We start from the raw sequence: 460,054 nt of genomic DNA on the forward strand, positions 1-460,054 counted from the left end.
TCCGACGGAGTCGTTAAAAGAGGTTGGAAACTAAATCGGTTCGGATATAGAATCGGGAGCAGATGTAAGGAAATGTACGGTTCGGTACACAACGTTCGAGGAGGGTCACTATCGCGAATGTTAACTTGCATCAAATCGTGAGCAATGCCCTTCGGGGCGACCTATAAAGAAAGCGCACCCGGTTGTCGCTGCAGCAGATGTGGCGAACGGCGCGGGGCAACGGCCAGATATGCGGGGACGTATACGTATAAAAGGCCAAAGATCGTAAATACAGGCACGAGGAATAAAATGAAAGCATTGATGATTCGCTTCCTTCGGGAAGAAGACGGGGTTACCGCGATCGAGTATGGGCTGATTGCGGGTCTGATTGCTATCGCGATCCTGGCTGGTGCTTCTTCGATCGGCACTAATCTGGGCAATATGTTCACCAACCTCGGGACATGTCTCACGACCCCGGCGGGCGCGAACTGCTCGGCTGCCAAAATCTTTTCGTAACCTACCTGACGTTAATTTGTACGGCCTCGAAACATGAGGCCGGCTTAGTGTTGTTGCAGGGGAATTGCCCTTTGGCAGTTCCCCTGCGGCGACATTCGTTGCGGGTTGTGGTGCGATGGCATATTTCATTTTCAGCGGGGTGTTTCTGGTCTGGGCTGCGTTCGTCGCAACCAGCGACATCCGTTTTCGACGCGTTTCGAATTCGCTCGTCCTGACGGGGTTGGCCTGTGGCTTGGGTGGAGCGTATTTGAACGCCAGTCCGTTTGGCACTCTCCCGAAGCAGGCGATGATCGGTCTGCTGGTCGGATTGGCCGCCTTTTTTCCGTTTTTTCTGTTACGCATTATGGGCGCGGCGGACGTCAAGATATTTGCCGTGATCGGCGTGTGGTGCGGCCCGAATGCGCTGCTATGGGTCTGGATCGTCGGAAGCCTTGTCGCCGGAATTCATGCCCTCGCACTGATGCTGCTGTCGCGCACATCGATCGGCGCATTGTGGCGCCGGGACACGCCGGCGATGGCGCTCGGAAGCTACCGGGCAACACCCTATGTGGCCTGCCTCTCGGCGCCGGCCGCTGCATGGGTCGTCTTTCTTGTTGCAACGGGGGCTGTGCGATGAAACGACAGAAACAGTCGCATGGGCAGCGACGGCAGCGTGGCGCGACGGCTGTCGAGTTTGCGATCGTGTTCCCGCTGCTGTTCGTGGTTTTCTACGGCATCGTCAGTTTCGGGATGATTTTCACGATCCAGCAGAGCCTGACGTTTGCTGCCAGCGAGGGCGCACGGGCCGGATTGAGCTATGCCCCAAGTCTTGCTGCACGCATTACGAACGCGACGACGACCGCACAGAGCGTCGTGGGCTGGCTGAATGTCGGCACGCCGCAGGTCGCGGCGCCTCAGTGCAGTTATGACAAGTCGACTCCGCCGTCGTTGTACTGCTTGTCGGTCACGGTGAATTACAGCCCCGATAGCTGGATGACCAGCATGCCATTCCTGGGAAGCATATTGACTCAACCGTTGACGAGTACGGCGGTCGTTCAGATTCCGCAATCGCTCCTTTGACGTAAGCATCGTGACGCGGCAGATGAGCGAACGCGTGAATCGGGCAAGAAATTTATCGGACTTTTATTCCGGCACGCACATAACAACATGGCCAACAACTTAACGAAAATCATTGCAGGGCTGCTGATTGCGATCGCCGTATTGCTTGGAATTTACGCGTGGATGCTCGGACGCAGTACGCCGAACCCCGGGCTGGCCCAGCAAACCGTCGTGGCAAGTCCGGTTCCGGTAGTGGTTGCGACTCGTGTGCTGCCTGCCGGGCAGCCGATCACTGCGGATGCGCTGAAGATTCGGCCTACTGCGCCGGCGCCGGCAGGATCATTTGCAGATCCGTCCCTACTCATTGGCCGGGTGCCGGCTGCGGACATCCCGGCATCGTCGCCGGTCGTAATGGGTGCGTTGGTGTCGGGGCTCGCCGAGGATGTGCAGCCGGGCGAGCGTGCGGTCGCCGTGCGTGTCGATGAAACCAATGCTGTTGGCAACCGCCTGCGGCCCGGCAATTTCGTCGACGTGTTCCTGAACCTGAAACGCGAGGGCGGCGGCACGATGCTCGACGGCGAAGTTTCGCAGACGCAGGCGCGGCTTCTGTTATCGAAGGTGCGCGTGCTGTCGTTTGGTGATGCGACACCCGAGCGCGACAGCGGCAACAACAACGCCAGTAATGGTCAAGCATCCGGTACCCGCATCGCGGTCCTCGCGGTGCCGACCGCGCAGGTCGACGCGCTGACGCTCGGCGAAGCGAGCGGCCGTCTGACATTCGCGTTGCGTAACCCGCGCGACGACGAGCTTGCGACTCAAACGGTTGCAGTACGTACGGACAACAAACTGTCGCCGTCGGCACTCGCTGCGGCGGGCGTCTCGCTGCAACAGTTGTCGGGTACACCGAAAACACCGGTGGCCAACGTGAACGTGCCGCCGTTGCCGTCGCGTCTGCCGCCTGCGATTCAGCGGGGGGGAGGTAGCGGCATCGAAGTGATCCGTGGCGGCCGGTCGGAAACGGTTGCCTATTGAACGACATCGACGGCCATCGATACCAGCGACGACAAGCATAGGGCCGCGTGACGGTCTACCAAACAATGAAAAACTCACTGATTGCATTCGTGATTGCTATCTGCACCATGACTTTCGCATCGTTCGCGAGCGCGGCCGGCACGATCGAGCTCGCGGTCGGCGCACAGCGGCAGATTTCGGCGGGCCGCACGCTGCAACGTGTCGCGGTCGGCGATCCGGCGATCGCCGACGTGCTGATCATGAAGGGCAGCCGTTCCGGTTCAGTGCTGTTGACCGCAAAGGCGCCCGGCGCGACAAACGTGATGCTGTGGGAGCGTGGTCACGACGAACCGACGGTCTGGAGCGTCGAGGTCGTCGACGCGGCTGCGCAAGCGGTGCTCGACGGTTCCACGCCGCGCGTGAATGCATACGGTGGCACCGCAGTGCTGCAGGGTTCGTCGGCGTCGCTCGATTCGCATGCGCGTGCGGCTGCGGTCGGCAAGAACATGAGCGGGAAGGGCACCGTGATTGATCGATCGACGGTCGCGGGCAAGAGCGTCGTGCAGGTCGACGTACGGGTCGTCGAATTCAGCCGCTCGGTGCTCAAGCAGGTCGGGTTCAATTTCTTTAAGCAGAGCAACGGCTTTTCGTTCGGATCGTTCTCGCCCGGCGGTGTGCAATCGTATAACGGTGGGTCCCCCGGCACGGCAGGATACATTCCGACGCTCGGCTCGCCCGTTTCGTCCGCATTCAATCTGGTCGTGAATGCAGCGGGTCGCGGGATCTTCGCCGACCTGTCGTTGCTCGAGGCGAACAATCTTGCCCGAGTGCTCGCGGAGCCGACGCTCGTCGCGCTGTCCGGACAGAGCGCCAGTTTCCTCGCGGGCGGCGAGATTCCTGTTCCGTCTCCGCAAGGGCTCGGTTCGACCGCGATCCAGTGGAAGCAATACGGCGTCGGACTCTCGTTGACGCCGACGGTGCTGAGCCCGCAGCGGATCGCGCTGAAGGTTGCGCCCGAGTCCAGCCAGCTCGATTTCGTGAACAGTGTGACGATCAGCGGTGTCGCTGTGCCGGGCATCACGACCCGCCGGGCGGATACGACGGTCGAGCTTGGCGATGGCGAGAGTTTCGTGATCGGCGGCCTGATCGATCGCCAGACGATGTCGAACGTGAGCAAGGTGCCGTTGCTCGGCGATCTGCCGATCATCGGGACATTCTTCAAGAACATGAACTATCAGCAGAACGACAAAGAGCTGCTGATCATCGTCACACCGCATCTCGTCGCACCGATCGCGAAGGGCGCGGTGCTGCCTGCGACGCCGGGTGAGCTGTCCGAACAGCGCAACGGGCCGGTCTGGCAGTCGTATCTGGGTGGCGCCGCATCGCCGGACGCGGCACCGGGATTTTCGAAATGAGTGCGAAGCATCGCGCGTTGCGATGCTTCGGCACGCCATGCGTAATCGGGGGTGTTCGACATGAACGCGCGAATCCAATCATTGTGTGAACCCGCCGTGACCGATTATTTCGTTTGCGCATCGCAACAGGAAGCGCATGTCCGCTGGCTGGCCGATACGCTGGTGTCGGCCGGCGCGGTCGAGGCTGCGTCGCTCGAGCCGGGGGTACTGGCACAGCGCATCACCGGCCTCAATCCGGCGCTCGTCTTCATCGACTTCTCGGATGGCAGCCCGGCCGCGAGCGTTGCCGCCGCAGCGGTTCGCGCGACGCACCCGGGGCTGCCGATCGTCGCGCTCGGTTCGCTCGCGCATCCGGAGAGCACGCTTGCCGCACTGCGCGCCGGCGTGCGTGATTTCATCGACGTGTCGGCTCCGGCGGAGGAGGCGCTGCGTACGACGCGCGGGCTGCTGGCGAACGTCGGCGAGCCGGCGAGCCGCCACGGCAAGGTCGTCGCACTGCTTGGCGCACGCGCCGGCATGGGCGTCAGCACGCTCGCGGCGAATCTCGCCGTTTGGCTGCAGAAGCGCGCGTCGAGCGCGGGGGCGGGCGGCGTGCCGAACGGCGGCACCCCCGCAGGTCGCCAGACCGCACTCGTCGACCTGGGGCTGCCGGCAGGCGACGGCGCGCTGTTCCTGAATACCCGCTGCGAATTCCATTTCATCGATGCGGTTCACAACCTGCGCCGCATCGACCGGACCTTCGTGAATACCGCGTTGACGCGGCACGAGAGCGGTGTCGCGTTGACGACGCTGCCGGCCGATCTCGGCGCATTGCGCGACGTGTCGTACGCGTCGTGCGCCGGTTTGTTGAACCGCTTCCGCGCATTCTTCGATCAGCAGATCGTCGATCTCGGCGGTTTTTCGAATCGCGAGTTCGTCGCGCAGATCACGAGCTCGGCCGACGAAGCGTGGCTCGTCTGCGATCAGGGCGTTGCGTCGATCGTGTCGGCAGCAGATCTGCTGACCGGGTTGCGCGACGCAGGTGTCGAGACCGATCGCGTGCGGCTCGTCGTCAACCAGTACGACCCCGCACTCGACCTGACGCCCGCGCAGATCGCCGAGCGTCTCGGGCTGTCGCTGGTCGGCACGTTGCCGTCGCGACGCGTCGCGATCGGCCATGCCGCGAACCAGGGCCGGCTCATCGTCGACATGGCGGAGCGCGACCCGTACGTACGCGCGCTCGAGTCGCTTGCCACGCGGCTGCCGGGCGTATCGGTCAGATCGGCCGTACCGCGTCCGGCATCCGGCCTGTCCGCGCTGAAGCGCTTCATTCAACCCTCGTCCAAGCGGTCGTAAGCGATGGCACACGACATTCAATTCGCCGACGGCGCAGCGCCGTTCTCCCAGACGCAGCATTTCCACGACATCAAGAATGCCGCGCACGAGCACCTGCTGACGCGCATCGAAGAGCTGGGCGCCGAGTTCGGCCGATGGTCCCGCCAGGCGATCAACCAGTTCGTCGATCTCGAGATCGACAGCTTCGTGCGCCTGCGTCGCATCCCGCTCAACGAAAACGAAGTGCGCACGATTGCCGAGGCGCTGACGAAGGAGCTCGCGGGCTTCGGGCCGATCGAGGACCTGCTTGCGGACCCGGCCGTCGAGGACATCCTGATCAACGGCTACAACGACGTGTACGTGTCGCGCCACGGGATTCTCGCGAAGCTGCCGGTGCGTTTCACCGACAACGCGCACCTGCTGCGGATCGTGCGACGGATCCTCGCGCCGATCGGTCGCCGTCTCGACGAATCGAACCCGATGGTCGATGCGCGGTTGCCGGACGGCGGCCGCGTGAACGTCGTGATCGAGCCGCTGTCGATCGACGGTCCGGTCGTATCGATCCGGAAATTCCGCAAGGATCCGCTGAAGCCGTCCGACCTGCTTGCCAACGGGACCTTCAACGAAGAGATCAACACGCTGCTTCAGGCAGCCGTCGAGGCACGCTGCAACATTCTCGTATCGGGCGGGACGAGCTCCGGCAAGACGTCGCTGCTCAACGCGCTCGCGTTCCACATTCCGGAGATCGAGCGTGTCGTGACGATCGAGGATACGGCCGAGCTGTCGCTGAACCACCCGCACGTCGTGCGGCTCGAGAGCCGGCCGGGCGGGTTCGACGGCACCGGCGTGGTGTCGATTCGCGACCTGCTGCGCAATACGCTGCGGATGCGCCCGGACCGGATCATCGTCGGCGAAGTGCGCGGCGGCGAAGTGCTGGAGATGCTGCAGGCGATGAACACCGGCCACGACGGCTCGATGGGGACCGTGCACGCGAGTTCGCCGCGCGAGTGTCTGTACCGTCTCGAGATGCTGGCCGGCTTCGCGGGCTTCCAGGGCACGGAGTCGAGCCTGCGCCGGCAGATCGCGAATGCGATCGACTTCATCGTGCAGATCGGGCGCCTGTCGAACGGGCGTCGGCGGATCCTGTCGATCACCGAAGTGACCGGACTGTCCGACAACATCATCGCGACGCAGGAGCTTTATCGCTACGAGGCGCGCGTGACGGCGGAGGGCGAGGAAGTCGACCACTGGGAAACGCTGGGCATTTATCCGCATTCGCCGAAGCTTGCGCGCTTCCGTCAGACGCTGACGAGCGGCGGATTCGGCGAGGGCGGGTTTGGTGGCGGCTTCGGCGGCGGGTTCGGCCGTGGCGGCGGGGGCTTCAATGTATAGCGCGATGGTGTGGGTGCTGGCGATCGCGATGCTGTGCGTCGCGGCTGCGATGATGCTGTGGCGTCACGCAGAGACCCGGCGCGTGCGGACCGACGTGAAGCGCTTCATCGACAGCCGGCTCGACCCGGGCATGCGTGCTAAGGCCGCGACACAGGCAGTCCGGTCCGCAGTGGCAGGCGGACAACATATTGCGGCGCAGCCTGGCATCGCGCGAAATGCGTCGACAGGCTCATTCTCGGCGCATTGGTATGCGGTGGCCAGTGAGTATCTGACCAATTTCGCGAGTCGGGCGGGGATCGAGGGGGCACGCGGCAAGGCACTGGCGGCGCTCGTCGTGCTGGTCGTTGTCGCGGGCTTCGCGGGCAGCCGTGGTGGCGCGCTGGCGTGCTTCGCCGCGCTCGCGTGCGGCAGCTCGATTGCCGGCGTTTGGCTCGCGTCGCGAATTCAGCGGCGTAGGTTGAAGATTGTCCGGCAGATTCCATCGTTCCTCGACGGGATCGTGCGTCTCGTGACACTTGGCAACAGCGTGCCGGCAGCGTTTCAGTCGGCACTGCTGACGACTGAGGAACCGCTTCGCGGATGTCTTGATCATGTATCGCGGATGCTGCGCGGCGGTGTCGAAATCGATCGTGCGATGGTGCATATCGCGAAGATTTACCGGACCCAGGAGTTCGAACTTGTCGGCTCCGTGCTGCGCTTGTCGGTGAAGTATGGGGGGCGCGCTGACGTGATGCTCGAGCGCATGGCCGTGTTCATGCGCGATCTGGAGCAGGCTGAGCGCGAACTGACCGCGATGTCGGCCGAGACGCGGCTGTCAGCCTTTGTGCTCGTGATGTTGCCGATCGCGATCGGTAGTTTCATTATTTTGAACAATCCGAAATATCTGCATGGAATGTGGAACGATCCGGGTGGACGGACGCTCCTCATGTTCGCGTTTCTATTGCAATTGGCCGGCAGTGTCTGGCTATATCGAATGGCTCGGCTCAGGTGATGCTATGACAGCGACTCAGATCGGAGCGATTGCCCTGGCGACCGGCGCACTCGGCGTGTTGCTGTTCGGCATGATCGCGCTGTTGCGTGCGAGCGCCGCAACGCGTGCCGAGCGCGCGCTTGTCGATGCGTTGGACCGACGCATGGCTGCGCTTGAGGCAGCGAAAGCGCGGCCTGCGCCGGACGGCGAGACGCCCGAGAAACCCGACGTGCGTGGTGGGCAGCGCGTTGGACGGTTTCTCGATCGGTTGTCGGCAGCCGGCGTGCGCTGGCTCGATACCGGGTTTGGAAAATATGCCGTCGCGGAAGAGGATCGCCGCCTGCTCGAGCAATGTGGCTATGTCGACGCGCGCATGCGCGGGTTGTTCCTGAGCGCGCGGGTTGTATGCGGGATCGCGCTGCCGCTGTTGTTCGCGATCTTCGGGAGCGGGCGGATGAAGGGCGGGATGTGGATGTTTGGGATGTTCGCTGCCTTCGGGCTCGGCTTCATGTTGCCGAAGCTTTACGTGCGGCGGCGTGCGACCTCGCGTCGGCAAAGCGTGATCGACGAACTGCCGTTGCTCGTCGACATGCTGCGGCTGCTGCAGGGTGTCGGGTTGTCACTCGATCAGAGCCTGCAGGTTGTGACGAACGATTTTCGCGGAATGATGCCGGTACTGTCGTCGGAGATGGGGATCGCGCAGCGTCAGTTCGCAGCGGGCCGGACGCGTGAGCAGTCGTTGCAGCGTTTGTCTGGCGGATTCGACAACGAGGATCTGCGTGCGATCGTGCGACTGATGATTCAGGTCGACAAGCATGGCGGTGCGGTGCAGGAGCCGCTCAGGCAGTTCGGGGACCGGTTGCGCGAGACGAGACGTGCGATGTTGCGCGAACGGATCGGTCGGTTGACCGTGAAGATGACTGGCGTGATGGTGCTGACGTTACTGCCCGCATTGCTGATCGTGACGGCCGGGCCTGGCATGCTGGCAGTGACGCGCGCGTTGTCGGCGCATCATTGACGGCGGAAGGAAAGACGATGAAGCGGATCTGCGAAATGACAGCGCAAGCGGGTGTGGTGGTGGCAGCGATGCTGTTGCTCGGCGCGTGCGCGACCAAGGAAAACGGGTATGGGGTCAACGCACAGGCCGAGAGGGCGGCGTTGATGCAGGCGGCCGATCAGAAACAGTCCGTGCCGGATACGCCGGGAATGTATCTGGGCCTGATTCAACGAATGCAGGCACAGGGGCTCTACTTTGCGTCGCTTGCGCACATCGACGCCTACGACAAGACATATGGTGTGATCCCGGAGTCGATCCTGTTACGTGCGGACGCGCTGCGGATGACTGACCAGCCGGTCGCGAGCGCGGCCGTCTACACGCAACTGCTGAAAACGCCGCTCGCCGCGCGAGGCTATCGCGGGCTCGGATTGATTGCGGGTGCGGCAGGGGATTTCGATCGCGCGGCGCAGGCGCTTGCACAAGCGTCGGATCTTGCGCCGACCGATGCGTCACTGCTTTCCGATCTCGCGTACGCGAAGCTGCGTAGCGGCGATGTGGTTGGTGCACGGGTGCCATTAATGAAGGCAGCCGAACTGGATCAGCGCAATCCGAAGATCGTCAGCAACCTCGCGCTTTATCTGATTGCGGCCGGTCGCACACAGGATGCTCAGCGGTTGATGAACCAGCAGCATCTGCCGGCGGATATTCGCAAGGACATCAACGGTGACGCCGCGAAGATCGTCGCGGCGGTACGTGCGCAGCAACGCGCTGTCGCGACGCCGCCGGTGGTGTCGCGTCATGCCGCCACGACCCCCATTACACCGATGGCGAACAATTTCGGTTACGACCAGACCGTGCCGCTGTTACAGCGCTTTGCACAGTAAACAGACATCCGGGGAACGACATGAACAACAAACATCATCGAAACGTGTATGCAGGCCGGATCGCGGTGCTGGGAGCGATTGTCTGGATGGCGGGGTCGGCGGCCGCCTATGCGCAAGCCGTAGACGGACCGTACGCGTCGGACGTCGGGCGCGCTGCTAGGGATTGGCTCACGATGCAGCGCGACAATCGCGCGGCGGCTCCAACGCAACCGGTGCTGGGAGATGTCGCGTCGCTCGTCTATCAGCGCTATCTCGACTCGTTCAAGAACAAGATTCCGGATTCGATGAGTTCGCAGCTCGGCTCCGCCAGCGGCATGTCGGGCGGCGGGCAAAGTGCGCAGTAAGCGAGGTGGTGATGCGCGCAGTCCAATCACACATGGCTAGGCGGAGCCGGGCGGGCTACCTGGGAATACGTCATCAGCGTGGCGGCGCTGCGATCATGGCGACGATTTTCCTGGCGATCGCGGTCATCGTGCTGGGCGCGACGGATATCGGTCGCTATTATGCCGAGCGACGTCATATGCAGGCCGCCGCCGATACTGCCGCGCTCTCCGCAGTGACACAGGTTGCCAGCGACGCCACGTGTACGGCCGCTACGACTGCGGTCAATCAAGTCACGAATGTGCCGGCGAGCCTGCTGTCGGGAACATCGACTGCAACGGTGACGTGCGGCATCTGGAGTCCGCCGCCAACCAGCGGCGGCAGCGCACAGTTTACGCGTACCTCGGGAGCACCGCTGCCAGCCAATAACCAATGCGCGGGCCTATCGGGTGGCGCCGTCAGTGCCGGTCAATCGGTCAACGCCGTCTGCGTTACTGTGTCCGAGCCCGTGAGCGGAATTTTTATCAATGGCGTGACGATTAGCGGGTCGGCGATCGCGAAGAGCGTGCCGACCGACACCTTTACGCTGACCACATCGCTGGCGGCGTTGAACGGCGGATTGGCGAACCAGTTGCTCCAGGCATTGCTGGGTACGCCCAATCCGCTGAGCCTGCAGCTCGTCGATTATCAGGGGCTTGCGCAAGTCAATCTGAAACTGGCCGGCATTCTCGCCAATCTGCCGGTCGGCACCAGCACGTCCGTGCTGAACGGTACCGTGACGCTGGGTCAACTGGCCAATGCGGCAGTCCAGGCGGCGACGCAACAGAACCTGGTCGGCGCGAACCTGAACGTGCTGAACGCGATCGTCGTCGCTCTCTGTTCCGGCGGCGTGTGCGGCGGGCCGCAAATCGCGCTCGGTCAGCTGGTTTCCGCTGCAACGGCGACGGGAAGCTCCGCCGTCAACGCCAGCGTCAATGCGCTCGGCTTGCTGTCGACTGCATTGCAGCTCGCAAACGGCACGAATTCGGTCAGCATCCCGAGCGTAACGGTCCAGACGCCGACCTTGCTCGCACCGTTGCTCAACGTGACCGTGTCGGGTTCCGTCAAGCTCGGCGCGAACCCGCCGGCCACCGCGAGTGGTCCGCCCGGGCCGGCGAATTGCGCGACCACCAATTGCACGACCAACACGTCGACCGCACAGGGGAACGTGTTCCTCAATACGTCGATCTCGCTGCTGTCGACCTGCTCGAACGGCGCGCTGGTCTTTCCGGGCGGCAGTTGCTCGTCCGGCACGGCGACGCCGCTTGCCGCGGTGCAATTGCCGATCACCGCCTATGTGGCGCCGGCGACGGCGGGCCTGATGTCCGTCACCTGCACCGCGGACGGCACGAAGACCGCACAGGTGAACGTGCAGACCGGGGTCGTGGCCGTGTACATCGGCGGTTCGGCGAATACGCCGATCAACCTCAACGCGCCTTCCGGATATACGACCGGCAGCGGAACCCCGATCACGCTGGTCGCAGTGAACCTGCAGAGCCTGCTCAGCTTGCTGGGGCTCAATACGGTGATTTCAGCGCTCAACGTGTTGACGCTGGGGCTGATCAACCTGAACCAGATATCCGTCAATATCAGCCTCAAGCCCGGACAGTTGACGGTTCCCGTTGCCAATCAAACGCCAACGCCGCTGACGTTCACGTATCCCGGCCCAGGTTCATCCGCTTCGCCGAGTCCGGCGTCGCCGTACATGCTGGGCACGGGAACGGACCAGTTCCTGTCGCCGGCGGTTCAAGGTATCGTCGGCAGCGGCTTGTCGGTCTCCGTGTCGGCAAGCGGCGGATTGGCATCGGTGTTGGCCGGCATCCTGAACCCGTTGCTGGATATCCTGACCGGGCCGCTTCTGACTGCATTGGGAAGCACGCTTGTCCCGCTCCTCCTGCAACCGATCGATTCGCTCCTGACCTCGGTCACGGGCCTGCTCGGCCTGAGCCTGGGGAATGCCTATGTCACGAACACACCGGACTCGATCAAATGCGGCAATCCCATGCTTGTCCAATAAATGCCTGAGCGTTCCGTCATCGAAGCGGGCGGCATCGCCGTCGCCCGCAATCGGTCACTGACCTGCAATGCCGAGCAACTCGTCAATAACTGAAGCCGCACCCGAAACATGAGAACCACGCCCGCAATCGAAGAGCTCGACCTGTATGTCTGGGAAGGCAAGGCGGACATTGTCGACCGCGTCGCCCGGTGCATGGCGAGCTTCGACGTCGAAGTGATCCGCGCCGACAACGCGGAGATCTCGCCCGAGCGCGCCGCATTGCGGCCGTCGCTCGCGATCATCAGCGTGACGATGATCGAGGGCGGCGCCGCGTTCCTGCGCGACTGGCAGGCCAACATCGGCATGCCGGTGGTCTGGGTCGGCGCGGCGCGCGACAACGACGCGTCGCAGTACCCGCCCGACTATTCGCACATCCTGCCGCTCGACTTCACGTGCGCCGAGCTGCGCGGCATGATCGGCAAGCTCGTCACGCAACTGCGTGCGCACTCGGCCGAAACGTCGCGGCCGTCCGAACTCGTCGCGCACTCCGAATCGATGCAGGCGCTGCTGCACGAAGTCGATACGTTCGCCGACTGCGACACCAACGTGCTGCTGCACGGCGAAACCGGCGTCGGCAAGGAACGCATCGCGCAACTGCTGCACGAAAAGCATTCGCGCTACCGGCACGGCGAATTCGTGCCGGTGAACTGCGGCGCGATCCCCGACGGCCTGTTCGAATCGCTGTTCTTCGGTCACGCGAAAGGATCGTTCACGGGCGCGGTTGTTGCGCATAAAGGCTATTTTGAGCAGGCGGGCGGCGGCACGCTGTTCCTCGACGAAGTCGGCGACCTGCCGCTGTACCAGCAGGTCAAGCTGCTGCGCGTGCTCGAAGATGGCGCGGTGCTGCGCGTCGGCGCGACGGCGCCGGTCAAGGTCGATTTCCGGCTGGTCGCGGCGAGCAACAAGAAGCTGCCGCAACTCGTCAAGGATGGGCTGTTCCGCGCCGATCTCTATTACCGGCTCGCGGTGATCGAGCTGAGCATTCCGTCGCTGGAAGAGCGCGGCGCAGTCGACAAAATCGCGCTGTTCAAGTCGTTTGTCGCGCAGGTCGTCGGCGAGGAGCGGCTCGCGGAGTTGTCCGATCTGCCGTACTGGCTGACGGATTCGGTCGCGGACAGCTATTTCCCCGGCAACGTGCGCGAATTGCGCAACCTCGCCGAGCGTGTCGGCGTGACGGTGCGGCAGACGGGCGGGTGGGATGCCGCGCGGCTGCAACGGCTGATCGCGCACGCGCGCAATTCGGCGCAACCGGTGCCGGTGGAGAGCGCGGCCGAGGTGTTTGTCGATCGCAGCAAGTGGGACATGAACGAGCGCAGCCGCGTCATTGCGGCGCTCGACGCAAACGGTTGGCGTCGTCAGGATACGGCGCAGCAGCTCGGCATCAGCCGTAAGGTTCTGTGGGAAAAAATGCGCAAATATCAGATCTTCGACGAAGAGCCCGAGACCCGCGAAAGCGAGTAATTAATGAGATAAAATCGCGCTGAATTACAACGACTCGGGCGGGAATAAAACTTCATGAGCCATATGACGGGGTTGGGGCGGGTGGGCGTGTTGCTCGCCCTGGTGGGAGGCATGCAGGGCGTGTACGCACAGGGCCTGGCCGGCAGCGATTCGCCGGCGGTGCAGCAGGCGTCGGCGCCGGTGGCGGCGATTCCGGTGATCGATCAGCAGGGCCAGACGTCCTTGCAGCCGCAGGCGGGCGAATCGACGGGGCCGAGCACGGTCGACGATCTGCAGCGCCAGATTCAGGCGCACTCGCTGACGGAAATGCGCACGAGCTACAACGGCAGCTACGGTGCGAGCCTGCTGTTCAACGTGAAGGACGGTGCGTACTTCGTCGCGCTGTTCCAGCAGAAGGCGTTCTGGCGCGTGATCAAGACGTACGACGAAACGCGCGCGGAAGCGATTTATCGTGATTTCTCGCGTCAGGCGGAGCGGCTGGCCGTCAACGAACTGCGGGCGGCGAAGCTGGAATCGCAGAAGGCGCAGATGGACAAACAGATCGAGGTTACGCAGGATCGCGCACGGCGCCTGCAGGCCGATATCTCGATCGCACGCCAGCAGCAGGCGGCGGTCGCGGATCGCCAGAAGAACGTACGCAACGAGACGGCGGCATTGCAGGCGCAGCAGGCTGAGCTCCAGTCGCAATTGCGCGCGTTGCAGCAGCAGGTGCGTTCGCTGCAGCGTGAGGCCGACGCGGGCCTGCCGACGACGGCACGCTGAACCCGGCAGCGGTGCGGCGACATGCCGCGCCGGCTGCACCAGCAAAAAGGGCAAGCCGTTTGGCTTGCCCTTTTGTTTTACTGGCCGTCCGGCACGATTCGCCGGCGGCGTGTGACGATCACCGGACCGTTGCCGCCGCGGGAATCCGACGACGACGTGTTGCCGGATGCGTCGCCGCTGTCGCGCGGCGCGCCATAGCTTTCGCGCGGTTCGCGGGGCTCGCGCGGCGCGCCGTAGCCTTCGCGTGGTTCGCGCGAGCCATAGCCTTCACGCGGTTCGCGGGACCCGTAGCCGCTGCCGTCGCCGCGCGATTCGCGCGGGCCGCCGTGCGAGCCGTACGGGCTGTGACCGCCGCCTTCACGGCCGCCGGGGCGACCGCCGGTGCGCGGCCCGCGGGGACCGCCGCCGCCCGGGCGCGAGCCGCCCGTGTCGAGCTGGATGGTGGAAATCGCGCGCTTGTAGATGCCTTGCAGACCCACGGGGGTGCGCAGCATCACCAGGTACTGGTCGAACGACTCGATGCACCCCGTCAGACGAATGCCGTTGACGAGATAGATTTCAACGCGCTTACGTTCCTTGCGCGCCGAATTGATGAAGTCGTTTTGCGGATGGGATTCTGCGGGATTGGCCATTGAGGTGCGGCAGGAGCCTGCGTCAGAGAATGTGTTGTGCGTGTGTGTGGCGTATTCGTCCACAAGGCGTTTGGCGGAATTCTACCCTGTTCGATAGGGAAGCGCGCAGTCGTGATTGTGTCGAACCGTAACCCACTATAGACGTTCCAGCGCATTTTCGCGATTCGGCCGAATAGCTAGCGCCGTTTCGTTACGTCGCGTTACGACTCTCGCAGTGCCGTATCACCTCGCCGTGTGCGGTGCGCTTACATTGAGCGCGCGCGCCGGGCGGGCTGGCGTATCAGGGATGCAGAACATGAACATGAGGCAATGGGCAGGGTGGGTCGGCGGCGTGGCGTTGCTGGCTTCCGGCAGTGCAATGGCGCATGTCGACCTGTCGGTCGGCATCGGCGTACCGGTCGCACCGGTCTATGTCGAGCCGGCACCGGTCTATGTGGCGCCGCAGCCGGCCGTCGTCGCCTATCCGGGCTACGGATACGGCTACTACGGCGATGACGACGACGATCGCTACCGGAAGTGGCGCAAGCACTATTACAAGCATTGGCGCAAGCACCACGGCGACGACGATGACGATTGATCGCGGCGTCAACCGCGCCGGCACGCATCAGAACGCGTAGTCGGGGTTTTTCGGGTCGAATGCGGTGTCGTCGAGAGTGGCCGGCGCGATTTTCTCGATGACGATCCGCTCGAAGATCCTGCCGTCGTTGTCATAGGACTCGACGGTCCGGAAATAGGGCGCGTGCAGGTCGAGCCCGAGGACTTCCTTCTTCGCGTAGAACTGCGGCCGGCCGGTCGGCGTCTCGTAGGTGAGCGCGACCACGCGCACGCCGCCGATCGATTTCGCTTCGACCTGGGTCGGCCGCTGCACGCCGGCTTCGAGATACTTCTTCCCTTCGGTCAGGTACAGGTTCGTGATGAACTCGGTACCGAGATCCTTCACCTGGTGATTCGACTGCGCACGCGCCAGCGCGCCGTCGAGCGCCGTCCACAGCGGAATCTTGCCGAGCAGGCCGCCGAGATGGCCGTACATCTCGTCCTTGCGCTGCGTCGTGTCGTAGATCGTCTCCTGTCCCGCATGCGCGCCGCCCGGCAACCATTTCGCATACACGCGCAGCGGCTCGCGGGTGGTCTTCACCAGCATGCGGTCGGGCGTGTCGGACCATTTCCCGCTGATGCGCTCCTGGCGCACCATCGTGAACTGGTACGCCGGATAGCCGTTAGGACCATTGCGGATATAGAGCGGCACGGCGAGCGGGTCGAGCGCCTTGAAGAGCGCGGTGAGCGTCGCGTCGTCGAGCTGCGCGAGCGTGCCGCGCTGCGCGGCCGTGCGCAGCCAGCCTGCCTGTTGCGCGAGCGGCTCGCGCGTGACTTTCGCGAGGTCCGCCGGCAGTGCGACCTCGTGTGCCGCACTCGCGGCATCGGCCGTTTCCTGCGCGTGCAGGCCTGCGTGCGCGAGCGACAGCAGGCCCGCGACGGTCGCGGCGGCGGCATGCCGTGCGCGGCGCTTCATTCCTTCGTTCATCGACAGCGTCTCCCGGAGCGATGGATCGTTCAGCCTTGCTTCGCAGCCTTGACTTTGGCGAGTTCCTCGTCGCGCAGCGCGCGGCGCAGGATCTTGCCGACGTTCGTCTGCGGCAGCGCGTCGCGGAACTCGACGAATTTCGGCATCTTGTAGCCGGTCAGGTTCTTGCGGCAGTGCGCGAGCACGTCGTCGACCGTCAGCGACGGGTCGCGGCGCACGACGAACACCTTGATCCGTTCGCCCTGTACTTCGTCCGGAATGCCGATCGCCGCGGCCTCGCTGATGCCCGGATGCATCACGAGCACTTCCTCGATTTCGTTCGGATACACGTTGAAGCCCGACACGAGGATCATGTCCTTCTTGCGGTCGATGAGGCGGATGAAACCGCGCTCGTCCATCACGCCGATGTCGCCGGTGCCGAGCCAGCCGTCGGCGTCGATGACCTTGGCCGTCTCGTCCGGGCGCTGCCAGTAGCCGCGCATCACCTGCGGGCCGTGCACGCACAGCTCGCCCGGCTCGCCGACGGGCGCCCAGGTGCCGTCCTCGCGACGAAAGCGCACGACGGTCGACGGCGCGGGCAGGCCGATCGAGCCGCTGAACGCGGCCATGTCGTTCAGGTCCACGGGGTTCATCGTGACGATGGGCGAGCATTCGGTGAGCCCATAGCCTTCGACGACCGGCCGCCCCGTCACCTGCTGGAAGCGTTCCGCGACCGCGCGCTGCATCGCCATCCCGCCGGCCATCGCGAGCTTGAGCTTCGAGAAGTCGCGCTGGCGGAATTCCTCGTTGTCGAGGAACGCGTTGTACAGCGTGTTGATGCCGGTGATGCCCGTGAACGTTTCGTTGCGGATGATCTTCATCACCATCTTCATGTCGCGCGGGTTCGCGATCAGGATGTTGCGCCCGCCGAGTCCCATGAAGATGAACGCGTTCACCGTCAGCGAATAGATGTGATACAGCGGCAGCGGCGTGAGCACGGTTTCGACGTCGCCCGACACCTGGTCGGCGATCCACGCCTTCGCCTGCAGCAGGTTCGCGATCAGGTTGCCGTGCGTGAGCATCGCGCCTTTCGCGACGCCGGTCGTGCCGCCCGTGTATTGCAGGAACGCGAGGCCGTCGCGTGTCGTCTGCACGGGCTGCGGCTTGACGCGCGCGCCGAGCGCGAGGGCCGGGCGCAGTCGGACGGCCTGCGGCAGGTGGTAGGCCGGCACGAGCTTCTTCACGTGTTTCAGCACGAAATTGATCAGGCGTCCTTTCGCATTGAAACCGTCGGCGAGCAGGTCGCCGAGCGCGGTGACGACGATGTTCTTCACCTGCGTTTCCGGCAGCGCGTCCTGCAGCGTGCGCGCGAAGTTCTCGAACACGACGATCGTCTGCGCGCCGCTGTCCTTCAACTGGTGTGCCAGCTCGCGCACGGTATAGAGCGGATTGACGTTGACGACGATCGCGCCGGCCTTCAGCGTGCCGAACAGCGCGACCGGGTACTGGAACGTGTTGGGCAGCATGATCGCGACGCGGTCGCCCGGCTTCACGCCGAGGCTCTGCAGATACGATGCGAATGCGTCGACTTTCTGCGCGAGCGTGCGGTAGGTCATCGACGCGCCGGCGCTCACGTAGGCGACGCGATCGGCGAAGCGGGTCGTGCATTCGTCGAAGAACTGCACGAGCGACGCGTATTGCGCGACGTCGATTTCGTGCGGGACGCCGGGCGGATATGACGCGTACCAGATGCCGTCGGTGTTCGGCGGGATCTGGGTCGCTGCGGTTGCTGCGGAAGATGACATGACGTGTCTCCGGTCTTTGCTTCTCGGCGAGGGCAGGCGGACGCTTCGGCGCCTGCCCATGCCCCGTGCTTCGCGGCCGGTCGGTGCGGGCGCCTCGACGCCCCGCATGACCGCGCGCATCAATCAAATCGTGAACAAGACGCCGCGCGTGGCCCCGCGCGCTCAGTTCGTGGAATGCAGTGTCGCCGTATCGGCGGTCGTGGCACCCGACTGCGGCAACCCGAACGCTTCGCTGGCGCCTGCGTCGTCGAGCACCGCCGCGAAGATCGACAGCTGCGCGCTGTCGGGCATCGGCGCCTTCAGCGCGGCAACGATCAGCGACGACAGCCGCGCGATCATCTGCACGTCGTTCATCGTGCGGCCTTGCGAGAACTCGTCGATCAGGCTTTCCGTCTCGGCACCCGCGAGCGCGCCGGACAGTGCGCCGATCGCGAAGTGCAGCCGCCAGCCGAGCTCGGTGCGCGGCAGATGCGGCAACGCGCGCTGGAACGCGTCGAAGAAGCGGCCCGCGACGCTCGCGTAGTGCGCGGTCAGGAAGTTGCGCACGAACGGCGACGGATCGGTATAGGCGCGGCCGATCAGCCGCAGGAATCCGGGGCCGCCGCGTTCGGGATTGCGCGAGGCCTTCAGCGCGGGAATGAACATCGCGCCGAGCACGTGCTCGCAGGTGATGTGCGTGCCGAGCTGCGCATCGAAGCGGTCGAGGATGCCGAGGCGTTCCTGGTTGAGCTGGTCGAGCCGGCGCGACAGCATCGCGTGGATCAGCGCTTCCTTGCTGCCGAAGTGATAGTTGACCGCCGCGAGGTTGACCGCCGCACGTGACGTGATCTGCCGCATCGACATCGCTTCGAAGCCATGCTCGATGAAGAGATCCTCGGCCGCATCGAGGATGCGCGCCTTCGTGCCGCCGGTCTGCCGAGTGCCGGATGACCGAGCCCCGGACGGCCGTCCCGCGGATGGCCGCCCCTCCTGACTTACTGCCATGTTCCGCCTCCCATGCCGGTTTCCCGGCCGCGAACAGGTGATTTGATTATCTGATTCAAACAGTCGTTTTTATTAAGATAAAAAATCGCGGGCAGGGCGGGCAAGCGGGGAATCTGGATAAATTCCTCTAGTTCGATGTGCGAATGCGGAAAGTGTGACGCGCGGCCCCGGCCAGGCGGGGCGCGCGCGATGGTGCGATGCGGCAATGCGCGGAATCAGGCGACGGTGCTACGCGTATTGACCGATTGCGTCATGTCGATGCCGCGTCGTTCGCGGCTGAACAGGATCAGCACGGCGATCACGACGGCGACGGTGCCGGCCACGAGCGCAAGCGCGAGGCCGTAGTTGTTGCCGTGCGAAACGGCGAGCGACGCCTGCATCGTCGCGTTGCCGGACGCGAGCAGGTTGCCGAGCTGATAGACGACGCCGGGGAAGGTCGCGCGGATTTCGTCGGGCGAAATCTCGTTCAGGTGGACCGGGATCACGCCCCACGCGCCCTGGACCGAGATCTGCATCAGGAACGCGCCGGCGGCGAGGGCGACGGGGCCGCTCGAGAATGCCCACAGCGGCAGCACGGGCAGCGCGATCAGCGCGGCGATGAAGATCGCGCGGCGCCGGCCGATGCGCTCCGAGATCGAGCCGAACGACAGGCCGCCGACGATCGCGCCGATGTTCAGCACGATCGTGATCCACGACACGGTATGCGGATCGAAGTGATGCTGTTCGCGCAGGAAGGTCGGGTAGAGATCCTGCGTGCCGTGCGAGAAGAAGTTGAACGCGGTCATCAGCACGATCGCGTAGATCGTGAGCTTCCAGTTCTGCTTGATCGTGGCGCCGAGGCTCGGGCGCGGGCGCTTCTCCATCTGCTTCCACGCAGGCGACTCGGGCACGTGCGTCCGGACGTACAGCACGAGCAGCGCGGGCAGCACGCCGACCATGAACATCCCGCGCCAGCCGATGTACTGGTAGAACAGGCCGAACACGACGGACGCGAGCAGATAGCCGCTCGGGTAGCCGGCCTGCAGTAGCCCCGACACGAAGCCGCGCGCATGGGTCGGGACGGTCTCCATCGTCAGCGCGGAGCCGACGCCCCATTCGCCGCCCATCGCGATGCCGAACAGCGCACGCAGCACGAGCAGCGCGGTGAGGCTCGGCGCGAAACCGGACGCGAGCTCGAGCAGGGAATAGCACGCGATGTTGATCATCAGCGTCGGGCGTCGGCCGAAGCGATCGGCGAGCCGGCCGAAGATCAGGGCGCCAAGCGGGCGCATCGCAAGCGTCAGCGTGAGCGCGAACGCAACGGCGGGGATCGTCGACGCGAATTCCGCGGCGATGTCCTTCAGCACGAAAACCATCAGGAAAAAATCGAACGCATCGAGCGTCCACCCCAGATAGGCGGCGATCGTGACGTTGCGTTGTTCGCGGGTCCAGCTCATGTCCGAGGTCTCCACGTTGGCGTGTGCGCTCACGCATAGGCATGCGGATGCCGGCCCGGCCTGCGCGCGGTGCGGGGGCATGGATCAGTGTAGGCCGCGGTGCCGCGCGATGTGGGGCGCGATAACGTCGAATCAGGAATAATCCCTACGAAATGAACTGTTTCGGAAACGGCAACGGCGCCGCGCGAGCCAGGCGACACGCGTCTGTATCATTCCGGAAGGCTGTTTGTATTTGTTCTGTAATGTGCGCGATGCACATCGTCACCGAATCAGGAGTCCCGATGACCGAACGTTCCGCCGACTTGCTGCCCGTGCTCGAAACGGCGAGGTTGTGGTTGCGTCCGCGCGTGCTGGCCGATCTCGATGCGTGCCTCGCGATGGATCGCGATCCCGAGGTCACGCGGCACATCGCGGGCCCGTGGCACGACCCCGACGAGCATCGCCGCTTCGTCACGCACCGGATCACGCGCGACTATCCGCCGGGCCTCGGCTACTGGTCGATCTTCGAGAAGGCCGCGCCCGACACGTTCATCGGCTGGATCCTGCTGATTCCCGACTATGCGGGCGGGGCGCGCGACGTCGAGATCGGCTGGCGGCTCGTGCGCGCGACGTGGGGGCGCGGCATCGCGAGCGAGGCCGCGCAAGCCGTCGTGCGTCACGCGTTCGACACCGTGCGACTGCCGCGCGTGATCGCCGATATCGCGGAAGCCAACCACGGCTCGCTGAACGTCGCGCGCAAGCTCGGCATGCGTCGCGTGAGCGTCGTGCACGATGGCATTCCTTACATTCGTCATCGTCTCGAACGCAACGACCTGCGCGCGTAGCGCAGCGTCGTGCGCAGGCACGGACGGTTGTCGGAGATCGTCAATCGAATGCGTATCGAGGTCATGACGTATTAACGGCTCGCGCGATCAGGAGTATCGTTGCCGAAATTTCGCAACATGGGGTACGACCATGGCACTCGGCAACGACGTTCATCTCATTCCCGTCCGGCTCGACGCGCTGCGTCCGACGCAGATGACGGTCGGCTATCGCGAAGTCAAGGCGAAGCGCAAGCACTGGAAGGGGCTCAACAAGCGCGCACGCAAGGCGGCGATCGAATCGCACTGGTTCCCGGCCATCCTCGGCCCGGGCGGGCTGCACTACATCACCGATCACCATCATCTCGGCCTCGCGCTGATCGAGGAGGGCGAATCGCGCGTGAACGCCATGTTGCTGAAGGATCTGTCGTGGCTCGACGACACGATCTTCTGGCGGATGATGGAACACAACCAATGGGTGCATCCGTTCGGCGCGGACGGCACGCGCCGTGACTACGCGAATCTGCCGAAGGCGCTGACGGGGCTCGTCGACGATCCGTACCGCAGCCTGGCCGGCGAGCTGCGCACGGCCGGCGGCTATGCGAAGGACGCGACGCCGTTCAGCGAATTCCTGTGGGCCGACTATCTGCGCCAGCACATCACGCTCGACCAGATCCGCAAGAATTTCGCCAAGGCGCTCGACGTCGCGCTGCACCGCGCACACGACCAGGACGCGCGCTACCTGCCCGGCTGGTCGGGCGTCATCGCCGTCAAGCCCTGACCGGCGCACGGCGCCGACCGCCTCATGACGACCGCCCCGATTCGTCCCGACGCCGGCCCGCAGCATGCCGACCATTTCGCTCCGCTCGATGCCGCTTCGCCGCCGCCCAAGCGGCGCATCGGCCTCGATGCGCTGGCCGGCCTGTCGATCGCCGGGCTGCTGATTCCCGAAGCGGTCGCGTATGCGGGGCTCGCCAACCTGCCGCCGCAGGCCGGCCTGATCGCGCTGCTGTCGGGGCTCGTCGTCTATGCGCTCACGGGCAGCAGCCGCTTCGCGATCGTGTCGTCGACGTCGTCGTCGGCCGCGGTGCTCGCGGCAACCGTGCTTGCCGAATCGGGGATGGCGCTGGCCGCGCAGCTCGCGCTCGCGGCGGCGCTCGTCGCGATGACGGGCGTGCTGTTCATGCTCGCGGGCGCCGCGCGGCTCGGCGGCATGTCGGATTTCGTCGCACGGCCCGTGCTGCGCGGCTTCACGTTCGGCCTCGCGCTGACGATCGTCATCAAGCAGTTGCCGAAGATCCTCGCGATCTCCGTGCAACACAGCGATGCGCCCCATGTCGCGCTCGACCTGATCGCCGGCGCGCCGCATGCGAACCTCGCGAGCGTCGTGCTCGGTGCGATCGCGCTGGCGCTGCTGTTCGTGCTCGGGCGGAGCTCGCGCGTGCCCGCGACGCTCGTCGTGATCGTGCTGTCGATCGCGGCCGGCTACGCGATCGACTGGCAGCGATACGGGATCGCGATCGTCGGCCATATCGACTTTCGGCACCTCGAATTCGGCCTGCCGACGCTCGACCGCAACGCGTGGATGCAGACGGTCGAGCTCGCGTTCGCGCTGATGCTGATCCTGTACGCGGAGTCGTACGGTTCGATCCGCAATTTCGCGCTCAAGCATGGCGATACCGTGTCGCCGAACCGCGATCTCGTCGCACTCGGCTGCGCGAACCTCGTGTCGGGCCTGCTGCACGGAATGCCGGTCGGTGCCGGCTATTCGGCGACGTCGGCGAACGAGGCGGCCGGTGCGCAGTCGCGCTTTGCCGGCCTGTGGGCGGCCGGCGTGGTCGCGCTGATCGTCTGGCTGCTGCTGCCGCAGCTCGCGCGCACGCCGGAGCCCGTGCTCGCGGCGATCGTGATCTTCGCGGTCAGCCACTCGTTGCATCCGTCCGTCTTCCGGCCGTACTGGGCGTGGCATCGCGACCGGCTCGTCGTGATCGCCGCGTTGCTCGCGGTGCTCGTGCTCGGCGTGCTGCACGGCTTGCTTGCGGCCATCGGCGTGAGCCTGTTGCTGACGCTGCGCAAGCTGTCCGAGCCGAACGTCAGCGTGCTCGGCCGGCTGCGCGACAGCCACGACTTCGTCGACGTCGCGAGCCATGCCGACGCGAAGTCGGTGCCGGGCGTGCTGATCGTGCGGCCCGAGGCGCAACTGTTCTTCGCGAATGCGGACCGGATGCTGAATCGCGTGCGTGCGCTGATGAAGGCCGCGCCGGACACGCATACCGTGATGCTGAGCCTCGAGGAAACGCCGGATGTCGACGGTACGACGATCGAATCGTTACGCACCTTTGCGGCCGAATGCGCGGCGCGCGGGTTGCGGCTCGCGATCGTGCGGCTCAAGGTGCACGCGCTGCATGCGCTGCGCCGCGCGGCGGACGATACGCTGCACGACGACGCGATGTCGGAATTGAGCGTCGACGAGAGCCTGCAACTGCTGAAGGCAGGCATGCCGCCGGACGGCAGCGACGGCACGACCGCCGCGTGACGCGGCGGCACGGCGGCGCCGTCTATTGCTAAAGCGCGGCGACGCCGGCCGTGCGATCGATCATGCCGGCCACTTCCTCTGCCGTCGGCGCATAGGCGCCTGCGTGCGCACAGGCCACCGCCGCGCATGCGGCTGCGTAGCGCAGATGGTCGGCGGCCGTCGCATCGGGGCGCGCAAGTTGGCTTGCGAGCCAGCCGCCGATGCTCGCATCGCCGCAACCGACCGTGTCGGAGACTTCAGTCGGGAATGCGGGCTGGAACAGCTCGGTGTCGCAATGCAGGAGCTGCATGCCCGATGCGCCGCGCGTGACGAGCAGCGTCGCGTCGGGCGCCCATTCGCGCAGTTGCGCGAGCGCGGCCGCCTCGTCGAGCTCGGGAAACAGCCCGCGCAGATCTTCGTCGGATACCTTGATCCAGTCGGCGAGCGCGGCCAGCCGTCGCAACGTGCCGCGATAAGACGGCGCAGCCATCGGCGCGCGGAAGTTCGGGTCGAACGAAATCCGCTTGCCGGCCGCACGCGCGGCCTGCGCGACGTCGATCAGGCGCGACGCGAGCGGCTCGCGCACGACACCGAGCGAGCCGATGTGCACGATCTCGGCCGCGTCGAAGGCGCCGGCGGGCAAGTCGGCCGGATCGAAGGCAAGGTCGGCGCTGTTTTCGCCGATGAAGAAATAGTGGGGCGGCTGCTTCGACACGACCATCGCGAGCAGCGGCGCGCGGTCGACCTGCCGGATGAAGCGCATGTCGAGTCCTGCGTCGGCGCTCTTGCGCATCAGCTCGTCGCCGAAGGTGTCGCGGCTGACCGTGCCGGCGAAGGCCGTCGGCACGCCGAGCCGTGCACCGACGCGCGCAACGTTCCAGCATGAGCCGCCGGCGACGCTGTGCCAGTGCTGCGCGTCGTCGCGGATGAAATCGGTCAGCGCTTCGCCGAATACGATCAGGCGGGGGAACGTCGTCGTCATGTCGAAACCTTGTGCCGCGGCGTTGCGCGCGGCCGTACAGCGGTTGATCCAAGAAAGCGGGCAGTGCGGGCCGTCGCGCATGGCGACACGGCCGGGCACTGCCCGGTTGCGCGGGCGGACTGGGGGCGCGATCAGCGCGGCGCGCTCCAGCCCTTGTAGGTCTTCACGTTGTCGCGCGTGATGAGCGTCGGCTCGATCAGGATCATCGGATTGGCCGGCTTCTGGCCGTTCATGATCCCGTAGCCGACGTTGACGGCCTGCTGCGCCATCGCCCACGGATCCTGGCTCGACGACGCCTGCACGAGCGTGTTGGACTTGAGCGCGACTTCGATGTCGGGTGCGCCGTCGACCGACGTGATCACGATTCCCGGACGGTTCAGCTGCTTCGCGGCGAGGTCGCTGCCGATCGCCTGCGGGTCGTTGATCGTGAACACCGCGTCGAGCTTCGGAAAGCGCGTCAGGTAGCCCTGCATCGCATTCATCCCGCCTTCGCGCGAGCCCTTGCCGTCCTGGTCGCTCGACAGCAGCTTGATGCCGGCGTTTTTCGCGAGCACGGACTTGCAGCCGTTCACGCGATCGATCACGGCGGACACCTGCGGGCCGTTCTCGATGATCACGTTCCCCTTGCCGTTGAGTTTCTTCGCGATGTAGTCGCACGCGAGTTCGCCGGCCTTCACGTTGTTGGTCTGCACGGTCGCATTCGCGCCGGCCGCGGCGACGTCGACCGCGACGACCGTGATGCCGGCCGCCTGCGCCTTCTTCACCGCCGGTTCGATCGCCTTCGGATCGGTCGCGTTGAGCAGGATCATGTCGACGTGCGCGGAGATGAAGTTGTCGATCTGCGTGAACTGCTTGTTCAGGTCGTAGTCGGCCGAGACGGCCGTGACCTTCGCGTTCGGGTTGAGCTGCTTCGCGCGTGCTTCGGCGCCCTTGACGATCGTGACGAAGTACGGATTGCCGAGCGACCCGACCGTGACGCCGATCGATTTGAGCGGCTTGTCGGCCGCGTGTGCGGCGGAAGCGCCGAAGGCGAGTGCGCAGGCGACAGCGGTCAGGGCGGCGGTGTGCTTGAACATGTCGTTGTGTCTCCGTGAGGTCTGTTGGCGAACGGCGCAGGCGGACCGGCCTGCGCCGCGAGGTTGAATCGACGGGAAGGGATCAGGTGCGCGCCGAGTCGCGCTGGCGGTAACGATCGAGCGCGACGGCGCCGATGATCACGAGCCCCTTGATGATGTATTGCCAGATGTCGGACACGCCGAGCAGCACGAGGCCGTTCGTCAGGACCGCGATGATCAGCGCGCCGATCAGCGTGCCGACGATCGAGCCGACGCCGCCGACGAAGCTCGTGCCGCCGAGGATCACCGCGGCGATCGCGTCGAGTTCGTAGGACTGGCCGAGCTGCAGGCCGTTGGCCGCATAGAGCCGTGCGGCCGACATCACCGCGCCGAGGCCTGCCAGCAGCCCGGACGCCGCATAGACGAACATCTGGATCGCGCGCACGTTGATGCCCGACAGGCGCGCGGCTTCCGGATTGCCGCCGACCGAATAGATCCGCATCCCGAGCACCGTGCGGCGCAGGATGAACCACGAGATCGCGATCACCGCGCAGGCGATCACGACGAGCCACGGCACGCCGAGGATCGTGCCGTTGCCGATGAACGCGAACGGCAGTTGCGGGTTGAACACGGTCGTGTCGTTGCCGATCAGGCGCGCGACGCCGCGCACGGCCGTCATCGCGCCGAGCGTGACGATGAACGGCGGCAGGCGCAGGAACGAGATCAGCCCGCCGTTGATCGCGCCGAACACGAGGCCGACGACGAGTGCGAACGGCACGCCGAGCCAGCCCCAGCCGGGGATCGTCGAGGCGAGCAGCGCGGCGACGGCCGCGGCGGCGAGCACCGAGCCGACCGACAGGTCAATGCCGCCCGTCAGGATCACGAAGGTCATGCCGGCCGCGAGCACGATGTTGATCGATGCCTGCTGCGTGACGATCGACAGGTTCTGCAGCGTGAAGAAGCCGTCGGTCAGGAAGCCGAAGCCGATGCACAGCACCAGCAGCACCGGCAGCATGCCGGCCGTGCGTATCAGCGACTGCATGCGGGCGCGTTGATCGGCGCCGCGCAACAGCGGCGTACGGTTGGCCACCGGCTGGGCCGTCGCGGAAGCGAGGTTCCGCTGCTTGGTCGGGTTGATCATTTCGGTAACCTGAATGTAAGAGTGGTATGAAAGAGCGGGCTCAGTGCGCGTCGGCGAGTTCGGCCTGCGAGCCGGTGGCGAGCGCGATGATCGCTTCCTGCGTGATGGACGTATGCGTGTGGCCGCCGAGTTCGCCCGCGATCTCGCCTTCGCGCATCACGAGCACGCGATCCGCGACGCCGATGATTTCCGGCAGCTCGCTCGAGATCACGATCACGCCCACGCCGGCACGGGCCAGTTCGTTGATGATCCGGTAGATCTCGGATTTCGCGCCGATGTCGACGCCGCGGGTCGGTTCGTCGAGGATCAGCACGCGCGGCTTCGTCTCGAGCAACCGCGACAGCAGCACCTTCTGCTGGTTGCCGCCCGACAGCGCGCCGACGTTGACGTTCGCATGGGGCACGCGGATCGACAACGACGCGATCGCGTCGCGCGCGCGCTCGGCGCCGCGTGCGAGGTCGAGCGCGCCGAGCCGGGCATCGCGGTTGCATACCGAGATGTTGATGTTGTCGCGCACGCTCATGTCGAGGAACAGGCCCTGGCGCTTGCGGTCCTCGGTCAGGTAGACGAGGCCGGCGTCGATCGCGTCGCGCGGCGAGTGGGCGCCGAACGTGCGGTCGCCCAGCTTCACCTCGCCGCGCACGCGCGGTTCGGCGCCGAAGATCAGCCGTGCGAGTTCGGTGCGCCCCGCGCCGACGAGGCCCGCGATGCCGAGCACTTCGCCGGCGTGCAGGTCGAGGCTGCAGCCGCGCACGCGCGCGCCGTCGGCGATGTCGCGGACCGACAGCAGCAGGTGGCCGGGGTCGTACTGCGCGTGTTGCTTCTTGTAGAAGCCGGAGATGTCGCGGCCGACCATCATCGCGACGAGTCGCTCGGCCGACAGCGATGCACGTTCGAGCGTGCCGACGTACGCACCATCGCGCAGCACCGACACGCGATCGGACAGTTCGTAGATCTCCGCCATCCGGTGGCTGATATAAATGATCGCGAGGCCTTCCTCGCGCAACTGGCGGATCAGGCTGAACAGGTGCTCGGTTTCGCGCGACGACAGCGGCGTCGTCGGCTCGTCCATCACGAGGATGCGGGCACGCGTATGCACGGCGCGTGCGATCTCGACGAGCTGCTGTTCGGCGATTGACAGCGTGTCGACGAGCGTGTCGGGCCCGAACGGCGCACCGAGGCGCGCGAGCACGTCCTGGCAGCCGCGTGCCATCGCCGCGCGGTCGATCGTGCCCCAGCGCCGGTTGCCGCGCCGCAGTTCGCGGCCGATGTAGATGTTCTCGGCGACGGTCAGGTTCGGCGACAGGCACAGCTCCTGATAGATCACCGCGACGCCCGCATCGCGTGCGGCGAGCGGGCCGTCGATCTCGATGCGTTCGCCGTCGATCAGGATTTCGCCGCCGGCGTCGGCGCGGTATGCGCCCGACAGAATCTTCATCAGCGTCGATTTGCCCGCGCCGTTCTCGCCCATCAACGAGTGGATCTCGCCGGGATAGACGGTCAGGCTGACCTTGTCGAGCGCGCGTACGGCCGGGAACGTCTTGCTGATCCCGCGCATCTCGAGCAATGGACGGGGCGACTCAGAACGCGACATGGTGGACCTCCTGCGAGTCGGTGCGGGCGCCCTTGAGGATGCCGGCCCGCGGGGAAAAGTTGAAGAACATCGGCAGCGTGGCGGCGCCGATCGCGCCGGCATCGGCGCCGAACGTGCCGCGCACGAGCGTCGGCGTGCCGCGTGCTTCGGGGGCGGTCGCAACCAGCGCCGAGCGCAGGCGCGTCATGACCGCGTCGAGCAGGCCCGCGTCGGTGTCGGCGTCGAGCACGACGACCGGCGCATCGACCACGCACAGCACCGCGCGCAACGCCGGTGCAAGCGCGTCGACGCAGTCGTCGATCCACTCGTCGACGGCCGGAAGGCCGCGGGCGATGCACGCTTCGAGATCGGCGCGGTTCTCGACCGTCTCGCCGTGATGGCGCAGATGGCGCACGAGTGCATGCAGCGATGCGCGCGCGAGCAGGATGTCCCACGAGCCGCGTGGCGGCGGCGCGGAGGCGAGCCGGCTCGGCAGCACCGGAATCACGGCGATGTCGCCTGCGTTGCCGGTCACGCCGCGCAGGCAGTCGCCGTCGATCGCGATGCCGCCGCCGATCGCCGGTCCGATGAACAGGTACACGAAATCGTCGCACTGCCGGCCGTATCCGTAGAACAGTTCGGCGATCGCCGCTGCATTGCCGTCGTTTTCGCCGAAGACGGGCAGCGACAGCGTGCGGCCGAGATCGGCCGCGAAATCGACGTCTTCCCATGCGCGAAACGTGTCGGGCGCAAGGCCGAGCTCGCGCATCCATGCACCGAGGTTGTAGGGCTGCGCGACGCCGACGCCGGTCAGGCGCGCACGTTCATGGTCGGGGAGCAGGGCCTGCATCGCGTCGATGTCGTGACGCACGATCTCGAGCACGTCGGCAGGGGGTGGCAGCAGCGTGTCGTGCGAGCGGCGGCCGAGCACGTCGCCGGCGAAGTTGACGAGCGCGGTCTCGATGCGCATCCGGTCGAGATGGACGCCGATGCCGAACGCGCCGTGCGGGTCGAGGCGGATCAGCGAAGCCGGCTGGCCGCGCTGGCCTTCGGTGCGGCCGGCGAATTCGATCAGCTTCGCGTCGGCGAGCGAGTCGATGATGCTGCCGACCGCCGTGCCCGTCATGTTCGCGAGACGGGCGAGGTCGGCCTTCGACGCGCTGCCCACGCGGCGCAGCGTCTTCAGCAGCAGGCGCTCGTTGTAACGGCGCACGTTGGCCGAATTGCTTCCCTGGCCGATGTGCGGGCTTCTCATGGCGTCTCCTTCCATGTCGCACCGCTCGGCGGTGCATTAAATAAATCACGTTGATTTATTTAACCGCGTGAGCGCAGCGCTGTCAGCCTAGGGAAATCCCGATTTGGTGCGGTGATCGGGCGGGTATGCGGAATCAGGGATGGATCGTGGCGGCCGTAATAACTTGCCGTTCGTGAAGATGGCGATGGACGAAATCCGGCGAGCGGGGGGCGGTTAGCGGGGTGGTGTGCGTCGTGCGGAAGCATCGCGAGCGCGACCGCATCGATTCCGGCGCCGGAAATGAAAAAAGGTCGGCAAAAGCCGACCTTTTTAAAATACAGATGGTGCCCAGGAGAGGACTCGAACCTCCACGATGTTGCCACCGCTAGGACCTGAACCTAGTGCGTCTACCAATTCCGCCACCTGGGCACGTTTTGCAGTGAGCTGCTTGCTGCAAAGAAACGAAATTATAGCGCGTCTTTCAGGGCTGTCAACACTATTTGAGGTCGCGAACGAAAATAATTGGTCGGGCGTGTTCGGGTGGGGCGGGCAGAGTGCGCGAACTCGTTGCGGCGAACCGAACGTGAGTCATCGATATCGGTGTACGCGTTGCGCATCGATTCCGGCGCCGGTGTCAAGTCCTGGAATAGGTTGACAGTATCCAGACGCTAGAACGCCCGATGCACCGCATCGGGCGTTTTGTATTTCAGGGCGGTATGTGGCCGCTCATGGTTGTAGATGCGTACCGACTGTTCAACCATCTTGGCAGCCTGCTCAAGGTCCGCGGGACGCTGCAGCAGGAACTCCCCCTTGAGGATGCCGTTGACCCGTTCGGCCAGCGCGTTCTGATAGCAGTCGTAGCCGTCCGTCATTGAACAGCGCAGGCCGTGACGTCGGTGGATGTCCTGATAGTAGGTCGAGCAGTACTGGATCCCACGATCGGAGTGATGGATCAGTGGCTGACAGGTCTGGCGCTTGCGCAACGCCTTCTTCAGCGCCTGACTGACCTGCTCGGTCTGCAGGCTGTCGTGGACGTGATGTCCGACGATCTTGCGCGAGAACGCATCCGTGACGAGGCTCAAATACACAAACCGGCCCGCCGTCGGCAGGTATGTGATGTCGGCTACCCACACTTGTTCGGGACCGGTGGGTACGATTTGCTCAGGCCCGCGTTTCAGCAGATTTGGATGACGCCGGTAGTGATGGTGGCTTTGCGTCGTCTTGTGATACGCCCGGTGCGGCACGACCAGCAGCCGCGCCGCGCGCAGCATCTCGAACAGCCCATCTCGCCCCAGCTTAATGCCGCGCTCGACCAACGCCGGCCCAAGCAGATGATGCAGTTTGCGCGTCCCAAGCCTGGGCTGGCGCAAACGGACGTCGCGTACCAGTGCCGTCACAGTCTCGGCTTGCGAACAGCGGCGTTTCTCGCTGCGACATCGCTTGTAATACGCTTGGCGGCTGATGCCCATGTAGCGGCAGGCTCGCTCGACGCTCAGCTTTTCGATCCGCCTTTGCGCGACGACCTGCCCGAAGGCTTTTTTACGGTGATCCCGTAGTCCTTGCGCATCACGTCGAGTACGGCTTCGAACAGCGCCGCTTTCTCCTGCGCCTCGCGCAACTGCACCTCCAACTCCTTGATGCGCTGCTCCGGTGTGAGTGGCTTTGAGTCTGGCTTTGGCATGGTGGAACCCGATCGCGCACGGCCGGATGGATCGGCCCAATCCTGCAAGCCGTGCTTACGTAACCATACCAGCACGGTCGAGCGTCCCTGGATACCGTAGCGCTGCTGCGCCTCTCTGTACGTCAGTTCGCCTTTTTCAACCTGCGCTACCACCGACAATTTAAAAGCCAGGCTGTAGTCTCGCTGCGTTCGCTTGATCCCTTGCTCCACTTGGCACCTCTTCGCTTCGGCGAAAAAGTGTCAACCTATTTCAGGACGGGTCACGGAAATGAAAAAAGGCCGGCAAAAGCCGACCTTTTTAAATACAGATGGTGCCCAGGAGAGGACTCGAACCTCCACGATGTTGCCACCGCTAGGACCTGAACCTAGTGCGTCTACCAATTCCGCCACCTGGGCACGTTTCGCTTGCTACAGTGCGAAGACCGCTATTCTAGCGTGTCGGCGGAGTCTGTCAACACAATTTCATCCGAAGTGATAAAAATATTCGCCCTGCGCGTGGCAGGCACTCACGCGCCGACCGGCTCCGCGCGTCTTGCCGTGAAATTCCAGCGCTGAGCCTGTCCCGTATCGACGCGAGCGGGCAGCAATCCGGCTGCGAGGAAGGTGTCGGCGATCTTCTGTTGTTCGCCGAAGTTTTGCGCGACCACGGCGCGGACGAGGTAGCTGCGTCGCGCATTCGCACGTGCGATCGTTGCCGCGTCGAGCCCCCAGATCGGCGCGAGCGTGTTCGCGGCTTCCTGCGGGTGGTCGCGCAGCCACGTGCCGGCTTGCGACAACTGGTCGAACAGGATCTGGACGACGTCGGGTCGCGCGGCGGCGAAGCTGCTCGACGCGAGGTAGTAGCGCTGGTACGACGCGAGTCCGTCGCCGTCGGCCAGAATTCGCACGTCGGGATTCCGGTCGACCGATGCGACATAGGGATCCCACGTGATCCATGCGTCCACGCTGCCGCGCTCGAATGCAGCACGGCCGTCCGCAGGCGTCAGGTAGTGGATCGCTACATCTGCGGGCGTGAGCTTCGCGCGTGCGAGTGCGGCAAGCAGCAGGTAGTGGCTGCCAGCCGCCTTCGTGACCGCGATGCGCTTGCCTTTGAGGTCGGCGAGCGTGCGCAGCGCGCTGTCCTGCTTCACGACGATCGCCTGCGCTTTCGGTGAAGGCGCTTCCTGCGCGACGTACACGAAACGCGCATGCGCGGCCTGCGCGAAGACCGGAACCGTATCGGCCACGTCGGCGCTGAAATCGACGGCGCCGACGTTGAGCGCTTCGGTCAGCGGCAATCCGCTCGCGAATTCATGCCACGATACGCGCAGGCCGAGCGGTGTCAGCGCCTGCTCGAGCGTGCCGCGCGTCTTCAGCAGCGTGATGAGCGTCGACGACTTCTGGTAACCGATGCGCAGCGTGGCGGGCGCGTTCTCCGCGTGCGACCGTACGCCCGCGACAGTGAGGCCTGCGGCCAGCATCGCACGCGCGAATGCGCGGCGGTTCATCGACGTCATGAGTCGTGCTCCTCGTTGGATGCGTTGAAAGCAAGGCGGCTAACGTAGCAACGGGGAGGGCGATTGATAAACGATTAATTCTGCTATCGATCGGAATGGCCGACATAAGGGCCTAAGGGCCGATGGCCGGCGCCGCGATGCGGGCGCTGAAATGAAAAAAGGCCGGCTAGAAACCGACTTTTTTATCAATCGAGTGGTGCTCAGGAGAGGACTCGAAAATATATTATAAGATGTTGATTTTTATAAAAAATTATTTGTTTTTGTCGAAATGTGTACTCATTTATGTACTCATTTTGCCGTCGCTGGGAGGGAGGGGCGTAGCGTCTAAACGCTCAATGAATGGGAGTCAGCGCTCGGTGTTTTTGTTGCGGTAATACGACACTCCGGCGGAATCGAGTCGACGAGCGGCAGCAGTTGCGTGACGCCACTGGCGTTTGCACCGGTCAGGATTGCGACGACGGGAATGCCGCTGACATCTAGAGGATGTGATGCTTGGAACCCGGACGCGCGCGATCCGTGGGGTTCGGGCTAGTTTTTCGCCCGCCCCAACAGCGGGTACCGACGATGAATCGACCGCTGCATATGAGAGGTCGAGTTGGCCCGTCGCACGCAGCTTGTCGAGCAGCAATTCGTGCAGCCGATCCCGCACGCCAGCCTTCTGCCAGTCGTCCAGTCGACGCCAGCAAGTCGCGCCCGAGCCGAAGCCCAGCCGGGTCGGCAAGTGGTTCCAACGGATGCCTTTCCTGAGCACGAACAGGATGCCGTTCAGCGCCCCGCGATCCAGCACACGCGGACGCCCCGGATCGCTCTTCGCGCGAGGCTTCACGACAGGCAGCAAGGGTTCGATCAGTTTCCACCGCTCGCCGTCAATGATCGGCGCTTCTATTCTGGGCCCCGTTGTTCCGGTGACCTGCCCCCGGTTTTAGTCCGAACTGCAGTTAGAGTCCGAGGTTAAAAACTGCTGCTTTGCATCGTGCGCCCGCGCGAACTGCGCAGGCGTCAGATAGCCGAGTGAACTATGAGGCCGCTCGGTGTTGTACTCGATACGCCATTCCTCAATCAGCCGCTTGGCGTGGCGCATTGAGACGAACCAGTGTTCGTTCAGGCGTTCATCGCGGAACCGCCCGTTGAAGCTCTCGATATAGGCATTCTCCACCGGCTTGCCAGGCCGAATGAACGATAGCGTGACACCGGCTTCGTAGGCCCATGCATCCAGCACCTTACCAGCGAACTCCGGCCCGTTGTCGACCGTGATGGATGCGGGTAAGCCTCGCATCTCCTTGAGCCGCTCGAGCACTTGCTGCACGCGTAGGCCCGGCAATGAAGTATCGACCTCGATGGCCAGGCACTCGCGCGTGTAGTCGTCGACCACGTTCAAGCATCGAAACCGCCGACCATAGGCCAGCCCGTCAGAACGGCAGCGGCATGCGCTCGACAGCCGCAATACGCTTGCGTCGCCGCTTGCGCACGCTCAGTCCCGCCTTACTGTACAGGCGCCAGATGCGCTTGTGGTTGGCGAAGCAGCCCTCACGCTGCAACAGCACGTGAATTCGGCGATAGCCGTATCGGCGCTTCTGCGCCGCGATGGCCATCATCCGGCCAGTCAGCGTTTCGTCGTCAACCCGGCGACGTGATTCGTAGCGGAACAGCGAGCGCGAAATCCCTACCAGCCAGCAGGCCCGGGTAACACCCATGGCACGTTCGGTCATCAATATCCGGACCGCTTCGCGCTTGGCCTGCGGGCTTGCTACTTTCGAGCCAGCAGGTCCTTCAACGCGGCGTTGTCGAGCATCGATTCGGCCAACAGGCGCTTGAGCTTGTTGTTCTCCTGCTCCAGTTCCTTCAGGCGCTGCGCTTCGGAGACCGTCATCCCGCCGAACTTCGCTTTCCAGTTGTAGTAGGTCGCTTCCGAGATGCCGTACTTGCGGCACAGCTCCGCCGGCTTCAGGCCAGCCTCGGCTTCCTTCAAGATGCCGATGATTTGCTCTTCGGTGAATCGCTTTTTCATTGCCGTTCCTCTCTGGAACGGACTCTACACCGTCACCGTACTAAACGCGGGGAGCAGGTCAGGTTGCAGACGGCCTCGATCGAGGCCGTCTGTCAGTCAGAGGTCGACGACCTGCATTCGTGTCGACCCGACGGCATGTGCGTGGACCCGGCCGGCATACAGGTGCTGGCCGGGCCGTGTCACACTTTACGCCTCTTGCGGCTTGCGCCAGTCGTCCGAGGCCTCGGTGCCGGCCACAGAGTGGGTCCAGGTGATCTTGCGGTAGGCCATGGCGACCTTGACGAGCTGGGTGTACTCGGCCTTGCTCGGATCCTGAGCATGCGGCAGCACGGTGTTGATGGTCACGATCGTGGCGTCTTCGAGCTTGGTCGTGAAGAAGTGCTCCTGCTTGCCTTCGGTGGAGGTGCGGTACCACTTCACTTCCACTTCGGGGAGCGTCTCGCCTGCCGCTAGCGCCTGGTACAGCGGCGGCGTGGCCTTGTTCAGCGGCGCGGTGAAGGTGAACGGCTTGTGCACGCGCTGGCCGGACGGCTGGCCGCTCTGCGGATCGGTCGGCGTGGCGATCAGGTGTTCGATTTCCTGGACCAGGATCTGGTCTTCATGGCCTTCCTGGTAGACGTTGCCAACGGAGTCGGCAGTGAAGGCGCCTTGCGTGATGTTGCCCTGGGTCTTGCCTTGGATGCTGATGTAAGCGGGTGTCGGCATAGCTGTACTCCAAATTATGCGGGCCCCCATGGCCCGATGTGCCATCGGCGATGACAGGGGCCTTAATTGCAATCGCTATGCCAGGTGCTGAGACACTCGATAAAACTATTAAATATCAATGTGTTGCATGGGTTTTGATAGTGTTGGATTGGCCTTCGAGAGCGTCGCGCAGGCCCATTTCCCCCGGCCTGCGAGCCACAAATGGCTCGGGCCGGAGCAACTCGTTGAAATTGCAAGGGAAAGTGGCGGGCCATAACTGACCTGCCGGGCCATTTGTGGCCCGCTCTCGCACATGGCAGTTACCGGGCTGTTTCAGCGAGCAGCGATACGCGAATTTCGGACAAGGCTAGGCGGGCTTTTTGGCCGGTGAGGGTTGAGGCCGTCGCGCGTGCTGAACCGCGACGCAAGCCTGCGTGAGCACATCGATGAAATCGAGAGCCCTTTCTCGAATGCGCCTGCCACGGGCTTCATATTCGGCGAATGGATTGGAACAAAAGAGCTTCACGAATTCATTCTGCTGTTCGTCCGCATCGGGGGAACCGCTTTGCCATTGCCGAGACTCGTGAAACGTGTGCCGCTCGAAGAGCACTTTGGCAAGGGTTTTGTCCATCGTCTGTCCGAGCATGACTGTATCGAAGCGTTGCTTGTACTGCCGCGACACGTCGCATATCTGCAGTAGATCGATGTCGCCCAGCCCCTTGAGTATGCCGCGTTTCAGCTCGTTCATTTGGGCAAGTGCTTCCGACAAGTTTCCGCTGGCAAACACTGGCGCATCGGGCTCGCTACCAGACTGCTGCCGTATGAGCTGCTCGATTCGGCTCGCGAATGTGAATTTCACGTACCACGGGCTGAAGTACTGGAGCGGCAGGTCGTCGGGAATTGCCTTGTAAGCGATGGCGAGCGGAATCTTGACGCGAGTTCCTTGCCGGAGGGTGAGCTTCCAGTCAGCCGTGTCGATTTCCTGGACGAGTTTCGCCAGAAAGCGCGCGTCGCTATCAACAAGGTTCAGCGCGCTCACAAGGTCTTCGGGCGTGCTGAAGCCAATGGCATGAACGGGCAATTGCGTAATAGAAAGGATTCCTAGCAATTCTGACATTGCGGACCATGCACCATCCGTGGTGACTGCTGCCCGGCGCCCCAGGTGTTCGTACACCGCCACGGCAGAAATGGCCAAGCGGGTGGGGCGGTCGCTCCATCCGCTAACAAACCGGCAGAATGCGGTGTAAGCGTATGCATGCAGGGCGCGCTTCGCATTGTTTTCGCGATGCTTGAAGTCCTGAATCAAACTGTTGTCCAAGACCAGGCAAAGCTCTGCATCAAGCTCGTAGCCGGTTGCATAATCGGTCACGAACTGCATTGTCAGGTGGAAAAACTTGCCCAGCTCTTCGTCGTTTCGGTTCGCCAGGAATTCACTGACTTCGCTGATAAAGCCTTCCTTCACGGAGGCCGCAGCTTCAAAGTTTTTTTCCACGCTGGTCATGGCTTCTTCGGAGAATATGGCCTGCTTTTGTGTATCGGCAGTCGATCGCAACGGCAACGCAGTATGACCAACTGGCATGTCGGCAGCACGGCGGGAACAAAGCCCGCGGCGGAGGCAGTGGCTACATCTTTGCGACTATCTTCGCTGCGAACTCACCTGCCGCCTTCTCCACATCCTTGGGCGTTCCTAGTAGGGCCGGCAGGTCCTTCACGCGATGGTAAATGACGGCCCGCAGCTCGCTTTCCGTGGGGCGTGGGGTGAGCTTCTTGAGGTTGGAAACCGCCTGCTTGAGCACCCTGGTATCGCTGGGGTGAGGGCTGAACCAGGTAGGCCGTGAGGCCCAGCATTCGATCGCCTGTTGAATGTCTTCTCGCATGGAAATTTCCTATTCGTTGGTTGTTGGGTGTTCGGAAAGTCTGTCACTTTTGGCGCGGCCGCATCCAAAGGAAACTGGGGTTTTATCTAAATTGCTCATGAATTATATTCCATGGATGCATGCCTAAGAGCTACCAAAGCGTGATTCCAACGACCAGTACAGCTATTGCCAGCAGAACCAGCAAGATAACCGACATGCTGACGAGCATAATGTGATTGGCTGCTTCCTTGTTCTGCCGTGCAGCCATATAGCCATGAAAATCGGCCACATTAACCGGATCTACGACCACATGCTGTGGGTTGCGCATAAGTTGAATGGCATCGTCATACTGCGTGTCCAGTACGGCGTTTACAAGGTAGCCTAGTTGGCGACTCCCTCCGAAAAAGGTTCCAATGCGCGCGCTGGCATCGACACACAGTACGGAAATACCTTTCTGTTCCAGATGATTCTTCAACGCGTAGGCGGCATCGCTGGTATGAAAGATGGCGAGAAGTTGCACGCTTGATTCGATAAAACGAAGATTTGTGGTTGAGATAAGGCACCGTGCCGTGATCAGCAAGCCGCAGGCAGTACAGTAGTACGACAAGGCTAAGCGCTGACTTCCCAGTTGAAGGCAGTGCTCAGGGGAGTGAGCCGTCAGGATGGGGCCAGCAACGCTGCGCCCGCTGCGGACACCGATGTACCAGCACGGCGCACGCGCCGCTTCCATTTCAATGCGCAAACGCTGGCGGCGAAGCGGGAGCAGTTGGGAATCTCGCAGCAGGCCATGGCAGCCCTGCTGGAGGCTTCCACGCCGTCGGTGAGCAGGTGGGAGAGCGGCAAGGCCACGCCGCGTGCGGCGCAATTGGAGCGCATTCAGGCCGTGCTGAAAATCGGCAAGCGGGAAGCGAAGGCCAGGTTGGTTGGCTGAATCGTAGGCACACGCCCGAATATTTGCACGCTGAAAGGGATGGGAATCCGCATTTCGCGGTGGATTCGTCTCGTGCGTTGAAATGTGAGGGTAGGAAACTCAGGAGAACCACAGAGCGGCCACAAACGAGGCAGACGACCCGACTACGTCCCGCATCTCCCTTTCTGAAATATCAGATCCCGGAGGTCTGGATGGCGCAGATAGATTTCCTGCTAGTGTATTCTTGCGTGTATTTGCTGACAAAGCCTTGGGTTACCGGGGGCCGTAGGCTAGGTGTGGCTGCGTTGAGGCATACATAAGACAAAGAATGGCGCTCTATCCAATGGGTGCTGAAATTAAGGGGAAGTCATGAAGCTGTTTTTGACCATCGGGGTTTCGGAAGCACCACCGCTTTCGCATTTGCCGGGGGCGATTACAGTCGCTCGCGAAATGGGTGGTTGGGCACGAAAAGCCGGATTCGTCACGCAAGTGATCACTGATGAGGGTAAAAACCCCGTCACGATTGCACGCATCCGTGAAATACTTCTCGGAATGCTTCCTGCCAATGACGAAGTGGAACTTTTCATTTTGCACTTCGCCGGGCATGGGTTTCGATCTGGGGCAGAACAAAATGTCTGGCTCCCCAGTGACTGGTACAAGGAGATGCGTGCCATATCAGTGGAAGGGCTGAAAAGACAGCTCTACAGACATGGAATAAAAAGCCTGTCGATCTTTGGCGACGCCTGCCGGTCGTTACCCTTAGACATCGACACTGCAGACATTTTCGGTGACCCGGTACTCCCAAGAGGGCCGTACGATGCAGTGGCCCCCATCATTGATCGCTTCAACGCGGTAGTGGATGGTCAACAGGCATACATGCTGAAAGGAGATGGCATTGCCCCGCCTAGATGCGTTTTTTCCACTGTCTTGGTTGAAGGGCTGTGCGGCCTCAAGGATGAGGCATTTGACAAGTACAATCCGGATTGTGTGATTCCCGAGTCGCTTGCGTTGTTCTCAAAGGAGCGATTAAAGGAGATTGGTGAAACATACGATCTGAAATGTTCTCCCGATTACGCTACTGGCATCCCCAGAGAGCATGCGATTTACTTCAAACGAGGTGAGAGTCCAACCGATCTACCCATTCCCCAATGGCCTGCGCCGCCTTCCCGAGGTCAAATGCCGGATAACGCCGGCGAAGATTTGCAGGCTGGCGGCGAAGATCTGCAGGCGAGCCCCCCCTATATCGAATTCCGCGTTCTCAAACGACACTTCCGAGACAGCCTGTCACTGCATTCCGATTTCGCTCCGTGGAGATTCAACCTAGCTATCCGCGGCGCGGTGCCAAGGAAGATATGGAGCACATCCCCAGTTGAAAAAATCTTGATCAATGATGATGATGGAGCAATCTTTCGAGTTCGAGGCACGGTAGATGGTGCCATTCAAATCCTCGTCGAATTTGACGATGGCGTGTTCGCATCGGCCGTAGTATATGAGAACCTCATCACTCTGATAAGTCGAGACGAAAAGGGTGAGATAAATTGGACCTGCGTTTCTGAATGGGCTGAATTCAGGAGGGATCTGAACACGTCTATAAATGTGATCAAGGATCTTCAGACGGGTAATCTCTCTGCTGACCAAGTGGACGATATCGCGGTAAAGCTGCGAGAAGTAAAACACATCAATCCAACCTTGGGCGCCATCGCGAGCTATTTGTACGACTACACAGGGGACATCGATAGTATACGTCGGATGGCATTCTTTTATTGCCATTACCATCAACCCATGCCGTTCGATGTGGCATTTATGGGCCTTCTTTCAACCAAAGACACGGAACGGGGCGGTATTGTGGCGGACGTACCACCAATTCCAGCAAGGCCGCAGTCGTCGGAAAATGGTAAGTTGCCACATTGGGTTACGAGAGCGACCGATGGGGCGTCGGGGCAGGTTGCGGGCTTATGGCCTTGGCTTCGCCAGGGGTGGCAATTCATGGAGAATCCAGAGCCGCAAGAGAAAGCGGCCGCGGAAGGATTGCGTGGTGTCACCAATTTTCTATTGCCTTCACAATTCTCTTCATTCAGAGAACGAGGGGCGATAATACTGATAGATAGATTTAACTTGGAGGCAAGCGAATGAACGTTCTGATGATTCATGGAATTGGTCAAGAGGCTTCCACTAAGGATGAACTCCTCAAGAAATGGACAGAGTCCCTCCACACCGCCCAACCAGGCTTGCTCGACGGGGCGTTGGTCGAAATGGCGTATTACGGTACGACGCTTGCCGACTGGACAAATGGCAAAGCAAAGAATGCCATCGGTATGGGCACTGAGTCCACGGCCGTTCACGTCGGTGATGCTGATGAATTGAAGTTCCTCAGCGCCGTAATGGAAGAGTTCGCCAGCAACCATGGTATCGGCGAGGCTGAAATTGAGGCCGCGATAGAGTCGACAGGAAATGATGCAGTACCGATGGATAACTTCATCGCAAGACGCCTCGTCGGTCTAGTGCGCGTGGTCGAGAAGATTTCTCCAGCCAAAGGCTCGCTTCTTCTTCGGGTCATTAGGCAGGGGCATACCTATCTTTCTTCACCTGGGGCAGCAAAGGCGGTCGATAGTATCGTGCGACCATTCTTGCAAAGAAGCCCCCAAATGCTGATTACTCACTCGCTCGGAACCGTTATTGCTTTCAAGCTGCTGCGCGAGATGGAAGCGAAGGGCGTTGAAGTCCAGATTCCGCTTCTTATAACCATGGGTTCGCCGCTGGGCCTGGATGCGTTCAAGGCGAAACTTGGCGCACCGCGGCGCAAACCTGCCTTTGTAGAGCAGTGGATGAATTTCTATGACCCATCTGATTTTGTCGCGCTTGGAAAGCCGTTGAGCGAAGAGAATTTCGCAAGCAACATCGATAACGATGGCACCGTTGATAACAAGACCTTCAACGCCCATGGCATTGTTGGCTATCTCCCTCACAAGGGCGTCATCGACGCGCTCAAACGCGTTCTATAGCAGCCGTTATCGCAGATCGAAAGTGGCCTATGGGTAGCCCAAAGATAAGCAGGGCTTGTCTACTTTCTTAGGGGTGGCGCAGGCGCATGTACTCCAGCACGTGAGCTTGTAGCTCACTCCTAAAGGTCTCCGAGTAGATGAAATACACATTGTTCTTGCTTGTAATGGCAATGAAGGCTTTGACTGCAAAGCCCACGACTCCATGGTACTTCCTGATGAAGGGGATAGTGAAGCTGCCAGTTGGCTGCTTCACTTTGATCAAAAAGCAAAGAAATTCCCCTGCAAGGTCGATGTCTTCGCAGCCTTCTTCAACGTGGGTTTCATGGTAGCGGGTGATGGGGGCGATGGTGAACGTCCGGTCACTTTGGGTTGTGAGATTATCCTCATCCTCGTCATAGTGCATTTCCATGCTCCTGATTTTGAGGTCATCACCGCGATAGGTGGACTTGAGTAGGAATTTTGGTAGTTCGACCTGAAGCATGCCATCGGCGTCGACCTCTGCCTCTGCATAGACGTAAACTACGTCTGAGATCTTGTGGAACTGGCCACCGTGGTATGCCACTACCTCGTACCCGCCTCCGAACAGGTCACTAATGGTATCGGACTCAAATTTGTTTTCGAATTCATCAATCACGTGATGTGCGAACTGATAGAGAGCCATGCAGGTGCCTTGCACAGCAATGTCCTCCAAAGAAACATCGAATACATGAAGAGGGAACTGCTCATAGTGCTGAATGGCATGTATTGCCCCTGATCCGCCCACGTGAAGTTCGAAGTGCTCGTTGGAAAATCCAAACTTCGCGCAGTGGTTCGTGATCTGGATTTCATCGTCCTCGACACTGAGTGCGATAGCGGTCAATTGAGCTTCTTTTAGCTGTTCGTCAGCCAGGATGGCATCCACGAAACGCTTGCCGGTCAAGTCGGGGCATTGCGCTAGGAGCGAATCAATCAGCCGTACAGCATTCTGGATGGCGGCAACACTCCCAGCGAAAGCGACGGCGAAGTGTTTGTTGACTACCAGAATCTTTTGGCAAAGCCCGGCCACGGTGCGAGTCTTCAGGGGCGCGCAGTCAGTACTGGGGTTGAACGACGGAATCTGCGAAGGGCGCATCCGGGTGCTCTTCGTACTAGTGAGCAGAATGTCGGCTTGGAGGAAACCACCTTTCTTCAGGCGATAACCTGTGATCATGGTCATGTGAAGTACTTTCAGAGGGAGTGGGTTCAGTAAGATGCAACACTATGCGCCTGGTTGCCGCAACGTGCGGCCCACTCGTCCAGCACGGCTTGCCGTAGGGTGGCGTCCACTTGCTGCAATGCCATCCTGGCGCCTACCTGCTGCTCCGCTTTCAATTCCGTGAAGCGTTTGGGCCATTGCAGATCGCCCAGTGCGTGCGCTCGCGCGGTAGTACGTAGTTCATTTATACCGCTACTACGTACAGTACTGTCCTGCTTCGAATTCCGAAGAGCGGTGTCTGGCGGGGCTTCCCGACCTGGTTCGGATTCCGAAGAGAGGCGTTCGAAATTCCGAAGAAGGCTTGAAATCCCTTCTTCGGATTCGTGGGAGCCGTCCTCCTGCGGATAACTTTCTGTCGCCTGGATGCCCCGGGAGGCCATCCGTCGTCACCCACAAGAACAGTCCGTTTCCGTCAGGCAGTCCGTAGGGCTTTGATCTCGGCTTGGCCGCCTGAACCTGTAGTGCAGTCAGTGTCATCTGAGTACATTTCCTTACATCGAACTTTCAATGCACTCAAAAATGTACTCGTTTGCAGGTGGCTTTGGGTGAAGTTCGGAAGACGCCAGAAGACAAAAAAGCCCGCAGTTGCGGGCTTTTCTGAGGATCAGAAGACTTCGTTAGAAGCCTCTGGAAGTATAAGTGGTGCCCAGGAGAGGACTCGAACCTCCACGATGTTGCCACCGCTAGGACCTGAACCTAGTGCGTCTACCAATTCCGCCACCTGGGCACGTTTTGCAGTGAGCTGCTTGCTGCAAAGAAGCGAAATTATAGCGCCCCAATTATTCGTGTCAACACTTTTTTGCGATGCATCGCAAACCGGCCGCCGTCATGCCCGCTCGCGGCATTCCCGTCTTTTGGCGACACAGGCGGGTGATAGAATGACCCGCCGCCGTCAATATAGAACTGTCTGACGGACACCTCTATGTTGATGCCGTGCACCATCAGTCAACGCAACGAGAACAATCATCGACAAACCCTTGAGCAAATATCCGTACCCCATTCCGAGCCGTGAAGAAATTCTCGGCGTGCTGCGTACGAGCGACGCGCCGCTGGCTGCCAACGACATCGCCGAAGCCCTGTCGATCAAGCGCCAGGAGCGCGAGGGGTTCTTCCGGCGTGTCGCCGCGATGGAGCGCGACGGCCAGATCCGCCTCGACAAGCGTGGTCATTACCAGTTGACCCATCCATCGAACTTCGTCGCCGGGCGCGTGCAGGGGCATCGCGACGGCTACGGGTTCGTGATCCGCGACGACGGCCAGGACGACCTGTTCTTGCCGAACGGCGAAATGCAGAAGGTGATGCACAACGATCGCGTGCTCGCGCGGATCGTCGGCTACGATCGCCGCGGCCGTCCCGAAGGGCATGTCGTCGAAGTCACCGAACGCGCGAACAAGCGCGTGATCGGCCGCCTGCTCAACGAGAACGGCGCACTGATCGTCGCACCGGAAGACAAGCGCATCGGTCATGACATCCTGATCACGCAGAACGTGAAGAAGGCGAAGGTCGGGCAGGTCGTCGTCGTCGAACTGACCGACTTTCCGAGCCGTCATTCGCAGCCGCTCGGCCGTGTCGTCGAAGTGCTCGGCGACATCGACGATCCGGGCATGGAAATCGAGATCGCGGTGCGCAAGTACGGCGTGCCGCACGAATTCAGCCAGCCGGCGCTCGACGAAGCCGCCGCGCTGCCTGACAAGGTGCGGCCGGCCGACCTGCGATTCCGCGTCGACTTGCGCGACGTGCCGCTCGTGACGATCGACGGCGAGGACGCCCGCGACTTCGACGATGCCGTCTACTGCGAGCCGGTCAAGGTCGGCCGGGGCGACGGCTACCGGCTGATCGTCGCGATCGCCGACGTGTCGCACTACGTCCAGCCGGGCACCGGGCTCGATGCCGATGCGCTCGAACGCAGCACGTCGGTGTATTTCCCGCGCCGCGTGATCCCGATGCTGCCGGAGAAACTGTCGAACGGCCTGTGCTCGCTGAATCCGCACGTCGACCGCTGCGTGCTCGCGTGCGACATGGTGATTACCGCGCGCGGCGAGATCAAGGCGTACCAGTTCTATCCGGCCGTGATCCATTCGGCTGCACGCCTCACGTACACCGAAGTCGCGGCCGTGCTGTCGAACACGAAGGGCCCGGAGGCCGCGCGCCGCGCCGATCTGCTGCCGCACCTGCAGGACCTGTACGGCGTCTACAAGTCGCTGTTCGCCGCCCGCCAGAAGCGCGGTGCGATCGATTTCGACACGACCGAGACCTACATCGTCTGCAACTCGCAGGGCAAGATCGAGCAGATCGTGCCGCGCCAGCGCAACGATGCGCACAAGCTGATCGAGGAATGCATGCTGGCCGCGAACGTCTGCGCGGCCGATTTCCTGAAGCGCCACAAGCACCCGGGCCTGTACCGCGTGCACGCGGGGCCGACGCCGGAGAAGCTCGAGAACCTGCGCGCGTTCCTGCGCGGCATGGGCCTGTCGCTCGGCGGCGGTGACAAGCCGCATGCGAGCGACTACGCGGCGCTGATGGCACAGATCCGCGACCGGCCGGACGCGCAGATGCTGCAGCCGATGCTGCTGCGCTCGATGCAGCAGGCCGTCTACAGCCCGGACAACATCGGCCACTTCGGTCTCGCCTACGAGGCGTATGCGCACTTCACGAGCCCGATCCGCCGCTATCCCGACTTGCTCACGCACCGCGCGATCTACGCGATCCTGTCGGGCAAGAAATACACGCCGAAGGCGCCGGAAGGCTTCGAGCTGAATACCGCGCTGTCGCCGCGTGCGCGCGCGATGCAGCAGGCCGACGACGAATCGCGCGGCCGCTCGCGCTCGAACACGGCGATCTGGGAAGAGCTCGGCCTGCACTGCTCGGCGAACGAACGTCGCGCGGACGAAGCGTCCCGTGACGTCGAAGCATGGCTCAAGTGCTACTTCATGCGCGACAAGCTCGGCGAGGAATACGGCGGGATGGTGAACGGCGTCACGTCGTTCGGCATCTTCGTGCAGCTCGACACGCTGTTCATCGAAGGGCTCGTGCACGTGACGGAACTCGGCTCGGACTACTTCCAGTACGACGAGATCAAGAACGAACTGCGCGGTGAACGGACGGGCATCCGCTATCGCCTGTCGGATCGCGTGCGCGTCCAGGTCAGCCGCGTCGATCTCGATGCGCGCAAGATCGACTTCCGCCTCGTGCGCGATACGCCGGTGAAGGCGCCGCGTCCGTCGCAGGCGCCGGCTGCCGCCGGTGGCGATCGCAACGGCAACGGTCCGCGCGTGCGCGCGCTGCCGCAGGCGGAGGAGGCCGCTCCGCGTCGCAAGAAGGCCGCGAGTGCGCCGAGTGTCGCGGTGAAGGACGCGCGCGCCGCGCGTTCCGCCGCGAAGAAGAAGGGCGGCGGCGGTGGCGCACCGGCGAAGCCGACTGCGAAGAAGACACACGCCCGCAAGAAGTATTGAGCGTTCGGGGTATGCGCACGCGCATGCCCTGCAGTATCGAGAGACGCCGCGTCACCGGTCATCGGCCGGCAACGCGGCGCTTTCCTTTTCCATGGATCGCGACTGCGCGCATCGCGCGGCCGCACGTTTGATCGAAGGTTGTTCCAGTCATGTCACGTCTGAAGGTTCTTTACGGTTTTCATGCGGTGACCGCACGTTTGCGGCACGATGCATCGACGGTTGCGGAGGTGCTGTACGACCAGACGCGCCGCGACCGCCGCATGCAGGACTTCCTGCACGCCGCGAAGGAAGCGGGCGTGCGGTTGATTGCAGCCGACGAAACGCGCCTGTGGGGCTTGGCGCACACCGAGCGCCACCAGGGCGTCGTCGCGCGTGTCGAGGACATGCCGCTCGCGCAGAACCTGTCGGAGCTGCTCGACGGCATCCAGGGCCCGGCGCTGCTGCTCGTGCTCGATGGCGTCACCGATCCGCACAACCTCGGCGCGTGCCTGCGTGTCGCCGATTCGGCCGGCGCGCATGCGGTGATCGCGCCGCGCGACCGCGCGGTCGGCCTGAATGCGACGGCGGCCAAGGTGGCGAGCGGCGCGGCCGATACGGTGCCGTACATCACGGTGACGAACCTCGCCCGCGCGCTGCGCGAGCTGAAGGAAGCCGGCGTGTGGATCATCGGCACGTCGGACGAGGCGCCGGCGACGCTCTATGAAACCAAGCTCGACGGCCCTGTCGCGCTCGTGATGGGCGCCGAAGGCGAAGGCATGCGCCGGCTCACGCGCGATACCTGCGACGAAGTGATGAGCATCCCGATGGCCGGCAGCGTGGAAAGCCTGAACGTGTCGGTTGCCAGCGGCGTGTGCCTGTACGAGGCCGTGCGCCAGCGGCGCGTGAAGGGCTGACGCCGGCCCGTCCCGCGCAATCCGCGCGGGCCTCGAATGATCCGAACGACGCGTGCCGTGCCGTGATGCGGTGTGGTGCGCGCCTCTCCGAAACCCGCGACCGATGACCCTGTTCCGTGTTGGCGCCTCCTGCGCCGTGCTGGGCCTGCTGGCGGCTTGCACATCGCCGTCGCTCGTCGAACACGGCACCTACTACGCCGACACGAGCCTCCATGCACGCGGCGCCGATTCACGGGTCCGCTTTCTCGTGATGCACTACACCGAAAGTGACGAGACGAAGTCGCTGCGCACGCTGACGGGCGATTCGGTCAGCGTGCATTACGTCATCCCGCCGCAGCCGCGCACCGAACGCGGCATGCCGGTCGTCTACCAGCTCGTTCCGGAAGCGCAGCGCGCATGGCACGCAGGTGTCAGCGAGTGGCAAGGCGCGACCGAGCTGAACGCGGTGTCGATCGGCATCGAGAACGTGAACCGCGGCCCGCTCGATCCACAGCATCGCACCTGGCAGCCGTATCCGCCCGAACAGGTCGACGCCTTGACGCGCCTGTCGAAGGACATCGTCGCGCGCTATGGAATCCCGCCGACGCGCGTGGTCGGGCACAGCGACATCGCGCCGCAACGCAAGATCGATCCGGGGCCGCTGTTTCCGTGGCATGCGCTGGCGCAGGCCGGTGTCGGTGCGTGGCCGGACGAGGCGACCGTGGCCGCCCGGCTCGGCGGCCGCGATCCGCACGCACCCGTCGACGTGCGTGAGCTGGAACTCAAGCTCGCGCGCTACGGCTACGACGTGCCGACCGACGGCATGCTCGATGCACGTACGCGGCGCGTGTTCGCGGCATTCCAGATGCATTTCCGCCCGTCGGACTATGCGGGCAATCCGGACGCTGAAACCGATGCAATCGCGCAGGCGTTGCTCGATAAATACTTCCCTGGCACGCAACCGCTGGACAACGCGCCCGCGGCCGGCGCACCCTGAATTCGCGGCGCGCCGCACGCCGAAAAACGCGGGCCGTCATCCGAGTCCGGTAAACTGGCGGTTTTCCGCAATCCCGCAGCATTCCCACTCCATGACTCAAGACGAACTCAAACGCCTCGTCGGCCAGGCCGCCGCCGACTATGTGATCCAGAACGTGCAGGAAGGCGCCGTGATCGGCGTCGGCACCGGCTCGACCGCCAACTGCTTCATCGACGCGCTCGCCGTCGTCAAGTCGCGCTATCGCGGTGCCGTGTCGAGCTCCGTTGCCACGACCGAGCGCCTGAAATCGCATGGCATCAAGGTGTTCGACCTGAACGAGGTCGACTCGCTGCAGGTGTACGTCGACGGCGCCGACGAGATCGACGCGGGCGGCGCGATGATCAAGGGCGGCGGCGGCGCGCTGACGCGCGAGAAGATCGTCGCGTCGGTGGCCGACACGTTCGTCTGCATCGCCGATGGCAGCAAGCGCGTGCCGGTGCTCGGCGCGTTTCCGCTGCCGATCGAGGTCGTGCCGATGGCGCGCACGGCGATCGGCCGGCGCGTGACCGCGCTCGGCGGCGTGCCCGTGCTGCGCGTGACGAAGGACGGTGCGCCGTACATTACCGACAACGGCAACGAGATCATCGATGTCAAGGGGCTGCAGATCGCCGATCCGCGCGGCTTCGAAGCGCAGGTGAACGCATGGCCGGGCGTCGTGACGGTCGGCCTGTTCGCCGAGCGCGGTGCGAATCTGTGCTTGCTCGGCACGGAAAACGGCGTTGAAACGATCGTTTATCCGGCTGGCTGAATCTGAATGAGAAGCAGTCCGTAATGGCGTGGTATCGCTCGTCACGGACTGAATGGTTAAATCTTGTGGAAATCCGGACCCGGCAGGCGCGGCGCGCTTTCCGGGTCTTTTTTTTAGACGTATAAATCACCCCGTCAAAAAGAGGGATAACCCTGTCAGGTGTTTACCAGATAGCGAAATATCGTCGAACTCATCAACTTATAGATCATAAGAACAGTAGTAACCAGGGCCGGCGGAACTGCGGAGCAGGTGTTCGCAAATCGACGCACGGGGAGGTGTCATGGAGCAGGGCAAAGACCGGTCACTGGTCGCCAAAGTGATGGATGGGCTTGTCGCGGGTATCGTCGAAGACAAGTACGGCGGCATCTTGCCGCCACAGGACGTGCTGTCGAAAGAGTTCGATGTGAGTCGTACGGTGATGCGGGAAGCATTGTCGATGTTGCTTGCGCGCGACATGCTCGACGTGCGTCCTAAAGTCGGCACGCGTGTGCGGCCGATGCGCGACTGGCGCATGATCGACGAAGACGTCGTGAGCTGGCGATTTCGGGCAAAACCGGATCCGCAGTTCATGCGCGACGTCATCGAGTTCCGGATGCTGATCGAACCGCGTGCGACCGCGCAGGCGGCCGTGCGTGCGACGGCGGCCGACATCGCGGGCATTCGCGAAGCGTTCGATGCGTTCAAGGTGCTGCAGCCGGGCGATCCCGGCTACGACACGGCAGACGAGTTGCTCCATACGCGGATCGTGCAGGCAAGCGGCAACCAGTTCTTCCAGCAGATGGCGGCGATCGTGCGCGGTGCAGTGCGCCTCGTGAATCCGCGTGTCGTGCAGAAGGAAGGGGCGCACGAGATTGCGGTGAAGGCGCATGCGCGCGTCGTCGATGCGATCGAACGGCGCGACCCGCGCGAAGCCGAGGCGGCATCGCTCGCGCTGATCGATTTCAGTGCCGACGAAATCTCGCGCGATTTCTCGGTCGACGTGCCGGTACGCGCCTGACGTTGTACGTGTCGCTCATCCGTGTGCCGCCGGGCCGTTTATCATGACGGCCGGTCGGCAGCGTGCCGGCCATCGTCTTACGACCGACACGGAAGATCAGGATGAACGACAACGACCATCGCCCGGTGCGCTTCGGCATCGTCGGCGCAGGCAGCATTGCGCGCCGCTTCGCGCAAAGCCTCGCGCACGTGCCGGGCGCCACGCTCGCCGGTGCCTGGGCCCGCCGGGCCGACGCCACCGCCGCCTTTTGCGGGACGAATGGCGGCACGCCTGCCGCGAGCCTCGACGCGCTCCTCGCGAGCGATATCGACGCGGTCTACATCGCGACGCTCCATGACAGTCATGCACAGTACGCGCTGGCCGCGCTGGCCGCCGGCAAGGCCGTGCTGTGCGAAAAGCCCGCGACGCTGAACGCGGCGCAACTCGACGCCGTACTGCAGGCGGCGCGCGATACCGGACGGCTGTTCATGGAAGCGATGAAGCCGCCGTTCTTTCCGCTGTACCGTCAATTGCGTGCGCACCTCCACGACGATCCGATCGGCGAGATCCGGCTCGTGCGTGCGGGATGTGCGTCGTCGTCGGTACCGGATGACCATCCCGTCTATCGCCTCGATCGCGCGGGCGGCGCGCTGCTCGACGTCGGCATCTACGAGGCGTTTCTCGCGGTCGACTGGCTCGGTGCGGCGCTCGACGTGCAGACGCTCGGCCGCGTCGGCGCAACGGGCGTCGACCTGTTTGCGAGCCTCAACAGCGTGCACGCGAACGGCGGGATCGCGCAGCTCTTTTGCGGGCTCGACGTGATGGGGCGTGGCGACGCACTGATCGCCGCGGCCGGCGGCCACGTGACGATTCACGAGAAGTGGTGGAATCCTGCGCGCGCGACGATTCGCTATGCGGACGGACGTACCGTCGAACTCGACGCACCGGCCGAAGGCGGCGGGTTGAACTACGAGACCGCGCATTTCTGCGACCTGCTGCGTGCGGGCAAGACGGAAAGTCCGATCATGACGCACGACCATTCGCGGCAGATGATCGCGATGACCGATGTGGCGCGCGCCGCGCTCGGCGTGCGCTATTCGGGCGAGTAGACGGGAAGGAGGGGGCGCCGGGCGCGCGTGCGCCGCCCGGCGAAATGGCGCGCGGTCAGTGCCGCGACGGCAGCGACAGGCGCTTTTCGTACCAGCGCTGCACCCATTCGAGGATCTGGCACAGGATCCAGTACACGGCCGCGGCGGCGAGGTAGAGCGGCAGCGGCTGATAGGTCGCCGCGATCACTTCCTGCGCGCTGCGCAGCAGTTCGGTCACGGTGATCACGGATACGAGCGACGTGTCCTTGATCAGGCTGATCAGGCTGTTCGACAGGCTCGGCACGGCGATGCGCAGCGCCTGCGGGCCGATCACGTAGCGCAGCGTCTGCCCCCACGACAGCCCGAGGCTGTACGCGGCGAGCCATTGGCCGCGCGCGATCCCGTTGATGGCGCCACGCATGCTTTCGGACATGTAAGCCGCGACGTTCGCGGACAGCGCGATGACGCCGGCCGGCGTCGGGTCGAGCGAGATGCCGAGGCTCGGCAGCCCGTAGTAGATGACGAAGATCTGAACGAGCAGCGGCGTGCCGCGCATCAGGCTCACGTACGCGCGCGCGAGCCACGCGAGCGCATTGACCCAGATGCGCTCGAAGCCGTCGAGTGCTTCGCTTTGCCGGATGCCCATCATCGCGAGCACGACGGCGCCAAGCAGGCCGAACACCATCGACAGCACGGCGAACTTGACGGTCAGTACGGCACCCTGGGCGAGCACCGGCAGCGATTGGACGAGCAGGGACGTTGTCGACATGGAGTACGAATCGAATGCGTGCGCGAAAGCGCAATCATAAACCGGGCGAATAAAACAAAGGGCGGCATCGTGACGGATGCCGCCCTTTCCGGCCCGCCGTCAGGCGGGAAATGCAGGCGTGCTTACTTGATCGGTTTGGTCACGTCGATGCCGAACCACTTGTCCGAGATCTTCGTGAACGTGCCGTCGGCCTCGAGTTGCACCATGGCGTCGTCGATCGCCTTCTGGAATTTCGGGTTGCCCTTCTTGAACGGGATGCCCGACGGGTTCGCCGAGCCGACGTTCGCGCCCGGGCGCAGCGGCAGCTGCGAGTTCTTCGTCAGGTACGCGAGCATCAGGCGGTCGTTCAGTGCTGCGTCGAGACGGCCGGCCGCGAGATCGCGCAGGTACTCGGGGGCGCCCGGGTACGTCTTCACGTCGATGCCGGGCACCGATTTCGCCATGTCCATGTAGTTCGTGCCGAGCGCGACGCCGAGCTTCTTGCCTTTCAGGTCATCCAGCGACTTGAACTCGCGCGTGTCGTCCTTGCGCTGGATCAGCTGCGCGGACGAGAACGTGTACGCCGGCGAGAAGTCGAGCGTTTCCTTGCGCTTGTCGGTGATGCCGACCTGGTTGGCGATCACGTCGAACTTGCCGGCCTGCAGGCCGGCGATGATGCCGCTCCATTCGGTCGTCACGAATTCGGCCTTCACGCCGAGCTTCGCCGCGACGGCCTTCGCGATGTCGACGTCGAAGCCGACGAGTTCGCCTTGCGGATTCTTCGAGTTGAACGGCGGGAACGTGCCTTCGAGGCCGACGCGCAGCGTGCCGCGCTGCTTGACCTGGTCGAGGAGGTCGGCCGCATGCGCGGTGGCGGCGGTGAACGACGTGCCGATCAGGCCGGCAACCAGCAGCTTCTTCAGCAGCGAAAATTTCATCGTGTGTGTCCTTGCCCTGTCCGGGTCAATGATTCTGATAGTGCGGTCGATGATAGCAAAAATACTATCGATCATTAAATACAGTTTGTTTATGTCTATATTACGCGGCGCGCTCGCGGGCGATCGCCTTCACGCATTCCGACACGAGCGCCGGGCCGCGGTAGATGAAGCCGGTGTAGAGCTGGACGAGCGCCGCGCCGGCCGCGAGTTTCGCGCGGGCGTCCTCGCCCGAGAAAATGCCGCCGACGCCGATGATCGGCACGTCGTTGCCGACTTCGGCGTGCAGCTTGCGGATCACTTCGTTCGACGCGTCGAACACCGGGCGGCCCGACAGGCCGCCGGCTTCGTCCGCGTGCGGCAGGCCCTGGACGGCTGCGCGCGACAGCGTCGTGTTGGTGGCGATGACCGCTTCGATCTTGTGGCGCAGCAGCGTGTCGCCGATTTCCTTGACCTGTTCGTCGTCGAGATCGGGCGCGATCTTCAGCGCGAGCGGCACGAGCTTGCCGTGCAGGTCGGCGAGGCGTTGCTGCTTGTCCTTCAACGCGGCCAGCAGGGCGTCGAGTTCGCCGGCGCCTTGCAGCTGGCGCAGGTTCTTCGTGTTCGGCGACGAGATGTTGATCGTCACGTAGCTCGCGAACGGGTACACGCGCTCGAGGCAGTACAGGTAGTCCTCGGCGGCGCGCTCGATCGGCGTGTCGGCGTTCTTGCCGATGTTCAGGCCGAGGATGCCGCGATAGCGGGCGGCCTGGACGTTCTTCACGAACTGGTCGACACCGTGGTTGTTGAAGCCCATCCGGTTGATCAGCGCTTCGGCCTGCGGCAGGCGGAACATCCGCGGGCGCGGGTTGCCGGGCTGCGCGCGCGGCGTGACCGTGCCGACCTCGATGAAGCCGAAGCCGAGCGCCGCGAGGCCGTCGATGGCCGCGCCGTCCTTGTCGAGGCCGGCCGCGAGGCCGACCGGGTTGCGGAACGTGAGCCCCATCACGGTGCGCGGTGCGTCGGGCACGCGGGCCGACAGCGCGCAGGCGAGGCCCGTGCGTCCGGCCGCGCCGAGCGCGCGCAGCGTGAGGTGGTGAGCGTCTTCCGCATCCATTTTGAACAGGGATGCGCGGGCCAGCGGATAGAGGGAACTGAACACGGGAATTGGGCGGACGGCCGGAATGAATGACAACCCGCTATTTTACCGGGAGTTGCGCGGCAGGGGCGCGCTTCGCTTCGTAGCCCCCTGCGGCGTGCGTCAACCTGAGCCGGAATGCCCGCCCGGCAACGGCGCGCGGGCCAGCGCCGCGTCGACGGGCGGCAGGTCGATCCGCTCCGGGTCGAGCGTCTTCCAGCGGCCGTCGATCAGCCCCTCGAGCGGGTGGAAGTTCGCCTTGTACGCCATCTTCGGGCTCTCGCGGATCCAGTAGCCGAGGTATACGTACGGCAGGCCAAGGCTCTTCGCCTGCTCGATCTGCCACAGGATGTTGTAGGTGCCGTAGCTCGTGTGCCGGTCGTCGGGCTCGAAGAACGTATAGACCGACGACAGCCCGTCGCCGAGGATGTCGATCATGCTGACCATGCGCAGCTTGCCGGGCTCGCCGCCCGGCGCGTCGAGGTCGCGGAATTCGACGAGGCGCGAGTTGATCCGGCTCTGCAGCAGGAACTGCTCGTACTGGTCGCGGCTGTCGCGATCCATGCCGCCGCCCGCGTGGCGCGCCGACTGGTAGCGCATGTAGAGCGCGTAGTGCTCCTCGTCGTAGTGCAGCGGAGAAACCGTCGCGATCAACGCGCGGTGCCGCTTCCACATCCGGCGCTGCGTGCGCGACGGCACGAATTCGCCCACCGGTACGCGCACCGGTACGCATGCGCGGCAGCCGTCGCAGTATGGGCGGTACGTGAACACGCCCGAGCGGCGGAAGCCGGCCTTCACGAGTTCGGTGTAGATGTCGGAGTTGATCAGGTGGCTCGGCGTCGCCACTTGCGAGCGCGCGATGCGGCCGTCCAGATAGCTGCACGGATAGGGCGCCGTTGCATAGAATTGCAGCGCCGAAAGCGGTGAAAGCGGCAGCTCAGTCGGGTGAGTCATGGGCAGCTCTCGATGCAGGGAAGGAGTGCCGCGCTAGCGCTCGCTCCCGGTGGGCGCCGCCGATTCGGCGGGGCCCGTCAGCGCGGCGAGCACGCGCTTGTCGAACTGCCACGGAATCGGCGGTTCGGCTACCGCGCTGCGCACGTGAGCGACAAACGCCTTGCGTGCGATCTCGCGGCCGCCGAGCGACGCTAGATGCGACGTATTCTGCTGGCAGTCTATCATCTCCAGCCCCTGCTCGCGAAGGTGCGCGATGAGCGTGGCCAGCGCGATCTTCGACGCGTCGGTCACGTCCGCATACATCGACTCGCCGAAAAACATCCGCCCGAACGACACGCCGTACAGGCCGCCGACACGGCGCCCGTCGTGCCACGTCTCGATGCTGTGCGCGTTGCCGGAGCGGTAGAGCGACGTATAGGCGTCGATGATCTCGGCGGTGATCCACGTGCCGCGCTGCCCGCGGCGCGGCGCCTGCGCGCACGCGCGCATCACGCCCGGAAAGTCGTGGTCGACGCGTACTTCCCATTCGGGCTCGCGCAGCACGCGCTTCAGCGTCTTGCGCAGCGAAGGCGACACCTTGAATTCGGCCGGCACGAGGATCATGCGCGGGTCGGGGCTCCACCACAGCACAGGCTGGCCGTCCGAGTACCACGGGAAAATGCCGCGGAGGTACGCGTCGATGAGGCGCGACGGCAGCAGGTCGGCGCTCGCGGCGAGCAGCCCGGACGCGCCGGTCGCGGGCCCGAGCGCGCGCTCGATGGGCGGAAACGGATCGTCCGGGCCGAGCCAGGGGACCATGGGGTGCGGCTCAGCCGTTGCGCAGCGAGCGGAAGATATCGCCGGTATGCACGCCGTAATCGCCGGCGGCGCGATCGGCGAAGAAGAATCGCAGGGTCTGGCTGACGGTCGGGAACGCGATCTCGTCCCACGGGATGTCGGCCTCGTCGAACAGCTTCACTTCGAGGCTTTCCTCGCCCGCTTCGAAGCCGGGATCGGTGAGCCGCGCGAGGTAGAACAGATGGACCTGGTGCACGTGCGGCACATTGAGCAGCGTGAACAGGTTCTGCACCTCGACGCGCGCGCCGGCTTCCTCGAGCGTTTCGCGTGCGGCGGCTTCCGCCGTCGTCTCGCCCATTTCCATGAAGCCCGCCGGCAGCGTCCAGAAGCCGTAGCGCGGTTCGATCGCGCGGCGGCACAGCAGGATCTGATCGCCCCAGACCGGGACCGTGCCGACGACGTTGCGCGGATTCTGGTAGTGGATCGTGCCGCAGTGATCGCAGATGAAGCGCTCGCGGTTGTCGCCGGGAGGAATGCGCGCGATGACTTCGTGGCCGCAGACGGAGCAGAATTTCATGTCGAGTGGAAGGGACGAGGTGATGCGAGTGTATCACCGGGGCGCGGCATTCTCGAACGCCTGCGCATGCGGGCGGCAGGTCGTGCGAAGCGGGGGCGCGCGTGCGCGAGGAGGGCGCTGTGCCGGACGCGGAAAAACAAAAAGCCCGGCGCTGGGCCGGGCTTTTTGCTGAATGCTGGACGGGTTGGTTGCGGGGGTAGGATTTGAACCTACGACCTTCGGGTTATGAGCCCGACGAGCTGCCAGACTGCTCCACCCCGCGTCCGTCGAAGAAATGAATTATATGGGTTATCCCGAATGCGTGCAAGCGCTTTCTGACAATTTCTTGTCGTTGCTTGTGGGGCCGGTACCGTGGGTACGTGCGCTAGAATCGGGCGGTTTGTTTCGTCTCCTATTCAGCGGGGCCGTGCGCGATTGCGCCGGCCCCGGTGCAACGCTCATTACTGCATCGACGGATTCATGGACATCGCTCACGATCTGCAATCGATCGGCGCGCAGGAACAGGCGCTCGTGTTTCCCCATTTCGACCCGGCCCGCGCGTGGGCGCTCGGCAACCGGATGCATGCGCTCGCGGCGTCGCGCGGCCATGCGGTCGCGCTCGACATCGTCACGTTCGGCCAGCCACTGTTCTATGCGGCGCTCGCCGGCGCGACGCCCGACAATGCCGACTGGGTGCGCCGCAAGCGCAATGTCGTCGCGCATTTCCGCCGCAGCTCGTACGCGATCGGCCTGCGCATGCAGCAGGCCGGCGCCACGCTCGCGGACAAGCACGGGCTGCCGATCGCCGAATATGCGCCGCATGGCGGCTCGTTCCCGCTGACGGTCGCGGGTGCCGGCGTGATCGGCTCGATCACCGCGTCGGGGCTGCCGCAGCGCGCGGATCACGAGTTCGTCGTCGAGGCGCTGTGCGCGGAGCTCGGCCACGACTACGCCGTGCTGGCCCTCGCAAGGAGCTGAGCGATGCAGCTGCCCGGTTACGCATGGCTCGCGATCGCGATCGTCGCGGAAGTGGTCGGCACGTCCGCGCTGCGCGCGGCGGACGGCTTCACGCGTTTCTGGCCGTCGGCGCTCGTCGTCGCCGGCTACGGCATCGCGTTCTACTGCCTGTCGCTCACGTTGCGCACGATGCCCGTCGGCATCATCTATGCAGTCTGGTCGGGCGCCGGCATCGTGCTGATCACGCTCGTCGCGATGCTGCTCTATCGTCAGGTGCCGGACCTGCCGGCGGTGATCGGCCTCGGGCTGATCATCTCGGGCGTCGTGGTGCTGAACCTGTTCTCGAAGATGCAGGCGCACTGAGCGTGCGACTGCCGTTTGCCGGATGACTTTCATGACCGATTCCACTTCCGCTGCTGTTTCCGCTTCCGCCGAATCCACCCGGCCCGATGTCCATGCGTATGTCGCGAACCGCATCGGCTTTCTCGAACTGAACCGTCCGAAGGCGCTGAATGCGCTGTCGGTCGGCATGATCCGGCTGATGCAGCAGGCGCTCGACGCGTGGCGTGACGATCCCGAGGTCGTCGCCGTCGTCGTGCACAGCCCGCACCCGCGTGCGTTCTGCGCGGGTGGCGACGTGCGTTTCTTCCACGACGCGTGGCAGCGCGGCGACCGCGATGCGGTCGACACGTTCTTCATCGAGGAATACACGCTGAATCATGCGATCTTCTCGTATCCGAAGCCGTACATCGCGCTGATGCACGGCGTCGTGATGGGCGGCGGCATGGGCATTTCGCAGGCGGCGCGGCACACGGGCGGCCTGCGCGTCGTGACCGACTCGACGAAGATGGCGATGCCCGAAACGCGTATCGGCCTGTTCCCGGACGTCGGGATGAGCTGGTTTCTCGCGCGCACGCCCGGCGCGATCGGCCGCTATCTCGCCGTGACCGGTGCGCCGCTCGGCGCGGCCGATGCGCTGTACGCGCAGCTCGCCGACGTCTATCTGCCCGATGCCGCGCTGCCGGCACTGCTCGAGACGCTGCGCAGCGCGCCGATCGTCAGCGGCGCGCAGGCGGTCGCGTGCGTTGCCGATGCGGCCGCCGCGCACAAGGTCGCGCCGACGCCCGACACGTCGACGCTGGCCGATGCGCGCGCCGGAATCGACCGGCATTTCGCGCAGCCGGACATCAATGCGATCCTCGCGTCGCTCGACGCCGAGCAGGATTGCGCGGCCGTCGACGGATGGGTCGAAAAGGCGACCCATGCGATGCGCGAACAGCTGTCCCCGCTATCGATGGCCGTGTCGCTCGAAGTCGTCGAACGCGCGCGTGGCGCGACGATGGCCGATTGCCTGCGACGCGATCTCGATCTCACGCGCTCGACGTTCGCGCGCGGCGACGTGATCGAAGGCGTGCGCGCGCTGATCGTCGACAAGGATCACCAGCCGGACTGGCGCTTCAAGTCGGCCGCCGATGTCGATCGCGCCGATGTGCTCGCGATGTTCGACTGCCCGTGGACGCCCGACGCGCATCCGCTGCGGAATCTGAAGGACTGACGTCGCTCGGGCCGGGAGGCACGCGTGACGAAAGCGAAAAGGCCGCCTGCAGTTCAGTTGCAGGCGGCCTTTTTTTGCGGATGTCGACCGGTCGGCGGTCGACGGGCGTCGCGCCCCGGGCGAGCGTCAATCGTCGCCCGCGTCGTCCGACATGAATGCGCGCATGAACACGAGCGCGCCGAAGCCCCAGACCGCGTTCGCCGCGAAGCCGGCCGCGAGCACGGGCATCATGTTGCCCGACGGCCAGATGCCGCGCAGCGGATCGATCGCGAACACGCGGGCGGCCGTCAGTACGATGCCGCCAAACACGAGCGCGCCGATCCACGATGCCTCGCGTTCCGGCGATACGCGCAGCAGCCACGCCATCGGAACCGCACAGCATGCGCTGATCAGCGCATTCGCGACAAATTCAGGAATGCCGAGCGGCGCGAACGGCTGTGTCGAGAAGCCGGTTGCGGCGATCAGGTCGGCCGTATGGAGAAGGGCGAGCGTGGCCTCGCGGAAGAACAGGGCGGCAAGGAAGCCGGACAGGAACGGCAGGATGACTTTCTGCATCGATGAGTGCACCGCAGGCGCGCACGGCCGGGGCTGTACGCGCGGAGTTATTCGGATAGGTGCGCCATTATAGGGCCCGCCTGCGGCGATATTCGCTCCAGCGTCGTGCTAATCACGAAAGCGGAAAACCTAAGCTCAAAAAAATCGTTCCAAAGCCCCGCACCGATCCCTAGACTGATTTCCCAGAAACAGCCGTGCAATCGCGTCCTCGTCCGCTGCACGGCCTGACCGGCGAGCCATCCCGAATCGAACGCACACCATGCATGCGTCGCGCATCCGCGACGCGAGCAGGGCGAAGTCTTTTCCAAATTTCGGCAGTGACAGTCAAGCAGGAGCAGCAGATGAATGTGTTCTGGTTTATCCCCACGCATGGCGACAGCCGCTATCTCGGCACGGCCGAAGGTGCGCGCGCCGCGGATTACGATTACTTCAAGCAGGTCGCCGTGGCGGCCGACACGCTCGGCTACGAAGGCGTGCTGCTGCCGACCGGCCGCTCCTGCGAGGATGCGTGGGTCGTCGCGTCGAGCCTCATCCCGGCCACGCAGCGCCTGAAATTCCTGGTCGCCGTGCGTCCCGGCATCGCGTCGCCGGGCCTGGCGGCACGGATGGCCGCGACGTTCGACCGCCTGTCGGGCGGCCGCCTGCTGATCAACGTCGTCACGGGCGGCGATGCGGCCGAGCTCGAAGGCGATGGCCTCTTTGCCGATCACGATACGCGCTACGAGATCACCGACGAATTCCTTAACATCTGGCGCGGGCTGCTGACCGCGTCGCACGACAACGGCGGCTTCGACTACGTCGGCAAGCACCTGCAGTCGAAAGGCGGCAAGGCGCTTTATCCGCCCGTGCAGCGCCCGCATCCGCCGCTGTGGTTCGGCGGTTCGTCGCCGGCTGCCCACGCGATTGCCGCCGATCACATCGATACCTACCTGACCTGGGGCGAGCCGCCCGAGGCCGTCGCGAAGAAGATCGCCGACATCCGGGCCCGCGCCGAAGCACGCGGCCGCAAGATCAAGTTCGGCATCCGCCTGCACGTGATCGTGCGCGAGACCGAGGACGAAGCATGGCGTGACGCCGAGCGCCTGATCAGCCGCCTCGACGACGACACGATCGCGCGTGCGCAACAGGCGTTCGCGAACATGGATTCGGAAGGCCAGCGCCGGATGGCCGCGCTGCACGGCGGCAAGCGCGGCGGCCGCGACGCGCTCGAGGTGTATCCGAACCTGTGGGCCGGCGTCGGCCTCGTGCGCGGCGGCGCGGGCACGGCGCTCGTCGGCAATCCCGAGCAGGTCGCGGAACGCATGCGCGAATACGCGGATCTCGGTATCGAGACGTTCATCCTGTCCGGCTATCCGCACCTCGAGGAGTCGTATCGCTTCGCCGAGCTCGTGTTCCCGCTGATCAAGGGCAAGGGCGCGGAGAAGGCGACCGGCCCGCTGTCGGGGCCGTTCGGCGAGATCGTCGGCAACAACTATCTGCCGAAGGCGAGCCAGAGCTGAGCGAGAGGAGGCCTGCGATGACAACGAAAACGTCGACGACGGGCGCCGTCGTGGCCGCCCGCGCGTGGCGCAGCGTCGCGCCGTGGCTCGTGCCGCTCGCGCTGCTGGTGGCGTGGGAGATCGGTGCGCGCACCGGCTGGTTGTCGACCCGCGTGCTGCCCGAGCCGGTGGCGGTCGTCCGCGCGGCCTGGTCGCTCGTGACGTCGGGCGAAATGTGGGCGAACGTGAAGGTCAGCACGTGGCGTGCGCTGTTCGGCTTCGCGATCGGCGGCGGCGTCGGCCTCGCGCTGGGGCTCGCGACCGGGCTGTCGAAGGCCGTCGAAGTGGCGCTCGATTCGACGATCCAGATGATCCGCAACATCCCGGCGCTCGCGATGATTCCGCTCGTGATCCTGTGGTTCGGCATCGATGAGAAGGCGAAGCTGTTCCTCGTCGCGCTCGGCGTGTTCTTCCCGGTCTACATCAACACGTATCACGGGATCCGTTCGGTCGACGCGAACCTGATCGAGATGGCGAAGAGCTATGGCGTGCGCGGTTTCGCGCTGTACCGCGACGTGATCCTGCCCGGTGCGCTGCCGTCGATCCTCGTCGGCGTGCGCTTCGCGCTCGGGCTGATGTGGGTGATGCTGATCGTCGCGGAAACGATTTCCGCGCAGTCGGGCATCGGCTACATGACGATGAATGCACGAGAATTCCTGCAAACCGACGTGGTGGTGGTCGGCATCCTGCTGTACGCGGTGCTCGGCAAGCTGGCCGATGTGCTGGCGAAATGGCTCGAGCGCGTGACGCTGCGCTGGCACCCCGCTTATCAATCAGGAGCAAAGGCATGAATGCGACGACTTCGGCGGCCGCCTACGGCCCGCTCGCCGGCGCAGACCTCGAGGTCGAACTGGTGCAGGCACGTGTCGCGGACAGCGACGCGCGCGACGCGGCGATTCTCGATCGTGACGGCGGCGCATCGGTCGTGCCGCTCGCGCGGCGGCGCGCAGGCAGCCCGGCACCCGACGACGCGGTGACGCTGTCGGGCGTCAGCAAGCGCTTCGGCGCACGCACGGTGCTCGACGACGTCGAGCTCGGCATCGCACGCGGCAGTTTCGTCGCGATCGTCGGCCGCAGCGGCTGCGGGAAATCGACGCTGCTGCGCCTCGTCGCGGGACTCGAGCAGCCCAGCAGCGGCGCGCTCGTGACGCGCGGCGAGGGCGGCGGTGTGCTCGATACGCGGATCATGTACCAGGACGCGCGCCTGTTGCCATGGAAGACCGTGCTGCAGAACGTGATGCTGGGGCTCGGGCGCGGTGCGCGCGACCGGGCGCGTGCGGTGCTCGATGAAGTCGGCCTGCTGGAACGTGCCAACGACTGGCCCGCGCAACTGTCGGGCGGTCAGCGGCAGCGCGTTGCGCTGGCCCGTGCGCTCGTGCACCGGCCGCAACTGCTGTTGCTCGACGAGCCGCTCGGCGCGCTCGACGCGCTGACCCGCATCGAGATGCATGCGCTGATCGAGCGGTTATGGCGCGAGCATCGATTCACCGCGTTGCTCGTCACGCACGATGTGCAGGAGGCCGTCGCGCTCGGCGACCGCATCCTGCTGATCGAGCAGGGGCGCGTGGCGCTCGACCAGCCCGTGCCGCTCGACCGGCCGCGTGCCCGTGCGTCGGCCGCGTTTGCGGCGCTGGAAGATCGCGTGCTGAAACGCGTGCTCGCCGGTGGGCCCGGCGCGGCCGATCAGCACGCGGAGCATGAGGCAGACAAGGTTCGACCGGTCGGGCAGATCCGCTGGGCCGTTTAATTCCGGGCGGCTCCGGCCGCCCGTTCTGAGACTTTTTTCTTCGGAGCGATCATCCCGATGAGCATCACTGCAATCAACGTACGTAACCAGTTCAAGGGCAAGGTGAAGGAGATCATTCGCGGCTCCGTGGTCTCCGAGGTCGACGTCGAGACGCCGTTCGGCATCGTCACGTCGGTGATCACGACCCGTTCGGTCGACGAACTCGAACTGAAGGTCGGCGCGGAAGTCGTCGCGCTCGTGAAGTCCACTGAAGTATCGATCGCGCGTCTCTGAACGCGCGTGTCCTGCGCCGGCGGCACCAGCGGGCAACGTGCCCGTTGGCGCCGCGTCGGCATTTCCGCAGCGCGTTTGCCTCGGTATTCGACGTCCGGATGAAGTGCTAGGATGGAGCGAAACCGATGCCGGAGGCCAACGCATGACCCCCATCCTTTCTCCTGAAGCCATCGAGGCGCTGAAATGGATCGACCAGTTTGGCGAAAGCCGGCCGGTTCCCGCTGCGTTCGACGACGTCGTCTATGCGTTGCTGAACGAGGGGCTGATCTACCAGGCCACGGCTGACCGGGTCGACCTGACGGCCGACGGCAAATCCTTTTTGTCCAACGAATACGATTGAGCGCCCGGCGCTGGCTGCGGGAGCGGCCTGGCGCCGCGTCGCCACGGAGCGTGCGATGGAACCGAGAGGCAGCGACCTCGGCGATTTCAGCGAGCCGTACCGCGGCTTCGAGATCGAGGTGAAGACCGAGCAGGTCTGGGACGGCGAGCATGCGCACTACCGCGTGCTGCAAGGCGATGCCGTGCGGATCGACTGGCGGCTCGTCAAGGTCGACGGGGTGCTGCTGACCGAGCGGCGCGTGCTCGAGCGCGTGTTCGACGAGGCGCGCCGGGCCGTCGATGCGGAGCTGGGCGAGGGCGGCTAGCGCGGGCGCCCGGCAGGTGCGGCCCGGGTTGCGGTAAAATAGCCGGTTGTTTCCGTGCCGCCTGGCCTGTTGCCCGAATTCCATGTCCGTTTCGTCCTCGCTTCCTCCTCGCCGCGTTTCCGTCGCGCCCATGCTCGACTGGACCGACCGTCATTGCCGGTCGTTCCACCGTACGCTGACGCGCAACACGTGGCTGTATACGGAGATGATCACGACGGGCGCGCTGCTGTTCGGCGATGCCCAGCGGCATCTCGCGTTCACGCCGAGCGAATCGCCGATCGCGCTGCAGCTGGGCGGCAGCGAGCGCGACGACCTCGCGCGCGCCGCGAAGCTCGGCGAGCAGTGGGGCTACGATGAAATCAACCTGAATTGCGGATGTCCGTCCGAGCGCGTGCAGCGCGGCGCGTTCGGCGCGTGCCTGATGAACGAGCCGCAGCTTGTCGCCGACGGCGTGAAGGCGATGCGCGATGCGGTGTCGGTGCCGGTCACGGTCAAGCATCGGATCGGTGTCGATGCGGTCGAGGACTACGCGTTCGTGCGCGACTTCGTCGGCACGGTGGCCGAGGCCGGTTGCGAAACGTTCGTCGTGCATGCGCGCAACGCGATCCTGAAGGGGTTGTCGCCGAAGGAGAATCGCGAGATCCCGCCGCTCAAGTACGATTATGCGTATCAGTTGAAGCGCGATTTCCCGTCGCTGGAGATCGTCATCAACGGCGGCATCACGACGCTCGACGAGGTTGCGCAGCATCTGGAGCATGTCGACGGCGTGATGCTGGGCCGTGAGGCGTATCACAACCCGTTTGTGCTGGCCGAAGTCGATATGCGCTTCTACGGATCGACCGCAGCGGTGCCGACGCGCGAAGAAGCCGAAGCGCAGCTGATCGAATATTGCGCGGCCGAACTGAAGCGCGGCACCTATCTCGGTGCGATCGTGCGGCACGCGCTTGGGCTGTACCGCGGCATGCCGGGCGCGCGTGGCTGGCGTCGCGTGCTGTCCGACAACAAGAAGCTCGCGCGCGGCGATCTGGCCGTGTTCGACGAGGCGCGCGCGCATCTGAACGAAGCCGAAGAAATTTTTGAAAAAAAGGCTTTGCAAGATTCAAAAGACTTCGTATAATCTTGTTCTTCGCTGCTGAAACAAAACAGCGAAACGAAGTAAGCAGTATCAGTGGTGGCTGTAGCTCAGTTGGTAGAGTCCAGGATTGTGATTCCTGTCGTCGTGGGTTCGAGTCCCATCAGCCACCCCAACAAATTCAAGCAAAAAGCCCGGTTCATTGAACCGGGCTTTTTGCTTTCTGGCGTCGGTATCAGGCAGTGCAGGCTGCAGCCTGCAATCGGCAACACCTGGATTGAGAGCGGCTCTGGTCCGTAAAGGCGTAGTCGAATCGATCAGGCAATATGGATTTCGACATTGCGCGTGACGCCTCGGACGATGCGCAGCGTGCAGGCGTCAAGTTGGGCACACGCATCGTGTGCGGCAATCAACCGATAGCGCTGCCGCTGTCGAATTTGTGATGTTGCCGTCGCGAATCGCGAATACCTTGGAAGGCCCGGGCTCGAATCGCTTCGCGTTCACCGGTCGTTGCGCTGACAACGTTTACACCCGTTCGCCTGCATTACTTCCTTTCCCGCCTAAGGTTCGCGCACGCCGTGCCGTTATCTTTCCTGGACAGCCCTCGTGCCTCGAATGCTGATCCGTGTTCTTGCCTGCTCGCGTTTCGCGCGAGCAGGCTTTTTTCGTTTACGGCGCGCTGTTGCTGGATGGATTGGCGGAATGGAACAGTGACTTGGCGCGAACCGACAAAGCGCAACAGTCTTACATTGGTGTAATGTGTCGGCTTCCTCGTGCCCTCATGCTTTGCAGGGCCGTTCGATCCCGACGACCCATGAAGGCGCCGGGATTTTTTTTGCATGCGCGCTGAGTCTCCGCGACACGCCACCGAGAAATGCATTCTGCAAAGCACGGTATATTTTGCGACGAGACATACCGATCGAGAGAACACGCTGCAAGGAGCCGCCACCCCATGCCGGACACCCGGACCACGCTGCGCGCCGCGACGACGCACGACGCGCCCCTCATCGCACGCCTGCACACGCTTAGCTGGCAGACCGCATACAGCCATATCCTTCCGGCCGCCTATCTGTCCGATGAGGTGCCGACAGAGCACGCGGTTCGGTGGCGCAAGTATCTCGATCGCAACGAAGGCGAGTGGGGCCTGGTGCTGATCGCCGAGTCGGACGGCGAGCCCGTCGGCTTCGTCAGTGCGGAACGTCCTGTCGATGCGGCACTCGGTGTGCTGCTCGATTGTCTGCATGTCCATCCTTCGCATCACGGCAGCGGGACGGGCAAGCGCATGATCGAAGCCGTTCGCGCCTGGGCGCGATCGATCGGCGTGGGCAAGGTCCACCTGCAGGTGCTGGACGGCAACGTGCGTGCAATCGGCTTCTACGAGCACAACGGCTGGCAACTGGCCGGTATCGAAACGAGCCGCATCGGCCGGACGGAGGTCACCGATCGGATCTACGTGATACCGGCCTGAAGGCTTGCCGGCATCCGGGCGCAAGCCGGATGCGCTTCGCCGTTACTCACCGCAATACCGAACGAGCAAATCGGCTTCGGTCTCGTGGATCTCGACGGGCAGCGCCGTTGCGCCTGCATAGGCAAGATAGCGCGCGCGATGCTGACCGTTGCGAAACGACGCGACGCCGATTTTCGACAGGCCGGGAATGCCGAGCAGCGTTCGCGTCCTGGTCTCGCGAAACGTGATGAACGGCATGTCGGGAATCCTGTCCTGGTCCGGGGCGAGGAATTCGCGAATTCCCGCGGCTTTCCCCGGCGCCCAGTACTGAACTGACGGCAGCACATAGTCCGTGGTGTCGCGGTCGGCGCAGGTCAGCAATTTCTTGAGGTCGATCGTCACGACCCGGTGTCGCGAGTCGTCGGACGAGAACACCCGCTTGAGGTGCGTATAGGCATACGGGGCGTGCCCGGGGAGCTGGACAATCCAGACATCTACGCCGCTCTGTTGTGCGTGGGCGAGTGCCATTATTTCCTCTTCTAGCGCAATCAATCTCTTTAGTTTGAGTTTAACAGCGCGATCACGGCCGCGGAGCAGGCCGATACCCGGAATAGAAAAACGGAGCGACTCGCCGCGTAGCCGGAAGTGCAGAACAAACAGGTGGCAAAGTAGAGGCGGTCATGCGTCGGCGATCGATATCGACAGGTTGCGAGAATATCGTGATACTGCCAGTCGAAACGACGCGCCGTGCAACAGTCATACAAGATTCACGCGGCGACACGAAGCGCGGCACGAGCGGTTCATCACGAGAACGGAGAGGGTGGAGTGTCGGGAGCGAACCATGTCGTCGAAACTTGAGATCGAGTATCTCGATTACTGTTTCACCGCGACGCTCGAAATCAGGGCGTCCGGCCGGACAGCCGTCGTCGACTGGCAACTCGAGTCCGACGCGCGAAGCAAGACACTCGCGTGGATCGTGTTCGATCGCTTTCTCGCGCGGAATGACTTCGCCGATGAAGAAGAGGCGCGTGCCAACATCGTCGATTGGCTGGAGCGGCTCGCCGATCCGAGGTCCGGCACATCTGCCGAGATCGCGAGGACGGGTGCGGTGGCGTCCGGGGCGGAGACTTCCGGGGCGGCGGTAACAGACGCGTCGGCTGCCGAAATCGTGGGCGAAACCGTTATTGAAATCGTCAGCGACGTGGACTGGATCGATATGGTTGTCGACTGGTTTTCCAGCGGCTCGCCTTGATGGCCAAACCAGATTAACGCGATTTCGGATGATTCCGGCTATTGCGCTCGCGAAATGCCTCTCCACAAAACCAGGCACATGAAAATGCAGCCGGAATTACGTCGCTTAAAAAATAGAATAAACCTGCTTTGACAATGCGCGTGATTTACCGGAAACTGCGTCGATTCCGAGAGAGGCCGCTTGAACCAGAAAAATAGAACACCAGACATGAAAGGAAAACCGCCGCTGAAGACGGGCGCGGTATTGGCGTCGTCTTGCCGGCAGTCGATCGCGGTGTTGCGATACGGGTTCGTCACGCAGGGTGGAGAAATCGCGGCACATTTCATTTCGTACTTCACTGCACCGCCATGACCGATTGCCGACCGCGCAATGGCGATCGGGGCGACGATACCGATGTTCGTCATCGTCGCGGTGCTCGATCGACCGTGGATCTTGTGCCCGGCCCGTGAGGCTGTCGACCGTCGACGCATTGTCACCAAAGGGTGAGTTTCCGCACAGACCGCGGTGCGACCCGCGATCACAATTTGGCCGGTTGACCGTTCTTCCCCGGCCCGGTCAACCATTTCCCCGCTCGCTCGCGCAGGAGCGGGGCTTTTTGCCCGCCCGACGCCGGAAGGCTGCGTCGGCGGAACCGGACAGGCGTTCGGCAGGCTGCGCGATGGCACCCACTGCGTGCTTCGGCAACCGTCCGCCTGATCCGCACGCATCGCTTTCCTCGTGCCTGAGCGAACCCTCAGGCCCATCGCCGGTTTCGGCCGGCGATGCCTTGATCCCGGCGGCGCGTCACAACGCTGCCGGGATGTTTTTTGCGCCAGACGCATCGCGTCAGCTCGTGCGCAGCGGCCATGCCGATCGACTTAGCCAGCCTGTCCGACGCTGGTCTCCCATCCGTCGTATTCCCCGCCGAGCGAACGCACCTCGCGATTGATCGCGATCGTATGGCGCGTGATGTCGGCCAGCGCCATCGTGCCTTCGTGCGAAAACCGTACGGCCGACTTGCCGTCTTCGGTCGGCGCGACCGATTCGACCGGATAGCCCTTTGCTTCGGCCCAGTCCGCGAACTGGTGCGCGTCGCTCGGGTCGGGGAAGTACGCCCAGTGCATCACGCGCCGGCTCACGCTGCTGGCGTCGCCTTTCTCCCGCAGTGCATCCAGTACGCGCATGTCGCGCATCATCTGCCAGTCGTCGTCGGTCGGGTAAAGGGTCTGCCAGTACGCTTCCTTGTCCGGATCGTCCTGGTGCGCGTACTGAAGCGCATAGGTCGTCTGTTCGTCCAGTGCGTCGACGATCTCGGCCGCGGCCGCTTCGTCGAACGGCACGTAGAACAGGAAATCGCGGTTGCCGTCGACGGTAATGCGGCCGACCTGCACGCCGCCTTGCGCGGTGATCGCCGCGTCCAGCAGGTCCTCGACCTTCGCGAGATCGGCGAATTCGTCGCCGGCCGGCAGGCCTTCGGGCGTCGGGTGCGCGAACGGAACGCGCACGGTGAGCAGCGACGAGCGCGGATCGCCTTCGGCCATTTCCGCGAAGCTGTGGTTGAAGCTGATGAAAGCCTGATGGTCGCCCATTCTGGCAGGGAAGGTTCCCCAGGCGTCGGTCATGTGTTTCTCCCGTGCACGATTGTCTGTTGACGGTTGCAAAGCGTCCCAATGTATCATCGAAAATCGCGTTGGCAGGGGAGGCGCGCTTGATGGCGGCCGCGCGGGGTGCAGGCGAGATCCGCGGGCGCTCGTGACTAGCCGCAGGTGTGCGACGGGCGGCAAGAAATTCGAAGGAGATTCCGATGTCGATGTTTGCGGTGAATGGTGTTCGAATCGACCCGCTCAGCGCGCGCGTGACGCACGTGCGCTGGGCGGCCGTGAATCCGGCCGACCGGTCGTGGGCGGCAACGCCGAGCGAGGCGCCGGTGGCCGATGTGGCGCGCGTGCTTGCGTCCGGCAGCGATGTGCGCGCGATCTTTTCGGCGGCGGACGCCACCGCGATCGGGCCCAGGCTGAAGCGCGTGTTGTATCGCGATGCGTCGGAAGGCATCGAGCTCGACATCGATGCAACGAGCGAGTCGCGCACGCTGCGCGATCTTCCGCAGATCTGACCGGAACGGCCCGCGCCGACACTCGCGCGCGCGTCCGCGTCGACTACTGCGCCTGGCCGAACGGTCGACTCGCGCAACGCCGATCGCGACGCGTAGTATCGAATCATCGCGATACCGCATGCGGCTTGCGCCGACCGGTTCGGCGAGCCGGCGTCCAAATCGAATCGCGCATACGCGTACGAGCTCATGTCCAGATCTGTCATTGCTCTGTCGGCATCCGCAGTTTGTCTGGCAGCTCGCTGCCTGCCAGACTGCGCCCGAGACGCCGTTTCCGCAGCCGTCGCCCGTGACCGCGTCGGCAGCCGTGCCGGCATCGTCGCCGGCCGAGCCGATTCGCGGCATGGGCATGGCGCCTCGTCTGGCAGGGCAGAGTCACTGGGCCGTCGGTCAGTGCACGACCAACGGCACCGTCAAGGTATGCAATTGACCGGAGCCGACGGCGCGGCACTGATTCGGCGTGAACGCGATCGGGACCTTGATAGGACGCCGGTGCCGATGGGCCGGTCGCCGTCGATGCGAGCAAGCGAGCAATGAACGACGAACACGCAACTCACGATTCCGGCATGCATCTCGACCCTGCCGGCGGAACGGTCCTCGGCCCGTTGCCGGTGACGTTGGCGGTCGACGGCCGGAGCCTGAAAAGAAGGGCGATGGTGTGTGCGGTGCTGGCCGCGGCGAGCCTGTGCGGTTATGCGGCCGATCCGACGCTCTGGCCCGTGGCGGCGCTGGCCGCGTTGCTGATGCTGGCCAGTGGGGCCTTCTTCGTCTCGTCGCGGCGCAAGCTGGCGCTGCATATCGACGAGACAGGTTTCAGGCTGATCGGGGCCGCGCGCGAAAAGCCCGTCACGCCATGGCGCGACGTCACCGAATTCCGGATCATCAGCGTGGCCGGAAATCGCTACATCGGCTACCAGTTCTCGCCGCATTCGTCGCGCACCAAGGTGCCGGGCGGCGTGATGCTGCCGATCGCCCGGTTTGTCGATCTTCCGCTCGACGCGGTGGCCGGATTGCTGGAGGCATGCCGCCGCCAGTTCGGTGTGCCGGATGAGCGGGTCGATCGCATGGGGTGACAGCAACCGATTCGGGCGTCCGTCCGACCCGCAACTCAAAAAAAGTCGGGCGTCGTGTCGAATTTCGCTGCGGTCGTCCGTCGTAGCATCGGAGGCGTGCGCATCGTGCGTCCGTCCCGATTTTCGATACGACAACCGACTGAAGGAGCGACACTCATGTCCACGTCCGTCAAACCGATCCCGGAAGGGATGCGCACGCTGACGCCACACCTGATCTGCGCCGGCGCGACAGCCGCCATCGACTTCTACAAGCGCGCATTCAATGCAATCGAACAGTTTCGCCTGGCGATGCCTGACGGCCGGCTCGCGCACGCGTGCCTCATGATCGGCGATTCGACGCTGATGCTGGTGGATGAAATGCCCGAACACGGCGCGCTCGGGCCGAAGGCGCTGAAAGGCACGTCGGTCTGCCTGCATCTGTACGTACCGGACACCGATGCGGCGATCGCAAAGGCTGTCGCGGCTGGTGCGACGGTCACGATGCCGGCCGCCGACATGTTCTGGGGCGATCGCTATGGCCAGGTCGAGGATCCGTTCGGCCATCGCTGGTCGCTCGCGACGCATCAGCGCGACCTGACGCCCGAGCAGATCGCGGAGGCCATGGCCAGCGCGCCGCCGTGCGGGAGCTGATGCAGCGGCGCCACCGCCGTTGAAAAAGGCGGCGCCTAGCGCCCGCGGCCGGTTCGCGCGCGGCTACGTGCCGGCCGTCTTGCCGCGCTGCTTGTCCTCGTACATCAGGTGATCGGCGGAGGCGAGCAGGTCGGCCACGGCCGGATGGCGGGCGGGATCGTACGCGACGTGGCCGACGCTGAACCGGATTGCGTAGCCGCGCGCGTCGGCCGCGTTGCGCACCGCGAGTGCCTGCGTCACGCGTTCGACCGGCTCGACGACGTCGGCCGGATCGGTGGCGCTCAGCAGCACGACGAACTCGTCGCCGCCGAGCCGGGCGATCACGTCGCTGTCGCGCAGCGCACCCGTCAACGTCTCGGCGAATGTCTTGAGCGCACGATCGCCTTCGGCATGGCCGAAGCGATCGTTGATCGCCTTGAAATCGTTCAGGTCGAAGAACAGCAGCACCGCGTGACGGTCGAGGCGATCGCACAGGCTCAGTACGTGACGGGCGAGGATCTCGAAGCCGCGCCGGTTCGTCAGTTGCGTGAGTTCGTCGGTGGTCGCGAAATGCAGTGCGGCGATCTCGCGTTCGGTCATGTGCGCGAGGTCGCCGAGCAGCGCGAGCTCTTCGGGTTCGAGCGAACGCGGCCGCGTGTCGATCAGGCACAGCGTGCCGATGGGGGCACCGTTCGGCGCCGCGAGCGGCCGGCCGGCGTAGAAGCGGATGCCCGGCGTGCCGGTGACGAGCGGGTTGTCGTGGAAGCGGTTGTCGTTCAGCGCGTCCTGGATGACCATCGTATTGCCCGCGAGCAGCGCGTGCGCGCAGAACGATACGTCGCGCGACGTCTGCGTGGCGTCGAGGCCCGCGTGGCTCTTGAACCACTGGCGATCCTCGTCGACGAGGCTGACGAGTGCGATCGGTACGTCGAACAGCCGGCGCGCGAGACGCGTCAGGCGGTCGAATCGCTCTTCGGGCGGCGTGTCGAGGATCGAGAGCGAATGAAGCGTGTCGAGTCGGGCCGCCTCGTCGGCCGGTTTCGGTGCGATTTGCATGGGCCTCGTCTCTTGTCCGGGCTGAAACGCCGGTCACGGGATCATATGTCGGACAGTATCGCGCATTATTCGGCGCATCGCCAACTTGCCGGCCCGGCGATGCGCATTTCGGCGTCGTCGCGATCGATGAAGATGCGGTGAGAAGCAGGTGCCATGAACCTGCGTTGCATTACGATGCAGAATCGGATGCGCGACGTCTCAAGGTGCTCGGCGCAATGCCGTAAATAGGGCGAGTCCAATCGTTCATCGCCCCCACCGCACCATGGTTCGAATTCTGTACGCGGGATATCTCGCGTTTGCGCTGTATCTTCTGTACCCGATGGTTCAGAACACACTGGCATTCAGCACGGATTGCGTGCGCAATGCGCTGCCCGGTTTGTCGACGTCTTCGGCAAGCGGCGTGGACGGGCACGCGAACCGCTGTGCGCCGACCACGCAGGCCGGCACCGCGACCGGGCGAACGACCGAAATCCATTGAGTGCGATGGCCGTTGCGTGTCCCGTTCGATGCACGAGGCGGCGTACTGGCCATTCGGCCGAATTGATCGTCGCGCCACACTCGCCGATCATCTGCAACACGACGGTTCGAATGCGCGGTGTCGAGCGGCGGCGCCAGGCGCGCGGCGTGCGTCAGTAGCTGGAGCGGTACGGCGTGCCCTGGTCGAAGCGGCTTTGCCAGTGTGTGAGATAGCGTGACGCGAGTTGCGGATTGTTCCACACCACGACGACGTTCTCCGAATTGCGGCTGGCCGCCGACGCGCTGTAGTTGAACGAGCCCGTTTCGACGTGCTCGGCGTCGATCACGAGGTACTTGTCGTGATGAATCGCATAGGCGTCGATCGTGCGAGTGGGAATGCCGGCGTTGACGAGCAGGTTCAGTGCCTGCTTGCTGCTCTTCGCGCGGTTGCCCTTGTCGTCGACGACCACCGCGACATTGACGCCACGTCGCTTCGCGTCCAGCAGCGCGCGCGTGACGGGCGGCGACGTGAACGAATACGCGGCAACGCGGATCGAGCTGCGCGCGGCGCCGATCGCTTTCAGCACGAGCGCCTCGGCGCCGCCGTCGGGCGAGAATGCCGATTCGACGACTTGTGTCGCGGGTGCTTCGTGGGTGGGCGCAGGCAGCCATCGCGACACGAGGTCGATCGCCTGCTGGAGCGGCGATTCACTTTGCGTCTTGCCGAAGGCGGCGAAGGGTGTGGCGAGCAGGGAGGCGGCGAGACAGGCAGCGGCGAGGCGATTGCGCGACAACATCGTGGACAGCGAATAATTTTGAGACAGCGGGCCGTGAGTGTAACGCAGACGTTGCGGCGCGGTCACGCGAGTATCGTGCGCGATCGCCCGCGCGATGTTCATTCACGCCAATGGAGCGGTCGCGCAGTTGCGGTGTGCGTCAATCCTTGACCGTCGGCGCGCCGGTTTCGCCTGAAGCGATCCACCCGGGCCCGGGCTCGGGCTGAACGTCGCGTGCATCGAGTGGTTCGCCGCAGGCCGAGCACACGGTGACCGCATGCATCAGCTGGCCGCAGGTACGGTGGCGCAATTGCACCGGCGGCCCCTGGCCGTCGTCCTTCCAGCGGTCGCCCCACGCCATCAGCGCGAGCAGGGCCGGGTAGAGGTCGAGGCCCTTGTCCGTCAACCGGTATTCGAAGCGCGGCGGGCGTTCCTGATACGCACGCTTGACCAGCACGCCTTCGTCGACGAGCCGCGCGAGCCGTTCGGCCAGCACGTGGCGCGTGAGGCCAAGCTGGGTCTGGAACGCATCGAAGCGGCGGCAGCCGAGGAATGCGTTGCGCAGGATCAGCATGGTCCAGCGGTCGCCGAGCACGGCGAGCGCGCGTGCGACCGAACAGTTCAGCGTGCCGATGTCATCCCATTTCATCGTCGAGTCTCTTGCCTTTTGCGGCGGTTCAGCGAAATAGCGGGTTTCATTATAGAACCCGCCCTCAGTCGTAACGGTCGCAGCTGCGTTGACAACGGCCGGCGTCGTTGTCAATAATGAGTTCCAATTTAGAACTTACTCGCGCGGCGACGCGCTTTCAACCCGGAGACAACCCGATGAATCCGCTTTCCCTGTCAGGTCTCGATCTGCTGCGCGCAGCCGTGTCGGGCGATGCGCCGCTCGCATCGATTTCCGAGACGATTCCGATGCGTCCGCTCGACGTCGAACTCGGTTACGTGAAATTTTCCGCACGGGCGGACGGCCGGCACCTGAATCCGCTTGGCGGCGTGCATGGCGGGTTCGCCGCGACGGTGCTCGATTCGGTCACCGGGTGCGCAGTGCATTCGATGCTCGACGCGGGCATCGGCTATGGCACCGTCGACCTGCACGTGAAGATGCTGCGGCCGGTGCCGCGCGACGTCGACCTGATCGCCGAAGGGCGTGTGATCCACCTGTCGCGTTCGCTGGGCGTCGCGGAAGGCACGCTGAAGACGCCGGACGACAAGATCGTCGCGCACGCATCGGCGACCTGCTTCATTCAGCGGCCGCAGTAACGGCGGGCGGCAGCGCCGTCAGCCGGCCACGCGCTTGAAGCCCCGGATCAGCGCCGCAGGCGGCTTGTAAGCGTGCGCGGCGCGCGCCTGAAGCGGTTGCTTCAATGTGATAGCGTTCCTGCTTTCCACCGACGCGACAGGAACAGCATGGAATACCGCACACTCGGCGATTCAGGCATCGAAGTCAGCCTGATCGGGCTCGGCACGATGACGTGGGGCGAACAGAATTCGGAGCGCGACGCGCACGAGCAGATCGACTATGCGATCGCCCAGGGCGTGACGCTGATCGATGCCGCGGAGATGTATCCGGTGCCGCCGAAGCCCGACACGCAAGGGCGCACCGAGCAGTACATCGGCACCTGGCTCGCGCAGCATCGCGCGCAGCGCGACCGCATCGTGCTCGCGACGAAGATCGCGGGTCCCGCGCGTCAGCCGCACAACCCGCGCCATATCCGCGGCGAGGGCAACCAGTTCGACCGCAAGAACCTGACCGAAGCGCTCGACGGCAGTCTCAAGCGCCTGCAGACCGACTATGTCGACCTCTATCAACTGCACTGGCCCGATCGCAGCACGACGACGTTCGGCCGTCCTGCGTATCCGTGGGTCGACGACGCCTACACGGTGCCGATCGAGGAGACGCTCGGCGTGCTCGCGGAATTCGTGAAGGCCGGCAAGGTGCGCGCGATCGGCGTGTCGAACGAGACGCCGTGGGGCGTCGCGCAGTTCCTGCGCGCGGCCGAGAAGCTCGGGCTGCCGCGTATCGCGAGCATCCAGAATCCGTACAGCCTGCTGAACCGCACGTTCGAGAACGGGTTGTCGGAATTCACGCATCGCGACGGCGTCGGCCTGCTCGCGTATTCGCCGCTCGCGTTCGGCTGGCTGTCCGGCAAGTACGAGAATGGCGCGCGTCCGGCCGGTGCACGCATCACGCTGTTCGAGCGCTTTCAGCGCTACAGCAAGCCGCAGTCCGTCGCGGCGACGTCGCGTTACGTCGCGCTCGCGCTGCGTCACGGGCTGTCGCCCGCGCAATTCGCGCTCGCGTTCGTCAACAGCCGGCCGTTCGTGCGCAGCAACCTCGTCGGCGCGACGTCGCTCGAGCAGTTGAAGGAGAACATCGGCAGCATCGACGTGAAGCTGTCCGACGAGATCCTGGCCGAGATCGACGCGCTGCACGAACTGCAGCCGAACCCGGCGCCGTAAACGGCGCGCGGCCCGCGCGGCAGCGAAGCCGCGACGGGCCGCAGCGGCGGCACATTGTTGCGCCGTCGTTTCCTTCGTTATCGCATCTTGAGCCGCGTGCGCGCGATAAACAGCGCGGCGAGGCTCAGCACCGCACAGCCCATCAGATAGAGCGCCGGCGACAGCCGGTTGCCGGTCGTGCTGATCAGCCAGGTGATCACGAACGGTGCAAAGCCGCCGAACAGCGTGACGCCCGTGTTGTAGCTGACCGCGAGCCCCGTCGCGCGTGTCTGCGACGGGAACAGTTCGGCCATCAGCGCCGGCAGCGCACCGCAGTACATCGCCTTCAGCATCCCGATCCAGACCAGTGCGGCGAGCATCGTCGCGAACGACGCGTGGTGCGTCAGCCACGCGAATGTCGGCCACACGGTGACGAGCATCAGCAGTGCCGCGACCGCCATCATGCGGATCCGCCCGGTGCTGTCGGACAGGTGGCCGACGATCGGCGTGACGAGCGTCAGCACGAAGCCGGTCGCGAGCGTGGCCGCAAAGCCCGTCGACGCGGGCAGCCCGAGCTGCTTGATCGCGTAGGTCGGCATGTACAGGATCATGTAGTTGATCGCGGTCGAGATCACGAGCGCGCCGATCGACAGCAGCACGCGCACCTTTTGTTCCGCGAACAGCTCGCGCACCGGCGCCGCGGAACGCGCCTGCGTCTTGAACTCGACGCCTTCGTCGACGTAGCGGCGGATATACAGCCCGACCGGGCCGATCGCGAGACCGAACAGGAACGGCACGCGCCAGCCCCAGCTTTCGAGTTGCGCGGGTGTCAGCGTGGCCGTCAGCAGCGCGCCGAAGCCCGACGCGAGCAGCGTCGCGAGGCCCTGGCTCGCGAACTGCCAGCTCGACATGAAGCCGCGCCGCTGCGGTGCGTGTTCGACGAGGAACGCGGTCGAGCTCGCGAATTCGCCGCCGGCGGAAAAGCCCTGCATCAGCCGCGACAGCATGATCCCGAGCGGCGCGAGAATGCCGATCGATGCGTAGGTCGGCATCAGTGCGATCAGCAGCGTGCCGGCCATCATCATCGCGATGGACAGCAGCAGCGACGCCTTGCGGCCCGCGCGATCCGCGTACGCGCCGAGCACGAAGCCGCCGATCGGCCGGATCAGGTAGGACAGCCCGAACGTGCCGAGCGTCAGCATCAGCGACGTCGCTTCGCTCGTCGCGGGAAAGAACAACTTGGCGATCGTCACCGCGAAGAAGCCGTAGACGATCAGGTCGAACCATTCGAGCGCGTTGCCGATCGACGCCGCGAAGATGAGGCGCCGGATCTTCGCGGCGCTGGGGCGCGCGGCGTCCTGCGAGGTCAGGGTGGTCGTGTTCATCGTATGTGCAGGTCCCGTGAAAGGGGCGAAGCGCGTTACAGGGCGGCGCCGGCTACGGCGGGGGCCGCGCGGCGAACGGGCGGGGCGTCGTCGCCGAGGTCCCAGAAGAGGCCGGCCATCATCTGCAGCCCCTCGCTGACGACGCTCGCGAGCAGGTGCTCGTCGGGTGCGTGCTGCGAGCACGCCGGATACGAGTGCGGCACCCACAGCGTCGGCAGCCCGAGCGTGTCGGCGAACACCTCGTTCGGCAGCGTGCCGCCGAGATTCGGCAGGATCGCGGGCTTCTTGCCGGTCGTGCGCGCCAGCGATGCGACGGCCCAGCGCACCCACGGATCGTCCGGCGGCACGCGCGTCGCCGGGGCGCCACGTTCGACGTCGATCTCGATGTCGGCGAAACCGTGCGCATCGAGGTGCGCGCGCAGGTGCGCAGGCAGCGCTTCCCAGTCGGTGCCGACGACGAAGCGCAACTGGCAGTGCGCATACGCGGCGGGCGGGATTGCATTGACGGGGTGCTCGGGATTGCCGGCCTTGAACGCGAGGATCTCGAACGTGTTCCAGCCGAACACGCGCTCGGCCGCGGACAGGCCGGGCTCGCCCCAGCCGGCGTCGAGCGCCGGATCGCCGGGACCGCCGCCGACGGTGAGGTCGGCGAGCGCGTCGCGCACGGCGGCAGGGATCGGCGGCGGGCGCAGCCCCTCGACGCGAATCGCGCCGCGCGCGTCGACGAGGCTCGCAAGTGCATGCGCGAGCACGATCGCCGGATTGCGCAGCAGCCCGCCCCAGTTGCCGGAGTGATGCGCGCCGTCGCGGGCGCGCAGGTTCAGCTTGAAGTTGACCGAGCCGCGCGAGCCGAGGAACACGGTCGGGCGCGCGGCGGCGATGCGTGGGCCGTCGGACGCGATCAGCACGTCGGCCGCGAGCGCGTCGCGCTCCTGGCGGCACAGTGCGCCGAGGCCCGGCGACCCCGTTTCTTCACCCATCTCGATCAGCAGCTTCGCGTTGAAGCCGAGCCGGCCGCCGCGCGCGTCGAGCACGCTGGCGAGCGCGGCCAGGTTGATCGTGTGCTGGCCCTTGTTGTCGGCGCTGCCGCGACCGTACCAGCGATCGCCGTCGGCCGTCAGCGTCCACGGCGACAGCGGCGCGCGCCACTGCGCGTCGTAGCCGCGCACGACGTCGCCGTGGCCGTAGATCAGCACGGTCGGCAGCGCGTCGTCTTCATGGCGCGACGCGAGCAGGAACGGACCGCCGCCGTCGACGGGGTTGTCGACGATCCGCGACGTGAAGCCGAGGCGGGCCGCCTCGGGGGCGATCTCGTCGGTCAGGTACGCGCGCAGCGCGGCGTCGTTGCCGCTGTCCTGGCTTTCGGTGCGCAGGCCGACGCGGCGGCTCAGGGTCGTGAAGAACGCACCGGATTCGAACTGGTTCAGCGCGTGCTGGATGGCGGCGGTACGGCTCAAGTCGGGTCTCCTCGGACGGGGCGCTGCAAGCGCGGAGCGCGCGTGCAACGTGAAGTGCGATCGATTCTAGAAAGCCGTTTTTTTTGTCACAATGATCGAATTTCGAACCTTTCTTTGCCGAAAAGGCAAAGCGGCGCGGCCAAAAATGGCCCGGGGACAGAACGATGGCGGCTTTCCTGCATGGCCTGGCGTTGCGGTATTTCGTCGAAGTGGCGCGCACCGGCTCGATCAGCGACGCGTCCGCGCGGCTGCACGTGGCCGTGTCGGCGATCAGCCGCCAGATCGCGAAGCTGGAAAGCGAGCTCGGCGCGCCGCTGTTCGAGCGCCGGCCGCGCGGAATGGCGCTGTCGGAGGCCGGCGAGCGGCTGCTGGCGTTCGCGCAGCGCAGCCTGCTGGAAGCCGAGCACGTGATGAAGGACATCGGCGGGCTCGACGCGCTGCACGGCAGCCTGTTGAAGCTCGCGTGCTCGGAAGGGTTCGCGATCGATTTCCTGCCCGGCGCGCTCGCGAGTTTCAAGGCGCGCCACCCGGGCGTCGATTTCACCGTGTGGGTCGTGTCGCCGGCGGAAGCGACGCGGCGCGTGCGCGACGGCGATGCGGACATCGCACTGACGTTCAGCCTCGCGCCGGAGAAGGGCGTACGTGTCGAGCATACCGAGCGCGCGCCGGTCTTCGCACTGGTGCGGCACGATCATCCGCTCGCCACGCGCGACGCGGTGTCGCTCGCCGATGTCGCGCGGCACGCGCATGTGCTGCCCGAGGCCGGCACGACGGTGCGCCAGCTGATCGACATCGCGTGCGCGCTGGACGGGCTGCTGCTCGAGCCCGAACTGACGAGCAACAACACGGCGGCGATGTACGGCTACGCGCGGCGCACGGGCGCGGTGATGTTCACGGGGCTGCTGTCGGTGCGCGACCGTTTCGATGCGGACGGCTTTGTCGTCGTGCCCGTGACGAACCCGCAACTGCGTGAACGCAGCATCCAGGTGCAGACGATGGCGGGGCGCGATCTGCCCGCGTCGGTGCGCGCGTTTCGCGACCACCTGATCGACGCGATGCAGGTCGCATCGGCGCCGCCGACTGCCGTGCGCGGCCCGAGACGCCGGCCCGTGAGATAATCGTCAATCCGCCTTCCGTGCCCATACGGCTCATCGAGCCGTATCGCCCCTGTTCGACGCCAAATTGAAGAACCTGATTGTCACCCTCGATCGCGCCGGCGAGTTCGACGAGATCATCGACGTGCGTACACCGCTCGAGTTCGCCGAGGACCATATTCCCGGCGCGCTGAACGCGCCCGTCCTCAGCAATGAGGAGCGCGTGCTCGTCGGCACGATGTACCGCCAGGTATCGCCGTACGAGGCGACGCGCGTCGGCGCGGCGATCGTCGCGCGCAACATCGCGCGCCATCTCGACACGACGTTCGCCGACCGGCCGCGCAACTGGCGGCCGCTGATCTACTGCTGGCGCGGCGGCAAGCGCTCGGGCTCGATGACGACCTGGTTCAACCTGATCGGCTGGAAGGCACGCCAGCTCGACGGCGGCTACAAGGCGTACCGCCAGTCGGTGTGCGCGACGCTCGACTCGCTGCCGACGCGCTTTCGCTACATCGCGCTGGTCGGCCATACGGGCTGCGGCAAGACGCGCCTGCTGAACGCGCTGCGCGACGTGGGCGCGCAGACGCTCGATCTCGAGGCGCTCGCATGCCATCGCGGCTCGCTGCTCGGCGCGCTGCCGGGCAAGCCGCAGCCGGCGCAGAAGGGGTTCGATTCGGGGCTCGTCGAAACGTTGGGACGTTTCGACCCCGAATGGCCGGTATTCGTCGAATCGGAAAGCCGCAGGATCGGGCTCGTGCAGTTGCCGATCGCGTTGATCGAAGCGTTTCACGCAGGGCCGTGGGTGCACGTCGACGCGGCGCACGACGAGCGGATCGCGTTCCTCCTCGACGATTACGCGCACCTGTTCGACGAACCGGAGGCGTTCAAGGCGCAGCTCCATCGGCTGATCGGCCTGCACAGCCGCGAGCAGGTGACGCACTGGAAGGCGCTGATCGACGCGAACGCACGCGCCGAACTGTTCACCGAGCTGATCGACAAGCATTACGATCCGGCCTACGCACGGACCTACCGCGCGGCATACAACAAGCCGAACCAGGCGCTGACGTTCACGTTCCGGCCCAACGCGGCCGACGGGTGCGATCAGGCGCGCATGCTGCTGGGCCAGCTCGCGCAGGCCGGGCTACCGGCATCGGCCGCGTTTGCTGCAGGCGCGACATTCGAAACCGACCAAAATCAATCGACGACCACACGATGACGACCACACGCACCCAACCCAATCCGGCCCTCGGCTGGATGACCTTCCTGCTGATCGCGGTCGCGGGACTGTTCTATGTGAAATGGTTTCCGTACTACAACAAGGCGTTCGTTGCCGCCGAGCACCATTCGATCGGCCAGTCGATCCTGATGGGCACGTCGGCGGCCGCTCCCGAGCCGTCGCTGAAGGCCGCACTCGACTACGCGTGGGCGTACGGCAAGGCGATCTGGCAGGCGATGGTGCTCGGCCTGCTGCTCGGCTCGGCCGTGCAGGCGCTGCTGCCTGCGCACTGGGTCGCGCGCGTGCTCGGCCGTACCGGGTTCGGCAGCGTGGCCGCGGGCGGCCTGTTGTCGCTGCCCGGGATGATGTGCACGTGCTGCGCGGCACCGGTCGTCGCGGGGCTGCGTGCGCGCCATGCGTCGCCGGGCGGTGCAGTCGCGTTCTGGCTCGGCAACACGGTGCTGAATCCGGCCGCGCTGGTGTTCATGGGCTTCGTGCTCGGCTGGCACTGGAGCGCGCTGCGCCTGGTGCTCGGCATCGCGATGGTGTTCGGCATCGGCTATTTGCTGAACCGCATTGCGCGTCCGGAAGACCGCAGCATTGACGATACGCAGCTCGCCGCGCTGGCGGCCGAGCAGGCCGCGGCCGGCAATCCGTTCGTCCGCTGGGTGAAGCTGCTCGCGCGCATGGCCGTGCGGCTCGTGCCCGAATACATCGTGCTGGTGCTGCTGCTCGGCGCCGCGCGCGCATGGCTGTTCCCGCATATCGGCCCGGACATCGGCAATCATCTCGGCTGGATCGTCGCATTCGCGGTCGCGGGCATGCTGTTCGTGATCCCGACGGCCGGCGAGGTGCCGATCATCCAGGCGATGCTGTCGCTCGGCATGGGCGTCGGCCCGGCCGCCGCGCTGCTGATGACGCTGCCGCCGATCAGCGTGCCGTCGCTCGCGATGCTCGCGCGTTCGTTCAAGCCGACCATGCTGGCGATCGTCGCGACGCTCGTCGTCGTGTTCGGGATCGTGAGCGGCTTGCTCGCGATCGCGTTCGGATTCTGACGCGCGCAGGCCCGGTGCGATAGCCGCATTCATATTCATCCGGCGCCGCCGCGTCACGCGTGCGGCGCCCTTTACAAGAAGCAAACAGGAAAACGCATGACCCAACCGAAGATTCATCCTCGACTCGAAAAGGCGCTGACGCGCGGCGATCTCGCGATCCGCCAGGCCAATTCCGCGCGGGCGACTGCCGTGCTGAGCGCACTCGGCATGATGATCATCGAGGCCTCCGCAACGATCGGTGTGGAAGCCAGCATCGACATTCCGCAGGGCGACCGCATTTACGATCCCGTCAACGGCCTCTGGCCGCAGAAGATGCTGGTGTCGTTCGACGGCCCGGTGGACGAGGCCGAAAAGGAAGAGCTGCGCACGGTCTATCTGGTCGCCGACGATCCGGGTACGCAGTTCCGCGTCGAATGGCATCGCGCGGACGGCAAGCTCGGTCGCCAGGAAGGCGGCCCGCTCGCGACCGTCGCGTTCCTGACCGACGTCGAGATTCCGTGGAGCGACGACGACGAGTAACGTCGTCGCATGAAGCCGGTGCCTCGCGCGCCGGCCGTCAGCGCATCATTCGCCGCCGGAACAGCCACGCGGACAGCAGGAATCCGCCGAGTGCGTAGCCGGCGAGCACCGCGACATGCAGCACGATGTCGGTCGCCGGCCGGCCGAGCATCGCGGGCCGGATCAGCTCGACCGCGTTCGCGAGCGGCAGCGCCTGCGCCGCGTGCTGCGCGAGCGGCGGCAACTGCGTGATCGGGAAGAACACGCCCGACAGCAGCAGCATCGGCGTCAGCACGAGCGTCTGATAAAACATGAAGAAATCGTAGGACGGCGCGAGCGCCGTGACGATCATCGCGATGCTGGCAAACGCGAGGCCCGCGAGCGCGATCACGGGCAGCGCCGCGAGCATCGACGGAAACTGCGCATAGCCGAGCGCGCCCGCGACCAGCATGATCGCGACGCCCGACAGCATCGCCTTGCTGGCGCCCCAGACGATTTCGCCGAGCACGATGTCGCCGAGCGCGAGCGGCGTATGCATGATCGCTTCCCACGTGCGCTGCACGTGCATCCGCGAGAAGCCCGAATACATCGACTCGAAGCTCGCGGACATCATCACGCTCGACCCGACCGTGCCGGCCGCGAGGAACGCGATATACGACACGCCGTCGACATGGCCGAGCATCAGGCCGAGCCCGAAACCCAGCCCGAACAGATAGATCATCGGATCGGCGAGATTGCCGAACATCGACGCGAGTGCGAGCTTGCGCCAGACGAGATAGTTGCGTCGCCAGACGGCAATCCAGTTGGTTGCGTTCGCGGGCATCGCGATCGCGAAGCGTGACTCGCGCAGCGGCGCGGACGGTGTGGCGGCGGAATAGTTGCGCACGTCCATGATCGATCAGTCCTGCATTTCGCGGCCCGTGAGCCGCAGGAACACATCCTCCAGATTGGCCGGGCGATGCAGATAGCGCAACCCCGTGCGACCCTTGAGTCGCGCACTGAGCGGCTCCGCGTCGCTCACGTAGCAGAACAGCGTCTCGCCGCTGATCTCGGTGTGCTTCGCGAATCCCGACAACTCGTCGCGCAGGGCGGCCGGATCGGGCCCGTAGATCTCGATCACGTCGCAGCCGATCTCCGATTCGATCAGCGCGTGCGGCGCGCCTTCGGCGATCTTGCGACCTTCCTCGATCACGCACAGCCGGTCGCACAGGCGTTCGGCTTCTTCCATGAAGTGCGTGGTGATCAGGATCGTCTTGCCGCGCGCGAGCAGCGAGCGCAACCGCTCCCACATCAGGTGCCGTGCCTGCGGATCGAGGCCGGTCGTCGGCTCGTCGAGCACCAGCACGTCGGGATCGTTGACGAGCGCACGGGCGAGCGTGAGGCGGCGACGCATGCCGCCCGACAGTTCGCCGACCTTCGCATCGGCCTTGCTCTCGAGCTTCGCGAATTCGAGCAGCGGCTGTACGAGTGCGCGTGCAGCCTGAGCCGACATGCCGAAATAGCGGCTGAACACGAGCAGGTTCTCGCGCACGGTGAAGTCGGGGTCGAGATTGTCGAACTGCGGGACGACGCCGACGCGCTGGCGTGCATGCCGCGCACGTGATGGAACCGGTTCGCCGCACAGGGAAATGGTGCCGGCATCGGGATGCGCGAGGCCGAGCAGCATTTTCAGCGTGGTGGTCTTGCCTGCGCCGTTCGGCCCGAGCAGACCGTAGCATTCGCCGGCCTGCACGTTGAAGGACAGGCCGTTGACGACGAGCTTGTCGCCATAGCGCTTTTCGACGTTGCGAAACTCGATCGGTGTGACGGACATGGGCATGTTGTCGTTGTAAGCGGGCACCTGGCTGCCCGATGCGCGGCCGGCTGGCGAACGGATCGCGCGAATGCGTGTCACACGAGCATGACCGAAGCGCGCGGCGCCAGTGTATTGATGGCCCGCTGGAGTACGAACGGGCCATTCTAGTGCATCGGCTGCGTCTCTTCAGGGCATGCCTGCACGGTGCGATGCATGCGCGCACCGATCGTGCACTGCATCATCGCGCACGAGCCGAGCGGGGCGAATCAGCGTTTTCCATCCCTTGCGTCCTGAATTGCGGCGCACCATGATGAATGCGTAGGCTCGTTGTCGCGATAGGGAGGTTTCATGGCTAGCTACAACAAGATTTTGCTGTGTTACGACGGCACGCTCGAAGGGCGCAAGGCACTGCGCTGCGGTGCCAATCTCGCGATGGACCTGAAGGCTGAAACGCACTTGCTGTCGGTCGTCGACATGCGTTCGAGCATTGCGCAAAGCGCAGGTCTGCTGACCGATGTCGCGTGCGGGCGCTTTGAGGAAACCGCGCGGGAAATCCTGCAGGAAGGCGTGAACTGGCTGCGTGAGCGCGGCGTGCAGGCCGAAGGCCATTTCGCATTCGGCTATCCGATCGACGAAATCGCGAATCTCGCGACGGAGCTGAAGGCCGACCTCGTCGTCGTCGGCCACAGATGCCGCAGCGGGCTGTCGAGATGGTGGATGGGGTCGGGCAATACGCAACTGCTCGATCGCGTGAACTGCAGCATCCTGGTGGCGTGTTCGTCGGCACAGGAGCAGAAGGAAGAAATCGCACGCGAGCGCGAAGCCGCCATGGCGAACGGCAAATGATCGAATGATTCGATGACGGCCCGACCGGCGATGGGCGCCGGTCAGGCGCCGTGCCGCATCAGCGGCGCGGGTCGCGCGCAGCTGTTACGCGTGCAGGTCGATCGCGGACAACTTCCACGAGAACAGCCCGAAGCGGTGAAATATCGCCGCATAGCGCGTGCCGTCGGCGCTGCGCTGGTACGTCACGACGAATTCATCGAAATTCCGGTATCCCGCACTGGTTTGCTGCTGATGCGGTGAATGCGTTGCATCGTTCGCGCTGGCCGGCGCGGCAGAGGTGGGTGCCGGGGATGACGCAGCTGCCGCGTTGTTGCCCGGAGCGGCAGCGCTTGCCGGTGCCGGACTGGCCGACGGTGCCGCTGGTGTGTTGGCCGGTGCATTGCCTTGCGGCTGATTCGACCATTCGGGCGGACGCTCGCCGGGATTGCCGCGCGGCGGCATTCCGCTCATCAGCGCGGCCACGCCGTCCGGTGTCGCGTACGCATCGACCAGCGGCCCGACCAGCGCGGACCCGATCAGCGCGCCGATCACCGCGAACGGATTGTTCTTCTTTACCGCGTCGATCCGGCGCATCAACTCTTCCGTGACTTGCTGCTTCAGGCTGATGCGCAGCGACGGGAAATCGACATATTCGCTGATGGCCTGCGCATCGCGCGCGTCGATCGCCGATTTCAGGCGACCGAGCGCGACGTACGGTGACGCGTACGCATAGCCGATCGCCACCATGACGGCGACGGCCAGCACGACGATCAGCAGGGGCTTGAGCCGCCATGCGCGGCCCGAAGATCCAGTCACGTTGCCTCCGGTGCGGGGATGTTCCGCAATCAGAGACCGCCGGGCGTAGCCGATCGTTCCTCGGCGATGCAGCGGTCGATCATCCGGCATACGGCATCGATCGTGCCGACCATGATCAGGCGCGAACGGCCGTGATAGACGCGTACCGGCGCGCGGCGCGCGGGTTCCGCATGATTCAGGCCGGCGTTCAGCGATACCCGCGCGAACGCGGGGAGCGCCGACGGCAGCAGGGACGCCTGCCGTTCGACTGCGACTTCTTCTTGCACGGGCGCGGCTGCGGACAGCGGAGCGCAGGGCGTACGGCCGCGCAGATGACGCAGGCGACCGAATTGACGGAAAGGCAGCAGGCGGGCAAGGCGTTCCATGATGTTCTCCTAGCGAGACGGAATGTCAGAGTTCGCCCGAGCGGATCAGCCCGACGGCGATGCCTTCCAGCGCGAATTCCGCGCTGCCGGCCTTGACGAAGATGTTTTCGTAATCCGGGTTCTCCGCGATCAGCTCGAGACCGCCAGGCCGGCGCATCAGGCGCTTGACCGTGACGTCGTCGCCCAGACGCGCGACGATGATCTGGCCGTCCTTCGCTTCCGTGCGTTTCTGCACGGCGAGGAGGTCGCCGTCGAGAATGCCGGCGTCGCGCATCGACAGGCCGCGCACCTTCAGCAGGTAGTCGGGCTTGCTCGTGAACAGCGCAGGATCGCACGCATAGTGCTGCGAGATGTGCTCCTGCGCCAGGATCGGGCTACCGGCCGCGACGCGGCCGACGAGCGGCAGCGACAGCTGCATCAGGCCGGCATGCGGCAGCGTGAACTGGTGCGGGGCGTCTTCGATGCCGAGCAGGCGGATGCCGCGCGACGCGCCGGCAGCCAGCTCGATCACGCCCTTGCGTGCCAGCGCACGCAGGTGCTCCTCGGCCGCATTCGGCGAGCTGAAGCCCAGTTCGGCCGCGATCTCGGCGCGGGTGGGCGGGAATCCGGAGCGCTCGATCGCGCGACGGATCAAGTCGAACACTTGCTGCTGACGGGCGGTGAGTTTGGTCATGGCTGAACTGTATGGATAGACAGTGAGCTGTATTTTTATACAGTACTTCGCGAATTTCAAGCGTTACTTGAGGTTCGACGTGATCGCGCCGGTTCCGACGTGATTTCGCGACGTCCGGACGGCGGTTTATCTGCCGCAACCATCCATCCCGTCTGCGTTAGCACTTTTGAGTATTAAAAAATAAGGAACGATTATTTTTAATCATGTAACCCGTTCGTTAGACTGGCCCGACATCGCAATACCGACAACACTGGAGAACCAAGGATGGCGAAGCGCAATACGGGGCTGGTGGGCGGAGTGGGCCGCCTGATCGCAACACTCGCGCTGGGCGCGGCGGCGGCGCTGGGCGTCGCGACGCATGCCCAGGCCGATACGACGTTCCTGAACGTGTCGTACGACCCGACGCGCGAGCTGTATCAGGACTTCAACCAGGCGTTCGGCAAGGAGTGGAAGGCGAAGACGGGCGAGACCGTCAACTTCAAGCAGTCGCACGGCGGCTCGGGTGCCCAGGCGCGCTCGGTGCTCGATGGCCTGCAGGCCGACGTCGTCACGCTGGCGCTCGCGTACGACATCGATGCGATCGCGAACAAGGGCCTCGTGAACAAGGACTGGCAGAAGCGCCTGCCCGACAACGCGTCGCCGTACACGTCGACGATCGTGTTCCTGGTGCGCAAGGGCAATCCGAAGGGGATCAAGGACTGGGACGACCTGACCAAGCCGGGCATCTCGATCGTCACGCCGAACCCGAAGACGTCGGGCGGGGCGCGCTGGAACTACCTGGCCGCATGGGCGTACGCAGTACACAAGCCGGGCGGCAACGAGCAGACGGCGAAGGAATTCGTCACGAAGCTCTACAAGAACGCAGGCGTGCTCGATTCGGGCGCGCGAGGCGCGACGACGAGCTTCGTTCAGCGCGGGATCGGCGACGTGCTGATCGCATGGGAGAACGAGGCGTTCCTGTCGGTGAAGGAGTTCGGTACCGACAAGTTCGAGATCGTCGTGCCGTCGGTGAGCATCCTGGCCGAGCCGCCCGTCGCGGTGGTCGACAAGGTGGTCGACAAGAAGGGCACGCGCAAGCTGGCCGAAGCGTACCTGAACTTCCTGTACAGCCCGCAGGGCCAGGAGATCGCGGCGCGCAACTACTACCGTCCGCGTTCGAAGAACGTGCCGGCGGAACTGACGAAGCAGTTCCCGAAGCTGAAGCTGTACACGGTCGACGACACGTTCGGCGGCTGGACGAACGCACAGAAGACGCATTTCGCGGACGGCGGCGTGTTCGACTCGATCTACAAGCCGCAGTAACGCCATAACGACAGCGGCGCGCCACGCAGCGCGCCGCATCCCCGACGGTCCGCCGGCGCGAAGCACTGCGCCGGCGTTTGCGTCGGACCCATGAGCAGCATCGACCCAGCAAGAGCATCCGATGACGACGTACACCTTTCGCAAGCCGAGCGCGCTGCCCGGCTTCGGCGTGACACTCGGCATCACGGTGGCCTATTTGAGCCTCGTGGTGCTGATCCCGCTCGCCGCCACGTTCCTGAAGACCGCGACGCTGTCGTGGGACCAGTTCGTCACCGCCGTCACGTCGCCGCGCGTGCTCGCGTCGTACCGGCTGACGTTCTCGGCCGCGCTCGGCGGCGCGCTGATCAACGCGGTGTTCGGCTTCCTCGTCGCGTGGGTGCTCGTGCGCTACACGTTCCCGTTCAAGCGCCTCGTCGATGCGATCGTCGACCTGCCGTTCGCGCTGCCGACGTCGGTCGCCGGCATCTCGCTCGCGGCCGTCTACGCGACCAACGGCTGGGTCGGCCAGTATCTCGCGCCGCTCGGCATCAAGATCGCGTTCACGCCGGCCGGCGTGCTCGTCGCGCTGACCTTCATCGGGCTGCCGTTCGTGGTGCGCACCGTGCAGCCGGTGCTCGAGGATTTCGAGCGCGAGCAGGAAGAAGCGGCCGCGTGCCTCGGCGCATCGCGCTGGCTGACGTTCCGCCGCGTCGTGCTGCCGGCCGTGCTGCCGGCGCTCCTCACCGGGTTCGCGCTCTCGTTCGCGCGTGCGCTCGGCGAATACGGCTCGGTGATCTTCATCGCCGGCAACGTGCCGATGAAATCCGAGATCACGTCGCTGCTGATCATCACGAAGCTCGAACAGTACGACTACGCGGGCGCGACCGCGCTGGCTGTCGTGATGCTGGTCGTGTCGTTCCTGATGCTGCTGCTGATCAACACGCTGCAGTGGTATCTGCAGCGCAGGACGAGCAAGGGCGCAAGCGGCCCCGCGCCCGCCACCGTCACCGCCGTCGCAGCAGGAGGCCAGCAATGAGCCAGGAGGCCACCGTCGTGCTGAAAACCCCCTCGCCGGCCGTGCGTGCCACGAAACGGCTTGACCCCGTCAGCGAGTCGCGCGTCGTGCGCTGGCTGCTCACGGGCATCGCGCTGGTGTTCCTCGCGTTCTTCCTCGTCGTGCCGCTCGCCGCGGTGTTCGTCGAGGCGCTGCGCAAGGGCGTCGGCTTCTATCTCGAATCGCTGGCCGATCCCGACGCGTGGTCGGCGATCAAGCTGACGCTGACCGTCGCCGTGATCGCCGTGCCGCTGAACCTCGTGTTCGGCGTGTGCGCGTCGTGGGCGATCGCGAAGTTCGAATTCCGCGGCAAGGCGCTGCTCACGACGCTGATCGATCTGCCGTTCTCGGTGTCGCCGGTGATCTCGGGCCTCGTGTACGTGCTGCTGTTCGGCGCGCAGGGCTGGTTCGGGCCGTGGCTGCAGGATCACGACGTGCAGATCATCTTCGCGGTGCCGGGCATCGTGCTCGCGACGATCTTCGTCACGTTCCCGTTCGTCGCGCGCGAGCTGATTCCGCTGATGCAGGCGCAAGGCACCGACGAGGAGGAAGCCGCGCGCGTGCTCGGCGCGTCGGGCTGGCAGATCTTCCGCCGCGTGACACTGCCGAACGTGAAGTGGGGCCTGCTGTACGGCGTGATCCTGTGCAATGCGCGCGCGATGGGCGAATTCGGCGCGGTGTCGGTGGTATCGGGCCATATCCGCGGCCAGACCGACACGATGCCGCTGCACGTCGAGATCCTGTACAACGAATACAACTTCGCGGCGGCGTTCGCGGTGGCGTCGGTGCTGGCGCTGCTCGCGCTCGTCACGCTCGCGCTGAAGCTGATCGCCGAGCGTCATCTCGCCGCCGAACTGGCCGGCGCGAACGACACCGTTCCCGCACATGCCGGCCCCGCCGTTTCGTCGAAATCGTAAAGAGGCAACCAGAATGGGTATCACCGTCCGTAACCTTCAGAAGCGCTTCGGCGATTTCACGGCGCTCGACAACGTGTCGCTCGACTTTCCGCCGGGCGAACTGGTCGCGCTGCTCGGGCCGTCCGGGTGCGGCAAGACCACGCTGCTGCGCGTGATCGCGGGCCTCGAGCACGCGGACGCCGGCCAGGTCGTGCTGCAAGGGCTCGACGTCGCGTCGGTCGGCGCGCGCGACCGCCAGGTCGGCTTCGTGTTCCAGCACTACGCGCTGTTCCGCCACATGACGGTATTCGAGAACGTCGCGTTCGGGCTGCGCGTGAAGCCGCGCCGCGAGCGGCCGTCGGAAGCCGCGATTCGCGAGAAGGTGCACGAATTGCTCAAGCTCGTGCAGCTCGACTGGCTCGCGCAGCGCTATCCGTCCGAGCTGTCGGGCGGCCAGCGCCAGCGCATCGCGCTCGCCCGCGCGCTCGCGGTCGAGCCGAAGGTGCTGCTGCTCGACGAGCCGTTCGGCGCGCTCGACGCGAAGGTCCGCAAGGAATTGCGCGGCTGGCTGCGTCGGCTCCACGACGACCTGCACATCTCGACGATCTTCGTCACGCACGATCAGGAAGAGGCGCTGGAAGTCGCCGATCGCATCGTCGTGCTGAATCGCGGCCACGTCGAGCAGGTCGGCAGCCCGCAGGACGTCTACGATCATCCGCAAAGCGCATTCGTGTACGAGTTCCTCGGCGCCGCGAACCGGCTGCCGGGCACGGTGGCCGGGCGCGGCTTCGTCGCCGAGGGCGCGGCTGCGCCGATCGAGGTCGACGCCGATTTCGCGGGCCCCGCGAACGCCTACGTGCGCCCGCACGACCTGCAGCTGTGGCCGGTCGGCGAAGGGCACCGCGACGGCATCGCGGTGGACGTGCGCCGCGTGATCCCGCTCGGCGGGTCGGTGCGCGTGGAGCTCGAGGCACGCGCGGGCGGTGCGCTCGAGGCCGAACTCGATCGCGATGCGTGGCGGGCGCTGTCGCTGCAGGTCGGCGACGGTGCGACGGCCGTGCCGCGCGCGGTGCGTGTGTTTCCCGCGCGTTGACGAGCAAATACAGGGCAGGGGGCGGAACATGCTCCGAATCGACAATCAAACAACGACAGCCTAAGAGGCATACCCATGAATTTTCAGCAATTGCGGTTCGTGCGCGAAGCGGTGCGCCAGAACATGAACCTGACGGAAGTCGCGAACGTGCTGTACACGTCGCAGTCGGGCGTGTCGAAGCAGATCAAGGATCTCGAGGATGAACTGGGCGTCGACATCTTCATCCGGCGCGGCAAGCGGCTGACGGGGCTCACGGAGCCCGGCAAGGCGGTGCATCAGCTGATCGAGCGGATGCTGCTCGACGCCGAGAACCTGCGCCGCGTCGCGCGCCAGTTCGCCGACCAGGACAGCGGCCACCTCGTCGTCGCGACGACGCACACGCAGGCGCGCTACGCGCTGCCCAAGGTGATCCGGCAGTTCACCGACGTGTTCCCGAAGGTGCATCTGGCGCTGCGCCAGGGCAGCCCGCAGCAGATTGCGCAGATGATCCTGAACGGCGAAGCCGATCTCGGCATCTCGACCGAGGCGCTCGACCGCTATCCGGACATCGTCACGTTCCCGTGCTATTCGTGGCACCACACGGTCGTCGTGCCGAAGGGCCATCCGCTCGTCGGCCGCGAGAACCTGACGCTCGAGGAAATCGCCGAGTATCCGATCATCACGTACGACCAGGACTTCACGGGCCGCTCGCACATCGACCAGGCGTTCACGCAGGCGGGCGCCGTGCCGGACGTCGTGCTGACCGCGATCGACGCGGACGTGATCAAGACCTACGTCGAGCTCGGAATGGGGATCGGCGTCGTCGCGGCGATGGCCTACGATCCGCAGCGCGACACGGGGCTCGTCGCACTCGATACGCAGCACCTGTTCGAGGCGAGCACGACGCGCGTCGGGCTGCGCAAGGGCGCATTCCTGCGCGCGTACGCATACCGGTTGATCGAGATGTTCGCGCCGCACCTGAACGAAGCGGAAATCGCGGGGCTGTTGCGCGAAGCCGTTTGACGGTTGTTCGCAGCGCACGCCGTCCGGGCCGTTGCCGCGGACGGCGGGAAGTGCGCGCACGGAGCCGTGCACCGGGCTGCGGCAGCGGTAGCGCAATGGCCGCGGTCACGGTTGCCTGATTCATCGAACCACCGATTGCGGTCGCCGCGCCCGGCCCGGTTCTTCGCCGCGTGCGGCGACGACATCTGTTCTCCTGCCGACAGAACGACAAGACGGCAGATGCGAGCGCCTCGATCCGGTGTCGGCCATCCCTGGCCATCGCGGCCGGGCCATTTCTCGGAAGATATGATTCAATGCCCGTGCATTGTCTGAAGGCGGGCGTTCTCGCCGCACGACGAAGAGGCGAACAATGAATCTGAAATGGTTTCTCTTTTCCTTCAAAGGCCGGACCGAGCGCCTGCCGTGGTGGATCTACTCGCTGGTTTCCGGGTTGATCGGCGTGTTCTTCGACACGGGGTCGCGTGGTTCGTCGAACGACGACCTGCCGTCGCTGGTGGTGCTCGTCATGGTCGCGATCGCCGTCGTCGCGACGTGGTCGTGGCTGGCGGTCACCGTGAAGCGGCTGCACGACATCGACAAGTCGGGGTGGTGGATGCTGCTGCTCTTCGTGCCGATCGTCGGCGCGATCGCGTTGTTCGTGATGAACGGTTTCATCGCCGGTACGCCGCATGCGAACCGCTTTGGCGAACCGCCGGCGGTCGATGAAGACGAACCCGCGCCGCAAGACCCGGCGTGATTGCGGCGCGCGGTGTGGCAGCGTTGCGACTGTCGCATTTGCGCGTCGGGCGGCACGATCGCGCGCTCCGAATAAACCCTTAAATATTGATCAGACAGGTTGCGCGCCGAAGCGAATCGGTACAGCATAGCCTTCACTCCGCCGGCCTCCCGCCGGCGGCGGCGCGTCAACGACAGCACGCGCCAGGCAGTCGGCCGTCTGCCTCGCTTCCATTCCGTGGTACCGACAGCAGCATTGATGGCCATTGCCCGGGTAGTGTGGCGCAAACGTTTGCTCACATTAAAACAACAGTCCGGCCCTATGGGCCAGTCGCCAGGAGATGTGTATGAATGTCCGCTTTCGCCGTCGCTTCCTGACCGCCGCGCTCGCCGCCGTCGCGGTCGCTGCCGCACCGGCCGTCCACGCGCAATCGGCAGCCAAGCCGAAGGTCGCGCTCGTGATGAAGTCGCTCGCCAACGAGTTCTTCCTGACCATGGAAACCGGCGCGAAGGAATACCAGAAGCACAACGCGAATCAGTTCGACCTGATCACCAACGGCATCAAGGACGAGACCGACACCGCGAACCAGATCCGCATCGTCGAGCAGATGATCGTGTCGAAGGTCGACGCGATCGTGCTCGCGCCGGCCGATTCGAAGGCGCTCGTGCCGGTCGTGAAGAAGGCCGTCGACGCGGGCATCGTCGTCGTGAACATCGACAACCGGCTCGATCCCGACGTGCTGAAGTCGAAGAACCTGAACGTGCCGTTCGTCGGCCCGGACAACCGCAAGGGCGCGCGCAAGATCGGCGACTACCTCGCGAAGCGGCTGAAGGCGGGCGACCAGGTCGGCATCGTCGAAGGCGTGTCGACGACGACCAATGCGCAGCAGCGTACGGCCGGCTTCCAGGACGCGATGAAGGCGGGCGGGATGAAGGTCGTGTCGGTGCAGTCGGGCGAATGGGAAATCGACAAGGGCAATGCGGTCGCTGCCGCGATGCTCAACGAATACCCGAACCTGAAGGCGCTGCTGTGCGGCAACGACAACATGGCGATCGGCGCCGTGTCGGCCGTGCGCGCGGCCGGCAAGCAGGGCAAGGTGCTCGTGGTCGGCTACGACAACATCAACGCGATCAAGCCGATGCTGAAGGACGGCCGCGTGCTCGCGACCGCCGACCAGTACGCGGCGAAGCAGGCCGTGTTCGGCATCGACACGGCGCTCAAGGCGATCGCCGAGCATCGCAAGCAGGCCGACATGTCCGGCGTGGTCGAGACGCCGGTGGATCTCGTGACGAAGTGACGCGGCTCCGGGCCGGCCGCCGCCCTCAAGAATCCGGCGTGGCGGCCGTTATCCGGAGTGAGCGCGATCACGGCCACTGCATGCACATGCACTTGTGAGCGTCATACCCGCGCGTCGCGTGCGCGCGGCCGCAACCAGGATCGCGATGGAACCGACCTTCCAACCCTCCCGTTCAGCCATCCCCGTGCTGTCCGTATCCGGCATCGGCAAGACCTATGCCGAACCCGTGCTCGCCGACGTCACGCTGACGCTCGAGGCAGGCCACGCGCTCGCGCTGACGGGTGAGAACGGCGCCGGCAAGAGCACGCTGTCGAAGATCATCGGCGGGCTCGTCGACCCGACCACCGGCACGATGGAGCTCGCCGGCCAAGCGTACGCGCCGGCCAGCCGCACGCAAGCCGAGGCGCTCGGCGTGCGCATGGTGATGCAGGAGCTGAACCTGCTGCCGACGCTGACGGTTGCCGAAAACCTGTTCCTGAATCGCCTGCCGCGGCGCTTCGGGGTCATCGATCGTGCGCGGCTGCGCGAGGACGCGCGCGCCGCGATGGCGCAGGTCGGGCTCGACGCCGTCGATCCCGATACGCCGGTCGGCGCGCTCGGCATCGGCCATCAGCAGATGGTCGAGATCGCGCGCAACCTGATCGGCGACTGCCGCGTACTGATTCTCGACGAACCGACCGCGATGCTGACCGCGCGCGAAGTCGAGCTGCTGTTCGAGCAGATCGACCGGCTGAAGGCGCGCGGCGTCGCGATCGTCTACATCTCGCACCGGCTCGAGGAGCTCGCGCGCGTCGCCGAGCGCGTCGCGGTGCTGCGCGACGGCCGGCTCGTGCATGCGGGCGACATGGCCGCGACGACGTCCGACGGGCTCGTCACGCTGATGGTCGGACGCGAGATCGGCGAGCAGATCGATCTCGGCGAGCGTCATATCGGCGCGCCGCGGCTCGTCGTGTCGGGGCTCACGCGCGGGACGGCCGTGCGCGACGTGTCGCTCGAGGTGCGCGCGGGCGAGATCTTCGGCATCTCGGGGCTGATCGGCGCGGGGCGCACCGAGCTGCTGCGGCTGATCTACGGCGCCGACACGCCGGATGCGGGGATGATCGCGGTCGGCCAGCCGCTGAAGCCGGCGAAGATCGACTCGCCCGTCGATGCGGTGAAGCTGGGCATCGCGCTGATTACCGAGGACCGCAAGGGCGAGGGGCTGCTGCTGTCGCAGTCGATCACGTCGAATGTGTCGCTCGGCCAGCTCGACCGGCTGGCGCGCGGCGGCGTGGTCGATTCCGCACGCGAGACGGCGCTCGCCGAGCGGCAGATCGACGCACTGCGGATCCGCACGCACGGCGCGGCGCAGCCGGTCGGCGAACTGTCGGGCGGCAACCAGCAGAAGGTCGTGATCGGCCGCTGGCTCGCGCGCGACATGGGCGTGCTGCTGTTCGACGAGCCGACGCGCGGGATCGATGTCGGCGCGAAGTTCGAGATCTACACTTTGATGGGCGCGCTCGCGCGCGAAGGCCGCGCGCTCGTCGTCGTGTCGAGCGACCTGCGCGAGCTGATGCTGATCTGCGACCGGATCGGCGTGATGTCGGCCGGCCGCATGACCGCCGTGTTCGAGCGCGGCAACTGGACCCAGGATGGGCTGCTGGCCGCAGCGTTCGCCGGCTTCGGCCGCGAGACGCCGGTGGGCGGCGCGCCGCATCCGGACGCGGGGCAGGCGCGAGGCGCCGCTCCGGGCAATTCGACGACAGGACCACAGCAATGACCCAGCCTCCCGTATCCCCGACCGACGCAGGCGCGCAGCAGGACGTGACGGGGCGCCGCGCGCGCACGCTGTCCGGCACGCGCCTCGGCCTGTCGAATTATCTCGGGCTCGCCGGCGCGCTCGCCGCGATGATCGCGCTGTTTTCGGTGCTGAGCTCGCACTTCCTGACCTACGACACGTTCAGCACGATCGCGAACCAGATTCCCGATCTCGTCGTGATGTCGGTCGGGATGACCTTCGTGCTGATCATCGCCGGGATCGACCTGTCGGTCGGCTCGGTGCTCGCGCTCGCCGCGTCGATGGTCAGCGTCGCCGCGCTGAAATGGCAGTGGGGGCCGCTGCCGGCCGCGCTGATCGGGATCGCGGTCGCGACCGTCACGGGCGCGCTGACCGGCGCGGTCACGGTCGGCTGGCGGATTCCGTCGTTCATCGTGTCGCTCGGCGTGCTGGAGGCCGCGCGCGGCCTCGCGTACCAGCTGACGAATTCGCGCACGGCGTATATCGGCGACGCGTTCGATTTCCTGTCGAACCCGATCGCGCTGGGCATCTCGCCGGCGTTCGTGATCGCGGTCGCGGTGATGATCGCGGCCCAGTTCGTGCTGACGCGCACGGTGTTCGGGCGCTATCTGGTGGGCATCGGTACGAACGAGGAAGCGGTGCGACTTGCAGGGGTTAACCCGCGGCCGTATAAAATCCTCGTATTCGCATTGATGGGCGCGCTCGCGGGGCTCGCGTCGCTGTTCCAGATTTCGCGGCTCGAGGCCGCCGACCCGAATGCGGGCGCGGGTCTCGAACTGCAGGTCATCGCGGCCGTCGTGATCGGCGGCACGAGCCTGATGGGCGGGCGCGGCTCGGTGATCAGCACGTTCTTCGGCGTGTTGATCATCTCCGTGCTGGCCGCGGGGCTGGCGCAGATCGGCGCGAACGAGCCGACCAAGCGGATCATCACCGGGGCGGTGATCGTGGTGGCCGTCGTGCTCGATACGTATCGCAGCCGGCGCTCGCGCGTGCGGTAGAAAGACAGACAGAACAGACCAGAGAGAAACGGGAAATGGCGACGATCAAGGATGTGGCAGCCATGGCGGGCGTGTCGTTTACGACCGTCTCGCACGTGGTGAACAATTCGCGGCCGGTGTCCGCGGATGTGCGTGCGAAGGTCGAGGGCGCAATCCGCGAGCTGAATTACGTGCCGTCGGCCGTGGCGCGCTCGCTGAAGGCGCGGGCGACGGCGACGATCGGCCTCGTCGTGCCGAACAGCACGAATCCGTACTTCGCCGAGCTGGCGCGCGGCATCGAGGATCAGTGCGCGGCCAACGGCTATTGCGTGTTCTTCTGCAACTCGGACGACGATCCCGTCAAGCAGCGCAACTATCTGCGCGTGCTGCAGGAAAAACGCATCGACGGGCTGATCGTCGCGTCGGCCGGCGAGGACGCGGTGCTCGCGCAGACGCTCGCGGATATCCATGCGCCGCTCGTCGTCGTCGACCGCAACATCGAGGGGCTCGCGGCCGACCTCGTGCAGATCGACCACGAGCGCGGCGCGTACCTGGCGACGCGCCACCTGCTCGAACTCGGGCACGCGAAGATCGGCTGCATCACGGGGCCGACCGACACGGCCGTCAGCGCGATGCGCGTGCACGGCTTCATCCGTGCGATGGCCGAGCGCGGCGTCGACATCGTGCCGGGCGCGATCGCGGAAAGCGACTTCTCGTGCCTCGGCGGCTATCACGCGGCATCGCGGCTGTTCGAATCGGTGCGGCCGAGCGCGATTTTCGCGGGCAACGACCTGATGGGCGTCGGCGCGCTGCGCGCGGCGGCCGAGCGCGGGCTGCGCGTGCCGGACGACTGCTCGATCATCGGTTTCGACGACATCGAGTTTTCCCGCTACACGTATCCGGCGCTGTCGACGGTCGGCCAGTCGGTGCGCGCGCTCGGTGAAATGGCCGCGCAGACGCTGATCGAGCGGATCGGCGGCGGCTCGACGGCCGTGCCGAGCCGCCGCCGCGTGGTGTCGCCGCGCCTCGTGCTGCGCGAATCGACGGCGGTCTACCGCGAGCCGCCGGCATCGGGCGGTCGCGCATGACGGCGCCCGCAGCGGGTGCCGGCCGTGTGACGGTGGTCGGCAGCCTCAACATGGATCTCGTCGTGCGGGCACCGCGGCTGCCGCTGCCGGGCGAAACGCTCGCCGGGCATGCGTTTGCGCAGGCGGCGGGCGGCAAGGGCGGCAACCAGGCCGTGGCCGCCGCACGGCTCGGCGCGCAGGTCGCGGTGATCGGTTGCGTTGGCGCGGATGCGCACGGCGCGGCACTGCGCGAGGGCCTGGAAGCCGAGGGCATCGACTGCACGGGGCTCGCGACCAGCGCGTCGGCGTCGACCGGCGTCGCGCTGATCGTCGTCGACGATGCGAGCCAGAACGCGATCGTGATCGTCGCGGGCGGCAATGGCGAGGTCACGACCGGGACGGTTGCGCGGCACGAGGCCGCGCTGGCGTCGGCCGACGTGCTGATCTGCCAGCTCGAGACGCCGCCGGACACCGTGTTCGCGGCGCTGTCGGCCGGGCGGCGGCTCGGCCGCACGGTGGTGCTCAATCCGGCGCCGGCCGTTGCGCCGCTGCCGGACGGCTGGCTGCCGCTCGTCGATTACCTGATCCCGAACGAGGTCGAGGCGGCCGCGCTGACCGCGCTGCCCGTGCGCGACCCGGCGGAGGCGGAAGCCGCCGCGCGTGCGCTGCAGGCCGGCGGCGCGCGCAACGTGCTGGTCACGCTCGGCGCGCGCGGCGTGCTCGCGCTGACGGCCGACGGCACCGCGCGGCACTATCCGGCACCGGTCGTGCAGGCCGTCGACACGACGGCCGCCGGCGACACCTTCATCGGCGGTTTTTCCGCACGGCTGGCGGCCGGCGCGGATGTCGACACGGCGATCCGCTTCGCGCAACGCGCGGCGGCGCTGTCGGTCACGCGCGCGGGCGCGCAACCGTCGATTCCCACGCTCTCCGAACTGGCCAACCAGGCCTGATCCAGGATTCCGGGCCTGCATCGAGGCCGGTCCGTCGCACGAGACGGCCGGCCGCGCGTGCGCGTGCCGGCGCATTGCCGATCTCTTTCTCCCGTTGTCAAACCGGCCCGAATTTGCGTCAATTCGTTTAGCCATTTGTAATAATCAGACTAATAATTCGAAAAAATGGCCGAAAATCCGTCAAGTTGTGCGTGGTGCGGTCGTAAATAGACCCAGTGAAGCAATGCTTCGAGCCAACGGGCCTGGCCCGTTCATGACGACGCAACACAGGATGAATGATGGTGTTCAAGAACCTGACGATTCGTGCGCGCATCGGTTTGACGATGGCGTTTCTGGCGGTGCTGCTGGGTGTCACCGGCGTGCTCGGTCTGTACGGGATGACGCGTTCGAACGATTCGACGCGCGAGATATTCACGAACCAGATGCCGAGCGCGGTCGACGTGGCGCTCTCGGAAATGTTTGCCGCGCGCGAGCGCCTCGCGCTCGACCGGGCGGCGCTGCTGGCCGGCACGCCCGACTCCACGGCCGCCGTCGAGCGAAGCCGCGGGATGCGCACGCAGTCGGACGCGTGGTGGCAGAAATACCTCGCACTGCCGCGCGGTGCCGAGGAGGACCGGCTCGCACAGGACGTCGCCGCCCGCCGCAAGGCGGTGCAGGACACCTGCGACGCGTTCGCGAGTGCGATCGGGGCCGGCGATCACGACCGGATCGGCGAGGGTGCGAAGCAGCTTCAGGTGCGCTTTAACGACCTGGCCGTGGCCGGCGAAGCGCTGCGCAACTTCCAGTTCACCGATGCGCAGGCGCGCTTCGATCAGGCGGAATCGGTGTTCGAGACGATGCGCGTGCTGTCGATCGTCGTGTTGCTGGCCGGCGTCGGCGCCGCGCTGCTGTCGTGGCTGACGCTGAGCCGCGCGATCGGCCGCCCGATCGCCGACGCGCTGTCGCACTTCGACGCGATCGCCGCCGGCGACCTGCGCCGTCCGATCGTCGTGAACCGGCGTGACGAGATGGGCCAGTTGCTGGAAGGCCTCGCGAAGATGCAGCGCGGGCTGGTCGACACGGTGCGCACCGTGCGCGGCGGCAGCGAGTCGATCGCGACCGCGGCGCGCCAGATCGCGGCCGGCAACATCGACCTGTCGTCGCGTACCGAGGAGCAGGCCGCCGCGCTGCAGGAAACCGCGTCGAGCATGGAACAGCTGACGGGCACCGTGAAGCAGAACGCCGACAATGCGCGCCAGGCAAGCTCGCTGGCCGCCAATGCGTCGGAGATTGCAAACAAGGGCAATACGGTAGTCGGCCAGGTGGTCGGCACGATGGGCGAAATCAACGACAGCTCAGCGAAGATCGCGGACATCATCGCGATCATCGAGGGAATCGCGTTCCAGACCAACATTCTTGCGCTGAATGCGGCCGTCGAAGCCGCGCGGGCGGGCGAGGAAGGCCGCGGCTTCGCGGTCGTCGCGGGCGAGGTGCGCAGCCTCGCGCAGCGTTCGTCGAGCGCCGCGAAGGAAATCAAGGCGCTGATCGACGCGTCGGTGGAGCGGATCCGGACGGGTTCGACGCTGGTCGACGAAGCAGGGCGCACGATGAGCGACGTGATCGGCGCCGTGCAGCGCGTGACCGACATCATGGGCGAGATCGCGGCGGCGTCCGAGGAGCAGAGCGGCGGGATCGACCAGGTCGCGCGTGCCGTGGCGCAGATGGACGAAGTCACGCAGCAGAATGCGGCGCTCGTGGAGGAAGCGGCGGCCGCCGCGCAGTCGCTCGACGAGCAGGCCGGGCGCCTGCGTGAAACGGCAGCGGTATTCCAGCTCGATGACGAAGCGGCACGCGCTGTCGCGCCGGTTGTGGCGCGTCAGGTGTCGCGCGCGCCGTCCGCCGCGGTTGCCGCACCCGTGCAGGTCGCTGCGCGCGACGATCGCGATGCACCGCCGAAGCGCACGGCCGCGCCGCTGCCGGCACGCAAGCCCGCCGCGGCCGCTGCTGCGCCGGCACCGGCTGTCGCTACCGCCGGCGGCGACGACTGGGAGACCTTCTGATACGCGCGTGCCACGCATCTATCCCCATTTGGTGACGAACGACGCCCGCGACATGCGGGCGTCGTCGTTTCTGCGACAGACGAAGTGTGACAGTGCGAACGATCGATCGCGCATCGTCGTGTGCGTCGCGCGTCCCGCCTCGATGGATGCGCGTACGCATGCGGCATCGATGATGTTCCCGCGTCCGTCGTACGGGTATCTCCGTAAGGGCGCTGCGAAAAAAATTTGTAACGGTGCGCGCGACGTGTCATCGCACGCGGTTGCTCGAACGTCTAGGGATGAAGGGGGGAAGCGACGACGTCGGATGTGTCCAACGCACAGGATGTTCCGTCGTTCGACGAGACGCGGCGGATGCAGTTTCTGCGGCTCGGGAGATCGATTGTAAAACGACGAAATGCGTTGTCCAAGCGGTGTTGTCGAGAATGACGAACTTCATACGAAGAGTTCGTGAAAAAAAATAAGAAAGGGTTTAGGATGAATTCGAACGCGCTTGCTTCTGCGCAGTCGTACGAAGGCAGGCACGTCTTCAGACTCAGGCGAGGGAGGTAGCATGGATATTTACAGCAGCTTCGCGAACCGCTTCGAAAAGACGCGAGAGGAAGAGCTCTCGCTGGAGGAGTATCTCGCGCTCTGCAAGAACGATCCATCCGCGTACGCGACGGCTGGTGAACGCATGCTGGAAGCAATCGGGGAACCTGAACACATCGATACCCGCAACGATCCGCGCCTGTCGCGCATCTTTGCGAACAAGGTCATCAAGGTCTATCCGGCATTCCGTGAGTTCTACGGAATGGAGGAAGTGATCGAGCAGGTGGTCGCGTACTTCCGCCACGCTGCGCAAGGGCTCGAAGAGAAGAAGCAGATCCTCTACCTGCTGGGCCCGGTGGGCGGCGGCAAGTCGTCGATCGCCGAGCGTCTGAAGCAGCTGATGGAGCACGTGCCGTTCTATTCGCTGAAGGGCTCGCCCGTCAACGAATCGCCGCTCGGGCTGTTCGACTACGACGAGGATGGTCCGATCCTCGAGGAACAGTACGGCATTCCGCGCCGCTACCTGAAAAGCATCCTGAGTCCGTGGGCCGTCAAGCGCCTGCACGAATACAACGGCGACATCCGGCAGTTCCGCGTAGTGCGCCGCTATCCGTCGATCCTGCGGCAGGTCGGCATCGCGAAGACCGAGCCGGGCGACGAGAACAACCAGGACATCTCGTCGCTGGTCGGCAAGGTCGATATCCGCAAGCTCGAACAGTATGCGCAGGACGACGCCGACGCCTACAGCTACTCGGGCGGCCTGTGTCTCGCGAACCAGGGCCTGCTCGAGTTCGTCGAAATGTTCAAGGCGCCGATCAAGGTGCTGCACCCGCTGCTCACTGCGACGCAGGAAGGCAACTTCAAGGGCACCGAAGGGTTCGGCGCGATTCCGTTCGACGGCGTGATCCTCGCGCACTCGAACGAGTCGGAGTGGAAGGCGTTCCGCAACAACCGCAACAACGAGGCACTGCTCGACCGGATCTTCGTCGTGAAGGTGCCGTACTGCCTGCGCGTGTCGGAAGAGACCAAGATCTACGAGAAGCTGATCCGCAACTCGTCGCTCGCCGAGGCCGTGTGCGCGCCGGGCACGCTGAAGATGATGTCGCAGTTCGCGGTGCTGTCGCGCCTGCACGAGCCGGAGAATTCGAGTTTGTTCTCGAAGATGCAGGTGTACGACGGCGAAAACCTGAAGGACACCGATCCGAAGGCGAAGTCGTACCAGGAGTACCGCGACTACGCGGGCGTGGACGAAGGGATGACCGGCGTGTCGACCCGCTTCGCGTTCAAGATCCTGTCGCGCGTGTTCAACTTCGATTCGAGCGAGGTCGCGGCCAACCCCGTGCACCTGATGTACGTGCTCGAACAGCAGATCGAACGCGAGCAGTTCCCGCCGGAAACCGAGCAGAAGTACCTGTCCTTCGTGAAGGACGTGCTCGCGTCGCGCTACGCGGAGTTCATCGGCAAGGAGATCCAGACGGCTTACCTCGAATCGTATTCGGAGTACGGCCAGAACATCTTCGACCGCTACGTCACGTATGCGGACTTCTGGATCCAGGACCAGGAATTCCGCGATCACGATACGGGCGAGAGCTTCGACCGCGCCGCGCTGAACGCGGAGCTGGAGAAGATCGAGAAGCCGGCGGGCATCAGCAATCCGAAGGATTACCGCAACGAGATCGTGAACTTCGTGTTGCGCGCACGGGCGGCGAACGCCGGCAAGAACCCCGTGTGGACGAGCTACGAGAAGTTGCGCGTCGTGATCGAGAAGAAGATGTTCTCGAACACCGAGGAACTGTTGCCGGTGATTTCGTTCAACGCCAAGGGTTCGGCGGAGGAGCAGCGCAAGCATGAGGACTTTGTGAACCGGATGGTCGCGAAGGGCTATACGCCGAAGCAGGTGAGGCTGCTTTGCGACTGGTACCTGCGCGTGCGCAAGTCGTCATGACGCGCGCGGTATCGCGCCCGTACGGCGAGTCCGTACGGGCGCTTTCAGAGGCGCCGCCCGCATGACGGCAGACGGCATGCGCGGCGAGTGCCCCGGCAGATCGACTTTCGAGCGGGAGACCGGGAGTGCTTCATCAAATCATCGACCGCAGGCTGGCCGGCAAGAACAAGAGCATCGCCAATCGCGAACGCTTTCTGCGTCGCGTCAAGAACTACATTCGTCGTGCCGTGTCCGACGCGGTACGCGACCGTAGCATCAAGGATATCCAGAGCACGCAGAGCATCACGATCCCGCGCAAGGACATCGCGGAGCCGAATTTCCGGCACGCGCCTGGCGGGCGTCGTGAATACGTGCACCCCGGCAACGAGGACTACGTGCGCGGCGACAAGATCCCGCGCCCGCAGGGCGGCTCGGGCGGCGGCGGCAGTCAGGCGAGCAACGAGGGCGAAGGGCAGGACGACTTCGTGTTCGAATTGTCGCGCGACGAGTTCATGCAGTACTTCTTCGACGATCTCGAACTGCCGCGCCTCGTGAAGACGCACCTGCTGACGGTGCCGAGCTGGAAGAACGTGCGCGCGGGCTGGTCGGCGGAAGGCACGCCGAACAACATCGACGTCGTGCGTTCGCTGCGCAGCGCGCTCGGCCGGCGCATCGCGCTCGGCTCGCCGCTCGTCAACGAGTTGCGCGAACTCGAGGCGCAGCTCGAAGCGCTGAAGAGCGACCCTGAGGACCGCCGCGCCGAAATCTCGGCGCTCGAGGCCGAGATCCATCACCTGAAAGGGCGCATCTGGCGGATTCCGTTCATCGATCCGTTCGACCTGCGCTACATCAACCGCGTGAAGCAGCCGCAACCGTCGAGCCAGGCCGTGATGTTCTGCCTGATGGACGTGTCGGGCTCGATGGACGAGCAGCGCAAGGATCTCGCGAAGCGCTTCTTCATCCTGCTGTACCTGTTCCTCAAGCGCAACTACGAACGCATCGAGGTCGTGTTCATCCGTCACCACACGCGCGCCGAGGAAGTCGACGAGGACACCTTCTTCCATTCGACCGAAAGCGGCGGCACGGTCGTGTCGAGCGCGCTCGAACTGATGCGCAAGGTGATGAACGAGCGCTACTCGCCGACCGAGTGGAACATCTACGGCGCGCAGGCATCCGACGGCGACAACTGGACTGACGATTCGCCCAAGTGTCGCAAAATCCTGGAAGAGGATATCCTCACGAAGACGCGTTACTTCGCGTATATCCAGGTTGCGCCGGAAGAGCAGAATCTGTGGCTGGAATACGCGCAACTGGCGGTGTCGCAGCAGCATCTCGCGATGAAAAAAGTGGAATCGGCTGCCGACATCTACCCGGTGTTTCGCGAATTGTTCGAAAAGCAGGTGGAAACGTCATGACGACCCGCCATCTGCACAACGAGTCGCGCGGCTACGAGCCGCGCCCTTCCGGCGACGATACGGCCGGTCCTGCCGCAGCGCAGCAACGCGTGCAGGCCGAACCGCCGCCGCCGGCCGCCGACTTGCCCGGTTCCGGGCAGAAGGAAGCGCGTATGAACGTTGCCGAACGCAAGCCGCTGCCGTGCCCGTCCGACTGGACGTTCGAACTGCTCGAGGAATACGACACGCACATCGCGCAGGTCGCCGAACAATACGAGCTCGACATCTACCCGATCCAGCTCGAACTGATCAGCGCCGAGCAGATGATGGACGCGTATGCGTCGGTCGGGATGCCGGTCAACTACCGTCACTGGTCGTTCGGCAAGCACTTCCTCGCGACCGAGAAGAGCTACCGGCGTGGCCAGATGGGCCTCGCGTACGAAATCGTCATCAATTCGAATCCTTGCATCGCGTACCTGATGGAAGAGAACACGATGACGATGCAGGCGCTCGTCATCGCGCACGCGGCGTACGGACACAACTCGTTCTTCAAGGGCAACTACCTGTTCCGGCTGTGGACCGACGCGCACGCGATCATCGACTATCTCGTGTACGCGAAGAACTACGTCGCGGAATGCGAGGAGCGCTACGGCCTCGATCGCGTCGAGGAATTGCTCGATTCGTGCCATGCGCTGATGAACTACGGCGTCGACCGCTACAAGCGCCCGCAAAAGCCGTCGCTGTCGAAGGAATCAGCGTTGCGGCGCGAGCGCGAGGCGTACCTGCAGTCGCAGGTGAACGAACTGTGGCGCACGCTGCCGGGCAAGAAGCCCGAGCTGATGGAGGAGCAGGAAGACCGCTATCCGCCCGAGCCGCAGGAGAACCTCCTGTATTTCGCGGAGAAGAATGCGCCGCTGCTCGAGCCGTGGGAGCGGGAAGTGATCCGCATCGTGCGCAAGATCGGCCAGTATTTCTACCCGCAGCGGCAGACGCAGGTGATGAACGAGGGCTGGGCGACGTTCTGGCACTACACGCTGCTGAACACGCTGTACAACCAGGGGAAGCTGGAAGACGGCTTCATGATGGAGTTCCTGCATTCGCACAGCAACGTGGTTTACCAGCCGCCCGTCACGAAGCCGTACTACAGCGGGATCAACCCGTATGCGCTCGGTTTCTCGATGATGAGCGACATCAGGAGGATCTGCGAAGCGCCGACGGACGAAGACTACAAGTGGTTTCCGGAGATCGCGGGTACCCCGTGGCTGCCGGCGATGCACTACGCGATGCGCAACTTCAAGGACGAGAGCTTCATCGCGCAATACCTGTCGCCGAACCTGATCCGCGAAATGCGGCTCTTCTCGGTGCTCGACGACGACATGCGCGATTCGCTCGAGGTCTCGGCGATCCACGACGATTCCGGCTACCAGTACGTGCGGCAGGCGTTGTCGCGGCAGTACGACATCCATCACCGCGAGCCGAACATCCAGGTGTGGGCGGTGAACACGCGCGGCGACCGCAGCCTCACGCTGCGCCACTTCATGACCGACAACCGCCACCTGTCGAACGACAGCGACGAAGTGCTCAAGCACATGGCGCGGCTCTGGCAGTTCGACGTGTACCTGGAAAGCGTCGACGAGGCCGGAACCGTGCGCAAGCGCCATGAGTGCCGCTACGTGCCGCCGGAGATCCGCGTTTGACCGGTGTCTTCGAAAATGTTTGCATCGGACGCCAGCCTGTCGGCTGGCGTTTTCATATGACAAGCGCGTGGTGGGAGAAAATTCTTCTACATCCGGACGAACCCGGAGTGCCTGTTACTTTACATTTCGCTAAACTCCCGTAGCGCCGTGCGCCGGAACCGGTGCCACGTGCGACCGCATGCGGCGGCTCCAGCCGTCTCGCCCAGAAAGCACTAAAAGGAACAGACCAACCCATGGACGTCCAGACCGACCAAGCTGCGCTGTCCGCGCATGACACCCGGCGGCGCGTGTTCGCCATCGTCGGCGCCTCATCGGGCAACCTCGTCGAGTGGTTCGACTTCTACATCTACTCGTTCTGCGCGCTGTACTTCGCGCCGGCGTTCTTCCCGAGCGGCAACACGACGACGCAGCTGCTGAACACGGCCGGCGTGTTCGCGGCCGGCTTCCTGATGCGTCCGATCGGCGGCTGGCTGTTCGGCCGCATCGCCGACCGTCACGGCCGCCGCGCGGCGATGATGATCTCGGTGCTGATGATGTGCGGCGGGTCGCTCGTGATCGCAGTGCTGCCGACCTACGCACAGATCGGCGCGCTCGCGCCGGCGCTGCTGCTGGTCGCGCGCCTGTTCCAGGGCCTGTCGGTGGGCGGCGAGTACGGCACCAGCGCGACCTACATGAGTGAAGTCGCGCTGAAGGGGCGCCGCGGCTTCTTCGCGTCGTTCCAGTACGTGACGCTGATCGGCGGCCAGCTGTGCGCGCTGCTGGTGCTCGTGATCCTGCAGCAGACGCTGTCGGCCGACGAACTGAAGGCATGGGGCTGGCGCATTCCGTTCGTGGTCGGCGCGGCGGCCGCGCTGATCTCGCTGTACCTGCGGAAATCGCTCGACGAGACGTCGACCAGCGAATCGCGCGACAAGAAGAACGCCGGTACGATCCGCGGCGTGTGGGAACACAAGGGCGCGTTCTTCACGGTGGTCGGCTTCACGGCCGGCGGCTCGCTGATCTTCTACACGTTCACGACGTACATGCAGAAGTACCTCGTGAACACGGCCGGCATGCATGCGAAGACGGCCAGCAACGTGATGACCGTCGCGCTGCTCGTCTACATGCTGATGCAGCCGGTGTTCGGCGCGCTGTCCGACAAGATCGGCCGCCGCACGTCGATGATCCTGTTCGGCTCGTTCGCGGTGATCGGCACCGTGCCGCTGATGCATGCGCTGAAGGACGTGACGAGCCCCGTGGCCGCGTTCGTGCTGATCACGGTCGCACTGGCGATCGTCAGCTTCTACACGTCGATCAGCGGCCTCATCAAGGCCGAGATGTTCCCGCCGGAAGTGCGCGCGATGGGCGTCGGCCTGTCGTATGCGGTGGCGAATGCAATCTTCGGCGGTTCGGCCGAGTACGTCGCGCTGTGGTTCAAGTCGATCGGTAGCGAGGAAACCTTCTACTGGTACGTGACCGTGCTGTGCGCGATCTCGCTGATCGTGTCGTGGCGGATGCGCGATCCGAGCAAGGAAGGGTACCTGCGTCACGAGCCGTGATCGGCTGCGCGTTGCGCATACCTGCACCATGACGAAACGTCCCGCCGGTTGGCGGGACGTTTTTTTTGCGACGTGCGATTACGCGGGCGGCAGCTTCGCGCGGTCGGGTGCCGGGTCGGCCGCGCTCGACAGGATGCCTTGTTGGACCAGCCAGTCGAACATCTGCTCGACGATCGGCGAGCGCGACGGGCCTTCCAGCCGCGACAGCCACCACGTGGTGCCGGGCAGGCGCGGGTAGTCGGCGAGTACGGTCAGTATGTGCTGGTCGAGGCCGGCCTGTGCGACGAGACGTGGCAGGCACGCGATGCCGCGTCCGCGCTGCACGGCGTCCAGTACGAGCCGCTGATCGTCGTAGATCGCCTGCATCCGGAAGTCCGACAGCTGCTCGCGAAAGACGGTCGCCATGCGCTCGTCGGTCAGGCTCGTCTCGAGGCAGACGAGCCCCGTGTGCTGCGCGTGTTCGGCGCGCGGCACACGGGCGAGCGTCTCGGCCACCGGCGTCGCGCACACCATCACCCATTCGTCGCGCATGAACGGGATGTCGACCAGGCCGGGCTGCAGCATCGGTCGCGTACCGATCGTCATGTCGACGTCGATCTCGTCGACGTAGCGCGCGGTTTCGTCGGTCGACAGCAGCGGGCACAGGTCCGGCAGCACTTGCTGCAATTGCTCGAGGCGCGGCTGCAGCCAGCCGTGCAGCAACGGCGCCGGGCAGACCAGCACGACAAGCCCCGGGTTCAGGTAGGTCGCGATGCGGTCGAGCCCGCCGCGCAACGTGTCCATCGCGCGCTGCACGCTGCGATGCAGGACCTCGCCGGCGATGGTCAGCTCGACGCCGCGGCCGCGCCGGCGGAACAGCGGCTGCCCGAGTTGCGCTTCAAGCTGCTGGATCTGATGGCTGATCGCCGATTGCGACAGGTGCAACTCGTCGGCCGCACGCGAGAAATTGCCCAGCCGGGCCGCGGCTTCGAAGCCGGTCAACAGTTTCAGGGACGGAACGCGTCGCATCGAGATATGAGGTGAATTGATTGATTCGGCCAATAAATATCAATATTCATCAAGTTTAGCCTGACGGACAATCGCTCATCAATCACAACGGAGTCGGATCGATGGGTCGCTTTGATGCTCGCCAGCGCGGTTACCGGATGCCCGCCGAATGGGAAGCCTCGCATGCCACGTGGCTCGGATGGCCGGTTCTCGACAACCGCGAGGACCTGTGGGGGACGCATTACGCGCAGGTCTGCCGCGAGTTCGCGCTGGTCGCGCGGACCATCGCGCGCTACCAGCGCTGCGTGGTCGCGGTGCACCACAGCCAGGCCGATACCGCGCGCGAGCTGGTGGGCGCGAGCGTCGACGTGCTGCCGGTCGCGGCCGAGGACAACTGGCTGCGCGACTGCGGGCCGATCTTCCTCGTGAGCGAGCAGCACGGGCTCGGCGCGGCCGTGTTCCGTTTCAACTGCTGGGGCGAGAAGTACCAGCCGTACGACGGCTGCCAGCAGGCCGGGCAGGACATCGCGCGTGCGGCCGGCGCCGAGATCTTCAATTCGCACATGGTGCTGGAGGGCGGCTCGTTCTACGTCGACGGGCAGGGCACGCTGGTCACGACCGAGAGCTGCCTGCTGCATCCCAATCGCAACCCGCATCTGAGCCGTGTGGAGATCGAAGTGGAACTGCGCCGGATGCTGGGGGTGGAGAAGATCGTATGGCTGCCGGGCAACCCCGACGAAGTGGAGACGAACGGGCACGTGGACGGCATCGCGTCGTTCATCGCGCCGGGCCGGATGCTGTGCCAGACCGCCGTGCCCGAGCAGGGCGACTATTTCCGCGTGATGCGCGAGAATCGCCGCGCGCTGGAGCTCGCGACCGATGCGGCGGGGCGCCGTTTCGAGCTGCTCGACCTGCCGTCGCCGATCGTCAGCGAACGCTTCGGTTCCGAGCGCTACTGCGATTGCTATGCGAACTACATCCTGGTGAACGGCGCGGTGATCGTGACTGCGTTCGGCGTCGAGCAGGACGAGGCCGCACGCGACGCGTTCAGCCGCGCGTTTCCGGAGCGCAAGGTGGAGATGTTGCCGATTCCGACGCTGTCGATCGGCGGCGGCAGCATCCACTGTTCGACGCAGCAGCAGCCTTTCGTCGCGCACTGAGCGACGTTCCGTCAGCCGTTTCCGGTCTCACCGAGGAGCAACGCAATGCCGTCCAAACACATCACCGTCGCCGCCGTGCAGATGGCGTCGGGCAGCTGGAACTTCGAAGACAACATGGCCACCGCGGAGCGCCTGATCCGCGCGGCCGCCGCACAGGGCGCGAATCTCGTGCTGTGCCCTGAGTTGTTCGCGATGCCGTACTTCTGCGTCGACCAGAACGTGCGCCACCTCGAACTCGCGCAGCCGTTCGAAGGCAACGCGCAGATTGCCCGGTTCGCGGCGCTGGCCGGCGAGCTCGGCATCGTGCTGCCGATCGGCTTCTTCGAGCGCGCGGGCAATGCCGCGTACAACTCGATCGCGGTGGCGGATGCCGACGGGCGCGTGCTTGGCGTCTATCGCAAGACGCATATCCCGGACGGGCCGGGCTATACGGAGAAGTTCTATTTCACGCCGGGCGACACCGGCTTCAAGGTGTGGGACACGCGTTTCGGCCGGATCGGCATCGGCATCTGCTGGGACCAGTGGTATCCGGAGACGGCGCGCAGCCTCGCGCTGATGGGCGCCGAGATCCTGTGCTTTCCGACCATCATCGGTTCGGAGCCGTTCAGCAGCGAGTTCGATTCGGCCGGCCACTGGCAGCGCACGATGCAGGGCCACGCGGCGGCCAACATGGTGCCGGTCGTCGCAGCCAACCGGATCGGCCACGAAACGGGCTTCGGCAACGGCAATCCGCGGCAGCAGGGGCTCACCGGCGTGTTCTACGGGGCGAGCTTCATCGCGGATCACACCGGCGAGAAGCGGGCCGAGGCAAACCGCACCGACGAAGCCGTGCTCGTGCAGACGTTCGACCTCGACGCGATCCGCGCCGACCGCCAATCGTGGGGCTTTTTCCGCGATCGCCGCCCCGAGATGTATCGCACGTTGCTGACCAGCGACGGCGTGTCGTCCTGCTATCGATAAGGATTCGCAATGAAACGGAGAGGATGGCTGCGTGTCGCGGCGCCGGGTCTCGCGCTGTGCATGCTGGCCGGTGCGGCCCGCGCCGATGAAGAGAAGGTGCTGAACCTGTACAACTGGAGCAACTACTTCGCGCCGGATACGATTTCCGCCTTCGAGAAGGAAACCGGCATCAAGGTGCGCTACGACGCGTACGACAGCGACGAGACGCTGCAGTCGAAGCTGCTGACCGGCAACAGCGGCTACGACCTCGTGTGGCCGACCAACGACTTCATGGCCAAGCAGATCCAGGCCGGCGTGTACCGCAAGCTCGACAAGGCCCGGCTGCCGAACCTGAAGTATCTCGACCCGTCGCTGCTGAAGCAGATGGCGCAGTCCGATCCCGGCAACCAGTATGGCGTGCCGTACATGTGGGGCACCGTGGGTGTCGGCTACGACCGCGCGAAGGTGAGCGCGATCCTCGGCAAGGACATGCCGGCCAACAGCCTCGACCTGCTGTTCAACCCGGCGATCGCGGCGCGCGTCGCCGCGAAATGCGGGCTGGGCCTGCAGGACTCCGCGAGCACGGTGCTGCCGCTGGCGTTGCGCTACGTCGGCCGCGATCCGATGCGTCCGTCCGCGCAGGATTACGCGGCTGCGCAGGCGATGCTGATGAAGGTCCGTCCGTTCATCCGCCAGTTCGTCGGGTCGTCCGACGCCAACGAGCTGATCGAAGGCGAGCTGTGCGTGACGGTCGGCTTTTCCGGTGCAATCAACCTGGCCGCGCAGAAGGCCAAGGTGCGCGATCCGAAGCGCGACATCGTGTACGACATCCCGCGCATCGGCAGCCTGATGTGGTTCGACGCGATGGTGATTCCGGCGTCGGCGAAGCATCCGGACAACGCGCATGCGTTCATCAACTACATCCTGCGTCCGGACGTGATCGCGAAGATCTCGAACTCGACGCGCTACGCGAATGCGAACCAGGGTGCGCTGAAGCTGATGGACCCGGCGCTGGTGCGCGATCCGGGCGTCTATCCGGACGAGGCGACGCGGCGCACACTGTTCACGCCGATCGCCGAATCCCCGGCTGCGATGCGTCAGGAAGGCCGGACCTGGCTCGGCTTCAAGACCGCGCGGCCGTGATGACACACCACGAAACCATTGAAGTAACCGGCAAGCGAAAGAGGAATGCCATGACCACACGACGTCAACTGTTGAAACGCGGCCTGTCCGTCTCGGGCGCGGCGCTGGCCGCCAGCGCGATGGGCGGGTTGTTCGGCCGCGCCGCGCATGCGCAGCAGGGTGCCGCCTGGCACATGCCGGACGAAGGCGCACCGCACACGGCGACCTGGATGGCGTTCGGCCCGAGCGAGGACATCTGGGGTGCGCGCCTGTTGCCGGTGGTGCGCGAGAACCTCGCGGCCGTCGCGAAGGCAATTGCTGCGCACGAACCGCTGAAGATGCTGGTGCGGGAGCAGGACTACGCGATCGCATCGCGGCTGTGCGGTTCGTCGGTCGAGCTCGTCCAGCATCCGGTCGACGATCTGTGGATGCGCGACACGGGGCCCGTGTTCGTGAAGAGCGCGTCGGGCCAGCTCGGTGGCGTGAGCTTCAATTTCAACGGCTGGGGCAACAAGCAGGAACACGACCAGGACGCGGAAGTCGCGCCGTTCGTGGCCGAACGCGCCGGCGCGCGGCTGATCGACACGAAGCTCGTTCTGGAAGGCGGCGGCATCGAGGTGGACGGCGAAGGCACGGCGATCGTCACGCGCAGCTGCGTGCTCAATGCGAACCGCAATCCAGGCGTCAGCCAGGCGCAGTGCGAGGCCGAACTGAGCCGCCTGCTCGGGCTGAAGAAGATCATCTGGCTGCCCGGCATCGCGGGCAAGGACATCACCGACGGGCATACCGACTTCTACGCGCGTTTCACGAGCCCGGGCGTCGTGGTGGCCGGGCTCGACACCGATCCGTCGTCGTACGATCACGCGGTGACGCGGCAGCATCTGGAGATCCTGCGGAAATCCACCGACGCGAAGGAGCGCCCGTTGAAGGTCGTCGTGCTGCCGGGGCCGAAGACCGTCCGGCACATCTACGAGAACGCGGAGTTCGCGGCCGGCTACATCAACTTCTACGTGTGCAATCGCGCGGTGATCGCGCCGCAGTTCGGCGACAGCCGCGCCGACCGCAATACGCGCGACACGCTCGTCGACCTGTTTCCCGGCCGCGAAGTCATCCAGCTGAACATCGACGGCATCGCCGCGGGCGGCGGCGGCATCCACTGCACCACGCAACAGCAGCCGGCCTGAGAACGGCCGCGGGCCGGTTCGCGTGACCGGTCCGCATGCTGCTTCAAATTTCCAGTCTTTCCGAACGACTGAAAACAATGCGGAGTCCGTCCCGCGGGACGGAAGCCGGCGCGCGCCTGCGCGCCGTCCGCGCAATGGAGTTGAAATACATGACGAAGAAAGATACTCACGCGAGCCCGAACAAGCGCGAGCCGAACCTGCCGGATGCACGCCGACGCGGATTCATCCGCTGTTCGGCGGCATGGCTCGGCATGCCGCTGCTGGGCAGCCTGGCCGCGTGCGGTGGCGGCGACAGCGGCAGCGGCGTGTCCGACGCGGCTTCCGCGTCGCGCCCGACGCCGTCGGCACGGCAGGCCGTGTACCGGCTGCCGGCCGAAGATGCTCCGCACGCGTTGACCTACATGACCTTCGCGTCCGGCGCGGACGGCATCTGGGCACCCGTCACGTCGCAGAGCACGGACGCCGGCATCGACCGCGTGCGGGCCGACCTGATGGACGTCGCGAAGGCGATCGGCGCAACGGAACCGGTCAACATGCTGGTGTTGCCGGTCGATCTGGACGCGGCCCGTGTGCTCCTCGGGAACGCAAGCGTGGCGAATCCCGACCTGCATGCACGTTATGCGGCGCGCGCCGCAGGCACGGGCGGGATCACCCTCGTGCCGCTCGCCGACGGCTTCAACGATTTCTGGGTGCGCGACACGGGTTGCGTGTTCGTCAGGGATACGACGAACGGCGATGCGCTGAACGCGATCGGCTTCAACTTCAACGGCTGGGGCAACGCGAACACTGACGGCGCCGGCCAGAGTGCGGGAACGATTCCGCCGGCGCTCCTGGCCGCGAGCAACCGGTCGAAAGCGGGCAAGTTCTTCCAGGCGTTCAGCCAGGACAGCAGGGTGGCGGGCTGGATGGCGCAAACCAAAGGCGCGAACCTGATCCACAGCACATTGACGCTCGAAGGCGGCGCGATCGAATTCGACGGCGACGGGACGGCGATCCTCACCGAATCGTCGGTGCTGCACGTGAACCGCAATCCGCAGCTGTTCGACATCCCGAACGGCGTGATCGCCAATGCGACGCTGCGGCCGACGGCCCGCGATACCGTGCTGGCCGAACTGCAGCGCACGCTCGGGGTGCGGAAGATCATCTGGTTGCCGGGCACGGCGACGTTTCCGCGCGGCAGCGGCGTCGGTGGCGCGGGCGGTGCGTCGACGCCGGCCGGCGAAAGCGACATCACGAACGGCCACGTCGATTTCTACGCGCGCTTTCTCGCACCCGGCGTGGTCGCGTGCTGCTACGACGCGTCGAATTCGACCGGCGAACGCGCATTGACAGACGCCAACCGGCAACGCCTGGCCGGCCAGACCGATGCGAACGACCGGCCGCTGAAGATCGTCGAGCTCGTGCCGCCGGTCACCTACGGCACGTCGGCGGGCACTACGCTGAACGAGCGGCAGATGTCGCATTTCGCGGCCGGCTACATCAACTTCTATACGTGCAACGGCGCGATCGTCATGCCGAAGTTCAACGACGCGGCGGCCGACGCGGCCGCGGTCGCAGCGATCCAGCCGTATGCGGCGAACCGCGCGATCGTGCAGGTCGACATCCTCGGCATCGCGTCGGGCGGTGGCGGCATCCACTGTGCGACCCGGGAAGTGCCGGCGTGAGCGTGTCTCGTCATATCGATATTGAAATCGATTCGTTGTCCGTTTCAGGCGAATTCCTTAATCTGGGCCTGTAGTTCGTGTGACACCTCCTTGACTGGGATTCGCGCCCGCTGCTTGCAGCGGGCGTCTTTTTTGGTGCGCTGCATCTCACGCCGGCCCCGGCGGGGTTGGTGGCGCGCGTCTGCTCGCCTATGCTGGTTGCTGCATGTCCGCGCGCCGGTCCGGATCGGCTGGACCGGTGACGGTTCGATGACATGCCACGTCAAGGAGATTCACGATGAGCAAACCCGCGATCGTGCTCGTGCACGGCTTCTGGGGCGGCGCCGCGCACTGGGCAAAGGTAATCGTCGAACTCGCGCGCAAAGGCCACCTGTCGCTGCACGCGGTCGAGATACCGCTGACGTCGCTTGCCGACGACGCCGAGCGCACGCGCAAGATGGTGGCGCAGCAGGCCGGCCCCGTGTTGCTGGTCGGCCATTCGTACGGCGGTGCCGTGATCAGCGAGGCCGGCAACCTGCCGAATGTCGCGGGTCTTGTGTTCATCGCCGCGTTCGCGCCCGACGCGGGCGAAAGCCCCGGCGGGATCACGCAGGAACACCTGCCGGCGGCGGCGCCGAATCTCGCGCCCGACAGCGACGGCTATCTGTGGCTCAAGCCCGACAAGTTCCACGAGAGCTTCTGCCAGGATCTTTCGTCAGACGAAGCGCTCGTGATGGCCGTCACGCAGAAGGCGCCGCTGGCGAGCACGTTCGCGGACATCATCAGCACGCCTGCATGGCGTTCGAAACCGTCGTGGTATCAGATCTCAAGCGAGGACCGGATGATCGCGCCGGAGAACCAGCAGCGGATGTCGGCACGAATGGACGCGCGCAAGATCATCACGCTCGATGCCAGCCATGCGTCGCTTGCGTCGCAGCCGGTGGCGGTCGCCGCGCTGATCGACGAGGCCGCGACGGCGCTCGCCGGGTGACCGCGAGAGAGGGGCGCGGCGGCCATGCTGCGTCCCGGATCACATTCCCTTGATGAAATATCGAACCCGATCGCATCGGCGCCCGCCGTCGCGGCTCGTCGGGTACCGCAGCGGGACAGTTCTTCCGGTATTCGAAACGCGATGCAGATTCGAATGCCGGAAATTCGAATTTAAGTTGAAATTGATTGGACTTGTCCGATGCATGCACTGAATTTAGTGATGGTTTATTTGGAATTTTGTGATTTATTGATTGAATAATTGTTTTTTTGATGAATGATGCATCATCCGGTCGGCCTATGTGTTTCGATATAGGCGGAAGTGCCAAGGTCGAATGGATCGACTCTTTTCGTCTGCGCCCTGTGGTAGCGCAGATCCCGCCAGTACCGTCCGTGCTAGAAAGGCGGATGTCGCACGTCTCCCCCGCAGTCGCTTCGTTTTTCTCTGAATGAATATATCGGCATCATATTTCATACTTGTCTGATATCGCTGAATTTATCGAATCAATAGAATTGCCGGATCGTTGTTTTACAGTTAAAGATAGTTCGTCTTTTACGGAAAACACGATGCGATCCATGCTGCGGGCATGGAAAGGAATCCCGGTCGTTTGCATGCCGATCGGGGCGTTCCGTGAACAATCACCCATTTCCAGAGGAAATCCCAAGATGAAAATGAATCTGCTTCGGTGCTGCGTCGCAGCCGGCGTGGCGAGTGTTCCACTGGTGCCGTCGATGGCCCATGCATTCGACGGGGAAATCGACTTCTACGGCAGCATTTCCGATGTCACCTGCAACATCAACGGGGAAGCGCCGGGCGCGGGCAACAAGCTCGAAGTGCAACTCGGCGATCGCATCAGCCCGAGCACGTTCACCAAGATCGGTGCGACCTCGACGCCCGTCTCGTTCAGCCTGAAGATCGGCGGCAATCCGGGCTGCACCGACGGCACGAAGGTCGTGATCGATTTCGATCCCTACGCGACCAACATCAATCCGGTGACGGGCAATCTGAAACTCGTCGGCACCAAGCCGGCGGAAGGCGTCGAGATCCAGATCAGCGATGCCGGCAACGGCAAGAGCGGCAAGATCGTGCTCGGCAAGCCCCAGGAACTCGACAACGCGCAGGTCGCCGCCGTGGACAAGAACACGGCGACGCTCACGTACTCGGCGTCTTATGTGTCGACGGCCGAGACGGCTGCGATCAAGACCGGCACGGGCAATTCGTCCATCCGCTACACGCTCGCTTATTTCTGATCGCTGTCTTTCTTATTCCACGCCATGATTCATTCATTTCGCATTCCTAATTCGATTGTCGTGGCATGCGTCATCGCGTGGTCCGCCTGCGCCGCGCCGGCGCAGGCGGCACTCGTTCTGAACGGCACACGGGTGATTGTCCCGGAGCATGCGCGCGACGTCACCGTCCGAATGGAAAACGCCGGCGTTCAACCGGTACTCGCGCAAAGCTGGATCGACGACGGCCGCGCCAACGTGCCGCCGGAGCAGATGCAAACGCCGTTCGTCGTTGCACCGACGCTGGCGCGTGTGGAGGCGGGGAGAGGGGCGGTGTTGCGCATCACGCGCCTGCCGGCGACGTTACCGGGCGACCGCGAATCGGTGTTCTGGCTCAACGTGCTCGAAGTGCCTGCGGTGCAGGAGGGTGGCGACAACCAGTTGAGGCTCGGGCTTCGGACCCGCATCAAACTGTTCTATCGGCCTGCGGAGCTGGCGAACGACGTCGAGACGGCACCGGACCAGCTGGTATGGAAAGTGTCCGCCGGTACGGCCCGCAACGGCAAGCAGGGTATCGCGCTCGAAGTGTCCAACCCGACGCCCTATTACGTGTCGTTCGGCATGGTCGAAAGCGATGTCGGCGGCGCATTCGTGTCGGCCGGCGGCGGCATGGTCGCGCCGTTCGGCAGCGAGCGCTTCCCGTTGCCGGGTGTCACCACTCGGTCGCCGCGGCCGGCGGCCGTGCGCTTCATGGTCATCGACGACTACGGCGGTCGCAGCACGATAACAAGGAAATTGACCGACTGACCGGCTCGGTCGCGCAACACGTCTAGAGGCACTACCCGGCATGTCGAAATCGACGCCTGCTTTTACATCATCGGTTCGATATGCAAAACAACTGTATTGTGATGCGGAGTTCAGCAGGTTTCCATTCGTCGGTTGCGTCGTGCATTGCGCCAACATTCCCGTTGCGGCCCAGCCTGATCGCGATCGCAACGATATTCGCGCCGGTTGCGATAGCAGCAAGTGCGAGCGCCTGCGCGGACACGCTCGACGCGGTCGGTCGACACGACGCGAACGAGGCCGGAGCCGGCACCTCACCGGTCATACCCGCGACCGGCGAGACACGTTTCGACGATTCCATGCTGATGCATGGTCCCGACAGCGCACCGATCGACACGACACCGTTCGAACGCCCGAATGGTGTCGTGCCGGGTGTGCATCGCGTGGATATCATCGTCAACGGGCAATGGCGCGGTGTCGAGGAGATCACCTTCCGTCCCGACGCGAGCGGCGAGGTGCGGCCGTGCTATGACCGGGCGTTGATGCAGCGTGCCGGCTTCGATCTCGACCGAAGCGCACGCGGCCAGGACGGTGCCACAGCGCATGATCCGATGCCCGACGGCTTGGTGTGCGAGCCGCCGTCCCGTTACGTGCCGGCCGCCGAGTTCTCGTTCGATGCGTCGGAACAGAAGCTGTTCCTGACGGTGCCGCAGTTCTATATGCGGCTGGCGAGTCACAGTACCTATGTCGATCCGGCGAGCTGGACGAACGGCGTGCCGGCCGCGGTGCTGAACTACAACACGAGCGTGTTCACGACGCGCTCCAGCGGCTACGCATACTCGCAGTTCTATACGGGCCTGTCGATGGGGGCGAGCGTCGGCCGATTCCGGATTCGCCACAACGGCAACCTCACGTGGTCGCAACGCACCGGTGCGAACTACCAGCGCGGCTACATTTACGGGCAAACCGATTTGCCGCGCTGGCGCGCGCAGTTGCTCGCCGGAGAAAGCTCGACCAGCGGGGCACTGTTCGATGCCGTATCGTTTCGCGGCGTCGAGATCAGCAGCGACGACCGGATGCTGCCCGACGAGCAGCGCTACTACGCGCCGGTGGTGCGTGGCGTCGCCCAGTCGAACGCGAAGGTGTCGATCTACCAGCGCGGCTATCTCGTCCACGAGACGACGGTGGCCCCCGGCCCGTTCGCGATCGACAACCTGCAGGCAATGAGCTACGGCGGCGACCTGAACGTGACGGTGACCGAGGCCAACGGGGAGACGCGCAGTTTCGTGGTGCCGTTCGCGACGACAGTCCGGCTGCTACGGCCGGGAAGCACGCGCTTCAGTGCGATGGCCGGCCGCGCGATCGATCTCGGATCGGCCATCGGCACGCAGTACGTCGGGCAGTTGACCGTGCAGCGCGGCCTGAGCAATGCGCTGACGGCTTACGGCGGCATGGCGTTCGCGACCCGCTATCAGTCGATGCTGATGGGCGTGGCGCTCAATACCGCAATCGGCGGCTTCTCGGTGGACGTCACGGCCGCGCGGACGCAGCCGCCGGGCGGCGAGCACCTGACCGGCTCGAGTGTCCGCGTCACGTATAGCCGCAACCTGCCGAGCAGCGGGACGAACTTCTCGCTGCTCGCCTATCGATATTCGACGAAAGGCTATCTGGGGCTGCGCGATGCAATGCTGCTGAATGGCGGCCGCGATCAGGGCCTGTCGGCGTCGACGTTTCCGAGATTGCGAAACCGGTTCGACCTCAACGTCAGTCAGCAGGTCGGCCGGTCGGGCAGCATCAATGCGAACGGCTCGGCCATCAGCTACTGGGCGGGGGGCGGGCAAGCGCTCAGCTTCACGCTCGGCTACAGCACGCAGTGGCGCGATGCGACGTTGACGGCGTCGGTGCAGCGTACCCAGAACCTGTCCGGCCGGGAGCCGTCGTTTGCAGGCGCGGCGAACAGCACGCTGGCGAGCCTGAACGTGTCGATACCGCTCGGCCGCCATTCGCAGCGGGCACCGACCTTCAGTTCCCTTTTCACGCACGACAGCCGCACCGGCATGAGCGCCACGGCGAGCCTGGCCAGCCGCTTCGGTGAGCGCGGCGACGGATCATATTCGCTGTCGTCGAGCTACGACGGCAACAATCGGGCGTCGTCGGGCAGCTTCGGGGTCGGCTATCGGCTTCCGTCCATCTCCCTGACGGCGAACGTCGGTATCGGGCGCGACTATCAGCAGACGTCGGCAAGCGCGGCGGGCGGGCTGGTGCTGCATCCGGGCGGGTTGACACCTGGGCCCACGCTGAGCGAGACGATCGGTGTCGTCCACGCACCCGACGCGCGCGGCGCGCTGGTTGCCAACACGGGGGCACGCGTGAACCGGTTCGGTTATGCGGTCGTGTCGAGCCTCGTTCCGTATCAGCTCAACCGGGTCGACCTCGATCCGAAGGACGTCCCCGACGACGTCGAGCTGAAGACGGTGTCGCGCAACGTCGCGCCGCGTTCGGGCTCGATCGTCATGCTGTCGTACGACACGCTGAAGGCCCGTGCGTTGCTGATCGACGCCCGGACCGACGACGGACGGCCTTTGCCGTTCGCGGCGCGCGTGCTCGATGCGCGTACCGGCGCGCTGCTCGGCGCGGTCGGGCAGGGCAGTCGCGTGCTCGTACGTAGCACGACAGACGACGGGCAGATTCGCGTCGAATGGGGACCGCGGGCGGAGCAGCGCTGCGAGATCGACTACGCAGTGCCGGCGTCGCAGCGCGACGGCAGTGGCTACGTGACGCTGACCCGCGTGTGCCGTGCGCCGGTGACGATTCAGCCGGTTGCCGCAGCATCCGTCGGCCAGGCCAGGGGGCACTAGTCCGATGCGCCCGATGCGAGTGGAAGGTCGTTTCGATGAGCCAGCGGCTGGTTCGCCGTCGCGCCGCGCGCGTCGCGCATCCGGCGCGGCCCGGCTTGCCTGCATGGCGGCGGTGTCCTGCGTGGCGAGCATCCTCGCGATGACCTGCGAGGCCGCGCTGTCCGTCGTCGGTACCCGTTTCGTCTATCCCGGCGACGCGCGTTCGCTGTCGATTCTCGTCCGTAACGGCGGCAAGGCGCCGATCCTTGTCCAGGCGTGGCTCGATGACGGCGACGCGAACGCCGACCCGAGCCGCCTGCGCTTGCCGTTCATCGTCGCGCCGCCGCTTGCGCGGCTCGATCCGGCGCAGCCGGCGTCGATCCGCGTGCAGTCGATCGACGGCGGCCTCCCGCCGGATCGAGAGTCCTGCTTCTGGATCAACCTGCTTGAAGTGCCGCCTGCCGCGCCGGCGGGCGAGAACACGCTGCGCATCGCGTACCGGCTGCGAATGAAGGTGCTGTTTCGTCCGCGAGGCTTGCGCGGTGACCCGGACGACGCGCCGGGTCGGCTCGAATGGACGCACTCCCGCCAGGGCGATAACGGCTCGATCGTCATGACCAATCCCACGCCGTACTACGTGACGCTGACGCGCGTGCAGCTGCGCGGCAAGTCGGTTGCGCTGGCCGGCGGGTTCGTGGATGTCGCACCGTTCGGCCGGGCGGACATTTCGATCGGCACGGCGGCCGGCACGGGGTGGGAAGAGGTCGAGTTCGATTCCGTCGACGACAACGGTGCGCAACAGTCGCACCGCGCACGGCTGGAGTCGCGGTGACGTGCATCGCGCCGCGGCGCGATCGCGTTCCCATGTTTGCAGTACCCGTTCTGCCGAGGGCATCGGCAGCGTTTCAACTACAACAAGGAAAACGAAAATGAACCATGCATTCGCATTGGTATGGAACAGCGGGCAAGGCGTCTGGCAGGTGGCCGCCGAGCGCACGCGCCGGCGCGGCAAGTCGGCCATGCGCGCACGTGACGTCGCGCTGCTCGTGGTGCTGATCGCCGGCGGTGCGTTGACGCCGGCCCATGCGCTGCCGGCCGGCGAAAAGATCGTGTCCGGGCAGGCGGACATTCTCCGCTACGACGACGGGCGCCAGATGTCGATCAACCAGCACAGCGACAAATTGCTGACCGAATGGAAATCGTTCAACGTCGATGCGGGGCAGCGTGTCACGTTCCACCAGCCGTCGACGACGTCGATCGCGCTGAACCGGATCGTCGGACAGGACGGCAGTGTGATCCACGGCAGCATCGATGCAAACGGCAGGGTGTTTCTCGTCAATCCGAACGGGGTCCTGTTCGGCAAGGGCGCACAGGTCAACGTCGGCGGGCTGGTCGCGTCGACGCTGGACATTCGCAAGGACGATTTCGACGCAGGCCTCTACCGGTTTGCCGGTCAATCGCCGAACACCGTGCTGAACGACGGCAATCTCGTTGCCGGCGACCAAGGTTCGATCGCGCTGCTCGGCGCGCAGGTCGTGAACCATGGTGTCGTCCAGGCGCGGATGGGGACGGTCGCCCTTGGCGCGGGCAGCGACGTGACGCTGAATTTCGACGGCAGCAAGCTGCTGAGCGTGCAGATCGACAAGGGGATCGTCGATGCACTGGCGAGCAACGAACAATTGCTGAAGGCAGACGGCGGCCAGGTATTGATGAGCGCGAAGACCGCCGACACGGTGTTGCGCACGGTGGTCAACAACCAGGGCACCATCGAGGCCAAAACGCTCCGGAACACCGCGGGCCGGATTTCGCTGGACGGCCAGGATTCGGGCATCGTCAACGTCGCAGGCGTGCTGAATGCCAGTGCGGCGACACCGGGCAACGGCGGCACGATCGAGACGCGCGGCGCCGACGTGAAGGTCGCGCTCGGCGCGATGGTCGACACGCGTGCCGCGAACGGGCGCGGCGGCAGCTGGCGCATCGCGTCGTCCGGGCTGTCGGTCAAGGCCGGGGCGAACCAGCCGGGCACGATCGTCGCCGACACGCTATCGCGCAACCTCGCGACCACCGACGTCGAACTCGTGGCCGAACACGGTGCACTGTCGGTCAACGGGCCGGTGACGTGGGCGAGCGGTAACCGCCTGACGCTCGCGAGCCGGCAGGGCGATGTGGCGGTCAACGGCGCGCTGCGCGCAACCGGCGCGAACGCGCAAATCGCGATCGATGCGGGACAGCGCGCGCAGATCGCCGCACCGATCGCGCTGACCGGGGCGAATGCGTTGTTCACGCTCGATCACCGCGGCGGCCACACGCTTTCCAACGGCGCGACCGTGACACTGTCGGGCGCCGGTGCGGGTTTCCAGTCCAACGGCTATCGCTACAACGTGATCCAGACGCTCGCCCAGTTGCAGGCCATCGACGGGAACCTGGACGGGTTGTACGTGCTCGGCAACAACATTGCCGGCTCGTACTACGGCACTGCGTTCAAGGCAATCGGTGGCGGTGCGTCGTTTACCGGTGTGTTCGACGGTCTCGGCAACTCGATCAGCAACCTCGTCATTTCGAGCAGCGAGCCGTATGCGGGCTTGTTCGGCCGCAATGCGGGGACGCTCGCCAATCTCGACCTGAAGTCGTTGCGCGTCAGTGCGGCAGCGGGTGTCGGGCCGGCGGCCATTGGCGGGTTGGCCGGCGAGAACGTCGGGCGGATCTCGAACGTGACGGCGTCCGGCATGCAGGTGAATGCCGGCGCCAGTCGGACCAACACGCTCGGCGGTCTCGTCGGCATCAATCGCGGCACCGTCAGGCAATCGTCGTTCGCCGGGTACGTAGCGGGCAACGGGATGTCGTCCGCGGTCGGTGGCCTGGTCGGCGAGAACGTCCAGATCGGCCCGGATCAGCCTGCCGGCCAGGTGCTCGACAGCACGACGAATGCGAACGTCAGCGGCGGCGCGTCGAACCAGGCATCGATCGGCGGCCTGGTCGGCATCAACCGGGGCGGCGTGATCCGCGGGTCGACGAGCCTCGGTTCGACGTCGGGCTACAACCTCGCAAGCGTGAATGTCGGCGGGATCGCAGGGGCGAACCTGCGCGGTGAAATCGTCGGCAGCACGGCCTCGGGGCGCGTCATCGGCGGCTCCAGCGGCGGCACGGTCGGCGGCTTTGTCGGACTCAACACCGGCAAGATCGCCGATTCGGTGGCGAGCGGTGTGGTCGACGGTCGCTATGCATACGCGATCGGTGGTTTCGTCGGGACGAACGAGGGCATCGTGCGCGATGCCAAAGCGCTGGGTGCGGTGTCGAGTGCGTCGAGCGGTTCGACGGGCGGTTTCGTCGGCGTCAATGCGGGCGACAACGCGGAAATCGACATGGCCGAAGCGCACGGTGTCGTAACGGGCGGGCAGGGCGCCAACGGCGGCTTCGTGGGCAATCATGCCGGCGGCAGGATCATCCATGCGGTTGCGCGCGGCAGGACCTCGGGCGGCAACTACAGCAAGACCGGCGGGTTCGTCGGCCGCAATGCGGCCGAACTGATCGACGTCGATGCGAGCGGTAACGTGTCGGCCGGATCGTGGGCGTCCGCGGGCGGCTTCGCCGGCATCAACACGGAGTCCGGCACGATTTCGACAGCCTTCGCGACGGGCAACGTGCAGGGTAGTTCATACGGCACGGTAGGCGGGTTCGCCGGTGAAAACCTCGGCGAACTGACCGACGTGTCGGCATCGGGCGCGGTGAGTGCCGGCTACTACGCGACGCTTGGCGGTCTCGTCGGCATGAATGCGGGACAGGTGGAGCGCTCCGTCGCGAGCGGTCCGATCAAGCCGACGTCGGGTCAGACGTTTGGCGGTCTGGTCGGCGTCAATCGCGGCGTGTTCCGCCACAGCGGCACATCGGGTGACGCGGCGCTGCAGAAGATCGCGGGTATCAACACCGGCGTAATCGAGTAACGCGGCGGGCGGCAGGCGCTCGCGCGGGCGCCTGCCGCCGATTCGACGGGAGACAGCATGAAGAGGATTCAGTGGTGCACGCCCGCGTGGGCCGGGGCGGCAATGCGCCGATTGGCGATGGCCGGATGCCTGGTGCACGCATGTGGCGCGCTGGGGGCGCAAGGCGGGTCGATGGCGCTGGATTGTACGTTCAGCAACGTCGAAGCCTCGGCGTGGCGAATGGTGACGCCGTTGACGAGTGCGACGCCGGTCGGTTCGACGCTGTATCAGCGCACCATCTCGTTGTTCGTGTCGTTCAAATACGGCGGAAGCGCCGTGAAGCACGAACTCGTGAGTGCCGGACATTGGCGGGGCGGTGCCATCGTGTCGAACGGCATGGCGCGCACCAACGTGCCCGGCATCGGTTTCAAATGGGCGGGTGTTTCCGGCGAGGGTGTCGAATACGTGCTGCAGCAAAGCGTCAATCCGATGGCGGTCACCGTGCAAGAGGTCATCGACCCCGGCGGAGGCCCGTCCGACAAGGACACCCGGGTCGCCCGCTTCCGGCAGTATCTGGTACTCGACGCACCTGTCTCGGAGTTGCCGCCAGGCAAGCTGATCGTCAAGAACTTGCCGGGTAATCCGAGCGTTGCGCTGTATGCGATCGATATGCCGAAAGGCGACGCGTCGCTGGGTAGTGACGTGATGGTACCGCAGGCGACGATGCCGCCGAATCTGTGCAAGCAACAGAAGACTTATGTCGGCGTCGGGAACGTCTGCATCGGCACCGAGTGCGAGATCGCGGTGCCAAACCGCTGCGAGATCGAGTCGAACATGATCGTACCGGTGACGCTCGGCAATTTCTCGATCGACCGTTTCCGCGGCATGCACTCGACGTCCGCACCGGTCGATTTCAAGATCGCACTCAACCAGTGCGCGGCATCCGCGAAGCCGTCGATCAGCTTCCGCGACAAGGCCGCGCAGCCGAATGCGGACAACACGCTGCTGCAATTGAGTGCGCCGAAGGGGAAGGCGGTCGCACGCGGATTCAACATCGTGATGACGAACGGATTGACCGGCAAACGCATTGCATATGGCGAGCCCGGCACCGCCGTCGAATATCCGATGCGGCGTATCGGCGACATGGCGGAGATACCGTTGAGCGCCCAATACATCCGGACCGGCACCGACGACGAATTGCGACCGGGCAAGGCGGACGGCGGAGCGGAGTTTTCGTTTACGTTTCCGTGAAGTCGGCACGGCGGCCCGGCCTCATCACGAAACCCGCAGAGCAAAGCACCATTTGTTGGTTCGGATTCGCCGCACGCGCTGATACGTTAGCGGCTTCGCGACGGCACACCTCGTCGCGATGTTCTTCGAACCGGGCCGCCGCGCGATCCGCGGCGGCCTTCATAACAAATTCAGGTCGTGCTCATGAAATTCCACACTCTCGCTACGTGGCTCGTCGGGGCCGCGCTCATCACCGCAGGCACCGTCGCGCATGCGGACCGGCTCGACGACATCAAGAAGGCCGGCGTGCTGCGCGTCGCGACGTTCGACAGCAACCCGCCGTTCGGCTATGTCGATGCGAAGAACAACCACATCGTCGGCCTCGACGTCGACTACGCGAAGGCGCTCGCCGACAAGCTCGGCGTGAAGCTGCAACTGCAGCCGACCAATCCCGCGAACCGCATTCCGTTCCTGACGTCGGGCAAGGTCGACCTCGTGCTCGCGAACTTCACGATCACCGACGAGCGTGCGAAGCAGGTCGACTTCAGCATTCCGTACTTCTCGTCGGGCCAGCAGTTTCTCGCGAAGAAGGGCGTGCTGAAATCGGCCGACCAGCTGAACGGGCTGCGCGTCGGCGCAGACAAGGGTACGACCAACGAGATCACGCTGCGCGAGAAATTCCCGAAGGCGACGATCGTCGCGTACGACGACACGCCGTTCGCGTTCGCCGCGCTGCGCGCCGGCAACGTGCAGGCGATCACGCAGGACGGCCCGAAGCTGATCGGCCTGCTTGCGAACGTGCCCGACAAGCAGAACTACGAGATCCCGGCGTTCACGATCTCGAACGACTACATGGGCGTCGGCGTGCCGAAGGGCGAAACGCGCCTGCTCGGCTTCGTCAACGACACGCTGAAGGGCCTCGAAGCGAACGGCCGCGCCACGCAGATCTACGACGCATGGTTCGGGCCGACGACGAAGACGCCGCTCACGCGCATCTTCCGCATCGGCGACAAGACCTGACCTGTGCCGCACGCGCGCCGCGACCGGCCGGAACACCGGCTGCGCGGCGCTTTCCGTTTTCTTCCGATCGCGTGCTTCGCGCGCGCACCCCAGCATGCTCGGGTTGGCTCCCAAATATCTGTCCTGGCTCTGGCAGGGCTTCCTGCTGACACTCGGCCTCGCGGCCGCGGCGGCGATCGCCGCGACCGTCGGCGGACTGCTGCTTGCCGTCATGCGGCATGCGCGCGGCAGGGCACCGCGCGCGGCCGCCGCCGCGTACGTCGTCGCGTTCCGCAACACGCCGCTGCTCGTGCAGTTGCTGTTCTGGTATTTCGGCGTTGCGTCATTGCTGCCCGACACGTGGATCGCGTGGCTGAATGCGCGCCATGCCGTGAGCGCAGGCCCGGTCACGCTCGCGTGGCCGTCGTTCGAATTCGTCGCCGGCTGGGTCGGGTTGAGCGCATACACGGCCGCGTTCGTCGCCGAGGAGTGCGAGGCCGGCCTGCGCGGCGTGCGTCGCGCGCAGCATGACGCGGCGGCGGCGCTCGGCCTCACGCCGATGCAGTCGCTGCGCTACGTGGTGCTGCCGCAGGCCGTGCGGATCGCGCTGCCGCCGCTGTTCGGCCAGTACATGAATCTCGTGAAGAACTCGTCGCTCGCGATGGCGATCGGCGTTGCCGAACTGTCGTATGCATCGCGGCAGGTCGAGACCGAGACGTTCAAGACGTTCGCCGCATTCGGCGTCGCGACCTTGCTGTACGTCGCGGCGGTGGCCGCGATCGAGGCCGGTGCGTACGCGGCCACGCAATGGCGCGACCGGCTAGGAGCAGGGCGCTGACGATGGACCTTTCGCTGCTGTTCTCCAATCTGCCATATCTGCTCGTCGGTGCGTTCCCGGACGGCCCGCTCGGCGGCGCCGCGCTGTCGCTGGTGCTGGCGATTGCGTCCGCTGTCGCGTCGGCCGTGCTCGGCGTGGCGCTCGGTGTCGCGATGGCGCTCGCACGCGGGCCGGTGCGCGTGCTGCTGCTCGCGTTCATCGGCTTCTTCCGCGCGATTCCGGTGCTGATGCTGATCTTCTGGACGTATTTCCTGATGCCCGTGCTGCTGCACATGGATGTGCCGGGACTCGCGACGGTCGTCTGCGCGCTCGCGCTGATCGGCGGCGCGTATCTCGCGCATGCGGTGCACGCGGGCATCGTCGCGGCAGGTGACGGGCAATGGCAGGCCGGGCTGTCGCTCGGGCTCACGCACTGGCAGACGGTGCGCTACGTGCTGCTGCCGCAGGCGATCCGGATCATGACGCCGTCGTTCGTCAACCAGTGGGTCGCGCTCGTGAAGGACACGTCGCTCGCGTATATCGTCGGCGTGCCGGAACTGTCGTTCGTCGCGACGCAGGTGAACAACCGGCTGATGGTGTATCCGGCGCCGATCTTCCTGTTCGTCGCCGTGATCTACCTGGTGCTGTGCACGTCGCTCGACGGCGCGGCGCGCTGGCTGCTGACGCGGCGCCCGAGGGAGCGGAGCATTGAGGGCACGGCGGTCGAACGGATCAAATCCTTGCGATGATGTAACCCCCTGTATGCAGTTAAAAACGATCTGATTACGGGGCGCGTGCCGATTCGACCTCGCAATTCTGTCAGGGATTTTTTTGAGATGATGCGTGAGGTAAGATTCGCGCGGATTGCCATTAACAATACCGACGATATTAGTAGTCGACGGAATATGTCGTTATCCAAAATATCAAGATAGTCGGATTGGCGTGGCAGTAAGCGAGCGATATATCGAGTTGTTTCGTCCGTCGCATCTCTGCAACGATTGACACTCTTTGACGCTGCCTTGCCACGGTTTCAATTAGATTCCATGCGATGTTCGAGGTCGTGAGAGCAATTCGAACAAAAATCGCGAGTAGACCTGGGTTATGAACAAAAACCATTATCGGCTGGTGTTCAGCCGCGTGCACGGTATGTTGGTCGCAGTGGAAGAAACGGCCAGCTCAGCGGGGAAAGCAAGCGCAGGTGAAACGCGGCGTACCCTCGATCGCAGCGGTGTGCATGTAGTGACGCAGTTCGCGTTACGTTTTGCGGTATTTGCTGCGCTGATTGCCGCGGGCGCGATACCGATGTGGGTGCACGCACAAATCGTCGGAGCGGGGCCGAATGCACCATCGGTAATCCAGACGCCCAACGGCCTGCCGCAAGTGAATATCAACAAGCCGGGCGGCGCGGGCGTTTCGCTGAACACCTACAACCAGTTCGACGTGTCGCATGCTGGCGCGATCCTGAACAACTCGCCGACGATCGTCAACACGCAGCAGGCCGGCTATATCAACGGCAACCCGAACCTGAGTGCGGGGCAAGCGGCGCGCATCATCGTCAACCAGGTCAACAGCACCGCGGCCAGTCAGATCAAGGGGTATGTGGAGATCGCGGGCAGCCGCGCGGAGATCGTGCTGGCCAACCCCGCCGGTATCGTCGTGGACGGTGGCGGGTTCATCAATACCTCGCGGGCGGTCCTGACAACGGGCGTGCCGCAGTTTGGCGCGGACGGATCGCTGACGGGCTTCAATGTCAATCGTGGCCTTGTAACCGTGCAAGGTGCGGGCCTCGATACTTCGAGTGTCGATCAGACTGACATCATCGCTCGCGCTGTACAGGCTAATGCCGCGATCTATGCGAAGAATCTTAATGTAATCGCCGGTACGAATCAGGTTAATCACGACACGCTTGTCGCGACGAAGATCGCCGGTGACGGTCCTGCGCCCGCTGTCGCGATCGACGTGGCTCAGTTGGGTGGCATGTATGCCAACAGGGTGTTTTTGGTTGGCAACTCCGCAGGCGTGGGTGTCGCGAACGCCGGGACGATCGCGGCGCAGGCAGGCGATCTGACGTTGCAGTCGGACGGCCGGCTCGTGCTCACGGGCAAGACGACCGCGAGCGGTAACCTCGCGCTGTCGGCCTCCGGCGGTATCCAGAACAGCGGCACGACGTATGCGCAGCAATCGCTGTCGGCCAGCACAAGCGCCGATCTTACGAACACCGGCACGCTCGCAGCGCAGCAAAATACAACGGTCAACGCTGGCAGCGTCAACTCGACCGGCACGCTCGGCGCTGGCGTGAACAACGACGGTTCCGTCACGCACAGCGGCGACCTGAACCTGACGGCGTCGGGCCAGCTCACCGCAACCGGCCAGAATGTGGCGGGCAGCAATGCATCGCTGACGGGCGGCAGCATGAGTCTCGCCGGCAGCCAGACAGCGGCGAACGGCAATTTGTCGCTGAACGCGACAGCCGGCGATGTGAACCTGTCGAACGCGACGACGAGTGCGCAAGGCGCGATCCTGGCGAATGCGTCGGGCACCGTGATCAACGATCACGGCAGTCTGTTGAGCGGCGGCAGCACGACGCTGACCGGTGGTGCGCTCTCGAACCAGAGCGGCAAGGTTTCATCGCAGGGGCCGCTGTCGGTCAACGTCGCCGGCCAGATCGCCAACCAGTCCGGGGAACTGATCTCCGAAAGCGCGGCTGACGTGCGTGGCGGCACCATCGCGAACAACCAGGGCACCCTTCAAAGCGCGGCCGGCATGACGGTGGCCGGTGCGTCGCTGGACAATACGGCGGGTCGGATCACGTCGCTCAACGGCGACGGCCTGTCGGTGACGACGAGTGGCCAGTTGACCAATGCGGTGGGTACCACCGCGAATGGCGCGCAAGGCGGTGTTATCGGCGGCAACGGCGATGTTTCGGTCCGCGGCGCAAACGTTGTCAATCGCGGCGCGATCACATCCAACACGAATCTGCGGGTATCGGGCCAGTCGGTCGACAACGGCAGCGGCACGCTGCAGGCTGCGCAAAACGTCGCAGTCGATGCGGGCGCGCGCCTGACCAACAACGGCGGCTCCATCGTCGGCCAGACGGCAATGGTCAGTGGAACAACGCTCGATAACAGCGCGGGCACCGTGCAGGCGGGCCAGGTGTCGTTGAACGCGACCGACCTCGTGAACCACGGCGGCACGATCACGCAGACCGGTGCCGGCGCGATGAGCGTGAACGTGTCGGGCACGCTCGATAACTCGAATGGCGGCACGCTGCAAAGCAACAGTACCGACTTGACGCTCGCGCCGGCGTCGATCGTCAACGATGGCGGCACGATCACGCATGCCGGCAACGGCACACTGACGCTTGGCGGCGGTACAGGCTCTGTGTCGAACGTGGGCGGTTCGATCGCGAGCAACGGGCGTGTCGTCGCGCAAGCCGGCGTGCTGAACAACACGTCGGGCGCGATCAACGCGCAGAACGGACTGACGGCAACCGTTGGCGGCACGCTGAACAACGCAAACGGCAAGCTGCTTTCGAACACGGACGTAAGAATCACCAGCGGTACGCTCGCGAACGACAGCGGCCAGATCGGTGCCAGCACGAACGCGACGATCCACACAGGCTCGATGACGAACCAGGGCGGTTCGATCGTTGCGCCGAACCTGTCGGTCATCGCCGATTCGACGCTGGACAACAGCGGTGGCAAGCTCGAGGCCAATCAGCTTGCGCTGACGGCCGCCAACCTCGTGAACCACGGCGGCACCATCACGCAGTACGGTTCGTCGGCGATGGGCATGAACGTCAGCGGCACGCTCGATAACTCGGCCGCCGGCGTGATCCAGACGAACGCCACGGATTTGACGCTCGAGCCGGCCGAGCTGAATAACGCGGGCGGCACCATCACGCATGCCGGCACTGGCACGCTGACAATCGCGCCGGGCAATGGATCGAGCGCGCTGAACAATGCGTCGGGCACCATCGTGACGAAGGGACAGGCCATCGTCAACGCGGCCGCCTGGAACAACGCGAGCGGTATCCTCGCCGCGCAGCGCGGGATCAACGCCACGATTGCGGGTGACGTGAGCAACGCGCAGGGCCTGCTGCGATCGGACGCGTCGCTGTCGTTGAAGAACGGCGGCGCTCTGTCAAACCGAGACGGCCACATCCAGGCGGGGCAATCGGTCGCGGGCGACACCAGCACGCTCGCCATTCAATCGGCCTTGATCGACAACGCGGACGGCGCCATTGTCGACCTCGGTGCCGGCAAGATGACGGTGCTAGGCGGTAGCCAGATCGCCAACAGCCACGCCGGCGGCGTAGCGGGCATGGGTGCGATTACCGGCAACGGCGATGTGACGGTCAGCGCGGCGGCGATCAGCAACACGCAGGGCGGTCAGCTCAGCGGCGCATCGCTGCATGTTCAAGGCAACACCTTGGACAACAGCGGCGGCACGATCGGCAATATCACGAATTCGAACGGCGACGTGGACGTCACGACGACCAGCGCGATCACGAATACGAACGGCCAGATCAGCTCGACGCACGACTTGTCGGTCGCGGCGGCCACGCTGCAGGGTGGCGGCACATACAGCGCAGCGCATGATGCGAACGTGAACCTGCAGGGCGATTACACGGCGGCATCCGATACGCAGTTCAACGTTGGTCACGATCTTGCCTTCACGCTGCCCGGCACCTTCACGAACAACGCGAACCTGCAGTCGGTCAACAACCTGAGCGTCAACGCGGGCAACATCGTCAACGTGGGTGCCTTGACTGCCGGCGGCTTGCTGCACACGCAATCGACCAACCTGATCAATACCGGCGCGCTCGTCGGTGCCAGTGCCTCGCTCAATGCGACGAACACGATCTCGAACCTCGGGCCGACCGCGCTGATTGGTGGTTCAGACAGCAACGGCACGCTCGAAATCCTCGCGCACGACATCGAGAACCGCGATGACACGACCGCGACCGATTCGATGGCGACGACCGCCATCTTCGGCATGGGCAAGGTCGTGCTGGCTGGCGGCAAGGATGCCAGCGGCAATTACACGAACGCCGCGCTGGTCAACAACGTGTCCGCGCTGATTCAGTCCGCAGGCGATATGGAACTGCATGCGGACAAGGTGACGAGCACGCGCCGCGTGATGAAGACCTCGACGAGCTCGATCGATCCATCGCTGCTCGGCCAGTTCGGTATTCCGATCAGCGGCCGCACGGGTCAAGTCGGCGTGAAGGATCCGGACAGCATCGGGGGTGTCTACACCGAGCCGCCTCACGGTGGTCAGTGGAACAGCACGTATCAGTTCACGACCTACTATGCTGACAGCGCGACGGCGACGACCGTGACGGACATCAGCCCGGCCGCGCAGATCGTGTCGGGCGGCAAGATCGATGCGTCATCGGTCGGCACGCTGCAAAACTACTGGAGCAACATCGCCGCAGTCGGCGACGTCAAGATGCCGGGGCACTACGACGCCGACGGCTGGGCGGCGTCCGGCCAGAAACTGCCGGGCGTGACGGTCTCGTACTCGGGGCAGTATCACTACAACAACTACGACAATAGCGAACACGACTGGCAACTGCCGTTCGGTAACGCGCCGTTCGTGACGGGGCGCCCGGGCGGCTATACGCAGGCGGCGCCGGCATCGATCAAGGATTACACGCTGCCGGGCTACTTTTCGACGCTGAGTTCCAACGGCACGATTTCGGGAACGGGCGTCAGCGTCAGCAACACGGCGGGCAACGCATCGATTCCGTCGCTCGGCTTGCTGCCGGGGCAGTCGGTGCCGGGCCTCACGCCCACCAATCTGAGCGGTAACGCGAGCGGCGCGAAATCGGGTGCGTCGTCGGTGCACGGCGGTCCGTCGGCGCCGGTCGATCCGATCATCGCCAGCGCGACGGCGCTGAACGTCCTGAACAACCTCACGATTCCGCAGGGCGGGCTGTACCGGCCGACGACCGCGCCGAATGCGAGCTACGTGATCGAAACGAATCCGGCGTTCACGAACCAGAAGAATTTCATTTCCAGCGACTACTTCTTCGGTCAGCTCGGCGTCGACCTCACGCATATCCCGAAGCGGCTCGGCGACGGTTTCTACGAGCAGCAACTCGTGCGCAACGAAGTCACGGCGCTGACCGGCAAGGCCGTGCTCGGGCCGTACGCAGACCTGCAGACCATGTATCAATCGTTGATGGCGGCCGGCGCGGATCTGTCGAAGTCGCTCGATCTGCCGATGGGCGCGAGCCTGTCGGCCGAGCAGGTGTCGAAGCTGACCAGCAACGTGATCATGATGGAAACGCGCGTGGTGGACGGCCAGTCGGTGCTGGTGCCGGTCGTGTATCTCGCGCAGGCGAACCAGCAGAATGTCAACGGCCCACTGATCAGCGCGACAAACATCGATTTCCAGAACGCGCAGTCATTCACGAACAGCGGCACGATCAAGGCGGACGACACGCTGGCCATCCAGGGCAAGCAGATCGACAATGCGTTCGGCGCGCTGCAAAGCGGCGGGCTGATGGCGCTGAAGACCGAGAACAACATCGACCTGACGTCGGCGAACGTGAAGGCGGGCAGTTTGCAACTGGACGCCGGCAAGGACCTGATTCTCGATACGGCGACGAAGACGAACACACGAGTGAGCCGCGACGGTGCGACGAGCGTGGTGACGACGCTCGGGCCGACCGCCAAACTGGATGTCGCGGGCAATGCATCGATCGTCACCGGCGGCAACTTCCAGCAGAACGCGGGCAACTTGTCGGTCGGCGGCAACCTCGGGATGAACGTCGGCGGCAACTGGGATCTCGGTGCGGCGCAGACTGGCGAGCACAAGATCGTGCAGCGCGCGAACGGCGTGTCGAATACCGATATCAACAAGGTCACCGGTAGCTCGGTGACGGTAGGTGGACAATCGAATGTCGTCGTGGGTGGTGATCTGACGGCAAAGGGCGCGCAGATCGACCTCGGCCAGGGCGGGACACTCGCTGCCAAGGGCAACGTGACGCTCGGTGCGGCGAGCACGACATCGACGGTGAACAGCAACAGTTCGGGCAGCGACAGTCACGGCAGCTACGCGGAGACACTGCACACGTCCGATCAGGCGCTCACAGGCACGACGCTCAAGGGCGGCGATACGGTGAATATCGTGTCGGGCAAGGACATTACGTTGTCCGGCAGCACGATCGGCCTCGACAAGGGCAACGCGAACCTGCTGGCGGCCGGCGATGTGAATGTCGGCGCGGCAACCGAGACGCATGAGCTGAACTCGCACGAAACGCACAGCCACAGCAATGTGGTGAGTGGGTCGAAGGTTGCGAGCGGGATCGATCAGACTGCGACCTACAGCCAGGGCAGCACGATTTCGGCGGATGGCGTGACGGTCACGAGCGGCCGGGACATCAACGTGACGGGCAGCAATATCGTCGGTACAAACGATGTGTCGCTGTCTGCCGCGCGGGACGTGAACATCAAGACCTCGCAGGACACGATCCAATCGTCGACCTATTTCGACAAGAAGGAAACCGGTCTGATGTCGAACGGCGGCCTGTCGGTATCCGTCGGCTCGCGTTCGAACTCCGACAAGCAGCAGTCTTCATCGGTCACGAACAACGGCAGTGCGATCGGTGCACTGAACGGCAACCTGACCGTGAGTGCGGGTAACGATCTGCACGCGACCGGAAGCATCCTGCATGCGGGCAACGACGTGAATTTGGCCGGCAAGACGGTCAAGATCGATGCCGCGACGGATACATCCAGCTTCGCGGAGCAACAGCAGTTCCGTCAGGCCGGCGTGACGGTGGGGGTGACGAATCCGGTCGTGGCGGCGGTGCAGACCGGTCGGCAGATGACGAACGCGGCACAGAGCGTAGGCGGCGATCCGCGCTTGATTGCACTGGCAGCGGCTACGACGGGGCTCGCGGCGAAGAATACGTATGACTCGCTGAAGCAGATGGGCGGTGATCCGCTGAAGGCAGCCACGAGCGTCGGGGTCAACGTATCGGTCGGGGCAAGCAAAAGCGACAGTCAAATGCAGGCTCAGTCGAGCACCGCGGTGGGAAGTACCGTCTCGGCTGGCCGCAATGTGACGATCTCGGCGGCGGGTGCCGGCAAGGACAGCAATATCGACGTGATCGGCAGCACGATCTCGGCAGGTAACAACGCGAAGTTGGCGGCCGAAGGCAACGTGAATCTGCAGGCTGCGGAAAACACCAGCAGCCAGCACAGTACGAATAGCGGATCGAGTGCCTCGGTCGGGGTGTCGTTCACTGTCGGTGCAAAGACCGGTGTCGCGCTCACGGCGGGTGTCGCCGGCAATCGTGGCAACGCGGACGGCGATTCGTCGACATGGACGAACACGCATGTGACCGCCGGCAACCAGCTCGCGATCCAGTCAGGCGGCGATACGAATCTGAAGGGTGCAGTCGCGTCGGGCAAGCAGGTGGTCGCCGATGTCGGCGGCAGCCTGAACATCGAGAGCCTGCAAGACAAGGACGATTACGGCTCGAAACAACAGAATGCAGGCGTTTCGGTGAGTGTTTGTCCGCCGCCGTGCGTGTCGAGCGTGGCGGGCAGTGTCGGCCAGACGAAGATGAACAGCGATTACGCGAGCGTGATCGAGCAATCGGGCATCAGGGCGGGCGATGGCGGCTTCCAGGTCGACGTGAAGGGCAATACCGATCTGAAAGGTGGTGTGATCGCGAGCAGCGACAAGGCCGTGCAGGAGAACCTGAACAAACTGATGACCGGCACCCTCACCCATAGCGACATCGAGAACCACGCATCGTACGACGCCTCGTCGGTCGGACTGTCGGGCGGCTATGGCGGCACCATCGGCAAGGATCAGAAAGGCACGGCGGATAACGTGAATCCGGTGCCGGGGACGTCGCTGCCAAAGGGCGATGGCGGATTCCAGATAGCGCCGCCGGTAGCGTTGAGCGCGTCGGGTGATGCAAATTCGACGACGAAGAGCAGTATCAGCGGTGGCACCATCACGATCACCGACGGGGCGAAACAGGAGCAATTGACGGGGCAGACGGCGGCCGAAGCGGTTGCCAGCCTCAATCGCGATACGTCGGACACCGGCGGTGCGCTCGCCCCGATCTTTGACAAGGACAAGATTCAGGCCGGCTTCGACATTACGAGCCAGTTCATCAACCAGGCGGGAACATTCGTCGCGAATCGCGCGGCCGAAGCGGATGCGGCAAAGGCCGCTGCGAACAACCCGAATCTGACGCCGGAACAACGGGCAGCCGCCCAAAAGCGTGCCGATGAACTGAACGCCAACTGGGGACCGAGCGGCACGTATCGTCAGGTGCTTACGGCCCTGTCGGTGGCCGCAGGCGGCAATGTGACAGGTGGCCTGGGCCAATTCGCGCAGAACGCCACGGTGGCCTATTTGCAAGAGCTCGGTGCGAATCAGGTAAAGCAGATTGCCGACAACCTCGGCAGCGAAGAAGCGCGTGCAGCACTTCATGCGATTGTCGGGTGTGCCGGCGCGGCCGCCGGCAGCCAGAGTTGCGGTGCGGGCGCAATCGGCGCGGCGACCAGCTCCGTGCTCGGCAGTCTGCTCGCGCCGTCGACGAACTTGTCGGCATCGGAGCGCGAAGCGCGTGACAATCTGGTGGCCAGCCTGGTTGCCGGCGTCGCGGCCGTGTCGGGCCAGAATGTAGCCACGGCGACCGGTGCTGGCAAAATCGAGGTGGAGAACAATCAGATTTCACCGATGGCGCCGGTTCCAGGCTGGCTCGCTGGATTCAAGCTGCCGGGGTATAAGGGTGAGACAACAGGCAAGGGCGATGGTGTGATTGCTGATCCGGCAACGGAGCTGGATCCGAGTATCAAACCGGGTTCGTTGATTTCGCCGTTGCCTGATGCCAAGAAGATCAGTGACTGGATCACGGAAATCATTCCGGATCAGGCGAAGGGGCTCGTTGACTATGTCCTTCACTCGAATGGATCATCGTCATCCGGTAAGGAAGGATTGAATTTTGACACGAAAGTTGAAGCCAAGGATGGCGGTTATGTAGATGTCGAGTTATCCGCCAGACAGAAGTTTGATAAAAATGGCTCTGTTGTTGACAGCAAGTTTGCGCAAAGTGATCTGATTGGTCGTTACTCTCCAGATGGGAATTTTCACATAGACTGGTATGGGACTACGGTGTCTGGGCGAGGTGTTGGAACAGATATGATTTCCAAGGCGATAGAATCCGTTGGGGCAGACAAGGTGAAAACTGTGTCTGCTCAGTTGGGTAATGCAAACCGTGATGCTTACAATTCGGCGACCTCTTCTGGGATTTCGCCGGTTCAAGCAGTTTGGGCTACTCCGCTAGGGAAATCGATGAGCTCTCTCGGATTTAAAGGTGTTGAGGTCAATGGGTATAACGTTAAATTCTATCGGTAGATGATCATGGGAAAGGTGGAAATTATAAGGCTAATGCTGAGCGCTGGAAGGGCGAAGGATATGTTGGACTTCGTTGAGGGCGAGTCGCGTTATCTTTCCGAGGCGTCTGGTGGCGTGCCGCAGGATCCTGAACTCAAGCGAATTTGGATTATGGTGGTACATCATCTGCGTTTTTTAGCGGAATTTGGGGGGGATGTATCGATTCAATCGTCTGGCGGGAGGGTGTATAGATCATATCCTGACGAATTCGATAGGTGGTTAAGCGCGGGTGCGCCTGGAATTTCAGAAATTGATATTAAAAGATATTTGGAGGAAAATCCTATTGATGAGAGTGAGTAGGGCATTAGATGAGGCAAATGATGGTAAAGTGCCTTGCCGTAGAAGATGATTGTAAGGCCATGTTTGTATTTTCGGGGGCGCAACTTCAATAGAGATGATGGAGAGTCGATCGATGTCTTGAATGACATTCCGATCGAACTGAGTCACGAGCCCGTCCCCGCCCCCGCCCGTGATGGTGGGAAAGAATTCGTGCCTCGGTGGCCGCAAGACCGTGCAAAAGTAGATCCGTATCGCAGACCGGGATATTGACATGACGAACCTCTCATTAGCGCAGCGTTTCCAAGAAGCTAGAGCACCAAAAATTGAAGTTGACGGTCGAGAGATATACGGTTTGTATGAAATCGACGTATCTTCTGGTGAAACAGTACTGCCCCTTGATTTTTATCAAATAAAAAACGACAATTCAAGGCGTGAATATAAAGGCATCGAATTGTAGTGTTGAGATTAACAATCAAATTCTGACAGATTTTTTATATGGGCGGATCATGGCCCGAAACATATTCTGCTGAATGTCATGATTAAGGGTGGTGGGAAGGCCGTTCTTAAAGTTTGGAATGTTTGGAAATGTGATGACGTTTCGCATGCGTGGATTGGAAATGCTGGAATGTTGGTGAAAAAAGACGATCGGCATATCACATTCCATTGCAGCGACGGGATGGGTGATCCGGATTTCGAAGGCCTTGTGTTTACGATTGAGATCGGCAAAGTGGCCAAATAGCCACGGTATAGGGCCAGTAAAAAACTAACCATCAAATGACAATAACCAGACAGCTGGCGGCCGTGCCCTTCGTCGCCTTAATGGCGGTGGCCGTGCAGGCGCAGCAAGCCCCGACGCCGACAGACCAAGCCGCTGCTGCGCGCGCGAATGCGGAGCAGGAGCGCCAGGCGCAACAGCAACGCGATGCGCAGCAGCGCGACGCCGCGGTGCATGCGCCTTCGGTTCGTTCTGAGGTGCCGCGCATCGAAGCATATCCCGCGATTCCGGCCGAAACTCCGTGTTTTCGCGTTGACCGGTTTGCTCTCGACGTACCGGACGCGTTGCCCAGCGCAGCGAAGGCGCAGGGCGCGTCGACGTTGCCGATGGACCGCTTCGCCTTCGCGCGCGAATGGCTTGAGCACTACACCGGCCAGTGTGTCGGCAAACAGGGGCTCGACATGTTGGTCAAAGGCCTGTCGCAAGCGATCCTGGCGCGCGGGTACGTCACGACGCGCGTGCTGCTGCCAGAACAAGATCTTTCGACCGGCACCCTCAAGTTTTCGCTGATCCCCGGGGTGATCCGCCACGTGCGCTTCGCCGACGAGAAACTGCGCGGCACGTGGAAGACCGCGTTTCCAACGGACGACGGCGAACTGCTGAACCTGCGCGATCTCGAACAGGGCCTCGAGCAAATGAAACGCGTGTCGAGCCAGGACGTTTCGATGCAAATCGTTCCGGGCGAGCTGCCCGGCGAAAGCGATGTCGTACTCGACGTGCAGCGTGGCAAACCGTGGACTGTCGTCGCGTCCGTCGACAACTCCGGCACGCGTGCGACTGGCAAGCTGCAAGGCAATCTGGCGCTCGGTATCGACAACCCTTTGGGCCTGAACGACATCTTCAACATCGGCGTGAGCCAGGATCTGGAATTTGACGACAAGCGCCTCGGCTCGCACGGCTGGAACGGTTTCTATTCGATCCCGTGGGGCTACTGGACGGCCACGCTGTCCGCTTACACGAACACGTACTACCAGCAGATTGCGGGCGTGAATCAGACATTCGTCGCGAGCGGCAATTCGAAGACGGTCGATTTCAAGCTGGCCCGCGTGCTGTCGCGTAGTCAGAACGATGTGTTCGGCGCGTACGTTCGCCTGTCGCGCCGTTTTGGACAAAGCTTTATCGAAGATACAGAGATCTCGCAGCAGCGCCGCAATAACACGATGATCGAACTCGGCCTGACCGATCGTCACTACTTCGGCGGCGCGCAGTTCGACGGCTCACTTGCATATCGTCAAGGTGTCGGTGGGTTGGGCGCACAGGACGATATGTTGGCGGCGGGAGGCGGGCCGACCTATCGCTTCAAGATGGCGGTGCTCGACGCGAACCTGTCGGTGCCCTTCGCGATCGGCAAGCAGCCATTCCGCTATGTCGGCACATTCCACGGTCAGTACACCGGAAACACGCTTTACTACATCGACGACTTGACGATTGGCAGTCGCTATACGGTGCGCGGGTTCGATGGCGAGACGATGCTCGCCGCAGCACGGGGCTTCTACTGGCGAAACGAATTGCAGGCGCCGATCGGGCAGACAGGGCAGGCAGTTTATGCGGGACTCGACTATGGTCGCGTATGGGGCCCGCAGCCTGTCGTTCTTGTCGGGACGCAGTTGGCTGGCGCAGTGATCGGCATAAAGGGGAGCGTGGGTACGCGATTCGGAGCCTATGCGTACGATCTCTTCGCGGGTACGCCTGTCTACAAGCCGTCGGGTTTTCCGACTGCGCGAGTGACGCTCGGTTTTCAGGTGACTGCACAGTTCTGACAACGATGAGCCAAGGCACTTCTGCGACACGCACACGTCGCAAGCCAGATGTTGCATATGCCCGTATGATCGAGATTGCCGCCGAACGGGGCCTTACGCTTCTGACGCTCGAATGGCGAGGGCTGAAGTCCTACTACGAATTCCGCTGCGAATCGGGCCATAACTTCACGCGCATAGGCACAGTCGCGATGCGAGGCACGATAACTTGCCTTCAGTGCGAGCAAGTGCGCGTGCAGGACCGCTTTCGGGAACTGCTGAGTGAACGCGGTCTTGTTTGTCATGAGGGAACCTATCTCGGTCAAACGGCGCGGCAACATTTCACCTGTCGTTCTGGACACGAATGGACTACCGAGGCTCGCAAGATTCTAGACGGCCATGGATGTCCACGATGCGCAAAAGTTGAGTTGGCTGCGTGTCTCCTGCATTCCGATGGCTTGGAACGTCTTCATGAGGCGGCGACGGAGCGTGGCGGTCGTTGTCTGACTGACACGTACATCGGTATCGCTGCGCATTACGAATGGGAGTGTGCCGAAGGCCATCGATGGAAAGCAGTGGCTTACCGAGTCGTCGACGGCGGATGGTGTCCGCACTGTGCTCGAGTCAGACACGGAGAACAGCAACGCGATCCGAACGGGCTTCGGCGATTGCAGGCCGCAGCGGCGCTGCGCGGCGGACAGCTTCTCTCGACGGAGTATCGCCTGGCGAATTCGAAGTACCGATTCCGATGCGGACGCGGACATGAATGGACGACGTGGGGGCACTTAGTGCTTGGCGGGGCATGGTGTCGGCATTGCGCCAATCTCGCGAAGCGCCGAACGATAGAGGACATGCAGGCGGTTGCTGCGGCGCGCGGTGGCCGATGCTTGAGTACCGAGTATCACGGCAATCGAGTCAAATTGACATGGCAGTGCGCACACGGGCATGTGTGGAACTCAATGCCTAACACGGTGATCAATCGTGGCGCATGGTGCCCGAACTGTTTTCGGTTGCGGATCACACGGGACCCGGCATTGCGCCGGCGCTATGACCAAGAGGGGTAGCGCGAACCACCGGCGGTCTCGGGCGCAGTCTGAATTTGGCTTGCGCCAAAACATTGGCTCAAGCCCGTGACCAGATGACGGTGTAGAGAAGAGCAGCGGAGCATTTTGACCGCACACTCTTCCGCAACCAGGATTGTGTGCCTCGGAGTCAGCTTCGTTCCGCCGAGTAGTGCGTGTTGAAGACCGCGCGCAGCGTCGACTCGTCGGTGGCGAAATCGCCCCACAGCGGCCCGTCGTTCTGCGCGAACGCGAACGGCGTCGTATTGATCGACGCGAGGCGGAAGCGCCATTGCGCGGCTTCCTGGCGGAACGCGGTGAGCTGCATGTCGGACAGCGCCGTCTGCGCGCTGGCGAGCGTGACGAGCGGGTCGACCGGATCGTTCGCGACACGCACCTCGAAATGCAGGTGCGGGCCCGTGGCGGCGCCCGTCATCCCGACCGAGCCGATCCGCTGGCCCTGCTTCACGGTTTCACCGGTCTTGAGCCCGCGTGCGAACGCGGACAGGTGCGCGTAGTAGGTCGAGTAGCCATCCGCATGATCGACGATCACGTAGCGGCCGTAGCCGCCCGGATCGGTGCCGACGAACGACACGACGCCGTCGGCGGCCGCGTCGACGGGCGTGCCGCTCGGCGCGGCGAGATCGACGCCCGTATGGAACGCCATCGCCTGCGACAGCGGATGGATGCGCTCGCCGAAGAACGAGCTGATGCGCGTCCACTTGACCGGCATCGTGAATGCCGCGGCTTCGAGCGGCGAGCCGTCGAGCGCGTAGTACGCGCCGTGCTCGGCGCCCGGCGCGCGGAACCAGATCGCGCCGAACGTGCGGCCGGCGACGCGCAGCTCGAGCGCAGTGAGGCGCGGCGTGCCGTTGTTCGTGTCGAACGCGACGCGGTAGTAGTCGCCGCGCTGCGCGGTCGTACGCATCGCGACCTTGCCGGTGACGAGATCGCCGAGCTGGATGCGCACTTCGGGCGGTACGTCGAGACGGTTCAGCGTATCGGACAGCGTGAGCTCGATGCCGCCCGCGCGCATGCCGTGCTGGTTCTCGGGCGCCGCGAACTGGAACAGGCTCGCATAGCCGAGCATATCGTTGCGGTGCGCGCTGAGCGGGGCGAACAGGCCCGGTTGCGGGCTGCGGTCGTTGCGATCGACGTGCTCGTCGCGCACGCCGATCGTGCGCGCGAGTTCGCTCGTCACGAAATGCTGCGCGGTGGGAAATGGCGTGTCGGACAGCACGCGCTGCGGCAGCGCGGCCGTGCCGGAATCGACGGCGCCCGGCAGTTGCGAGACGGCCGGCAGCGCAGCGGCGAGACCGAATGCGGCGAGGGCGCCGAGCACGGCGGCCGGCACGAGCGCGCGCGCGACGCGCTGCGCGCGGCCGGGCGCGAAAGCATCAGGGGTAGCGGCAGACTTGACCAAGGTGTCCACATCCAGGAAAGCGGTTCAAAGGGGTGTGGGCAGGGGCCGCCGGCGGCTCATCCGTCGAATGGCGACGGGGCGGATGGCGGGCGTGCAACAAAACAGGCCCCGCCAGGGGCCTGTGTCGTTTCCGTTCGACCCAACACACGGGGCGGGCCCGCTTCGAACGGCGGCGTGCATACCGGGTCGAACCCGGTTATCACGAAGACGCTAAAGAAAGATGACAGCGTCAGTCTACCGGTGTTCCGCGAAACGTTAAAAATTTTAAAGGGGGTCAGCTCATTCGTTTCGCAGTGCGGTAAATCGGGTTAAATCAGCATTTGTTACGACGTTTTACGTCAGTCTGGCAATTTTTGCGCGCGGCCGCGCAGCGCGGCGGAGGTGCGGACGGTGTCGAAACCGGCGTCGAGCATCGCTTCCGCGTCGTTCCACAGGTTGCCGCGCAGCCGGTTGGTCCAGATCATCGACGCGAACACGCCTTCGAGCAGCGACACGAGATAGACGGCGGCCAGGTGCACGTCGAGATCGGCGACGAGTTCGCCGGCCGCGATCGCGCGGCGCAGCAGCGCCTTCGTGATGCGCAGCATCTGCAGTTCGAGCAGCATGCGGCGCCGCTGCAGCGCGCCGTTTTCCTCGCTTTGCTCGCACTTCGTATAGAGGATCACGAGCACGCGCTGCATCGGGCCCGGCTCGCCGCATTCCTGCAGGTAGTGTGACGCGGCGCGCCGCAGCGTGGCGAGCGGCGGCAGGCCGTCTCCTGCGTCGAAACCTTCCGACGTGCGCGCGAACGCGCGGTCGCACATCGCGAGACACACTTCCATCTTGTTGCGGTAGTGGCCGTAGACGGCGCCGCGCGACATCCCGGCGGCCTCGGCGAGGTCCGCCATCGCGGTTTGCGCGACGCCTTTCTCGAGCAGCACGAGCTCGGCGGCGTCGAGGATCCGGTGCTTGATGGCGAGCGATTCTTCCCGGGTCTTGCGGGCCATGTCGTGAAGTTCCTTACAGTTCGCTGTCGTTTTATTGAGACAGTGTGCCAGGCAGATTGAAAGCCCATGTATTTAATCAGTCGTGACTGATTATAATCGGCCACCCTGAGCCGCCGCATTGTATCGGCGGCGAACGATCCGAGGTCAGAAGATGAATAACAAACGCACCCTGTGGCGCCGCCTGCGGCTGGCGCCGTTCGCGCTGGCGGCCGTACTGGCCGTGGCCGGATGCGGAAAGGGCGACAAGGACGCCGCGCCGGAGACCGCGAAGCAGGCCACCGTCGTGACGGTGCGTCCGACGGCCGTGCCAATGACCGTCGAACTGCCGGGCCGGCTCGACGCGTACCGGCAGGCGGAAGTGCGCGCGCGGGTCGCGGGCATCGTCACCGCGCGCACCTACGAGGAAGGCCAGGAAGTGAAGCAGGGCGCGGTGCTGTTCCGCATCGATCCCGCGCCGCTGAATGCCGCACGCGATGCCGCGCAGGGCGCGCTCGCGAAGGCGCAGGCCGCCGCGCTCGCGGCGAGCGACAAGCGCCGCCGCTACGACGACCTCGTGCGCGACCGCGCGGTGAGCGAGCGCGACCATACCGAAGCCGTTGCGGCCGATACGCAGGCGAGGGCCGAGGTGGCATCGGCGAAGGCCGAACTCGCGCGTGCGCAACTGCAACTCGACTATGCAACCGTCACCGCGCCGATCGCGGGGCGTGCGCGACGCGCGCTCGTGACCGAAGGCGCGCTCGTCGGCCAGGACCAGGCGACGCCGCTCACGACCGTCGAGCAGCTCGATCCGATCTACGTGAACTTCTCGCAGCCGGCCGCCGACGTCGACGCGTTACGCCGCGCGGTGAAGAGCGGGCGCGCGACGGGCATCGCGCAGCACGACGTCGCGGTGACGCTGCTGCGCGCCGACGGCACCGCGTATCCGTTGAAGGGCAAGCTGCTGTTCAGCGATCTCGCGGTCGATCCGACCACCGACACCGTCGCGATGCGCGCACTGTTCCCGAACCCCGAACGCGAGCTGTTGCCGGGTGCGTACGTGCGGATCGCGCTCGACGCGGCGGTCGACCAGCGCGCGATCCTCGTGCCGCGCGACGCGCTGCTGCGCACGGCCGACCGTACGTCGGTGCGCGTGGTCGGCACGAACGGCAAGGTCAAGGACGTCGAGGTCACGGCCGACCGAATGAGCGGCCATGACTGGCGCATCACGCGCGGCCTCGCGGGCGGCGAGCGCGTGATCGTCGACGACGCATCGCAGTTCGCGCCCGACACGGCCGTCAAGCCCGTCGAGAAGGCACCGCCGTCGAAGGCGGCGCCGGCAGCGGCCGCTTCGCAGGCGGCCGCCCGTCAAACCTGACCGGTTCAAACCAACATGGCACGTTTCTTCATCGATCGCCCCGTCTTCGCGTGGGTGATCGCCATCTTCATCATGCTGGGCGGCCTGTTCGCGATCCGCGCGCTGCCCGTTGCGCAGTACCCGGACATCGCGCCGCCCGTCGTCAGCATCTATGCGACGTATCCGGGCGCATCCGCGCAGGTCGTCGAGGAATCGGTGACCGCGCTGATCGAGCGCGAAATGAACGGCGCGCCGGGGCTGCTGTATACGTCCGCGACGAGCAGCGCCGGGGCCGCGTCGCTGTACCTGACGTTCAAGCAGGGCGTGAACGCCGATCTCGCAGCCGTCGAAGTGCAGAACCGGCTGAAGACGGTCGACGCGCGCCTGCCCGAGCCCGTGCGCCGCGACGGCATCCAGGTCGAGAAGGCCGCCGACAACATCCAGCTCGTCGTGTCGCTGACGTCCGACGACGGCCGGATGACCGACGTGCAGCTCGGCGAGTACGCGTCGGCGAACGTCGTGCAGGCGCTGCGCCGCGTCGAGGGTGTCGGCAAGGTGCAGTTCTGGGGCGCCGAATATGCGATGCGGATCTGGCCCGACCCGGTGAAGCTGGCCGGGCACGGCCTCACCGCGTCGGACATCGCATCGGCCGTGCGCGCGCACAACGCGCGCGTGACGATCGGCGACATCGGCCGCAGCGCGGTGCCGGACAGCGCACCGATCGCGGCGACCGTGTTCGCCGACGCGCCGTTGAAGACGCCGGCCGATTTCGGCGCGATCGCGCTGCGTGCGCAGGCCGACGGCTCCGCGCTGTTCCTGCGCGACGTCGCACGCATCGAATTCGGCGGCAACGACTACAACTATCCGTCGTACGTGAACGGCAAGGTCGCGACCGGGATGGGCATCAAGCTCGCGCCGGGCTCGAACGCGGTGTCCACCGAGAAGCGCGTGCGCGCGACGATGGACGAGCTGTCCAGGTACTTCCCGCCGGGCGTGAAGTACCAGATCCCGTACGAGACGTCGTCGTTCGTGCGCGTATCGATGAACAAGGTCGTCACGACGCTGATCGAGGCCGGCGTGCTCGTGTTCCTCGTGATGTTCCTGTTCATGCAGAACCTGCGCGCGACGCTGATCCCGACGCTCGTCGTGCCGGTCGCGCTCGCGGGCACGTTCGGCGTGATGTACGCGGCGGGCTTCTCGATCAACGTGCTGACGATGTTCGGCATGGTGCTCGCGATCGGCATTCTCGTCGACGATGCGATCGTCGTCGTCGAGAACGTCGAGCGGCTGATGGTCGAGGAGGGGCTCGCGCCGTACGATGCGACCGTCAAGGCGATGACGCAGATCAGCGGCGCGATCATCGGGATCACGGTCGTGCTGACGTCGGTGTTCGTGCCGATGGCGTTCTTCGGCGGTGCGGTGGGCAACATCTACCGGCAGTTCGCGCTGTCGCTCGCGGTGTCGATCGGTTTCTCCGCGTTCCTCGCGCTGTCGCTCACGCCCGCGCTGTGCGCGACGCTGCTCAAGCCCGTGTCCGGCGACCATCACGAGAAGCGCGGCTTCTTCGGCTGGTTCAACCGCTTCGTCGCACGCGCGACGCAGCGCTATGCGTCGCGCGTCGGCACGATGCTGAAGAAGCCGGTGCGCTGGCTCGTCGTGTACGGCGCGTTGACCGCGGCCGCTGCGTTGATGCTCACGCAACTGCCGACCGCGTTCCTGCCGGACGAGGACCAGGGCAACTTCATGGTGATGGTGATACGCCCGCAGGGCACGCCGCTCGCGGAAACGATGCAGAGCGTGCGCGAGGTCGAGTCGGCCATCCGCCGCGACGAGCCGACCGCCTATACGTATGCGCTCGGCGGCTTCAACCTGTACGGCGAAGGGCCGAACGGCGGGATGATCTTCGTCACGCTGAAGAACTGGAAGGACCGCAAGGCCGAGCGCGATCACGTGCAGTCGATCGTCGCGCGCATCAACGAGCGCTTCACGGGCACGCCGAACACGACGGTGTTTGCGATGAACTCGCCGGCGCTGCCCGATCTCGGCTCGTCGAGCGGTTTCGACTTCCGGCTGCAGAACCGCGGCGGGCTCGACTACGCGACGTTCAGCGCCGCGCGCGAGCAGTTGCTCGCGGCCGGCGGCAAGGATCGCGCGCTCACCGACCTGATGTTCGCGGGTACGCAGGACGCACCGCAGCTGAAGCTCGACATCGATCGTGCGAAGGCGTCCGCGCTCGGCGTGTCGATGGACGAGATCAACACGACGCTCGCGGTGATGTTCGGCTCCGACTACATCGGCGACTTCATGCACGGCACGCAGGTGCGGCGCGTGATGGTGCAGGCCGACGGGTTGCATCGGCTCGATCCGGACGACGTGAAGAAGCTGCGCGTGCGCAACGCGCGCGGCGAGATGGTGCCGCTCGCGGCGTTCACGACGCTGCACTGGACGCTCGGGCCGCCGCAGCTCACGCGCTACAACGGCTATCCGTCGTTCACGATCAACGGCTCGGCCGCGGCGGGCCACAGCAGCGGCGAGGCGATGACCGCGGTCGAGCGGATCGCCGCGAAGCTGCCGGCTGGCATCGGCTATGCGTGGTCGGGGCAATCGTTCGAGGAGCGGCTGTCGGGCGCTCAGGCGCCGATGCTGTTCGCGCTGTCGGTGCTCGTCGTGTTCCTCGCGCTCGCGGCGCTCTACGAGAGCTGGTCGATCCCGTTCGCGGTGATGCTGGTCGTCCCGCTCGGCGTGATCGGCGCGGTGCTCGGCGTCACGCTGCGCGCGATGCCGAACGACATCTATTTCAAGGTGGGGCTGATCGCGACGATCGGGCTGTCGGCGAAGAATGCGATCCTGATCGTCGAAGTCGCGAAGGATCTCGTCGCGCAGCGCATGTCGCTCGTCGACGCCGCGCTCGAGGCCGCGCGCCTGCGGCTGCGGCCGATCGTGATGACGTCGCTCGCGTTCGGCGTCGGCGTGCTGCCGCTCGCGTTCGCGTCGGGTGCCGCGTCCGGCGCGCAGATGGCGATCGGTACCGGCGTGCTCGGCGGCATGATCACGGCAACCGTGCTCGCGGTGTTCCTCGTCCCGCTGTTTTTCGTGATCGTCGGCCGCCTGTTCGACGTCGGCCCGCGCCGGCGCGGCGGGGCGCAGCCGGCGACGATGGAGGGTTCGCAATGATGTCTGCGCTGAATGCACGCGCCGCGCTGCGGGTTCAGCTCGCGCTGGCCGCCGCGCTCGCGCTCGCCGGTTGCTCGCTCGCGCCGCGTTACGAGCGGCCGGCGGCGCCGGTGCCGGCGACCTATGCGCCGGTCGACGGAAGCACGGCGCCGGCCGCTGAACGGGCCGAGGCGCAGGATGCCGCGCTGCTCGACGACTGGCATGCGTATTTCACCGATCCGGCGCTGCAGGCGTGGATCGACGCCGCGCTCGAAAACAACCGCGACCTGCGGATCGCGGCCGGCCGGCTCGACGAAGCGCGCGCGCTGTACGGCGTACAGCGTGCGGACCTGATGCCGTCGGTCGATGCGAATCTCGGCTACGAGCGTGCGCGCCAGTACGACCCGGTCGTGCGCGAAAGCGCGATCAGCGGGCTGTACCGCGCGGGCGTCGGCGTCAGTGCGTACGAGCTCGACCTGTTCGGCCGCGTGCGCAGCCTGTCCGATGCGGCGCTCGCCGAGTATTTCGCGACGGCCGAGGCACGGCGCACGGTCCGCATCGGCGTGATCGCCGAAGTGGCCGGTGCGTATGTCTCGGAACGCTCGCTGCACGAACAGCTTGCGCTCGCGCAGCGCACGCTCGACGCGCGCGAACGCATGGCCGCGCTCACGCAGCGCCGCTACGCGGCCGGCACGAGCGACGCGATCGAGCTGCGCTCGGCCGAGATGCTGGTGGCATCGGCGCGCGCGTCGCAGGCCGCGCTGCAGCGCGAGCATGCGCAGGCCGTGCGGGCGCTGCAATTGCTGGCGGGCGATTTCGCGCGCAACGTGCCCGCCGACGCGACCGTGCTCGACACGCTGTCGATCGCGCCGGTGGCGCCCGGCGCGCCGAGCGAACTGCTCGAGCGGCGTCCGGACATCCGGCAGGCCGAGGCACGGCTCAAGGCCGCGAACGCGCAGATCGGCGCCGCACGCGCGGCGTTCTTCCCGCGCATTGCGCTGACGACCGACTACGGCTCGGTCAGCGACGCGTTCTCGAGCCTGTTCGCCGCCGGCACGAGCGTGTGGACGTTCGCGCCGCGCATCACGCTGCCGATCTTCGCGGGCGGCCGCAACCGCGCAAACCTCGACGTCGCGAACGCGCGCAAGCACATCGCGGTTGCCGAGTACGAGAAGACGGTGCAGACCGCGTTCCGCGAAGTGGCCGACGCGTTCGCCGCGCGCGACTGGATCGATCGCCAGCTTGCCGCGCAGCAGGACGTGTATTCAGCCGACGGCGCGCGGCTGAAGCTCGCCGAGCGCCGTTATGCGGGCGGCGTCGCGACGTATCTCGAACTGCTCGACGCGCAACGCAGCACGTACGAGTCGGGGCAGGAGCTGATTCGGCTCAAGCAGCTCAGGCTCGCGAATGCGATCGCGCTGTACCGCGCGCTCGGCGGCGGCTGGGCGCCGGCATCGGCGTCGGAGGAGACCGCGGCTTCCGCGTGATGGGTGTGACGTCGCCAGGCGCTGCCGTGTGCCGGGTGACATGATGGCGGCCGTACGATCCGACGTGCGGCCGCCGCTTCGATAGTCGTGCTGCCGTCGTATCGCCGATCGCTCTCGGCGCTTCCTTTCGCGGTCCAGCGAACTACCCCGATGTCTCTCATCTCGCGGCAGGGCGGAAGTGCGCCTTCCGCGGCAACGCGCATTCGGCGTCCGGCCGTGTCGCCCACCGGCGCAAACGTATGCGCCGCATCTTCGCCTTTCCATCTCGTCCATCCAGGCCGGCAAATCGAGTTCCGACTGCTGCACATGCGTGCGATTTACGATCCGGAATTGATGATCGGATTAATCAATTAATTGGAATTAATGAGAGCGACAAAGTGTCGCAGCAAAACGTTTGTATTCTTTTCGCAATCGTTTGCGCGGCAAATTGACATTGATGAAGTGCCTTGGTTAATTTCCTGTCAGTTGAAAATGACTTGATATGGGCGTTGTCGTCGAACAACGATGGCGGCATTGGACAATATTTTGTCTTTGAGATGACGGATATCGTCAGAACCAATACTGGCAAGGGCAGGTGGGGCGCGGTCGGTTATCGGAAGAAATTTCCCTTAATCTTCAATTGGTTCCGTAAAACTAAAAAGGACTGCGGATAAAAAGGTGCTGGATTGGAAATCAGGTGGAAATAATGTAATTCCGGAGGGGTGAATCGAACATTGTCAGATGCATTTGACAATGATTTACAGAAATCTTTCATGATTATCTCGATAATGCCGCCTCGTGTCGGACGGGAGCCACCATGCGCTGCCGTTTGTGTCCGCCACGTCGTCCAATCCATTTGCAGTCCTTACGGGAAACGTCATGAAAAAATCCATCCTGTCCGCCGTCGCACTCGCGGCCCTGTCGACCTCGGCCTTCGCAGCGGGCACCGGCACGATCAACTTCACGGGCGAGATCGTCGCGGGCGCATGCGGCATCGATTCGAACTCGGTCAACCAGACCGTGGAACTGGGCAAGGTGCCGACCAACAAGTTCAAGCAAGCCGGCGACAAGTCGGATCCGGTGTCGTTCGACATCAAGCTGACCGACTGCGACACCAGCATCGCGCAGAACGCGTACTTCACGTTCACGGGCACGTCGAGCGCAGGTCAGCCGAAGCTGCTCGCCACGATCGGTTCGGCAAGCAACGTCGGCATCCGCCTGCAAGCCGCGTCGGGCGAATACCTCGACAACGGCGCCGAGCAGAAGGCACCGACGCTGCTGCAGAACGGCACGAACACCGCGCGCTTCGCAGCGATGTACGAATCGACGGCAGCCGGCGTGACGCCGGGTACCGCCAACGGCGTCGCGAACTTCACGGTCCGCTACCAGTAAGCCGCCGTACCGGGGAAGGGTGCGCGCACCCTTCCTCGTTCGTTGTTCCTCCTTTTTTCCCCTCCCTGGACTTCCGGTAGCGCCGCGTGCGAATCAGACATTCCTTCCTTTGCGTCTCCGTGCTGGTGGTCGGCAGCCAGAGCCATGCGACGGAATTCAATTCGTCGTTCCTCGACATCGACGGAACGAGCAATGTCGACCTGTCGCAGTTCTCGCAGCCGGACTTCACGTTGCCCGGCGAGTACATGCTCGACGTGCAGGTCAACGACCTGTTCTACGGGCTGCAAGCGATCGAGTTCATCGCGGTCGACGCATCGGGCGCGGGCAAGCCGTGCCTGCGGCCGGAGCTCGTCGCGCAGTTCGGGCTGAAGCCGTCGCTCGCGAAGGACCTGCCGCGCTTCCAGGGCGGGCGTTGCGTCGATCTCGGTGCGATCGAGGGCGCGACCGTGCGCTACCTGAAAAGCGACGGCCGGCTCAGGATCACGATTCCACAGGCCGCGCTCGAGTTCACCGATTCGACCTACCTGCCGCCGTCGCGCTGGTCCGAAGGGATTCCGGGCGCGATGCTCGACTATCGCGTGATCGCGAACACGAACCGCAACTTCGGTACGGGCGGTAGCCAGACGAATTCGATCCAGGCCTACGGGACGGTGGGCGCGAACTGGGATGCGTGGCGCTTGCGCGGGGACTACCAGGCGCAATCGAACGTGGGCAACAAGGCGTATGCGGACCGCACGTTCCGCTTCAGCCGGCTGTATGCCTTTCGTGCGCTGCCGTCGATCCAGTCGACGGTGACGTTCGGCGACGACTACCTGACCTCCGACATCTTCGACACGTTCGCGTTGACGGGCGCGTCGATCCGCAGCGACGACCGCATGCTGCCGCCGTCGCTGCGCGGCTATGCACCGCTGATCTCGGGCGTCGCGCGCACCAACGCGACGGTGACCGTGTCGCAGGCCGGCCGCGTGCTGTACGTGACGCGTGTGTCGCCGGGCGCGTTCGCGCTGCAGAACATCAATACGAGCGTGCAGGGCACGCTCGACGTCGCGGTCGAGGAAGAGGACGGCAGCGTGCAGCGCTTCCAGGTGACGACGGCCGCCGTGCCGTTCCTCGCGCGTGCCGGGCAGCTGCGCTACAAGGCCGCGGTCGGCAAGCCGCGGCTGTTCGGCGGCGCCGGCATCACGCCGTTCTTCGGCTTCGGCGAAATCGCGTACGGCCTGCCGTTCGACGTCACGGCGTATGGCGGGTTCATCGCCGCGTCGGACTACACGTCGATCGCGCTCGGTGTCGGTCGCGACTTCGGCGCGTTCGGCGCGCTGTCGGCCGACGTCACGCATGCGCGGGCGAAACTGTGGTGGAACGGCGCGACGCGCAACGGCAACTCGTACCGCATCAACTATTCGAAGCACTTCGACGGGCTCGATGCCGACGTGCGCTTCTTCGGCTACCGCTTCTCCGAGCGCGAATACACGAACTTCGCGCAGTTCTCGGGCGACCCGACCGCATACGGCCTCGCCAACAGCAAGCAGCGCTACTCGGCGACGCTGTCGAAGCGTTTCGGCGACACGTCGACCTATTTTTCCTACGACCAGACGACCTACTGGGAACGCGCGAACGAGCAGCGCGTCGGCCTCACGCTGACGCGCGCGTTCTCGATCGGCACGCTGCGCAACCTGAACGTGAGCGTGTCGGCATTCCGCACGCAGAGCGCGGGCGCGAGCGGCAACCAGGTCTCGGTCACCGCGACGCTGCCGATCGGCGGCCGTCACACCGTCACGTCGAACCTGACGACGGGCAGCGGCAGCACGAGCGTGAACGCGGGCTACATCTACGACGATCCGAATGGCCGCACCTACCAGATCAACGCGGGCGCCACCGACGGACGCGCGTCGGCAAACGCGAGCTACCGCCAGCGCTCGTCGGCGTATCAGCTGACGGCGCAGGCATCGACGCTCGCCGACTCGTATGCGGCTGCGTCGCTCGAAGTCGACGGCTCGTTCGTCGCGACGCAGTACGGCGTGTCCGCGCATGCGAACGGCAATGCGGGCGACACGCGCTTGCTGGTGTCGACCGACGGCGTGCCCGACGTGCCGCTGTCCGGCACGCTCACGCATACCGATTCGCGCGGCTACGCGGTGCTCGACGGCATCTCGCCATACAACGTGTACGACGCGACCGTCAACGTCGAAAAGCTGCCGCTCGAAGTGCAGGTGACGAACCCGATCCAGCGCATGGTGCTGACCGACGGCGCGATCGGCTTCGTGAAGTTCACAGCCGCGCGCGGCAGCAACCTGTACCTGACGCTGACCGACCCGGCCGGCAAGCCGCTGCCGTTCGGCGCGTCGGTGCAGGACGCGGCGAACGGCAAGGAACTCGGCATCGTCGGCGAAGGCGGGGCGGCGTTCCTGACGCAGGTTCAGCCGAAATCCACGCTGGCGGTGCGGGCGGGCGAACGGACGCTCTGCACGATCGACGCACTGCCGAACCAGCTTCAACTCGAAGGCACGCCGATCCCGGTGACGTGCCAGACGCCCGGCGAGTCGCATGCAGCGGCCGCGCGGGCCGAACGATGATTTCACGGATCCAGCGATGAAGAATCTCTTTTCCCTTTCCTTTCCGCGGCGCACGCTGTGCGCGTTCGCGGCCTGCGGCGCGCTGCTTGCCGGCGCCGCCCATGCGGCGATCGTGCCCGATCGCACGCGCGTGATCTTCAACGAAGGCGAACAGGCCGCGGTCGTCACGATCACCAACAAGAGCACGACGTACCCGTATCTCGTGCAGTCGTGGCTCGAGGACGCGAAGGGCAACAAGATCACGTCGCCGCTGATGGTCGTGCCGCCGCTGCAGCGCGTCGAGGCGAACGAGCGCAACGTGCTGCGGATCGCGAAGCTGCCGGGCACCGAGCTGCCGGCCGATCGCGAATCGGTGTTCTATCTGAACATCCGCGAAGTGCCGCCGAAGACGGATACGCCGAACACGCTGCAGATCGCGCTGCATACGCAGATGAAGCTGTTCTACCGGCCGAAGGCCGTGCAGCCGGCGCGCGACGAGGACTGGACGCTGCCGATGACGCTGCGCGTCGATTCGGCTGCACACAAGCTCGTGTTCGACAATCCGACGCCGTATCACATCACGATCGTCGACCTGGCGTCGGGCGCGCAGAAGACGCCCATGCCGCTGGAGCCGGTGATGGTCAGCCCGATGAGCACGGCCGACGTGCCGTTCAAGGCGGCGACGCCGTCGACGCTGTTCGTCACGCATATCGACGATTACGGCGGCCAGGTGGCGATCGAGTATGCGTGCGAGGCCGGGGCTTGCAAGAGCGTGAAGAAATGAGCGGGGGCGCGAGACAACGCGTGTCGCCGCTCGCGACGTGGCTGCGCTGGGTCGTGCTCGCGGTGCTGATCGCGGCCGTGCAGCCGGCGTGGGCGCTGCGCTGTCTGGCCGACGGCGGCGCGGATTCGCTGACCGAGCCGATCGGCGGTGTCGCATCGTATCCGACGGATGCGCCGGACGGATACGTGATCTGGGTATCGCCGCCACGCACGACGACGGGGTATTGCTACAAGGACTACGGCGGGGCCGCACTGAACTTTGCCGAGCAGGTTTACTTCTACGCGAACCCGAGATCGCAGGATCCCGCTGCATGGGGGCTCGAGATCGGCATTCGCTATGGCGGCCGGGACTATTTCGGCCTGGGCAGCGGGCCGAGCGCGCGCGTGGAAACCACCACCACCGTTGGCACGTGTTCGCAATGGAACTTCGACCGCGGGCTCTGCCCGAAGGTGCCGCTCAGCATCACCTATCAGGTGGTGGTGCGCAAGAAGGGCCAATGGATACAGCCGCCGAACGATATCTATGCGGTCTTTCAGTTCGACGGCAGGGGCGGCCTCAACGCGGCTCGATCGAGTTTCCAGTACCGGTTGAGCGGGTTGTCGCGTCTGAAGCCGACACCCTGCCTCGTCGACGTGCTGGTGACGCCCGAACCCGGCATCGTCAATTTCGGTCAGGTGCAGACCACCGGCAACGGCTTCCTGCCTGCCGTGCCGCGCCGGCGATTCTCACTGTCGCTGTCGAAGAAATGCAGCATCCCGATTCGCGTCGACGGCTATTTCGAGGCGACCAAAGGCACCGTGCAGAACGGTTTGCTGGTGCCGGCGAAGGACAGCAATTTCGGGATCGGCCTCGAGGACAGCCAGGGCAAGGCAATCGACTTCAACAAGCAGTTCACGCTCACGCAGTTTGCGGCCAACGTCGCGAACCAGACCGTGATGCTCGATGCGGTGCTCAAGTCGTTCGGACCACCGAAGATCGGACCGTTCGACGCGGCCGCGACGATCCGGATCTTCCTGTATTGAGCGTTGTGCGGCCTGAGCGGTGCGCGCTGCGCAGCATGCTGCCTGCACGGGATTTTCATTGATGTACTGACGGAGGAGAAGGGAATGCATCTGAAACGCAGTGTCGTCGCGGCCGTGCTGGCCGTGTCGGCAATGAGTGCGGTTCATGCGCAGACGGTATCGGCCGGCGGTTATGCGCTGACGGTGATCGGCGACCTGGGCGGGCCGCGCGACATGCAGTACCAGGGCAATGCCGTCAGCGCGGACGGCAAGACGATCATCGGTTCCTACTGGAGCGAAGCGCAGTCCGGTGGCTCGATGGCGTTCTCGTGGTCGGCCGCGGCGGGCTGGCAGCGGCTGGCCGCGCCTGCGAACGCCTATGACTCGCAGGCACGGACGGTGTCGGCCGATGGGCAGATGATCGGCGGTTCGATCAGCGCGCTCCAGGCGGACAGCAGTAACGTCGATCGATGGGCGGTGCGATGGCCAGGCGACGGTCGCACGCAGAAACTCGTTCCGGATACGGCGGGCCGGGGCGCATCGGTCGAAGTCGCGAACCTCGGCGGCACGAGGATGGGGGGCAGCTTTACGACGAAAGGCGGCCGGAATGCACGGTTCATGTGGACCCAGCCGAGCGGTTTCCGCGAGTTGCCGCCGGGCGGTGACTATAACGTGCAGCTCCTGTCGATGACCTCGTCCGGGAATGCCGCAGCCGGGTTCGCCGGCAATGTCGACGGCGTGTATGGTTCGCGTGCGCTCTTTTGGACAGAACGAATCGGCGAACGACTGTTGCCGACGATCAACGCGGGCGTGGCCAGAATGGATCTGGCCCGCGGCGTGACCGAAGACGAACGCACGATCGCCGGCTCGCTCGGCACTCTGGTGGTCACGCCGGATGGGCAACAACGGGTCGACTCGGAGGCCGTGCTGTGGACGAACGGCGGCGACAGCATCCAGCGGCTCGGTTTTCTCGACGGCGACGACAGCAGCTACGCGTTGTCGATCAGCATGGACGGGCAGGTTGTCGTCGGTGGCTCGAGCAACGGGCAGACCGGTGTCGAGCGCGTCTTCGTGTGGACGCCGCACAGCGGCATGCGCAGCCTCGTCGCGTTGCTCGAAGGGGCCGGCCTGTCGGTCGGCACGCTGAACCTGGCCAACGTGATCGGCGTGAGCCCCGACGGGCAGACCATCACGGGGCAGGGCTATCGGGAAGACGACCCCGACGGGAAACCGCAGTTCTGGCAAGTGCACATCGATGCGGCAACACTGCGCGCGTTGCGGCCGGCGCTCCCGGGCGCCGACGCATTGCGGGTGCGGGCGGTGCAGCCGAAGGCGATGGCGGTGTCACGCACGCTGGCGGCGCAGCCGAAGGCGGCGATGCAGCGAAGCGTCTGCCGCATGCCAGTCACCCCGGCGCGGCTCGCGTCGTGCCGGCTGCTGTTGCCGGCCGTGCGCTAGCGAGCATGGTCGCTGGCAGGAGAAGCGATGAAACAAGACGCCGGGTCGACGGCGCCTTGTTTCGCTGCGAGTGCCGGACGAACCCTCGTCTTATACGTACGGACAACGATTCCGCCAATTGTTCAGACAAATCCCGACAACTGAAAGGGTCATCCGGTAATCAGATTGAGAATGATTTGCGTTTACGTTAAATTGCGCTATCTCGTAATTTGACGGAGCAGATCGATGGCCATGGCGGAAGTGCTCGACCGACCGGCGGCGGCAGCGGCGAACCCGTTCCTCGGCAGTTATCCGGACCTGCCGCCGCGCGCCGCGCCGCGACCGCGTCGTGCGTCGGAACCCCGCACGCAGGGCGCGCTGCTCGACGTGCTGATCTCGCATCGTTCGATGCTCGTCAATATCGCGCGCGGCTTCGTCGGGTGCGCGAGCCGCGCCGAGGACGTCGTGCACGACGTGTTCGTGAAGCTCGTCGAATTCCCGAACCAGGATGCGGTGCGCCAGCCGGTCGCCTACGTGACGCGGATGGTGCGCAATGCATCGATCGACGCATGCCGCCGGCAAAGCCTCGAGAACGTCTATCACACGGAAGAGGACGACGGCTTCGATGTGCCGTCGCCCGAGCCGACGCCGGAAGCCGCGCTGATGACGCGCGATACACTGCGGCGCGTGTGGGCCGCGCTCGACGACCTGCCGGCACGCAGCCGCGCGGCCTTCGAGATGGTGCGGCTGCGCGAGGAGACGCTGCAGACCGCGGCGCGCGCGCTGAACGTGTCGCAGACGCTCGTGCATTTCATGGTGCGCGATGCGGAGCGTCACTGCGCGGACTGCCTCGACGCGTGCCAGCGCGGCGTCGCGTGCCCGGTGTTCCTGGGCGGCCGCGCACGGCGGCGGTAAAAAAACGCGCCGGCCAATCGTCTATCAGACAGGAGCGGCCGAAACCGCCGCTTCGCTTCCTTCAACCGCCCAGCGATTTCCGATCATGACGCAAGCCCCGACGCCTTCCGCCGACACCGACGATCTCGTCTACACGGTCGTCATCAACGACGAAGAACAGTACTCGATCTGGCCGACGTTCCGGCCCGTGCCGGCCGGCTGGCGCGAGGTCGGCGTGAGCGGCCCGAAGGCGGACTGTCTCGCGCACATCGAGGCCGTCTGGACCGACATGCGCCCCGCGAGCCTGCGCCGCGCGATGGACGGCGAGCGCGCGTCGCGCGCATCGTGACCTGCTGCGCCGCGACCCGGCGCGCCACCTGAAGAGGACGTTGCATGACCCTGCTTTCGTTGCCGACGCTCGACGACCTGCGTATCGAGCCGGGGCTGCCCACCGTCGTGTCGCCGAGCGGCAGCGACGGCATGTCGATCGACGACGTCGCGCCGCTGGCGCGCGAGATCGCGGCCGACACGCTCGAACGGGCGGGCGGCGTGCTGTTCACGGGCTTCCACGTGCCGTCGATCGACGCGTTCCAGCAGTTCGCGGCGTCGTTCGGCGATCCGCTGATCGGCTATGAATACGCGTCGACGCCGCGCAGCCAGGTCGAAGGCGCCGTCTACACGTCGACCGAATACCCGCCGCACCGCGCGATTCCGCTGCACAACGAGCAGTCGTACACGCGCGAATGGCCGCTGCGGATCTGGTTCCACTGCGCGCTCGCCGCGCCGAAGGGCGGCGCGACGCCGATCGCGGACAGCCGCGCGGTGTATCGCGCGCTCGATCCGGCGCTGGTCGCGCGCTTCGAGAAGCGCGAGCTGCTGTACGTGCGCAATTTCGGGCAGGGTCTCGACCTGCCGTGGCAGCAGTCGTTCGGCACCGACGAGCCGGCCGAGGTCGAACGGATGTGCGCGGCGCGCGGCATCGAATGCACGTGGCGTACCGACGACGACGGCGAACTGCTGCTGCGCACGCGTGAACGCTGCCAGGCCGTCGCACGCCATCCTCGCACCGGCGACCGCGTGTGGTTCAACCAGGCGAACCTGTTCCACCTGTCGGCGCTCGACGACGACATGCAGGAAGCGCTCGTCGATGCGGTCGGGCTCGAGAACGTGCCGCGCAACGTGTACTACGGCGACGGCGAACCGCTCGAGGCCGATGCGCTCGCGGAGATCCGCGGCGTGCTCGACCAGCAGCGCATCGTGTTCCCGTGGCGCACCGGCGACGTGCTGATGCTCGACAACATGCTGACCGCGCATGCGCGCGACCCGTTCGAGGGGCCGCGCAAGGTCGTCGTCGCGATGGCGCAGAGTCATACGGTCCCGCGCGACCGAACGGAGGATTGATGACGCGTCGTACCGCCGCGCTTGCCGCGCGCGGGCTGTCGGTAGGATATCGCGACCATGTCGTGATCGACGGGCTGGACCTGTCGATCGCGGCCGGCCGCGTCACCGCGCTGTGCGGACCGAACGGCTGCGGCAAGAGCACGCTGCTGCGCACGCTCGCGGGCCTGCAGCCCGCGCGTGCCGGCCATGTCGAAGTGAACGGCCGGCCGCTCGCGTCGTTTCGCCGTCGCGCGCTCGCGCGCGAGCTGACGATGCTCGCGCAGTTCAACCAGATTCCGTCGGGCCTCACGGTGCGCGAACTCGTCGCCTACGGGCGCTATGCGTACGGCGGCTTCCTGCGCGGCCTGTCGCGGGCCGACCATGCGGCGATCGACGAGGCGCTCGACACGAGCGGCCTCGCAGGCGACGCGGAGCGCGACGTCGGCGCACTGTCGGGCGGGGAACGCCAGCGCGCATGGATCGCGATGGCGCTCGCGCAGCAGGCGCCGATCGTGCTGCTCGACGAACCGACGACCTATCTCGACATCCATCACCAGCTCGACATCCTCGACGCGCTGCGCACGCTGAACCGGTCGCGCGGGCTGACGATCGTGTGGGTGCTGCACGACCTGAACCAGGCGGCCGCATACAGCGACGAGATCGTGCTGATGCGCGCGGGCCGCCTCGTCGCGCAAGGCACGCCCGACGCGATGCTCGACCCGGCGCGGCTGCGCGCGGCGTTCGGCGTCGAGATGCTGAAGCTCGCGCATCCGCAGACGGGCGCGCCGATGTGCGTGCCGGCCTACGGGCCGTCGACCGACGGCGCGCCGCAGGCGGCCGGCGTGTTCGACCGGGATCTCGCCGTATGACGACGTTCGCGATGCGCAAGCGCCTCGCGGCGGCGGGCAGAGGGGCGACCCGCGGGCGAGCCGGCGCGCTCGCGCTCGGCCTCGTCGCGTTGATCGCACTGCTCGCGGCGCTGCGGATCGCTCCCGATCTGCGCGCGTGGTGGGACGCGGCGCCCGGCAGCGATGCCGCGTCGCTCGCGCACGTGTTCCTGTTCGACCTCAACCTGCCGCGCGTCGCGGCCGCGCTCGTCGCGGGCGGCTGCCTCGGCATCGCGGGCGCGCTGTTCCAGTCGCTCACGCGCAATCCGCTTGCGTCGCCCGACCTGCTCGGCGTGACGGGCGGCGCGCAGCTCGGCCTGCTCGCGGCGATGCTCGTGCCGGCGCTGGCCGGCGTCGCGTCGGTGCCGCTGCTGTTCGTGTGCGGGCTCGCTGCCGCCGCGTGCGCGATCGTCGCGGCCGGCGGCTGGCGCGCGACGCCGCTGCGGCTCGTGCTCGCGGGCAGCGTATGCATGCTGCTGTTCGCCGCGCTGTCGACGCTCGTGCTCGCGTTCTTCGAGCAGAACATCGCGGGGGCCGCGCTGTGGACCAACGGCAGCCTTTATCAGCCGGGCGCGACGGGCCTCGCGCTCGCCGCGCGCTGGCTCGTCGTGCCGCTGGTTGCATTGCCGTTCGTGATCCGGCCGCTGAATCCGCTCACGCTCGGCGACGATGCGGCGGCCGCAGCCGGCGTGCGCGTCGATGCGACGCGGCTCGCCGCGACGATCGTCGCGGTCGCGTTCACCAGTGTCGCCGTCAGTATCGCTGGCCCACTGTCGTATGTCGGCCTCGTCGCGCCGAACCTGCTGCGCCAGGTGCGCGGCGCGCGCGCGGCGCGACTCGGCGTGCTGGTGCCGCTGTCGGCGCTCACCGGCGGCGCGCTCGTGCTCGTCACCGACAGCGCGGTGCTCGCATCGGGCTTCGACGCGACGCTGTCGACCGGCGTCGCGATCGCGCTGGTCGGTACGCCGCTGATGCTCGCGATGATCCGGCGCGGCGCTGCCTGGTCGGGCGTGCTGCATGCGGATGCCGAACGCGCGGCGGGCGGCGGTTCGACGCGGCTCGTCGGCTGGCTCGAACGGCTCGGCTGGCCGCTGCGCACGGCGCTGTTCGTCGTGGCCGGCCTGCTGGTCGTGCTGGTCGGCGTATCGGCCGGCCCCGAATGGTTGTCGCCCGCGCGCTGGTTGGCTGCGCTGTCGGGCCAGGATGCGCTCGCGCGGATGCTGATCGACCTGCGCATGCCGCGCCTGCTGTGCGCACTGCTCGCCGGTGCGCTGCTGGCCGTCAGCGGCGTCGCGATGCAGAGCGTCGTGCGCAATCCGCTCGCGGGCCCCGAAGTGCTCGGCGTCACGCAGGGCGCGGGGCTCGTCACGCTGTTCGCGCTGTCGACGTGGCCGCTGATGGGCCACGTGACGCTTGCCGCCGCCGCGCTGATCGGCGGCGGGTTGTCGCTCGCGATCACGCTCGCGCTGAATCACCGGCATCGCTACGCGCCGCTCGCGGTCGCGCTGACCGGCATCGTGATCGGCGCGTTGTGGACCACGCTCGCGCAATGGCTGATCACGCAGGAAAGCGTGCAGCCCGCGCGCTTCGTCGTGTGGCTCGTCGGCGGCACGTATGGCCGCAGCTGGGGCGAGGTGTCGATGCTGCTGCCGTGGTGCGTGCTCGCGGTGCCCGTGTTCGCATGGCTCGCGAAGCCGCTCGACATGCTCGCGCTCGGCGACGACCAGGCGGCCGCGCTCGGCCTGCCGGTGGCCGTGCTGCGGCCGCTCGCGCTGACGATCGCGACGCTCGCCGCGTGTGCGGCCGTCGCGGCGGTCGGGCCGGTCGGCTTTATCGGGCTGATGGCGCCGCACGTCGCGACGATGCTCGGCGCGCGCCGGCATCGCACGCGGCTGTGGCTCGCGGCGGCATGCGGCGCGTTGATCCTCGGTGTCGCGGATCTCGCCGCGCGCACCGTCGTGGCACCGCGCGAGGTGCCGGCCGGCGTGCTGACCGCGTTGATCGGCGCGCCGTACCTGCTCGGGCTGTTGATCCTCGAGGGGCGCCGCGCCCGGCGCGCAGGGCGATGATTCCGGTGCTCGACGACACACGCGCCACGCGTTTCTCGGCGTTCGCGCCGGAACCGTTCGCCGGGCATCTCGACGTCGTCTGGCTCGGCATGCCCGACGACGCACACGCGCCGGGCCGCATCGTCGTGCCCGTCGCGGAATTGCCCGCGCATCGCGACGCGGTGCTCGACGCGATGGTCGGCCACTACGGCGGCGATCCCGCGCAGCATGCGCGCGCGCTGATGTCGCAATGGAGCAAATACTATTTCGGTCGTGCGGCGCCGGCCGGTGTCGTCGCCGCGCTGACGCTCGGCCGGCCGCTCGACATGCACCCGGAGCGCACCTTCGTCGCACTCGACGACGGGATGCCTGCCGCGCTGTATTTCGCAAGCGATGCGCTCGGCGCGCCGTGCGACGATCCCGCGCCGCGCTATGCAGGGCTCATCGCGCATCTCGGCGCGGTGATCGACCTGCTCGCGGCGATGGGCCGCGTCACGCCGCGCGTGCTGTGGAGCAACGCCGGCAACCTGCTCGACTATCTGCTCGGCACGTATCGTTCGCTGCCGTGCGCGGCCGATCCCGTGCGCGATGCGGACTGGCTGTTCGGTTCGGCCTGCGTGCACGGCGAATCGAATCCGCTGCGAATGCCCGTGCGCGACGCCGTGCCGCGCTCGGCGTTGCTGCCGACGCCGTTTCGCGCGCGCCGCGTGTGCTGCCTGCGCTACGAAATTCCTGGAGAAACGCAACTGTGTGGAAGCTGCCCCCTGCTACTGACGATGGACGACGCGGCGCTGGCCGAGCAGGACGCGATCCGGTGACGCACGCCGGCCGCCGGCATGCGCTCGGCGCACTCGCGGCGGCACTCGGCGCCGCGTGCTGCGGCGCGTTTCCCGCATCGGTTTCAGCATCGGTTGCGGCTGCCGCCGTTGCCGACGACGCACGCGGCGCGCAGGGCGCCGTGTCGCTGGCCCGCAATCCCGTCGTGTCGCAGGCGAGCGTGAAGATGCCCGTGCGGCCGCAGCGCGTGGTCGCACTCGACTTCATGTTCGCGGAAAGCGTGATCGCGCTCGACATCGTGCCGGTCGGGATGGCCGATACGGCGTTCTACCCGGGCTGGCTCGGCTACCGGAGCGAGCGGCTCGCGCACGTGATCGACGTCGGCTCGCGGCAGGAGCCGGGGCTCGAAGCGATCGCGGCGGTCAAGCCCGATCTCGTCCTCGGCGTCGGTTTCCGGCACGCGCCGATCTTCGACGCGCTCGACCGGATCGCGCCGACGATCCTGTTCCAGTTCAGCCCGAACGTGTCCGACGGCGGGGTACCCGTCACGCAACTCGACTGGATGCGGCAGATTTTCCGGACGATCGGCGCGGTGACGGGGCGCGACGCGCGTGCGCAGGCGGTCGATGCGCAACTCGACGCCGGCATCGCGCGCAACGCGGCGCGGCTCGCGGCCGCGGGCCGCAAGGGCGAGCGCATCGCACTGCTGCAGGATCTCGGCTTGCCCGATCGTTACTGGGCCTATACGGGCAACAGCACGTCGGCCGGTCTCGCGCGTGCGCTCGGGCTCGATCCGTGGCCGAAGAAGCCGACGCGGGAAGGCACGCTGTACGTGACGTCGGCCGATCTGCTCCGGCAGCGCGACCTCGCCGTGATGTTCGTGACCGCATCTGGGCTGGACGTGCCGCTGTCCGCGAAACTCGACTCGCCGGTGTGGCGTTTCGTGCCCGCGATGAAGGAACACCGGATCGCGCTGATCGAACGCAATATCTGGGGGTTCGGCGGGCCGATGTCGGCGCTGAAGCTGGCCGACGTGATGACCGACACGATGCTGAAGCTGCCGGCCGTGCGTTGAGCGCGGCTTGAGCGGCGGACGATGCCGCGTTGACGGGCAGGAGTGCTGTGATCGGCCTGACGACGAGCGGCTTCCGTCTTTCCTTTTCGCCACGCGCCAGCCAAATTGTTCCCCGCTGAAATGACAATCGCGGACACACTGCTCATGCAGCGTGTCCGCGATTTTTTATCGACTGTCGTCGTGTTACGCGCTCAGCGCATCGACGCCATCCTGCGCACGCAGGCGCGCCGGTTGCGTGTCGCTGACGATGCGCCCGTTGTCGAGCTTCAGCAGCCGGTCGGCGAGATCGAAGTAGCGGTCGTCGTGCGTGATCACGATCACGGCCTTGCCGCGTGCACGCAGTTCGGGCAGCAGCTGTTCGTAGAACACGGCCTTGAACGACGGGTCCTGGTCGGCCGCCCATTCGTCGAACAGGTAGAACGGCCGGTCCTCCAGGTATGCGACGACGAGCGCGAGCCGCTTGCGCTGCCCGGTCGACAGCGCCCGCGTCGAGAACGCGCCGTCGACCACTTTCACCTTGTGGTCGAGCGCCAGCTTCGCGACGAGCGCGTTCGCCCGTGCATCGGCCTGTGCGCGCGACGGATCGTCGGGGTCGACGATGCCGAGCAGCGCATCGAACAGGTGGAAATCGTTGAAGACCGCACTGAAGCGCTGCCGGTAGGCTGCGCGCTCGCGCCAGCCGATCATGCGGCCGTCGACCTCGATCGTGCCTTCCTCGGGCTCGTAGAGCCCCGTCAGCACCTTCGCGAGCGTCGTCTTGCCGCTGCCGTTGCCGCCGACGATGAACACGAGTTCGCCCGGCTTGATCGTCAGGTCGATCGGCCCGATGCTGAACATCCGTTCGTCGCGTTCGTGGAAGTACGCGTGCGTGACGCCGCGCAGCGTGACGGCGCCGGCCGGCGGCACGTCGGGTGCGTCGGCCGCGGGCGGCACCGTGCGCAGCGCGCCGAATTCGGCCATCACGCCTTCGATCCGCGTGAGCGACACGCGTGCGGCATTGACGGTCGGCAGGTTGTTCAGCAGGCCGTCGAGCGGCACGAGCATGAACAGGAACACGACGACGTAGCCGGCCGCCGCGGCCGGGTCGGCATGCACGCCGAGCTGCGGCCAGAACGACGCGACGCCGAGGAAGACGTAGAACAGGAAGATGATCCAGCCGACCCCGACCGCATACGCGCTGAATGCGCGGCGGCGGTGGTCGCGCACTTCGCCGATCGCGGCGCCGAGCTGGCCGTCGACGAACTGGCGGGCGCGCGCATCGTGCAGCTTCAGTTCCTTCGCGCCGGAGAACAGCGAGCCGAGATAGCCGAACAGGCGGTCCTGCGCGTGGCCGGCGGCTTCGAGCGCCGCGATCGCGCGGCGATCGCCGGTGTGATAGCCGAGCGAGCCGGCGATGATCGCGGCCAGCGCCAGCAGGCACACGGGCCACGACAGCCACGCCAGATAGCCGAGGCAGCCGAACACGATCGAGCCGTGCATGACCAGGTTCGGCAGCGCGAAGAACAGCATCGACACGTTGGTCGCGTCGTCGGTCAGTACCGACTGCACGGGCGCCGCGCCGATCCGCTCGATGTCGCGCAGCTCGGCCGCGCCGACGCGCCGCGCCAGATGCACGCGCAAGCGCGCCATCGTGTCCTGCGACAGGCGGGCGAACAGCGTGCCCGACACGATCCGCGTGACGAGCGCGATCACCGCGCACAGCGCAAAGCGCCACGCGAGCGACGCGTCGGCGGCGCCCGGCTGCGACAGCGCACGGTTCAGCGTCGCGACGAGCAGCACGCTCGCGATGCCGTTCAGCACGCACGCGGTGAGCGCCAGCGTGAACGACACGCGGCTTTCGCGCAACAGTGCAAGGATCAGGCGCGCGGCGGGGCGGCCGGGGGAGGCGTCGAGGGACGGCGGGGAGGAAGGCTCGTGGGCAGCTGTCATCGGCAACGTCGGTAAAAGGAAGGCAGGCAAAAAACGCGGAAACGGCAAATCTGACGCGAAAGCCACGGGCGAGGCGGGCCCCGTTGCGGCTTTCCTCCCTGATAGACGAACGGGCCACGCAAATATTTAGCAGCACCGTCAAAAAAATGCGGCCGCACGCACTTTGCGCGCAAAACGGTAAAAAATCGGCCGCGTCGTTCGTCACACCAGTGAAGCCGCCCCAAGCGGCCCCGAGACTTGGCCGAAGCGGCCGGACCGAAGGACTTCACGCACATGACGAGTTTCCCGACTGCGCTGCATCACCGAATCCGTGAACTGGCGCGCCTCGCGCCCGACGCACCCGCCATCGCGGTTCCTTTCCAGAATGACCTGCGCCTGTCGCGCGGCGCGCTCGACGCACGTGCGTCGCACCTCGCCCGGCAACTGCGCGCGGCCGGCGTCGGCGCGGAAGTGCGGGTCGGCGTATGTGTCGAGCGTTCGTGCGAACTGTTCGTCGCGCTGCTGGCCGTATTGAAGGCGGGCGGCGTGTTCGTGCCGCTCGATCCGCGTCATCCGGCCGCGCGCCTCGACTGGATCGTCCAGGATGCTCAGCTGCGGCACGGCATCGTCGATGCGGCCGGTCGTGCGGCGCTCGGCACGCCGTTCGAACACGCGTTCGATCCGGCAATCGCAACCGCAACCGCAACCGCAATCGCAGCCGTGGGCGAGCCGGCCCTCGGCACTGACGACGAAGCAGTGCCGGTCCACCCGCGTTCGGCCGCCTACATGATCTATACGTCGGGCTCGACCGGCACGCCGAAGGCGGTGGTCGTCGAGCACGGCCCGCTTGCCGCGCATTGCGCCGCGCTCGCAGCCGCACTGCCGATCGAGGCCGGCGACCGTCTGCTGCATTTCGCGTCGGTCAATTTCGATGCCGCGCACGAATGCTGGCTCGCGCCGCTCGCGATCGGCGCCAGCATCGTCGTGGCGCCGCCGCAACCGTTCGCGCCGGACGCCGCGCATGCGCTGCTCGTGCGCGAGTCGGTCAACGTGGCCGCGTTCCCGCCTGCCTACCTGCGCGAATTCGCGGCCGTCGCCGCGCGCGACGGCGTGCCGCCGGCGCTGCGCGTGCTCGCATTCGGCGGTGAAGCGCTGCCGCAGCAGGCATTCGAATTCGTGCGCGGCACGTTCCCGTCGGTACGCCTGATCAACGGGTACGGGCCGACCGAGGCCGTGATCTCGCCGATGCTGTGGCCGGTCGAGCCGGGCGAGACGCCCGTGCTGGCCGCGGACGACGCGTATGCATCGCTGCCGATCGGCCGCGTGATCGGCCCGCGCGTCGCGCGTGTCGACGGCGCCGCGGACGACGGCGCGGGCGAGTTGCTGCTCGGCGGCGTCTGCGTTGCACGCGGTTATCACGGCCGTCCGGCCTTGACGGCCGAACGCTTCATTCCCGATGCGGACGGCGAGCCCGGCGCACGCGTCTACCGCACCGGCGACCTTGCACGGTTGCGCGACGACGGCGCATTCGACTATCTCGGCCGCCTCGACGATCAGGTCCAGGTGCGTGGCGTGCGCGTGGAGCCGGCGGAAATCGCCGCGTGCCTGCGCTCGCATCCGGCCGTGGCCGACGCGGCCGTGGTGGCCGAGACCGGTAACGGGCCGACGCGGCTGATCGCGTGCGTCGCGCTGCGCGCGGCGGCCGACGATGCGGCATTGAAGGCGCATGTGGCCGCGCAATTGCCGGCTGCGTGGCAACCGCACCGGTTCGTGCGCTGCGACGTGCTGCCTTATACGTTGAACGGCAAGCTGGATCGTGCCGCGCTGCGCGAGCGGATTGCCGCTGCCCGCGACACGACGCAAGGTGCCGGCGATGCGCCGCGCACGCCGACCGAACAGCAGATCGCCGGCTTCTGGCAGACGCTGCTGGGCCTCGACGCCATCCCGTCGCGCGACGACCGGTTCTTCGCGCTGGGCGCCGATTCGCTCGCGGTAATGCAATTGCAGGCCGCGATCCGTGCGGCCGTGCGCGTAAACCTGAGGCTGGACACGCTGTTCGCCGATCCGGCGCTGGCCGAACTGGCCGAACAGGTCGATCGTGCGGAGCGCGAGACCGGCGAACCGCTAGCCGCCATTGGCGCGCGCCGCGCGCCGGCCGATGCGGCGGCATCGCGCGCACCGCATGTCGACCGTGCGGCCTCGCTCGCGCAACAACGCTTCTGGGTGCTCGCGCAAACGCGTGACGCGAGCGCCGCGTATCACATCGCCGCGCACTGGACGATCGACGGCGCACTCGACCGCGACGCGCTGCAGCGCGCGCTCGATCACGTGATCGGGCGTCACGAAGCATGGCGCACGACGCTCGTCGACAACGACGACGGCGTCGTGATGCAGCGAATTCATGCGCACTTGCCGGTGTCGATCGCCGACGTCGACTTGCGCGACCAGCCGCCGGCCGCGCGCGATGCCCAAGCCGCGCGTCTCGCCGAGCGCGACGCGGCCGAGCCGTTCGACCTCGCGCGCGGCCCACTGCTGCGTGCGACGCTCGTCGCGCTTGCCGACGACCGCCACCGCCTGCTGCTGACCGCGCATCATGCGATCACCGATGGCTGGAGCTCGCGCTGCGCGTTCGACGAGCTGTCGGCTGCGTATCGCGCGTATGCCGAAGGCCGCGAACCGTCGCTGCCCGATCTGCCGATCCAGTACGCAGACTATGCGGACTGGCAGCGCGACATGCTGGCCGGCGGCGAGGGCGCACGCCAGCTCGACTACTGGCGCGACGCGTTGCGCGACGTGCCGGGCCCGCTCGCGCTGCCGGTCGACCGCCAGCCGGGCGCCGTGCGTACGCTGCAGGGTGCGCGCGTGTCGGTGCGCCTGCCCGACGCGGTCGCGGCCGACGTGCGGCACCTCGCACGCGAGGCGCAGGCCACCGTCTTCACGGTCCTGCTCGCCGCGCTCGATGCGTGGCTGTCACGCCTGACCGGTGCAACGGACATCGTCGTCGCGGTGCCGGTTGCGCACCGCCAGCGCCCCGAAACGCGCGCGCTGCTGGGCCTTTTCCTGAATACGGTCGCGCTGCGCGTGCAAGTGGCGCCGACGCTGCCGTTCCGCGCGCTCGTCGATGCGGCACGCACGGCGGCGCTCGACGCGGTGGCGCACCAGGACGTGCCGTTCGAGCGCGTCGTCGATGCGGTGAAGCCGCCGGTCAGGCGCGGCGACGAATGGCTGCGCGTGAAGTTCGCGCAGCAGTTCGATGCGCGGCACGACAGCGTGCTGCCGGGCGCGACGGCAGTCGCGACGCCGGGGCCCGACCTCGCCGCACGCTTCGACTTCGCCGTGGATTTCACCGACGATGCAAACGGCATCGAACTGGTCGCGGCCTATGCGACGGACTGCATCGACGCCGACACCGCGCGCGCCTGGCTCGACAGCTATGCGGCGCTCGTCGGCGCAGCTGCGCGCGATCCGCAGCACACGACGGCCGCGCTGCCGTGCGATGCATCGGCCGCATCGCGCCAGCCGCGCGACGGACGCGCATTGCGCATCGAGCATGCCGACATCGTCGCCGCGTTCGCGCGGCAGGCGGCTGCGTATCCGCATCGCGTCGCACTGGCCGACGCATCGGCATCGCTGACGTTCGCCGAACTCGACGACGCGTCGAACCGCGTCGCACGCGCGCTGATGCAGCGCGGCGTGGCCGCCGAAGCGTCCGTGATCGTCTGCATCGAACGGTCGGCGCGTTTCGTCGTCGGCCTGCTGGGGGCGCTGAAGGCCGGCGCGCTCGCCGTGCTGCTCGATCCGGCGCAGCCGGCCGCACGACTCGGCGCCGCGGCAGCCGACTGCGGCGCGCGCTGGGCACTCGTCGCGGACATGGCGGCGTGGCCGGCCGGCATCGACACGCAGCCGCTCGACGTCGACACGCTCTCGCAGGATGCGACGCTCGCTCATGCCGCCGGCGTGCGCGTCGCGCCGCATCCGGAACAGGGTGCGTACCTGATCTATACGTCGGGCTCGACCGGCACGCCGAAGGGCGTCGTCGTCTCGCACGGTGCACTGGCCGACTATGTGCAGGGGATGCTCGACGAACTCGCGTTCGCACCGGACGCATCGTTCGCGATGGTGTCGACGGTCGCGGCCGACCTCGGCCACACGACGCTGTTCGGCGCGCTGTGCGCGGGCCGCACGCTGCATCTGCTGCCGGCCGCGTGCGCGTTCGATCCGGATCTGTTCGCCGACGAAATGCGTCGCCGCGAAGTCGGTGTGCTGAAGATCGTGCCGAGCCACCTGCAAGCGCTGCTCGACGCGCGCGTGCCGGCCGACGTGCTGCCGCGCCACGCGCTCGTGACGGGCGGCGAAACGCTCACGTGGGCGCTCGTCACGCGCCTGGCTGCACTCGCGCCGGCCTGCCGCGTGATCAACCATTACGGGCCGACCGAAGCGACGGTCGGCGCGATCGCCTGCGACACGGCGTCGATTGCCGCCGAGGCACGCGATCCCGCGACCGGCGTGCCGCTCGGCCTGCCGCTGCCGAATGCACGTGCGCTCGTGCTCGACGCGTTCGGCGCGTGCGTGCCGGCCGGTGCGACGGGCGAGCTGTATCTGGGCGGGCCGGGCGTCGCGCGCGGCTATCTCGGCCGCCCGGCACAAACCGCCGAGCGCTTCGTACCCGATCCGTTCACGCCCGGTGCGCGGCTGTATCGCACGGGCGACCGCGTGCGGTTGCGCACGGACGGCCGGCTCGCGTTCCTCGGCCGTATCGACGATCAGGTGAAGATCCGCGGCTACCGCGTCGAACCGGGCGAAGTGAGCGCGGCCGTGCGCGCGGCCGGGCCGGTTGCGCAGGCCGAAACGCTCGCGATCGAACACGACGGCCGCCTGCGGCTCGCGACGTTCGTCGTGATGCGCGACGGCGCGGCATTCGACGAAGCCGCCGTGCGCGCAGCGCTCGCGGCCACGCTGCCCGACTACATGGTGCCTGCGCAGTTCGTCGCGCTGGCTCGGCTGCCGGTAACGGCGAACGGCAAGATCGATCGCGCGGCATTGCGCGAACTGGCTGCTGCACCGGTCGCGGTCGCGTCCGGTGACGCACCGCGGGGCGCGGTCGAAACCGTGCTCGCCGAAGTCTGGCAGGCCGTGCTGAAGGCACCGAACGTCGGCCGCGACGACAACTTTTTCGAACTCGGCGGCGATTCGATCCTCGTGCTGCAGGTGATCGCCCGTGCGCGCAAGCGCGGCGTGCGCTTCACACCGAAGCAGTTGTTCGACGGCCCGACGGTCGCAGAACTCGCGCGCATCGCGAAGACCGACGAAGCGGCCGCCGCCGTCCAGCCTGCGAGCGCGGTCACGACGTCAGCCGCGACACCGGCTGCCGCGTCGATCCTGACGCCCGCGCAGCAACGCTTCTTCGCGCTCGATATCCCGCATCCGGGCCACTGGAACCAGTCGGTCGCATTCGACGTGCGCGGTCCGTTCGATGTCGACGCGTTCGCACGCGCATTCGACGCGTTGCTTTCGCATCACGACGCATTCCGCCGGCGCTTCGCGCGTGGTGCGGACGGCACGTGGCAAGCGAGCGACGCCGCGAAGCCGTACGACGTATTGCCGTTCGTCGAAGTCGCCGCCCGCGACGACGCAGACGCGCTCGCGCGCTTCGACGCGTTGCAGCGCCGTCTCGATCTCGGCCGCGGGCCGCTCGCCTGCGCGTGCGCGGCGCGGCTGCCGGACGGTTCGACGCAGCTTTATCTGGCGATTCACCATGCGATCGTCGACGGCGTGTCGTGGCGCATCCTGCTCGACGATCTCGACACGGCCTATCGCGCCGCATGCGAACGCACGCCGGTCCGCCTGTCGCAGCCGGGCCTGCGCGCCGACGCATGGGCCGCACGGCTCGCGCGTGCCGCGACGGAACCGGCGTCGCCGTTCGCGGACGAAGTCGCGTACTGGGTCGGCATGGCACAGGGCGGCGATGTCGTACCCGATCATCCCGACGCTGCGGCGACGAATGCCGATGCGGCCGTCGTCGTGCAGACGATCGACGCGGCATTGACCCGCGCCGCGCTGACCGACGCGCATGCGGCCTATAGCACGCAGACGATCGAAGTGCTGGGTGCGGCGCTCGCGCTGGCACTCGCCGGCACACGCGATGCCGCATCGTGCCGCGTCGAACTGGAAGGACATGGCCGCGAAGCGCTGTTCGACGACGCGGACGCGAGCCGCACGATCGGCTGGCTGACGAGCCACTACCCGGTGACGCTGCCCGTCGAAGCGACCGCCCGCGACACGCTGTGCGCGGTCAAGGACACGCTGCGCGCGGTGCCGCACAAGGGGCTCGGCTTCGGCGTGCTCGCCCACTACGGCGATGCGGCGACGCGCGCGGCGCTGGCCGCCGTGCCGCGCCCGCGCGTCACGTTCAACTATCTCGGCCAGTTCGACGCGCCGCGCGATGCGACGCTCGTGCCGCGCTTCGGCGGCACCGGCGTCGAGCGCGATCCGCAAGGGCCGCTCGGCAATACGCTCGCGATCCACGCGTACCTCGACACGGACCACGACGGCGCGCGCACGCTGAAGGTGCACTGGGTCTACGGTGCACCGCAGTTCGAACGCGCGACGATCGACGCGTTCGCCGAACGCTTCGCGTCGGCACTGCGCGAGCTCGTCGAAGCATGCGCGTCGCGCCTCGCGCATCGCGGTGCCGGCGCGACGCCGGGCGATTTCCCGCTCGCGCAGGCCGCGGGCCTCACGCAAGCCGCGATCGAACGCACGCCGCTCGACTGGCGCGCGATCGACGACGTGTATCCGCTGTCGCCGATGCAGCAGGGCATCCTGTTCCATGCGCTGTTCGCACCGGGTCACGCGAGCTACGTGAACCAGCTCGTCGCGACCGCGACCGCGCTGGACGCCGACCGGCTCGCCGCCGCGTTCGACGCGTCCGTTGCGCGTCACGACATCCTGCGCACGAGCGTGATGCCGGACGAGGCTGCGCCGCTGCAGTGCGTGCATCGTCATGCCCGGATGCCGGTCGAACAGCTCGACTGGCGCGATCGCGCCGACACGTTCGACGCCGATTTCGATGGCTGGCTCGCGGCCGACCGCGCGCGCGGCTTTGACTGGCGCGAGCCGCCGCTGATGCGGCTCACGCTGATCCGTGTGTCGAACGACGCATGGCGCGTCGTGTGGACGCGCCATCACGTGCTGCTCGACGGCTGGAGCACCGCGCGCCTGCTCGCCGACGTGTTGCGCGACTATCGCGACCCGGATGCCGTGTCGCCGTTCGCGAGCCGTCCGCCACTGCGTTACCGGGACTTCATCGCATGGCTCGGCACGCGCAACCGCGATGCCGACGAGCGCTTCTGGACCGAACGTCTTGCGCGTCTGGATGCGCCGACGCTGATTGCCGAGCGCACGGCCGATCGCGCCGATGCCGAGATGGTCACGTGGCGCGCGACGCTCGATGCGGACGCGATGGCGCGCGTCGCGCAGACGGCGCGTGCATTGAAGCTGACCGTCAACACGCTGGTGCAGGGCGCATGGGCGCTCGCGCTGCAGCGGATGACACACCAGCCGGCCGTCGCGTTCGGCGCGACCGTCGCGGGCCGTCCCGACGCGCTCGCGGACGTCGACGCGGTGCTCGGCCTGTTCATCAACACGTTGCCGGTGATTACCGCACCGGCCCCGCAGCAACGCGCGGCCGACTGGCTGCAAGCGCTGCAGCGCGAGAACGCGGCCGCCGCCGAGCATGCGCACACGCCGCTCGCCGACATCCAGCGCTGGGCGCGCGGAGCGGGCGGCGCACTGTTCGACACGCTGGTCGTGTTCGAGAACTACCCGGTCGACGACACGGCGCGCGACGCCGATCCGCGTGCGTTGGCATTGAGCGGCGTACGCAGCATCGAAGCGACCGATTTTGCGCTGACGCTGGTCATCGAAAGCGGCGCCGAACTGACGATCGACTACGGTTACGACACCGCCCGCGTCGATGCACGGCAGGTCGAGACCTGGCACCGTGCGTTCGCCTGCGCGCTCGATGCGCTGGCGCGCACGCCGGACGCGCTGCTCGGCACGCTGTCGATCGCCGACGAAGTCGCCCGCGACGCACTGGCGCTCGCCCAGGATACGGCGCGCGCATGGCCGGCGTCGCAACGGCAGCCGCTGCACCTGCAATTCGTCGACGCGGCGCAGGCGACGCCCGATGCGATCGCGCTCGAATATGCCGACGTTCACGGCGGCGTGCATCGCGCGACCTATCGCGAACTCGATGGGGCGACGTCGCGCATCGCGGCCGCGCTGCGCCGGCGCGGTGTGCAACCCGACACGCCGGTCGCGCTGTGCGTCGAGCGTTCGTTCGACATGGTGATGGCGCTCGTCGGCGTGCTGAAGGCCGGCGCCGCGTACCTGCCGGTCGACCCCGACTATCCGGCCGAGCGCATTGCGTACCTGCTGCGCGACGCGCGGCCGGCCGTCGCGATCACGCAGGCCCATCTGCGCGAGCAGGTCGAGGCCGCGCTGGGCGAGGGCGCCGACACGCAGTTGCTGACGGTGGCGGATCTGCTTGCCGACGATGCGGGCGACACGCCCGCGAGCGAGGCCGCCGCGATCGACGACGCGCAGCTCGCGTACCTGATCTACACGTCCGGCTCGACCGGCAAGCCGAAAGGTGCCGGCAATACGCACGGCGCACTGGCGAACCGGATCGCGTGGATGCAGCACGCGTACCGGCTGACGCGCGACGACGTCGTGCTGCACAAGACACCGTTCGGCTTCGACGTGTCGGTCTGGGAATTCGTGTGGCCGCTGGCGATCGGCGCGAAGCTCGCGATCGCCGCACCCGGTGACCATCGCGACCCGGCGCGTCTCGCGGCCGCGATCCACGCGCACGGCGTGACGGTCCTGCATTTCGTGCCGTCGATGCTGGCCGCGTTCGCCGCGCATCTCGACGACTTCTCGGCCGCCGCGCAATGCGACAGCGTGCGCCTGATCGTCGCGAGCGGCGAGGCGCTCGCACCCGAACTCGTCGCGAAGATGGCGCGCCTCTTGCCGAACGCGACGCTCGTGAACCTGTACGGGCCGACCGAAGCCGCGATCGACGTGTCGCACTGGACTTGCGGCCCCGCCGACGCGCACGCGGTCGCGGTGCCGATCGGTCATCCGATCGCGAACCTGCAACTGCACGTGCTCGATGCCGCGTGGCAGCCGGTGCCGGCCGGCGCGACCGGTGAACTGTATCTCGCGGGCGCGGGCCTCGCGCGCGGCTACCTCGGCCGTCCGGCGCTGACCGCCGAGCGCTTCGTGCCCGATCCGTTCGTGCCGGGCGCGCGCATGTACCGCACCGGCGACCTCGCGCGCCGGCGGGCCGACGGCGCGCTCGACTACCTCGGCCGCGTCGACACGCAGGTGAAGCTGCGCGGCCAGCGGATCGAGCCGGGCGAGATCGAAGCGCTGCTGCGCGCGGCGCCCGGCGTGAACGATGCGGTCGTGATCGTGCGCGACGAGCAACTGATCGGCTATGTCGCCCGTGGCGACGCAGGCCCGCTCGACCGCGCGGCGCTGCTCGACGCACTGCGCGCGCAATTGCCGGCCTACATGGTGCCGTCGCAACTGATCGAGCTCGATGCATTGCCCGTCACGCCGAACGGCAAGTGCGACCGCCATGCGCTGCCGGCCCCGGTGCGCGAAACGGCCGAAGCCGTCGAACTCGCGACCGATACCGAGCGCGCGCTCGCGGAGATCTGGCAGCGCGTGCTGCACGTGGACGCGATCGGCCGCGACGGCGATTTCTTCCTGCTCGGCGGTCACTCGCTGCTCGCGACGCAGGCCCATGCGCAAGCCAACCTGCACTGGGGGCTCGCGCTGCCGCTGCGCACGCTGTTCGACACGCGCACGCTGGCGCGCTGCGCGGAAGCGATCGACGCGGCCTGCGCGGCGCGCGGCGAGACCGATGCGGCGAGCGCGATCGACGCGCTGCTCGGCGAACTGGAAACCCAATAAGGACGACGGATGACGAAGGTTCAACCCGACTGGCTCGCGCTCGCGACGCGTTTCGCGCAACTGCCCGACGCGCAGCGCGCGGTCTTCATCGACAAGCTCGGCGCGGCCGGCATCGACTTCCGCGTGCTGCCGATCCCGCCGCGCACGCCGCGCAGCGATCGCGTGCCGGCGTCGTTCGCGCAGACACGGCTGTGGCTGCACGCGCGGCTGATCGATGCGCCCGACGCGTATCACATCACCGAGCGCCTGGCGTTGACGGGCCCGCTCGACGTGCACGCGCTGCGGCTCGCCTGCGATGCGCTGATCGCCCGTCATGAATCATTGCGCACGACCTTCGACGAAGCGCGGGACGGCGTCGCGCAGACGATCCACGCGCCGCTGCGCTGCCCGTGGCGCGAAACCGATCTCGAAGCGCTGCCGGACGCACAGCGCGTGGCGCGCGCGGAAACGGTCGCGACGGCCGACGAAGCCGAGCCGTTCGATCTCGGCGCGGCGCCGCTCGTGCGTGCGCACCTGGTGCGCTTCGACGCGACGCATCACTGGCTCGCGCTGACCGTGCATCACATCGTGTCGGACGGCTGGTCATCGGGCGTGATGCTCGAAGAACTTGCGGCGTTCTATCGCGCGTACGCGTCGGGCGAACCGGTGCCGCTCGCGCCGCTGCCGATCCAGTACGCCGATTACGCATTGTGGCAGCGCCGCTGGCTCGATGCCGGCGAACGTGATCGCCAGCTCGCGTTCTGGCGCGAACGGCTCGATCCGCAACGCGGCGTGCTGACGCTGCCGGGCGCGACGGCAAGGCCGGCGCGCCGCAGTGCGCGCGGCGCGCGCCATGTGTTTTCGCTCGACGCGCGCGTCGGCGCGCAACTGCGTGCCTTTGCCGCTGCGTCGGGCGCGACGCCGTTCGCCGTGCTGCTCGCCGCGCTCGATGCGCTGCTGGCGCGTGCGACCGGCGACGCACGGATCTGCGTCGGCGTGCCGGCCGCGAACCGCGAACGCGCGGAAGTCGCCGGTCTGATCGGCTTCTTCGTCAACACGCTGGCGATCGACGTCGACGTGCCCGCGCACGGCGATTTCTCGTCGCTGGTCGCGCGCACGCAGCGCGCGCTCGTCGACGCGCAGATGCACCAGGACGTGCCGTTCGAGCAGGTGGTCGACGCGCTCGGCGTGCCGCGCAGCGCGAGTCACCATCCGCTGTTCCAGGTGATGGCCGCGTATGGCGAACGCCGTGCGCTGCCGGCGCTCGGCGCGGCTTCGGCTGCGTTGCTGCCGTCCGGCACGCCGTCCGCGAAATTCGACCTGACGCTGTCCGTCGAGGCGACGCCCGACGGTACGTTCGACGCGGCATTCATCTATGCGCTCGATTTGTTCGATGCCGACGCGATCGCGCGCCTGGCCGCACGCTTCGTCACGCTGCTGACCGATGCGCTTGCACACCCCGACATGCCGGTCGGCGATCTCGACTGGCTGCCCGCCGCCGAACGCGCGCAGCTTTTTGCGTGGAATGCGCCGGCAGGCGCGACAGCAGGCGAACCCTTCGTCCCCGTGCATGCACGCATCGCCGCGCATGCCCAGGCGCGGCCCGACGCTCGCGGTGTCGCCGATATCGACCGCGCGCTGACACGCGGCGAAGTCGACGCGCGTGCGGCGCGCCTGGCGCGTCACCTGGTCGAGGCCGGCGTACGGCCCGAGATGCGAGTTGGCGTCGCGCTGCAACGCTCGGTCGACCTGCTCGTCGCGCTGATCGCCGTACTGAAGTCGGGTGCCGCGTTCGTGCCGCTCGATCCCGCGCATCCGCGCGAACGGCTCGCGCAGATCGTCGGCGACGCGAACATCGCGCACGTGCTGACCGACGGCGCGAGCGCCGCTTCGCTGCCCGAACTGCCGGCGCTGCGCGTATGGCGTGCCGATGCGATCGATACGCTCGACGAAGCCGAACACGTCGCACTGCCGGACGTGCTGCCGGGGCATGCCGCCTACGCGATCTACACGTCGGGTTCGACCGGCAAGCCGAAGGGCGTGATCGTCGACCATGCGTCGTTCGCGCTGCATTGCGCGGCGATCGCCGCGCGCTACGGTGCGGGTGAAAACGACGTGTTCCTGCTGTTCCAGTCGGTCAACTTCGATGGCGCGCACGAAGGCTGGTTTTCGCAATACATGTCGGGCGCCGCCGTATCGGTGACGGCCGACGTGCTGTGGCCGCCCGCGCAGACCTGCGCGATGATGGTCCGCGACGGCGTGACGATGACCTACGTGCCGCCCGGTTGCGCCGCGCAGCTCGCCGAATGGGCGATCGCGCACGGTGCGCCGCCGACGCTGCGTTCGCTGACCGTCGGCGGCGAGGCGACCTCGCGCGAGGCGTTCGCGCTGCTGCGCCGCGCGCTGCCGAACGTGCGCGTGGTCAACGGCTACGGCCCGACCGAGACGGTCATCACGCCGACGCTGTGGATGTTCCGGCCCGGCGACGATCTCGCGACGCTCGGCGACGCCGCGTATCTGCCGATCGGCACGCTGGTCGGCGCGCGTACGGCCCATGTACTCGACGCGCGGCTGCATCCGCTGCCGGTCGGCGTGATCGGCGAACTGTACCTGGGCGGCGAGGGGATCGGCGTCGCGCGCGGCTATCTCGACCGTCCGGCGCTGACGGCCGAGCGCTTCGTGCCCGACCCGTACGGTGCGCCGGGCGCGCGGCTGTATCGCACCGGCGACCTCGTGCGCCGTCGCGCGGACGGCGTATTCGACTTCATCGGCCGCGTCGATCACCAGGTGAAGCTGCGCGGGCTGCGCATCGAGCTTGGCGAGATCGAAGCGCAACTGGCCGCGCACGACGCCGTGCGCGAAGCGTGCGCGGTCGTGCACGGGCAAGGCGCGCTCGCGCAGCTGGTCGCGTATGTCGAGCTGACCGCCGATGCGCAGGCGGCTGCACAGCCGGTCGAAGCCGCGACGCTCGACGCGCACCTGCGCCGCACGCTGCCCGACTACATGGTGCCCGCGCAACTGATCGTGCTCGACGCGCTGCCGCGCAATGCGAACAGCAAGGTCGACCGCGCGCGGCTCCCGGCACCGGTGCGCGTCGAACGCGCGTACGAGGCGCCGCACGATGGCGACGAAGCCGCGCTCGCGGCGATCTGGTGCGACGTGCTGAATCTCGAACGCGTCGGCCGTGGCGATCATTTCTTCGATCTCGGCGGCCATTCGCTCGCTGCCGTGCGCGTCGCGACGCGCGTGGCCGAGCGGCTCGGCCGCGACGTCCCGGTGCGTGCGCTGTTCGAGGCGCCCGTGCTGGCGCAATACGCGCTGCAGGTGGCCGATGCGCCGCGCGCCGCGCATGCCGGCGCCGCAGCGCCGGGCGTCGCGGTGGCCAGGCCCGATGCGCACGGCGTGTGGCCGCTGTCGCCCGCGCAGCTCGGCCTGTGGTTCCTGTGGCGCGCGCAGCCGGACAGCGCCGCATACAACATTCCGGTCGCGCTGCGCGTGCGCGGCCCGCTCGACGTCGATGCGCTGCGCGCCGCGTTCTCGGCTACGGCCGCCGTGCATCCGGCGCTGCGCACGCGACTCGTTGCGCGCGACGGCGCGCTGCCGGGCCAGCGGATCGATGCGGACGTTGCTGTCGAACTGCCGGTGATCGACCTGTCGGCGCAAGCCGATGCACTTGCCCGCGCGGCGGCGCTGACCGACGAGGATGCACTCGCGCCGTTCGACCTCGCGGCCGACGCGCCGCTGTGGCGTGCCCGCGTGCTGCGGCTCGGTGCGGACGACCACGTGCTGTCGGTGACGATCCATCACATCGTGTCGGATGGCGAATCGATCGAGCTTTGGCTCGATGCGGTGCGCGCACGCTATGTCGCCCGTGTGCAGGGCAGCGCCATGCCGGCCGACGAGGCCGTCCAACCGGCCGTACCGCTCGTGCTGCCGGCGCCGTGCCATCCGGGCCGCGTCGCGTATTGGCGGGATGCGCTGGCCGATCTGCCGTCGCGCGTGCTGCCGCAGCGCATGGACGCACCGGCCGACCCGCAATGGCGCGCCGCCCGCATCGCGTTCGAATTCGATGCGCACCTGATCCGCGCCGCACGCGGCGCAGCATCGGCCGCGCACGCGACGCTGCCGATGCTGCTGCACGCGGCGCTCAATACCGCGCTGTTCCGCACGACGGGGGCGGCCGACCAGCCGGTCGGCGTGCTGGCGTCGACGCGTGAGCTCACCGGCGACGCGGCGCGCGAAGCGCTCGGCCTGTTCATCAACTCGGTCGTCGTGCGCACGCGGATCGACCCGGCTGCCCGCCGCGCGGACGTGCTGACGCAAGTACGCGACACGGCGCTCGCCGCGTACGCGCATGCCGACGTGCCGTTTGTCGACGTCGTCGCCGCGCTGCGCGCACCGCGTGCCGCGCAAGCAAATCCGCTGTTCCAGGTGATGTTCAACTACCTGCGTCCCACCGGCGCCGCCGCGCGCGACTGGACTGGCCTGTCGCTCGCCGGATTCGACGACGTGCGCCATCGCGTCGTGTTCACGCTCGAGCTGGATGTCGTCGAGCATCCGGACGGCCGCGTGAGCGCTGCGTTCTCGTATGCGGACGAACTGCTCGACCACGGTTTCGTCGAGGCGCTCGTCGACGTCTATCACGATGAAGTCGCCCGCTTCGCCGGCGCGCCGGAAGCCGCGCTCGGTGCGCCGGACGCACGCGTCGCCACGCACGCCGCGTTCAGCGCACATGCAGGCGCGCAGGCACGGGGCCACGCGCCGTCATCGCACGCGGCGGTCGTGCTCGCGGCCTTGTGGTCCGATACGTTCGCGACGCCCGCGCCCGAGGCCGATACGGACCTGTTCGAAGCCGGCGCGACGTCGTTCGACGTCGTGCGCTTCGTCGACGCGGCCAGCCGTGCCGGTCATGCGCTGACGGTCGCCGACGTGTTCGCGTCGCCGACGCTCGCGGCCCTCGGCGCACGGCTCGCTGCACAAGCGGAAACAGGACAGGAGGCGCGCCATGCTGGCTGAAGTGCGTCCGGACGGCTTCACGATGCTCGATACCTACCGCCTCGCGTTCGCGGACGGCCTGTTCGCGATGCGCGACGGCACGGAGATCCGCGTCGCGCAGGGCGACGGCATCGGCGCACAGCTGCTGCGTGCGCAGCTCGGCGACGACGGCGCACTGCGCCTCGTCGCCTACAACCATCGCGCGGCGCCGGCCGACCAGCGCCGTGCGCTGCTGGCGGCGCTGGCCGCTGCGTTTTCGGACAGTGCACGCCACGCGGCGATCCGGCTCGATCCGGCCGCGTGGCCGGCGGTCGCGCTCGATGCGCTGCGCGCGAGCGGCGTGCTCGCCGACGCCGGCCGCTGCGTGCGCGACGGCTGGGCGCAACAGGCCGACCTGTGGCTCGTCGGCCCGCACCTGCCGTGCGCGACGCTGCCGATGCTCACCGATGGCCGGCGTCACCCGCGCCGTCCGCCCGCGCCGCGCGGCGACGTCTACGCACGCGACCTGCCGGCGCTCGGCGTGCGCTTCACGTTGCGCGGCTGGCAGCCGGCGGAGGACGCCGAACGGCTCGCGCGCTGGTTCGACGAACCGCGCGTGCGCGACGGCTGGCCGGGCGCGCAACCCGCGCAACGCAGCACGGAAGGCGCGCCGGGTGTCGCCCCCGGCGCCGATCCGCACGTCACGCCGCTCGTCGGCTGCTTCGACGGCGAACCGTTCGCGTACTTCGAGGCCGTCTGGCTGAAGGAAGATGCGCTCGCGCCGCACGTCGCGGCACGCGACTACGACCGCGGGCTGCGGATGCTGGTCGGCGAGTCGCGCTGGCGCGGCCCGCAGTGCGTGGCCGGCTGGCTGCCGTCCGTCGTGCATTACCTGTTTCTCGACGACCCGCGTACCGAAGCGGTCGGCTGTGCCGTCCCGGCCGGCCACGCGCGGGTTGCCGACCATCTCGCGCGGCATGGCTTCGCGCGGCAGCGCCGTCTGGCGCTGGCCGACGCGCAGCCGCTGTGGATGCGCACGCTGCGCGAGACGTTCTTCTCCGGCCGTCACGTCTGACGGGCCGGATTCACCGATAAAGGGAGCTGAGAGACATGCAGAGAGAAACCGTATTCGACCTGATCGGCGTCGGCTTCGGGCCGTCGAATCTGGCGCTGGCCGTGCGCCTCGCGGAGCGCAGCGGCGCGCACACGCTCGCTCATTGCTTCATCGAGCGCCAGGCGGAGTTCGGCTGGCATCGCGGGATGCTGCTCGAGGACTGCCGGATGCAGATCTCGTTTCTGAAGGATCTCGTCACGATGCGCGATCCGAAAAGCCGCTACACGTTCATCAACTACCTGTTCGAACGCGGCCGGCTGAACGAATTCGTCAACCTGAAGAACTTCTATCCGACCCGCGTCGAATTCCACGACTACCTGAGCTGGGTGGCCGACGCGTTCGACGATCGCGTCCATTACAGCGAGACCGTGCTGGGGATCGAGCCCGTGCGCGGCGACGGCGCGAAGATCGACGCGCTGCGCGTGCTGTCGCGCGACGCGGCCGGCCACGAGCGCCAGCGTGTCACGCGCGCGCTGTCGGTCGGCGTCGGCGGCACGCCCGCGATTCCCGACGCGTTCGCCGCGCTCGGCCGCGACCGCGTGATCCATTCGTCGTCGTACCTGACCGACATCGACCGGCTCGTCGCGTCGCCCGACGGCGAGCGCCGCCGCGTCGCGGTGATCGGCGCGGGGCAGAGCGCGGCCGAGGTCTTCATCGATCTCGCGCGCCGCTTCCCGCACGTCGACGCGAGCCTCGTGATGCGCGCAGGCGCGTTGAAGCCAGCCGACGACAGCCCGTTCGTCAACGAAATCTTCAGTCCCGAGTTCACCGATGTCGTCTATGCGCAACCGCACGACGCGCGCCGCGCGCTGCTCGAGCGCTATCGCGACACGAACTACGCGGTGGTCGACCGGCCGCTGATCGAGCAGATCTACGAAATGCTGTACCTGCAGCGCATCGACGGCACGCCGCGCCACGCACTGCTCGCGAACAGCGCGATCGAGGCCGCGGTGCGCACCGCCGACGGCCGCGTCGAGCTGACGCTGCGCGACCGGATGAGCGGCGCCACGCGCGTCGAGCGCTTCGACGCGCTCGTACTCGCGACCGGCTACCGCCGCGACACGCATTCGGCGCTGCTCGAAGGGCTCGCGCCGCACCTGGGCGATGCGCTCACGCGCGGCGACGTCACGCGCGACTACCTGCTCGCGACACCCGAGCACTTCACGCCGCGCATCTACCTGCAAGGCTGCTGCGAAGACAGCCACGGCTTGTCCGACACGCTGCTGTCGGTACTGGCGCGCCGCGCGGACGAAATCTGCGCGTCGCTCGAAGACGGGATCGCGTCCGCCCATGACGAAGGCGCGACCCGGGCATCGCATGAAAAACGACGGGAAAACGGGGTGAGCGCGGGCCGGATGGCTTTCGCTCTTTGACAAAGGCGCGGTCGGAGACCGCATGAAAAAAGTGGAGCAGAGAAAGATGGAGTGGGCAACAGGCACGCGTTTGCGTGCGATCGCCGCCGCGGCAAGCGTGGCGTTCGGGATGGCGGCAGCAGGGCACGCATACGCCCAGACGGCGCCGGCCGTGAACGCGGGCGCCGCGGCGTCGGCCAGCAGTGCGCAAAACGGTGCGGCGACCAGCACGTCGACCGGTGCGCAAAACGGCACGCTGCCGGCGATCACCGTCAACGCGGCCTCGGCAAGCGACGGCACGGTCGGGCTCGTCGCGAAGCGCAGCAGAAGCGGCACCAAGACCGACACGCCGCTCAACGAGATCCCGCAGACGATCAACGTCGTCACCGCGCAGCAGATCGAGATGACCGGCGCCACCGACGTGAACGCGGCGCTGCGCTACGTGCCGGGCTTCTCGTCGTACGGTTCGGACAACCGCTCGGACTGGTACGCGGCGCTGCGCGGCTTCACGCCGACCGCCTACGTGAACGGGCTGCAGGTGCCGAACACGATCAACCTCGCGAGCTGGCGCGTCGATCCGTACATGATCGACAGCATCAGCGTGTTGCGCGGGCCGACCTCGGTGCTGTATGGCGCGGGCGACCCGGGCGCGATCATCGACGTACAGACCAAGCTCGCCGACGGCGAGCGCGTGCGCGAAGCCGGGGTGCAGATCGGCAACTACGCGCGCAAGCAGTTCATGATCGACGTCGGCGACAAGCTCGACCCGGACGGCAAGTACGCTTACCGGTTCGTCGGCGTCGCGCGCGACGGCAATGCGCTGACCGGCCCGAACAACGACCAGCGCGTCGCGCTCGCGCCGTCGTTCCGCTGGCGCCCGGACGCGGATACGTCGCTGACGCTGTCCGCGACGTACCTGCAGGACTGGGGCGACATCTCGTCGAACTTCGTGCCGGCGCAGGGCACGGTGCTGCCGAACCCGAACGGCCAGATCAACAAGGACGTCTACGAAGGCGACGGCGCCTTCAACTACTACCGCAAGAAGCAGTGGTCGGTCGGCTACCAGTTCGAGCGCAACCTGACGCCGGCGTGGACGTTCCGCCAGAACACGCGCCTGATGCACCTGTCGCTCGACAACGGCTCGGTGTTCGGCAACGGCTTCGTCGACGGCAGCACGACCGACGTGTCGCGCTGGGCCGGCGTGTTCCAGATGAACTACAGCCGCTTCGACATCGACAACAACCTCGAGGGCCGCTTCGCGACGGGCCCGCTGCAGCACACGCTGCTGCTCGGCTTCCAGTACAACCGCCAGACCGCGACCGACAGCGAGTGGCTGGCCGCCGCGCCGCCGCTGAACATCTACAACCCGGTGTACCAGCCCGTCACGACGGCGGTGTTCACGCCCGACGCGACGTTCCGCACCAACACGTACACGACGATGAACACGTTCGGCCTGTACGCGCAGGACCAGATCAAGTGGAACCGCTGGACGCTGACGCTCGGCGGCCGCGAGGACTGGGTCAACATGCGCCAGGACGATCGTGCGGCAGGCACGTCGACGAAGGCGGACGTCACGGCGTTCACCGGCCGCGTCGGCCTGACCTACCAGGGCGACTACGGTCTGTCGCCGTACGTCAGCTACGCGACGTCGTTCAACCCGCTGATCGGCGTGAACCTGCTCGGCGGCGGGCTGCCACAGCCGACGCGCGGCAAGCAGATCGAGGCCGGCCTGCGCTGGCAGCCGCCCGGCAAGAACCTGATGCTGAACGCGGCGATCTACCAGATCAACCAGACCAACGTGCTCACGTCGGCGCTGCCGAGCCAGGACCCGACCGGCACGAAGTCGGTGCAGACGGGCGAGGTGCGTTCGCGCGGGATCGAGCTGAGCGCGACCGGCAAGGTCACGCGGAACCTGTCGGTGATCGCGTCGTACGTCTATCAGGACGTGAAGAACGTGCAGGCCAACGACGTCTCGCTGAACAACTGGCCGGTCGACATTCCGCGTCCGCGCCAGATGGCGTCGCTGTGGACCGACTGGACGTGGCACACGGGGCCGCTCGCGGGCTTCGGCCTCGGCGGCGGCATTCGCTACCAGAGCGCGTCGGCCGGCGCGGCCGACAACTCGCTGACGGTATCGAGCGTCACGCTGTTCGACGCGGGCCTGCATTACGACACGCGTAACTGGCGCTTCGCCGTGAACGGGACGAACCTGTTCAACCGCCATTACATCAGCGGTTGCCAGTCGATGAACGTCTGCGTGTTCGGGACCGACCGCACGGTCATCGCGACCGCGAAATACAACTGGTGACGTCGCGCGCCGCGGCCAGCCGGCCGGCCTTCGTGGCCGGCGCGGGCCGGCCGCGGCGCCTTCGTCCGCTTTTCCACGACGCATCCATGCCGAAGAAAAATCTCGTCTACATCCAGTCGCTGCGCAACGGCGCGGCCGATCGTGCCGGCCAGCCGGTCGCCTATCGCGGCGGCACGCGCTACATGAAGGCGCCGCTCGAATTCCTCGTCGAGCGCCTGAACGATTCTCCGCTCGGCGAACGCTATACGTTGCAGGGCGTGATCGTCGACGACGACGAAGGGTCGCCCGCCGACCGCGCGAAAGTCGCCGACTACGGCTTCGCACGTACACCGGGCCGGCCGTGGATCCTGCCGGAAGGCCTGACGGTGCAGGGCCGGCCGGTCGACGAACTGTTCTGCACGATTGCGTCGACGTACCGGCGGCTGCCGCGCGACGCGCGCGAGCGCGTGGCCGGCAAACAGGCGTTCGAGCGGCGCCTGCTCGAGCGCCTGCTCGAACTCGACGCCGACATCGTCGTGCTCGACGGGCTGCTCGTGATCCTCGACGAGCTCGTGCGGCCCGGCGCGCGCTTTCACCGGCGCATCGCCAACATCCACCCGGGCATCACGGCCGACGATTCGCCGTACCAGCGGCGCGGCGCCTGGGCGACGCTCGACGCGCTGCACGGCGCGCGCGGCGAACGGGTCGACTGGGCGAGCGGCACGACGTCGTCCGTCGCGCCCGTGACGATGACGGGCGCGTCGTTTCACTACGTTGACAACGGCATCGATTCCGGCGAGGTGATCAGCGACGTGCTCGACACGCCGATCGCGCCGGACGACACGATTCTCGAACTGCGCTGGAACAACTTCCAGCGCAGCCTGTTCCCGGCGCTCGAGCGGGGGCTGCACGTCCTCGCCGACCGCCACGACGCGGGAGTACTTTGATGGAAGACACGCTGACGAAACCGGCCGGCGCCGCCGACGCCGTCGAAGGTGAGGTGGCTGCCGCGCTCGACGGCGCCGCGCAGGGGCAGGGCGTGTCGATCGTCGAGCACACGCTCGACGCATGGCGGCCCGACGATGCGCCGGACGCGCTGCTCGCGGCGTTCGTCGCGCTGTTCAACACCGACACGCGGCACGACATCGCGATGATCTCGGTGCCGCTCGCCGGCGCGGACGCGGCAGCCGTCGAGTCGTACGTCGCGCGCGCGGTGCGCGAGGGCGTGATCGACGGCGCGCAGGTCGCGGGCGACACGCTGCGGCTCACCGTGTCGCGTACGACGTTCTGGCAGAACCCGCGGCCGTGGCTGAAGGCGCCTGCATCGGGCGGGATGCCGCTGCGCTACGCGATCACGGACGGCCACCGGCATCCGGTGCGGCCGCCGTCGCCGGCCGGCGAGATCTATGCGCGGTACATGCCGCAGGTCGGGATGACGTTCAGCCTGCGCACCGTCGACATCGACGCGCACGCGGACCTGTTCAGCGGCTGGATGAACCTCGATCGCGTCGCGCATTTCTGGGATCAGCGCGGCACGCGCGACGAGCATGCGGCGTATCTCGCCGAACGGCTTGCCGATCCGCACATGCACCCGATGATCGGCTATTTCGACGACACGCCGTTCGGCTATTTCGAGTTCTACTGGGCGAAGGAGGACCGTCTCGCGCCGTTCTACGACGCGCACGACTACGATCGCGGGCTGCACCTGCTGATCGGCGACTCGCGCTTCCAGAGCGCCGGCAAGCTGCATGCGTGGTGGAGCGGGGTGCTGCACTACATGTTCGTCGACGAACCGCGCACGCAGCGGCTCGTCGGCGAGCCGCGCGTCGATCACGTGCGGCACATCGCGTACATGCACCGGCTCGGGTTCTACACGCTGAAGGAGTTCGACTTCCCGCACAAGCGGGCAGCGCTCACCGTGATCGAGCGCGATACGTTCTTTGACACTTTCCGGTTGCCGTGACGGGGCGCCACGCGCAGCGTCGGTGCGGCGTTGCGCGCGGCCTTGCGATGCGTGTGCATCGGCCGTCCGGGATATGGACCGCGCGGCCTGCGTCGTGAAGAATCGATCACTCCCTTCATCGACGACAGGCCGGCAACATGACCCGAACATCCGCGACAACGTGGGACGCGACGCCCGATTCGCACCCCGTCAAATTGACATATGCCGGCATATGCATAAAATGGACGCATCGTACTCCCATGGAGTGGCTCATGCGCACCGTTTCCATTTTCAAGAATGCCCGTAACCAGGCCATCCGCATCCCGAAGGACATGGAGTTCGAAGGGGTGACGGAACTCGAGATCCGCCGCGAGGGCGACACATTGCTGCTGCGGCCGGTACGTCCGACGTGGCTGTCGTTCGCGAACGAACCGCTGGCCGATGCCGATTTCCTCGCCGAACGCCCGGCCGTCATCGAGCCCGGTCGTTTCGACCTGTCCGGCGACGCCGACGCGCCGACGGAGTCCAGCCGGTGACCACGCTCTACATGCTCGATACGAACATCTGTTCGTTCATCATGCGCGAACGGCCGCCCGTGGTGCTGTCGCGGCTGCAGTCGTGCGTGAATGCGCAGCACCGGATCGTCGTGTCGGCCATCACCTATGCCGAGATGCGGTTCGGCGCGGTTGACAGGAAGGCGTCGCCGAAGCATGCGGAACTCGTGACGGCCTTCGTCTCGCGGCTGGACGGCGTGCTGTCGTGGGATACGGCGGCAGTCGATGCCACGGCCGCGATCCGCGCGGATCTCGCCGCGCGCGGCACGCCGATCGGCGCAAACGATGCGTCGATTGCCGGGCATGCGATCGCGGCGGGCGCGGTGCTCGTCACGAACAACGGCCGCGAATTTGGCCGCGTCGAGGGGTTGTCGCTCGAGGACTGGGCGGCATGAACACGTCCGGCCGAAAGTGCGATGACGTCGCTGCTGCTCGGCAGCGCGTCATGCGTGCGGAGCGGGCGAATCAACGAGAAACGCGCGGCGGAACGCATCGAGATACCGGTCGGCGTCGTCGCTGAATTCACCCGGCAGCGACGCGAACGCACGGGCCAGCAGATCCTGGCCGAGCGTTGTGTAAGTCGCTTCGTCGGACAAGAGCGTGCGGACGGCGTCGCGCGTTTGTGGCGAAGCGATCCGTTTTGCATCTCGTGCGAGCAGGCCGGCCGCGGCAAGGCCCGGCTGGAACGCATGCACTTCCAGAAGGTCCGGCGCGGCATCCCAGATGCGTTCGCGATTGCCGGCGTCGTGGTAATGGCGCAGCAGGAACAGCAAGTCGTATGCGTCGCTGTTCTGGCGCGCGCGCCGGTCCTTCCACGCGAGCAATTTCAGCAACGCAAGCGCAGGCAGGCTCGCCACCGGCACCACGTTGTCCGCACCGATCGACACGGCCAGTGCGGTATCGACCGCTTCCTGAAAGCCCAGCACGGTCAGCACGAATTCGCCGCCCGGCGGCCAGGCGATCTCGCCTGGCGTCGTTTCGAGCGGCCCGAACGGCACGAGATCGAGCTCGGTGCGAAAGCCGTGCGTGCCGCTGTCGAACAGCAGTTTCTGCTGCTGTTTGGGCGCACGCGTGAATTGCCCCGTCGCGACGAGTGTGTCGACGAGTTGCGCGTGAAACGGCCAGCTCACCGCGCACACGGCAACGTCGACGTCCCGGGTCGCGCGCACCGGCCGGATGCCGTGGACGTGCCACATCAGGATGTCGCGCGCGGTTGCGCCGGCGACGACGAAGGCTGCGTCGAGGCGCGCGCAGGCCGTGCCGACCGCTTGCAACAGCGCGACCGCTGCCGGTTCGAGCGGCCGGCTCGCGTCGACTTCAAGCGGGCGGATGGGCGAGGTATCGGTCATGAATCCGTTCGGCGGCGGTGAGATTGCGGCTGTCCCCGGACGACACGAGATCCGCGTAGATCAGCAGCGGCGGCACGAGCGGCACATCCTGCTCGCGCCAGTCGAGCGCCGGCGAGCGCGGCCAGAATGCTTCGAGGATTTCGACGTCGCCTTGCTCGTCCGGGCGCAGGCGCGCCTGCAACAGCAGCCGGTTCGACACCGCGCCGTGCGTATAGACGGTGATCGCGGCAGGCTTCAGATCGTGCGTCAGCAGATCGGCCGCCGGCTCGCCGCCGAGCTGCGCATCGAAGGCCGCGAAATCGAAACTGCGCCACCAGTCGGGCGTCAGGCCGGCAAACCGGCGGCTCGGCAGTTTCGCGCGCAAGCGGCTCGGGTACAGCGAGGCCCACTCCTGCACGAAGCGCGGCCAGTCGGGAATCAGGCGCTCACCATTGCGGCGCTGCCCGACCAGGCCGCGCGCGATCAGATCGTCCATCGCGAGATTGACGGTGCCGAGCGCGACGCCCGACACCGCGGCAATTCCCCGGTACGGCTGTGCGACGAGGCCTGGCTGCGTCGCGAGGGCGAACATCACGGCCAGCCCCTTCGGCGTGGTTGCGCGCGACGCGTGCCGGCGTGGCGCGCGTGCCGGTTTCGGCCGGCCAGCGATCATGATGGTTGCCTCCGGCTGGATCAGGCAGGTGTTGCCGGCGACGTCGAGAAACGGGATGCCCTGGTCGATCAGCGCGGCCGCCAGTTCGGCCGAAAGATGCGGCGTGACCAACATCAGCGGCCGCTCGCCGGGCTTCGTGGCATCGCCGCCGCGACGGCGCAGCGCCGCGAGCGCGGCTGCCAGCGATTCGGCACGCAGGCTCACGGCCGCCGGCATGTCGAATACGTGCCCGGCCACGTCGAAGCGGATCATCGCGTCGGCGCGCGCACGGTACGCAGCCGGCACCCGCACGGGCCGCGCGCTGAAGCGCCGGGTTGCACGGCCGAACGCGGCGCAGGCGTCGTCGAGCACGTGCTGTTCCGACAGAGGGAGAGTAGCGTTCTCTGGCATCAGGGAGGGATCGCTTGTTCACTTTTTTGTTAGCGTACACAAAAAATGTACAACCGTCAAAAAATGAACAAGAATCTGCAACCCTTTGATGTACAGGAAGTATTTCCGATATCTGAGCGAGCATCTCCGGATCCTCCTAGGCGGAAAATCGACGTGGAACGCGCAGTTTCACGTATCCGGACCATCAGCGGCAGTCGTCCGGATGGCCGGCTGGCACTCACTGCGAGAGCGATGATTTCGCATGGCAACCACGAGTTGCTACCGTGACGACTTTCCGTCTGCCCGGTTGCCATCGAACGGACTATTCTTGCGTGCACATTCCCCCGCACACCAGGAGACGACACCGTGGCGCACAGCGTGATCCCCGCAGGCCTTGCCGATGAAATGATCGAAATCCGGCACCGCATCCATGCCCATCCCGAGCTGGGTTTCGAGGAATTCGCGACGAGCGACCTCGTCGCGGCACAACTGCAGTCGTGGGGCTATACGGTGCATCGCGGGCTCGGCGGCACCGGCGTCGTCGGGCAATTGAAGGTGGGCGATGGCACGCAGCGCCTCGGCCTGCGCGCCGACATGGACGCGCTGCCGATCCACGAGGCGACCGGGTTGCCGTACCAGAGCACGATCGCCGGCAAGATGCACGCGTGCGGCCACGACGGCCACACGGCGATGCTGCTCGCGGCCGCGAAGCATCTCGCGCGCGAGCGCCATTTCTCGGGCACGCTGAACCTGATTTTCCAGCCGGCCGAGGAAGGGCTCGGCGGGGCGAAGAAGATGCTCGACGAAGGGCTGTTCGAGCAGTTCCCGTGCGACGCGATCTTCGCGATGCACAACATGCCGGGCTTTCCGACCGGCCAGTTCGGCTTCCTGCCGGGGCCGTTCATGGCATCGTCGGATACCGTCGTCATCGACGTGCAGGGCCGCGGCGGTCACGGCGCGGTGCCGCACAAGGCGATCGATCCCGTCGTCGTGTGCGCGCAGATCGTGCTGGCGCTGCAGACGATCGTGTCACGCAACGTGTCGCCGCTCGACATGGCGATCGTCACGGTCGGCGCGATCCACGCGGGCGAGGCGCCGAACGTGATTCCCGATCGTGCGCAGATGCGCCTGTCGGTGCGTGCGCTGAAGTCCGAGGTACGCGACCTGCTCGAAACACGCATCAAGGAAGTCGTGCACGCGCAGGCCGCCGTGTTCGGCGCGACCGCGGCGATCGACTACCAGCGCCGCTATCCGGTGCTCGTCAACGATGTGGAGATGACGGCGTTCGCACGCGGCGTCGCGCATGAATGGGTCGGCGAAGCCAATCTGATCGACGGAATGGTGCCGCTCACCGGCAGCGAGGATTTCGCGTTCCTGCTCGAGAAGCGGCCGGGCTGCTACCTGATCATCGGCAACGGCGACGGGGAGGGCGGCTGCATGGTGCACAACCCCGGCTACGACTTCAACGACGCGGCGCTGCCGACCGGTGCGTCGTACTGGGTGAAGCTGGCCGAGGCGTTTCTGGTGTGACGGGCGATGCGAGACATGCAGCACCGGGCGGACCATTGGCTCGACTTCGTAGGAGATGAATGCGAGATGTACCAAAAATTGGTACATGATGGCCGCATCGAAAGGAGATGACTCATGTCGCGAAACACATCTGTTTCCCTTGGTGATCACTTTGCCGAATTTGTCGATGCTCAGGTGCGATCGGGGCGATATGGTTCCGCAAGTGACGTCGTGCGAGCCGGGTTGCGGCTCCTGGAATCACACGAAACGCAGATGCGTGCGTTGCAGGAAGCATTGAAGGCGGGCGAAGCGTCCGGGGCGCCAAAACTCTTCGACAGCGAGGCCTTCCTCGCCCGCATGCGGGCAACGCATGGCAGTTAAAGTCAGACAACTTCGGCTGACCCCGTTGGCTGAACTCGATCTTGAAGACATTTGGCGCTATACCGCCGAGCACTGGTCTCCTGAGCAGGCAGAGCACTATCACCGTGATCTGATTGCCACCATGGAAGCGCTGGCGCGCGGAAAAAAACGGGGCGAATTTGCGCCGTTCGCGACGGGTATTTTCGCTACCCAGCTGGATCTCACGTTGTGTTTTACCGCGAAACGGATGACACGATCGATGTGATTCGGGTCCAGTATCAGCGAATGGACATCGAGCGACATCTGTAGCCGCGCACGTCGAATGCCGTAGTCGCTGCAAAGCGACGCTCGATCCCGACAGGATGCCGCCTCGATGCAGCCGCGGCATCGATCAGTCTAGAGCGCCGCCTCGCCGAACAACGCCACGACCGCATCCGGATTCGACGGCCAGTACATGTGCATGTACGTCGCGACGATCGCGCCGTGGCGATAGACGGCTTCGCCGCTGCCCGGCGCGCCGTCTGGGCGCGCGGCGCGCGCGACCGGCTCCAGCGGCGTCATGAGCCGCGAATAGTGGAACGTATGCCCTCGCATCGGCCCGGTGCGCGTGTCGAGCTGCTGCATGCCGAGCGCCGCGAACCGGCGCTGCATCGTTGCCTGGCCCGGCAGCACGCCGAGCATCGGCGTCGTCGAGCCGTCCACGTCGGTCAGCGATTCGCACAGATACACCATCCCCCCGCATTCCGCGACGATCGGCCGGCCGGCCGCCGCATGCGCGCGAATCGTCCGCGCGGTCGCGGCATTTGCCGCAAGTGTCGCCGCATGCAGTTCCGGATAGCCGCCCGGCAAAAACAGCGCGTCGCAATCGTCGGGCACCGGTTCGTCGGCGAGCGGCGAGAAGAACCGCAACTGCACGCCGAGCGCGTCGAGCAGCGCGAGATTCGCCGGATAGATGAACGAAAACGCCGCATCGCGCGCCACCGCGATCCGCTTGCCGGCGAGCGCGCGCGGCAGCGGCGCCGAGGCGTCCGGTTCCGCGAACGCGACGGCCGGCGGCAATTCGGCGAGCGCCGTCTGCGCGAGCGCGTCGGCCGCGCGATCGAGCCGCGCGTCGAGATCGTCGATGTCGGCCGGCTGGTGCAGGCCGAGATGCCGCTCCGGCAGCGCGATGCCCGCGTCGGCCGGGACGTGCCCGAGCCAGCGCAGGTCGTCCGGCAGCGCCTGTTGCAGCAGTTCCGCATGCCGCGCCGAGCCGACGCGGTTCGCCAGCACGCCGTGAAACGGCAGCCCCGGCCTGAACCGCGCGAGCCCGAACGCGATCGCCGCGAACGTCTGTGCCATCGCCTTCGCCGAAATCACCGCGACGACCGGCACGCCGAACGCGGCCGCGAGATCGGCACTGCTCGGCGTGCCGTCGAATAGCCCCATCACGCCTTCGATCAGGATCAGGTCCGCGTCGCGCGCGGCATCGGCGAGCAGCGCGCGGCAGCCGGCTTCGCCGACCATGCCGAGATCGAGCGCATGCACGCTCGCGCCGCTTGCGCGTTCGAGCAGCTTCGGGTCGAGAAAATCGGGCCCGGTCTTGAACACGCGCACGCGGCGGCCGAGCCGGCGGTGCAGCCGCGCGAGGCCGGCCGTCACCGACGTCTTGCCTTGGCCCGACGCGGGCGCGCTGACGAACAGCGCGGGGCAGGCCGGCACGCTCAGAACTCCACGCCGCGTTGCGCCTTCACGCCTTGCTCCTTGTACGGATGCTTGACGAGCCGCATTTCGGTGACGAGGTCGGCCGCGTCGATCAGCGCATCGGGCGCGTGCCGGCCGGTCACGACGACGTGCACCGAATCCGGACGCGCAACGAGCGTCGCGAGCACTTCGTCGAGCGGCAGGTATTCGTACTTCAGCACGGTGTTCAGCTCGTCGAGGATCACCATCCGGTAGTCGCCGCTTTCGATCATCCTGCGCGCCTCGTCCCAGCCCTTGCGCGCGGTCGCGATGTCGGCGTCGCGGTTCTGCGTGTTCCACGTATAGCCGTCGCCCATCGTCACGAAATCGCATTCCGCGACCGCGCCGAGGAAGTCGCGCTCGGACGTGTGCAGCGCGCCCTTGATGAACTGCACGACACCGAGCCGCATGCCGTGGCCGAGCACGCGCACGGCCATGCCGAACGCAGCCGTGCTCTTGCCCTTGCCGTTGCCGGTATTGACGATCAGCAGGCCCTTTTCCTGGGTGGCGGCGGCCTGCTTCTTCTCGTGGCCGGCGCGGCGGCGTTCGGTCATCCGCTGATGGGATTCGGCATCGGTCTTCATCGGAAATCGTCCTGTCGAAAGCGAAACAAAGGGTTCAGAGCGGGCCGGCGAGCGCGACCGTCACGCCGTCCCGGATGGATTTGGGGCCCAGCAACCTGCCGTGCGGCGCCGCGAGCTGCGCGCAGGGTTCGGCCACACCGGCAACGCCGAAGCGTGCAAGCGCGGCGTCCGAAGGACCGCTCGCGGCCAGTTCGGGAAGGCTCGCCAACCGCACCGCGTCGAATGCGACGAGCGGCCAGCCGCGGCGCGCGCACAGCGTGCGCAGCGCACGGGCACGCGCCTTGTCGGCGAGCGTCGCGACGAGCGCCGGTTCGGCGGCCGGGTAACGCGCCAGCGCCGCGCGGATCGCGGCATCGAGTTGCGCGGCCGTAACGCCTGCGCGAAAGCCGATGCCGAGCGCGACGCGCATCATGCGTGGCCGCCGAGCGCCGCACGCACCGCCGGATCGTCGGCGAGCGCCGCGACGCGGCCGATCACGACGATCGCCGGCGAACCGAGTCCGGTCGTGCCGACGCGATCGACGAGCGTATCAAGCGTCGCGAGTACGTGGCGTTGTTCGGGTCGCGTGGCATTCTCGATCGCCGCGCACGGCATATCGCCGGGCACGCCGCCGTCGCGCAGCGCGGCGGCAATCGCGTCGAGCCGGCGAATGCCCATGTAGATCACGAGTGTCATGCGCGTGGCCGCGAGCGCACGCCAGTCGGGCTCGTCGACGCCCGCGCCGTGGCCCGTGACGAAGATCACGCCCTGCGCGTCGCCGCGCTGCGTGACCGGGATGCCGAGCGCAGCCGGCGCGGCGATGCCGGCCGTGATGCCGTTCACGATCTCGACCGGAAAGCCCGCCGCGCCCAGCGCGACCAGTTCCTCGCCGCCGCGGCCGAACACGAACGGATCGCCGCCCTTGAGCCGCGCGACGCTGCGGCCCGCTCGCAGGTGCGCGAGCATCGCGGCGACGATCGCTTCCTGCGGCGTCGACGCATGGCCGCCGCGCTTGCCGACGTGCTCGATCTGCGCGCCGGCGCGCGCATGGCACAGCACGTCGGGGTTCACGAGATCGTCGACGAGCAGCACGTCGGCCATGCCGATCGCGCGCACGGCCCTGAGCGTCAGCAGGTCGGCATCGCCGGGGCCGGCGCCGACGAGCCACGCGCGGCTCATTGCACGCGGCACGGCATGCACCGTGTCGAAACAGTGGAACGGAAAAGGCGGGCGGCACATCGGCGGCCGGCGGGCAGGCAGTGCATGGCGAATCGGGTGAAGCTCGCGCGAACGCGGGCGGAATGCGCACCCCATCCGTCCCCCGCGGATCGGGCGTTCGGCGAGCATCGCGCTCGCCCCTTGCGTCGGCCGGTATCCGGGCTGGCCGCTTGCCAGGCCGCAGCCTTCCCGCCCGGCTGAAGGGCAGTGGCATCGCGGGCGGCCTGGGCGCAGGCGCGGGAAAGCGCGTCGCGCGGGCGGCGTACCGTTGCGGGGACAGCACAGGCCGGGCGGATTTCCGCCTCCTGTTTCCCGTTTAACTGCATGCACGGAATGCGCATGCGAGCACCGAACGCGGCGCATACGATAGCACAGGCATGCAACGCACGAGGCGCCCGGCGGACCGGCTGCGCAGGGCGTCGACGTGGTCCGCGCGGTCAGAACTTGTACGCCGCCGTCAGCGTGAACGTGCGTGGCGAACCGGGCATGATCTGCGCGAGGCTCGTCGCATTCGCGTAGTAGTCGCGATCGGTCAGGTTGACGGCCGCCAGCGTCACCTCGAAGTCGCGCGTGCGATATCCGGCCTTGCCGTCCCAGCGGACGTAGGCGGGCAGTTCGAGCAGGTTGTCGCGATCGGCGTAACGCGCCCCTTCGTACACGAGCCCGAGTTCGGCGAAAAATCCGCGCAGCGGCGCATGGCTGACGAACAGGCTGCCGTTCGCCCCGGACACGCCCGCCGACCGCTTGCCCGCGTATTTTGGTTCGGCGTCGACCACCCGCGCGTGTTGCCAGCCGATGCCGCCGCGGACGAACCAGTCGCCCGTGATCCGGCCGGCGACGCCCAGTTCCAGGCCGCGATTGCGCTCGAGGCCGGTGAGGTCGAAAAATCCCGGCCGAACCGGGTCGGCGACGCGGCGGTTGTACAGATCGAGCTGAAACAGTGCGAGCGTCGTGCTCAGCGCGCCGTCGCGCCAGTCGCTTTTCACACCGATCTCGTATTGGCGGTTGTATTGCGGGCCGAGATCGTTGGCGTTGCCGCGCGCGTCCGGCGTGATGCCGATCAGGTCGCCGCCGACCGGCGCGAAGCTCTTGCTGTACGACGCATACAAGCTGTGTGCGCCGACCGGCGACCACACGACGCCGAGCCGCGGGCTCCAGGCCGTCGTCGTGCGCCGCGAATGCAGACCGTTCAGCGCGTTGGTCGAAGCGACGTCGAAGCGTTCCCCGCGCAGGCCGCCGAGCAGCTTCCACGCTCGGCCGAGGTCGATGCGGTCCTGCGCGAAGATTGCGTAGTCGCTGACACGGTGGCGATTCATCGCATACGGGCGCGGCGCCGAGCCGGCCAGTGCGAAACGATCCGGTCCGCTGATCGGGACCGGCGCCGCATCGGCCTGCCAGAGCGTCGGATTGCGTTTCTGCCAGCCGTATTCGATGCCGAACAGCAGATGATGCAGCCCCGCTCCGGTCGCGACCTTGCCGCCCAGTTCGATACCGGTCTGCACGTTGAGATGCGTCATGTCCTGCAGGTAGCGCGCTCGCTGCACGCGCCGATAGTCGCGCGGCTTCGTGACGTAGCTTTGCGTGACGTAGGTATTGTCGAAGGTGCTGCGCAAATCCAGCACGCCCAGCGTATGACGCAGCTCCCAGCCGTCATCGAACGCGTGCGTGAAGACCGAGCGCCAGTTCATGTTCGCGTCGCGGATGGTGTCGCGGCCCGCCGCGCCGAAGAAGGTTGCTCGCCGCGCGGACGGCAGCGAGTACGCGACCGGCTTGCCGGCCGCGTCAAGCGCGGCGACCGGCGCCGGCATGCCGCGATCGGGCACGCGTCGGTACGCGTCGTATTCGAACTGCAGCAGCCAGCTGCGCCGCGCGCCCCGCCATTTGATCGACGGCGCGACGTACTGGCGCGTGCCGTCGACATGGTCGCGGAAGCTGCCTGCGTGTTCGCGTCCGGCATTCAGCCGCACGCTCCATGCGCTCGACAGGGTCCGGTTGAGATCGACCGACGCACCGAGCCGCCCATAACTGCCGGTCGCCGCCGACAGATGTCCGAAGTTTTCCGGCAGCGGCTGCTTGGTGATCCGGTTGATGACGCCGCCGCCGCTGCCGCGCCCGTACAGCGCCGCCGCCGGCCCCTTCAGCACTTCGACGCGTTCGATGTTGCCGAGACTGCGCACGTATTGCGCGTCGTCGCGCATGCCGTCGAGCAGCAGGTCGCCCGCGGCGGAAAAGCCGCGAATACGGAACGAATCGAAGCGCGTATCCGACGTGTTGGACACGCCCGGCACGCCGGCCAGCGCGTCGGCCAGCGTGCGGCCGCCATAGGACAGCGTTTCCTCGACCGCGACGCTGTCGATCGTTTGCGGTACGTCGCGCGGATCGCTCGCGGTGCGAGTCGCAGTGCTCACGCGTTCGGCGCGCGGATCGTTCGGATGACGGCGGCTGCGCACCTCGACCGCGGGCAGTTCTTCATCGAATTCGGCCGCCGGGGCAGGGAAGGAGGCGACGCCGGCGATCGAGCACAGCGACAGGGCCAGCACCGGAAAGCGCTGCCCGGATTTGTGTCGTTTCGACATGGAAATTTAAGGATGACTGAGTGATTGCCTCACATTGCCGTTGCGCAGTGGTTTCGTTGTTATCGGGTGAAGTTTATCTCGACTAGTTGAAAACGACAATCATTCGCGTTCGCTGCTGGCCGCTTGCCTTGACGCTCCCCGCACCGCCGCCTACACTCGCACGCGTTTTGGTGCTCGCGCGTGCCGCTCCGGCGCGCGCAGTTAAACGGGAAACAGGGAGCCTGCCTGCACCGCAGTCGAGCCAACCTGTGCTGCCCCCGCAACGGTAAGCGAACGTGTCGCGCGCAGCGCGATGCAGCGCCGCTTCGCCGCCTGCCTCGTGCAGGCGGACGACCGCCACTGGATGCCGCGCGCATCCGGGAAGGCGAAGCGGCGTGTTCGCCAGCCCGGATACCGGCCTAAACGTTTGGGGTTCAGCGCCGCGGGGAGGCGGCGCATCGTCCACGGCCGCAGCAGGCCCGACGCCCGGTGTTTCCCGCTTCCTCCGCCGATCTGCCCCCCGCGCGAACGCGTCCAGGCCGGTACGGCGAACGGCAGGCGGCGCGGGCAGGGCCGGCGGCAGCCGTGTTGGCATTCACGATGTCGACCGTTCGCAAGGAAGCGTCATGTCCGATTCGTTGTTCCGCCCGTCGTGCGGCCGTCCGCGCGGATCACGCGGCGATCTTCCTGCGCTTCGCCCGATGAATTGCCTCGCCGCCACCGACGCGACGATCCCGTCCTGATTCCCTCTTCGACACCGGACCTACCATGACCCTACGCAAGCTTCCCGTCACGATCGTCACGGGCTTTCTCGGCAGCGGCAAGACGACGCTGATGCGCCACATCCTGCAGCACGCCGAAGGCCGCCGCATCGCGGTGATCGTCAACGAATTCGGCGAACTCGGCATCGACGGCGAGATCCTCAAAGGCTGCGGCATCGGCTGCGAGGATGCCGACGGCGCGCAGGGCGAAGCGGCGGGCCAGCTGTACGAACTCGCGAACGGCTGCCTGTGCTGCACCGTGCAGGAAGAGTTCTACCCGGTGATGGAAGCGCTCGTCGAGCGCCGCGCGGACATCGACCACGTGCTGATCGAGACGTCGGGCCTCGCGCTGCCGAAGCCGCTCGTGCAGGCGTTCAACTGGCCGACGATCCGCAACAGCTTCACGGTCGATGCGGTCGTGACCGTCGTCGACGGGCCGGCCGCCGCGAGCGGCCAGTTCGCGGAAAACCCGCAGGCCGTCGACGCACAGCGCCGCGCCGATCCGAACCTCGACCACGAATCGCCGCTGCACGAACTGTTCGCCGACCAGCTGTCGTCCGCCGATCTCGTGATCGTGAACAAGGCCGATCTCGTCGGCGACGCGAAATTCGCGCAGATCGAAACCGCGATCCGCGACGAGATCCCGCCGCAGGTGAAGATCGTGCGCGCGACGCGCGGCGAGCTCGATCTCGCGATGCTGCTGGGCCTCGAGTCGGCATCGGAAGAAACGATCCACCTGCGTCACGACCATCACGGCTCGGCCGACGACGGCGATCACGATCACCATCACGACGATTTCGACTCGGTGGTCGTGTCGGGCGACGCCGGCACGCGCGAAGCGACGATCGCCGCGCTGCAGCGGGTCGTCGAAGCGCACACGATCTATCGCGCGAAGGGCTTCGCCGCGCTGCCCGGCGCGCCGATGCGGCTCGTGATCCAGGGTGTCGGCCGCCGCTTCGACAGCTATTTCGACCGCCGCTGGCAGGACGGCGAAACGCGTGCGAGCCGCTTCGTGCTGATCGGCGAGGATCTCGACGCGGCCGCGCTGCAGCGCGCGTTCGACGCCGCGTGCGCGGCCGAGCCGCAACAGGCGTAACGCACGATGCATCTGCTGCGCACCACGCCGGGCGGCTTCGTCGACGATACGCAGGGCGTCGTCCGGATCGACCAGCAGCCGGCCGACATCGTGATCCTGAGTTCGGCCGACACGACGCTGTCGCTGCTCGCGAGCGTCGTGCCGCAACTGCCGGCCGGCTTCCCGAGCGTGCGGCTTGCGAACGTCACGTTCCTGCGCCAGCCGGCGTCGGTCGATTTCTATGTCGACGACGTGCTGCGCCACGCAAAGACGGTCGTGATCGACCACCTCGGCGGCGAAGCGTATTGGCCGTACGGGATCGAGCAGGCCGTGTCGCTCGCGTCGAAACGCGGGCAGCGGCTCGCGATGTTCTCGGGCGACCTGCAGGAAGATCCGAACCTGGTCGCGAAGAGCACCGTCACGCCGGATCTGTGCCGGCTGTGGTGGCGCTATCTGCGCGAGGGCGGCGCGCACAACGCCGGCGCACTGCTGCGCAGCATTGCATTCCACACGCTCGGGTTCGGCGACGAACCCGAGCCGCCGCGCCCGCTGCCGGCCGCCGCGCTGTATCACCCGGCGCGCGACCGCGCGAGCGTCGACGACTGGCGGCCGCGCTGGACGCCCGGCGCGCCCGTCGTCGCGATCCTGTTCTATCGCGCGCACTGGCAGGCCGCGAACACGGCCGTGTTCGACGCGCTGGCCGACGCGCTGATCGACGCAGGGCTGAATCCGCTGCCGGTCGCGGTGACGTCGCTGAAGGATGCGGTGAGCCGCGAGGTCATCACGCAGCTCTGCGACACGCACGGCGTCGCGCTCGTGCTGAACACGACCGCGTTCGCGGCCGGCGCGATCGACAGCCCCGAACCGGACGTGCTTGCCGGCGACGCGCCGGTGCTGCAGGTGATCCTGTCCGGCGGCAATCGCGATGCGTGGGTGGCCGACAACCAGGGCCTGCACGCGCGCGACATCGCGATGCACATCGCACTGCCCGAAGTCGACGGGCGCATCGTCACGCGCGCGGTGAGTTTCAAGGGGCTCGCGTATCGCTGCCCGCATACCGAGGTCGACGTCGTGCGCTACCAGCCGGACGCCGAGCGGATCTCGTTCGTCGCGGCGCTCGCGCGCGGCTGGTGCCGGCTGCGCACGCTCGACAACGCCGACAAGCGCGTCGCGCTGATTCTCGCGAACTATCCGCAAAGCGAAGGGCGGATCGGCAACGGCGTCGGGCTCGACACGCCGGCGTCCGCGCTGCGCGTGCTCGCGGCGCTGCGCGACGCGGGCTACGCAGTGGCTGACCTGCCATCCGACGGCGACGCGCTGATCGCACGGCTCACCGAAGGCGTGACCAACGACACGGCCGTGCATGCGCTGCGCCCGGCGTTCCAGAGCTTCCCGCTGGCCGACTACGTCGCGCGTTTCGCGCGGTTGCCGGCCACCGTGCGCGACGCGCTGAACGAACGCTGGGGGCCGCCCGAAGCCGACCCGACGCTGCGCCACGGGCGCTTCACGATCGCCGGCTGGCGCGCGGGCAACGTGTTCGTCGGCATCCAGCCGTCGCGCTCGCGCGGCGAGAACGACTACGCGAGCTACCACGACGCGGATCTCGTGCCGCCGCATGCCTATCTCGCGTTCTATTTCTGGCTGCGCGACGCGTACCGGATCGACGCGGTCATCCATCTCGGCAAGCACGGCAACCTCGAATGGCTGCCGGGCAAGAGCGTCGCGCTGTCCGACGCATGCTGGCCCGACCTCACGCTCGGGCCACTGCCGCACCTGTATCCGTTCATCGTCAACGATCCGGGCGAGGGCAGCCAGGCGAAGCGCCGCGCGCAGGCCGTGATCGTCGATCACCTGATGCCGCCGCTCACGCGCGCCGAAAACTACGGCCCGCTGCAGGACCTCGAGCGACAGGTCGACGAATACTACGAAGCGCTGATGGTCGATGCGCGGCGCGCGAAACTGCTGCGCAAGACGATCCTCGCGACGATCGCCGAACATCGTCTGCATGACGAACTGAGCGTGTCGCCGCCGCGCGATGCGGGCGACGAGGATGCGCTGCTGACGCGCGTCGATGCATGGCTGTGCGAACTGAAGGAAGCGCAGATTCGCGACGGGCTGCACGTGTTCGGCCTGTCGCCGGCCGATCGCCAGCGCCGCGACACGCTGCTCGCGCTCGCGCGCTTTCCGGTCGGTGACGGCAAGGGCCCGCGCGCCGGGCTGATCGGCGCGCTCGCGCGCGATCTCGCGCTCGGCGACGACTTCGATCCGCTCGCGGCCGACTGGGCCGCGCCGTGGGTCGGCCCGCGCCCGGCGATCCTGCAGGCGCTCGACGCATCGCCATGGCGCCATGCGGGCGATACGCGCGAGCGGCTCGAACGGCTCGCGCAGCAATGGCTGGACGGGCTGTGCGCGCCCGACGGCAACACGGGCGCCGACGCGACGCCGCCTGGCGCATGGCCGCATACGCTCGCGGTGATCGGGCGCGTCCGCGCGACGCTGCTGCCCGCGCTCGACGCGTGCGGCGGCGAGGAAATGCGCCAACTGCTGCGCGGGCTCGACGGCCGCTTCGTGCCGCCGGGGCCGAGCGGCTCGCCGTCGCGCGGCCGCCCCGACGTGCTGCCGACCGGCCGCAACTTCTACTCGGTCGATACACGTGCCGTGCCGACCCAGGCTGCATGGTCGCTCGGCCTGAAATCCGCGCAGCAACTGATCGAGCGCCATCTGCAGGATCACGGCGACTATCCGCGCGCGATCGGCCTCTCGGTATGGGGCACGGCGACGATGCGCACGGGCGGCGACGACATCGCGCAGGCATTCGCGCTGCTCGGCGTGCGGCCGAAATGGGCGCACGGCAGCCATCGCGTGACCGACTTCGAGATCCTGCCGATCGAGATCTTCGACCGGCCGCGCATCGACGTGACGCTGCGCGTGTCGGGCTTCTTCCGCGACGCGTTCCCGAACCTGATGCACCTGTTCGACGCGGCCGTGCAGGCCGTCGCCGCGCTCGACGAGCCCGAGGAACTGAACCCGATCCGTGCGCGCATCGAGCGCGAACGCGCGAAATGGGTCGCGCAGGGCGTGGCGCCCGACGAAGCGCGACGCCGCGCCGGCTGGCGCGTGTTCGGCGCGCGGCCGGGAAGCTACGGCGCGGGCCTGCAGGACCTGATCGATCAGCGCCGCTGGCAGACCGACGCCGATCTTGCCGATGCGTACCGTCAGTGGGGCGGCCATGCGTATGCGCAGAACAGCGCGGGCGACGCGGCGGCCGACGTGTTCGGCGAGCGGCTCGCGACGATCGACGTCGTCGTGCAGAACCAGGACAGCCGCGAGCACGACATCCTCGATTCGAACGACTACTACCAGTTCCAGGGCGGGATGACGGCGGCCGTGCGGCACCTGTCCGGGCAGCAGCCGAGCATCTATCACGGCGACCATGCGAATCCGGTCGCACCGAAGATGCGCACGCTGCGCGAGGAAATCGCACGCGTGATCCGCTCGCGCGTCGTCAACCCGAAATGGCTCGACGGCGTGAAGCGGCACGGCTACAAGGGTGCGGCGGAAATGGCGGCGACCGTCGACTACCTGTACGGCTATGACGCGACCGCGCGCGTGCTGTCCGACCACCAGTACGCGCTCGTCGCCGACGCGTACCTGTTCGACGACGCGACCCGCGCGTTCCTCGAAAAGCACAACCCGAAGGCGCTGCACGGCATCTGCGAACGCTTCGTCGAGGCAATGCAGCGCGGCCTGTGGCAGCAGCCGAGCGACTATCGCGAGCGGATCGAAGCGGTCTGGCTCGCGAGCGAACAACTCCAGGAAGGGGGACGGCGATGACCGATCCGACGACGCACCGCGCACGCGCGGTTTTTCCGTTTGCGGCGCTCGTCGCGCAGGACGCGCTGCAGCAGGCACTGTTACTCGCCGCGATCGACCCGTCGCTCGGCGGCGTGCTCGTGAGCGGGCCGCGCGGCACCGCGAAATCGACCGCCGCGCGCGGCCTGGCGGAACTGCTGCCTGAAGGGCAATTCGTCACGCTGCCGCTGTCGGCGAGCGACGAGCAGGTGACGGGCACGCTCGATCTCGCGCATGCGCTGGCCGAAAACGGCGTGCGCTTCCGGCCGGGCCTGCTCGCGCGTGCGCACCTCGGCGTGTTGTACGTCGACGAAGTGAACCTGCTCGCCGACGGGCTCGTCGATACGCTGCTGGACGTCGCCGCGAGCGGCGTGAATATCGTCGAGCGCGATGGCGTGTCGCACGCGCACGACGCGCGCTTCGTGCTGGTCGGCACGATGAATCCCGAGGAGGGCGAGCTGCGCCCGCAACTGCTCGACCGCTTCGGGCTGATGGTCGAACTGGAGAACTGTTTCGACGCCGCGCAGCGCGAGCGGATCGTGAAGGCACGGCTCGCGTTCGATCTCGATCCGGATGCATTCCGCGCCCGTCATGCATCCGCGCAGCGCGAACTCGGCAACCGGATTCATGCCGCGCGTGCGCGGCTGGCGACGCTGGATTTCGACGATGCGGTTCATGCGCGCGTCAGCGCGCTGTGCATCGACGCGGCCGTCGACGGGCTGCGCGCCGATCTCGTGATGCTGCGCGCCGCGCGCGCACTGGCCGCGCTCGAGCAGGCCGATGCGGTGACGGTGTCGCATGTCGAGCGTGTGGCGGAAGCGGTGCTGCGGCACCGGCGCCATGCGGGTACGCCGCCTTCGCACGGATCGTCGCAACAAGACGGTGAACGCGACGATCGTTCGCCGCCGGATGCGCGCCAGCAGCGCGACAACCGACAGGGCGAGACACAAGGCGATGCATCGGCATCGCAGGGCGACTGGGGCTACCTGCCGCCCGAGCCGGCCGGCCTGCGCGACGTCAAGAGCGTGGTGCCGCTGCCGCTAAAAAAACGCTGAGCCATCGAGCCGGCGCCGCCGCGAACGCCGTTCGCGGTCCTCGATGGCAGACAGGCGCAGCCGCGCGCGTACCGGGTGCGGCACGCGCCGGCACGGCCGTCGCGTGGCCGGCGACGCTCGCCGCGAAACGTGTCGGCAAGCTGCATCACGATCATCTGCGCTTCCGGAAACGCGCGGGCACGCCGCATGCGCTGCATTGCTTCGTGCTCGACTGTTCGGCGTCGATGCTGTCGCACGACCGGCTCGCGCTCGCGAAGGGGCTGATCGTCGCGTATTTCGACCAGGCCGCGCGCGACCGTGTCGAAACCGCGCTGATCTGCTTCGGCGGTCAGGGCGCCGCCCGGCGATTCGGCCCGGCCGTGCCGCGCTGGTGGAATGCGCGCTGGCTCGAACCCGTAGACGGCGGCGGCGGCACGCCGCTCGCGGACGGCATCGCGGCCGCCGCGCAACTGCTCGCGCGCGATGCGCGGCGCGCGCCCGGCAAGCAGCGCTGGCTGTGGGTGCTGTCCGACGGGCGTACGCGCGAGACGCCGGCCAAGCCCGCGGCGGCCGATCACGTCGTATTCGTCGACTTCGACGATGCGGCCGTGCGGATCGGGCAGGGCGCGCGGCTCGCCGCCGCATGGGGCGCGCAGTGGACGACGGCCGACGCGCTTCGCACGGATCTTGCGGGCTGATGGCCGGCCGGCGGTGCGTTATGATCGCCGCTTCTGCTTTCTTCCCACTGGAACAACCCGCCATGCAAGTACTGGTCGATGCCGACGCGTGTCCCGCCGTCATCAAGGACATGCTGTTTCGCGCCGCGCGTCGTGCCGAAATCTGCGTGACGCTGGTCGCGAACCAGTTCCTGCGCACGCCGCCGTCGCCGTTCATCAAGGCGATCCAGGTGCCGGCCGGCTTCGACGTGGCCGATGCGCGCATCGTCGAACTGGCGGAAGCCGGCGACCTCGTGATCACGGCCGACATCCCGCTGGCCGCCGCCGTCCTCGACAAGGGCGCGCATGCGCTCGACCCGCGCGGCAACTGGTTCAGCCGCGAGAACATCGAGGAGCGCCTGTCGACGCGCGCGATGATGGACCAGTTGCGCAGCGCGGGCATCGACACGGGCGGGCCGGCGCCGTTCAGCGCGCGCGACGGCAAGGCGTTTGCGTCGCAGTTCGACCGGTTCCTGGCGCGGCACGGCAAGCCGTAATTAGCGGCACGTTGTGGCGAGCCGGCCGAGCCGGGATGCGGTTTTCCGCCGACGCTGATATCGTGGCACGAACCCCCAACACAGGAGTGCACGCGTGTCACCGACCCAACTTCTCGTTCCCACCTATACGCAGATGCTGCGCGCACAATCGGCGTGGCTCGACAAGGCCGTCGCGCACCGCCAGGCTGCGGGCGGCGAGCCCGATGCGGTGATGACGCTGAAGCTCGCGCCCGACATGTATCCGCTCGCCGCCCAGGTGCGGTTCTCGTGCTTCCAGGCGATGGAGCCCGTCTACCGTCTGCGCGGCGAAGCGCTGCCGGCGGCGCTGCTGGCATTGCGCGAGGCAGGATGGAACGCGGATGCGCAGCCCGGCTCGCCGGACGACGCGCAGGCGATCATCGCCGGCACGCTGGCCTTTCTCGGCGAACTCGCGCCGGACGCGCTCGACGGCGGCACCGCGCGGCCGATCGCGCTCGAACTGCCGAACGGGATCGCGTTCGACATGACGGGCGAACAGTACGCACGCGACTGGGCGCTGCCGCAGTTCTACTTCCACGCGATCGCCGCGTACGCGATCCTGCGCCATCACGGCGTCGAGCTCGGCAAGGCCGACTACGTGCCGCACATGCTCGCGTACGTGCGGCCCGGCACGATTCCGCAAGGTTGAGCGGGCCGTCATCGGGGCACCGCGACGCGACATGACACGGGCACTGTTCATCTGCGGCCGCAACCGGCTGCGCAGCCCGACGGCGGAAGCCGTGTTCGCCGCATGGCCCGGGATCGAGACCGACTCCGCGGGCCTCGCGCCCGACGCGGATGCGTGGCTGTCCGCCGAGCAGCTCGACTGGGCCGACATCGTGTTCGTGATGGAGCGCGCGCACAAGGCACGGCTGTCGACGCTGTTCGGTGCGCACCTGAAAGGCAAAAAGATCGTCTGCCTCGACATTCCCGACCGCTACGCGTTCATGCAGCCCGAACTCGTCGTGTTGCTCGAACGCAAGGCCGGCCCATTCCTGCGCGAGTGACCGGCACCGGCTTGGGCGGCACCGCCGTCAACGAAGCGGGCCGTTCACGATCGCCGAAAAACAGTCGAGACGCAGCAGCTCGATGATCTTGCGCGTCGGCACGCTCGCATGGAACGTATCGAGCCGGTCGACGGTGAACCACTTGCAGCGCGCGATCTCGTTGCTCGCGCGCGGCGTCAGGTGCGCGGGCACCTCCGCCACGAACACGTGATGGAGTTTCGTCAGCCCGCCGAACTGCACCGCATAGTCGAGCGCGAGCCCCTCCAGCCGCGTTTCTTCGGCGAGCTCCCGCTGCGCGGCTTCGAGCGGCGTCTCGCCGCGCCGGATCGTGCCGCCCGGCAGCGACCAGCGCGATGCCGGGCGGGCGACCAGCAGCACGCTGCGGCGCTGGCGGCACACGATCGTGGCGCGTTCCTTGGTGACGGCGAGGGTATCCGGCCCGGTGCTCATGTTCGGCAAACAGGTGCTGAATCGTGGAGAAGGTGCACACCGGCGGCCGGTAGTCCGGCAGCGGGCCGCGGCGGCGTACAGGCCGCCGCACGGATGTTACCGGCCGTTCGTGACAGTTCCGTGCACGGCGCAGCGCGCCGGGTGCCGCATCACGCGTGTGTGTAGATCCCGCTGCGCACCGGCTTCGCGTGGCGCGAATGGCGACGCGTGTGAACGGCGCGCCGATGATATGGCGATGCCGCCGTCGCGTGCCGGCGCGCAGGCGCGGGCCGGGAGGTGGGTGCACCGGCTTGCGGTGCGGCGCCCGGCATCCCGGTTTGTCCCTCGCCAAAGTGAAAAGTCTGATTTTCCGCGTGCGCGACGCCGAGCGTCGATGCCAGCACGAAGGCCGCCAGCCACATCCGTTTCATGAAAATCCCGCCTTGCTTTTGTCAGTTGAACGTCGTCCGCCAGCTTAGCGAAGGGCGGGGCGCCACCGCAACCGGCCCGCGTTCGGTGCCGTCCCCACTTGCGATCGGCGACGTTATCCGCCCGGCAGCCGGGTGCATCCGGGCTTGACAACATAATTCCTGAGTGTGAATATAAATTCACATACAAGAATTATTTTGTCGAATTCGGATGGTTGCGCGCCAGGAGCGCCGACCGCCGGAACCGGCAGTCCGATCAACCGGAACCAGGAGCGGGACGCATGGCGGAACACGAGCAGCAGGGCGCGCTGGCGGGATTGCGCATCATCGACCTGTCGCGGGTGCTGGGCGGCCCGTACGCGACGCAGATCCTCGCCGACCACGGCGCGGAGGTGATCAAGGTCGAACCGCCGTCCGGCGACGAGACGCGTACCTGGGGGCCGCCGTTCGACGGCGACACCGCGTCGTATTTCCTCGGCGTGAACCGCAACAAGCTCGGCATCGCGCTCGACCTGACGCAACCGGCCGACCGTGAGCGGCTGCTCGGCCTGCTCGAGCACGCGGATGCCGTCGTCGAGAACTTCAAGATCGGCACGATGGAGCGCTGGGGGCTCGGTTTCGATGCGCTGCACGCGCGGTTTCCGCGCCTCGTCCATTGCCGCGTGTCGGGTTTCGGCGCGGACGGCCCGCTCGGCGGGCTGCCCGGCTACGACGCGGCCGTGCAGGCGCTCGCGGGGCTGATGAGTGTCAATGGCGAAGCAGGCGGCGCACCGCTGCGCGTCGGCGTGCCGATCGTCGATCTCGTCACGGGGCTGAACGCGGCGCTCGGCGTGCTGATGGCGCTGCGCGAGCGCGATGCGAGCGGCCGCGGCCAGTTCGTCGAATCGACGCTGTTCGACTGCGCGCTGTCGATCCTGCATCCGCATACGCCGAACTACTTCCATTCTGGCAACGCGCCCGTGCGCACCGGCAACGCGCATCCGAACATCACGCCGTACGACAGCTTCCCGACGGCGGGCGTCGACATCTTCCTGGCGGTCGGCAACAACGGGCAGTTCGCGGCGCTGTGCGACGTGCTCGGCACGCGCGGCTGGCTCGACGATCCGCGTTTCGTCGACAACCGCGCGCGCAGCGCGAACCGCGCTGCACTGCGTGCACTGCTCGAAGCGGCGCTGGCCGCCCACGACGGTGCAGCGCTCGCCGAGCAGCTGATGCGTCGCGGCGTGCCGTGCGCGCCGGTACTCGGGCTCGATGCGGCACTCGATCATCCGCATGTCGCGCATCGGGAGATGAAGGTCGAGCTGGGCCGGCATCGCGGCATCGCGTCGCCGATCAAGCTCGGCCGTACGCCGGCGACGTACCGCCGGCCGCCGCCCGCGCTGAACGAACACGCGGCGCAGGTGTTTGCGGACGACGACAACCACAACGACCACCACCGGGACTGACCGGCATCGCGGCCGCCGGCCGCGCAGGCCGGCACGCCATCACTCGGACATCCCGCCGGCTCGCGCACGAACGACGCATGCCGGCTGAAGAGGAGACGCATCATGCTCGCATGGATCGGCGCGATCGCCATCGTCGCGCTGTTCGGCCTGATCATCACGAAGCGGCTGTCGCCGCTCGTCGCGCTGATCGTCGTGCCGGTGGTCGCGTCGCTCGCGGCCGGCTTCGGATTGGCGACCGGCAAGTTCATCGTGCACGGCGTACAGAACATCGGCCCGATCGCCGGCATGTTCGTTTTTGCGATTCTATTTTTCGGAATCCTCACTGATGCGGGGATGCTCGACCCGATCATCGCGGGCGTATTGCGCGTGATCGGCTGCCATCCGCCGCGCATCGTGATGGGCTCGGCGCTGCTCGCGCTGCTGATCCACCTCGACGGCTCGGGTGCCGTCACGTTTCTCGTCACGCTGCCGGCGATGATGCCGCTCTACACGCGGCTCGGGATGGACCGGCGGATTCTCGCCTGCGTCGCGTCGATGGCGGCCGGCGTCAACTTCCTGCCCTGGGTCGGGCCGATGCTGCGCGCATCGGCGGCGCTGCATATCCCCGGCTCGGTGATCTTCACGCCGATGATTCCGGTACAGATCGTCGGGCTCGTGTTCGTGTTCGGCACCGCATACGTGCTCGGCGTGCGCGAGGCGAAGCGGCTCGGGCTCGACCGTGCCGGCGCGGCGTCGCTGGCGATCGCGCCGCGCGAGCTGACCGACGCCGAACGCGCATTGCGCCGGCCAGGCCGGTTCGGGATCAACGTCGCGCTGACGCTCGTCGTGCTCGTCACGCTGGTTTCGGGCATCGTCGACCCGATGGTGATGTTCATGCTCGGCACGGTCGCCGCGCTCGTGATCAACTACCCGGACGTGCAGGCGCAGCGCGAGCGGATCGACGCGCACGCGAAGGCCGCGCTGATGATGGCGAGCGTGCTGCTCGCGGCCGGCGCGTTCACCGGCATCATGTCCGGCACGGGGATGCTGAAGGCGATGGCGGAAGTCGTCGTCGCGAACGTGCCGGTCGAGCATGCGCGCCACATGCCGTTCGTGCTCGGGCTGCTGTCGATGCCGCTCAGCCTGCTGTTCGATCCCGATTCGTTCTACTTCGGCGTGCTGCCGGTGCTCGCGGAGAGCGGCAAGCTGCTCGGCGTGCCGCCGATCCAGATGGCGCAGGCCGCGCTGCTCGGCCAGATGACGACGGGCTTTCCGGTGAGCCCGCTGACGCCCGCGACGTTCCTGATCGTCGGCCTGACCGGCGTCGAGCTCGCCGAGCACCAGAAATTCACGATTCCGTTCCTGTTCGCCGCCACCGTGCTGATGGTGTTCGCCGCGGTCGCGACGGGCGTGTTTCCGCTATGAACGGCCGAGCCGTTCACGTTCCCCGGGAGAGCAGTCCATGCAGTTCGACCTGACCGACGACCAGCGCGCGATCGAAAGCGCGATCGAGAAAATCTGCGAGCGCTTCGGCGACGACTACTGGCTCGAACGCGATCGTGCGGGCGGGTTTCCGGCCGATTTCCACGCGGCGCTCGCCGAAGCCGGCTGGCTCGGCATCGCGATGGACCCGGCTCACGGCGGCGCCGGGCTCGGGATGACCGAGGCCGCGCTGATGATGCGCACGATCAGTGCATCGGGCGCCGGCCTGTCCGGCGCGTCGGCCGTGCACATGAACATCTTCGGGCTGAACCCGGTGCAGGTATTCGGCAACGACGCGCAGAAGGCGCGCTTCCTGCCGCCGCTGATCGCCGGGCGTGACAAGGCGTGCTTCGCGGTGACGGAACCCGACGCAGGCCTCGACACCACGCACCTGACCACCCAGGCGCGCCACGACGGCGACGACTACGTGCTGAGCGGGCGCAAGATCTGGATCTCGACCGCACAGGTCGCGAACAAGATGCTGATCATCGCGCGCACGACGCCGCTCGACCAGGTCGCGAAGCCGACCGACGGGCTGAGCCTGTTCTATACCGACCTCGATCGTTCGCGCGTCGAGGTGCGTGAAATCGAGAAGATGGGCCGCAAGGCGGTCGACTCGAACATGCTGTTCATCGACAACCTGCGCGTGTCGCGCGACGACCTGATCGGCAACGAAGGCGACGGCTTTCGCTATCTGCTGCACGGGCTGAATCCCGAGCGGATCCTGATCGCGGCGGAGGCGATCGGGCTCGGGCAGGCCGCGCTGCGCCGCGCGACGCAGTATGCCTGCGAGCGCGTCGTGTTCGGCCGGCCGATCGGGCAGAACCAGTCGATCCAGCATCCGCTCGCACAGGCATGGATGCAGCTCGAGGCCGCGTGGCTGATGGTGATGAAGGCCGCGACGCGCTACGACGCGGGCCAGTCGTGCGGCGCGGAGGCGAACGCGGCGAAATACCTCGGCGCGGAAGCTGCGTTCCAGGCGTGCCAGACGGCCGTCGCGACGCTCGGCGGCATGGGCTACGCGAAGGAATACCATGTCGAGCGCTACCTGCGCGAGTGTATGATTCCGAGGCTCGCGCCCGTGAGCCCGCAACTGATCCTGTGCTACATCGCGGAGAAGGTGCTCGGGCTGCCGAAGTCGTACTGACCTGACCGACCCGGCGGCCCGCCCGGCGCGCGGTTTCCCGTTCCGATTCAAACGCTCGCCATGGACGTCAAACTCGTTGCCCGCACGCTCGACCTGTTCGAGCTGTTCGCCGCCGAACGGCGGCCGCTGCCGCTCACCGAACTCGCGCGCCTGCTCGACGTGCCGCCGTCGAGCTGCCTCGCGATGGCGCGCACGCTCGTGAGTCGCGGCTATCTGTACGAAGTGCGCAAGCGCGGCGGCTACTACCCGACGCGGCGCCTACAGACGATCGCCGCCGCGATCGACGCGACCGATCCCGTCGTCGACATCGTCCATCCGCATCTCGTCGCGCTGCGCGACGCGAGCCGTGAGACGGCCGTGCTCGGCAAGATCCACGGCGTGTCGGTCACGTATCTCGACGTCGTCGAGTCGGAGCAGGCGATCCGCTATACACGCCAGCCGGGCGAGCTGCGTCCGCTGCACGCGAACTCGATCGGCAAGGCGATCTTCGCGGAACTTACCGGCGACGCGCAGCAGGCGCTCGGCGCGCAACTGCCGTTCGAACGCTTCACCTGCGCGACGGTGGCCGACCTGCCGGCGCTCGTCGCGCAAACCGCGCGGTTTCGCGAACTCGGCTGGGCCGAGAACTTCGGCGAGAGCGCGCCCGAACTGTCGGCGATCGCGGTCGCGCTGACGCTCGACGGCGACTGGTACGGGCTGTCGGTCGTCGGGCCGACCGAGCGGATCCGCCAGCATCGCGACACGCACGCGGCGCTGCTCGTCGACGCGAAGGCGCGGCTGCTGGCCGAGCACGCGCGCGGGTAGGGCGGGCCGCCCGCCGGCGCGCGATCCTGCCGCGCCGGAAGCGACCCGCCGCGCGTCACACGCGAGCGCGTCGCGACATCACGATTTCACCCACACGCCGCCCGCGCTCGGGTTGTCGCCCTGCGTCCACCATTTCGCGCAGTACTTCGCACCCTGGTACATCACGCAGGTGCCGCCCTGGTAGGCGGTCGTCGCCGACCACACCGGCGAGCCGCCGCCGACCGGCTTCCACACGGCCGCCTGGCCGGGTACGTCGCCCTGCGTCCACCATTGCGCCTGGTAGGTCGTGCCCTGGTAGGTGACCGTCGCGCCGGCCGTATAGACCTGGCCGGCCGCCCACGGTGCGCCCGGCTGCGGCGTGCCGCCGCCAGAGCCGCCGCCGTAGTTCGGATCCTGCGTGACGCCCGCGCCCCACTTGCCGTCGAGCTGCTTGAAGATCGTCGCGAACGCGTACGGCTGCTGCGCGACGCCCGAGCAGGTCGGCGACGCATACGTGCCGCCCGATGGGCACGCCTGGTCGCGGCCGACCGACCAGTTGCCGAAGAAGCCGTAGCCGTTGCTGACCGCAGCGTTCAGCACGCTTTGCGCATTCGCGAGCGTGAAGGTTTCGCCCTGCACGTCGTTCACGCCGATCATCGGCGTGACGCCGACCATCTGCCACAGCTGCGCATTCGTCTTCGGCCGGCCGGCCGACTTGAACGCCGTGTCGAGCTGCGAATACAACGCCTGCGCGGCGCTGATCGCGGCGGCGCCCATGTCGATGTTCGCGGGGCCGTAGTCCATCGCCATCACGTTCACCGCATCGAACGCGGCCTGGTTGGAAATCGCCGCATTGACGACGTTCAGGCCGTCCTGCGTGAGCCCGGTCGGCATCGTCGGCAGCGTCAGCGTGACGTGCAGCGGCTTGCCCTTCGCCGCATAGTCGGACTGCAGCTGCGCGACGGCCTGGAAGTTGCGCGCGACCGCGGCCGTGTCCTGCTGCGACGCGCCCTCGATGTCGAAATCGATATGCGTGAGGCCGTACGTATCGATCACGATCTGGTAGGCGCTCTTCAGCGCGGGGACCGTCGAGCACGCCTGCATCAGCGGCGTACCGTTCGCGCCGCCGAACGACACGGCGACTTCGCCGCCTTTCGCACGGTAGCTCGCGATCGACGTCGACAGCGCGGTCAACAGGCCGCCGCTCGCGCCGTTGCCGATCGGCTGCACGCCGCCCCACGACGGCACGCAGCCGTTGCCCGCGACCACGAACGCGAGCGTGAATTGCTGGATGCCTTGCCGGACGCCGATCTGGTCGACGAGCGGTGTCGGATAGAGCGTCACGTCGACGAAGGGCGCATAGACGCCGGCGCCCTGAGACACGCTCGCCACTGCAAGCAGACAACCCGCGGCAACGGCACGCGGGATGAAACGCGGCAACACATTGTTGTTCATTGTGTTCTCCAAGTGGAAGAGGGATACGCTGGCCTGCGTATCGCCGCCGGTCGGGCGACCGGGCATGCCCGGCCGGCGGCGTGCCCATCTTGGAGGATTCGCGACGAATAGTGAATGCTTAGGTATTCTTTTTGTTATTTGATTTCCGATACGTAACGATCTTGCCGATTCGACACCGTTGCGCAACGCGCGAGGCGGGTGAATTTCCCGATCGGCACGCTGCAGCGCGGTACGCGCCGCTTACGTCGATGCAGGCAGCGCCTGCGAGCGAGCCAACGCAACGAAACGCTCGACGCAGGCCGACGAAAACGGCTCGTTCCACGACACGATCTGCTCGACCGCGCGCGTGCCGGCGAGCGGCACGTAGACGACGCCCGGGCGCTGCAGCGTCGCCGTGAAGCCCGGCACGATCGCGATCCCGCGTTCGGCGGCGACCAGCGACACGAGCGTCGCGATCTGCGCGGCAGTGGCCCCGATCCGCGGCGCGAATCCGGCCTGCGCGCACAGGTCGTCCAGCGCGGCGGTCAATGCCGAACCGTAACCGGGCGGAAAGGTCACGAAGGTTTCGCCGGCCAGTTCCGCGACGTCGAGGCTCGCACGGCCCGCGAGCGGATTGCCGGCCGGCACGGCCGCGACGAGCGGTTCGCGCGACACGACGAGCGATGCGACGGGCGTGCCGGGCGCGCCGTCCCACGACCAGCCGAAGCCGACGTCCATCGCGCCGTCGGCGATCTGCTGGCGCTGGCTGGCGGTCGCCGCCTCGCGGAACGCGAGTTCGACGTCGGGCATCGTGCGGCTCGCGGCGCGGATCACGTCGGGGAACGTATCGGACATCGGAATCGAACTCGCGTAGCCGATCACGATGCGCCCGGCGATGCCTTGCGCGATCTTGCGCGCACTTGCCTCGGCTTCGGCGGCCGCGCTGACGACGTGGCGCGCATGGTCGAGGAACAGTTCGCCTTCCGGCGTGAGCCGCACCGCGCGCGTCGAACGCTCGAACAGCCGCACGCCGAGTTCGCTTTCCAGCGCGGCGATATGGCGCGTCAGCGGCGGCTGCGCGATGCGCAGGCGCAAGGCCGCGCGGCCGAAGTGCAGTTCGTCGGCGACGACCACGAAATAGCGGAGGCGGCGCAGGTCGAGCATTGTTGTCGTTCCGGTATCAATGACGATGAAAACGGTATTGGCGTGCGCGCGGCGCGCTCGTCAGACTGTCGTCATCGACGATCAGGCATTTCCGATGAACGACAGGACCACGCGCATCGCGTTCTTTCTCTGCGGCTTCGCCGCGTTTCTCAATCTCTATTCGACGCAGGGCATCCTGCACGAACTCGCGGCGGCCTTCGGCGTCAGCGCGGAGCGCGCGGGGCAGGGCGTGAGCGCGACCACGGCGGCCGTCGCCATTATCGCGCCGTTCGTCGGCGTGCTGGCGGCGCGCATCGAGCGGCGCGTCGCGATCTCGCTGGCGGCGGTGGCCGTCGCGCTGCCGGTCGTGTGGTCCGCGCATGCGGCGGGTTTCGCGTCGTTTCTCGGTGCACGCTTCGCAGCCGGGCTGGTGATGCCGTTCATCTTCGCGCTGTCGATCACATATATCGGCGAACGCTTCGATCGCGGCACGTCGGCCGAGATCGGCGCGCTGTTCGTCGCCGGCACGACGCTCGGCGGTTTCGCCGGCCGTTTCGTCACGAACCTGCTGACGTCGATGTGGGGCTGGCGGCATGCGCTCGACGTCGTCGCTGCGCTGTGTCTCGTCACGGGCGTCGCGATCTACGCGAGCCTGCCGGCATCCGGCGCGGTCGCCCGGCCAGCGCCCGGCAACGATGCGCATGCGGGGCCGTCGTGGCGCATCGTCACGCGCGGCCCGCTGCTCGCGTCGTTCGCGATCGGCGCCTGCGTGCTCGCGTCGCAGGTCGCGACGTTCACGTTCGTCGGCCTGCGGCTTGCGCGTGCGCCGTTCGGCTTCGGCACGGTCGAGATCGGCGCAATCTATGCGGTGTTTCTGGTCGCCGTGATCGTGACGCCGCTGGCCGGGCGCCTCGCGCGGCATCGCGGCCCGCGCGCACCGGGGCTCGCCGCCGCCGCGCTCGCGATCGGCGGCGCATTGCTGACGCTGTCGAACAGCGTGCCGGTGATCCTGGCCGGCCTCGCGCTCAGCTCGACCGCCGTGTTCGTCGAACAGGCGTCGGCCAATACGTTCATCTCGCACGCGGCGGCAAGCGCGCGCTCGACGGCGATCGGCATCTACCTGTCCTGTTATTACTTCGGCGGCAGCCTCGGCTCGATCCTGCCGGTGCCCGGCTGGCATCGCTGGGGATGGGCCGGCTGCGTCGCGTTCGTGGTCGCCGCGCAGGCCGTCGTCGGCGTACTCGTGTACCGGTTCTGGCGCACCGGCGGCACGGCCGGCCTCGCGCATGCCGGCGCGTGCGACGGCACGCTCACGCGCTAGCCGCGATCAGCGATACCAGCGCGGCGTGTAGACCCATTCGCGCGCGTTGCCGATCGCGAAGCGCCGCGTCGTCGACGAACCGACGATCACCATCGTCCGCATGTCGACCTGGTCGCTGCGCAGTGCGCCGAGCGTCGTTGTCGTCAGCGTTGCGCCCGGCCGGCCGATGTCGCGGCCGAGCACGACCACCGTCTCGGCCGCGCGATGCGCGCGCACGACGTCGAGCGCACGGTCGAGCTGCCACGGCCGCGCACGCGAGATCGGGTTGTAGAACGCCATCACGAGATCGGCTTGCGCCGCATGCCGCAGGCGCGTCTCGATCACATCCCACGGCTTCAGGTTGTCCGACAGCGAAATCGCGCAGAAATCGTGACCGAGCGGCGCGCCGGCTTGCGCGGCCGTCGCGAGCGACGCCGAGATACCAGGCTCCACGCGCAGGTCGACCGCGGCCCATTGCGGGTCGCGCGCTTCGTCGAGCGCTTCGAGCACGGCCGCGGCCATCGCGAACACGCCGGGGTCGCCGGACGACACGACCGCGACGCGCCGGCCTTCGGCCGCGAGCTCGAACGCATGGCGCGCGCGCTGCATTTCCTCGCGATTGTCGGTGCCGTGCACGCGCTGGTCGCTGCGGAACGGGCCGGCCATGTTCACGTAGGTCGTGTAGCCGAGGATGTCGGTCGCGTCCGCGAGCGCGGCGCGGGCGGCCGGCGTGAGCCATGCGGCGGCGCCCGGGCCGAGGCCGAGCACCGTGAGGCGCCCGCGCGCGCGGCCGAGCGTGGCGGGATCGACGGGATGCGACGCCACCGCGCATGCAAGGCCTTTCGATGCCGGACGCAGCGTGTGCGCGACACGCAACGTGCGGCCAAGCAGCGTGGCCGCATCGGCAGGCGCGTCGCTGTCGGCATCGACGAAACGCAGCGGCACGTCGAGTGCTCGCGCGGCGTCCTCCAGTGCGGATTCGCCGATCGCCGATGCCGGTGCGACGAGGGCTGCGATTGCGAGCCGCGCGAGACCTTGTCCGGCGAGCAGGGCGTCGATGCGCACGGCGAGCGCTTCGCCGGCGTGCACGGCATCGGCGGCGACGCCAACGACCACGCTGCGCGGATGGATCACGAGTTCGTCGCGTGTGCCGCGCCATGCGTCGGGTGTCACGCGGATCGCATGCGCGGCCGCATCGTCGCGCGGCAGCGCGACATCGTCGAGCCACGCCGCTGCGCCGTCGACGCGCGTCGATGCACCCGCGAGCAGGTCGGACACGAACCGCTTGCCCTGCGCGAGATCGGCGAGCGCATAGCCTGCGGGCGGATTGAGCACGCAGGCGCCGAAGCGCAATTCACCGCTGGTCGTGATGGCCGGCGCGACGCCGACGCATTCGGCGATTTCGCGCGCGATCACGTTGACGCCCGTCAGCCCGCCGAGCAGCGGCACGACGGCCGAGCCATCCTCCGCGACCGCGAGCACGGGCGGTTCGACGCCCTTATCGGCGAGCGCGGGCGCGAGGCAGCGGATCACGATGCCGGCCGCGCACAGCGCGACGATCGGCAAACCGCGCGCATAGAGTTCGCGCAGGTGCGCGCCGAGTTCGTCGAACGGCACGTCGGCGTCGACGCGCGACGCGAGGCCGTGCACGCTTGCGCCCGGATAGCGCGCCTGAATGCGGCGCGCGGTGTCGAGCGCGCCCGCGCCGAGTATCACGATCGCGGGCGGGGTCGTCATCCTTGCCATTTTTCCCCCGGCACGACGAGCAGCGAGAAATACGGCGACGCCATCGGGTCGACCGCGTCGAGCGGCACGATGCGCTGGTTCGACATCGTCGCGCGCTCGACGTACAGCGCGCGTTTCGCGAGCCCGAGTTCGTCGAGCACGCGCCGCACCTTGTCGAAATTGCGGCCGAGCTTCATCACGACGGCCGCGTCGGCCCGTGCAAGCCGCTCGCGCAGCTCGTGTTCGGGCAGCACGCCGGACAGCACCGACAGGCTCTGGTTGCGATAGACGAGCGGCTGGCCGAGCACGGCCGTGCCGCCGAGCATCGCGCAGACGCCCGGGATCACCTCGGTGTCGTAGCGCGGCGCGAGGCGGTCGTGCAGGTACATGTACGAGCCGTAGAAGAACGGGTCGCCTTCGCAGATCACCGCGACGTCGCGGCCTGCATCGAGATGCGCCGCGACGATTTCGGCGGCCGTATCGTAGAAGTCGGCGATCACCGTCTCGTAGCAGAGCGGCGGCGGCAGCGCCTCGGTCGTTACCGGATAGACGAGCGGCAGTTGCGTCTGCCCGTCGAGCAGATGCGCTTCGACGATGCCGTACGCATTGCCTTTCTTGCCCTTCGCGACGAAATACGCGACCACCGGCGCCGCCTGCAGCACGCGCAACGCCTTGATCGTCATCAGTTCAGGATCGCCGGGGCCGACGCCGACCCCGAACAGCCGTCCGCGCGCGGTCGTCATTCGACCTCCGTCGCGAGTGCGTTGACCGCGGCGGCAGCCATCGCGCTGCCGCCGCGCCGACCGAGCAGCGCGACGTACGGCACGCCGCGGCTGTCTGCATCGAGCATCGCCTTCGATTCGGCCGCACCGATGAAGCCGACCGGAAAACCGAGGATCAGCGCGGGGCGCGGCGCGCCGGCATCGATCATGTCGAGCAGGTGGAACAGCGCGGTCGGCGCATTGCCGATCACGACGACGCTGCCCGCGAGATGCGGGCGCCACAGTTCGAGTGCGGCGGCCGAGCGCGTGTTGCCGAGATGGCGCGCGAGATCGGGCACCTCGGGCTCGCCGAGCGTGCAGATCACGCGGTTGGCCGCAGGCAGCCGTGCGCGCGTGATGCCTTCGGCGACCATCCGCGCATCGCACAGGATCGGCGCGCCGGCCGCGAGCGCCGCACGGCCCGCCGTGCCCGCGCCGGCCGAGAAGCGCAGGTCGTAGACGACATCGACCATCCCGCACGCATGGATCACGCGCACCGCGAGTTTCTCGAGGTCGGGCGGAACCTGCGACAGGTCGGCCTCGGCGCGGATCGTCGCGAACGACTGGCGGTAGATTTCCTGCCCGTCGCGAATGTAGTCAAGCATCGGTGGTGTCCTGGCTGTGCCGCGCGCCCGTCAAACGGGCCGCGGCCTGGTCAATCGTCAGATGGCGCGCGAGCGGGGCGCCGAGGCCCTCGGCCGCGTCGCGCCGGTAAAGGTCGTAATGCGCGGGCGCCACCGCGACGAGCGTATGCGTCGCGGGATGCGGCAGCGCGCAGTGGCGTTCGCACCCGGTCAGGTGCACGTCGACCGGCTGGCCGATGCGCGCGGCGAGTGCGAGTGCGTCGCCTTTCGTGTCGGCGCGTGCTTTCGCGCAACCTGCGCTACCGGTGCAGGCGACGAGCGTCGCGAGCGGGTCCGTCTGTTGGCACACGAGGCCAATCGACGCGAGCGCGTCGAGCGTGGCCGCCGCGCGCTCGTTCGGCACACCGTGCAGAAACACGCCTTGCCACGGCGTCATCGACAGCGTACCGTCGCCTTCGGCTTCGGCCAGCGCGGCAAGCTGTTCCAGCTGCGTCGCGTCAAGCCGCCCGAGTATGCATTGCGCGCCGACGTTGCAGCGGGCCGGATCAAGCGCAGGGCGTACGCCGAAACGCAGCTTCGGGTCGGCACTCGTGCGCCGCCAGCCGGCGAGCGCGGGATCGGCCGTGAGCGGGAAGGGAAGGTCGTGCTGCGCGCGGTCGAACAACGCACGTTCGCCGACTGTCGCGAGCACGGCGCGCATCCGCGTTACGTCGGCCGGCGCGAGATCGAGGAACGCGAGCAGCAGTGCGCGGACCAGCGCGACGGCCTGATCGGGCGATACGTCGACCGACGCGGGCCGATCGCCCTCCGCGACAGGCGGGCAGCCGGCCAGCCCGGCCGCGATGCGTACCGCGCCGTCCGCGCGCCGCCACGCGGCGAGCCAGATATCGTGCGGATGATCGAGCGCCGCGACCGATTCGCCGCCGTCGAGCAGGATCGAGAATTTCGGCGACAGCTCGCCGCGGCGCGGCTCGCCGGCCAGCATGTCGAGCAGCGGAATGGCGAGCGCGCGGCTGTCGACGAGTGCGGCGGGATCGTGCCCGGCGAGCGGGCTGAGCAGGATGTTGCGGACGTCGTCGCTCGCGGCAAGCGCGGCCGTATCGGCGCTCGAGTCTGCCGTTGCATCGACGCGCGGGCCGAGTCCCGCGTCGAGCAGGGCGCGCGTCAGCGCATCGGCGGCGCCGTCGCGAATGCCGCGCAACTGGAAATTCGCGCGATTGGTCGCGTCGATCGCGCCGGAGCCGTATTGGCGTGCTGCATCGGCAATCGCGCGCGCCTGGCGCGCATCGAGCCGGCCGCCCGGCAGCTTGATCCGGCACAGCCCGCCGTCGGCGGCCGCGACCACGCGCACGAGCCCCGGGCAAGCCGACGGGCGCACGACGGGCGACGCAGGAATCGAATCGGGGGCGGAACTCAACGGGATACCGGGACAGTGTCGCGCCGCGGCCAACGCATCGGTACACCCCGCCCGACGCCGACTGGCACGCACGCACTTTCTGGCCGGCAGGTCTCCTGGCTGACAGGTCGGCGCCGGCTCCCGGCCTTCCCGGTGAAACCAGTGGCATGAGGGGGAGATCGGCTCGCTGTCTACAGTTGCGGGGGCAGCCACAGCGGCGCGCGGCGCGCCCTGTGTTCCCTCTTCGGCCCCGAAGGGCACCGGCGAACGAACGGCCGTAGGATACCCGATTTCGACCGCGATTCGCGACCGGATGGCCGTTTGCGGCGGGTGAAACGGGCAGCGGCCATGCGCCGGCGGGCCGGCAGATGAAACGCGGGAGCGAACACGGTACCATGCCGTTTTTTGCAATGCGGACGGCAGCGCCGGCGCTTTCACGGCCGGGCGGCGACACGATGGAATCGAACGATGGGGAAGAGTGCATGACGACGTGGTTGACGGTGGTGGGCATCGGCGACGACGGTTACGCGGGGCTCGGCCGCAGCGCACGCCGCGCGCTGCTCGACGCGACGCTCGTGGTCGGCGCGAAGCGGCATCTCGACATGCTGCCCGCGCGGCTGCCGGCCGCGCGCGAAGCGTGGCCGTCGCCGTTCGACCTGGCGGGCGTGCTCGCACGGCGCCCGTCGCCCGTGTGCGTGCTCGCGAGCGGCGACCCGATGCTGTTCGGCGTCGGCGCGACGCTCGCACGCCAGCTTTCCCCCGATGAATGGCGCGCGCTGCCCGCACCGTCGTCGCTGTCGCTCGCGGCCGCGCGCCTCGGCTGGGCACTGCAGGACGTCGGCGCGGTCTCGCTCGTCGGCCGTCCGCTCGCGACGCTCGCGCGGCATCTGCTGCCGGGCCGGCGCCTGTTCGTGCTGAGCGCCGACGGCCGCACGCCCGCCGCCGTCGCGGCCGAACTCGCCGCGCGCGGTTTCGGGCCGACGCGCCTCAGCGTGTTCGAACATCTGGGCGGCCCGCTCGAGCGTCGTCTCGACGGCCTGGCGCAGGACTGGACCGTCGCCGAAACGGCCGCGCTCAACCTCGTCGCGCTCGACTGCCAGGCCGGCCCCGACGCGCCGCGTCGCGCGCTCACGCCCGGCCTGCCCGACGACGCCTATCGCCACGACGGCCAGCTCACCAAGCGCGACCTGCGCGCGATGACGCTCGGCCGCCTCGCGCCCGCGCCCGGCGAGCTGCTGTGGGACGTCGGCGCGGGCAGCGGCTCGATCGGCATCGAATGGATGCGCGCGCATCCGTCCTGCCAGGCGATCGCGATCGAAGCGCATGCGGAACGGCAGCGCTTCATCGAACACAACCGCGACGCGCTCGGCGTGCCGGGCCTGCAGCTCGTCGCGGGCCGTGCGCCCGATGCGCTTGCCGGGCTTGCCACGCCCGACGCGATCTTCATCGGCGGCGGGGCAACGGCGCCCGGCGTCCTCGACGCGTGCTGGGCGTCGCTGAAACCCGGCGGCCGGCTGGTCGCGAACGCGGTCACGCTGCAGGGCGAGCTGGCGCTCGCCGCGTGGCGCGACGCGCGCGGCGGCACGCTCACGCGCGTGTCGCTCGCGCATGCGGAACCGCTCGGCCGCTTCGACACGTGGCGCCAGCCGCTGCCCGTCACGCTGTACGACGTGCGCAAGCCCGACGCGGCCGAGATGGTCGATGCGATCGACGCGGCCGGCTCATTGAGCCCGGCGAGCCCGGCGAACCTGGCAAACGCCACGGACGCGTGATGCGCGACGAAACCCCCGAACAGCCCGCGCCGCTACGGTTCGGCTATACGACCGGCAGCTGCGCGACCGCGACGTCGCTCGCGGCGGCCCGGCTGCTGCTCGCGGGCCACGCGGACGACGCGGTCGAGATCGTGCTGCCGAAAGGGCAGCGCGTGATGATGCGGCTCGAGTTCTGCCGGACCACGGCCGACGGCGCCGAAGCCGGCACGATCAAGGATGCCGGCGACGATCCGGACGTCACGCACGGTGCGCTGATCTTCGCGCGCGTCGCGCTCGCGGCCGCGCCGGGCGTGCGTTTTCACGCGGGGCCCGGCGTCGGCACGATCACGCGCGCGGGGCTGACGCTGCCGGTCGGCGAACCGGCGATCAATCCGGTGCCGCGCCAGATGATGACGACGCACCTGGAAGCGCTGGCGGCCGATCAGGGCTACGCAGGCGGCTTCGACGTGACGATCGGCGTCGAAGACGGCGAGGCGCTCGCGCTGAAGACGATGAACCCGCGCCTGGGGATCGTCGGCGGGCTGTCGATCCTCGGCACGACCGGCATCGTGCGGCCGTTCTCGTGTTCGGCCTATATCGCGTCGATCCACCAGGGCATCGATGTCGCCCGCGCGAACGGCATCGCGCATATCGCCGCATGCACGGGCAACGCGAGCGAGGACGCGATGCGCGCGCACTACCACCTGCCCGACATGGCGCTGATCGAGATGGGCGATTTCGCGGGCGCGGTACTCAAGCACCTGCGGCGCGCACCGGTCGCGCGGCTGTCGATGTGCGGCGGCTTCGGCAAGCTCAGCAAGCTCGCGGCCGGCCACCTCGACCTGCACAGCCGCCATTCGAGCATCGATCTGCCGCTGCTCGCGCAATGGGCGGCCGAAGCCGGCGCGAGCGATGCGCTGCAGGCCGCGATGCGCGCCGCGAACACGAGCCAGGAAGCGCTGAAGCTTGCACGGGCCGACGGCGTGCCGCTCGGCGATCTCGTCTGCGCGCAGGCGCTGCACGTCGCACGCGACATCGTGCCGCCGTCGGTCGCCGTCGAAATGTTCGCGATCGACCGCCAGGGCCGCTTCGTCGGGGAAGCGCGATGAGCGCGCGCATCCTGCTGCTCGGCGGCACCGGCGACGCGCTGAAGATTGCGCGCGCGCTCGGCCCGCATCACGTGTACAGCCTGGCCGGACTCGGCAAGGTGCCCGACGACCTGCGCTGCGACGTACGCGTCGGCGGCTTCGGCGGCGCCGCCGGGCTGGCCGCCTATCTGCGCGATGCCGGCATCGGCCTCGTGATCGACGCAACGCATCCGTATGCCGCGCAAATCAGCGCGAACGCCGCTGCCGCGACCCGCGACGCGGGCGTGCCGCTCTGGGCGCTGCGCCGCGCGCCCTGGACGCCGCAACCGGGCGACGACTGGCGGATGGTCGACGACTGGGTCGGCATCGAAGCCGCGCTCGCGCCGTTCAGGCGGCCGCTGTTCACGCTCGGCCGCGCACCGCTCGCGCACCTCGACACGATTCCGCCGCACCAGTTCTGGCTCGTGCGCTGCCTCGACGCGCACCCCGGCAACGCGCAGGCGCAGATCATCGCCACGCGCGGGCCGTTCACGCTCGACAGCGAGCGTGCGTTGTTCGCGCTGACGGGCATCGACGTCGTCGTCAGCAAGAACAGCGGCGGTGCGGCCACCGAGGCCAAGCTCGATGTCGCACGCGAACGCAGGCTGCCGGTCGTGATGCTGCGCCGGCCGCTGCTGCCCGATGCCGACCGCGCGTTCGACTCGGTCGCGGCAATGCTCGACGCACTCGATCCGGCCGCGCGCGCATGACGCGGCGCGGCGGATCATCCAACGAATTGACGGAGAATTTTCGATGACGGTGTATTTCATCGGCGCGGGCCCCGGCGACCCGGAGCTGATCACGGTGAAGGGCCAGCGCCTCGTGCGCACGTGCCCGGTGATCCTGTACGCGGGCTCGCTGGTGCCGGCGGCCGTGCTCGACGGTCATCGCGCGGAGCAGGTCGTCAATACGGCCGAGCTCGATCTCGACGCGATCGTCGCGCTGCTCGCGGCCGCGCATGCGAAAGGGCAGGACGTCGCACGCGTGCATTCGGGCGACCCGTCGCTGTACGGTGCGATCGGCGAGCAGATCCGCCGGCTGAAGGCACTCGGGATTCCGTACGAAATCGTGCCGGGCGTGACGGCCACGGCCGCGTGCGCGGCGACGCTCGGCGTCGAACTGACGCTGCCCGGCGTCGCGCAGACGGTGATCCTCACGCGCTTCGCGGGCAAGACGACGATGCCGGAAGGCGAAGCACTCGGCTCGCTCGCCGCGCACCGCGCGACGCTCGCGATCCATCTCGGCGTGCGCCATCTCGCGCGCATCGTCGACGAAGTGCTGCCGCATTACGGCGCGGACTGCCCGGTCGCGGTGATCTATCGCGCAAGCTGGCCGGACGAGGAGCGCGTGACGGGTACGCTGGCGGACATCGCCGGCAAGGTGCAGGGCACGCAGATCGAGCGCACCGCGCTGATCCTGATCGGACGCGTGCTCGACGCCGAAGGGTTCGCGGATTCGACGCTGTACGCGAGCGCCGGCTGATCACGCGCGCGCCGGCCCGGGCGCAGCGTGCCGTTCGCGCAAGTGTGTGTAGAGCGCCGCGCCGATCGTGATCGCGCCGCCGACGAAGTAGATCGGAGATGCCGATTCGCCGAGGATCAGAATCGAGGCGGCGATACCGACGACGGGGATCAGGTTGAGCACGACCACGCTCCAGTACGACGGGTTGTCGCGTGCGCCGCGAAAATAGAACAGGAACGCGAGCGTGAACTGCAGCACGCCGATCGCGAGCGCGGGCCACACGGCCGACCATGGCGGCAGGCGGTGCAGCCCGTGGCCGCCGTCCGCATCGACGCCGAGCAGCACGAGCGCGAGCACCAACGAACCGGCCTGCTGGATCAGCAGCATCGCCGTCGCGGAAGGGATCGTCACGGCCTGCGTCGACAGCGACACGTACAGCGCGGCCACCATCACGCCGGCGAACACGAACGCGTCGCCGCGCAGCGAGGCACGGCCGTCCGCCGATGCATCGCCGAGCGTGATGACGACCACGCCCATCAACGCGACGACACCCGCGACCAGCAACCGCCGGTCGATCCGGAACCGGAACAGCACGATGTTGAACGCGAGGATGCCGAGCGGTTCGAGCGCAAAGATCACCGCCGTATGCAGCGCGGACGTCGATTGCATGCCGACGAACCCCAGGTAGTACGCCCCGCACGGTTCGAGCATGCCGATCAGCGCGACGACGGCAACCTGCGCCGGAGCAAAGCCAAGGCCGGCCAGGCTGACGCGTTGCGCCGCGGCGAGACACGCGAGCACCGCGACGCTGGCGGCGATCTGCAACACGATCAGCCACACGGGCGACAGCGCAGGCAACGCCATCTTGCTGAACGGAATCGCGACGCCCCAGCACAGCGTCGCCATGATCAGGCATCCGGTCTTGCGCGCGCTGTCGTTCATGCATGGACTCCACGGGGCAGATCGCATCGGCACGTAGAATGCGGACGTGCGGCTGACATTGTCGAGACGATGGTTTAAATTATATGCGTGACGCACACATATACTAGGAGCGCGGACGTGAAAAAGCAACGGCTGAACAATCTGCTGGGCGCGCTCGCGCTTGCGCTGAACGATCGGGTAGAGGACGCTATCGCCCGTGAAACCGGCCTGCACGGATCGATCGCGGATGCGCTCGTGCTGTTGTCGCAGGCCCATACGATGACGATCGACGCACTGGCACGGCAATTGACGCTCGTGCATTCGTCGGCCGTGCGGCTCGCCGAGCGGATGGCGCAGGAGGGACTCGTCGAGCGCGAGCCCGGCGAGGACAAACGGACGGTCGTGCTGACGCTGACCGAGGCCGGGCACGCTGCGGTACAGCAGATCCTGGCCGCACGCGGATCGGCGATCGCGGATGTCACGCGCACACTGACGCCCGAGCAGTGTGCGCAACTGATGCCGATCTGCGAGCAACTCGTCGGCGCGTTGGCCGACGACATGCACAATGCGATCCGCGTGTGCCGGCTGTGCGACGAGGATGCGTGCGACTTGCGGCGCTGCCCGTCGGAGCGCGCTTACCGGCGGTTCGCCGCGGAACGGGACGCGGGCGGCTGACGGCTGGCGCGGGGGCGATGGCCTAGGCGCGGGCAACCTGCCGCGCCAGCCGCGGTGCAAACCCGGCCGCCAGCGCGAACAGCACGACACACAGGCACGCCATCGCGATCCACGCGGGCGTCAAATCGGCGAGATGCTGGCGCACGATGCCGGCCGCGAACGGGAACAACCCGGCGATCAAATAGCCGACACCCTGCACGAACCCCGTCAGCGATGCGGCGTCGGCCGGCGTCGCCGCATGATCGACGGTAACGATCAGCGACAGCGGAAACAGCGCCCCGATCCCCGCGCCGAGCAGCAGCGCAGCCGGCAGCGCGAACGCGTCGGGCGCGGCCAGCATCACCAGCAACCCGACGAACAGCGACGCGATCGCCGCATGCAGCGCGGGCCGGCGATCGGGCAGGCGGTCGATCGTCGCCGAAATCGTCAGCCCCGCGACGACTTCCGCGAGCGTCACGCCGCCGAGCAGACTGCCGGCCGCCGTCGGCGACCAGCCGAGCCGCATGTAGTACGGCGGCAGCCACGCGAGCACGAGCGTGTAGGCGCCCGTCGCGATCCCGAAGAACAGCGCGAGCCGCCACGCGCGCGGCGAACGCGACGGCCGCGCATGCGACGTCGAGGCCGGCCCGGCCGCGAACCCGTCGCCGCCGCGGCTGGCCAGCGGCCAGGCCAGCGCGGCAACCGCCGCCGGCACCGCCCAGCCCGCGAGCGCGGCGAGCCAGCCCCAGCGTGCTGCCGCGAACGGCGCGACGACGCTCGCGAGCACCGCGCCGCCCATGATCGACGTCGAATAGACGCCCATCGCGCCGCCGATGCGCGTCGCGAAATGCGCCTTCACGAAGCCGGGCAGCAGCGCCTGCACCATCGCGATCCCGACGCCCGCGCAGCAGGCGCTCGCGAGCAGCAGCCACGCGTGCTGCGCGCCGATGCGTGACACGCAGGCCAGCCCGATCAGCGCGACACCGAGCCAGACGCCGCCCGCGATGCCGGTCACGCGCTGCAGGCGCCGCGCGCTCAGCGCGCCGAGCCCCATCAGCAGGACCGGGATCGTCGTCAGCAGGCTGGCCGCGCCGTCGCTGATGCCGGTCGCGCGCTGGATCATGTCGAGCAGCGGGCCGACCGCGGCGAGCGCGGGCCGCAGGTTCAGCCCGACGAGCACGATGGCGGCAAGCCTCCATCCGGGGGAAGTGAAGCGATTCATCGCGAGGCCCTCGATATCGATGCGCGGTCGCCGACGGGGCGCCGCGCGTTTTCAGGTAATGTATCTCGACATCAAGATAAATGCTGATTTATCTCGACGTCAAGATAACTGGTGAGCCGAGGAGGGTTAATGGATCGAGCCGCGCACGCGCTCGCGCAATGGCGCGCCGAGCGTCCGGATCTGGACGCGTCGTCGATGGTCGTGATGGGGCGACTGCAGGAAGCCGCGCTCGTGATCGCGCGCGACCGTCTCAATCCGCTGTTTGCGCGCTACGGGATGCAGCCGGGCGAATTCGACGTGCTCGCGACGCTGCGGCGCAGCGGGGCGCCGTTCGCGCTGACGCCGACCGCGCTGTACGACGCGCTGATGATGTCGTCAGGCGGGATGACCGCGCGCATCGACCGGCTGCAGAAGGCCGGTTGGGTCGAGCGCCGGCCGAACCCGGCCGACGGGCGCGGTACGCTCGTCGCGCTGACGAACGCCGGCCGTGCGCTGATCGACGACGCGGTCGTCGCGCACATCGACAATCAGCGCGCGCTGCTGGCCGCGCTGTCGGACGCGGAACAGGCGCAATTGTCGCAATTGCTGGGCAAGCTGCTCGCGGGGCTGGAAGGCGGGGCGTCGGACGCATGATGCGTGTACCCCGCGCGGGCAAAAAAGTGCCCGCCGCACCATGCGGCGGGCTCGAGCAGGACAGGAGCCGCGCAGCGTGCGCGCGCGGCCACCCGGTCGCTCAGCCGCGCGCCGGGATGTTGAGCCCCCGCGCAACAGCCGGACGCTCAACGAACGCGTCGAGCACTCGCTTGACGTGCCGAAATTCGCTGAAACCGACCAGGTCGCCCGCTTCGTAGAAGCCGACCAAGTTGCGCACCCACGGGAAGATCGCGATGTCGGCGATCGTGTAGGTGTCGCCCATCACCCACTGGCGGTTCGCGAGATGCGCGTCGAGCACGCCGAGCAGGCGCTTCGACTCGTCGACGTAGCGGTCGCGCGGACGCTTGTCCTCGAAGTCGCGGCCGGCGAACTTGTGGAAGAACCCGACCTGGCCGAACATCGGCCCGATACCGCCCATCTGGAACATCACCCACTGGATCGTCTCGTAGCGGCCCGCGAGATCCTTCGGGATCAGCTGGCCGGTCTTGTCCGCGAGATAGATCAGGATCGCGCCCGATTCGAACAGCGGCAGCGGCTTGCCGTCGGGGCCGTTCGGGTCGATGATCGCCGGGATCTTGTTGTTCGGGTTCAGCGACAGGAATTCGGGCGACAGCTGGTCGTTCGTGTCGAAGCGCACGAGGTGCGGCTCGTACGGCAGGCCGGTTTCCTCGAGCATGATCGACACCTTGACGCCGTTCGGCGTCGGCAGCGAGTAGAGCTGGAGACGGTCGGGATGCTGGGCCGGCCATTTTTTCGTGATCGGGAAGGCGGACAGATCGGGCATGGAAGTTCGCTCGTCAACGTGGAGGATCCGCGCCCCGCCGGCCTGCCGCGCGTCGCCGACAGCCCCTGACACGGCGGCAGGAACGGGACGAACGCATCGACCGGCGGGCGGGGCGCGCCGAAGACGCCCACTGTAGCCGATCCCTGCGATCGCTGCAGACGGCGGCCGCGCGTCGCACTCGAGCGCCGCCGCGCGCCCATCGCGCCGCGCCACACCGCACGGCATCGTCAGAAATTGTGCCGCAGCCCGATCATCGCGGCCGTCGTGCCGACGCCGGGCGCGACCGGCTGCCCGTACACGAGCATCTGGTCCATCGTGCCGCGGTTGTTCACGCGGCCGACCTGCGCGTAGACCATCGTCCGTTTCGACAGGCTGTAGTCTGCCGCGAGCACGACCGCCGTCGAACGGTTCTCCGAGCGGTTGCGGTCCTTCAGGTAGTACACGGCCGACGTCACCTGCAACGCGGGCGTGAAGCGATAGCCGATGCCCGCCGACAGCATGTCGAGGTTCACCTTGTCCGCATGCGACGGATTCCTGCCGTTACCGTACGACGCCGACACCGAGAAATCGCGGATCGTGTATTTCGCGCCGACGTAGACGAAGCGGTTGTTGTCGACGCCGGTCGGCGCGACGCCCGGCGCCGGGCTCGTGTCGTGGCCGTTGTAGTAGACGGCCGATGCGTTCAGCCCGTAGTTCGCATACCTGAGCACGACGGATTCGCGCGTGCCGCCCTGGAACTGCCCGGCGACGCCGCCCGGCGCGTATTCGAGCGCGATCGACGCACCCGCGAAGGTCGGCGACTGGTAGACGAGCGCATTGCTGTCGTACAGCGCGCCGATCGCTGCGTTGGTGCTCGTCCCCGACCAGCCGGCCGCCGTGTTCAGGCCGAGCCACGCGATCAGCACGCTGCCGAAGAACTGCGCGTTGCGCACATCGGTGTCGGCCATCGCGTAGATCATCGGCACGATCTGGCGGCCGGCGGTGAACGTGCCGAACGGGCCCGACACGCCGAGCGACGCGACCTGGTTGAAGATCGCGACGGCGCCCGGCGTGTCGCTCAGCTGCATCCTGCCGGTGCCGCTGTCGAACGAACCCTGCAGCTTGAAGTTGATCTTGTAGCCGCCGCCGATGTCCTCACTGCCCTTGATGCCCCAGAAGCTCGAATAGATGCCGCCGTCCTTCATCCGGAACACCTTGCCGGTATTCGGCGCGCTCGGACTGAACGACGCGGCCGACGTGCTCTGGTACAGCAGGCCCGAGTCGATCACGCCGTAAAGCGTGACGGAGGATTGCGCGTGCGCGAATGCGGAACAGCCGGCAAGCGCCGCGAGCGCGGCCAGTTTCGTCTTCATGAAGTCTCCAGGGTCGTATTGAACCGGACGGGATCGAGCCCGTCCGGGCGAAGCGGGGAAGCATCGGGGCTGGCGAGCCGGCGCGACAGGCGACGCCGGTGCGGGCCGTGCGCAAAGATTACGCAACGGCGTGCGGCCGCTCCCCCCCATGCGCGGGGGGCAGGGTTACGGAGAATCGGAAGGGAGGGACGGACAGCCGGGCCGCCACGGGCGGCCGGCCCGGACGGGCGTCAGGGCGCGCTTTCGAGCAGCCCCAGCACCAGCGCGCGGCGCACGGCGTGCTTGCGCGAGCTCGCGTCGAGCTTGCCGAACAGGTTCTTCAAGTGCCATTTCACGGTTTCCTCGCCGACGGCGAGGGCAACCGCGATCTCCTTGTTCGACAGGTTGCGTGCGAGCAGTTCGAGGATCGCGCGCTCCTTCGGCGTCAGCACGACGCTCGGCACCGCGCGCGGGCTCGCCACGCCGCGTGGCGCGGGCGGCACGATGCGCGGCTGCGGCAGCGCGTGCCGTGCGGGGCCGTCGCCGGCCGCCGCTTCGTCGCCGACGCGACGCGCCCAGTCGGCGACGGCCGGATGCGCGTCGGCAAGCGTGCGCGTCAGCCCGAACATGTCGGCGAGATTCATCGCCTCGTCGAGCAGCGCGCGGCCGCCACGCCCCGACTGTTCGAGCGCGAACGCGCTGAGCGCCATGATCTCGATGCGCTCGCGCCCCATGCTCATTTCACGCGCGAGCACGGCTGCTTCGTCGAGCGCCGCGCTCGCATCGTCCCAGCGTCGCGCGGCCAGCGCCGCACCCGCGTGCGCGGTCGCCTGCAGCAGCACGACGGGGCGCCGCCACAACGGCCCGTGAGACGGAAATTCCGTCGCGGCGATCGCGTCGATCCGCTCGACGAGCGCATGGCAGGTCGCCTCGCGATAGCGCGCCGCGTGAATGCGCTCCTGTTCGGCCAGGCTCGCGACCGACAGGCGCGGCAGCCGGCGCGCGACACCCATCGCGTCGAGCGCTTCGAGCAGGTCGATCGCGCGATGCTCGACACCGCGCAGCAACGCGATGCGTGCGGCCGTGAGATAGCCGAGCAGCACGGTATCGGGCGTGCCCGCATGCTCGAGCACGTCGAGCCGGTTCGCCAGCAGCGCGGCGGCCTGATCGACGCGGTCGGCCTCGTACGCGATGGCCGCGCACATCGCCGCGAGCATGCAGGTCAGCGGATGGCGGCGCCCGAGATCGGCTTCCGCGCGCGCCAGCGCCGGCGACAGCACGTCGTCCGCGAGCCGGATCTGGCCTTCGCGCAGATAGCTCAGGCCCGTGATCAGCTCGCCCCAGCGCGCGACATAGCCGAACCCGGCCGCCGTTTCGCCGCGCGGCGCGGCCTGCTGGAAGCGGCGCGCCTGCGCCGGTTCGCCGACGATGATCGCGCGCGCCGACAGCCGGTTCGCGTGCATCTGCGCGAGCCACGTCGCCGCCGGCGGCGTGAAGTCGGCCCACGGCTCGAACAGCTCGACGAAACGGTCGATCTCGTCGGCGTAGTACGCGGCTGCACTGAGGATCAGCGCGCATTCGTAGCGCATCGCGGCCGGCGTGCGGCTATCCGCGAGGATGCCCGCGATCTGGCGCTGCGCCTCGACATGGCGCTCGCCGAGCGCCAGCGCCCATGCGACCGCGATCCGCAGCGTCGGGCGCTTGTCGAGCTCCGCATCGGGCAGCAGCGCGAGCCAGTCGAGCACGTCGTTGATGCGGCCCTGCTTGATCGCATCCTCGAGGCAGCGCTGCGCGAGCGCATACGCCGTCTCGAACTGGCCGGCCGCGTACGCGTGGCGCGCGGCTTCCTCGGTCATCCCGTGTGCATCGAGCCATGCCGCCGCGCGAGCGTGCAGCGTGCTGCGCTCGGCGTCGGCGCGCGTGGCGAGGCGGTCGCGCAGCGTGTCACGCACGAGCGGATGCAGCCGGCACCAGTCCGACTCGTCCGATGCGATGAACAGCGGCGTGTCGCGCGCGAGGCGTGCGAGTCGGTCGGGCGCCTGCGCATCGTCGAGCAGCGCGGCGCACAGCGACGGATGCAGGCGATCGGCGACGCTCGTGCGCGTCAGGAACGCGGTGTCGTCCGCCGACTGGTTCGCGAGCAGCAGTTCGACGAGGCGGTCGCGCGTGCCGTCCATGCGTGCGGCGAGCGCATCGACGGCCTGGCGCGGATCGGCCGAGCGCGCCATCGCGGCCATCGCGAGCTGCAGCCCGAGCGGCCAGCCGTCGACGCGTTCGAACAGACGCGCGCACGCGTCGGCGTCCACCCGTTGCGCGAAGCGCGCGCCGACCAGCGCGATCGTCTCGTCGAGCGTGAAGCGCAGCCAGTCGGCGCCCGCGAGCGTGCATTGCCCGCCGGCCAGCAGATCGCCGGCCGCGTGATCGAGCCCGCGTCGCGCGGCGACGACGACATGCAGGTTCTGCGGCGCGTTGTGCAGCACGTAGGTCAGCGCGTCCAGGCCGGCGGCCGGCAGCCGCTCGGCATCGTCGACGATCAGCAATGCGTCGATCGACAATTGCGCGACTTCGGCGAGCCACGCGGTCAGGCCGTCCAGCGCGCGCGCCGCACCACCCGGAACCAGCCGCCCGAAGCCGGGCCGCGCGCAACCGGTGCGCACCGCCTGCACGAGCCCCTGTAGCAGCCGCTGTGCATCGTCGCGCTCGTCGGCCGACAGCCACACGACCGCACGGCCGAGCGCGAGGGCCTCGCGGCGCCATTGCGCAAGCAGCGACGTCTTGCCGTAACCGGCCGGCGCCTGCACCAGCGTGACCGGCCGGCCGTCGAACGCCGGTGCGGCAAGACTCAGCCGCGCGCGGGCGAGCAACTGCGCCGGCACGCGCGGCGCGGTCGTCTTCAGGACCAGTTCGGTGGGGGGCGCGTCGGCGCGATCGGGTGGGTGGGCCATCGGGGCAGCTGTCGGAGTCCGGCGATGCCGTGCGGGCCAGCGTCCGGGGTGGGCGTGGGGGGAAGGATCGGCCGAACCGCGTTCGCCCGTCAATCCCCCCCGCGACGAGTGGGGCCGCACCGGCGCCGCGTCGATAGCATGGGTTCCGATGCATGACGAACGCCGCGAGGAGGGCACCCATGAAGATCGTATCGACCGGCACACGGCGCAGCGCGCCGAGCGCCGGATAAGCGGAGCGGCGCGATGTACCGCCACCTGCTCGTGATGGTCGACGGCGTGCCCGGCGGCATCGACGCGATCGGCCATGCGCTCGAACTGGCGCGGGCGGTTGGCGCGCGGGTCACGTTCGTGCTGTCCGCCACTGCGCCGGACTCGTGTTTATCCGGAGCGCGGCTGCCGGAACACGGTGCGAAAGTGGAAGCCGCCGCCCGGGCGCAGGGCCTGTCCCATGTGATCGCGGGGGCCGGCCATCCGGCGGCCGGCGATCCGGGGGCCGGCCATCCGACAAGCGATGACGCATCGCCCGGCGCGCTGGCCGGCGAGCTCGGCTGTGACCTGATCTGCGTCGCGGCGCTGCCGCCGGATGCCGATGCGGCGAAACGCGCGCTGCGGCAGCACCTGCTCGCGACGAGCGCCGTGCCGGTACTGGTGTGCTCGTCGCACCGGACGCCCGCCGAAGCGCGCGTGATGGCGCGTTGTCTCGATGTGCATCGCATGGTCGGCGTGCTGCTGCAGGCGCTGATGGCGTGCGGTACAGACGCGAACGAACCGCTGCGGCTGGCGATCGACGCCAAGCGTGCACTGGCCTCGCTCGCCGCGCTGCAGCACGCGCGTTTCGGCACGGCCACCGAAGCGCGGCTCTTCGCGGCCTTGCGGGTCCGCGCGGAGTGCGTCGCGGCCGAACTGGACGAACTCGACCGCCAGCGGCAGCGCGACGCGCAAGCGCTCGGCGCGCTCGCCCGGATCGCCGCAGACGGGCTGCCGTCGGCCGCGTTCGACACGGCGCTGGCCCGCTATGCGCACGGCGCGTTCGAGCAGATGGGGCGGATCGAAGGCGTGATTTTCCCGGCCGCGCGGCGCTACCTGGGCGACGCCGACTGGAACGCACTGGACGAACCGTCGGCGGACGGCACGACCGCACCGCCGACGGGCATGAATGAACCTGACGATGCGCGACGCGCATCGGACTGACACCCTACGGAGAACACGATGGCACATGCAGTGCGATTCCACGAAACCGGCGGCCCCGACGTGCTGCGCTGGGAGGCAGTCGACGTCGGCGATCCCGGCGCCGGCCAGGTGCGGCTGCGGCACGAGGCCGTCGGCCTGAATTTCGCCGACACGTACTTCCGCAGCGGCCTGTATCCGGTGCCGCTGCCGGCCGGCATCGGCGTCGAGGCGGCCGGCGTGGTCGAGGCCGTCGGCCCGGGCGTGACGAACGTCGCCGTCGGCGATCGCGTGACCTACACCGGCTTCCTGAACACGCTCGGCGCGTACAGCACCGAACGGCTGATCCAGGCCGCGCCGCTCGTCCGGCTGCCGGCCGGTATCTCGTGCGAAACGGCCGCCGCGATGACGATGCGCGGGCTCACGTCGGCCTACCTGCTGCGCCGCATCCATGGGTTCGCGCCGGGCGACGCGATCCTGCTGCATGCGGCCGCGGGCGGCGTCGGGCTGATCGTGTCGCAATGGGCGAAGCTGCTCGGGCTCACGGTGATCGGCACCGTGTCGAGCGAGCACAAGGCCGCGATTGCCCGCGCACACGGCTGCGACCATACGATCGACTACAGCCGCGAGGACGTCGCGAAGCGCGTGCGCGAACTGACGGACGGCGCAGGCGTCGACGTCGTGTTCGACAGCGTCGGCAAGGACACCTTCGAAGGCTCGCTCGATTCGCTGAAGCGACGCGGGCTGATGGTATGCGTCGGCACCGCGTCGGGACCGATCCCGCCGTTCGATCCGCAGCGCCTCGCGATGAAGGGCTCGCTGTATCTGACGCGCCCGGCGCTGGCCGACTACATCGCCGATCCGGCCGAGAAGAACGACCTGGCCGGCGAACTGTTCGCGCACGTCGCGGCCGGCCGCATCAGGATCGAGATCAACCAGCGCTATGCGCTGCAGGACGCCGCGCAGGCGCACCGCGATCTCGAATCGCGCAAGACGACCGGTTCGTCGGTGTTCATCGTCTGAGGAGACGCGCATGCGAGTCGAACCCCTGACCTGCGCGATCGGCGCGGAACTGCTGGATGTGAGCCTCGCCGACGCCGTGCACGACGACGGCCTGTTCGCCGAGATCCGCGCGCAGCTGCTGCGGCATCGCGTGCTGTTCCTGCGTGACCAGGACATCACGCGCGCCGAGCATGTCGCGTTCGCACGCCGCTTCGGCGAGCTCGAGGATCATCCGGTCGCCGGCAGCGATCCCGAGCATCCGGGGCTCGTGCGGATCTACAAGTCGCCCGACCAGCCGAACGACCGCTACGAGAATGCGTGGCACAGCGATGCGAGCTGGCGCGTGGCGCCGCCGTTCGGCTGCGTGCTGCGCTGTATCGAGGGTCCGCCGGTTGGCGGCGATACGATGTGGGCGAACATGGTGCTCGCGTACGAGAACCTGCCGGATCACGTGAAGCAGCAGATCGCCGACTTGCGCGCGCGCCACAGCATCGAGGCGAGCTTCGGCGCGGCGATGCCGATCGAAAAACGCCTCGCACTGAAGGCGCAGTATCCGGACGCCGAGCATCCGGTCGTGCGCACGCATCCGGAAACCGGCGAGAAGGTGCTGTACGTGAACGCGTTCGCGACGCATTTCACGAACTTCCACACGCCCGGCCGCGTGCGCGTCGGCCAGGACGCGAATCCCGGCGCCGGCCAGTTGCTGCACTACCTGATCAGCCAGGCATATATCCCCGAATACCAGGTGCGCTGGCGCTGGAAGAAGAACAGCGTCGCGATCTGGGACAACCGCAGCACGCAGCATTACGCGGTGATGGACTACCCGCCGTGCGTGCGCCGAATGGAGCGCGCGGGCATCGTCGGCGACGTGCCGTTCTGAGCGCGAGCGCACCTTAACCGATCCGCAACGCTGCACACGACGCGCCGGGCCCGCCGCCCGGCACGGCGGGATACGCACGCCCGTACGCCCGAAACACAACGATTTCCACTGGAGGACGACATGCAATTTCTCGACGATTCGCTGCACCCGGAAAACCAGGACAAGGTGGTCATCACGGTCGCGCCGTACGGCCCCGAATGGATGCCGGCCGATTTTCCGGAAGACATTCCGGTGACGATGGACGAGCACGTGCAGAAGGCCGTCGACTGCTACAACGCAGGCGCGACCGTGCTGCACCTGCATGTGCGCGAGCTCGACGGCAAGGGCAGCAAGCGGCTGTCGAAATTCAACGAACTGCTCGGCCGGCTGCGCGAAGCGGTACCCGACATGATCCTGCAGGTCGGCGGTTCGATCTCGTTCGCGCCGGAAGGCGACGGCGCCGAAGCGAAATGGCTGTCCGACGACACGCGCCACATGCTCGCGGAATTGACGCCGAAGCCCGACCAGGTGACGGTCGCGATCAACACCGTGCAGATGAACATCACCGAGCTGATGAACCGCAAGGACATCGCCGGCACGTCGCTGAACGAAGCCGCGCTGTGGGACGCGTATCGCGAGATGACGGTCCCGGCCGGCCCCGGCTGGGTCGACGAGCACTTGCGCCGCCTGCAGGCGGCCGGCATCCAGCCGCATTTCCAGCTCACCGGCATGCATGCGCTCGAAACGCTCGAGCGGATCGTCCGGCGCGGCGTCTATCGCGGCCCGCTGAACGTCACGTGGGTCGGCATCGGCGGCGGCTTCGACGGCCCGAATCCTTACAACTTCATGGAATTCGTCCGGCGCTGCCCGGACGGCGCGTGCATCACGCTCGAATCGCTGATGAAGAACGTGTTGCCGATCAACACCGTCGCGATGGCGCTGGGCCTGCATCCGCGCTGCGGGATCGAAGACACGATCATCGACCAGAAAGGCAACCGGATGACGTCGGTGCAGCAGGTCGAGCAGTGCGTGCGGATCGCGCGCGAACTCGGCCGCGACATCGCGACCGGCAAGGAAGCGAAGGCGATCTACCGGATCGGCGTGCAGTACGACGGCGTCGACGAAACGCTCGCGCAGCTCGGGATGGCGCCGAACCGCCGGCCGGGCCAGCTGAGCGTGCCGCTGCGCGCGGCCTGACGCGCCGCGCAGTCGGGCGGCCCGCGAGCGCCGCCCGCCGATCGATGTGGTGCGGCACCCATCCTCGCGCGGCGCGCGAGGCAAGCTCCGCCTGACGGAGCGGGGCCGCGCAAGCCGCGCCGGCGCATGGCCGCCCGGTGCCGGAGGAGACACGCATGTTGATTCATCACGTCGAACCGTCGCTGCAGGACCTGACGGCCACCGAGCGGCGCGCGCCTGCGTATGCGTGGCTCGTGTTCGGGTTGACCGTCGGACTGCTGCTGTCGGACTACATGTCGCGGCAGGTGCTCAATGCGGTGTTTCCGCTGCTCAAGCACGCATGGGCGCTCTCGGACACGCAGCTCGGCTCGCTCTCCGGCGTCGTCGCACTGCTGGTCGGCCTGCTGACGTTTCCGCTGTCGGTGCTCGCCGATCGCTTCGGGCGCGTGCGCAGCATCGTGCTGATGGCCGCGCTGTGGAGCGTCGCGACGCTCGGCTGCGCGCTGTCGACCAGCTACGCGGAAATGCTCGTCGCGCGCGGCCTCGTCGGGCTCGGCGAAGCCGCGTACGGCAGCGTCGGCGTCGCGCTGATCCTCAGCATCTTTCCGGCCCGGCTGCGCGCGACGCTGACGGGCGCGTTCATGGCCGGCGGCGCGTTCGGCTCGGTGTTCGGGATGGCGCTCGGCGGGCTGGTCGGCGCGCATCTCGGCTGGCGCTGGTCGTTCGGCGTGATGGCCGCGCTCGGCATCGTGCTGCTCGTCGCGTATCGCTGCGTCGTGACCGAGCGGCGGCTCGCCGCATGCCGCGTCGAACCGTGCCGGCGCGACGCCGACGCGCCGCGCGACCTGCGCGGCAGCCTGCGCGCGCTGATGTCGGGGCTGTTCGCGTCGCGCTCGGTGATCTGCGCGTATCTCGGCAGCGGATTGCACCTGTTCGTGCCGGGCGCGCTGTTCGCGTGGCTGCCGAGCTACCTGAACCGCTACTACGCGATGGCGCCCGACCGCGCGGCCGTGCTCGCGGCCGGCTTCGTGCTGATCGCGGGCGTCGGGATGGTCGGCTGCGGCATCGTCACCGACCGCGTCGGGCGTGCCGACGGCTCGCGCAAATGGCTGACCGCGATCGCCTATTGCGTGCTCACCGGCGTTTGCCTCGCGGTCGCATTCCGGCTGCCGCCGGGGCCGCTGCAGCTCGCGCTGATCTGCGCGGGCATGCTGGTCGGCGCGGGCGCGTCCGGCGCATCGGGCGCGATGGTCGCGAACCTGACGCCGGCCGCGATCCACGCGTCGGCCTTTGCGACGCTCACGCTCGCGAACAACCTGCTCGGCATGGCGCCGGGACCGCTGCTGACGGGGTGGGTCGCCGATCGCGCCGGCCTCGTCGGCGCACTGCAATGGATTCCCGTCGTGCCGCTCATGGCCGCCGTGCTGTTCGCGATCGGACGCGCGAGCTACGCGGCCGATCTCGCACGCGCCGAACGCGAACGGCGCGCATCCCGACTTTCCTGAACCCTCCCGGAGGCTGCATGACCCTGGCGACCACGCCCACCATCCTGATCGTGCCCGGCTTGCGCGATCACGTCGAAGACCACTGGCAGACGCATCTCGAACGGCGCCTGCCGAACGCACGTTCCGTCGCGCCGCTCGAAGCCGACAAGCTGAGCCGCGCCGCACGCGTCGCGGCACTCGATGCGGCGCTCGCCGAGATCGACGGCCCCGTGATTCTCGTCGCGCACAGCGCGGGCGTGATGATCACCGTGCACTGGGCGCGGCAGGCCACGCGTGCGATCCACGGCGCGCTGCTGGCAGCACCGGCCGACCTCGACATGCCGATGCCCGCCGGCTATCCGCCGCCTGACGCGATCGACGCGCATGGCTGGACGCCCGTGCCGACGCAGCGGCTCCCGTTCCCGAGCATCGTCGCCGCGAGCCGCAACGATCCGCTCGCGCGCTTCGAGCGTGCCGAGGCGTTCGCGGCAGGGTGGGGCAGCAGGCTCGTCGATCTCGGCGAGGTCGGGCATCTGAACCCGGCGTCCGGGTATGGCGAATGGCATGACGCCGAACGGCTGATCGGCGAAGTGGCGGCGCTCGGCGCGGCCTGACTGAATACCGCTCCACCACGCGCCGGGCCGGCCGGGTTCCGGCGCGCCTCCCGTCGCCATCGGCCGTGATGCGGCCGCGAACCGATTCCATCTCGTCGCTCATCGAGATATGACGTCCTAACACGCGGTCCATTCGGCGCCGCGACGCTCCACCATGCCGGTCAGGACGCCAATCGTCATCAAACGGAAGGTTTTTGTCAGGGAAAGTCCCGCCCCGCGCGCCATGGTTTTTTGTTGACCGACATCGTATAACGCCGTCATGATTTCCTGAAAAGAAAGGTCCCATCCACCGACCGAAGTGAGGAGACATGAACACCACCACGATCGCTCGCCGTGTCCGCCGGATCGCACTCGCACTGGGTTTCACGCTGTCGGCCGCGGCGGCCGTTGCCGCTCCCGTGTCACTGAACATCGTCGACGTCGCGGGCAACCTGCAGCTCACGCAGAAGGCCATCGAGGCGTTCCGGGACAAGAACCCGACCCTCGTGTCGAACGTCACGTTCACCAATGCGCCGGCACCGCAGCTGCCGGGCAAGATCAAGGCGATGCAGGCGGCGGGGCGCTCCGACATCGACCTCGTGCTGACGGGCACCGACGCGCTGGCCGCCGGCATCGAACAGAACCTGTGGCAGAAGCTGCTGCCCGACAACGCAGCCGCGTTACCCGGCGTGCTCGACAAGTACGCGCCCGGCCCGCGCAAGATGCAGGATCTCGCGCAGGGCTTCGGCCTCGAGGTCACCTACATGCCGGCCGGCCCGCTGCTCGAATACAACCCGGCGAAGGTCAGCGACCCGCCGAAGACGCCCGATCAGTTGCTCGCGTGGTGCAAGGCGCACCCGAACAAGCTGATCTATGCGCGTCCGGCGAATTCGGGCCCCGGCCGCACGTTCCTGATGGGGCTGCCGTACGTGCTCGGCGACAAGAATCCGCAGGACCCGATCAACGGCTGGGACAAGACCTGGGCGTTCCTGAAGGCGCTGAACGATTGCGTGCCGTACTACCCGGGCGGCACGTCGGCGGTGATGAAGGAACTCGGCGAGGGCACGCGCGACATGACCGTGACCGTCACGGGCTGGGACCTCAACCCGCGTGCGCTCGGCATCGTCCCGGCCGAGTTCAGGATCCAGGCGTTCGACAACATGACGTGGGTCAACGACGCCCACTACATGGTGATCCCGAAGGGCGTGCCGAAGGAAAAGCTCGACGTGCTCTTCAAGCTGATGAACTTCCTGCTCGAACCAGCGCAACAGGCGATGACCTACGACGACGGCTACTTCTATCCGGGCCCGGCGGTGAAGGGCGTGACGCTCGAGATGGCGCCCGCGCACAGCCAGGAGGTCGTGCGCAAGTTCGGCCGCCCCGAATACGCGAAGCTGCTCGCCGATCGCCCGCACGTTCAGCCGCTCAACGCGCAGGCGATGGTCGCCGCGTTCCAGAAGTGGGACCGCGAGATCGGCTCGCAAAAGTCGAAGTGACGCCTGAACCGGCGGGCGCCGCGGCGCCCGCGTCGATGGAGTTCGCGCAATGAAGCACAGTTTCGAACGGTTGCGGCTCGACGGCGTGTGCCGCAGTTTCACCAATGCGGAAGGCGCGCAGGTTGCCGCGCTGAACGGCCTCGACCTCGAGATCCGGCGCGGCGAATTCATCGCGCTGCTCGGCCCGTCGGGCTGCGGCAAATCCACCGCGCTGAACTGCATTGCCGGGCTGCAGCCGCTGACGAGCGGCGGCATCTGGCTCGACGACACGCGCATCGACGTGCTGCCGCCCGAGCGCCGCGGCTTCGGGATGGTGTTCCAGAACTACGCGCTGTTTCCGCACATGTCGGTGCTCGACAACGTCGGCTTCGGCCTCAAGATGCGCGGCGTGCCGAAGCAGGAAACGCGGCGGCGCGCGCAGCAGGCGCTCGACCTCGTGCAGCTCGTCGGCCACGAGGGCAAGCTGCCGGGGCAACTGTCGGGCGGGCAGCAGCAGCGCGTCGCGATTGCGCGCGCGATCGTGATCGAGCCGCCGCTCGTGCTGATGGACGAGCCGCTGTCGAACCTCGACACGAAGCTGCGCATCGAGATGCGCGCCGAGATCCGCCGCATCCACACGCAGCTCGAACGCGCGACGATCTACGTGACGCACGACCAGGACGAGGCGTTGTCGATGGCCGACCGCATCGTCGTGATGAAGGAGGGCGTCGTGCAGCAGGTCGCGTCGCCGAAGGACGTCTACACGCGCCCGCACAACCTGCACGTCGCACGCTTCATGGGCTACCGCAACGTGCTGCCGTTCACGCTCGAAGGGATGGCCGGCGATGACGTCCGGGTCGCGGCGGGTGACGTACGGCTCACGGGCGTACCGATGGCCGGCTTCGACGCGAAGGACGTGGTGGTCGCGCTGCGCCCCGACGACATCGAGCGTGCGGACGAGGGCGGCGACAACGCGTTCGACGCGACCGTCGAAACGGTCGAATACGGCGGCCGCGACTCGCTGATCCGTGCCGTCACGCCGTTCGGCGCGATCTGGGCACGCGTCGCCGGCGAATTCGCGGAAGGCGAGCGGTTGCGGCTGCGCGTCGCGCCTTCGCGTACGCTCGTCTACGCAGCGGGGCCCGCATGAGCACGCTCGCGTCCGGCGCGCCGCGCGACGCGAAGGCCTGGCTCGTCACGCCCGCGCTCGCGTTCATCGCCGCGCTGTTCATCTACCCGTTCGCGTACGGCCTCGTGCTGTCGTTCCAGCCGATGAACGGCGGCGGCGCGCTCGCGAACTACGTGCAGTTCTTCACCGATACCGCGATGTGGCCGACCGTGCTCGTCACGCTGAAGCTCGCGGTACCGGCGACGCTGCTCAACGTCGGCATCGCGATACCCGTCGCGTTCGCGCTGCGCCGCAACTCGCCGTACCAGAAGTTCGTCACGACGCTGCTAGTGATTCCCGTCACGCTCGGCACGGTGCTCGTCGCCGACGGGATGCTCACCTATTTCGGGCCGAACGGCTGGTTCCCGCAGGCGCTGCAGGGGCTGCACCTGTACACCGACGAAGTGCGCCTCACGCACAACTACTGGGGCGTGCTGCTGTCGCTCATCGTGTCGGGCTTTCCGTTCGCGTTCCTGCTGATGCTGTCGTACATCAGCGGCATCGACCCGACGCTCGCACGCGCGGCCGCGACGCTCGGCGCAAACCCCTGGCAGCAGTTCCGGCAGATCTACCTGCCGCTGCTCGTGCCGGGGCTCACGATGGCCGCGTGCCTGTCGTTCGTGCAGGCTTTCTCGGTGTTCCCGTCGGCCGTGCTGCTCGGCGCGCCGGCCGGCCCGACACGCGTGATCTCGATCGCCGCGGCCGAAGCCGCGTTCGAGAGCTACGACTATGCGCTCGCATCGGCGATCGCGATCGTGATGGGCTTCGTCCAGCTGCTGGTGGTCGCGTCGATGCTCGGCGCGCGCCGCTTCTTCTATACGGGCGCGGTCACGGGAGGCAAGGGCTGATGGCGACCGACAATCATGCCGCGCGCACCTGGCCGCCGAAGCACGACGCGCCCGACGTGCGGCCCGTCGATGCAAGGAAACCGCACCGGATGAAAAGCAACCTCGCCGGCCGTGCCTGGAAGGCGCTCGTCTGGGGGCTGATGGCGTTCTTCCTGCTGAACGTGATGCTGCTGATCGCGACCGTCGCGGTGAACTCGGTCGCGACGCGCTGGTTCGGCACGCCGCTGCCGCAGGGCTTCACGCTGCACTGGTACGCGAAGGCGTGGGAGGACTTCCAGCTCGCGAGCGTGCTGTGGGTGACCGTCGAAGTCGTCGGCGCGGTCGTGCTGCTGTCGATCGCGCTCGGCGTGCCGGCCGCGTACGCGCTCGCTCGCGTGCAGTTTCGCGGCAAGCGCTTCGCGCTGCTGGTGTTCCTGCTGCCGCTGATGGTGCCGCCCGTCACGTACGGGATCCCGATGGCGACCGTGATGTACAAGATCGGGCTCGCGGGCACGCTGCCGGGCGTGATCCTCGCGAACCTCGTGCCAGCGCTGCCGTTCGTGATCCTCGTGATGACGCCGTTCATCGAGCAGATCGACCCGAACCTCGAATCCGCCGCGCGCATCTTCGGCGCGAACACGTGGCGCTATTTCCGCTACGTGCTGCTGCCGCTGCTGGTGCCTGGCATGCTCGCGGCCGGGTTGCTCGTGCTGGTGCGCACGATCGGGATGTTCGAGCTGACGTTCTTCACCGCGGGGCCAAGCACGCAGACGCTCGTCGTCGCGCTGTATTACGCGGTGTTCTCGACCGGCGTGCGCGCGCCGCAGTCGATCGACGCGATGGCGATGATCTACATGGCCATCACGCTCGTATGGGTCGTGATCGCGCTGCAGTTCGTGAGCCCGACGCAGCTGGTCAGCCGCGTGAAGCAGGAGCGGCAGTAGGCCAGCACGTCACTCGGCCGTGCCGGGCATCCGTGCAATTGGTTACAAATGGATACCGCGCCCGGCACGCGGACGTTGCAGACTACGCGCGTTCACCCGATCGACGGATATCCATGAAGTTTCAAACGCTGCTGACACTCGCCGGCGCCTCGACGCTGCTGGCCGCCTGCAACCTGCTCCACGACGGTCCCGGATCGAGCGACGTCGACGCCGCCGTGCGCCGCGCGCTCGAAGCGGAAAACCACGGCGGCCTGAACGCACTGTTCGGCCAGCCGCTGCCCGTGTCGGCCGATGTCGTGTCGGCCAAGCCCGACGGCGACTGCAAGAAACTCGGCGATCGCACGTACTCGTGCGACGTCGTCGTCACGTGGCGCAACGCCGATTACTCGCCGTCGCGCGCGAACCTGACCTTCGTGAAGGCCGCCGACGGATCGTGGCAGACGTCGGGCGTCGATGCGGCGCTCGTGACGGGCACCGCGAAATCGCTGATCGACCATATCGGCAAGGCGTGGCCGGGCAATGCGGCGAGCGGCGCGTCGGCGCCGCAGTGACGCGCCGGCGGCCAGCCTTCTTTTCCTTCTCCTGGTGGGCGGCCTCGTTCCGGCAGGCCGCGCCGTCTCGCTCGTTTTCCTGAAAAGGGCACGATCACCTGGCCCGATCTCGCTTGAACGCATCCTCGGTATGCGGGTCGACTTATAGGGAAAACCCTTATTTCGAGATATAATTACGGCCTAAGAGAAAGGTCGAACCATGCCTGAACGTTTCCAAACCCTTGAAAAATTTGTGTTTTCCCTCGTCGTGATGTCCGCCGTGATGTGCTCGGCCTTCCTCGCGTACGAGCGTCACCCCGAGATCAAGATCGCGCTGCACGAAGGCGAAGCGCTGATGCGCGAGAGCGCCAAGTACTCGGTGATCTGCTCCCCGTCCAAGGTCGATCCTTGCGTCGAGATGTCCGCTTACTAAACGGCTTTGCCGGACTTGTCCGATATCTTCGGTGATCTGAATTCCTTAAAGTCGCGTTCTTGGGAAGTTCAGCAACCGGCCGCAAGATAGGGCGGATGCACGAACCCGTTACGTGCCGAGTCGCTGGCGTAAGCAGCCCCCGAATTCAGTCGGCCCCGCTTCGAGCAATCGAGCGGGGCCGTTGCGTTTTTGCGCGTAGCGTGACACGGCATGCGGCGGCTCGCCGCCGACAGCCGTGCGGCCATGCTCAATCGGCCGGCACGAACGCCGTCCCATGAAACACGCGCACGGGGTTCCCGCGCGCCAGCGCAAAGTGCTGCATCCGCCGCTGCCGGCGCGCGTCCGACGCGTGACGATCGGCTTCCTGCTGCAATCGCACCTGCAGCAACTGCAGCGCCAGACGCTTGTTCGCATGCTGGCTGCGCTCGCTTTCCACGCGTACCGACAGGCCGGTCGCGACATGCGTCGCGCGGATGGCCGAACTCGTCTTGTTCACGTGCTGGCCGCCCGGCCCGCGAGCGCGCATCGCTTCGAACCGCACGTCGCCGTCCGGCAGCGGCTGCGCCTCCGCACAGCGCGTGACGCCGATGAACCAGTTCTTGCGCGGATGGCGCAACCGGTACGGGCTCGTGCAAATCCACTGCAGTGTGCCCATCCACCGTTCGGCGAGTGCCGGTGCCGCATCGCCGTCGAGATCGAGCAGCACCGAACGCAGCGTGCCGGGCCGTTCGCCCGGCTGCGCATCGAGGACCGTCACGACGACGTGCCGCGCATCGGCTTCCGCCTGCAGGCGCCGCAACGCGTTGGCCGCGGCGAGCTGGCATTCGGGCGGACCGTGCGCCGAGGAAATCTGCATCAGCATCGGCAGCCCTCCCCGGACGTCTTGTAGGTCAGCACCGGTTCGAGCCGTGCCAGCCTGCGCAACAGGCCGGCCGCCTCGAGCGCGTCGACGACGCTGTCGATCGGCTTGTACGCCTGCGGCGCTTCCTCGTACAGCAGTTCACGGTCTTCGCAGACGACGTGGCTGCCGAGCGGCGTGCGCGTGAGCTGCGACGGGGTGAAGCGCCGCTCGAGGCGGCCCTTGCAATCGCCACGTGTCCATTTGCGGCCCGCGCCGTGCGCGAGTGATGCGAGGCTCGCCGCATCGTCGGGCCGCACCGGCGCGACGAGGTAGCTGTAGTCGCCGCGCGAGCCCGGAATGACGACGGGCCCCGCGTCGGCCGGCGTCGCGCCTTTGCGATGCAGCCAGCCCGGCTCGCCGTCGATGTTCGCGCGGCTCACCAGGTTGTGATTCACGTCGAGCACGCACCGACCGTCGCTGCGCCAGCGCGCCAGCATGCGCCGCGCGATCAGGTCGCGATTCGCGATCGCATAACGCAACGCCGCGTCGTGCCGTGCAAGGTACGCCGCGCATGCGGCATCCGGCTCGTCGAGGCCGTTGTAGCCGTGCTCGCGCATGTGCTGCTCGAGAATCGACTGGCCGAAGCCGCGCGACCCGCTGTGCACGAGCAGCAGCAGGTACTCGCGATCGAGACCGAGCGCCGCGACCGCGTCGGCGTCGTACACCGTCTCGATCCGCTGCGCCTCCGCAAAGTGATTGCCGCTGCCGATCGTGCCGAGCGACGCGGCGAACGCGTGACCGGCGAATCCGGCGGCCGCGATCAGCGGCTGCCAGCTTGCATCGGGCGTGGCGTCGATCGAGCCGAGCCGGCTCGCGAGCTTCGACGCGCTGGTGCGCCGCGCATCGAGCGCGGTTCGCCACAGCGCCATCCCGCAGCCGATGTCGCCGCCGATCAGCGCCGGATACAGCCGGCCCGCCGAAAAGAACGCCGCGCCGACCGGGTAGCCGCGTCCGGGGTGAAGATCGGGCATGCCGGCGACGCGCCGCATGCCGGGGAGGGTGGCAGCCAGTTCGAGCTGCCGGATGGCCTCACCTTCGATCCAGGTGGTCGGGCTGGCGCACAGCGTGATGCGTTCGCCCAGGTATTGCATGGAATTGCCCATGGAGGTTTCCGTTCGATGAAAAGGAAGAACGGCGGGCCATGGCGCGGGCAGCGCACACATGCGCGGCCCGACATCGGAAGTCGGGAGGGAGGCGGCACGACCGGATCGGGACGACCCGGCTCATCGCCATGACGACGATGCGTAGTGCTACGTTGCGTGAACGATGAAACGGACGGACGCGAAAAACCCGAACTACGACCCGCGACGGGAGGAGCGCTGGCGTGACGTCATGATGTTCTTCTCCTTGCGAGTGAGGGGTTGATCGGAATGGCGGCGACTCTAGCATGTACGCAACGGGCGCAGCAAGCGAGTGATCCGGCCTTGCCGATGGAATTTCGATTCGATGTGGCGAAAAACACACAAATAGGATTCCGGATCATTTGCGCGGCGATGGCGTGCGCGGCGCGCCCGAGCAGGCATACGGCGCATGCGGACGACCGCAACCGACACACATGACGGCGCTTGACAGCACAAAAACCGTTTCGTAGCATCCGCCTGCTTCATCCCTGAACCCTCATCGAACCGGTGATCCAAGTGCCCGCAAACATTCGTCCCTTCGCCTGATACGCCGACGACTGCCGTCCCGGCCGCGTGTCGTCCGGCCCGTTTCCGTCTGCGTCGCAACGCCGGAACGATGATCGCAGGGCCGCGCCCGGACCCGCACTGACACCGCAACGCACTCCCATCCGTTCGTTCACGTCGTCGGCTTTTTCCCTGTTTCCGGAGAAAGACCATGACGCTGGATTTTCGCGCCTACGCGCAATCGCTCGACCTCGCCCGCTACCCGCGCACGCCGCATCTTGAAGGCTCGCGCCTGCAGGACGGCGACGAAGGTCACGACCACATTCCGTATCGCACGCTCGCCGGCGCGCACATCGTCGTCGAGGAAAAGCTCGACGGCGCGAACACCGGCATCAGCTTCAGCCCGGCCGGCGAACTGCTGCTGCAGTCGCGCGGTCACTATCTGGCCGGCGGCGGCCGCGAGCGGCAGTTCGGTTTCGTGAAGACCTGGGCCGCGGCCCATGCCGGCTGGCTGCTCGACCGCCTCGGCGATCGTTACGTGATGTACGGCGAGACGATGAGCAAGAAGCACGCGGTGTTCTACGACGCGCTGCCGCACCACTTCTTCGAGTTCGACGTGTTCGACCGCACGATGGGCCGTTTCCTGTCGACGCCCGCGCGTCGCGCGCTGCTCGCCGACGGGCCCGTGCTGTCGGTGCCCGTGCTGTACGAAGGCGTCGCGCCGGCGCGGCTGGCCGACCTCAAAGCGCTGCTCGGCCCGTCGCTCGCGAAGACGCCGGACTGGCGCCGTGCGTTCGAGGACACCGTGCGGCGCCAGGGGCTCGATCTTGCACGGGCATGGCAGCAATGCGACAAGTCGGAACGCTCCGAAGGGCTCTACGTGAAGGTCGAGACGGACGACACGACGACCGGACGCCTGAAGTGGGTGCGCCACGACTTCGTGCAGGCCATTCTCGATTCGGCACGCCATCACTCGGAGCAGCCGTTCATCCCGAACCTGCTCGCACCCGATGTCGACCTGTATGCGCCGCACCCGGCCGTGACATGGCAATCGGTCGCGGCCGCACATCCGAAAAAATGAACACGGAACGGCCGATCGCCGTTTCGGAAGGAGTATTGATCATGAAGTACGGACAGTTACAGGCACTTGTGCCTGCGCCCGGCCGGCAGCCGGACTATCACGCGTGCCTCGCGGCGTTTCCCGCGCTCGAACACGCGAAGACGACGCCGCAAGAGCCCGCTCATCACGGCGAAGGCGACGTGTGGACGCATACGACGATGGTGATCGATGCGCTGCTGGCGCTGCCCGGTTATCAGGCCGCTTCGCGCGCCGACCAGGAAATCGTGTTCCTGGCCGCGCTGTTGCACGATGTCGCCAAGTCGAGCACCACCGTCGTCGATCCCGTCACCGGCGCGATCGGCCATCCCGGCCACTCGCGCAAGGGCGCGATCGATGCGCGCATCGCGCTGTGGGATGCCGGCATGCCGTTCGCGGCGCGCGAGGCGGTCTGCCGGATGATCGCCGTGCACCAGGTGCCGTTCTTCGCGATGAGCGGGGCGCGCCACGGCACGCCCGAGTTCATCGCACGCGAGCTGTCGTGGCAGGTCAGCATTCCGCTGCTGTGCCTGCTCGCCGAAGCAGATATCCGCGGGCGCATCTGCGACGACACGCAGCGCGTGCTCGACAACATCGAGCTGCTGCGCGAACTCGCGCGGGAAGAGGGCTGCTACGGCCAGCCGCGTGCGTTCGCCGACGCGCACACGGCGCTCAGCTACTTCCGCGGCGCGGACGTGCATCCCAACTATCCGCTGTTCCGCACACCGGGCTCGCGGGTCGTCGTGATGTCGGGGCTGCCGGCATCGGGCAAGAACACGTGGGTCGCGCGGCATCATCCGGATCTGCCGGTCGTGTCGTTCGACGATGCGCGCGATGCGTTGGGGCTGCGTCACGGCCAGAACGAGGGCGCGGTTGCGCACCATGCGGTCGACGCCGCGAAGGCGCTATTGCGCGAGCGGCGCCCGTTCGTGTGGAACGCGACGAACCTGTCGCCGCTGATGCGCAAGAAGACGCTCGACCTGCTGTATGCGTACGGCGCCGACGTGACGCTCGTCTATCTCGAACAGCCGCGCGCGGAGTTGCTGCGCCGCAACGCACGGCGCGACACGTCACTGACGAACCGCGCGCTCGAGGCGATGCTGTTGCGCTGGGATCTGCCGCTGCCCACCGAGGCACATGCGGTGCGGTACGAGGTCTGATGCCGCAATGTCGTCGCACGTGCCGGTACGCCGGTTGTCACCGGCGGCGTACCGGCACGCGCATCATGCCAGGCACACGGCCACGCAGCCGATCCGGAACACGCGTCGGCCAGGGGGGATTTCATCGTGGATTCCGGCCTCAATGCGCGACGATGATGAATGCCGTGAGCGCGATCGGGAGCAGCGCCACGCCAAGCAGGCCCACTGCGCCGTCGGCCGCTATCGTGAGCGGCGACAGCGCGAGCTTCGCGCCCCGGCCGAGCAGCGACGGCCGCTCGATGACCTCGACGTTGTAAGGATGATTGAACGCCTGCGGAATCGACGACGGCGTGACGTCGTTCGGCTGGTAACGCGTGCCGCTGATCGTGCCGCGCTCGGTCAGCCGGTAGCGCTCGTCCTTGAAACCGTCGGCGACCGCGCGCGCACGCAGTTCGGAGCCGGGCGGGGCATCCTCGCTCGAAAGCTCCAGGATGTAACGCCCGGAGATCTTGTCGCCGTGCGTCTCGAAATCGTCGAAATCGGTATGAAGCTTGGGGCGATAGGGCGCCGTGAGGTTGACGGCGAGGGCAGGCGGCACATCGAAGATGTAGTGGTACTGCTTGCCGATCACGACGAGTTTCTTCCCGTCGGGGCTGATCAGGAATGCCGACAGCGTTTCCCGGTATTCCGGGTCTTTCATCATGCGATCGGTGATCGGCCCGATTTTGACGTCGGAGCAGCCGGCAAACATGCCGGACGCCGCCACGGCGGGCAGCGCGAGAAATGTTCTTCTTTTCATGTGTGCTGTGCTTATGTTGTTGGTTATTCAGCGGCACCGCTTGAATGTCGGACCCCGCGTTCAATGAACGCGGCACCCTGACGGCCGTTCGTGCGGTTTCTCGTCTGCGCATTGTAGGGCCAAATCCACGAGCGCGGCATTCCCCGCAAGGCGGCTGACGCACGTACGGTAGACTGCACGCTCGCTTGCCCGCCACCCCACGACACGATCGCCCGCGCACCTACACAGACCATGGATCGAATCGATGCGATGAAGGTGTTCGTCGCCACGCTGGACGAGGGCAGCCTCGCGGGCGCGGCGCGACGGCTCGGCCGGTCGCCGGCGGCAGTCAGCCGCGCGATCGCGTTCCTCAAGGAACACACGGGCACCGCGCTGCTGTACCGCACCACGCGGACGAATCGGCTCAGCGAGGCCGGCGAACGCTACGCGGCTGCGTGCCGCCGCATCCTGTCCGATCTGGAAGAAGCCGACATGCTGGTCGCCGACGAACGCTCGGCGCCGCGCGGCATGCTGACGGTCACCGCGCCCGTCGCGGCGGGTGAAGACGTGCTGCGCGCACTGCTTGACGCATTCATCGAACGCCATCCGGCCGTGTCGATCCGCCTGCAACTGCTCGACCGTCCCGTCAGCCTGATCGACGAAGGGATGGACGTCGCGCTGCGCATCGCACACCTGTCCGATTCCACGCTCGTCGCGATTCCGGTCGGCTCCGTGCGGCGAGTCGTCGTTGCGTCGCCCGACTACCTGGCGGCGCATCCGGCGATCGACGCACCGGCCGATCTCGCGCAGCACCGGATCATCTCGATGACGCACTTCGGACTCGACTCGTGGAGTTTCCCGCCGTCGGGGCCATCGGCCGTGCCGCAGGTCGTCCAGTTCGCCCCGCGCTTCACCATCAACACGATCCGCGGCGCGGTCGCGTCGGCCGTCGCCGGTCACGGCGTCACGCGACTCTTTTCCTATCACGTCGCCGAACAGGTACGCGACGGTACGCTGCGGATCGTGCTGCGCGACAGTGAACATGCGCCGCTGCCGATCCATCTCGTCACGCCTTACGGACGGCTGTCGGTGCCGAAGGTTCGCGCGTTCGTCGATTTTGCCGCGCCGCGCCTGCGCGAGCATTTCGCGCGGCTGGCGGCCATCACCGACGGCGATTGAACCGGGATGCGGAAGAATGACTTTCGCATGACGGAGATTCTCCCGATATTCGACTCAATCTAGACTTCCTTCAACCGACGGACACGCAGGGCGTCCGTCCAGCGAATGGAGGTCGACATGCATCAAGCACTTCTGGATCAACTGCACGCACGGGCAGTCAATGCGTGGTCCGGCAGGGTGCGCCCGATTTCCGCGAGGAGGGCGCGATGAGCACGACCGTCCACGCGCCAGCCGCCACGCCCGCCGATCGGCCCGCCGCGAGCTATGCCGAACGCAACGCGCGCTACTGGCGGCGCAATCTCGCCGTGTGCGTCTTCGGGTCGTTCACGACGCTCGTCAGCCTGAGCATGCTGCTGCCGTTCCTGCCGCTGTATGTGCGGCAACTCGGCGTCGATTCGCAGTCGGCCGTGATCCAGTGGTCGGGCATCGCGTTCGGCGCGACGTTTCTCGGCACGGCCGTCACGGCGCCGCTGTGGGGCCGCCTCGCGGACCGCTTCGGCCGCAAGCCGATGCTCGTGCGCGCGGCGATCGGGATGGCGATCGTGATGTCGCTGATCGGCGTCGCGCACAACGTGGTCGAACTGGTCGCGCTGCGGCTGATCGCGGGGCTCGTCGGCGGCTACGCGTCGGCGTCGACCGTGATGGTCGGCACGCAGGCGCCGCGCGAGCGCGCGGGCTGGGCGCTCGGCATCCTGTCGACCGGCGCGCTCGCGGGCAACCTGGTCGGGCCGCTCGTCGGCGGATTGCTGCCGGGCTGGGTCGGCATTCGCGGTACGTTCTTCGCCGGAGGCGCGATGATCGCCGTCGCCGCGTTGCTGACGATCTTCGTCGTGAAGGAAGACTTCCACGCGGGCACCGACGCGAAAACACGCACCGCCGGCGCGGCCGCAGGCACCGCACACCGTACGAATCGCGCGGCGGTCGCCGCGTTGCTGGTGACCGCGATGATGGTGCTGCTCGCGAACATGTCGATCGAGCCGATCATCACCGTCTATATCGGCGGCCTCGGCGTAGGCGGCGACCACCTCGCGCGGGTCGCCGGTGTCGTGATGGCGTGTTCGGCACTCGGCAGCATGCTGACAGCCGCGCGGCTCGGCGCGCTGGCCGACCGGATCGGCAGCTGGAACGTGATCGTCGGCTGCCTGCTGCTGACCGCGCTCGCGATGGTGCCGCAGGCGTTCGTCACGCACTGGTGGCAGCTTGCCGCGCTGCGCGCGCTGATGGGCATGACGCTCGCGGGGCTGCTGCCGTCGATCGGCAAGCTCGTGCGGCAGTCGGTCGACGAGCGTGCGACGGGGCAGATGCTCGGCTACCTGCAGTCCGCACAGTTCAGCGGACAGGTGATCGGCCCCGTGATCGGCGGGCAGATCGGCGTCGCGTTCGGCCTGCATTCGGTGTTCTTCGTGACGGGCGCGCTGCTGGCCGCTTGCGCCGGGCTCGCACATTGGGCACGCGGCCGCTAGCGGCTGGCCCGCGGATCGACGCCTGGCGTAGGATGGCACAGCGGCTGACGCCGCATCCGGAAGCCAGCGGCACCGCATGGCCGCCCATCGTTTTCTCGTGACCGGCTGCGCGCGAAGTCCGACCCACGCGCGTCGATCCGAACCTGAGTCACGCGCTTCGGCCTGCATGCAGCCGAAGCCTTTCGATCACGGATATCGCAAGAGGCAAGCGACATGAATCAACCGCCCGACAACCGGACACTGTTGCGCACGCTCGGCATCCGCGCACCGATCGTCCAGGCGCCGATGGCCGGCGTCAGCACGCCGGCGCTGGCCGCCGCCGTATCGAACGCGGGCGGGCTCGGCTCGCTCGGCGTCGGCGCGACCCACGCCGACGGCGCGCGCAAGATGATCCGCGACACACGTGCGCTCACCGACCGGCCGTTCAACATCAACGTGTTCTGCCACAGTCCGGCCCGCGCCGATGCAGCGGTCGAACGCGCGTGGCTCGACTGGCTTGCGCCAGTGTTCCGCGAATACGGCGCGACGCCGCCCGCGTCGCTGGCGGAGATCTACACGAGCTTCATCGCGGACACCGCCATGCAGGCGATGCTCGTCGAAGAAAAACCGGCCGTCGTCAGCTTCCATTTCGGGCTGCCGTCCACGGACGTGATCGCCGCACTGAAGCACGCGGGCATCACACTGTTCGCGTCCGCGACGAATCTCGACGAGGCACGGCAGATCGCCGCCGCGGGCATCGACGCGATCGTCGCACAGGGCATCGAAGCCGGCGGGCATCGCGGCGTGTTCGATTCGACTGCGCACGACGATCGCCTCGGCATGTTCGCGCTGACGCGCCTGATCGCGCGCGAATGCGCGCTGCCCGTGATCTCCGCCGGCGGCATCATGGACGGCGAAGGCATTGCCGCCGCGCTCGCGCTCGGCGCGCAGGCCGCGCAGCTCGGCACCGCGTTCGTCGCGTGCCCGGAAACGTCGATCGACGACGGCTATCGCCGCGCGATCCTCGGCGACGCCGCACGCCGCACGACGCTGACAGCCGCGATCTCGGGCCGGCTCGCGCGCGGCATCGCGAACCGTCTGACCGCGCTCGGCGACGACCCGCACGCGCCGGCCACGCCCGCGTATCCGATCGCCTACGACGCGGGCAAGGCGCTGCATGCGGCCGCGAAAGCGCGGGGCGAATTCGGCTACGGCGCGCAGTGGGCCGGGCAGGCCGCTCCGCTCGCGCGCGCGCTGCCGGCCGCCGAGCTGTTCGCCGCGCTCGAGCGCGAAACGCGCGCGGCGATCGAGCGGCTGCAGCACGCGCTGGACTGATCGCGCGAGCCGGAGATTTGCAATGATCTGTATCTGAACGGACCGCGGATACAGCACGATACAACCACCGCGCGCGGGTTCGCTATAAAGCAGGCATGACCTCTTATGGAGTCCATCATGTCTGCCACCTGGTTCAAGGGATCCTGCCATTGCGGGGCCGTCAAGTTCGAAGTCAGGACGACCGTTACGCCGGCCGTCCGCTGCAACTGCAGCCTGTGCCGCCGCCGCGGCGCGCTGATGAGCCCGATGTTCGCTGCCGCCAGCCTGAATATCGTCGAAGGCGAGGGCGCGCTGACGTGCTACCGCTTCAACACGCGCACGGCCCGTCACTATTTCTGCAGCCGGTGCGGCGTCTATCCGTTCCATCAGACGCGCAAGGACCCGGCATGCTGGCGCGTCAATCTCGGCTGTCTCGACGGCGTCGATCCGTACGCGCTCGACGCGACGGTCGCCAACGGCGCGAGCCTGTCGGTCGTGGAGGACGCATGAAACGCTGGCTGATGATCCTGCTGTTTGCCGCAGGCGGGCTCGCGACCGAAATCGCGCATCCGGTGCAATGCTCGCTGCTGTCGGTCAGCCGCCAGCCGACCGGCAAGCGCCGCAGGCAGGGCTGACGCCACACCGGTTCATCGAGGCCGATTATCATGCTTCCGATAAGATCGCATGCGATATATAATGTGTTCGTGTGCGACCGTTCGCGTCGCCGGAGGAAGCCCATGAAACCGACCGATACCTCATCGATCGCCGCGCCGAAGCTGTCCGAGTTCCTGTGCTTTGCGATCTACTCGACGAACCTCGCGTTCGGCAAGGCATACAAGCCGATCCTCGACGAGCTCGGCCTCACGTATACGCAATACATCACGATCATCGCGCTGTGGGAGCAGGACAACCAGACCGTCGGCCAGCTCGGCGAGAAGCTGTTCCTCGAATCCAATACGCTGACGCCGATCCTGAAGAAGCTCGAGGCGATGGGCTACCTGGAGCGGCACCGCGATCCGTCCGACGAACGCCAGGTGCTCGTCAGCCTGACGAAAAGCGGCCGCCGCGTGCGCGAGAAGGGCCTCGACATGGATCTGGTCGAAGCCACCGGGTTGAAGCCGGACGAATTCGCGAAGGTGCAGAAGGCGATCGTCACGCTGCGCGGCAACCTGATCCGTTCGACCGAAGCATAAGCCGATGAACCACCGGCGGCCGACGCGTGCCTCGCGTCGGCCGCGTCGTCATGCGTGCGCGTCGCCCAGCACCAGCAGGCGCATCTCACGGCGCACGACGAAGCCGAGCGCGACGTAGCGCTCGATCGCCACCTGGTTCGTCGTGAGGACGTGCAGGAAAGGCGTTTCCGATCGCGCGCCGATCGACGCAATCAACGACCGGATCAGGCGCGCCGCAAGACCTTGCCGCCGAAACGCGGCATCCACGCACACGGCGCTGATCTCCGTATACCCGTCGAGTTGCATCCGCTCGCCGGCCATCGCGGCCAGCCGGCCCTCACTGCGCACGCCGATATAACGGCCGAGCTCGAACGTGCGCGGGCCGAACGGGCCCGGCTGCGCCGCGGTGGTCAGCGCGAGCATGTCCGGCACATCGGCTTCGCCGAGCGTGACATGCTCCGTTTCATACGCCGGATCGGGTGTTCCTTGCCAGACCATTTGCAGCAGCGCCGCGCGCCGGATGACCGGCAATCCCGCAGGCGGTTCGATCTCGTCCGGCGTGACGAGGGCCGTTGGCCCGTATGCGGCGACCAGTTCGCGCAGCGCGTCGAACGAGGCCGCGCTCGTGTCGGCGATCGCGGCAAACGGCGCGACGGCCGCCGGAAATCGCCATACGTGTTCATTGCCGAGCGCAAAGCGGCGCTGCTTGCCCGTGAGTGCATTCCAGACAACCCGGTCGAGCGCGTGCGCATCGTCCGTCGCGTTTCCGGTCGTAGCATCCCGCATCGGCTGCTCCTCGATTGATAGTGGGGTGCCGCACAGCATAGACCCGTTCGGTCGAGCAGGTAGCGCCGTCGATCCGGATTCCATCACCTCAACAACAAAAAAGCGCACGCGATTACATCGCATGCGCTTTATATGATCGGGATCGGCGACTGTTGTCGTCGCGCCGTGCTCAATGACCGAAATAAATCGAGCGCTCGGCCGTGCGAACCACGTTGCGGCTGCCGGATTGCGTCGCGCTGCCGGCATCGCTCCCGTAACCGGCTGCCTGCGTGTCGGCCGCGACGGCACCGCTGTCGTGAATCCGGCTCAGCGCCGCCTGGATATTGTCCGGGTAGTTCGGATCGTTGGGACGGTTCGGCAGGTAGCCGGCCTGCTGCAGCGCGGCCAGTTCCGCGCGCACCTGCGCACGCGTCACGGTGATTTCGCTGGCGAACGCCGGTGCTGCAACGGCGGCCGACACAGCGACGAGGAGGGTGGCAATCAGTCGGGTCTTCATCATGTACCTCGAGACGGAAACGGGGATTCAGCGGATGCGCACTGCACGCCGGCCATCGGCGCCGTTCGCGGATTCATTCAATGGCCGAAGTAGATCGAGCGCTCGGCGATGGGCGTCGCAGGCCGGCTGCCCGACTGCGTCGTGGCGGCAGCGTCGCCGCCGTAGCCGGACGACGTGGACGTATCGGCCGCCACGGCGTCGTTCGCGTGAATGCGCGTCAACGCGACCTGCAGGTCATCCGGGTAGTGCGGATCGTTCGCACGGCCCGGACGATAGCCGGCCTGTTCGAGCTGGACGAGCTCGGCACGCACTTGCGCACGCGTCACGGTGGTTTCGTTGGCGAACGCCGGTGCGGCAACAGCGGCCGAAACAGCAACGAGAAGGGCAGCGATCAATTGGGCTTTCATCATTCACCTCATAGAAAAGGAATCGGATCTTCGGCAGGGCGGCGTTCGGCCGCCCGCTACAACGTTCAGGCGATACGGATGTCGACGTCGATGTTGCCGCGCGTCGCTTTCGAATACGGGCAGGTCTGGTGCGCGGCGTCGACGATCTGCTGCGCGACGTCACGGTCGAGCCCCGGCACGCTCACGTTCAGCCGGGCCTGCAGGAAGTACGCGTTGCCGCCGGTGCCGAGATCCACTTCGGCGTCGACCGCGAGATCGGCCGGCAGCGTCACCTTCGCGGCACGCGCCGCAAGCTGCATCGCGCCGATGAAACAGGCCGACCAGCCGGCTGCAAACAGCTGTTCCGGGTTGGTGCCGGTGCCGGCGCTGCCCGGCGACGACAGCTGGATGTCGAGGCGGCCGTCGGAACTGCGCGCCGCACCGTCGCGGCCGCCGGAAGTCGTATGCGTCTTGCCCGTGTACAGCACTTTTTCGATCTTGCTCATCATTTGCTCCGTCAGTTGTCTGGTTTGTTTCAGATGCGATTCGATCGCATGCGACGCAGTTTGGTCGCGTCGACCCACGCAGTCAAGCGCATTCGATTAAATCGCATGCGATATTTTGTATTCTAATGTATCTGAAACGTGTCGCGCCTTTCTGGACAAGGCTTTCGGGCGATCAAGCCCCGATATCGAACAGATCGACGACTGTGCCGGAATCCGGGCAGGGCACGCGCAAACGCCCACGAGAGTGCGAAATGGCCACCCGCAGGGCGGCCGCTCGGTCACGCTGCGTCGATCTCGGCGATCACGACGAGGATCACGGCCGCATCGGCCGGCAACTGGCGCTGGGAAAACGCGGAACGCGCGTGTCCGGCCTTGTTGCCGAGCACGGCGGCGAACAGGTCGGATGCCCCGTCGAACACGGCCGGCTGCCCGAAAAAGCCGTCGGCCGAGCTGACGTGCCCCTCGACACGCACGATCTTGCGCAGCCGGTCGAACCCGCCCAGTTGCTTGCGGATCTGCGCGAGCACGTTCAGTGCCGCCAGCCGGGCAGCGTGCTTGCCTTCGTCGACGCTCAACTGCTCGCCGACGCGGCCGGTATAGGCGACCTTGCCGTCGACGAGCGGCAATTGGCCCGACACGAACAGCAGGTTGCCGGCTTCGCTGGCGGCCGTATAGCTCCCGAGCGGAGTCTGCGGTTCGGGTAACGCGAGGCCGAGTTCGGCAAGCTTCTGTTCGATGGTCATGTCGTACTCCTGGGAGATCGATGGTTCGGGTGGCCGGAAGTGCCTGTCAGTCACTGTAGTCAGGCGCCCGAAGCCGGTAAATGTCAGCCGCGCAATTGATTCGGGACGCCATGTAACGAATCACGCGCGCGGCGCTGGCTGGTTTCCCGCGCGATATTCATGCACACTCGTTGCTCCATCGCGCGCACATGCGGAAGACGGCAGGAACCGCCCCATGCAACGTAAATTCGACGACCTGCTGCTGGGCAGCATCGAGCTGTTCTGCCTTGCTGCCGAACTCGGCAGCTTCACGCTGGCGGCCACCGCGGCGAGCGTCACGCCGGCCGCGGTCAGCCGGTCGGTCGCGCGGCTCGAGGAGCGTCTCGGCGTGCGGCTGTTCGTGCGCACGACGCGGCAGATTCGCCTGACCGATTCCGGCCGGCGCTATTTCGAGCAATGCCGCGATGCGCTGTCGCAGCTCGTCGACGCGGAACGCGAAGCGACCGGCCAGCAGGCGACGCCCGCCGGCGTGCTGCGGATCAGCATGCCGACCCCGTACGGGCACTATCGCGTGCTGCCGCTGTTGCCCGCGTTTCGCGAGCAGTATCCGGACGTGCGCATCGAAACCCACCTGAGCAACCGCAACATCGACTTCGCCGAGGAAGGCTTCGATCTCGCGATCCGCGGCCGCGCGCCGGCCGATTCGAACCTGGTCGCGCGCAAGCTGGAAGATGCCGAACTCGTGATCGTCGCGACGCCCGGTTACCTGAAGCGCGCGGGCATGCCGACCGCGATCGACGATCTGCATGCGCACGAGTGCATCCAGTTCGAGCTGCCGAGCAGCGGGCGGCCGATTCCCTGGCTGTTCGACGACGAGTCGGACGAACTCGACGTTGCGACGACCGGCAGCTACGGCACCTCGGGCGACGTCCTGGCCGGCGTGACGCTCGCACGTAGCGGCGCGGGGTTGTTCCAGACCTACCGCTTCATCGTCGAACAGGATCTGCGCGCCGGTACGCTCGTGGAAGTGCTGCCCGGCCTTGGCGGCCGGTCGCGGCCGTTCATGCTGCTGTATCCGCATGCGCGCTATCTGTCGTCGCGCGTGCGCGTGTTCGTCGATTTTCTCGTCGAGCAACTGGCGCGTGCGCCCGCCAAACAGGCGGGCCGCGCACGCGTCAAGCGCGCCACCGTACGGCGCTAGGCCGGCCGGCGCGTCATCCCGATGCCGAGGCTCAATGCCCCGCGCTCTGGCCGCCGTCGACGTGCAGGATCTCGCCCGTCACGAACGGCGCCGAATCCAGATACAGGATCGCGTCGACGATGTCGCTCATCTCGCCCATGCGGCCGACCGGGTGCAGCGACGCGAGCGTCGCATGCGTGTCGGGCGCATGCATCGGCGACTTGATGACGCCGGGCGACACCGCATTCACGCGGATGCCGGCCTTCGCATACTCTATCGCGAGCGACTTCGTCGCCGCATTCAGGCCACCTTTCGTCAGCGACGCGAGCACCGACGGCACGTTGCTGTTCGCGTGATCGACGAGGCTCGTCGTGATGCTGACCACGTGGCCTCCGCCATGCTTCTGCATCGCGTCGATCGCACGCTGCGTGACGTGGAAGAAGCCGTCCAGGTTGACGCTCGTGATCCGCGCGTAGTCATCCGCGGTGTATTGCGTGAATGGCTTCGCGATGAACACGCCCGCGTTGTTGACGAGCGTGTCGACGCGGCCGAAGTGTTCGATTGCTGCGTCGACCACACGGCGCGCGACGGCCGGATCGCCGATGTCGCCCGTGACGGTAACGAGATCGGGATCGTTCGACGGGCCGATCGAGCGGGACGTCGCGACGACGCGATGGCCGCGCGCGCGAAATGCGTTGACCGTTTCCGCGCCGATGCCTTGCGATGCGCCGGTGACGATGATGACTCTGGATGTGCTCATGATGTGCCTCGACAGGTGAGTGGTGTTCGGCTTCAGTGCCGACCGGATCGATGAATCCGATGGGCAGACTGTAGGCGTGCCGGTCGCGATTTCGAACACCCACCGTGGAGCAACAGTCTTGCGTCGCGGGAACAAATGTAGGGGAGGCTGGTTGCCGCACTGGCAACGGAAGCGCCGCCGCTGCGCCTTGCTGATCGGAAAATCGGCGTCGCCCTAAAGCACCTCGATGCGCTGCGTGCGACCGCTGAAGCGTGGCGCGATCTCGGCGAAGGGACCGATTTTCCGGCGACTCGACACGCGGATTTGCCTGCCACGAAACACGTAGTTGGATAAAACGATATCTCTATTCCGATAACTTTTCTTATCACAATAGCCTTATTACCAATTCAAACTGACGCCCATGGAAACGCGCTCGACCCGACGCGCTCCTATGCCCCGATGCCGAATCTGATTCCTAACAGGGCAGGGGAATTGCCGTAAAAGCGTGTTCGCAGTGGTCGGTGTGCATTGAAGTCGCTCTTCGGCGATTTCGCGAAGCGGGCGTAACAAGCGGCCATGAAAGAGGGCGCGCAAGCGTTGGCGTCGGCCACCGCGTTGATGCCGCGCAATCGCATCTCGCGAGGAGGTGAGCGGGCGCATCGACGGCTTCGTCGTCGATGCGCCCGCACGATGTCGGCATGCGATGCACGTCAGCCGCCTGACCGGACGCCGCCTATAATCGTTATCAACCTTTCGGGGAAATCGCGGTTACAAGGTGAGGGGGTGTCCAAATGGGACAGTGCCGTTACATCTGTTCGCGCTTCGTCCTCGCGAGCTCGATCGCCGGTCTGACGATACTGGCGGGTCCGGTACACGCGTACGCCGAGGATGGCCCTTCGAGTAGTTCATCGAGCAGGCTCAAACCATCGGAGAGAACGCTCAACGTCTATGCGGTGTACGGCGACGGACGCGCGACCGAGGGTGGCGATATGCACTGGCGTGCGTACGAAGTCGGCTTCGGTGACGTCTTGAACGATTATTGGTCGGTCTACCTCGCGTACCTGAACGAGGGGCATCCGCTGGATCACCACCGTGACGGTTTTGCCGCCCTGGGTTCGTTTCGTTGGCCGGTCGGCAGTCGTGTGGCGCTCGAATTTTCGGCGGGCCCGTATTTCAGCATGGACACGACACACGTCGACGACCAGCCACGCAATGACAAGCGCTGGGGCGTGCGCGCGTCGGCAGCGGTGCGGTATTACGTCGTTCCGAAGCGCTTCTTCCTCAAGGTGCAGTACAACCACGTTCAGATGATTGGCGGATTCAATTCCGACGCGGTGCTCTTCGGCATCGGCTCGGATTTCGGCGGCGATCCTGGCCCGGCGTTTTCGGACGGCAAGACGCAGGTCAGCGTTTGGGCCGGGACGTCGCAGACGAATCGTCCTCAAGTGCCGATCGAAAAGGGATACATGGTCGAAGTCAAGCGGCCGCTCGGCAATGCGTGGGCCTATTCGGCGAGCTTCATCTACGAAGGCAACAATGGCGTTGCCGGCCGACGAGGTGTGGCCGCGCAATTCTGGTACGTCGCGCCGATCAAGAGCAAATGGACGCTTTCGGCAGGTGTCGGCCCGTATCTCTCGCGGGATCGGGACGAGGCCTCGGGCAGGACGCGACTCAATGCGTTGCTCAGTGCGCAAGTGACCTATCAGGTCACGAACGATTGGGCGGCGAGCTTGCGCTTCAATCGTGTCGCAACCCGCAACGACAAGGACCAGGACATGTTCATGGTTGGTGTGGCGCGCAATTTCTAGGCATTCGTTCTTCTGCGCCGGCGCATTCCAAAACACGACATTTTTATTTAGCCAAAAGCGGACATTTCAATCTAGCCACTACAACACGAACTATCGATAATTATGATTATGTCAAATACAACATTTCCGTCCGAATTCGCACCATCCCGCCATTGATCCGACCGAAAACAACCCGCTGCCACCGTCAATCGACCTCCAGATCCCCGACCGTTTCCGCCCGCCGCGTGTCACGCCGCATCCCGGCAGCCTGCCGACCGCGCCGGCCTGCAGACACCACCAGACGAAACGCAACCGGCGCAAACACGAGCCCGAACATCGTCGCCGCCAGCACGCCTCCAAACGCGCCCGTGCCGATCGACCGCCGGCTTTCCGCACCCGCGCCCGTCGCCAGCACGAGCGGCACGACGCCCAGCAGGAACGCCATCGACGTCATCACGATCGGCCTGAATCGCGCGGCCGCCGCATCGATCACCGCCTGCCGCAGCGACATGCCGTGCGCGGCCAGATCGCGTGCGTACTGCACGATCAGGATCGCGTTCTTCGCCGCCAGCCCGACCACCGTGATCATCCCGACCTTGAAATACACGTCGTTCGGCATGCCGCGCGCGAGCGCTGCCGCGATCGCGCCGATCATGCCGAGCGGCACGATCGTCAGCACCGACAGCGGAATCGTCCAGCTTTCGTACAGCGCGGCAAGCGCCATGAACACCGCGAGCACGGACAGCCCGACGAGCAGCGGCGTTTGCCGCGCAGCGACCTGCTCCTCACGCGCCGCATCGACCCAGTCGAAGCCGATCCCGGCCGGCAGCGCGCCGGCGAGCCGCTCCATCTCCGCCATCGCCGCACCCGAACTCGTGCCGGTCGCCGCCCGGCCGCTGATGTCGAGCGACGGATAGCCGTTGTAACGGTTCAGCATCACCGGGCCGATCGTCCAGTGCGGCGCGGCGATGGCCGACAGCGGCACCATGTCGCCGGTGCGGTTCGGCACGGTCAGCGCCATCAGTTGCGTGTCGGTCGTGCGGGCGCCCGGCTCGGCCTCGATGATCACGCGCCGCATGCGGCCCGACGCCGGAAAATCGTTGATGTAGTTCGAACCGAACGTGCCGCCCAGGAGCCCCGCGATCCGCTCGAACGGCACGCCGAGCGCATACGCCTTCGCGCGATCGACGTCGAGCTCGATACGCGGCGCGTCCGGCAGGTCTTCGAAATGCACGGCGGCCAGCAGCGGATCGGCCTTCGCGCGCTCGGACAGCTGCTCGCGAGCCGCCTTCAACGCATCGAGCCCGACACCGCCGCGATCCTCGAGCCGGAACGTGAACCCGTCGGAATGCCCGATGCCGCGCACCGAAGGCGGCAGCGACGCCTCGACGTCGCCGTCGAGAATCTCGCCGAAACGCCGGTTGAGCCGGTCGCGCAACGTCATCGCGTCGACGTCGCGCTGCGCCCAGTCCTTCAACTCCACGAACGCCATCCCGACGTTCTGCCCGCTGCCCGCGAAACTCCAGCCGATCACGCTCGTCACGTTCGCGATCGCCGGCTCCGCGCGCAGGATCGCCTCGACCCGCTCGACGGCCACGAGCGTGCGCGCCTGCGTCGCGCCGGCCGGCAACTGGATCATCACCTGCAGCTGCCCCTGGTCCTCGGTCGGCAGGAAACCGCCCGGCATCATCCAGTACAGCAGCGCACAGCCGAGCACGAGCGCCGCGTAGACCGCGACGACGATACCAGTGCGGCGCACCGCGAACACGGCGACGCGGCGATAACCGGATTCGGCGCGTGCGAAGGCCGCACCGAACCGGTCGGCCAGGCGCGCGCCGAGGCCGCGTCGGCGCGCCTGGCCGGCACCGCGATCGTGCGGCGCGACCGGCTTGAGCAGGTTCGCGCACAGCGCGGGCGTGAGCGACAGCGCCATGAACGACGACACCAGCATCGACGCGATCATCGCCACCGCGAACTGGCGGTAGATGCCGCCGACGGTGCCCGGAAAGAACGCCATCGGCACGAATACGGCGGTCAGCACGGCCGTCACGCCGACGATCGCCCCGCCGATCCGCTTCATGGCCCGGCGCGTGGCGTCGCGCGGCGACACGCCCTCCTCCATCACGCGGTGCACGCTCTCGACGACGACGATCGCGTCGTCGACGAGGATGCCGATCGCAAGCACGAGCCCGAACATCGTGAACACGTTGATCGACAGCCCGAACGCCCACATCGCGACGAACGCGCCCATCAGCGTGACCGGAATCACGACCGTCGGCACCAGCGTGTAGCGCAGGTCGCGCAGGAACAACCACATCACGCAGAACACCAGCACGACCGCCTCGATCAGCGTCAGCACGACCTCGCGGATCGCGATCGTCACGAAATGCGCACCGTCGAACGGAATCTCGATCGCGACGCCGGGCGGCAACGTCCGCGACAGCTCGGCGAGCCGCGCACGGATCGCGTTCGACGTTTCGAGCGCATTGCCGCGCGGGCCGAGCTGGATGCCGACCGTCGCGGCCGGGCGGCCGTTCAGCCGCGAATAGAACGAATAGTCGTCGCGGCCGATCTCGACGCGCGCGACGTCGGCGACGCGCACCGCCGAACCATCCGTCTTCGACTTCAGCACGATCCGGCCGAACTCGTCCGGCGACGCGAGCTGCCCCTTGACGACGATCTGCGCGGTGAGCTGCTGGCCGCCCGGAAACGGCGCGTCGCCGATCGCGCCGGCCGTCACCGTCGCGTTCTGCGCGCCGATCGCCGCGATCACGTCGTCGGCGCCGAGGCCGTATTCGCGCAGCTTGTGCGGATCGAGCCAGACCCGCAGCGCTTCGTCGGCATCCCACAGCTCGGCCGCGCCGACGCCCGGTGCGCGCTTCAATTCACGCAGCACGTAGCGGTTCAGGTAATCGCCGAGCTGCGCGGAATCGCGCAAGCCGTCGGTCGACGTCAGCGTGACGAGCATCAGGAACGTGTTCGCCGCCTTGAACACGCCGATCCCCTGCTGGACGACCTGCTGCGGCAAGCGCGACTCGACCTGCTTCAGCCGGTTGTTCACGTCGACGAGCGCGATGTCGGGATCGGTGCCCGGCGAAAACGTCACGTCGATCTCGAGGTTGCCGTGACCGTCGCTGCTCGTCTCGTAGTACAGGAGCCCGTCGGCGCCGTCGAGGCTTTCCTCGATGATGCTGCCGACGTCGCCGTCGACCGTCTCGGTCGACGCGCCCGGGTAGGCGGCGGTGATCACGACGCGTGGCGGCGCCAGGCGCGGATACTGCGCGATCGGAAGCTGCGGAATCGCGAGCACGCCCGCGACGACGATCGCGAGCGCGACGATCCACGCAAAGACGGGACGATCGATGAAGAACGACGGCATCGACATGCGTCAGCGCACCGACGGCGTTGCACCGCGCGGCACGCGGGCGGCCTGGGCGCGCTGCGCCCGGTACACGTCAATCATCGGTTCTCTCTCGGGAGTCGCGCACCGGCGCCAGCATCGACGACGCAAGCAGCGCACGCGTATACGGATGGGACGGCGCATGCAGCACGTCGAGCGTATCGCCCTCCTCGACCACGCGCCCCGCCTTCATCACGACGACCCGGTGGGCCATCGCCCGCATGACCGCGAGATCGTGCGTGATGAACAGGTAGCTGAGTTTGTACTTCTTTTGCAGATTCGTCAGCAGATTCAGCACCTGCTTCTGGATCGACACGTCGAGCGCGCTCGTCGGCTCGTCCAGCACCAGCAGTTCCGGCTCCACCGCCAGCGCACGCGCGATCGCGATCCGCTGCCGCTGGCCGCCGGAAAATTCGTGCGGATACCGCAGCATCGACTCGGCCGGCAGGCCGACCTCCTGCAGCAGCGCGGCGATCCGCGCACGCCGTGCGTCGCCGGCCACCTGCGGCCGGTGCACGGCAAGCCCCTCGCCGACGATCTGCTCGACCGTCATCCGCGGCGACAGCGAGCCGAACGGGTCCTGGAACACGACCTGCATCCTGCCGTACAGCGTGCGCCTGCCCTCCGTCGTCCGCAGCGTGTCGAGCGGCAAGCCGTCGATCTCGATCGCGCCGGCCGCCGGCCGCTGCAGGCCGAGCACCGTCGCCGCGAGCGTCGACTTCCCCGACCCCGACTCGCCGACGATCCCGAGCGTTTCGCCACGCTTCAGCGTCAGCCGCACGTCATGCACGGCGCGGAACGTCGTCTTGCCGAGCACCGCACGCCAACCTTTCGCCGCGATGCGGTAGTCGACGGCGAGATCGCGCACGTCGAGGATCGTCTGCGCCCCGGCCGCGACGGGCTCGACGGCGCGCTGCGGCGCACTGTCGAGCAACCGGCGCGTGTACGCATGCTGCGGCGCGGCGAACAGTGCGTCGGTCGTGTTCGTCTCCACCAGCACGCCCTGCTCCATCACGGCCACGCGCTGCGCGAAGCGCCGCACGAGGTTCAGGTCGTGCGTGATCAGCAGCACGGCCATTCCGCGTGCGGCCGCTTCCTGCTCCTGCAGTTCGATCAGCAGATCGACGATCTGCTGGCGCACCGTCACGTCGAGCGCCGTCGTCGGTTCGTCCGCCAGCAACAGCCGCGGCCGGCATGCGAGCGCCATCGCGATCATCGCGCGCTGGCGCTGCCCGCCCGACAACTGATGCGGAAAACTGTCGATACGCCGCTCCGGCTCCGGAATCCCGGTGCGCCGCAGCAGCGCGATCCCGCGTTCGCGCGCGTCGCCCGGCCGCAGCCCTTCGTGCAGCCGCAGGCTCTCGGCGATCTGCTTGCCGATCGTATACAGCGGATTCAGCGCGGTCATCGGCTCCTGGAACACCATCGCGATGTCCGCGCCGCGAATCCCGCGCATCTGCCGTTCGGTCTTCGCGAGCAGGTCCTCGCCGTCGAACAGCATCCGTCCGGACAGCGTCGCCTGCTGCGCGAGCCGCAGGATCGACAGCGCCGTCACGCTCTTGCCCGACCCCGATTCGCCGACGAGCGCGACGCGCTCGCCGCGGCCGATCGACAGGCTCAGGTCCTGCACGGCCGGTTTCGCGCCGAAGCGTGCCGAAAACCCGTCGATCTGCAACAAAGCGTTAGCCATCATCGCCCCCCGCCGAAGGCCGAGCCGCGCGCGCGCGTGTCGAGCGCGTTGCGCAACGCGTCGCCCATGAAGGTCAGCAGCAGCAGCGTCACCACCAGCGCAGCGAACGCGGAGATCGAGATCCACCACGCATCGAGGTTGTTCTTGCCCTCCTGAAGCAGTTCGCCGAGGCTCGGCGTCGGCGGCTCCACGCCAAGACCGAGGAAATCGAGGCTCGTCAGCGACAGGATCGCGGCGCTCATCCGGAACGGCAGGAACGTGATCACCGGCGTGAGGCTGTTCGGCAGCACGTGGCGCCACATGATCTGCGCGTTCGTCAGCCCCATCGTGCGGGCCGCTTTCACGTAATCGAGCGTGCGGTTGCGCAGGAATTCGGCGCGCACGTAGTCGGACAGCACGAGCCAGCCGAACATCGACAGCAGGACGAACAACAGCCACAGCGACGGCGTGAAGATCGACGCGAAGATGATCAGCAGGTACAGGTCCGGCAGCGCGCTCCAGATCTCGATCAGGCGCTGGCCGATCAGGTCGGTGCGCCCGCCGTAGAAGCCCTGCAGCGCACCCGTGAGCACACCGACCAGCACGCCCGACACGGTCAGCGCGAACGCCATCAGCACCGACAGCCGGAACCCGTACAGCAGCCGCGCGAGCACGTCGCGCCCGAACTGGTCGGTGCCGAGCCAGTTGCTCGCCGACGGCGGCGCCGGATACGGCCGCGACGCGAAGTAGTCGATCGTGTCGTAGCGATAGCGGTTCGGCGGATAGATCGCGAAATTGCCGTGCGATTCGAGCTTCGCCCGGATGTACGGATCGAGATAGTTCGTCTTCGCGGGAAAATCGCCGCCGAACTCGGTCTCGGGATAGTCCTTCACGATCGGAAAGTAATAGTGTCCGTCGTAGCGCACGAGCAGCGGCCGGTCGTTCGACAGGCCATCGGCGCACAGACTGAGCGCGAACAGCACGACGAAGATCACGAGGCTCGCAAAGCCGAGCGGCTGCGCGCGAAAACGCTGCCACGTACGCCGCCACGGCGAAGGCGACGGCGCGCACGCGGGCTCAGTGGTCCAGGCGGCTGAACTGGATACGGGGGTCGACGAGGACATAGCAGATATCCGCGATAAGCTTGGTCAGCAGACCGATCAGGGTGAACAGGAACAGCGAGCCGAGCACGACCGGATAGTCGCGACGGATCACCGCGTCGTACGACAGCTGCCCCATTCCGTCGAGCGAGAACAGCGTCTCGATCAGCAGGTTGCCGTTCAGGAATGCGCCGACGAATGCCGCCGGCAACCCGGTGAGCAGCGGGATCGCCGCATTGCGCAGCACGTGCTTCCACAGCACGTCGCGCTCCGGCGCGCCCTTCGCCCGCGCGGTCAGCACGTACTGCCGGCCGATTTCCTCGAGGAAGGTATTCTTCGTCAGGATCGTGACGATCGCGAAATTGCCGATCACCGCCGCCGTGACGGGCATCACGATGTGCCACAGATAGTCGAGCGTCTTGCCGAGCAACGTCAGGTCGTCGAAGTTGTCAGACGTGATCCCGCGCATCGGGAACACCTGCCAGAACGTGCCGCCGCCGAACAGCATCAGCAGCAGCACGCCGAGCACGAAACCCGGCACCGCATAGCCGGTCAGCACCAGCACGCTCGTCACGGTGTCGAATCGCGAGCCGTTGCGCACCGCCTTGGCGATGCCGAGCGGCACCGATACGAGATACGTGAGGATCACCGTCCATAGCCCGAGCGTGATCGAGACCGGCAGCTTCGAACGGATCACCGCCCACACGCTGCGGTGTGCGAAGTAGGACTGGCCGAGGTCGAACGTCGCATAGCTTTTCAGCATCAGCAGGTAGCGTTCGAGCGGCGGCTTGTCGAAGCCGAACTGCTTGCGGATCTGCGCGATCTGTTGCGGATCGACGCCCTGGCTGCCGTGATAGCCGCCCCCGCCTCCGCCTGCCTCGCCCCCGCGTGCGCTGCCGTGCCGCAACTGCGCAAGGACCTGCTCCACCGGGCCGCCCGGCACGAACTGCGTAACCGCGAACGTGATCGTCACGACCCCGACCAGCGTCGGGATCATCAGCAGCAGTCGCCTGAATATGTATGCCAGCATCGTTGTTCCCCGTCAGGCCGCCGGCGCCGGTTGTGCCGCCGGTTTCTTCACGAACCAGTAGTCGATGATCCAGTCCTCGTACTGATAGGAGTCCGGCACGACGGCCGGATGACCGAGCGTCGCCTTGTACGCGATCCGCGCGTTCGGCAGGTAGTACTGCGGGATCAGCACGTACAGGTTGATCAGCACGCGGTCGAGCGCGTGCGTGGCCGTCTCGAGATCGTCCAGCGTATCGGCCGCGAGCGCCGCGCGAATCAGTGCGTCGACGGCCTTCGACTTCACGCCCGGATAGTTCTCGGAGCCCGGCTGCGACGCGGCCGCGCTGCCGAACCGGCGCGTCAGCTCCGCGCCCGGGATCGTCACGGGCAGGTAGATGTACGTCGTCATGTCGTACTCGAAATTGTCGAGCCGCTTCAGGTAGACGGCGCTGTCGATCTCATGCAGATACGCGTGGATGCCGAGCGTCGCGAGCGCCTGCGTGTACGGCAGGATCAGGCGGTCCATGCCCGGCTGGTCGTCGATGATCTCGATCGTCATCGGCGTGCCGTTCGCGTCGCGCAGCGCGCCGTCCCGGTAGTGCCAGCCGGCCTGCTCCAGCAGGTCGCGCGCTTCCTTCAGGTTCGCGCGCAGCGAGCCGGGCGGCAGCGTCGACGGCTGGCTGATCATCGGGCCGAACACGGCCGGCGGCAAGGTCGACCGGTACGGTTCGAGCAACGCGAGCTCCTTCGCGCTCGGCATGCCGGACGCCGCGAACGGGCTCGCCTCCCAGAAGCTGCTGGTGCGGCGGTACTGCCCGTAGAACATCATCCGGCTCATCCAGTCGAAGTCGAACGCCAGCGCAAGTGCATGCCGCACACGCACGTCCTGGAACATCGGCTTGCGCAGGTTCATCAGGAAGCCCTGCATCTGCGCGGGGCCGTCGGGGAATTCGCCCTGCTTCAGCAGGCCGTTGCGAAAATTCTTCCCGACGTACTTGCGCGCCCACTGTGTCGCGCTGTATTCCATCCGCGCGTCCACGTCACCGGCCTTGAACGCCTCGAGCGCCGTGTACTGGTCGAGGTACAGCTTGAACGACACGTGGGCGAAGCGGAACATGCCGCGCCGCGACGGCAGGTTCGCGGCCCAGTAGTGCGGGTTGCGCACGTAGCGGATCTGCTTGTCGTTCCTGCGCTGCTCGATCAGGTACGCACCGCTCGCGATCGGCGGCACGGCCGCGATCTGGTCGAACGGCGGCCGCGTGCCGTCCGCGCGCTGCCCCCATTTCGGCGAGAACACCGGCAGGTCGCCCGCAATCAGCGCCGCGTCGCGCTCCGCGTGCTTGAACTCGAAGCGGATCGTGTGGCCGTCGACCACCATCGCGCGCTTGATGATCGAGAACTGCGCGTTGTAGAGCGGCGACGCCTGCGGGCTCGTCAGCGTGTCGAACGAATACTTGACGTCTGCCGCGGTGATCGCGTCGCCGTTCGAGAAGCGTGCGGCCGGGTTGATATGGAACGTCGCCGACAGCCGGTCCGGCGCGACCTCGACGTCGTCGGCGATCAGCGCGTATTCGGAAGCGAGTTCGTCCCAGCTGCGCTGCATCAGCGTGTCGAACATCAGGTTCTTGATGTCGGGCGCGGGCGAGCCGCGCACGAGGAACGGATTCAGTGAATCGTAGCTTTGCGCTTCGTCGTAGTTTTCGAAATCGAGCGTGCCGTCGTCGGGCGCATTCACGTCCGCGTAGTCGAAATGCGTGAAGTCCGGCGGATACTTCGGCTGGTCGTATTGCGAGATCGCCGACACCGCGAGCGCGGCCCGCGGCATCGCACCGCCCGACACGAGCAGCGCCGCGCAGGCGAACAGCACGATCCGCGCGCGGTGCGGCACGCGTGCCCATCGCCATTTCAACAGTCTCATGGTCAGTCTGTCCGGAAGCGTGCGGACGCGAAGCCTGCACGCGGTCGATGCCTGTGCCGGACGCTGCGCACTGGCCGCGTCCCGCCGGTAGTTCGTGTTGCAAACGATCGAAACACTGCGCCGTCGCGTGCCGCGGTTGCGGGCATGCGTGGCGCCAGGCGAAAAAGGGCCGCTCCAATTAAAGGGGGGGTTGTGGACGTGGAGCGGCCCGTCCAAGCCTGTCAGTTCATCACGGCCTCCGTCAGAACTTGTACGTCGCGCCGACCTGCGCGAACCGGCCGATGTACGAGTACACCGACGTGTCGTACCCGCTCTGGCTCAGCGTGCCGTTCGCGAAGATCGGGTCGTACGGCGGCGTGCGGTTGAAGAGGTTGTCGATACCGCCGTAGATCGTCCAGTTCTTGAAGCCCGTGTACGTCACCATCAGGTTGAACTGGCTGTACGAACCGACCTTGCTCGGCTCGGGCATCAGGTTCTGTGCGTACGGGCCCGTGAACTGCCACGTCAGCGCCGCATCGAACTTCCGGTAGTTCCAGTCCAGCGTCGTGTTGCCGCGCCAGCGCGGGAAGCTGCCGCCGAACGGCTGCGTGATCGTGAAGTTGTTGCCCGCGCCGTTGATCGGCGCGGCGCCCGGGAAGCCGATCTTGTAGCTGTTGACGTAAGCCCAGTCGCCCGACAGCGTAAGCATGCCCCAGCCCTTGAGCGGCAGCCCCTGGCGGAACGTGCCTTCGAAGCCGTTCGTGTCGAGGTAGCCGAGGTTCTGGTACGGAATCACCTTGTACAGCAACTGGCCGGTCGCCGGGTCGGTCACGACCTGCGATGGCTTGCCCTGGCCGATCACGTTGTCGATGCGGATCTTGTACCAGTCGAAGCCGATATCCGTGTAGCGGGCCGGCGAGACCTGGAAGCCGATGTTGAGGTTGCGCGTGCGTTCCGGCGCGAGGTTCGGGTTGCCGACCGTGATCGACGTGTAGTTCTGGCCGGTAGCCGGGTCGACCTGGATGCCGAGGGTCTGCGACTTGCTGTCCTCGACGAAGGTCGGCGCACGGAAGCCGCGGTTGTACGACGTATACAGCGTCAGCGCCTTGATCGGCTGGTAGCGCAGCGCGAAGCGCGGAGAGAACGCACCGCCCACGTCCGTGTAGTGGTCGTAGCGGCCTGCCTGGCTGAACGTCAGGTTCTCCAGGATCGGCACGTTGATCTGGTAATAGACAGCCGCGACGTTGCGCGCGCCGTTCACTGTCTGCAGATCGGGCGAGATCACCGCGCCGCTCAGGTATTCCGAGCCCGGCGTCAGCGTTTCGCTCTGGTGCGTGAACTGCGCGCCGAAACCGATGCCGACGTCACCGGTCGGCAGGTGGAACAGGTTCGGCGTCGACAGCGTCGCGTCGATCGTGTCGAGCTTCGAGATGCCGAGGTTGTTCGCTTCCTGGTACAGGCCGTTGAATGCGTTCGGCGTCGCGGCCGGGTTCGCGAAATTCAGCGTGCCGTTCTGGTAGATGTTGTTCAGCGCGTTCACGTTCAGCTGGTTCGTGAACACGTTCGATACCGTGCTCTGCGAATGGCTGACCGACGTCGCCCAGTCCCAGTCGCCGTACGGCAGCGTGAACGAACCCTTGATGCCGGTCGACGCGCGCCAGTAGTTGGCCCACGTCTTCTGCGCGACCGTGTTCGGGAACGCGTAGGTGAGCGGCGTGGCCGCGCCCGTCGTGTTGTACGGGTTGCTGACCGGTACCGTGTAGTTGAACGGCGACAGCAACTGCGTCTGCGGATTCCACACCAGTGCCGGGTTCTGCGGGTTGCCGATCACGTTGTTCCACAGGCCGTCGTTGGTCGTGGTCGTGTTGTAGCTTTCCAGGAAGTCCGCGAAGGCCGTCGTCGTGTCGTTGATCTTGAAGTCGCCATGCAGCTTCGCGTTCAGGCGCTCGGTCATCGGCAGGATCGACGTGCTTTCCGCCGTGTTGTACCCGCAGATGGTGCCCGGCAACCCGGCCGACAGCGAATTCGACGCGGCCGGGCGGACCGCCCCGCCGAACGGGCAGCCGTTCAGCGCCTGCGCACTGCCGTCGGGCATGTTCCAGTACGACGGCGCGAGCAGCGAGAAGCCGCCCGGCTTGCCCGTGAAGTCCTGGTTGCGGGTCGAATCGCGGTCGGCCAGCGTGAAGCCGTTCGACTTGTAGTAGCTGAGCGCGGCCGTCACGTTGAAGCGATCCGCGTTCAGGTCGCCGAAGCCGCCGAGCACGCCGAACTTCATCGTGCCGTCGCCGTTACCAGCGTTGATCGCGCTGCCGAGGCTGCCGTCGAGCTGCAGGCCGCGGAAGTTGTGTTTCGTGATGATGTTGACGACACCGCCGATCGCGTCCGAACCGTACTGCGACACCGCGCCCGTCTTCACGATTTCGATCCGCTCGATATCGTTGAGCGGGATCGTGTTGAGGTCGAAGAACGAGTCGACGCTGTTCGAGAAGAATGCGTACGGCGCGACGCGCTGGCCGTCGACCAGCACGAGCGTGTACTTCTCCGAGAGGCCGCGCAGTGCAATGCCGGCCGCGCCGGCCGCGAAGTTACCCGATTGCCCTTCGCCCCAGCTGTTCGCCGAGTTGGCTGCCGCATCGCGCAGGAAGTCGGCGACGGTCACCGCGCCGCTGGCCTGGATCTCCTTCGGCGTGATCGTCTGCACCTGCTGAAAGCCGGTCTTGTCGGATTGCCGGATCAGCGAGCCCGTCACTTCGAACCGCTTGATCTGCGCGACCTTGCCCTGCCCGTTCGCGGCGGGTGCGGCAGGCGTCGCCTCGGCCGCTGCACCGGGTGCCCCATCGGGCGCCGCAGCGTCCGGTGCAGCGGCGCTGCCCGCCGTGCCGCCCGCCTGCGCGACGGTCACGGGCGCGCCGTTCGCGACCGCATCGGCGATCGCGACGGCGCCCGGCGCCGGCTGGCTCTCGGCGAACGCCGACGGCGCCAGTACGGCCGTCAACGCGAGTTCCGCCCAGACTATCCTCTTGATGGCCAACGCCAACACTCTCTGCTTCATCTTGTTCCCTCTCGCTCGTAGTAAGACCCCACCTGCTGTGCGCCGGAACCTTGTGAATTCCTTGCGCGTCCTGGGTGCCCGTGTACCGGAACCCGCGATTGCCACGCTTTCGACTGCCATGATTCGAACGGATCGGCCTCGGGGCACCAGTGCCATTCAGCACGACCGCTATTTATTGTTTTGCTTTGTCATACTAATTACCTACATTGAGCGCGCTACCTGCTTCTTCCCGATTCGACGGATGGCGCGTCGTGGTGCCGGCCTTTCCTTCGATCGGATACTTCTTTTTTGCGGCGGCCCGAAGCGCGGCCGCCGCCGCTAGAACAGCCTCGGCGTGCCGACCCAGACGATCACCGCCTCTTCGTCGGCCGTGTTGTGCCACGCATGCGGCATCGTCGACTCGTAGTGCGCGGTATCGCCCTCGTTCAGCGTGAACGTGCAGTCCTCGAGTGTCAGCGCAACCTGCCCACGCATCACGTAGACGAACTCCTCGCCCGCATGCGTGGTCATCTCGGACGACAGCTGCCCTGCCGGCATCCTGACGAGGATCGCGTCGAGCTTGCGGCCGTCGACCAGGTTCGTCAGCCGGGCGAACAGGCTCGTCGAGTTCGCGAACTGGAAATACTGCAGCGCGTTGCCGCGACACACCGAGCGCGCTTCCGTCGGCGTGTCGATGAAGTACTGCATCGTCACGCCCAGCGCCTTCGCGATCCGGACCAGCGACGTGATCGACGGCGTTGCCCGCCCGCGCTCGACCTGCGACAGGAACGGCTTCGAAATGCCGGCGATGCCGGCCGCTTCGTCGAGCGTGAGTTTCAGACGCTGGCGCAGCGCCCGGATCTTGTTGCCGAGCGACACGGCGACGAGCACCGACTCATCAGGGGGCACAACCATGGAAGAACTGAGCCTCGCAGTCGAAATCGGTTTGATGTCGGCGATCCGTGATCGATGCAACGATGCGCACGGCCCGGCGCGATACCCGCCCGCGCGCGGCAGCCGCGTGCGGGTGATGCGCGGCGCAGGACGGCACCATCGCAGCCTGTCCGCACACGTCTCGCATATTTCATTCGGTTTACTAACTAACAAGGCTGCTCCTTTTCCTCGTCGAACCTGAACGTCATGCCGTCATGCACCGGCACTGTTGCGGCGGCGCACCGCTCGCCGATCGCGCCTGCAGCGTGCGCCGCCCCCCCGTCGTTGCGTTACCGGGACGCCACCGCCGTCCACAGCCTGGCCAGGTCGCCGGAACCGTCGGTTCCCTTGACCGTGCGCAGCACCTGTACCGCATGTGCCTTCTGGCCGGCCACGTAGTACGCCTCGCCGAGCCGCAGTCGCGCCGCGTCGGGATGCTCGAGGCCGCCCTTCGCGATTGCCTGCTCCATCATCGGCAGCCCCTGCTGCGCGCGGCCCGCAAAGACGAGGTTCATGCCCGTGTCGAGCGGCGTCGCCGGCGTGGCGGCGTCTCCGCCCGATTGCGCGCGCTTCGCGGCGAGCGCCTGCAGCCGCTTCTCGCGGTCCGCCTGCGCGTCCTTGCCGAGTACGCCGGACGCGAACCCCTGGTCGATTACCTGCTTGCCCTCGGCGGGCGATCCCGCCACCAGCGCGAGCTGCGTCATCTCCATGTATGCGTCGGCCGTCGCAAGCGATCCCGTCGCGCGGCGCAACCGGTAGATGTCGAGGTCGAGCGACGACAGATACCCGGGCGTGCCGCGAATGGCCGTGATCATTTCGTCCCAGTACGCGGGGCTCGGATGGTAGGTCACCAGCAGCCCGAGCGCACTGCGATACGCGTTGCCGTCCTTCACTTTCTGCGCGCACGTCGCGAGCATCTGCAGTTGCCCTTCGTCCGGTGCGCGTCCGCTGTTTGCCTGTGCGTCAGTGCTCGCCTTCAACTGGCTCACGACCGGCGCGCAATCGTTCGACAGGTAATACGACTGCGTGAGCAGCGTGCGCATTTCAGGATCCGTGCCGCCTGCCTTCAGGTAGCGCTGCGCGGTCCGGATCGCCAGCGGATAGTTCTTCTGCTGGAAATAGATGCCGGCCAGTGCCGCTGTCGTCCGCTGCTCGTCCTCGCCCGACAATCGCCCCGAATTCAGCACGGTCTCGTACGCCTGCGCAGCCGTGCCCGAGTCGCCGGCCGCGATTGCCGCCGCGCCGCGCATCTCTTCCACCATGTACGTTTCATACGGTGTCCGGTTGGGCACGGCGGCCGCCTGGGCGATCCTGCCGAGCGCGTCGCGATACTTGTGCGCGCGGTACAGCTCCTGTGCCGCCGCGAGCGGTTTCGCCACGTCCGGCCGCAGCGCGTCCGCCGGCAGCGCCGGCCGGCCGAGCATGCAGGTCGCGCCGAGCGCCGTCACCGCCAGGATCCGTTTCCATCGTCGCTGGTTCATCGGCTCGTCCGTTTCGTCATTGCATGAACTGTTCGTTACCGATCAGGCCGATCTTGGTCGCGCCCACGCGTTGCGCGGACGCCAGCACGGCCGCCACGTCCTTGTACGGCACCAGCTTGTTCGGTCGCAGGTGGATCTCCGCCTGCACGGGTTCCGCCGCGACCTGGGTCAGTTTCGCCTCGAGTGCCGAACGGTCCGGCACTGGTGTGCCGTTCCACGTCGTCGTGCCGTCGAAGTCGATGTCGATCTGCACGACTTCCGGCGGCGCGGCCGGCGGCGGCGGGTTGCCGACCGGCAGGTCCATCTTCACCGAATGCATCTGGATCGGAATCGTGATGATCAGCATGATCAGCAGCACCAGCATCACGTCGATCAGCGGCGTGGTGTTGATGTCGACCATCACTTCCGGTTCCGCGTTGCTTCCGCCCGAAGGCACATTCATCCCCATCTTCGACTCCTGTCGACCCGCGTTAGCGCTTTAGCGCTTACGCGGGTCCCATGCTTTGCGGTCGACCCGCGTTAGCGCTTTAGCGCTTACGCGGGTCCCATGCTTCGCGGTCGATCAGCGTTCGCGCTTTAGCGCTTACGCGGATCCCATGCTTTGCGGTCGATCAGCGTTAGCGCTTTAACGCTTACGCTGATCCCATGCTTCGCGGTCGACCCGCGTTAGCGCCTCAGCACTGACGCGAGCCCCATGCCCTGCAGCCGATCCGCTCGGGCGCCTAACCGCCGCGTGCCGGCGGCTCCGTAATGAACGACAGCTTCGCGATCCCCGCACGCTCGCACATCGTGACCACCCGGCCGATGAACTCGTAGCGTGTGTTCTGGTCGCCCCGCACGTGGACGCTTGGCTGCGGCTGCTGTTGCGACACGCCTTTCAGCTTTGCGAGCAGTGTCGGTGCGTCCACCAGCTGCTCGCCCCAGAAGAAATCGCCGTCGCGATTCACCGCGATCTCGATGCTTTTCGGCGTCGTCTGCAGCGGCTGCACCGTCTCCTTCGGCAGCTGAAGCTGGATCGTGTGCGTCACGACCGGAATCGTGATCAGGAAGATGATCAGCAACACCAGCATCACGTCGACGAGCGGCGTCGTGTTGATGTTGGCGATCACCTCGTCGCTATCGTCCTGCCCGACGTTCATGGCCATCGCGCGTCTCCGTCACCCGGTCAGTTCGCGAGCGATGCCGCCGGCGACGCCGCACGCACCGGGCGCCGGTTGCCAGCCAGCAGCACCGTGTGCAGTTGCGCGCCGAAGTTGCGCACCCGCTCCATCACCGACTTGTTGCGCCGAACCAGGAAGTTGTAGCCGAGCACCGCCGGCACTGCGACGGCAAGGCCGATCGCGGTCATGATGAGCGCCTCGCCCACCGGGCCTGCGACCTTGTCGATCGACGCCTGCCCCGCGATGCCGATCGCGGTCAGCGCGTGATAGATCCCCCAGACCGTGCCGAACAGCCCGACGAACGGGGCCGTCGACCCCACCGTGGCCAGAAACGCGAGCCCGTCCTGCATCCGGTTCGACACGTTCGTGATCGAGCGCTCGACCGACACGTCGATCCACGTGTTGCGGTCCACCGCCTCGAGCAGCGCGTCTTCGTGATGCTCGCCGGCTTCGATCGCGGTTTCGGCGATGAACCGGAACGGCGACGCCTCGTCGAGCAGCTTGGCGCCTTCGGCCAGCGACGGTGCGCTCCAGAGCTGCGCGTCGGCCAGTTTCGCGCGACGATTCGCACGCAACTGCTCCAGGAACTTGGTGATCATGATGTACCAGCTTCCCATCGACATGATCACAAGCAGGATCAGCACGAAACGGGCGACGAAGTCGCCGTTCTTCCAGAGCGCGCCGAGCCCGTACGGATTCTCGACTGCGACCGACGTGGCCGGCGCGGGCGGCGGCGCCGGCTCGGCGGCGGCCGGTGCCGGAGCCGGCGCGGCCTGCGCCGATGTATCGGCCGCCCCGCTGGCCTGCGCATGGGCGAGCTGCGGCGCAACGAACCCGTCGACCACGGCGACGGACATCAACATGCTTGCCGCCAGCGCGGCCACAAAACGCTTCGTCATACCCACTCCAGTTCTTTCGTTGAACTTAATACACAAGTTCGAGACGGTTTTCCCCGACCCGGCTCGTGCCGGGCCGCCCACTGCATCAATTCAGATTGAACGAGAACGGCACCTGGACCCGCACCGACTGGCCCTGAGCGACGCATTTGAACCGCTTCACGGTGTTGAACGCGGCGCGATCGAGGATCGGATCCGCCGACTGAGCGACGCGCTCGTTCGTGATGTTCCCTTCCGCATCCACGACGAACTCGATCGTCACGTCACCCGTGATGTTGTTTTCCTGTGCTTCCTTCGGATACTGGATCGACGCGCGCAGCGTGTCCGAATTCGGGCAGACGACCCCGACGTCATGGCTGACCGGCTTGGCCGGTGCCGGAGGCGCCACCACCGGCGCCTGCACGGCCGGCGCAGAAGGCACCGGGGCCGACTGGTGCGTGATCGTGGCCTGCGGCGGCGCCTGCACCTGGACTTCCGGCGGCGGCACGAACGGCGGCGGCGGCGGCGCGAATTTCGGCGGCGGGAGTTTGACCACGGGCATCGGCGGTGGCGGCGGCGGCTTGACCGGCTCGATGATGCGGGTTTCGATCGGATGCTGGATCACCTGCACGACTTTCGTCGCGAGGCCGTTGAGCAGTGCGTAGATCAGCACTGCATGCAGCACCAGGACGATCCCGATGCCGCCGAACCGGCGCACCGGGTTCTGCTGCTTCTTGCCGAACTCTCTCGGACGCCCCAGCGTGGCCAGTCCGCTGTTCGAAGTAGCCAGATGTTCCTCGACTTTCATGCCCACCATCCATCCCCCAAGCGATTCGCCCAGTTTCGGGTTGCGGCCGGCAGCGCAGCCAGGTCGGCATCGCCACCGCATCATCCCGAAAATTTCATTTCAAATTCAATTAGCAATCCGAATTGAAAGATTCACATTCGAATTCCAATTAATTCTTTATCAAGGAATCGTTCCGGCCGGCGCGATCCGGCTCTACACCGGAAACCACGCGCCCGCACGGTCAGGCAATTGTTAGCTGAGCAGACGCCCCTCACATTTCGTATGACGAATCGCCGATCGTTACGCGGTGATGTCAATGGCGCCGTTCACTTGGGTGCAGAAGATAGCAAGGAAAAAATTTTTCCGTCAAACTTTATTTGATGCCCAAATACAAAGTTTGGAGGCTTTATTCAAATAATATTCCGGTAAGCACAAATCAAGTCTTTATTATCCAAATGGTAATTGATTTGTATGGATATATCGAAATCCGGATATCAAACCCTTTTCGACATAAATATTCGCGTATTTCCTGCGTTGCACCAGGATGGACGGTCCTGGGAGACGACGGACCGGCCCCATCGCGTCACCCCGGCAATGCCGGCAGCGGTCGTTCCGCGCCCTTGGTCACCCGCACGGAAGCGCGCCGGCATGGTATGTCGTGGCACGTCGAAGGCATGCGCCATCCTCATTAAACTAGGAAGTAGTCCTAGTCAACAAGGATGATGTGAAACCCGTCGAATCATCAAAAAATCACTTCGCATATCAAATTAACTTTCCGGAACAATGTCATTATCCGGGCACACACCCTCCTCATCGGCGCGCACGCACGCGCGCCGCCCCTGCGCGTCATCGCACTTGCCGTCCCGTCAGGACAGCATCATCCCCTGCATCTTGTGCGAGAAATGCGCGCGCTCTGCCGTCTCCATCAGCATCAGGAATTCGTCCTGCATCATGTGGATCAGCGCTTCGTGGTCGCCGGCCTCGAAATAGACTTCCGGCTGCTGCGCAAGTTGCTCCTCGAGGAACGTCTTCATCCCGTATGCCATGCAGACCGGCGGCAACGCGCCCATGTCGCAGTCCTTGAAGAGTTCACGCAGTTCGACCTCCCGGGCGAGCACGAGATGACGCCCGGTCTTTACCCAGAGATCTGACAGGCGCACGGCGTGCGTCGTCGGCACAACGGCGGCGACGTAGCCTTCGTCGTCCTCGAGCAGCACGGTTTTCGCAAGACGGTCGCCCGGAATATGCGCGGCGGCGGCCGTCTCCATGCTCGTATGGCTATAGGGGTGGTACACGACTTCGTACCGCGATGACTTCTGGCGCAGGCAATCCTGCAGGGTCGCAGACATGGACATGGCACACCTCGTCTAATCGCTGGCGCAAATGACATTCGCACCGGGTTCGTTCAGCATAGGTCGCAATCGCACGTTTGGAAAATCCCGGTACGCGCCTCCTTCAGACCGGGTCCAATCCCTTCTCCCGCAGCCATTCGCTGTTGAAGAGCCGTGCGCGATAAATGTCGCCGCGATCGCACAGCAGGGTCACGATCGTATGTCCCGGCCCCATCCGGCCGGCAAGCCAGACCGCCGCCGCAACGTTGATGCCGCTCGATCCGCCAACGTACAGCCCTTCCTCGCGCAACAGCCGGTAGACCATCTTCACGCATTGCAAATCGTCGATGCGCACGGCGTCGTCGATCGGCGTGCCTTCGAGATTGGCGGTGATCCGCGTCGAGCCGATGCCCTCGGTGATCGAACTGCCTTCCGCGTTGATCTCGCCGGTTTTCACGTGGCTGTAGAGCCCGCTACCGTGCGGATCGGCAAGCACGATCCGGATCTCCGGCTTCTGCTCCTTCAGATAGCGGCTCACGCCGGCCAGCGTGCCGCCGGTGCCGGTCGCACACACGAATGCATCGACCGTGCCCGCTGTGTCGCGCCAGATTTCCGGGCCGGTGGTCTCATAGTGCGCCCGCCGGTTGACGAGGTTGTCGAACTGGTTGGCCCACACCGCGTTGTCGAGTTCGGCCGCGAGCCGCCCGGCAACCTTCTGATAGTTGTTCGGGTCGCGATACGGCACGGCCGGCACCTGACGCACCTCCGCGCCGAGCGTGCGCAGGATCTCCATCTTTTCCGGCGATTGCGTTTCCGGTATCACGATCACGCAGCGATAGCCCCGCGCCGCGCAAATATGCGCGAGACCGATGCCGGTGTTGCCCGCCGTGCCTTCGACGACGGTGCCGCCCGGCGTCAGCGCGCCGCGCCGCTCGGCGTCGCGAATGATGTAGAGCGCGGCGCGGTCCTTCACGGAGCCGCCCGGATTCATGAATTCCGCCTTGCCCAGAATCTCGCAGCCCGTCTCGGCGCTCAGCTTCTCGAGCCGGATCAGCGGCGTGCGTCCGACGCACTCGACGAAGCCCTGTCGCACGTCCATGCCCCCTCCTTTGCGTTTACGCTCGCTCGCGCGTCACACAAATAAAGGATAGAACGCCCTCGCCGCTTTCGACGGCGGCCGTCGCGTACTAAGCTGGGAGAGCCCACTCGCGACGCCTGCGTCGCATCGCCAGACGAGGTCCGACATGCTGCAATTGCACACCGTGGCCGTCCAGAAACCCGAGACGGTGAACTTCGTTCTCGGCCAGACGCATTTCATCAAGTCGGTCGAGGACATTCACGAGGCGCTCGTCGGAACCGTGCCGGGCATCCGCTTCGGGCTCGCGTTCTGCGAGGCGTCCGGCAAGCGGCTCGTGCGGCGTTCCGGCACCGATACGGAGCTGACCGAGCTCGCGTGCCGCAACGCCACCGCGATTGGCGCCGGGCACGGCTTCATCGTGATGCTCGGCGACGGTTTCTATCCGGTCAACGTGCTGAACGCGATCAAGGCGGTGCCGGAGGTCTGCAGGATCTACTGCGCGACCGCGAATCCGACCGAGGTGATCGTCGCGGAAACCGCGCAGGGCCGCGGCATCATCGGCGTCGTCGACGGTTTTCCGCCGCTCGGCGTCGAAAACGACGACGACGTGCGCTGGCGCAAGGACCTGCTGCGCGCGATCGGCTACAAAGCCTAGATTCGGAGGCGCCGTTCAGCTCGTGCGCGCGTGCTCGACAGGAATCTCCTGGCCCCTGTAATTCCCCTCTACAGACAGTGCTGCATCGATGTCGCGAATGCGCCGCAAGATTCCAGTGCAAATAAAAAACAGACCGTTAGTTGCATTAATGGCAAGCCGATGCTTCTGCGTGCCGCGCGCCATGTTCGCACGGCTGCCCTATACTGCCAGCACACTGACTGACGGCTGCTGACGCACCGGCCGCCGCCGATTGCTCCGGGAGCGACACATGCATTACCAGTTGATCTACGAACTCGTCGACGATTACCTGGCGCGACGGGAACCGTTCCGTGCGCAGCATCTCGCGCTCGCGCAGGCCGCGACCGAGCGCGGCGAACTCGTGCTCGCCGGCGCGCTGGCCGATCCGGCCGACCAGGCCGTGCTCGTGTTCGAAGGCGATTCACCGGAAGCGGCCGAATCGTTCGCGCGCGCCGATCCGTACGTGCAGAACGGCCTTGTGAAATCGTGGCGCGTGCGGCCGTGGCGCGTCGTGATCGGCAAGCACGCGCCACGCTAGGCGCGCGGGATGCCTACAGCCACCCTGCCCGCTTGAAACGCCACCACAGCGCGAAGTCGGCCACGACCATCACCGCGATGCAGCCGTAGAAGCCGTACTTCAGGTGCAGTTCGGGCATGTTCGCGAAGTTCATCCCGTAGATGCCGGCGATCATCGTCGGTATCGCGAACAGCGCGGCGAACGAGCCGAGCCGCTTCGTCACTTCGCTCTCCGCGAGCGAAATCATCCCGAGGTTGACCTGGATCGCCGTGACGACCATCTCGCGGCGCCCTTCGATCGTCTTCACGATCCGCTGCAGATGGTCGTACACGTCGCGAAAATAAGCGGCCATGCCGCTGCAGACCTGCGGCACGCGCCCGCCGGTGAGCTTCGCGAGCGGCTCCATCAGCGGCGCCGTGTGCTGGTACAGCAACACGAGCCGGCGTTTCAGCGAATAGAGATCCTCGATGATCGCGCGCGACGACGCGGGCGTCGCCTTCGCGAAGATGCGGTCCTCGAGTTCCTCGAGCTCGGTGCCGAGCGTTTCGAGGATCGGGAAATAGCGATCGACGACCTGGTCCATCAGCGCATAGAACACGAACGCCGATCCTTCCCGCAGCAGATGCGGCTCGCGCTCGCAGCGCTTGCGCACTTCGCGGAAATCCTGCTCGGTATGGTTGCGGATCGACAGCACGTAGTTCGGGCCGACGAACACGTTCAGTTCGCCGACCTTGAATTCACCGTCCTCGTCGAGCTCGACCGTATGCAGCACGGCGAACAGCGAATCGCCGTATTCCTCGATCTTCGGCCGCTGATGCCCTTTGCGGGCATCCTCGAGCGCAAGCTCGTGCAGCCCGAACTCCTCGCCCATCAGGTCGATTTCGTCGGGCGTCGGATCCTTCAGCGCGACCCACACGAAGCATTCGGGCTTCGACACGTAGTCGCTGATGGCATCGATATCGATGTCGGCCAGCTTGCGGCCGTCCTGGTATGCAGCGCAGTTGATCAGCATGTTGTCCGTGATGTTGCGGTTTGCGCATCAGTTTACCGCTTTGCTGCGCGGACGGCCCGGCTTGCACGGCACGCCGATATTGGTCATGATCGGGCTGCGTGCGCCGCAGCACGCGCATCGCGGTACGTCGACAGGCCCGCGGCACCTGCGTTGCGCGATGCACAACGCCCGCGCGATCCAACCGTCAAGGAGGCAGACCTATGTGGTATTTCTCGTGGATACTCGGCATCGGCGTGGCGCTCGGCTTCGGCATCATCAACGCGATGTGGCTGGAAGCGGAGGTGTTCTCGCGCGGCGACAAGCGCAACGACACGTCGAGCCCGCGGCCGGGAGGCAAGGCTTCGTGACGCACCTGGTGTTCTTCTGCGGTCACGCCGGCACCGGCAAGACCACGCTCGCGAAGCGGCTCATCGGGCCGCTGATGCGCGCGACCGGCGAAGCGTTCTGCCTGCTCGACAAGGACACGCTGTACGGCCGCTACAGCGCGGCCGCGATGGGCGCGCTCACGGAAGATCCGAACGATCGCGACAGCCCGCTCTACCTGAAACACCTGCGCGATCCCGAATACCAGGGCCTGCTCGATACGGCCCGTGAAAATCTCGCGCTCGGCATCGGCGCGGTCGTCGTCGGCCCGCTGTCGCGCGAAGTGCGCGACCGGCGCATCCTCGACCGCGCATGGCTCGGCATCGCACCCGACGTCGCGCTGACGGTCGTCTGGGTCCACACGTCGGAAGATGTCGCACATGCGCGGATCGTCGCACGCGGCAACCCGAACGATGCGTACAAGCTCGCGCATTGGGACGAATACCGGCAGCGCCGCTTCGTGCCGACCGGCCGTGAATGCGACGGCATCGTGATGTTCGACAACACCGTGCCGTCCGACGCGGACGTCGACGCGCTGCTGTACCGCATCGTGCCGCCCCCGCAACCCGCGACGATCGTCCCGCCGCTGCCGGCCTGAGCGCGCCGCCCGCCGCCGTCCCGCTTTCCGCCCTCCCAAAAAACAACGCCGGAAGCGCTGCTGCGCTCCCGGCGTCGTACGGCCCTCGTGCCAGAGGCTGGCGGTCGGTCAGGCAACCGCGTGCACGCGCTCCATCGTGCCGCCTTCGTACAGCTTGCCGAAGCGGTTCGACAGGAACGCCTTCAGCGACACCTTTTCCTGCGGGATGAAACCGCTCTGCGGCAGCTTCTTCTCGCGGAACAGATCCAGCACCGCGCACATCGCGCCGGCCGTCGTGATCTGGATCGCGCTCATGTGCATCCCGCACACGTCCTTCGCGAAGATCTTGCGCGTGAACACGTCCTGCACGAGCTGGCCGTCCTTCACGCCCGTTACCGTGACGAACACGAGCACGACGTCCTGCTTCGTCGACGGCACCGCACGGCGCATGATCGACTTCAGCGTGTCGCGATCGGTCGACAGGCGCAGGTCTTCCAGCAGGAACTGGACGAGCTCGCGGTGGCCCGGATAGCGCACCGACTTGTAGTCGAGCGTCTCGACCTTGCCCGACAGCGTCTCGCACAGCGTGCCGAGGCCGCCGGACGTGTTGAACGCTTCGTATTCAGTACCGTCCAGCGAGAAATGCTCGAGGCCTTCGAGCGGCTGCACCCACTGCTTGCGGCCGTCGCGGATCGCTTCGCACGGTTGGCAGTACTCGTTGATCAGGCCGTCGACGCTCCACGTCAGGTTGTACTTCAGCGCGTTGGTCGGATACTCGGGCAGCGCGCCGACACGCATCTTCACGTCGCGCACTTCGCTGAAGCCGTTCACGAGTTCGTGTGCGGCGATGCCGATGAAGCCCGGCGCGAGGCCGCACTGCGGCATGAACGCGCGGTCGGAGCCGTCGGCCAGTTCGCGGATCGCGTGGGTCGCGCGCACGTCTTCGGTCAGGTCGAAGTAATGGACGCCGGCAGCCTTCGCGGCGGCGGCGACGTTGACCGCGAGGTAGTACGGCAGCGCGTTGACGAGCGCATCGAAGCCCTTCACCGCTTCGCGAATCGCATTCGCGTCGGCCGAATCGACCCGTTGCGTCGCGATGCCTTCGCGCGACAGCTTCGCAAGCGCATCCGCGTCGCGGTCGAACGCGACGACTTCGTAGTCGCCCGTTTCACGCAGCATGTGAGCAATGGTGTGGCCGATCAGACCTGCGCCGACGATGGCGATTTTCATGCGCTTATCTCCTGATGATGGGTTGGTGTTGTGAACGGCGTTGAGCCATGAACACAGTTTACAGACGCTCAAAATCAGTTCCAAGACGAAGAATGATGCGAAACGACCGATAATTTCGACGTTGTGACGATACATTTCGTCTAAACGTCGAAACGAGACTTTTTCACCCGCTGCGGGCCCGCTATGGCTGGCCTAAGTCTCGCGATTCAGACTGCATGCCGATTACCCGATTTCCACGGAGGCATCGCATGCAATCACTGCCCGTCAATCGCGCGTCGCACTGGCTGAACAAGGTGCCCGACGTCGCCCTGTCGTTCTGGATCATCAAGATCATGTCGACCACGGTCGGCGAAACCGGCGCGGACTTTCTCGCGGTCAACGCGGGGCTCGGCCAGACCGTCACGCGCGTCGCGATGGCGTCGCTGCTCGCGATCGCGCTGTGGCTGCAGTTGCGCACGCGCCGCTACGTGCCGTGGATCTACTGGCTCACGGTGGTGCTCGTCAGCATCGTCGGCACGCAGATCACCGACCTGCTCACCGACGGCCTGAACGTCAGCCTGTATACGAGCACCGCCGCGTTTGCCGTCGCGCTCGCTGCGATCTTCTTCGTCTGGCATCGCGTCGAAGGCACGCTGTCGATCGACACGATCGTCACACCGCGGCGCGAGCTGTTCTACTGGGCCGCGATCCTGTGCACGTTCGCGCTCGGCACCGCCGCCGGCGATCTCGCGACCGAGGCGCTCGGGCTCGGCTTCACGGTCGGTGCGCTTGCCTTCGGCGCGTTGATCGCAGCCGTGTTCGCCATGTGGCGGTTCGGCGCGAACGCGGTGCTGGCGTTCTGGATCGCGTACATCCTGACGCGTCCGTTCGGCGCGTCGCTCGGCGATCTGCTCACGCAGGCCCGCGCGTACGGCGGGCTCGGTTTCGGCGCCGCGTGGACGAGCCTGCTGTTCCTGACCGTGATCGTGCTGCTCGTCGCCGTCGCGCAATTCGGCAGCGGCGCGCAGACGCGTGCCGGCGCCGCCGATTGACACCCTCTATTTCCCTTCATCGCATCGAGGACATCCCATGACCATCCCCCATTCCGTTTCCCGTCTCGTCATGACCGCAGCCGCGATGGCCGTGCTCGGCGCCGCCGCCGGCTGCTCGAAGCAGGATGCGAACGCATCGACCGCGGTGCCCGCCGCGGCTGCCGCGTCGTCCGCTGCCCCCCACGCATCGAAGCTCGGCGATCTGTCGCAGTTCCGCACGATCGCCGCCGACGTGAACACGCTCGTCGCCAAGGGCGACCTGCCCGGCGCGAAAACACGCATCAAGGATCTGGAGATCGCGTGGGATTCGGCTGAGGCCGGCCTCAAGCCGCGCGCCGCCGCCGACTGGCACATGGTCGACCAGGAGATCGACCGCGCACTGTCCGCGCTGCGCGCCGACCATCCGACTCAGGCCGATTCGGCTGCCGCAATGAAAAACCTGCTCGCGGCCTTCGGCCGGTTCGGCGGCAAGTAAGCACGGATCGGCGATGCGCCGGGCGCGTCGCACGTGACGGGCGCGCGGGAATCGCATACGCTGGCGGCGATTGCGCGGCACGGAGAACACGCATGCGAATACTGCTCGTCGAGGACGACCCGATGATCGGCGAGGCCGTCCATGCCGCGCTGAAGGACGCGTCGTACGCCACCGACTGGGTCGACGACGGCGGGCGCGCGCTAGCCGCGTTCGCCGCTCAGCCCTACGACCTGGTCCTGCTCGACCTCGGCCTGCCCGGCCGCGACGGGCTCGACGTACTGGCCGGCATCCGCGCGAAGGACGCCGGCACGCCGCTGCTGATCGTCACCGCGCGCGACGGGCTCGACGATCGCCTGCGCGGCCTCGACGGCGGTGCCGACGACTACATCGTCAAGCCGTTCGACATGGCCGAGCTGCTCGCCCGGATTCGCGTAGCGATCCGGCGCCGCGCCGGTTCGGCCGCGCCGCTGCTCGGCAACGGAATCGTGTCGCTCGACCCCGCCACGCGCGAAGCGACCGTCGACGGACAACCGCCGGTCGCGCTGTCGAACCGCGAGTTCTCGCTGCTGCGTGCGCTGCTGGTACGCCCCGGCGCGATCCTGTCGCGGCGCGAGCTCGAGGATCGACTGTACGGCTGGGGCGAGGAAGTCGAAAGCAACGCGGTCGAATTCCTGATCCATTCGCTGCGCCGCAAGCTCGGCAGCACCGTGATCAAGAACGTCAGGGGGGCCGGATGGATGGTTTCAAGAAGCGCCTGAACGAGTCGATCGGGTTCCGCCTGTCGGTCGCGCTGTCGGCCGCGATCCTCGTCGTCGCCACCATTGCCGCCGCGTTCGCGTTTTCATCGGCGTTCGATGAAGCGCACGAATTGCAGGACGACGTGCTGCGCGAGGTCGCGACGCTGCTCGACCGCCAGCGTGCGCCTGCGCCGCATGCGGCGGGCGCCGGGCCCGCACGCGAGAGCGACGAGCTGTCGCGCGTGATCGTGCAGCCGCTCGGCGCCGATCCGCAAGCACGGCAACCGCGCACCGACGGCGCGCCTCAGCTCGCACTGCCGCCGACGCTCGCCGACGGGCTGCATACGGTCGATGCCGGTGGCAACGCCTATCGCGTGATGGTCCGTACGTTCGCGAACGGCGAGCGCATCGCGGTCGCCCAGGCAGCCGGCATGCGCGACGACGTCGCGCGCGAGAGCGCGTGGCGTACCGCGTTGCCGCTGCTGATCCTCGTGCCGATCCTGCTGCTGCTCGTCGCCGATCTCGTGCGCAAGCTGTTCCGTCCGGTCGCCGCGCTGTCCGCCGGGATCGACGCGCGCGACGAACACGACCTGCGCCCGGTGCCGGCCGAGCACGTGCCGGTCGAGGTGCGGCCGTTCGTCGTCGCGATCAACCGGATGCTCGCGCGCGTCGCGCAATCGGTCGATGCGCAGCGCCGCTTCGTCGCCGACGCCGCCCACGAACTGCGCTCGCCGCTCACCGCGATGTCCCTGCAGGCCGAGCGGCTGGCCGACATCGAACTGCCGGACGACGCGCGCACACGGCTCGCCGCGCTGCGCGGCGGGCTCGACCGCAGCCGCCACCTGATCGGGCAGCTCCTCGCGCTCGCGCGGGCGCAAAGCGCGCCGGCCGCGCCGCCCGGCGCCGTCTCCGTGCATGCGATCTATCGCCGCGTGCTGGAAGACCTGATGCCGCTCGCCGAGGAGAAGGCGCTCGACATCGGCATCGACGACGGCCCGGACGCCCGCGTGAGCGTCGACGAACTCGAACTCGCATCGCTGGTCATGAACCTGGTCGACAATGCGATCCGCTACACGCCGGCCGGCGGTCGCGTGGACCTGTCGACGTCATGCACCGATACGCATGCGTGCGTGACGATCGTCGACAGCGGGCCGGGCATCGCGCCGCAGGAGCGCGAGCGCGTGTTCGATCCGTTCTACCGCGTGCCCGGCAACGCGCAGATCGGCTCCGGGCTCGGCCTGTCGATCGTGAAGATCCTCGCGGACCGGATGGGCGCCGACATCACGCTCGCGTATGCGGACGAGCGGGCCGCGCACGGGTTGCGTGTATCGGTGCGGATTCCGCTCGCGCGGCCGTCACGTGCAGCGCAGCCGCGCGACCGGACCGACGGCTGATTGAGCCGCTGCGTGCGATACAAATGCGACCGAAGCGTCAGCCGCCGATCGTCCCGCGATCGATCTTGCGCGACAGGATGATCGACGTCGTCGTGCGCTCGACGCCTTCGAGCGTGCCGATCTGGTCGAGCAGGTCGTTGAGCCGTTCGGGCGAATCGGCGCGCAGCCACGCGACGTAGTCGTACTCGCCGCTCACCGCGCACAGCAGCTGCACTTCGGGCATCCGGTCGAGCTTGCGCAACACGTCCTTGCCGAACTTCGGCGTGAGGATGATGCCGACGTACGCGTAAATGCTCGCGTCGAGCACGTCCTGCCCGAGCCGGACGCTGTAGCCGGCGATCACGTTGGTGCGTTCGAGCCGCGCGATGCGTGCGACGACCGTCGTGCGCGCGACGTCGAGCTGGCGCGCGAGATCCGCGACACTGGCGCGCGCATCGGCTTGCAGCAGCGCGACGAGTTGCCGGTCGAGATCGTCGAGTTGGTCGAGGCGAGGTGGACGCATGAGACTGGGCCGGTGCGCAACGCGCCGGCTGAGTGGAAGGTGACGCGATGATAGCGCCGAACGCCGGTGCGCCCAACCGCCATCGCCCGGGTTCGAACCTTTCGATTTCGATTCGTATCGGATGTAAGCAAGTGTCGCATTCCCTGCTGCGCCGCACGCGGCGTGCTACTAATAGCGTGCGACGCGAGATGCGCGCTTGCGGCAGCAGCCGCCGCGCCCGCTCGCACGACATCACCCCGGAGAGCCAACCATGAAGAAAATCTCGCTCACCCTCGCTACGCTCGCCGTTGCAGCCAGTGCGTTCGCGCAAACCCCGGCCCAGCCGCAAGCGCCCGCCCCGGCTCCGGCCACGACGGCCGCTGCGTCGGCCCCGAGCGCCGAGCAGCGCGCGGCACGCCATGAAGCGCGCATCGAGCAGCGCATCAAGTACCTGCACGATCAGTTGAAGATCACGTCGGCGCAGGAACCGCAATGGAAGACGTTCGCCGATACGATGCGCGACAACGGCGAAACGATGGGCCGCCTCTACAGCGAACGGATGGCCAAGCACGACGTCTCCGCGATCGACGACATGAAGCAGTATGCGGAACTGTCGCAGGCGAACGCCGACGGCGCGAAGAAGCTTGCCGAAGCCTTCGCCCCGCTCTACCAGAGCTTCCCGGCCGAACAGAAGGCGCTGGCCGACACGACCTTCCGCGGCTGGCTGCACCATGGCGGCGAGCACGGCGGCAAGGGCAAGACGAAGGGCAAGGAAGGCAAGGCGGCGGCCGCGCCGGCCGCCAGCGCACCCGCGCAGCCCTGACGCCCGCCGCGCCGGCGCAGTGCCGTGCCCGCGCGGGCCGGACGGCGCCGCGCCCCTGCCGGCGACCGGCGCGCCACACGGCGCGCCGAATTCGGGATAAGCTCCCGGCTTTTCCAGCTTTCCCGCTCCTTCCCGCCATGCTCGAACTCAAGCAACTCGATCTGCGTACCGACCCGCAGGCCCGTCGCGTCGTCAAGGACGAAACCGTCGCCGTGGATTTCGCGGATGTCGATGGCGAACTGATGAGCCTCGAAGGCCCGAACCGCTATGTGGCGGGCGACGCATTGATCACCGGCTCGACAGGCGACCGCTGGGTCGTGTCGCGAGCTCGCTTCGACGCCAAATACCTGCCCGCCGATCCGGCACTCGCGCACGGCACGCCGGGCGCCTACCGGAACCGGCCGGCCATCGTGCTCGCGCGCCGGATGGACGAGCCGTTCACGATCGCCCGCTCGGAAAACGGCGACACGCTGCGCGGTGTCGCCGGCGACTGGGTCATGCAGTACGCACCCGGCGACTATGGCGTCGTGCAGGCGCAGCGCTTCGCGCAGGTGTACCGCGACGCATGATTCGCCGCGCCGGCGCGATGCCGGCGCCGTCGCTCACGCAAAGTCTTCGTCGAGTTCGAGTTCCGCGTCGCGCTCGACGGCCTCGCCGGCCGCGTGCCGCTCCTCGAGCGACCCGAGCATCGCTTCCGTATACGCATGCAGCACCGCATGGCTGCGCGCGCGCTGCATCGGCTTGAGCGCCAGGTAGCGCGCGAGTGCCGCCGGCACGATACGGATCGCGAGCGTCATCCGCTTCGGCGTCGCGCCGAAACGCATCGCGAGCCAGTGCACGGACAGGAAGCGCCCGCGCGCGTCGCTGCTTTCGGCAAAGCGCGTCTGCTCCGGAAAAAGATCGCAGATCACGCGCGCGAGCGCGTCGAATTCCGCGCTCTGGCATTCGATCAGATAGTCGTCCATTCCGCTCTCCCGTCAGGCCGCCGCGCGCGACGGCCGGCACGTCTTCACCAGCACGACCACCAGGGCCGCGGCCAGCACGAAATACACGGCCTCGACCCACGCGGCCGGCAGCGCGCGCACCTGGTACAACAGCGCCGGCACGGCCGCGAGCGCATGCAGCACGATCGCGAGCGGCAACACGCCCGCGCGGCCGGCACGCACGCCGCGCCACACCAGCACCGACAGCGCCACCTGCACCGCGAACGCCGAGCAGCGCTCGAGCAGCAACAGCAAGATCGACTGTGCCGACAGCGTCGCGAGCATCATGTGCAGCCGCACCACGGTGTCGACCGGCAGGTCGGACAGCTGCGTCTCGAGCTGGCCGCGGCCCGCGAGCCATGCGAGATACGACCACTGGCCCCACACGAGCACGCCGACGAACCATGCTTCGGCACCGGCGTGACCGATCCCGTAGCCGATCCCGCGACCGTCGCCGGCCGATTCGCCGTAGCGGCGGTTCAGGAAACGCATCCCGAGATAGCGGCCGACTTCCTCGAAGACGGCCGTCGCGAGCGCGCCGTACGCGACGAACGCGAGCGGCTGCGTCAGCCAGCCGTCTTCAGGCGTGTGGCTCAGCACGAGCCCGTGGAACGCACGCTCGACGATCATCGCGAACAGCGTGAAGACGGCGACACCGACGATCGTGTCGCGGCGGTTGAGTGCAAGCGGCTTGCGCAGGATGCGGAAGAGGACGAGCGGCAGCAGCGCGATGATCAGCGTGGCGGCGATCAGCAGCGCCAGCGTGACGGGAGCGACAGTCATGTATTTCCTTGTTCGGGGCAGCGCACCTGGCGCGCTGCGTGCCCCGAATGATACTCAGCTTGCGGTCGACGCGCGCGCACACAGCTCGCCGGGCAGCATCGCGACGCGCACGTCGCCCGCCGCGCCGTCGATCCGCTCGTGCACGAATTCGACGGCCTTGTAGCCGATTTCGTAGGTCGGCTGACGGATCGTCGTGATGCCGATCAGCTCGGCCCACTCCGGATCGTCGATCGACAGCAGCGCCGCCTTCTGCTGCCACGCGGCGCCGAAACGCGCACGCAGGTGGCGCGCGATCGCGAGCGCCACCGGCGCGTTCGCGGCGAACAGCGCCGCGCGCACGCCGCGCCGCGCCGCGGCGTCGATGCGGGTGTCGATGTCGGCAAGCGCCGCGGCGGCCGCGTCGGGCGCGTTCAGGTCGAGCACGACCGTCGGCGGCACCGGCAGCCCGCGCGCGTCCAGCGCCGCGCGGAACGCGGCCTCGCGCGCGCGCCGCGAGCTGACGCGCTCGAACGGCTGCACGACGAAATGGATCGCGTCGAAGCCGTGTTCGACCAGGTGCGCGAGCGCCGTCTCGATCGCGTCGGCGTTGTCGAGGCCGATCAGGTCTGCCTCGAAGCCCTCGACCGTGCGGTCGACGAGCACGGCCGGAATGCCCGCGCCGCGCAGCGGGCGCAGCACGTCTTCGTCGGCGCCGAGCGCGTTGACGATCAGCCCTTCGACACGGTAGGTCGTGAGCAGCTGCAGGAAGCGCCGCTCCATCTCGACCTCGTTCGCCGCGTGACAGATGAGCGGCATGTAGCCGAGCGCATGGCACGCGGCCTCGACGCCCTGCAGCACTTCGACGGTGTAAGGATTGGTCAGGTCGGCCGCGAGCATGCCGAGCAGCCGGTTGCGGCCGCGCTTGAGCCCGCGCGCCATCTGGTTCGGCCGGTAGTTGAGCCGCGCGATCGCCGACTCGATCCGCTGGCGCAGATCGACGGACAGCACATGCGTCTCGCCGTTCAGGTAGCGCGACACGCTGGTCTTGCCCGTGCCGGCCTCGCGCGCGACGTCGCTGATCGTCGCCGGACGCGTCGTGGAAGGTTGCGAATCGGTCACTGTCGTGCCTCGCGACGTGCGATCCGCGCCGCTTCGTGAGCAGACGGACCTTTGTTGTTGGAAACGTAAGCCACCCGGCGGACTCCCCTGTCTGAGCGCTTCTGCGCCTGCACTGATCCCGTGCTTCGCGGTCGATCAGCGCCCGCGAGTCGCGTGCGTCGGCAGTCGGCCGCCCGGACCTGGCGCGGATACCCGCCGCGCGACGCCACCGGCCATGCAGCCGGGCCGTCGATGCGACGAGAGCGGGCGATCATAACGCAGCCAGCCCTCCCGCACCAAGATCATCGCCTCTAACCGCGCCGCCGCCGCGCCGGGCGGCTGCCGGATGCGGCTCACGCGTGCGCGAGCGCGTCCGGATTGACGAGATTCGTGCGCAGCGTGCCGGCCAGCGCGCCGACCAGGTTTTCCGCGGCGCAGCGCGCCATCGCGTGGCGCGTCTCGTGCGTCGCCGAGCCGATATGCGGCAGCGCGACGACATTCTTCATCTGCAGCAGCGGCGAATCCGCCGGCAGCGGCTCCTGCTCGAACACGTCGAGCCCCGCGCCGCGGATCGTGCCCGCGCGCAGCGCATCGACCAGCGCGGCTTCGTCGACGACGGGCCCGCGCGACGCGTTGATCAGGATCGCGTCGCGCTTCATCTTCGCGAATTCGGGCGCGCCGACCAGATGGCGCGTTTCCGGCGACAGCGGCACCTGCAGGCACACGAAATCCGACTGTGCGAGCAGCTCGTCGAACGTCACGCGCCGCGCGCCGTACTGCGTCTCGGCTTGCGCGTGCGCGGAGCGGTTCGCGTACAGCACCTGCATCCGGAAGCCGAGCGCGGCGCGGCGCGCGACCGCGCCGCCGATCCGCCCGAGCCCGACGATGCCGAGCGTCTTGCCCTGCACGTCGGTGCCGTACAGGTCGGGGCCGATGCTGCGATGCCAGTTCCCGGCCTTGACCCACTCGGCCAGTTCGACCACGCGCCGCGCGGACGCCAGGATCAGCGAAAACACCGTATCGGCGGTCGACTCGGTCAGCACGTCCGGCGTATGCGCGAGCACGATGCCGCGGCGCGTCAGGTCGGCGACGTCGAAGTTGTCGTAGCCGACCGAGATCGTCGACCACGCCTTCAGCCGCGGTGCGCCGTCGAGCATCCGCGGCGTGACCTTCAGGCTCGCGCCGATCGCGCCGTCCGCGTCGCCGAGTGCGGCGGCAAGCGCGTCGGCGCCGTCGGCCTGCACGACGTCCGCATGCTCGCGCAGGTACGCGAGAACGTCATCGGGCAGCGGCTTGTACGCGACGATACGGGGCTTCATGTTTCATTTTCCTTGCAGCGGCGCGGCGAGCGGATGCGCATCGCGCGCCTGGGGTTTGACGGACAGCGTGAGGATCACCGCGGCGACGAGCGCGGCGCTCATGAACGCATACGACGCGACGGGCGACCCGGTCGCACCGTTCAGGTAGCCGACGAAGTACGAGCCGACGAACGAGCCGAGCGCGCCCATGCTGTTGATCAGCGCCATCGCGCCGCCGGCGACGTTCTTCGGCAGCAGCTCCGGCACGATCGCGAAGAACGGGCCGTACGGCGCATACATCGCGGCGCCCGCGACGACCAGCAGCGCATACGAGATCCAGAAATGCGACGAGCCGAGCGCGTACGACGCGGCGAATGCGGCTGCGCCGATCAGCAGGAACGGCCACACGAAGCCGCGGCGCGAGCCGACCTTGTCGGACGCCCACGATGCGGCGAGCATCGCGATCGTCGCCGCGAGATACGGCAGCGCGGACAGCCAGCCGGTCGCGACCATCCCGAGGTCGGACCCGTTCTTGACGATCGACGGCAGCCACAGCACGAAGCCGTACACGCCGATGCTCCAGCAGAAATACTGCGCGCACAGCTTGATCACGGCCGGCGAGCGGAATGCCTCGCCATAGTTGCGCACGGGCTTGATCGCTGCCTGCTCGGCCACGAGCGCGGCGTCGAGGTCGCGCTTTTCCTGCGCGGTGAGCCACGGCGAATCGGCCGGCTTGTCCTGCACGAGGAACCACCAGCACACGGCCCAGATGATGGCCGGCACGCCTTCGGCGATGAACATGTGGCGCCAGCCGAATTCATGCACGAGATAACCCGACACGATCGACATCCACAGCACGGTGACCGGGTTGCCGAGGATCAGGAACGTGTTCGCGCGCGAGCGCTCGTTCTTGGTGAACCAGTTGCTGATGTAGATCAGCATCGCCGGCATCACGGCCGCCTCGACCACGCCGAGCACGAAGCGGATCGCCATCAGCGACGGGATGTTGCTGACTACGCCCGTGAGCGCCGCGCAGCCGCCCCACAGGATCAGGCTGACGAACACGAGCTTCTTCACGCTGCGGCGTTCCGCATAGATCGCGCCGGGGATCTGGAAGAAGAAGTAGCCGAGGAAGAACAGCGCGCCGATCAGCGACGACAGGCCCTTGCCGATGCCGAGATCCTGATTGATGCCGGCCGCTGCCGCGAACCCGTAGTTCGCGCGGTCGAGGTAAGCGAGGCTGTACGTGATGAACACGATCGGCATGATCGTCCACCAGCGACGGGCTGCGAGATTGGTTGCCATGAGAGTGTCTCCGTATGTCGACCGGACTTGGCGCTTCGGCGCCCGTCCGGCCTCCAACAAACTAAGTGTGCGTCGTGCACGAAATGGATCCGCGGATTGTGCCGTGTCCGGCCTCTCATTGCGCGGTGACGATTTCCTCTAAGCGATCGGCGCGATTGCTGACATTTTCGAGTCGGTCGAGGGCTTCGCGCGTCGGCAAGCCTTCCGAATCGCCGATCACCTGGATCGCGAGCGCGCCGATCCGGTTGCCGCGCGCGACCGCCTGCTCGACGCTCCTGCCTTCCAGCAACGCGCTGACCACGCCGACCGCGAAGCCGTCGCCGGCGCCGACCGTGTCGACCACCCGTTCGACACGCTCGCCCACGACCGTGCCCTCGCGGCCGTCGGCCGTGCGGAAATACGCGCCTTGCTCGCCGAGCTTGATCACGACGCCGCGCGCGCCCCGCGCGAGATAGAAGCCCGCGATGTCGGCCGGCGTGTCGTGCCCGGTCAGCTGGCGCCCTTCGGCGAGGCCCGGCAGCACCCAGTCGGCGAGCGTCGCGAGCGCGTTCAGCGTCTTCGCCATCACGTCGGCGGACGGCCACAGCGTCGGGCGCAGGTTCGGGTCGAACGAGATCGTCTTGCCGGCCGCGCGCATCTCGCGCGCGAGCCGGAACGCCAGTTCGCACGAGGTCGCGGAGATCGCCGGCGCGACGCCCGTCAGGTGCAGATGGCGCGCGCCGAGCACGTAGTCGGCCACATAGTCGTCGCACGACAGGTAGCTCGCGGCCGAACCCTTGCGGAAATATTCGACGGTCGGGTCGCTGCCGTCGTCGTTGCGCGACTTCAGCTGGAAACCGGTCGGGTAACGCGGATCGACGGTCACGCACGACGCGTCGATGCCTTCGCGCGCGAGCGTGTCGAGCACGTAGCCGCCGAACGAATCGCGGCCCACCCGGCTCATCCAGCCAACCCGGAAACCGAGCCGCGACAGGCCGATCGCGACGTTCAGGTCGGCGCCCGCGATCCGCTTCGTGAATTGACCCGCGTGCGCGAGATGGCCGGGCTCGGTCGCGACGAACATCGCCATCGCTTCGCCGTAGGTCACGACATCGAGTGCTGCTTTCATGAATGAACTCCTCGGGATCCTTCTGCGGTCAAGCGGTCGCGAGCCACGCGACACGGCGGCAGGCATCGCCCGCCAGGTCGGCCGCGTCGAACGGGAACTCGATGCCGCGCGGCACCTGCGGCGGCAGCGCCGCGAGCACGCCGGTCACGAGCGCGTCGTTCGGCGCCGGCGCGACCGCGAAGCGGCGCGCGCCCTCACCCTCGACGGCCTTGCAATGAATGTATTCCACGTGCGGCGCGAGCACGTGCGCGCAGTCGAGCGGCGCTTCGCCCGGCCACTGCCAGTTGCCGATGTCGAACGTCATCCCGAGCGCATCGTGCAGGCCGGCCGCGGCCAGCGCGTCGAACAGCCCGCGGAACTGCGCGAACGCGCCGCCGACCTGGAGCTGGCCATTCTCGACCACCACCCGCGCGTTCGCGCCGCGCGACAACGCAACGATGTCGGCGGCATGAGCGTCGCCGGCAAAACCGCCCAGCTGGAATTTCACGAAGCGCGCGCCGAGCGCGTCGGCTTCCGCGAGCGCGTCGCGCAATGCGTCGGCATCCAGCGCCCCCGTTTCCGTATACAGCGTGGCCGGCGTCGAATAGACCGACCACAGCCCGTGGCCGGCGATCTGCGCGCCGAGCGCGGCCAGCGCGCCGGGGGCCGTGTCGTCATCCGACGCGAACAGTTCGCGCCGCACCTCGAAACCGGTCGCACCGGATGCCGCCACGGTCGCGATGAATGCGCTGTGGCCCTCCTGGCGCACGCGGTCCATCCCGAATGCGCTCGCCACGATCACGATGTCTGCCATGTTGCCCTTTTTTACCGGAATGGAACCGGTTCCATTTGCTTGAGACGGATGGTGCGCCTCGCGTCAGGCCCACGCCATAGAGGAAATCCCTAAGATAGTGCACCGCACCAGTACGCGCCCGACGGTGCGCAACGCATGTTCCCGGCGCGGCGTCGGCCGCTCAGGCGAGGTCTTGCGCGAGACTCATGTCGAGGAATTGCGCGGCGACCCGCGACGGCGCACCGCCGTGCGGCACGAGAATGGAGAAATGGCGCGTGAGCGGCGCCGGCGCGAGCGAGCGCAGCACAAGCGCCGCATCCTGGTGGCGCAGCGACATCGCGGACACGAACCCGACGCCCATCCCGGCTCGCACGGCCTCCTTGACGGCCTCGACGCCGGCGATCTCGAACGCGACGCGCATCGGCGCGCCGCCGTGCGCGAACGCGCGCTCGACGAGCTGCCGCACGGCGGAGCCCGCCTCGCGCAGCACGAGCGGGTGCGCGGCGAGCGCATCGAGCGTCACGCCCGCGTCGTAGCCGGGCGCGGCCAGCGGATGGCCGGCCGGCACGATCGCGACGATCTCGTCCTCGTGCCACGCATGGACGGCCGTGCCGGGCGGCAACGCCTCGCCGGGCGGCCCCTCGATCAGCGCGATGTCGAGCGACGGCAGCGCGGCCACCACGTCGGCCGTATTGCCGCTCATCGTCTGGATCGTCACGCGCGGCGCGAGCGGCTGGAACGCCGCGATCAGGTATGGCAGCAGGTAGCTCGCCGGCGTCGTGCTCGCGCCGATGCGCAGCGTGCCGGCTTCCAGCCCGCGCACCGCGTCGCGAAACGCACGCGCCTGCGCGAACGTATCGCGCTGCGCCTTCGCGTACTGCGCGAGTTGCTCGCCGACCGGCGTCAGGCGGATGCCACGGCCGTCGCGCTGGTACAGCGGCTCACCGAATTCGTCCTGCAGCAGCCGCAACTGGCCCGACACGGCCGGCTGCGACAGATGCAATGCCACGGCGGCGCGGCTGATGTTCAGGTGTTCGGCGACAGCGGCGAACGTTATCAGTTGATCCGGGGTCATGGGGATGAATTATCGGCTTTCCGGATAGTTTACGTCACAAATCACAATTTTTCATATCGATATAACAAAATTAGGATTACAGCATCGCAACACGCTCCATACGGTGCTTCCATGTCCACTGCTCCGACTCCCCATCTCAGCCATGCCGCGCCGTCGATGCGCGGCCAGTTGAACGGCGTGCTGTTCGTCGCGCTGTTCGCCGCCGCCGTCACGAGCCTGTCCGAGCTTCCCGCGGTCGCGGCGCTCGGCCTGTCGCCGCTGATCGTCGGCATCGTCGCAGGCGCCTTGTACGGCAACGCGCTGCGCGACGGCATGCCGGCCAGCTGGGCGGCGGGCGTCAATTTCTCCGCGCGCAAGCTGCTGCGCATCGCGGTCGCGTTCTTCGGGTTGCGCGTGAGCCTGCAGGAAATCGCGCAGGTCGGCCTGCCGGGCCTCACGGTGTCGGTGCTGGTCGTCGTCAGCACGCTCGTGATCGGCACCTGGGCCGGCATGAAGCTGATGAAGCTCGACCGCGACGCGGCGCTGCTGACCGCCGCGGGCAGCGCGATCTGCGGCGCGGCCGCCGTGCTCGCGTTCGAATCGACGCTGCAGTCGAAGCCGCACCAGAGCGCGATGGCCGTGGGCAGCGTCGTGCTGTTCGGCACGCTGTCGATGTTCCTGTACCCGCTCGCCTATCACGCCGGGCTGCTGAACCTCGATCCGGCCGGCCTCGGGCTGTTTTTCGGCGGCACGATCCATGAAGTCGCGCAGGTGGTCGGCGCGGCGAGCGACATCAGCCCCGAGGTCGCGCACGTCGCGACGATCGTGAAGATGACGCGCGTGATGCTGCTGGTCCCCGTGCTGCTGGCGCTCGGCTGGTGGCTCGCCCGCTCGGCCCGCGCAACGGCCGGCGACGCGCAGAGCAAGCGCAAGGTGGCCGTGCCCTGGTTCGCGCTCGGCTTCCTCGGCTTCGTGATCGTCAATTCGCTGAACGTGCTGCCGACCGCCGTCACGCATACGCTGAACGTGCTCGACACCTTCGCGCTGACGATGGCCATGACGGCGCTCGGCATCGAGACGCGCGTCGCGCAGATCCGCGCCGCCGGCCCGCGGGCGCTGATGACGGGCCTGATCCTGTACGTGTGGCTGATCGCCGGCGGCTACGCGATCACCTGGGCCGTGCAGCACTGGCTTGGCTGAGCCGCACGCCCGTGACGGTTCGCGCGCCGCGCCCGACGGGGAAGTCCCGCGGGCGCGGCGCAGTGCTATGCTTCGCGTCGTTTTCCATCGCCCTCTTTCAGCCGTGCTCTCGTTCCTGCTGAAGCTGCGCACTCGCGCCCAAAAGCTGTTCCGCCTGTCGGACGCCCATACGATGCTGATCTGGTCGGCGATCGTCGGCGTCGGCGGCGCCTTTGCCACGATGGCGTTCCGCGAGGGCATCGACCTGATGCAGCGGCTGATCTCCGGGCAAAGCGGCAGCTTCGTGCAGATGGCCAAGAGCCTCCCGTGGTACGTCCGGTTCTGGATGCCGGCAGCCGGCGGCTTCCTCGCCGGCTGCGTGCTGCTGCTCGCGACGCGCGGCGACAGGCAGGCCGCCAAGACCGACTACATGGAATCGGTCGCGCTCGGCAACGGCGTCGTGCCGGTCCGGCAGAGCCTGTGGCGCAGCGTGTCGTCGCTGCTGACGATCGGCAGCGGCGGCTCGATCGGCCGCGAGGGCCCGATGGTGCAGCTCGCGGCGCTGGCCGCGTCGCTCGTCGGCCGCTTCGCGCACTTCGACCCGCCGCGCCTGCGCCTGCTGGTCGCCTGCGGGGCCGCCGCCGGCATCACGTCCGCGTACAACGCGCCGATCGCCGGCGCGTTCTTCGTGTCGGAAATCGTGCTCGGCACGATCGCGATGGAAAGCTTCGGGCCGATGGTCGTCGCGTCGGTCGTCGCGAACATCGTGATGCGCGAATTCGTCGGCTACCGGCCGCCGTACGAAATGCCGGTGTTTCCGGCCGTCACGGGCCCCGAGGTCCTGCTGTTCGTCGTGCTCGGCGCGCTGTGCGGCGTGCTCGCGCCGCAGTTCCTGCACCTGCTCGACGCATCGAAGAACCAGTTCAAGCGGCTGCCGGTGCCGCTGCCCGTGCGGCTCGCGCTCGGCGGCCTCGTCGTCGGCGTGATCTCGGTATGGATTCCGGACGTCTGGGGCAACGGCTACAGCGTCGTGAACCACATCCTCCATTCGCCGTGGACCTGGCAGGCACTCGTCGCCGTGCTCGTGTTCAAGGTGATCGCGACCGCCGCGACGGCCGGCTCGGGCGCGATCGGCGGCGTGTTCACGCCGACGCTGTTCGTCGGCGCGGTGTTCGGCTCGCTGTTCGGGCTCGCGATGGAAGCGCTGTGGCCCGGCCATACGTCGGCCTATTTCGCTTACGCGATCGTCGGGATGGGTGCGTTCATGGCCGGCGCCACGCAGGCGCCGCTGATGGCGATCCTGATGATCTTCGAGATGACGTTGAGCTACCAGGTCGTGCTGCCGCTGCTGGTGTCGTGCGTGTTTGCATATTTCGTCGCGCGCGCGACGGGCACGACGTCGATGTACGAGATCACGCAGCACCACTACCAGGACGCGCAGGAGCGGCAGCGGCTGCGCACCACGCAGATGCGCGAGCTGATCCAGCCCGCGCAGACGGTCGTCCCGCTCACGGCGAGCGTCGCCGACATGACGCGCGTGTTTCTCGAATACCCGGTGAAGTACCTGTACGTGACGGACGACGCCGGGCGCTTCCGCGGCGCGGTCGCGCTGAAGGACATCACGTCGGACCTGCTCGACAAGCGCGACACGACCGACAAGACGGCCGCGCACTACGCGCATACGCCGTTTCCGCTCCTCACGCCCGACATGCCGCTCGCGACCGCGCTCGAACGCTTCATGGCGTTCCAGGGCGAACGGCTGCCGGTGATCGAAAGCGAAGCCGAGCCGACGCTCGCGGGCGTCGTCTACAAGACCTCGCTGCTCGACGCATACCGGCGGATGACCGGCGAGCGCTGACACGCGGCCGCCGATCCGCCCGCGCCGGTCAGTCCGGCGCCCGCCCCAGCACGACCCGCGCGAAGAATCCCGCGAGCACCGATTCGGCCACGTCGACCGATACGTGCTGCGGATCGGCCGTGTAATACGACTGCACGCCGTCGCACAGGCACATCAGCCCGAACGCGAGCGTATCGGCCGGCAGCAGCAGCGGCGTACCCGAGCGCTCGGCGAAGCGCTCGATGAATTCCGCCATCTGCACGCGCTTGCCGTGCAGGAACTGGTTGAAGCGCACGCGGAACTTCGCGTCGCGCGCCGCCTGCAGCTTCGCCTCGCCCCATAGCAGCGAGTATTCGTCGTCGCGAAACAGCGTCCGGTAATACGCGAGCGCCATCGATTCCATCTGCTCGCGCGTGCCCCCCTCTTCGAAAATCGCCTGGAAGTCGGACCGCACCTCCTCGTGGTTGCGCTCCAGCAACTCCAGCAGCAGGTCGGACTTGCTGTGGAAATTCGAATAGAACGCACCGCGCGTATAGCCGGCCGCCGCCGCGATGTCTTCGACACTCGCGGCCACATAGCCTTTCTTCAGAAAAATGCGATGCGCGGCCGTCAACAGACGCTCACGCGTCTGGTCCCGGCTCTGCTCGCGAGTTAAGCGCTGTGGTTTCATGGCGCGCAGTCTAGCACCATTCCCCTTTCATATTCATCTTTGCATTCAGATACAGGTGTGTATTAGAATTCGCCACAGTTTCTGAATGTGCCGTCCGCACGCCCGTGCCGGCGTCGCCTGGGGCAAGCGCCCGCCGCGCTTGCCGACCTCGTTCCGCTCCACCTCACCTGGGGGTTTCGTGAATCGCTCCGGTTCCCGCGCCGCGCTGCTGATCGGCGCCGCGCTCGTCCTTGCCGCATGTCATCCAAAAGAATCCGCGCCGCCCGCGCCGCGCCCCGTCGTCGCGCTGCCCGCGCGGGCCGACACCGCCGCGGCCGCACGCACACTGCCCGGCGACATCCAGCCGCGCTATGCAACGCCGCTGTCGTTCCGCATCGCCGGCAAGATCATCGAGCGCAAGGTGCGCCTCGGCGATACGGTCAAGGTCGGCCAGATCGTCGCGCTGCTCGATCCGTCCGACGTCGAGAAGAACGCCGCGAGCGCGCAGGCGCAGTTCGATGCCGCGACGCACAGCCTCGCGTTCGCGAAGCAGCAGCTCGACCGCGACCGTGCGCAGGCGCATGAAAACCTGATCGCGACCGCGCAGCTCGAACAGACGCAGAACAGCTACACGTCGGCGCTCGCGCAGCGCGACCAGGCGCAGCAGCAGCTCGCGCTCGCGAAGAACCAGCTCCGCTACGCGACGCTCGTCGCCGATCACGCGGGCTTCATCACCGCCGAACAGGCCGATACCGGCCAGAACGTGTCGGCCGGCCAGCCGGTCTACCAGCTCGCGTGGTCGGGCGACGTCGATGTCGTCAGCGACGTGCCCGAGGCCGCGCTCGCCTCGCTCGCGCCGGGCCATGCGGCGACCGTCACGCTGCCGTCGCTGCCGGGCCGCCAGTTTACGGCGAAGGTGCGCGAAATCGCGCCGGCCGCCGATCCGCAAAGCCGCACCTATCGCGTGAAGCTTACGCTCGCCACGCCCGATCCGGCGATCCGTCTCGGGATGACCGCGAACGTCGCATTCGACGGCGCACCGGCCGCCGACAACGCGCAGCCGATCACGCTGCCCGCGACCGCGCTGTTCCACGACGGCGCGCAACCGGCCGTGTGGGTCGTGCGCACGAAGGACGACACGCTCGAATTGCGCCGCGTCGACGTCGCGCGCTTCAACGAGCGCACCGTGACCGTGTCGCACGGGCTGCAGCCGGGCGAACGCGTCGTGCTGCAGGGCGTGCATACGGTCAGCGCGGGCGAGAAGGTGCGCGCGATCGCGCCGCTGCATCCGGAGGACTCCGCATCGTGAGTACGCCCCACGAAGAAGGCCGCTTCAACCTGTCGGCATGGGCGTTGCGCCACCAGGCGCTCGTCGTCTACCTGATCGCGCTCGCGACGCTCGCGGGCATCCTCGCCTATACGCGGCTCGCGCAATCCGAAGACCCGCCGTTCACGTTCCGCGTGATGGTGATCCGTACGTTCTGGCCCGGCGCGAGTGCGCGGCAGGTGCAGGAACAGGTGACCGACCGGATCGGCCGCAAGCTGCAGGAAACGCCGGCCATCGACTTCCTGCGCAGCTATTCGCGCCCCGGCGAATCGCTGATCTTCTTCACGATGAAGGATTCGGCGCCCGTGAAGGACGTGCCCGAGACCTGGTACCAGATCCGCAAGAAAGTCGGCGACATCGGCTACACGCTGCCGCCCGGCGTGCAGGGCCCGTTCTTCAACGACGAGTTCGGCGACGTCTACACCAACATCTGGACGCTCGAGGGCGACGGCTTCACGCCCGCGCAACTGCACGACTACGCGGACCAGCTGCGCACCGTGCTGCTGCGCGTGCCGGGCGTCGGCAAGGTCGACTACTTCGGCGACCCCGACCAGCGGATCTTCATCGAGGTGAACAACGCCCAGCTCACGCGCCTCGGCATTTCGCCGCAGCAGCTCGGGCAGGCGATCAACGCGCAGAACGACATCTCGTCGGCCGGCGTGCTGACGACCGCCGACGATCGCGTGTTCGTGCGGCCGAGCGGCCAGTTCGACAACGTCGACGCGATCGCCGATACGGTGATCCGCATCAACGGCCGCACGTTCCGGCTCGGCGATCTCGCGACCGTGAAGCGCGGCTACGACGACCCGGCCGTCACGCAGATGCGTACGAACGGCAAAGCCGTGCTCGGCATCGGCGTCACGATGCAGCCGGGCGGCGACGTAATCCGGCTCGGCAAGGCGCTCGACGCGGAATCGAAGGACCTGCAGGCGCAGCTGCCGGCCGGCCTCAAGCTGACGCTGGTGTCGAGCATGCCGCACGCGGTCTCGCATTCGGTCGACGACTTCCTCGAAGCCGTCGCCGAAGCGGTTGCGATCGTGCTGGTCGTGAGCCTCGTGTCGCTCGGCCTGCGCACCGGGATGGTCGTCGTGATCTCGATTCCGGTCGTGCTCGCGGTCACCGCGCTCTTCATGTACCTGTTCGACATCGGGCTGCACAAGGTATCGCTCGGCACGCTCGTGCTCGCGCTCGGGCTGCTCGTCGACGACGCGATCATCGCGGTCGAGATGATGGCCGTGAAGCTCGAACAGGGCTACAGCCGCGCGCGCGCCGCCGCGTTCGCGTACACGAGCACCGCGTTCCCGATGCTGACGGGCACGCTCGTCACGGTGTCGGGCTTCCTGCCGATCGCGCTCGCGAAATCGAGCACCGGCGAATACACGCGCTCGATCTTCGAAGTGTCGGCGATCGCGCTGATCGCGTCGTGGTTCGCGGCCGTCGTGCTGATCCCGCTGCTCGGCTATCACATGCTGCCCGAGCGCAAGCGGCACGCGCACGAGGCACACCTGCCCGACGACCACGAGCACGACATCTACGACACGCGCTTCTACCGGCGGCTGCGCGGCTGGATCGACTGGTGCATCGAGCGGCGCTTCGTCGTGCTGCTGATCACGGGTGCGCTCTTCGTCGTCGCACTGATGGGCTTCACGCTCGTGCCGCAGCAGTTCTTCCCGAGCTCCGACCGGCCCGAGCTGCTGGTCGACCTGCGGCTGCCCGAAGGCGCGTCGTTCGCGGCGACGCTGCGCGAAACCGAGCGCCTCGAGAAAGCGATCGACAAGCGCCCCGAGATCGACCATTCGGTGAACTTCGTCGGCAGCGGCGCGCCGCGCTTCTACCTGCCGCTCGACCAGCAGCTGCAACTGCCGAACTTCGCACAGTTCGTGATCACCGCGAAATCGGTCGAGGATCGCGAGAAGCTCGCAACCTGGCTCGAAACCACGCTGCGCGACCGGTTCCCGGCCATACGCTGGCGCCTGTCGCGGCTCGAGAACGGCCCGCCGGTCGGCTATCCGGTGCAGTTCCGCGTGAGCGGTGATAGCATCGCGACGGTCCGCTCGATCGCCGAGAAGGTCGCGGCGACGATGCGCGGCGATGCGCGCACGGTCAACGTGCAGTTCGACTGGGACGAGCCGGCCGAGCGCTCGGTGCGCTTCGAGATCGACCAGAAGAAGGCGCGCGAGCTGAACGTCACGTCGCAGGACGTGTCGAGCTTCCTCGCGATGACGCTGTCCGGTACGACCGTCACGCAGTATCGCGAGCGCGACAAGCTGATCGCCGTCGACCTGCGCGCGCCGCGCGCCGACCGCGTCGATCCGGCGAAGCTCGCGGGTCTCGCGCTGCCGACGCCGAACGGCCCCGTGCCGCTCGGCTCGCTCGGCCGCTTCACGCCGACGCTCGAATACGGCGTCGTGTGGGAGCGCGACCGCCAGCCGACCATCACCGTGCAGTCGGACGTGCGCGCCGGCGCCCAGGGCATCGACGTCACGCATGCGGTCGACGCGAAGCTGAACGCGCTGCGTGCGCAACTGCCGGTCGGCTATCAGATCAACATCGGCGGCTCGGTCGAGGAAAGCGCGAAGGCGCAGACGTCGATCAATGCACAGATGCCGCTGATGGCGATCGCCGTGTTCACGCTGCTGATGATCCAGCTGCAGAGCTTCTCGCGCGTGCTGATGGTCGTGCTGACCGCGCCGCTCGGGCTGATCGGCGTGGTCGCGACGCTGCTGCTGTTCGGCCAGCCGTTCGGCTTCGTCGCGATGCTCGGCGTGATCGCGATGTTTGGGATCATCATGCGCAACTCGGTGATCCTCGTTGACCAGATCGAGCAGGACATCGCGGCCGGCCACGGCCGCGTCGACGCCATCATCGGCGCGACCGTGCGGCGCTTCCGGCCGATCACGCTGACGGCCGCGGCCGCCGTGCTCGCGCTGATCCCGCTGCTGCGCTCGAACTTCTTCGGGCCGATGGCGACCGCGCTGATGGGTGGCATCACGAGCGCGACCGTGCTGACGCTGTTCTACCTGCCTGCGCTGTACGCGACGTGGTTCCGCGTGAAGCGCGACGAACGCGACCCGCAGGACGGCCCGCCGCCAGGCGCCACGCCTGCCGCGCCGTCGGGAGCCTGACCATGGATCGATCGATGACCCTGAAAACGAAAGCCGTGCGGGCGCTTGCCGTGGCAAGCCTCGCCGGCCCGCTCGCGGGCTGCGCGTGGTTCGCGCCGAGCGGCGAGCCGCCCGCGATGCCGTCGCCCGCGCACTACGGCAGCGTGCCGCAGATCCAGCAGACCGTGTCCGCGCAAGGCGTCGCGCAGCAGTTCGAAGTCGGCGCGCAGCCGGTGCCCGACTGGTGGAAGCAGTACCGCTCCGATGCGCTGAACGCGCTCGTCGACGAAGGGCTGCGCAACAGCCCGACGCTGAGTGCGGCGTCGCATTCGCTCGATGCCGCGCGCGAACAGCTGCGCGGGCAGATCGGCAGTTCGATGCTGCCGTCGATCGACGCGGTCGGCCAGGCCACGCGCCAGCGCGCGCTCGGCGTGCCGATTCCCGCGCTCGGCGCGCCGACGCTGCTGTACGACACGTTCGTCGGGCAACTGCAGGCGAGCTACACGGTCGACCTGTTCGGCGTGTCGCGCTTCGCGAACCGCGCGCTCGCGAAACGCGTCGACGTCAGCGCGTTCCAGCTCGAATCCGCGCGGCGCGCGCTCGCCGCGAACATCGTCACCGCGTCGATCACCGTGTCGGTGCTCAATGCGCAGATCGACACGACCGAGCGGCTCGTCGCGCTCGCGAACGACCAGGCGCACGACGCAGAGCGCCGGCATGCGCTCGGTTCGGCATCGCGCAGCGACGCGCTGAACGCGCGACAAAGCGCCGACACGTTCGCGGCGAGCCTGCCCGCGCTGCGCCAGCAACGCGACTCGGCCCGCCATGCGCTGGCGGTGCTGGTCGGCCGCACGCCCGACCGGCCGCCGGCCGACCTCACGCTCGCCGATCTGCACCTGCCCGAACAGGTGCCCGTCGTCGTGCCGTCCGACCTGCTGAAAAGCCGGCCGGACATCCAGGCAGCCGATGCGGGGCTGAAGGCCGCCGCCGCCGAAGTGGGCCTCGCGACCGCGCAGATGTTCCCGCAGCTGTCGCTGTCGGCGGCCATGGGCAAAGGCGGCTTCAGCTGGCCGACGATGCTGTCGGGCGCCGGCGCGATCTGGAACGTCGGTGCGTCGCTGAGCCAGCCGATCTTCCACGGCGGCGCGCTGCTCGCCCAGCGTCGCGCGGCGAAGGCGACCTACGAGGCCGCGGTCGACCAGTACAAGCAGGCCGTGCTCGGCGCGTTCCAGAACGTCGCCGATTCGCTGGCGGCGCTCGAACACGATGCGGAAGCGCTCGATGCGTCGTCGCGTGCCGCGCTTTCCGCGCGCGGCGCCTACGACGACGCGGCCGCCCGTGTGCGGCTCGGCGCGCTGCCGCCGTCGGCCGCGCGTGCGAGCGAACTGCAGTACCGCAATGCGCGGCTCGACGAGATTCGCGCGACCGGCGCGCGGTTCGCGGATACCGCGCGCCTTTACCAGGCGATGGGCACGCCGCCGACCGGCAAGGACGACCAAGCCGGCCAGCCCGGCCAGAACGGCAACGCGGCCGGCGACAGCACGGCCGGCCGCGAAGCACGCGCGGCCACGCCCGACACCACGCCTTCGCCGCAATAAACCGGCCCCTCGATCGGGCGCGTGCGGCACGGCCCCGCGCGCGTCCGATCGCCGAACTTCCGCTTGACCCTCACGTAGCGTAACGTTCGAGACTCCAGTGTGCGTACCGAACGGAGGAACGAATGCGACTGAAAGTGGGAGAACTGGCGAAACGCAGCGGGCTGACCGTCCGCACGCTTCATCACTATCACGCGATCGGTTTGCTGACGCCTTCGGCGCGCGCCGACAACGGCTACCGGCTGTACGACCGCCACGACATCGCCCGGCTCCACCAGATCCAGGCGTTGCGTCGCTTCGGCCTGTCGCTCACCGAAATCGGCGATCACCTGAACCAGCCCGGCACCCCGCTCGTCGAGCTCGTCGCGAAGCAGATCGCGCTGCTCGACCGCCAGCTCGCGCAAACCGCGCAGCTGCGCGAGCGGCTCGCGAGCCTGCATGCGCAGCTCACGGCGGGCACCGAGCCGGAACTGGCCGATTGGCTCACCACACTGGAGTTGATGACCGTGTACGACAAATATTTCTCCGAGGAAGAACTCGCGCGCCTGCCGATGTACCGGAAGAGCCAGACGGGCGACGCGGAATGGATCGCGCTCATCGATGAGGTCCGCGTGCTGCACGATGCGGGCGTGCCCGCCGAGGACGAGCGCGTGCGTGCGCTCGCCGCGCGCTGGATGGCGCTGCTGGTACGCGACACGAACAACGATCCGCGGTTGCTCGCGAAGCTGAACCTGATGCACGAGCACGAACCGTCGATGCAGTCGAAGATCGGCATTTCGACCGCGTTGCGCGACTATGTGCTGCGCGCTTCGGCGGAAACGAAGATGCGGATCTTCGAGAAGTATCTCGCGCCGGACGAGATCCGCTTCATGCGCGCGCACTACGGCGAACGTTCGATGGAATGGCCGCAACTGATGGCCGACGTGCGCGACGCGATCGATGCGGGCGCGCAGCCCGATTCGCCGCAAGGCCGCGCGCTCGCGCAGCGCTGGCTCGAGCTGTTCTGCAGCTACGCGGGCCACGATCCGGCCACGCATGCGAAATTCCGCCAGGCGCTGATGAACGAGCCGGCGCTCACGAAGGACTCGTGGACCGACGATACGCTGCTCGGTTTCGTGCGCGCGGCGATGGCACAGTTGGCGCCGGTGCGTTGATCGCATGACGGGCGGGCGGCACGCGGGTTGCCCGTGTGCCGCCCGTTTCACCATTGGCAGCCGGACTCGCGCGCAACGGCCGGGCGCCCGCCTAGTCGTTGCGCACGCTGATCCCCCGCCAGCGCTGCGTCATGTAACGCAGAAACGCAGGCTGCGCCTTCAAGTCCGCGTTCGGTACGGGCGCCGCGCCGCCGTCGACGAACTTGCCGTTGACCGTGACCGTTTCCTCGCCGCGCAGCACGTATTTCGTCCCCGTGTCGATCAGGAAGTACTTCACCTGATCGGCGCTGATGTCGCCGCGGCAGCCGATCTTGTACGCGAACAGGAACTGCTTGCGGCCGTTGCCGAGCAGGTCGCGCATTTCGATCGACTTCGGTACGACGTCGAGAATCAAGTCGACCGGGCATGCCTTCACGTAATCCCGCACCGTCCAGTCGGGACGGCCGTCGAGCGTCGCGGATACCTTGAGTTCAACATCGTCTCCGGATTCGGTTCTGGCCAGCGTCACCGCGTGCGCGCCGGCCGCATCGGTCCATGTGTAGTCGGCGGCGTGCGCCGGGCTGGCCAGCACTGCGACGGCAAGCAACAGGCAACGCGAAAGGGCATGTCTTTTCATCGGCGACGGTGACAACACTGAAATCGAACGCGCCATTATCGGCAAAGCCGCGTGCCGCCGCCAGCCGCGCGCCACTCGCCCGCTCACCGCTCGCGCGCACCGAGCCCGAGTGCCTTCATCCGCCGGTAAAGCGTCCGCTCGCTCAACCCGAGCTGCTCGGCGAGCGCCTTGCGCGTGCCGTCGAACGTGCGCGCGATGCGCACGAGTTCCGCATCCGACAGGCCGCGCCCATCGGCCGCGCGATCCTGCGGCGCCGCCGCGGCCGCGACGAGTTCGGCGGGCAGATGCTCGACGCGGATCGTTCCATCGTCCGCGAACAGGCACGCGCGTTCGAGCACGTTGCGCAGTTCGCGGATGTTGCCGGGCCATGCATACGCATCGAGGCACGCACGCGCGCGCTCGGTCAGCACGTACGGCCGGGCGCTCGCATCGCCCGACTTGCCGCGCGCATTCGCGATGCGCCGCAGGATCGATTCGGCCAGCAGCGCGACGTCGCCGCGCCGCTCGCGCAGCGCCGGCAGCGGAATCGGAAACGCGTTGATCCGGTAGTACAGGTCCTGCCGGAACCGGCCGTCGTCGATCATCTCGCGCAACGGCTTGTGCGTGGCCGCGACGAGCCGGAAATCGGCGCGCAGCGCCTCGACGCCGCCCACGCGCCGGAACGTGCCCGACTCGATCAGCCGCAGCAGCTTCACCTGCATCGGCAGCGGCACGTCGCCGATCTCGTCGAGAAACAGCGTGCCGCCCTGCGCCGTTTCGACGAGGCCCGGCTTGCGCTGGTTCGCGCCCGTGAACGCGCCTTTCTCGTAACCGAACAGTTCGCTCTCGAACAGCGTCTCGGCAATCCCCGAGCAATCGACGACGACGAACGGCCCCATCGCACGATCGCTCGCCTCGTGCAGCGCGCGGGCGAACAGTTCCTTGCCGGTGCCCGATTCGCCGAGCAGCAGCACCGGCAGCGTCGAGGGTGCCACGCGCTGCAGCGCGCCGAGCGCCGCATTGAACGCATCGGCGCCGCCGACGAGCCCTTCCGCGCTCGGCTGCGCGGACGCGCTGCGCACCGTCGTCAGCCGCTCGACATAGGCGATCACGTTGCCGTCCGCATCGAAGATCGGCCGCAGCTCGACGTCGACGTGCTCGGGGCCGCGCGGCGTGTGATGGATGTGCAGCACGCGGTTCAGCCCGCGCGACTCGAGCGCCTGCTTCATCGGGCAATGCTCGCCGGCCTGGTCGCACGGCACGTCGTAGTGATGCGACACCTGGAAGCAGTGCCGGCCCACGTGCTCGACGCCCGCCACGCCGAACTGGCGCCGGTACGCATCGTTCGCCGCGAGGATGCGGTAGTCGGGGTCGACCACGATCATCGGCTGCGGGTCCTGCTCGAGATACGCGACGAGCGCGCGCACGTCGGGCATCGCGTCGCGACGCGGCGCGGGAACGATCGGGATGGTGTCGCGCGGATTCATGCGGCGGCTCGCTCGGTGAAGAAGCGCCCGGACGGACTGCCAGGCAGACTGCCAATTCTGCCACGACACTGCCAGCAATGGCAGTCCTCATCGTCGCTCGGACGCCACCGGCACCTTCACGCCGCTGCCGGCACGCCGGAAATCCGAGCCGAATCAAGCGGCTGGCACATCGGCCAGTGCCTTGTCGCAGGCTGGCACGCTTCTTGAAAGAAAGACCCCGATTGCAGATGCAGAACCCGATCGAGGACACCCCGTGAGCAACGCCCCCGCCCTGTCGGTCGAAGGCTTTTTCGACCCGGCGACCCACACCGTCAGCTATCTCCTGCTCGACACCGAGAGCCGCGCGTGTGCGCTGATCGACAGCGTGCTCGACTACGACCCGAAATCCGGCCGCACGCGCACCGCCAGCGCGGACCGGCTGATCGCCCGCGTCGCCGACCTCGGCGCGACCGTGCACTGGCTGCTGGAAACGCACGTGCACGCCGATCACCTGTCAGCCGCGCCCTACCTGAAAGCACGGGTCGGCGGCCGGATCGCGATCGGCTCGCACGTGCGTCGCGTGCAGCACGTGTTCGGCACGCTGTTCAACGCGGGCCCGGGCTTCGCGGAAGACGGCCGCCAGTTCGACCGGCTCGTCGACGACGGCGACACGCTCGCGCTCGGCGCACTGACGATCCGCGCGCTGCATACGCCGGGCCATACGCCCGCCTGCATGACCTACTGCGTGGACGACGCGACGCAGCGCGCGGCGTTCGTCGGCGACACGCTGTTCATGCCCGACTACGGCACGGCCCGCTGCGACTTCCCCGGCGGCGATGCGCGCACGCTGTACCGCTCGATCGCGCGCGTGCTCGCGCTGCCGGCCGACACGCGCCTGTACCTGTGCCACGACTACCAGCCGGGCGGCCGCGACGTGCAGTTCGTGACGACCGTCGCCGAGCAGCGCCGCGCGAACGTGCACGTGAAGGACGGCGTGACCGAGGACGATTTCGTCGCGATGCGCACCGCGCGCGACGCGACGCTCGACATGCCCGTGCTGATGCTGCCGTCCGTGCAGGTCAACATGCGCGCCGGCCACCTGCCCGAACCCGAGAACAACGGCGTGCGCTATCTGAAGATCCCGCTCGACGCGATCTGAGCGCCTGCACCCCACCGAGAACCCCGACATGACGACCATCCGCAAGCTGACCGGCACGCTGTCGGTCTCGCCGCAGATCGCGGCGGCCGACCTGCCCGCGCTTCACGCGGCCGGCATCCGCGCGATCATCTGCAACCGGCCCGACGGCGAAGGCGCCGACCAGCCGACCGTCACCGAGATCCGCGCGGCCGCCGCGCCGCTCGGCATCGACGTGCATTACCTGCCGGTCGATACCGGCAAGGTGACCGACGAACAGGCCGCGCGGTTCGGCGCGCTGCTCGCGTCGCTCGACGGCCCGGTGCTCGCGTACTGCCGCAGCGGCACGCGATCGGCCACGCTGTGGGCGTTGTCGCAAGCGGCGCTGCGTCCGCTGAACGACATCGTCGCCACCGCCGGCGCAGCCGGCTACGACCTGAGCGCGCTGGCATCGCGCGTCGCACCGGGTGGCCGTCAGGCGGCACCGGGCGTCGACGCGCGCCACGACATCGTGATCGTCGGCGCGGGCGCGGCCGGCATCGCGGTTGCATCGAGCCTGCTCGCGCGCGACGCGTCGCTCGACATCGCGGTGATCGATCCGGCCGACGTCCACTACTACCAGCCCGGCTGGACGATGGTCGGCGCGGGCGTGTTCCAGCCGGAAACCACCGCGCGCCGGATGACCGACGTGCTGCCGCGCGGCGTGCACCGGATCCAGGCCGCCGTCGCGGGCTTCGAACCCGACGCGCACGCGATCGTGCTCGACGGCTGCCGCCGCATCGGCTATCGCAAGCTCGTCGTGTGCCCGGGACTCAAGCTCGACTGGCACGCGATCGACGGCCTCGCCGACACGCTCGGCCGCAACGGCGTCACGTCGAACTACCGCTACGATCTCGCGCCGTACACGTGGGAGCTCGTGCGCGCGTTCCGCGGCGGCAATGCACTCTTCACGCAGCCGCCGATGCCGATCAAGTGCGCAGGCGCGCCGCAGAAGGCGATGTACCTGTCGTGCGATCACTGGCGGCGCACGGGCCGCCTCGAAGCCGCGAACGTCGAGTTCCTGAATGCAGGCAGCGCGCTGTTCGGCGTCGCCGACTACGTGCCCGCGCTGATGGAGTACGTGAGAAGCTACGACATCGCGCTGTCGTTCGGCCACAACCTCGTCGCGATCGATGGCCCCGCGCGCCAGGCGACGTTCACGCGCGCGTTGCCGGACGGCGGCAAGGAAACCGTCGTGCGTTCGTTCGACATGATCCACGTGGTGCCGCCGCAGAAGGCGCCCGATTTCGTGCGATCGAGCCCGCTCGCCGACGCGGCCGGCTGGATCGACGTCGATCCGGCGACGCTGCGGCACAAGCACTTTCCGGACATCTACGCGCTCGGCGACGTCACCAACACGACCAACGCGAAAACGGCCGCGGCCGCCCGCAAGCAGGCGCCCGTCGTCGCGCACAACCTGCTCGCGTCGCTCGGCCGCGCACACGGCGACGCCGCATACGACGGCTACGGCTCGTGCCCGCTCACCGTCGAGCGCGGCAAGATCGTGCTCGCCGAGTTCCTGTACGGCGGCAAGGTCGCGCCGACCTTCCCCGCGTGGCTGATCGACGGCAAGCGCCCGTCGCGGCTCGCGTGGCTGCTCAAGGAGCGCGTGCTGCCGCCGCTCTACTGGAAGGCGATGCTCAAGGGCCGCGAATGGCTCGCGAAGCCCGCCGTCGCACGTTGACCGGAGCGCGATGACGTCATGTTGATCTCCCTCGTACTGGGCGGCTTCGTCGGTGCCGTGCTCGGCCTGACCGGTGCCGGCGGCGGCATTCTCGCGGTGCCCGCGCTCGTCGTCGGGATGAGCTGGCCGATGCAGCAGGCCACGCCCGTCGCCCTCGTCGCGGTGGCGGGCAGCGCCGCGCTCGGCGCGCTCGAAGGCTTTCGCCGCGGGCTCGTGCGCTATCGCGCGGCGCTGCTGATGGCCGTGGCCGGCGTGCCGCTGACCACGCTCGGCGTGCGGCTCGCGCACGTGCTGCCGCAGCGCCTGCTGCTCACGCTGTTCGCGTTGACGATGCTGGTCGTCGCCGGCCGCCTGCTGCGGCAGGCGCTGCGGCACGCCCCCGCCGACGCGGACGCGTCGCCGCTGTGCGTCGGCCGCATCAACCCCGACACGGGCCGGCTCGTCTGGTCCTGGCCGGTCGGTGTCGCGCTCGCGTCGACCGGCGCGGTGACGGGCCTGATGACGGGGTTGCTCGGCGTCGGCGGCGGCTTCGTGATCGTGCCGATGCTGCGCAAGTTCACGAACGTGTCGATGCACGGCGTGGTCGCGACATCGCTGATGGTGATCGCACTGGTCGGCACGGGCGGCGTACTCGCGACGCTCGTGGCAGGCACGCGCGCGCCGCTCGACGTGACGCTGTGGTTCACCGTCGCGACCGCGCTCGGCATGGCCGCCGGCCGCGTCGCATCGCACCACCTCGCCGCGCGGCACGTGCAGGCCGGTTTTGCTGCCGTGCTCGTATGCGTGGCGCTGGGGTTGCTGGGGAAGGCGGCGTTCGGCGCTTGAGCCGGACGCGGAACGGATCCACGCCCCTCCAAACAAAACGCCCGGCCCGACTCGTCGTCGGCACCGGGCGTTTTTCATTGCGGCCGCAACCTGTGGATCAGGTCGCGTATCCTGCCATCCGCTTGCGTTCCTGGCGCAGCATCACGAAGTTCGCGATCACGACGCCGGCCGTCACCGCGACGATGAACAGCGTCGCGAGCGCGTTCATCTCCGGGTTCAGGCCGAGGCGCACGCGCGAGAACACGACGAGCGGCAGCGTCGTCGAGCCGGGGCCCGACAGGAACGCCGACAGCACGAGGTCGTCGATCGACAGCGTGAACGACAGCAGCCAGCCGGCGATCAGCGCCTGCGAGATCAGCGGCAGCGTGATCGTGAAGAACACCTTCAGCGGCGTCGCACCGAGATCGAGCGCGGCTTCTTCCAGCGACGGGTTCAGCTCGCGCACGCGCGACTGCACGATGATCGCGACGTACGAGATGCACAGCATCACGTGGCCGAGCCAGATCGTGAACACGCCGCGCTCGGCCGGCCAGCCGATCCATTTCGCGAGCTCGATGAACAGCAGCAGCAGCGAGATCCCCTGGATCACCTCGGGGATCACGAGCGGCGCGTTGATCATCCCGCTGAACAGCGCGAAACCGCGAAAGCGCCCCATCCGCGCGAGCACGAAACCGGCCCACGTGCCGATGAACACCGACGCGAACGCGGTCAGCACGCCGATCTTCAGCGACAGCCACGCGGCCGTCAGCAGCTCGTCATCCTCCACGAGCGCCGCGTACCAGCGGAACGAGAAACCCGACCACACGGTAACGAGCTTCGACTCGTTGAACGAATAGACGATCAGGCTGAGGATCGGGATGTACAGGAACGCGAAGCCGGCAAACAGCGCCGCGAACTGCAGGTAACGATTCGGCTTCATCGACGGCCTCCCTGTTCCTTCGCCTGGAAGTGCTGGAACATCGCCATCGGCACGAGCAGCAGCAGCACCATCGCGCAGGTCACGGCCGACGCCATCGGCCAGTCTGCGTTGTTGAAGAACTCGTTCCACATCACGCGGCCGATCATCAGCGTGTTCGCACCGCCGAGCAGCTCCGGAATCACGTACTCGCCCACCGCCGGGATGAACACCAGCAGGCAGCCCGCGATGATCCCGTTCTTCGACAGCGGCAGCGTGATCTGCACGAATGCCTTCCACGGCTTCGCACCGAGGTCGTACGCAGCCTCGAGCAGGCGCAGGTCCATCTTCACGAGGTGCGCGTAGAGCGGCATCACGAGGAACGGCAGGTACGAATACACCATCCCGATGTAGACCGCGTAGTTCGTGCGGTACAGCTCGATCGGCGTATGCGTGAGGCCGACCCACATCAGGAAGTTGTTCAGCAGCCCGTTGTTCTTCAGGATGCCGATCCACGCGTACACGCGGATCAGGAACGACGTCCAGAACGGCAGCATCACGCCCATCATCAGCAGGTTGCGGGTCGCCGGATTCGAGCGCGCGATGTAGTACGCCATCGGATAGCCGACCAGCAGGCACAGCAGCGTCGTGATCGCGGCCACCCACACCGAGTTCACGTAGGTCGCGAAATACAGGCTGTCCGTGAACAGGAACGCGTAGTGCGACAGGTTCAGCGCAATATGCACGACGCCGTCGGTGTACGACGCGAGTTCCGTGTACGGCGGAATGCCGAGCTGCAGCTCCGCGAAGCTGATCTTGACGACCAGGACGAACGGCACGAGGAAGAACAGCACGAGCCACGTGAACGGCCCGGCGACGACCGCCGACGCGCCCGTCAGGTTGAAGCGCCGCACCGGCCACTCGAGCAGGGACTTGAACGCATTCATGACGTCAGCACCACACCGGCCGTCGCGCTCCAGCGCACGTAGATCTCGTCGCCGAGCGCCGGCGTGTCGAGCTCGGAAATCGCGAGGCTCGACACGTTCGCGATCACCGTCTTGCCGCCGTCGAGCTTCACGTGATACAGCGAATAGCCGCCCATGTACGCGACGTTGCTGATCCGACCGCGCGCCCAGTTGAACGCGCCTTCGGGCGGCTTGCGCGTGAGCGCGATCCGCTCGGGGCGCACCGACACCGTGACAGGCATCCCGAGCGGGCCCGAGATCCCGTGGCTCACGTACAGCCGGCTCGGCAGCTCCGGCGATTCGATGTACACGTGGTCGGGCTCGTCCTCGACGGTCACGCCGTCGAACAGGTTCGTCGAGCCGATGAACTCGGCCGAGAAGCGGCTGTTCGGGTATTCGTACACTTCGTTCGGCGAGCCGATCTGCACGATCTGGCCTTCGCTCATCACCGCGAGGCGGTTGGCCATCGTCATCGCTTCTTCCTGGTCGTGCGTGACCATGATGCAGGTGACGCCGACCTTGTTCAGGATGTTGACGAGCTCGATCTGGGTGCGCTGGCGGATCTGCTTGTCGAGCGCGGACATCGGCTCGTCGAGCAGCAGCAGCTTCGGGCGCTTGACCAGCGAACGCGCGAGCGCGACGCGCTGCTGCTGGCCGCCGGAGAGCTGATGCGGCTTGCGCTTCGCGTACTTGCTCATCTGCACGAGTTCGAGCGCGGACGCGACGCGTTCCTTCAGCTCGGCCTTCGGCGTGCCTTCCTGCTTCAGCCCGAACGCGACGTTCGACTCGACCGACATGTGCGGGAACAGCGCGTACGACTGGAACATCATGTTCACGGGCCGCTTGTACGGCGGCATCTGCGCGAGATCCTCGCCGTCGATCAGGATCTTGCCCGACGTGACCGTCTCGAGGCCCGCGAGCATCCGCAGCAACGTCGACTTGCCGCAGCCCGAGCTGCCGAGCAGCGCGAACAGCTCGCCCTGGCGCACGGTCAGGTTGACGCTGCGCACGGCTTCGGTGTCGCCGAATTTCTTGACGACGTCGACGATCTGGACAAAATTCTCGGCGCGCGCATCGGCGCCGGAGGAGGAAACGGAGAACGGCGCGCCCGCAACCGGCGCACCCGACTGGCTATTCATGATGTGCTGCTTCTCTCCTGCGTTAGACGAACAAAGCCCCCGGGGGCACCAGGGGCTTCATGACTGCTGGTTCACTTCGGCTGGCGTCAGCGGCCCGACTTCAGCTCGGTCCACAGACGCGTCTGCAGACGCTGGATTTCAGGCGGCAGCGGCTTGAGCAGGAACAGCGTCTTCACGACGTCGGCCGGCGGGTAGACGGCCGGGTCGTTCGCCACGTCGGGCCGCACGTACTTGCGGGCCTCGGCGTTGGCGCTCGGGTAGTACACCGCGTTCGTGATCGCCGCGTGCACCTTCGGATCCTCGATGTAGTTGATCCACTGCAGCGCGGCATCCTTGTTCTTCGCGTCCTTCGGGATCGCCATCACGTCGAACCACACCGGCGCGCCGCCCTTCGGAATGTAGTATTCGACCTTGTACGGCTTCTTCGCCTCGATCGCGCGATGCTTCGCGATCACGACGTCGCCCGACCAGCCGAACGCGAAGCAGATGTCGCCGCCGACCAGGTCGTTGATGTAGCCCGACGAGTTGAATTGCGTGATGTACGGACGGATCTTCTTCAGCACTTCCATCGCGGCCTTGTAGTCGGCCGGGTTCGTGCTCATCGGATCCTTGCCGATGTAGTGCAGCGTCGCCGCGAACATCTGGTCGGGCGCGTCGAGCACCGACACGCCGCAGCTCTTCAGCTTCGAGATGTTTTCCGGCTTGAACAGGATGTCCCAGTTGTCGAGCGGCACCTTGCCGAGCGCCTGCTGCGCCTTCGTCAGGTTGTACGCGAGACCGGTCGTGCCGTACGCCCAGGGCACCGAGTACTTGTTGCCCGGATCCGCGCCGGCGACGAGCGCCATCAGTTGCGGATCGAGATACTTGAGGTTCGGCAGCTTCGACTTGTCGAGCGGCGCGAAGATGCCGGCGGCGATCTGCTTGCCCGCGTAGTTGCTGGTCGGCACGACGATGTCGTAGCCCGAGCTGCCGGTCAGCAGCTTCGCCTGCAGCGTGTCGTCGCTGTCGTAGTTGTCGTAGCGGACCTTCACGCCCGCCTGCTTCTCGAAGTTCGGGATCGTGTCCTTCGCAATGTAGTCCGACCAGTTATAGACATTGAGCTGCGTATCCTTCGCCGCTGCCGCCGACGCACCCACGCACAGCGCGAGCGCTGCGAACCGGCCCACTACCTTTGCTTTCATCCCGTTCTCCCTCCGGCCGGACGCGTTGCCCGGCTGCCGTCTGCCTCGTCATGGCGGCGCATTCTGGCGCGCCGCCCCTCGAAAACCCCGAAAACTACCATCATTCGCGCCCCGTCACAAAAAAATCATGCCGGTGTCGCGCAAACGGAACAGATTCCCGCCGCCGGCCCGTCGGGCCGCCCGTGCGACGGGGCGCTCCGGGGGAATTCTATCGGGTAATCGGCGTCTGTCCACCGGGAAAAACAGGCGGCGGCGAAACCGCGTTCACGTTCCGGCCGCGCAGCCGGACAGTCGTGCGTGCGCACCCGGACAGCATGCCGGCCGGCGCCGCCCGACCCGGCGGCCGCGATGCATTAAAATGGCGGTTGACGATTCAACTGCGCGAACCCTTCCGATGGCCTCCAATCTCCACGACCTGCCCGACAGCCCCTGCATCGGCGTGTGCTCGACCCTCTTCGACGAAGTCTGCAAGGGTTGCGGCCGCACGGCCGCCGAAGTGTCGAACTGGGTGTTCCTGAGCGACGACGAAAAGCGTGCGGTGTGGGAGCGCATCTCGCGCGAAGGCACCGCGATGCGCTTTCAGTACGACAAGCTGTAAATCCGCCGGACATAAAAAAAGCGGCATGCCGACCGCCATGCCGCCAACCCCAACTCTGTTCTTTTCCTGCCGCGTCAGAACTTCATCCCGACGCCCACGCCGACGATCAGCGGATCGATGTGCAGCGTGCCGATGCCCTTGTCGCCCAGCGTCGCATCGGTACTCATCCAGATCTTCTTCACGTCGACGTTCATGAACACCTTCTTCGTCAGCTGCACGTCCACGCCGAACTGCAGCGCGGGGCCAAAGCTGCTCTTGTTGATCGACACGCCTTCCCCGCCGACGTTCAGCCCGTTGTTGTAGAAGTACGTGTAGTTCAACCCGGCGCCGACGTACGGACGCACCTTGCCCGCATGGTTGAAGTGATACTGCAGCAGCAGCGTCGGCGGCAGCACGCCCACGCCGCCGAGATTGCCGAGGCTCGACGTCAACTGGTGCCGCGACGTGCCGAGGATCAGCTCGACACCAAGGTAGTCGCGGATCATGTACGTGAAGTCGAGCTCCGGCACGATCGCGTTGTTCACGCCCGTGTTGATTGCGCCGAGCGTGTCGCTCGCGCGCTCGTTCGGCTGGATGCTGATCGCGCGAAGCCGAACCAGTACGTCACCCTGATTGATGCCGTCGCCCGGCGATGCCGCGTGCGACAGCGAAGGCATCGCGAGAAGACTCGCCGCGAGAGCGGCAGCGGTGACACAAGTTCGAATCGTTTTATGCATGGTACGGACCCCCAAAGAATGGTTTCCATTCTCCCTGTAGGGTCTTTTCGCCATCTTGATATTCATCAAGCCAGCGTAAACGTGGGACGGTTTGCCGCAGGCTCGGTCGCATTGCCGGTCAGCAGCAGGTCGAGCAGATCGCGCACGCTGCGGATCGCACGGCCGAACGGCAACGCTTCGCGGCCGCGGAAGAACAGCCCGTTCGCGACGTCGCCGCGCAGCGCCGCCGCGAGCCGCGTGTCGATGCAGAAGTGGCCGAACTTCTCGATGCCGTCGCGCAGGCCGCATACGCTCAGGCATTCGAGCGCGGTCGGGCAGCGCTGCTTCAGCGCGCCGAGCTTGGTGCGGATGCGCGTCTCGTTGCGCAGGTAACGATCGAGCCACGGCGTCTTCACCGCGCGTGCGGGCAGCCCCGTCACGCTGACGAATTCGACGATGTCGTCGGGCGTCGCGTCGGCCAGCACGCGCTTGAAGTGCGGATGCGCATCGCCTTCTTCCGTCACCGCGAACGGCGTACCGACCTGTACGCCGTTCGCGCCGGCCGCGAATGCCGCGCGCACCGTGTCGTGACTGTTGACGCCGCCCGCAACGATCAGCGGAATCGTTTCGCGTTCGAGACCGAGCGACGCCATCACCTGCGCGGTCTCGTCGAGCACGCGTGCAAAGTCGAAACGGTGATCGTGCATGTCGTCGATCTGCGTGACGCCGAGGTGGCCGCCCGCATGCGCCGGATGCTCGATCACGATCGCATCGGGCAGGCGCCCTTTCTTCATCCACTTCTTCAGCACCAGCGCGATCCCGCGGCTGTCCGACAGGATCGGGATCAGCGCGATGTCGTGCCCTTGCGTGAGGTCGGGCAGATCGAGCGGCAGACCCGCGCCCATCACGATCGCGTCCGCGCCCTCGTCGCACGCGACTCGCACGTAGTCGGCGTGCGCGCTCACCGCCTTCATCACGTTGACCGCGATCATGCCGCGCCCTTCACTGTAAGTCTTCGCGAGACGGATCTCGCGCGCGAGCGCCTCGAGGTTCGCGGCTTCGAGCGTCGCGCGATCGGGTTGCGCGCGGCAGCGGGCGAGCAGGTCCGCGTGATGGTGGCGCAAGTCGATGCTCGCGATCGTGCCGACCGCGCCTTCGCGCGCGACGCTGCCGGCCAGCCGGTGCGCGGAGATGCCGACGCCCATGCCGCCCTGCACGACGGGCAGCAAGGTGCGGCCGCGAATCGTCAGCGGCGGAAAGGAAGTGCGTACGGTCATCTGAAACCTCGTCGGAACATCGGAACCGCGATGATCGACGATCCACCGACGCGCACCTTGACGGCCGTCAATAAAGAAACGGCACGCGAGCGTGCCGTTTCCCTTTCATGCCACGAGAAGCGCTCAGGCGGGCTTCGCCGGCTTCAACTGCATCGACTTGTACTCGAGATACTCTTCGAGCCCGTACACGCCGTTCTCGCGGCCGTGCCCCGACTGCTTGTAGCCGCCGAACGGCGCGGCCATGTTCCACGTGCCGCCGTTGATGTCGACCTGCCCCGTGCGGATGCGGCGCGCGACGCGCATCGCGCGTTCGTCGCTGCCGGCCCACACCGCGCCGCCGAGCCCGTACGGCGAATCGTTCGCGATGCGCACGGCCTCGTCTTCATCGCGATACGTAATGATCGACAGCACCGGCCCGAAGATCTCTTCCTGCGCGATCGTCGATTTCGGATCGACGCGGCCAAACACGGTCGGCTTCACGAAGAAGCCCTTCGCCAGTCCTTCCGGCAGGCCCGTGCCGCCCGTCACGAGTTCCGCGCCTTCGTCGATGCCGCGCTGGATGTACGCCTGCACGCGCTGCTGCTGCACGGCCGACGCGAGTGCGCCGAGGCGCGTCGCGTCCTGCCGCGGATCGCCCGCGACGTACGTTTCGGCCGCCGCTTTCGCGATCGCGCGCGCTTCGTCGTAGCGTGCCTCCGGCACCAGCATCCGGGTGTGTGCCGAGCAAGTCTGTCCCGCGTTCAGGTAGCACGCGTTGACCGTACCCTTCACGGCCGTCGCGAAATCGGCGTCGTCCAGGATCACCGACGCCGACTTGCCGCCCAGCTCCAGCGCGACGCGCTTGACGCCCGCGGCCGCCAGCTCGGCCACACGCTTGCCCGCGCGCGTCGAGCCCGTGAACGACACCATGTCTACGTCCGGATCGGTGGCCAGCACTTCGCCGACGACCGGCCCGTAGCCGCACACGAGGTTGAACACCCCGGCCGGCAGCCCGGCTTCGTGAATCGCTTCGGCGAGCATGAACGCGTTGAGCGGCGCGACTTCAGACGGCTTCAGGACCACCGTGCAGCCGGCCGCGAGCGCCGGCGCGACCTTCAGCGTGACCTGGTTCAGCGGGTAGTTCCACGGCGTGATTGCCGCGACCACGCCGACCGGCTCGCGCACGACGAGCGAGTTGCCGACCTGTGCCTCGAATTCGAACGACTCGGCGAGCTTCGCGTACGCCTTCCAGTTGTAGATCGGGCCGCCGACCTGGATCGCGCGCGACAGCTTGATCGGCATTCCGACTTCGCCGGTGATCGATTGCGCGAGTTCCTCGCTGCGCGCCTGCAGATGCTCGACGATCTTGCGCAGGTAGCCCGCGCGCGTCGCGGGCGGCGTAGCCGCCCATGCATCGAAGGCCGCGCGCGCCGCGCGGATCGCGTCTTGTGCGTCGGCTGCGACGCCTTCGGGAATCCGCCCGATCACGGCCTCGGTGCCCGAGTCGATCACATCGATCGTGCCGGTTCCGGCCGGTTTGCGCCATGCGCCGTCGATGTAGAACTGGTCGTAGATTTTCATCGTTTTCCGCCTCCAGGAAAGCCGACATTCTAGCGAGCGTTCCGGTCGGCCGGCGTGACGATTGACAGCCATTCGAAAGGACCTTAGCCTCGGCGCCTCATTCATCATAAGAAAGGAGAATGCCTTGAGCATCCTGACCAAAATCGAGGGCGGCTATCTTCAGGTACTGCGCGTGATCGTGCTGCTGTTCGCGACCGCCGTGCTGATCGGCGGGGTCATTTTCGGCGCGGTCGCACTCGACGCGCGCCTGTCGAAGCCGCAGAAAGTCGAATCGGCCGTCCAGGTCGATCCCGCATCGTTCGCGTGGGAGAACGACGCACCCGCCAAGGCCGCGCCGGCCGCCGGCGGCGCCGCCAGGGACGACAGCACATCGCCCGCGCTGCGCCTGTCGACGCAGTTGTCCGCCATCGTGCAGAAGCACGGCCGCGCGGCCCTGTCGCCCGACTACGCGGTCGACCGCGACGCGTACGAGCCGTCGTTCCAGCGCGTGCTCGGCGACGACGACCACCCGGATATCGGCTACTTCGAGCAGCAGATCGCGTATCTCGACAAGGTGCTGTCGCGCACCGACGTCGCAGCCGGCGTGAAGAAGAAGGTCACCGCACACGGCGACGAGTATGCGCGCGAGCAGGCGTACACCGACATCGTGTCGGCCGTCATGCGCGATTTCTCCGAGCGCTACGACGCACGCCGTACCGCGATCGAGAACGAGAAGAAGGCCGCGGAAGACACGGCCGCCGAGAACGGCCAGACCGCGCGCTACGCCGGCGCCGCCGCGCTCGTCGCGCTGTATTCGTTCGTGTCGCTGGCGGTGCTGATCATCCTGATCCGCGTCGAGCGCAGCATCCGCTCGATCGCGCGCGCCACGCACACGCCGACCTGAACCCCGCACGCCGGCGGCCCGCCCGCCGGGCTGAGGCGGGCCCGACGACGGGCCCGCTTCGCGGCGAAAGCGGCCGCGCACGGCCGCCCGTTGCTGCACTTTCGCGCACTTTCCGTTCCCGCTCCCCCTTCCTCTGCCGCCGGCCGTGAACGCGCGCGCCGCGTCCGTCTCGCCGCCGCCACGTCAGCATCCATCCGGGTGCGCGGGCGGGCCCGCATCGTGCTATGTTTTTATTATCGGCACCGGCCCATTGCAACCGGCGCCGCCCGGAATCGACGCATTTCGTGAGCGCTGCCATGACCGACGCACCCCATCTCCTCGGCTCGCAAGATCGCCTTGAACTGCTTTGCTGGCTCACCTGCGGCAACCTCGGCGCGTTTTACCTCAACGAATCGTGGCCGGACGCCGCGTTCCAGGTCCAGGCCGCGCACCGCTGGCTCGACCGCCATCACCGCCAGGCCGACTGGCTCGCGGTCGCGAAGCTCGCGGCGTTGGCGCAGGACATCGCGAAGCGGCACGCGGGGTTCGTCGACGCGTCGTGGGCGCGCGACGCAGTCGAGGAAATCGTCGATACCGACGATCTCGACTACCGCGCGAAACTCGTGCAATGGGTGTACGAAGACTGCTGCAAGGCGCTCGCGGACAAGCGGCTGGCCGATTGAGCCGACCATCGCGCCGCGTGCGCGCGGCCGCGGCATCGCTTTGCGCGATGGTCCTTCGGCCGCGCCGGACGTCGCAGTCTGAATAGCTGACGCGGTACGGTGCACGCGCGCCGCCCGCTCCGGCGCCGGCACGCACGTGGCGTGCCGCTGCGCTTACAGCAACGACTTCGCCTGCGTCAGCACCTTGTCGCAGATCTGCCTGGTCACCTGCTGCTTCAGCCCGCCGCCGCTCAGGTCGAGCTTGCCGCCGTTGCCGGCGTCGAGGATCCCGCTCGCGCCGCTCGTATAGCCGCTGTCCGACGACGCATTGCCGCCGAGCTTGCCCATCAGCGCGTCCTTCACCGACGCTGCGCCGCCGCCGGACGCGCCGCCGAGATAGTTGTTCTGGATGCAGAACTGCAGCAGGCCCGCGACGTTGCCGGTGCTGCCCGGTGTCAGCGACGCACCGCCGCCGCCCGTCAGCGCGCCGCCGAGGCCGCCGAGGTTGCCGAGCGCACCGCCCGCGCTGCCGCCCGAATCGCCGCCGCCGACCTGTTTCAGGACATCGCCAAGCTGCGCATGGGCCACCGAAAACGGTGCGAGCAATCCGATCAGCGCGCCGGCAACGGTCGCGCGGCATAGACGTGCATTCATGTGAAGCCTCCCGGTTGTGACTGAGTGAGTGCCGCGAATCGCATCCAAGGATACTCAATCGACCCGTGCGTGACAGCCTTCACGCATGGGCTGAAACGTCAGGCATCGTGATATCGCGGCGATTTGACAATGCTTGACGGCGTGCCGGCCGGCATCGCAGGCTCGGCATGCGATCGAAAGCGCGAACCGACGATCGTCATCCCGTCTCGCCGGCGCACATGAAGCGTCTTAGAATCATCGTCGCCGGCCGTTCGGACCCTCCGGCCCGATCTCAACCTCGACCATGAAGGATGCTCGCGTGGCGCTCGCCTATGGATTACTACTGATCGCCCGCGTCGGCACGTGTCCGCTGGCCATCGAGCCGGTTCAGTGAGCGACGGGTCGATCCATGCCATCCATTCACCTCAGCTTCGACGACGGCCCCGGCCCGTCGACACCTGCGTTGCTCGACGTCCTGCGCGACGCATCGTGCAAGGCAACCTTCTTCCTGCTCGGTAAAAATCTGGCGGGCGCACTCGACGTCGCCGCGAGAATCGCGCGCGAAGGCCACCGGCTCGGCAATCACACTCATTCGCACGCAAGGCCGGGCGCCCTGGCGGACGACGCACTGATCGACGAGATCGAAGCGACCGACGCGCTGATCCGCGATGCCTGTCGCATGGCCGGCGTGGCCGCGCCGGACGCGATCCCGCTGCGTCTTCCCTACGGGCTGATGCCGCAGGACGATCGCGCCGGCGTGCTGGCGCGAGTGCAGCGCGAACACACGGGCTGGACCGCGATACTGGACGACTGGCGGCGCCCTGCGCCGTCGCCGCAGGCGCTGTTCGACGCGATGTGCGCGCATGTCGACGCCAGCCTGGCGAAGCATCGCGACGTGCTGTTCTGCATGCACGACGGGTCACGACATGGCGAAGCGCGGCCCAACACCGTCGAAGCCGTACGACTGTTCCTGAATCGGCAGGACTGAAGCCGCGGCCGGTCAGATTCCCGGTGCCGCGCTGTCCAGCAACTGCCGCCAGCCACCGAGAAAGCCGATGCCGGGCCCCGGCACCCACAAGCCGCGCTGTGCGGCTTCCAGATGAATCAGCGTCTGGTCCGCGCAGAACAGCATCGTCAACGCATCGCGATTGGTGCGCATCCAGCCCGGCACAGCATCGGACCGCATCGCCGCATAGGCAAGCAAGCCGGCCTCCCATCGCGGCGCCTCGAACACGAAGCGATCGTCCCGGCCCGCATCACGCGACAGCGCGAACAGCGCAAAGGCCGCCTCGAGCCACTGCGCACCCTGCCCCGCATCGTCGAAATCCAGCACGCCGCTCACCGCGTGCCCGACATACAGCAGGTTGCCCGCGTGATAGTCGCCGTGCAGCCAGTGCACCGGCCCTGTCAGCCAGTGCGCGGCGGCATCGAGATGCGCGCCGATCCGCTCGATCGCCGTGGTGTAATCGCCGCTCAGGTCGCACGGCAGCGACGGCATCGAGCGCGACGCCACGCGCGCATGGCGCGCCGACAGCCACGCCAGCGGCGTCGATGCGTTCACGGGTATCGCGGCCAGTGCCGCATGCAGGTGTGCCAGCGCGCGCATCGCATCGATCGCCCCCGCGTGAGCGTCATGCGGCAGGCCGGGCTGGCCGTCGATATGTTCGAACAGGTGCAGCCAGCGTCCATCGTCGACCTGCACGCCGGATTGCGCATCGACGGTCGGCCGCAGCCGTGGCAGCGCGGGCAATATCGGCCCCGTGCGCGAATCGCCGAGACGACCGAGTATCGACGCCTCGCGATGCACCTGCTCGACCGGCTTGCCGGGCCACGACACGCGGAGCACCGCGCGCCCCGCATCGCACTCGACGAGATACGTTTTGTTAGTATGGCCCGATGCCAGCGCGTGCACGCGTGCCGGCACGATGTTCCAGTACCGGCGAAGCCACGGTTCCAGCGTTTTCACGTCACTCCTACTTGTTGCATTGACCATGTCAGAGCGTCCTTCGGCCCGCATGCGGGACATCAATATCGAATGGCTGACGCGCGCTGCCGAATTCGACCATCTGTTCCAGACGCGCTGGCTCGGCGAGCGCTTCTTCCATCTGCCCGGCGACATGCTCGCGCTCCAGGAACTGATCTGGCGCGAGCGCCCCGACTGCATCGTGCAGACCGGCATCGCGGCGGGCGGCGGCGTCGTGTTCTCCGCGTCGATGCTGGAACTGGCCGGCGAACACGGCCGCGTCGTCGCGATCGAACCGCGCCTGCGCGATGAAGTCAGGCAGCGCCTGCAATCGCACCGGCTCGCCCATCGCATGACGCTGATCGAAGGCGATTCGTGCGCAGCCGGCACGCTCGCGTCGGTACGCGCGCAGATCGGCGACGGCGCGCGCGTGATGGCGATCCTCGACCTCACGCATACGCACGCGCACGTGCTGCGCGAACTCGAATGCTATGCGCCGCTCGTGACGCCCGGCAGCTACGCGATCGTGATGGATACGATCATGGAGTATCTGCCCGCGTCGATGTTCGACGGCAAGCCTTACGGCCGCGGCAACAATCCGGCGACGGCCGCGCGTGAATTTCTCGCGCGCGACGACCGGTTCGAAGCCGACACCGACATCGAGGACCGCGTGCTCATGACGCTGTCGCCAGGCGGTTTCCTGAAGCGAGTGCGCTGATCAGGCGCGCAGCCTCCGCCGAGCCGTCGCGCGCGTAGCTGTCGCGGATGCGCGCCGCGTGCTCGCGCAGCGAACCGGGACGCAACAGGCGTTCGAGCGCATCGGCAATCGCCGCGACGCCGGCCTGCTGCAGATCGAGCACGCACCCCGTGCCGGCCCGCTCGACGAAGTGCGCCGAATGGAACTGGTCGTTGCAGAACGGCGACAGCAGCATCGGCACGCCGCACGCGAGCGACTCCATCACCGAATTCGCGCCACCGTGGCTGACGAACGCGTGCGTGTGCCGCAGCAGCGCCAGTTGCGGCGCATAACGCACGGCGATCACACGCCCGTCGGCGGCCGGCAAGAGGTTCGAATCGACCAGTTCGCCCACCGACAGCACCAGTTGCGCCGACGTCGCGCGCGTCGCGTCGATCACCTTCGCGAACAGGTCCGGGTGGTAGTAAAGCTGGCTGCCGAGCGACATGTAGACGAGCGGGCGAGCGGCGTCGATCCGCTCCCACGGGAACGCCGTCTCGTCGCCGCGCGGGCCCGACGGCATCGCGGGGCCGACCAGCTCGACACCCGGCGGCGGCGCACCGACCAGCGCGTCGGTCGTGAACGCGAGCGTTAGGTGCGGCGACAGGACATCGCAACCGCGAAAGCGCGCATCGAGCCCGTAGCGTGCAAACAGATCGGCACGTTCCGGCGCGAGCCATCGCACCGTGCGCAACAGTTCCGAATCGAGATCGTCCGGCAGCACCGGATTCAGCGAATTCGACATCGACACCCACGGCAGCCCTTCCAGTTCGGCGGCAATCGCGGCCGCATAAAGCAGCGGATCGATCACGACCACGTCGGGCCGCCAGTCGCGCAGCACCGCGCGGATGCCATCCACCTGCGACGGTGCCAGGTCCATCAGCAGCGTACGGATCCAGTGCCGCAGCCAGCCGGCGTCGCGAATGTTCGCGGCGAAGCTCGCACCGCGCGACAGGTCGTGGCGCTCAGGTGTCTCGCGCGGCCCGACGAACGCGAAGTCGCCGGCGCCGGCCAGCTGTGCGCTGATGTCGGCCGGCGCGTAGAACGCGACGTCGCAGCCCGCGGCACGCAGGTGCTGGGCCGGACCGATGCACGGATTGACGTGGCCCTTCTCGGGCACCACGCAGAACAGGATGCGTTTCATGAGCAGTTCAGCTTGGGCGATGCACGGCATCGACGTGAAGGTGCGCGAGATGATCGAGGATCAACACCAGCGTCGCCCACAACACGCGTTCGGTATCGGCCTGCAGCGTGGGCGCGGCAAGCCCGAGCGTGTCGGCCAGCGCATGCGTGCGGTCGCGATCGAGCAGCACGCCGAGATCCATCGCCGGCGCGAGCCGCCCGCGCTTGGGGCCGTGCACCAGACGATCGGGCAGGTTCAGCCGCGCACCGAGATCGCGCAGGCATTGCTTGTCCGGGTCGGGCGCGATGCTCGTCAGATGGGCGACGACGGCCGCATCGACGAACGGCGGATGCAGGTCGACCGACGCCGCATCGAACAACGCGTGGCACAGCGGCAGATAATTGGCCGACTGGTCGCGGCGCAACACCTGATCCGCGCCGTCGCCGGTAATCGCGACCTCGACGCCGTCTGCCGCCATCGCCTCGGCCAGCAACAGCTTCGCGACCGGATGCAGGTTGAACATCGGTTCCTCGACCGCGTGAGTCGTTCTCGGCAGCGCCGCGACGAAATCGGCCTCGTTCGCGCGCACGATTTTCACGTTCGCCTGCATCTGCATGGCGAGTTCGAGCGCCGCGTCGAGTTCGCAGTAGTCGGGCATGTCGGTCGCGAGGATGTAGGCCGTCACGTGCCGCAATGCGCCGAGCTCGCGCAGCAACGCGAGCAGCAGCGCGGAATCGAGCCCGCCGCTCAGCGCCAGCGCGACGCGCTTGCCGCTGTCGAGCGCGCGTTGCAGCGACGCGCGCAGCACGGCGTCCAGGTCGGCGTGCTGCGGCCGTTCCGGCGACGGCTGCACCGTCAGCCCTTCCGGCGAACGGATCAGCGCGTGCCCAGGCGGCACCGCGAGCACGTCGCGCAGCACGGTGCGGCCGACGAGACGCTCGCCGCTCAGGTAGCCCGCGATGGCGGCCGTGTCCGGCGCACCGGCCGGTTGTTCCGCCGCGCGCAGCGTGGCGCGAATGCCGGACGCCGACACGCCGCCGCGCGGATGGTAGTGCAGACGATCGAAACCGAACGGGTCGCGCGTGCCGACGATCATGGATAACGAGCCTTCAAGGTGTCCACTTCAATGCGTTTCAGGATGCGATGCGGCGCCACCGGCGCGCTGCCGCCCTGGCAATGCAGGCACGCTTCGAGCGGCGCCTCGCGTTGCAGATACGCGAGCATCGCGTCGAGCATGCCTGCGTCGTCGCGCAGCGGCAGGCCGTCGGCCTGAAAATCCTTCTCGCCCTTGTAGAGCGTATGGAAATGCGCGGGACGCGTGCACGTGTAGAACATGCCGTCGCGAATCATATGGCAGCGCTCGCGGATCCAGCAATCGTGATACAGGCGCTGCGCTTCGTCGCGGTCCGTGCCGGGCTGCGCGCGATTCATCGTCGTGAACACGTCCTGCACCTTCCAGTTCAGGCGCACGTCGAAACGCGCAGCCTGGTGTTCGACATGCGCGATCAGGTCGGGTGAAAGCCCCGGCTTCGGATAGCGCGAGATCGTCAGCGCATCCACCGCCTGCCAGAACGCGTCGGGCATCTCGCCGAGCTTCAGCCCGTTCGTCGTGACGGAGATCACCGGCGCAATGCCCGTCGCGCGCACGCGTTCGATCAGTTCGACGAGCGCCGGATGCAGCAGCGGTTCGCCGCCGACCAGCTTGAACATGCGCGGGCTCAACACTTTCGCGGCCTTGCGCAGATCGGCCTCGATCGACTCGGGGCGTGCATGCCACTCGGGCAACAGCGGCGACAGCGAGCAGCATTCCGCGCAGGTCAGGTTGCAGTGATCGACGATATGCGCTTCCAGCGAGCGCGTCCGGATGCGGCCGTTTTCGACGCGGTAGTCGCGATCGAGGGGCGGCGGAAAGACATGCTGCCGCTCGCCGGACGGCGACGGATTCGGGATCTTGTTCGGATTCGCACTCACTTCAGGTTCCTGCTTCCACGCAACGGGAAAAGAAATCGACGAGACGCTCGCGCGCATCCACCATCGCTGACGCCATCGTCACCGCGCCGTTCAGCTGCGACGCGAAGCGCGACGGATCGTCGAGCCAGCCTTGCACGACCCACAGCTTGAGCGCGTGCTGCAGGCACGCGGCATCGACCGCCCATGCGATGCATGCGGGATTCACCGGCCGTACGCGCCGGTATCCGCGCACGAACGCTTCCGCCAGCTGCGGCGCTTCCAGCGGCAGATGGTTCAGACACCGCACCAGTTCGTACTCGCGCGGCGCGCCGATCGACGCTTCCCAGTCGAGGATCAACGGCGGCAGCGTGCCCGTGAACAGATAGTTGAACTGGTTGTAGTCGTTGTGAATCGGGTGCTGCGGATCGTCGGCGGGAAACGCGTCGATGCTGCCCGGATAGTAGCGGTCGAGCATGCGCAGCGCGAGATCGACATAGCGGCGCAGGTTCGCGGCGCTGTCGTTCGAGCCTGCGCGATTCAGCGCGTCGAGCAGGCTGCCGCGCACGGCATCGGCGTCGATCGCGGTCAGCCGCGCGCGGATCGTGTCGAGCGACGGCAGATGCAGGTGTTCGAGGCTCAGATGCAACGCGGCCAGACTCGCACCGAGTGCATCCCATTCGGCCGGCGAGAACGTATCGTAGGTCCTGAACTGCCCGGCTTCCCAGCGCGTCACCATCGCGTGCGAACCCTGCCCCGTCCACAGCGGTTCGCCGGACGTCGTGCGCTTCAGCGTCTGCACATGGAATCGGGGATCGCCGTGCGTTTCCAGATGAGCGAGGACGGCGGCTTCCTTGGCCGCGCGTGCATGGTGTCCGGACGCGTAGAGCTTGACCGCCACATCGCCGCCGCTGTCGGTCGACAGATGCCACACGCGTTCGCTGATCCGGCGCGGCGCCTTGCCCCGGCCGAGCGCGTAGGCATCGCGAATCTCGTCGAAGGTGGCTGCAAGCGTGCCCATTCAGATGTGCTCGGCCGGCCCGTGCCGATACGGATGACCGGTCAGGAACGTGTTGTGCCCGACGTAGCGCAGCTTGTACATCGCCGGCCGGAACAGCACCGAAGGATCGTTGTTCGCGATGCCGAGCAGCGGATACAGGTCCTGCCGCACGAAGAACGCGTTGTTGCCCATGTCGTCGCAGCAGACGAGTTCATAGCCCTTCTGCCGGCCGAGATGCACGAGCGATTCGAGGCTCGCGCCGTAATAGGTCGAGCCGTCCCATTCGTGGTCCGGGTTGAAGCACATGACCCAGCGTTCGGGCGGCGTGTAGTACGGGTTGTATTCGATCACGACGATGCGCGGCTGGAACGCCTGCAGGCCGCGCCAGACCCAGTAGTCGTTGCCGTCGATGTCGATCGACAGCAGGTCGAAGTCGGTCGGTAAGTTCGCCTCGGCGAGCAGTTGGTCAACCGTGTCGGGCTGGACGCGGTCGTGGTGCAGGCGCACGCGCTCCACACCTGCGTAGTGCGCGGCCAGCTTGCCGAACCGGTACGCGCTGCCTTCCACCAGCACGCCGGCCCAATCCTGCTCGCGCAGCAGCCGTGCGGTGTTGCTGTTGCGCAGACCGTCGCTCGCGCCGATATCGACGCAGAAGCGGTTGGTCGGTGTAATCCGCTCCATCAGGCGCGACAGGATGGCCTCCTCGGTGCCCTGCGCGTACAGGCTTGGCGCAAGGCCGGACAGGTCGAGCGGGAGAGGATGGTCCGGCATCGAGGGCGGCTCCGGGATGAAATGGGGAATGATGGGGGCGTTGGGTGGGTAATTTACCTGAAGTCGATTAAGCAGAGGAAACGGGAATGCGCGGCGCTGGCGGGCGTCGACATGATGCGGAAATGAAAAAGCCCGCCAAGTAAAACCTGGCGGGCCTCCCGGATACATCAGATCGGGTACGACTCAGGACACTTACTCCTGCCCCTGACTCGTCAGGAACTCCTCGTAATTCCCGCCGAAGTCGAACAGCGTGCCGTCTGAAGGGCCTGACCTGCGGCATGAGGCCATCTCGATAAGGGATTCAACATAACGGAGCCTGCAGCTATCGGCGAGCATGGGATCTTCAGATGCTCAAACACCCACTGCCCCAGTAGCCTTCCGCTATAGCTCGACCGGAGTTTTAGCCGAATTTTGCAGCTGCTACGGCATTAATCTGACAAAAACCAGAAGTCATGAAACAATGAACACTCACGCATGACCCCGAAAAATAGCGTACCCATGAAAACCACCCCAAACAACGCAAAAAAAACCATCGTCTCGATAAACGAAATAATAACCATAATTGACGACAACGGAAAACTTAGAATACGCCCCATCCTGCATTACTGGATTAGAAACGCCCTACCAGTAGTTCTTCCATCCCTAATTCTAGGTGGACTTTCAAATTTCGGAAATGATGCATGGCATAAGCTGACCCTGGACTCGATAGGAGAGAAATATACAACCAATACATCTCTCCTCATTCTCAGCTATGCAATATTGGCAATCGTTGCTGTGACGCCCCTTGCCGCCTTGCTTAGCACAGTATTCAACGCAAGAAAATCGGCAACGTGCCTAGCAAAATGGGGAGTCTTCAAACCACTATCGTGGGCCACAAACCTGATAATCACAACAACCACGGCAGCGATATTTTTCGAATTAGCACGATCAACGATTACATGGAAATTCTTCTTTGCAACCCTGATGATGATATTTTATATTTCATTGATTTATGGGTTTGTGATGATTTCCGCTTACTTTTCATGCATTAGAGCATGGATGCCCGGAGGCGTACAAAAAGTCCGTGACAATATAATTTTCTGGGCCACATATACTGCGATCGCCTTCGTTACGATTTCTGACTTCACCTGCCGATACTTCGTACACGGCGTATGCAACACATGTCAGTTTCTACAATCCTATTACGCGAACCTGGAAGGGTTCTCAATTATCTCACTTGGTATTTTGATATTAGGGCTGGCAATCATTCAGTGGGTTTCAAAAAAATCGCAGCCAACTTTCTTACCGACGCCCTCCACATATGAAGACTGAGCATGAACTAACGATATCCAGACTCGCCGCTCCAATATACGTGAAGCCAAGAAAATTTATCAATCTTTCCATAAATACCTCCTGAAAGCAGTAACCTCTGGTATGAAAAATGGCGTTGGTGACAGGTAGACGAAAGCATTTCTTCAAAATTGACATTCGAAGTGCTAATTGAATTGTTGCCCACGCTTCTTCGCATTGACTATTTTTTCACTAGAATCGATGCTGGCGCCATGCCAGCCGATCTCGAGAATTTGTGATTATAATGGGATAGCACTCAGTGGCATACAACACCGACAAGGAACAATTGCCATGTACCTCCTATACTGTGATGAGACCAACTTCAAAAAAGTGCCAGGCGACTTCTTCGTTTACGGTGGAGTCGCAATTGACACCGAGAAGGCCATAGATTTGTCAAATGAATTGATGGACATACGACGGCGATTCGGGGTTCCCTCCGACTTTCTAGTAAAGTTCAACCCCGGCCCAGAAAAAATGTCACATGAAAATTTTATTAAATTCAAACAAGCCATCATAGGCGCAGCAGTAAAATTCGACGTAAAGTTGCTAGTCAACCTACTACTACACGACATCGCAACATCGTCGGATGATGCGCGACGGAATGGAATCAACACCCTCTGCTATCATTTTGATTGTTTTTTACACCGCCCTAAAGTGGCAGGTCTTGTACTGATCGATAGATTCACGGATAAACAACTTGACGATCAGCTTCGCGAAAAGCTTGCAATTGGCCTTACTGGGAAGCTACCGTATAGCAGCACGATGCAGATCAAGTTCATTATCGGATATCACATTGCCGCTATCGGGCAGGCGCATTTTTGCAGCTTAGTTGATGTGGTGATTGGGTCCTTGCGATTTGCTATCAATGCATTCACACAAGGAAAGCGGGAGCACGAGGCGTCGGCTGCTGCGATTCTCCAACAACTCTCCCCGCTATTTTTTCGGGAGCTGGACCGATCCAGGGACGATAACCCAGTCCACGCCATCAGTCTGTGGTTCAGCCCCAAAGAGGTGAAGGCAAAGAAGTACCGCGACAACTACTTGTCCCTCCGCAACTATCTGCAGGCCAACGGTATAGCAATCGCCCAAAACCTAGACGCCGCCGAGCGTTAGTCGTGGGGCTCAACGGTGCGCCCTACATCTCCCGGCCGCCCGTACATGCCTAAAACGCCTCAGGATAGATCGATACAGTTCTCGACCCACTTTTCGCCATAGACCGGCTGAACGACGTGCTCGGCCTCGCACGTCAGGTCCACGGCCCGCTGTATATTTGCGGCAACGTCAAGTAATAAACCCGCGGCCTGTAACATATCTGCAACATTACCGGCCGTTTCATATGTGGCTCCAGAAGTTTACGCGCCGGGAGTGCCACGCTTTAGCACACGTTATCGATAGTCCGCTCCTTCAAAATACTCCCGGTATACGCCGAGTACGGCGCCGAACGCGTCACGCAGCCATACGGGCTCTCCGTCCACGTCGAGGATGAGGTACTCAGTCCGGAGCCGGTCTCCTACGCGCGAAACTCCAGCGAAAAAGCCACTCTTGATTCTTTTCGCGTATGCCGGCCTCGTTTTACCGTCCAGCATGCGATGCTTGGCGTTGTTGGCAGCACTGACAACTGCTCGGAACGCTTCGAGGCTGTGGATCTTGAGAACTAGCGCCTCCTCTGCCGAGCGCTCAGCCGCAGCCTTGGTGGCAAGTTTTTCCCTAACGCTTTCCTTCGTCCCATTCTTGACCAGCCAATCAAGCAAGTGGAACAGTGTCACCGAAACCAGAAACGCGTTCAGGGGCGTTTGCGCTGCATAGAACGCCCTGTACTGTTCACAGGCGAGCCCATAGAGGTCGCCGGCCGAAAGATCAAAGAAGCCCTCCGCAGGGAAGCGCTGCTCCATATTCACTTATCTCATGATGATTGCTAGTGAACCGCAATGATAGGCCGAAGGCGTAGAAAAGAAAAAGCCGGGAATCCCTCCCCGGCCTCTCTTGCTGAACCATTTCGTCACGCTGTGTCGCTGGCCTGTTTCCGTTTGAGTTACTGATAAAGCGTCTCGCGACTAACCCCTAAGTCCCTCGCGATGGCACCTGACAGTCAGACTAGGGTGCACCTAAAAATGACATATGGCGTCCTTGGTGGCCTCTCTTGCACAATGACAGCGAGACCAACAGACACCGGTTAGGACATGGCAACGATAAAAGAGAATGGGCAGCTAATCGCAAATTGCCCTGCGTGCGGTGGGGCGCTGTCATCGTATTTGACGGGTGATAACCGCATGGGCGAGTACGGGCAAATTTACCGCCCTGTCGATGACTACAGCTCTCAGGTGTACCGGCTGGTTAGATGCTCCAACTGCGGCTCTGGCGCATTGGCCACCTTCCTGTCTCATCAGAACGAACCCGCTATGGAGTTGTTGGATTTTTATCCAGAAGCCGACGAAATGCAGCAGCCCCTACCCAAAGATGTCCCTGAGGGAATTGTGCGGGAGTTCCGTGAGGGTGAATCCTGCGCGAACGCTGGGTGCTACCGCGCCGCAGCCGCTATGTTTCGCTCGGTCCTAGACAAGGCCCTCCGAGCCAGCGGCTACAAGATCAAGAAAGGCACCCCACTGGACCAGCAAATAGACCTAGCTGCGGCCGATGGTGTGATTACTGCTGCGCGGAAGAAGCGCGCGCATGAAGAAATTCGGACCCTGGGGAACTATGTCCTACACGAGCCTTGGCGCGTGGTCTCTCTAAATGAAGTGAACACCGCCAGAGAGTACGCGGCGCGGCTGCTGCATGACCTATACGATGATCGGGAGACCGTCCTGGCCGTGCTCAAAGAGAAGGGGCGTATCCCTGAGGAAGCCATGCTAGACAACAGCGATGACGCCGAAGAGGCCCCCGCCTAATGAGATGCGCGCGCCCGCATCAAGGTATCGCGCGGGTTACCTGATGCGCGTCAGAGGGGCTGCGCGTGACGCTGCCCGCGCGTGTAGAAACGGGAGGGACACCGGGGGGATTTTCGCGGCGGGACTTTATCAGATGCCCTCTCGAAAATTTGCCAAAAACAATTGCGCCTTTCGCTGTCCACTCTTGCGAAACAGAAGCACCTCCTTTATATTAAAGGGGCTCATCGGATTTGCCGGTGAGGAAAGTGACAGGTTGTCAAGCCACGCGAATCCGCTCCATGAGCTGAGACGCAACGCGGACAACACGTAGAACAGGACTTCCGTCATACGGACCTCTACGATGATACTGCCATGATACTGCATTTCTAACATTTAGCGGCCAAAGCTCAGTTTTCGGACTGAGTGAGATAATGTGAAGAACATTGTTGTATATCCGGGGAGGCGGTTATTGGAATGCCGCCAACCATCGCCTCCCCGGTTTGCTAGGTATATCGATGAGCGAACCAGTCGAGTGGTTTAAGCGCCGAAGATATTTGCACTTTGACTTACCAACCAGTGAACCTGCTGCGGTCGCAATCGCCGGAAATCCATCTATAGTCGCACGTCACGCCTTCTATCCGTTTATCCAATTCACGGTCAAAAGCCGAAAAGTGAAATGGGACAAGCTGACTAAGCGCCTAGTGACGACCGAGAAGGAACGTCCGGTCAGTTATGCATCGCACGTCGATAGCCACATCTACGCTTGCTACGCCTCGATATTAAGCCAACGCTACGAAGATTACCTCAAAGAAGTTGGGTACCAGTCTTCCGTGCTCGCTTTTCGGAAACTCGGAAAGAGTAACATTGAATTTGCAAAAGACGCGTTCGACGCCATTAAAGAAATGGGAAGCGCTGATGTCATTGCGGCCGACATCAGCGATTTCTTTGGAAGTCTAAATCACAAAATTCTGAAAGCCAGTTGGGCGAAAATCCTCAAAACCAATGAATTACCCAGCGATCACTACAACGTTTTCAAGTCACTCACTCGCTTTACCTGGGTAGATAAAACCAATCTATACAAAGCCCTAGGAATTTCGATTTACAACCCTAGGGGCTCAGGTACTCGCATTTGTACACCAGAAATATTTCGCTCCGTTGTCCGCAAGCTCGGCCTTATTCAACGAAACGCAGCAGATAAAGGGATCCCTCAAGGTTCCCCCATTAGCGCCCTGCTGTCTAATATTTACATGACCGACTTTGATCAAGCGCTGTGGACTTCCATCGCGTCAATGGGCGGAAAATACTTCCGATACTGCGACGACATGCTAATCATTGCGCCGGAAGGAAAAGGTAAGGAATTTATGCAGCTCGCTCGCGAGCTTGCGGACCTATACGCACTCCCCCTACACCCGAAGAAGACTGAGGAGAGATTCTTCACATCAAGCTCAGGAAAGCTGCTTGCCGATAAGCCACTTCAATACCTCGGATTTGTCTTCGACGGGCAGCAAGTATCGCTTCGCTCAGCGTCGCTCGCTCGTTATTCAGACCGCATGAGAAGAGGCGTCCGCCTAGCGCGAGTGACCATGCATGCCCGCAACACTCTTCGCGTAGAACGCGGCGAAAGCCCAAGACCCCTATACAAAGGCAAACTGTATCGACGGTATTCATACCTTGGGCGTCGAAACTTTGTATCCTATGCGATACGCGCAGCAAATATTCTGGACGAAAAGGCTATAAAGCGGCAGATAAAACCGCTCTGGAAACGGTTACGCAGCCAGATGAAGTGAATAAGTTCTCGACTAGCCCCACAAAAAGGCCCACACCGACAATCTATCGATGTGGGCCTTTCGTGTTTCTAGCGGCATGCCTTGCGCGTCCCGCCTAGCGTCCTCTACAGAGCACCACTACCGCTGTCCCAACGGGACAATTCCGTGGGACAATCCGGGACACATGAACGGTGGTCTTGGGACAAACCGGCGGTTTTACTCCTGCCCCTGACTCGTCAGGAACTCCTCGTAATTGCCACCGAAGTCGAACAGCGTGCCGTCCGTACGCACTTCGATGATCCGGTTCGCCAGCCCGCTCACGAACTCACGGTCGTGCGACACGAAAATAAGCGTGCCTTCGAACTGCTCGAGCGCGATCTGCAGCGACTCGATCGATTCCATGTCCATGTGGTTGGTCGGCTCGTCCATCAGCAGCACGTTGTGGCGGCCGAGCATCAGCTTGCCCCAGATCATGCGGCCCTTCTCGCCGCCCGACAGCACCTTCACCGACTTCTTGATGTCGTCCGACGAGAACAGCAGGCGGCCCAGCGTGCCGCGCACCATCGTTTCGTCGTCGCCGTCCTTGCGGTACTGGTCGATCCAGTCCATCAGCGTGATGTCGTTCGGAAACTCCTCGTACGTGTCCTGCGGCATGTAGCCGACATTCGCGTTCTCGGACCACTTCACCGTGCCGTGCTCGAGCGTGAGCGCGCCGAGCAGCGAACGCAGCAGCGTCGTCTTGCCCGCGCCGTTCTCGCCGATGATCGCGATGCGCTCGCCCGGCTGAACCGACAGGTTGAAGTTCTGGAAGATCGTGCGCTCGTACTTCTTCGTGATTTCTTCGGCGACCACGGCGACGTTGTGCAGCTTCTTCTCGAACTCGAAACGGATGAACGGGTTCTGGCGCGACGACGGCTTGAATTCCTCGATCTTGATCTTGTCGATCTGCTTCGCACGGCTCGTTGCCTGGCGCGCCTTCGACTTGTTCGCCGAGAAGCGGCGCACGAAGTCCTGCAGTTCGGCGACGCGCTCCTTCGCACGCGTGTTCGCTGCAGCCTGGCGCTCGCGCGCCTGTGCCGATGCGAGCATGTAGTCGTCGTAGTTGCCCGGCCAGACCTTCAGCGTGCCGAAGTCCATGTCGGCCATGTGCGTGCACACCGAGTTCAGGAAGTGACGATCGTGCGAGATGATGATCATCGTCGAGTTGTACTCGTTGAGCGTTTGCTCGAGCCAACGAATCGAGTTGATGTCGAGGTTGTTGGTCGGTTCGTCGAGCAGCAGCACGTCCGGCTTCGAGAACAGCGCCTGTGCGAGCAGCACGCGCAGCTTCCAGCCCGGCGCGACGTCGCTCATCGTGCCGTTGTGGAACTTCTCCTCGATGCCGATGCCCAGCAGCAGCGCGCCCGCGCGCGCTTCGGCGTCGTAGCCGCCGTATTCGGCGAACTTGCCTTCGAGCTCGGCCGCGTGCATGTAGTCGTCGTCGGTGGCTTCCGGGTTCGCGTAGATCGCGTCACGCTCGGTCATGGCGGCCCACATCTCGGTGTGGCCCATCATCACGACGTCGAGCACGCGCACGTCTTCGTATGCGAACTGGTCCTGGCGCAGCTTGCCGAGGCGGACGTTCGGCTCCAGCGCGACATTGCCAGCGCTCGGCTCGAGGTCGCCGCCGAGGATCTTCATGAAGGTCGACTTGCCACAGCCGTTCGCGCCGATCAGACCGTAGCGGTTGCCCTCGCCGAATTTGACCGAGATATTCTCGAACAAGGGCTTCGGCCCGAATTGCATCGTGATGTTGGCAGTAGAAAGCACGGCAGGTCCCGTAAGAGAGAAATCGACGGAAAACCGTGTATTTTAGCAGGTGTCGGAGAAACTGCCGACCGCACCGCCCCGGCGGCGTATTCCCGGCACTCTGGCCCGCCGCCCGGCGGCCGTCAACACGACGGCACGCGCTCCACCGCCGTCTTACCGGAATCCCGCATGCTTGCCAGCCAGCTTCGTGAACAACTCGTCGGCGCATGGCGCCTCGTGTCCTACGAAATCCGCCCGCGCGACGGCGGTACCGTCACCTATCCGCTCGGCCGCGACGCACGCGGCTGGATCCTCTATACACCCGACGGCTATATGTCGGCCCAGTTGATGGCGGCCGGCCGCCCGCCCTACGCGGACGGCGACCTCCAGGGCGGCAGCGTCGAGGAACGCGCGGCCGCGGCGCACGGCTACATCGCGTATTCCGGCCCCTTTAACGTCGACGACGACGGCACGCTGACGCACGAAATGGACGTCAGCCTGTTCCCGAACTGGATCGGCAACGTCCAGCAGCGTGTGGTCAGCCTGGATGGCGACCGGCTGCAACTCGGCACCGCCGAACCGGTACGGATTGGCGGCCGGGAGGTCGAGCCGGTGATCGTCTGGGCACGCGCCAGCCGCTGAGCGCTCCTGACGGCGCCGCGCGGCCGGCGCTGCGCCGGGCGCGGCAACGCCGCCACCGTGGCGCAAACCGCTCCAGCGGCTGCATGCATCACTTGCCGGCCTTCGCTGCCGCCCTTTGCGCGGCCTTCGCGTTGATCTGCCCGAACAGTTCCGAGCACGGCACGTCGCGGTTGTTGCTCGGCGCGATCAGCGGAATCAGCGCCGCGAACGGGTTGATCAGCCCGAGCCCGACCATCGCACCGGCGCGCAGCGCGAGCGCGCCCGCATCGACACCGACCTTCGGGTTCTTGAACGTACCCTTCGCGTACAGCGGCGAACGCAGCGAGAATATCCGGAAACCCTTCGTATGCGGGTGGATCTTCAGGTCGAGCGATTCGTCGCGCAGGTTGATCGGGCCGTCGACGTTGATCAGCGCATCGTCGGTATCGAGCGCGAACACCTTCGGGTCGAGGATCCCGTTGGTTGCGACGAAGTCGATCGCCGCGCAGTTGATCTTCACGTCGTTGTTGCCGAACAGCTTCTCGTAGACGACGTTGGCGACGTTCAGCCCCGCCGCTTCCATCAGCAGGCGGCTGATGCGGCCGTCCGTCACGAGCGCCTTCACTTCGCCGTTCGACGTCGCGGCGAGCGCGGCCGGCGAGTTGCCGGTCGCCGACAGCGACGCGTCGCCGTTGATCTCGCCGAGCGCCGACTGCATGACCTTCTGCGTCGGGAACAGCTGCTTGAGCTTCAGGTGCCGCGCGGCCACCGTGAAGCGGCCTTTCAGCGGCGCGCCGCTGCCGTCGAGATGCGCGGTCGTCGCGAGCGTGCCGCCCGCGACGCCGAACTGCAGCGGCTCGAGCGACAGCACGCCGTCCTGCATCACGATGTGCGTGTACAGGTTCGTGATCGGCAGGTTCGCACTCTTGACCAGCTTGCGGCCCGTGAACTTGACGTCCGCGTCGAGCGCGCGCCAGCGGTCAGTACGGAACGTCTCGACCGGCAGCACGCGGTCCGGCGGCTGGCGCGTCGTGTCGCCGCGCCGGGCCTTGCTCGCGGCCGTATCGGCGCCGATCACCGGCGCGAGATCGGAGAACTGCAGCAGGTTCGACACGAGTTCGCCCGACAGCTTCGGGCGCGGCTCGCGCTGTGCATACGTGAGCGTGCCGCCAAGATCGCTGCCGCCGACGCGGCCGTTGAAGCTCTCGTAGCGGAACGTGCTCGCATGCGGCTTGAAGTTGCCGATCAACCGCCCTTCGGTCGCGTAAGGCGGCGTATCGGGCAGCGTGATGCCGGTGAGCTGGTAAAGGTGCGACATCGACGTGCCCTGCAACCACAGGCGCAGGTCGATCGCCGCGAGATGCATCGGATCGGTCAGCGTGCCGACGATCGCGAGTCGCGTGTCGCCGGCCTTCACGTCGGCCTGCAGCGGAAACGGCCGCGACGCGTCCTGGATCGCGAGCACGCCGCCGAGCTTGCCGGTCCCGTTGATCGGCACGTTCTTGTAGCGGCCGTCGACCTTCAGCCCGAACGCATAGGTCGGGCCGGACGGCTTCGCGGGCGCGGCGGCGCTGCTTGCGCCGGATGCGGCAGCAACGGTCGATGCGGAAGAAGCGGACGAGCCCGACGAACCGGAAGCAGCCGAAGCCACGGAAGTCGCAGCCGATGCGCCCGACGCCGCACTCGCCGCCTGCGCGGCGGACGCACTCGACGCGGCTTCCGCATTGGCCTTCGCGCTCAGTTGCGCGGCGCCATGCTTGCCGACACGCTGCGCGGACGCCGCACGCGACGTCTGCTCCTGCTCCTTCAGCACGTCGCCGAGCGGGATCGGCTGGCCGAGCGTATCGATCGCGACGGTCAGGTCGGCCTTCGTGATCGCATCGCGATACGTGACGGTGCCCTTCGCGAAGCCGAAGCTGTCGAGCCGCACCTTCCACGGCGACGGCTGCGACGATTGCTTGAACTGGAAGGTCCACGTGTTGCGACCGTCGGCCAGCCGCTCGAGGTCGACGGACGGATTCACGACGTCGATCGACGGGATGACGATTTCATGGGCGAGCAGCGGCAGAATCGCGAGATCGAAGTGCGCGGCATCCAGCGTGACGAACTTGGGCGTCTTCGCCCAGTCGGGGTTGCCGATTTCGAGCTGCGTGGCCGAAAAGCTCGGCCAGGGCACCCATGCGCGCCAGCCGGTCTCGCCGTCGGGGCGACGCCAGCCGACCTTGAGATCGCCGTTGATCGCGAACGGGCGGCCGAGTGCGGCACTCACCTGGTCGTTGACCCACGGCTTCGCGCGGTTCCAGTCGAACATGAAGAGAAAGACGCCGGCTGCCGCGATGAGCACCGCGACGATACCGACGACCCATGCAGCCGATTTGCCGATGGCTCGGGTTAGCGTCATGGCGGTTCCGTTGTTGTTCTGAAATGTTGCCGCACCATGCCGGGCCGCTTGCGTGGACGAACGGCGCACGACACCCGCGGCTTTTCAATCGGTATTATGACGCACGACATGGCGACCTCTCGGCGCTGTTAACGCTTTTTTTCATTTGTGACATGACAGCCCCCACCGGCCTCATCGATGCGCAGCGCATTACACGGCGTGACGCCAGCAGCGGCAAGACCCTGCTCGCCCCGACCGATTTCAGCCTCGCTGCGGGATCGCGAATTGCTATCACCGGCCCCTCGGGGTCGGGCAAGAGCGTGCTGTTGCGCGCGCTCGCGCTGCTCGACCCGCTCGACGGCGGCCACATCCTGTGGCACGGCCACCGGATCCGGCGCGGTACGATCCCGCGCTACCGGCGCAGCGTCGCGTACGTGCGCCAGCGCCCCGCGCAGATGGACGGCACCGTCGAATCGCAATTGCGCTATCCGTATTCGCTCGCGATCTATCGCGACGTGTCGTTCGATCGCGCGCGTGCCGAAGCGCTCGCCGCGCAGGCCGGCCGCGGCCCCGACTTTCTCGACAAGCGCGCGAGCGACCTGTCCGGCGGCGAAGCGCAGATCGCGGCGCTGCTGCGCGTGCTGCAGCTCGATCCCGATGTGCTGCTGCTCGACGAGCCGACCTCCGCGCTCGATCCCGAATCGGCACGCGCGATCGAGGCACTCGTCGGTGCGTGGTTCGACGCGGCGGCCGACGCCCGCGCGTACATGTGGATCTCTCACGATCCGGCCCAGGCCGCGCGGATCGGCACGATGCGGCTCGTGATGCAGGCCGGCGTCATGCATGTCGCGAACCCGACGGAGGCTGCGCAATGAGCCCGGCACTGCAGGACCTGAGCCTCGTCGACGTCGGCATCGCCGCCGCGCTCGTCGCCGTCAACGGTGCGATCTCGGCGGCCTTGTCGCTCGGTCTCGGCCGCAAGCTCGCGCTCGCGGCGGTGCGCACCGTCGTGCAGCTGCTCGCGATCGGCTACGTGCTCGGCTGGGTGTTCGGCCATCCGCACTGGACCGTCGTGTTGCCGCTCACCGCGCTGATGACGCTGATCGCCGGCTTCGCCGGCGCGGGCCGCGGCAAGCGCACGTATCGCGGCCAGCGCATCGACAGCATCGCGTCGATCTGGTTCAGCAGCTGGTTCGTCGCGGCGGTCGGGCTGTTCGTCGTGATCCGCATCCATCCGTGGTACGCACCGCAGTACGCGATTCCGATCCTCGGGATGATTCTCGGCAATACGCTGACGGGCGTGTCGCTCGGCGTCGAGCGGATGATGGAAGAGCTCACGGCGCGCCGCGACCGCGTCGAAACGGCGCTCGCGCTCGGCGCCACGCGTTGGGAAGCCGCGCAGGACGCCGCGCGCCAGGCCGTGCGCGCGGGCATGCTGCCGACGCTGAACCAGATGGCCGTCGTCGGCGTCGTCACCTTGCCGGGCATGATGACGGGCCAGGTGCTGGCCGGCCAGTCGCCGCTGCAGGCCGTGCGCTACCAGATCGTGATCATGTTCCTGATCGCCGCGGCGTCCGCGCTCGGCACCGTCGGCGCGGTGCTGATGACCTATCGCCGGCTGTTCTCGGCCGATCATCGCTTCCTCGCGGCACGGCTCGAGGAGCGCGCGCACTGACGCGCACGGGCACCGCGCGATGCGTTCGCGCGGTGTGCGCTCAGCGCGCGACGCGACGCTTGGCGATCGCCTGTCGCAACGCGGCTGCGATGTCCGCGTCCGGCGCGAGCCCGTCGACCGAAGCGACGAGCCGCACCGCGCGCGGCGTCGTCGCATAGGCCTGCGCGCCGACGTAGCCGCCGCTGCCGGCAGAACGCGTGGTCACGACGAGCGCCTGCGGCGCGCGGGTGCCGAGGTCGGCCGCGAACGCATCGGTGACCGTGCCATCGCGCGCATGCAGCACGCCCGTCACGTAATCGTCGGTATCGAAGCCCGGTGCGACATGCGCGGTCGAATACACACGCACCGCGTAGCTGCCGGTCGAGCACGGTTCGAGTGCGCCGCTCGACACGACGGCCACCTGCTGCCGCGACGGCAGCTCGACCTTCTTCACGAAACTGCAATCGTCGGCCGCATATGCATGCGCGGCGACGAACGCAACGGCAGACAGCAGCACGCGCATTCGACGTTTCATCGGGAATCGTTACGGGAAGGAAAGGATGCGGGCGAGCATAGCGTGACATCGGCATGACGTCACGCACCGCTGATACACGGCAGCGGCACCGACCCGCGAAGCAGGTGGCGGGAAACCGCGCAACGGCGGCGCGCAACGCTCGCGTGCCGCCCCGCTCACGCGGCCGGCCGAATCCGTTGCGCGCGCACCGGACGAAACGCCGGCCCGCGCGCCGCTCAGCGCTTGATCGACACCGTCACCTTGGTGCCGTCGCTCATCGTCACGGACTTCGACCCGCCGTTGGTCGGGATCGACACCCACTTCACCTGGCTCACCGACACGACGTCCGGGCACTGCAGCGACTTGCCGCCGGCCGTCACGCTGCGCGTACCCTTCGGTGCGGCCGCCTGGAAGCTCATCTGCACGTTGGCGACACCCTTCGCGTCGACCGACGGCGCGAGCCGCACCTGGGTCTGGCGCACCATCGCACCGTTCTCGTCGCGCGGCAGGTTGTCGGCGTTCGGACAGCCGTCCGGCATCGCGACCGCGCCGCTCGGCGGCACCGATTTCCAGTTGAAATCGTCTGTCTCGCCCGAGCGGATCTTGCGGGTCTCCTGCGTATTGCCGAAGGCCTTCGAGTCGACCTTGACGGTGTATTCGAGCTGCCCCGTACCGCCGCCCTTCAGGCTGCCCTTGACCGGCGGCGCCGCGAATACGCTCGCACTGACGCACGCCGCCGCGAACACGACCGACCACGATGCGGCGACTGACAAGCTGCGTTGGCTCATGCTGACCTCCTTGTAATGCGGGGCACGCGCGTGCCGCGCGGTTTTCGATGCATGATGCGTTGCCAGTCTACCGCCAAGCGCGATGCAATGCGCCGCAAACGCATCGGGTGTTACCCCGCTTGCGTTCGCGGCGTCGCAACCTTAGTTACGCGCGCAGTCGCTCAGAACCCGCTCAGCACGAGCTTGCCGATCGCGCGCCCGCCCTCGAGCAGCTGGTGCGCGCGTCGCACGTTCGCCGCGTTGATCGTGCCGAGCTGTTCGCCGAGCGTCGTGCGCAGCGTGCCGCCGTCGACGAGCCGCGCGACTTCGCCGAGGATCCGGTGCTGCTCGATCATGTCCGGCGTCTCGAACATGGCACGCGTGAACATGAACTCCCAGTGAAACGCGGCGCTCTTCGCCTTCAGCAGTTCGACCGGCACCGGCTTCCCGTTCTCGACGATCGTGCAAATACCGCCCTGTGGGCGGATGATTTCCGCGGCGGCAGGGAAATGACGATCCGTGTCGTTGAAGATCAGCACGTAGTCGACGTTCGGATGGCCGGCCTCGCGCAGTTGCGCAGGCAGGTCGCCGAAATGGTCGACCACCGCGTCCGCGCCGAGCGCGCGCACCCAGTCGGCCGATGCCGGCCGCGACGCGGTCGCGATCACGTGCAGCTTGCCGAGCGTCTTCGCAAGCTGGATCGCGATCGATCCCACGCCGCCCGCGCCGCCGATGATCAGCACCGACTTGCCGGCGTCCGCGCCCTGCGGCGACACGCGCAGCCGGTCGAACAACGCTTCCCACGCGGTCAGCGCGGTGAGCGGCAGCGCCGCCGACGCGGCGAAGTCGAGCGTGCGCGGCTTCAGCGCGGCGATCCGTTCGTCGACCGTGTGGAATTCGCTGTTCGCGCCGGGCCGCGTGATGCTGCCCGCGTAGAACACTTCGTCGCCGGGGCGGAACAGCGTCACGTCGGCGCCGACCGCGACGACCGTGCCGGCCGCGTCCCAGCCGAGCACGCGCGGCGTCTCCTCGACCTGCGGCTTCGGCGCGCGCACCTTGGTGTCAACCGGGTTCACGGAAATCGCCTCGACCTTCACGAGCAGGTCGCGCGGGCCCGGCACGGGCTGCGGCAGCTCCACGTCGAGCAAGGCTTGCGGGTCGTCGATCGGCAGATAGCGGGTCAGTCCAACGGCTTTCATCTCGATACTCCTTTCAGGGAATCCGGGCGGGCCGCGACGCAGCCCCATGAACGTCATCGTAGTCAACCCGATCCTTCGAGAAAACCGCTATATTTCCTGAAACATTTTCAGGAATTTCAGAATAATGACGCTCGATCCGATTCCGGCGCCCGACAAACCGCTCGATTTGCTCGACGTCGCACTGTTCGTGCGCGCGGCGCTGCTCGCGAACGTCACGGCGGCCGGGCGCGAATTCGGCGTGTCGGCCGCGGTCGCCAGCGCACGCATCGCGCAGCTCGAACGCCAGCTCGGCGCGCGGCTGCTGCACCGCACCACGCGCCGCATCAGCCTCACGCAGGACGGCGAGATCTTCATGGCGCGCGCCGACGCGCTGCTGTCGGCCGCCGACGCCGCGCGCGCGTCGGTCGGCCATGGCCGCACCGAGCCGTACGGGCGGCTGAAGGTGTCGATGTCGTCGTCGTTCGGCCGCCAGCACGTCGCGCCGGTGATTCCCGCGTTCCTGCGCCGCTACCCGTCGGTGTCGCTCGACCTGCGGCTGTCCGACGAAATCGTCGATCTCGTCGACGACGGCTACGACGTCGCGATCCGCCTCGGTGCGCTAAAGGATTCGACGCTCGTCGCGCGCAAGCTCGCGACCAACCGCCGCGTGCTGTGCTGCTCGCCGGCGTATCTCGCCGAGCACGGCACGCCGCGCCATCCGGCCGACCTGACGCAGCACGAATGCGTGATCCTCGGCGACCAGCGCGACTGGTCGTTCACGACGCCGCAAGGCCCGCTGACCGTGCGGGTCGGCGGCCGGCTCGTCGCGAGCAACGGCGAGGCGATCCGCGAAGCGCTCGTCGACGGCTTCGGGATCGCGATCAAGTCGACCTGGGACGTCGGCCCGCTGCTCGCGAGCGGCGCACTCGTCACGGTGCTCGACGACTATCCGTTCGCGGACGAAGTCGCGATCTGGGCCGTCTATCCGAGCCGCGCGCACGTGCCGCTGAAAACGCTCGCGTTCATTGCGTTCCTCGCCGAGCATTTCGGCGATCCGCCGTACTGGGACGGCCAGGACGTACGGTAACCGCTGCACCGAACCCGGTTTCGATCCGCCCCCGACCGCCCGGCACGGCCAACCGGCTACAATGACGCGTTCGCCACGCAAGGGCCCGACGCCGGACGGGCCCGCGTCCGCAGGCGGCCACCCGTTGGCCGCGCACGCATTTCATTCGTCTCCCAACCATCCCGTCATGACCCACAACCTCGTCATCCAGAGTCTTGCACCGCTGTCGGACGCCCATCACAAACCGCTGCTCGCGCTGTCGCGCGGCACCCGCATCGTGCAGACCGACGATCACGCGCTGCGCATCGAAAACGCGAATCCGGCGCAGCGCCTCGACATCGACGCGTACTGCGGCACGCACGCGCTCGACTTCGCGTTCGTCGAAGCCGGCCGCACGCTCGGCGATTTCGGGCTGGCCGTGATGGACATGGATTCGACGCTGATCACGATCGAATGCATCGACGAGATCGCCGACTTCTGCGGGCTGAAAACGCAGGTCGCCGAGATCACCGAAGCATCGATGCGCGGCGAGATCCGCGACTTCAACGAAAGCCTCACGCGCCGCGTCGCGCTGCTGGCCGGGCTCGACGCGCACGCGCTCGAGCGCGTGTACGAAGAACGGCTGCAACTGTCGCCCGGCGCCGAGACGATGCTGGCCGGTGTGAAGGCCGCCGGCATGAAGACGCTGCTCGTGTCGGGCGGCTTCACGTTCTTCACCGAGCGGCTGAAAGCCCGCCTCGGCCTCGACTACGCCTATGCGAACACGCTCGAAATCGTCGACGGCAAGCTGACCGGCAAGGTGCTCGGCGAGATCGTCAACGCGGACGTGAAGGCGCGCCTGCTGCGCGACACCTGCGCGTCGCTCGGCCTCGCGCCGAGCCGCGCGATCGCGATGGGCGACGGGTCGAACGACCTGAAGATGATGGCCGAAGCCGGGCTGTCGGTCGCGTTCCACGCGAAGCCCGTCGTGCGCGACGCGGCGACGGTCGCGTTCGATCACGTCGGCCTCGACGGGCTGCTGCGGCTGTTCTGATCCCGCCGCACCGCCCATGAAAAACGCCGGCGCGATGTTGCATCGCGCCGGCGTTTTGTCATTCCACGAGGCCTTTTCGGCCTGCGATCATCCGAGTACGTCCTGCATCGCGCGTTCGATGTCCGCACGCAGGTCGGCTTCATCTTCCAGGCCCACGTAGAAACGCACCAGCGTGCCGCGATGCGGCCAGTCCGGGCGCATCGACGCGACGTCGTACGGCATCGCCAGGCTGCATGCACCGCCCCAGCTCCAGCCGATCGCGAACAGGTCGAGCGACTCGACGAAGCGATCGATCTGCTCCGCGCTGTAGCGTTCGTCGAACACCACCGAGAACAGCCCGCCCGCGCCCGTGAAATCGCGCATGAACGACGCGTGCCCCGGGCAGTCGGCGATCTGCGGATGCAGCACCGCCGCGATCTCCGGCCGTGCCTTCAGCCATTGCGCGAGCGCGAGCGCGCTCTTGCTGTGCGCGTCGAAACGCACCTGCATGCTCGGCAGGCTGCGCAGCACGAGCGAGCAATCGTCGACGGACACGCCGATCCCGCAGCGCATCCGCGCAAGCTTCAGTTGCGCGTGCAGTTCCGCGTTCGCGGTGATCGTCGCGCCCATCAGCACGTCACTGCCGCCCGACTGATACTTGGTCAGTGCCTGCACCGAGATGTCGACGCCGTGCTCGAACGGCTTGAACGCGAGCCCCGCCGAGAACGTGTTGTCGATCGCGGTGACGATGCCGCGCGCCTTCGCGGCCGCGGTGATGGCCTGCACGTCGGGCACTTCCATTGTCACCGAGCCCGGTGCCTCGATCCAGATCAGCCGCGTGTTCGGCTGGATCAGGTCGGCGATGCCGGCGCCGATCAGCGGATCGTAGAAGCGCACGGTAATGCCGAAATCCTTCGCGAGCCAGTTGCCGAAATCGGCGTTCGGCCCGTACACGTTGTGCGGAATCAGCACGTCGTCGCCCGCTTTCACGATCCCGAAGTACACGTTCATGATCGCCGCGAGGCCCGACGGCTGCAGCAGCGCATGCGCGCCGCCCTCGATCTCGGCGAGCCGCTGCGCGAGCGCGAGCGACGTCGGCGTCGCGTGCAGCCCGTAGCGCCACTGGTTGTCGTTGTGCCAGACGAGCGCGCGCATCGTCGCGAGATCGGGGAACACGACCGTCGACGCGCGTGCAACCGGCGGCACGAACGACCGGAAGCCTTCCGGAATGACGTCGTCGGGTTGAACGATGCGGGTTTGCAGCGCGCGCTTGGGAGTGGATGCAGTCATGTCGGGAAGCCGGGCACGAGGCCGTTCGGTTGCGGAATATGTCGCTAGATTAGCCAAAATCGGCGTGGCTGGCCCGGTACAATGCGCGCCGCGCGCACCGAGCCAGCGCGCGCTCAGTCGTCGGTGCGCAGGTTGACGATGCCGCCCACCGTCTCGATTTCCCGCACGCGGCCGTCGCGCACCTGCAGCGCCGCGCGCTTGCCCGGCGCCAGGCGCAGCACGACCGGCTGCGGATCCGACTCGTCCGAGTTCATCCGGTCGGCCTTCAGGTCGCCCGTCGTGTCGAAACGGCCGATCCACACGCCCGTGATGTTCGTGCCGTCGTTCGATTCCTCGATCTCGAGCGTATCGCCGTCGCGATCGCCCGCGAGCAGCACGACCTCGCCCGTATCGGCGAACTGGTATTCGCCGTGCACGCCTTCCTCGTCCGTCTTCGGGCCGAGATGCACGACGATCGGCCGGTCGCCGAGCGTGCCTTCGTAGCGCGGCAGGCGGGCGAACTCGGGATTCGGCTTCAGCGGCCGCGCCGGTGCCGGTTCATCCTGCTGCACGCCCGGCGCAGCGGCCTGCGCCGCAACCACGCGCGGCATCGCAAGGGCCGCTGCCAGCGCGCCCGCGACGACGAGCGCCCGTTGCCATTCCGAATATCGACCCACCTTGTGTTGCTCCTTGCTTCAGATTCGCTCGAAAATCGCGACGGTGCCCGGCTCTTCGTGTGGGCCCTGGTCAGCGCGCAGGGGCACGTCAGCCCTGCATCAGGCGCTCCACCGCGTCGCGCTGCGGGATCGGTGCGACCGCACCATAGCCCGTCGTCGACAGCGCCGCCGCCGCGTTCGCATAACGCGCGGCCGCGAACGGATCGTCGCCCGCGACGATCCGCGCGACGAACGCGCCGCCGAAGCAGTCGCCCGCGCCCGTCGCATCGACGGCCTCGACCGTGAAGCCCGGCACGACGCGCCGCTCGTTCGGCGTCGCGACATACGCGCCTTCCTTGCCGAGTTTCAGCGCGACGACCTGCGGCCCGTGTTCGAGCATCGCATCGACGATCGCGTCGCGATCGTTCGCGCCCGTCAGTGCCGTGACATCGTCCCAGCTCGGCAGGCAGATGTCCGTCTGGCGCAGCGCTTCGCGCATCACCGCGCGGGCGCGCGGCAGCGGCCACAGCTTCAGGCGCAGGTTCGTGTCGAAGCTGACCTTCGCGCCGTGGCGACGCGCATGGTCGATCGCCGCGAACGCCGCGTCGCACGCAGCCGTGCTGATCGCGAGGCTGATGCCCGACAGGTGCACGGCCTTCGCGGCCGCGAGCGCATCGAGCGGCAGGTCGCCCGCCGCATAGCGGCTCGCCGCGGAGCCCGCACGCAGATAGTCGAACTGGTGGCCGTCGGCGCCGTGCGTGACGAAATACACGCCGGTCGGCGCCGTGCGGTCGATCCGCACGTACGTCGTGTCGACGTTCTCCGTGTGCCACATGTCGGCCAGCAGGCGGCCGAACGGATCGTCGCCGATCGCCGATACGAAGCCCGTCGACGCACCCTGGCGCGCCGCCGCAATGCAGAAGTTCGACGTGTCGCCGCCGAAGCCCTGCAGGAATTCAGGACGACCCGGCTGCGACTGGTTGAATTCGATCATCGCCTCGCCGAGCGCGAGAATCTCCGGAAATGCGGCGGCCATCGCTTACACCTCGCCCCACAGATCGTGGCCGTCGGCGCCCGTGATCTTCACGGACACGAAATCGCCGACCTTGTAGCGCTTCGATGCCTTCGTCGCCGGCTCGACATAGACGACACCGTCGATTTCCGGCGCATCGGCTGCCGTACGGCCGATGCCGCCTTCTTCGCTGACCTCGTCGATCAGGACCTTGAGCGTCTTGCCGACCTTGCGCTGGATGCGGTTCGCCGATACTTCCTCGGCGACTTCCATGAAGCGCGCACGGCGTGCCTCGCGGACGTCGTCCGGCAGCGCGCCGTCGAGTTCGTTCGCGGTCGCGCCTTCGACCGGCGAATACGCGAAGCAGCCGACGCGATCGAGTTCCGCCTCGCGGATGAAGTCGAGCAGCGTTTCGAACTGCTCTTCCGTCTCGCCGGGGAAGCCTGCAATGAACGTGCTGCGGATCGTCAGGTCCGGGCAGATCTCGCGCCACTTCTGCACGCGCTCGAGCACCTTCTCGGCGTTCGCCGGACGCTTCATGCGCTTCAGCACTTCGGGGTGCGCGTGCTGGAACGGCACGTCGAGGTACGGCAGCACGTGGCCCTTGAACGGACCTTCGGCCATCAGCGGAATCACTTCGTCGACGCTCGGATACGGGTACACGTAGTGCAGGCGCACCCACGCGCCGTACTGTGCGGCGAGTTCGCCGAGCGCCGCGACGAGGTCGGTCATGCGCGTCTTGATCGGCTTGCCGTTCCAGAAGCCCGTGCGGTACTTCACGTCGACGCCGTACGCGCTCGTGTCCTGCGAGATCACGAGCAGTTCCTTCACGCCCGACTTGAACAGGTTCTCGGCCTCGAGCATCACTTCGGCGACCGGGCGCGACACGAGGTCGCCGCGCATCGACGGGATGATGCAGAACGTGCAACGGTGGTTGCAGCCTTCGGAAATCTTCAGGTAGGCGTAGTGACGCGGCGTGAGCTTGATGCCGGCCGCCGGCACGAGATCGGTGAACGGGTCGTGCGGCTTCGGCAGGTGCGAATGCACGGCCTGCATCACTTCGCCCACCGCGTGCGGGCCGGTGACGGCGAGCACCTTCGGGTGGACTTCCTCGATCAGGTTCGAGCCGCTGGCGCTCGACTTCGCACCGAGGCAGCCGGTGACGATCACCTTGCCGTTCTCGGTCAGCGCTTCGCCGATCGCGTCGAGGCTTTCCTGCACGGCTTCGTCGATGAAGCCGCAGGTGTTCACGACGACGAGGTCGGCGCCGTCATAGGTGCCGGAGATTTCATAACCTTCGGCGCGCAGCTGCGTGATGATTTGTTCGGAATCGACGAGCGCCTTGGGGCAGCCGAGGGATACGAACCCTACTTTGGGGGATTGGGACATCTGGAATGTGGGGGCGTGGCAGCAAAAGCGTGAGTTTACAGCCATTTAGGGGCGGCGAGGCAAAACCGGCGATCGGCGGCGGCATCGACCGTCGAATCGGATGCGCGATGCGCCGCCGGGCGGGAACGCATCACGGCATCAATGTCCCGCAACGCGTCATCCGTCAACATTCATCGGAAAATATGAAAGACTTCACGTTCACCGCGCTCGACGCATCGCAGTCGACTGACCGCCGAGCCGGCGCCCGATCTTCCGCGTTCATCCTGCCTACAAAAAAGGACGCTCCATGTCAGTACGACGTTTGATATGCACCTGGCTCTCGCTGTGCCCGTTGATTGCAGGCACGGCGATGGCCCAACCCGTCGAGGTACCGGGCTTTACCCACGTGCGCTCCCTGGGCGGCATCGACGAATACCGTCTGGATGCCAACGGCCTTACCGTGCTTGCCGTGCCCGATCCCGCTGCGACGGTGGTCAGTTTCCAGGTGTTGTACCGGGTGGGATCACGCAACGAAGCCGCCGGCACGACCGGCGACACTCACCTGCTCGAGCACCTGATGTTCAAGGGCAGTCGGCACTACAACAAGGCGCTCGGCAATTCACTGAACAGCTACATGGAGCGCGTGGGCGCGAACTTCAACGCAACCACCTCGATGGACCGCACCAACTACTTCGGCACGCTCGGGCGCGACGCGCTGGAAGGCTACATCGCGATCGAGGCCGACCGCATGCGCAACCTCCTGCTGCGCCCGGAAGACCTGGCCAGCGAGATGACGGTGGTACGCAACGAGTACGAGCGCGGCGAGAACAGCCCTTTCACCGCCTTGTTCCAGCAGGTCATGGCCACGGCTTACCAGGCACACCCCTACCACCATCCCACCATCGGCTGGCGTAGCGATATCGAGCATGCGAGCGTGGACAAGCTGCGCCGTTTCTACGACACCTTCTACTGGCCGGACAACGCCACCGTCATCCTGGTCGGCGATTTCCGGCCGGACCAGGCGTTGGGATGGGTCAGGCAGTATTACGGCGGCATCCCGCGCGCGCCCGAGGCCATTCCCGCTGTCACGACCGAAGAGCCGCCGCAGCAGGGGCCGCGAAGGCTGGTGCTCAAACGCGCGGGCGCAACGGGCAATCTGATCATTGCCTTCAAGGGGCCGCGCGCGCTCGACCCCGATGCGGCTGCGTTGACCGTACTGGGCCTGGTATTGAGCCAGGGCAAGAGCAGCCGGCTGTATCGCGCACTGGTCGACACCACGGTTGCCACGCAAGCCGGCGCCAGCTTCCATGCGCTGCGCGATCCCGGTCCGTTCGTCGTGACGGTCAGCCTGCCGCCCGGCGCGAAACACGAGCAGGCCGAGAAAATCGCCTGGACCGAACTGGAGCGGATCAAGACCGAGGGCGTCACCCGCGAGGATATCCAGCGGGTGCTGGGCCCTTACCGGGCCGATCAGGTCTACCAGCGTGACGGTGTCCGCTCGACGTCCGCCCGATTGGGCAACGCGGTCTCGCTGGGCGACTGGGCACTGTTCGTCACCGAGCTCGAAGAACTGGAAAAGGTGACGCCCGCCGATGTGCAGCGCGTAGCCCGCAAGTACCTCATTGAAAACCAGAGCACCACCGGCTGGTTCGTCCCGGAGAAATCTTCATGAAACAGGTTCGTTTCAACCATCTGCGGACGTGGTTCGTGTGGTTCGCCGTGCTATGCCTGCCTGTTGCGGCCCAGGCAGGCATAGCCGACCGCGTCGTACGCTCGCAGGCCGGCAGCATCACGCTATTGACCTATTCGATGTCGCCGCACGAAATGGTGTCCCTTACCGGGGTGATGCCCCTGGGCGATGCCGACACGGCCAGCAAGGCGGCCAATCCCGCCGTGCCGTTGCTGACGGGCATGCTGCTGCAGGAGGGCAGCACCCGTCGCGACAAGGTGGCGATCTCCGCGCTGCTGGAAAGCCTGGGCGCCCAGTTGTCGTTCCAGACCGACGGCGGCTATGTCGCCATACACGGCCAAAGCCTGACCAAGGATTTGTCGACGCTGATCGACCTGATGGCCGAGCAGTTGCGCCTGCCGGCCTTCAAGCCGGAGGAGCTGGCCAAGGCCAAGAGCCGGCTGGAGGCCGCGGTCCGTAACGCCGGAGAAAACCCGTCGGTTCGGGCCGCCGAGGCGCTGAATCGGTCCATTTACCCCGATGCCCACCTCAACGCACCGGTGCCGCGCGAACGGATGCTCGAAGCGATCGCCGCTGCCACGCTGGACGACATCAAGGCCTTTCATCAAGCCTATTACGGACCCGCACATATGACGCTGGTCGTGGTGGGCGGCGCAGACCCTCGCCGCCTGCAGTCCATGGTGACCGAAGCCTTCGCGGGCTGGAGCGGGGGCCAGGCACTCGTGCGACAGGGCCCGCCACGCAAGGCAAGCCGGCCCGACACGCAGCGCATCGCCGTGCGGGACAAGGAATCCGTCAGCGTGATGCTGGGTCAGGCCATCGACCTGCGCGCCAGCGATGCCGACTATCTGCCCCTCAGCGCGGCTGTCAACATCCTGGGCAACGGCTTCACGGGCCGCCTGATGGCAGGGGTCCGCGACAAGGAAGGCCTGACCTACGGCATCCGTGCCGGCCTGTCCGGGCTCTCGCTGATGGACGGCGCATTCGTCATCACCAGCAGCTTCGCCCCGCTCCTGCTGGACAAGGGCGTCGCCAGCACGCGCCGGATTCTGGATGCCTGGTGGAAAGAGGGTGTTACCCAGGCCGAACTGGATGCACGCAAGGACGGCATGATCGGCCGCCATCAAGTCGCGATGGAAACCACCGGGCAGATGGCCGCCATGATTGCGCAGACGGTGCTCCAGGACCGCCCGCTGAGTGACCTGGACACCTATCCCGAGCGCGTCCGCGCGTTGACCGTCGAGCAGGTCAACACCGCCATCCGCACGTACCTGGACCCCGGCAAGATGACATTGGTGGAAGCAGGCACGTTTGCGGAGAAATAACCGCCGCCTCACTTCGTTCCGCGCCCAGCCCGGCTTCGGCCGGGCCGCTGCGATCGCGCTGCCGCGCTCGCGGGAAACCCTCGACGCGTGCATGCTCGAGTGAGCCGAAGTCCGGCGGGCAAGCACGATCCGCAACCACCAGCGCACGACAATCGCCGCGGGCGCGAGCGGCCGCTATGCGAAAATCCCGGCATCCGCTCACTTCCATCCACTCAACGGGATTCGCATGACCACCCACATCACGATCGAATTCACCGAGCACGCGGCAGAAGCCATCGGTGAGCAAACCAGCACCAGCTTCTCCTACGATCAGGGCGCGCACGTACCGCAGCCCGGCGATTTCGTCGAACTGGAAAATTCGCGGCAGACGTTTCTCGTGATCGGCCGCGTGTTTTCGCTCAAGGCCAACTACAGCGCGGTCAAGCTCGTGCTCGACCTCCCGCCGTCGGACGACGAACACGGATTCGATCCAGAGTCGTGACGCATCCAATTCCGTGACGAAATCGCAAAAAAGTCCGCGGAAGCAGGCCCACACTCGATCCGATGCTCACTCAGGATACGCCGCTGCCGTCTGGCACCGGTTGAACCAGACCGCATCGTCGCCATCGCCGATCAGCCACAGCTCCGTATGGAGTTGCGGCCGGCAGGTTGTCGGCGCCGGCACGTGACTATCGCTATCGGGCGTCCCCACACGCACCCACCCAACCTGCGCGCCATCGTCATCGCAGCCTGCGCCAGCGCCTCGCAGAACGCCACCGGGCGAATCTTCCCGCCATCGATCGCAGTCACCGCGCGATACTGACAAACCGCACCGGCGGCCCAATCCTCGCTCTGGCTGCAGGCCGCACGCGTAGCGCGCCGAAACACGCCTACGAAGTGTGTGCGCCTCGCGCATCGCCCTGAACGAGATCGCGGCTCGCCTCGAAGCCCGCCAACGGGCCGCCCGCCTATTTCGCGAGCACTGGCACTCGGCCCGCGCCAGCGCGATCAGCCCTTTGCCCGACCGATCGGCCGGCACGGCGGCACGCTCGTCGATGGTCTTGTGCATTTCGTCGGTGATTATTCAAAAATCCGGCCGAACAAATAAAAAATAGAGAAATAAATCAAAAACCCCACAAACCAAATCACAACCAAAAATCACAAATAAATTTATTTTTCCGCAACCATCCAATTACCCCGACCCTTGTTTGACAGCAAAACACACAATTCACAAGAATAGTTTGAAATACTCAACAATTCATAAAAACCATTTCCAAATCCGCCACCCCCATTCAACACCTGATTAATCTCGGATATATTTCACGGCGATCAGACATCGGCACCTATTTGGCCAGCCAATACTGAACCGTGTATTACCTGCATCACAACTCAAGCAATCCACTCATTCACCAAGGAAAGACCATGAGAAAACTCGCGGCCGCCCTCGTTTCGGTCATGATGCTTGCTGCATCCTCATACGCCTCCGCGGAATCGCTTTGCAAGGCAGGCAAGATCGACAAGATCGAAACCGATACGAGCGGCAATCTTCTTGTATCCATCAACGACGGCATTTATTCGTTCAGCGCAAAGGAAGTTTTCCCGATCATCTATTCGGCATTTTCCGAAAATAGAAATCTCTTTATTTACGGAAACAACTGCGCGAACGGATCGGCGGCAGGCCGCTTCGCGGTTCGATAAGCCGGTCGAAAATCCGGCCATCGGCATTTTTTACAATCAGCGCTTTATCTGATATTCGGCCGACCGGGCTTTGCCGGTCGGCCTTGTGCGTTTTAATCTGCACTGATGTACTACGGCACGACAACGCGCATGTACTCGCGGGCAATACCACCGCGCGGTCAATCGTTCCGCGACGCGCCCCGTTGCCGTCCCGAACAATGCCGGCGCGACACTTTGCGCGCCCACACCGGATCGCCGCTTACTTCTTCTCCGGCTCCGACGATCCCGGCTGCTTGAACGGGAACGTGCTGAACATCGACTTCGCCTGGTTCTGCATCTGCTCCTGCATCTGCACGAACATGTTCTTCGACTGCTCGATGTAGCTGGTCATCATCCCTTGCATCATCGGCGCCTGCATGTTCATGAACTGCGACCAGACTTCCGGATTCATCGCGTTACCTTCGTAGAGGTTCTTCGACTGATCCGCGAGCTTGTTCTGGATGTCGATGAACGCCTGGATGTTCTTTTCCAGGTACGTGCCCATCATGCCCTGCATCGCATGACCGTAAAAACGGATGATCTGCGACAGCATCGACGACGAGAACATCGGCACGCCGCCGCTTTCCTCCTCGAGGATGATCTGCAGGAGGATGCTGCGCGTCAGGTCTTCGTTGGATTTCGCATCGACGACCTTGAAATCCTCCTGCTCCAGCACGAGCTGCTTCACATCGGTGAGCGTGATGTACGTGCTTGTCTCGGTATCGTAGAGCCGGCGGTTCGGGTACTTCTTGATGAGCCGTTCGGCCGTCTTCTTTGTAGTAGTCATGTAACGCCTTTCAGTGCAGCGTTGCGCAAGTGACGAATCCCCGCCGCCCGAATCCGGGAGGCGGGGGCCTTCGGAACATACCCGGCTGCGCGGCCACCCGGCCCGCGCAGCCCGGGCGTCAGCCCATGTGCAGGCCGCCGTTCAGCGAGAAGTCGGCGCCCGTCGCGAAGCCGGAATCGTTCGACGCGAGCCACGCGACGATCGAACCGATTTCCTCCGGCCCGCCAAGACGCCGCACCGGGATCGTCGCGACGATCTTCTCGAGCACGTCGGGGCGGATCGCCTTCACCATGTCGGTGCCGATGTAGCCCGGCGACACGGTGTTGACCGTCACGCCCTTCGTCGCGACTTCCTGTGCGAGCGACATCGTGAAGCCGTGGATGCCGGCCTTCGCGGTCGAGTAGTTGGTCTGGCCGAATTGCCCTTTCTGGCCGTTCACCGACGAAATGTTGATGATGCGGCCCCAGCCGCGCTCGACCATTCCGTCGATCACCTGCTTCGTCACGTTGAACAGGCTCGTCAGGTTGGTGTCGATCACGGCCGTCCAGTCTTCATGCGTCATCTTGCGGAACACGACGTCGCGCGTGATGCCCGCGTTGTTGACCAGCACGTCGATCTCGCCGACTTCGGCCTTGACCTTGTCGAATGCTTCCTTGGTCGAGTCCCAGTCGCCGACGTTGCCTTCCGACGCGATGAAATCGTACCCGAGCGCCTTCTGGTCCTCGAGCCATTTCACGCGGCGCGGCGAGTTCGGGCCGCAACCCGCGACGACCTTGAAGCCGTCCTTCAACAGACGCTGGCAGATGCTGGTGCCAATGCCGCCCATCCCGCCCGTTACGTACGCAATTCGCTGAGACATGAATCTCACTCCATATTTTGGTTTCGAGAGCTGCCGAGGCCCCCTCTGACTTCACGTGGCGCCGGCCGAAGCCGCAATCGGCCGGTGCCCCGGATTCGGTTCGACGGTAACGAACGGCCGGTTACGGACGCTCGACCGCGAGCGCGACGCCCATCCCGCCGCCGATGCACAGCGACGCCAGCCCGCGCTTCGCATCGCGCTTGACCATCTCGTGCAGCAGCGTCACCAGGATCCGGCAGCCCGACGCGCCGATCGGGTGACCGATCGCAATCGCCCCGCCGTTCACGTTTACCTTCGACGTGTCCCAGCCCATCTGCTTGTGCACCGCCAGCGCCTGCGCCGCGAACGCTTCGTTGATTTCCATCAGGTCCAGGTCGCCCGGCGTCCAGCCCGCGCGCTCCAGGCACCGGCGCGATGCCGGCACCGGACCCATGCCCATCACGCTCGGATCGACGCCCGCGTTCGCATATGCCTTGATCCGCGCGAGCGGCGTCAGGCCGAGCGCCGCCGCCTTCTGCGCCGACATCACCAGCACCGCCGCCGCGCCGTCGTTCAGCCCCGACGCGTTCGCCGCCGTCACCGAGCCGTCCTTCGAGAACGCCGGCTTCAGCCCCGACAGCGATTCCGCCGTCACGCCGTGACGCACGAACTCATCGGTCGCGAACTGCAGCGGCTCGCCCTTGCGTTGCGGGATCGACACCGGCACGATTTCGTCGTTGAAGCGGCCGGCCTTCTGCGCGGCTTCCGCCTTGTTCTGCGACAACGCCGCGAACGCGTCCTGCTCTTCGCGCGTGATCCCGTATTCCTTCGCGACGTTCTCCGCCGTGATGCCCATGTGGTACTGGTTGTACACGTCCCACAGGCCGTCCACGATCATCGTGTCGACCAGCTTCGCGTCGCCCATCCGGAACCCGTCGCGCGAGCCCGGCAGCACGTGCGGCGACGCGCTCATGTTCTCCTGGCCGCCCGCGATCACGATGTCCGCGTCGCCCGCGACGATCGCGTTCGCCGCCAGCATCACGGCCTTCAGGCCCGAGCCGCACACCTTGTTGATCGTCATCCCCGGCACTGCCGTCGGCAGGCCGGCCTTGATCAGCGACTGGCGCGCCGGGTTCTGCCCCGAACCGGCCGTCAGCACCTGGCCCATGATCACTTCGCTCACCTGATCGGGCTTCACGCCCGCACGCTCCAGCACCGCGCGGATCACCGTCGCGCCCAGTTCCGGCGCCGCAACCTTCGCAAGCGAGCCACCGAATTTGCCGACCGCGGTTCGCGCGGCCGATACGATCACTACGTCCGTCATTTCCCTTTCCTCCAGGCCCGCACGACACGGCGCATCGTTACCGGCCCTGTTAAAAAAACTGCGGTGCACCGGACAGCGTGCGCCGCTGTCCGGTTTTCGTCAATCGCGCTGCAACACGTAGCGCCCCGGCGCCGGCTCGATCACCGGGAACTGCGCGGAACCGGCCTCGGCGGGCGGCGCCACCTTGCGTCCGCCGTACTGGTCGAGCCATTCGACCCACGTCGTCCACCAGCTGCCCGGCTGCTCGGTGGCACCGGCGAACCAGTCGTCCGCCGATTCGGGCAGGTCGTCGTTGATCCAGTAGCTGCGTTTCTTCTTCGCCGGCGGATTGATCACGCCCGCGATGTGCCCCGACGCGCCGAGCACGAATTTCAGCGGGCCCGACAGGATCGACGTCGATGCGTAGGCGGTCTGCCACGGCACGATGTGATCCTCGCGCGAACCGTAGATGAAGGTCGGCACGTCGATCAGCGACAGGTCGACGGCGTCGCCGCACACGGTCAGCGCGCCCGGTTCGCGCAGCTTGTTCTCGAGATAGGTATTGCGCAGGTACCACGCGTACATCGGGCCCGGCAGGCTCGTCGAATCGCTGTTCCAGTACAGCAGGTCGAACGGCGCGGGCGTGCGGCCCTTCAGGTAGTTGTCGACGACGTAGTTCCACACGAGGTCGTTCGGACGCAGGAACGAGAACGTGTTCGCGAACTCGACGCCGCGCATCAGCCCCGGTTGCGTGCCGTTCTTGCCGCCGATGGTCTGCTCGCGCATCTGCACGTGCGCCTCGTCGACGAACACGTCGAGGATGCCGGTATCGCTGAAGTCGAGCATCGCGGTCAGCAGCGTCATCGACGCGGCCGGATGTTCGCCGCGTGCGGCGAGCACCGCGAGCGCGGTCGCGAGCATCGTGCCGCCGACGCAGAAGCCGAGCGTGTTGATCTGCTCGCGGCCGCTGACCTGCTGCACGGCGTCGATCGCCGCGAGCAGCCCTTCGTTCATGTAGTCGTCCCACGTCTTGTGCGCGACCGAAGCGTCCGCATTGCGCCACGACACGAGGAACACCTGATGACCGTTCGACAGTGCATGCGCGACGAGCGAATTCTCGGGCTGCAGATCGAGGATGTAGAACTTGTTGATGCACGGCGGGACGATCAGCAGCGGCCGCTCGAACACCTTGTCCGTCTTCGGCGCGTACTGGATCAGCTGGATCAGGTCGTTCTCGTAGACGACCGCACCTTCAGTACACCCGAGGTTCTTGCCGACCACGAACTGCGATTCGTCGGTCTGCGAAATCTTGCCGCGCTGCAGGTCGCCGAGCAGGTTCATCATCCCCTGCCGCAGGCTTTCGCCCTGCGTTTCGAGAATCGATTTCTGCGCGTCGGGATTGAGTGCGAGGAAGTTGCTCGGCGCGGCGGCCGCCGTCCATTGCTGGACCGTGAAGCGGATGCGCTCGCGCGTCTTCGGATCGGTCTGCAGCGAATCGGCCAGTTCCTGCAGATAGCGCGCGTTGAGCAGATACCACGCAGCCGCGAACGCATGCGCGGGCGACGATTTCCACGCATCGCCGCTGAAGCGGCGGTCCTTCAGTTCGGGGGATTCGAGCTTCGCGGCAGCGGCCTGCTGCATCAGCGTCATGCAATCGCGCGCGTAGTCGGCCTGCAGCGCCTGGAGCCGTTCGGGCGGAATCGCGGCAACCGGCAGCTTCAGCCCCACGAACGGCGACGCCATGCCGCCAAGACCCGCGAGGCCACCGAGATCGGGCATCGACGGCATCTGGAACGGGAACGAAGCCGGGAACTGGAATGTCGCGAACGGATTGACGGTGGCCGACGCAGTCGCGGCGCGCGCCGGATCTGCAAAACCGCGCCACGCGTTCAGCCACGACTCGAACATCTGCTGCATCGGCTGGGCGGCCGGATCGAAACCGGTGCTGCCCGAGGAAGTGCCCGCCTGAGCGGACGTCGACGAATTTTTCGATGCTGTCATTACCTGCCTTACCGGTGATTCGTGAGCGTCAATCGTGAAATCCTGCTCGCGCGCGGCGTGCCGGCTGCGAGCCGGGCCGTCATGCTCTGGAGAGGCGTCTCCAGATTCTGCCGCAGTGCGGTATTTTTATCATTATCGTTTTCCCCATGTGAAGCGCCAAGTCAAACCACTGAACATTTCCGCACGGAGATAATCCGCGCGCAACAGGCGGGACAAGGCTTCCGGCGAAACATAAAACATTTTGTTTGGCTTGACTCCGGGATTTTTCATTCAGTTGCGCATGCCGCGCCGCATTGCAGTCTAAATATCGAGATAACCCGATTTCAAGATGCAGCAAAGCCCACGGGCATGCGCATGCCGTCAATCGGCCAGCCAGATCGCCGCCGCCATGCGGCCCGTCACGCGATCGCGGCGGTACGAATAGAAGCGTGCGCGTTCGGTGACCGTACAGGCCGTCCCGCCGCTCACGTGCGCCACGCCCGCACGCGCGAGACGCAGGCGCGCGAGCGCGTAGAGATCGGCGAGAAACTTGCCGGGCGCGCCGTCGATCGCGACGAACGCGAGCCGGGTTTCATCATGCTCCGACTGCGGAGCCGTGTCGAGAAACGCGTCGCGCACGTCCGCGCCGACCTCGAACGCCTGCGGGCCGATCGCCGGCCCGAGGTACGCGTGCAGCGTGTCCGTCGCGCCGCCGGCCAGCGCCGCGACGCGTGCCGCGGTCCGTTCGACGATGCCGGCCGCGAGCCCGCGCCAGCCCGCATGCGCGGCGCCGACCGCACGGCCCTGCGCGTCGCACAGCAGCACGGGCAGGCAATCCGCGACCATCACGACGCAGACGGCGCCGGCCCGGTCCGTGACGCTCGCGTCGGCCAGCACCGGCGCCGCGGCCGCGGGGGCCGCCGCGATCACCTCGTCCGCGCGGACGATTTCCGCGCCGTGGACCTGCTCGAGCCATGCGGCGCTCGACTGGCCGGCGAGGGCGAGCAAACGCGTGCGATTCGCGGCGACATGGGCCGGCTCGTCACCGGTATGCAGGCCGAGATTCATCCCGCCCGGCAACGCGTCCCCATCCTGCCAGCGCCCGTACGGGCCTTCGCTCACGCCGCCGTCGCGCGTCGTGATCAGCGCACGCACGCGCGGCGACACCTGCCAGTCGGGCCGCACGCAGTCCTGCCACGTCAACGGCGCCAGGTTCGTCATCGACACTCACGCCTCCTCATCGTCGTCCAGATACGGCTCGTCATCGTGATACTCGCCGCCGAAATCGTCATCGTCGTAGACACCGTCGTCGTCGTCGAATTCCTCGTCGCCCTGCCCGAAGCCGAGCGCCGCGACGAGCGCGTTCATGTCGTCCGGCAGCGGGCAGCGCCATTGCATCGCCTTGCCCGTGACCGGATGCACGAGGCCGAGCCGCCACGCATGCAGCGCCTGTCGTGCGAACCCGTCCGGCAGCGGCGTGACCGAGCGCTTGCCGCGCGCCCGCCCGTAGACGGGATCGCCGAGCAGCGGGTGCCCGGCGTGCGCGCAGTGCACGCGGATCTGGTGCGTACGGCCGGTTTCGAGATCGCACTGGATCGCCGAAACCGGCTGACGTTGCCACAGACATGTGTCAACCGTGCGGAAATGCGTGCGCGCGGGCTTGCCCGACGCGCCCGTGACGACGGCCATGCGCGTACGTTCGCGCGGATCGCGGCCGATCGGCGCGTCGATCGTGCCTTCCTCGGGCATCGTGCCCCACACGAGCGCGAAGTAGCGGCGCTTCACCGTGCGGGCCTGCAGCTGGCGCACGAGGTCCGTCTGCGCGGCCAGCGTGCGGGCCACCACCATCAGGCCGGACGTTTCCTTGTCGAGCCGGTGGACGATGCCCGCGCGCGGCAGGCCGGCCGCCGCGTCGCCGTAGCGATGCAGCAGCCCGTTGAGGATCGTGCCGCTCCAGTTGCCGGCGGCCGGATGCACGACGAGGCCGGCCGGCTTGTTGATCACGACGAGCGCGTCGTCCTCGTAGATCACGTCGAGCGGCACGGGCTCCGGCGTGAACGCGAGCTGCTCGGGCAGCAGGTCGGGCACGAGCTCGATCCTCGCGCCGAGCGGCACCGGCTGGCGGATCTTCGCCGGCGCGCCGTCGACCAGCACGCGCTGTGCCTCGATCCAGCTCTGCAGGCGGCTGCGGGAGAATTCGGGGAACAGCTGGGCAAGCGCCTTGTCGAGGCGCTCCCCCGCGAGCGACAGCGGCACTTCGACGACGCGCGGCGCCTCGTCGACCACCGCGGACGGCACGACGGGCGGCTGCATGGCGTCGCCGGTCAGATCGTCATCGAGGGAATCCCCCGATGCAGCGTCGGCGGGCCGATCGCTTGGGCTATAATCTTCGCGATTTGGTGTGCCCGGCTGGGCATTCTGCGAACTTGAACGGGTCATTTAGACTGGGTCACCGAGACTTGAAGCTAGGACATGCGAGCATGATGAATTCGACCAAACGCACGGCCAGAACCGTCGCCGCCCGGGCTGCGGCGGTAGCGGCCGCGGCCCTCATCGCCGGCTGCCACGGCTTGCCGCAGAAGCAGGACGAGACGGCTACCTGGTCGAATAACAAATTATACTCAGAGGCCCAGGACGCACTGTCCGGCGGCGACTGGGGCAAGTGCGCGAAATATTTCGAATCGCTGCAAGGCCGCGATCCGTTCGGTCATTTCGCGCAGCAGGCACAGATCAACGTTGCATACTGCAACTGGAAGGACAACGAAGCGGCCGCCGCCGACCAGGCCGTCGATCGCTTCATCCAGCTCCACCCCGATCATCCGGATATCCCGTACGCGTACTACCTGAAGGGGATGATCCACTTCAACGACGATCTCGGCCTGTTCGGGCGCTTCTCCGGCCAGGACATGAGCGAACGCGATCCGCAGGCGCTGCGCGAGTCGTACGATGCGTTCAAGGTCGTCGTCGACCGCTTCCCGAAGAGCAAGTACGCGCCCGACGCGGCAGCGCGGATGCGCTACATCGTCAACGCGCTGGCATCGCACGAAGTGCACGCGGCCGACTACTACTACCGTCGTGGCGCCTACGTGGCGGCGATCAACCGCGCACAGCTCGCGATCAAGGATTACAAGGGTGCGCCGGCAATCGAAGACGCGCTGCACATCATGATCCTGTCGTACAACAAGCTGAACCAGCCGCAGCTCGCCGAAGACACGAAGCGCGTGCTCGCGGGCACGTTCCCCGACAGCCCGTACGTCACGGGCCATTCGCGCCCCGGCGCGAAGAAGTCGTGGTGGCAGTTCTGACCTGACGAGCACGCGGCGCAACGCCCGTTGCGCACACAAAAAACCCGGCCATCGAGCCGGGTTTTTCATTGGCGCCGCAATCAGGCGCCGCGGGTGCGATCGCGCGGCCGAGGCAGCGCGTATCGTCACATGCGCTTTTCCGAGCGATGCTCGTCGAAGAAGTCCTGCACGACCGCGATCTCGCGCGTGCGCTTGAACGGCGGCAGGCTCTGCCAGATCCGGCGCCCGTAGGGTTTGTCGACGAGCCGCGTGTCGCAGATCATCAGCACGCCGCGATCCGTTTCCGCGCGAATCAGCCGGCCCGCGCCCTGCTTCAGCGTGATCACGGCCTGCGGTAGCTGGTGGACGGCGAACGGGCTCAGGCCCTTCTTCGTCAACGCGTCGAGACGCGCGGCCAGCACCGGATCGTCCGGCGGTGCGAACGGCAGCTTGTCGATCACGACAAGCGAAAGCGCGTCGCCGCGTACGTCGACGCCTTCCCAGAAACTCTGGCTGCCGACCAGGATCGCATTGCCGTACGCGCGGAAACGGTCGAGCAGTTCGGTGCGGCTCGCGTCTCCCTGCACGAGCAGCGGCGTGTTCCAGCCGCGTGATTCGATGACATCGCGCAACTTCGACGCGATCCGGTCGACCGCGCGCAGCGTCGTGCACAGCATGAACACGCCGCCGCCGGACGCCTCGATCGCCGGCAGCGCGGCATCGAAGACGGCATCGGTAAACGCCGGCGACGACGGCTGCGGCAGGTTGCGCGGTACGTACAGCAGCCCTTGCGACTGGTAGTCGAACGGGCTCGCGAGCGTCATCGAGCGACGCGAGCTGAGGCCCATCTGCGCCGCATAGTGCGTGAAATCGCCGCGCACCGACAGCGTGGCCGACGTGAACACCCAGGCACGCGGGACGCCCGCGCGCTGCTTCGCAAAGATCGGCGCGACCGACAGCGGCGTTTCATGCAGCTGCACGGTATGCGCGAACACCTCGACCCAGCGCACCTTCTCGTTCGGATCGCCGTCAGGCGTCGCCTTGTCGCCGGCCGCTGCCGCGTCGGCCTTCGCGGCCGCCTCCGCCGCGCCGGGTGCGACCCAGCCGGCCAGCAGGTCCTGCAGTTCGCGGGCGCGCCGCAGGCACGCACCGAGCGATTCCGCGCGTTCCGCCTGGCTCGCGAGCGCCGACGCGAGCGCGTCGAGCGCCACGTCGAGCGCGTCGAGCGCGCCGAACATCGGGTGATCGTCGCCGAGCTGCGCGAGCGACATGCGGACGATCTGGTCGTTCGCGAACGCGAGGCGCAAGTCGCGCGCCGCCCGTTCGAGATCGCCGCCGAGCTTCACCCACTCGACCGCGTCGCGCGCATGGCCCAGGCCTTCGGCCACCGTGTCGCGTGCGAGTTCGAGGATCTGCGTGGTCGACAGCGTCTCGCCGAAGAACAGCGTCGCCGTCTCCGGCAGCTGGTGCGCTTCGTCGAAGATGACCGTGTTCGCGTTCGGCAGCAGTTCGGCCATCCCGGTGTCGCGCAGCATGATGTCCGCGAAGAACAGGTGATGGTTGACGACGACGACGTCCGCCTGCTGCGCCTCGCGCCGCGCCTGCATCACGAAGCATTCCTTGTAGTGCGGGCATTCCTGGCCGAGGCAGTTGTCGCGCGTCGACGTGACCATCGACCACACGGGCGCCGTTTCCGGCACGCTTGCGAGCTCGGCCTTGTCGCCGCTCTTCGTGATCTTCGCGAAGCGGACGATCTCCTGCAGATACGCGGTGTCCTGCCGTGACGGCAGGCGGCCGTTGTCGGCCGTGCGTTGCAGGTAGTAATGGCACAGGTAGTTGGCGCGCCCCTTGAGCATCGCCACCGACACCGGCACCGCGAGCGCGTTGCGCACGGTCGGGATGTCGCGCTGGAACAGCTGGTCCTGCAGGTGTTTCGTGCCGGTCGACACGATCACCTTGCCGCCCCACAGCATCGCGGGCACCAGATACGCATAGGTCTTGCCGGTACCCGTGCCGGCTTCGACGATCAGCGTGTTGTCGGCCGCGTCGTTGTCGGATTCGGCTGGCGCGGCACCGTCGGCACCCGGCTCGGCCGCCTTGTCGGCGTCGCCGAGGCGGCGCGCCGGCCGCTTGCGGGTTTCGAAGATCTCGGGTTCGGGCATCCGGCGCGCGGACGCTTCCATCGCGGACGCGACCGCGCGCGCCATCTCGATCTGCGAGGTACGCGGCCGGTAGCCGTCGAGCGCGCGCGCCAGCAACCCGCCTTCACCGAAGATCGTGTCGAGTTCGTCGACGCGCTTGCGGCTCAGCTCGAAGGTGCCTTCGGGCGCACGAGCGCGCCCGGCGGACGTCGCGTCACGCCGGGCATCGGGGGTGGCTTCAAGCGGTGAATTCAAGGCAAGCGTTCCTGTGTCCAGCGCCCGGGCGGCGCCGGCGCTTGCCAGGCCGCGCTCAGGCGCGCTTATCCGGTTCGAGCTGCGATTGCAGCAGAATGATTTTGTCCTTGGCTGCCAGCTTTTCCTTCTTCAGCCGGTGCAGCGTGATGTCGTCGATGTCGGAGTGTCCTTCCTTCAGCTCGATCTCCCGAGCGAGCTGCTGGTGCTGCTCCTGCAATGCAGCCAAACGGTTGTGCAATTCCTGCTGCTGTTCCGTGTGACGGTTTTGCATAGTTGCCTCCTCATCGAAGCAGCGCGGCGGCTGGCGTGCCGACGCGCCCGAGACTGATCCCGATCAATCCAACACGTTACTGCCCCTGCTGTTGCTGTTGCTGTTGCTGTTGCTGCCTGGCCTTCTCGGCCGCTTCCTGCTGACGCCGCTCGACATCGGCCTTGTGCTGCGCGGCTTCCTTCTGCTTCTGCTCGTAGCGCGTGGCGTTGTCCGCCCGCTCTTGCGCCTTCTGCGCCGCCTGCTGGTGCGCCTGGTCGAGCTTGTGCTGGAAGTCGGCCTGCTTCTGGTCGTATGCCTGCTTGCTCGCCGCGCGTTGCGGCCCTTCCGCGCCGCGCTGCGCCTGCTTCAGTGCATTCTGCTCCTGCTTGTCGCGGAACGCAGCGGCGTTCGCCGCGTCGTTCGCCGCGCGCTGCGGCGCCTCCGCCGCGTTCTGCGCCTGCTTCAGCGCCTGCTGCTGGTCGCGCTGCTGCGCGCGCACCGCACGCTGCTCGTCGTTGAGCGCGAGTTGCTCCTGACGGATGCTCGCGCGCTCGTCGCGCATCAGGTCGCGCGCCTTGCCGAGACAGTGATTGACGAAGAATTTGCTGTAGCAATCGTGCTCGGCCACCGCATAACGATAATCGTTTTCCGCGGTGCGTTGATTGAGCACTTTTTGACGGGCGTCGAAATCCGGTGCGGCAGAGGCTGCGACGGGCGCGGCCGCGACGGCGTCCGGCGCGGTGGCCGACGCCTGCGCGAACGCGCCGGAAGGCCCAGCAGACAAAGCCGCGGCGAGCGCTGCGCCGAGCGCGACGAGAGAAATTCGGGAAGTTGGCAACGTCGTAGGAAAGCTGCGGGACATGTGTCAAATTCTATCACCCCCGGCTGGACGCTCCGCCATTTATGGCAAAATGCCCCGCTTCACTCACCCGCGGCATCTGGCCCGTCGGGCCCGCCATGCAGCCCGCCGCTTCGGGCCTGCCGGCCCGCGCCGCGATTTCAGCAGGCAGATCATCCACGACATGACGGAAACCGTAGCACTCAAGATCGTACAGCGCATCGCCACCGAACTGTCCGTCCAGCCGCGCCAGGTCGCGGCGGCCGTGCAACTCCTCGACGAAGGCTCGACCGTTCCGTTCATTGCCCGGTACCGCAAGGAAGTGACCGGCAACCTGGACGACACGCAGCTGCGCAACCTCGAGGAACGCCTCCTGTATCTGCGCGAGCTCGAGGATCGCCGCGCGGCAATCCTGTCGAGCATCGACGAACAGGGCAAGCTGACGGACGAGCTGCGTGCCGCGATCGATGCGGCCGACAGCAAGCAGGTGCTCGAAGACCTTTATCTGCCTTACAAGCCGAAGCGCCGCACGCGCGCGCAGATCGCCCGCGAGGCCGGCCTCGAGCCGCTCGCGCAGGCGCTGCTCGCGAACCCGCTGCTCGATCCGCAGGCCGAGGCGGCCGCGTACGTCGACGCCGACAAGGGCGTCGCCGACGTGAAGGCCGCGCTCGACGGCGCGCGCGACATCCTGTCCGAACAGTTCGGCGAGACGGCCGAGCTGCTCGGCAAGCTGCGCGACTACCTGCACAATCAGGGCGTCGTGTCGTCGGCCGTCGTCGAGGGCAAGGAAAGCGAGGAAGGCGAGAAATTCCGCGACTATTACGACTACGCGGAAACGATCAAGACCGTGCCGTCGCACCGCGCGCTCGCGCTGTTCCGCGGCCGTAACGCCGGCGTGCTGACGGTCAAGCTCGGCCTCGGCGAAGAGCTCGACGCGCAGGTGCCGCACCCCGGCGAGGCGATGATCGCGCGCCATTTCGGCATTGCGAACCAGAACCGCCCGGCCGACAAATGGCTGTCCGACGTCTGCCGCTGGTGCTGGCGCGTGAAGGTGCAGCCGCATATCGAGAACGAACTGCTCACGCAGCTGCGCGAAACGGCCGAAACCGAAGCGATCCGCGTGTTCGCGCGCAACCTGAACGACCTGCTGCTGGCTGCGCCGGCCGGCCCGAAGGCCGTGATCGGTCTCGACCCCGGCCTGCGCACGGGCGTGAAGGTCGCGGTCGTCGACCGCACCGGCAAGGTGCTCGCCACCGACACGATCTACCCGCACGAGCCGCGCCGCGACTGGGACGGCTCGATCGCGAAGCTCGCACGCATCGCCGCGCAGACGCAGGCCGAACTCATCAGCATCGGCAACGGCACCGCGTCGCGCGAAACCGACAAGCTCGCGAGCGAACTGATCGCGAAGCACCCGGAACTGCGCCTGCAGAAGATCGTCGTGTCGGAAGCCGGCGCGTCGGTCTACTCGGCATCCGAGCTCGCGGCGAAGGAATTCCCCGAGCTCGACGTATCGCTGCGCGGCGCCGTGTCGATCGCACGCCGCCTGCAGGACCCGCTCGCCGAGCTCGTGAAGATCGAGCCGAAGGCGATCGGCGTCGGCCAGTACCAGCACGACGTGAACCAGCGCGAACTCGCGCGCTCGCTCGACGCGGTCGTCGAGGATTGCGTGAACGCGGTCGGTGTCGACGCGAACACGGCATCGGCCCCGCTGCTGGCGCGCGTGTCGGGCTTGAACGCGACGCTCGCGCGCAATATCGTCGACTACCGCGACGCGAACGGCCCGTTCCCGTCGCGCGAGCATCTGCGCAAGGTGCCGCGCCTCGGCGACAAGACCTTCGAACAGGCCGCCGGCTTCCTGCGCATCAACGGCGGCGAGAACCCGCTCGACCGCTCGTCGGTGCACCCGGAAGCCTATCCGGTCGTCGAACGGATGCTCGCGAAGATCAACAAGCGCATCGACGACGTGCTCGGCAACCGCGAAGCGCTGGCGGGCCTTTCCCCGACGGAATTTGTTGACGAACGTTTCGGCCTGCCGACCGTGCGCGACATCCTGTCCGAACTGGAGAAACCGGGCCGCGATCCGCGTCCGGAATTCAAGACCGCGACGTTCCGCGAAGGCGTCGAGAAGGTGTCGGATCTCGTGCCGGGCATGACGCTCGAAGGCGTCGTGACGAACGTCGCCGCGTTCGGTGCGTTCGTGGATATCGGCGTTCACCAGGACGGCCTCGTCCACGTGTCCGCGATGTCGACGAAGTTCATCAAGGACCCGCACGAAGTCGTGAAGGCCGGCCAGGTCGTCAAGGTGAAGGTGCTCGACGTCGACGTGAAGCGCCAGCGCATTGCGCTGACGATGCGCCTCGACGACGACGCGGCAGCGCCCGGCATGTCGTCGCGCGGCAGCCAGGATCGCGGCAATGCAGGACGCGGCGCGGCCCGCCCGCAGCGCTCGCGCGAGCCGGAGCCGGCTGGCGCCATGGCCGCGGCGTTCGCGAAGCTGAAGCGCTGAGCACGCGAAAACCGTCGACAGACAGAAAAGCCCGCTGAAAGGCGGGCTTTTTTATTGCATCGACGCGCGGTTCCGAAAATCGCGATGAAACCCGGACAGGTGCGTTTTCGTCACCATTACCCTGCTTCCAGTCGGCGAATTAAACAATTTGCACTGCAGCATGCATTTTCTTGACGCTTTGAATCCCGCACATAAAATAAATTCGAGTACGGTATTGCAACGTCTTCGATAACTGAAGCGAATTTTCCGCCCGACAACAGGATTCCCCGCGACGATCACACGCGCCGCGCGTTTCAAGCCTCCCGTCTTTGATTGCCACGCTCTGAAGTCGATTTGCGACACATGACATCCGGAATATGCGCGGGCCGGTAAGCCGGCGCATATTCGCCAAAATGGATCGGGGAATCATGAAAGCAGATGATCTGGAAATCGAACTGGCCGCATTGCGCATTCCCGTTTTCGAGGTGCCGTGGGCCGGCGCCTGTTCGCCGCACGTCGAGCGAATCGAATCGCGCATGCTCGAATGGGCCGACGCATACGGCCTGCTCGTGTCCGACGCCCATCGGGAGCGCGTCATACGCACCCGTTACGGCTGGCTCGCCTCACGCTGTTACCCGAACGCCGATCCGCCTCTGCTGCAGGCGCTTGCCGATTATTTCGTGTGGTTCTTTCTCGCCGACGACCTGTTCGTCGATCGCGTGGAGCCGGTCGGCGCCGATACGCTGCGCAACCTGACCGCGATGATCGACGTCCTCGACTACGGATGTACGGGCCCCGAACCGGTGTACGGCGAACGCGCGTGGCTCGATGTATGCCAACGGCTGCGCGCGCGCCTGTCGGCCGAGCATTTCGCACGCTTCGCGCAAGGCATGCGCCTGTGGGCCACCACGGCCGGATTGCAGATCATCGGCCACCAGAACGCTAACCCGGCCGCCGTGCCACAGTACGAAACGATCCGGCGCCACACGAGCGGCATGAACCCGTGCCTGGCACTGGCGGACGTGGCCAATTCCGGCGCCGTCCCGCCCGATACGTTTCACCGGCCGGAGATCCAGGCGCTGGGCCGGCACGCGAACCATATCGTCTCCTGGAGCAACGACATCCAGAGTATCGGGATCGAAGCACGCCAGCCTGGCCAGTTCCGGAACATGGTGATGGTTCACGCGTCGCGCGGTCATTCGCTGCAGGCCGGCATCGACTATACGGCCGCCCGCGTGCGCGCCGAGATCGGCGAGTTCGTCCAGTGCGCCGATGCGCTCGTGCAGCATGCCGACACGCGCGTGCGCGGACTCGTCGACGGCTACCGGTACTGGATACGCGGCTATCTGGATTGGGTGGCGCGGGATACGCAGCGCTATGCGGCTGCGTTCGCGGCAGTCGATGCGGACGATCGCAGCCTGGTCACGCTGTCGGAGAACGCGGCGCGCGGCTGAACAGCCTGCGCGCCGCGCCCGGTCAGATCTCGATCTTCGTGCCGAGCTCGACGACGCGGTTCGCCGGAATCGAGAAGAAGTCGGTCGGCTTCGCGGCGTTCTGGTGCATCCATGCGAACACGCGCTCGCGCCAGATCGACATCCCGGGCAGATGCGTCGGTACGACGGTTTCGCGCGCGAGGAAGAATGACGTGTCCATCAGCTCGAACGTCATGTCGTGCGTCCGGCCGAATTCCTCGAGCACGGCCTTCACGTCCGGCGTCTCGTTGAAGCCGTACTCGGCCTTGACGATGTACAGCCCGCCGCCCGCATCGCGCGCGGTCTGGCGCCGGTCGTCGCGCACGTAGGGAATATCGCGCGTGACGAACGTCAGGAAAATGGTCCGCTCGTGCAGCACCTTGTTGTGCTTCAGGTTGTGCAGCAGGCTGACGGGCACGAGCTTGTCGTTGCCGGTGAGGTAGATCGCGGTGCCCGACACGCGATGCGGCGGATGCGCGAGCAGCCCCTGCAGGAACGGCTCGAGCGGAATACCGTCGGCCGCCGTGCGCTCCTTGACGATGTGGCGCCCCTTGTACCAGGTCATCAGCAGGAAGAACAGCAGCGCGCCGATGCCGAGCGGCAGCCAGCCGCCCTGCGCGACCTTCAGCAGGTTCGCGCCGAAGAAGCCGAGGTCGACCGCGAGGAACACAGCGATGATCGCGCCGACCAGCAGCCGGTTCCAGTTCCACACCTTCACCATCACGACGCACGCGAGCACGGTCGTGATCACCATCGTCGCCGTGACCGCGATGCCGTACGCGGCCGCGAGGTTGTCGGAGCTCTTGAAGCCGATCACGATGCAGAGGATCACGGCCAGCAGCAGCCAGTTCACGACCGGCACGTAGATCTGGCCGATCGCGAGTTCGGACGTGTGCAGCACCTTCATGCGCGGCACGTAGCCGAGCTGGATCGCCTGCGACGTCAGCGAATAGGCGCCCGAGATCACGGCCTGCGACGCGATCACGGTCGCGACCGTCGACAGCACGACGAGCGGCAGCAACCCCCATTCGGGCGCCAGCAGGAAGAACGGGTTTTCGATCGCTTTCGGGTTCTGGATCAGCAGCGCGCCCTGGCCGAAGTAGTTCAGCACGAGCGACGGCATCACGAGCCCGTACGCGGCGATCCGGATCGGCTTTGCACCAAAGTGGCCCATGTCCGCGTAGAGCGCTTCCGCACCGGTCAGTACCAGCACGACCGAGCCGAGCACGACGTAGGCCTGCAGCAGGTGGTCGGCCATGAACGACGCCGCGTAATACGGGTTGACGGCCGCGATGATGCCCGGCACGCGAACGATGTGGTACACGCCGAGCGCTGCGATCACGACGAACCACAGCACCATGATCGGGCCGAACAGCTTGCCGACCAGTGCGGTGCCGTGGCGCTGGATCCAGAACAGCGCGATCAGGATCACGATCGTGATCGGCAGCACGAGATGGGACAGGTGCGGCGTCGCGATTTCGAGACCTTCGACCGCCGACATCACCGAGATGGCCGGCGTGATCACCGCATCGCCGTAGAACATGCACGCGCCGAAGATCCCGAGCGCCATCAGCGCACCCGCGACGCGGGTCTTCGAGTCGAGCGGCCGCAGCGACAGCGCCATCAGCGCGAGCACGCCGCCTTCGCCGTTGTTGTCGGCCCGCATCACGAACAGCAGGTACTTGATGCCGACCACCAGGATGATTGCCCAGAACAGCAGCGAAATCACGCCGAGAATCGACCCTTCGGTGAGTGGAATGCCGTGTGCGGGGCTGAACGCCTCCTTCAGCGAATACAGCGGGCTGGTGCCGATGTCGCCGAACACGACGCCGATGGCTGCTATCGCTAGCGCCCGCATCGAGTGTTGTTGCGTCGAATGCGGCGCGTGTGCGGCGTCGGTCGCGTGGATCGTGTCGTTCATATGAAGCGTAATAATCGGGTCCGGGTCGGACAAAACGAGCGCTATTCTACTCGCGCCCCCGTGAAACGCCGCCCTGCTCTGTTGCCGTGGAACCACGTGATCCACGCTGCGCATGCAATCCTGCGCGAGCTGTGGCAGGGCTGCCATCATAGCCGGGGCCGCGCCGTCTGCCTACCCGATCCTCCGGACGCACCGCCCGGCGCACCCGGCGCGCCAATGAAAAACGGCGCCGCGAGCGGCGCCGTACAAGGCTTTCCTTCGATCGGCCAGGCGCTTACGCGCCCGAACCGTCGCGCTGCGCGCGACCGCGCTTGATCCATGCCTCGAGGTTGTGCGGACGAACCGTGTCCCACTCCTCGAACGGCTGATGAATCCACGGATTCGTCGGCAGAAACTGCGTGTGATAGTCGGGCTTGACCTTCGAGCAACCCTTGTACCAGAGCACGGCCGAGCGCACGGCCGTCACGGACGGGTAACGCTCCTTCAGGTGCTCCTGCACGCGCGCGAGCGTGACGCCCGAATCGACGAGATCGTCGACCAGCAGCACGTTGCCCGCGAGATGGCCGCGCGTCATCGTGATGTACTGCGCGATGTCGAGCTCGCCCTGCTCGGTGCCGGCCGCTTCCCGGTACGAGCTCGTCGCGAGGATCGCGAGCGGCACGTCATAGATGCGCGACAGCTGATCGCCGACGCGCAGGCCGCCGCGCGCGAGGCACAGGATCTGGTCGAACTTCCAACCGGATGCATGCACCTGGAGCGCGAGCAGCTCGATCAGACGGTGATACTCGTCCCAGCCTACCCACAGGTTCTTGTCGTCGTTGCGCGGATCGGTCATCAAGTCTGCCGCCGTCATCGTGATTTGCTGCGTCATCTCGAAATTACACCTTGAACGGATGGCGGAGCAGGATCGTTTCGTCGCGGTCCGGGCCCGTCGACACCATGTCGACCGGCACGCCAGCCACTTCCTGGACGCGGGCGAGGTAAGCCTGCGCATTCGCCGGCAGCGCGTCCCACGTATTGATCCCGACGGTGCTTTCCTTCCAGCCGGGGAACGTCTCGTACACCGGTTCGCAACGCGCGACATCGACCGCGCCGCGCGGCAGGATGTCCACGTCCTTGCCGTCGACCTTGTAGCCGACGCACAGCTTGACTTCGTCGAGGCCGTCGAGCACGTCGAGCTTCGTCATGCACAGGCCCGACACGCCGTTGATCTGGATCGAGCGGCGCAGCGCGGCTGCATCGAGCCAGCCCGTGCGGCGCGGACGGCCGGTGACCGAACCGAATTCCTTGCCGACGTTCGCCAGCGTGACGCCGACCTGGTCCTGACGCTGCGGATTGTCCGCATCGTACAGTTCGCTCGGGAACGGACCCGAACCGACGCGCGTGCAATACGCCTTCGTGATGCCGAGGATGTAGTTGAGCTTCTGCGGACCGACGCCCGCGCCGGCCGACGCCGCACCCGCGACGCAGTTGCTCGACGTGACGAACGGATAGGTGCCGTGATCGATGTCGAGCAGCGTGCCTTGCGCGCCTTCGAACAACAGGTTCTGGCCCGCGTTGTTCGCGTCGTACAGACGGCGCGACACGTCGGCCACCATCGGCTTCAGGCGGTCGGCATAGCCGAGCATCGTGTCGAGCGTGGCCTGGAAATCGACGGCTGCGCCGCCCAGGTACTGGGTCAGCACGAAATTGTGGAAATCGAGGTTTTCGCGCAGGCGGTCGGCGAAGGTCTTCGCGTCGAACAGGTCCTGCACGCGCAGCGCGCGGCGGCCGACCTTGTCTTCGTACGCAGGGCCGATGCCGCGGCCCGTCGTGCCGATCTTGCCCGCGCCCTTGCGCGCTTCGCGCGCCTGGTCGATCGCGATGTGGTACGGCAGGATCAGCGTCGTGGCTTCGGAGATGAACAGACGGTCGCGCACGTTCACGCCGGCTTCTTCGAGCTCGCCGATTTCCTTGAACAGTGCTTCGGGGGACAGGACGACGCCGTTGCCGATGTAGCAGGCGACGCCTTCACGCATGATGCCCGACGGAATGAGGCGCAAGATCGTTTTCTTGCCGCCGATGATGAGGGTGTGGCCGGCGTTGTGACCGCCCTGGAAACGCACGACGCCCTGAGCGTGGTCCGTCAGCCAGTCGACGATCTTGCCCTTGCCTTCATCACCCCATTGCGTTCCCACGACGACGACATTGCGCCCGGGAGTCACGTTCACTGCGCTGGCAGACATGTTGATTCGTTAGCTGGTTAAAAACGTATTCTACCTATGTTCGCGGGCGATTCCGAATTTTTCCGTTTCGCTTCAACGATATGCACGCCGAAGCACGGCCCGCGAACGCCTCTTTATCGGGGTTCGACCACCCATGCGCCGTTGCGCTCGACGAGCGAACGGTCGCATGCGAACTCGTCGAGCACGTGGTCGTGGCCCGGCAGCGCCTGGATCACGACTTCGCCCGCATCGCGCAGCGCGGCGACGGCCGCGCCCAGCGCGTCGTCCTGCGCCCACGGCGCGAGAATCGCGGTGCCGCGCGCCTCGACCGGCGAGATCCGCGCGAGTTCACGCAGGTCGAGCGAGAAGCCCGTGGCCGGCCGCGCACGGCCGTACGCCTGCCCGACGTGGTCGTAACGGCCGCCGCGCGCGATCGCGTTCGGCACGCCGTCGATGTACGCGCTGAACATCGCGCCGCTGTGGTACGCATAACCGCGCAGGTCGGCGAGGTCGATCGCCACTTCCGCGCCCTTCGCCTGCGCCGCGAGCTGCGCCAGATCGTCGAGCGCCTGCGTGATTTCGGGCAGTACCGGCAGGCGCGCACGCGCCTCGGCGAGCACGCTCGCATCGCCGTAAAGGCTCGGCAGCGCGCGCAGCGCGGCGCGCGTATCGGCGCCGAGATCGTCGGTGAGTTCGTTCAGGAGCGGCACGTCCTTGCCCGACAGCGCGTCGTACAGCGACTCGCCGCGCTCGGCGGCCTGCGCGTCGCGCGCCAGCAGCGCCGCGAGCACGCCCGCGTGGCCGAGGTCGAGACGGATGCGCGACAGGCCCGCGAGGTGCAGCGCGTCGAGCATCAGCTGCTGGATCTCGAGATCGGCTTCCAGCCCGGCATGACCGTAAATTTCGGCGCCGATCTGGATCTGCTCGCGCGTCGCGTGCAGCCCGCGCGGACGCGTATGCATCACGTGTCCCGCGTAGCAGAGGCGCGTCACGCCCTGACGGTTCAACAGGTGCGCGTCGATCCGTGCCACCTGCGGCGTGATGTCGGCACGCAGGCCGAGCGTACGGCCCGACAGCTGGTCGACCAGCTTGAAGGTGCGCAGGCGCAGGTCGGTGCCGCCGCTCGTCAGCAGCGACTCGAGATACTCGAGCAGCGGCGGCATCACCATTTCATAGCCGTACGAACGGAAGCGGTCGAGCAGCCTGCGGCGCAGCTCCTCGATCTTGCGCGCTTCCGACGGCAGCACGTCGGCGATATTCTCGGGAAGTAACCAGGTCGACATCGGTACGGTCCTACGACGGGAAACGGCGCGCGCCACGCGCGCCGCGAGTTGAATCGGAACTTCGGAATCGGGCGGGACGAACGGCGGATGCGCCGTCCGGATCAGGTCCCCGGTCAGGTCGCGAGCAGCAGCAGCACGAGCCCGAGCACCATCACGATCAGCCCGCCGATCCGGATATGATGCGGCGGCCGCTCGGCTATTCTACGAAACGTGTCGCGCCAGGCGACGGGAAACACGAAGGGGAACGCCCCCTCGATGATCAACATCAGCGCTACTGCGAGCAACAACGAGCCAGCCAGGTCCATGCGAGCGACGGCGCCGCTCGACGCGGCGCCCCAAGGTCAATGTTTGCGGGGAGCAGGTGCCGCCGGTGCGGCACCGCCCGTCGGGCTGCGCATGAAGCGGAAGAACTCGCTGTCGGGGTCGACGACGATGATGTCGTTGCGCTTGAACGTATTCCGGTAGGCCTGCAGGCTCGCGTAGAACTGATAGAACTGCGGATCGCGGCCGAACGCATCGGCGGCGATCGTCGCGGCCTTGGCGTCGCCTTCGCCCTTGATCGTCTGCGCGGACTTGTAGGCATTCGCGAGCACGGCCTGCTGTTCGCGTTCGGCGTCGGCCTTGATCTGCTCGACGTCCGCCGCACCTTGCGCACGCACCTGCGCTGCCTGATCGCGCAGCGCGCCGATCATCCGTTGATAGACGGCGTCCGTCTGGGCGGCCGGCAGGTCGACACGCGTCAGCTGGACGTCGACCACGTCGACGCCGAAGCCGGACGCCTTTGCCCTGGCCGCATCGCGTGCCGCATCGGCGATCGCGCGCTGGCCGCCCAGGGCGTCGTCAAGCGCGCGCTGGCCGAACGCATCGCCGAGCGCGCTCTTCAGCACGCCGCCCAGGCGTTCGGCGGCCGCCGCCGGGTCGCCGCCCGTTGCCGTGAAATACTTCATCGGATCGCTGATCCGGTACTTCACCGCATACGCGACGAGCAGGTCGTGCTTGTCCTGGGTTGCCAGCTGCAGCGGATCGGACGACTCGAGCGATTGCAGGCGCGTGTCGATCAGCGTCGCCGTCTGCAGCGGCGGCGGCAGCTTGAAGTGGATGCCGGGGCCCGCGAGTTCGGGCTGTGCGCCGTCGCGGCCCGACAGCACGGCCGCGTGGCGCGGATCGACGGTCAGGACCGTCGAGGATGCCGCGAAGGCAACGATCACGATTGCGACGACGAGCGCAATGATTCGGTTCATGTTCTGCGCTCCCCGTTACTTCGTATCGTCTTCGCGCGACCGGCTGCGAAACGCTTCGCGCGATCGCAGCACGTCGACGCCCGACGCCGCGGCGGCTGGCGCCGCGCTTGCGGGCACGGCTGCAGCGGCGGCCGGCGCGACGGCGGCCGGTGCCGACGCCGCATCGGGCACGGACGCGCCGGTGGACGCCGCGGCATTTTGCCGCCCCTGTTCGACGAGCTTGTCGAGCGGCAGATACACGACGCTGTTGCCGCCCTTGTTGCCGACGAATACCTTCGTCGCGTTCGAATAGATTTCCTGCATCGTCTCGAGGTACATCCGCTCGCGGATCACCGCGGGCGCCTTCGAGTACTGCGCGTAGACCTGCTTGAAGCGGTCGGCATCGCCCTCGGCTTGCGTGACCACGCGATCGGCATACGCCTTCGCTTCGTCGACGAGCTTCGCGGCATCGCCCTGCGCCTTCGGCAGCAGGTCGCTTGCATAGGCCTGCGCGGCGCGCTTCGCGGCCTCGCGCTCGTCGCGTGCCTTCGCGACTTCCGCGTAGGCGGCCTGCGTCTGCTCGGGCGCCGCGACGTTCTGCATCGTGACGGCCGTCACTTCGAGCCCCGACTGGTAACGGTCGAGATCGCGCTGGATCGCGCTGGACAGCTGCTCGCGCAGCGCATCACGGTCCTGGTTCAGCATGTCGGCCGCGCTGCGCGTGCCGACGATCGCACGCACCGCCGCCTGCGCGGCCTGCGAGACGCTGCGCTCGGGATCGACGCTGCGGAACAGGTAATCGGTGGCGGAACGGATCCGGTACTGGACGATGAAACGCACGTCGACGATGTCGGCATCGCGCGTCAGCATCGCGGCTTCCTTCACGTTCGCGAGACGCACGACGTTGTTGCGGCCGATCTCGATCGAGCGGACCTGCGACGTATCGACGATCTCGTGCGACGCGAACGGATACGGCGCGCGCCAGTGCACGCCCTGGCCGACCGTGCCCGACAGCTTGCCGAGCTGCAGCACGACGCCCGTCTGGCCGTCCTGCACGACGAACAGCCCGCTGCCCGCGTAGACCGCGACCAGCACGCCGATCACGATGCCGACGCCCACCCGTGCGGCCCGGCCGTTGTCAGGCCGGAAGCCGTTGCCGCCCTTGCCGCCAAACAGGCCGCTCAGGCGCCGGTTGAAGTTGCGCCACATCTCGTCGAGATCGGGCGGACCATCGCCGTCGCCGCCTTGCGGACGCTTCGATTCGTTCGCTCGCGGACGGGATCCGTCTTTGCCATTGCCCTCGCCGCGTCCCCAGCGGGGATCGTTGATCGACAGCAAGGCGCGCATCCGCCGCCAGGTACTCCGCTCGTTGTATTCGTTCACCAGAGTTTGTTCACCAGATAAGACGCCGGCGAACCGGCCGGGACCGGTTAGCGCCCGTGTTCGGAAATCGTGTGGTCTTCGTGTGGTTCAGCGGGTGCGCCGTCGAGCGCGTCGCTGGGTAACGTCGCGCTGGAGAGGTGTTCCGCGGAGGCGATTTCGGCGATGGCGGCACGCAACGTATCAAGACCCTGACCGGTGCGCGCGCTCAAAAAGACGCGCGAAATATTACCATATTCGTCCCGCTCGACCGCGTCGCCGCGGGCCGCCAGCTCGGGCACGGCGTCGATCTTGTTGAACACCAGCACCTGCCGGATCGTGTCCGCGCCAATCTCGTGCAGCACGCCGTTGACCTGCTCGATCTGTTCGAGCCTGACCGCGCTCGACGCATCGACCACGTGCAGCAGCAGATCCGCGTGGATCGTTTCCTCGAGGGTCGCGCGGAATGCCGCGACGAGCTGGTGAGGCAGCTCGCGGATGAAACCGACCGTATCCGACACGACGATCTGGCCGACCTCGTCGCCGAGGTACACACGGCGCGACGTCGTATCGAGCGTGGCGAACAACTGGTCGGCCGCGTAGGCCTGCGCTTTCGTCAGCGCATTGAACAGCGTCGACTTGCCCGCGTTCGTATAGCCGACGAGCGACACCGACATCGTGCCGCTGCGCGCGCGCTGCCGGCGCTGCGTGCTGTGCTGCCGGCGCAGCCGGTCGAGCCGCGACTTCAGCATCTTGATGCGCTCGCCGATCAGCCGGCGGTCGGTTTCGAGCTGCGTTTCGCCGGGGCCGCGCAGGCCGATACCGCCCTTCTGCCGTTCAAGGTGGGTCCACGCACGAATGAGCCGCGTCGACAGGTATTGCAGCTGCGCGAGTTCGACCTGCAGCTTGCCTTCGTGGCTGCGGGCGCGCTGCGCGAAGATGTCGAGGATGAGGCTCGTACGGTCGATCACACGCCTGTTAAGTGCCTGCTCCAGATTGCGTTGCTGGGCCGGCGCGAGCGCGTGATTGAAGATGACGATTTCGACGTTGTGCGCGTCGCACGCAAGCCGCAGTTCTTCGGCTTTGCCGCTGCCGATGAACATCTTGGCATCGGGACTGGAGCGACGACCTGTGAGGGTGACGGCGGGACGGGCCCCCGCGCTGGAGGCGAGAAGACTGAGTTCTTCGAGGCTGGCTTCGAAATCGGTCTTGCCGAAATCGATGCCGACGAGCGCTGCGTTGATCAAATTATCGGGTGTCAAGATAAGGCGGCTGGCATCGGTCGCTCGCGGCGACCGGATGCCGGCCGCTGCGATAGGTTAGGACGTGGTGGCTTCCGCGTCCGGGTGGAAATTCACCGGGCGCGCCGGCACGACCGTCGAGATGGCGTGCTTGTAGACCATCTGGGTCACCGTATTACGGAGCAACACGACGTACTGGTCGAACGATTCAATGTTCCCTTGGAGCTTGATGCCGTTGACGAGGTAGATCGAAACGGGAACGTGCTCTTTGCGCAGTGCGTTCAAAAACGGGTCTTGTAACAATTGCCCTTTGTTGCTCATGGCGTACTCCATCTTTTTTTGCAGGTTGATCTGGATTGGCGAGGAAGAAAAAGAGATCCGGCGCCAATCGCTACACTATAGCTGATTTTGCCTGCCCCGCCCGTGGCGTAGGCCTTGCGGCCTACCCCTTGCGGGACGTGCTTCAGCCCTTGTCCGCGTACGGATTGTTCGACGAACGGAACTCTATGCGCAATGGAGTCCCGGTCAGCGAGAAAGTTTCGCGGAACCGGTTTTCGAGGTAGCGTTTGTAGGTTTCCGTGACCGCGTCGAGCGCGTTGCCGTGGATGACGATCAGCGGCGGATTCTGGCCGCCCTGGTGCGCGTAGCGCAGCTTCGGGCGCACCGGGCCGCGACGGCGCGGCTGCTGGAATTCGACGGCCTCGATCAGCGCGCGCGTGAGCTTCGGCGTCGGCAGCTTCGCCATCGCCGCCGCGTACGCGTCGTCGACCGAGCGCATCAGCGCGCCGATGCCCGTCTTCTTCGCGGCCGAAATGAAGTGCGACTTCGCGAAATCGAGGAACTTCAGCTTGCGGGTCAAATCCGCTTTCGCGCGGTCGCGTGCGTGTTCGTCGAGGCCATCCCACTTGTTGACGCCGATCACGAGCGCACGGCCCTGCTCGACGACGAAGCCGGCGATGTGCGCGTCCTGGTCGGAAATGTCCTGCTGCGCATCCAGCAGAAGAATGACGACATTCGCATCGGAGATCGACTGCAGCGTCTTCACGACCGAGAACTTCTCGATCGCCTCGAACACCTTGCCGCGGCGGCGCAGGCCGGCCGTGTCGATCAGCGTGTATTTCTTGCCGTTACGCTCGAAGTCGACGTAGATCGAATCGCGCGTCGTGCCCGGCATGTCGAACGCGATCACGCGATCTTCGCCGATCAGCGCGTTCACGAGCGTCGACTTGCCGACGTTCGGACGGCCGACGATCGCGATCTTGATGCCGCGCGACGGATCGTTCTCGTCCTCTTCCTCCGGACGGTCGGCGTACGCAACCTCGAGCGCCTCGTTGATCATGTCGGTCACGCCGTCGCCGTGCGCGGCCGAGATCGCGCGCGGGTCGCCGAGCCCGAGTTCGTAGAAGTCGGCTGCGACCGACGTGTACCGCATCCCCTCGGCCTTGTTGACGACGAGGAAGATCGGCCGGCCGGTCTTGCGCAGGTAGTCGGCGATCGACTTGTCCTGCGGCGCGAGCCCGTTACGGCCGTCGACGATGAACACGACGACGTCGGCTTCCTCGACGGCCTGCCGCGTCTGGCGTGCCATCTCGTGCAGGATGCCGTCCTTCGCGACGGGTTCGAAGCCGCCCGTATCGACGACCAGGTACGGCCGTTCGCCGACGCGCCCTTCGCCGTAATGGCGATCGCGCGTCAGGCCCGGCAGGTCGGCGACCAGCGCATCGCGCGAGCGCGTGAGCCGGTTGAACAGCGTGGATTTCCCCACATTGGGGCGCCCAACGAGGGCAATGACCGGTTTCATCTGTGTTTTCTACGGTGAAGCGCAGCAGCGGGAGGCCCGCTGCTGCGGGCGGCTGCGCTGAATGAAAATATCACGAATTCGCGCCGCGCCGGATGCGCGCGCCCGGCGCGCGTTGCGCGCCGTCGTCTTTCGTCTCGAACTGCCTTTCAAATACCGAGCGGCCGGGAGCACCGGCCGCCTTCATGCTGCACGGCCAGGGCGCGCGGGACAAGCCCGCCGCACCGCAGCCGCACGTATTTCTGCGTGTCAGCGCGGACGGAACCCGTACAGGCCGCCATCCTTCGTCTGCACGACGAGCGTGTTGCCCGCGAGGACCGGCGCTGCCGTAATCGCGCTGCCGTCGGTCTTCATCCGTGCGATGAAGCTGCCGTCTTCGCGCGACAGGAAGTGCACGAAGCCCTTGTAATCGCCCATCACGACCGCATGCCCGAGCAGGTACGGCACGCCGACGTCACGGCTCTTCAGCTTGTCGTTGCGCCACAGCTGGTTGCCCGATGCCGCGTCGTACGCCGTCACGACCGACCAGTCGTCGCCGCCGGCGACCACCGAATCGTCCTGCGCAAGACCGCTGCGGCTCGAGAACGCCTTTTCCCACAGCGGGCGGCCCGAGTTCGCATCGAAACAGCCGAGCTGACCCTGGAACGTCACCGCGCACGCTTCCGCACCCACGAGCGTCGGCGGACCGCTGACGTCGTTGATGCGCTCGACCTCGGTCACGCCCTTCGGGAACGACACCGGAGTCTGCCAGAACGGCTCGCCCGTCTGCAGGTTGATCGCGACGAGACCGCCGCCGGGGAAGCCCGCCAGCACCGCCGCGTCACCCGCGAACGTCATGCCGGCCGACACGCGCAGGTTCAGCGGCACCGCGCGGTTGCGGTAGTTCCACTTCTGCTCGCCCGTCTGTGCGTTGAACGCGATCACCTGGCCGTCGATCGTGCGGACGATCACGAGACCGTTGCCGACGAGCGGCGGCGAAAAGATCTCGCCCTGCACGCTGGTCTTCCACAGCTGCTTGCCGTCCGGGCCCAGCACGAACACGCCGCCCTTCAGCGCACCGACCGCAGTCAGGTTGCCGTCACTGCCGACACCGGCCGACAGGTCCGAACCGACCTTCGAACGCCAAAGCGTCTGGCCCGTCTTCGCGTCGATCTTCTCGACCGAACCGTTTTCGCCCGCCGCATAGACGGCGTCGCCCACGGCCACCGGCGAGAACAGGTAGCGCCCGCCCTTGCCGACGCTCGCCTTCCAGACCTGTTGCACGTCCATGACGGGCTTGAACTCGGTCAGCGGCGTCGGCACGCGACGCGCGTCCTTCGACGACGAGCAAGCCGCCAATGCGAGGACAGCCGCCGCGCAGGCAACGGGCACAGCGTAACGTTTCAGCAAATTCATCGGTTAGCGAAGCAGAAGTTAAGAGGTTGAGGGGACCGCGGTTCAGCCGCCGAGCGCGTCCAGCTTGAACTGCACGAGCTGGCGCGCAGACTGGTCGTCCTTCGACAGGCCGTCGAGCGCGAGCTTGTATGCAGCACGCGCATCGTCGGTCTTGCCTTGCGCGGCCAGCAGATCGCCGCGGCGATCGGCCACGAGGCCCTTGAATGCGTCGACCGGCGTACCCGACAGCAGCGTGAGGCCCGCGTCGTACGCCTTTTCGTCGAGCAGCAGCGACGCGAGACGCAGCTTCGCGATCTGCTTGTACTCGTCGTCCTTGGCGTGATCGACGGCCCATTGCAGCTGCGCCTTCGCGCCTGCCGCGTCGCCGGCCGCGTACAGCGTCTTCGCGGCCGCGAGCGCCGTCATCTGCGCATACGGCGTGCTGCCGAACTTGTCTTCCATGTCGGCGGCCGCACGGGCCATCGTCGCCTTGTCGTTCGCGGCGGCGGCCTTCTGGACCTGCTCGTACAGCCCGGACGCCTCGGCCGCCTGACGGCGCTGCCAGTAGTTCCAGCCGTTGAAACCGGCCGCGACGACGAGCGCCGCGAGCACGATCCACGTAGTGAGGTTGCCCCAGCGGGCCCACCACGCCTTGAGACTTTCAATCGATTCTTGTTCGTCGTGATAACTCATCGGCGAGCGATTCCTTCCTGTTCAAGCCTTTCTTGTCGAGCGAATGCCAGCGCGATCAGTCGTCGCCGTCTTCGGCGGATGCAACCATCGCATTGATTAGGAATTCGGTCAAGCTTTCGACCGGTACGGTCTGCTGAACGTTCTTTTCCCCGTCCGTGCCCGCACCGCGCAGCGCTTTCACGCCCACCGTGCCGTTCGCGACCTCTTCTTCGCCGAAGATCACCGCAAACGCAGCGCCGCTCGCGTCGGCCCGCTTCATCTGCGACTTGAAGCTTGCCGTCGCGCCGTCGGCGCTGCAGTGAAAGATCACGTCGAGGCCCGTATCGCGCAGGCGCTCGGCCGCGATGAACGCCTGTTCGCGCGCGGTCTCGCCCTGGTGCACGACGTACACGTCGACGCCTTCCTGCTCGGGCGCGAGATCCTCCTCCTTCAGCAGCTCGAGAATGCGCTCGATGCCCATCGCCCAGCCGCACGCCGCGGTCGGCTTGCCGCCGAGCTGCTCGATCAGCGGATCGTAGCGGCCGCCGGCTGCAACCGTGCCCTGCGCGCCGAGCTTGTCGGTCACCCACTCGAACACGGTCAGGTTGTAGTAATCGAGGCCGCGCACGAGACGCGGGTTGATCTTGAACGGGATGTTGTTCGCGAGCAGCAGGCGCTGCAGCCCTTCGAAGTGCGCGCGCGATTCGTCGCCGAGGAAGTCGATCAGCTTCGGTGCGTTCTGCGCGATCTCCTGCAGCGCGGGGTTCTTCGTGTCGAGCACGCGCAGCGGGTTCGTATACAGACGGCGCTTGGCGTCCTCGTCGAGCACGTCGGCGAACTGTTCGAGATACTTGATCAGTTCGACACGGTGCGCGGCGCGCTCTTCAGCGAGGCCGAGCGAGTTGATCTCGAGCTTGATACCGGTCAGGCCGAGGTCGTCCCACAGGCGCTGGCACATCATGATGATCTCGGCGTCCGCATCGGGGCCCGCAAAGCCGAGCGCCTCGACGCCGACCTGGTGGAACTGGCGATAGCGGCCGCGCTGCGGACGCTCGTGACGGAACATCGGGCCGATGTACCACAGGCGCTTCGGGCCGTCGTACAGCATGTTGTGCTCGATCGACGCACGCACGACGGCCGCGGTGTTTTCCGGGCGCATCGTCAGGTTCTCGCCGTTCAGCGCGTCGGTGAAGCTGTACATCTCCTTCTCGACGATGTCCGTGACTTCGCCGATGCCGCGCGTGAAGAGCTGCGTGTGTTCGACGATCGGCGTGCGGATGTTCTGGTAGCCGTACGCGCGCAGCAGCGATTTCACGGTAGCTTCGAAGAATTCCCACAGGCCGGCATCCTGCGGAAGGATGTCGTTCATGCCTTTGACGCCGGTGAGCTTCTCGATCTTGCGTTTCTGTTCAGTCATCGTTCTGTGTATGGACGAATTAGTTCAGGGCCTCGGTGCGGCCGTAATTGCGTGCGACGTAGTCGCTGACGATCTGCTGGAATTCCTCGGCGATCCGCTCGCCGCGCAGCGTCTTGACCTTCTCGCCGTCGATGAAGACGGGCGCGGCCGGGTTCTCGCCCGAACCCGGCAGGCTGATGCCGATGTTCGCGTGCTTCGATTCGCCCGGGCCGTTGACGATGCAGCCCATCACCGCGACGTTCATCTTCTCGACACCCGGATATTCCTTGCGCCAGACCGGCATCTGCTCGCGCAGGTAGGTCTGGATCTGCATCGCGAGTTCCTGGAACAGCGTGCTCGTCGTGCGGCCGCAGCCCGGGCACGCGATCACCATCGGCGCGAACGAGCGCAGGCCCATCGTCTGCAGGATTTCCTGGCCGACGATCACCTCGCCGGTGCGCGGCGCGCCCGGTTCCGGCGTCAGCGAGATGCGGATCGTGTCGCCGATCCCTTCCTGCAGCAGCACGCCGAGCGCGGCCGTCGACGCGACGATGCCCTTCGAGCCCATGCCGGCCTCGGTCAGCCCGAGGTGCAGCGCGAAGCCGCAGCGGCGGCCGAGCTCGCGGTACACGGCGATCAGGTCCTGCACGCCGCTGACCTTGCACGACAGCACGATGCGGTCGCGGCCGAGACCGAGTTCGACCGCACGTTCGGCCGAGCCGATCGCCGACTGGATCAGTGCCTCGTACATCACGCTTTGCGCGCCCCACGGCTGCGCACGCGCACCGTTCTCGTCCATCATGCGCGCGAGCAGGTCCTGGTCGAGACTGCCCCAGTTCACGCCGATTCGCACGGCCTTGTCGTACTTGGCCGCGGCCTCGATCATCAGCGCGAACTGCGTGTCGCGCTTCGCGCCCTGGCCGACGTTGCCGGGGTTGATCCGGTATTTCGACAGCGCCTCCGCGCAGCCCGGGTAATCGCGCAGCAGCAGGTGGCCGTTGTAATGGAAATCGCCGACGAGCGGCACGGTCACGCCCATCCGGTCGAGCTGCTCGCGGATCGCCGGCACGGCGGCCGCGGCCTCGGGCGTGTTGACCGTGATGCGCACCAGTTCGGAGCCCGCATTCGCGAGTTCCTTGATCTGGATCGCCGTGCCGATCGCGTCGGCCGTGTCGGTATTCGTCATCGACTGCACGCGCACCGGCGCGTCGCCGCCGATCGTCACGAGCTGCCCGCCCCAGCGGACATCCACCGCATGCGATACGCGGCGCGGCTGATGCCCGCCGAACACCGGCTCGGTTGAACAAATCTGACTGCTGCGTGGGGATTGAGCTTCGGATTGCATCGATAGATCCATTTACGCGGAATGCGCCGCGGCGCGGCGCATGAATTGAAAAAGCGCCGTGCCCTCACGGCCTGCCGATATCGACGACAGGCCTTCGTCACGGCGCTTGACGTCAGGGCAACGTGAACCGTGCCACATTACCCCGCGCTGCCGAATATTTTGCCGGATCGACAGGTTTTCCGTCGAACGCGACTGCGTCGAGGCCTGCCTTGTTGCCGATCGTGACCTTGAACGGCCCGTCGCCGGCCACCTGCTTCGTCTCGCCAGCCCGCACCAGCGCCGAGAACAGCTCCTTGCCATTCTTGTCGCGCACGCTGAACCAGCAATCCTGCTTGACCTTCAGTTCGACCATCGACTGGCCTGCCGCCACCACGACGCTCGCCGGCTGGGCCGGCGCGGCGGCGCTTGCCGCCGTCGTGGCCACGACCGGCTGCGATGCAGCGGCCGTCGCGACCGGCGCCACGGGCGCCGGGACCGTGGATGCAATCGCCTGCGCCGGGGCCGCCGATGCCGCTGCGGGGGCCGGAACCTCATTGGCGGCGACAGTCGACGCGCCGCTCGCGGCTGCTTCCTCGACAGACGCCGACGACGCAGCCGGCGCACTCGCCGCCGACGCGTGCTCCGCGTCGTTGCCCTTGAAGCGCGCGAGCAGGCTCGACGAATCGCCGCCAGTGTGCCACATCAGTACGGCGACCACCGCGACGACGACGATGGCTGTTCCCCACAGCCACGGGTGGTGACGCGACGAACCGCCCAGCGGAATCGACACGCGGCCGCGCGGCAGATCCGTGCCCGACGACGCGGGCATCGACAGGTCGACTTCCGGCACTCCGCGCTCACGGCGCAACGCCTGCGCGAACGGTTCCGGATCGACGCCGAGCATCTTCGCGTAGCTGCGCACGACACCGAGCGCGAACGTCACACCGGGCAAATGGCTGATGTCGCCGGCCTCGAGCGCCCGGAGCTTCTGCGGTGCGACCTTGAGTCGCGCCGACACGTCGTCGACCGACCAGCCTTTCGTCTCCCGAAGCTGCGCCAGCCGGCTGCCGACCGCAGCCAGCGATTCCAGTCCCGCCGGTGCCGGTTTCGCGGCATTCGTCTCTGCGCCGTTTGTCGGCTGCGGCTCACTCATCCTTGTCCTCGCGTCGATTCTTCTTCACTGGCGAGCGCCTCCGGCTCCCGCCGGCCGGCACCCGCAACTGTCCATACCATGCGCGGCGCCAAGGCGCCGCGACCGATCGCTATTCGCGTGCTGCACCGCCAAAGGGTTCGGGCGTCCCCGGCCAGGTGCCCCCGTCAAACTGCCCGAACTTCGATGATTTTTCCTGCTGCGCCCGTTCGTTCCGCCAGGCGCGTGCGGTCCTTCACCGCGCCGGCCAGCTGGCCGCACGCGGCATCGATGTCGTCGCCGCGCGTCTTGCGCACGGTCGTGACGACACCCGCGTCGATGAGGACCTGGGCGAAGCGCTTGATCTGCTCGGGCTTCGAGCGGATGAGGCCCGATTCCGGAAACGGATTGAACGGGATCAGATTGAACTTGCACGGCACGTCGCGCGTGACGGCCAGCAGTTCGCGCGCATGCGCTTCGGTGTCGTTGACGCCGTCCAGCATGCAGTATTCGAAAGTAATGAAGTCGCGCGGCGCGACTTTCAGATAGCGCTGGCATGCAGCCATCAGCTCGCGAAGCGGATACTTCTTGTTGAGCGGCACCAGCTCGTCGCGCAGCGCGTCGTTCGGCGCGTGCAGCGAAACGGCCAGCGCGACCGGCAACTCGGCACCGAGGCGGTCCATCATCGGCACCACGCCGGACGTAGACAGCGTGACGCGACGGCGCGACAGGCCGTACGCGTTGTCGTCGAGCATCAGCCGCATCGCGGGCACGACCGCACTGTAATTCAGGAGCGGCTCGCCCATGCCCATCATCACCACGTTGGTGACGACCCGTTCGGCCTTGCCGTTCGGGCCGGGCGCACGGCCCAGCGACGCTCGCAACGCAAATTCGGCCATGCGGAGCTGGCCGATGATTTCGGCTGTCGACAGGTTGCGGGAAAAACCCTGCTTGCCCGTCGAGCAGAAACGGCAGTTGACCGCACATCCGGCCTGCGACGACACGCACAGCGTGCCGCGCGTCTCTTCCGGGATGAACACGGTTTCGACCGCATTGCCGTTTCCGACGTCGATCAGCCACTTGCGCGTGCCGTCGGTGGAAACGTGATCGCTGGCGATATCGGGCATCACGATCGACGCACGGCCCTTGAGCTTTTCTCTCAGGGACTTCGCGAGATCGGTCATGCCGTCGAAATCGCCGGCGTTGTACTGGTGGATCCAGCGCTGCAACTGCTTGGCGCGGAACGGCTTCTCGCCAAGGCTGCCGCAGTACGCGACAAGACCCTCGGCATCGAAGTCGAGAAGATTGACGGAAGTTTCGCTCGTCATGATGTGCTGCCTTGCCGCGTGCGCTGAATCCTGCCTACTTGCTGTCAGCCAGGGCTTAACGCGAGTAAACGTTCATTTCCGGGAAGAAGAACGCGACTTCGACCGCTGCCGTTTCTGCAGCGTCCGAGCCGTGCACCGCGTTCGCGTCGATGCTGTCGGCGAAATCGGCGCGGATCGTGCCCTTTTCCGCCTTCTTCGGATCCGTCGCGCCCATCAGGTCGCGGTTCTTCAGGATCGCGCCTTCACCTTCCAGAACCTGGATCATCACCGGGCCCGAGATCATGAAATCGACGAGATCCTTGAAGAACGGACGTGCTGCGTGAACCGCGTAGAACTTCTCTGCGTCGGCACGCGACAGGTGCGCCATGCGCGAAGCGACGATCTTCAGGCCGGCGCCTTCGAAACGGCTGTAGATCTGGCCGATCACGTTCTTTGCCACCGCATCCGGCTTGATGATCGACAGGGTGCGCTCGATTGCCATAAAAACTCCAAAAAATTAAGAAGTTACAGGTTCAAATGAATCCGCTATTGTAGCACGATCCCGTGTATCATTGCGATTGAACCCTTACACACGTGAAAGGTTCAGAATCCCTATGTTTTGTGCCGCCCGGCCATTGAAACCTCCGGGCACGGAACGTATCTTAGCCATAGCTGCTCCGGTTTGCTGCGCCGCACACCGCGTGTGCCGAACCGGCCCCGGACGCCCACGCGTTCAATGTTAGGAGAAACCATGAACGACTATCCGTACAATTTCGGCCGCGGCGGTTCCGTCAGCACCGCCGAGGTTCGCAACCGCGTGCTGCGGAACACGTACTGGCTGCTCGCGCTGTCGATGGTGCCGACCGTGCTCGGCGCCTGGGTCGGCGTCGCGACGGGCTTCTCGCTGTTCGCGGCCACGAGCCCGATGATGAGCCTGCTCGCCTTCTTCGCGATCGCGTTCGGCTTCATGTTCGCGATCGAGCGGACGAAGAACAGCGCGGCCGGCGTGTTCGTGCTGCTCGGCTTCACGTTCTTCATGGGCCTGATGCTGTCGCGGCTGCTGAGCTTCATCCTCGGCTTCTCCAACGGCCCGTCGCTGATCATGCTCGCGTTCGGCGGCACCGGCATCATCTTCGCCGCGATGGCGACGATCGCCACCGTCAGCAAGCGCGACTTCTCGGGTCTCGGCAAGTGGCTGTTCATGGGCGTGATCGTGATCCTGCTCGCGTCGGTCGCGAACATCTTCCTGCAGCTGCCGGCGCTGATGCTTACCGTGTCGGTGCTCGCGATCGCGATCTTCTCGGCCTACATGCTGTTCGACGTCCAGCGCGTCGTGAACGGCGGCGAGACGAACTACATCTCGGCCACGCTCGCGATCTACCTCGACCTGTACAACGTGTTCACGAACCTGCTTGCCCTGCTCGGCATCTTCGGCGGCAACCGCAACTGACGTTCACGGCGCATCATGAAAAAACCGGCCCGCGGGCCGGTTTTTTTACGTCCGCCGCCCGGCTCAGTCGCGCTCGAACAGCGCGATCGATTCGACGTGCGACGTATTCGGGAACATGTTGACGACACCGGCGCCCTTCAGCCGGTAGCCGGCCTCGTGCACGAGCAGGCCCGCGTCGCGTGCGAGCGTCGACGGGTTGCACGACACGTAGACGATCCGCTTCGGCAGCGGGCCTTCGCCGCTCTGCGCGATCTCGGCCAGCGCCTTCGACACCGCGAGCGCGCCTTCGCGCGGCGGGTCGATCAGGAACTTGTCGAAGGCGCCAAGCGCGCGGAGGTCGTCGCCCGTCACCTCGAACAGGTTCCGGCACGCGAACGTCGTGTGGCCGTCGACACCGTTTTCGCGCGCATTCGCCAACGCGCGCGTCGTCAGCGTGTCGCTGCCCTCGATGCCCATCACTTCGCGCGACAGCCGCGCGAGCGGCAGCGTGAAGTTGCCGATCCCGCAGAACAGGTCGAGCACGCGGTCGTCGCGCGACGGCGCGAGCAGGCGCAGCGCGCGCCCCACCAGCACGCGGTTGATCTGGTGGTTGACCTGCGTGAAGTCGGTCGGCTTGAACGGCATGCGGATGCCGAATTCCGGCAGCGTATAGTCGAGCGACACGTCGAGCGGATAGAACGGCGTCACCGTGTCCGGGCCCTTCGGCTGCAGCCAGAACTGCACCTTGTGCTCGTCGGCGAACGCGCGCAGCAGCGCTTCGTCGTCCGCGTTGATCGGCTCCAGCACGCGCAACACGAGCGCGGTGACTTCCGAACCGACCGCCAGCTCGATCTGCGGCATCCGGTCACGGATCGACAGCCCCTCGACAAGCCGGCGCAGCGGCACGAGCATCGCCGACACGTGCGGCGGCAGCACTTCGCAGCTCGTCATGTCGGCGACATAGCTGCTCTTCTTCTCGTGGAAGCCGACCAGCACGCCGCCCTTCTTCGCCACGTTGCGCACGGTCAGGCGCGCACGATAGCGATAGCCCCACGACGGGCCGTGGATCGGCGCGAACATCGTTTCCGCGCGCAGCTTCGCCAGGTGCCACAGGTTGTCCTCGAGCACGCGCTGCTTGACGGCCACCTGCGCGCGCATGTCGAGGTGCTGCATCGAGCAGCCGCCGCAGGTCCCGAAGAACTTGCATTTCGGCCGCGTGCGCATCACGCTCGGGCGCAGAATGTCGACAACCGTCGCCTGCTCGTAGCTCGGCTTGCGGCGGTAGCTCGAATAGGTCACGCGTTCGCCCGGCAGCGCGCCTTCGACGAAGATGACCTTGCCCGGCTCGCCGTCCTCGGTGATCGTGCGGCCGACACCGCGCGCTTCCATGTCGAGCGATTCGATCTCGAGAACCGGGGCGGGCCCGGGCGCGACGGGCGCATTTTTCGATTTGCGCGCAGAAGTGGGGACGGCTTCGGACACCAGCTTTTCCTGACAAACGTTGAAGAAGGCGAGATTGTAGACGACGCAGGCCCGTATCGCCTGCTTTGGATGGCGCAACCGTCGATACTTGATGATGGACGGCCCCGCGTGGAGTCGAAACGGCTGCGCAGCCCGCTCACGCGGCCGACTGCCTCGCAAGGCCGCGGAACGCGTCGGGGCCAGCCTGAAGCCCGACGTCCATCCGTCAGGAGATTCGACCATGCGACTGATCGACTGGAATATTCAATGGGGTCGGGACGCGGACGGCGTCGTCGACCTGTCCCGCACCGTCTCGACGATCCGGCGGCTCGGTGATTTCGACGTGCTGTGCCTGCAGGAGGTCACGCGCGGCTTCGGCGCGCTGCCCGGCCGCCCCGGCCCCGACCAGTTCGCCGAACTCGCGGCGCTGCTGCCCGGCTACACGATCGTCGAAGCGATCGGCACCGACCTGCCGGCGATCGAACGGGGCGCACCGCGCCGCCAGTTCGGCAATGCGATCGCGACGCGGCTGCCGGTCGGACGCGTACTGCGCCAGCTGCTGCCATGGCCGGCCGACGCCGGTGCGCCGTCGATGCCGCGCGTCGCGCTCGACGTCGAACTGCTGGCACCCTTCGGCCCGCTGCGCGTCGCGACCACCCATCTGGAATATTACTCGGCGCGCCAGCGGCTCGCGCAGGTCGATGCACTGCGCGACCGCCATCGCGAGGCCTGCGCGCACGCGGAACGGCCGGCGCCCGCCGAGACGACCGAGGGACCGTTCAGCGCGACCGGCCAGCCGCGCGATGCGATCGCCTGCGGCGACTTCAACAGTGCGTTCGACAGCGACGCATACCGGCGCTTCCTGGCCCCGATCGCGGACGCGCCTCGCTTCGCCGACGCGTGGGTCGCACAACACCCGGGCCGCACGCCGCCACCGACAGCCGGCGTCTACGATACGGTGCAATGGTCAGAAGGGCCGCTCGCGTGCGACTTCGTGTTCGTGACCGAGACGCTGCTGCCGCGCGTCATGCATTGCGAGATCGACGGCGACGTGCGCGCATCCGATCACCAGCCGGTGCTGCTCGAACTGGCATGATCGCGCCGGTTGCGGCGCGGGCCGCCCGTGCTACGCGTCAAAGCCGGCCAGGTATTCGGCCCAGTGCGGCGCCGGCTCCAGCGCGAGCGCGTTCTTCACGATCAGGATCTCGTCCGCGTACTCGCTCGGCGTCAGGCCGCCGCGCATCAACTGGAACCGGCAGTACAGCAGGTAGGTGTTGACGACGTCGGTTTCGCAATAGTTGCGGATTTCGTCGATCCGGCCATCCCGGAACGCCGGCCACACCTGGCTGCCGTCCATCCCGAGCTTGCCCGGGAAGCCGCACAGCTTCGCCAGCGCGTCGAGCGGCGCGTTCGCGCGCGCCTGATACATCGCGAGCACGTCCATCAGGTCGGTATGCCGCGAGTGATAGCGCGAGATGTAGTTGTTCCACTTGAATTCGCGGTCGTCCTCGCCGAGATCCCAGTAGCGGGTCGCGGGGATGCCGTGCACGAGCGCGCGGTAATGCAGCACCGGCAGATCGAAGCCGCCGCCGTTCCACGACACGAGCTGCGGCGTGTATTTCTCGATCACGCGATAGAACGACTGGATCAGCGTCGCTTCGTTGTCCTGCGGCGTGCCGAGCGAACGCACGCGAAAACCGCTGTTGTCGCGGAACACGCACGAGATCGCCGCGATCCGCTGCAGGTGATGCGGCAGGAAATCGCTGCCGGTCTTCTCGCGGCGCGCGGCGAACGCATGTTCGGCCACCGCGGCATCGTCGAGCGTCGCGGGCAGGTCTTCCAGACGGCGAATGCCGTCGACATCGGGAATCGTCTCGATGTCAAAAACGAGAATCGGTGTCATCAGTTACAGAACGGCGTCCTTGCGCACGCCGTTGGAGGCAAAGAACCGCTTGAGGCGCACCAGCGCTTCCTGCTGGATCTGCCGCACGCGCTCGCGCGTGAGCCCCATCTCGTCGGCGAGCTCCTCGAGCGTCGCCGGTTCGATGTGGTTCAGGCCGAAGCGGCGCTCGATCACGTGCCGATGCTTGTCGGACAGCCGCGACAGCCACGCGCGCGTCAACGTTTCGAGCTCGCGGTGCTGCACCTCGGCGTCGGGCGACTGGCTCTGGTCGTCGGGCAGCAGGTCGAGCAGGCTGCTCGCGGGATCGAGGTCGAGCGGCGCGTCGAGCGACGCCGTGTGCTCGTTGAGCGCGAGGATGTCGGTGACTTCCTCGGCGGTCTTGCCGGTGAGATAGGCGATGTCGTCGATGCTGGCTTCGCGGCGCTCGGCCGCCTCGCCCGTCGACATCGAATTCTTTTCGAGGTGGCGCTTCGCGCGCAACACCTGGTTCAGTTCGCGGATCACGTGCACGGGCAGGCGCACCGTGCGGGCCTGGTTCATGATCGCCCGCTCGATGCTCTGCCGGATCCACCATGTCGCATAGGTCGAGAAACGGAACCCGCGCGTCGGGTCGAACTTCTCGATCGCGTGCATCAGGCCGAGGTTGCCTTCCTCGATCAGGTCGAGCAGCGGCACGCCGCGGTTCAGATACCCCTTCGCGATACTGACGACGAGACGCAGGTTGCGCTCGATCATCACCTGCCGCGCCTCGAATTCGCCAGCCTTCGCCAGCCGGGAATAGCGCTGCTCCTCCTCGACGGTCAGCAACGGCTTCACGCTGATTCGGTTCAGGTAATGCTGGATCGTGTCGGCCGTGAGCTCGGCCTGCAGTATCGTGCGGAAATCGTCGACGTCGGGCGCCGCTTCCGAGCGGCCTTCGCGCTCGTCGTCGCCACCGTCCGCCTCCGAGTCGCGTGCCTCGATATCGCGTTCGTTGTCCGCGATATCGTCCTCGTCGTCCGTCGAAGCACCCGTTCGCCCCACCGATGCTTGCGTGGCACGACTGATCTTCTCAGATTCGGCTTGCGGCTCGTGGCGCTTCGATTTCGGCATGGTCGTCTCGGTTATTGAGGCGGCAAATACTTCAGCGGATCGACAGGCTTACCCTGCCGGCGAACCTCGAAATGCAGCATCACGCGGTCGGCATCGCTGTTACCCATCTCGGCGATCTTCTGCCCCTTCGTTACCGCGTCCCCCTCTTTTACCATCAAAGCGCGATTGTGTGCATACGCCGTGAGGTAAGTTGCATCGTGTTTGATGATAATGAGGTTGCCGTAGCCGCGCAGGCCGTTACCGGAATAGACGACGCGACCGTCAGCCGCCGCCTTCACCGTTTCGCCGGCCGTGCCGCCGATGTTGACACCCTTGTTCTTCGCGTCGTCGAACCCGTTCAGCACAGGGCCGCGCGCGGGCCAGGCGAACGTCACGGGGCCGCTCGGCGCGGCAGCCGTATCGCTCGATGCGGCTGCCGTGGCAGGCGGCGTCGCGCTCGACGACGACGTACCGGCAGCCGGCGTTGCAGGGCCGCTGCTGAGCGGCGCGGTCGCAACGGCGGCGCCCGCGATCGGCGCGGCGGCCTGCGTACCCGCGACGGCGGCACCGGCCTGCGGCGAAACGCGCAGCAGCTGGTCGACTTCGATCTGATTCGGGTTCGCCAGATTGTTCCACGCCGCGATGTCGCGATAGTTCTGCCCGTTCTCGAGTGCGATCCGGTACAGCGTGTCGCCCGGCTTCACCCGGTAGTAACCCGGCGGCGCCGGCGGCAGCGGCGCTGCGGGCTGCGCGGTACCGGTCGTGCCGAGCGAGCCGGAGCGATCGACGACAGGCGCGTTGTCGAGCCGCGTCGCACAGGCGGCCAGTAGCGTGGAGAACGCAGCCACACAGATCGCGCGCTGGGCGAGCGTGAGCGGTTCCCTGGATCGGTTGTTTTGCATCGCGCGCAACATACTCATCGGTTTCAAATCACTCCGGATTTTAAAGGGACAAAGAAAACGCGATCAAGCCGTGACTCTCGCCATTGCGCGTGCGCGACGCGCTCGACGAGCGTGAGCACCTGGTGCTGCCCGCTCTGCGCGCCGACCGGCGCGACGAGCCGCCCGCCGATCGCGAGCTGCTCGAGCAGCGCCTGCGGCACGTCGAGCCCCGCCGCCGCGATCACGATCGCGTCGAACGGGGCCGCGGACGGCAGGCCGATACGCCCGTCGCCGTAGTGCAGACGGATGTTCGGCACGCGCAGCGGCCGCAGGTTCAGCTTCGCGCGCTCATAGAGCGGCTTGATGCGTTCAATCGAATACACGTCGCGTGCCACGTGGCTCAGCACGGCGGCCTGATAGCCGCAACCCGTGCCGATCTCGAGGACGCGCTCGAGTGTGCGGCCGGCCATCGCGAGCTCGATCATGCGCGCGACAACCGACGGCTTGGAAATGGTTTGCTGGTGGCCGATCGGCAGCGCCGAATCCTCGTAGGCCTGCGTCGCGAGCCCCGGATCCACGAACAGGTGGCGCGGCACCGCGGCCATCGCGTCCAGCACGCGCGCGTCGGTCACGCCGTTCGCGCGCAGTCGTTCGACCATCCGCTCGCGCACGCGTTCCGACGTGAGCGCGAACGCGCCGGCCGGCGCGACGCTCGGCGCGGCCGGTTTCGGCATCGCGGGCTTCAGTGCGGTTGGCTTCGGCGCGGTCGCGGGCTTCGCGGCGCCGCTGCCGGATAGCGGCGCACGCACGACGGCCGGCTTCACCGCAACCGGTTTCAGCACGGCAGCGGGCTTGTCGGCAGCCTTCGACACCGCGACCGCCGCATGGCGTTCACCGGCCCGGCCTTCCGATTTGCGTGGCGCTCGCTTGAGATCTTCGAGCGCGAGCGGGAACCGCTTCGCGCGCTCGCCGCTCATGAAGCCCGCCCTCCGGCGCGCGCCCATTCGCGCGTCGCGGGCAGCATCTGCGTATGCGTGAGGTCGAGCTGCAGCGGCGTGATCGACACGAAACCGTTTGCGACGGCGTGGAAATCGGTGCCGTCGCTCGCGTCGAGCGCCGCGCCCGTCGCGCCGATCCAGTAGATCGGCTCGCCGCGCGGGTCGGTCTGGCGAATCACCGGCTGTGACGGATGGCGCTTGCCGAGCCGCGTGACCTTCCAGCCCTTCAGCTCGTCGTACGGCAGGTTCGGAATATTGACATTCAGCAGCGGGTTGCCCGGCAGCGGATGCGCGAGGTAGTGCTCGACGATCTCCGCGGCGACGCGCGCGGCGTCCGCCAGATGGGCCCAGCCCTTGTCGGCCAGCGAGAATGCGATGGCTGGCACGCCGAACATGATGCCTTCGGTGGCGGCCGCAACTGTCCCTGAATAGAGCGTGTCTTCGCCCATGTTCTGGCCGTTGTTGATCCCGGAAACGACGAGATCCGGCTTCGCATCGGCCATCCCCGTCAACGCGACGTGCACCGAATCGGTCGGTGTGCCGTTCACGTAGAAGAAACCCGTACCCGCCGCACGCTGCACCGACAGCGGCCGCGACAGCGTGAGGGAATTCGACGCGCCGCTGCAGTTCTGCTCGGGCGCGATCACCGTGAGCTCGCCCAGCGGCTGCAGCGCTTCGCTGAGCGCGGCGAGACCGGGGGCGAGATAGCCGTCGTCGTTGCTGAGTAGGATTCGCATCCGGCGATTGTAACCGAGGAAAGATGGCGCGAGAGCGACAGTCCGGCGGGCGCGGACGCACGCGTGCGCGCAGGTGCGCACGGTGCGCCGCCGCATGGCGCGGCGGCCTTCTGCACACTCGGGAAAACGCCATGCCGCCCCGGGTTTTCCACGTCGAAAGCGGCCCCGTCGGCGGATGCCTGCGTCGCGGACCTGGCGCGAAGCGACAGGTCCGCGAGCGCTTCCCTCAGATGGCGCCCGCTTCGCGCAGCGCGGCGATCGCCTGCGCGTCATAGCCGAGGCCGCGCAGCACCTCGTCCGTATGCTCGCCGAGTTCGGGCCCGAGCCAGCGCGTTTCGCCCGGCGTGTCCGACAGCTTCGGCGTGATGTTCGGCAGCGGAATGTCGGTACCGTCGGCCAGCTTGAAACGCTGGATCATCTGCCGGGCGACAAACTGCGGATCGGTGAACATGTCGGCGGCGCTGTAGATGCGCCCGGCCGGCACGTCGGCCGCATTGAGCACGACCAGCGCCTCGTCGATCGTGCGCGGTGCAAGCCATGCGGCGATCGCGTCGTCGATCTCCTGCGTCCGCGGTACGCGCCCGTCGTTTTGTGCGAGCGCGGGATCGTCGGCGAGGTCGTCGCGCTCGATCGCCTTCATCAGCCGCTTGAAGATCGGGTCGCTGTTGCCGCCGATCACGATGCTGCCGTCGCGGCACGCATAGGTATTCGACGGCACGATACCCGGCAGCGACGCGCCGGTGCGCTCGCGCACCATCCCGTACACGCCATATTCGGGCACCACGCTTTCCATCATGTTGAAGACGGCTTCATACAGTGCAACGTCGACCACCTGCCCTGCACCGCCGTTGACCTTGCGGTGATGCAGCGCCATCAGCGCGCCGATCACGCCGTGCAGCGCGGCGATCGAGTCGCCGATCGAGATGCCGATGCGCGGCGGCGGCAGATCGGGATAGCCGGTGATGTGGCGCAGCCCGCCCATCGATTCGGCGATCGCACCGAAGCCGGGCCGGTCGCGATACGGGCCCGTCTGACCGTAGCCGGACAGGCGCACCATCACGAGACCCGGGTTGTCGGCCGACAGCACGTCGTAGCCGAGCCCGAGCTTCTCGAGCAGGCCGGGACGGAAGTTCTCGATCACGATGTCGGCCTCGCTCGCGAGCTGCCGTGCGATCGCCTTGCCGGCGTCGGCTTTCAGGTTCAGCGTGACCGATTTCTTGTTGCGCGCCTGGACGGACCACCACAGCGACGTGCCGCCCTGCTCCGGGTGGAGCTTGCGCCACTTGCGCAGCGGGTCGCCGCCGTTCGGATCCTCGATCTTGATCACTTCCGCGCCGAATTCGGCGAACAGCCGCGACGCGAACGGCCCCGCGATCAGCGTTCCGAATTCGAGCACTTTGACGCCCGCGAGCGGGCCCTGGCTGGTGCTCATGTGTCTCCCTGGCATGAGGAACGGCGCCGCCGAGAGGCGGCGCCCGGCTTACATCGTGCGGCGATCGAGCATCGCGCGGGCGATGGTGCCCGCGTCGACGTATTCGAGTTCGCCGCCCACCGGCACGCCGCGCGCGAGGCGCGTGACCGCCAGGCCGCGCGCCTTCAGCGTCTGGCCGAGGTAATGCGCGGTGGCTTCGCCCTCGTTCGTGAAGTTGGTCGCGAGCACGACCTCCTTGACGACACCGTCGGACGCGCGCCGCACGAGCCGGTCGAAATGGATTTCCTTCGGGCCGATCCCGTCGAGCGGGCTCAGTCGCCCCATCAACACGAAATACAGCCCGCGATACGTCATCGTCTGCTCGAGCATGATCTGGTCGGCAGGCGTTTCGACGACGCACAGCAGCGTCGGATCACGCTCCTCGTCGCTGCAGACCTCGCAGATCTGCGCTTCGGTGAACGTGTTGCACTTTTCGCAGTGCTGCAGGTGCTCGGTCGCGAACAGCAGCGACCGGCCAAGCCGCTCCGCGCCCTCGCGGTCGTGCTGCATCAGGTGGACCGCCATGCGCTGCGCGGATTTTGGCCCGACGCCGGGCAGCACGCGCAACGCTTCGACGAGAGCGGACAGGGCGGACGGCTGTTTCATACGGCGGCAAACAGTGGCAAGGACGCTGCGCTCAGAACGGCAGCTTGAAGCCCGGGGGCAGCGGCAGGCCCGAGGTCATGCCGCTCATCTTTTCCTGCGACGTCGCCTCCGCCTTGCGCACGGCGTCGTTGAACGCTGCGGCGACGAGATCCTCGAGCATGTCCTTGTCGTCCGCGAGCAGGCTCGGGTCGATCGCGACGCGGCGCACTTCGTTGCGGCACGTCATCGTCACCTTGACGAGGCCGGCGCCCGACTGCCCTTCGACTTCGATCAGCGCAAGCTGCTCCTGCATCTTCTTCATGTTTTCCTGCATTTGCTGCGCTTGCTTCATCAGTCCGGCGAGGTTGCCTTTCAACATGGGAATACTCCTTCTTGATCGTGTGAAAACCGGCACGCGGCGCGTGCCGGCCAAAGTGTGCGGGGCGTGATTGTGCCTGTCGCGGGGCGGTCAGTTCAATGCAGCGTCGGCGGCACGCCGTCCGGCGCCGAATCGGCGAGCGGACGGACCGAACCCTCGACGATGCGCGCACCGAAGTCGCGCACGAGCTGCTGGACGAACGGATCGCCGTGAATCTCCTGCTCGGCCTCGCGCTGGCGCGCCGCGCGCGCGGCCGCATCGAGCGCCGCCGCGGTGCGCCGTGCAGGCCCGACCTCGACGGCCACCTCGACCGGCTTGCCGAGTGCGTCGGCCAGCGCCGCCTTCAGCTTCGCCACCTGGGCGGCGTCCGCGTACTGCGGCACCGGCACCGACAGCTTCAGGGTGGTCGCATCGACGGCCGTCAGTTCGCTGTTGAATGCGAGCTGGTACGCGACGCCCTTCAGCGGCAACCGCGCGGCCAGCGCCGGCCATTCGCCGTCGAAACCGACCGGATCCAGCGCGATCGCGGGCGGCAACGGGCGCGAGTCGACCGGTGCGGACGGACGCGCTTCCACCGGCTTCGGCGTCACGCGCACATCGTCGGGACCGCTGTCGAACACCGGCACGAAGCCGTCGTCGGGGCCGTCGAACATTTCGTCGGCGCTGAGCGGCACGTAGTCGTCGGGCGGAATGTCCTCCCACGGCGGCGAGGCCTGGCGCGAATCGGCAGCCTGCGGCGCACGGGCCGCAGCCCGCGGCGCCGGCACCTGTACCTGCACGGCGGGACGCGGTGCGGCCGGCTTCTCGACGACCGGCTGGGCCGCCGGTTTCGGCGCCGCGCCTGCGCGCCCGCGATCGGACGACACGCGCATCCCGGCATTGCGCAGCACGTCGAGCGCGGCAGCAGCGCCGCCTGCGCGCGCGGCCGGACGTGCAGCCGGCTCCGGCGGCGCAGCGCGCGGCACCGGTGCGGCCGGCGCCGCAGGTTCTTCGATTCGCTGCGCAACCGCAGCAGCAGCCGCGGGCGGCTCGGGTTCGTTGCGGGCAGGCCGCGGCATGTCGCCTGCCGGCGCTGCCTGCTGCGCGGCATCCGCTGCCGGCTGCGGCGTGTCGACGACGGGTGCGTCAGCCGGCATCGGCTCAGGCGCCTGAACGGCAGCCGGCTTCGCGGCCGGCGGGCTGGCTTCGCCGTCGGGCCGGGCAGGCGCCGAACGCACGGCAGGTGCGATCGGTGCGGCCGCCTGCGGACGCGCCGCCTCGACGGGCGCAGCCGCTACCGGCTTCGCCGCGGCGGCCGATGCCGATGCCGCGGCAGCGCGCGGCGCCGGCACGGCACGCGGCACGGACGGCTGACCGCCCGGCGCACTGCCGGCGGCAACGGCCGGCTCGAACGCGAGCATCCGCAGCAGCGTCATCGTGAAACCGGCGTACTCGTCCGGCGCGAGACCGAGTTCCGCGCGGCCGACCGTCGCGATCTGATAGAACAGCTGCACCTGTTCGGGGCTCAGCGTCTCCGCGAAGCGGCGCAGGTCGGCTGCTTCCGGCCACTCGTCGAGTACCGATCCCGGGGCGAACTGCGCCCACGCGATCCGGTGCAGCAGGCTGGCGAGATCCTGCAGCGCGGTCGAGAACGACAGGCTGCGCAGCGACATTTCGTCGGCGATCGCGAGGATTTCGGGGCCGCTGCCGGCCGCGAGCGCGTCGAGCAGGCGCACCATGTAAGTCTGGTCGAGCGCGCCGAGCATGCCCGACACGGCCGACTCGGTCACTTCGTTCGCCGAATAGGCGATCGCCTGGTCGGTGAGCGACAGCGCATCGCGCATGCTGCCCTGCGCCGCGCGCGCGAGCAGGCGCAGCGCCTGCGGCTCGAACGTGATCCGCTCTTCGCCAAGGATCCGCTCGAGATGCGACACGATGTGCCCGGCCGGCATCTGCTTCAGGTTGAACTGCAGGCAGCGCGACAGCACGGTGACGGGAATCTTCTGCGGATCGGTCGTCGCGAGGATGAACTTGACGTGCGGCGGCGGCTCTTCGAGCGTCTTCAGCATCGCGTTGAACGCGTGGTTCGTCAGCATGTGCACTTCGTCGATCATGTAGACCTTGAAGCGCGCATCGACGGGCGCGTACACCGCGCGCTCGAGCAGCGCGGCCATCTCGTCGACGCCGCGGTTGCTCGCGGCATCCATCTCGACGTAATCGACGAAACGGCCCTCGTCGATTTCGCGACAGGCGCGACACACGCCGCACGGCTGCGACGTGACGCCGGTTTCACAGTTGAGTGCCTTGGCGAAGATCCGCGACAGCGTCGTCTTGCCGACACCGCGGGTTCCGGTAAACAGATAGGCGTGATGGAGACGCCCGCCGTCGAGCGCGTGCGTGAGCGCCCTGACGACGTGCTCCTGGCCGACGAGCGAAGCGAAATCCTTCGGACGCCACTTGCGTGCGAGAACTTGATAGGTCATCGGGAAATTGTATCAGTAACGCCGCGTCGCGCCGACACGCGAAACGGTGCGGAGAGCGGGCAAGGTGCGGGTCGAACGGAGTGTGATGCAGAAATAAAAAACGCCCTACGAACGGGGCGAGAAGGAAGGTGACGAGCCCAACCCTCGGCACTGGCGGAAAACGATTGTGGCTGCTTCGTTCCCGACCTGACCAGGTTCACCGCCCCACCATGCGAGGAGGCCCGTCACGGCATATTCTATCACCGCTTCCGGATGAATGCGACCGTTTGTTCGCATCAATGCGCATATCGCCGGACAAACCGGCGCGCCGCCCGTTCGCACGACGCGCATGCGCGCCCGCCCCTTGTAATTTGCAGGCCGGCCTCCACCTGCATGGCACAACGGTCGAACGTCGCGTCGTACCCCTACTCGCGTAGCGGCTACTATCGCCGCCCGCAGCAGATAGCAATTTAGGCTAATATGACGCCCGAACGACCCGCGAGCCGCGCCACGCAGCGCTTACGCCCCTCCTTTCCGGAGCGGAGTGACCTGCCGCAGCGGCCGGCAGCCTACGGCGGCCGGTACGCCGCAACGCGCAAGCAGGCAGTCCCCGAACCGTAAGAGGTATTGACCCAATGAGCGAACAGATCAAACACATCAGCGACGCATCGTTCGAACAGGACGTCGTCAAATCCGACAAGCCCGTGCTCGTCGATTTCTGGGCCGAATGGTGCGGCCCGTGCAAGATGATTGCCCCGATCCTCGACGAAGTCGCAAAGGACTACGGCGACAAGCTGCAGATCGCGAAAATCAACGTCGACGACAACCAGGCCACGCCCGCGAAGTTCGGCGTGCGCGGCATTCCGACGCTGATCCTGTTCAAGAACGGCGCGGCCGCCGCGCAAAAGGTCGGCGCGCTGTCGAAGTCGCAGCTCACCGCATTCCTGGACAGCCACCTGTAATACCGGCAGTTCCACGGACGTGTTGTCAGCCGGCAACACGTCCGTCGTCGAGCCACCGATCGCTCGCTCAAGCGCGAATCGGCCTATGCTAGAATTAAAAAACGTCGACAAGACGCATTTAAGTCTCTGAGCGCTTCCGCTCGCCCTCCTCCCTTATTTTCTTTCGTCGCTTCTCCTCCCTGGCGGGTTCTCCGTATGCATTTATCCGAGCTCAAGTCTCTGCACGTCTCCGAACTGATCGAAATGGCCAATGGCCTGGAGATCGAAAACGCGAACCGCCTGCGCAAGCAGGAGTTGATGTTTGCCATCCTCAAGAAGCGCGCCAAGACGGGAGAGACGATCTTCGGCGACGGCACGCTCGAAGTGCTGCCGGACGGCTTCGGTTTCCTGCGTTCGCCGGAAATGTCGTACCTCGCGAGCACCGACGACATCTACATCAGCCCGTCGCAGATCCGCCGCTTCAACCTGCACACCGGCGACACCATCGAAGGTGAAGTCCGCACGCCGAAGGACGGCGAGCGCTACTTCGCGCTGGTGAAGGTCGACAAAGTCAACGGGCAGCCGCCCGAGGCCTCGAAACACAAGATCATGTTCGAGAACCTCACGCCGCTGCACCCGAACAAGCCGCTGTCGCTCGAACGCGAAATGCGCGGCGAAGAGAACGTCACGGGCCGCATCATCGACATGATCGCGCCGATCGGCAAGGGCCAGCGCGGCCTGCTCGTCGCGTCGCCGAAGTCGGGCAAGACCGTGATGCTCCAGCACATCGCACACGCGATCAAGCAGAACCACCCGGATGTCATCCTGTTCGTGCTGCTGATCGACGAACGCCCTGAAGAAGTGACCGAAATGCAGCGCTCGGTCGCCGGCGAAGTGATCGCCTCGACGTTCGACGAACCGGCCACGCGCCACGTCCAGGTCGCCGAAATGGTGATCGAAAAGGCCAAGCGCCTCGTCGAAATGAAGCACGACGTCGTGATCCTGCTCGACTCGATCACGCGTCTCGCGCGTGCGTACAACACCGTGATCCCCGCATCGGGCAAGGTGCTGACGGGCGGTGTCGACGCGAACGCACTGCAGCGTCCGAAGCGCTTCTTCGGCGCGGCGCGCAACATCGAGGAAGGCGGTTCGCTGACGATCATCGGCACCGCGCTGATCGAGACCGGCAGCCGCATGGACGACGTGATCTACGAAGAGTTCAAGGGCACCGGCAACATGGAAGTGCACCTGGAGCGACGTCTCGCGGAAAAGCGCGTCTACCCGTCGATCAACCTGAACAAGTCGGGCACGCGTCGCGAAGAAATGCTGATCAAGCCCGAGATCCTTCAGAAGATCTGGGTGCTGCGCAAGTTCATCCACGACATGGACGAAGTCGAGGCCATGGAATTCCTGCTCGACAAGATCCGCCAGACGAAGAGCAACTCCGAGTTCTTCGACCTGATGCGCCGCGGCGGCTGATCGCCTCCGCCCCGCAAGACGGCCGCCCGCGCAGCTTGCCCGGCGGCCGTTTTTCGGCCCTAACCTGAACGTGAACGTACAGGTTGATCTATAATCGCGTCATCGCCCCGACCGAGCGCTCCTCCCGATGCCGAACGACGCCTCCACCCCGCTGTTGACCGTGAGCGACGCCGCGGCGCGGCTCGGCGTCACGCCGCGCACGCTGAAGTATTACGAAGAGCGCGGCCTCGTCACGCCGTCACGCAGCGAGGGCCGCTACCGCCTCTACGACGAAGCCGACCTCGAGCGCTTCGCGCGTATCCTGCGGCTGCGCGCGCTCGGCTTCTCGCTGCACGGCATCACCGAAATGCTGAAGCGCCCGCTGGAAGAAACGGGCGACGGCCGGCGCCGCTATTCGGACGCGTCGCTGCGCGACATCCGCACCGGCCTCGCCGAGCAGATCGACACGCTCGACCGGCGGATCGCGGCCGTCCAGCGCGAACTGAAGGAAGCCGTCGCGCTGCGCAAGGAGCTGCAGCACGACATCGACTACGTCGAGCGGCGCCTCGCCGGCGAGAACGCCGATGCGCTGATCGCGCAGCGACAGGCCGAAGCCGGCACACGGCGCGCGCGCAAGGATCGCGAATGAACGCGGTGCCCGGCCGCCCGCCGCTGTGGAGCCGCGCGAACCTGCGCACCGACCTGTTCCCGTGGGCACTCGCACTCGTCACCGGCGTCGACTACTTCGACAACGCGGTCTTCTCGTTCTTCGCCAGCTATATCGCGGGCGGCATCAACGCGTCGCCCGACGAGCTCGTCTGGTCGTCGAGCGCCTATGCGGTCACGGCCGTGCTCGGCATCCTGCAGCAGCAATGGTGGGTCGACCGGCTCGGCCATCGCCGCTACGTCGCCGGCTGCATGCTGATGTTCTCGTTCGGCGCGATCGCGGCCGCGCTCGCCGATACGTCGCTGCAACTCGCGTTCGCGCGCGGCTTCCAGGGATATTTCATCGGGCCGATGATGGGTGCGTGCCGGATCCTGATCCAGATCAGCTTCAAGCCGCAGGAACGACCGCCCGCGACGCGCGCGTTCCTGATCATGATCCTGCTCGGCAGCGCGCTCGCGCCGATCGTCGGCGGGCTGCTCGTCGCCCATTCGACATGGCGCGCACTGTTCGCGTGCACGGCGCCGGCCGGCATCGCATTCGCGATCCTCGCGCTGCTCACGCTGCCCGACTCGGGCCGCACGCCCGACGATGCACGCGGCTCCGGCCACTTCTGGCCGTATGTCGTGTTCGCGCTCGCGCAAGGCGCGCTGCAGATCGTGCTGCAGCAGGTGCATTACCAGCTCTACAGCGGCTCGCCGATGCTGATCCTGCTGACGATCGCGGGGATCGGCGCGCTCGCGGGGTTCGCCTATCACCAGTGGCACCACCCGACACCGCTCGTGCGGCTGCATGCGTTTCGCGAGCGGACCTTCCAGGTCGGGCTGCTGCTCTACATGTTCTATTACTACGAGTCGACGGGCTTCAGTTACCTGACGTCGCGGTTTCTCGAAAGCGGGCTCGGCTATCCGGTCGAGAACGCCGGGCGCCTGGTGGGCACGATGTCGCTGATTTCGGCCACCGCGCTGTTCGCGTACCTGCGTTACGCGAAGCTCGTCACGCACAAGAAGTGGTTCGTCGCGCCGGGCTTCGCGATTGCCGTCACGGCGGCGCTGTGGATGACGCGCATGACGCCGCAGGTCGGCGAAGCCGCGCTGATCGTCCCGCTGCTGCTGCGCGGGCTGCTGCTGCTCTTCATCGTGCTGCCGGTCGCCAACCTGACGTTCCGGATCTTCGCGATCGACGAATACACGCACGGCTACCGGCTGAAGAACATCGTGCGGCAACTGACGATTTCGTTCGCCACGTCGTCGGTGATCATCGTCGAGCAGCATCGCGTGGCCGTGCACCAGACGCGGCTCGTCGAGCGCGCGAACGTGTTTGATCCGCTGTTCCAGCAGACCGTCGACGCGCTGACGCGCAGCTACGCCGCGGCCGGTCACGCGCTGAACGATGCGCACGCCCTCGCGATCGCGTCGATCGCGCGGATGGTCGCGCAACAGGCGTCGTTCCTCGCGTCGCTCGACGGCTTTTACTTCCTGGCGGGCGTCGCGCTCGTCGGCGGCGTCTTCGCAGCATGGCAAAAAGAGATCGATTGAGTTAAAAGACAGGCTTTGGATCATCGTCCGCCGTCTCCATGCTCTCGAAACTCACCCGCTGGCTCGACGACCGCCGCCGCGACCGCGCGCTGCGCAGCCACCCGATCTCCGACGCGCTGTGGCAGGACACCGTCGAGCGCCTGCCGTTCCTCGCGGCGCTCGCGCCCGACGCGCTCGGCCGGCTGCGCGAGCTGACGAGCCTGTTCGTCGCGAAGAAGTCGTTCTCGACCGCGCACGGGCTCGAACTGACCGACGAGATGATCGTCGCGATCGCCGCGCAGGCCTGCCTCCCCGTGCTGAATCTCGACCTGTCGCTGTACGACGGCTGGGTCGGCGTCGTCGTGTACCCGGGCGAATTCGTGATCCGCAAGACCGTGCAGGACGAGGACGGCGTCGTCCACGAAGTCGAGCAGGACGCGAGCGGCGAGGCCTGGGAAGGCGGCCCGGTGATCCTGTCGTGGGAAGACGCGCAGATGACCGACGGCCGGGACGCGTACAACGTCGTGATCCACGAATTCGCGCACAAGATCGACATGGTCAACGGCGCCGCCGACGGCTATCCGCCCCTGTTTCGCCGCTGGCACGCGCCGCACCTCGACGCGCAGGCGTGGGCCGACGTTTTCGAACATGCGTACGACCAGTTCTGTGCACGCGTCGACGCGGTGCCGGACCGTGCGTGGGCGCGCTTCGAGCGCGATTCGCTGATCGATCCGTATGCGGCCGACCACCCGTCGGAATTCTTCGCGGTGTGCAGCGAGGCGCTGTTCGTCCGGCCGAAAGCGTTCGAGTCCGAATTTCCGGAGCTGTATCGGCTGCTCGCGCACTATTACCGGCAGGATCCGGCCGGTACCGGCGCGCTCGACGCATCATGAAAATTATTCGTCAACCATCTGATTTTCTGGCATAATCGCCGTTTTTCGACCTTAGGCAAGTGGCTCGCGCCGGGCTTGGCGTCCTCCGGTATTGCGCAATGTGCGCAGGCCGGCACGGCAAGCGGCGGGTTGGCTACCGCTCTCACCAAGGAAAGACCATGAAAGAAGGCATCCACCCGAACTACCGCGAAGTCGTCTTCCAAGACATGTCGAACGGCTTCAAGTTCATCACGCGCTCGACGATCCAGACGCGCGAAAACATCGAACTCGACGGCAAGACCTACCCGCTCGCCAAGATCGAAGTGTCGTCGGAATCGCACTCGTTCTACACGGGTCAGCAAAAGATCATGGACACGGCCGGCCGTGTCGAGAAGTTCAAGAACAAGTTCGGCGTCCGCGCCAACGGCAAGGCGAAGTAAGCTTCGCACCGCATCCGGTGGCTGCAACGCACCGGTATCGCACAAAAGGGCAGCCCAGGCTGCCCTTTTTTGTCTCTGCTCGCCCGGAAACGGCCGGCCGGCGTCCGGGCATCGACCTGACGCGCCAGCGCCGGCGCGTCTACAATGCCGGATGCTCGAAACCGGCTCGTCCGCGCGCGACCGCGCCGGACGCCCGCCCATAACAAAACGCTCATCTGCATGAAGCCTGTCGTCCGTCTCACCGCCTCCGCCACGCGTGCGCTACCGCGCTGGCTGCTGCTCACGCTCTGCCTCGTCTACGCGGCGTTCGGCCTGTTCGGCCGCGACCCGTGGAAGAACGAGGACGCGGCGGGCTTCGGCGTGATGTGGACGATGGCCAAGGGCGGCTGGCACGACTGGCTGCTGCCGAATCTGGTCGGCAAGTTCATCACGACCGACGGGCCGCTCGGCTACTGGCTCGGCGCGCTGTCGATCCGCGGCCTCGGCCCGTGGGTCGATGCCAGCAACGCGTCGCGTGTCGATACGGGCGTGCTGTTCTGCGTCGCGTGCGCATTCGTCTGGTACGCGGCCTACCTGCTCGGCCGGCGCGCCGAGGTCCAGCCGTTCAAATACGCGTTCGGCGGCGAACCGGAGCCGCGCGACTACGGCCGCACGCTCGCCGACGGCGCGCTGCTGGTGCTGGTCGCGTGCTTCGGTCTCGCGGAACGCGGCCATGAAACGACGCCGCAGCTCGCGCAGTTCGCGTGGATCGCGATGCTCGTGTACGGGATCGTGCGCGGCATCGACAAGCCGCTGCAGGGCGCGCTGTGGTGGGGCCTCGCGATCGGCCTCGTCGGGCTGTCCGGCAATCCCGTGCTGGTCGTCGCGCTGCTCGCCGGCACGGCCGCGCTGTGGCTCGTCACGCCCGAGATGCGCAACCTGCGCCTGCCGCTGATCGGCGTGCCGCTCGCGGCCGCGATCTTCGCGCTGTGGCCGATCGCCGCCTTCGTCGCGGCACCCGACGACGCCGCGTGGTTCTTCAACCAGTGGATCCACGGCAGCCTGATGCGCTTTTCGGGCCCGCCGACGGCCGTGCTCGGCTATGCAGCAAAGAACCTGCCGCTGTTCACGTGGCCCGCGTGGCCGCTCGCGATCTGGGCCTGGTGGAGCTGGGCCGGCATGCGCCGGCGCGCGCACATCGCGATTCCGCTGTCGGTTGCCGTGCCGCTCGTCGCACTCGTGATCCTGCAGAGCCAGCAGTCGAACCGCATGTACATGCTGCTGATGCCGCCGCTCGCGGTGCTCGCGACGTTCGCGCTGCCGACCCTCAAGCGCGGCGCGATCAACGCGATCGACTGGTTCGCGGTGCTGAGCTTCACGATCCTCGGCACCTTCGTGTGGCTCGTCTGGCTCGCGTCGCTCACCGGCTTCCCGCATCCGCTCGCACGCAACCTCGCGCGCCTCGTGCCCGGCTACGAGCCGCATTTCAAGATCCTGTCGTTCATCTGCGCGGTGATCGTCACGGTGTGCTGGTGCTTTCTCGTGCGCTGGCGCATCTCGCGACAGCCGAAGGTGTTGTGGCGCAGCGTCGTGCTGTCCGGCGCCGGCACCACGCTGATGTGGGTGCTGCTGATGACGCTGTGGCTGCCGATCGTCAACTACGGCCGGACCTATCGCGATGTCGCGCAACAGATCGCCGTACACCTGCCGTCCGACTACGAGTGCATCTCGCCCGTGCGGCTCGGCGATGCGCAGATCGCGACCTTCGCGTACTTCGGCAACATGCACTTCGATTTCTCCGGCGACTGCGACGTGATCCTGCGCCAGGACCGCGCCGACTTCGGCGAGCCGAGCGCGATGTCGCAATACGTGTGGCGTCTCGTGTGGGAAGGCCGCCGCGTCGCCGACCGTGACGAACGCTTCCGCCTGTACGAGCGCATCGAACGGCCGAAGACGCCCGTCAAGAAGCGCCCGCCGCGCCGCCAGGCGGCCGACTGACGATGTTCGGCGACATCCGCCGGATCGTCGGTCTCGCGTGGCCGGTGCTCGTCGGCCAGCTGGCGATCATCGCATTCGGCGTGATCGACACCGCGATGGTCGGCCGCTACTCGGCCGTCGATCTCGCCGCGCTGGGGCTCGGCTCGTCGATCTACGTATCGATCTATATCGGCCTGACGGGCATCCTCTCCGCGCTGCAGCCGATCACCGGGCAGCTGTACGGCGCGCGGCGCTATGCCGAAATCGGCGAGGAAGTCCGCCAGGCGCTGTGGCTCGCGCTGCTGCTCGCGATTCCCGGCTTCCTGCTGCTGCACTTTCCCGAGCCGCTGCTGCGCGTCGCGCACGCGCCCGCCGCGCTGCACGACCGCACCGTCGACTACCTGCGCATCCTGTCGTACGGGCTGCCCGCGAGCCTCGTCTTCCGCATCTACAACGCGCTGACCAACGCAGCCGGCAAGCCGCGGCTCGCGATGATCCTGCAGATCGGCGCGCTGCTGCTCAAGTTTCCGCTCAACGTGTGGTTCATCTTCGGCGGGTTCGGCGCACCGGCCCTCGGCGGTCCGGGCTGCGGGCTCGCCAGCACGCTGATCAACTGGGCGCTCGCGCTGATCGGCTACACGCTGCTCGCGAAGCTCGACGTGTTCGCGCCGCTCGCGATCTTCTCGCGCTTCTGCTGGCCTGTCTGGGAACGCCAGAAGGCAATCCTGAAACTCGGCGTGCCGATGGGCCTGTCGTACCTGATCGAGGTGACGTCGTACACGTGCATGGCGCTGTTCATCGCGCAGTTCGGCACGACGTCGCTCGCCGGTCACCAGATCGCCGGCAACATCGGCGCGGTGCTGTACATGACGCCGCTGTCGATCGGCGTGGCGGCATCGACGCTGGTCGCGCGCGCGCTCGGCGCCGGACGTCCGGAAGAAGCGCGGCTGCTCGGCCGGCACAGCGTGATGTTCGCGTGCGGCGTGGCCGCCGCCTATGGCGTGCTCGTGTTCGCGCTGCGCCCGCTGATCATCGGCGGCTATACGCCGAACCCGGACGTCGCCGCGGCCGCGATGCCGCTCGTCGCGATCGTCGCGTGCTACCACTGCTTCGACGCGCTGCAGGTCACGTCGGCGTTCGTTCTGCGCGCGTACAAGGTGGCCGTCGTGCCGACCGTGATCTATGCCGTCGCGCTGTGGGGCGTCGGCCTCAGCGGCGGCTACGTGCTCGGCTTCGACGTCGGCGGCATCGCCCCCGCATGGCTGACGGGCGCGCGCGGCTTCTGGTTCGCGAACACGGTCAGCCTGATGCTCGCGGGCGCCGGGCTCGTGCTGTACCTGCGCCGCGTGAGCCGCGCGCACGCCTCCGCCGCCTCCGCCACCACCTGACGCACGGCCCGCTACGCGTCCTCCAGCACGTCGGCCGCGTGGTACGACGACCGCACGAGCGGGCCGGCGACGACTTCCCTGAAGCCGAGTTCGAGTGCCTCGCCGCGCCACGCGGCGAACGCCTCCGGGCTCACGTGGCGCCGCACCGGCAGATGGTGTTCCGACGGCGCGAGGTACTGGCCGAGCGTCAGCACGTCGACGTCGTGCGCGCGCAGGTCGCGCAGCGTATCGCGCAGTTCGTCGTCGCACTCACCGAGCCCGAGCATCAACCCCGATTTCGTCACCAGCCCCGGCCGTGCCTGCTTCGCCCGCGCGAGCAATTCAAGCGAACCGCGATAGTCGGCGCCCGGCCGCGCCGCGCGATACAGCGACGGCACAGTCTCGATGTTGTGGTTGAACACGTCCGGCCACGCCGCCGACAGCGCATCGAGCGCACGCGTCACGCGGCCGCGGAAGTCCGGCGTCAGGACTTCGACGCCGATGCCGGGCACGCTCGCGCGCACCGCCGCGATGCACGCGGCGAAATGCGCGGCGCCGCCGTCGCGCAGGTCGTCGCGATCGACCGACGTGATCACGACGTAGCGCAACCCGAGCGCCGCGGCCGCGCCGGCCAGCCGCGCGGGCTCGTCGGGATCGAGCGGATCGGGGCGGCCATGCGCGACATCGCAGAACGGGCAGCGCCGCGTGCACAGCCCGCCCATGATCATGAAGGTCGCGGTGCGCTGCGCGAAGCATTCGCCGATGTTCGGACACATCGCCTCCTCGCAGACGGAATGCAGCCGATGCTCGCGCAGCACGGCGGCCATGTCGGCCACCGCCGCGCTCATCATCGGCCGCGCGCGCAGCCACGGCGGCTTCGGCAGCGCCGCGCCGGCCGCGGGCTCGACGCGCACCGGAATGCGCGCGAGCTTGTCGCGGCTGCGCGCGCCCGGCTGGCCGAGCGCCGTGAGGCTGGGTCGTTCGAGCGCGGCGGCCATCGTCAGTCTCCGAGAAACGCGACGATCAGGCGGTTCACGTCGGCGGCCGCTTCCATCTGCACCATGTGCCCGCTGCCGGCGATCACCTCGGCCTGTACGCCGTCGGGCAAGCCCTGCGCATGCCGCGCGGGGATCACCTGGTCGTGCTCGCCCCAGATCACGAGCGTGCGCGGCGCGAGCGTAGCGAGCCGGTCGCGGAACACGCGCCGCTGTGCCGCCCCGTCGAACGCGGCGTTCGCGATCTTCTCCAGCGCGGCCTGCACGCCCTCGAGCCGCTTGTACTTGACGAGATCCTCGACGAGCTGCCGCGTCACCAGCGCGTTGTCCGCGAACAGCGCGCCGAGGTGCGGCTTCAGCGTGTTGCGGCTGTTGCCGGCGACGAAACCGTCGATGTACGCACGGTTGATGTCGGTGCCGAGCCCCGCGCTCGCGATCAGCGTCAGCGACGCGACGCGTTGCGGTGCGCGCTCGGCCGCGGCCATCGCAACCGCGCCGCCCATCGAATGGCCGATCAGGTGCGCGCGCTCGATGTGCTGCGCGTCAAGCAACGCGAGCACCGCATCGGCGAGTTCGTCGAGGCTGCCCGTATCGACCGCCTTGCCCGATTCGCCGTGACCAGGCAGGTCGAGCGCCCACACCGGCCGGTGCGCGGCGAGGTCCGCGTGATTGAACAGCCAGTTGTTCAGGTCGCCGCCGAAGCCGTGGATCAGCACGGCCGGTGTGCCCGTGCCGTCGCCGAGCTTCAGGAAGCGCACCGTGCGGCCGCCGATCTGCGCCTTCTCGGGCTGCGGGCCCGCCGCTTCGTCGGATGCGGCGGCCGGTACGAAATCCCGCTGGAAATCGGCGATTGCCGCATCGATGTCGGCCTCGCTCGCCTCGGCTGCCGCGACGACGCCGAGCAGCGCGCCGACCGGCAGCGTCTCGCCCTCCTGCGCGACCTGCCGGCGCAGCGTGCCGTCGAACGCGCATTCGACGCCCGACGAAATCTTGTCGGTCTCGACGTCGAGCACTTCGTCACCCTTCGTCACGCGTTCGCCGATCGCCTTCAGCCAGCCGTTGACCTGCCCCTGCTCCATCGACAGCCCCCACTTGGGCATCGTGATCATGTGAATCGACATCGTGTCAGCTCCTCGTCTTCAGGGCCGCCTGTGCAATCGCATCGGCGGTCGGGATGTACAGGTCTTCCAGCACGCTCGCGAACGGCGCGGGCGTATGCGGCGCGGTCACGAGCTCGATCGGCGCCTTGAGCGACCGGAACGCGCGCTGCGCGACGAGCGCGGCGATGTCGGTCGCGATCGAGCAGCGCGGGTTCGCTTCGTCGACGACCACCACGCGCCCGGTGCGCTCCGCGCTTTCGAGAATCGTTTCCTCGTCGAGCGGCGACGTCGTGCGCAGGTCGATCACGTCGCACTGGATGCCGTCCTTCGCTAGCTTCGCGGCCGCGTCCGTCGCGAGATGCACCATCCGGCCGTACGTGACGATCGTCACGTCGTCACCGTCGCGCACGACGTTCGCCTCGCCGAACGGAATGGCATAGGATTCCTCCGGCACGTCGCCTTCACGCGTATAGAGCAGCTTGTGCTCGAGGAAGATCACGGGATCGTTGTCGCGGATCGCCTGGATCAGCAGCCCCTTTGCGTCGTACGGCGTCGCCGGGCACACGACCTTCAGCCCCGGAATGTGCGTGAACAGCGACGTGAGCATCTGCGAGTGCTGCGCGGCCGCGCGCAAGCCGGCGCCGTACATCGCGCGGATCACGACAGGCGTCACGGCCTTGCCGCCGAACATGTAGCGGAATTTCGCGGCCTGGTTGAAGATCTGGTCGAAGCACACGCCCATGAAATCGATGAACATCAGCTCCGCGACGGGCCGCATCCCGCATGCGGCAGCTCCTACCGCCGCGCCGATGTAGCCGCCCTCGGACAGCGGCGTATCAAGCACGCGGCCCGGAAACTTGTGGAACAGCCCCTTCGTCACGCCGAGCACGCCGCCCCATGCGTCGTCCTCGCCCGGCGCGCCCGCGCCGCCCGCGTTGTCCTCGCCCATCACGATCACGCTGTCGTCGCGCGCCATTTCCTGCGCGAGCGCTTCGTTGATCGCCTGCGAATAAGTGATCTTCCTTGCCATGTCTGTCTCCTGGAATGTTCGGTTCGCCGTGCCGGTTGCGGTGTCAGGCCGCACTCACGGATACGACACGTAGACGTCGGTCAGCAGGTCGGCGGCATCCGGCAACGGCGCCGCTTTCGCCTGCGCCACCGCGTCGTCGATCAGCGCCTTCACCTGTGCGTCGACCGCGCGCAGGTCGTCGGTCGTCAGCGCTTCGGCGCGCACGACGCGCGTTTCGAAATGCTTCAGGCAGTCCTTCTCGTCGCGCAGCTTCTGCACCTCGCCCGGTGCGCGGTAGGTTTGCGCATCGCCTTCGAAGTGACCGAAATAGCGCGTGAACTTCACCTCGACGAGCGTCGGGCCGCCGCCGTTGCGCGCGCGCTCCACGGCTTCGCCGAGCGCTTCGTGCACCGCGAAGAAGTCGAAGCCGTCGACGATCACGCCCGGCATCCCGAACCCGTTCGCGCGATCCGCGATGTTGTCGGTCGCGACCGACCAGCTCGACGACGTCGCTTCCGCATAGCCGTTGTTTTCGGCGACGAAGATCGCGGGCAGCCGCCACACCGACGCGAGGTTCATCGATTCGAAGATCACGCCCTGGTTCGACGCGCCGTCGCCGAAGAAGCACACGCCGACGCCGCCCGTCTTCTTGTGTTTCGCCGCGAGCGCCGCGCCGCATACGAGCGGGCCGCCCGCGCCGACGATCCCGTTCGCGCCGAGCATCCCCATCGACAGGTCGGCGATGTGCATCGAGCCGCCCTTGCCGTGGCAGACGCCCGTCTTCTTGCCGTAGATCTCGGCCATCATCCCGTGCACGTCGACGCCCTTGGCGATGCAATGGCCGTGGCCGCGGTGCGTGGTGGCCACGTAGTCGTCGAGGCCGAGGTGCAGGATCGTGCCGACGGCGGACGCCTCCTCGCCCGCGTACAGGTGAACGAAGCCGGGTATCTCGCCGGTCGCGAATTCGACGTGCAGGCGTTCCTCGAATTCGCGGATCGTGCGCATCAGCCGATAGGCGTCCAGCAGCTTGTCCCTGCTGAGCTGTGTCGAAGCGGTCATGTGTGTCTCCTGGGTAGGTCTGACTGCGAATGCCGCCGCGGCGCTGCCGTGGCGACGGATTGCACGGCCTGTGGCCGTCAGTGGAACGTGAAGCCGCCGTCGACGTTCACGGCCTGGCCCGTGACGATGGCAACCTGTCCCTCGAGCGGGGCTGTCATGGCGATATCTCCTTGATGATCGTTATGGATATCGAAATGGGTCGCGTGAAACCGGCTGCTCAGTCGTACCGCGCGCCGGCGTCGCGCAGCAGTTGCCGCGAAGACGCGTAGCGCAGCGTGCGGCCGACGTCGACCGTCAGCGGCCCGCGCCAGTCGAGCGAGATCTCGTAGCGATCGCCGCGCGCGACCTCGATCTCGCGTTCGCCGTCGAACGCAAGCGTGCCGCGCTCGAATGGAATCACCTGCCACGTGTCCGGTTCGAGCCGCTCGCAACTGCGCATCACGACGCGGTCGATGCGCCCTGGCGCGATCGGTGCGGCGAGCGGCGTGCCGCCCGCCTTGCCGGCTTCCGCGAAGCGCATCGCGAGCCCGTGCGGCGCGCTGCGTTCGAGCGGCGCCCACGCACCGCCGAGCGCCGACAGGCCGATGCCGTCCGGTTCGGCAAACGTCAGGTAGAGCGAATCGATGTCGTCGGAACCGGAGATCGCACGCGCGCCGATGAAGCGCTGCCGCGCGGCGCACACGTCGACGAGCGCGATTTCCTCGCGCCCCGGCTGCGCGCCCGCCACGCAGCGCACGACGAGCCGCTTGTTGCGCACGAACGCGACTTCGGCCGGCACGGCGCCGGTCGCGGCGAGCCCGGCCGCGACGCCGGCGACGGTCGCCTCGCGATGTTCGGGAAACGCGTTGTTGGTGCCGGTGGACAGCGCGACGAGCGGCGTCGCGCCGCAATGCGCGGCCACCGCGCGATGGGTGCCGTCGCCGCCGAGCACGACGATCAGCGCGACTTCCATCCGGTGCAGGTAGGCGGCGCCGGCTTGCGTGTCGGCGACGCTATCGGTGATCGGCAGGTCGACGAATTCGACCTCGGGCCAGCGTTCGTGCGGCGCGACCGCGCGATGCGTGTCGATCGCGCGCAGCAGCAGCGTCGCAATGCCCGTGCGGTCGCGCAGCGTCAGCACGCGCTCGACGCCCATCGCACCGAGGCCGGCCAGCAGGCGCACGATCATGTTCGCCTTCTCGGCCGTCGGAAACACGGATGCATGCGTCGTAAGGCGGCGAATGTCGCGCCCCGATGCGGGGTTCGCGATCACGCCGACGGTAACGGGCGTCGTCACGGGTTCGTCTCCATCCAGTGGGCCGGCATGTCGGCCCTGCCTGTTGCGTCCGCTGCCATCGACGGGCGGCGGATCGTCGTCGCCGACGCGACCGCATCGGCTTGTCCGTGATCTCTGCAAGCGGCGTGCCATCGTCACTGCGATAACCGTGGAACCCGCGTGCACACTGGCGCGGCGGACAGGCGCACGTTCCGGATTCGCGACCGTGACGGCGCAGCGCATCGCGAAGCGGCCCGGGCGTCTCACGAAGTCGATGCAAGGAATCGATCGCCCCGGCATCCGCGCATGCGCGCCGCCGTGCCCGCAAACCCCGCACGCGTGCGGCTCGGCGCCTGCGCCGGCCAGCCGGACGACCACCGCGCGCCACGCATGCGGATGTCTCAATCGCGCGAGACGCGGCGAGACCCCGGTGAGACGAACGTCTCACGCCCGCCGCGTGCTGCGATGCAATGTGATCCGCCGAACCGGATGTGCTACAAGGACAGCGATATCCCCGCCGTACGGAACCGGAGCCGACCATGCCCTATGCCGTCCCCCAGGCCCAGCACGCCGACCGTGTACTCGGCGCGCTCGCCGGGCGCCTGCCCGCGCCGGCCGACTCCGAGCGCCTCGTGTCGTCTTGGCAACGCTCGCTGGAGCGCTATCGTCTCGACCCGGCTTCGTCGATCGGCCCGCGTGTGCTGACCGCGGCCGAGCTGCGTGAAGTGCGCGACAAGGAAGAGGCCTTCCTGCGCGCGTCGGGCCAGTGCCTGACGCGGCTGCACGACATGATCCGCGTCGCCGACTACTGCGTGATGCTGACCGACGCGCACGGCGTGACGATCGACTACCGGATCGACCGCGAGCGCCGCAACGATTTCCGTCATGCGGGGCTGCACATCGGCTCGTGCTGGTCGGAAAGCGAGGAAGGAACGTGCGGCGTCGCGAGCGTGCTGACCGATCTCGCACCGATCACCGTGCACAAGACCGATCACTTTCGCGCGGCGTTCACGACGCTCACCTGCAGCGCGGCGCCGATCTTCTCGCCGGGCGGCGAACTGATCGGCGTGCTCGACGCGTCGGCCGTGCATTCGCCCGACGGCCGCGACAGCCAGCGGCTCGTCTACCAGCTCGTGCGGCAAAGCGCGGCGCTGATCGAGGACGGCTACTTCGTTCACAGCACCGCACAGTACTGGATCCTGTTCGGGCATCCGAACCGTCACTACGTCGAAGCGCAACCCGAATGGCTGATCGCGTTCGACGAATGCGGCAATATCGTCGCCGCGAACCGGCAGGCGCGCGATGCGCTGCCGGCGCTGCGCGAGCCGCGCCATATCGACGAGATCTTCGATGCGACCGAGATGCCGCTGCGCGATGCCGCGCGGCTCGATACGATCGTCGCGCTGCGGCTGCGCGCGACCGGCGCGCCGCTTTATGCGCGATTGCGGGCGCCGCTACGGCGCGCCGGCCGCGAGCCCGGCACGGTATCGCGCCGCGCGGGCACCGCGCCACGCCACGTCGGCGCGCTGACGCCGTTCCTGCACAGCAGCGACGCGCATATCGCGCAGCAGGCCGAGCTCGCGCTGCGCGTCGCGAGCAAGCGGCTGCCGATTCTCGTGCTCGGCGAAACCGGCGCGGGCAAGGAAGTGTTCGCGCGCGCGATCCACGATGCCGGTGCGCGGCGCGCGCGACCGTTCGTCGCCGTCAACTGCGGCGCGCTGCCGGATGCGCTGATCGAGAGCGAACTGTTCGGCTATGCGGCCGGCGCGTTCACCGGCGCGCGCAAGCACGGTGCACGCGGCAAGATCGCGCTCGCCGACGGCGGCACGCTGTTTCTCGATGAAATCGGCGACATGCCGCTCGCGCTGCAGACGCGCCTGCTGCGCGTGCTCGCCGACGGCGAGGTCGTGCCGCTCGGCAGCGACACGCCCGTGCGCGTCGATCTCGACGTGATCTGCGCGACACACCGCGATCTCGCGCGGATGGTAGCCGACGGGACGTTCCGCGAAGACCTGTACTACCGGCTGAGCGGCGCGACGTTCGAACTGCCGCCGCTGCGTGAACGCGCGGACGTGCGCGACGTGATTGCCGCCGTGTTCGCCGAGGAAGCGCAGGCGACCGGCCACGTGCTCACGCTCGATCCGACGCTCGCCGAGCAGCTCGCCGCGTACGCGTGGCCCGGCAACGTGCGGCAACTTCGCAACGTGCTGCGCTACGCGTGCGCGGTGTGCGACGCCGCGCGCGTGACGCGGCACGACCTGCCGGCCGACCTCGTCGCGCAACTCGGCGCCGATGCGGCCGGCGCGCTGCCCGACGACGAGCGCGGCCGCATCGTCGCGGCGCTCACCGCGCACCGCTGGCGGCCTGACGCGGCCGCCAAGGCGCTCGGCATGTCGCGTGCGACGCTGTACCGGCGTATCGCGAAGCACCGGATCGTCGCACCGCACCGCGCGTGACGCACGGGCACGACCACGGTCATGCGGCCTGCCCGGCCGCTTCGACCGCCTTTCCGTCATGTCCATCTTCGCCGGCCGCTTCGTCACGCCGCGTGAACACTTCGTGCGCGGCGAACAGCGCGTTGAGCGCGGCGGGCATCCCCGCATACACGGCCATCTGCATGAACACCTCGACGATCTCGTCGCGCGTGCAGCCGACGTTCAGCGCGGCCTCGATATGCACCTTCAGTTGCGGCTGCGCGTTGCCGAGCGCGGCCAGCGCGGCGATCGTCGCGATTTCGCGCGCCTTCAGGTCGAGTTGCGGCCGGCTGTAGATGTCGCCGAAGCTGAATTCGACCAGCAGCCGCCCGAAGTCCGGTGCGATCGGCGCGAGCGCCGCGATCACGCGTTCGCCCACTTCGCCGTCGATTTCCTTCAGTTTGTTCCAGCCGCGCGTGTAGCGATCCTCAACGAGTCGTTCCATGGTGTCCGTCCTGTTCCGATAAAGCGTGAGAAGAATTTGCCCGTCGTTCCGCTTCGCGCCCCTGCGCCTCGTAGTACGCGATCTTGTCGCCGATCGCGTCGAGGCTCGCCTGCAGCTCCGCGAGATGCGCGCGCACCGCGTCGCGATGCGCGACCAGCAAGTCGCGCCGCGCGCCGAACGTCGACTCGCCCTGCTCGCGCAGCACCGCGAATGCCTGCATCTGCGCGATCGGCATGCCGGTCGCCTTCAGGCGCATCACGAAGGCCAGCCAGTCCAGGTCGGCCGGTGCATAGAGCCGGTGCCCGGCCGCCGTGCGCGAAATCGCGCGCAGCAGGCCGGCCTGCTCGTAGTACCGCAGCGTGTGCGTGGACACGCCCGTCAATTCGGCGACTTGCCCGATCGTCAGCGGACCGGCGGCGGAGGGTTGGGATGCGGTTTTCGACATGGCAGGAACAAGGTTAGGAGTTAGAGTTCACTCTAAGTCAAGCGTTATCGAACGGCCAGCGCAACGACGATCCGCGTGCGCCCTGCGACACCGTAAAGAATGGTCAAAACCGGCGCCCGGCACGGGTTTCGGCCTTTACAGCATCGCAAGCCTTCAGCAAGATTCGGTCAGCCTGTCTTAAAAAGGGCACGCATTTGTCCTATGCTTAACGGCGACGGCCGGCCCGATCTCGCGCCGCCGTCCGTTGCAACAGCCATTCATCCGTCAGAACCAGGGAGCCTTTGCCATGCTGAAAAAGCTGCTGATGCTGTTCGTCGCGCTGTCGCTGTCGCTCGCCGCCGGCCTTGCCGCGGCTGTCGAAGTCAACTCGGCTGACCAGGCCGCGCTCGAATCCGTGAAGGGTCTCGGCCCCGTGAAGTCGAAGGCGATCATCGACGAACGCACCAAGAACGGCCCGTTCAAGGATGCCGACGATCTCGCGAACCGCGTGAAGGGCCTCGGCACGAAATCGGTCGGGCACCTGGAGGAAAACGGCCTGACGATCGGCGGCTCGTCGACGCCGCCGAAGGGCGTGAAACTGTCGAAGCCGGCCGCAACCGCACCGGCCACGACGACTGCCGGCACCGCGTCGACGTCCACGACCGCGACGGCCGGCACGACGACTGCAGCGCCGGCCCCGGCGGCAAGCGCACCGGATGCGGCGGCGAAACCGGCCAAGGCGAAGCGCGCGTCGAAGAAGGAAAAGGCAGCGGCCGCAGCGGCGGCATCCGCCGACGCGGGTGCGAGCGCACCGGCCGCCGCGTCGTCCGCGAAGGCGACAAAGGGTTCGAAGAAGAAGAGCAAGAAGGACAAGGCAGCCTCCGCCGCCGCGGCGTCGGGCGCCTGATGTGCGCCGCGCGCGCGACGGCGTGCGCGCGGTATTCGTTCAACGGGCGCCGTCGTCACGGCGCCCTTTTCAGTGAAGGTGAAGAACCATGGGTCTCCTCGACATCGTCGGCGGTCTGATCGGCGGCCAGGCCGGCGGCAACTCGCAAAGCGCGCTCATCACGACCGCGCTCGAATTCATCAACAACCAGCCGGGCGGCCTGAACGGCCTGATCGAGAAGTTCAAGGCAGGCGGCGCCGGCGACATCATCGGCTCGTGGGTCGGCAACGGCGAAAACCAGCCGATCTCGGGCGAGACGCTGCAGAACGTGCTCGGTTCGGACGTGGTCGGCTCGCTCGCGAGCAAGGTCGGTATCGATCCGTCGCAAGCCTCGTCGATTCTCGCGCAGGTGCTGCCGCACGTCGTCAACGGCGCGACGCCGAACGGCGAAGTGCCGGCCGGCGGCCAGGTCGACACGTCGAACGTGCTCGGCACGCTCACGCAGCTTGCCGGCATGTTCGGCGGCAACAAGCAGGGCTAAGCATTCCAGCCGGCGCGGCAGCCCGTTGTGCCGCTCCATAAGCAAACACCCCGCTTCAGGCGGGGTGTTTGTTTTTGCTCGCACGGCGTGAGCCGGGCGGACGACCGATGGCAGGCGATCAGTGCACGACGCGGTCGAACACGAACTTGCCGTCGTGGACGTCGACCGGAATCACGTCCTTCGGACCGAAGCGGCCGGCGAGGATCAGCTTCGCGACCGGGTTCTCGATCTCCTGCTGGATCGCGCGCTTCAGCGGCCGTGCACCGAACAGCGGATCGTAGCCGACCTTCCCGATCTGCTCGAGCGCCGCGTCCGACACGTCGAGCGCCATGTCGAGCTTCGCGAGGCGATCGTGCAGGCGCGCCAGCTGGATCTTCGCGATCGACTCGATGTTGCTGCGGTCGAGCGCATGGAACACGACGACATCGTCGATCCGGTTCAGGAACTCGGGGCGGAAATGCTGCTTCACCTCGAGCCACACCGCGTCCTTGATCTCTTCCTGCGGCGCGCCCGTCATCGCCTGGATCACCTGCGAGCCGAGGTTCGACGTCATCACGATCACCGTGTTCTTGAAGTCGACCGTACGCCCCTGCCCGTCCGTCATGCGACCGTCGTCGAGCACCTGCAGCAGCACGTTGAACACGTCCGGGTGCGCCTTCTCGATCTCGTCGAGCAGGATCACGCTGTACGGCTTGCGGCGCACGGCTTCCGTCAGGTAGCCGCCTTCCTCATAGCCGACATAGCCCGGCGGCGCGCCGATCAGCCGCGCGACGCTGTGCTTCTCCATGAACTCGCTCATGTCGATGCGGATCAGGTGCTCTTCCGAGTCGAACAGGAACGACGCCAGCGCCTTGCACAGCTCGGTCTTGCCGACACCCGTCGGGCCGAGGAACAGGAACGAGCCATACGGACGGTTCGGATCGGCGAGACCCGCGCGCGAACGGCGGATCGCGTCGGCCACCGCGCCGATCGCCTCATGCTGGCCGACCACGCGCTCGTGCAGCTTTTCCTCGATGTGCAACAGCTTCTCGCGTTCGCCCTGCATCATTCGCGACACGGGAATCCCCGTCGAACGCGACACGACTTCCGCGATTTCCTCGGCGCCGACCTGCGTACGCAACAGGCGCGGACGCGTCGGGCTGTGCTGCTCCTGCTCTTCGGCCTGCGTGACCTGCTTCAGCTGTGCCTCGAGCTGCGGCAGCTTGCCGTACTGCAGCTCGGCGACCTTCTCCAGCTTGCCGTCACGCTGCAGCCGCGCGATGTCCGCCCGCACCTTCTCGATTTCTTCCTTGAGCTGTGCGCTGCCCTGCACCGCGGCCTTCTCGGCGGTCCAGATCTCTTCCAGGTCCGCATACTCGCGGCCGAGGCGGTCGATCTCTTCCTCGATCAGCTGCAGGCGCTTCTGCGACGCTTCGTCCTGCTCCTTCTTCACGGCTTCGCGCTCGATCTTCAGCTGGATCAGCCGGCGGTCGAGCTTGTCCATCTCTTCGGGCTTCGAATCGATTTCCATCTTGATCTTCGAAGCGGCTTCGTCGATCAGGTCGATGGCCTTGTCGGGCAGGAAGCGGTCGGTGATGTAGCGGTGCGACAGCTCGGCCGCGGCGACGATCGCCGGGTCGGTGATGTCGACGCCGTGGTGCAGTTCGTACTTCTCCTGCAGCCCGCGCAGGATTGCGATCGTCGCCTCGACGCTCGGCTCGTCGACGAGCACCTTCTGGAAGCGGCGCTCGAGCGCGGCGTCCTTCTCGATGTACTTGCGGTATTCGTCGAGCGTGGTCGCGCCGATGCAGTGCAGCTCGCCGCGCGACAGCGCCGGCTTCAGCATGTTGCCCGCGTCCATCGCGCCTTCGGCCTTGCCCGCGCCGACCATCGTGTGGATTTCGTCGATGAAGACGATCGTCTGGCCTTCGTCCTTCGCGATGTCGTTGAGCACGGCCTTCAGGCGCTCCTCGAATTCGCCGCGATACTTCGCACCGGCGAGCAGCGCGGCCATGTCGAGCGACAGCACGCGCTTGCCTTTCAGCGTCTCCGGCACCTCGCCGTTGACGATCCGTTGCGCGAGCCCCTCGACGATCGCGGTCTTGCCGACGCCCGGCTCGCCGATCAGCACCGGGTTGTTCTTCGTGCGGCGCTGCAGGATCTGGATCGAGCGGCGGATTTCGTCGTCGCGGCCGATCACCGGGTCGAGCTTGCCCGCACGCGCGCGCTCGGTCAGGTCGACCGTGTATTTCTTCAGCGCTTCGCGCTGGCTTTCCGCGTCCTGGCTGTGCACCTGCGAGCCGCCGCGCACCGCGGCGATCGCCGCTTCGAGCGCCTTGCGCGTGAGGCCGTGCTGGCGCGCGAGCTTGCCGGCTTCGCCCTTGTCGTCGGACACGGCGAGCAGGAACATCTCGCTCGCGATGAACGTGTCGTTGAGCTTCTGCGCTTCCTTGTCGGCCTGGTTCAGCAGCCCGGCCAGTTCACGGCCGATCTGGATGTCGCCGCCCGTGCCCGTCACTTGCGGCAGGCGCGAGATGGCTTCGTTCAGCGCGCCCTGCAGCGCCTGAATGTGAACACCCGCGCGCGACATCAGCGAGCGGGCGGAACCGTCCTGCTGCGCGACCAGCGCCGCGAGGACGTGAACGGGTTCGATGTATTGATTGTCGCGGCCTGCCGCGAGGCTTTGCGCGTCCGCGAGTGCTTCCTGGAACTTGGTGGTGAGCTTGTCGATTCTCATTTAGTCGAGACCTCCAATTTTCGATTAACACCAAGATGAGGATGGTTATGCGGCTTTCAAGCGAAATTCGGGTTGATTCAGCGCAAAAATTGCTGGATTGGCTGGAAGCGGCTTTCGGACGGGCCGCGCCCGGATCGCGGGGCGCGGCGCCCGCGTGTCAGCCGGCCGCCGACGGCGGCTCGACGATCGCCGGCGCGTCGTCCTGTGGCGCGTCGGCACGCACGAGCGCACCCGGACGGATACCGAGCAGCGCCGCGATCGGCGACGCGGGCTCGACGAGTTCACTGAGCCGGTGACGGTCGAGTTCGGCGAAAAACGCGTCGCGCGCGGCCGCCAGCACACCCTTCAGGCGGCACTGCGGCTCGATCACGCAGCCGCGCGATTCGCCGCTGTCGGTCGGAAAGCAACCGACCAGCGCGAAGTCGCTCTCGGTCGCGCGCACGACCTCGCCGACCGTCAGCTGCAGCGATTGCGGGAAGAGCCGCAGCCCGCCATTGCGGCCGCGAACCGTGTCGACCCATCCCAGCTCGCCGAGCTGCTGCACGACTTTCATCAGATGGTTCTTCGAGATGCCGTAGGCATCCGAGATCTCCTGGATCGTCGCGAGCCCCTCTCCGCGTACGGCAAGGTACAGCATCACGCGCAGCGAATAGTCGGTGTAGTCGGTGAGTCTCATGAGCGGATACGGAAGTGAGCGAACGTGTCCCGATGACGTGAGGCGGGCCGATCGCGGTGCCCGCGGGATCGGCCGACGGTCCCGTTCCGCGCCCCGGGTTGCCGGGATCGCGTGCGCGCAATAAGATGCGTGACAGTTACACGTTTTCAGCGGGTATTGGACGCTATTTTGCGTCAAAATCCGACCGGCGTCCTGCCTGACACCCACGTCACCGCCCGTCGGCGCCCCGATCTACCGGCCCCTTTTTGCCATGACCGCCCTGCCCGCCTCGCCCGATACCGCACCGGCCCGCCCTCGCGATGCCGAGCCGACCGAAGACAACATCCGCGATCTCGTCTACGCGTTCTACGACCGCGTGCGCGCCGATCCGCTGCTCGGGCCCGTGTTCGACGCGAAGCTGGCCGGGCGCTGGGACGACCACCTGCCGAAGATGGTCACGTTCTGGTCGAGCCTCGTGCTCGGCACCAAGGGCTATCGCGGCAACGTGCAGCAGGCGCACCAGCCGCTCGACGGGATCGAGCCGGCCCATTTCAGCCGCTGGCTGTCGCTGTTCCTGAAGACCGTCGAGGCGCGCTACGCGCCGCCCGCGGCGATCCGCTTCATGGAGCCCGCGCTGCGGATCGCGCAGAGCCTGCAATTGAGCCGGTTCGGCTGGGATTACCGGATTCCGCCCGAGCAGCAGGCATTGCTCGACGCGATCGCGCCGCGCCGCCGCGACGCGGACGACGATCCGCACGCGCAGCCGTCGCGTGCCCGCGGCGAGCCGTTCCCGACGAAGATCATCGGGCGCGGCGTCGATCCGGACGCGTAACGGGCAGCTGTCACGCGCGACGCTTGGCGCGCATGCGGCACCTCGCCGCACGCCCCTGACGCTGTGCTCAGCGCGGCGTATTGCCCGACTCAACACCCCAGCGCGCGAGCGCGGCGTCGTCGGTGCTGCGCGCATCGACCCAGCGCTCGCCGTCCGGCGTCGTTTCCTTCTTCCAGAACGGCGCCTCGGTCTTCAGATAGTCCATCACGAACTCGCACGACGCGAACGCATCGCCGCGATGCGACGCGACCGTCGCAACCATCACGATCTGGTCGAGCGGCAGCAGCCTGCCGACACGATGCACGATCGCGACGTCGATGCCCGGCCAGCGCCGGACAGCCTCCGCGGCGATCTTCTCGAGCGCCTTCTCGGTCATCCCCGGATAGTGCTCGAGCTCCAGCGCGGCGATCGAATCGCCTTCATTCAGGTCGCGCACCGTGCCGACGAAGCACGCGACCGCACCGACCTTCGGGTTGCGCGCGCGCAATGCCGCGACTTCGGCATTCAGATCGAAATCGTCTGCCTGGACTCGTACCGTTGCCATCGCACGCCCTCTCAACCGCCCGTCACCGGCGGAAAGAACGCGACCTCGCAGCCTTCGGTGAGCCGCGTGTCGGGATCGGTCATCTCGTGGTTGCACGCCATGCGCAGCGCGCGCCCTTCGGCGAGCGTCTCGGCCCACGCGCCGCCGCGCACGCGCAGCCACGCGCGCACGTCGCCGACGGTCGTCACGCTGTCCGGCACGTTTGCTTCTTCATCGGCGACGCCCAGTGCCTCGCGCACGCTTGCAAAAAATTTCAGCTGAATCTTCATGGTTCGGGAAGCCGTCGCGTTACGACAGCAGTTCGGAAAACGGAATGAAACGCACGGTCTCGCCGGCGCTGATCACGTGCTGCGGCGGATTGTCGATCAGGCCGTCGCCCCAGACCGTCGACGTCAGCACCGCCGAGCTCTGGTTCGGGAACAGGTCGAGGCCGCCGGCCGCGTTGACGCGCGCACGCAGGAACTCGTTGCGCCGGTCGCCCTTGCTTTGCGAAAAGTCCGCCCGCAGCGACAGCGCGCGCGGCGCGACGTCGCGTACGCCGGACAGGCGCAGCAGGAACGGCCGCACGAACAGCAGGAACGTGACGAAGCTCGATACGGGATTGCCGGGCAGCCCGATGAAGTGCGCATCGGCGCGCTCGTCGCCGCGGCGCACCGCACCGTACGCGAGCGGCTTGCCCGGCTTCATCGCGATCTGCCACAGCGCGAGCCGCCCTTCGGACTCGACGGCCGGCTTCACGTGATCCTCGTCGCCGACCGATACACCGCCGCTCGTCAGGATCACGTCGTGATCGCGCGCGGCCTCGCGCAGCGTGTCGCGCGTCGCGGCGAGCGAATCGGGCACGATCCCGTAGTCGGTCACGTGGCAGCCGAGCCGCTCCAGCAGCCCGCGCACCGTGAAGCGGTTCGAGTTGTAGATGGCGCCAGGCTTCAGCGGCTCGCCGGGCATCGTCAGTTCGTCGCCGGTGAAGAACACCGCGACGCGGATCCGCCGAGCCACCGACAGCTGCGCGCAGCCGACCGATGCGGCCAGGCCGAGCGCCTGCGGCGTGAGCCGCGTGCCGGCCGGCAGGATCACCGAACCCTGGCGGATGTCCGCGCCCTGCGCGGTGATCCACTCGCCGGCCTTCGGCGTGTGCAGGATCTCGACGGCGTCGCCGTCGGCCGATGCCTGCTCCTGCATCACGACCGCGTCGGCGCCGGCCGGCACCGACGCTCCGGTGAAGATCCGCGCGGCCGTGCCGGCCGCGAGCGGTTGAGCCGGATGGCCGGCCGGAATGCGCTGCGACACCGGCAAGCGCCGATCGCCGTGCAGCAGGTCGGCGACGCGTACCGCATAACCGTCCATCGCGCTCGTATGCATCGGCGGCACGTCGAGCGGCGAACTCACGTCGGCGGCCAGCACGCGGCCGAGCGCGTCGAGCGTGGCGACGGTTTCGGCGCCGGGCAACGGCTTCGCGGCATCGAGCAGCGCGGCGAACGCCTCGGCGGTCGACAGCATCGGCGCGCGCGGCGCCGCGGGATTCGGGTTCGACATCGATGGAATCGGGGATCGTTGGAGTCAATACGTCATTGTAGCGACGCCGTCGCACGGGCGCGCGATATGGCAGACATGCGAAAACTGTGATCGGCGCGAACGCGCGGGTCTGGCACTTGTTTCGCGTGACAAGCGGTGCCCGCGCGCCAATTGAAACGGCCGGAACCCCGATCCGTTCGACGAATCGGCATTCCGGCCGTCCTGCGCAGCCGGGCCCGCGGGCCCGGCCGTGCGTCACGCGCCCGTGTGGGCGACGATGAAGTCCTTCACCTGCCGTGCATCGGCCTTCACGACCTCGAAGCGCTGCGGCAGCGACTCGAGCCCGTCGAATGCGGCCGGCCGCTCGGCTTCGCGATCGAGCGCCTCGCGGATCGTCTCGCCGAACTTGATCGGCTGAGCCGTCTCGAGCACGACCATCGGCACGCCGGCGTCCAGGTGCTCGCGTGCGACCTTCACGCCGTCGGCCGTGTGCGTATCGATCATCGTGTCGTAGCGCGAGAACACGTCGCGGATCGTCGCGATGCGGTCGGTGTGGCTGCTGCGGCCCGACACGAAGCCGAACTCGGCGACGCGCGCGAAATCGCCGCTCGCCGCGAGATCGAAGCCGCCCTTTTCCTCGACGTCGCGGAACAGCTGCATCACGCGCGCCGGATCGCGGCCGAGCAGGTCGAACACGAAGCGCTCGAAGTTCGACGCCTTCGAGATGTCCATGCTCGGGCTGCTGGTGTGATACGTGTTCTCGGCGCTGCGCACGCGATACGCACCGGTGCGGAAGAACTCGTCGAGCACGTCGTTCTCGTTGGTCGCGACCACGAGCTTCGCGATCGGCAGCCCCATCATCCGCGCGATGTGGCCCGCGCAGACGTTGCCGAAGTTGCCCGACGGCACCGTGAACGACACGCGCTCGTCGTTGGACTGCGTCGCCGCGAAATAGCCCTTGAAGTAGTACACGACCTGCGCGACGACGCGCGCCCAGTTGATCGAGTTGACCGTGCCGATCTTCTGCTGCGCCTTGAACGCGTGATCGTTCGACACGGCCTTCACGATGTCCTGGCAGTCGTCGAACACGCCTTCGACCGCGAGGTTGAAGATGTTCGGATCCTGCAGGCTGAACATCTGCGCCGTCTGGAACGCGCTCATCTTCTTGTGCGGCGACAGCATGAACACGCGCACGCCGGCCTTGCCGCGCATTGCGTACTCGGCCGCGCTGCCCGTATCGCCGGACGTCGCGCCGAGGATGTTCAGCGCTTCGCCGTGCTTCGCGAGCGTGTACTCGAACAGGTTGCCGAGCAGCTGCATCGCCATGTCCTTGAACGCGAGCGTCGGGCCGTTCGACAGTTCGAGCAGCGACAGCGCCGCGCCGTTCTCGGTGCCGAGCGTCTTCAGCGGCGTGATGTCGGACGCGTTCTCGCCGTGGCGCGTGTTGCTGTACACGGCGGCCGTGTACGTGCGGCGCGTGATCGCGCGCAGGTCGTCGGCCGGCACGTCGTCGCAGAACTTCGACAGGATCTCGAACGCGAGATCCGCGTACGACAGCGTGCGCCAGCGCGCGAGCTCGTCGGCGGACACCTTCGGATACTCGGCCGGCAGGTAGAGCCCGCCGTCCTTCGCGAGGCCGCCGAGCAGGATGTCGGAGAACGTGTGGCGCTCGCCGATGCCGGCGCCGCGCGTGGAGATGTAGTTCATGTCGCCTTCCGTCCTCAGTTCAGCGCTTCCATGCGCAGCTTCGTCACCTTCGACACGACCGTCGCGAGGCTCTCGATTTGCGCGATCGCAGCATTGACGTTCTTCTCGACCGTTTCGTGCGTGATCAGGATGATGTCGGTTTCGCCGTTCGCACCGTCGACCTGCTCCGACTCCTTCTGCAGCAGCGCGTCGATCGAAATGCCCGATTCGGCGAGGATGCGCGTGATGGCGGCGAGCACGCCGGTCTGGTCGGCCACGCGCAGGCGCAGGTAATAGCCGCTCGTCACTTCCTCGATCGGCAAGATCGGCGTGTTCGACAGGCTGTCCGGCTGGAACGCCAGATGCGGCACGCGATGCTCCGGGTCGGCCGTATGCAGGCGCGTGACGTCGACGAGATCCGCGACCACGGCCGATGCGGTCGGCTCCGCGCCCGCGCCCTTGCCGTAGTACAGCGTCGTGCCGACCGCGTCGCCGTGCACGACGACCGCGTTCATCGCCCCCTCGACGTTCGCGAGCAGGCGCTTCTCGGGGATCAGCGTCGGGTGCACGCGCAGCTCGATGCCGTTTTCGGCGCGGCGCGTGATGCCGAGCAGCTTGATCCGATAGCCGAGCTCTTCCGCGTAGCGGATGTCGGTCGCGTCGAGCTTGCTGATGCCTTCGACGTAGGCGCGGTCGAACTGCACCGGCACGCCGAACGCGATCGCGCTCATGATCGTCGCCTTGTGCGCGGCGTCGACGCCTTCGATGTCGAAGGTCGGATCGGCTTCCGCGTAGCCGAGTTCCTGCGCGGCCTTCAGCGCGGTCGCGAAGTCGAGCCCGCGGTCGCGCATTTCCGACAGGATGTAGTTGGTCGTGCCGTTGATGATGCCCGCGATGTACTGGATGCGGTTCGCGGTCAGGCCTTCGCGCAGCGCCTTGATGATCGGGATGCCGCCGGCGACGGCCGCTTCGAACGCGACCATCACGCCCTTCTCGCGCGCGGCTTCGAAGATCTCGGTGCCGTGCACCGCGAGCAGCGCCTTGTTCGCCGTCACGACGTGCTTGCCGTTCGCGATCGCGCGCAGCACGAGCTCGCGCGCGATGCCCGTGCCGCCGATCATCTCGGCGATGATCGCGATCGACGGATCGTCGACGACTGCATTGAAGTCGTCGGTGATCTGCGCGGCGGCGGCGTCACCGCCGAGCGCAGCCTGCGCCTTGGCCGGGTTGCGCACGGCAATGCGCGCCACCTCGATGCCGCGCCCCGCGCGTCGCTTGATTTCTTCCTGGTTGCGGCGCAGCACCGTGAAGGTGCCGCTGCCCACCGTGCCGAAGCCCAACAGGCCAACTTTGATCGGTTCCATGCTGCGTGTGATCGATGAGTAAGTAGTAGTGAATTCCGTGTGACGCTGCCCGCTCAGACCGAATGGCGCTTGCGGTAGCCGTCGAGGAAGCGTGCGATCCGGTTGATCGAATCGGTCAGGTCGTCGAGGTTCGGCAGGAAGACCACGCGGAAGTGGTCCGGCGTGGCCCAGTTGAAACCCGTGCCCTGCACCAGCAGCACGCGCTCTTCGAGCAACAGGTCGAGAATGAATTGCTGGTCGTTCTGGATCGGGTAAAGCTTCGGATCGAGGCGCGGGAACATGTACAGCGCGGCCTGCGGCTTCACGCAGGTCACGCCCGGGATCGACGTCAGCATGTCGTACGCGAGCTCGCGCTGCTTGTACAGGCGCCCGCTCGGCACGATCAGCTCGTTGATGCTCTGGTAGCCGCCGAGCGCCGTCTGGATCGCGAACTGGCCGGGCACGTTCGCGCACAGGCGCATCGACGACAGGATGCCGAGCCCCTCGAGGTAATCCTTCGCGCGCCGGCGATTGTCGCCGCCGAGGCCCGACACGGCCATCCAGCCCGCGCGGTAGCCGCACGAGCGATAGCTCTTCGACAGGCTGTTGAACGTGACGGTGATCACATCTTCCGACAGCGCGCCCATCGCCGTGTGCTCGAGGCCGTCGTAGACGATCTTGTCGTAGACCTCGTCGGCGAACACGATCAGCCCGTGCTGGCGCGCGATGTCGATCAGCTCGAGCAGCAATTCGTCGGAATAAAGCGCGCCCGTCGGGTTGTTCGGGTTGATCACGACGATCGCCTTCGTGTTCGGCGTGATCTTGCTGCGGATGTCGTCGAGATCGGGCATCCACGCATTCTGCTCGTCGCACACGTAGTGCACGGGCGTGCCGCCGGACAGGCTCACGGCCGCCGTCCACAGCGGGTAATCGGGCGCGGGCAGCAGCACCTCGTCGCCGTCGTTCAGCAGCGCCTGGGTCGCCATCACGATCAGCTCGGACGCGCCGTTGCCGATGTAGATGTCGTCGAGGCCGACGCCCACGACGCCCTTTTCCTGCGTGTAGTGCATCACGGCCTTGCGCGCCGAGAACACGCCCTTCGAATCCGAATAGCCGGACGACGCCGGCAGGTTGCGGATCATGTCCTGGATGATCTCGTCCGGCGCGTCGAAACCGAACGGCGCGAGGTTGCCGATGTTCAGCTTGATGATGCGGTGGCCTTCTTCCTCGAGGCGCTTCGCGTGCTCGAGCACCGGGCCACGGATGTCGTAGCAGACGTTGAGCAGCTTGTTCGACTTCTGAATCGGTTTCACGACGACACGGTTCCTGGGTTGGCCTTGCGGCCGGGGGGACGGGATCAAAACTGGAAAGCGGCCGGTCTGTGCGCGCTGTCTAGACTGGGAAAAAGCGGGCGGTCGGGCGCGGCTTGTGGCGACGCACGACGCAAGTGGCGCCCGGGGGCGACCAAAAAGTTATAATTTAGCGGATTTTGGCCGACTTTCGCAATGCACCATAGCCGCGCCGGGCCCGCGCCGTCAGGCGTCCCCGCGCGGCCAGGCGCGTGAAACCGGCCATCCGGGCCGCTTCGGCCCTGCGAACCATTCCCCTACGGAACCGCGGAATACCGATTTGAAACTGCACCAGGACACGAGCGGCGCGCTCAACACCGTCACCGGCTACGGCCCCGATTACGTCGACGTCAATCTCGAACGCCATGAAACGAGCGTCATCGTGCTGCCCGGCGCGCCAGTCCAGGCATGGCCCGTGGCGTCGTTCGACGCGCTCGCGCCCGAGCATTTCGCGATGCTGCTCGATCCGACGCCCGAACTCGTGATCTTCGGCAGCGGCGCGCGGCTGCGCTTCCCGCACCCTCGGCTCGTCGCGGCGCTCACGGCCAAGCGGATCGGCGTCGAGACGATGGATTTCCAGGCGGCCTGCCGCACCTACAACATCCTGATGGCCGAGGGCCGCAAAGTCGCCGCCGCGCTCTTAATTGAACGTTAATCCCCGATGCGGTAAAACTCGGGCCGGCGCAGCGGGTCGATCCCTTCGATCGGCCCGGCCAGGCCGCCCGCCGCCGGCGCAACCCGCCGGCGGCCCGTCACAACAACCAACAGGCTGAAAATCCATGAACGATACGCCGTCGAGGCTACCGCTCAATCGCATCACGCTCGTCCTCCTGCTCGTCGCGCTCGCGATCGTCTGGTTCGCGCCGCTCGGGCTGCGCCACCTGATCCCGAGCGACGAAGGCCGCTACGCGGAGATGGCGCGCGAGATGTTCGTCACCGGCGACTGGATCACGCCGCGCTACAACGGCTACAAGTACTTCGAGAAGCCGCCGCTGCAGACCTGGCTGAATGCGCTCACGTTCGCGTGGTTCGGCATCGGCGAATGGCAGGCGCGCCTCTACACGGCCGTCGCGAGCTTCGCCGGCATCCTGCTCGTCGGCTACACCGGCGCGCGCCTGTTCAACCCGCTGTCGGGCTTTCTCGCGGCCGTCGTGCTCGCGAGCTCGCCGTACTGGAACCTGATGGGCCACTTCAACGCGCTCGACATGGGGCTCGCGTTCTGGATGGCGCTGTCGCTCTGCGCGCTGCTGCTCGCGCAACAGCCCGGGCTGCGCCCGGCCGCGGTGCGCGGCTGGATGTGGGCGTGCTGGGCCGCGATGGCGTTCGCGGTGCTGTCCAAGGGCCTCGTCGGCCTGATCCTGCCCGGCGCCGTGCTCGTGCTCTATACGCTGATCGCGCGCGACTGGGCGCTGTGGAAGCGCCTGTACCTGGTCAGCGGCCTCGTGATCTTCTTCGCGATCGTCACGCCGTGGTTCGTGCTGGTCCAGCAGCGCAACCCCGAATTCTTCAACTTCTTCTTCATCGTCCAGCAGTTCCGCCGGTACCTGACCCCGGAACAGAACCGCCCGGGCCCGGTGTACTACTTCGTGCCGGTGCTGCTGGTCGGCTTCCTGCCGTGGCTGTCGGTCGCGTGGCAGAGCATCCGCCATGCGCTGCGCATGCCGCGCCAGCCGAACGGCTTCTCGCCGATGCTGGTGCTGCTGATCTGGAGCGCCTTCATCTTCCTGTTCTTCAGCACGTCGCATTCGAAGCTGATCTCGTACGTGCTGCCGGTCGCGCCGGCGCTCGCGCTGATCATCGGCGCGTACCTGCCGCTGATGACGGCCGACCGGTTCCGCCGCCACCTGCTCGGCTACCTCGTGTTCTTCGTCGCCGCGGCATTCGGGATCATCTTCCTCGCGTACCTGGGCGATGCCCGTACGCCGAACGCGCTGTACCGCGCGTTCCAGATGTGGCTGTACGCGGGCCTCGCGGTCTCGGCCGCGCTGACGCTCGCGGCCGCGTGGCTGAACCGCCGCACGGGCGTCGCGGCCGCGATCGCCGCGTTCGGCGCCGCCTGGCTCGCGTTCGGCACGATCGGCGGCACCGGGCACGACGAATTCGGCCGCTACAGCTCGGGCGCGCTGCTCGCGCCCGCCGTGCGCGCCGAACTGGCGAAACTGCCGCCCGACACGCCGTTCTACTCGGTCGAGATGCTCGACCACACGTTCCCGTTCTACATGGGCCACACGACGATCATGGTCCAGCGCCAGGACGAGCTCGCGTTCGGGATCTCGATGGAGCCGAACAAGTGGATTCCGACGGTCGACGAATGGATCACGCGCTGGAAGCAGGAAACCCACGCGCTCGCGATCATGCCGCCCGGCCAGTACGACACGCTGGTCAAGCAGGGCGTGCCGATGCGCGTGATCGCGCGCGACAACCGCCGCGTGATCGTCGAGAAACCGCAATCGTAAGGACGCCCATCGCATGAACCCCGTTTCACTCGTCTGCATCGTCACCGGCGTGATGCTCAACGCCGTTGCGCAGCTGCTGCTCAAAGCCGGCGTCAACGCCGTCGGGCACTTCGAATTCAGCCGTGCGAACATCCTCCCGGTCGGCCTGAAGATCGCGACCCAGCTGCCGATCATCGGCGGCCTCGGCTGCTACGTGCTGAGCGTCGTGGTCTGGATTCTCGGGCTGTCGCGGGTCGACGTGTCGATCGCGTACCCGATGCTGTCGCTCGGCTACGTCGTGAATGCGTTCGCGGCGTGGTACCTGTTCGGCGAAGTGCTGTCCGTCCAGCGGCTCATCGGGATCGGCATCATCCTGATCGGGGTGCTCGTGCTCGCGCGCAGCTGAGCATGCCCCGCGGCGTTAAGCGCCCGCCTACAAAAAATCACGGTGCGAATCCGCCAACCGGTGTTTAATGCCGGTTTCGGGCGGGATCGCCCGACCCTTTTATTACACGCCATTACAGGCCAACGCGTTCATGAGCCAGACTACTGCTCCGTTTCTGCCGTTCACCCGCCCGGAAATCGACGAGGAAACCATCCAGGGCGTCGTCGACGTGCTGCGCTCGGGCTGGATCACCACCGGCCCGCAGAGCCAGAAGTTCGAGGCAGCGCTGTCCGAGTACTGCGGCGGCCGTCCGGTCCGCGTGTTCAATTCGGGCACCTGCACGCTCGAGATCGGCCTGCGCATCGCGGGCGTCGGTGCCGGCGACGAAGTGATCACGACGCCGGCGTCGTGGGTCTCGACCAGCAACGTGATCATCGAAACGGGCGCGACGCCCGTGTTCGCCGACATCGATCCCGTCACGCGCAACATCGATCTCGACAAGCTCGAGCAGGCGATCACGCCGCGCACGAAGGCGATCATCCCGGTGTTCCTGTCCGGCCTGCCGGTCGACATGGACCGCCTGTACTCGATCGCGCGCGCGCACAAGCTGCGCGTGATCGAAGACGCCGCGCAGGCGTTCGGCTCGACCTGGAACGGCAAGCGCATCGGCGCGATCGGCGACCTCGTGTCGTTCAGCTTCCACGCGAACAAGAACCTGACGACGATCGAAGGCGGCGCACTCGTGCTGAACAACGAGGACGAAGCGACGCTCGCGCAGAAGTACCGGCTGCAGGGCATCACGCGCACCGGCTTCGACGGGATGGACTGCGACGTGCTCGGCGGCAAGTACAACCTGACCGACGTCGCCGCCCGCGTCGGCCTCGGCCAGTTGCCGCACATCGACCGCTTCACCGCGCAGCGCCGCGCGCTCGCCCGTGCGTATTTCGCCGCGTTCGACGGCAGCGCGGCCGCGAAGCTCGGCGTCGGCCTGCCGGTCGCCGACTTCGCGAACAGCAACTGGCACATGTTCCTGATCACGCTGCCGCTCGAACGGCTGACGATCACGCGCGCCGAGTTCATGGCGCAGCTGAAGGAACGCGGCATCGGCACGGGCATCCACTACCCGGCGATCCATCTCTTCACGCTGTACCGTGCGCGCGGCTTCAAGGAGGGCATGTTCCCCCACGCCGAACGGTACGGCGCGTCGACCGTCACGCTGCCGCTGTTCACGCAGATGACGGAAGACGACGTGCGTCGCGTGGTCGACGCCATCAACCAGATTTGCGAACAATACGGAAAATAAGCGTACATGAGTCATCTTGAAGCACGCGCCGGACATCCGGTCGCCGGGCACCAGGACGCAGGCCGGCCCGAAGTATCGGTCATCATCCCCGTGTACAACGAGGAAGACGGCCTCGCCGCGCTGTTCGCGCGGCTGTATCCGGCGCTCGACGCACTCGACACGTCATACGAAGTGATCCTGATCAACGACGGCAGCCGCGACCGCTCGGCCGCGATGCTCGCCGATCAGTTCCACGTACGGCCCGACACGACGCGTGTCGTGCTGCTCAACGGCAACTACGGCCAGCACATGGCCATCCTCGCGGGCTTCGCGCAGTCGCGCGGCGAGATCGTCATCACGCTCGACGCCGACCTGCAGAATCCGCCCGAGGAAATCGGCAAGCTGATCGCGAAGATGCGCGAGGGCTACGACTACGTCGGCTCGATCCGCAAGCAGCGCCAGGACAGCCTGTGGCGGCGCAAGGCGTCGCAGATGATGAACCGGCTGCGCGAGCGCATCACGCGCATCAAGATGACCGACCAGGGCTGCATGCTGCGCGCGTACAGCCGCCGCATCATCGACACGATCAACGTGTGCGGCGAAGTCAACACGTTCATCCCCGCGCTCGCGTATACGTTCGCGCAGAAGCCGACCGAAATCGAGGTCGCGCACGAGGAACGCTTCGCGGGTGAATCGAAGTATTCGCTGTACAGCCTGATCCGGCTGAACTTCGACCTCGTGACCGGCTTCTCGGTCGTGCCGCTGCAGTGGCTGTCGTTCATCGGCGTGATCCTGTCGCTCGGCTCCGCCGCGCTGTTCGTGCTGCTGCTGGTGCGCCGCTTCATCGTCGGCGCGGAAGTGCAAGGCGTGTTCACGCTGTTCGCGATCACGTTCTTCCTGCTCGGCGTGATCATCTTCGCGCTCGGCCTGCTCGGCGAGTACGTCGGCCGCATCTACCAGCAGGTGCGCGCGCGTCCCCGCTACCTGATCCAGGCCGTGCTCGAGCAGCATGACGGCGTGCCGGCGGTGCCGGCCGACGCGAACCGCACGGGAGCGGCGCAATGAAGCCGCGCGCGGTCGTCTTCGCGTATCACAACGTCGGCGTGCGCTGCCTGCAGGTGCTGCTCGCGCGCGGCGTCGACGTCGCGCTCGTCGTCACGCACGAGGACAACCCGAACGAGAACATCTGGTTCGGCAGTGTCGCGTCCGTGGCGGCCGAACACGGCATTCCGGTCGTCACGCCGGCCGATCCCGCCGATCCGGCCCTGCGCCGCGCGGTGTCGGACGCCCAGCCCGATTTCATCTTCTCGTTCTACTACCGGCACATGCTGCCGGTTGACCTGCTCGCGATCGCGCCGCGCGGCGCGTACAACATGCACGGTTCGCTGCTGCCGAAATACCGGGGTCGGGTTCCGACCAACTGGGCCGTGCTGAACGGCGAGACCGAGACCGGCGCGACGCTGCACGAGATGGCCGCGAAGCCCGACGCGGGCGCGATCATCGGCCAGACCGCGGTGCCGATCCTGCCGGACGACACGGCCACGCAGGTGTTCGACAAGGTCACGGTGGCCGCCGAGCAGACGCTCTGGCGCGTGCTGCCCGCGCTGCTCGCGGGCGAGGCCGCACACCTGCCGAACGATCTGTCGACCGGCAGCTATTACGGCGGCCGCAAGCCCGAGGACGGCCGCGTCGACTGGTCGAAACCGGCCGCGCAGGTCTACAACCTGGTGCGCGCGGTCGCGCCCCCGTATCCGGGCGCGTTCACGGACGTCGCCGGCACGCGTTTCGTGATCGCGCGCGCGCGCCTCGCGGCGCCCGGCAGCGCCGCCGCCGCCGCCGCGGCGGATTTGCCGCCCGGCCTGCACGTAAGCGATAATGCGCTATTCGGCGTCTGCGGCGACAGCCGCGCCCTATCCATTCTCGAGCTGTGGCAGCAGCGCGACGGCAGCGAAACCGTCGTGACGCCCGCGGAATTCGCGCAGTTCATTCATTCTTCCCGTCATTCATGAAAGCAAAAAAAGTCCTGATCCTGGGTGTGAACGGCTTCATCGGCCATCACCTGTCGAAGCGCATTCTTGAAACCACCGATTGGGAAGTGTTCGGCATGGACATGCAGACCGATCGGCTTGGCGACCTCGTCAACCACGAGCGGATGCATTTCTTCGAAGGCGACATTACGATCAACAAGGAGTGGGTCGAGTATCACGTGAAGAAGTGCGACGTGATCCTGCCGCTCGTCGCGATCGCGACGCCCGCCACCTACGTCCAGCAGCCGCTGCGCGTGTTCGAACTCGACTTCGAGGCGAACCTGCCGATCGTGCGTTCGGCCGTCAAGTACGGCAAGCACCTCGTGTTCCCGTCGACCTCCGAGGTCTACGGCATGTGCTCGGACGAGCAGTTCGATCCGGACGCATCGGCCCTCACCTACGGCCCGATCAACAAGCCGCGCTGGATCTACGCGTGCTCGAAGCAGCTGATGGACCGCGTGATCTGGGGCTACGGGATGGAAGGCCTGAACTTCACGCTGTTCCGCCCGTTCAACTGGATCGGCCCGGGCCTCGACTCGATCTACACGCCGAAGGAAGGCAGCTCGCGCGTGGTCACGCAGTTCCTCGGCCACATCGTGCGCGGCGAGAACATCAGCCTCGTCGACGGCGGCTCGCAGAAGCGCGCGTTCACCGACATCGGCGACGGCATCAGCGCGCTGATGAAGATCATCGAGAACAAGGACGGCGTCGCGTCGGGCAAGATCTACAACATCGGGAATCCGAAGAACAACTTCTCGGTTCGCGAACTCGCGCACAAGATGCTCGAACTGGCTGCGGAATACCCCGAGTACGCCGATTCGGCCAAGCAGGTGAAGCTCGTCGAAACGACGTCCGGCGCCTACTACGGCAACGGCTACCAGGACGTGCAGAACCGCGTGCCGAAGATCGACAACACGATGCAGGAGCTCGGCTGGGCGCCGCAGGCGACGTTCGACGACGCGCTGCGCAACATCTTCGAAGCGTATCGCGGCCACGTCGCCGACGCGCGCGCGCTCGTCGAACAGCAAGGCTGACCGGGACGCTCGCTTGGCTCGTATCGTCCTCAAGATCGACGTCGACACGCTGCGCGGCACGCGCGAAGGCGTGCCCAATCTCGCGCGCATCTTCGATCGTTTCAGCGCGCGCGCGACCTTCCTCTTCAGCCTCGGGCCCGATCATACGGGCTGGGCGCTGCGGCGCGTGTTTCGCCCGGGCTTCCTGAAGAAGGTGTCGCGCACGTCGGTGGTCGAACACTACGGCGTGAAGCAGCTGATGTACGGCGTGCTGCTGCCGGGCCCCGACATCGGCCGCCGTGCGATCGCCGACATGCGCGCGATCCACGAGGCCGGTTTCGAATGCGGGATCCACACGTGGGATCACGTGTACTGGCAGGACAACGTCCGCGCGCGCGATCGCGACTGGACCGCGCGTGAAATGCAGAAGTCTCACGCGCGCTTCATCGAAATTTTCGGCGCACCGCCCGTCACGCACGGCGCGGCCGGCTGGCAGATGAACGATTCGGCGTTCGAGCAGATCGATGCATGGGGGATGCGCTACGCATCGGACGGGCGCGGCCACTCGCCGTACCTGCCCGTCGTCGGCGGCCGCACGCTGTCGCACGTGCAGATGCCGACCACGCTGCCGACGCTCGACGAAGTGCTCGGCATCGACGGCGTCGACACGCACAACGTCGCCGCGCACATCCTCAAGTTCACCGAAACCAATCCGCGCGACCAGGTCTTCACGCTGCATGCGGAACTGGAAGGCCAGAAGCTCGCGCCCGTGTTCGAGCAACTGCTCGCCGGCTGGCGCGCGCAGGGCCACACGTTTGCGACGATGGGCGACTACCACGCGACGCTGGACCGCGACTCGCTGCCATCGTACCCTGTCACGTGGGGCGAAATCCCCGGCCGCTCCGGCGAACTGATCGTCCAGCCCGACTGAGTTCGCGCGCGAGCCGGCGTCGCCCGCAGCGCGCTTGGCCGTGCTGCGGCGGCGCCCCGCCGCACAGCGCCGTCGCAGCGGCGCCTTTCCATAACAACAGGAGAAACACGTGTCTGTCGAAGTTGACCGTCAAGTTCCCGATTTCACCGCACCGGCCACGGGCGGCGACATTTCGCTGTCCGACCTGAAAGGCAAGAAGCTCGTGCTGTACTTCTATCCGAAGGACAACACGCCGGGCTGCACGACCGAGGGGCTGCAGTTCCGCGATCTCTATCCGAAGTTCAAGAAAGCCGGTGCGGAAGTCATCGGCGTGTCGCGCGACAGCCTGCGCTCGCATGACAATTTCAAGGCAAAGCTCGAACTGCCGTTCCCGCTCATCTCCGATGCCGACGAAGCGCTGTGCGCGCTGTTCGATGTCATCAAGATGAAGAAAATGTATGGCAAGGAAGTGCGCGGAATCGAGCGCTCGACGTTCCTGATCGACGCCGACGGCGTGCTCCGCCAGGCATGGCGCGGCATCAAGGTGCCGGGTCACGTGGACGACGTGCTAAAGGCTGTACAAGCGCTTTGAGGCGCGTTATATTGGGCCGCAATGAATGCCAGTTCGCCCCATATTTCTCGTAGCTGCGCCGGTGCTCGATGCGATGCTTTCCGGCACCTGACGCGCATCACGACGATATCAGCCGAGCCGCATGCCCCTGTCGACGGGGCAGCGGCTTTTTTTATGGATTGCGCGCCGGCCCTCCCGGTCCGGCCCTAACCGCATCGAGGAGCTGATCGACACTTAGGCGAACCGGCTAGACGAACTTCCTGTGCGCCACCGCGCGCAAACTGCATGCGTCTACGTCACGCAGGATGCGATCAGCGGCGCACGCCATGCGACACGATTCCTCCCGAGGGACACCATGCCTTTGCCTACCCCCCCCAGCAAGCTCGGCAGCCTGCTGCCGCCCGACGAATACAAGGCGAAAGCGCGGCCCGCGAAAGCCGCGAAGAAATCCGCCGAAGGGGACGCATCCACAGCCGGTGACTATGGTCCGGCCAGCGTGGCCCAACCGATGATCGAAGCCGCGAACACGGCCGCGCCGCTGCGTGCCGTCGCGTCTTCGGCGCCTGATGCCGCGAGCGCACCCGCACGAGGCCGCAAGACCAAGCAGACGGCCGCGCTGTTGCAGCCGATGCCGGCCCCCGCCGAACCCGCGGCGCCGGTCGTCGCACGCAACGACAAGCCGGCCGCCGGCAAACCGGCCGCCGCGCCCGTGCGCGACGCCGGTGCCGCGACGAAGTCGCGCAGCCGCAAGCCCGCCGAAGCCGAACTGCAGAAACTGTTCGTGCTCGACACCAACGTGCTGATGCACGACCCGAGCAGCCTCTTCCGTTTCGAGGAACACGACGTCTATCTGCCGATGATGACGCTCGAGGAACTCGACAACCACAAGAAGGGGATGTCCGAAGTCGCGCGCAACGCACGCCAGGTCAGCCGCACGCTCGACGCGCTCGTCGCCGATGGCGGCCCGATCTCGGACGGCATCCCGCTGTCGCGCCTCGGCAGCCGCGAGGCGCTCGGCCGCCTGTACTTCCAGACGAAGCTCGCCGACATCGCGCCGATCGAAGGCTTGCCCGAAGGCAAGGCCGACAACCAGATCCTCGGCGTCGTGCGCGCGCTGCAGCGCGACCGGCCCGACCGCCAGGTCGTGCTGGTGTCGAAAGACATCAACATGCGGATCAAGGCGCATGCGCTCGGCCTGCCCGCGGAAGACTACTTCAACGACCAGGTGCTCGAGGACAAGGATCTCCTCTACTCCGGCGTGCGCGAACTGCCGCAGGACTTCTGGACCAAGCACGCGAAGGGCATGGAGAGCTGGCAGGACACGAAGACGGGCACCACGTATTACCGCGTGACGGGCCCGCTCGTCGCGTCGATGCTCGTCAACGAGTTCGTCTATTTCGAGCCGCAGAACGGCGAGCCGACGTTCCATGCGATCGTCCGCGAACTGAACGGCAAGACGGCGCTGCTGCAGACGCTGCGCGACTACAGCCACCACAAGAACAACGTGTGGGGCATCACCGCGCGCAACCGCGAGCAGAACTTCGCGCTGAACCTGCTGATGAACCCCGAGATCGACTTCGTCACGCTGCTCGGCCAGGCCGGCACCGGCAAGACGCTCGTCGCGCTCGCGGCCGGCCTCGCGCAGGTGCTCGACGACAAGCGCTACAACGAGATCATCGTGACGCGCGCGACCGTGCCCGTCGGCGAGGACATCGGTTTCCTGCCCGGTACCGAGGAAGAGAAGATGCAGCCGTGGATGGGTGCATTCGACGACAACCTCGAAGTGCTGCAGAAAACCGACGACGCGGCCGGCGAATGGGGCCGTGCCGCGACGCAGGAGCTTATCCGTTCGCGCCTGAAGGTGAAGAGCATGAACTTCATGCGCGGCCGCACGTTCGTCGACAAGTACCTGATCATCGACGAGGCGCAGAACCTGACACCGAAGCAGATGAAGACGCTCGTCACGCGCGCGGGCCCCGGCACGAAGATCGTGTGCCTCGGCAACATCGCGCAGATCGACACGCCTTACCTGACCGAAGGCAGCTCGGGCCTGACCTACGTCGTCGACCGCTTCAAGGGCTGGGGCCACGGCGGCCACGTGACGCTCGCTCGCGGCGAACGCTCGCGGCTTGCCGACTACGCGTCGGACATCCTGTAACACCGCAAGCCGGCCGGTCGGCCGGCTGCCGACGCCTCGCGGCGCTCCGGAAACGGAGCGCCGTTTTTATTTGGGGTCGAAGACAAAAGTAACGCTTCGTCACGTAACAACGCAGTTTACGCGCGAAACTTCAAGTAAATTCTCAGGAATGGTTGCTTAAGCCCCGTCGGACCGTCTACCATCTGGTCTGTCTGTTGTCATACGATTCGCGAGCGCGCCGCGCTCGCCCGCCTCGCCATGCTTCGAATCTGGGTTCCCGTTGCCGTCGTTTCCCTGCTTGCGGCCTGCTCCAGCGTGCCGCAGCAGTCGGCATCGCGTCCCGCGTCGGGCATGAAGATCACGACGCCGCGCGCGTTCCCCGCTCCCGCCAATTTCCCGAAATTCGTCGATCACAGCGTCGGCCAGGAAGAAATCTCGATCCAGGCGATGAGCCTCGTCGGCATCCCGTATCGCTGGGGCGGCAACACGCCGACGAGCGGCTTCGACTGCAGCGGGCTCGTGCGCTACGTGATCGGCCGCGCGGCCGACGTGAACCTGCCGCGCACGACCGCCGACATGAGCGGCCGCGGCGTGTCGGTCGAACCCGAGGAAATCGCGCCGGGCGACCTGATTTTCTTCAATACGACCGGGCGGCCGCATTCGCACGTCGGCATCTATGTCGGCAAGCTGCGCTTCGTCAACGCACCGTCGACGGGCGGCACCGTGCGGCTCGACTACCTGACGAACCCGTACTGGGCCAAGCGTTTCGACGGCATTCGCCGCGTCGCGCCGCCGCGCACGGCGCCGACGCCGTTCGATGCGCCGACCTACGAGGCGAAGCGCGACGAGCCGCGCAACCCGCCGGCAGCAGCGCCCGCTCCGGTGGTCGCGACTGCCGCTGCGTCGCGGCCGCCCGCGTACGCTTCGTCGCAAGCGAGAGCAACGCAGGCGCCGGCGCCCGCTCCAGTGGTCCCGACCGCGCCGATCGTGACGACCGCCGCAGCCGCACCTGCGGCCCCGGCCGCCGATCCGTACGAACCGCCGCCGCCGCGCATGCAGGCCGCGCAGCAACAGGCGACGTCGGTGAATGACGGCACGACCGCGATGACGGCCAATTCAGTGCCCGCCGCCCCGGCGGAGTCCGGCACGCAGATTCCGACGATGGCGCTGACGGCCGCCCAGGCTGCCGCCTTCGATGCCGAACCGCCGCCCGCCGCTGCGTCCGCTGCGCCACGCAGTCTCGAGCCTGCCCCCGTGCAGGTATTGCGCGCGTCGACGCAATCCGCGCCCGTTAGCCCGCGTACCGGCACCGCAGACGATCCGATCGCGCGATTTGCGAACGGCAGTTACTGACCGGTTGCCCGAACCCCGACGGCCGGTATCGTTGGCGGCATCTGCCGCTGCGCCCGCCTGCTCCGCCTGAAACGCCCCTGCTCCAAAAGAAAATGCGCCGCAGCCTTTCGGCTTGCGGCGCATCGGATATCGGTCCTGCTGCGTCGACGATCAGAAGATCTGGTGGCCGAGCCACCATCCGCCGGCCGCGAACAGCGCGGCCGCCGGCAGTGTCAGCACCCACGCCCACACGATGTTGCCGGCGACACCCCAGCGCACGGCCGACAGCTTCTGCGTCGCGCCGACGCCGACGATCGCGCCGGTGATCGTATGCGTGGTCGACACCGGGATGCCGAGGAACGACGCGAGGAACAGCGTCATCGCGCCACCGGTTTCCGCACAGAACCCGCCGACCGGCTTGAGCTTCGTGATCTTCTGGCCCATCGTGCGCACGATGCGCCAGCCGCCGAACAGCGTGCCGAGGCCCATCGACAGGTAGCATGCGCCGATCACCCACGCGGGCGGCGCGTCGGCGGTGGCCGACGCGTAGCCGCTCGCGATCAGCAGCATCCAGATGATGCCGATCGTCTTCTGCGCGTCGTTGCCGCCGTGGCCGAGGCTGTACAGGCCGGCCGACAGCAGTTGCAGCCGCCGGAAGCGCCGGTCGACCTTGCTGGGCGCGGTACGGAAGTACAGCCACGACACACCGAGCATGAACAGCGAACCGAGGATGAAGCCGAGCAGCGGCGAAATGAAGATGAACGCGATCGTCTTCAGCAGCCCGTCGATGTTCAGCGAGCTCCAGCCCGACTTCGCGAGCGCCGCACCGACGAGGCCGCCGATCAGCGCGTGCGACGAGCTGGACGGAATCCCGTAGTACCACGTGATCACGTTCCAGCCGATCGCGCCGACCAGTGCGCCGAAGATGACGTAATGGTCGACGATCTCGGGGTCGATCGTGCCTTTACCGACGGTCTGGGCGACTTTCAGGTGGAAGATGAAGTACGCGATCACGTTGAACGCGGCCGCGAACACGACGGCCTGCTGGGGCTTCAGCACCCCGGTCGACACGACGGTGGCGATCGAGTTCGCCGCGTCGTGAAAGCCGTTCATGAAGTCGAATACGAGCGCGACGAGCACGAGTGCCGCGACCATCCATAGGGCGAGTTGTATCGAATGCATCGTGGTCCGCTCAGGCGTTTTCCAGCACGATGCCTTCGATGATGTTCGCGACGTCCTCGCACTTGTCGGTGATCTCTTCGAGCAGCTCGTAGATCGCCTTCAGCTTGATGAGCGTCTTCACGTCGTCTTCCTCGCGGAACAGCTTCGACATCGCCGCACGCAGCACGCGATCGGCCTCCGACTCCCAGCGGTCGATCTCCTCGCACTGCTTGAGGATCTGTGCCGACTGCTTCATGTCGGACAGCAAGCCGACCGCCTGCTGCACGTGCTGGGCCGACTGCGTGACGATGTGCGCGAGCTGGCTCGCCTCGGACGTGACCGAACGCACGTCGTACAGCGACACGGCCGTCGCGACGTCTTCCATCAGGTCGAGGATGTCGTCCATCGTCGTGATCAGCTTGTGGATCTCGTCGCGATCGAGCGGCGTGATGAAAGTCTTGTGCAACAGATCGATCGCCTCGTGCGTGAGCTTGTCGGCGGCCTTCTCGGCGGTTTGCACGTTTTGCTTGTGAATCTCGGCGTCGGCGAGATTGTCGATCAGCAGTTCGAGCTCGCGGCCACCGGAAACGATGTGCTTCGCGTGCGCGTTGAAGAGTTCAAAGAACTTGCCCTCGGTGGGCATGAATCGACCGAACATGGGATTCCTGAGAGATTGTCAAACTACTGTCACGAAAACGGGCGACATTGTACCGTTTTCGGTCGCGACGCGACGCGCGCACATGCGCGCGCCGGGATTGGATACAACGTTTGGCGATTTAGGGCTTTACAAGCGGCGTTACTCGCCGTAGAACGTCTGCGCCCCCGCAAAGTTATCGAACTTCGTGTATTGCCCCAGGAACGTGAGCCGAACGGGGCCGATCGGGCCGTTACGCTGCTTGCCGATGATGATTTCGGCCGTGCCCTTGTCGGGGCTGTCCGGGTTGTAGACTTCGTCACGGTAAATGAACAGGATCACGTCCGCATCCTGTTCGATTGCGCCTGATTCGCGCAAATCCGACATCACCGGGCGCTTGTTCGGGCGCTGTTCGAGGCCGCGGTTCAGCTGCGACAGCGCGATCACCGGCACGTCGAGTTCCTTCGCGAGGCTCTTCAGCGATCGCGAGATTTCCGAGATTTCGGTTGCGCGGTTCTCGCCCTGCGACGAACCCGACATCAGCTGCAGGTAGTCGACGATGATCAGGCCGAGCTTGCCGCATTGCCGCGCAAGACGCCGCGCGCGAGAACGCAATTCCATCGGGTTCAGGCCGCCCGTCTCGTCGATGAAGAGCTGTGCCTCGCTCATCTTCTGCACCGCATGCGTCAGCTTCGGCCAATCCTCGTCCGTCAGGCGGCCCGTCCGCATCCGGTGCTGGTCGAGCCGGCCGATCGAGCCAAGCATACGCATCACGAGCTGGGTACCCGGCATTTCCATCGAGAACACCGCGACCGGCAGCCCGTACTCGACCGCGACGTATTCGCCGATGTTCATCGAGAACGCGGTCTTACCCATCGACGGGCGTCCTGCAACGATGATCAGTTCGCCGCCGTGCATCCCGGACGTCATCCGGTCGAGGTCAACGAAGCCCGTCGGCGTGCCGGTGACGTCGCTCGGGTTCGCGGTGTGGTACAGCGTGTCGATGCGCTCGACCACCTGCGTGAGCAGCGGGCCGATCTCGAGGAAGCCCTGGTTGCCGCGCGCGCCTTCTTCCGCAATCGAGAACACCTTCGATTCGGCTTCGTCGAGCAGTTGGCGAACTTCCTTGCCCTGCGGATTGAATGCGTCGGCCGAGATTTCGTCGGCGACCGACACGAGCCGGCGCAACACCGCGCGGTCGCGCACGATTTCCGCGTAGCGACGGATGTTCGCGGCGCTCGGCGTGTTCTGCGCGAGGGCGTTCAGGTACGCGAGCCCGCCGACGTCGTCGGCCTTGCCGGACGTGGTCAGCGCTTCGTACACGGTCACGACGTCGGCCGGGCGCGTCGACGCGATCAGGCGGCCGATGTGCTCGTAGATGATCCGGTGGTCGTAGCGGTAGAAATCGCCCTGCGACAGGAAATCGGCAATCCGGTCCCATGCCGCGTTGTCGAGCAACAGGCCGCCGAGCACCGACTGTTCGGCTTCGACCGAATGCGGCGGGACTTTCAGCGATTCGATTTGGGGATCTTGCGGCGCGTTCATGGGTTGGGATTATCGCGAATAGATCGCTGCAGCGCTACCGCTCAGGCGATCGGGCAATAAAAAAGGCAGGCCCCGGTTGCCCGGGCGCCTGCCCTTGTCCGGACGGCGGAAGCCGCCCGGAAAGCTTGCATACGCTTACGCGTGGTCGCCGATCACGTTGATCGTGACGTCGACGACGACGTCCGTGTGCAGCGCGACCTGGACGTTGTGCTCGCCGATCATCTTCAGCGGGCCTTCCGGCATGCGAACTTGCAGCTTCTCGACTTCGAAACCTGCCTTCTTCAGCAGTTCAGCGACGTCGCCGTTCGTGACCGAGCCGAACAGACGGCCGTCAACGCCCGACTTCTGCGTGATTTCGAACGACTGGCCGTTCAGCTTCTCGCCGACTGCCTGCGATGCTGCCAGCTTTTCAGCGGCGATCTTTTCGAGTTCAGCGCGGCGAACTTCGAATTCGGCGATCGCTTCCTTCGTTGCACGGCGAGCCTTGCGGTTCGGGATCAGGAAGTTGCGAGCGTAACCGTCCTTGACCTTGACGATGTCGCCGAGGTTGCCCAGATTGGCGACTTTTTCCAACAGAATGATTTGCATTCGAATTCTCCTTATTGCGTCGCCTGATTACGCCTTGTGCTGATCGGTGTACGGCAGCAGCGCGAGGAAACGCGCACGCTTGATGGCCGTATCCAGCTGACGCTGATAGTGCGCCTTCGTACCCGTCAGGCGAGCCGGCGTGATCTTGCCGTTTTCGCCGATGAAGTCCTTCAGCGTTTCCGTGTCCTTGTAGTCGATCTGCTCGACGCCGGCAGCCGTGAAACGGCAGAACTTCTTGCGCTTGAAGAGCGGGTTTTGTTGCTGACGACGCTTGTCGAATTTCTTACCAGTCGGGCGGGGCATGATTTCAGTCCTTTCCAATGTCCTGCAATGCTGTGATGTGAAACACCAAGGTTCTCGCGTTGCGGCTTTTCTTGGCCAGGAAGCCCGTGAACAGCGTTTCGACGCCCATTTCACGACTTTCCAGCCTGCCGCTCGCCTCACCGGCCGCCACCGCCTCGATCGTCATTTCGACCTGACGGGGAATGCCTGCTTCGACGACTTCCGTGCGGTGCTGCAATGTGGCGCTAGCGATCGGAACACCTGCCGGCGTATATCGCACCGGTGCGCGTTCGACGACGCTCGCCGTCAATTGCAACCTGTTCACGAGAGTGGCGCGCTCCTTGATGGCTTAATGAATGACGAACTTAAGCCTGCGCTTCGGTCGGCTGAGCTGCAGCCGCCTTCTTGGCTTCTTCGCGCTGAACTTCCTTCATCATCGGCGACGGGCCGGTTTCGGCCTTCTTCATCTTGACGATGAGGTGACGCAGCACGGCGTCGTTGAACTTGAACGCGTGTTCGAGTTCGTCGAGCGTCGTCTGGTCGCACTCGATGTTCATGCAGACGTAGTGAGCCTTCGCGAGTTTCTCGATCATGTAGGCCAGTTGGCGACGGCCCCAGTCTTCGACACGGTGGACCTGGCCGCCGTGCGACGTGATCGTGGACTTGTAGCGCTCGATCATCGCGGGCACTTGCTCGCTTTGATCCGGGTGCACGATGAAGACGATTTCGTAATGACGCATTACACACTCCTTGTGGATTAAAGCCACCCGGGCGTCTGAACCGGTGTGGCAAGTGAGAAGCCGAAGATTCTAACCCGATTACGGGGCGCATGCAAGGCCAATCAACGATCGGCGCGCGGATTCGGCCATGTTTTCAAAGACTTGAACAGGCGGGCCGATACGAGAGCCCGCCCGTCGGCTCGTTTTTATCGGGGTCCGAAGGCAAGCCGGGCACGCGGCGGCGCGCAACGGGCGCCGCGCCGTCACTCGCTGCGCGTGCCGGAGAGCCGCGTGTCGAGCGCAGCCTTGAACGCTGAGAGCGCCGACGGCTCGGCGTCCGTCACGGCCCACCACGTCATCCCCGCCGCATCCCAGCGGTCGAGCGAGTAGCCCTGCGACACGGTCGAATACGGGGCCGCGGGCCCTTCCCCGGCCGGCCGCACGTAGACGTCGATCACGTGCTGCCGGTACCGGTAGACGAGCACCGCGACGCGGCGCCGTCCGACGTAGTCGAGCCGGCCGCCGACCAACGCGAAGCCGTTCGCCGCGAGATCCTCGACCGGCGGCGCATAGTCGAGCCGGCCGTTGAACCACGGCTTGACCGTGTGGCGGTCGGTCGAGATCACGTCGATGTCGCGCGCCGACAGGTCGGCCCGCACGTGGCTCGACACGAGTTCGTCGACGGTGCGGTCGGTGTCGGCGTGGCGCGCGGACAACGTCATCCCGCCCGCCGCCGCGAGCGCCACCAGCAGCGCGACGCCCCAGCCGAGCCCCGGCCATGCGGCGACGCCCGGCCCGGTGCCGGCCGTGGCCGGGCGTGCCGACCCGCCACGCCCCGGCAGCCAGGGAAACCAGCCGCGACCGCGCGGACGCGGCGGCGACTTCGGCTGCGATCGAGGCTCGGGCCGCGACTCCGCCGGAGCCGGCTCGCGAACGAGCGCATCGGCCGCGGCCGGCAGGCTGGCCAGGATGCTTGCCCGCAACGCATCCGGCGCACGGTGATAATCGGCCTGCCGCACGGCCTGCACCAGCGTGACGATCCGCGCGCGTTCGCGGCGGCACGCGCCGCACTCTTCGACATGCTGCTGGACCCGCAACGCATCGGGCGCCGACAGCTCGCGGTCGACGTCCGCGTCCAGCAACGCTCGCGCTTCGTTACAGTCCATCGATAGCCTCCGATGCGGTTCCGCCGGCCGGCGCACGGCCCGGCCTGCCTTCGGGCGCCGGTGCCGGCGCGCCGCCCAGCAGCGCGGCGAGCTTGCGCCGGCCGCGCGCGAGCCGCGACATCACGGTGCCGACCGGCACGTCCGCGATCGCCGCGATCTCGCGGTAACTCAGGTCCTCCATCTCGCGCAGCACGAGCACCTCGCGATATTCGGGCGGCAACTTCGCGAGCGCCGCGTTCACGAGCCGCACATTCTCGCCGCGCAGCAGGTGCGCCAGCGGATCTTCCGTCGCCGGCTGCCAGTCGTCGGGCACGTCGGTGTCGTCGAGCGTGTCGGGCAGCGCGACCTCGTGCGCATGCGTGCGGCGCCGCCACTCGGTGTACCAGGTGTGGCGCACGATCGTCAGCAGCCACGGCCGCGCGTTGTCGCCGCGACACGAATCGACGAAGCGCAGCGCGCGCATGCACGCGTCCTGGACGACGTCGTCCGCGTCGCCGGCATTGCCGCTCAGCCAGCGCGCGAGGTTGTACGCGGCGTCGAGATGCGGCAGCACGAGCACGCGAAACCGCTCGCCGCGCGCGACCGCGTCGTCTGCCCCCCGTTCATCGACCGCCTGTCCGGCTTGCCCCACATGGCCTCCCTGGTCCCGGCGGCCGATGCCGCGCCCGTTCCGCGCACGGCGCCCGGACAGACCGGCAACGTGCACGCTCGACGACCATACCGTTGCTGCGTCGAGTTTATTCCCGCGCCGGGCGCACGATGCGTAAAAAAATCGCCGGAGCGCGCCTGCCTCCCGTTACGGCGTGGTGCTCCAGTAGCCGGGGCGCGCATAGGCATCGCGCAGGTAGTCGATGAAATAGCGCACGCGCGCCGGCACGTAGCGCTGCTGCGGATACACCGCGAGGATGTCGTAGCCGGGCAGCGCGTATTCGTCGAGCACGGTCTCGAGCTCGCCCGCCTCCAGCTGCGCGGCGATTTCCCAGGTCGAACGCCAGCCGAGCCCGAGCCCTTCGGCCACCCAGCGGTGCAGCAGCTCGCCGTCGTTGCAGTCGAGGTTGCCGGCCACGCGCATCGTCGCGATCTTGCCGTGGCGCTGGAAATACCAGCCGCGGTTCTGCCCGCCCTGCAGGTTGAATGCGAGGCAATTGTGCTTCAGCAGGTCGTCGAGCGACTTCGGCCGGCCGTGCCGGCGGAAATAGTCGGGCGTGCCGCACACGACGCGCCGGTTCGACGCGAGCTTCACCGCGACGAAGTTCGGATCGACGGCGCCGCCGATCCGGATCGACAGGTCGTAGCCTTCGCGCACGAGGTCGACGACGCGGTCGGTCAGGTTGAACGACAACTGCATCTCGGGCTTGTCGACCAGAAAGCCGGGCGCGTGCGGCGCGACGTGCTTGCGCCCGAACGCGGCCGGCGCCGATACGATCAGGTGCCCGCTGACCGCGCGCCGCCCGGCGGCCAGCTCGTTCTCGGCCTGGTCCCATTCGGACAGCAGCCCGCGGCACCGCTCGAGGAACGCGGCGCCCTCCTCGCTGACCACCAGCCGCCGCGTCGAGCGGTACATCAACTTCACCCCGAGGCGCTTCTCCAGCGCATCGATGCGCCGCCCGAGCACCACCGGCGAGACGCCCTCCTCGAGCGCCGCCGCCGCGAGGCTGCCGGCGTCGGCCACCCGCACGAACGTCTCGATCTGCTTGAAGCGATCCATCTCCTGTCTCCGTCTCTGTTCCAGCCCCGGCGGGAAGCCCCGTCTGGCCGTCATTCCATACTTTTAGTTTCGAAATAAGCGACTCCGGCTGATCTTATCAAACCTTTCCTGCATCCCTAAAGTGTCCCCAACAGACCCGATCGCAAGATCCGCCACATTCAAGGAGACATTCATGGCCAAGATGAGAGCCGTCGACGCAGCAGTGCTCGTGCTCGAGAAAGAAGGCATCCAGACCGCGTTCGGCGTGCCGGGCGCGGCGATCAACCCGTTCTACTCGGCCATGCGCAAGTCGGGCGGCATCAGCCACGTGCTGGCGCGCCACGTCGAAGGCGCATCGCACATGGCCGAAGGGTTCACGCGTGCCGCGCCCGGCAACATCGGCGTGTGCATCGGCACGTCGGGCCCCGCCGGCACCGACATGATCACCGGTCTCTACTCCGCCTCCGCCGACTCGATCCCCATCCTCGCGATCACGGGCCAGGCACCGCGCGCCCGCCTGTACAAGGAAGACTTCCAGGCCGTCGACATCGAGTCGATCGCGAAGCCCGTCACGAAGTGGGCCGTCACCGTGCGCGAACCGGCGCTCGTGCCGCGCGTGTTCCAGCAGGCCTTCCACCTGATGCGATCGGGCCGTCCGGGCCCGGTGCTCGTCGACCTGCCGATCGACGTGCAGCTCGCCGAAATCGAATTCGACATCGACACGTATGAACCGCTGCCGGTCTACAAGCCCGCGGCCACCCGCGCGCAGGTCGAGAAGGCGCTCGCGATGCTCAACGACGCGGACAAGCCGCTGATCGTGTCGGGCGGCGGCGTGCTCAACGCGGCGGCCGAAGACCTGCTCGTGCAGTTTGCCGAAACGATCGGCGTGCCGGTGATCCCGACGCTGATGTCGTGGGGCGCGATTCCGGACGATCACCCGCTGATGGCCGGCATGGTCGGCCTGCAGACGTCGCATCGCTACGGCAACGCCACGATGCTGGCATCGGACTTCGTGCTCGGCATCGGCAACCGCTGGGCGAACCGCCACACGGGCAGCGTCGAGGTCTACACGAAGGGCCGCAAGTTCGTGCACGTCGACATCGAGCCGACCCAGATCGGCCGCGTGTTCGGCCCGGATCTCGGCATCGTGTCCGACGCGAAGGCGGCACTCGAGC

At 66.5% G+C, this 460,054-nt stretch carries 404 protein-coding genes, 5 tRNA genes, 1 other RNA gene, 5 pseudogenes and 3 riboswitches (1 of these 418 cut by a window edge); of the genes and pseudogenes, 222 read left to right on the forward strand and 193 right to left on the reverse strand.

The features are described from left to right. Positions 1-288 precede the first annotated feature (288 nt). The 14 genes from AC5LXX_RS07545 (at position 289) to AC5LXX_RS07610 (ending at position 14,155) form a co-directional block, all read left to right on the forward strand. Positions 289-495: a Flp family type IVb pilin gene (locus AC5LXX_RS07545; RefSeq protein WP_493411000.1), complete on the forward strand. Its 207-nt coding sequence runs from the start codon at positions 289-291 to the stop codon at positions 493-495. A gap of 115 nt (positions 496-610) precedes the next feature. Then, positions 611-1,111: an A24 family peptidase gene (locus AC5LXX_RS07550; RefSeq protein WP_493411001.1), complete on the forward strand. Its 501-nt coding sequence runs from the start codon at positions 611-613 to the stop codon at positions 1,109-1,111. Next, positions 1,108-1,554 (forward strand): TadE/TadG family type IV pilus assembly protein, encoded by a 447-nt coding sequence (locus AC5LXX_RS07555; RefSeq protein ID WP_493411002.1) that lies wholly within the window; start codon positions 1,108-1,110, stop codon positions 1,552-1,554. Before AC5LXX_RS07550 ends, AC5LXX_RS07555 begins: the two co-directional genes overlap by 4 nt. Positions 1,555-1,641: 87 nt before the next feature. Then, a complete protein-coding gene (cpaB, locus tag AC5LXX_RS07560) occupies positions 1,642-2,565 on the forward strand; it encodes a Flp pilus assembly protein CpaB (RefSeq protein ID WP_493411003.1) in 924 nt (307 codons plus the stop codon). Positions 2,566-2,630: 65 nt separating this feature from the next. Continuing rightward, a complete protein-coding gene (locus AC5LXX_RS07565) occupies positions 2,631-3,959 on the forward strand; it encodes a type II and III secretion system protein family protein (RefSeq protein ID WP_493411004.1) in 1,329 nt (442 codons plus the stop codon). 60 nt (positions 3,960-4,019) lie between these two features. Next, positions 4,020-5,294, forward strand: a complete 1,275-nt coding sequence (locus AC5LXX_RS07570; RefSeq protein ID WP_493411005.1) for a fimbrial protein — start codon at positions 4,020-4,022, stop codon at positions 5,292-5,294. Between the two features lie 3 nt (positions 5,295-5,297). After that, the gene (locus AC5LXX_RS07575) at positions 5,298-6,665 is read left to right on the forward strand and encodes a TadA family conjugal transfer-associated ATPase (protein WP_493411006.1); all 1,368 of its coding nucleotides are present in this window, start codon (positions 5,298-5,300) and stop codon (positions 6,663-6,665) included. Continuing rightward, the gene (locus AC5LXX_RS07580; protein ID WP_493411007.1) at positions 6,658-7,656 is read left to right on the forward strand and encodes a type II secretion system F family protein; all 999 of its coding nucleotides are present in this window, start codon (positions 6,658-6,660) and stop codon (positions 7,654-7,656) included. Before AC5LXX_RS07575 ends, AC5LXX_RS07580 begins: the two co-directional genes overlap by 8 nt. A gap of 4 nt (positions 7,657-7,660) precedes the next feature. Further along, the gene (locus tag AC5LXX_RS07585) at positions 7,661-8,653 is read left to right on the forward strand and encodes a type II secretion system F family protein (RefSeq protein ID WP_493411098.1); all 993 of its coding nucleotides are present in this window, start codon (positions 7,661-7,663) and stop codon (positions 8,651-8,653) included. A 17-nt stretch (positions 8,654-8,670) separates the two neighbouring features. Beyond that, a complete protein-coding gene (locus AC5LXX_RS07590) occupies positions 8,671-9,516 on the forward strand; it encodes a tetratricopeptide repeat protein (RefSeq protein WP_493411008.1) in 846 nt (281 codons plus the stop codon). 20 nt (positions 9,517-9,536) lie between these two features. Beyond that, complete coding sequence (locus AC5LXX_RS07595; RefSeq protein ID WP_493411009.1) at positions 9,537-9,860, forward strand: DUF3613 domain-containing protein; 324 nt, start codon at positions 9,537-9,539, stop codon at positions 9,858-9,860. A 95-nt stretch (positions 9,861-9,955) separates the two neighbouring features. After that, positions 9,956-11,893, forward strand: a complete 1,938-nt coding sequence (locus AC5LXX_RS07600; RefSeq protein WP_493411010.1) for a pilus assembly protein TadG-related protein — start codon at positions 9,956-9,958, stop codon at positions 11,891-11,893. A 108-nt stretch (positions 11,894-12,001) separates the two neighbouring features. Then, positions 12,002-13,393 (forward strand): sigma-54 dependent transcriptional regulator, encoded by a 1,392-nt coding sequence (locus AC5LXX_RS07605; protein WP_322084002.1) that lies wholly within the window; start codon positions 12,002-12,004, stop codon positions 13,391-13,393. 54 nt (positions 13,394-13,447) lie between these two features. Then, the gene (locus AC5LXX_RS07610) at positions 13,448-14,155 is read left to right on the forward strand and encodes a DUF2968 domain-containing protein (RefSeq protein ID WP_493411011.1); all 708 of its coding nucleotides are present in this window, start codon (positions 13,448-13,450) and stop codon (positions 14,153-14,155) included. A 77-nt stretch (positions 14,156-14,232) separates the two neighbouring features. Here the strand turns inward: AC5LXX_RS07610 and hfq (AC5LXX_RS07615) are convergent, their stop codons facing one another. Further along, complete coding sequence (hfq, locus tag AC5LXX_RS07615; protein ID WP_493411099.1) at positions 14,233-14,787, reverse strand: RNA chaperone Hfq; 555 nt, start codon at positions 14,785-14,787, stop codon at positions 14,233-14,235. Between the two features lie 295 nt (positions 14,788-15,082). On the opposite strand from hfq (AC5LXX_RS07615), the gene AC5LXX_RS07620 reads away from it, so the two are divergent. Continuing rightward, complete coding sequence (locus AC5LXX_RS07620) at positions 15,083-15,364, forward strand: PXPV repeat protein (RefSeq protein ID WP_124454877.1); 282 nt, start codon at positions 15,083-15,085, stop codon at positions 15,362-15,364. A gap of 27 nt (positions 15,365-15,391) precedes the next feature. Here AC5LXX_RS07620 and AC5LXX_RS07625 read toward each other — a convergent pair whose 3' ends face one another. The 4 genes from AC5LXX_RS07625 to AC5LXX_RS07640 all read right to left on the reverse strand — a co-directional run bounded on the left by AC5LXX_RS07625 (position 15,392) and on the right by AC5LXX_RS07640 (position 20,513). Continuing rightward, positions 15,392-16,309: a DUF1571 domain-containing protein gene (locus tag AC5LXX_RS07625; RefSeq protein ID WP_493411012.1), complete on the reverse strand. Its 918-nt coding sequence runs from the start codon at positions 16,307-16,309 to the stop codon at positions 15,392-15,394. A 29-nt stretch (positions 16,310-16,338) separates the two neighbouring features. Continuing rightward, positions 16,339-18,093, reverse strand: a complete 1,755-nt coding sequence (locus tag AC5LXX_RS07630) for an AMP-binding protein (RefSeq protein ID WP_493411013.1) — start codon at positions 18,091-18,093, stop codon at positions 16,339-16,341. A gap of 162 nt (positions 18,094-18,255) precedes the next feature. Beyond that, a complete protein-coding gene (locus AC5LXX_RS07635; protein WP_043182625.1) occupies positions 18,256-19,077 on the reverse strand; it encodes a TetR/AcrR family transcriptional regulator in 822 nt (273 codons plus the stop codon). 215 nt (positions 19,078-19,292) lie between these two features. Then, the gene (locus tag AC5LXX_RS07640; RefSeq protein WP_493411014.1) at positions 19,293-20,513 is read right to left on the reverse strand and encodes an MFS transporter; all 1,221 of its coding nucleotides are present in this window, start codon (positions 20,511-20,513) and stop codon (positions 19,293-19,295) included. A gap of 281 nt (positions 20,514-20,794) precedes the next feature. Here AC5LXX_RS07640 and AC5LXX_RS07645 point away from each other — a divergent pair, with 281 nt between their 5' ends. The 3 genes from AC5LXX_RS07645 to AC5LXX_RS07655 all read left to right on the forward strand — a co-directional run bounded on the left by AC5LXX_RS07645 (position 20,795) and on the right by AC5LXX_RS07655 (position 23,849). Then, complete coding sequence (locus AC5LXX_RS07645; RefSeq protein WP_493411015.1) at positions 20,795-21,337, forward strand: GNAT family N-acetyltransferase; 543 nt, start codon at positions 20,795-20,797, stop codon at positions 21,335-21,337. A 130-nt stretch (positions 21,338-21,467) separates the two neighbouring features. Then, positions 21,468-22,094 carry a ParB-like protein gene (locus tag AC5LXX_RS07650; protein ID WP_493411016.1) on the forward strand — a complete coding sequence of 209 codons (627 nt, stop codon included), beginning with the start codon at positions 21,468-21,470 and terminating at the stop codon, positions 22,092-22,094. 24 nt (positions 22,095-22,118) lie between these two features. Then, positions 22,119-23,849 carry a SulP family inorganic anion transporter gene (locus AC5LXX_RS07655; RefSeq protein WP_493411017.1) on the forward strand — a complete coding sequence of 577 codons (1,731 nt, stop codon included), beginning with the start codon at positions 22,119-22,121 and terminating at the stop codon, positions 23,847-23,849. A 28-nt stretch (positions 23,850-23,877) separates the two neighbouring features. Here the strand turns inward: AC5LXX_RS07655 and AC5LXX_RS07660 are convergent, their stop codons facing one another. The 15 genes and pseudogenes from AC5LXX_RS07660 to AC5LXX_RS07730 all read right to left on the reverse strand — a co-directional run bounded on the left by AC5LXX_RS07660 (position 23,878) and on the right by AC5LXX_RS07730 (position 38,058). Continuing rightward, positions 23,878-24,810, reverse strand: coding sequence for a carbohydrate kinase family protein (locus AC5LXX_RS07660; protein ID WP_493411018.1), 933 nt, complete (start codon positions 24,808-24,810; stop codon positions 23,878-23,880). 131 nt (positions 24,811-24,941) lie between these two features. Further along, positions 24,942-25,886: an ABC transporter substrate-binding protein gene (locus AC5LXX_RS07665; RefSeq protein WP_493411019.1), complete on the reverse strand. Its 945-nt coding sequence runs from the start codon at positions 25,884-25,886 to the stop codon at positions 24,942-24,944. An 82-nt stretch (positions 25,887-25,968) separates the two neighbouring features. Then, positions 25,969-27,006, reverse strand: a complete 1,038-nt coding sequence (locus AC5LXX_RS07670) for an ABC transporter permease subunit (RefSeq protein WP_124454896.1) — start codon at positions 27,004-27,006, stop codon at positions 25,969-25,971. A gap of 40 nt (positions 27,007-27,046) precedes the next feature. Beyond that, on the reverse strand, positions 27,047-28,600 hold the full coding sequence (locus tag AC5LXX_RS07675) for a sugar ABC transporter ATP-binding protein (RefSeq protein ID WP_493411020.1): 1,554 nt from the start codon (positions 28,598-28,600) through the stop codon (positions 27,047-27,049). Further along, on the reverse strand, positions 28,587-29,834 hold the full coding sequence (locus tag AC5LXX_RS07680) for an ROK family protein (RefSeq protein ID WP_493411021.1): 1,248 nt from the start codon (positions 29,832-29,834) through the stop codon (positions 28,587-28,589). The genes AC5LXX_RS07675 and AC5LXX_RS07680 overlap by 14 nt, the downstream gene beginning before the upstream one ends. Before the next feature lie 321 nt (positions 29,835-30,155). Continuing rightward, positions 30,156-30,242, reverse strand: a tRNA-Leu gene (locus AC5LXX_RS07685). Between the two features lie 239 nt (positions 30,243-30,481). After that, positions 30,482-31,704 (reverse strand): IS3 family transposase gene (locus tag AC5LXX_RS07690; RefSeq protein ID WP_493411022.1). Its coding sequence is split into 2 segments (ribosomal slippage): positions 30,482-31,336 and positions 31,339-31,704, totalling 1,221 coding nucleotides; the frame shifts between segments, so codons are not numbered across the junction. A 99-nt stretch (positions 31,705-31,803) separates the two neighbouring features. After that, positions 31,804-31,890 (reverse strand) — tRNA-Leu (locus AC5LXX_RS07695). A 110-nt stretch (positions 31,891-32,000) separates the two neighbouring features. Beyond that, positions 32,001-32,990, reverse strand: coding sequence for an aliphatic sulfonate ABC transporter substrate-binding protein (locus AC5LXX_RS07700; RefSeq protein ID WP_493411023.1), 990 nt, complete (start codon positions 32,988-32,990; stop codon positions 32,001-32,003). A gap of 384 nt (positions 32,991-33,374) precedes the next feature. Beyond that, a pseudogene (locus tag AC5LXX_RS07705) lies at positions 33,375-33,876 on the reverse strand (IS5 family transposase); the annotation flags it as partial. Between the two features lie 36 nt (positions 33,877-33,912). Beyond that, positions 33,913-34,998: pseudogene (locus tag AC5LXX_RS07710) on the reverse strand (IS3 family transposase). Between the two features lie 186 nt (positions 34,999-35,184). Then, positions 35,185-35,703 carry an Hcp family type VI secretion system effector gene (locus AC5LXX_RS07715; protein ID WP_493411024.1) on the reverse strand — a complete coding sequence of 173 codons (519 nt, stop codon included), beginning with the start codon at positions 35,701-35,703 and terminating at the stop codon, positions 35,185-35,187. A gap of 346 nt (positions 35,704-36,049) precedes the next feature. After that, positions 36,050-37,183 carry a hypothetical protein gene (locus AC5LXX_RS07720; protein ID WP_493411025.1) on the reverse strand — a complete coding sequence of 378 codons (1,134 nt, stop codon included), beginning with the start codon at positions 37,181-37,183 and terminating at the stop codon, positions 36,050-36,052. Positions 37,184-37,304: 121 nt separating this feature from the next. Next, positions 37,305-37,559 carry a hypothetical protein gene (locus AC5LXX_RS07725; protein WP_493411026.1) on the reverse strand — a complete coding sequence of 85 codons (255 nt, stop codon included), beginning with the start codon at positions 37,557-37,559 and terminating at the stop codon, positions 37,305-37,307. A gap of 130 nt (positions 37,560-37,689) precedes the next feature. After that, positions 37,690-38,058 carry a hypothetical protein gene (locus AC5LXX_RS07730; RefSeq protein WP_493411027.1) on the reverse strand — a complete coding sequence of 123 codons (369 nt, stop codon included), beginning with the start codon at positions 38,056-38,058 and terminating at the stop codon, positions 37,690-37,692. Between the two features lie 117 nt (positions 38,059-38,175). Here AC5LXX_RS07730 and AC5LXX_RS07735 point away from each other — a divergent pair, with 117 nt between their 5' ends. The 3 genes from AC5LXX_RS07735 to AC5LXX_RS07745 all read left to right on the forward strand — a co-directional run bounded on the left by AC5LXX_RS07735 (position 38,176) and on the right by AC5LXX_RS07745 (position 41,450). Next, positions 38,176-38,469, forward strand: coding sequence for a helix-turn-helix domain-containing protein (locus tag AC5LXX_RS07735; protein WP_493411100.1), 294 nt, complete (start codon positions 38,176-38,178; stop codon positions 38,467-38,469). 348 nt (positions 38,470-38,817) lie between these two features. After that, positions 38,818-40,581, forward strand: coding sequence for a caspase family protein (locus AC5LXX_RS07740; RefSeq protein WP_493411028.1), 1,764 nt, complete (start codon positions 38,818-38,820; stop codon positions 40,579-40,581). After that, positions 40,578-41,450 (forward strand): hypothetical protein, encoded by an 873-nt coding sequence (locus AC5LXX_RS07745; RefSeq protein WP_493411029.1) that lies wholly within the window; start codon positions 40,578-40,580, stop codon positions 41,448-41,450. The genes AC5LXX_RS07740 and AC5LXX_RS07745 overlap by 4 nt, the downstream gene beginning before the upstream one ends. 67 nt (positions 41,451-41,517) lie before the next feature. Here AC5LXX_RS07745 and AC5LXX_RS07750 read toward each other — a convergent pair whose 3' ends face one another. Further along, on the reverse strand, positions 41,518-42,645 hold the full coding sequence (locus tag AC5LXX_RS07750) for a hypothetical protein (protein ID WP_493411030.1): 1,128 nt from the start codon (positions 42,643-42,645) through the stop codon (positions 41,518-41,520). 679 nt (positions 42,646-43,324) lie between these two features. Beyond that, positions 43,325-43,411: transfer RNA gene (locus AC5LXX_RS07755), tRNA-Leu, on the reverse strand. A 250-nt stretch (positions 43,412-43,661) separates the two neighbouring features. On the opposite strand from AC5LXX_RS07755, the gene rnr reads away from it, so the two are divergent. From rnr to AC5LXX_RS07785, 6 genes are all read left to right on the forward strand, one after another. Then, complete coding sequence (rnr, locus tag AC5LXX_RS07760) at positions 43,662-46,136, forward strand: ribonuclease R (RefSeq protein WP_493411031.1); 2,475 nt, start codon at positions 43,662-43,664, stop codon at positions 46,134-46,136. Between the two features lie 149 nt (positions 46,137-46,285). Beyond that, the gene (gene rlmB / locus AC5LXX_RS07765; RefSeq protein ID WP_124454906.1) at positions 46,286-47,029 is read left to right on the forward strand and encodes a 23S rRNA (guanosine(2251)-2'-O)-methyltransferase RlmB; all 744 of its coding nucleotides are present in this window, start codon (positions 46,286-46,288) and stop codon (positions 47,027-47,029) included. A gap of 103 nt (positions 47,030-47,132) precedes the next feature. Further along, positions 47,133-48,005 carry an N-acetylmuramoyl-L-alanine amidase gene (locus AC5LXX_RS07770; protein ID WP_493411032.1) on the forward strand — a complete coding sequence of 291 codons (873 nt, stop codon included), beginning with the start codon at positions 47,133-47,135 and terminating at the stop codon, positions 48,003-48,005. A gap of 91 nt (positions 48,006-48,096) precedes the next feature. Further along, positions 48,097-48,792: a ribose-5-phosphate isomerase RpiA gene (gene rpiA / locus AC5LXX_RS07775; protein WP_493411033.1), complete on the forward strand. Its 696-nt coding sequence runs from the start codon at positions 48,097-48,099 to the stop codon at positions 48,790-48,792. A 280-nt stretch (positions 48,793-49,072) separates the two neighbouring features. After that, positions 49,073-49,789 (forward strand): FadR/GntR family transcriptional regulator, encoded by a 717-nt coding sequence (locus AC5LXX_RS07780; RefSeq protein WP_493411034.1) that lies wholly within the window; start codon positions 49,073-49,075, stop codon positions 49,787-49,789. A gap of 101 nt (positions 49,790-49,890) precedes the next feature. Further along, positions 49,891-50,877 carry a Gfo/Idh/MocA family protein gene (locus tag AC5LXX_RS07785; protein ID WP_493411035.1) on the forward strand — a complete coding sequence of 329 codons (987 nt, stop codon included), beginning with the start codon at positions 49,891-49,893 and terminating at the stop codon, positions 50,875-50,877. 55 nt (positions 50,878-50,932) lie between these two features. Here the strand turns inward: AC5LXX_RS07785 and AC5LXX_RS07790 are convergent, their stop codons facing one another. From AC5LXX_RS07790 to AC5LXX_RS07820, 7 genes are all read right to left on the reverse strand, one after another. Continuing rightward, the gene (locus AC5LXX_RS07790; protein ID WP_006484207.1) at positions 50,933-51,625 is read right to left on the reverse strand and encodes an amino acid ABC transporter permease; all 693 of its coding nucleotides are present in this window, start codon (positions 51,623-51,625) and stop codon (positions 50,933-50,935) included. Positions 51,626-51,747: 122 nt separating this feature from the next. Continuing rightward, the gene (locus AC5LXX_RS07795; protein WP_124454917.1) at positions 51,748-52,542 is read right to left on the reverse strand and encodes a cystine ABC transporter substrate-binding protein; all 795 of its coding nucleotides are present in this window, start codon (positions 52,540-52,542) and stop codon (positions 51,748-51,750) included. Positions 52,543-52,642: 100 nt separating this feature from the next. Next, positions 52,643-53,680 (reverse strand): quinone-dependent dihydroorotate dehydrogenase, encoded by a 1,038-nt coding sequence (locus AC5LXX_RS07800; protein WP_493411036.1) that lies wholly within the window; start codon positions 53,678-53,680, stop codon positions 52,643-52,645. Positions 53,681-53,779: 99 nt separating this feature from the next. After that, entirely contained in the window at positions 53,780-54,610 is an 831-nt protein-coding gene (locus tag AC5LXX_RS07805) for an arginyltransferase (protein WP_493411037.1), read from the reverse strand. 33 nt (positions 54,611-54,643) lie between these two features. Next, complete coding sequence (gene aat, locus AC5LXX_RS07810; RefSeq protein WP_493411038.1) at positions 54,644-55,408, reverse strand: leucyl/phenylalanyl-tRNA--protein transferase; 765 nt, start codon at positions 55,406-55,408, stop codon at positions 54,644-54,646. 10 nt (positions 55,409-55,418) lie between these two features. Then, entirely contained in the window at positions 55,419-55,964 is a 546-nt protein-coding gene (locus AC5LXX_RS07815; protein WP_124454923.1) for an NUDIX hydrolase, read from the reverse strand. A gap of 185 nt (positions 55,965-56,149) precedes the next feature. Beyond that, positions 56,150-56,226: transfer RNA gene (locus tag AC5LXX_RS07820), tRNA-Met, on the reverse strand. A gap of 197 nt (positions 56,227-56,423) precedes the next feature. Between AC5LXX_RS07820 and AC5LXX_RS07825 the strand changes: the two genes are divergently transcribed. Genes AC5LXX_RS07825 through AC5LXX_RS07835 form a run of 3 tightly spaced genes read left to right on the forward strand, consistent with a single transcriptional unit; the run spans position 56,424 to position 58,455 of the window. Continuing rightward, positions 56,424-56,921: a heme-degrading domain-containing protein gene (locus AC5LXX_RS07825; RefSeq protein WP_124454925.1), complete on the forward strand. Its 498-nt coding sequence runs from the start codon at positions 56,424-56,426 to the stop codon at positions 56,919-56,921. A gap of 9 nt (positions 56,922-56,930) precedes the next feature. After that, the gene (locus tag AC5LXX_RS07830) at positions 56,931-57,263 is read left to right on the forward strand and encodes a DMT family transporter (RefSeq protein WP_376698763.1); all 333 of its coding nucleotides are present in this window, start codon (positions 56,931-56,933) and stop codon (positions 57,261-57,263) included. A gap of 31 nt (positions 57,264-57,294) precedes the next feature. Continuing rightward, complete coding sequence (locus AC5LXX_RS07835) at positions 57,295-58,455, forward strand: enoyl-CoA hydratase/isomerase family protein (RefSeq protein WP_493411039.1); 1,161 nt, start codon at positions 57,295-57,297, stop codon at positions 58,453-58,455. 126 nt (positions 58,456-58,581) lie between these two features. On the opposite strand, the gene AC5LXX_RS07840 is transcribed toward AC5LXX_RS07835, so the two are convergent. Further along, a complete protein-coding gene (locus AC5LXX_RS07840) occupies positions 58,582-59,010 on the reverse strand; it encodes a hypothetical protein (RefSeq protein ID WP_124454929.1) in 429 nt (142 codons plus the stop codon). A 341-nt stretch (positions 59,011-59,351) separates the two neighbouring features. Between AC5LXX_RS07840 and ssuD the strand changes: the two genes are divergently transcribed. The 9 genes from ssuD to AC5LXX_RS07885 all read left to right on the forward strand — a co-directional run bounded on the left by ssuD (position 59,352) and on the right by AC5LXX_RS07885 (position 65,752). Continuing rightward, a complete protein-coding gene (gene ssuD, locus AC5LXX_RS07845) occupies positions 59,352-60,509 on the forward strand; it encodes an FMNH2-dependent alkanesulfonate monooxygenase (RefSeq protein ID WP_124454931.1) in 1,158 nt (385 codons plus the stop codon). Between the two features lie 17 nt (positions 60,510-60,526). After that, positions 60,527-61,339: an aliphatic sulfonate ABC transporter permease SsuC gene (gene ssuC / locus AC5LXX_RS07850; protein WP_493411040.1), complete on the forward strand. Its 813-nt coding sequence runs from the start codon at positions 60,527-60,529 to the stop codon at positions 61,337-61,339. Further along, positions 61,336-62,295, forward strand: coding sequence for an ATP-binding cassette domain-containing protein (locus tag AC5LXX_RS07855; RefSeq protein ID WP_493411041.1), 960 nt, complete (start codon positions 61,336-61,338; stop codon positions 62,293-62,295). The genes ssuC and AC5LXX_RS07855 overlap by 4 nt, the downstream gene beginning before the upstream one ends. A gap of 57 nt (positions 62,296-62,352) precedes the next feature. After that, on the forward strand, positions 62,353-62,568 hold the full coding sequence (locus tag AC5LXX_RS07860) for a TOBE domain-containing protein (RefSeq protein WP_006476104.1): 216 nt from the start codon (positions 62,353-62,355) through the stop codon (positions 62,566-62,568). A gap of 142 nt (positions 62,569-62,710) precedes the next feature. Next, entirely contained in the window at positions 62,711-62,908 is a 198-nt protein-coding gene (locus tag AC5LXX_RS07865; RefSeq protein WP_059234572.1) for a hypothetical protein, read from the forward strand. Positions 62,909-62,963: 55 nt separating this feature from the next. Continuing rightward, a complete protein-coding gene (locus AC5LXX_RS07870; RefSeq protein ID WP_493411042.1) occupies positions 62,964-63,212 on the forward strand; it encodes a hypothetical protein in 249 nt (82 codons plus the stop codon). 130 nt (positions 63,213-63,342) lie between these two features. Continuing rightward, positions 63,343-64,329, forward strand: a complete 987-nt coding sequence (gene dusA, locus AC5LXX_RS07875; protein WP_493411043.1) for a tRNA dihydrouridine(20/20a) synthase DusA — start codon at positions 63,343-63,345, stop codon at positions 64,327-64,329. Positions 64,330-64,383: 54 nt separating this feature from the next. Continuing rightward, positions 64,384-64,459: transfer RNA gene (locus tag AC5LXX_RS07880), tRNA-His, on the forward strand. Positions 64,460-65,236: 777 nt separating this feature from the next. After that, positions 65,237-65,752, forward strand: coding sequence for a GNAT family N-acetyltransferase (locus AC5LXX_RS07885; RefSeq protein ID WP_493411044.1), 516 nt, complete (start codon positions 65,237-65,239; stop codon positions 65,750-65,752). 42 nt (positions 65,753-65,794) lie between these two features. Here the strand turns inward: AC5LXX_RS07885 and AC5LXX_RS07890 are convergent, their stop codons facing one another. Then, positions 65,795-66,259 (reverse strand): plasmid fertility inhibition factor family protein, encoded by a 465-nt coding sequence (locus AC5LXX_RS07890; RefSeq protein ID WP_493411045.1) that lies wholly within the window; start codon positions 66,257-66,259, stop codon positions 65,795-65,797. A gap of 313 nt (positions 66,260-66,572) precedes the next feature. On the opposite strand from AC5LXX_RS07890, the gene AC5LXX_RS07895 reads away from it, so the two are divergent. Then, positions 66,573-66,983: a hypothetical protein gene (locus AC5LXX_RS07895; protein WP_493411046.1), complete on the forward strand. Its 411-nt coding sequence runs from the start codon at positions 66,573-66,575 to the stop codon at positions 66,981-66,983. Between the two features lie 38 nt (positions 66,984-67,021). Here the strand turns inward: AC5LXX_RS07895 and AC5LXX_RS07900 are convergent, their stop codons facing one another. Further along, the gene (locus AC5LXX_RS07900) at positions 67,022-67,387 is read right to left on the reverse strand and encodes a hypothetical protein (protein WP_493411047.1); all 366 of its coding nucleotides are present in this window, start codon (positions 67,385-67,387) and stop codon (positions 67,022-67,024) included. Positions 67,388-67,840: 453 nt separating this feature from the next. Further along, entirely contained in the window at positions 67,841-68,584 is a 744-nt protein-coding gene (locus AC5LXX_RS07905) for a DUF695 domain-containing protein (RefSeq protein ID WP_493411048.1), read from the reverse strand. A gap of 182 nt (positions 68,585-68,766) precedes the next feature. Between AC5LXX_RS07905 and AC5LXX_RS07910 the strand changes: the two genes are divergently transcribed. The 4 genes and pseudogenes from AC5LXX_RS07910 (at position 68,767) to AC5LXX_RS07925 (ending at position 70,775) form a co-directional block, all read left to right on the forward strand. Then, positions 68,767-69,075: a phosphatidylserine/phosphatidylglycerophosphate/cardiolipin synthase gene (locus AC5LXX_RS07910; protein ID WP_493411049.1), complete on the forward strand. Its 309-nt coding sequence runs from the start codon at positions 68,767-68,769 to the stop codon at positions 69,073-69,075. A gap of 186 nt (positions 69,076-69,261) precedes the next feature. Beyond that, positions 69,262-69,502, forward strand: a pseudogene (locus AC5LXX_RS07915) (hypothetical protein). 103 nt (positions 69,503-69,605) lie between these two features. Beyond that, positions 69,606-70,145, forward strand: coding sequence for an aspartyl-tRNA synthetase (locus AC5LXX_RS07920; protein ID WP_493411050.1), 540 nt, complete (start codon positions 69,606-69,608; stop codon positions 70,143-70,145). Between the two features lie 156 nt (positions 70,146-70,301). After that, positions 70,302-70,775 carry a VOC family protein gene (locus AC5LXX_RS07925; RefSeq protein ID WP_282507422.1) on the forward strand — a complete coding sequence of 158 codons (474 nt, stop codon included), beginning with the start codon at positions 70,302-70,304 and terminating at the stop codon, positions 70,773-70,775. A gap of 63 nt (positions 70,776-70,838) precedes the next feature. On the opposite strand, the gene AC5LXX_RS07930 is transcribed toward AC5LXX_RS07925, so the two are convergent. Further along, on the reverse strand, positions 70,839-71,810 hold the full coding sequence (locus AC5LXX_RS07930; protein WP_493411051.1) for a GGDEF domain-containing protein: 972 nt from the start codon (positions 71,808-71,810) through the stop codon (positions 70,839-70,841). Between the two features lie 262 nt (positions 71,811-72,072). On the opposite strand from AC5LXX_RS07930, the gene AC5LXX_RS07935 reads away from it, so the two are divergent. Further along, a complete protein-coding gene (locus AC5LXX_RS07935) occupies positions 72,073-72,288 on the forward strand; it encodes a hypothetical protein (protein WP_124454960.1) in 216 nt (71 codons plus the stop codon). 151 nt (positions 72,289-72,439) lie between these two features. Here the strand turns inward: AC5LXX_RS07935 and AC5LXX_RS07940 are convergent, their stop codons facing one another. Next, positions 72,440-73,063 carry a phospholipase D family nuclease gene (locus tag AC5LXX_RS07940; protein ID WP_493411052.1) on the reverse strand — a complete coding sequence of 208 codons (624 nt, stop codon included), beginning with the start codon at positions 73,061-73,063 and terminating at the stop codon, positions 72,440-72,442. 139 nt (positions 73,064-73,202) lie between these two features. Next, a complete protein-coding gene (locus AC5LXX_RS07945) occupies positions 73,203-73,691 on the reverse strand; it encodes a winged helix-turn-helix transcriptional regulator (protein WP_493403051.1) in 489 nt (162 codons plus the stop codon). Positions 73,692-73,867: 176 nt separating this feature from the next. On the opposite strand from AC5LXX_RS07945, the gene AC5LXX_RS07950 reads away from it, so the two are divergent. Next, the gene (locus tag AC5LXX_RS07950) at positions 73,868-74,305 is read left to right on the forward strand and encodes a PaaI family thioesterase (protein ID WP_493403052.1); all 438 of its coding nucleotides are present in this window, start codon (positions 73,868-73,870) and stop codon (positions 74,303-74,305) included. 147 nt (positions 74,306-74,452) lie between these two features. Then, the gene (locus AC5LXX_RS07955) at positions 74,453-75,505 is read left to right on the forward strand and encodes an NADP(H)-dependent aldo-keto reductase (RefSeq protein WP_493411053.1); all 1,053 of its coding nucleotides are present in this window, start codon (positions 74,453-74,455) and stop codon (positions 75,503-75,505) included. A gap of 77 nt (positions 75,506-75,582) precedes the next feature. On the opposite strand, the gene AC5LXX_RS07960 is transcribed toward AC5LXX_RS07955, so the two are convergent. Both AC5LXX_RS07960 and AC5LXX_RS07965 read right to left on the reverse strand, forming a co-directional pair. After that, complete coding sequence (locus tag AC5LXX_RS07960) at positions 75,583-76,869, reverse strand: MFS transporter (RefSeq protein WP_493411054.1); 1,287 nt, start codon at positions 76,867-76,869, stop codon at positions 75,583-75,585. 35 nt (positions 76,870-76,904) lie between these two features. Next, positions 76,905-78,326 (reverse strand): M20 family metallopeptidase, encoded by a 1,422-nt coding sequence (locus AC5LXX_RS07965; protein ID WP_493411055.1) that lies wholly within the window; start codon positions 78,324-78,326, stop codon positions 76,905-76,907. Between the two features lie 164 nt (positions 78,327-78,490). On the opposite strand from AC5LXX_RS07965, the gene AC5LXX_RS07970 reads away from it, so the two are divergent. The 4 genes from AC5LXX_RS07970 (at position 78,491) to AC5LXX_RS07985 (ending at position 82,210) form a co-directional block, all read left to right on the forward strand. Then, positions 78,491-79,444, forward strand: coding sequence for a LysR family transcriptional regulator (locus AC5LXX_RS07970; protein ID WP_176048112.1), 954 nt, complete (start codon positions 78,491-78,493; stop codon positions 79,442-79,444). Between the two features lie 64 nt (positions 79,445-79,508). Next, the gene (mnmH, locus tag AC5LXX_RS07975; protein WP_493411056.1) at positions 79,509-80,636 is read left to right on the forward strand and encodes a tRNA 2-selenouridine(34) synthase MnmH; all 1,128 of its coding nucleotides are present in this window, start codon (positions 79,509-79,511) and stop codon (positions 80,634-80,636) included. Next, a complete protein-coding gene (locus tag AC5LXX_RS07980) occupies positions 80,633-81,691 on the forward strand; it encodes a permease (RefSeq protein ID WP_493411057.1) in 1,059 nt (352 codons plus the stop codon). Before mnmH ends, AC5LXX_RS07980 begins: the two co-directional genes overlap by 4 nt. A gap of 96 nt (positions 81,692-81,787) precedes the next feature. Next, positions 81,788-82,210, forward strand: coding sequence for a hypothetical protein (locus AC5LXX_RS07985; RefSeq protein ID WP_185658217.1), 423 nt, complete (start codon positions 81,788-81,790; stop codon positions 82,208-82,210). Positions 82,211-82,247: 37 nt separating this feature from the next. Here AC5LXX_RS07985 and AC5LXX_RS07990 read toward each other — a convergent pair whose 3' ends face one another. Both AC5LXX_RS07990 and nodI read right to left on the reverse strand, forming a co-directional pair. Next, complete coding sequence (locus AC5LXX_RS07990) at positions 82,248-83,081, reverse strand: ABC transporter permease (RefSeq protein WP_493411058.1); 834 nt, start codon at positions 83,079-83,081, stop codon at positions 82,248-82,250. 6 nt (positions 83,082-83,087) lie between these two features. Then, a complete protein-coding gene (gene nodI, locus AC5LXX_RS07995) occupies positions 83,088-84,002 on the reverse strand; it encodes a nodulation factor ABC transporter ATP-binding protein NodI (protein ID WP_124454983.1) in 915 nt (304 codons plus the stop codon). 330 nt (positions 84,003-84,332) lie between these two features. Between nodI and AC5LXX_RS08000 the strand changes: the two genes are divergently transcribed. Continuing rightward, on the forward strand, positions 84,333-84,830 hold the full coding sequence (locus AC5LXX_RS08000) for a universal stress protein (RefSeq protein ID WP_124454985.1): 498 nt from the start codon (positions 84,333-84,335) through the stop codon (positions 84,828-84,830). Positions 84,831-84,914: 84 nt separating this feature from the next. On the opposite strand, the gene AC5LXX_RS08005 is transcribed toward AC5LXX_RS08000, so the two are convergent. From AC5LXX_RS08005 to lexA, 3 genes are read right to left on the reverse strand one after another with little or no spacing between them, the layout of a single operon-like run. Beyond that, positions 84,915-85,625, reverse strand: a complete 711-nt coding sequence (locus AC5LXX_RS08005) for a DUF2939 domain-containing protein (RefSeq protein WP_493411059.1) — start codon at positions 85,623-85,625, stop codon at positions 84,915-84,917. A 29-nt stretch (positions 85,626-85,654) separates the two neighbouring features. Next, positions 85,655-85,990 (reverse strand): hypothetical protein, encoded by a 336-nt coding sequence (locus AC5LXX_RS08010; protein ID WP_006476078.1) that lies wholly within the window; start codon positions 85,988-85,990, stop codon positions 85,655-85,657. Positions 85,991-86,015: 25 nt separating this feature from the next. Continuing rightward, entirely contained in the window at positions 86,016-86,663 is a 648-nt protein-coding gene (lexA, locus tag AC5LXX_RS08015; protein WP_006759459.1) for a transcriptional repressor LexA, read from the reverse strand. A gap of 264 nt (positions 86,664-86,927) precedes the next feature. Between lexA and AC5LXX_RS08020 the strand changes: the two genes are divergently transcribed. From AC5LXX_RS08020 to AC5LXX_RS08095, 16 genes are all read left to right on the forward strand, one after another. Continuing rightward, a complete protein-coding gene (locus tag AC5LXX_RS08020; protein WP_124454989.1) occupies positions 86,928-87,965 on the forward strand; it encodes a sulfate ABC transporter substrate-binding protein in 1,038 nt (345 codons plus the stop codon). 121 nt (positions 87,966-88,086) lie between these two features. Next, entirely contained in the window at positions 88,087-88,980 is an 894-nt protein-coding gene (gene cysT / locus AC5LXX_RS08025; RefSeq protein ID WP_124454991.1) for a sulfate ABC transporter permease subunit CysT, read from the forward strand. Then, positions 88,977-89,915 carry a sulfate ABC transporter permease subunit CysW gene (gene cysW / locus AC5LXX_RS08030; RefSeq protein ID WP_493411060.1) on the forward strand — a complete coding sequence of 313 codons (939 nt, stop codon included), beginning with the start codon at positions 88,977-88,979 and terminating at the stop codon, positions 89,913-89,915. The genes cysT and cysW overlap by 4 nt, the downstream gene beginning before the upstream one ends. Positions 89,916-89,928: 13 nt before the next feature. Then, positions 89,929-90,987: a sulfate/molybdate ABC transporter ATP-binding protein gene (locus AC5LXX_RS08035; protein ID WP_011545347.1), complete on the forward strand. Its 1,059-nt coding sequence runs from the start codon at positions 89,929-89,931 to the stop codon at positions 90,985-90,987. A 75-nt stretch (positions 90,988-91,062) separates the two neighbouring features. Beyond that, positions 91,063-91,989 (forward strand): CysB family HTH-type transcriptional regulator, encoded by a 927-nt coding sequence (locus tag AC5LXX_RS08040; RefSeq protein WP_006484201.1) that lies wholly within the window; start codon positions 91,063-91,065, stop codon positions 91,987-91,989. Between the two features lie 349 nt (positions 91,990-92,338). Further along, positions 92,339-92,725 (forward strand): DUF805 domain-containing protein, encoded by a 387-nt coding sequence (locus tag AC5LXX_RS08045; RefSeq protein ID WP_493411061.1) that lies wholly within the window; start codon positions 92,339-92,341, stop codon positions 92,723-92,725. Positions 92,726-93,050: 325 nt separating this feature from the next. After that, positions 93,051-94,001, forward strand: coding sequence for a sugar ABC transporter substrate-binding protein (locus AC5LXX_RS08050; protein ID WP_011545349.1), 951 nt, complete (start codon positions 93,051-93,053; stop codon positions 93,999-94,001). 145 nt (positions 94,002-94,146) lie between these two features. After that, positions 94,147-95,760 carry a sugar ABC transporter ATP-binding protein gene (locus tag AC5LXX_RS08055; protein WP_493411062.1) on the forward strand — a complete coding sequence of 538 codons (1,614 nt, stop codon included), beginning with the start codon at positions 94,147-94,149 and terminating at the stop codon, positions 95,758-95,760. After that, positions 95,757-96,776, forward strand: coding sequence for an ABC transporter permease (locus tag AC5LXX_RS08060; RefSeq protein ID WP_493411063.1), 1,020 nt, complete (start codon positions 95,757-95,759; stop codon positions 96,774-96,776). Before AC5LXX_RS08055 ends, AC5LXX_RS08060 begins: the two co-directional genes overlap by 4 nt. Before the next feature lie 35 nt (positions 96,777-96,811). Beyond that, positions 96,812-97,843 carry a LacI family DNA-binding transcriptional regulator gene (locus tag AC5LXX_RS08065; protein WP_034186950.1) on the forward strand — a complete coding sequence of 344 codons (1,032 nt, stop codon included), beginning with the start codon at positions 96,812-96,814 and terminating at the stop codon, positions 97,841-97,843. Further along, on the forward strand, positions 97,840-98,775 hold the full coding sequence (gene rbsK, locus AC5LXX_RS08070) for a ribokinase (protein WP_493411064.1): 936 nt from the start codon (positions 97,840-97,842) through the stop codon (positions 98,773-98,775). The genes AC5LXX_RS08065 and rbsK overlap by 4 nt, the downstream gene beginning before the upstream one ends. 278 nt (positions 98,776-99,053) lie before the next feature. Beyond that, complete coding sequence (locus tag AC5LXX_RS08075; protein WP_493411065.1) at positions 99,054-100,814, forward strand: methyl-accepting chemotaxis protein; 1,761 nt, start codon at positions 99,054-99,056, stop codon at positions 100,812-100,814. 550 nt (positions 100,815-101,364) lie between these two features. After that, complete coding sequence (locus AC5LXX_RS08080; RefSeq protein WP_124455003.1) at positions 101,365-103,287, forward strand: PrkA family serine protein kinase; 1,923 nt, start codon at positions 101,365-101,367, stop codon at positions 103,285-103,287. A gap of 125 nt (positions 103,288-103,412) precedes the next feature. Continuing rightward, positions 103,413-104,681 (forward strand): YeaH/YhbH family protein, encoded by a 1,269-nt coding sequence (locus AC5LXX_RS08085; RefSeq protein WP_124455005.1) that lies wholly within the window; start codon positions 103,413-103,415, stop codon positions 104,679-104,681. Continuing rightward, complete coding sequence (locus AC5LXX_RS08090; RefSeq protein ID WP_124455007.1) at positions 104,678-106,357, forward strand: SpoVR family protein; 1,680 nt, start codon at positions 104,678-104,680, stop codon at positions 106,355-106,357. The genes AC5LXX_RS08085 and AC5LXX_RS08090 overlap by 4 nt, the downstream gene beginning before the upstream one ends. Positions 106,358-106,590: 233 nt before the next feature. Continuing rightward, positions 106,591-107,895: an MFS family transporter gene (locus tag AC5LXX_RS08095; RefSeq protein WP_124455009.1), complete on the forward strand. Its 1,305-nt coding sequence runs from the start codon at positions 106,591-106,593 to the stop codon at positions 107,893-107,895. Between the two features lie 78 nt (positions 107,896-107,973). Here AC5LXX_RS08095 and AC5LXX_RS08100 read toward each other — a convergent pair whose 3' ends face one another. After that, positions 107,974-108,903 carry a LysR family transcriptional regulator gene (locus AC5LXX_RS08100; protein WP_493411066.1) on the reverse strand — a complete coding sequence of 310 codons (930 nt, stop codon included), beginning with the start codon at positions 108,901-108,903 and terminating at the stop codon, positions 107,974-107,976. A gap of 101 nt (positions 108,904-109,004) precedes the next feature. On the opposite strand from AC5LXX_RS08100, the gene AC5LXX_RS08105 reads away from it, so the two are divergent. The 8 genes from AC5LXX_RS08105 to AC5LXX_RS08140 all read left to right on the forward strand — a co-directional run bounded on the left by AC5LXX_RS08105 (position 109,005) and on the right by AC5LXX_RS08140 (position 117,951). Further along, a complete protein-coding gene (locus AC5LXX_RS08105; RefSeq protein WP_493411067.1) occupies positions 109,005-110,042 on the forward strand; it encodes an agmatine deiminase family protein in 1,038 nt (345 codons plus the stop codon). A gap of 45 nt (positions 110,043-110,087) precedes the next feature. Then, positions 110,088-111,002 (forward strand): N-carbamoylputrescine amidase, encoded by a 915-nt coding sequence (gene aguB / locus AC5LXX_RS08110; RefSeq protein ID WP_493411068.1) that lies wholly within the window; start codon positions 110,088-110,090, stop codon positions 111,000-111,002. A 9-nt stretch (positions 111,003-111,011) separates the two neighbouring features. After that, positions 111,012-112,124 carry a polyamine ABC transporter substrate-binding protein gene (locus tag AC5LXX_RS08115; RefSeq protein ID WP_493411069.1) on the forward strand — a complete coding sequence of 371 codons (1,113 nt, stop codon included), beginning with the start codon at positions 111,012-111,014 and terminating at the stop codon, positions 112,122-112,124. Between the two features lie 50 nt (positions 112,125-112,174). Beyond that, positions 112,175-113,287: an agmatine deiminase family protein gene (locus AC5LXX_RS08120; RefSeq protein ID WP_493411070.1), complete on the forward strand. Its 1,113-nt coding sequence runs from the start codon at positions 112,175-112,177 to the stop codon at positions 113,285-113,287. Positions 113,288-113,436: 149 nt separating this feature from the next. Then, positions 113,437-114,951 carry an agmatine deiminase family protein gene (locus AC5LXX_RS08125; RefSeq protein ID WP_493411071.1) on the forward strand — a complete coding sequence of 505 codons (1,515 nt, stop codon included), beginning with the start codon at positions 113,437-113,439 and terminating at the stop codon, positions 114,949-114,951. 277 nt (positions 114,952-115,228) lie between these two features. After that, positions 115,229-115,921 (forward strand): alpha/beta hydrolase, encoded by a 693-nt coding sequence (locus tag AC5LXX_RS08130; protein WP_493411072.1) that lies wholly within the window; start codon positions 115,229-115,231, stop codon positions 115,919-115,921. A 662-nt stretch (positions 115,922-116,583) separates the two neighbouring features. After that, positions 116,584-117,168 carry a fimbrial protein gene (locus AC5LXX_RS08135; RefSeq protein WP_493411073.1) on the forward strand — a complete coding sequence of 195 codons (585 nt, stop codon included), beginning with the start codon at positions 116,584-116,586 and terminating at the stop codon, positions 117,166-117,168. A gap of 171 nt (positions 117,169-117,339) precedes the next feature. Next, positions 117,340-117,951: a fimbrial biogenesis chaperone gene (locus AC5LXX_RS08140; protein WP_493411074.1), complete on the forward strand. Its 612-nt coding sequence runs from the start codon at positions 117,340-117,342 to the stop codon at positions 117,949-117,951. A 67-nt stretch (positions 117,952-118,018) separates the two neighbouring features. On the opposite strand, the gene AC5LXX_RS08145 is transcribed toward AC5LXX_RS08140, so the two are convergent. Then, complete coding sequence (locus AC5LXX_RS08145) at positions 118,019-118,288, reverse strand: hypothetical protein (RefSeq protein WP_493411075.1); 270 nt, start codon at positions 118,286-118,288, stop codon at positions 118,019-118,021. On the opposite strand from AC5LXX_RS08145, the gene AC5LXX_RS08150 reads away from it, so the two are divergent. From AC5LXX_RS08150 to AC5LXX_RS08200, 11 genes are all read left to right on the forward strand, one after another. Then, positions 118,287-120,785 (forward strand): fimbria/pilus outer membrane usher protein, encoded by a 2,499-nt coding sequence (locus AC5LXX_RS08150; RefSeq protein WP_493409132.1) that lies wholly within the window; start codon positions 118,287-118,289, stop codon positions 120,783-120,785. The genes AC5LXX_RS08145 and AC5LXX_RS08150 overlap by 2 nt on opposite strands. Further along, the gene (locus tag AC5LXX_RS08155; protein WP_493409133.1) at positions 120,748-121,596 is read left to right on the forward strand and encodes a fimbrial biogenesis chaperone; all 849 of its coding nucleotides are present in this window, start codon (positions 120,748-120,750) and stop codon (positions 121,594-121,596) included. Before AC5LXX_RS08150 ends, AC5LXX_RS08155 begins: the two co-directional genes overlap by 38 nt. A 1-nt stretch (position 121,597) precedes the next feature. Continuing rightward, a complete protein-coding gene (locus AC5LXX_RS08160; protein ID WP_493409134.1) occupies positions 121,598-124,705 on the forward strand; it encodes a two-partner secretion domain-containing protein in 3,108 nt (1,035 codons plus the stop codon). A 57-nt stretch (positions 124,706-124,762) separates the two neighbouring features. After that, the gene (locus AC5LXX_RS08165) at positions 124,763-125,935 is read left to right on the forward strand and encodes a fimbrial protein (RefSeq protein ID WP_493409135.1); all 1,173 of its coding nucleotides are present in this window, start codon (positions 124,763-124,765) and stop codon (positions 125,933-125,935) included. A gap of 183 nt (positions 125,936-126,118) precedes the next feature. Beyond that, on the forward strand, positions 126,119-126,934 hold the full coding sequence (locus AC5LXX_RS08170; protein ID WP_034186939.1) for an ABC transporter substrate-binding protein: 816 nt from the start codon (positions 126,119-126,121) through the stop codon (positions 126,932-126,934). A 94-nt stretch (positions 126,935-127,028) separates the two neighbouring features. Beyond that, positions 127,029-127,751: an amino acid ABC transporter permease gene (locus AC5LXX_RS08175; protein ID WP_493403076.1), complete on the forward strand. Its 723-nt coding sequence runs from the start codon at positions 127,029-127,031 to the stop codon at positions 127,749-127,751. Positions 127,752-127,753: 2 nt separating this feature from the next. Continuing rightward, the gene (locus tag AC5LXX_RS08180) at positions 127,754-128,479 is read left to right on the forward strand and encodes an amino acid ABC transporter permease (protein WP_493409136.1); all 726 of its coding nucleotides are present in this window, start codon (positions 127,754-127,756) and stop codon (positions 128,477-128,479) included. Between the two features lie 352 nt (positions 128,480-128,831). Next, positions 128,832-138,125, forward strand: coding sequence for a hemagglutinin repeat-containing protein (locus AC5LXX_RS08185; RefSeq protein ID WP_493409137.1), 9,294 nt, complete (start codon positions 128,832-128,834; stop codon positions 138,123-138,125). A 6-nt stretch (positions 138,126-138,131) separates the two neighbouring features. Further along, positions 138,132-138,464 (forward strand): hypothetical protein, encoded by a 333-nt coding sequence (locus tag AC5LXX_RS08190; RefSeq protein ID WP_131945816.1) that lies wholly within the window; start codon positions 138,132-138,134, stop codon positions 138,462-138,464. A 250-nt stretch (positions 138,465-138,714) separates the two neighbouring features. Next, positions 138,715-138,900 (forward strand): hypothetical protein, encoded by a 186-nt coding sequence (locus AC5LXX_RS08195; protein WP_493409138.1) that lies wholly within the window; start codon positions 138,715-138,717, stop codon positions 138,898-138,900. Between the two features lie 362 nt (positions 138,901-139,262). Further along, positions 139,263-140,978, forward strand: a complete 1,716-nt coding sequence (locus AC5LXX_RS08200) for a ShlB/FhaC/HecB family hemolysin secretion/activation protein (protein ID WP_493411101.1) — start codon at positions 139,263-139,265, stop codon at positions 140,976-140,978. 1,188 nt (positions 140,979-142,166) lie between these two features. Here AC5LXX_RS08200 and AC5LXX_RS08205 read toward each other — a convergent pair. Beyond that, on the reverse strand, positions 142,167-143,438 hold the full coding sequence (locus tag AC5LXX_RS08205) for a M23 family metallopeptidase (protein ID WP_493409139.1): 1,272 nt from the start codon (positions 143,436-143,438) through the stop codon (positions 142,167-142,169). 338 nt (positions 143,439-143,776) lie between these two features. Further along, a complete protein-coding gene (locus tag AC5LXX_RS08210) occupies positions 143,777-144,424 on the reverse strand; it encodes a TetR family transcriptional regulator (protein WP_493409140.1) in 648 nt (215 codons plus the stop codon). A gap of 151 nt (positions 144,425-144,575) precedes the next feature. Here AC5LXX_RS08210 and AC5LXX_RS08215 point away from each other — a divergent pair, with 151 nt between their 5' ends. The 15 genes from AC5LXX_RS08215 (at position 144,576) to AC5LXX_RS08285 (ending at position 164,603) form a co-directional block, all read left to right on the forward strand. Further along, positions 144,576-145,778 carry a MexX/AxyX family multidrug efflux RND transporter periplasmic adaptor subunit gene (locus AC5LXX_RS08215; RefSeq protein ID WP_493409141.1) on the forward strand — a complete coding sequence of 401 codons (1,203 nt, stop codon included), beginning with the start codon at positions 144,576-144,578 and terminating at the stop codon, positions 145,776-145,778. Positions 145,779-145,793: 15 nt separating this feature from the next. Next, the gene (locus AC5LXX_RS08220) at positions 145,794-148,931 is read left to right on the forward strand and encodes a multidrug efflux RND transporter permease subunit (RefSeq protein ID WP_493409142.1); all 3,138 of its coding nucleotides are present in this window, start codon (positions 145,794-145,796) and stop codon (positions 148,929-148,931) included. After that, positions 148,931-150,397: an efflux transporter outer membrane subunit gene (locus tag AC5LXX_RS08225; protein ID WP_493411102.1), complete on the forward strand. Its 1,467-nt coding sequence runs from the start codon at positions 148,931-148,933 to the stop codon at positions 150,395-150,397. Before AC5LXX_RS08220 ends, AC5LXX_RS08225 begins: the two co-directional genes overlap by 1 nt. Before the next feature lie 858 nt (positions 150,398-151,255). After that, positions 151,256-151,768: a fimbrial protein gene (locus tag AC5LXX_RS08230; protein WP_493409143.1), complete on the forward strand. Its 513-nt coding sequence runs from the start codon at positions 151,256-151,258 to the stop codon at positions 151,766-151,768. A gap of 86 nt (positions 151,769-151,854) precedes the next feature. Further along, entirely contained in the window at positions 151,855-154,341 is a 2,487-nt protein-coding gene (locus tag AC5LXX_RS08235) for a fimbria/pilus outer membrane usher protein (protein ID WP_493409144.1), read from the forward strand. Positions 154,342-154,357: 16 nt separating this feature from the next. Then, positions 154,358-155,104, forward strand: coding sequence for a fimbrial biogenesis chaperone (locus tag AC5LXX_RS08240; RefSeq protein WP_493409145.1), 747 nt, complete (start codon positions 154,358-154,360; stop codon positions 155,102-155,104). Further along, positions 155,101-156,126, forward strand: coding sequence for a fimbrial protein (locus tag AC5LXX_RS08245; RefSeq protein ID WP_493409146.1), 1,026 nt, complete (start codon positions 155,101-155,103; stop codon positions 156,124-156,126). Before AC5LXX_RS08240 ends, AC5LXX_RS08245 begins: the two co-directional genes overlap by 4 nt. 183 nt (positions 156,127-156,309) lie before the next feature. Continuing rightward, on the forward strand, positions 156,310-157,563 hold the full coding sequence (locus AC5LXX_RS08250; protein WP_493409147.1) for a calcium-binding protein: 1,254 nt from the start codon (positions 156,310-156,312) through the stop codon (positions 157,561-157,563). A 225-nt stretch (positions 157,564-157,788) separates the two neighbouring features. Continuing rightward, positions 157,789-158,457 carry an RNA polymerase factor sigma-70 gene (locus AC5LXX_RS08255; RefSeq protein ID WP_493409148.1) on the forward strand — a complete coding sequence of 223 codons (669 nt, stop codon included), beginning with the start codon at positions 157,789-157,791 and terminating at the stop codon, positions 158,455-158,457. A gap of 85 nt (positions 158,458-158,542) precedes the next feature. Next, positions 158,543-158,785: an MbtH family protein gene (locus tag AC5LXX_RS08260; RefSeq protein WP_059234271.1), complete on the forward strand. Its 243-nt coding sequence runs from the start codon at positions 158,543-158,545 to the stop codon at positions 158,783-158,785. Positions 158,786-158,829: 44 nt separating this feature from the next. Further along, positions 158,830-159,837: a TauD/TfdA family dioxygenase gene (locus AC5LXX_RS08265; protein WP_493409149.1), complete on the forward strand. Its 1,008-nt coding sequence runs from the start codon at positions 158,830-158,832 to the stop codon at positions 159,835-159,837. Continuing rightward, positions 159,837-160,685: an ABC transporter ATP-binding protein gene (locus tag AC5LXX_RS08270; RefSeq protein ID WP_493409150.1), complete on the forward strand. Its 849-nt coding sequence runs from the start codon at positions 159,837-159,839 to the stop codon at positions 160,683-160,685. The genes AC5LXX_RS08265 and AC5LXX_RS08270 overlap by 1 nt, the downstream gene beginning before the upstream one ends. Next, the gene (gene fhuB, locus AC5LXX_RS08275) at positions 160,682-162,772 is read left to right on the forward strand and encodes a Fe(3+)-hydroxamate ABC transporter permease FhuB (RefSeq protein WP_493409151.1); all 2,091 of its coding nucleotides are present in this window, start codon (positions 160,682-160,684) and stop codon (positions 162,770-162,772) included. Before AC5LXX_RS08270 ends, fhuB begins: the two co-directional genes overlap by 4 nt. Beyond that, a complete protein-coding gene (gene fhuF, locus AC5LXX_RS08280; RefSeq protein WP_493409152.1) occupies positions 162,769-163,569 on the forward strand; it encodes a siderophore-iron reductase FhuF in 801 nt (266 codons plus the stop codon). Before fhuB ends, fhuF begins: the two co-directional genes overlap by 4 nt. After that, entirely contained in the window at positions 163,566-164,603 is a 1,038-nt protein-coding gene (locus AC5LXX_RS08285; RefSeq protein WP_493409153.1) for an ABC transporter substrate-binding protein, read from the forward strand. The genes fhuF and AC5LXX_RS08285 overlap by 4 nt, the downstream gene beginning before the upstream one ends. A gap of 183 nt (positions 164,604-164,786) precedes the next feature. Here the strand turns inward: AC5LXX_RS08285 and AC5LXX_RS08290 are convergent, their stop codons facing one another. Then, positions 164,787-166,532 carry a cyclic peptide export ABC transporter gene (locus tag AC5LXX_RS08290; RefSeq protein ID WP_493409154.1) on the reverse strand — a complete coding sequence of 582 codons (1,746 nt, stop codon included), beginning with the start codon at positions 166,530-166,532 and terminating at the stop codon, positions 164,787-164,789. Between the two features lie 273 nt (positions 166,533-166,805). On the opposite strand from AC5LXX_RS08290, the gene AC5LXX_RS08295 reads away from it, so the two are divergent. The 9 genes from AC5LXX_RS08295 (at position 166,806) to AC5LXX_RS08335 (ending at position 189,092) form a co-directional block, all read left to right on the forward strand. Next, positions 166,806-176,495 carry an amino acid adenylation domain-containing protein gene (locus AC5LXX_RS08295; protein ID WP_493409155.1) on the forward strand — a complete coding sequence of 3,230 codons (9,690 nt, stop codon included), beginning with the start codon at positions 166,806-166,808 and terminating at the stop codon, positions 176,493-176,495. Positions 176,496-176,504: 9 nt separating this feature from the next. Beyond that, complete coding sequence (locus AC5LXX_RS08300; protein WP_493409156.1) at positions 176,505-181,490, forward strand: amino acid adenylation domain-containing protein; 4,986 nt, start codon at positions 176,505-176,507, stop codon at positions 181,488-181,490. Continuing rightward, the gene (locus tag AC5LXX_RS08305; protein WP_493409157.1) at positions 181,480-182,523 is read left to right on the forward strand and encodes a GNAT family N-acetyltransferase; all 1,044 of its coding nucleotides are present in this window, start codon (positions 181,480-181,482) and stop codon (positions 182,521-182,523) included. Before AC5LXX_RS08300 ends, AC5LXX_RS08305 begins: the two co-directional genes overlap by 11 nt. Before the next feature lie 35 nt (positions 182,524-182,558). Further along, positions 182,559-183,935 (forward strand): lysine N(6)-hydroxylase/L-ornithine N(5)-oxygenase family protein, encoded by a 1,377-nt coding sequence (locus AC5LXX_RS08310; RefSeq protein WP_493409158.1) that lies wholly within the window; start codon positions 182,559-182,561, stop codon positions 183,933-183,935. Positions 183,936-183,981: 46 nt separating this feature from the next. After that, positions 183,982-186,222 carry a TonB-dependent siderophore receptor gene (locus AC5LXX_RS08315; RefSeq protein ID WP_493411103.1) on the forward strand — a complete coding sequence of 747 codons (2,241 nt, stop codon included), beginning with the start codon at positions 183,982-183,984 and terminating at the stop codon, positions 186,220-186,222. Between the two features lie 86 nt (positions 186,223-186,308). Continuing rightward, the gene (locus tag AC5LXX_RS08320; protein ID WP_493409159.1) at positions 186,309-187,148 is read left to right on the forward strand and encodes a N(5)-hydroxyornithine transformylase PvdF; all 840 of its coding nucleotides are present in this window, start codon (positions 186,309-186,311) and stop codon (positions 187,146-187,148) included. Further along, complete coding sequence (locus AC5LXX_RS08325; protein ID WP_493409160.1) at positions 187,148-188,164, forward strand: GNAT family N-acetyltransferase; 1,017 nt, start codon at positions 187,148-187,150, stop codon at positions 188,162-188,164. The genes AC5LXX_RS08320 and AC5LXX_RS08325 overlap by 1 nt, the downstream gene beginning before the upstream one ends. 251 nt (positions 188,165-188,415) lie before the next feature. After that, the gene (gene vapB / locus AC5LXX_RS08330) at positions 188,416-188,679 is read left to right on the forward strand and encodes a type II toxin-antitoxin system VapB family antitoxin (protein ID WP_493409161.1); all 264 of its coding nucleotides are present in this window, start codon (positions 188,416-188,418) and stop codon (positions 188,677-188,679) included. Next, positions 188,676-189,092 carry a PIN domain-containing protein gene (locus AC5LXX_RS08335; RefSeq protein ID WP_493409162.1) on the forward strand — a complete coding sequence of 139 codons (417 nt, stop codon included), beginning with the start codon at positions 188,676-188,678 and terminating at the stop codon, positions 189,090-189,092. The genes vapB and AC5LXX_RS08335 overlap by 4 nt, the downstream gene beginning before the upstream one ends. A gap of 48 nt (positions 189,093-189,140) precedes the next feature. Here the strand turns inward: AC5LXX_RS08335 and AC5LXX_RS08340 are convergent, their stop codons facing one another. Continuing rightward, on the reverse strand, positions 189,141-190,046 hold the full coding sequence (locus AC5LXX_RS08340; RefSeq protein ID WP_493409163.1) for a nucleotidyl transferase AbiEii/AbiGii toxin family protein: 906 nt from the start codon (positions 190,044-190,046) through the stop codon (positions 189,141-189,143). Beyond that, a complete protein-coding gene (locus tag AC5LXX_RS08345; protein ID WP_493409164.1) occupies positions 190,015-191,088 on the reverse strand; it encodes a type IV toxin-antitoxin system AbiEi family antitoxin in 1,074 nt (357 codons plus the stop codon). Before AC5LXX_RS08345 ends, AC5LXX_RS08340 begins: the two co-directional genes overlap by 32 nt. Positions 191,089-191,433: 345 nt before the next feature. Here AC5LXX_RS08345 and AC5LXX_RS08350 point away from each other — a divergent pair, with 345 nt between their 5' ends. The 3 genes and pseudogenes from AC5LXX_RS08350 (at position 191,434) to AC5LXX_RS08360 (ending at position 193,245) form a co-directional block, all read left to right on the forward strand. Beyond that, positions 191,434-192,597 carry a M20 aminoacylase family protein gene (locus AC5LXX_RS08350; protein WP_493409165.1) on the forward strand — a complete coding sequence of 388 codons (1,164 nt, stop codon included), beginning with the start codon at positions 191,434-191,436 and terminating at the stop codon, positions 192,595-192,597. A gap of 114 nt (positions 192,598-192,711) precedes the next feature. Next, the gene (locus AC5LXX_RS08355; RefSeq protein WP_493409166.1) at positions 192,712-192,957 is read left to right on the forward strand and encodes a type II toxin-antitoxin system ParD family antitoxin; all 246 of its coding nucleotides are present in this window, start codon (positions 192,712-192,714) and stop codon (positions 192,955-192,957) included. Further along, a pseudogene (locus AC5LXX_RS08360) lies at positions 192,947-193,245 on the forward strand (type II toxin-antitoxin system RelE/ParE family toxin). The gene AC5LXX_RS08355 and the pseudogene AC5LXX_RS08360 overlap by 11 nt, the downstream one beginning before the upstream one ends. Before the next feature lie 87 nt (positions 193,246-193,332). Here the strand turns inward: AC5LXX_RS08360 and AC5LXX_RS08365 are convergent. The 5 genes from AC5LXX_RS08365 to AC5LXX_RS08385 all read right to left on the reverse strand — a co-directional run bounded on the left by AC5LXX_RS08365 (position 193,333) and on the right by AC5LXX_RS08385 (position 199,015). Further along, on the reverse strand, positions 193,333-194,637 hold the full coding sequence (locus AC5LXX_RS08365; protein ID WP_493409167.1) for a cobyrinic acid a,c-diamide synthase CobB: 1,305 nt from the start codon (positions 194,635-194,637) through the stop codon (positions 193,333-193,335). Positions 194,638-194,639: 2 nt separating this feature from the next. Next, positions 194,640-195,242, reverse strand: a complete 603-nt coding sequence (cobO, locus tag AC5LXX_RS08370) for a cob(I)yrinic acid a,c-diamide adenosyltransferase (RefSeq protein ID WP_124451668.1) — start codon at positions 195,240-195,242, stop codon at positions 194,640-194,642. A gap of 34 nt (positions 195,243-195,276) precedes the next feature. Next, a complete protein-coding gene (locus AC5LXX_RS08375; RefSeq protein WP_493409168.1) occupies positions 195,277-195,654 on the reverse strand; it encodes a cobalamin biosynthesis protein in 378 nt (125 codons plus the stop codon). Beyond that, entirely contained in the window at positions 195,651-196,460 is an 810-nt protein-coding gene (gene cobA, locus AC5LXX_RS08380; protein WP_493409169.1) for a uroporphyrinogen-III C-methyltransferase, read from the reverse strand. Before cobA ends, AC5LXX_RS08375 begins: the two co-directional genes overlap by 4 nt. Before the next feature lie 110 nt (positions 196,461-196,570). Further along, positions 196,571-196,808: riboswitch (cobalamin riboswitch) on the reverse strand. A 68-nt stretch (positions 196,809-196,876) separates the two neighbouring features. Beyond that, a complete protein-coding gene (locus AC5LXX_RS08385) occupies positions 196,877-199,015 on the reverse strand; it encodes a TonB-dependent receptor (protein ID WP_493409170.1) in 2,139 nt (712 codons plus the stop codon). A 151-nt stretch (positions 199,016-199,166) separates the two neighbouring features. Beyond that, a riboswitch (cobalamin riboswitch) is annotated at positions 199,167-199,431 on the forward strand. Positions 199,432-199,762: 331 nt separating this feature from the next. Between AC5LXX_RS08385 and cobW the strand changes: the two genes are divergently transcribed. The 7 genes from cobW to AC5LXX_RS08420 all read left to right on the forward strand — a co-directional run bounded on the left by cobW (position 199,763) and on the right by AC5LXX_RS08420 (position 207,954). Continuing rightward, on the forward strand, positions 199,763-200,851 hold the full coding sequence (gene cobW / locus AC5LXX_RS08390; protein WP_493409171.1) for a cobalamin biosynthesis protein CobW: 1,089 nt from the start codon (positions 199,763-199,765) through the stop codon (positions 200,849-200,851). Positions 200,852-200,857: 6 nt separating this feature from the next. Next, positions 200,858-204,664, forward strand: a complete 3,807-nt coding sequence (gene cobN / locus AC5LXX_RS08395) for a cobaltochelatase subunit CobN (RefSeq protein WP_493409172.1) — start codon at positions 200,858-200,860, stop codon at positions 204,662-204,664. Further along, positions 204,661-205,737, forward strand: a complete 1,077-nt coding sequence (locus AC5LXX_RS08400) for a magnesium chelatase ATPase subunit I (protein ID WP_493409173.1) — start codon at positions 204,661-204,663, stop codon at positions 205,735-205,737. The genes cobN and AC5LXX_RS08400 overlap by 4 nt, the downstream gene beginning before the upstream one ends. A 140-nt stretch (positions 205,738-205,877) precedes the next feature. Then, positions 205,878-206,414, forward strand: a complete 537-nt coding sequence (locus AC5LXX_RS08405; protein WP_124452004.1) for a vWA domain-containing protein — start codon at positions 205,878-205,880, stop codon at positions 206,412-206,414. A gap of 62 nt (positions 206,415-206,476) precedes the next feature. Continuing rightward, a complete protein-coding gene (locus AC5LXX_RS08410) occupies positions 206,477-206,929 on the forward strand; it encodes a YaiI/YqxD family protein (protein ID WP_493409174.1) in 453 nt (150 codons plus the stop codon). Between the two features lie 94 nt (positions 206,930-207,023). After that, on the forward strand, positions 207,024-207,596 hold the full coding sequence (locus AC5LXX_RS08415; protein ID WP_493409175.1) for a DUF1993 domain-containing protein: 573 nt from the start codon (positions 207,024-207,026) through the stop codon (positions 207,594-207,596). Between the two features lie 31 nt (positions 207,597-207,627). Then, positions 207,628-207,954: a low molecular weight protein tyrosine phosphatase family protein gene (locus tag AC5LXX_RS08420; protein ID WP_493409176.1), complete on the forward strand. Its 327-nt coding sequence runs from the start codon at positions 207,628-207,630 to the stop codon at positions 207,952-207,954. Positions 207,955-207,981: 27 nt separating this feature from the next. Here AC5LXX_RS08420 and AC5LXX_RS08425 read toward each other — a convergent pair whose 3' ends face one another. Both AC5LXX_RS08425 and AC5LXX_RS08430 read right to left on the reverse strand, forming a co-directional pair. After that, on the reverse strand, positions 207,982-208,404 hold the full coding sequence (locus tag AC5LXX_RS08425; protein WP_493409177.1) for an NUDIX hydrolase: 423 nt from the start codon (positions 208,402-208,404) through the stop codon (positions 207,982-207,984). Between the two features lie 149 nt (positions 208,405-208,553). Beyond that, positions 208,554-208,814: a hypothetical protein gene (locus AC5LXX_RS08430; RefSeq protein WP_493409178.1), complete on the reverse strand. Its 261-nt coding sequence runs from the start codon at positions 208,812-208,814 to the stop codon at positions 208,554-208,556. A 278-nt stretch (positions 208,815-209,092) separates the two neighbouring features. Between AC5LXX_RS08430 and AC5LXX_RS08435 the strand changes: the two genes are divergently transcribed. From AC5LXX_RS08435 to AC5LXX_RS08450, 4 genes are all read left to right on the forward strand, one after another. Next, positions 209,093-210,256, forward strand: coding sequence for a CaiB/BaiF CoA transferase family protein (locus AC5LXX_RS08435; RefSeq protein ID WP_493409179.1), 1,164 nt, complete (start codon positions 209,093-209,095; stop codon positions 210,254-210,256). Between the two features lie 102 nt (positions 210,257-210,358). Beyond that, entirely contained in the window at positions 210,359-211,660 is a 1,302-nt protein-coding gene (locus AC5LXX_RS08440) for a CitMHS family transporter (protein WP_493409180.1), read from the forward strand. A 37-nt stretch (positions 211,661-211,697) separates the two neighbouring features. Beyond that, positions 211,698-212,864, forward strand: a complete 1,167-nt coding sequence (locus tag AC5LXX_RS08445; protein ID WP_493409181.1) for an acyl-CoA dehydrogenase family protein — start codon at positions 211,698-211,700, stop codon at positions 212,862-212,864. Between the two features lie 60 nt (positions 212,865-212,924). Further along, positions 212,925-213,668 carry an IclR family transcriptional regulator gene (locus AC5LXX_RS08450; RefSeq protein WP_493409182.1) on the forward strand — a complete coding sequence of 248 codons (744 nt, stop codon included), beginning with the start codon at positions 212,925-212,927 and terminating at the stop codon, positions 213,666-213,668. 78 nt (positions 213,669-213,746) lie between these two features. Here the strand turns inward: AC5LXX_RS08450 and AC5LXX_RS08455 are convergent, their stop codons facing one another. Both AC5LXX_RS08455 and AC5LXX_RS08460 read right to left on the reverse strand, forming a co-directional pair. Beyond that, positions 213,747-215,102 (reverse strand): chitinase, encoded by a 1,356-nt coding sequence (locus AC5LXX_RS08455; protein WP_493409183.1) that lies wholly within the window; start codon positions 215,100-215,102, stop codon positions 213,747-213,749. A 240-nt stretch (positions 215,103-215,342) separates the two neighbouring features. Next, positions 215,343-216,245: a LysR substrate-binding domain-containing protein gene (locus AC5LXX_RS08460; RefSeq protein WP_493409184.1), complete on the reverse strand. Its 903-nt coding sequence runs from the start codon at positions 216,243-216,245 to the stop codon at positions 215,343-215,345. 94 nt (positions 216,246-216,339) lie between these two features. Between AC5LXX_RS08460 and AC5LXX_RS08465 the strand changes: the two genes are divergently transcribed. Next, on the forward strand, positions 216,340-217,545 hold the full coding sequence (locus AC5LXX_RS08465; protein WP_493409185.1) for an MFS transporter: 1,206 nt from the start codon (positions 216,340-216,342) through the stop codon (positions 217,543-217,545). A gap of 6 nt (positions 217,546-217,551) precedes the next feature. Here AC5LXX_RS08465 and cobJ read toward each other — a convergent pair whose 3' ends face one another. The 4 genes from cobJ to cobG are packed head-to-tail and all read right to left on the reverse strand — an operon-like array spanning position 217,552 to position 221,972. Further along, positions 217,552-219,261, reverse strand: coding sequence for a precorrin-3B C(17)-methyltransferase (cobJ, locus tag AC5LXX_RS08470; RefSeq protein ID WP_493409186.1), 1,710 nt, complete (start codon positions 219,259-219,261; stop codon positions 217,552-217,554). After that, a complete protein-coding gene (locus tag AC5LXX_RS08475; protein ID WP_493409187.1) occupies positions 219,258-219,992 on the reverse strand; it encodes a precorrin-2 C(20)-methyltransferase in 735 nt (244 codons plus the stop codon). Before AC5LXX_RS08475 ends, cobJ begins: the two co-directional genes overlap by 4 nt. Next, positions 219,989-220,615 carry a precorrin-8X methylmutase gene (locus AC5LXX_RS08480; protein WP_493409188.1) on the reverse strand — a complete coding sequence of 209 codons (627 nt, stop codon included), beginning with the start codon at positions 220,613-220,615 and terminating at the stop codon, positions 219,989-219,991. Before AC5LXX_RS08480 ends, AC5LXX_RS08475 begins: the two co-directional genes overlap by 4 nt. Continuing rightward, on the reverse strand, positions 220,608-221,972 hold the full coding sequence (gene cobG, locus AC5LXX_RS08485) for a precorrin-3B synthase (RefSeq protein ID WP_493411104.1): 1,365 nt from the start codon (positions 221,970-221,972) through the stop codon (positions 220,608-220,610). The genes AC5LXX_RS08480 and cobG overlap by 8 nt, the downstream gene beginning before the upstream one ends. Positions 221,973-222,079: 107 nt before the next feature. Continuing rightward, positions 222,080-222,270: riboswitch (cobalamin riboswitch) on the reverse strand. Between the two features lie 202 nt (positions 222,271-222,472). Here cobG and cbiE point away from each other — a divergent pair. From cbiE to cobM, 4 genes are read left to right on the forward strand one after another with little or no spacing between them, the layout of a single operon-like run. Further along, positions 222,473-223,762 carry a precorrin-6y C5,15-methyltransferase (decarboxylating) subunit CbiE gene (gene cbiE, locus AC5LXX_RS08490; RefSeq protein ID WP_493411105.1) on the forward strand — a complete coding sequence of 430 codons (1,290 nt, stop codon included), beginning with the start codon at positions 222,473-222,475 and terminating at the stop codon, positions 223,760-223,762. Then, entirely contained in the window at positions 223,762-224,850 is a 1,089-nt protein-coding gene (locus AC5LXX_RS08495; RefSeq protein ID WP_493409189.1) for a cobalt-precorrin-5B (C(1))-methyltransferase, read from the forward strand. The genes cbiE and AC5LXX_RS08495 overlap by 1 nt, the downstream gene beginning before the upstream one ends. Continuing rightward, positions 224,847-225,578 carry a cobalt-precorrin-6A reductase gene (locus AC5LXX_RS08500; RefSeq protein ID WP_493409190.1) on the forward strand — a complete coding sequence of 244 codons (732 nt, stop codon included), beginning with the start codon at positions 224,847-224,849 and terminating at the stop codon, positions 225,576-225,578. Before AC5LXX_RS08495 ends, AC5LXX_RS08500 begins: the two co-directional genes overlap by 4 nt. Positions 225,579-225,621: 43 nt before the next feature. After that, entirely contained in the window at positions 225,622-226,350 is a 729-nt protein-coding gene (gene cobM / locus AC5LXX_RS08505) for a precorrin-4 C(11)-methyltransferase (RefSeq protein WP_493409191.1), read from the forward strand. Here cobM and AC5LXX_RS08510 read toward each other — a convergent pair whose 3' ends face one another. After that, a complete protein-coding gene (locus tag AC5LXX_RS08510) occupies positions 226,351-227,271 on the reverse strand; it encodes a DMT family transporter (RefSeq protein WP_493409192.1) in 921 nt (306 codons plus the stop codon). Positions 227,272-227,388: 117 nt separating this feature from the next. On the opposite strand from AC5LXX_RS08510, the gene AC5LXX_RS08515 reads away from it, so the two are divergent. Then, positions 227,389-227,925: a MarR family winged helix-turn-helix transcriptional regulator gene (locus AC5LXX_RS08515; protein ID WP_493409193.1), complete on the forward strand. Its 537-nt coding sequence runs from the start codon at positions 227,389-227,391 to the stop codon at positions 227,923-227,925. Positions 227,926-227,947: 22 nt separating this feature from the next. On the opposite strand, the gene AC5LXX_RS08520 is transcribed toward AC5LXX_RS08515, so the two are convergent. Next, positions 227,948-229,126 (reverse strand): MFS transporter, encoded by a 1,179-nt coding sequence (locus AC5LXX_RS08520; protein WP_493409194.1) that lies wholly within the window; start codon positions 229,124-229,126, stop codon positions 227,948-227,950. Positions 229,127-229,255: 129 nt separating this feature from the next. Between AC5LXX_RS08520 and AC5LXX_RS08525 the strand changes: the two genes are divergently transcribed. Next, the gene (locus AC5LXX_RS08525; RefSeq protein ID WP_493409195.1) at positions 229,256-229,759 is read left to right on the forward strand and encodes a MarR family winged helix-turn-helix transcriptional regulator; all 504 of its coding nucleotides are present in this window, start codon (positions 229,256-229,258) and stop codon (positions 229,757-229,759) included. A 100-nt stretch (positions 229,760-229,859) separates the two neighbouring features. Here AC5LXX_RS08525 and AC5LXX_RS08530 read toward each other — a convergent pair whose 3' ends face one another. From AC5LXX_RS08530 to AC5LXX_RS08540, 3 genes are all read right to left on the reverse strand, one after another. Continuing rightward, entirely contained in the window at positions 229,860-230,564 is a 705-nt protein-coding gene (locus AC5LXX_RS08530; RefSeq protein ID WP_493409196.1) for a glutathione S-transferase N-terminal domain-containing protein, read from the reverse strand. Positions 230,565-230,791: 227 nt separating this feature from the next. Then, entirely contained in the window at positions 230,792-231,916 is a 1,125-nt protein-coding gene (locus tag AC5LXX_RS08535; protein ID WP_493409197.1) for a porin, read from the reverse strand. Positions 231,917-232,146: 230 nt separating this feature from the next. Beyond that, a complete protein-coding gene (locus AC5LXX_RS08540; protein ID WP_493409198.1) occupies positions 232,147-234,840 on the reverse strand; it encodes a winged helix-turn-helix domain-containing protein in 2,694 nt (897 codons plus the stop codon). 243 nt (positions 234,841-235,083) lie between these two features. Between AC5LXX_RS08540 and AC5LXX_RS08545 the strand changes: the two genes are divergently transcribed. The 6 genes from AC5LXX_RS08545 (at position 235,084) to AC5LXX_RS08570 (ending at position 241,142) form a co-directional block, all read left to right on the forward strand. After that, positions 235,084-236,031 (forward strand): universal stress protein, encoded by a 948-nt coding sequence (locus AC5LXX_RS08545; RefSeq protein WP_493409199.1) that lies wholly within the window; start codon positions 235,084-235,086, stop codon positions 236,029-236,031. Between the two features lie 18 nt (positions 236,032-236,049). Then, positions 236,050-237,030 (forward strand): quinone oxidoreductase family protein, encoded by a 981-nt coding sequence (locus AC5LXX_RS08550; protein WP_493409200.1) that lies wholly within the window; start codon positions 236,050-236,052, stop codon positions 237,028-237,030. A 10-nt stretch (positions 237,031-237,040) separates the two neighbouring features. Then, entirely contained in the window at positions 237,041-237,889 is an 849-nt protein-coding gene (locus tag AC5LXX_RS08555) for a TauD/TfdA dioxygenase family protein (RefSeq protein ID WP_493409201.1), read from the forward strand. 120 nt (positions 237,890-238,009) lie between these two features. Continuing rightward, positions 238,010-239,065 carry a beta-keto acid cleavage family enzyme gene (locus tag AC5LXX_RS08560; protein WP_493409202.1) on the forward strand — a complete coding sequence of 352 codons (1,056 nt, stop codon included), beginning with the start codon at positions 238,010-238,012 and terminating at the stop codon, positions 239,063-239,065. Positions 239,066-239,220: 155 nt separating this feature from the next. Continuing rightward, positions 239,221-240,549, forward strand: coding sequence for an MFS transporter (locus AC5LXX_RS08565; RefSeq protein WP_493409203.1), 1,329 nt, complete (start codon positions 239,221-239,223; stop codon positions 240,547-240,549). A gap of 17 nt (positions 240,550-240,566) precedes the next feature. Continuing rightward, positions 240,567-241,142: an RBBP9/YdeN family alpha/beta hydrolase gene (locus AC5LXX_RS08570; RefSeq protein ID WP_493409204.1), complete on the forward strand. Its 576-nt coding sequence runs from the start codon at positions 240,567-240,569 to the stop codon at positions 241,140-241,142. A 117-nt stretch (positions 241,143-241,259) separates the two neighbouring features. On the opposite strand, the gene AC5LXX_RS08575 is transcribed toward AC5LXX_RS08570, so the two are convergent. Further along, the gene (locus AC5LXX_RS08575; protein WP_493409205.1) at positions 241,260-241,403 is read right to left on the reverse strand and encodes a hypothetical protein; all 144 of its coding nucleotides are present in this window, start codon (positions 241,401-241,403) and stop codon (positions 241,260-241,262) included. 47 nt (positions 241,404-241,450) lie between these two features. Here AC5LXX_RS08575 and AC5LXX_RS08580 point away from each other — a divergent pair, with 47 nt between their 5' ends. The 6 genes from AC5LXX_RS08580 to AC5LXX_RS08605 all read left to right on the forward strand — a co-directional run bounded on the left by AC5LXX_RS08580 (position 241,451) and on the right by AC5LXX_RS08605 (position 246,498). Next, complete coding sequence (locus AC5LXX_RS08580) at positions 241,451-242,617, forward strand: ABC transporter substrate-binding protein (protein WP_493409206.1); 1,167 nt, start codon at positions 241,451-241,453, stop codon at positions 242,615-242,617. Positions 242,618-242,666: 49 nt separating this feature from the next. Next, positions 242,667-243,746, forward strand: a complete 1,080-nt coding sequence (locus AC5LXX_RS08585; RefSeq protein WP_493409207.1) for an ABC transporter ATP-binding protein — start codon at positions 242,667-242,669, stop codon at positions 243,744-243,746. Continuing rightward, positions 243,743-244,612, forward strand: coding sequence for an ABC transporter permease (locus AC5LXX_RS08590; RefSeq protein WP_124451755.1), 870 nt, complete (start codon positions 243,743-243,745; stop codon positions 244,610-244,612). Before AC5LXX_RS08585 ends, AC5LXX_RS08590 begins: the two co-directional genes overlap by 4 nt. After that, on the forward strand, positions 244,612-245,535 hold the full coding sequence (locus AC5LXX_RS08595; RefSeq protein ID WP_124451757.1) for an ABC transporter permease: 924 nt from the start codon (positions 244,612-244,614) through the stop codon (positions 245,533-245,535). The genes AC5LXX_RS08590 and AC5LXX_RS08595 overlap by 1 nt, the downstream gene beginning before the upstream one ends. A gap of 113 nt (positions 245,536-245,648) precedes the next feature. Continuing rightward, entirely contained in the window at positions 245,649-246,086 is a 438-nt protein-coding gene (locus AC5LXX_RS08600) for a hypothetical protein (RefSeq protein ID WP_059234165.1), read from the forward strand. A gap of 199 nt (positions 246,087-246,285) precedes the next feature. Further along, complete coding sequence (locus AC5LXX_RS08605; protein WP_047900698.1) at positions 246,286-246,498, forward strand: hypothetical protein; 213 nt, start codon at positions 246,286-246,288, stop codon at positions 246,496-246,498. 247 nt (positions 246,499-246,745) lie between these two features. On the opposite strand, the gene prfH is transcribed toward AC5LXX_RS08605, so the two are convergent. Together prfH and AC5LXX_RS08615 are read right to left on the reverse strand one after the other, a co-directional pair. Further along, a complete protein-coding gene (prfH, locus tag AC5LXX_RS08610; RefSeq protein ID WP_493409208.1) occupies positions 246,746-247,360 on the reverse strand; it encodes a peptide chain release factor H in 615 nt (204 codons plus the stop codon). Next, entirely contained in the window at positions 247,354-248,502 is a 1,149-nt protein-coding gene (locus tag AC5LXX_RS08615) for an RNA ligase RtcB family protein (protein ID WP_493409209.1), read from the reverse strand. The genes prfH and AC5LXX_RS08615 overlap by 7 nt, the downstream gene beginning before the upstream one ends. A 733-nt stretch (positions 248,503-249,235) precedes the next feature. Between AC5LXX_RS08615 and AC5LXX_RS08620 the strand changes: the two genes are divergently transcribed. Beyond that, positions 249,236-250,105: an RNA ligase family protein gene (locus tag AC5LXX_RS08620; protein ID WP_493409210.1), complete on the forward strand. Its 870-nt coding sequence runs from the start codon at positions 249,236-249,238 to the stop codon at positions 250,103-250,105. Between the two features lie 41 nt (positions 250,106-250,146). After that, positions 250,147-251,280: an AAA family ATPase gene (locus AC5LXX_RS08625; protein WP_493409211.1), complete on the forward strand. Its 1,134-nt coding sequence runs from the start codon at positions 250,147-250,149 to the stop codon at positions 251,278-251,280. Between the two features lie 139 nt (positions 251,281-251,419). Here the strand turns inward: AC5LXX_RS08625 and AC5LXX_RS08630 are convergent, their stop codons facing one another. Then, positions 251,420-251,962: a 5-formyltetrahydrofolate cyclo-ligase gene (locus tag AC5LXX_RS08630; protein WP_493409212.1), complete on the reverse strand. Its 543-nt coding sequence runs from the start codon at positions 251,960-251,962 to the stop codon at positions 251,420-251,422. A 327-nt stretch (positions 251,963-252,289) separates the two neighbouring features. Here AC5LXX_RS08630 and AC5LXX_RS08635 point away from each other — a divergent pair, with 327 nt between their 5' ends. From AC5LXX_RS08635 to AC5LXX_RS08660, 6 genes are all read left to right on the forward strand, one after another. Continuing rightward, positions 252,290-253,216, forward strand: coding sequence for a LysR family transcriptional regulator (locus tag AC5LXX_RS08635; RefSeq protein WP_493409213.1), 927 nt, complete (start codon positions 252,290-252,292; stop codon positions 253,214-253,216). A 206-nt stretch (positions 253,217-253,422) separates the two neighbouring features. Next, the gene (locus AC5LXX_RS08640; RefSeq protein ID WP_493409214.1) at positions 253,423-254,679 is read left to right on the forward strand and encodes an MFS transporter; all 1,257 of its coding nucleotides are present in this window, start codon (positions 253,423-253,425) and stop codon (positions 254,677-254,679) included. Between the two features lie 213 nt (positions 254,680-254,892). Continuing rightward, positions 254,893-255,993 (forward strand): NAD(P)H-dependent flavin oxidoreductase, encoded by a 1,101-nt coding sequence (locus AC5LXX_RS08645; protein ID WP_493409215.1) that lies wholly within the window; start codon positions 254,893-254,895, stop codon positions 255,991-255,993. A 117-nt stretch (positions 255,994-256,110) separates the two neighbouring features. Beyond that, positions 256,111-256,482 carry a GFA family protein gene (locus AC5LXX_RS08650; RefSeq protein ID WP_493409216.1) on the forward strand — a complete coding sequence of 124 codons (372 nt, stop codon included), beginning with the start codon at positions 256,111-256,113 and terminating at the stop codon, positions 256,480-256,482. Then, positions 256,479-256,607: a hypothetical protein gene (locus AC5LXX_RS08655; RefSeq protein ID WP_282505006.1), complete on the forward strand. Its 129-nt coding sequence runs from the start codon at positions 256,479-256,481 to the stop codon at positions 256,605-256,607. Before AC5LXX_RS08650 ends, AC5LXX_RS08655 begins: the two co-directional genes overlap by 4 nt. Positions 256,608-256,709: 102 nt before the next feature. Beyond that, positions 256,710-257,165, forward strand: a complete 456-nt coding sequence (locus tag AC5LXX_RS08660) for a MarR family winged helix-turn-helix transcriptional regulator (protein ID WP_493409217.1) — start codon at positions 256,710-256,712, stop codon at positions 257,163-257,165. A gap of 48 nt (positions 257,166-257,213) precedes the next feature. On the opposite strand, the gene AC5LXX_RS08665 is transcribed toward AC5LXX_RS08660, so the two are convergent. From AC5LXX_RS08665 to AC5LXX_RS08685, 5 genes are all read right to left on the reverse strand, one after another. Beyond that, positions 257,214-257,930 carry a GNAT family N-acetyltransferase gene (locus tag AC5LXX_RS08665; protein WP_493411106.1) on the reverse strand — a complete coding sequence of 239 codons (717 nt, stop codon included), beginning with the start codon at positions 257,928-257,930 and terminating at the stop codon, positions 257,214-257,216. 169 nt (positions 257,931-258,099) lie between these two features. Then, positions 258,100-258,429: a DUF4148 domain-containing protein gene (locus tag AC5LXX_RS08670; RefSeq protein ID WP_493409218.1), complete on the reverse strand. Its 330-nt coding sequence runs from the start codon at positions 258,427-258,429 to the stop codon at positions 258,100-258,102. A gap of 74 nt (positions 258,430-258,503) precedes the next feature. Continuing rightward, the gene (locus AC5LXX_RS08675) at positions 258,504-258,833 is read right to left on the reverse strand and encodes a DUF4148 domain-containing protein (protein ID WP_493409219.1); all 330 of its coding nucleotides are present in this window, start codon (positions 258,831-258,833) and stop codon (positions 258,504-258,506) included. A gap of 65 nt (positions 258,834-258,898) precedes the next feature. Beyond that, positions 258,899-259,318: an organic hydroperoxide resistance protein gene (locus AC5LXX_RS08680; RefSeq protein WP_322083086.1), complete on the reverse strand. Its 420-nt coding sequence runs from the start codon at positions 259,316-259,318 to the stop codon at positions 258,899-258,901. Positions 259,319-259,596: 278 nt separating this feature from the next. Continuing rightward, positions 259,597-260,061: a RidA family protein gene (locus tag AC5LXX_RS08685; protein ID WP_493409220.1), complete on the reverse strand. Its 465-nt coding sequence runs from the start codon at positions 260,059-260,061 to the stop codon at positions 259,597-259,599. A gap of 214 nt (positions 260,062-260,275) precedes the next feature. Between AC5LXX_RS08685 and AC5LXX_RS08690 the strand changes: the two genes are divergently transcribed. Further along, entirely contained in the window at positions 260,276-261,241 is a 966-nt protein-coding gene (locus tag AC5LXX_RS08690) for a LysR family transcriptional regulator (RefSeq protein ID WP_493409221.1), read from the forward strand. Between the two features lie 31 nt (positions 261,242-261,272). Here the strand turns inward: AC5LXX_RS08690 and AC5LXX_RS08695 are convergent, their stop codons facing one another. Further along, positions 261,273-261,980: an SDR family NAD(P)-dependent oxidoreductase gene (locus AC5LXX_RS08695; protein WP_493409222.1), complete on the reverse strand. Its 708-nt coding sequence runs from the start codon at positions 261,978-261,980 to the stop codon at positions 261,273-261,275. Positions 261,981-262,750: 770 nt separating this feature from the next. Between AC5LXX_RS08695 and AC5LXX_RS08700 the strand changes: the two genes are divergently transcribed. Continuing rightward, a complete protein-coding gene (locus AC5LXX_RS08700; RefSeq protein WP_493409223.1) occupies positions 262,751-263,767 on the forward strand; it encodes a hypothetical protein in 1,017 nt (338 codons plus the stop codon). Positions 263,768-263,951: 184 nt separating this feature from the next. Here the strand turns inward: AC5LXX_RS08700 and AC5LXX_RS08705 are convergent, their stop codons facing one another. The 7 genes from AC5LXX_RS08705 to AC5LXX_RS08735 form a co-directional block, all read right to left on the reverse strand. After that, complete coding sequence (locus AC5LXX_RS08705) at positions 263,952-267,125, reverse strand: multidrug efflux RND transporter permease subunit (protein ID WP_493411107.1); 3,174 nt, start codon at positions 267,123-267,125, stop codon at positions 263,952-263,954. A gap of 76 nt (positions 267,126-267,201) precedes the next feature. Continuing rightward, a complete protein-coding gene (locus AC5LXX_RS08710) occupies positions 267,202-268,836 on the reverse strand; it encodes an ABC transporter ATP-binding protein (RefSeq protein ID WP_493411108.1) in 1,635 nt (544 codons plus the stop codon). Next, a complete protein-coding gene (locus AC5LXX_RS08715; protein ID WP_493409224.1) occupies positions 268,836-269,939 on the reverse strand; it encodes an ABC transporter permease in 1,104 nt (367 codons plus the stop codon). Before AC5LXX_RS08715 ends, AC5LXX_RS08710 begins: the two co-directional genes overlap by 1 nt. Next, positions 269,893-270,945, reverse strand: a complete 1,053-nt coding sequence (locus tag AC5LXX_RS08720; RefSeq protein WP_124451874.1) for a microcin C ABC transporter permease YejB — start codon at positions 270,943-270,945, stop codon at positions 269,893-269,895. The genes AC5LXX_RS08715 and AC5LXX_RS08720 overlap by 47 nt, the downstream gene beginning before the upstream one ends. A 12-nt stretch (positions 270,946-270,957) precedes the next feature. Then, positions 270,958-272,841 carry an extracellular solute-binding protein gene (locus AC5LXX_RS08725; protein WP_493409225.1) on the reverse strand — a complete coding sequence of 628 codons (1,884 nt, stop codon included), beginning with the start codon at positions 272,839-272,841 and terminating at the stop codon, positions 270,958-270,960. A 241-nt stretch (positions 272,842-273,082) separates the two neighbouring features. Next, positions 273,083-275,872 (reverse strand): TonB-dependent receptor, encoded by a 2,790-nt coding sequence (locus tag AC5LXX_RS08730; protein WP_493409226.1) that lies wholly within the window; start codon positions 275,870-275,872, stop codon positions 273,083-273,085. A 318-nt stretch (positions 275,873-276,190) separates the two neighbouring features. Then, a complete protein-coding gene (locus tag AC5LXX_RS08735; protein WP_124451880.1) occupies positions 276,191-276,766 on the reverse strand; it encodes a helix-turn-helix domain-containing protein in 576 nt (191 codons plus the stop codon). Between AC5LXX_RS08735 and AC5LXX_RS08740 the strand changes: the two genes are divergently transcribed. Next, a complete protein-coding gene (locus AC5LXX_RS08740) occupies positions 276,765-276,986 on the forward strand; it encodes a hypothetical protein (protein WP_493409227.1) in 222 nt (73 codons plus the stop codon). The two genes, AC5LXX_RS08735 and AC5LXX_RS08740, sit on opposite strands and share 2 nt — an antisense overlap. An 88-nt stretch (positions 276,987-277,074) precedes the next feature. Here AC5LXX_RS08740 and AC5LXX_RS08745 read toward each other — a convergent pair whose 3' ends face one another. The 7 genes from AC5LXX_RS08745 to AC5LXX_RS08775 all read right to left on the reverse strand — a co-directional run bounded on the left by AC5LXX_RS08745 (position 277,075) and on the right by AC5LXX_RS08775 (position 283,517). Then, positions 277,075-278,265: a tetratricopeptide repeat protein gene (locus AC5LXX_RS08745; protein WP_493409228.1), complete on the reverse strand. Its 1,191-nt coding sequence runs from the start codon at positions 278,263-278,265 to the stop codon at positions 277,075-277,077. A 16-nt stretch (positions 278,266-278,281) separates the two neighbouring features. Then, positions 278,282-278,713: an ExbD/TolR family protein gene (locus AC5LXX_RS08750; RefSeq protein WP_124451887.1), complete on the reverse strand. Its 432-nt coding sequence runs from the start codon at positions 278,711-278,713 to the stop codon at positions 278,282-278,284. 274 nt (positions 278,714-278,987) lie between these two features. Further along, positions 278,988-279,410: an ExbD/TolR family protein gene (locus tag AC5LXX_RS08755; protein WP_048250972.1), complete on the reverse strand. Its 423-nt coding sequence runs from the start codon at positions 279,408-279,410 to the stop codon at positions 278,988-278,990. A 20-nt stretch (positions 279,411-279,430) separates the two neighbouring features. Then, the gene (locus AC5LXX_RS08760; protein WP_493409229.1) at positions 279,431-280,324 is read right to left on the reverse strand and encodes a MotA/TolQ/ExbB proton channel family protein; all 894 of its coding nucleotides are present in this window, start codon (positions 280,322-280,324) and stop codon (positions 279,431-279,433) included. 85 nt (positions 280,325-280,409) lie between these two features. After that, positions 280,410-281,108 carry an energy transducer TonB gene (locus AC5LXX_RS08765; protein WP_124451891.1) on the reverse strand — a complete coding sequence of 233 codons (699 nt, stop codon included), beginning with the start codon at positions 281,106-281,108 and terminating at the stop codon, positions 280,410-280,412. Between the two features lie 845 nt (positions 281,109-281,953). Further along, positions 281,954-282,442, reverse strand: a complete 489-nt coding sequence (locus AC5LXX_RS08770) for an aminoacyl-tRNA deacylase (RefSeq protein WP_493409230.1) — start codon at positions 282,440-282,442, stop codon at positions 281,954-281,956. 100 nt (positions 282,443-282,542) lie between these two features. Continuing rightward, entirely contained in the window at positions 282,543-283,517 is a 975-nt protein-coding gene (locus tag AC5LXX_RS08775; protein ID WP_493409231.1) for a cysteine synthase A, read from the reverse strand. Between the two features lie 145 nt (positions 283,518-283,662). On the opposite strand from AC5LXX_RS08775, the gene AC5LXX_RS08780 reads away from it, so the two are divergent. Continuing rightward, positions 283,663-284,151, forward strand: a complete 489-nt coding sequence (locus AC5LXX_RS08780; RefSeq protein WP_493400775.1) for an adenosine-specific kinase — start codon at positions 283,663-283,665, stop codon at positions 284,149-284,151. A gap of 268 nt (positions 284,152-284,419) precedes the next feature. After that, entirely contained in the window at positions 284,420-284,707 is a 288-nt protein-coding gene (locus AC5LXX_RS08785; RefSeq protein ID WP_493409232.1) for a YciI-like protein, read from the forward strand. Positions 284,708-284,720: 13 nt separating this feature from the next. On the opposite strand, the gene corA is transcribed toward AC5LXX_RS08785, so the two are convergent. After that, positions 284,721-285,698, reverse strand: a complete 978-nt coding sequence (gene corA, locus AC5LXX_RS08790; RefSeq protein ID WP_493409233.1) for a magnesium/cobalt transporter CorA — start codon at positions 285,696-285,698, stop codon at positions 284,721-284,723. A 200-nt stretch (positions 285,699-285,898) separates the two neighbouring features. On the opposite strand from corA, the gene cydX reads away from it, so the two are divergent. Both cydX and AC5LXX_RS08800 read left to right on the forward strand, forming a co-directional pair. After that, positions 285,899-286,045 carry a cytochrome bd-I oxidase subunit CydX gene (gene cydX, locus AC5LXX_RS08795; protein WP_124451899.1) on the forward strand — a complete coding sequence of 49 codons (147 nt, stop codon included), beginning with the start codon at positions 285,899-285,901 and terminating at the stop codon, positions 286,043-286,045. Further along, complete coding sequence (locus AC5LXX_RS08800; protein ID WP_493409234.1) at positions 286,042-286,659, forward strand: P-loop nucleotide/nucleoside kinase family protein; 618 nt, start codon at positions 286,042-286,044, stop codon at positions 286,657-286,659. The genes cydX and AC5LXX_RS08800 overlap by 4 nt, the downstream gene beginning before the upstream one ends. Before the next feature lie 108 nt (positions 286,660-286,767). Here the strand turns inward: AC5LXX_RS08800 and AC5LXX_RS08805 are convergent, their stop codons facing one another. Further along, complete coding sequence (locus tag AC5LXX_RS08805; RefSeq protein ID WP_034181371.1) at positions 286,768-287,868, reverse strand: saccharopine dehydrogenase family protein; 1,101 nt, start codon at positions 287,866-287,868, stop codon at positions 286,768-286,770. A 248-nt stretch (positions 287,869-288,116) separates the two neighbouring features. Here AC5LXX_RS08805 and AC5LXX_RS08810 point away from each other — a divergent pair, with 248 nt between their 5' ends. The 4 genes from AC5LXX_RS08810 (at position 288,117) to AC5LXX_RS08825 (ending at position 291,505) form a co-directional block, all read left to right on the forward strand. Beyond that, positions 288,117-288,899 carry a COG4705 family protein gene (locus AC5LXX_RS08810; RefSeq protein WP_493409235.1) on the forward strand — a complete coding sequence of 261 codons (783 nt, stop codon included), beginning with the start codon at positions 288,117-288,119 and terminating at the stop codon, positions 288,897-288,899. Between the two features lie 37 nt (positions 288,900-288,936). After that, positions 288,937-289,374: a hypothetical protein gene (locus tag AC5LXX_RS08815; protein ID WP_493409236.1), complete on the forward strand. Its 438-nt coding sequence runs from the start codon at positions 288,937-288,939 to the stop codon at positions 289,372-289,374. Positions 289,375-289,466: 92 nt separating this feature from the next. After that, positions 289,467-290,132, forward strand: a complete 666-nt coding sequence (locus AC5LXX_RS08820) for a response regulator transcription factor (protein WP_124451907.1) — start codon at positions 289,467-289,469, stop codon at positions 290,130-290,132. Continuing rightward, positions 290,108-291,505 (forward strand): sensor histidine kinase, encoded by a 1,398-nt coding sequence (locus tag AC5LXX_RS08825; protein ID WP_493409237.1) that lies wholly within the window; start codon positions 290,108-290,110, stop codon positions 291,503-291,505. The genes AC5LXX_RS08820 and AC5LXX_RS08825 overlap by 25 nt, the downstream gene beginning before the upstream one ends. Before the next feature lie 37 nt (positions 291,506-291,542). Here the strand turns inward: AC5LXX_RS08825 and AC5LXX_RS08830 are convergent, their stop codons facing one another. Then, positions 291,543-292,007: an Lrp/AsnC family transcriptional regulator gene (locus AC5LXX_RS08830; RefSeq protein ID WP_006481526.1), complete on the reverse strand. Its 465-nt coding sequence runs from the start codon at positions 292,005-292,007 to the stop codon at positions 291,543-291,545. A gap of 250 nt (positions 292,008-292,257) precedes the next feature. On the opposite strand from AC5LXX_RS08830, the gene AC5LXX_RS08835 reads away from it, so the two are divergent. Both AC5LXX_RS08835 and AC5LXX_RS08840 read left to right on the forward strand, forming a co-directional pair. Beyond that, positions 292,258-292,809, forward strand: coding sequence for a Spy/CpxP family protein refolding chaperone (locus AC5LXX_RS08835; protein WP_124451912.1), 552 nt, complete (start codon positions 292,258-292,260; stop codon positions 292,807-292,809). A 137-nt stretch (positions 292,810-292,946) separates the two neighbouring features. After that, a complete protein-coding gene (locus tag AC5LXX_RS08840; RefSeq protein ID WP_322084116.1) occupies positions 292,947-293,378 on the forward strand; it encodes a PGDYG domain-containing protein in 432 nt (143 codons plus the stop codon). Positions 293,379-293,411: 33 nt separating this feature from the next. On the opposite strand, the gene AC5LXX_RS08845 is transcribed toward AC5LXX_RS08840, so the two are convergent. The 8 genes from AC5LXX_RS08845 to AC5LXX_RS08880 all read right to left on the reverse strand — a co-directional run bounded on the left by AC5LXX_RS08845 (position 293,412) and on the right by AC5LXX_RS08880 (position 301,210). After that, on the reverse strand, positions 293,412-293,774 hold the full coding sequence (locus tag AC5LXX_RS08845; RefSeq protein WP_124451916.1) for a DUF3022 domain-containing protein: 363 nt from the start codon (positions 293,772-293,774) through the stop codon (positions 293,412-293,414). Between the two features lie 12 nt (positions 293,775-293,786). Then, a complete protein-coding gene (locus tag AC5LXX_RS08850; protein ID WP_493409238.1) occupies positions 293,787-294,575 on the reverse strand; it encodes a YhfC family intramembrane metalloprotease in 789 nt (262 codons plus the stop codon). A 54-nt stretch (positions 294,576-294,629) separates the two neighbouring features. Continuing rightward, positions 294,630-295,673 carry a LacI family DNA-binding transcriptional regulator gene (locus AC5LXX_RS08855; RefSeq protein WP_493409239.1) on the reverse strand — a complete coding sequence of 348 codons (1,044 nt, stop codon included), beginning with the start codon at positions 295,671-295,673 and terminating at the stop codon, positions 294,630-294,632. Between the two features lie 332 nt (positions 295,674-296,005). Next, positions 296,006-296,971 carry a 2-hydroxyacid dehydrogenase gene (locus tag AC5LXX_RS08860; protein WP_493409240.1) on the reverse strand — a complete coding sequence of 322 codons (966 nt, stop codon included), beginning with the start codon at positions 296,969-296,971 and terminating at the stop codon, positions 296,006-296,008. A gap of 3 nt (positions 296,972-296,974) precedes the next feature. Beyond that, entirely contained in the window at positions 296,975-298,255 is a 1,281-nt protein-coding gene (locus tag AC5LXX_RS08865) for an MFS transporter (RefSeq protein WP_124451924.1), read from the reverse strand. Positions 298,256-298,370: 115 nt separating this feature from the next. Further along, entirely contained in the window at positions 298,371-299,363 is a 993-nt protein-coding gene (locus AC5LXX_RS08870) for a sugar kinase (RefSeq protein ID WP_493400789.1), read from the reverse strand. Between the two features lie 28 nt (positions 299,364-299,391). After that, positions 299,392-300,156: a sugar phosphate isomerase/epimerase family protein gene (locus AC5LXX_RS08875; RefSeq protein WP_493409241.1), complete on the reverse strand. Its 765-nt coding sequence runs from the start codon at positions 300,154-300,156 to the stop codon at positions 299,392-299,394. Between the two features lie 160 nt (positions 300,157-300,316). After that, positions 300,317-301,210, reverse strand: coding sequence for a LysR family transcriptional regulator (locus tag AC5LXX_RS08880; protein ID WP_124451930.1), 894 nt, complete (start codon positions 301,208-301,210; stop codon positions 300,317-300,319). A gap of 111 nt (positions 301,211-301,321) precedes the next feature. Between AC5LXX_RS08880 and AC5LXX_RS08885 the strand changes: the two genes are divergently transcribed. Then, positions 301,322-302,389 (forward strand): YeiH family protein, encoded by a 1,068-nt coding sequence (locus AC5LXX_RS08885; protein WP_493409242.1) that lies wholly within the window; start codon positions 301,322-301,324, stop codon positions 302,387-302,389. 103 nt (positions 302,390-302,492) lie between these two features. Next, a complete protein-coding gene (locus AC5LXX_RS08890; protein WP_493411109.1) occupies positions 302,493-304,226 on the forward strand; it encodes a ClcB-like voltage-gated chloride channel protein in 1,734 nt (577 codons plus the stop codon). Positions 304,227-304,254: 28 nt separating this feature from the next. Here the strand turns inward: AC5LXX_RS08890 and AC5LXX_RS08895 are convergent, their stop codons facing one another. Then, positions 304,255-304,875 (reverse strand): TetR/AcrR family transcriptional regulator, encoded by a 621-nt coding sequence (locus AC5LXX_RS08895; RefSeq protein WP_493409243.1) that lies wholly within the window; start codon positions 304,873-304,875, stop codon positions 304,255-304,257. Positions 304,876-305,053: 178 nt separating this feature from the next. On the opposite strand from AC5LXX_RS08895, the gene AC5LXX_RS08900 reads away from it, so the two are divergent. From AC5LXX_RS08900 to AC5LXX_RS08915, 4 genes are all read left to right on the forward strand, one after another. Further along, entirely contained in the window at positions 305,054-306,163 is a 1,110-nt protein-coding gene (locus AC5LXX_RS08900; protein WP_493409244.1) for an efflux RND transporter periplasmic adaptor subunit, read from the forward strand. Further along, positions 306,160-309,306 carry an efflux RND transporter permease subunit gene (locus tag AC5LXX_RS08905; protein WP_493409245.1) on the forward strand — a complete coding sequence of 1,049 codons (3,147 nt, stop codon included), beginning with the start codon at positions 306,160-306,162 and terminating at the stop codon, positions 309,304-309,306. The genes AC5LXX_RS08900 and AC5LXX_RS08905 overlap by 4 nt, the downstream gene beginning before the upstream one ends. 2 nt (positions 309,307-309,308) lie before the next feature. Continuing rightward, the gene (locus tag AC5LXX_RS08910; protein ID WP_493409246.1) at positions 309,309-310,883 is read left to right on the forward strand and encodes an efflux transporter outer membrane subunit; all 1,575 of its coding nucleotides are present in this window, start codon (positions 309,309-309,311) and stop codon (positions 310,881-310,883) included. A gap of 122 nt (positions 310,884-311,005) precedes the next feature. Next, positions 311,006-312,034 carry a MerR family transcriptional regulator gene (locus AC5LXX_RS08915; protein WP_493409247.1) on the forward strand — a complete coding sequence of 343 codons (1,029 nt, stop codon included), beginning with the start codon at positions 311,006-311,008 and terminating at the stop codon, positions 312,032-312,034. A 91-nt stretch (positions 312,035-312,125) separates the two neighbouring features. On the opposite strand, the gene AC5LXX_RS08920 is transcribed toward AC5LXX_RS08915, so the two are convergent. Together AC5LXX_RS08920 and AC5LXX_RS08925 are read right to left on the reverse strand one after the other, a co-directional pair. Further along, positions 312,126-312,650, reverse strand: a complete 525-nt coding sequence (locus AC5LXX_RS08920) for a M949_RS01915 family surface polysaccharide biosynthesis protein (RefSeq protein ID WP_493409248.1) — start codon at positions 312,648-312,650, stop codon at positions 312,126-312,128. Positions 312,651-312,733: 83 nt separating this feature from the next. Next, the gene (locus AC5LXX_RS08925; protein WP_493409249.1) at positions 312,734-314,116 is read right to left on the reverse strand and encodes a sigma-54 interaction domain-containing protein; all 1,383 of its coding nucleotides are present in this window, start codon (positions 314,114-314,116) and stop codon (positions 312,734-312,736) included. A 253-nt stretch (positions 314,117-314,369) separates the two neighbouring features. Here AC5LXX_RS08925 and AC5LXX_RS08930 point away from each other — a divergent pair, with 253 nt between their 5' ends. Genes AC5LXX_RS08930 through AC5LXX_RS08940 form a run of 3 tightly spaced genes read left to right on the forward strand, consistent with a single transcriptional unit; the run spans position 314,370 to position 317,778 of the window. Continuing rightward, positions 314,370-315,254, forward strand: a complete 885-nt coding sequence (locus AC5LXX_RS08930) for an MBL fold metallo-hydrolase (protein ID WP_493409250.1) — start codon at positions 314,370-314,372, stop codon at positions 315,252-315,254. A gap of 28 nt (positions 315,255-315,282) precedes the next feature. Then, entirely contained in the window at positions 315,283-316,953 is a 1,671-nt protein-coding gene (locus AC5LXX_RS08935) for a bifunctional protein tyrosine phosphatase family protein/NAD(P)/FAD-dependent oxidoreductase (protein WP_493409251.1), read from the forward strand. An 18-nt stretch (positions 316,954-316,971) separates the two neighbouring features. Continuing rightward, on the forward strand, positions 316,972-317,778 hold the full coding sequence (locus AC5LXX_RS08940; protein ID WP_493409252.1) for a sulfite exporter TauE/SafE family protein: 807 nt from the start codon (positions 316,972-316,974) through the stop codon (positions 317,776-317,778). Between the two features lie 97 nt (positions 317,779-317,875). Here AC5LXX_RS08940 and AC5LXX_RS08945 read toward each other — a convergent pair whose 3' ends face one another. The 4 genes from AC5LXX_RS08945 to AC5LXX_RS08960 form a co-directional block, all read right to left on the reverse strand. Continuing rightward, entirely contained in the window at positions 317,876-318,697 is an 822-nt protein-coding gene (locus AC5LXX_RS08945; RefSeq protein WP_176047911.1) for an ABC transporter permease subunit, read from the reverse strand. Continuing rightward, positions 318,694-319,620 (reverse strand): ABC transporter permease subunit, encoded by a 927-nt coding sequence (locus AC5LXX_RS08950; RefSeq protein ID WP_493409253.1) that lies wholly within the window; start codon positions 319,618-319,620, stop codon positions 318,694-318,696. Before AC5LXX_RS08950 ends, AC5LXX_RS08945 begins: the two co-directional genes overlap by 4 nt. After that, complete coding sequence (locus AC5LXX_RS08955) at positions 319,617-320,777, reverse strand: ABC transporter ATP-binding protein (RefSeq protein WP_493409254.1); 1,161 nt, start codon at positions 320,775-320,777, stop codon at positions 319,617-319,619. The genes AC5LXX_RS08950 and AC5LXX_RS08955 overlap by 4 nt, the downstream gene beginning before the upstream one ends. Positions 320,778-320,863: 86 nt before the next feature. Further along, positions 320,864-321,958, reverse strand: a complete 1,095-nt coding sequence (locus AC5LXX_RS08960) for a polyamine ABC transporter substrate-binding protein (protein ID WP_493400805.1) — start codon at positions 321,956-321,958, stop codon at positions 320,864-320,866. 394 nt (positions 321,959-322,352) lie between these two features. Here AC5LXX_RS08960 and AC5LXX_RS08965 point away from each other — a divergent pair, with 394 nt between their 5' ends. Continuing rightward, complete coding sequence (locus AC5LXX_RS08965) at positions 322,353-322,556, forward strand: DUF1289 domain-containing protein (RefSeq protein ID WP_010095552.1); 204 nt, start codon at positions 322,353-322,355, stop codon at positions 322,554-322,556. A gap of 74 nt (positions 322,557-322,630) precedes the next feature. Here the strand turns inward: AC5LXX_RS08965 and AC5LXX_RS08970 are convergent, their stop codons facing one another. The 3 genes from AC5LXX_RS08970 to AC5LXX_RS08980 form a co-directional block, all read right to left on the reverse strand. Beyond that, on the reverse strand, positions 322,631-323,272 hold the full coding sequence (locus tag AC5LXX_RS08970) for an OmpW/AlkL family protein (RefSeq protein WP_124451965.1): 642 nt from the start codon (positions 323,270-323,272) through the stop codon (positions 322,631-322,633). 65 nt (positions 323,273-323,337) lie between these two features. Next, positions 323,338-324,528: an NAD(P)H-dependent flavin oxidoreductase gene (locus AC5LXX_RS08975; protein ID WP_493409255.1), complete on the reverse strand. Its 1,191-nt coding sequence runs from the start codon at positions 324,526-324,528 to the stop codon at positions 323,338-323,340. Positions 324,529-324,651: 123 nt separating this feature from the next. Continuing rightward, entirely contained in the window at positions 324,652-326,088 is a 1,437-nt protein-coding gene (locus tag AC5LXX_RS08980) for an aldehyde dehydrogenase family protein (RefSeq protein ID WP_493409256.1), read from the reverse strand. 124 nt (positions 326,089-326,212) lie between these two features. Here AC5LXX_RS08980 and AC5LXX_RS08985 point away from each other — a divergent pair, with 124 nt between their 5' ends. Both AC5LXX_RS08985 and AC5LXX_RS08990 read left to right on the forward strand, forming a co-directional pair. Further along, positions 326,213-326,971 (forward strand): hypothetical protein, encoded by a 759-nt coding sequence (locus tag AC5LXX_RS08985; RefSeq protein ID WP_493409257.1) that lies wholly within the window; start codon positions 326,213-326,215, stop codon positions 326,969-326,971. 296 nt (positions 326,972-327,267) lie between these two features. Beyond that, positions 327,268-327,633: a hypothetical protein gene (locus tag AC5LXX_RS08990; protein WP_124451973.1), complete on the forward strand. Its 366-nt coding sequence runs from the start codon at positions 327,268-327,270 to the stop codon at positions 327,631-327,633. 153 nt (positions 327,634-327,786) lie between these two features. On the opposite strand, the gene AC5LXX_RS08995 is transcribed toward AC5LXX_RS08990, so the two are convergent. Beyond that, positions 327,787-328,266 carry a YjjA family protein gene (locus AC5LXX_RS08995; RefSeq protein WP_493400810.1) on the reverse strand — a complete coding sequence of 160 codons (480 nt, stop codon included), beginning with the start codon at positions 328,264-328,266 and terminating at the stop codon, positions 327,787-327,789. A 388-nt stretch (positions 328,267-328,654) separates the two neighbouring features. On the opposite strand from AC5LXX_RS08995, the gene AC5LXX_RS09000 reads away from it, so the two are divergent. Then, complete coding sequence (locus AC5LXX_RS09000) at positions 328,655-329,233, forward strand: polysaccharide deacetylase family protein (RefSeq protein WP_493409258.1); 579 nt, start codon at positions 328,655-328,657, stop codon at positions 329,231-329,233. 12 nt (positions 329,234-329,245) lie between these two features. Here AC5LXX_RS09000 and AC5LXX_RS09005 read toward each other — a convergent pair whose 3' ends face one another. Beyond that, positions 329,246-330,238, reverse strand: a complete 993-nt coding sequence (locus AC5LXX_RS09005) for a phosphotransferase (protein ID WP_493409259.1) — start codon at positions 330,236-330,238, stop codon at positions 329,246-329,248. On the opposite strand from AC5LXX_RS09005, the gene AC5LXX_RS09010 reads away from it, so the two are divergent. After that, complete coding sequence (locus AC5LXX_RS09010) at positions 330,237-330,926, forward strand: cephalosporin hydroxylase family protein (protein ID WP_493409260.1); 690 nt, start codon at positions 330,237-330,239, stop codon at positions 330,924-330,926. The genes AC5LXX_RS09005 and AC5LXX_RS09010 overlap by 2 nt on opposite strands. Here AC5LXX_RS09010 and AC5LXX_RS09015 read toward each other — a convergent pair. Genes AC5LXX_RS09015 through AC5LXX_RS09035 form a run of 5 tightly spaced genes read right to left on the reverse strand, consistent with a single transcriptional unit; the run spans position 330,883 to position 335,785 of the window. Continuing rightward, positions 330,883-332,088 (reverse strand): glycosyltransferase, encoded by a 1,206-nt coding sequence (locus tag AC5LXX_RS09015; RefSeq protein ID WP_493409261.1) that lies wholly within the window; start codon positions 332,086-332,088, stop codon positions 330,883-330,885. The genes AC5LXX_RS09010 and AC5LXX_RS09015 overlap by 44 nt on opposite strands. 7 nt (positions 332,089-332,095) lie before the next feature. Continuing rightward, the gene (locus tag AC5LXX_RS09020; protein ID WP_493409262.1) at positions 332,096-333,163 is read right to left on the reverse strand and encodes an asparagine synthase-related protein; all 1,068 of its coding nucleotides are present in this window, start codon (positions 333,161-333,163) and stop codon (positions 332,096-332,098) included. Beyond that, the gene (locus AC5LXX_RS09025) at positions 333,160-334,038 is read right to left on the reverse strand and encodes a 4Fe-4S cluster-binding domain-containing protein (protein ID WP_493409263.1); all 879 of its coding nucleotides are present in this window, start codon (positions 334,036-334,038) and stop codon (positions 333,160-333,162) included. Before AC5LXX_RS09025 ends, AC5LXX_RS09020 begins: the two co-directional genes overlap by 4 nt. Before the next feature lies 1 nt (position 334,039). Continuing rightward, a complete protein-coding gene (locus tag AC5LXX_RS09030) occupies positions 334,040-335,035 on the reverse strand; it encodes a phosphotransferase enzyme family protein (protein ID WP_493409264.1) in 996 nt (331 codons plus the stop codon). Further along, on the reverse strand, positions 335,036-335,785 hold the full coding sequence (locus AC5LXX_RS09035; RefSeq protein ID WP_493409265.1) for an FkbM family methyltransferase: 750 nt from the start codon (positions 335,783-335,785) through the stop codon (positions 335,036-335,038). Between the two features lie 474 nt (positions 335,786-336,259). Here AC5LXX_RS09035 and AC5LXX_RS09040 point away from each other — a divergent pair, with 474 nt between their 5' ends. Both AC5LXX_RS09040 and AC5LXX_RS09045 read left to right on the forward strand, forming a co-directional pair. After that, entirely contained in the window at positions 336,260-337,096 is an 837-nt protein-coding gene (locus tag AC5LXX_RS09040) for a hypothetical protein (RefSeq protein ID WP_493409266.1), read from the forward strand. Between the two features lie 309 nt (positions 337,097-337,405). Continuing rightward, the gene (locus tag AC5LXX_RS09045; RefSeq protein ID WP_493409267.1) at positions 337,406-338,227 is read left to right on the forward strand and encodes a DUF3800 domain-containing protein; all 822 of its coding nucleotides are present in this window, start codon (positions 337,406-337,408) and stop codon (positions 338,225-338,227) included. 272 nt (positions 338,228-338,499) lie between these two features. On the opposite strand, the gene AC5LXX_RS09050 is transcribed toward AC5LXX_RS09045, so the two are convergent. Then, positions 338,500-339,006 (reverse strand): hypothetical protein, encoded by a 507-nt coding sequence (locus AC5LXX_RS09050; protein WP_493409268.1) that lies wholly within the window; start codon positions 339,004-339,006, stop codon positions 338,500-338,502. Positions 339,007-339,294: 288 nt separating this feature from the next. On the opposite strand from AC5LXX_RS09050, the gene AC5LXX_RS09055 reads away from it, so the two are divergent. Both AC5LXX_RS09055 and drt2 read left to right on the forward strand, forming a co-directional pair. Next, on the forward strand, positions 339,295-340,002 hold the full coding sequence (locus AC5LXX_RS09055) for a DUF4145 domain-containing protein (protein ID WP_493409269.1): 708 nt from the start codon (positions 339,295-339,297) through the stop codon (positions 340,000-340,002). A gap of 494 nt (positions 340,003-340,496) precedes the next feature. Further along, positions 340,497-341,768: an antiviral reverse transcriptase Drt2 gene (gene drt2 / locus AC5LXX_RS09060; protein WP_493409270.1), complete on the forward strand. Its 1,272-nt coding sequence runs from the start codon at positions 340,497-340,499 to the stop codon at positions 341,766-341,768. 195 nt (positions 341,769-341,963) lie between these two features. Here the strand turns inward: drt2 and AC5LXX_RS09065 are convergent, their stop codons facing one another. Further along, on the reverse strand, positions 341,964-343,556 hold the full coding sequence (locus AC5LXX_RS09065; protein WP_493409271.1) for an ABC-F family ATPase: 1,593 nt from the start codon (positions 343,554-343,556) through the stop codon (positions 341,964-341,966). Positions 343,557-343,724: 168 nt separating this feature from the next. Between AC5LXX_RS09065 and AC5LXX_RS09070 the strand changes: the two genes are divergently transcribed. Further along, positions 343,725-344,177 (forward strand): lipocalin-like domain-containing protein, encoded by a 453-nt coding sequence (locus AC5LXX_RS09070; RefSeq protein ID WP_493409272.1) that lies wholly within the window; start codon positions 343,725-343,727, stop codon positions 344,175-344,177. Between the two features lie 88 nt (positions 344,178-344,265). Here the strand turns inward: AC5LXX_RS09070 and AC5LXX_RS09075 are convergent, their stop codons facing one another. Further along, positions 344,266-346,557: an AsmA family protein gene (locus tag AC5LXX_RS09075; protein ID WP_493409273.1), complete on the reverse strand. Its 2,292-nt coding sequence runs from the start codon at positions 346,555-346,557 to the stop codon at positions 344,266-344,268. A gap of 152 nt (positions 346,558-346,709) precedes the next feature. Between AC5LXX_RS09075 and AC5LXX_RS09080 the strand changes: the two genes are divergently transcribed. Together AC5LXX_RS09080 and AC5LXX_RS09085 are read left to right on the forward strand one after the other, a co-directional pair. After that, complete coding sequence (locus AC5LXX_RS09080) at positions 346,710-347,411, forward strand: ABC transporter ATP-binding protein (RefSeq protein ID WP_493409274.1); 702 nt, start codon at positions 346,710-346,712, stop codon at positions 347,409-347,411. Beyond that, positions 347,408-348,211: an ABC transporter permease gene (locus AC5LXX_RS09085; RefSeq protein ID WP_493409275.1), complete on the forward strand. Its 804-nt coding sequence runs from the start codon at positions 347,408-347,410 to the stop codon at positions 348,209-348,211. Before AC5LXX_RS09080 ends, AC5LXX_RS09085 begins: the two co-directional genes overlap by 4 nt. A 40-nt stretch (positions 348,212-348,251) precedes the next feature. Here AC5LXX_RS09085 and AC5LXX_RS09090 read toward each other — a convergent pair whose 3' ends face one another. The 3 genes from AC5LXX_RS09090 to AC5LXX_RS09100 all read right to left on the reverse strand — a co-directional run bounded on the left by AC5LXX_RS09090 (position 348,252) and on the right by AC5LXX_RS09100 (position 350,670). Further along, the gene (locus AC5LXX_RS09090; RefSeq protein ID WP_493409276.1) at positions 348,252-348,725 is read right to left on the reverse strand and encodes a PliI family lysozyme inhibitor of I-type lysozyme; all 474 of its coding nucleotides are present in this window, start codon (positions 348,723-348,725) and stop codon (positions 348,252-348,254) included. 215 nt (positions 348,726-348,940) lie between these two features. Continuing rightward, on the reverse strand, positions 348,941-349,492 hold the full coding sequence (locus tag AC5LXX_RS09095) for a DUF6013 family protein (RefSeq protein ID WP_124457066.1): 552 nt from the start codon (positions 349,490-349,492) through the stop codon (positions 348,941-348,943). Positions 349,493-349,653: 161 nt separating this feature from the next. Then, on the reverse strand, positions 349,654-350,670 hold the full coding sequence (locus AC5LXX_RS09100; protein ID WP_493409277.1) for a zinc-binding alcohol dehydrogenase family protein: 1,017 nt from the start codon (positions 350,668-350,670) through the stop codon (positions 349,654-349,656). Positions 350,671-350,794: 124 nt separating this feature from the next. Here AC5LXX_RS09100 and AC5LXX_RS09105 point away from each other — a divergent pair, with 124 nt between their 5' ends. Next, on the forward strand, positions 350,795-351,736 hold the full coding sequence (locus tag AC5LXX_RS09105) for a LysR family transcriptional regulator (protein ID WP_493409278.1): 942 nt from the start codon (positions 350,795-350,797) through the stop codon (positions 351,734-351,736). A 166-nt stretch (positions 351,737-351,902) separates the two neighbouring features. Continuing rightward, complete coding sequence (serB, locus tag AC5LXX_RS09110) at positions 351,903-352,748, forward strand: phosphoserine phosphatase SerB (protein WP_493409279.1); 846 nt, start codon at positions 351,903-351,905, stop codon at positions 352,746-352,748. Positions 352,749-352,835: 87 nt separating this feature from the next. Here serB and AC5LXX_RS09115 read toward each other — a convergent pair whose 3' ends face one another. The 4 genes from AC5LXX_RS09115 to rimO all read right to left on the reverse strand — a co-directional run bounded on the left by AC5LXX_RS09115 (position 352,836) and on the right by rimO (position 357,053). Then, entirely contained in the window at positions 352,836-354,017 is a 1,182-nt protein-coding gene (locus tag AC5LXX_RS09115; RefSeq protein WP_493409280.1) for a cystathionine beta-lyase, read from the reverse strand. Positions 354,018-354,130: 113 nt separating this feature from the next. Then, the gene (locus AC5LXX_RS09120) at positions 354,131-354,673 is read right to left on the reverse strand and encodes a hypothetical protein (RefSeq protein ID WP_493409281.1); all 543 of its coding nucleotides are present in this window, start codon (positions 354,671-354,673) and stop codon (positions 354,131-354,133) included. A gap of 88 nt (positions 354,674-354,761) precedes the next feature. Next, complete coding sequence (locus AC5LXX_RS09125) at positions 354,762-355,688, reverse strand: sugar kinase (protein ID WP_493409282.1); 927 nt, start codon at positions 355,686-355,688, stop codon at positions 354,762-354,764. Between the two features lie 3 nt (positions 355,689-355,691). Next, positions 355,692-357,053, reverse strand: coding sequence for a 30S ribosomal protein S12 methylthiotransferase RimO (gene rimO, locus AC5LXX_RS09130; protein WP_124457073.1), 1,362 nt, complete (start codon positions 357,051-357,053; stop codon positions 355,692-355,694). Between the two features lie 5 nt (positions 357,054-357,058). On the opposite strand from rimO, the gene AC5LXX_RS09135 reads away from it, so the two are divergent. The 5 genes from AC5LXX_RS09135 (at position 357,059) to AC5LXX_RS09155 (ending at position 361,724) form a co-directional block, all read left to right on the forward strand. Next, complete coding sequence (locus tag AC5LXX_RS09135; protein ID WP_493409283.1) at positions 357,059-357,358, forward strand: hypothetical protein; 300 nt, start codon at positions 357,059-357,061, stop codon at positions 357,356-357,358. Between the two features lie 44 nt (positions 357,359-357,402). After that, positions 357,403-358,704 (forward strand): M16 family metallopeptidase, encoded by a 1,302-nt coding sequence (locus AC5LXX_RS09140; protein ID WP_493409284.1) that lies wholly within the window; start codon positions 357,403-357,405, stop codon positions 358,702-358,704. After that, positions 358,701-360,047 (forward strand): M16 family metallopeptidase, encoded by a 1,347-nt coding sequence (locus AC5LXX_RS09145; RefSeq protein ID WP_493409285.1) that lies wholly within the window; start codon positions 358,701-358,703, stop codon positions 360,045-360,047. The genes AC5LXX_RS09140 and AC5LXX_RS09145 overlap by 4 nt, the downstream gene beginning before the upstream one ends. 226 nt (positions 360,048-360,273) lie before the next feature. Further along, positions 360,274-360,528: a hypothetical protein gene (locus AC5LXX_RS09150; RefSeq protein WP_059583515.1), complete on the forward strand. Its 255-nt coding sequence runs from the start codon at positions 360,274-360,276 to the stop codon at positions 360,526-360,528. Between the two features lie 920 nt (positions 360,529-361,448). After that, a complete protein-coding gene (locus AC5LXX_RS09155; protein ID WP_493409286.1) occupies positions 361,449-361,724 on the forward strand; it encodes a hypothetical protein in 276 nt (91 codons plus the stop codon). Positions 361,725-361,962: 238 nt separating this feature from the next. On the opposite strand, the gene phaR is transcribed toward AC5LXX_RS09155, so the two are convergent. The 6 genes from phaR to AC5LXX_RS09185 form a co-directional block, all read right to left on the reverse strand. Beyond that, positions 361,963-362,529 (reverse strand): polyhydroxyalkanoate synthesis repressor PhaR, encoded by a 567-nt coding sequence (phaR, locus tag AC5LXX_RS09160; RefSeq protein ID WP_089467558.1) that lies wholly within the window; start codon positions 362,527-362,529, stop codon positions 361,963-361,965. A gap of 118 nt (positions 362,530-362,647) precedes the next feature. Then, complete coding sequence (locus tag AC5LXX_RS09165) at positions 362,648-363,388, reverse strand: 3-ketoacyl-ACP reductase (RefSeq protein ID WP_014896930.1); 741 nt, start codon at positions 363,386-363,388, stop codon at positions 362,648-362,650. A 121-nt stretch (positions 363,389-363,509) separates the two neighbouring features. Beyond that, positions 363,510-364,691: an acetyl-CoA C-acetyltransferase gene (locus tag AC5LXX_RS09170; protein WP_493406546.1), complete on the reverse strand. Its 1,182-nt coding sequence runs from the start codon at positions 364,689-364,691 to the stop codon at positions 363,510-363,512. Between the two features lie 99 nt (positions 364,692-364,790). Beyond that, complete coding sequence (gene phaC, locus AC5LXX_RS09175; RefSeq protein WP_493409287.1) at positions 364,791-366,671, reverse strand: class I poly(R)-hydroxyalkanoic acid synthase; 1,881 nt, start codon at positions 366,669-366,671, stop codon at positions 364,791-364,793. Between the two features lie 360 nt (positions 366,672-367,031). Then, positions 367,032-367,871 (reverse strand): peptidoglycan editing factor PgeF, encoded by an 840-nt coding sequence (pgeF, locus tag AC5LXX_RS09180; protein ID WP_493411110.1) that lies wholly within the window; start codon positions 367,869-367,871, stop codon positions 367,032-367,034. A gap of 6 nt (positions 367,872-367,877) precedes the next feature. Beyond that, on the reverse strand, positions 367,878-369,089 hold the full coding sequence (locus tag AC5LXX_RS09185; protein WP_493409288.1) for an RluA family pseudouridine synthase: 1,212 nt from the start codon (positions 369,087-369,089) through the stop codon (positions 367,878-367,880). A 41-nt stretch (positions 369,090-369,130) separates the two neighbouring features. On the opposite strand from AC5LXX_RS09185, the gene AC5LXX_RS09190 reads away from it, so the two are divergent. Then, positions 369,131-369,955 carry an outer membrane protein assembly factor BamD gene (locus AC5LXX_RS09190; protein ID WP_175847829.1) on the forward strand — a complete coding sequence of 275 codons (825 nt, stop codon included), beginning with the start codon at positions 369,131-369,133 and terminating at the stop codon, positions 369,953-369,955. 125 nt (positions 369,956-370,080) lie between these two features. Here the strand turns inward: AC5LXX_RS09190 and yoaA are convergent, their stop codons facing one another. The 3 genes from yoaA to AC5LXX_RS09205 form a co-directional block, all read right to left on the reverse strand. Next, positions 370,081-372,330 carry a DNA repair helicase YoaA gene (gene yoaA / locus AC5LXX_RS09195; RefSeq protein ID WP_493409289.1) on the reverse strand — a complete coding sequence of 750 codons (2,250 nt, stop codon included), beginning with the start codon at positions 372,328-372,330 and terminating at the stop codon, positions 370,081-370,083. 55 nt (positions 372,331-372,385) lie between these two features. Then, positions 372,386-372,601, reverse strand: a complete 216-nt coding sequence (locus tag AC5LXX_RS09200; RefSeq protein ID WP_006478692.1) for an HP1242/YdcH family protein — start codon at positions 372,599-372,601, stop codon at positions 372,386-372,388. A 76-nt stretch (positions 372,602-372,677) separates the two neighbouring features. Continuing rightward, positions 372,678-373,442 carry a hypothetical protein gene (locus AC5LXX_RS09205; protein ID WP_493409290.1) on the reverse strand — a complete coding sequence of 255 codons (765 nt, stop codon included), beginning with the start codon at positions 373,440-373,442 and terminating at the stop codon, positions 372,678-372,680. 160 nt (positions 373,443-373,602) lie between these two features. Between AC5LXX_RS09205 and AC5LXX_RS09210 the strand changes: the two genes are divergently transcribed. Together AC5LXX_RS09210 and AC5LXX_RS09215 are read left to right on the forward strand one after the other, a co-directional pair. After that, positions 373,603-375,927 carry a Tex family protein gene (locus AC5LXX_RS09210; protein WP_322083782.1) on the forward strand — a complete coding sequence of 775 codons (2,325 nt, stop codon included), beginning with the start codon at positions 373,603-373,605 and terminating at the stop codon, positions 375,925-375,927. Positions 375,928-376,334: 407 nt separating this feature from the next. After that, positions 376,335-377,360: a terpene synthase family protein gene (locus AC5LXX_RS09215; protein WP_493409291.1), complete on the forward strand. Its 1,026-nt coding sequence runs from the start codon at positions 376,335-376,337 to the stop codon at positions 377,358-377,360. Between the two features lie 22 nt (positions 377,361-377,382). Here AC5LXX_RS09215 and AC5LXX_RS09220 read toward each other — a convergent pair whose 3' ends face one another. The 17 genes from AC5LXX_RS09220 to ndk all read right to left on the reverse strand — a co-directional run bounded on the left by AC5LXX_RS09220 (position 377,383) and on the right by ndk (position 396,108). Then, positions 377,383-379,299: a potassium transporter Kup gene (locus tag AC5LXX_RS09220; protein ID WP_493409292.1), complete on the reverse strand. Its 1,917-nt coding sequence runs from the start codon at positions 379,297-379,299 to the stop codon at positions 377,383-377,385. 274 nt (positions 379,300-379,573) lie between these two features. Then, on the reverse strand, positions 379,574-380,170 hold the full coding sequence (locus AC5LXX_RS09225) for a phosphoribosyltransferase (RefSeq protein WP_493409293.1): 597 nt from the start codon (positions 380,168-380,170) through the stop codon (positions 379,574-379,576). 7 nt (positions 380,171-380,177) lie between these two features. Then, positions 380,178-381,524 carry an adenylosuccinate synthase gene (locus AC5LXX_RS09230; protein WP_493409294.1) on the reverse strand — a complete coding sequence of 449 codons (1,347 nt, stop codon included), beginning with the start codon at positions 381,522-381,524 and terminating at the stop codon, positions 380,178-380,180. Positions 381,525-381,637: 113 nt separating this feature from the next. Continuing rightward, positions 381,638-382,786, reverse strand: a complete 1,149-nt coding sequence (locus AC5LXX_RS09235; protein ID WP_124450236.1) for an ATP phosphoribosyltransferase regulatory subunit — start codon at positions 382,784-382,786, stop codon at positions 381,638-381,640. A gap of 113 nt (positions 382,787-382,899) precedes the next feature. Continuing rightward, on the reverse strand, positions 382,900-383,091 hold the full coding sequence (locus tag AC5LXX_RS09240) for a DUF2065 domain-containing protein (RefSeq protein WP_006478685.1): 192 nt from the start codon (positions 383,089-383,091) through the stop codon (positions 382,900-382,902). Positions 383,092-383,127: 36 nt separating this feature from the next. Further along, positions 383,128-384,027: a protease modulator HflC gene (gene hflC / locus AC5LXX_RS09245; protein WP_493409295.1), complete on the reverse strand. Its 900-nt coding sequence runs from the start codon at positions 384,025-384,027 to the stop codon at positions 383,128-383,130. A gap of 15 nt (positions 384,028-384,042) precedes the next feature. Next, positions 384,043-385,389 (reverse strand): FtsH protease activity modulator HflK, encoded by a 1,347-nt coding sequence (hflK, locus tag AC5LXX_RS09250; protein ID WP_124450240.1) that lies wholly within the window; start codon positions 385,387-385,389, stop codon positions 384,043-384,045. A gap of 47 nt (positions 385,390-385,436) precedes the next feature. Further along, entirely contained in the window at positions 385,437-386,612 is a 1,176-nt protein-coding gene (gene hflX, locus AC5LXX_RS09255) for a GTPase HflX (protein ID WP_493411111.1), read from the reverse strand. 72 nt (positions 386,613-386,684) lie between these two features. Continuing rightward, on the reverse strand, positions 386,685-386,927 hold the full coding sequence (gene hfq, locus AC5LXX_RS09260) for an RNA chaperone Hfq (RefSeq protein WP_006754897.1): 243 nt from the start codon (positions 386,925-386,927) through the stop codon (positions 386,685-386,687). A gap of 142 nt (positions 386,928-387,069) precedes the next feature. After that, the gene (der, locus tag AC5LXX_RS09265; protein ID WP_493409296.1) at positions 387,070-388,407 is read right to left on the reverse strand and encodes a ribosome biogenesis GTPase Der; all 1,338 of its coding nucleotides are present in this window, start codon (positions 388,405-388,407) and stop codon (positions 387,070-387,072) included. A gap of 246 nt (positions 388,408-388,653) precedes the next feature. Further along, entirely contained in the window at positions 388,654-389,799 is a 1,146-nt protein-coding gene (gene bamB / locus AC5LXX_RS09270) for an outer membrane protein assembly factor BamB (protein WP_124450244.1), read from the reverse strand. 42 nt (positions 389,800-389,841) lie between these two features. Further along, positions 389,842-390,471 (reverse strand): tetratricopeptide repeat protein, encoded by a 630-nt coding sequence (locus AC5LXX_RS09275; RefSeq protein ID WP_124450247.1) that lies wholly within the window; start codon positions 390,469-390,471, stop codon positions 389,842-389,844. Between the two features lie 55 nt (positions 390,472-390,526). Further along, positions 390,527-391,867, reverse strand: coding sequence for a histidine--tRNA ligase (gene hisS, locus AC5LXX_RS09280; protein WP_493409297.1), 1,341 nt, complete (start codon positions 391,865-391,867; stop codon positions 390,527-390,529). A 19-nt stretch (positions 391,868-391,886) separates the two neighbouring features. Next, positions 391,887-393,191: a flavodoxin-dependent (E)-4-hydroxy-3-methylbut-2-enyl-diphosphate synthase gene (ispG, locus tag AC5LXX_RS09285; protein ID WP_012363994.1), complete on the reverse strand. Its 1,305-nt coding sequence runs from the start codon at positions 393,189-393,191 to the stop codon at positions 391,887-391,889. Between the two features lie 112 nt (positions 393,192-393,303). After that, a complete protein-coding gene (locus tag AC5LXX_RS09290; protein WP_493409298.1) occupies positions 393,304-394,323 on the reverse strand; it encodes a helix-turn-helix domain-containing protein in 1,020 nt (339 codons plus the stop codon). Positions 394,324-394,487: 164 nt separating this feature from the next. Further along, positions 394,488-395,627 (reverse strand): dual-specificity RNA methyltransferase RlmN, encoded by a 1,140-nt coding sequence (gene rlmN / locus AC5LXX_RS09295; RefSeq protein WP_011549686.1) that lies wholly within the window; start codon positions 395,625-395,627, stop codon positions 394,488-394,490. A gap of 55 nt (positions 395,628-395,682) precedes the next feature. Further along, positions 395,683-396,108: a nucleoside-diphosphate kinase gene (gene ndk, locus AC5LXX_RS09300; RefSeq protein WP_011352265.1), complete on the reverse strand. Its 426-nt coding sequence runs from the start codon at positions 396,106-396,108 to the stop codon at positions 395,683-395,685. Positions 396,109-396,357: 249 nt separating this feature from the next. On the opposite strand from ndk, the gene AC5LXX_RS09305 reads away from it, so the two are divergent. Then, entirely contained in the window at positions 396,358-397,056 is a 699-nt protein-coding gene (locus AC5LXX_RS09305) for a Bax inhibitor-1/YccA family protein (RefSeq protein ID WP_006761414.1), read from the forward strand. A gap of 63 nt (positions 397,057-397,119) precedes the next feature. On the opposite strand, the gene rlmD is transcribed toward AC5LXX_RS09305, so the two are convergent. Further along, positions 397,120-398,574 (reverse strand): 23S rRNA (uracil(1939)-C(5))-methyltransferase RlmD, encoded by a 1,455-nt coding sequence (gene rlmD, locus AC5LXX_RS09310; RefSeq protein WP_493411112.1) that lies wholly within the window; start codon positions 398,572-398,574, stop codon positions 397,120-397,122. Positions 398,575-398,737: 163 nt separating this feature from the next. Between rlmD and AC5LXX_RS09315 the strand changes: the two genes are divergently transcribed. After that, positions 398,738-399,592: an endonuclease/exonuclease/phosphatase family protein gene (locus AC5LXX_RS09315; protein WP_493409299.1), complete on the forward strand. Its 855-nt coding sequence runs from the start codon at positions 398,738-398,740 to the stop codon at positions 399,590-399,592. Positions 399,593-399,622: 30 nt separating this feature from the next. On the opposite strand, the gene AC5LXX_RS09320 is transcribed toward AC5LXX_RS09315, so the two are convergent. The 10 genes from AC5LXX_RS09320 to ffs all read right to left on the reverse strand — a co-directional run bounded on the left by AC5LXX_RS09320 (position 399,623) and on the right by ffs (position 409,209). Beyond that, positions 399,623-400,399: a 3'-5' exonuclease gene (locus tag AC5LXX_RS09320; protein WP_493400856.1), complete on the reverse strand. Its 777-nt coding sequence runs from the start codon at positions 400,397-400,399 to the stop codon at positions 399,623-399,625. Between the two features lie 3 nt (positions 400,400-400,402). Beyond that, positions 400,403-401,491: an RNA polymerase sigma factor RpoS gene (gene rpoS / locus AC5LXX_RS09325; protein ID WP_493409300.1), complete on the reverse strand. Its 1,089-nt coding sequence runs from the start codon at positions 401,489-401,491 to the stop codon at positions 400,403-400,405. A gap of 11 nt (positions 401,492-401,502) precedes the next feature. Next, a complete protein-coding gene (locus tag AC5LXX_RS09330) occupies positions 401,503-402,390 on the reverse strand; it encodes a peptidoglycan DD-metalloendopeptidase family protein (protein WP_493409301.1) in 888 nt (295 codons plus the stop codon). Positions 402,391-402,395: 5 nt separating this feature from the next. Then, entirely contained in the window at positions 402,396-403,328 is a 933-nt protein-coding gene (locus AC5LXX_RS09335; protein WP_493409302.1) for a protein-L-isoaspartate(D-aspartate) O-methyltransferase, read from the reverse strand. Next, positions 403,325-404,086 carry a 5'/3'-nucleotidase SurE gene (gene surE / locus AC5LXX_RS09340; protein ID WP_322083791.1) on the reverse strand — a complete coding sequence of 254 codons (762 nt, stop codon included), beginning with the start codon at positions 404,084-404,086 and terminating at the stop codon, positions 403,325-403,327. The genes AC5LXX_RS09335 and surE overlap by 4 nt, the downstream gene beginning before the upstream one ends. Positions 404,087-404,312: 226 nt before the next feature. After that, positions 404,313-405,518: a CaiB/BaiF CoA transferase family protein gene (locus AC5LXX_RS09345; RefSeq protein ID WP_006496407.1), complete on the reverse strand. Its 1,206-nt coding sequence runs from the start codon at positions 405,516-405,518 to the stop codon at positions 404,313-404,315. 48 nt (positions 405,519-405,566) lie between these two features. After that, positions 405,567-406,163 (reverse strand): recombination mediator RecR, encoded by a 597-nt coding sequence (recR, locus tag AC5LXX_RS09350; RefSeq protein ID WP_006478665.1) that lies wholly within the window; start codon positions 406,161-406,163, stop codon positions 405,567-405,569. 31 nt (positions 406,164-406,194) lie between these two features. Next, a complete protein-coding gene (locus AC5LXX_RS09355; protein ID WP_014896896.1) occupies positions 406,195-406,521 on the reverse strand; it encodes a YbaB/EbfC family nucleoid-associated protein in 327 nt (108 codons plus the stop codon). Positions 406,522-406,616: 95 nt separating this feature from the next. Further along, positions 406,617-408,983, reverse strand: a complete 2,367-nt coding sequence (locus tag AC5LXX_RS09360; protein WP_493409303.1) for a DNA polymerase III subunit gamma/tau — start codon at positions 408,981-408,983, stop codon at positions 406,617-406,619. 127 nt (positions 408,984-409,110) lie between these two features. After that, positions 409,111-409,209: signal recognition particle sRNA small type (gene ffs, locus AC5LXX_RS09365), an RNA gene on the reverse strand. Positions 409,210-409,597: 388 nt separating this feature from the next. Here ffs and trxA point away from each other — a divergent pair. The 8 genes from trxA (at position 409,598) to AC5LXX_RS09405 (ending at position 418,198) form a co-directional block, all read left to right on the forward strand. Further along, on the forward strand, positions 409,598-409,924 hold the full coding sequence (gene trxA / locus AC5LXX_RS09370) for a thioredoxin TrxA (protein WP_006402348.1): 327 nt from the start codon (positions 409,598-409,600) through the stop codon (positions 409,922-409,924). Between the two features lie 195 nt (positions 409,925-410,119). After that, positions 410,120-411,382 carry a transcription termination factor Rho gene (rho, locus tag AC5LXX_RS09375; protein WP_006478662.1) on the forward strand — a complete coding sequence of 421 codons (1,263 nt, stop codon included), beginning with the start codon at positions 410,120-410,122 and terminating at the stop codon, positions 411,380-411,382. Positions 411,383-411,509: 127 nt separating this feature from the next. Beyond that, entirely contained in the window at positions 411,510-412,010 is a 501-nt protein-coding gene (locus tag AC5LXX_RS09380) for a MerR family transcriptional regulator (RefSeq protein WP_493409304.1), read from the forward strand. Next, positions 412,007-413,563 carry an MFS transporter gene (locus AC5LXX_RS09385; protein WP_493409305.1) on the forward strand — a complete coding sequence of 519 codons (1,557 nt, stop codon included), beginning with the start codon at positions 412,007-412,009 and terminating at the stop codon, positions 413,561-413,563. The genes AC5LXX_RS09380 and AC5LXX_RS09385 overlap by 4 nt, the downstream gene beginning before the upstream one ends. Before the next feature lie 38 nt (positions 413,564-413,601). Beyond that, a complete protein-coding gene (locus tag AC5LXX_RS09390) occupies positions 413,602-414,435 on the forward strand; it encodes a M90 family metallopeptidase (RefSeq protein ID WP_493409306.1) in 834 nt (277 codons plus the stop codon). Positions 414,436-414,593: 158 nt separating this feature from the next. Further along, positions 414,594-414,854, forward strand: coding sequence for a type B 50S ribosomal protein L31 (locus tag AC5LXX_RS09395; protein WP_059233999.1), 261 nt, complete (start codon positions 414,594-414,596; stop codon positions 414,852-414,854). Between the two features lie 144 nt (positions 414,855-414,998). Further along, positions 414,999-416,831, forward strand: coding sequence for an ArnT family glycosyltransferase (locus tag AC5LXX_RS09400; RefSeq protein WP_124450277.1), 1,833 nt, complete (start codon positions 414,999-415,001; stop codon positions 416,829-416,831). A gap of 2 nt (positions 416,832-416,833) precedes the next feature. Then, a complete protein-coding gene (locus AC5LXX_RS09405) occupies positions 416,834-418,198 on the forward strand; it encodes an MATE family efflux transporter (protein ID WP_493409307.1) in 1,365 nt (454 codons plus the stop codon). 11 nt (positions 418,199-418,209) lie between these two features. Here the strand turns inward: AC5LXX_RS09405 and lipA are convergent, their stop codons facing one another. From lipA to AC5LXX_RS09430, 5 genes are all read right to left on the reverse strand, one after another. Beyond that, positions 418,210-419,175 carry a lipoyl synthase gene (lipA, locus tag AC5LXX_RS09410; protein ID WP_493409308.1) on the reverse strand — a complete coding sequence of 322 codons (966 nt, stop codon included), beginning with the start codon at positions 419,173-419,175 and terminating at the stop codon, positions 418,210-418,212. Between the two features lie 2 nt (positions 419,176-419,177). Next, positions 419,178-420,293: an acetoin dehydrogenase dihydrolipoyllysine-residue acetyltransferase subunit gene (locus AC5LXX_RS09415; RefSeq protein WP_493409309.1), complete on the reverse strand. Its 1,116-nt coding sequence runs from the start codon at positions 420,291-420,293 to the stop codon at positions 419,178-419,180. Positions 420,294-420,297: 4 nt separating this feature from the next. Further along, the gene (locus AC5LXX_RS09420) at positions 420,298-421,302 is read right to left on the reverse strand and encodes an alpha-ketoacid dehydrogenase subunit beta (RefSeq protein ID WP_493409310.1); all 1,005 of its coding nucleotides are present in this window, start codon (positions 421,300-421,302) and stop codon (positions 420,298-420,300) included. A 54-nt stretch (positions 421,303-421,356) separates the two neighbouring features. Further along, positions 421,357-422,340 carry a thiamine pyrophosphate-dependent dehydrogenase E1 component subunit alpha gene (locus tag AC5LXX_RS09425; RefSeq protein WP_493409311.1) on the reverse strand — a complete coding sequence of 328 codons (984 nt, stop codon included), beginning with the start codon at positions 422,338-422,340 and terminating at the stop codon, positions 421,357-421,359. A gap of 217 nt (positions 422,341-422,557) precedes the next feature. Further along, positions 422,558-423,616, reverse strand: a complete 1,059-nt coding sequence (locus AC5LXX_RS09430) for an ATP-NAD kinase family protein (protein ID WP_493409312.1) — start codon at positions 423,614-423,616, stop codon at positions 422,558-422,560. 518 nt (positions 423,617-424,134) lie between these two features. On the opposite strand from AC5LXX_RS09430, the gene AC5LXX_RS09435 reads away from it, so the two are divergent. Continuing rightward, the gene (locus tag AC5LXX_RS09435; RefSeq protein WP_493409313.1) at positions 424,135-426,051 is read left to right on the forward strand and encodes a sigma-54-dependent Fis family transcriptional regulator; all 1,917 of its coding nucleotides are present in this window, start codon (positions 424,135-424,137) and stop codon (positions 426,049-426,051) included. 19 nt (positions 426,052-426,070) lie between these two features. Here the strand turns inward: AC5LXX_RS09435 and AC5LXX_RS09440 are convergent, their stop codons facing one another. Beyond that, positions 426,071-426,514 carry a carboxymuconolactone decarboxylase family protein gene (locus tag AC5LXX_RS09440; RefSeq protein ID WP_493409314.1) on the reverse strand — a complete coding sequence of 148 codons (444 nt, stop codon included), beginning with the start codon at positions 426,512-426,514 and terminating at the stop codon, positions 426,071-426,073. Then, positions 426,498-426,959, reverse strand: a complete 462-nt coding sequence (locus tag AC5LXX_RS09445) for a MerR family transcriptional regulator (protein WP_493409315.1) — start codon at positions 426,957-426,959, stop codon at positions 426,498-426,500. Before AC5LXX_RS09445 ends, AC5LXX_RS09440 begins: the two co-directional genes overlap by 17 nt. Positions 426,960-427,245: 286 nt before the next feature. Here AC5LXX_RS09445 and AC5LXX_RS09450 point away from each other — a divergent pair, with 286 nt between their 5' ends. Then, positions 427,246-427,845 (forward strand): ComEA family DNA-binding protein, encoded by a 600-nt coding sequence (locus AC5LXX_RS09450; protein ID WP_124450297.1) that lies wholly within the window; start codon positions 427,246-427,248, stop codon positions 427,843-427,845. Positions 427,846-427,933: 88 nt separating this feature from the next. Beyond that, positions 427,934-428,365, forward strand: a complete 432-nt coding sequence (locus AC5LXX_RS09455) for a YidB family protein (protein ID WP_124450299.1) — start codon at positions 427,934-427,936, stop codon at positions 428,363-428,365. Positions 428,366-428,483: 118 nt separating this feature from the next. Here the strand turns inward: AC5LXX_RS09455 and clpB are convergent, their stop codons facing one another. Both clpB and AC5LXX_RS09465 read right to left on the reverse strand, forming a co-directional pair. Continuing rightward, positions 428,484-431,081: an ATP-dependent chaperone ClpB gene (clpB, locus tag AC5LXX_RS09460; protein ID WP_124450301.1), complete on the reverse strand. Its 2,598-nt coding sequence runs from the start codon at positions 431,079-431,081 to the stop codon at positions 428,484-428,486. Between the two features lie 157 nt (positions 431,082-431,238). After that, positions 431,239-431,757: an Rrf2 family transcriptional regulator gene (locus AC5LXX_RS09465; RefSeq protein ID WP_493409316.1), complete on the reverse strand. Its 519-nt coding sequence runs from the start codon at positions 431,755-431,757 to the stop codon at positions 431,239-431,241. Between the two features lie 250 nt (positions 431,758-432,007). On the opposite strand from AC5LXX_RS09465, the gene AC5LXX_RS09470 reads away from it, so the two are divergent. After that, positions 432,008-432,568 (forward strand): group III truncated hemoglobin, encoded by a 561-nt coding sequence (locus tag AC5LXX_RS09470; RefSeq protein ID WP_493409317.1) that lies wholly within the window; start codon positions 432,008-432,010, stop codon positions 432,566-432,568. 67 nt (positions 432,569-432,635) lie between these two features. Here AC5LXX_RS09470 and AC5LXX_RS09475 read toward each other — a convergent pair whose 3' ends face one another. The 6 genes from AC5LXX_RS09475 to AC5LXX_RS09500 form a co-directional block, all read right to left on the reverse strand. Continuing rightward, entirely contained in the window at positions 432,636-433,112 is a 477-nt protein-coding gene (locus AC5LXX_RS09475) for a molybdenum cofactor biosynthesis protein MoaE (RefSeq protein WP_493409318.1), read from the reverse strand. 11 nt (positions 433,113-433,123) lie between these two features. Beyond that, on the reverse strand, positions 433,124-433,381 hold the full coding sequence (gene moaD / locus AC5LXX_RS09480) for a molybdopterin converting factor subunit 1 (RefSeq protein WP_012328655.1): 258 nt from the start codon (positions 433,379-433,381) through the stop codon (positions 433,124-433,126). Positions 433,382-433,400: 19 nt separating this feature from the next. Further along, positions 433,401-434,648: a molybdopterin molybdotransferase MoeA gene (locus tag AC5LXX_RS09485; RefSeq protein ID WP_493409319.1), complete on the reverse strand. Its 1,248-nt coding sequence runs from the start codon at positions 434,646-434,648 to the stop codon at positions 433,401-433,403. A gap of 234 nt (positions 434,649-434,882) precedes the next feature. Beyond that, complete coding sequence (gene thrC, locus AC5LXX_RS09490; RefSeq protein ID WP_493400879.1) at positions 434,883-436,334, reverse strand: threonine synthase; 1,452 nt, start codon at positions 436,332-436,334, stop codon at positions 434,883-434,885. Positions 436,335-436,348: 14 nt separating this feature from the next. Continuing rightward, on the reverse strand, positions 436,349-437,677 hold the full coding sequence (locus AC5LXX_RS09495) for a homoserine dehydrogenase (RefSeq protein WP_124450314.1): 1,329 nt from the start codon (positions 437,675-437,677) through the stop codon (positions 436,349-436,351). 53 nt (positions 437,678-437,730) lie between these two features. After that, positions 437,731-438,969, reverse strand: coding sequence for a pyridoxal phosphate-dependent aminotransferase (locus AC5LXX_RS09500; RefSeq protein ID WP_124450316.1), 1,239 nt, complete (start codon positions 438,967-438,969; stop codon positions 437,731-437,733). A gap of 316 nt (positions 438,970-439,285) precedes the next feature. Here AC5LXX_RS09500 and AC5LXX_RS09505 point away from each other — a divergent pair, with 316 nt between their 5' ends. The 9 genes from AC5LXX_RS09505 to AC5LXX_RS09545 all read left to right on the forward strand — a co-directional run bounded on the left by AC5LXX_RS09505 (position 439,286) and on the right by AC5LXX_RS09545 (position 447,649). Next, a complete protein-coding gene (locus AC5LXX_RS09505) occupies positions 439,286-439,660 on the forward strand; it encodes an Mth938-like domain-containing protein (RefSeq protein WP_059645648.1) in 375 nt (124 codons plus the stop codon). Positions 439,661-439,784: 124 nt separating this feature from the next. Next, complete coding sequence (locus tag AC5LXX_RS09510) at positions 439,785-441,461, forward strand: glycosyltransferase family 39 protein (RefSeq protein WP_493409320.1); 1,677 nt, start codon at positions 439,785-439,787, stop codon at positions 441,459-441,461. Positions 441,462-441,474: 13 nt separating this feature from the next. After that, complete coding sequence (locus AC5LXX_RS09515) at positions 441,475-441,846, forward strand: SMR family transporter (RefSeq protein ID WP_059233978.1); 372 nt, start codon at positions 441,475-441,477, stop codon at positions 441,844-441,846. Between the two features lie 130 nt (positions 441,847-441,976). Beyond that, positions 441,977-443,128, forward strand: coding sequence for a DegT/DnrJ/EryC1/StrS family aminotransferase (locus tag AC5LXX_RS09520; protein ID WP_124450324.1), 1,152 nt, complete (start codon positions 441,977-441,979; stop codon positions 443,126-443,128). Between the two features lie 6 nt (positions 443,129-443,134). Further along, complete coding sequence (locus tag AC5LXX_RS09525; protein ID WP_493409321.1) at positions 443,135-444,172, forward strand: glycosyltransferase; 1,038 nt, start codon at positions 443,135-443,137, stop codon at positions 444,170-444,172. After that, the gene (locus tag AC5LXX_RS09530) at positions 444,169-445,116 is read left to right on the forward strand and encodes a formyltransferase (RefSeq protein WP_493409322.1); all 948 of its coding nucleotides are present in this window, start codon (positions 444,169-444,171) and stop codon (positions 445,114-445,116) included. Before AC5LXX_RS09525 ends, AC5LXX_RS09530 begins: the two co-directional genes overlap by 4 nt. Next, positions 445,113-446,168 carry a bifunctional UDP-4-keto-pentose/UDP-xylose synthase gene (locus AC5LXX_RS09535; RefSeq protein WP_059233974.1) on the forward strand — a complete coding sequence of 352 codons (1,056 nt, stop codon included), beginning with the start codon at positions 445,113-445,115 and terminating at the stop codon, positions 446,166-446,168. Before AC5LXX_RS09530 ends, AC5LXX_RS09535 begins: the two co-directional genes overlap by 4 nt. A 13-nt stretch (positions 446,169-446,181) precedes the next feature. Further along, the gene (locus AC5LXX_RS09540; RefSeq protein ID WP_493409323.1) at positions 446,182-447,078 is read left to right on the forward strand and encodes a polysaccharide deacetylase family protein; all 897 of its coding nucleotides are present in this window, start codon (positions 446,182-446,184) and stop codon (positions 447,076-447,078) included. A 109-nt stretch (positions 447,079-447,187) separates the two neighbouring features. Then, positions 447,188-447,649, forward strand: coding sequence for a peroxiredoxin (locus AC5LXX_RS09545; protein WP_034207483.1), 462 nt, complete (start codon positions 447,188-447,190; stop codon positions 447,647-447,649). Positions 447,650-447,834: 185 nt separating this feature from the next. On the opposite strand, the pseudogene AC5LXX_RS09550 reads toward AC5LXX_RS09545, so the two are convergent. Continuing rightward, positions 447,835-448,088: pseudogene (locus AC5LXX_RS09550) on the reverse strand (hypothetical protein); the annotation flags it as partial. On the opposite strand from AC5LXX_RS09550, the gene AC5LXX_RS09555 reads away from it, so the two are divergent. Together AC5LXX_RS09555 and AC5LXX_RS09560 are read left to right on the forward strand one after the other, a co-directional pair. Further along, positions 447,984-449,786: a PhoH family protein gene (locus AC5LXX_RS09555; protein WP_124450332.1), complete on the forward strand. Its 1,803-nt coding sequence runs from the start codon at positions 447,984-447,986 to the stop codon at positions 449,784-449,786. The pseudogene AC5LXX_RS09550 and the gene AC5LXX_RS09555 sit on opposite strands and share 105 nt — an antisense overlap. 237 nt (positions 449,787-450,023) lie before the next feature. Further along, the gene (locus AC5LXX_RS09560) at positions 450,024-451,118 is read left to right on the forward strand and encodes a C40 family peptidase (RefSeq protein WP_493409324.1); all 1,095 of its coding nucleotides are present in this window, start codon (positions 450,024-450,026) and stop codon (positions 451,116-451,118) included. A gap of 150 nt (positions 451,119-451,268) precedes the next feature. Here AC5LXX_RS09560 and AC5LXX_RS09565 read toward each other — a convergent pair whose 3' ends face one another. The 10 genes from AC5LXX_RS09565 to AC5LXX_RS09610 form a co-directional block, all read right to left on the reverse strand. Then, positions 451,269-452,279, reverse strand: coding sequence for an inorganic phosphate transporter (locus AC5LXX_RS09565; RefSeq protein ID WP_046543500.1), 1,011 nt, complete (start codon positions 452,277-452,279; stop codon positions 451,269-451,271). A gap of 10 nt (positions 452,280-452,289) precedes the next feature. Continuing rightward, on the reverse strand, positions 452,290-452,916 hold the full coding sequence (locus AC5LXX_RS09570) for a DUF47 domain-containing protein (protein WP_034188683.1): 627 nt from the start codon (positions 452,914-452,916) through the stop codon (positions 452,290-452,292). 138 nt (positions 452,917-453,054) lie between these two features. Continuing rightward, positions 453,055-454,437 carry a replicative DNA helicase gene (locus AC5LXX_RS09575; RefSeq protein WP_006486249.1) on the reverse strand — a complete coding sequence of 461 codons (1,383 nt, stop codon included), beginning with the start codon at positions 454,435-454,437 and terminating at the stop codon, positions 453,055-453,057. A 135-nt stretch (positions 454,438-454,572) separates the two neighbouring features. Next, positions 454,573-455,025 carry a 50S ribosomal protein L9 gene (rplI, locus tag AC5LXX_RS09580; RefSeq protein WP_021156519.1) on the reverse strand — a complete coding sequence of 151 codons (453 nt, stop codon included), beginning with the start codon at positions 455,023-455,025 and terminating at the stop codon, positions 454,573-454,575. Positions 455,026-455,052: 27 nt separating this feature from the next. Then, positions 455,053-455,328 carry a 30S ribosomal protein S18 gene (gene rpsR / locus AC5LXX_RS09585; protein ID WP_006486248.1) on the reverse strand — a complete coding sequence of 92 codons (276 nt, stop codon included), beginning with the start codon at positions 455,326-455,328 and terminating at the stop codon, positions 455,053-455,055. Positions 455,329-455,332: 4 nt separating this feature from the next. Then, positions 455,333-455,632, reverse strand: coding sequence for a primosomal replication protein N (gene priB / locus AC5LXX_RS09590; RefSeq protein ID WP_034188684.1), 300 nt, complete (start codon positions 455,630-455,632; stop codon positions 455,333-455,335). Positions 455,633-455,672: 40 nt separating this feature from the next. Further along, the gene (rpsF, locus tag AC5LXX_RS09595; protein WP_124450336.1) at positions 455,673-456,047 is read right to left on the reverse strand and encodes a 30S ribosomal protein S6; all 375 of its coding nucleotides are present in this window, start codon (positions 456,045-456,047) and stop codon (positions 455,673-455,675) included. Positions 456,048-456,289: 242 nt separating this feature from the next. Then, positions 456,290-457,192: an anti-sigma factor family protein gene (locus AC5LXX_RS09600; RefSeq protein ID WP_493409325.1), complete on the reverse strand. Its 903-nt coding sequence runs from the start codon at positions 457,190-457,192 to the stop codon at positions 456,290-456,292. Next, positions 457,182-457,823: an RNA polymerase sigma factor gene (locus AC5LXX_RS09605; RefSeq protein ID WP_493409326.1), complete on the reverse strand. Its 642-nt coding sequence runs from the start codon at positions 457,821-457,823 to the stop codon at positions 457,182-457,184. Before AC5LXX_RS09605 ends, AC5LXX_RS09600 begins: the two co-directional genes overlap by 11 nt. A 165-nt stretch (positions 457,824-457,988) precedes the next feature. Then, complete coding sequence (locus tag AC5LXX_RS09610; protein ID WP_493409327.1) at positions 457,989-458,900, reverse strand: LysR family transcriptional regulator; 912 nt, start codon at positions 458,898-458,900, stop codon at positions 457,989-457,991. A 172-nt stretch (positions 458,901-459,072) separates the two neighbouring features. Here AC5LXX_RS09610 and gcl point away from each other — a divergent pair, with 172 nt between their 5' ends. After that, positions 459,073-460,054, forward strand: partial view of a glyoxylate carboligase gene (gcl, locus tag AC5LXX_RS09615; protein WP_493409328.1) — the 5' portion only. It continues 794 nt past the right edge of the window; only the first 982 of its 1,776 coding nucleotides appear in the window; its start codon is at positions 459,073-459,075; the stop codon falls past the right edge of the window.

The organism is Burkholderia torrens (assembly GCF_984668525.1).

Coding starts and splice junctions, on each gene's coding strand:
- AC5LXX_RS07545 (WP_493411000.1), top strand. CDS start 289: ATGAAAGCATTGATGATTCGCTTCCTTCGGGAAGAAGACGGGGTTACC.
- AC5LXX_RS07550 (WP_493411001.1), top strand. CDS start 611: ATGGCATATTTCATTTTCAGCGGGGTGTTTCTGGTCTGGGCTGCGTTC.
- AC5LXX_RS07555 (WP_493411002.1), top strand. CDS start 1,108: ATGAAACGACAGAAACAGTCGCATGGGCAGCGACGGCAGCGTGGCGCG.
- cpaB (WP_493411003.1), top strand. CDS start 1,642: ATGGCCAACAACTTAACGAAAATCATTGCAGGGCTGCTGATTGCGATC.
- AC5LXX_RS07565 (WP_493411004.1), top strand. CDS start 2,631: ATGAAAAACTCACTGATTGCATTCGTGATTGCTATCTGCACCATGACT.
- AC5LXX_RS07570 (WP_493411005.1), top strand. CDS start 4,020: ATGAACGCGCGAATCCAATCATTGTGTGAACCCGCCGTGACCGATTAT.
- AC5LXX_RS07575 (WP_493411006.1), top strand. CDS start 5,298: ATGGCACACGACATTCAATTCGCCGACGGCGCAGCGCCGTTCTCCCAG.
- AC5LXX_RS07580 (WP_493411007.1), top strand. CDS start 6,658: ATGTATAGCGCGATGGTGTGGGTGCTGGCGATCGCGATGCTGTGCGTC.
- AC5LXX_RS07585 (WP_493411098.1), top strand. CDS start 7,661: ATGACAGCGACTCAGATCGGAGCGATTGCCCTGGCGACCGGCGCACTC.
- AC5LXX_RS07590 (WP_493411008.1), top strand. CDS start 8,671: ATGAAGCGGATCTGCGAAATGACAGCGCAAGCGGGTGTGGTGGTGGCA.
- AC5LXX_RS07595 (WP_493411009.1), top strand. CDS start 9,537: ATGAACAACAAACATCATCGAAACGTGTATGCAGGCCGGATCGCGGTG.
- AC5LXX_RS07600 (WP_493411010.1), top strand. CDS start 9,956: ATGGCGACGATTTTCCTGGCGATCGCGGTCATCGTGCTGGGCGCGACG.
- AC5LXX_RS07605 (WP_322084002.1), top strand. CDS start 12,002: ATGAGAACCACGCCCGCAATCGAAGAGCTCGACCTGTATGTCTGGGAA.
- AC5LXX_RS07610 (WP_493411011.1), top strand. CDS start 13,448: ATGAGCCATATGACGGGGTTGGGGCGGGTGGGCGTGTTGCTCGCCCTG.
- hfq (WP_493411099.1), bottom strand. CDS start 14,787: ATGGCCAATCCCGCAGAATCCCATCCGCAAAACGACTTCATCAATTCG.
- AC5LXX_RS07620 (WP_124454877.1), top strand. CDS start 15,083: ATGAACATGAGGCAATGGGCAGGGTGGGTCGGCGGCGTGGCGTTGCTG.
- AC5LXX_RS07625 (WP_493411012.1), bottom strand. CDS start 16,309: ATGAACGAAGGAATGAAGCGCCGCGCACGGCATGCCGCCGCCGCGACC.
- AC5LXX_RS07630 (WP_493411013.1), bottom strand. CDS start 18,093: ATGTCATCTTCCGCAGCAACCGCAGCGACCCAGATCCCGCCGAACACC.
- AC5LXX_RS07635 (WP_043182625.1), bottom strand. CDS start 19,077: ATGGCAGTAAGTCAGGAGGGGCGGCCATCCGCGGGACGGCCGTCCGGG.
- AC5LXX_RS07640 (WP_493411014.1), bottom strand. CDS start 20,513: ATGAGCTGGACCCGCGAACAACGCAACGTCACGATCGCCGCCTATCTG.
- AC5LXX_RS07645 (WP_493411015.1), top strand. CDS start 20,795: ATGACCGAACGTTCCGCCGACTTGCTGCCCGTGCTCGAAACGGCGAGG.
- AC5LXX_RS07650 (WP_493411016.1), top strand. CDS start 21,468: ATGGCACTCGGCAACGACGTTCATCTCATTCCCGTCCGGCTCGACGCG.
- AC5LXX_RS07655 (WP_493411017.1), top strand. CDS start 22,119: ATGACGACCGCCCCGATTCGTCCCGACGCCGGCCCGCAGCATGCCGAC.
- AC5LXX_RS07660 (WP_493411018.1), bottom strand. CDS start 24,810: ATGACGACGACGTTCCCCCGCCTGATCGTATTCGGCGAAGCGCTGACC.
- AC5LXX_RS07665 (WP_493411019.1), bottom strand. CDS start 25,886: ATGTTCAAGCACACCGCCGCCCTGACCGCTGTCGCCTGCGCACTCGCC.
- AC5LXX_RS07670 (WP_124454896.1), bottom strand. CDS start 27,006: ATGATCAACCCGACCAAGCAGCGGAACCTCGCTTCCGCGACGGCCCAG.
- AC5LXX_RS07675 (WP_493411020.1), bottom strand. CDS start 28,600: ATGTCGCGTTCTGAGTCGCCCCGTCCATTGCTCGAGATGCGCGGGATC.
- AC5LXX_RS07680 (WP_493411021.1), bottom strand. CDS start 29,834: ATGAGAAGCCCGCACATCGGCCAGGGAAGCAATTCGGCCAACGTGCGC.
- AC5LXX_RS07700 (WP_493411023.1), bottom strand. CDS start 32,990: ATGACGTCGATGAACCGCCGCGCATTCGCGCGTGCGATGCTGGCCGCA.
- AC5LXX_RS07715 (WP_493411024.1), bottom strand. CDS start 35,703: ATGCCGACACCCGCTTACATCAGCATCCAAGGCAAGACCCAGGGCAAC.
- AC5LXX_RS07720 (WP_493411025.1), bottom strand. CDS start 37,183: ATGACCAGCGTGGAAAAAAACTTTGAAGCTGCGGCCTCCGTGAAGGAA.
- AC5LXX_RS07725 (WP_493411026.1), bottom strand. CDS start 37,559: ATGCGAGAAGACATTCAACAGGCGATCGAATGCTGGGCCTCACGGCCT.
- AC5LXX_RS07740 (WP_493411028.1), top strand. CDS start 38,818: ATGAAGCTGTTTTTGACCATCGGGGTTTCGGAAGCACCACCGCTTTCG.
- AC5LXX_RS07745 (WP_493411029.1), top strand. CDS start 40,578: ATGAACGTTCTGATGATTCATGGAATTGGTCAAGAGGCTTCCACTAAG.
- AC5LXX_RS07750 (WP_493411030.1), bottom strand. CDS start 42,645: ATGACCATGATCACAGGTTATCGCCTGAAGAAAGGTGGTTTCCTCCAA.
- rlmB (WP_124454906.1), top strand. CDS start 46,286: ATGTCACGTCTGAAGGTTCTTTACGGTTTTCATGCGGTGACCGCACGT.
- AC5LXX_RS07770 (WP_493411032.1), top strand. CDS start 47,133: ATGACCCTGTTCCGTGTTGGCGCCTCCTGCGCCGTGCTGGGCCTGCTG.
- rpiA (WP_493411033.1), top strand. CDS start 48,097: ATGACTCAAGACGAACTCAAACGCCTCGTCGGCCAGGCCGCCGCCGAC.
- AC5LXX_RS07780 (WP_493411034.1), top strand. CDS start 49,073: ATGGAGCAGGGCAAAGACCGGTCACTGGTCGCCAAAGTGATGGATGGG.
- AC5LXX_RS07785 (WP_493411035.1), top strand. CDS start 49,891: ATGAACGACAACGACCATCGCCCGGTGCGCTTCGGCATCGTCGGCGCA.
- AC5LXX_RS07790 (WP_006484207.1), bottom strand. CDS start 51,625: ATGTCGACAACGTCCCTGCTCGTCCAATCGCTGCCGGTGCTCGCCCAG.
- AC5LXX_RS07795 (WP_124454917.1), bottom strand. CDS start 52,542: ATGAAATTTTCGCTGCTGAAGAAGCTGCTGGTTGCCGGCCTGATCGGC.
- AC5LXX_RS07805 (WP_493411037.1), bottom strand. CDS start 54,610: ATGACTCACCCGACTGAGCTGCCGCTTTCACCGCTTTCGGCGCTGCAA.
- aat (WP_493411038.1), bottom strand. CDS start 55,408: ATGGTCCCCTGGCTCGGCCCGGACGATCCGTTTCCGCCCATCGAGCGC.
- AC5LXX_RS07815 (WP_124454923.1), bottom strand. CDS start 55,964: ATGAAATTCTGCTCCGTCTGCGGCCACGAAGTCATCGCGCGCATTCCT.
- AC5LXX_RS07825 (WP_124454925.1), top strand. CDS start 56,424: ATGGACATCGCTCACGATCTGCAATCGATCGGCGCGCAGGAACAGGCG.
- AC5LXX_RS07835 (WP_493411039.1), top strand. CDS start 57,295: ATGACCGATTCCACTTCCGCTGCTGTTTCCGCTTCCGCCGAATCCACC.
- AC5LXX_RS07840 (WP_124454929.1), bottom strand. CDS start 59,010: ATGCAGAAAGTCATCCTGCCGTTCCTGTCCGGCTTCCTTGCCGCCCTG.
- ssuD (WP_124454931.1), top strand. CDS start 59,352: ATGAATGTGTTCTGGTTTATCCCCACGCATGGCGACAGCCGCTATCTC.
- ssuC (WP_493411040.1), top strand. CDS start 60,527: ATGACAACGAAAACGTCGACGACGGGCGCCGTCGTGGCCGCCCGCGCG.
- AC5LXX_RS07855 (WP_493411041.1), top strand. CDS start 61,336: ATGAATGCGACGACTTCGGCGGCCGCCTACGGCCCGCTCGCCGGCGCA.
- AC5LXX_RS07860 (WP_006476104.1), top strand. CDS start 62,353: ATGAGCATCACTGCAATCAACGTACGTAACCAGTTCAAGGGCAAGGTG.
- AC5LXX_RS07865 (WP_059234572.1), top strand. CDS start 62,711: ATGACCCCCATCCTTTCTCCTGAAGCCATCGAGGCGCTGAAATGGATC.
- AC5LXX_RS07870 (WP_493411042.1), top strand. CDS start 62,964: ATGGAACCGAGAGGCAGCGACCTCGGCGATTTCAGCGAGCCGTACCGC.
- dusA (WP_493411043.1), top strand. CDS start 63,343: ATGCTCGACTGGACCGACCGTCATTGCCGGTCGTTCCACCGTACGCTG.
- AC5LXX_RS07885 (WP_493411044.1), top strand. CDS start 65,237: ATGCCGGACACCCGGACCACGCTGCGCGCCGCGACGACGCACGACGCG.
- AC5LXX_RS07890 (WP_493411045.1), bottom strand. CDS start 66,259: ATGGCACTCGCCCACGCACAACAGAGCGGCGTAGATGTCTGGATTGTC.
- AC5LXX_RS07895 (WP_493411046.1), top strand. CDS start 66,573: ATGTCGTCGAAACTTGAGATCGAGTATCTCGATTACTGTTTCACCGCG.
- AC5LXX_RS07900 (WP_493411047.1), bottom strand. CDS start 67,387: ATGACGAACATCGGTATCGTCGCCCCGATCGCCATTGCGCGGTCGGCA.
- AC5LXX_RS07905 (WP_493411048.1), bottom strand. CDS start 68,584: ATGACCGACGCCTGGGGAACCTTCCCTGCCAGAATGGGCGACCATCAG.
- AC5LXX_RS07910 (WP_493411049.1), top strand. CDS start 68,767: ATGTCGATGTTTGCGGTGAATGGTGTTCGAATCGACCCGCTCAGCGCG.
- AC5LXX_RS07920 (WP_493411050.1), top strand. CDS start 69,606: ATGAACGACGAACACGCAACTCACGATTCCGGCATGCATCTCGACCCT.
- AC5LXX_RS07925 (WP_282507422.1), top strand. CDS start 70,302: ATGTCCACGTCCGTCAAACCGATCCCGGAAGGGATGCGCACGCTGACG.
- AC5LXX_RS07930 (WP_493411051.1), bottom strand. CDS start 71,810: ATGCAAATCGCACCGAAACCGGCCGACGAGGCGGCCCGACTCGACACG.
- AC5LXX_RS07935 (WP_124454960.1), top strand. CDS start 72,073: ATGGTTCGAATTCTGTACGCGGGATATCTCGCGTTTGCGCTGTATCTT.
- AC5LXX_RS07940 (WP_493411052.1), bottom strand. CDS start 73,063: ATGTTGTCGCGCAATCGCCTCGCCGCTGCCTGTCTCGCCGCCTCCCTG.
- AC5LXX_RS07945 (WP_493403051.1), bottom strand. CDS start 73,691: ATGAAATGGGATGACATCGGCACGCTGAACTGTTCGGTCGCACGCGCG.
- AC5LXX_RS07950 (WP_493403052.1), top strand. CDS start 73,868: ATGAATCCGCTTTCCCTGTCAGGTCTCGATCTGCTGCGCGCAGCCGTG.
- AC5LXX_RS07955 (WP_493411053.1), top strand. CDS start 74,453: ATGGAATACCGCACACTCGGCGATTCAGGCATCGAAGTCAGCCTGATC.
- AC5LXX_RS07960 (WP_493411054.1), bottom strand. CDS start 76,869: ATGAACACGACCACCCTGACCTCGCAGGACGCCGCGCGCCCCAGCGCC.
- AC5LXX_RS07970 (WP_176048112.1), top strand. CDS start 78,491: ATGGCGGCTTTCCTGCATGGCCTGGCGTTGCGGTATTTCGTCGAAGTG.
- AC5LXX_RS07980 (WP_493411057.1), top strand. CDS start 80,633: ATGACGACCACACGCACCCAACCCAATCCGGCCCTCGGCTGGATGACC.
- AC5LXX_RS07985 (WP_185658217.1), top strand. CDS start 81,788: ATGACCCAACCGAAGATTCATCCTCGACTCGAAAAGGCGCTGACGCGC.
- AC5LXX_RS07990 (WP_493411058.1), bottom strand. CDS start 83,081: ATGGACGTGCGCAACTATTCCGCCGCCACACCGTCCGCGCCGCTGCGC.
- nodI (WP_124454983.1), bottom strand. CDS start 84,002: ATGTCCGTCACACCGATCGAGTTTCGCAACGTCGAAAAGCGCTATGGC.
- AC5LXX_RS08000 (WP_124454985.1), top strand. CDS start 84,333: ATGGCTAGCTACAACAAGATTTTGCTGTGTTACGACGGCACGCTCGAA.
- AC5LXX_RS08010 (WP_006476078.1), bottom strand. CDS start 85,990: ATGGAACGCCTTGCCCGCCTGCTGCCTTTCCGTCAATTCGGTCGCCTG.
- lexA (WP_006759459.1), bottom strand. CDS start 86,663: ATGACCAAACTCACCGCCCGTCAGCAGCAAGTGTTCGACTTGATCCGT.
- AC5LXX_RS08020 (WP_124454989.1), top strand. CDS start 86,928: ATGGCGAAGCGCAATACGGGGCTGGTGGGCGGAGTGGGCCGCCTGATC.
- cysT (WP_124454991.1), top strand. CDS start 88,087: ATGACGACGTACACCTTTCGCAAGCCGAGCGCGCTGCCCGGCTTCGGC.
- cysW (WP_493411060.1), top strand. CDS start 88,977: ATGAGCCAGGAGGCCACCGTCGTGCTGAAAACCCCCTCGCCGGCCGTG.
- AC5LXX_RS08035 (WP_011545347.1), top strand. CDS start 89,929: ATGGGTATCACCGTCCGTAACCTTCAGAAGCGCTTCGGCGATTTCACG.
- AC5LXX_RS08040 (WP_006484201.1), top strand. CDS start 91,063: ATGAATTTTCAGCAATTGCGGTTCGTGCGCGAAGCGGTGCGCCAGAAC.
- AC5LXX_RS08045 (WP_493411061.1), top strand. CDS start 92,339: ATGAATCTGAAATGGTTTCTCTTTTCCTTCAAAGGCCGGACCGAGCGC.
- AC5LXX_RS08050 (WP_011545349.1), top strand. CDS start 93,051: ATGAATGTCCGCTTTCGCCGTCGCTTCCTGACCGCCGCGCTCGCCGCC.
- AC5LXX_RS08055 (WP_493411062.1), top strand. CDS start 94,147: ATGGAACCGACCTTCCAACCCTCCCGTTCAGCCATCCCCGTGCTGTCC.
- AC5LXX_RS08060 (WP_493411063.1), top strand. CDS start 95,757: ATGACCCAGCCTCCCGTATCCCCGACCGACGCAGGCGCGCAGCAGGAC.
- AC5LXX_RS08065 (WP_034186950.1), top strand. CDS start 96,812: ATGGCGACGATCAAGGATGTGGCAGCCATGGCGGGCGTGTCGTTTACG.
- rbsK (WP_493411064.1), top strand. CDS start 97,840: ATGACGGCGCCCGCAGCGGGTGCCGGCCGTGTGACGGTGGTCGGCAGC.
- AC5LXX_RS08075 (WP_493411065.1), top strand. CDS start 99,054: ATGGTGTTCAAGAACCTGACGATTCGTGCGCGCATCGGTTTGACGATG.
- AC5LXX_RS08080 (WP_124455003.1), top strand. CDS start 101,365: ATGGATATTTACAGCAGCTTCGCGAACCGCTTCGAAAAGACGCGAGAG.
- AC5LXX_RS08090 (WP_124455007.1), top strand. CDS start 104,678: ATGACGACCCGCCATCTGCACAACGAGTCGCGCGGCTACGAGCCGCGC.
- AC5LXX_RS08095 (WP_124455009.1), top strand. CDS start 106,591: ATGGACGTCCAGACCGACCAAGCTGCGCTGTCCGCGCATGACACCCGG.
- AC5LXX_RS08100 (WP_493411066.1), bottom strand. CDS start 108,903: ATGCGACGCGTTCCGTCCCTGAAACTGTTGACCGGCTTCGAAGCCGCG.
- AC5LXX_RS08105 (WP_493411067.1), top strand. CDS start 109,005: ATGGGTCGCTTTGATGCTCGCCAGCGCGGTTACCGGATGCCCGCCGAA.
- aguB (WP_493411068.1), top strand. CDS start 110,088: ATGCCGTCCAAACACATCACCGTCGCCGCCGTGCAGATGGCGTCGGGC.
- AC5LXX_RS08115 (WP_493411069.1), top strand. CDS start 111,012: ATGAAACGGAGAGGATGGCTGCGTGTCGCGGCGCCGGGTCTCGCGCTG.
- AC5LXX_RS08120 (WP_493411070.1), top strand. CDS start 112,175: ATGACCACACGACGTCAACTGTTGAAACGCGGCCTGTCCGTCTCGGGC.
- AC5LXX_RS08125 (WP_493411071.1), top strand. CDS start 113,437: ATGACGAAGAAAGATACTCACGCGAGCCCGAACAAGCGCGAGCCGAAC.
- AC5LXX_RS08130 (WP_493411072.1), top strand. CDS start 115,229: ATGAGCAAACCCGCGATCGTGCTCGTGCACGGCTTCTGGGGCGGCGCC.
- AC5LXX_RS08135 (WP_493411073.1), top strand. CDS start 116,584: ATGAAAATGAATCTGCTTCGGTGCTGCGTCGCAGCCGGCGTGGCGAGT.
- AC5LXX_RS08140 (WP_493411074.1), top strand. CDS start 117,340: ATGGAAAACGCCGGCGTTCAACCGGTACTCGCGCAAAGCTGGATCGAC.
- AC5LXX_RS08150 (WP_493409132.1), top strand. CDS start 118,287: ATGCTGATGCATGGTCCCGACAGCGCACCGATCGACACGACACCGTTC.
- AC5LXX_RS08145 (WP_493411075.1), bottom strand. CDS start 118,288: ATGGAATCGTCGAAACGTGTCTCGCCGGTCGCGGGTATGACCGGTGAG.
- AC5LXX_RS08165 (WP_493409135.1), top strand. CDS start 124,763: ATGAAGAGGATTCAGTGGTGCACGCCCGCGTGGGCCGGGGCGGCAATG.
- AC5LXX_RS08170 (WP_034186939.1), top strand. CDS start 126,119: ATGAAATTCCACACTCTCGCTACGTGGCTCGTCGGGGCCGCGCTCATC.
- AC5LXX_RS08175 (WP_493403076.1), top strand. CDS start 127,029: ATGCTCGGGTTGGCTCCCAAATATCTGTCCTGGCTCTGGCAGGGCTTC.
- AC5LXX_RS08180 (WP_493409136.1), top strand. CDS start 127,754: ATGGACCTTTCGCTGCTGTTCTCCAATCTGCCATATCTGCTCGTCGGT.
- AC5LXX_RS08185 (WP_493409137.1), top strand. CDS start 128,832: ATGAACAAAAACCATTATCGGCTGGTGTTCAGCCGCGTGCACGGTATG.
- AC5LXX_RS08190 (WP_131945816.1), top strand. CDS start 138,132: ATGGGAAAGGTGGAAATTATAAGGCTAATGCTGAGCGCTGGAAGGGCG.
- AC5LXX_RS08195 (WP_493409138.1), top strand. CDS start 138,715: ATGACGAACCTCTCATTAGCGCAGCGTTTCCAAGAAGCTAGAGCACCA.
- AC5LXX_RS08200 (WP_493411101.1), top strand. CDS start 139,263: ATGGCGGTGGCCGTGCAGGCGCAGCAAGCCCCGACGCCGACAGACCAA.
- AC5LXX_RS08210 (WP_493409140.1), bottom strand. CDS start 144,424: ATGGCCCGCAAGACCCGGGAAGAATCGCTCGCCATCAAGCACCGGATC.
- AC5LXX_RS08215 (WP_493409141.1), top strand. CDS start 144,576: ATGAATAACAAACGCACCCTGTGGCGCCGCCTGCGGCTGGCGCCGTTC.
- AC5LXX_RS08220 (WP_493409142.1), top strand. CDS start 145,794: ATGGCACGTTTCTTCATCGATCGCCCCGTCTTCGCGTGGGTGATCGCC.
- AC5LXX_RS08225 (WP_493411102.1), top strand. CDS start 148,931: ATGTCTGCGCTGAATGCACGCGCCGCGCTGCGGGTTCAGCTCGCGCTG.
- AC5LXX_RS08230 (WP_493409143.1), top strand. CDS start 151,256: ATGAAAAAATCCATCCTGTCCGCCGTCGCACTCGCGGCCCTGTCGACC.
- AC5LXX_RS08240 (WP_493409145.1), top strand. CDS start 154,358: ATGAAGAATCTCTTTTCCCTTTCCTTTCCGCGGCGCACGCTGTGCGCG.
- AC5LXX_RS08245 (WP_493409146.1), top strand. CDS start 155,101: ATGAGCGGGGGCGCGAGACAACGCGTGTCGCCGCTCGCGACGTGGCTG.
- AC5LXX_RS08255 (WP_493409148.1), top strand. CDS start 157,789: ATGGCCATGGCGGAAGTGCTCGACCGACCGGCGGCGGCAGCGGCGAAC.
- AC5LXX_RS08260 (WP_059234271.1), top strand. CDS start 158,543: ATGACGCAAGCCCCGACGCCTTCCGCCGACACCGACGATCTCGTCTAC.
- AC5LXX_RS08265 (WP_493409149.1), top strand. CDS start 158,830: ATGACCCTGCTTTCGTTGCCGACGCTCGACGACCTGCGTATCGAGCCG.
- AC5LXX_RS08270 (WP_493409150.1), top strand. CDS start 159,837: ATGACGCGTCGTACCGCCGCGCTTGCCGCGCGCGGGCTGTCGGTAGGA.
- fhuB (WP_493409151.1), top strand. CDS start 160,682: ATGACGACGTTCGCGATGCGCAAGCGCCTCGCGGCGGCGGGCAGAGGG.
- fhuF (WP_493409152.1), top strand. CDS start 162,769: ATGATTCCGGTGCTCGACGACACACGCGCCACGCGTTTCTCGGCGTTC.
- AC5LXX_RS08290 (WP_493409154.1), bottom strand. CDS start 166,532: ATGACAGCTGCCCACGAGCCTTCCTCCCCGCCGTCCCTCGACGCCTCC.
- AC5LXX_RS08295 (WP_493409155.1), top strand. CDS start 166,806: ATGACGAGTTTCCCGACTGCGCTGCATCACCGAATCCGTGAACTGGCG.
- AC5LXX_RS08300 (WP_493409156.1), top strand. CDS start 176,505: ATGACGAAGGTTCAACCCGACTGGCTCGCGCTCGCGACGCGTTTCGCG.
- AC5LXX_RS08305 (WP_493409157.1), top strand. CDS start 181,480: ATGCTGGCTGAAGTGCGTCCGGACGGCTTCACGATGCTCGATACCTAC.
- AC5LXX_RS08310 (WP_493409158.1), top strand. CDS start 182,559: ATGCAGAGAGAAACCGTATTCGACCTGATCGGCGTCGGCTTCGGGCCG.
- AC5LXX_RS08315 (WP_493411103.1), top strand. CDS start 183,982: ATGGAGTGGGCAACAGGCACGCGTTTGCGTGCGATCGCCGCCGCGGCA.
- AC5LXX_RS08320 (WP_493409159.1), top strand. CDS start 186,309: ATGCCGAAGAAAAATCTCGTCTACATCCAGTCGCTGCGCAACGGCGCG.
- AC5LXX_RS08325 (WP_493409160.1), top strand. CDS start 187,148: ATGGAAGACACGCTGACGAAACCGGCCGGCGCCGCCGACGCCGTCGAA.
- vapB (WP_493409161.1), top strand. CDS start 188,416: ATGCGCACCGTTTCCATTTTCAAGAATGCCCGTAACCAGGCCATCCGC.
- AC5LXX_RS08340 (WP_493409163.1), bottom strand. CDS start 190,046: ATGACCGATACCTCGCCCATCCGCCCGCTTGAAGTCGACGCGAGCCGG.
- AC5LXX_RS08345 (WP_493409164.1), bottom strand. CDS start 191,088: ATGCCAGAGAACGCTACTCTCCCTCTGTCGGAACAGCACGTGCTCGAC.
- AC5LXX_RS08355 (WP_493409166.1), top strand. CDS start 192,712: ATGTCGCGAAACACATCTGTTTCCCTTGGTGATCACTTTGCCGAATTT.
- cobO (WP_124451668.1), bottom strand. CDS start 195,242: ATGAAGACCGATGCCGAATCCCATCAGCGGATGACCGAACGCCGCCGC.
- AC5LXX_RS08375 (WP_493409168.1), bottom strand. CDS start 195,654: ATGATGCGCGTCGCGCTCGGCATCGGCTTTCGCGCAGGCGTTACGGCC.
- cobA (WP_493409169.1), bottom strand. CDS start 196,460: ATGTGCCGCCCGCCTTTTCCGTTCCACTGTTTCGACACGGTGCATGCC.
- AC5LXX_RS08385 (WP_493409170.1), bottom strand. CDS start 199,015: ATGTCGAAACGACACAAATCCGGGCAGCGCTTTCCGGTGCTGGCCCTG.
- cobW (WP_493409171.1), top strand. CDS start 199,763: ATGACCCTACGCAAGCTTCCCGTCACGATCGTCACGGGCTTTCTCGGC.
- cobN (WP_493409172.1), top strand. CDS start 200,858: ATGCATCTGCTGCGCACCACGCCGGGCGGCTTCGTCGACGATACGCAG.
- AC5LXX_RS08400 (WP_493409173.1), top strand. CDS start 204,661: ATGACCGATCCGACGACGCACCGCGCACGCGCGGTTTTTCCGTTTGCG.
- AC5LXX_RS08410 (WP_493409174.1), top strand. CDS start 206,477: ATGCAAGTACTGGTCGATGCCGACGCGTGTCCCGCCGTCATCAAGGAC.
- AC5LXX_RS08420 (WP_493409176.1), top strand. CDS start 207,628: ATGACACGGGCACTGTTCATCTGCGGCCGCAACCGGCTGCGCAGCCCG.
- AC5LXX_RS08425 (WP_493409177.1), bottom strand. CDS start 208,404: ATGAGCACCGGGCCGGATACCCTCGCCGTCACCAAGGAACGCGCCACG.
- AC5LXX_RS08430 (WP_493409178.1), bottom strand. CDS start 208,814: ATGAAACGGATGTGGCTGGCGGCCTTCGTGCTGGCATCGACGCTCGGC.
- AC5LXX_RS08435 (WP_493409179.1), top strand. CDS start 209,093: ATGGCGGAACACGAGCAGCAGGGCGCGCTGGCGGGATTGCGCATCATC.
- AC5LXX_RS08440 (WP_493409180.1), top strand. CDS start 210,359: ATGCTCGCATGGATCGGCGCGATCGCCATCGTCGCGCTGTTCGGCCTG.
- AC5LXX_RS08445 (WP_493409181.1), top strand. CDS start 211,698: ATGCAGTTCGACCTGACCGACGACCAGCGCGCGATCGAAAGCGCGATC.
- AC5LXX_RS08450 (WP_493409182.1), top strand. CDS start 212,925: ATGGACGTCAAACTCGTTGCCCGCACGCTCGACCTGTTCGAGCTGTTC.
- AC5LXX_RS08455 (WP_493409183.1), bottom strand. CDS start 215,102: ATGAACAACAATGTGTTGCCGCGTTTCATCCCGCGTGCCGTTGCCGCG.
- AC5LXX_RS08460 (WP_493409184.1), bottom strand. CDS start 216,245: ATGCTCGACCTGCGCCGCCTCCGCTATTTCGTGGTCGTCGCCGACGAA.
- AC5LXX_RS08465 (WP_493409185.1), top strand. CDS start 216,340: ATGAACGACAGGACCACGCGCATCGCGTTCTTTCTCTGCGGCTTCGCC.
- cobJ (WP_493409186.1), bottom strand. CDS start 219,261: ATGACGACCCCGCCCGCGATCGTGATACTCGGCGCGGGCGCGCTCGAC.
- AC5LXX_RS08475 (WP_493409187.1), bottom strand. CDS start 219,992: ATGACGACCGCGCGCGGACGGCTGTTCGGGGTCGGCGTCGGCCCCGGC.
- AC5LXX_RS08480 (WP_493409188.1), bottom strand. CDS start 220,615: ATGCTTGACTACATTCGCGACGGGCAGGAAATCTACCGCCAGTCGTTC.
- cbiE (WP_493411105.1), top strand. CDS start 222,473: ATGACGACGTGGTTGACGGTGGTGGGCATCGGCGACGACGGTTACGCG.
- AC5LXX_RS08495 (WP_493409189.1), top strand. CDS start 223,762: ATGCGCGACGAAACCCCCGAACAGCCCGCGCCGCTACGGTTCGGCTAT.
- AC5LXX_RS08500 (WP_493409190.1), top strand. CDS start 224,847: ATGAGCGCGCGCATCCTGCTGCTCGGCGGCACCGGCGACGCGCTGAAG.
- cobM (WP_493409191.1), top strand. CDS start 225,622: ATGACGGTGTATTTCATCGGCGCGGGCCCCGGCGACCCGGAGCTGATC.
- AC5LXX_RS08510 (WP_493409192.1), bottom strand. CDS start 227,271: ATGAACGACAGCGCGCGCAAGACCGGATGCCTGATCATGGCGACGCTG.
- AC5LXX_RS08520 (WP_493409194.1), bottom strand. CDS start 229,126: ATGAATCGCTTCACTTCCCCCGGATGGAGGCTTGCCGCCATCGTGCTC.
- AC5LXX_RS08525 (WP_493409195.1), top strand. CDS start 229,256: ATGGATCGAGCCGCGCACGCGCTCGCGCAATGGCGCGCCGAGCGTCCG.
- AC5LXX_RS08530 (WP_493409196.1), bottom strand. CDS start 230,564: ATGCCCGATCTGTCCGCCTTCCCGATCACGAAAAAATGGCCGGCCCAG.
- AC5LXX_RS08535 (WP_493409197.1), bottom strand. CDS start 231,916: ATGAAGACGAAACTGGCCGCGCTCGCGGCGCTTGCCGGCTGTTCCGCA.
- AC5LXX_RS08540 (WP_493409198.1), bottom strand. CDS start 234,840: ATGGCCCACCCACCCGATCGCGCCGACGCGCCCCCCACCGAACTGGTC.
- AC5LXX_RS08545 (WP_493409199.1), top strand. CDS start 235,084: ATGTACCGCCACCTGCTCGTGATGGTCGACGGCGTGCCCGGCGGCATC.
- AC5LXX_RS08550 (WP_493409200.1), top strand. CDS start 236,050: ATGGCACATGCAGTGCGATTCCACGAAACCGGCGGCCCCGACGTGCTG.
- AC5LXX_RS08555 (WP_493409201.1), top strand. CDS start 237,041: ATGCGAGTCGAACCCCTGACCTGCGCGATCGGCGCGGAACTGCTGGAT.
- AC5LXX_RS08560 (WP_493409202.1), top strand. CDS start 238,010: ATGCAATTTCTCGACGATTCGCTGCACCCGGAAAACCAGGACAAGGTG.
- AC5LXX_RS08565 (WP_493409203.1), top strand. CDS start 239,221: ATGTTGATTCATCACGTCGAACCGTCGCTGCAGGACCTGACGGCCACC.
- AC5LXX_RS08570 (WP_493409204.1), top strand. CDS start 240,567: ATGACCCTGGCGACCACGCCCACCATCCTGATCGTGCCCGGCTTGCGC.
- AC5LXX_RS08575 (WP_493409205.1), bottom strand. CDS start 241,403: ATGACGGCGTTATACGATGTCGGTCAACAAAAAACCATGGCGCGCGGG.
- AC5LXX_RS08580 (WP_493409206.1), top strand. CDS start 241,451: ATGAACACCACCACGATCGCTCGCCGTGTCCGCCGGATCGCACTCGCA.
- AC5LXX_RS08585 (WP_493409207.1), top strand. CDS start 242,667: ATGAAGCACAGTTTCGAACGGTTGCGGCTCGACGGCGTGTGCCGCAGT.
- AC5LXX_RS08590 (WP_124451755.1), top strand. CDS start 243,743: ATGAGCACGCTCGCGTCCGGCGCGCCGCGCGACGCGAAGGCCTGGCTC.
- AC5LXX_RS08595 (WP_124451757.1), top strand. CDS start 244,612: ATGGCGACCGACAATCATGCCGCGCGCACCTGGCCGCCGAAGCACGAC.
- AC5LXX_RS08600 (WP_059234165.1), top strand. CDS start 245,649: ATGAAGTTTCAAACGCTGCTGACACTCGCCGGCGCCTCGACGCTGCTG.
- AC5LXX_RS08605 (WP_047900698.1), top strand. CDS start 246,286: ATGCCTGAACGTTTCCAAACCCTTGAAAAATTTGTGTTTTCCCTCGTC.
- prfH (WP_493409208.1), bottom strand. CDS start 247,360: ATGCTGATGCAGATTTCCTCGGCGCACGGTCCGCCCGAATGCCAGCTC.
- AC5LXX_RS08615 (WP_493409209.1), bottom strand. CDS start 248,502: ATGGGCAATTCCATGCAATACCTGGGCGAACGCATCACGCTGTGCGCC.
- AC5LXX_RS08620 (WP_493409210.1), top strand. CDS start 249,236: ATGACGCTGGATTTTCGCGCCTACGCGCAATCGCTCGACCTCGCCCGC.
- AC5LXX_RS08625 (WP_493409211.1), top strand. CDS start 250,147: ATGAAGTACGGACAGTTACAGGCACTTGTGCCTGCGCCCGGCCGGCAG.
- AC5LXX_RS08630 (WP_493409212.1), bottom strand. CDS start 251,962: ATGATGAAAGACCCGGAATACCGGGAAACGCTGTCGGCATTCCTGATC.
- AC5LXX_RS08635 (WP_493409213.1), top strand. CDS start 252,290: ATGGATCGAATCGATGCGATGAAGGTGTTCGTCGCCACGCTGGACGAG.
- AC5LXX_RS08640 (WP_493409214.1), top strand. CDS start 253,423: ATGAGCACGACCGTCCACGCGCCAGCCGCCACGCCCGCCGATCGGCCC.
- AC5LXX_RS08645 (WP_493409215.1), top strand. CDS start 254,893: ATGAATCAACCGCCCGACAACCGGACACTGTTGCGCACGCTCGGCATC.
- AC5LXX_RS08650 (WP_493409216.1), top strand. CDS start 256,111: ATGTCTGCCACCTGGTTCAAGGGATCCTGCCATTGCGGGGCCGTCAAG.
- AC5LXX_RS08655 (WP_282505006.1), top strand. CDS start 256,479: ATGAAACGCTGGCTGATGATCCTGCTGTTTGCCGCAGGCGGGCTCGCG.
- AC5LXX_RS08660 (WP_493409217.1), top strand. CDS start 256,710: ATGAAACCGACCGATACCTCATCGATCGCCGCGCCGAAGCTGTCCGAG.
- AC5LXX_RS08665 (WP_493411106.1), bottom strand. CDS start 257,930: ATGCGGGATGCTACGACCGGAAACGCGACGGACGATGCGCACGCGCTC.
- AC5LXX_RS08670 (WP_493409218.1), bottom strand. CDS start 258,429: ATGATGAAGACCCGACTGATTGCCACCCTCCTCGTCGCTGTGTCGGCC.
- AC5LXX_RS08675 (WP_493409219.1), bottom strand. CDS start 258,833: ATGAAAGCCCAATTGATCGCTGCCCTTCTCGTTGCTGTTTCGGCCGCT.
- AC5LXX_RS08680 (WP_322083086.1), bottom strand. CDS start 259,318: ATGAGCAAGATCGAAAAAGTGCTGTACACGGGCAAGACGCATACGACT.
- AC5LXX_RS08685 (WP_493409220.1), bottom strand. CDS start 260,061: ATGACCATCGAACAGAAGCTTGCCGAACTCGGCCTCGCGTTACCCGAA.
- AC5LXX_RS08690 (WP_493409221.1), top strand. CDS start 260,276: ATGCAACGTAAATTCGACGACCTGCTGCTGGGCAGCATCGAGCTGTTC.
- AC5LXX_RS08695 (WP_493409222.1), bottom strand. CDS start 261,980: ATGAGCACATCCAGAGTCATCATCGTCACCGGCGCATCGCAAGGCATC.
- AC5LXX_RS08700 (WP_493409223.1), top strand. CDS start 262,751: ATGGGACAGTGCCGTTACATCTGTTCGCGCTTCGTCCTCGCGAGCTCG.
- AC5LXX_RS08705 (WP_493411107.1), bottom strand. CDS start 267,125: ATGCCGTCGTTCTTCATCGATCGTCCCGTCTTTGCGTGGATCGTCGCG.
- AC5LXX_RS08710 (WP_493411108.1), bottom strand. CDS start 268,836: ATGGCTAACGCTTTGTTGCAGATCGACGGGTTTTCGGCACGCTTCGGC.
- AC5LXX_RS08715 (WP_493409224.1), bottom strand. CDS start 269,939: ATGTCCTCGTCGACCCCCGTATCCAGTTCAGCCGCCTGGACCACTGAG.
- AC5LXX_RS08720 (WP_124451874.1), bottom strand. CDS start 270,945: ATGCTGGCATACATATTCAGGCGACTGCTGCTGATGATCCCGACGCTG.
- AC5LXX_RS08725 (WP_493409225.1), bottom strand. CDS start 272,841: ATGAGACTGTTGAAATGGCGATGGGCACGCGTGCCGCACCGCGCGCGG.
- AC5LXX_RS08730 (WP_493409226.1), bottom strand. CDS start 275,872: ATGAAGCAGAGAGTGTTGGCGTTGGCCATCAAGAGGATAGTCTGGGCG.
- AC5LXX_RS08740 (WP_493409227.1), top strand. CDS start 276,765: ATGGAAGAACTGAGCCTCGCAGTCGAAATCGGTTTGATGTCGGCGATC.
- AC5LXX_RS08735 (WP_124451880.1), bottom strand. CDS start 276,766: ATGGTTGTGCCCCCTGATGAGTCGGTGCTCGTCGCCGTGTCGCTCGGC.
- AC5LXX_RS08745 (WP_493409228.1), bottom strand. CDS start 278,265: ATGAACCAGCGACGATGGAAACGGATCCTGGCGGTGACGGCGCTCGGC.
- AC5LXX_RS08750 (WP_124451887.1), bottom strand. CDS start 278,713: ATGGGGATGAATGTGCCTTCGGGCGGAAGCAACGCGGAACCGGAAGTG.
- AC5LXX_RS08755 (WP_048250972.1), bottom strand. CDS start 279,410: ATGGCCATGAACGTCGGGCAGGACGATAGCGACGAGGTGATCGCCAAC.
- AC5LXX_RS08760 (WP_493409229.1), bottom strand. CDS start 280,324: ATGACGAAGCGTTTTGTGGCCGCGCTGGCGGCAAGCATGTTGATGTCC.
- AC5LXX_RS08765 (WP_124451891.1), bottom strand. CDS start 281,108: ATGAAAGTCGAGGAACATCTGGCTACTTCGAACAGCGGACTGGCCACG.
- AC5LXX_RS08770 (WP_493409230.1), bottom strand. CDS start 282,442: ATGTCCATGTCTGCGACCCTGCAGGATTGCCTGCGCCAGAAGTCATCG.
- AC5LXX_RS08775 (WP_493409231.1), bottom strand. CDS start 283,517: ATGGACGTGCGACAGGGCTTCGTCGAGTGCGTCGGACGCACGCCGCTG.
- AC5LXX_RS08780 (WP_493400775.1), top strand. CDS start 283,663: ATGCTGCAATTGCACACCGTGGCCGTCCAGAAACCCGAGACGGTGAAC.
- AC5LXX_RS08785 (WP_493409232.1), top strand. CDS start 284,420: ATGCATTACCAGTTGATCTACGAACTCGTCGACGATTACCTGGCGCGA.
- corA (WP_493409233.1), bottom strand. CDS start 285,698: ATGCTGATCAACTGCGCTGCATACCAGGACGGCCGCAAGCTGGCCGAC.
- cydX (WP_124451899.1), top strand. CDS start 285,899: ATGTGGTATTTCTCGTGGATACTCGGCATCGGCGTGGCGCTCGGCTTC.
- AC5LXX_RS08805 (WP_034181371.1), bottom strand. CDS start 287,868: ATGAAAATCGCCATCGTCGGCGCAGGTCTGATCGGCCACACCATTGCT.
- AC5LXX_RS08810 (WP_493409235.1), top strand. CDS start 288,117: ATGCAATCACTGCCCGTCAATCGCGCGTCGCACTGGCTGAACAAGGTG.
- AC5LXX_RS08815 (WP_493409236.1), top strand. CDS start 288,937: ATGACCATCCCCCATTCCGTTTCCCGTCTCGTCATGACCGCAGCCGCG.
- AC5LXX_RS08820 (WP_124451907.1), top strand. CDS start 289,467: ATGCGAATACTGCTCGTCGAGGACGACCCGATGATCGGCGAGGCCGTC.
- AC5LXX_RS08825 (WP_493409237.1), top strand. CDS start 290,108: ATGGATGGTTTCAAGAAGCGCCTGAACGAGTCGATCGGGTTCCGCCTG.
- AC5LXX_RS08830 (WP_006481526.1), bottom strand. CDS start 292,007: ATGCGTCCACCTCGCCTCGACCAACTCGACGATCTCGACCGGCAACTC.
- AC5LXX_RS08835 (WP_124451912.1), top strand. CDS start 292,258: ATGAAGAAAATCTCGCTCACCCTCGCTACGCTCGCCGTTGCAGCCAGT.
- AC5LXX_RS08840 (WP_322084116.1), top strand. CDS start 292,947: ATGCTCGAACTCAAGCAACTCGATCTGCGTACCGACCCGCAGGCCCGT.
- AC5LXX_RS08845 (WP_124451916.1), bottom strand. CDS start 293,774: ATGGACGACTATCTGATCGAATGCCAGAGCGCGGAATTCGACGCGCTC.
- AC5LXX_RS08850 (WP_493409238.1), bottom strand. CDS start 294,575: ATGACTGTCGCTCCCGTCACGCTGGCGCTGCTGATCGCCGCCACGCTG.
- AC5LXX_RS08860 (WP_493409240.1), bottom strand. CDS start 296,971: ATGAAGCCCCGTATCGTCGCGTACAAGCCGCTGCCCGATGACGTTCTC.
- AC5LXX_RS08865 (WP_124451924.1), bottom strand. CDS start 298,255: ATGGCAACCAATCTCGCAGCCCGTCGCTGGTGGACGATCATGCCGATC.
- AC5LXX_RS08870 (WP_493400789.1), bottom strand. CDS start 299,363: ATGAAAGCAGCACTCGATGTCGTGACCTACGGCGAAGCGATGGCGATG.
- AC5LXX_RS08875 (WP_493409241.1), bottom strand. CDS start 300,156: ATGGCAGACATCGTGATCGTGGCGAGCGCATTCGGGATGGACCGCGTG.
- AC5LXX_RS08880 (WP_124451930.1), bottom strand. CDS start 301,210: ATGACCCCGGATCAACTGATAACGTTCGCCGCTGTCGCCGAACACCTG.
- AC5LXX_RS08885 (WP_493409242.1), top strand. CDS start 301,322: ATGTCCACTGCTCCGACTCCCCATCTCAGCCATGCCGCGCCGTCGATG.
- AC5LXX_RS08895 (WP_493409243.1), bottom strand. CDS start 304,875: ATGAAACCACAGCGCTTAACTCGCGAGCAGAGCCGGGACCAGACGCGT.
- AC5LXX_RS08910 (WP_493409246.1), top strand. CDS start 309,309: ATGGATCGATCGATGACCCTGAAAACGAAAGCCGTGCGGGCGCTTGCC.
- AC5LXX_RS08915 (WP_493409247.1), top strand. CDS start 311,006: ATGCGACTGAAAGTGGGAGAACTGGCGAAACGCAGCGGGCTGACCGTC.
- AC5LXX_RS08920 (WP_493409248.1), bottom strand. CDS start 312,650: ATGAAAAGACATGCCCTTTCGCGTTGCCTGTTGCTTGCCGTCGCAGTG.
- AC5LXX_RS08925 (WP_493409249.1), bottom strand. CDS start 314,116: ATGAATCCGCGCGACACCATCCCGATCGTTCCCGCGCCGCGTCGCGAC.
- AC5LXX_RS08935 (WP_493409251.1), top strand. CDS start 315,283: ATGACGACCATCCGCAAGCTGACCGGCACGCTGTCGGTCTCGCCGCAG.
- AC5LXX_RS08940 (WP_493409252.1), top strand. CDS start 316,972: ATGTTGATCTCCCTCGTACTGGGCGGCTTCGTCGGTGCCGTGCTCGGC.
- AC5LXX_RS08945 (WP_176047911.1), bottom strand. CDS start 318,697: ATGAAGCCGAATCGTTACCTGCAGTTCGCGGCGCTGTTTGCCGGCTTC.
- AC5LXX_RS08950 (WP_493409253.1), bottom strand. CDS start 319,620: ATGAATGCGTTCAAGTCCCTGCTCGAGTGGCCGGTGCGGCGCTTCAAC.
- AC5LXX_RS08955 (WP_493409254.1), bottom strand. CDS start 320,777: ATGAATAGCCAGTCGGGTGCGCCGGTTGCGGGCGCGCCGTTCTCCGTT.
- AC5LXX_RS08960 (WP_493400805.1), bottom strand. CDS start 321,958: ATGAAAGCAAAGGTAGTGGGCCGGTTCGCAGCGCTCGCGCTGTGCGTG.
- AC5LXX_RS08965 (WP_010095552.1), top strand. CDS start 322,353: ATGGCCTCCAATCTCCACGACCTGCCCGACAGCCCCTGCATCGGCGTG.
- AC5LXX_RS08970 (WP_124451965.1), bottom strand. CDS start 323,272: ATGCATAAAACGATTCGAACTTGTGTCACCGCTGCCGCTCTCGCGGCG.
- AC5LXX_RS08975 (WP_493409255.1), bottom strand. CDS start 324,528: ATGACCGTACGCACTTCCTTTCCGCCGCTGACGATTCGCGGCCGCACC.
- AC5LXX_RS08980 (WP_493409256.1), bottom strand. CDS start 326,088: ATGAAAATCTACGACCAGTTCTACATCGACGGCGCATGGCGCAAACCG.
- AC5LXX_RS08990 (WP_124451973.1), top strand. CDS start 327,268: ATGACCGACGCACCCCATCTCCTCGGCTCGCAAGATCGCCTTGAACTG.
- AC5LXX_RS08995 (WP_493400810.1), bottom strand. CDS start 328,266: ATGAATGCACGTCTATGCCGCGCGACCGTTGCCGGCGCGCTGATCGGA.
- AC5LXX_RS09000 (WP_493409258.1), top strand. CDS start 328,655: ATGCCATCCATTCACCTCAGCTTCGACGACGGCCCCGGCCCGTCGACA.
- AC5LXX_RS09010 (WP_493409260.1), top strand. CDS start 330,237: ATGTCAGAGCGTCCTTCGGCCCGCATGCGGGACATCAATATCGAATGG.
- AC5LXX_RS09005 (WP_493409259.1), bottom strand. CDS start 330,238: ATGGTCAATGCAACAAGTAGGAGTGACGTGAAAACGCTGGAACCGTGG.
- AC5LXX_RS09015 (WP_493409261.1), bottom strand. CDS start 332,088: ATGAAACGCATCCTGTTCTGCGTGGTGCCCGAGAAGGGCCACGTCAAT.
- AC5LXX_RS09020 (WP_493409262.1), bottom strand. CDS start 333,163: ATGATCGTCGGCACGCGCGACCCGTTCGGTTTCGATCGTCTGCACTAC.
- AC5LXX_RS09030 (WP_493409264.1), bottom strand. CDS start 335,035: ATGGGCACGCTTGCAGCCACCTTCGACGAGATTCGCGATGCCTACGCG.
- AC5LXX_RS09035 (WP_493409265.1), bottom strand. CDS start 335,785: ATGCCGGACCATCCTCTCCCGCTCGACCTGTCCGGCCTTGCGCCAAGC.
- AC5LXX_RS09040 (WP_493409266.1), top strand. CDS start 336,260: ATGACCCCGAAAAATAGCGTACCCATGAAAACCACCCCAAACAACGCA.
- AC5LXX_RS09045 (WP_493409267.1), top strand. CDS start 337,406: ATGTACCTCCTATACTGTGATGAGACCAACTTCAAAAAAGTGCCAGGC.
- AC5LXX_RS09050 (WP_493409268.1), bottom strand. CDS start 339,006: ATGGAGCAGCGCTTCCCTGCGGAGGGCTTCTTTGATCTTTCGGCCGGC.
- AC5LXX_RS09055 (WP_493409269.1), top strand. CDS start 339,295: ATGGCAACGATAAAAGAGAATGGGCAGCTAATCGCAAATTGCCCTGCG.
- drt2 (WP_493409270.1), top strand. CDS start 340,497: ATGAGCGAACCAGTCGAGTGGTTTAAGCGCCGAAGATATTTGCACTTT.
- AC5LXX_RS09070 (WP_493409272.1), top strand. CDS start 343,725: ATGCTTGCCAGCCAGCTTCGTGAACAACTCGTCGGCGCATGGCGCCTC.
- AC5LXX_RS09075 (WP_493409273.1), bottom strand. CDS start 346,557: ATGACGCTAACCCGAGCCATCGGCAAATCGGCTGCATGGGTCGTCGGT.
- AC5LXX_RS09080 (WP_493409274.1), top strand. CDS start 346,710: ATGACAGCCCCCACCGGCCTCATCGATGCGCAGCGCATTACACGGCGT.
- AC5LXX_RS09085 (WP_493409275.1), top strand. CDS start 347,408: ATGAGCCCGGCACTGCAGGACCTGAGCCTCGTCGACGTCGGCATCGCC.
- AC5LXX_RS09090 (WP_493409276.1), bottom strand. CDS start 348,725: ATGAAACGTCGAATGCGCGTGCTGCTGTCTGCCGTTGCGTTCGTCGCC.
- AC5LXX_RS09095 (WP_124457066.1), bottom strand. CDS start 349,492: ATGAGCCAACGCAGCTTGTCAGTCGCCGCATCGTGGTCGGTCGTGTTC.
- AC5LXX_RS09100 (WP_493409277.1), bottom strand. CDS start 350,670: ATGAAAGCCGTTGGACTGACCCGCTATCTGCCGATCGACGACCCGCAA.
- AC5LXX_RS09105 (WP_493409278.1), top strand. CDS start 350,795: ATGACGCTCGATCCGATTCCGGCGCCCGACAAACCGCTCGATTTGCTC.
- serB (WP_493409279.1), top strand. CDS start 351,903: ATGACCCACAACCTCGTCATCCAGAGTCTTGCACCGCTGTCGGACGCC.
- AC5LXX_RS09115 (WP_493409280.1), bottom strand. CDS start 354,017: ATGACTGCATCCACTCCCAAGCGCGCGCTGCAAACCCGCATCGTTCAA.
- AC5LXX_RS09125 (WP_493409282.1), bottom strand. CDS start 355,688: ATGGCCGCCGCATTTCCGGAGATTCTCGCGCTCGGCGAGGCGATGATC.
- rimO (WP_124457073.1), bottom strand. CDS start 357,053: ATGTCCCAATCCCCCAAAGTAGGGTTCGTATCCCTCGGCTGCCCCAAG.
- AC5LXX_RS09135 (WP_493409283.1), top strand. CDS start 357,059: ATGTGGGGGCGTGGCAGCAAAAGCGTGAGTTTACAGCCATTTAGGGGC.
- AC5LXX_RS09140 (WP_493409284.1), top strand. CDS start 357,403: ATGGCCCAACCCGTCGAGGTACCGGGCTTTACCCACGTGCGCTCCCTG.
- AC5LXX_RS09145 (WP_493409285.1), top strand. CDS start 358,701: ATGAAACAGGTTCGTTTCAACCATCTGCGGACGTGGTTCGTGTGGTTC.
- AC5LXX_RS09150 (WP_059583515.1), top strand. CDS start 360,274: ATGACCACCCACATCACGATCGAATTCACCGAGCACGCGGCAGAAGCC.
- AC5LXX_RS09155 (WP_493409286.1), top strand. CDS start 361,449: ATGAGAAAACTCGCGGCCGCCCTCGTTTCGGTCATGATGCTTGCTGCA.
- phaR (WP_089467558.1), bottom strand. CDS start 362,529: ATGACTACTACAAAGAAGACGGCCGAACGGCTCATCAAGAAGTACCCG.
- AC5LXX_RS09165 (WP_014896930.1), bottom strand. CDS start 363,388: ATGTCTCAGCGAATTGCGTACGTAACGGGCGGGATGGGCGGCATTGGC.
- AC5LXX_RS09170 (WP_493406546.1), bottom strand. CDS start 364,691: ATGACGGACGTAGTGATCGTATCGGCCGCGCGAACCGCGGTCGGCAAA.
- phaC (WP_493409287.1), bottom strand. CDS start 366,671: ATGACAGCATCGAAAAATTCGTCGACGTCCGCTCAGGCGGGCACTTCC.
- pgeF (WP_493411110.1), bottom strand. CDS start 367,871: ATGACGAACCTGGCGCCGTTGACGTGGCAGGACTGCGTGCGGCCCGAC.
- AC5LXX_RS09185 (WP_493409288.1), bottom strand. CDS start 369,089: ATGACCCGTTCAAGTTCGCAGAATGCCCAGCCGGGCACACCAAATCGC.
- AC5LXX_RS09190 (WP_175847829.1), top strand. CDS start 369,131: ATGATGAATTCGACCAAACGCACGGCCAGAACCGTCGCCGCCCGGGCT.
- AC5LXX_RS09200 (WP_006478692.1), bottom strand. CDS start 372,601: ATGCAAAACCGTCACACGGAACAGCAGCAGGAATTGCACAACCGTTTG.
- AC5LXX_RS09205 (WP_493409290.1), bottom strand. CDS start 373,442: ATGTCCCGCAGCTTTCCTACGACGTTGCCAACTTCCCGAATTTCTCTC.
- AC5LXX_RS09210 (WP_322083782.1), top strand. CDS start 373,603: ATGACGGAAACCGTAGCACTCAAGATCGTACAGCGCATCGCCACCGAA.
- AC5LXX_RS09215 (WP_493409291.1), top strand. CDS start 376,335: ATGAAAGCAGATGATCTGGAAATCGAACTGGCCGCATTGCGCATTCCC.
- AC5LXX_RS09220 (WP_493409292.1), bottom strand. CDS start 379,299: ATGAACGACACGATCCACGCGACCGACGCCGCACACGCGCCGCATTCG.
- AC5LXX_RS09225 (WP_493409293.1), bottom strand. CDS start 380,170: ATGACGCAGCAAATCACGATGACGGCGGCAGACTTGATGACCGATCCG.
- AC5LXX_RS09230 (WP_493409294.1), bottom strand. CDS start 381,524: ATGTCTGCCAGCGCAGTGAACGTGACTCCCGGGCGCAATGTCGTCGTC.
- AC5LXX_RS09235 (WP_124450236.1), bottom strand. CDS start 382,786: ATGTCGACCTGGTTACTTCCCGAGAATATCGCCGACGTGCTGCCGTCG.
- AC5LXX_RS09240 (WP_006478685.1), bottom strand. CDS start 383,091: ATGGACCTGGCTGGCTCGTTGTTGCTCGCAGTAGCGCTGATGTTGATC.
- hflC (WP_493409295.1), bottom strand. CDS start 384,027: ATGAACCGAATCATTGCGCTCGTCGTCGCAATCGTGATCGTTGCCTTC.
- hfq (WP_006754897.1), bottom strand. CDS start 386,927: ATGAGCAACAAAGGGCAATTGTTACAAGACCCGTTTTTGAACGCACTG.
- der (WP_493409296.1), bottom strand. CDS start 388,407: ATGAAACCGGTCATTGCCCTCGTTGGGCGCCCCAATGTGGGGAAATCC.
- bamB (WP_124450244.1), bottom strand. CDS start 389,799: ATGAATTTGCTGAAACGTTACGCTGTGCCCGTTGCCTGCGCGGCGGCT.
- AC5LXX_RS09275 (WP_124450247.1), bottom strand. CDS start 390,471: ATGAGTTATCACGACGAACAAGAATCGATTGAAAGTCTCAAGGCGTGG.
- hisS (WP_493409297.1), bottom strand. CDS start 391,867: ATGACTGAACAGAAACGCAAGATCGAGAAGCTCACCGGCGTCAAAGGC.
- ispG (WP_012363994.1), bottom strand. CDS start 393,191: ATGCAATCCGAAGCTCAATCCCCACGCAGCAGTCAGATTTGTTCAACC.
- AC5LXX_RS09290 (WP_493409298.1), bottom strand. CDS start 394,323: ATGAGTGAGCCGCAGCCGACAAACGGCGCAGAGACGAATGCCGCGAAA.
- rlmN (WP_011549686.1), bottom strand. CDS start 395,627: ATGACGAGCGAAACTTCCGTCAATCTTCTCGACTTCGATGCCGAGGGT.
- ndk (WP_011352265.1), bottom strand. CDS start 396,108: ATGGCAATCGAGCGCACCCTGTCGATCATCAAGCCGGATGCGGTGGCA.
- AC5LXX_RS09305 (WP_006761414.1), top strand. CDS start 396,358: ATGAACGACTATCCGTACAATTTCGGCCGCGGCGGTTCCGTCAGCACC.
- AC5LXX_RS09315 (WP_493409299.1), top strand. CDS start 398,738: ATGCGACTGATCGACTGGAATATTCAATGGGGTCGGGACGCGGACGGC.
- AC5LXX_RS09320 (WP_493400856.1), bottom strand. CDS start 400,399: ATGACACCGATTCTCGTTTTTGACATCGAGACGATTCCCGATGTCGAC.
- rpoS (WP_493409300.1), bottom strand. CDS start 401,491: ATGCCGAAATCGAAGCGCCACGAGCCGCAAGCCGAATCTGAGAAGATC.
- AC5LXX_RS09330 (WP_493409301.1), bottom strand. CDS start 402,390: ATGAGTATGTTGCGCGCGATGCAAAACAACCGATCCAGGGAACCGCTC.
- AC5LXX_RS09335 (WP_493409302.1), bottom strand. CDS start 403,328: ATGAGCGGCGAGCGCGCGAAGCGGTTCCCGCTCGCGCTCGAAGATCTC.
- surE (WP_322083791.1), bottom strand. CDS start 404,086: ATGCGAATCCTACTCAGCAACGACGACGGCTATCTCGCCCCCGGTCTC.
- AC5LXX_RS09345 (WP_006496407.1), bottom strand. CDS start 405,518: ATGAGCACCAGCCAGGGCCCGCTCGCGGGCGTCAAAGTGCTCGAATTC.
- recR (WP_006478665.1), bottom strand. CDS start 406,163: ATGAAACAGCCGTCCGCCCTGTCCGCTCTCGTCGAAGCGTTGCGCGTG.
- AC5LXX_RS09355 (WP_014896896.1), bottom strand. CDS start 406,521: ATGTTGAAAGGCAACCTCGCCGGACTGATGAAGCAAGCGCAGCAAATG.
- AC5LXX_RS09360 (WP_493409303.1), bottom strand. CDS start 408,983: ATGACCTATCAAGTTCTCGCACGCAAGTGGCGTCCGAAGGATTTCGCT.
- trxA (WP_006402348.1), top strand. CDS start 409,598: ATGAGCGAACAGATCAAACACATCAGCGACGCATCGTTCGAACAGGAC.
- rho (WP_006478662.1), top strand. CDS start 410,120: ATGCATTTATCCGAGCTCAAGTCTCTGCACGTCTCCGAACTGATCGAA.
- AC5LXX_RS09380 (WP_493409304.1), top strand. CDS start 411,510: ATGCCGAACGACGCCTCCACCCCGCTGTTGACCGTGAGCGACGCCGCG.
- AC5LXX_RS09385 (WP_493409305.1), top strand. CDS start 412,007: ATGAACGCGGTGCCCGGCCGCCCGCCGCTGTGGAGCCGCGCGAACCTG.
- AC5LXX_RS09390 (WP_493409306.1), top strand. CDS start 413,602: ATGCTCTCGAAACTCACCCGCTGGCTCGACGACCGCCGCCGCGACCGC.
- AC5LXX_RS09395 (WP_059233999.1), top strand. CDS start 414,594: ATGAAAGAAGGCATCCACCCGAACTACCGCGAAGTCGTCTTCCAAGAC.
- AC5LXX_RS09400 (WP_124450277.1), top strand. CDS start 414,999: ATGCCGGATGCTCGAAACCGGCTCGTCCGCGCGCGACCGCGCCGGACG.
- AC5LXX_RS09405 (WP_493409307.1), top strand. CDS start 416,834: ATGTTCGGCGACATCCGCCGGATCGTCGGTCTCGCGTGGCCGGTGCTC.
- lipA (WP_493409308.1), bottom strand. CDS start 419,175: ATGGCCGCCGCGCTCGAACGACCCAGCCTCACGGCGCTCGGCCAGCCG.
- AC5LXX_RS09415 (WP_493409309.1), bottom strand. CDS start 420,293: ATGTCGATTCACATGATCACGATGCCCAAGTGGGGGCTGTCGATGGAG.
- AC5LXX_RS09420 (WP_493409310.1), bottom strand. CDS start 421,302: ATGGCAAGGAAGATCACTTATTCGCAGGCGATCAACGAAGCGCTCGCG.
- AC5LXX_RS09425 (WP_493409311.1), bottom strand. CDS start 422,340: ATGACCGCTTCGACACAGCTCAGCAGGGACAAGCTGCTGGACGCCTAT.
- AC5LXX_RS09435 (WP_493409313.1), top strand. CDS start 424,135: ATGCCCTATGCCGTCCCCCAGGCCCAGCACGCCGACCGTGTACTCGGC.
- AC5LXX_RS09440 (WP_493409314.1), bottom strand. CDS start 426,514: ATGGAACGACTCGTTGAGGATCGCTACACGCGCGGCTGGAACAAACTG.
- AC5LXX_RS09445 (WP_493409315.1), bottom strand. CDS start 426,959: ATGTCGAAAACCGCATCCCAACCCTCCGCCGCCGGTCCGCTGACGATC.
- AC5LXX_RS09450 (WP_124450297.1), top strand. CDS start 427,246: ATGCTGAAAAAGCTGCTGATGCTGTTCGTCGCGCTGTCGCTGTCGCTC.
- AC5LXX_RS09455 (WP_124450299.1), top strand. CDS start 427,934: ATGGGTCTCCTCGACATCGTCGGCGGTCTGATCGGCGGCCAGGCCGGC.
- clpB (WP_124450301.1), bottom strand. CDS start 431,081: ATGAGAATCGACAAGCTCACCACCAAGTTCCAGGAAGCACTCGCGGAC.
- AC5LXX_RS09465 (WP_493409316.1), bottom strand. CDS start 431,757: ATGAGACTCACCGACTACACCGACTATTCGCTGCGCGTGATGCTGTAC.
- AC5LXX_RS09470 (WP_493409317.1), top strand. CDS start 432,008: ATGACCGCCCTGCCCGCCTCGCCCGATACCGCACCGGCCCGCCCTCGC.
- AC5LXX_RS09475 (WP_493409318.1), bottom strand. CDS start 433,112: ATGGCAACGGTACGAGTCCAGGCAGACGATTTCGATCTGAATGCCGAA.
- moaD (WP_012328655.1), bottom strand. CDS start 433,381: ATGAAGATTCAGCTGAAATTTTTTGCAAGCGTGCGCGAGGCACTGGGC.
- AC5LXX_RS09485 (WP_493409319.1), bottom strand. CDS start 434,648: ATGTCGAACCCGAATCCCGCGGCGCCGCGCGCGCCGATGCTGTCGACC.
- thrC (WP_493400879.1), bottom strand. CDS start 436,334: ATGAACTACATCTCCACGCGCGGCGCCGGCATCGGCGAGCGCCACACG.
- AC5LXX_RS09495 (WP_124450314.1), bottom strand. CDS start 437,677: ATGGAACCGATCAAAGTTGGCCTGTTGGGCTTCGGCACGGTGGGCAGC.
- AC5LXX_RS09510 (WP_493409320.1), top strand. CDS start 439,785: ATGAACGATACGCCGTCGAGGCTACCGCTCAATCGCATCACGCTCGTC.
- AC5LXX_RS09515 (WP_059233978.1), top strand. CDS start 441,475: ATGAACCCCGTTTCACTCGTCTGCATCGTCACCGGCGTGATGCTCAAC.
- AC5LXX_RS09520 (WP_124450324.1), top strand. CDS start 441,977: ATGAGCCAGACTACTGCTCCGTTTCTGCCGTTCACCCGCCCGGAAATC.
- AC5LXX_RS09525 (WP_493409321.1), top strand. CDS start 443,135: ATGAGTCATCTTGAAGCACGCGCCGGACATCCGGTCGCCGGGCACCAG.
- AC5LXX_RS09530 (WP_493409322.1), top strand. CDS start 444,169: ATGAAGCCGCGCGCGGTCGTCTTCGCGTATCACAACGTCGGCGTGCGC.
- AC5LXX_RS09535 (WP_059233974.1), top strand. CDS start 445,113: ATGAAAGCAAAAAAAGTCCTGATCCTGGGTGTGAACGGCTTCATCGGC.
- AC5LXX_RS09555 (WP_124450332.1), top strand. CDS start 447,984: ATGCCTTTGCCTACCCCCCCCAGCAAGCTCGGCAGCCTGCTGCCGCCC.
- AC5LXX_RS09560 (WP_493409324.1), top strand. CDS start 450,024: ATGCTTCGAATCTGGGTTCCCGTTGCCGTCGTTTCCCTGCTTGCGGCC.
- AC5LXX_RS09565 (WP_046543500.1), bottom strand. CDS start 452,279: ATGCATTCGATACAACTCGCCCTATGGATGGTCGCGGCACTCGTGCTC.
- AC5LXX_RS09570 (WP_034188683.1), bottom strand. CDS start 452,916: ATGTTCGGTCGATTCATGCCCACCGAGGGCAAGTTCTTTGAACTCTTC.
- AC5LXX_RS09575 (WP_006486249.1), bottom strand. CDS start 454,437: ATGAACGCGCCGCAAGATCCCCAAATCGAATCGCTGAAAGTCCCGCCG.
- rplI (WP_021156519.1), bottom strand. CDS start 455,025: ATGCAAATCATTCTGTTGGAAAAAGTCGCCAATCTGGGCAACCTCGGC.
- rpsR (WP_006486248.1), bottom strand. CDS start 455,328: ATGCCCCGCCCGACTGGTAAGAAATTCGACAAGCGTCGTCAGCAACAA.
- rpsF (WP_124450336.1), bottom strand. CDS start 456,047: ATGCGTCATTACGAAATCGTCTTCATCGTGCACCCGGATCAAAGCGAG.
- AC5LXX_RS09600 (WP_493409325.1), bottom strand. CDS start 457,192: ATGGACTGTAACGAAGCGCGAGCGTTGCTGGACGCGGACGTCGACCGC.
- AC5LXX_RS09610 (WP_493409327.1), bottom strand. CDS start 458,900: ATGGATCGCTTCAAGCAGATCGAGACGTTCGTGCGGGTGGCCGACGCC.